A 430,828-nucleotide genomic window follows, 5' to 3' on the forward strand; every position below is an offset into this window, starting at 1 on the left:
GCCGGTGACCGTGATGGACGACCTGATCGAATGCGATTTCGGGGCGTGGGAGGCCCGCACCTTCGCCGAGGTGCAGGAGGGCTGGCCGGACGAGATGGCGGCGTGGATGGCGTCGACCAGCGTCGCCCCGCCCGGCGGGGAGTCCTTCCAGGCGGTGGCGAAACGCGTCCGTGGCGTCCTGGCGACCGTGCTCAGCACGTACCCCGGAAAGACCGTGGTGATCGTCTCGCACGTCTCACCGATCAAGCTGATCCTGCGGGACGCGCTCGCGGCGGGTGACGCGTTCCTGCACCGGCTCTACCTGGACGCGGCGGGCGTCTCCACGATGGACGTGTGGCCGGACGGCAACATCGCGGTGCGGTCGGTCAACGAGACCGCCCACCTGCGTTAGACGCACCCATGGGTCAAGGAACGAGACGGTGTGCCCATTGGGCGCACCGTCTCGTCCGTTGGGCGCAGTGAGGATCGCTCCGGCATCCCATCTCTCGTTAGCGTGACGTAGGACACACGCTCTGCTGACGGAGGAGGACTCATGGCTGAGCCGGAGCATCCGCGAACCGATAGAAGTCCCTGGAACTGGCTGCTCGTGGTGCCGATCGTGGTGCCGCTGCTGACCCCGCTGTACAACTTCGACGAACCGCGACTGGGCGGGTTCCCGCTCTTCTACTGGCTGCAGTTCGCGTTCATCCTCCTCGGCGTCACGACGACGACCGTCGTCTACCAGATGACCAAGCGAGGCCGTCGTGGGTGACCACATCGTCGAGATCTCGGTCTTCGCCTTCCTGTTCCTGCTGGTCAGCGTGATGGGTTTCATCGCGTCGCGGTGGCGGGCCCCGCAGGACATGGCACACCTGGACGAGTGGGGGCTGGGCGGCCGCAGCTTCGGCGGCTGGATCACCTGGTTCCTGGTGGGTGGCGACCTGTACACGGCGTACACCTTCGTCGCCGTGCCCGCGCTGATCTTCGGTGCCGGCGCCGCGGGGTTCTTCGCGGTGCCCTACACGGTGGTCATCTACCCGATCTTCTTCCTGATCCTGATCCGGCTCTGGTCGGTGTCGCACCGGCACGGGTTCGTCACGCCGGCCGACTTCGTACGCACCCGGTTCGACTCGCCGACGCTGGCGCTGCTGATCGCGATCACCGGCATCACCGCGACGATGCCCTACATCGCGCTGCAGCTGATCGGCATCGAGGCGGTCCTCAAGACGATGGGGATGACCGGGGAGAGCGCGTTCGCCCGGCACCTGCCGATCATCGTGGCGTTCGCGATCCTGGCGGCGTACACCTACCAGTCGGGTCTGCGGGCGCCGGCGCTGATCGCGTTCGTCAAGGACACCCTGATCTACCTGGTGATCATCGTGGCGGTGCTGTGGCTGCCCTCCCAGCTGGGCGGCTGGAGTGCGATCTTCGACGCCGCGGACGCGAAGTTCCAGGCGTCACCGGCACCCGGGGACGGGATCATCCTCAACGCCAACAATCAGATCCAGTACTTCACGCTGGCACTCGGGTCGGCGCTGGCGCTGTTCCTCTACCCGCACAGCATCACCGGGGTGCTGGCCAGCAAGAACCGTAACGTCATCAAACGGAACATGTCGGCGCTTCCGGCGTACAGTCTCCTGCTCGGCCTGATCGCCCTGCTCGGCTACATGGCCATCGCGGCCGGGGTGAAGCCCCTGCCCGGGGCGAAGCCCGGCAGTGTGGACGGCAACACCGTCGTGCCGCTGCTGTTCGACATGCACTTCCCGGCCTGGTTCGCCGGAGTGGCGTTCGCCGCGATCGGCATCGGCGCCCTGGTCCCGGCCGCGATCATGTCGATCGCCGCGGCCAACCTGTTCACCCGCAACATCTACAAGGAGTACCTGCGGCGCGACGCCACCCCGGCCCAGGAGGCGACCGTTGCGAAGGTCACCTCGCTGGTGGTCAAGCTGGGCGCGGTGGCCTGCATCATCTTCCTCGATCCGCAGTTCTCCATCGACCTGCAGCTGATCGGCGGCGTGATCATCCTGCAGACCGCGCCGTCGGTGATGGTCGGCCTCTTCACCCGGTGGCTGCACCGGGGCGGGCTGATCGCCGGCTGGGTGGCCGGGATGGGCCTCGGTTTCTGGATGCTCTGGCAGATCCCGAACGCGGTGACCGGCCGGGCACACTTCGGCGGGTCGGCCTTCTCGCTCGCCGAATTCGGCTTCGACACCACCCGGACGGTGTACGCCGGATTCGTCGCGGTCCTGGTCAACCTGCTCGTGGCGGTGATCGTCTCGGTGGCGCTGCGGGCGGCGGGCACGCCGGAGGGGACCGACGGCACGAAGCCGGACGACTACTTCGCCGACGCCGACGACCCGCGGATCGACCGCGACCTCAGGCTCGACGTAGCGGAAGGTGCCAAATAGGCAGGTCGGACCGGTAGGACAGCTCTTCCGGCGATCGGTGGCCGGCCTCGTCCCGCAACCAGATGACGAGGTCGGTCGCCAGCTCCGCGTAGTCCGCGCCCCGGGCCGGCCAGGCCAGGACCCGGGTCGTGCCGCCGATCGTGACGGTCAGCCGGTCGGCCGCCTGACTGAGCACCAGGTCGTCGGTCAGCCACACCACGGTCCCGGCGGGCAGCGAGGCGGCCGCGTCAGCGAGCCCCGCCTCCAGATCCGCCCAGGTGGGCGCGCTTTCCAGATCAACGACGTTCCTCGGGTACGCCGTGCGTCGCGGTCCCGGCCGCAACCAGAGGTCGAGGGCACCCGGCTTGTCGACCACCTCGAGCACCCCGGAGGCCACCGGCCAGCCGGCGCTCGGATCCGGTCCGGGATGCGGCGTCGCGGGCGGTCCGAGCAGCCCGGTCACCACGTCGACCGCGGCGGCGAACGCGTCCCGGCGGGCCAGCACCGGCGCCGGGGTGGGCCGGGCCACCAGGCTCAGCCAGACCGCGGTGACCTCGTCGCCGAACAGGAACGCGCCGGCACCCGCGCCGAAGTCGCAACTGACGTTCCCCTCGGACGGGGCGCGGTAGGTTCGCCCGGCGGCGACGACCAGCCGCTCGAGATCCTGGAGCGACCAGTTCCAGCGCATCGCGGCGAGCGCCGGGACGGTGTGCGCGAGCGCTTCGATCACGGTTGTCATTCTCGCGTACCGGTGAGATCCGATCCCCCAGGGGCCATAGAGCCCAAGAACGCGAAAAATGCGTATAAAGGCCTTCAGGTCCGGTAGCGTCGTTTTTCGGCGCCGACCACGGCCTTCCCCGCCTCGGTCTTTTGGAGTCAAACCCTGATGACCCTGACGCAGCAGTTCGCCACCGAATACGCCAAAGGTGCGGTGCCCGGCATGCTCCGGGCCATCCGCACCAGCAAACGCGCCAACCAGCTGATCCTGCTCGGCGCGCTCGGTGCCAGCTACCTCCACCAGGCCCACTACCTGGCCAGTCTCGGCGCCGGCATGTTCGCCTGGATCGTGCCCGGCGTCTTCGACCTGGCCATGCTCTCCATGCTGACCATCGCCGGCACCGCGGGCATGGCCGCCGACGCCAAACGCGCCGCCATGAAGATCCTCGCCGTCGTCGTGGTCATCTCGGCTGCGGTCAACTTCGCCGCACCCGGCCCCCTCGGCCTGCGGATCATCTTCGCCCTGGTGGTCGGCCTGGTGGCCGGCGTCGAATGGGTGGCCGCGAAGATCCGCCCGGACTTCGCCGCGATCGAGGCCCGCGAGGTCGAGGTGATCGCCGAGGTGAGCGCCCCGATCCGCAAACTCGACCCGGAGGTGGCCCGCGAACGAGCCGCCAAGGCAGCCGCCACCCGCAAGGCCAACGAGGCCGCGAAGCTCGCCGAGGACGAGGCCCGGGCTCGAGCCGAGGCCGCCCAGGCCCGAGCGGCCAGGGCCGCGGAAAGAGCGAGGGTGCGCACCGAGAAGGACGCCCGCGAACAGGCCGAACTCGAGCAGATGTTGGACGGGGTTCAGCCGCATCCGGTGCTGGCCGGCCAGCACCGGGCCGACTGAGTAGGCAAGCATCTGGCTTTCGCGGCCGACTTTCGGTGGCGATCAGTCGATATGATTGCCGGCGAGATGCTGCGCTGAGCCGGCCCCTCGGGTCGGCCTGGTTCTTGCTCTGCATGATCGGTGCGTACTGCTTGACCTACTACGCCCAGGTGGGCCACGTGAGTGTGTCCAACGCCGGGAGGGAGGCGCGCATGAGGGGACCCAAGGCAAGTGTGAGCGTCGTGCTGAATGTCAGTGCCGCTGTCCTGGTGAACTTTGCAGCAGCAGAGGCGGGCTGAGCGCAGCATCTCATCACCGCCAGATCGACCGCGGCCCGGCCTGTTGGTCAGGTGCGGGTTTCCGCTGGAGGGAGTGTGTATTTGGATGTGGTGATCTCGCGTACGTGAAAGTACGCATGCACCGCAGCTGTGGACCATTCGGCTGGATTACCCCCTGCGGATCCTTTTCCAGGGGTGAACCGGGCCTCCTGGGGTCATCAAATGACGCCTGATGTTGCCCGCGGCCGACCATCAATGCCTGTGCGCAAGATGAGGTCAGCACCGTTTCGGCGCCTCTGGCCTGGGGGGCGATGGACGAGTCGGCCTGTACGCCGGATTCTGTCCCGGAGGCCGAAGCCTCCATGGGCGGCCATCCATCTCGGCCTGCCGTTGCCGACAGGCTCATGCAGCCTACCCGCAGGCTCGGGCGAGCAGCCCTCGAACGCCTGCGCCGGCCACCGCCTCGCGGCTGTGGCCTTGCTTGGCCTTGCTCCGGGTGGGGTTTACCGAGCCACCCCGGTCGCCCGGGGTGCTGGTGAGCTCTTACCTCACCGTTTCACCCTTACCGGCGCCGCGCCGTGGCGCGTGCCGGCGGTCTGTTCTCTGTGGCACTGTCCCGCGGGTCGCCCCGGGTTGCCGTTAACAACCACCCTGCTCTGCGGAGTCCGGACGTTCCTCGGCGATGCTTTGAGGGCACCGACGCGGCCGCCCAACCGGCTCGTCCATCGCGTCCGCCATCGTAGCCGAGCCTCGGCGCGGCCCGCCGACCAGCGTCATCAGCAGGTCGTGGGCGTCTTCGTCGCCGAGGCCGTGGAGGCTGCGGCAGGACATCCGGCGCAGTTCGGGCGGCGGTCCGGTGTCGTCGAGTCCTAGAATGATCACCTGGTCGGTGAGGGTGGCGAGGGCTTTCCAGTCGGGTCCGGCGCCGTGGTGTTCGGCGGAGAGCAGGAGCAGCACCGGTTCCGGGCCGGATCGCGCGTGGACCAGCCGATCCGCGAATCCGGCGTCGGCGGGGTGGAGCCGGACGTCGTGGCCGGCGGCCCGCAGCTCGACGGCGATCCACTGTGCCCAGGGGTGATCGGGGGGTGCGTAGGACACGAGGATGGGCACGTCCCCAGCATGCCGGACGACTCTCCACAGTGCTCGCCCATCCGTCGACGGGTGTCGCTGAATTCCTGTGACAATGTCGTCCGTTGACGTGCAACTTGCACAACTCATAGTGTCGACCCAGTGACTACGGGTGGACTCTAGTGAAAACGGGGCGACCTGGTCACGGGTCATATGCTGACAAAGCATCCGAATCCGAGGAGCGCTCGATGACTGTCACGATCGGGATCAACGGACTCGGGCGGATCGGCCGAAGCTTGACTCGGATCGTGGCGGCCGCGCCCAACCCGGGTGTCGAGATCGTCGCGGTCAACGACCTCGCCTCCACCGAGAAACTGGCGTACGGCCTGCGCCGCGACAGCATCCGCGGCGCCTTCCCCGGGACGGTCTCCTCCCGCGGCGACCAACTGGTGGTGAACGATCGCACCATTCGGGCGTTCCACCACGAGCGTCCCGAGCGGATCCCGTGGGCCGAGGAGGGCGTCGACGTCGTCATCGAGGCCACCGGGCGTTTCCGGGCCGGCACCGCGGCACGCAGCCACATCACCCACGGCGGCGCCCGCAAGGTGGTGATCAGCGCCTCCGCCGACGACCCGGACGCGTTCCTGGTCTACGGCGCCAACCACCTCAGCTACGACCCGGACCTGCACGACGTGGTCTCGCCCGCCTCCTGCGGCGTCAACGCGCTCACCGTGATGGCGAAGGTGCTGCTCGACCGGTTCGGCCTCAGCTCGGTCAACACCTCGGTGATGCTCGCCGCCCAAGGTTGGCAGCGGGTGCAGGACTCGCTGGTCGGCAATTCCCGGGAGGACCCGCGGCTGGGCCGGGCCGTCGGGGAGAGCATCGTCCCGCACAACTACGTGGTCGGTGACCTGGTCCGGGTGGCGCTGCCGGAGATCGGCGAGATGCGCTACAGCTACTACTGCGTGCCCACGCCGGTCGGTTCGCTCGCCGAGCTGTCCGGGCAGACCCGCCGGCCGGTCACCATCGAGGAGGTCAACCGGGCGATGGCCGAGGCCGCGGCGGGCCCGCTGCGCGGGGTGCTGGCGTACGACCCGGACCCCACGGTCTCCATCGACGTCAAGAACAACTCGGCGTCCTGCCTGTTCGACCCGTCCGGCACGCAGACCACCGCGTCCGGCGGGGTGAAGGTGCGCGGCTGGTTCGACAACGAGTGGGGCTTCTCCAACCGGCTGCTCGACCTGGCACGACTGGTCGGCGAGCGACTGCCGGTGCCGTCCAGCCGGATGAACTGGAGCGTCGTCGAGGACCTAGTCTCGAACCAATGATCAACACTTCTGACGTACGGGATGCCGCCCGGCGCCTCGAGGGGCGGCTCCGGCGTACCCCCGTGTTCGCCACCGCGCCGGACCGGTGGTTCAAGCTCGAATATCTCCAGCACGCCGGGTCGTTCAAGACCCGCGGCATGTTCAACCAGGTGCTCGCCGGCGTCGAGCGGGGCGCCGTCCCGGCCGCGGGCATCGTGGCCGCCTCCGGGGGCAACGCCGGGCTGGCCGCCGCGTACACCGCCCGCGAGCTGGGGATCACCGCCGAGGTGTACGTGCCGGTCACCGCACCCGCCGTGAAGGTGGCCAAACTCGGCAAGCTGGGCGCCCGGGTGGTGCAGGCCGGTGGCGAGTACGCCGAGGCGTACGCCGCCGCGACCGTCCGCGCCGAGCAGACCGGTGCGCTGTTCTGTCACGCGTACGACGACCCGGCCATGGTCGCGGGCAACGGGACCATCGGGCTGGAACTGGCCGAGCAACTGCCGGACGGCTTCGACACCGTGCTCGTCGCGGTCGGTGGCGGCGGGCTGATCGCCGGGGTGATCGCGGCGCTGCGGGACCGGGCGCGGATCGTCGCCGTGGAACCGGCGACCTCGCGGGCTCTGGGGGCGGCGCTGGCGGCGGGCGGACCGGTGGACGTGCCGGTCTCCGGGGTGGCGGCCGACTCGCTGGGGGCCCGTCGGTCCGGGCGGATCGCGTACGAGATGGCAGCCGACGCCGGAATCACCTCGGTGCTGGTCGAGGACACCGCGATCGTCGAGGCCCGCCGGCGCCTGTGGGACGAGCACCGGATCGTGGCCGAGCACGGCACCGCGGCCGCGCAGGCGGCCCTGATCTCCGGCGTCTACCGTCCGGAACCGGGGGAGCGGGTCGTCGTCCTGCTCTGCGGCGCCAACTCCGACCCGGCCGATCTGGCCTGAACCGCCCTCGCGGGACCGTCCGGTCGGCCAGTCTCAGGAAATGGCCGACGACAACGACGGGCAGATCAGCTCGGTACGCCAGTTCCGGCGCTTCGCCACGGTGGTGTGCGCCATCGGTGTGCTGGTCCAGCTTCTGCTGACCACCTATTACCTGGGTATGGGGCACAAGGCGGCGCCGCATCATCTGCCGGTCGGGCTGGTCTCCGCCTCCGGCGAGCAGAAGGCCAGGGTCACCGCGATGCTGGAGGACGGCGGTTCCTTCAAGGTGTCCGGGTACGGCGATGCGGCCGCCCTGACCACGGCGATCCGGGAACGGGACGTCTACGGCGGCGTGGACCTGACCGGGGACGCGCCGATGCTGTACGTGGCCAGTGCTGCCGGCACCGCGGCGGCGACCCTGCTGAAGAGCACCTACGCGACGGTCATGCGGCAGCAGAAGACCGCGCAACTGGCCGCGCTGACGACGGCCACGGTGCCGGTGACCGAGGCCCAGGCACTGGTGGCGGCCGATGCGATGACCGACGTGGTGCCGCTGCCCGCGGACGACGTCAACGGGGCGTCACTGGGGTTCCTCACCCAGGCGCTGTCACTGGGCGGCACGATCGCCTCGATGGGACTGGGCCGGCTCATTCCGCGTACCCGCAGAAGCTGGAAGCGTGGCGTCGCACATCTCACCACGCTGATCCTCTATGCGATCGGTTCCGCGGCGGTGGTGCTGTGGTCGATGAGCTGGTTCGGTGTCGGAGCCGACGCGAACCGGTGGGAGATGCTCGGCATCTTCTCGCTGATCTCGCTGGCGGTGACCGGGTCGACGGCCGGCGCGGTCGCCCTGATCGGCCCGGCCGGCGCGCTGGTCGGCGCGTTCTACTTCACCGTCGGCACGGTCATCTCCGGGGCCAGCATCCTGCCGGAGTTCCTGCCCGACTTCGGCCGGCGTCTCGGCGAGAACCTGCCGACCGGCGCCGGGGTGCAGGCCGTCCGCGACGACCTGTACTTCCCGGATGCCGCGATCGGCGGGCATCTGCTGATCCTCTCGCTGTACGCGGTCATCGGCTCGCTCCTCATCCTGATCACCAATTTCCTGCCCAACCGGAGCGACGCCACTTCGGAAGTTGATCTCAAGATCACCGGGACGTGAACCGGGAAGCACTCTCGGTCCGTACTTGACTTGAAATATCAAGTGCAGGGAGTGGGCATGCCGGTTCGTACTCGCGTCACCGTTCCGCTCGAGTTCGCCGACGGTTGGGGAACCACCGCGGAGGTCATCACGTTCACCGGCCTGGCGGACGGCAAGGAGCACCTGGCGCTCGCTCTCGGGAACGTCACCGGGGTGCCGCTGGTCCGGATGCACTCCGAGTGCATGACCGGGGACGTCTTCGGTTCACAGCGCTGCGACTGCGGCCCGCAGCTGCGCGAGGCCGTCGAGGAGATCGCCACCGCCGGTGGGTACCTCCTCTACCTGCGGCAGGAGGGCCGGGGGATCGGCCTGTACGCCAAGTTGGACGCGTACGCGCTGCAGGACCTGGGGATGGACACCTACGAGGCGAACCGGGCCCTCGGTCACGCCGACGACGAGCGGGACTACACCGCGGCCGGGCAGATGCTGGAGGCGCTCGGTGTCACCGAGGTGGACCTGCTGACCAACAACCCGGACAAGTCCCGTCAGCTGCGCGACCTGGGCGTCGGCGTCCGGTCGGTGCGGGCCACCGGGGTGCACGCGTCCCCGGCGAACGTCCGCTACCTGCAGGCCAAGGTCGCGCACACGCAGCACACGATCGACCTGCCCGCGGCCTCCTGAGATCCGCCCTCAGCCCGGTCGGCCGGTTGCCGAACGGGAGGACGTGGGCATCGAGGCAGTGACGTCACGCATGGCGGAGATCCAGACCCGGATCCTGTCGTTGCAGCAGCCGCCACCGGTTGCGGCTCCTCCTGTTCCGGCGAAGGAGCCACAACCGGTCACGGCCTTCGCCGAGCAGTTGCGGAAAGCGGTGGAGCAACCCAGGACCACCGCCCGCCTCGACGGCCGTGGCATCCCGGTGGATCTGGCCGGGTTCGGCAACGGCCGGATCCCGGCGGACGCCCTGAGCCGGGTCGGTGACACCCGCCACCTGCTCTGGGACCCGGCCGCCCGGTCGTTGACGGCGCTGATCGAGGCGGCCCGCGCGGACGGGGTCACGATCGGGGTCAACAGCGGCTATCGCTCGTACGACGAACAGGCTCATCTGGTCCGCACCAAGGGTCTCTACTCCCGGGGTGGGCTGGCGGCCCGCCCGGGCACCAGCGAGCACGGCTGGGGGATGGCCGCCGACCTGCACCTGAACCGGCAGGCGTTGTCCTGGATGCGGCAGAACGCCGGGGCGTACGACTTCGTGGAGAACGTCCCCCGCGAATCCTGGCACTGGGCCTACAAGCCCTCTCTCTAGGCCCGGCAGATGATCTCGCCGTGGGTCAGGGCGAGCCAGCCGTCCTCGTCGGAGGACCAGCGCCGCCACCCGTCCGAGATCCGCTGCAGGTCGGCGTCGGTGGCTCCGGCCCTCCGTGCGCCGCCGGCCATCTCCGACTGCAGGATCCGGTCCGCCCACATGCCGCCCCACCACCGGCGTTCCTCGCCGGTGAAGCACCACACGCTCGCCGTCGCGGTCACGTCGGTGAACCCGGCCGCCCGCGCCCACGCGTAGAGCCGCCGTCCCGCGTCCGGCTCGCCGCCGTTGGCCCGCGCCACCCTCTGGTAGAGCGCCAGCCACTCGTCGAGCTCCGGCACCACCGGGAACCAGGTGAACGTGGCGTAGTCGCTGTCGCGCGCCGCCACCACCCCGCCCGGTTTGGTGACCCGCCGCATCTCGCGCAGCGCCGTGACCGGATCGGTCACGTGCTGCAGCACCTGATGGGCGTGCACCACGTCGAAGGAGTCGTCCGGCAGGTCGAGCGCGTGCACGTCGCCGACCAGGAAGTCCACGTTCGTCAGGCCCTGCCGGCCGATCTCCTCGCGGGCCAGGCCGAGCGCGGCCTCGTGGTGTTCCAGGGCGGTGACGCGACCCGGTGTGAGACGCGTCGCCAGGTCCGCGGTGATGGTCCCGGGACCGCATCCGACGTCCAGGAGGGAATTTCCGGAGGAAAGATGCGGCAGCAGGTATGCCGCCGAATTCTCTGCGGTGCGCCAGCGGTGTGAGCGCAAGACCGACTCGTGGTGTCCATGGGTGTAGGTCGCCATGCCCTCGAAGCTAGCCCCGTTGTCCCCCAATGTGAGACACCTTTCCCGCATAGTGGGCAATGAGATTTCTCCCCGCGCAGTTCAGGCCGTAGTTTGGTGTCCATGAGGATCGGTATCGTGGGCGCCACGGGACAGGTCGGTGGCGTCATGCGCCGCATCCTGGCCGAACGCCAGTTTCCCGTCAGTGAGCTCCGGCTCTTCGCCTCCGCGCGCAGCGCGGGCCGCACCATCGGCTGGGGCGACGGCGAGGTGACCGTCGAGGACGCGGCCACGGCCGACTACCGCGGTCTGGACATCGTCCTGTTCTCCGCGGGCAAGGGCAGCTCCAAGGAGTATGCCCCCCGCGTCGCCGAGGCCGGTGCCGTCGTGGTGGACAACTCGTCCGCCTACCGGATGGACCCGGACGTCCCGCTCGTCGTCGCCGAGGTCAACCCGGACGCCGCGCGGAACCGTCCGAAGGGCATCATCGCCAACCCGAACTGCACCACCATGGCCGCCATGCCGGTGCTGCGCCCGCTGCACGACGAGGCCGGCCTGGTCTCCTTCGTCGCCACCACCTACCAGGCCGTCGGCGGTGCCGGACTGGCCGGCGTCGCCGAGCTCGACGAGCAGATCAAGAAGGTCGCCGACCGGGCCACCGAGCTGACCCACGACGGTTCCGCGGTCGAGTTCCCCGAATCCAAGGTCTTCCCCCGGCCGATCGCCTTCAACGTGGTCCCGCAGGCGGGCTCCTTCGTCGACGACGGCAGCTTCGAGACCGACGAGGAGCAGAAGCTCCGCAACGAAAGCCGCAAGATCCTCGATCTGCCCGGCCTGCTGGTCTCCGGCACCTGCGTCCGCGTCCCGGTCTTCACCGGCCACTCGATCCAGGTCAACGCCCGTTTCACCCGTGCGCTCAGCCCGGCGCGCGCGCAGGAGCTGCTGGCGAACGCCCCCGGCGTCGAGCTCTCCGATGTGCCCACCCCGCTGCAGGCCGCCGGCCGGGACCCGTCCTACGTGGGCAGGTTCCGCGTCGACCCCACCGCGGAGAACGGCCTGGCCTTCTTCATCTCCAACGACAACCTCCGCAAGGGTGCCGCCCTCAACGCGGTCCAGGTCGCCGAGTTGGTCGCCGCCGAACTCCGCTGACCACACCTGCGTCACGCCCCGGCCGATTCCAGGCCGGGGCGTTTCTCTTGCGCTTGTCTTTCTTGTACGACCTGATGGTCCCCCACCGCAACCACACCGCCCGGACTGGCCGCCACCACGTGCGGTGGGCAAGGCCGTAGGGCCCGCGCCGGGCTGCGCTGCATGGTCACCCGCCAAGCCGTCCACTACCGCGCAGTCTCACACCGGGTGACTGTCTCATCCGGTTCCACAGTGGAAAATTGTGGACTTTTTGCCCGAATCGGTAGCGCTTGGCCGGTTTTAGCGGCACAGTGATGGAATGAACGACAGTGGGCTCGGCGAGGCACTCTATTTCTGGTGCCTCCGCGATCGTCGGGTGGAGAGCGGGGACGACGTGTGTCCCGCCCAATTCCGGCTCGGTCCCTACACCACGGCTGAAGACGCGACGCGGGCACTCGAGACCGTCGAGAAGCGCAATGCCGAATGGGATGCCGAGGACGCCCGCTGGACAGGGGAAGCCGGCTGACGCCCGGTTCCGGCCACGCGTCCAAGCCGGAACCGGGCAACTCCAGGCGCAGACGTGCCCGCAGTCATTCGCAAGGAGGAACACCTCGATGCCCGCTGCCACCAAGAAGGCCGCGACCAGGCCCGCCGTCTCCGGCGCGGCCGCACCCCGCCGCACGGCGGCAGCGTCGCCGGCCCGTACGGTCGCACCCAAGCCCACCACCAGGGCCGCCGCTGCGAAGCCGGCCGCGTCCCGAACCACCGCGCCGAAGCCGGCAGCCACCAGGGCTGCGGTCACCAAGAAGGCAGCTGCCGCCAAGCCCGTGGCGGCCAAGTCGGCGGCGAAGGCTCCGGTGAAGGCTCCGGTTGTCAAACGGCCGGTGAAGGCCGCGGCCAAGCCTGTCGCCAAGCCCGCTGCCAAGCCTGTCGCCAAGCCCGCGGCCAAGCCCGCCGCCAAGTCGGCTTCCTCCAAGGCCGCCATCGTGAAGCCCCGGACTCCGGCCGGCTCTCCCGCGAAGGCCGCCAGAACGGGCCGACTCGTGCCCGCGCAGCAGTCGAAGACGACGGCCACCAAGGTCACGGCACCGAAGAAGGCGGCTTCCAAGACCGCCACTCCGTCGAAGACCGCGGTCACCAAGAAGTCAGCAGCGAAGGCCACGGTCACCAAGAAGCCGACGGTGACGGCGAAGCCCGCTGTCGCGAAGAAGCCCGCTATCGCGAAGAAGGCCACCGTCGCGAAGGCCGCCGGGAAATCCACTCCGGTCGCCAAGAACGTCACCCCGAAGCAACCCACCCGCACGTCCCCGAAAGCCGCCCAGCCCGGAACCGCCCGTGGTTCCCGGTCGGCCACGGCGATCCCGGCGGCCCGTTCCCAGAGCGGTGGCACCTCGACCCGCCGCACCGGCAACGGTGACGGCATCCTCGCCCTCGTCGGCGGCCGTTCCCGGTCCGCGACGCCGAAGCCGGCCGTCGCCGCTCCCCGCCGCGCCCCGGGCCGCCGCTCAGCAGCCGCCGCCCTCGCCCAGGCACAGATCACCGCGTCGACCGGCGACGGGCAGAACCCGCAGGAGCCGATCGCTCTGCCGAGCGGCCCCGTCCACGAGAACACCACCGGGCCCGGCAGCTCACTGGACCGCCCGTTCGAGGTCGCCTGGATGCCCCCACGGTCGGACCCGTCCGGCCCGGACACGACCGGCTCGGAACCGTACCGCTCCGACCCGTACGACCCGGATGCGAACGGTTCGGACGGCACCGGTGCCGACCCGGACGGTGCCGACGAGAACGACGCGGACCAGTACGACGTGGACCCGACCGGCTCAGACCCGAACGGTGACCTGCGCAACGCGGACCGGCACCCCGGCGACGACCCGGCCAACGCCTCCGACCAGGACCAGGACTCCGACCAGTGGGGTGCGAACCGTCCCGACCTGGAAGTCCTCGGCGACGACGAGGACACCGACGGCACCACGGTTCCCGGGCCGATCCTGGCCCAGCCGCGGCCGGACGACCCCACGCAGGCCGTCGACCAGGAGGGTTCGCGCCGTCTGCCGCCCGGAACCATCGCCACCCCCGACGAGGTGAGCCGGGCCGGTGCCGCGGCGCTGGCCTCCTACGCGGCGGGCGCCCCGATCGTGCGCCGGTTCGGCGTGGAACCCCGCGAGAGCTCCGAGACGATCGACGGCGACCTGGCGCCCGAGTACGACGAGGACGAACCGGTTCGCGCGATCGGCGTCGCCAAGGTGGCCCCGGTGATCGACGAGGGCGTCGAGTTCGCCCCCGGCGTCGCCGAAGTCCTGGAGATCGACGTCGTGGGCGGTCACGGTTTCGAGGACGACGAGACCCACCCCGCGGCCCGGACCACGGCCGCCCGTCGTGCCGCAGCCCGCGGCGAGGGCACCGGCGGCACCCGCATGTTCGGCACCGGCACGACCATCGGCGGGGCATCCACCACCCCGTCGTCCGACGACGGGTTCGACGACGACGTCGACGCCGAACCCGCGCGTCCGGCCGGCCGCCGTCGTCCCCGCTCGTCCGGCGCGGTTGCGAAGCCGTCCCGTACGGCGGCTCCGAAGAAGACCACCGGTTCGACGGCCCGGACCACCGGCACCGCCGCGACGAAGAGCATCGCCAAGCCCGCGGCGACCAGGTCCACAGGCGCGAAGTCCGTGGCGTCGAAGCCCGCAGCCTCGAAGTCGGCAGCCTCGAAGCCCGCCGGGTCGAAGGCCACCGCGTCGAAGGCCACCGCGTCGAAGGTCGCTGGGTCGAAGGCGACTGCCGCGAAGAAGGCCGCGACCAAGGTCACGGCCACGAAGGCGACGGTAGCCAAGAAGACAGCCGCAAAGGTCACCGCCTCGAAGGCGGCTCCTGCGTCCAAGGCCACCGCGTCCAAGGCCACCGGGACGAAGGCAGCGGCGGCGAAGGCGACAGTCGCGAAGGCCGCCGCCGGTAAGGCGGCAGCGACCAAGGCGACCGCGGCCAAGTCCACAGCCACCAAGATCGCAGCGTCCAAGGCTACGTCGAAGAAGGCCGCGCCCAAGGCGACCCCGGCCAAGGCGACCCCGGCCAAGACGACCCCGGCCAAGACGACCAGTGCCAAGGCGACCACCGCGAAGAAGGCCGTCGCCAAGGCGACACCGGCCAAGAACGCCACGAAGGCCACCGCGAAGGTCACCACGGCGAAGAAGACCGCTGCCAAGTCCGTCACGCCCAAGAAGGCCGCGACCAAGGCCACCGCAGCCAAGACCGCGGTTTCCAAGGCCGCGGCCTCCAAAGCCACACCGGCAAGGGGCACTGCGGGCAAGGCAACTGCGGGCAAGGCAACGGCGGCGAAGACCACCAAGGCAACGGCGGCCAAATCCACGGCGGCCAAGACGACGGCGAGCAAAGCGACGGCGACCAAGGCGGCCGGAGTCAAAGCGACGGCGGCCAAGTCGACCGGAACCAAGGCAACCGGAACCAAGGCCACAGCCGCCAAGAGGCCCGAAACCAAGGCCACGGTGGCGAAGTCGACCGGGGCCAAGACTGTCGGTTCCCAAGCCACCAAGGCCCAGGCAAAGTCCCGTCCCGCCGCGAAGTCGACCTCCACCAAGTCGACGGCAGCGAAGTCGGCCGCCACCAAGTCGACGGCGGCCAAGTCGACTGCTGCCAAGTCGACTGCTGCCAAGTCGACGGGGGCTAAGGCTGCAGCCGCTAAATCGACCGCTACGAAGGCGACCGCTACGAAGGCCGCCGCGGGGAAGGCCGCGAACGCCAAGGGAAGCACCACCCGAGGCGCCACCGGCAAGGCGGCCAACAAGGCGTCGTCCACCACTTCGACCCGGTCGACCGGTAACACCGCCAAGCCGAGCCGCGTGACCCGTACCTCGGCCGCCAACAGTTCGGCCTCAGGCCGGGCGCAGACCGCAACGCGGAGTACCCGAAACACCGCCAAGGCCGCTCCGGCCAAGGCGACCCGTACCGCAGCCCGTTCCCGCTAGACACCTTCGCAGTCAGGGTCTGCCTCTGTGGTGATTTCGGGCGCTCAGCACGCCCGTATTCACCACAGCCACAACAGCGTGGTGATTTCGGGCGTCCAGCGCGCCCGTATTCACCACAGCCACAACAGCGTGGTGATTTCGGGCGTCCAGCGCGCCCGTATTCACCACAGCCACAACAGCGTGGTGATTTCGGGCGTCCAGCGCGCCCGAAATCACCACACGGATGGGCTTCGCACCCTGACCACGAAACGTGTCTAGCCGACCGGCTCCACCCGTACTATCCGATCCTGCGAGCGGCTTGACCGGTGTTCTCGGTTGCTCGCGAGTATTCGATACAGCGTTGGGCCTCAGCCGGATCCACTCGGTTGATGCCCAACGCTTGTTCCACGGCTCTGCTGTCCAGTGCTGCCGCACAGCCTGACACCGCAGAGCTCGGGATTTCGGGTGCGTTCACCCTCCTACGGGGTGCGGGACGGCGGGAAGTGTCGGTGGGGCCTGGTAGGAATGGGCCGTGCCGATGAAAAGGGTGGTGGCGCCGCAGATCGACTTCTCGGTGCTGCGGAGAGAACTACGGCTGCCGGACGAGTTCCCGGCGGCGGTGCTCGCTGAGGCGGGGGAGTCCGCGCGGGACACGCCGCTGCCCGAGGCGGATCTGACGGAGGTGCCGTTCCTGACGGTCGATCCGGCCGGGTCCCAGGACCTCGACCAGGCGATGCATCTGAGCCGGCGGGACGGCGGTGGTTACCGGATTCGTTATGCGATCGCTGACGTGTTCGCCTACGTCCGCCCGGGCAGCCTGGTCGAGGCGGAGAGCTGGGTGCGCGGCCAGACGATCTATCTGCCGGACGGCCGGGTCCCGCTGCACCCACCGGTGCTCAGTGAGGGCGCGGTGAGCCTGCTTCCGGACGTGGTCCGGGCCGCTGTCGTCTGGACGATCGACCTGGACGCCGCCGGCGAGACGGTGGGTGTCGCACTGGGCCGGGCCCGGATCCGGAGCCGGGCCAAACTCGACTACGCAGGCGTGCAGCAGCAGATCGACGCCGGCACAGCCCCCGACGAGCTGCTCCTGCTGCCCGAGATCGGCACGATCCTGGCCGAGCGAGCCGCCGACCGTGGCGCGGTCAATCTGCCTCTGCCCGAGCAGGATGTCGAACGCGACGGTGACGGCTGGCGCCTGGTGTTGCGCGCGTCCCTGCCGATCGAGGAGCACAACGCCCAGATCTCCCTGCTGACCGGCATGGCCGCCGCCCAGATCATGCTCGCCGGCGGCATAGGCCTGCTCCGCACCATGCCCGCCCCCAAACCGGAGGCCGTCGCCACCTTGCGTGCCGCCGCCGAGTCCCTGGACGTCCCGTGGCCCCCGGGAGCCTCAGTCGGCGCAGTCGTATCCTCGGTCGACCCGGCCAGTCCTCGCGGCGCCGCGTTCCTGGACCAGGCAGCCGACCTGTTGAGGGGCGCCGCCTACACAGCCTTCGGCACCACCTCCGAACCATCGTCCCCGGCAGTCCCGCCAAAGTCGGCAACGCCGGCTTCAGCTGCTCCGGCTTCAGCTGCTCCGGCTTCAGCTGCTCCGGCTTCAGCTGCTCCGGCTTCAGCCGCTCCGGCTTCAGCCGCGCCAGAGATATCGGCATCAGCAGCCCCGAACGCGGTGATCATCGCTCCGGAAAGCCCAGTCTCGACGAACGCAGATGCCGGAAATGCTGCTTCTGGGAACGCTGGCCCTGAAAGCGCTCGTCCTGAAAGTGCTCGTCCCGGGGACACCGGGCCTGGGCGCTCGCCTTCTGAAGGCGCTGGGCCGGGGAGTGGCGGCGGGTTGCCCGCTGAGGTGGGCCATGGTGGGGTGGGGGCGCCCTACGCGCATGTGACGGCTCCGCTGCGGCGCCTCGCGGACCGGTATGCGACCGAGGCCTGTCTGGCTCTGTTCGAGGGACGCCCGGTTCCGGACGACGTGAGGGAGGCGCTGGGACGGTTGCCGAAGACGATGGCGACCACCGACCGGGTGGCGGGAGCGGCCGACCGCGGTGCGATCGATCTGGCCGAGGCGGTGGTGCTGGAACACCGGGTGGGGGAGACCTTCGAGGTGGCCGTACTGGACCGCGACGAGGGCAACAGCAAGCGCCCACCCGGCGGGACGGTGGCCTTGGACGATCCCGCGGTCCGCGCCAAGTGCGCCGGCGACCTGCCACTGGGCCGCCGGATCCCGGCACGCCTCACCGCCGCCGACCCGTCAACCCGAACCGTCCGCTTCGAGCGGCTCTGATCTCCGGCCGTCCGTTCTGAATCGACCGCTCCGAGCGGCTCCGAGCGGCTCCGAGCGGCTCCGAGCGGCTCCGAGCGGCTCCGAGCGGCTCCGAGCGGCTTCGAGCGGCCATCCAGACGCTGGCGCTGGTGGGACGGGGTGGGCTGTGGCTGGGCGGCCCACCCCGTACACCGAGGGAGGGTTTAGAAGGTGTGTTCGGCTGCCGGGAATTCGCCGCCTCGGACTTCGGCGGCGAACTGGCGGGTGGCCTCGGAGAGGGCGCTGTTCAAGTCGGCGTACTGCTTGACGAAGCGGGGCATCCGGCCGGTGCGCAGGCCGGCCATGTCCTGCCAGACCAGCACCTGTGCGTCGGTGTCGGGGCCCGCGCCGATGCCGACGGTGGGGATGGTGAGTTCCTTGGTGATCTGCTTGGAGACTTCGCCGGGGACCATTTCGAGGACCACGGCGAAGGCGCCCGCCTCGGCGACGGCCCGGGCGTCCGCGATGACCTCGGCGGCGTCCTCGTCGCGGCCCTGCACGCGGTAGCCGCCGATGGTGTGTTCGCGCTGCGGGGTGAAGCCGATGTGGGCCATGACGGGAATGCCGGCGCCGGTGATCGCGGCGATCTGCGGGGCTACGCTGCGGCCGCCTTCGAGTTTCACGGCGTGGCAGCCGCTCTCCTTCATGAACCGGACCGCGGTGCGCAGGGCCTGGGTGGGGCCCTCCTCGTAGCTGCCGAACGGCAGGTCACCGACGATCAGCGCGGTGCTCGTGGACCGGACCACCGCCTTGACCAGCGGTAGCAGCTCGTCGACGGTGATCTGCACGGTGGTTTCGTAGCCGTAGACGTTGTTGGCGGCCGAGTCGCCGACCAGCAGGACCGGGATCCCGTTCTGGTCGAAGATCTGCGCCGTGTACATGTCGTAGGCGGTCAGCATCGGCCAGCGGTCGCCGCGAATCTTGGCGTTGAGCAGGTCACGGGTGCGGACGCGGCGGGTTGCTGGGCCACCGTACAAGGTGGGAATCTCCGACATGACGCACTTCTCCCTTCCCTCGAGGCCGCTGAGGTGCGGTCCCCGGGTGTCCGCACATCGTGACACCGGGGACCCCCTGAAAGTCAGGCCTCAGTAAGGGTTTTCACACCCCTTCACGAAACAGGTTGGTAATAGGGAGGCGACGATCGCGGCCGAACGCCTTGCCGGAGATCTTGGTGCCGGGGGCGGCCTGGCGGCGTTTGTACTCCGCGATGTCGATCATGCGAAGGGTCCGGTCGACCAGGGCCGGGTCGTTACCGGCCTCGATCAGCTCGGCCCGGCCCATGTCCTGATCCACGTAGCCGCGGATGATCGGGTCGAGGATCGAGTAGTCCGGGAGCGAGTCCGAGTCCTTCTGGTCCGGGCGCAGTTCGGCGCTCGGTTCCTTGGTGATCGAGTTCTCCGGGATCGGCGCGTCCGCCTGGGTGTTGCGCCAGCGGGCCAGTTGCCAGACCATCGTCTTCGGCACGTCCTTGATCGGGTTGTAGCCGCCGACCGAGTCGCCGTAGAGGGTGGAGTAACCGACCGCCAGTTCGCTCTTGTTGCCGGTGGTCAGCACCAGGTGGCCCTCCTGGTTGGAGAGTGCCATCAGGATCACGCCGCGGACCCGGGCCTGCAGGTTCTCCACGGCCAGGCCCGACAGCGACATGTTCGCCAGGAAGCCGTCGACCATCGGCTGGATCGGCTGCACCCGGTAGTCCAGGCCGGTGCGTTTGGCCAGGTCGGCGGCGTCGTCCTTGGAGTGCTCCGAGGAGTAGCCGCTGGGCAGTGAGACGCCGACCACGCGTTCCGGGCCGAGGGCGTCGACGGCGATCGCGGCGACGACAGCCGAGTCGATGCCGCCGGAGAGCCCGAAGACGACGCTCCGGAACCGGTTCTTGTCGACATAGTCGCGCAGGCCGACGACCAGGGCGTTCCAGATCTCGGCGTCGTCGGACAGCGGCGGGGCGATCTCACCGCGTACCACATCGGGGTTGTGATCCAGATTTTTGGGGATCTCCACCCGCGTGATGGCCATGTCGTCGGGCCGGTCCTGCTCGACTCGCGGCTTCGCCGCATCGGTCTCGCCGGGGGTGTTCGGCGCCGCGTCCGCCTCCGGCAGATCCAGATCGTGTACGAGCAGAGCCTCCGTGAACTGGCCCGCCCGGCAGAGCAGCTCCCCGCTCGGCGACACGATCATCGAGTCGCCGTCGAAGACCAGCTCGTCCTGCCCGCCGACCATGTTCACGTAGGCGATCGTGGCCCCGGCCTCCGCCGCCCGCCGTTGTACCAGGGGGAGACGGACGTCGTCCTTGTTCGCCTCGTAGGGCGACGCGTTGATGTTGACCACGAGTCCCACGCCGGCCCGCCGCGCCGCGGTGAACGGGCCGCCGGCCTGCCAGATGTCCTCGCAGACGGTCAGCGCCACGTCCACGCCACCGATCCGCACCACGGTCAGCGCGGTGCCCGGCTCGAAGTAGCGGTCCTCGTCGAAGACGCCGTAGTTGGGCAGGTGGTGCTTGTAGTAGGTGGCGGCGACCTCGCCCCGGAACAGCAGCGCGGAGGCGTCCCGCCGTCCGGTGCCCGCCTCGGCGTCCGAGCTGATCGCGGCCGGGCCGTCGGCGTCCACATATCCGACGATCACCGGCAGCTCACCGAGGCCGTCCGCGGCCAGATCGGCGGCGAGACCGCGGAGGGCCTGCTGCGAGGCGGTGACGAACGAGCTGCGGAAGACGAGATCCTCGATGGGATAACCGGTCAGCATCATCTCGGGGAAGGCGACCAGGTGCGCCCCGGCGTCTGCGGCCGTCCGTGACCACCTGCGGATCGAGGCCGCATTGCCGGGTATGTCACCGACTGTCGAGTTCACCTGAGCGAGAGCGATGCGCAGCGTTGGCATGGACCTTATTGTTCCCCAATGCCGCGGTTTCAGTTCCGGACCCGGGCCGACCTCACAGGCTCTGGTCAGCGTAGTCTCGGCTCGATAGGTAGACACGGGAACTAGGGGTGGAAGTGGACCGTCAGCAGGAGTTCGTGCTTCGCACGCTCGAGGAGCGCGACATCCGTTTTGTCCGCCTTTGGTTCACCGATGTGCTGGGTACGCTGAAGAGCGTCTCGGTCGCCCCGGCCGAACTCGAGTCCGCGTTCGAGGAGGGCATCGGGATCGACGGCTCGGCGATCGAAGGATTCGCCCGGGTCTACGAGTCGGACATGGTCGCCATGCCCGACCCGACCACCTTCCAGGTCTTCCCGTTCGAGGGCGGGGTCAGCGGCGAGAGCGCCCGGATGTTCTGCGACATCCTGCTCCCCGACGGCAGCGCCGCCTGGGCCGACCCGCGCCACGTGCTGCGCCGCGCCCTGGCCAAGGCCGCCGAGAAGGGCTTCACCTTCTACACCCACCCCGAGGTCGAGTTCTTCCTGATCCAGGACGGCGCGAACGACGGCTCGGTGCCGGTCCCGGTCGACACCGGCGGCTACTTCGACCACACCACCCACGCGGTGGCCCGCGACTTCCGCCGCCAGGCCGTGCTCTCCCTGGAGCGGATCGGCATCTCGGTCGAGTTCAGCCACCACGAGGTCGCGCCCGGCCAGCAGGAGATCGACCTGCGGTATGCGGACGCCCTCACCACCGCCGACAACATCATGACGTTCCGGCATGTGGTCAAGGAGGTGGCCGTCACCCAGGGTGTCCGGGCGACCTTCATGCCGAAGCCGTACACCGACCAGCCCGGTTCCGGCATGCACACCCACCTGTCGCTGATGGAGGGCGAACGCAACGCCTTCTACGACAGCGAGGACCCGCAGAAGCTGTCCAAGACGGCGCGGGCGTTCATCGCCGGCCTGCTGGTGCACGCGCGGGAGTACACCGCGATCACGAACCAGTGGGTCAACTCGTACAAGCGGCTGTTCCCGCTGCAGCTGCCGGACCGGATCACCGAGTCGCCGGCGTTCGTCAGCTGGGGCCACCTCAACCGGTCCGCCCTGGTCCGGGTCCCCGCCTTCGGCAAGCCCAGCTCGGCGCGCGTCGAGGTCCGCTCGATCGACTCGGCGGCGAACCCCTACCTGGCCTTCGCGGTCATGCTCGGTGCCGGTCTCAAGGGCATCGAGGAGGGCTACGAGCTGCCGCCGGGCGCCGAGGACGACGTGTGGTCGCTGTCGCCGGCCGAGCGTAAGGCCGCCGGTTACGAGGCGCTCCCGGAGAACCTGTCCGAGGCGATCGACGTGATGGCCAAGTCCGAGCTGGTCGCCGAGGTGCTCGGCGAGCACGTCTTCGACTTCTTCCTGCGTAACAAGCGGGCCGAGTGGGAGCAGTTCCGCCGCGAGGTCACGCCGTACGAGCGTCAGCGTTACCTCGGCGCGCTCTGAGCGCAGCTCGAACCCATAGCTCGACCGGAGGCCGGGGCGGACGACCGCCCCGGCCTCCGTCTCGTTCAGCGCCGGCGGTCCGCCGTGCTGTGGTCTGCGCCTGTGTTCCGTCACGGTGGTGCTTCTCGTCCGCCTCGGGTAGCCCGGGATACGCCAGACGGCGGCGATCCGGGGATCGCCGCCGTCCGACTGGTTCGGCTGCCTGCGCAGGGTGGGGGCAACCCCGTTGTCAGCCGACCTTACAAGGCATCCGGTGGACCGCCCGTTCCCCAGATCCAGTCCACCGGATGCCGGCTCTCACCGGTGAGGCTCCTGGTCGCCCATGACCTGCCTCACCTCTCCCTCGACCCGCGGTCCGTCCGCACGCCGTCGCCGGCCGACGGGGTGCGGTGTCCGTCCCGCGCGGCGAATCCGGCGGGGATCCGTCCGTTCCGGGCGGCGAATCCGGCGGGGATCCGTCCGTTCCGGGCGGCGAACCCGGTGGTGTCCTGCCCGTTCCGGGCGGCGAACCCGAGGGTGTCCCGTCCGTTCCGGGAGTCGCCGGTCCGCGGATCGCCGTCGCGGGGATGCCCCTCCGAGGGCCGGTCGCTCGACGGTCGGCCGCCGCCGGGACCGTGGCCTCCGGGATCGCTGGTGCGGGGAGCCGCGGACCGGGTGGCATCGGGTGTGCCGTCCCGGCGGAGGTCACCGCAGAAGCGGCCGACCTCGTCCCGCTCGCCGGCCCGGTCGACCAACTCGCCGTAGTACCCGGCGTCGAGCGCCCGATCCCGCTCCTGCTCGTCCTGCCCGGTGAACTCGGTGCAGAGCTGCGCCAGCCGCTGCGGTGTGGCGGTGGCCGACGGTCCCGGCGTCGCGCTCGCCGTCCCGAGGCCCGTCGTTTCCGGACCCGTCGCTTTCTGGCCCGCAGCCTCCCGCTTCGCCTCCTGACCTGCCTCCCGGCCTGCCGACGCCAGGTCGGAGACGGGGGACGAGGCCGGCGGTGCCGCGGAGAACGTGCCGGTGCCGGCCGCCAGGGCCACCCCACCGATCGTCGCCGTCGTCGCGAACGCCGCCGCGGCCACCTTGAGACTCAGCAGCCGTGTCAGAATCGTCGACCGGCGGCGGATCCGCGCGTCGCCGGGGGCGTGGCCCGCTGCCCGGAACGCGGCCACCGCGGCGTCCTCCCCGGCCAGCTCGTGCGGCCGGCCCGGAGCCTGCGCCGCCCGGAGCACCCGGGTCAGACCGTCCGGCAGCGCGGACAGATCGCCCCGCAGGGCGCCCTCCGCCGTCTCCCGGTCCATCGGTCTCCCGCCCTCGGTCGTCCTGTCACGTGCGGCGCCCGGCCGGTGACGGGGGACGCGCTCGCTGGTCATCTCATCTCCTTCAGCGCCGCCGTTGCCGCCGGTGTCACCGGCGCCGTCCAGGTCGCGGATCGGCGCTGCTCAGGAGGCTTGGGATCGCGGGCGGTCAGGCGCTGGGCGAGCTGTCGCAACCCGCGGTACGCCGCGGTGCGGACCGCTCCGGCCCGCCGTCCGAGGATCAGCCCGGTGCTCTTCGCGTCCAGCCCGGCGACCACGCGCAGCATCACCGCCTCGGCCATCTCCGGCGGCAGGGTGGCGATCAGGGCCACCGCCTCGTCGGTGGTGACCAGCTCCAGGGCGCGTTCGGCGGTGTCGTCGCCGGCCCGCAGACCGTCCAGGCCCTCGACCGGTGCGCCGGTCTGCGGACGGCGGCGCTGGGCCCGGAGCAGGTCCATCGCCCGGTGCCGGGCGATCGTTGCGGTCCAGCCCCGGAAACCGTCGCCGTCGCCCGCGAACGAGCGCAGGTCGCGGGCGATCTGCAGCCACGCCTCGGAGGCGACGTCCTCCGCGTCGTCGCCCACCAGGACCCGCAGATATCGCAGCAGCACCGGCTGCTGCAATCGGTAGAGCTGCCGGAACGCGTCCTCGTCGCCGGTCTGCGCCGCGCGTACCACAGCGCCGAGGTCCTCCGGTGCCACCATCACACGACCTCCGCGCCTCTCGCCGATCGCGCCCCCGAGGATGCGGGCACCCGTAGGTACAGCGACACCCGGCCCGAAAACGTCACAGGCTATCGTCCGAACCCCGGGCTAGATCGGCTCCGATACCGTCGTCGGGGAGAACACGCGACAAGGGAGAAGCCGTGCTGCAAGATCTGCTTGAGGGCGCTGGGCGCAGTATCGCGTTCGGCATCGTGGGCATCGGACTGATGGCGGTCGGCTACGTGCTGATCGACCTGCTCACGCCGGGCAAGCTGCGGGACCTGATCTGGGCCGAGCGCAACCCGAACGCCTCGCTGTTGCTGGCGGCCAACCAGTTGGGCATCGCGCTGATCGTCTTCACCGCGATCTTCACGTCGTACGAGTCGTTCGCCCAGGGCCTGGCGTCGACGGTGCTGTTCGGCCTGGTCGGCATCGGCATCATGGGCCTGGCGTTCCTGGTCCTGGACTGGATGACCCCGGGCAAGTTGGGCGAGGTCATCTGCACCCCGGAGCGGCACGGCGGCGCCCTGGTCAGTGCGGCGTCGCACTTCGGCGCGGCGCTGATCGTCTGCGCCTGCATCTCCTAGATCGACGACGGTCGACGGTGGTCGACGACGCTCGAGGGTGGTCGACGACGCTCGAGGGTGGTCGACGACGCTCGAGGGTGGTAGACGACGGTCGAGGGTGGTCGAGGACGAGAAGCGGCGACGAACTACTTTGACGCGGAGTGGCAAGATCAACTTTATGAATCTGGACGAGATCCGCCTGGAGCCGGTCACCGAGGCCAACTGGCGCGAGTGCGCCGCCCTGACCGTGCATCCCGAGCAGAAGCAGTTCGTCGCGGACGTCACCTACTACCTCTGCATGTGCAACTACGGCGATCTGTGGAAGCCGTACGCCGTGACCCGCGACGGCAAGGTGGTGGCCTTCGCGATCTGGGCCGTCGACGACGACGCCAGCCGCTGGATCGGCGGCGTGGTGGTGGACGCCGAGCACCAGCGCCAGGGCATCGGCCGCGAGCTGGTCCGCCAGCTGCGGGACCGGCTGATCGCCGTACCCGGCACGCCGAACGTGGCCCTGAGCTATCAGCCGGAGAACACCGCGGCCCGTGACCTGTACCTGAGCCTCGGTTTCGTGGAGACCGGCGAGACCGACGGTGACGAGGTGGTCGCCCGCTGGACACCGGGCGACTAGCCTCGAGACGTGAGTGGCGCATTAGTCATCGAGAACGACCCCAGTGACGATCTTCGCCGACTGGGCGACTGGCTGACCGAAGCGGGCCTGGACCTCACCGTCCTGCGCCCGCACGCCGGCGACCCGCTGCCGGAGACCCTCGACGGGTTCTCCGCGCTGGTGGTGCTGGGCGGCGGGCAGAACGCCTACCCGGACCCCGGCGGCGAGCCGGGCGCGCCCTGGTTCCCCGCGCTGGAGGGCCTGCTGCGCAAGGCGGTCCGCCACCGGGTGCCGACCCTCGGGGTCTGCCTCGGCGGGCAGATCCTGGCCCACGCGCACGGCGGCCTGGTGGAGCGCAGCACCGCCGGCCCGGAGATCGGTCCCGGGCTGGTCGCCAAGCGGGACGCCGCCGACACGGATCCGCTGTTCAAGTGGGTGCCGCTGCTGCCGGACGTGCTGCAGTGGCACCACGACGAGATCACCGAGCTGCCGGCGAACGCGACGTTGCTCGCCGCTTCCAGCCGCTACCCGCATCAGGCGTTCCGGATCGGTGACCGGGCGTGGGGCGTGCAGTTCCACATCGAGTGCGACGCGGCGATGATCGAGGACTGGAGCCGCAGCGACGCGGCGACGCTCGCCGAACTCGGCATCGACCCCGAGGTGCTGGTGGCGGCGACGTCGGCGGTCCTCGCCGACGTCGAGGAGGTCTGGCAGCCGTTCGCCGTCCGGTTCGCCGCGCTGGCCCTCGGCACCCTGCCGGACGCCGACATCCCCCAGCAGAGCACCGGCCGGACCCTGCCTCTGCTGGGGCACTGATGACCCGGCCGACCCGGCTCGCCCGGTACGGGTTCGCCGACAACGGGGCCAGCGCCACCGACCTGCTCGGCGACGAGGGCCTGCGGATGTGGGACCCGCGGATGCAGGGCCCGGTCGACGAGCGAGCCGCCGAACTGCTGGACGGGCTCTCCCGGTCGGCCGATCCGAACCTGTCGCTGCGCCAGCTGCACCGGCTCGTCGACGCGGTCGGCCGGGCCGCCGAGCGGGGCAACGGCGGCCGGATCGTCGGCCCCGGCGGCGCGCTGACGGTGAACGCGGCGACCGACGAGTTCTTCGTCGAGCTGCACCGCGACCACGGTCTGCGGCGCCGGCTGCTGGCGGTGCTCGGCGCGTCGTCCACGCTCGGCGACAACCTGGTGGCCAATCCGGACGAGTGGCGGACACTGTCGACCGGGCGCAGCGGTCTGCCACCGGACGCCGAGGGCCGGCTGGTGTTCGACCCGGAGACGGGCGTGCCGGGCCTGCGGGCCGCCTACCGGCTGGCGCTGCTGCGGATCGCGGCCGCGGACCTGACCGGCGGGCGGGGACTCGAGCCGACCATGGCGGCGCTGTCGCGGCTGGCGGACGAGACGCTCGCGGCCGCGTACACGATCGCGGTCCTGGGTCTGAAGGGTGTGGCCGAGCCGCGGCTGGCGGTCGTGGCGATGGGCAAGTGCGGCGGCAACGAGCTGAACTACGTCTCCGACGTGGACGTGATCTTCGTGGTGGCCGGTGACGAGGATCTGAGTGCGGGCACCACGATCGCCGCCCGGCTGATCGAGATCTGCGGTCAGGTGGCCTGGCCGGTCGACGCGGCGCTGCGCCCCGAGGGCAGTCGCGGCCCGCTGGTCCGGACTCTGGCCAGCCATCAGGCGTACTACCGGCGCTGGGCCCGGACGTGGGAGTTCCAGGCGCTGTTGAAGGCCCGGCCGGCCGCCGGTGACCTGGCGCTGGCGAGTGAGTGGATCGCCGACCTGGCGCCCCTGGTGTGGCATGCCGCGGAACGCCCGGAGGCGGTCGCCGACGTCCGTGACATGCGCCGGCGGATCATCGACAACGTGCCGGCCAAGGAGGTCGACCGGGAGATCAAACGCGGTCCCGGTGGTCTGCGCGACATCGAGTTCGCGGTGCAGTTGCTGCAGCTCGTGCACGGCCGGGTCGACGAGACGCTGCGCGCCCCGGGCACCCTCCCGGCGCTGCGTGCGCTGGTGGCGGGCGGTTACGTCGGCCGCCAGGACGGCGAGACCCTGCTGCGGGGTTACCGTTTCCTGCGCGGCGTCGAGCACCGGCTGCAGCTTCAGCAGCTCAAACGGACCCACACCGTGCCGGACGACCCGGCCGGTCTGCGCTGGCTCGCGGCGGCACTCGGCTACACCGCGCTGCCCGGTCGCGACGCGGTCGAGGCGTTCCGCTCGGACTGGGTGGGGCACGCCGCCAACGTCCGGCGCCTGCACGTCAAGCTGCTCTATCAGCCGCTGCTCGAGGCGGTGGCCCGGGTGCCCGCCGAGTCGCTGCGGATGACCCCGGAGTCGGCCCGCAAGCGCCTGGAGATCCTCGGGTTCGCCGACCCGGCCGGAGCGCTGCGGCACCTGGAGGCGCTGACCGGCGGTGTCACCCGGACCGCGGCGATCCAGCGCACCCTGCTGCCGATGCTGCTCGAGGACTTCGCCGACGCCCCCGAACCGGATCGCGGCCTGCTCAACTACCGGCACGTGTCGGACAAGCTCGGCAGCACCCCGTGGTACCTGCGGCTGCTGCGCGACGGCGGACCGGTGGCCCGCCGCATGGCCCGGGTGATCGGCCTGTCGAGGTACGCGTCCGACCTGCTCACCCGCGACCCGGAGGCGCTGCGGCTGCTCGCCGAGGACGCCGAGTTGCAGCCCCGCCCCCGGCAGGCGCTGCTCGACGGGTTCGCGGCCGCCGGCGACCGGCACCCCGATCCGGTGAAGGCGATCGCCGCGGTCCGTGCCCTGCGCCGGCGGGAGTTGTTCCGGATCGCCTGCGCCGACATCCTGCGGGAGGGCGGTGACCTGGCCCCGGACCGTCCGCTGGACGTCGACGGGGTCGGCATGGCCCTCTCCGACATCACCGATGCGACCCTGGGTGCGGCGCTGGGCATCGCCCGTCGCGGCCGGCCCGGTCCGGCGGGCCTGCGGTTCGCCGTCATCGGGATGGGCCGCCTCGGCGGGTACGAGATGAGCTACCCCTCCGACGCCGATGTGCTGTTCGTCCACGAGCCGCCGCCCGGTTGTCCCGAGGGGGAGGCCAGCGCCGCCGCCCACGCGATCGCCGAGGAGTTGCGCCGCCTGCTCAACGCGCCCGCCCCCGACCCGGCCCTCGGTGTCGACGCCGACCTGCGACCGGAGGGCCGGCAGGGTCCGCTGGTCCGCAGCCTGCAGGCCTACCAGCAGTACTACGCCCGGTGGTCGCGGGTGTGGGAGGCGCAGGCGCTGCTGCGGGCCCGGTTCGTCGCTGGTGACGCCGAGCTGGGCCGCCGGTTCGAGGCCCTCGCCGACGGCATGCGCTATCCGGAGGGTGGCCTCACCCGCGAGCAGGTGATCGAGATCCGCCGGATCAAGGCCCGGGTGGAGACCGAGCGGATGCCCCGGGGCGCCGACCCGAACACGCACACCAAACTGGGCCGCGGCGGTCTGGCCGATGTGGAGTGGGCGGTCCAGCTGCTCCAGTTGCGGTACGCCCACGAGCAGCCCGAACTGCGCAGGACCCGCACTCTGGAGGCGCTGGACCACGAGTGCCGGACCGGTCTGGTCGGCGCCGCCGACGCGGAGGCGATGGCGGCCGGCTGGACCCTGGCCGCCCAGGTCCGTAACGCGCTCACCCTGGTCCGCGGGCGTCCGACCGATCAGCTGCCCCGGCACGGGGTCGAGCTGGCGGGCGCGGTGCTCCTGCTGGGCGGCGGCGATCCGGGTGAGTTCGTGGACCGGTACCTGCGGCTGACCCGGCGGTCCCGCGCGGCGATGGAACGGGTCCTCGACTCTTGAAAGCCCCCGGTCCTAGCAGGGTTGGGACGTGCCCTTGCCGCGGACGATCCGGTACGCCCCGTCCGTGCCGCTGACCACGTAGGTGATCTGCCACACCGTGCAGGTCTCGTCCAGCCGTCCGTCCGGGCCGTCTCCGGGCTCCTGTTCGCTGCGGAACCGGACGTCCGCCGTGGTGGTGCCGTCGCCGGCGGTGGACAGGGCGTGCAGCACCACCCGGGAGTCGCGGGCGCTGCCGGTGCCCTCGGCGAACGCCGCCATCTGGTCGGTGTCGCGGGGGTCGACCGCGCCGTCCGGGTCGAGTACCCGCCCCACCGCGACGTAGTCCTTGTTGTTGATCCCGGTGAAGTAGGTGTGGAACATCGCCGCGACCGCGGGTGCCCGCTTGTCGGTGACGGTGCGGTCCACGGTGACCAGGGCGGACGCCGAGGGCGTGACGGTGGCCCCGGTGATCGGCGAGAGGCTGACCGGGATGTTCTCCAGGATCGGCTTCCCGGTCACCGGCGGCGGTGGCGCCGTACTCGGCCCGGTGGAGGTGCCGATCAGGCGCGGGCCGCCGATCACCCCCGCGGTGATCAACGCGCCGCCGAGCACGGCCAGTGGCAGCGCGGGCATCAGCCGGGACCGCCGACGGCGCCGGGGTGCCGGGGCGCCGGGGTCGGCGGCTTCCGGGATCCAGGTCACGCCACTCTGATCAGCTTCGGTCTGCGTCATGCGGCTCGGGCCGGCGTGCCGGGGCGCGGCGTTGCGTGGTGCCGGTGGTGTGCCGGACCGGAATCCGGGTGCCGGCGCGGGCCGGGACCGCGGCGGTATCGGGTCCCGGGGGCGGTCTCTCGGCTGCCAGGGCAGCGGCTGGTCCCCGTTGTCCGGCTGCCACGGCTGGCCGCACACCGCACATCGCTCCGGCGTATCGGCGTTGTCCTCGCCGCAGTTGACGCAGTTCCACACGAGGATCCAGTGAATCGGTTGTCCCGGCCGTCCGTATCGTCCGCTTCGGGCAACGATTCTGCTGATCAACCGACCCGGGTGACGGCTTATCGTCCGGTTTACGGCCGGTCCTCATTCGATCGGATGACGCCGGGCTTGCGCGGCGGGCGCGGTCAGGTCTGTGGTGTGGCGGCGGCGATCACCCGGGTCAGGGCGGCGTGCACCGATCGCAGGTCCTCGACGGGCATGCCGAGGCGTGCCACCACGGCCGGGGGGATCCGCTCGGCGTCGGCCCGCAGCGCGCGACCACTGTCGGTCAGCGTGATGGCGAGGCTGCGCTCGTCGGCCGGATCCCGCCGGCGGCGCAGGTAGCCGATCGCCTCCAGCCGTTTCAGCAGCGGGGAGAGGGTGCCCGGGTCGAGTTGCAGCAGCTCGCTGAGGCGGCGCACGGAGAGCGGGGCATGCTGCCAGAGGGCGAGCATGACCAGGTATTGCGGGTGGGTCAGGCCCATCGGCTCCAGCAGCGGGCGGTAGATCGCCACCACACTGCGCGCGGCGACCGACAGGGCGAAACAGACCTGTTGTTCGAGTGCCAGGGGGTCGTCCGGATCACTCACTGGCGTGCCTCCTCATGTCATTGGGTATTCTACCGATAGTTGGTGCACCAACGATTGGCCCACCAAGTTTCTGAGGAGTCGCGCCGTGTCCAGGTTCTCGGGCTGGTTCCACCGCACGTTCGACGACTGGTTCTTCCGCTCCATGATCGGCCCGGCGCAGACCAAGGGCGCTGTCCAGGGTTGCGACGAGTTCGCCCGCGAGCAGTGGAAACGCGACCTGGAGAACCGGAAGCGCTTCACCCGCGAACAACGCGAACGCAAGCGTGCGGAGCGCGAGGCCAGGCGGTCCTGACTTTCTGGTACGCGTCGACGGGAGTCCCGGCCTGGCACTGGCCGCGACCTGCGTTCCGGCGCAAGCGACTGCCGCGACCGCCGGGTCGTCCGGGTCGTCCGGGTCAGAACAGGCTGCTGGTCACGGTGTAACGGCCCGGAGCCGGGACCCGGACCGTCGTCCACTCGCCGTCCGCGGTGACCGACGCGCCCCCGGAGGCGGTGAACCAGCGGTGGTGGCGAATGCGCAGGGACACCGGTCCGGCGGCCGGGGCGTCGAAGGTCAGCGTGGCGGCGTCCTGCGACACCAGGGTGGCCGGGGCGGCGACGATCGGGCGGGCGGACGCCACCTCGTAGAGCTTCCAGTCCGCGTCGGACCAGATCAGCGACAGGTAGGGGAGACCGGCCGTGACCATCGCGGCCTCCGCCCGGCCGGGCCAGGACAGCTCCGCCGACGGAACCGCCACGTACTGGACGGCCTCCTCGTGCAGCCATTCCTCGTAGGACGACGGCGTCAGATCCACCCCGGTCCCCGAAGCCCCCGGGACCACCGTGAAGAACAGCGGGTTGCGGTCGATGTCGGCCTGCCGCAGCCAGCCGCGGGCCAGCGGGACCGGCCCCATCGACGCCGCCTCCCAGTAGGCCCGGGTCGGCGGGATCTCCACCCGGCCGGTCAACGGGCGGGACGCCAGCTGGTCACGCAACGGGCGGAAGTAGGAGTCCGCCACGGTCGGGTTGCCGAGGTCGCGCAGATCGCCGACGACGACCGGCTGCTGCCACCAGATCACCGCTCCGATGAGGACGGCCAGCACCGCGCCGGGCCGGGGCACCAGCCGGTGGGCGAGCGTCGCGTAGGCGGCCAGCACCGGGACGCCGAACATCGCGGCGAGACGGGTCGCGTTCAGGCCGACCGGGGTGTGGATCAGCGCCGCCGCCAGCACCCCGGCCGACGACAGCAGAGCACCGAAGCGGACCGCCCGGATCGGGACGAAGGCGGCCACCACCAGGCCGGTCAGCATGGTCCGGACGGTGTCGGCGCGGCTGATGTTCATCCAGCCGCCGTCGCCGAAGAGCAGCGACGTCACCGCCAGCGGCAGCGCGGCCGGCACCCCCAGCAGCAGCCCGTCACGGTACCGGCCGGTCAGCACGAGGGCCGCTCCGGCGAGACCGGTGAACAGACCGGCGACCGGGCTCGTCGCGGCGGCCAGGAACGCGGCCGCACCGGCGAGCGGACGCAGGCGTGGCACGGTCAGCAGGACCAGGGCGGCGACCCCCAGACAGATCCCGAGACCGTACGTGACCCGTCCACTCACCAGGTTCCCGGCGAATCCGAGTGTCCCGAGCAGCGCCCCCGCCCACGGCCGGGCCGCCCCGGTGCGCCGGAACAGCACCGCCAGCAGCACCGAGCCCGCGATCATCGCCAGGACGCCGGTCACGCGGACACCGAACAGCGCCATGATCGGCTGGGAGACGAGGCTGTAGCCGAACTGTTCCACCCCGGCGTACCAGCGGAGGTCGACCGGGACGAATCCGTGTGACGCGAAGAACTCGGCCCGTGCCGTCTGGGCCGCGAGGTCGGTGCCCATCGGTGGCAGGAGCAGGAAGACGATGCCGGCCACCGTCGCCAGCAGCGCGGTGATCCATTCCAACCGGTGCCGGGCCCACATCCCGCCGACAGTACCGGTTCACCGGTGGTAGCAGCCTGTCACGGTAGGGTCCTTGCCATGCCCCGTCCGTTCCTCGTCCGATACACGGGGCTTGCAGGCAGTCTGCTGCTCGCGGTGGCCGCCTGGCTCGGTGGCGCGAGCAGTCCGTGGGAACCCACTGTGACGCCGCGCACGATTCTCGCCGGGCAGAACGGTGTCGTCCTGCCGCTGGCGTGGCTGGCCGGGACGGGTCTGCTGGTCGCCGCCTGGGTGCTCGGCCGCAGGCGGGTGCCGTCGGTGCGCTGGGCCTTCGTGACCGCCGCGCTGTGGGCCGTACCCCTGCTGCCCGTCCTCCCGTTGGGCAGCTACGACGTCTACTCGTACGCCTGTCAGGGATGGCAGCAGTCCGCGGGCTTCGACCCGTACTCCGGCGGTGTCGATCTTCTGGGTTGTCCCTGGGCCGACGCCGTCGCACCCACCTGGCGCTCCTCGCCGGCCCCTTACGGACCGGTGTTCCTGGTCCTGGCGGCGGTCGCGGCGAAGCTGGGTGGCTCGCTGACCGGAGCGGTGGTGTTGCTGAGGGTGATCGCGGTGGCCGGTGTCGTGGTGATCGGTTGGTGTCTGCGTGGCGACAAGGAAGCGGTGTTCCTGGTTCTGGCGAGCCCGCTGGTCCTGGTGCACCTGGTCTCCGGCGCGCACAACGAGGCGGTGATGGTCGCCCTGATCATGGCGGGGCTGGCCATGCGAAGAAGCATGCTGATGATGGGCGTGCTGCTCGGCCTGGCGGTCGGGGTCAAGGCCACCGCGATCGTGGTGATCCCGTTCGCCGTGCTGTTCTTCCCCGGACGTTTCCGGCGCGCGGTGACGATGATCGGTGGGGGAGCGACGGCGGCGCTGGTGGCCGTCTCGCTCGGCTCCGGCCTGGGCCTGGGCTGGATCGCCGGGCTGACCGGCAGCGGCGTCTCGGTGCAGTGGACCGCCCCGTCGACCGCGATCGGCATGACCCTGGAGATGATCGGCGTGCCCGGTGCGGTCGCCGTCACCCGGGTTCTCGGCATGGCCGCGCTGGTCGTGGTGCTGCTCCTGCTCTGGGTGCGGGCGCTGCGCAAGGGCGATCCGCTGCTGCACGCCGGACTGGCGCTCGCTGCCACGGTGCTGCTCGCCCCGGTCTTCCACCCTTGGTACGCGATCTGGCCGCTCGCCCTTCTCGCCGCGACCCCGTGGCGCGACACCCTCTGGCTGGTCGCCCCGTGCGCGGTGGCCGGCGTCCTCTGCCTCCCGGACGGGTACAACCTGGCGCTCGCCACCAAGGCGCAGGGTGCGGTCGTGATGACCGCGCTCGCCGGATATCTAGCGTGGAAAGTTCTGCATGAAGCGAAACAGACAGATCGCGACCGTCGTCGTCCTGACGCTGATCACGGTGGGGATCGTCGTCCTCGCCGCGAGGCGTAACGGGTTCTTCGACTCCAAGGTCTACTACGGCGCGATCCAGTACTGGTTCCGCGGCGACGGCGGCATGGTCTACGACTGGCTGCGGCCCGGTACGCCGTACGGCTTCACCTATCCGCCGTTCGCCGGACTGGTGATGCTGCCGATGGCGTACCTGCCGTTCTGGCCTGTCGTGGTGCTGGCCTGCCTCGGCACGGTGCTCACCACGGCACTGCTGGTCTGGTGGCTGGCCGGCCCGATGATCCGGGGCCGCGGGTGGACCGTCTGGTACGCGTACGCGATAGCCGTGCTTGTGGCCCTGGCTTTCGAACCGGTCCGCGAGACGTTCACTTTCGGCCAGGTCAACACGCTGCTGCTGGCCGTGGTCGCCTTCGACATGCTCTTCGGCGTGGCCAAGGACAGCCGCTGGGCGGGTGTCGGCATCGGACTCGCCACCGCGATCAAGCTGACTCCCGGCGTCTTCATCCTGTACCTGCTCGTGACGCGCCGGTGGCGGGCGGCGGCGACCTCGATCGGTGCGGCCGCCGCGGCGACCCTGCTGGCCGCGGCGATCTTCCCGAACGAGTCCCGCGAGTTCTGGTTCTCCGCGCTGCGCGACACCAACCGGGTCGGCCAGCTGCACTTCCTGTCCAACCAGTCGGAACGCGGGTTCCTGGCCCGGCTGCCGCTGGACGCCGTCGAGGCGCAGGTGTGGCTGGTCTGCGTGGTCGTCACTCTGGGCTTCTGGGCCTGGCGGGTGGCCCGGTCACCGCAGGACGTGATCGGCGGGCTGGCGCTGACCGGCGTGCTGGGCTGCCTGCTCAGCCCGGTCACCTGGATCCACCACTGCGTGTGGCTGATCCCGGCGCTGATCCGCTGCTTCGAGCACGGTGGACGGCAGCGGAACCTGGCGATCGCGGCTTACCTGCTGATGACGTCCCGGCTGACCTGGCTGTGGGAGAACCGTCCCCGGCCGCCGCTGGAGATTCTCGGCGGCAACATCTATGTCTGGTTCAGCCTGGCTCTGCTGATCTGGACACCGCTCGGTACCCGGCGTTCGTCTGACGTCCATGAGACGGACAAGATCACCACGTAGGCAGAGCGCATGTCTCTCCGCCGTACCTCGTCGGCGCTCGTGTCCGTCCTGGCCCTGGCCGCAGTGGGCGCTGTGCCCACCGCGGCGGCCGCGCACGGTCGCGCCGACGGTTTCACCCGACTCTCCACGTTCCCGGCCTATCTGAACTCGTCGATCGGCGACACCGCGGCGGCCGAGATCTCCACGGTCACCGAGGACGGCCGGACGGTCGTCTACACCGACAGCCCCGGCAAGCGTCTCGGCTTCGTCGACATCACGAACCCGTCCAAGCCGCAGCCTGCCGGGACGCTGGCGATGGGCGGTGAGCCGACGTCGGTTGCGCATCTCGGCGGCCTGCTCCTGGCCGCGGTCGCCGACGGACGGCTCGTTGTCGTCTCGGCATCGCGCAAGATCGTCAGGACGATCGACCTGGGCGGCCAGCCCGACTCGGTCGCCGTCGCGCCCAGCGGCCGTTACATCGCCGTCGCCATCGAGAACGAGCGCGACGAGGACGTCAACGGCGGCGCCCTCCCGCAGGGTCCGGCCGGCTACCTGGCCGTGATCGACGCCAAGACGTGGAAGCTCACCAAGGTTGCGCTGACCGGGCTGTCCACGGTCGCGCCGACCGACCCGGAGCCGGAGTACGTCAGCATCAACTCCCGCGACGAGGCCGTCGTCTCGCTGCAGGAGAACAACCACCTGGTGGTGGTCTCCCTCGCGACCGGAAAGATCAAGAAGCACTTCACCGCGGGCGCGGTCACCGTGTCCGGCGTGGACACGGTCGACGACGACCGGATCGCGCTCACCGGCTCGATCACCGCGAAACGCGAGCCGGACGGCGTCACCTGGATCACCGACGAGCTGTTCGCCACCGCCAACGAGGGCGACTACGAGGGCGGCTCCCGCGGCTGGACGATCTTCAACGCGAAGACCGGCGCGGTCGTCTGGGACGCCGGCAACGCCCTGGAGCACATCGCCGTCTCCTACGGGCAGTACCCGGACAAGCGCTCGGACGCCAAAGGCATCGAACCGGAGAACGTGGCGTTCGGTCGCTTCCACGGCGTGCCCTATGTCTTCGTGAACTCCGAGCGCGGCAACTTCACCGCCGTCTACGACGTGTCCAACCCGCGCAAGCCGAAGTTCACCCAGCTCCTGCCGACCACGAACGGTCCCGAGGGCGTCGTCGCGGTGCCGTCCCGTGGGCTGGTCGTCGTCTCCAGCGAGGAGGAGGACGCGTCGATCGGCATCCGCGGCACGGTCCAGGTCTTCGGATTAGGCGCCAATCCGACAAATCAGCTTATCTCGCGGAATGGCATCCCATGGGGTGCGCTTTCCGCGCTCTCCGCCGTGCCCGGCCGCAAGGACCGCCTGGTCAGCGTCACCGACGCCGTCTACACGCCGACCCGTATCCTGGGCCTGACCACCGGCGGCACGATCGACTCGCAGCTGACCGTCACCAAGGACGGCACGCCGATCGGCTACGACGCCGAGGGCATCGTGGCCCGTAAGCAGGGCGGATACTGGCTGGCCGTGGAAGGCTCCGCGAGCACGCCCAACCTGCTGGTCCGGCTCGACGCGAAGGGCCGCGTCCAGGAGGAGATCACCCTCCCCGCCGACGTCGCCGCCACCATCACCACGAACGGCCTGGAGGGCGTCGCCGAATCCGGCACCTCGGTCTGGGTCGCCGTACAGCGCACCCTCAAGGGCGACCCGGCGAACACCGCGCGCATCGGCCGCTACGACACCGTCACCAAGACCTGGTCGTGGCTGCTCTACCCGCTCGACGCCGCACCCACCGGCTGGTCCGGCCTCTCCGAGATCGTCGCCGTCGACGGCAACATGTTCGCCGCGATCGAACGCGACAACCAGCGCGGACCCCTCGCCGCGATCAAGAAGATCTACACCTTCGACGTGCCGCGCACCTGGTCCGGAACACCGACGGTCACCAAGAAACCGGCCAAGGACCTCCTGCCGATCCTCAAGTCCGGCAACGGCTGGGTCCAGGACAAGGTCGAGGGCCTCGCGATCGCCGGTGACGGCCGCACCTACGCCGTGACCGACAACGACGGCCTCGACGACGCCACCGGCGAAACCGTCTTCATGAACCTCGGCAAACTTCTTTAACCCTTCTCGTCGTACGCCGAAAGGGCGCCGGGCGTTCTGTCCGGTGCCCTTTCCTGTGTCTTTCCTATTGGTAATAGTAGTCACGGAAAGTCGCGCCGATTATCTCGCGCGCCTAGATTGTCGGGACTTCTGAACAGGGGTTTCAGGCGATCGAGGGGAGGCTTCTGTGGTGATAGTCCTGTGGGCCTTTCCCGCCGTCGTGGAGTTGGGTGGGGTACTCCTCGTCCATGCCGGGATGCCCGATGTGACGGCCGGCCTTCCGGTCCGCGGGTCCGCCCTCTCGGCTCTCGTCGTGTCGCTGATCGCTGTCACCCTGACCGGCTCGGTTGCCGCCCGGATCGGAGTCCATGGCCGACTGCGCCTGGCCGTCGGGGGCGCGCAGTTCGTCGCCGCCGGACTCACGACGGCTCTCGGCCTCGCGCTGCTGACCAGCGGCGGCGTGCTCGCGGTCTTCACGCTCCTGCTGGCACACGCGGCCCTGTCGATGGCGATGGTCGGCCGTGCGGTTCTGCGCGCTCCCGATGCCCACACCGCAACGAAGGAGCAGGTTCGGTGACCGACGAGATGATGCGACGTCTGAGCCTGTTGCACGCAGAAACAGCCCGGTGGGGCGATCTGGCGGCGACGTTCACCGCGTCGGCACCCCGCCAGGCCGAGGGCAGCGACGAGTCCGGCCGGGTGACGGTGACGCTGGGCGCGAACGGGCTTCCCCGATCGATCCGCGTGCGCAACGACTGGACTCGGTACCTGCGGCCGGACCGTTTGGGCTCGGCGGTGATGGACGCTGCCACCGACGCCCTCCGGCGTGGCATGCAGGACTGGGCGTACGAGCTGGACGACCGCGGATGGCGCGGACGACTACGGGACGTCGAGGACGAGCGATTCCACCGCGAGCCGATCGGGCAGCCGCGGTCCCCGGCCGGCCTTGCCCGGGAACTCGGCGAACTGACCGAGGATGTCATCCGGGCCCTCCAGACGACGCGGTCCGCTGATCAGGAGCAGTCCGCCGAACCGGTGAAGGGAACCGGCGGCGGGGGACACGTTGCCGTGGTCCTGGGCCCAGCGGGGCTGACGGCCTGCACCGTTGACGCCGCGTGGGCCGAACGTAATTCCGGAGACGACATCACCGCGGCCCTGGGCCGGGCTCTTCGTACGGCGGAGGCCGCCGTACCCGCACCACTCACCCGCGGCCCTGACGATCTCCTCGGCACAGCACTCGCCACCCTGCGTACGGTTGCCGACCCGAACTGAGGACAGAGCCATGTCAGACACGCCACCGACCGCGGAGGAAGTCCGCGTTGCCACCGACATCCTCCGTCGTGAGTCCCTGACCTGGGACGACCAGAGCGCCGCATTGGCCGCTCTGAGGGCACGAGTGGACGGGATGGAACTCGGCCGGGTAGAGGCCGGGCTGTTCCAACTCGTGGTTGACCCGTACAACGATGTGATCCGGGCGGTCTCGTCCCGGGCCGGTGAGGGCGCCCGTGCCATGACGGAGATCGGCGACATGCTCGTCAAGGTCGCGGACATCTACCAGGCCGAGGACGAGGCGAACGAGCACTCGCTCCGCGGTATCTATTAGAGGACGGTCATGAGTTTCAGCGTCGCCCAGTTCGAAGCGGTCGTGGCGGAGATCCAGGGCGGTCTCAGCACCTTCTCCGCCGATCTCGACAAGGTCCAGCCGGCCGCCCGGAAAGCGACCGGCCACTGGTACGTCAGTGACAGCGTTGCCGAGGCGGTCCATGCGATCGCCGACAAGTCCGTCGAGGTCGGTAAGGAGATCATCAACTGGATCATCGATCTCCTCAAGGGGACTGTCGCCCCGATTTACATGGCCATCGACGCCTGGAACTGGATGGACATCCGCGGCGAGGCGAACGGTGTCAGCGGCAACCTCACCGACCAGAATCTGTCGATCGACGATTCCGACTGGTCGGGGTCGGCCCGTGACGCCTACGCGACGGTGGTGGCCGCGCAGTCGGCCGCGGCCGCCCGCATCGGTTCGATCGCGATGACCACGTCGGCCAACCTGATCGCCTGTGCGGTTGCCGGGGCGGCGTTCTACGTGTTGCTCGCCGCGGTCCTCCAGAAGCTGATCGCCGCGACCGTCTTCGTCATCGGGGCGCTCGGCAGCATCGCCTTCTCCTGGGTCGGACTGGGAATCATGCTGGAGGAGGCGGCTGTCAACACCGCGGCGATCTGGGCCGGGGTGGGTACCCTGACCGCTTTCTAGGGGCTCAGGCCACCGCGATGGTCATGCTGCACGGCGAGGCGGTGGACCCGGCGTCCTTCCCGGGCGGATTCTGGCCGGTCTCCAACACCGCCACGTTCAGCGACTCCACGGTCAAGGACGGGGACGCCGACTGGTCGCTGAAGGGCGACTGACCGCCTGCTCAGTAGTAGCGGCGCCGGCCGAGGGCTCGGGCCGTACCCCAGAGAAGTTCGGCCCTGCGGGTGGCGGTGCCGATCGCGGCGGCCGGGTCGCGGGGGAGGCCCAAGCTGATCCACCGGCTGACCGGTTTCGCCAACGGGTTCTCGCGGGTGTCGCCGCCGGGGACGACCACGCCGAGGAAGGGGCGGCGCAGCAGGCGGGGTGCGATGGCCAGGATGCGGCGCAGGTGGCCGTGCTGGGCGACGATCGCCACCGGCCGGCCGTCGCCGAAGTGGCCCTCGTGGTCGGCGCGCAGCAGGTTCGTCACGGTGTCGACCGAGTGCCGTTCCACCCGGATCCGGGTGTCCGGGACGCCCGCCTCGAGCAGCCAGGACCGCATCAGATCAGCTTCCGGGATGCCCTGGAAGGTCTCGTCCCGGTGGGTCCAGGGGGCGCCCTTGTCGTCGATCGGTGATTTGTAGCCGGAGCAGACGATCACACCCGGGACCTCCAGGGCCGCGGCGGCCCGGCACCGGTCGGCGCCGCCCGGGGTCAGGCCGGTCGCGTCGGCGTTCCGGCCGTGCCCGGGGACCAGTACGTGGGCGACGTCGGCCGGGGTGAGGCCGGGTGTGCCGGGCAGCACGGTCATACCGTTCATGATCGCCAAGTCTGCCTGATCGGAGGCGGTGATGCGGTCGGAGGCGACGGCCGTCGTCGTCGGCATGCCGGTCGCCCGGATCACGGATTCCGGCGGGCCGGAAGCGGGATCATCTCTGAACGCGGACGGCGGCGGTGACGGTGTCCCTGTCGTCGCCGGGCCGGATCGCGCCGCTGTACAGCAGCCTGATGAGCCGCTTGTCCATGGCCGAATATCCGGTGGGCGCGGGTTCGTATCCGCCGTAGAAGACACTGCCCGGATAGCGGTCGGAGTCGCGGAGCAGGCCCATCCCCTGGGTCAGCTCCTCGCGGATCAGGTGGCAGCGGATCCGTTCGGGGATGCCGGTGGAGCGGATCAGCACGGTCCCCTCGGTGATGGCGTGCGAATCCGACCAGTACACGTAGATGAAGCCGTCGTTGCCCTTGACGTAGTTCTTCTCGATGGATGCGAACTTGGACAGCGGCACGAAGTGCATCTCGAGGTCGGCGGGCTCGTCGACGAGCTTCAGGTCGGTGGTGGCGGTCAGCGCGTTGAAGTCGGCGATCACCGTGTCGAGGCAGTCGCGGGCCGCGGCGGTCGGCTTGCCGTTGACCCGGACGGTGACGACCGGCTGGGTCCACATGGTGGCGACGGAGAACTTGTCGCCGTACTCGCCGCCCAGTGCCACCTCGAAGAAGTACCGCAGAGTCTGCTGGTCGACGCCGGGCTGCGACGGCGACGGCGACGGCGACGGCGACGGTGACGGTGAGGCCGAGAACGAGGTGAAGGGCAGCGGCGCTGACGGGGACGCCGCCGGCGCCGACCGGGTGGCGGTCGGCGTGCACCCCGCGACGGTGATCAGCAGCGCCGCGAAGACGACAACAAGCTTGCGGCCCACGGGAACCCCTTCGATGAGAGGGGTCCCAATATAGAGCTCAGAACTGATCGAGCCAGAGGACGATTCCGGTGACGTCGTGCAGGACGGCGGCCACCCCGGCCCGGATCGCGGCCGCGCAGCGTTCCCCGGTGAACGACGCCGGGTCGAACGCGGACGCCGCGCCGAGGCCCTCGCCGCGGAACGAGGCACCGGTCCAGTCGACCGCGGTCACGTTGTGCGTGGGCTCGGCGATCTCCGCGCCGACGATGAGGAACTGCTGGTCGAGATGGTTGGGGCTGACCAGGGCGAGCGGGTCGATCAAATCGTTGCCGGCGCTGACGATCAGGTCGGGTCGCATCTGCATCGCCGCGACGATCGCGTCGACGGGTTTCGTCACGTCGGCGGTGACGGTCTTCAGCGAGACCTCCTCGGCGGCGGCCCAGTCGGTCACCGCGGTGACCAGCGCCCTGGTGGGGGCGTCCTCGCCGGCCGTGAGCAGCACCACCCGGTATCCCTCGGCGGGCCGGACCGACGACCACGATCCCGGGCTGGGCGTGATGACCGCCTCCGGGGTGGGTGGCGTGGCGGGGTCGGTGAAGCCGGCGCCGAGGACACCGGCCGGTGCCGGTACGGGACGCGACCGGGACCAGTCATCGGGGTCGGCGCAGGCGGCGACGACGACGAGGAAGGCGACGGCGACGACGGTCCGGAGGAGGCGGTGCACGGTCCCCTTCCTACACGTTTTCGGGCCCGGGTCCAGGGCCGGCAGGGAGTTGTCGCCAGCGGTTCGCCGGACATCCGGATCTTGTTAACCCGTGGGGTGCAACGTGCCTTCGCATGTCACCGCACCGCCTGCTCGTCCCGCTGGTTGCCGCCGTCCTGATCGGAATCGGTGCCGGCCCGGCCCTCGCCCACGGCTTCACCTCGACCGTCTACGCGGACGTCTCCGGCGCGGACGACGGTCACGTCCGTACCGAGCTGGAGCTGGAGTACGACCTGTTCGTCGTGTCGGCCGCCGACTACGGCAAGGACGACGGCCTCTTCCAGGAGGGCACCGCGGCGTTCGAGGCCGGCGACGAGCAGGCGCAGGCGGCGGCGCTGGACGCGCACGCCACGGCGGCGGTCGGTTACGTGACCGACCGTTTCACCATCACCGCGGGCGGCGAGGCCTGCGTCCCGGTCCCGGTCGGTGGCTTCCGCATGGGTACGCAGGAGAACGTCCCCTACACGACTCTGACGCTGGACTGGACCTGCCCCGTCGACGGTGGTCACGAGGTGCGGAGCGGGCTGTTCCCGGAGTCGGAGGAGTACGTGCGGGACACCACCACGAAGGTCACCTACGACCTGGCGGGGGAGCGGGGCAGCGCCGTCCTGAACGCCGGGACGCCCGTTCTGACCCTCGGCGGCACTCCTGTGCTCGTCGTCACCGCGGCCGTCATCGTGCTGCTCATCGCGGTGTCCACGATGGTCTTGCTGTTGAGAAGGCGGAGAGCTTCCGGCGTACGCCATCAATGATCTTGATCTGGTTCATGTCCGGTTCATCGAGTACGACGAGCTTGATCTCCGCTTCCGCACCTTTCCCCATGGGAAGCGATTTCTCTCATCTACGGAACGGACACCGATGAGAACGCACCTCACCCGCAACCGGGTGGCCAAGGGCGCCACGGCGGCGGCCCTCGGGCTGGCGGTGGCCTTCGGCGGACTGGGCGCACCCGCCTACGCCGCCGACCCCGCCACGCTGAGCGCCGTCATCCTCGGCGTCGGTGCCACCGAGACCCAGCGCATCGTGACCTGGTACTCCTCGGCGGACACCACCCAGTCGGTCCAGCTCGCCCCGGCCGCCTCGGTGGTCGGCGGCGAGTTCCCGGCGAGCGCGCAGACGTTCGCGGCCCTCGGGTCGGCGAACATCGCGACCAGCGGCGGATACAACCGGCACGCCACGATCACCGGGCTCGCCGAGCACACCGCGTACTCCTACCGGGTGGGCTCGGAGGGCAACTGGTCGCCGGCGTACACGTTCAAGACGCAGGACTTCGAAGGCGACTACGACTTCCTGTTCTACGGTGACCCCCAGATCGGCGCCTCCGGCAACGTCGCCAAGGACCAGGCCGGCTGGACCGACACCCTGGACGTCTCGCTGGCCGCCAACCCGGACGCCGAACTGCTGGTGTCCGGCGGCGACCAGGTGGAGACCGCCAACACCGAGTCGCAGTGGAACGCCTTCCTGGCGTCCGACAAGCTGCGGCAGTACCCGTGGGTGGCCACCATCGGCAACCACGACGTCGGCGGCAAGGCGTACGAGCAGCACCTGTTCACCCCGAACACGGACCGCTCGGGCGCCTACTACGCCAACGGCACCCCGTCGTCCAACACCTCGGGCGGCAACTACTGGTACATCTACAAGGACACCCTGTTCATCGACCTGAACAGCAACTCCTACGCCACCTCGCAGGGCGGCGGCGGTGACGCGGCGCACGTCAAGTACGTGACCGACACGATCAAGCAGCACGGCGCCGAGGCGAAGTGGACCGTCCTGGTCTACCACCACTCGATCTACTCCGCCGCGGCGCACGCCAAGGACAGCGACAACAAGGTCCGCCGGGTGGACTTCCCGACCACCTTCTCGGAGCTCGGTGTCGACCTGGTGCTGCAGGGCCACGACCACGTCTACACCCGCAGCTACCTGATCAAGAACGGTGCGAAGGCGAACGCGGCCGAGCAGCCGGGCGCCGAAGAGGTGTTCGCCGGTCCCGGTGGCGTCCTGTACGTCACCTCGAACTCGGCCTCCGGCTCGAAGTACTACGACATCACCACCCCGGACAACAGCGGCACCAGCGGCGCGGGCAACGGCGCCGACCCGCTCAAGCCGGAGAACTACTGGTACAACTCGGTCCAGAACCAGGAGCACGTCCGCTCCTACATCAAGGTCGGGGTCCGCAGCGACAAGCTGGTCGTGGAGAACGTCCGGAGTGGCACCTGCGCCGCCCCGAACGCCTCCGTCGAGGGCGGCAGCTGGTGCGACAACACCACCGCCGGCCAGCCGGTCGGGTCGGTCGTCGACAAGGTGACGGTCCGCCCGTACCACGGTGACAGCCAGGACATCCAGGTCGCCGTCCCGACGGCCGCCCCGGGTGAGTTCGGCTGGACCATCGACGGCCACAACGGCCTGGTCGACCTCGGCACCGCGGTCGAGACGGAGGGCGAGTACTTCGCCGCCGCAGGCAAGATCAACCCGATCAAGGTGTCGGACAGCCGCCGTTCCCTCTCGCCGTGGTCGATCTCGGCGAGCGTGGGCGACTTCGTCGACGCCGACAAGAAGTTCTCCGGCTCGTACCTGGGCTGGGGTCCGTACCTCGCCACCGCCGGTGCCGGCGCCAAGGCCGGAACCTCGGTCGCCTCCGGCTACGACGACGACGGCAAGGGCCTCTCGATCTCCCGTGGCCTCGGTTACGCGGAGCAGGGACACGCCCGTGGCTCGGCCGTCCTCGGCGCCGACCTGGATCTGAAGATCCCGGGCGAGGTCGAGAAGGGCAACTACCGCACCACTCTGACGATCACCGCGCTGAGCAGCTGATCGCACCCCGGTGGGCGGGCGCACTCCGCGCCCGCCCACCTTCTCTAGGAGCTCCCTGCATGAAGACCGCCGCCGCTCTGCTGGCCGCTTTAGTGATCATTTCCGTGCCGGTCCCCGCACAGGCCGCCGACGGCGACGTGACCTGGACGGTGCGGACCGCCTCCAACGACTTCGGGGCGACCCGGTCGAGCTACAGCTACGACGTCAGCCCCGGCACCACGACCAGTGACGCCATGGTCGTTGCGAACAAGGGCAAAGAAACAGTCAAGCTCTCGGTGTACGGCGCCGACGGCTACACCACCGGCGCGGGCCAGCTCGACCTGCTCACCGGCGACCAGCAGTCGACAGGCATCGGCGCCTGGCTCCGGGCCACGACCACCGAGGTGACCGTGGCGCCCGGCAAGGTGGTCGAGGTGCCGTTCAGCATCGCGGTCCCGGACAACGCCACCCCGGGCGACCACGTCGGAGGGATCGTCACCTCGCTGACCGCCGCCGACCAGTCGTCGAACGTCAACGTGGAGCGCCGCCTCGGCATCCGGGTCAAGCTGCGCGTCGCCGGCGAGCTCGCGCCGGCCCTGGCGATCGAGGACCTCGACGTCGGCTACGAGGGTGTCGCCAACCCGTTCGGCGCGGGGGCGGCCACCGTCTCGTACACGATCCACAACACCGGCAACGCGGTGCAGACCGCCGACCAGGCCGTCGCGATCAGCGGGCCGTTCGGCTGGCTGCGCACCGAGGCGACCGGCATCACCGCCCCGCCGGAACTCCTGCCCGGCGAGTCGTGGCAGGTCACCGTACCGATCAAGGACGTCTCCCCGGCGGTCCTGCTGGCCGGCACGGTAACCCTGACGCCGCTGCTCACCGACGCCTCCGGATCGACGACCTCCCTCGAACCGGTCAGCGCCACGGCACGCGTGTGGGCGCTCCCGTGGACGCTCACCGTGCTCCTGCTCGTACTCGTCGGCCTTCTGATCGCCGGTGTGGCCCTGACCCGGCGCCGCCGCACCCAGCGCAAGCAGCGCGAGGACGAGCGCGTGCGCGAGGCCGTCGAGGCCGCCCTCCGCGAGAAGGACACCGCGAACTAGGGGGTACGCCGCGCGGCGGCCAGCCGGTCGGCCGACTCCCGGGTGTCCGGATGGTCGTCGCCCAGCACCCGCCGCCGGCGCTCCAGGGTGTCCTCGAGGAGATCCCGCGCCCGTTCGTGGTCACCGGCCGCGGTCAGATCCTCGGCCAGGTCGGTCGCCGACAGCAGGGTACTCGGATGGTCGGCGCCGAACAGCCGGCGGCGCCGCTGGTAGGTGTCCTCGTTCAGTTCCCGGGCACGGTCGTGCTCGCCCACCGCGGCCAGCACCACCGCGAAGTTGTTGGCCGAGAAGAGGGTCGCCGGATGGTCGTCGCCGAGCACTCGGCGGCGTCGCTCGTAGGTGTCCTCGTCCAGGTCCCGGGCCCGGTCGTGCTCACCCGCCGCGGCCAGTACGAATGCGAGATTACTGGCCGCGGTCAGCGTGTCGGGATGATCCATGCCGAGCAGCCGGCGCTTGCGCTCGAGGGTGTCCTCGTCGAGCCTCCGCGCCTGGTCGGCCCGGCCCACCGCGGACAGGTTGACGGCCAGATTGCCGGCCGCGTTCAACGTCTGCGGGTCATCGGCTCCCAGCTCGGACCGATAGAGCCCGAAAGCCCGTTCGAACAGCCCGGTCGCAGCCCTGGGCTCACCGCGGACGTGAATGTAGGTGGCTGCCCGGTCGAGCAGCCAGGCCACCGTCACCGGGTCCTCGGCGGGACGCCGCACGTCCACGGCGGCCAGGATGTGCGGCAGCAGACGTTGCCACCGCGGCCAGACCGGCGGGTTCTCCCACGGATCCTCGGGCGCTGCGCGAGCCATCAGCCGCACTGCCACCGCGGCATGCTGCGCCTTGTCCTCGCTGCGGTCCCGGATCAGCAGGGCGGGAATCCGGTGCAGCACCACACTGTCGGCGTCCATCCGGAGCAGGCTGTGCTGCCGCAGCGACGCCAGCGTCACCGCCAGCCGCAACTCGTCGGCGGCCACCGCCTGCAACGGCTCAGGCAGCTCCGCCGGCCCGGCGATCAGCACCGTCCGGGGAACCGGCTCCGGTGCCAGCCACGCCAGCACCGTCAGCAGCTGGGCCGCCGCCGGATCGTCGGCGGTCAGCCGGTCGAAAGCCACCTGCCATGCCCCGGCCACCGTCGCTGGATAGCGGCCACCGAACTGGCGTTCCAGGACATCACTGCCTCGCTCGGTGACCAGCCGCAGATATTCCGCCACCGGCAACGCCGTGTCGGACAGGAAAGCGGCGGCCTGATCGATCGCCAGCGGTAGATCACCGAGTGCCTCCGCCACCCGATCTGCCTCGTCGGCCCGCAGCGCCGGAACCCGGCGGCGCAACAGGCGTACCGACTCGTCCCGGGCGAACACGTCCACCTCCACCGGCTCTGCCCGGCCCGCCCAGCCGGAATGCCGCGACGTGATGACCACCTGGCCGCCCGGCTGCCCCGCTCCTGGCAGAAACCGGTCCAATGCCTGTGGGCTCTCGGCGTTGTCGAACACCAGCAACCACCGTCGGCGTCGGGCCAGCAGGCCGTACAACCGGGTCAGCACGATCTCCACCGGGTCGCCGGCCTGCACCAGCCCCAGTGCCCGGGCCAGACCGGCCAACTGCTCCGGGATTCGCTCGGGTGTCTCCGCGTCCACCCACCAGCCGATGTCGAACCGGTCCGCGTGCCTGTCCGCGAACTGCAACGCCAGCTGCGTCTTGCCCACCCCGCCCATCCCGTGCACGGCCTGCACCACCACCGGCCGGTTCTGCTCCAGCCGGTCCAGCATCTCCTCCCGGCCGGTGAACAGGGTGCTCGGCGGCGGAATGTTCCACACCCGGCCGGCTTTCTCCGGCCGCCGCAACCCGGTCAGCGCCTGCAACAGCGCGGTCTCCAACTCGGCCGGCGAGGACACGGTGGTCACCGTGACACCGCTGTCCGGCAACCGGGTCCGGAACGCCTCCTGCCGACGGCCGTGCGTCAGATCGTTCAGCAACTCCCGGGTGCCGCTCACGTCGTCGCCGAGCAGGAACACCAGCCGCGGCTTGCCCAGTTCGGTGGCCGTTTCGAACTCCAGCTCGGTGTACGACAACTCGGGGCGCTCACGCACCGGCGACCCGTATCGGAATCCGGCGATCAGCACGTACACGTCGGCTTCGGCGACCGCGTCCCGGCACACCTGGCTCGGCGGCGTGTCCGTGGCCGCGAGATAGTGCATGTCGACGACGGCGTCACCGGCCCGCTTGACCGCGTCCTCGGCGGCCGCCACGAAAGATCTCGGCTGGGGGAGTCGTCGAAGCTCGCCCGCATGCGACAGGAACACCCGTCGCGGTGCTCCCCGTCCAGCCACGCCGTCACCATCCGCGCTCGGCCCCGTAGCGTCGAATGTAGACCCACGGCGGCACATGCGGCAGGCCGGAATGCATCGACCGATGGTGATGGCTTGGTCGGTGGCCGGATGTGCGGCCGCCCGACATCTCGGCACCATGACGAACGGCGGCCACGCCGGCCGGATCGGGCCGGGCGTGACCGCCGCTTTCAGCTTTCAGGCAGCGAGATCAGACGTTGTAATACATCTCGAACTCGTGCGGGGTCGGGCGCAGCCGCACCGGGTCGATCTCGTTGGACCGCTTGTAGTCGATCCACGTGGAGATCAGGTCGTCGGTGAAGACGCCGCCCGCGGTGAGGAAGTCGTTGTCCGCCTCGAGGGAGTTGAGCACGGCGTCGAGGGAACCCGGGACCTGCTTGACGTTGCCCCACTCCTCGGGCGGCAGGTCGTAGAGGTCCTTGTCGATCGGGGCCGGCGGCTCGATCTTGTTCTTGATGCCGTCGAGGCCGGCCATCATCTGGGCCGAGAACGACAGGTACGGGTTGCTCGACGGGTCCGGGACGCGGAACTCGACGCGCTTGGCCTTCGGGTTGCTGCCGGTCACCGGGATGCGGGTGCAGGCGGAGCGGTTGCGCTGCGAGTAGACCAGGTTGACCGGGGCCTCGTAGCCGGGCACCAGGCGCCGGTACGAGTTGACCGTCGGGTTGGTGAAGGCGAGCAGCGACGGCGCGTGCTGGAGGAGGCCGCCGATGTACCAGCGGGCCATGTCGGACAGGCCCGCGTAGCCGGTCTCGTCGTAGAACAGCGGCTCGCCGCCCAGCCACAGGCTCTGGTGGGTGTGCATGCCGGAGCCGTTGTCGCCGAACAGCGGCTTGGGCATGAAGGTCACGGTCTTGCCGTGCTCCCACGCGGTGTTCTTGATGATGTACTTGAACAGCTGCATCTGGTCGCCGGCGTGCAGCAGGGTCGAGAACTTGTAGTTGATCTCGGCCTGGCCGGCGGTGCCGACCTCGTGGTGCGAGCGCTCGACGGTGAAGCCCACGTCGATGAGGCGGCGCACCATGGCGTCGCGCAGGTCGGAGTAGTGGTCGACCGGCGACACGGGGAAGTAGCCGCCCTTGTACGCGGTCTTGTAGCCGCGGTTGCCGCCCTCCTCCTCACGGCCGGAGTTCCAGGCGCCCTCGATCGAGTCGATGTAGTAGTAGGCCTGGTGGGCGGAGGTCTCGTGCCGGATCGAGTCGAAGATGTAGAACTCGGCCTCGGCGCCGAAGAAGGCGGTGTCGGCGATGCCGCTGGAGGCGAGGTACGCCTCGGCCTTCTTGGCCACGTTGCGCGGGTCCCGCGAGTAGGCCTCACGGGTGAACGGGTCGTGGATGAAGAAGTTGAGGGCCAGCGTCTTCTGGATCCGGAAGGGATCGATGAAGGCGGTGGTGACGTCCGGCAGGAGGAGCATGTCGGACTCGTGGATGGCCTGGAAACCGCGGATCGAGGATCCGTCGAAGGCGAGGCCGTCGGTCACGATGGATTCGTCGAACGATTCCGTCGGCGTGTTGAAGTGCTGCATCACGCCGGGAAGGTCACAAAAACGTACGTCGACGAACTTGACGTCCTCGTCTTTGAGGTATCGCAGGAGTTCCTCGGGATTGGCGAACACACGTCCTCCTGGCGCAGTTTTCCGATACCGCGGGCGGCCTGAACCACCACTGGGCAAGGCTGGTCGCGACGTTATGGGCCCGCGGTTGCCCCGGCGTATCCCTATTGTTTCTGTCGTGTTAAGGCGTGTTACGTCGCCGACACGAGCTGATCATCAAGATCCTATCGCGTAGGCTTGGCCGCCGTGGCGCCTTCCAGCAACGAGGTACGCAGGGCCGATGTGAGCGGAACGGGTCTGGAGCCGGCCGGTTTCGGACCCCGGCTGGGTGCTCTGCTGATCGACTGGTTGCTGTGCCAGCTCGTCGGCGGCCTCTTCGTGAGCCCGATGGAGCAGCCGTGGCTGGTGGTCCTCGTGCTGGTTCTCACCAACACCTTCTTCATCGGCCTTTTCGGTCAGACCGTCGGCATGCGCCTGTTCCGCATCCGCTGCGTCTCGATTCCCGACGGTGGGGTGCTCGGCCTCTACCGGGCGCTGATCCGCGCGGTCCTGCTCGGCCTCTTCATCCCTGCCATGATCATGGACGGGGACGGACGGGGCCTGCACGACCGCGCGATCGACTCCCTGGTCACTCGCCCGAGACAGACACCCGGACCGCGCTGATCAGTCCCGCCGGAACATTCGCCCGCCAGGTTCCTCCTCGTCGTCCTGGGCCGGCCGCCCGCTGATCACGCCACCGCCCGGCGTCCGTACCCCGAATGTCTCTTCGTGTGGATCTGCTGCCCTGCCCACGGTGCGCCGTCTTCCCAGCTCAGCCGGAACAGCGCCGGGCCGAGACGGCTCCGCCGGACTGCCGGCCCGCCCGGAGGCCGGACTCCGAAGCCCCTGCGGGCCCACCGCACCGGTCTCCCGCGACGGTGCCCCGATGATCGCCGGCCCGGCCTGGTTCCGCCCCTGCTCCGAGCGGTAGAGGTCCGACCACGCTCCCCGCGCCGTTTCCGGCGAAGGCGGCGCGGCCCGTGGCGGGGAAACCTCCGGCGAGGCGGTCCGGTCCGGCCCCTTCTCGGGTACGCGTAGAGGACCGTCCCCGCCCACTCCAGTGGCCGGCTGCCTCGGCGCCTGCCCGCCACCCGGCCCGGGGCTCACTCCCGCAGCCCTTGATCCGGCGGTTCCTACTTCTCCGGCACCTGGCCTGACGAGCCCGGGCCCGCCCACGACAGGCCCCGTGACGCCCGGTTGCAGGCGGGGGCCGGCCGTTGTGGACGGCGGTACGTAGATCTGCCCCGGCCCCGAGAGCGAGGGCCGGATCGCAGCCCCACCCGTTTCGACCGGCACTCCCGGCGCCCGCAGCGCCCGGCCGGGCGGCGCCTCTGATCCCGGCTGCTGCGTGGCGTCCGCACCGAACCGGCCGATCTGCCCCGGCTGCCGAGGCCGGAACAATGGCGGCGGCAGCGTGGTGGTCCCCGGCGGAATCGTCCCGATCGGCGTGGACGCCGGCGGCGAAATCGTCCCCGGCACGGCGCCTGGCGGCGTCCCGGGCGACGGCACCGTTCCCGGTCCCGGCACGGTCCCGCCAGGCGGCAGCGTTCCCGGTCCCGGCACAGTTCCGCCGGGCGGCAGCGTCCCCGGCCCGGGCACGGTGCCACCGGGCGGCAGCGTGCCCCGCGGCGGAAACGCCTGTCCCGGCGGCGGTACGGCCCCCGGCAACCGCCCGGCCCCACCCGGCGGAAGAATGCTCGGCGGTACCGTCCCCGGCGGCCGAATCCCGGGCGGCAGCGTCCCGGGTGCCTTACCGCCGGGCACCACGACGCCCGGCGGGACGACGCCCGGCGCGGATGAGCCGGGCGGAACCGCCGACGGCGGCGCCAGTCCCTGGGGTGAACCCCCGGGTGCCGTGGCCTCGTTGCTCACCGACATGAACCCGTGCGACCGGGAAGGGTGGGGATCAGTGAACTGCGGTGTGCCGACGAAGCGCCAGTCGGAGAGCTTCAAGGGGGAGAGCGGTGGTTTGTACTGCGGCCCGAGACCACTCGACACCCGGAAGATGTACGGGTAGATCTCCTGGCCGTATCGCGCGGCCAGCTGTTGGGCCTCGTGGTTGTACCGGTGGTCGAGTTCGGCCTGGAGGGCGCCGCCCTTCAGCGTCTTCGCCGTCTGGAGCTCGAGGTCGTTCCCGTAGACCAGATGGGCGGTCTGGGCGATGGCGAGAGCCGGGATCCTGGCGGCCTCCGCCTGGTAGTTTCGCACCAGGTTGTCCACTTCGGCCCGCGCGCTGTCGGTGATCGAGACCAGATGCCGGAGTGCGGTCACGTTCTGCTGGGCGCCGTCGATCCAGGCGTCCAGGAAGGTGAGGGTCCGGCCCGGTCCCTGTTTCAGGAACGCGTCGCGGGCCGCTGACGATCGCCAGTGCTCGTCCTGCAGCACGGTGCTCTGTTGCACCAGGAGGTGGCGGGCGTTCGTCAGCAGTGTCACCGCGTTCGACCATTGGTCGGCGAGTGCCGCCATCGACTCCGGGTGCATGTTCCGGATCCTCGCGGCGACGCCCGCCAGGTCGAGAGGGTTGCCGGGCCCGGCCGCACCGGTGTGGGTGTTTCCCGAGGGCACCGGGGCGGCGAAGTAGCGTTTGAGTTGGCCGTCTCGGTCGTAGAGGTCGCTCGGGGCGATGACGGCACCCCAGTATTCGCCCATGGTCAGCCTCCCAGCGGGGACGGTCCGGCGGTGCGCGGGCCGACGACTATCCGGTTCGTCTCCTCCAACAGTCCGCTTTCGCCGGGGCGGAGCGTGACCACGGTGTTCTCCTTGGTGCCGGGGTCGAGGTTCTCGGTGGTCAGTTCGGTGGTCCGGCCCTTCCCGTCGACCGACTCGACCTGCCGTGCGACGACCTCGTCGCCGACGTGGGTCGTCCGGGTCTCGATCTTGCTGACCAGCGCGCCGTCACCGTCGTACTTCTCCTGGGTGATGGTCTCGACCGGGCCGTCGGTCCGGGTCGAGGTCAGGGTGGTCGAGGTCGAGAGGAGTACGCCGTTCGTGCCGTGGACCGTTTCGGTGGTGACCACCGGGCTGCCCGGCACGCTGAGGGTCTTCAGCTGGAGGTGTTCACCGTTCGGTCCGGTGGCCACCTGGACGATCTGGTTGTTGGAGCCGGGGGCGTTCGGGTCGGGCCGGTAGACGCCGTCGCCGAACTCGGGTTTCCCCGTTTCCGTCGTAGTGCCGGGAAGCGGTGTGGCGAACGCGGACGACACGTCGTTGATCGACGCCGCAGAGGTCGCATCGGTGTCCTGGAAGATGTCGGCGATCCTCGACGCGACGACGCTGATGTCACCGAGCGCCAACCGAAGTGCATCGAGATAGACCGCCATCTCCCGAGCGTTGGCTTCCAAGGTGGTCCGGATCGTTGCCACCTCGCCCAGGAGGAGATCGCCGGCGAAGGCTTCCGCCGGATACCCCGCCAGCACCTGCAGGTCGTCGGCCCGGGATTCGAGGAAGTTCCGTTGCTCGGCTATCCGGAGGGCGTACTCGCGGAGGCCGTCCAGGTCGACGTCGACCGTGGGGCCGTCGCCGAGCCAGCCCGCGCTCGTGTTCGCCGCGGTCTGTTCCGCGTAAGGGTTCGCCTCCATCACGCCTCCCGTGTTCGGTCCTTCGCCGGGGTGTACACGAAATCTTGGTAACTGGTTCGAACCGTTCGGACACGGTGGGTGTACGACCCGGCATAGACCACTCGGCGCCACCACCGTTGCGCGCCGAACGAGAACCGGGGAGTAGGACCGTGGCAGGAACCGCGGGCATGGGTCAGGTCCATGCCACTCAGGAGCAGCTCACCGCGATGGCGCAGCGTTGCGACGACACCGGGCAGAACATCTCGCAGGGGATGCGGCAGCTGCTCGGACAGATCCAGGGACTCAGCGGCGCCGGTTTCCAGGGCACCGCGAACAACGCCCTGCAGGACGTGTCGGGACAGCTCAACGACGGCCTCGCGAAGATCATGAGCGCGTTGAGCGAGCTCGGCGCCAAGATGTCGTCCGCGTCGACGCAGTACGGCGTGAACGACGAGGAAGCCGCCCAGTCCATCCGTACCGCCGGAGTCGTCGACGGTTCCGTCGCCGGCATCCTCCGCGGCTGACTCGACTCGAGGAGAACCGACATGAACATCACCTACAACTTCGGGCAGATCGCCGACGTCTCGACGTCGATCAACACCTTCCAGGGCCGGATGGACAGCGACCTCAACGACCTGTACGCCGCGTTCACCGCACTGTTCGCCCAGGACTGGACCGGCGCGGCCGGCACCGCCTGCGACGAGGCCCGGCAGAAGTGGAACCAGGGCGCCACCGAGATCAAGACGGCGCTGGCCGCGGTCGGCGTCAAACTGGGCGCCTCGGCGGACCGGATGCAGCAGGTGGACGCCCAGATCGCGTCGTCCATGTGACATGGACACCACTGCGATGACCGGCCGCCGGACCCGCATCGGTGGCCGGTCCATGGCCATCGCCGTCGCCGCGGTCGTCGGCGCTCTGGGCATCGCCCCGGGCGCGTCGGCGGCCCCGGGGCAGAACTGCGCGGAACCGGGCGAGGCGAAGATCGACGCGTTCTGGCCGCGGCTCGCGCTCGGCGCCGAGGCACTCGAGCCGGTCGCGGACGGAAGTAACGTCAAGGTGGCGGTGCTGTCCACCGGGGTGGACGCCGGTCATCCGCTGCTCGACGGCAAGGTGGGGGCGGGCGTGGACGTGGCAGGCGCGGTGACTCCGATCGGACAGGACTGCACCGGGAGCGGGACGCAGGTCGCCGGCGTGATCACGGATCTCGCTCCGGGCGTGGAGATCGTGCCGGTGCGTACTGTGGTGGATGATCCGGCAGGGAACCCGAACCCCGGGCCGGCCGCGATCGCCCGGGGTATCACGGCGGCGGTCCAGCGGGGCGCTCGTGTGGTCGTGGTGGCTGCGCCGGCGATCCGGGATGACGAGAGTCTCGCGGATGCGGTACGGGCCGCGGTCGACGCGAATGTCGTGGTGATCAGCGCGGTCGAGGTCCCGCGCGACGAGGCCGACGCCGGGCAGCAGTCTTTTCCGGCTGCCTACGACGAGGTCATCGGGGTCGGCGTCGTCGATCAGTTCGGCGCGGTGCCCGGCCTCCAGGGCCGGTCGGTGGATTTGGTGGCGCCGGGAATCCAGGTACCGACCACACAGACCGGTGGCGGACTGGTGGAGGTCAGCAGCACCGGGGTGGCGGCCGGTTTTGTTGGTGCGGCGGCCGCTCTGGTCCGTGATCGGCGCCCCGGGCTACGCGCGGAGGGCGTACGTCGGCAGCTGATCGCGACGGCCTCCGCTGCCCCCGCGACCAGAGGATTCGGCCTGGGCGTGGTGGATCCGGTGGCCGCGGTGACCGGTCTGGTGGAGGCCGGCAAAGGCCAGGCGCTGTCGCCGGTGTCGGCGCCGGAAGTGCCGGACACGGCTGCGCAGGTACGGGCCCGGAACGTCGCGCTGGCCGGCAGCGGGGTGGCGCTGGCGCTTGTGGGAGCGGTGCTGCTCGGGGCCGCGGCGGTACGCCGTAGCCGGGCCAGCCGGTGGCGTCCTGCGCTGACCGCGCCGCTCGAGGCGCCGTCGGAACCGTTGGAGCCCGGGCCCCCGGTGATGCTCCTGGACACGGCCGCCGGAACGACGCGGTAGCCCACGGGCGAGCGGGGTAGCCGTACCCCCGAAACGGCCCGTCAATTTTCCTGGGGTGACCTCTTCCGGGCTTGTGCGGAAGTCAGCGTGACACCGGCGGGAAGTGTGTTGAGCAGGGCCGACGGCACCTCGGTCGCGTTGTCGGCGGAGTAACCCAGGAACCGTAGGTCGTCGGCGGACGGCACCGGATGCCGCAGGCCCAGATCAGTGATCAGGAACAGGCCACCGGAGGCGCGGGCCAGCGCGAACCTGCCCGCCGGAACCTGGACGCGATCGGCGGTTCCCGGCCCGCCGCCAGTGCTGATCGCCGCTGCGTAGGCCGACTCGGGAACGTCCACCGTCACCTCCGGCGGCTTCTCGGGCGTGGAAGTCGTTGCGCACACCGAACCACCGGCGTTCTCGAGGAGCTGCGGAACGGTGGCGGGACCCGAAGCGGGGGAGCCGTCGGCCGGCAACACGTCGGACACGTCGCCCACCGCGATCTTTTGAGCCTCGTCCCTGGTGGGCGCCAGTTGTACCCGCTGCTGCAGATCGCTGATCGGAAGCAGGCCTGCATTTTTGACCAGGTAGTACTGGCGGCCGTTGCCGGTTTCGGTGAAGAGCACGTCGCCGTTGGTGAAGCGCGAGGCGGCCGCGGATCTCCGGCCGGCATCGCCGACTGGCAGCGGACCGATGTCCGATCCGGTGGGCAGGGTGTTGAGCCAGGTGGGGTCCACCCGGATCGGGGTTGATTCGTTGAACAGAATCCGTGCCGTGGCGGCGCCGATCAGCAGATGCCGGCGGCCCCGCCAGATCATGTATTTCTGATCGCCAACGGTCACGGCCAGAGATTGTTCTTCCAACGCATCGCCGACCGGGCCGGTGTCGCCCACGAACAGCGCCGACTCGGGGGCGTCACCGAACGCGAGTGCACACATCGTCCACGGCAGACCGACCTGTCGGCCCGGACCGGGCAGGGAACCGGGCGCACCGGCGATGCCGATGGTGGCGTCGCGCGGGGCGTCCTCCAATTCCTTGGCCGAGACGCGGAACACCGCCGGATCGGCCTTGCCTGCGGCGAGTTTCGCCGAGGCCAGGTTGAGGGCGGGGGTGAGCCGTCCGCCGATGACGGCGAAGCTGGCACCGGTCTCGCGTTCGACGACGACCGAGCCGTCCGCCTTCCACGCGTCCGTGCCGGAACGGGTGAGCACGCCGTAGATGCCGAAACCGGCGGCGACCAGGACGGCGACCATGATGCCGGCGAACAGCGCGCCCACGCCACGGCGCAGCGGTGACTGGGCCGGATCGGTCTCGCGCATGATGAACGCCGAGATGACCCGCTGGTTCATGAACTGGTAGGACTGCATCTGGTCGCGGCGCGACGTCACCGGGCGGTCACCCGCCGATCGAGGCGAACAGGTCGCGGACCCGGTCGAACAGGCCGGCCACCCCGCAGGCGAGCGGGATCAGCGCGACGATCGCCGTGACGTCGAGCAGGTCGGCGGCCCGGCCCAGGTAGGGCGAGGGCGGGCGTCGGCTGTACACCAGGGCGGCGGTGAGCGCGACGGCGGCGGTGAGGCCCGCGCCGGCCAGCACGAACAGCACCGACGTGGTGCGGAACAGGCCGAGGATCAGGACGGCCAGCCCGAGGAAACCGGCGACCAGCAGCGGAACCCGCTGGTGCGGGGTGGCGAAGAGCCGGGCGCGCAGCAGCAGCGCGACGATGGCGGTGGCGATCAGCAGGATGCCGACGACGCCGGTGCCCTGCCGGGCCAGGTAGGCCGTCGCGGCCACGCTGCACAGCCCGGCGGAGATCAGCAGTCCGGTGAGCACCTCGCCGGAGCGGACCACGGCGGCGAAGACCACCGACCGGGACGGGACCGGTTTGTCCCGCAGCATCTCCTCGGCCTGCACGGGCAGGTCGGGGAAGGGCAGCCGGCCGATCCACGTCGCCACCACGGGGTACGCCGGAATCAACCCGATCGCGACGGTCAACGCCACGGCCGCACCGCCGGCCGGTGGCAGGCCGGCGACCACCAGCAGCCCGGTGAGCAGGCCGGTCAGGGCGGCGGCGACACCGGCGACGAAGAAACGGGTCGAACCGGCGACCCCGACGTGACCGGCGACGCCGGCGACGAGCAGGCAGGCCGAGGCGAGGAGCAGGGCGGGCGGGCCGTCGACCAGGCCGGAACCGCCGAGGAACGCGTAGGGCAGGCCACTCGCGGCGACCACCGCGCCCGCACCGGCGTCGCCGAAGGCGCGGGAGAGCAGGATGCCGACGACCGCGAGGACCGCCGCGACGACCAGGGCGGCGATCGCCGGGACCCGCCACGGCGGCCCCTCGAGAGCCAGTCCGGCGCCGCCGAGCAGCAGCGCCCCGGCGGTGACGGCCAGGCCGCAGTGCCGGGTGGCGGCGGGACTCCAGGACCGGCCGGCCCGGCGGGCACCACCGGCGATCACCTCGACCACGTCGTCGTACGCCAGCTCGGGCCAGTCCTCCCGGGCCGGGTTGAGGTGCAGCAGTTCGCCGTCGCGGACACCCTGGCTGGTGAGATTGCGGTACGGCTCCAGGGGTGCCCCGGTGGCCCGTCGCAGCACCCAGCCGCCCTCGCGCCCGGCGGGCTCGCCCAGGGCGCCCTCGGCGTGCCGGAGCAGGTGGGGCATCAGCTCGGCGACGAGCATCGTGTCGGGCAGTGCGATGTCCATCCGGCGGGTCGGGGCGGCGATCGTCACCCGAGCGAGACTCGGCCCACCCTCCACATGATCACCTCCCGCAGCGAAGTGCACACACAACGTAGCAGCGAATAGGATGGGCGGCGATCCGTCATCATGGGGGTGCCCTGAGTGACCGTCACGATCATCAAACGCGCACCGCGGCGGCCCGCACCGCCGATGCCCACCGGCGAGGTGCAGCTGGAACCGCCGCCCGAGGTGCCACCGCCCGCGGGCAAGGCCTGGACCCGGATGCTGATGATCCTGCCGATGGGCGCCGGGGCCGCGGCGATGGGCCTGATGATGGGTGCCGGCCGCGGTGGCGCGATCACCTATGTGGCCGGTGCGATGTACGGCGTCTCCATCCTCGGCATGGCCGGCATGATGGCGGTCAACACCGGCGGGCCCGGCAAACGCGAGATGATCGAGACGCGCCGGAAGTACCTGCGGCACCTGTCCCTGCTGCGCGCGCAGGTCCGCGACACGATCCGCCGCCAGCGGGAGGCGCTGCACTACCGCAATCCCGACCCGGAGACGCTGTGGAGCTTCGTGGAGAGCGGCCGGATCTGGGAACGCCGCCGCGGCGACGCCGACTTCACCGTGGTCCGGGTGGCGGTCGGCCCGCAGGAGGTGGCCACCCGGCTGGTGCCGCCGCAGAGCCGGCCGGTGGACGAGTTGGAGCCGCTCTGCGCGACGGCACTGCGGCGGTTCGTCACCGCGTACTCGGTGGTGCCTGATCTGCCGGTGTCGGTGGCGTTGCGGGACTTCTCGCACATCTACGTGCGCGGCGCCGACGGTCCGGTCCACGACTTCAGCCGGGCCCTGATCGCCCAGAGCGCCGTCTTCCACGCGCCGGACGACCTGCGGATCGGCGTCTGCGTGCCGGAGCACCTGCGGCCCCGCTGGGAGTGGGCGAAGTGGCTGCCGCACGCCCAGCACCCGGACAAGCGGGACGCGGCCGGACCGGTCCGGCTGATCACCCCGAGTGTCCCGGCCCTGGAGGCGATGCTCGACGACGTGCTCGCGAACCGCCCCCGGTTCGAGCCGGCCGTCGCGTCCGGCGGCCCGCACCTCCTGGTGATCATCGACGGCGGGTCGACGGCCGGGTCCGACCACCTGATGACCGAGGGCGGCGTGGCCGGGGTGACGATCCTCGACCTGTCCGTCCCGCCGCCGCGGCTGCTCGACGACAGCTCGGTGGTGCTGGAGATCGCGGCGGACGGCACGGTCACCGGCACCACGATGGACGGTACGACCGAGGTCGGCCGGGCCGACGCGTTCGGCGAGCGGGGCGCCGAGGTGCTGGCCCGCGAGCTTGCCCCGCTGCGCCTGGCCGCGGCCTCCGCCGAGCAGCCGGCGCTGTCGGCGGACCGGGGACTGGCCGAGATGCTGGGGCAGAGCGACCCCTACCTGATCGACCTGGCCCAGCTCTGGGCCGGCCGGCCGAGCCGGGACCGGCTGCGGGTGCCGATCGGTGTCGGCCCGGACGGCCGGCCGATCGAACTGGACCTCAAGGAGTCGGCGCAGGACGGCATGGGCCCGCACGGGCTGCTGGTGGGCGCGACCGGGTCCGGCAAGTCGGAGCTGCTCCGGACGCTGGTGCTGGCCCTCGGGCTGACGCACCATCCGGAGATCCTGAACTTCGTGCTGGTCGACTACAAGGGCGGCGCGACGTTCGCCTCGCTGGACCGGCTGCCGCACACCGCCGCGATGATCACGAACCTGGAGGAGGAGGGCCCGCTGGTCGACCGGATGCACGGGGCGATCGAAGGGGAACTGAACCGGCGGCAGGAGTTGCTGCGCAAGGCCGGGAACTACGCGTCGCAGCGTGACTACGAGCGGGCCCGGTCGGCGGGCGTGCCGTTGACCCCGCTGCCGAGCCTGCTGTTCATCGTCGACGAGTTCGCCGAACTGCTCGCCGACCGGCCCGACTTCATCGACATGTTCGTCCAGATCGGACGCGTCGGCCGGTCGCTCGGCATCCATCTGCTGCTGGCGTCGCAGAAACTCGACGAGGGGCGGCTGCGGGGGCTGGAGGCGCACCTGTCGTACCGGATCGGCCTGCGGACCTTCTCGTCGATGGAGAGCCGGGCCGTTCTGGGGGTTCCGGACGCCTACGAACTGCCGCGGTCACCCGGCCACGCCTACCTGCGGACCGGCACCGAGGGCCTGGTGCGGCTACGTGCGGCGTACGTCTCCGGCGCCGTCCGCCGCGACGGCGAACCGTCCGGCGGCGGCCCGGCGGGTCACCCGATCCTGGACTTCGCGACCTACTACGTGGCGCCGCCGAGTGAGCCGGAACTCCTCGCGCCCCGCGAGGAGGAGACGACCGGGGAGACACTGCTCGAGGTGCTGGTGCAGCAGATGGAGGGCAAGGGCACCCCTGCGCACGAGGTGTGGCTGCCGCCGCTGGACGAGTCGCCGACCATCGGGGACATCCCGAAGAGGCAGCTGCACGCCATGGTCGGGATCGTCGACAAGCCGTACGAGCAGCGTCGCGAGCCGATGTGGCTGGACCTGTCCGGTTCGGCCGGCAACGTGGTCGTGGTCGGTGCCGCGCAGTCGGGCAAGTCGAATCTGCTGCGTTCGTTGATCGTCAGTCTGTCGTTGACGCATACGCCGCGGGAGGTGCAGTTCTACGCTCTCGACTTCGGTGGTGGTCCGTTGAGTGCGCTGACGGACCTGCCGCATGTGGGTGGGGTGGCGACTCGCCGGGACGTCGACCGGGTACGCCGGACGGTCGCCGAGGTGCACGGTCTGATGCGGGCCCGGGAGGAGTTGTTCGCCGCGCGGAACATCGACGGGGTGGCGGCGTACCGGCAGGCGAAGGCGCGCGGTGAGTTCCCCGAGGACGCGTTCGGTGACGTGTTCCTGGTGGTGGACGGCTGGTCGGTGCTGCGGGCCGAGTTCGAGGACCTCGAATCGACGGTCAACGAGCTGGCCAACCGTGGTCTGGGTTTCGGTATCCATGTGGTCGGGGCGGCGAACCGCTGGATGGACATCCGGCCGCAGATCCGCGACGTGTTCGGCACCCGGATCGAGCTGCGCCTGGGTGAGGCCGCCGACTCGGTGATCAACCGGCGGGAGGCGCTGAACATCCCGAAGCCGCCCGGTCACGGTCTGACCCCGGACGGCTTCCACTTCCTGGCGGCGCTGCCGGTCCGCGACCCCGGGCAGACCGTCGCCGAGCTGGTCAAGAGCGTCGCCGACCGGTGGACCGGCGCACCCGCGCCCCGGGTGCGTCTGCTCCCCGCCGAACTGCCCTGGGAGGCGCTGCCACCGGCCTCCGGCACCAGGATCCCGATCGGCATCGCGGAGGCCGACCTGGAGCCGGTCTGGCTGGACTTCGACGCCGAGCCGCACGCGCTGCTCTTCGGCGACGTGGAGAGCGGCAAGAGCTCGTTCCTGCGTGGCCTGGCCAAGTCGATAGCCGCCGCGCACGGTCCCGCCGAGGCGCGGCTGCTCCTGGTCGACCTGCGGCGCAGCCTGCTCGGATGCGTGGACCCGGGGCACACCATCGGGTACGGCAGTTCCCCGCAGACCACCGCCGACCTGATCAACCAGGCCGTCGTGGTGCTGCGCGAACGGCTGCCCGGACCGGACGTCACCCCGCAGATGCTGCGCGAGCGCAGCTGGTGGAAGGGCCCGAAGCTGTACGTGCTGGTCGACGACTACGACCTGGTGGCCGGTGCGGCGGTGAACCCGTTGCAGCCGTTGCTGGAGTTCCTGCCGCAGGCCCGCGACATCGGCCTGCACCTGGTGATCACCCGGCGGGTCGGTGGTGCCGCACGGGCGATGTTCGACCCGATCGTCGGCCGGATCCGGGAACTCGCGTCACCCGGCATCCTGATGTCCGGCTCCCGGGAGGAGGGGCCGCTGTTCGGCTCGCTCCGGCCGCAGCCCCTGCCGCCGGGCCGGGCCTGGATGGTGACCCGGCGGCACGGTGCCCGCCTGGTGCAGCTGGCCTGGACCCCACCGAGCTGATCCGAACCGGTCGGCGGCGCGACGCCCGCCCGATATTGAGCGCGCTGATCGGAACCGGTCAGCGGCGCGGCGGACCCAACTGCTGATGCTCGACGCCGGTCGGGCGTACCGTGACGAACCGGTCGTCGCCGTCCCCGATCACCGCGAGCATGTCGTCGGCCATGAACGGCAGGAACCGGGCGGTCTCCTGGTTCAGGCGCAACGCCGACGACGCCAGCACCGCCTCCTCACTGCCGAGCCGGTGCAGCAGGGCCAGGCCGGCCTCCTGCAGCGTGGACATCCCGGGCCGGTCCAGCTGCCGCAGCAGGGTCAGCCGGGTGTGCCAGGAGGCCGGCGGCGGGGCGGTCACCGGGCCGGTCACGCCGAGGTCGTACACGGTGAGCACCGGCGACTGCGCGGTCCCGGCGGCGACCGTGCCACTGTCCTCGGTGAGCACCACGAGACGGTCCGGGCGGCCGGTGGCGCGCTCCCCGAAACCCGACCAGGACCGCGGATCGGTGGTCACCACGATCACCCGGGCGCCGAGCGAGAACGCCCGGAACACCAGCAGCTGCGCCGCCCACACCCCGCCGACCAGGGCCGCCGGTGCCGGTTCCGGGCCGAACAGCCGCAACGGCACGGGCAGCTGCCGCCGGTCCTGCCCGAGGATCAGGCCGGCGTCGGGCGGCGGATCGACCCGCATCCGGCGCAGCCCGCTCCCGGGCAGGGTGTGCCAGCCGATCCGCAGCCTGCTGATCCGCCCTTCCGGACCGCCGAGCGCCGGGGCGGGCGTGCCGGGCCGCTCAGGCGGCCCGCCCGGGGGCACGACGGGCATCGAGGTGACCCGGCCGCGGGCGGCGCGTGGTGCGGGCACCGGGGCGGGTTCCGGCGCCCCCACGACCTCGACGGTGGGTTGCGGTTCCGGGACGGCTTCGGCATCTCTGCGGTACGCGTGAGCACCGTCCCCGTTCATCCCCGCCATCGGTCACCGTCCCCGATCGTCTCGTCCATGACGCACCGTCCCCGTTCGTCTCGCCGGCAGGCACCGTGCCCGCTCGTCCCGGTCATCAGGGACCGTCCTCGTCCGTCCCGGTCGTCGGGCGCCGTCCCCCGTTGATCCCGGTCATCCGGCGCCCCCACCGGTCGGCGCGGTCGCGTAGGTGGCCGGCCCCTGTTCACCGTCCAGCGGCAGCAGGTCGGCGCCGACCCGTCGCGCCCCGTCCACCAGCACCCGGTCCAGGTCGCCGAGGTCGGTGTCCGGCCGGGTGGCCAGCCGGACGAACGCGCGGACCGCGACGTCGGTACCGCCGGACGGGTCGATCACCAGGGTGACCGTGGTCTGTGCGGCCGGTGCGGTCGCCGCCCAGGCGAACAGCGAGCCCAGCCCGTCGGCGGGCGCCGGCCACGTCCGCAGCCAGTACGTCCGGTGGATCAGGCGGGCGGAGCGCCAATGTGTCCACTCCTCGGCCGGTGGGGCGCCGGCCGTGGCCAGCGGTCCCGGTTCGACGTCGCAGGACCGGGCCAGCAGTGCCACCAGCTGCCGCGCGTCGAGGGTCCGGCAGCCCACCCCGATCCGGCGCAGTCCGGTCGCCACCTTGCGGGCCAGGGACGCGACCAGGGCGGCTGCCTCCTCCGGGTCCGCGGTGTGGTCCTGCAACGCCTCGGCCAGTGCGTACGCGTCGATCCGCACACTGATCGCGGTCTCCCGGTGGGCCGGCACCGGCGCGTTGCCGAGCCCGGCCAGCACCTGCCGGTAGGACGTGCCGGCCGGCGACGACGGATGCACGTCCGGGCTGGGCGCCGGAACCGTCTGGGTGCCGAGTTGCATCAGCACCCCGGGCTGGTCGGCGCCGGCCAGCAGCCCGACCAGGGTGTCCAGCGGCACCGGCGGGGCGTCCGGGGCGAGGGCGACGGTGCTGAACCAGCCGGCCCCGTCACGGCCCACGCCGACCGTGCCGCCGTCCGCTGTGGACACGTCGGCGACGGCGAGTCCGGGTGCCAGGCCCCGCAGTGCGTCCAGCACCGGCCCGGATCCGGCCGCGCTACCGGATCGGTCATGCGCGCCGGTGGTGCGACCGGCGTCGGCCCGGCGGCGTCGATGGTCGGCGACCAGGGCGCGGTGTTCCAGCCACCACCGGTGCCCGCGCCGGGCGAAGAAGACCGTGAGCAGCACCGCCGCGACTCCGGACGCCACGGCCAGCGGGACCGGCCCGCGCAGGCCGGCCGCCACCACGGCCACCAGGCACAGTTCGGCGACCAGGATCTGGGTGGTGCTCAGCGGGCCGATCCGGCCCGGCCGGCGGACCGGACGGGCCGTGAACTCCGGTGGGGCGGTGAGCATGGGTCGCCTCCCTCGGGCGAACTACCTGGCGGATGGTCGGCGTCGGTGGCGGGGCGGGCTGTCCGGCGGTCGGTCGGTCGGTGAGCCTGGGCGGTACTGCCTAGCGGTCGGTCGGTCGGACGGTGAGCCTGGGCGTACCGCCTAGCGGACGGTGACTCGCAGGTCCTGCAGGGTGAGCGCACGCAACTCGTCGCGGCTCGGCATCCGGCCCAGCCCGCGCAGCCGGCCGGACTGCGCCTTGCGCATGCCCTCCAGGAGACGGCGGGCTTCGCGGGCGTTGCCGAAGTTGCGGTCGCGTTCGACCGTGGCGAAGTGTGCGCGCAGCGCCTCGTTCAGGCCCGGCGCGAAGGTGTAGTCGTCGGTGCGGGCGATGCGTCCGGCGATCATGACGAGTTCGTCGGGTCCGTAGTTCTCGAATTCGAGGGTCTTGGCGAAGCGGGAGGCGAGGCCGGAGTTGGCGTCGAGGAAGTCGGCCATCTCGGTGGTGTATCCGGCGACGATGACCGCGACGTTGTCGCGGTGGTCCTCCATGAGTTTGACGAGGGTGTCGATGGCTTCCTGGCCGAAGTCGGCTGCCGCCCCGCCGGCTCTGGCCAGGGTGTAGGCCTCGTCGATGAAGAGCACGCCGCCCATGGCGGCTTCGAAGGCGGACGTGGTCTTCTCGGCGGTGTGCCCGATGTACTGGCCGACGAGGTCGCGGCGGGAGACCTCCCGGAACTCGCCGTTGGGCAGGACACCGAGGGCTTTGAGTAACTGGCCGTAGATGCGGGCCACGGTCGTCTTTCCGGTGCCGGGGGCGCCGGTGAAGATGAGGTGATGGCCGGCGGAGCCGACGGAGAGTCCGGCGGTGCGCCGCCACTCGTTGACCTGGATCTCGTCGATGAGGGCGCGGACCTCGCCTTTGACCCCGGCGAGGCCGATCATCGCGTCGAGCTCACCCAGCAGACGTTCCACCTCGGCGGCGTCCTGGGCGGAGCCGGCCACGCCCACTCCGGCGGACGGCAGGCTCCCGCCGTCGCGCAACGTCACCGTGGCCCGGGCCGCCGGGTCGACGAGGACCGGCGGGTCGGCGGTCCGCTCGACCAGGCACTGCTCGACCCAGGCGGTGCAACCGGCCCCGACGACGATGCCCGGCCCGGCCGTCCCGTGCACCCACGTCTCCACGATCCGGGCAGCACCGCCCTGGGCCACCGCGATCCCCGCGCCGCCCGCGCCGGACACCTCACAGCGTTCGATCACGGGCCGGCCGCCCTGGTAGACGTAGACGCCCCGGCCGCCGCAGCCGGTCACCTCGGTGGTGCGCAGGACCACATCGGCGCCGAGCCGGGCGATCACCCCGTCGCCGCCGACCCCGTGCACCTCGCACGCGTCGACCGTGCCGCCCGCGTCGGAGAAGACGAAGCCGTGCCGGCCGCGGGTCACCCGGACCTCGACGGCCTGCACCGTCGCGCCGTCACCGGCCTGAACGCCGGCGCCGTCGCCGGCGGCCAGATCGCAGCGGCGCAACCGCAGCCGGCCGCCGGACACCGCGACCACGGGGTGATCGCCCGCGATCAGGGTCAGGCCGTCGATCTCGACGTCGCCGTCCGTGACGTCGAGCGCCGGACCGGGCAGCCCGGAGGCGTCGATCACCGCGGAACCGGGGTCGCCCGTGGCGCGCAGGGTGACCCGCCGGCGGGTCACCGCGATCAGCTCGGGGTAGGTGCCCGGGGCGAGCAGGACGACAGCGCCGTCCGAGGCGGCCTCGAGCGCGTCACGAAGAGTCGGGAAGGTGCCGGGAACCGCCAGGGTGCTGACCACGAGTGGAACTCCTCAATCCACTGTCCAGCCCGGAAAAGGCTCTGCGCCGAGGCTAACGCCCCGGCGCAGATCATGGCGGAAATCGATCGAGTGGCTCGTACCCCGGAAGGTTGGGATCCAACTTCGGTTTCGTGAGGGGGCGGGCGTCGCAGCCCGGCCATCCCTGACGAGGAGTCAGCGGGGGCGCTGCTGGCGCATGCCCTTGCTGGGCCGCATGTTCTTCGGAATCGCACCCTTGGGCATCTGCGGGCGGGCCATCAGCGCGCCGAGCCGCTTGTCGAGGGAGTTGACGTCCTTGCCGGTGAGGTTGCGCGGCAGGCGCAGCATCGTGGCGCGCAGCTTGCGGACCGGCAGCTGGCCCTCGTCGGTGCCGATGATGTAGTCGTAGATCGGGGCGCTGCCGATCACCTTGGACAGGCGGCGCTTCTCCTGGCCCAGCAGGGACCGGACGCGCTGCGGGTCACCCTCGGCGAGCAGGATCACGCCGGGCCGGCCGATCACCACGTGCACCATGTCGAACTGCGTCGTCGAGCTGGCCGCGGGACGCACCCGCCAGTCGCCGCGCATGTTCTCCATCAGCGAGGCGGCGGCGCCGGGCTGGCCCTCCGCGACGTTCATCATCGCCGTGTTGGATCGCAGGTTGAGAACGATCAGCACGGCCAGCAGCGTGATCAGGATGCCGACCGGGATCCACAGCAGTCCCCAGCCCAGAAGCACGGCCGTCACGGTCAGCGCGACCGGGATCGCGACCGCTGCGACGACGAGTGGAAGGAACCACTTGTCCTGCTTTGCCGTGAACGAGAACACCTGGCCTATCTGCTTCAGGCGATCGCGGAACGACACCTTCTCCTGGGGCTTTGCCATAGCCGCAAAGTGTAGTGGTGCTCAGGTAACTCACGGCGTCCCGGGGACCGCGCTGATCGTGAGCTACCGGGAGGTGGACGGCGATACCGGGCGTCCGGCGCCCGCGGGCCCCGATCCTTCACGCGAAGAGCCGGTACGGTTCCGCCCGAACCGGCCGCCAGGAATGTCTGATCTTCCCCCGGAACCGGCCCGAACCGGAGGCGGCCCGAACCGGAGGCGGCCCCACGCCGGAGCGGGTGCCGGGGTGGAGTGAGGCTGGTGCGCCCGGGTTGCGTCGTCGCGGAAGGTTCAAGCAGCGCCCGCCGGGACCCGATCAGAGGGCTCCAACCAGTGAGGGCGTCCCGCAACGGGTCAGGCCCTTCGTCCCCGGGAGGTAACACATGGATACCGCCGTCGACGTGGCCTACGCCGTGCAGGAGAGCCTGATCGGCCCCGGCGCCATCGTCCCGTGGTGGGCCTGGGTCGCCCCACTGCTCATGGTCTTCGGGAAGCTGCTGTGGCCGGTGATGGTGCCGGACAGCACGCCGCTCCCCGCCAAGAAGGACAAGAAGGGCAAGAAGAAGAAGTAACGGCGAAACTCCCGGTGCGTACGCGCCGGGAGTTTCTGCGATGGTGCGAGAAGCCTGGTCAGCCGCGGGCTTCGAGGGCCTGCTTGTAGAGCCGGCCGGCCCGGTACGACGAGCGGACCAGCGGACCGCTCATCACGCCGGCGAAGCCGATCTGCTCGGCCTCCTCGCGGAGCTCGACGAACTCCTCCGGCTTGACCCAGCGCTCGACCGGGTGGTGCCGCGGGGTGGGCCGGAGGTACTGCGTGATGGTGATCAGCTCGCAACCGGCCGCGTGCAGGTCGCGCAGGGCGGCGGAGATCTCCGACCGCTCCTCGCCCATGCCCAGGATCAGGTTGCTCTTGGTGACCAGCCCGGCGGCGCGCGCCTGGGTGATCACGTCGAGGGAGCGTTCGTAGCGGAAGCCGGGACGGATCCGCTTGAAGATGCGCGGAACGGTCTCGACGTTGTGGGCGAGCACCTCGGGAGCGGCGCCGAACACCTCGGCCAGCTGGGTGGGGTCGGCGTTGAAGTCGGGGATCAGCAGTTCCACGCCGCACTCGGGCAGCAGCTTGTGGATCTGACGCACGGTCTCGGCGTACAGCCAGGCGCCGCCGTCCGGCAGGTCGTCGCGGGCCACGCCGGTGACGGTGGCGTATTTCAGGCCCATGGTGGCGACGGACTCGCCGACCCGGCGCGGCTCGTCGGCGTCGAACTCGGCCGGCTTGCCGGTGTCGATCTGGCAGAAGTCACAGCGACGGGTGCACTGATCGCCGCCGATGAGGAAGGTCGCCTCGCGGTCTTCCCAACACTCGTAGATGTTGGGGCAGCCGGCCTCCTGGCAGACGGTGTGCAGGCCCTCTTTCTGCACGAGTCCACGCATCTGCGTGTACTCGGGACCCATTTTCGCCTTGACCTTGATCCACGGCGGCTTCCGCTCGATGGGAGTCTCGGCGTTGCGCGCCTCGATGCGCAGCATGCGGCGGCCCTCGGGAGCAATAGTCACAACCTGAAGATACGCCCGTCACGGCGCGACGCGAGTCAGGGGCGACGAGGCTCACGTGACGTATGTTGTGACTGCCGTCACCCCTTGCTGGTAAAAAGCTCGTGCCGATTCGAGGGCCGGTTGTTAACCTCGGCGGCACGGCGACGACGGGACCGAGTAAGGCTCCGGAATGCCGGCCGAGAGAGCCACCGACAGCTGTGAGGGTGGCCCGAGCGCCGGAGCACGAAGACACCCCCGAGCCGGGCAGGACAAGAGGCGCCCGCGAGGGCGCGAAGGTGTGGTGGCACCGCGAGGTTCCCGCTCGCCCACACCTCCCTGGGGCCGCGTTGCCGCACCAGAGGAGGTCATCGCCGTGCAACGCATCCTCTCCACCGACCTTTCGGCGCATGTGGACAGCAAGGTGACCGTGGCCGGCTGGGTGCACCGCCGCCGGCTGCTCAAATCGGTGGCGTTCCTGATCGTGCGGGACGCCGGCGGGTTCAGCCAGGTGGTGGTCACCGAACCGGCGGTCCGGGACCAGCTCGAACGGCTCTCCGAGGAGAGCGTCGTCGAGGTGGTGGCGGTGGTGACCGCCAACGGGCAGGCGCCCGGCGGGATCGAGTTGACCTCGCCGGAGATCCGGGAATTGTCCGCGGTGCGCGTACCCCCGCCATTCGAACTGCATCGGCCCACGCTCAGCGCGGGCCTGGCCGCCCAGCTGGACCACGCGGCTCTGAGCCTGCGCCATCCCACCCGCAGCGCACCCCTGCGGGTCGCCGCCGCGGCCACCGCGGGCTTCCGCGCGGCGCTGGAGGCGCAGCGCTTCGTCGAGATCCACACCCCGAAGATCGTGGAGTCGGCCACCGAGTCCGGGTCGAACGTGTTCGCCCTCGACTACTTCGGCCGGCCCGGCTACCTCGCGCAGTCGCCGCAGTTCTTCAAACAGCTGATGGTCGGCGTGCTGGAACGCGTCTACGAGGTGGGGCCGGTGTTCCGGGCCGAGCCCAGCGACACCGCCCGGCACCTGGCGCAGTACACCTCGCTCGACGCCGAGATGGGGTTCGTCGGCGACCACCGGGACGTGATGGCCGCGCTGACCCGTACGGTCGCCGGGATGATCGGTGAGGTCCGGGAACGCACCGGCGCGACCGTCCCGGAGGTGCCCGCGGAGATCCCGGCGGTGCACTTCACCGAGGCGCTGCGGATCGCCGGCGCGCCCGCGGACGAACCCGACCTGGCCCCGGCGCACGAGCGTGCGCTGGGGGAGTGGGTGCGCCGCGAGCACGGGTCGGAGTTCCTCTTCGTCACCGGCTACCCGATGCGCAAGCGGCCGTTCTACACCCATCCCGACCCGGCCGACCCGACCTGGTCGAACGGCTTCGACCTGCTCTTCCGCGGCCTGGAGATCGTCACCGGCGGTCAGCGGCTGCACCGGTACGAGGACTACGTGGCCGCCCTGACCGCGGCCGGCGAACCGTTGGAGGCCTACCGGGGTTACCTGGACGGATTCCGGTACGGCATGCCCCCGCACGGTGGCTGGGCGATCGGCCTGGAACGGTTCGTGGCCCGGCTGACCGGTGCGGCGAACGTCCGCGAGGTCACCGCCTTCCCGCGTGACCTGCACCGGATGGCGCCGTAGTGGTATCGATGGCGGCGTGCTGATCGATCTCGACGTCCAGCGGCCGCCAAGTCCGCAGCCGCGTCCCCGCGTGCCGTGGCGCCCGGTGTCGCTGCTCCTGGCCGTGGCGTTGGCGCTGCTCAGCGGCGCGTCGGCGGCCCGGCCGTGGACGCCCGAGCTCCACCGGGTCGCGGTCACCGACGACCTGGTGGAGTCGTGGCTGCTCACCGAGGACGTGCTCTACCTCGCCGACAAGCAGGAGGACGCGACCGCGCTGGAGTTGTCGGCGGTGTCGCTGACCGGCGGCGGCGTGCTGTGGAGCCGGCTGGTCGAGGCGGAGTTCCCGACGCTGACCGTGGCCGGGCCGAACCTGGCGGTCCTGTCGGAGGGCTCGACGCCGCTGGTCGTGGACGCCGCGACCGGGGCGGTGCGCTGGGAATACCAGGGTTTCGGGACGGCGGTGCCGGCCGGGGACGGGTTCCTGCTGAGCGACGAGGAGAACCTGGAGTTCTTCGACCCGGTGACGGCCCGGGTGCTCTGGTCGGCACCGATGCCGATTCCCGTGGTGGCCGCGGCCACCGACGATCACCATCTGGTGACCCTCGACCAGAACAACGACGTGTGGGTCTACGACCGGGGCACCGGCGAGGTGCTGGCCGGCAACGCGGCGGTGATCGGTGACCGGCTGACGATCCGGGACGGTGAGGTGTTCGTCCTCAGCGACCTGGAGTTGATCGCGCTGACCCTGCCCGATCTCCGGCGGCGGTGGATCACCGCGATGCCGACGCCGTTGGCACTGACCGGCTGCGGCACGCTGCTCTGTGTGGGCGGCGCCTCGGGCCTGATCGGGGTGGACCCGGCGACCGGGGAGATCAACTGGCGGCGGGCCGAATGGACGGCCTGGATCGACGGGGTGGCGGCCGGCGGGGACGACGACGGCCTGGTGCGCCTGGACCCGGAGACCGGCGAGGTAGCGGAGACGCTGGGCCGCGGGTTCGTGGTCGGCGACGTGTTCCTGCGACCCGGTCAGGGCCGGAGCTGGGTCACCCGGGACGGGGCCGTCCTGGGGACGATCCCGCAGGTCCTGCCGTTCGGATGCGCCCGCGCGGGCCGGCACCTCGCCTGCCAGGTCGACGACTACCGGGTCACGGTGTGGCGCCTTGCGTCATGATCCGGTGATGATCGATCTCGACGTCGCCGTGCCGGAACCGGCGTCGCCGCAGCGGTGGCGCCCGTCCCGCTGGACACGGGCGGCGGGCGCGGGCGCGCTGCTGCTCACCCTGGGTGCGGCGGCGCCCGCCGATCATCGTTCTCCGGGGGTACGAGAGACCGCCCACGTCGACGGGGCTTTCCTGCTGACCGAGTCCACCCTCTACACGGTCGGTTCCGGGGACCGGCCGGAGATCGTGGCGCAACCCCTCGAGACGGGTGGCGCGTCGTGGCGGCACGCCGTGAACTCGGCCGACGCGGCGCCCCTGCTCGGCCGGGTGGGTTCGATGCTGCTCGTCTCGATGGGGCTGGAGACGGTCGTGCTGGACGCGGCGACCGGCGAGGAGGTGCTGCGGACGCCGGATTCGTCGTACGCCGTGGTGGCCGGCGACAAGCTGCTGGTGACCAGTGAGGACGGCGACCTCAGCCTGGTGGACCCGGCGGCGCCGCGGGATGCCCTGTGGACCGTGCCGGGGTCGGCGCCGACCGCCGAAGTCGACCCGGCCGGTCGCTGGGTGCTCAGCATGGCCGCCGGCGGGATGGCGGTGGTCCGGTCGATGGCGGACGGCCGGGAGCTGACCCGGCGGAACCTCGCGGAGTCGACCGACACCGCGCTCACCGTGGCGCCGATCGTCGGTGACCTGGTGCTGCTGATCAGGCCGCGGGGCCTGTCGGCGTACCGGCTGCCCGATCTGACGCCGCTGTGGCGGGTGCCCGGCACCGGGGCGCATCAGGCGGTGAGCTGCGGGGACCTGATCTGCCTGACCGGGATGAACGGGATGACGGCGCTGGACCCGGCGAGCGGGCGGATGGTCTGGACCGCGCCGGAATACCTGTCCTTCGAACCACTCGGGTCGAACGCGCAGAGCGTGGTGATCGATCCGGTGAGCGGTCAGGTGGTCGAGGCGGGCGTGCCGGCCGCGCGGGGGCTGGCGATCACCCAGGACTCCCGGGTCAACGAGATCGACCTGTCCAGCGGGTGGACCGTGCGAGAACTGGGGCAGGGCGGGGTGGCCGGGCCGTGGACGCTCCGGATCAGCACCGAGGGCGTGGTGGTGACCGAGGCGGCCACCGGGGAGTTGCGTGGCGTGCTGCAGAACGCGGTGCCGTCGTTCTGCAGCACGGCCGGTCGTTTCCTGGCCTGTCCGGATGCTGCCGGGGGCCACACCGTCTGGGAGATCGGTTCTTAGAGGAACACGGCCAGCGTCACCACGGCGACGATGACGAACGGGACGATCGTGGTGCAGACCAGGATGGTCCAGGCGATCGGGTGGCCGAAGTTCAGCACCATCCCGCCGCCCTTCTTCGCGACGAAGACCCGTTTGTCCTGCGGGTTGCGGTAGAGCGCCATCAGAACAGCGTGGGCAGGTGCCGCTCGACCACCGGCAGCACCTCGGCGACCGGCACCGGGCGACCCAGCTCGGCACTGAGTGAGGTGACACCGGCGTCGCTGATGCCGCAGGGCACGAACCGGTTGAAATTCGCCAGGTCGCAGTCGGCGTTGATGGCGAAGCCGTGCAGGGTCACGCCACGCTGCACCCGGATGCCGATCTGAGCGATCTTGCGGTCGGGCCCACCGTCGGTGGCCTTGACCCAGGCGCCGCTGCGGCCCTCCACCCGCTCGGCCGTCACGCCGAACTCGGCGCAGACGTCGATCAGGAGCTGCTCGGTGCGGCGGACGTAGGCGACCACGTCGACCGGGGTGGCCAGCTTGAGGATCGGATAGCCGACCAGCTGACCCGGGCCGTGCCAGGTGATCTCGCCGCCGCGGTCGACGTCGACCACGGGGGTGCCGTCGAACGGCCGGTCGGAGGGTTTGGTGCGCTTGCCCGCGGTGAAGACGCTGGGGTGCTCCAGCAGCAGGATCGTGTCCGGCTGGGTGCCGTCCACCACGGCCTGGTGTAGGCGCTTCTGCTCGTCCCAGGCCTCGACGTAGTCGACGAGGCCCGGGCGCAGGACGGTGAGTACGGAGGAAGTCACACCGAAATCCTAATCCCGTTCGGGAACGTCGACCGGATCGAGCCCGGGACGGATGCGCCACACCAGAACGTCGTCCACACGTTCGGGCTCGCCGAGCAGATCGGTGGCCACCTTGCGCAGCGCCTCCCGGTTGAGCATGCCCTTCGGGCCGGTCACCTGGTTCGGCAGGAAGATCGCCTCGAGCTGCCAGTACGCGAAATCGGCCCGCGCCTGCGCCCGCTCCAGATTCGTGATCTTGGTGAGCGAGTTCCACCGGGCCGCCCGGTAGAAGATCCGGTCGGTGGGCAGTTCCGGAGCGCCGACCCGGCCGACCATCTCCCGGCCGCTCTCGTCGTAGTTCTGCGGCCCGAGGAAGTAGCCGCCCGGAATGCGGAAGTGCTCCTCGCCCCGGGCCATCGTGTCGGCCTGCCAGCGCATCGTGTCCATCGAGACGTCGATCGCGAGCGGCAGCGAGGTGAGCACGCCGTTGTCCGACACGTAGTCACGCCACGTCCCGTTGGCGATGAAGTCCGGCTCGGTGGCCCGTTCCATCGTCTTCAGCGGCAGCGGGGCGATCGGGGCCAGCGCGGCGACGATCGCGACCAGCAGGGTGGCCCGGCCGGCCCACGACCGGATCCGGCCGCTGAACAGCTCATCGGCGACCAGCGCCACGACGATCGCCACGATCGCGACGACCACCAGGGTGAACCGGACCGGCAGCGCCGAGTCGAACAGCGGGACCCGCTCGAGCGGGGCGTACAGCATCGGGATGTCGGTCTCCTCACCCATCACCCGCAGGCGCGGGCCGAGCGAGAGGAGGAAGAAGAACAGCGCCAGGACGCTCAGCGCGCGCAGCGTGACCCGGCGCTCCGGCGACGCCCGCCGCCAGAGCATCACCAGGGAGAACAGGAACAGCAACACCAGCGGAACCCCGAGGAAGCTGGTCGCCTCGGTGGCGTTCGGGGCGAGGTCCGCGCCGAGGCCGAAGGCACCGGCCACCGACGCCAGCGGGTACGAGATGTACGCCACCAGGTCCTCGGCGTAGAACTTCATCACGAACCCGGTGCCGGAGAACTTCAGCGGCCCGTCGAAGTGCATGTACAGCGGGTACGCCAGCAACGCCCCGGCGATCACCGCGGTCACGCCGAGCGAGGCCAGCACCGGCGGCAGTCCGGCGCGCAGCCGCTTGAGCCCGGGCCGGGAGAACACCCAGATGGCCAGGAACATCCCGCTGGCCAGGGCGGTGAAGAAGAGCGCCTCGGCGGCGATCGAGAAACCGGCCGCGCAGAGCAGGCCGAGCACGATGCCGTTGCGCAGCCAGTGGCCCTTCTCGGGCAGCTTCAGCACCCACCACAGGACGATCGCGACCATCCAGCCGGACGTCCAGTTGAGGTGGCCGTTGGCGTGCGAGACCAGACCGGGGGAGAACCCGAACAGCAGGCCGCCGATGCCGGCCGCGAGTCCGCTGCGGACCAGCCAGCGGCGCAGCACGAGGTACCACGCGAAGGCGGACCCGGCCAGGTTCAGGGTCAGGATGGTGGCGAAACTGATCTCCGGGCCGAGGAACCGGGTCACCGGGGAGAAGAGCGTGGCGTAGAACGTGCTCGACGTGTTCATCGCCAGGTTCACGCCGCGCGGGGCGTTGAACAGCGTGGTGAAGAACGGGTCGGTGCCGTGCTGCAGGAAGTACACGCCGTACGACAGGACCCACTCGAACTGGGCCTGGTCGCTGACGTTCGCGGCGAGCACGTTGCGGAACGGCGCGGACCACAGACCCTGCGTGACGTACACCGCCCCGGCCAGCGATATCAGGGCCATCACGAGGTGCGCCGACCAGCGGCGCAACCGGGATGGACGGTCTGGTGAGGACGGTCCGTCAGCAGTCGGCGACGGCGTGGTGGGAGCGTTCTCAGCGGTGATCGGGGCGTCAGCGGCGATCGTCACCTGCGGGAGGTTACCGATCTCGGAATTCACCGATCGACCGGGTCCACGCCGGGACGGATCCGCCATACGAGCACGTCGTCCACCTGTTCCGGTTCGCCCAGAAGATCACGCGCGGTGGCCTCGACGGCACCGCGGTACAACGTCATGTGATCCGAGCCGGTGATCTCCTCGGCCAGGAAGACGGCCTCCACACCCCAGTAGGCGAAATCGGACCGGGCCTGCTCGCGGTCGGCGTCGGTCAGCTGCGTGACGTAGCCGTACAGGGCGGCCCGGGTGAACAGCCAGTCGGTCGCCAGCGGCGGCGCGCCGATCCGGCCGATCTGCTTCCGGCCCTCTTCGCCGGTGGTCTGCGGGCCGAGGAAGTAGCCGGACGGGATGCGGAACTGCGGACCACCACGGGCCATCGTGTACGACTGCCAGCGCTGACCGTCGGCCTGCACGTTGAGGGCGAACGGCAGGGCGGTCAGCACACCGTTGTCGGACACGTACCGCTGCCAGGTGCCGTCGGCGATGAAGTCCGGCTCGGCGGCCCGCTCCTGGATGCGCAGCGGCAGCGGCACCAGCGGGAGCAGGCTCACCACGAGCGCCGAGATCAGGCCGGTCCGCAGGTTGACCGAGGTGATCCGGTCGCTGACCAGTTCCTGCACGATCAGGGCGAGCAGCACGCCGAAGACGCCGACCAGGGCGAGGGCGTACCGCAGAGGTAGCGCCGAGTCGAACAGCGGCAGGTGGGCGAGCAGGGCGTAGGGCAGCGGGATGTTCAGCTCCGCGCCCATCCAGTTGAACCGCGGCCCCCAGGACAGCACCAGGAAGACCAGGCCGGTCACGCCGACGGCCCGCAGGGTCGCCTGCCGCCCCGGAGCGGCCCGTCGCCAGAGCACGACGAAGACCACCACGATCAACATCAGCAGGGGTACGCCGAAGAAGGACGTCTCCTCGGTGCGGTTGGGTGCGAGGTCGGAGTGCAGGCCGAGGAGCCCCGCCAGCGACCGGCTGGGGAAGGACAGGTAGGCCGCCGCGTCCTCGACGAAGTACCGCTGGTTGAAGCCGGTCCCGGAGAACGACTGCGGACCGGCGAAATGCATGTAGAGCGGGTACGACAGGAGCGTCCCGGCCACCGCGGCGGCCACGCCCAGCGCCCGCAGCACGGTGGTGAACGCCGCCTTGGCCTCCTCGCGGACCGGCCGGGCCAGCGACCAGACGCCGAGGAAGACGCCGCTCGCGATGGCGGTGAAGAACAGGCCCTCCGCCGCGATCGAGAAGCCGACCGCCAGCGTCACGCCGAGCAGCAGGCCGTTGCGCAGCCAGCGGCCCTCCTCGCGCAGTTTCAGCACCCGCCACAGCACCACCGGTGCCACCCAGCCGGCACTCCAGTTGAGGTGGCCGTTGGCGTGCGAGACGAAGCCCGGCGCGAACCCGCAGAACAGTCCGGCGACCCCGGCAGCCAGCGGGCTGGTGACCAGCCAGCGGCGGAGGAAGAGATACCACGCCATGGCGGCGCCGGACAGGTTCAGCGTGAGCAGGGTCACGAACGAGAGCTGCGGGCCGGCCAGGTGGGTCAGCGGCGAGAACAGCACGGTGTACACCGTGATCGACGTGTTCGCCGCGAGGTTGACCCCCAGCGGGGCGTTCAGCAACTCGGTGAAGAACGGGTCCGAGCCGTGTTGCAGCGTGTAGACGCCGTACCCCAGCAGCCATTCGAAGAAGGCCTGATCGCCGACGTTGTCCGAGAGGACGTGCCGGTACGGGTCTGACCACAGACCACTCGTCACATAGACGGCGAGGGCCACCGAGACGACACCCATGGTCACGTGGGCGCGCCACGGCCGGCGGGTGCGCGGCGGGGCGGCCGGCGTCTCGGGGGGATCTGCGGATGCGGCGGGGGCGGGGGCGGCGACTGACATCAGCCGCAGGTTAGCAAGATATTCCGTGTGCTCAGGGAGCCATCGCCGGTTCGGGGCGCAGCGCAGCGGCCATCGCGGCCTCGATCTCCGGGTACGCCCAGGTGAACCCGGCCGCCTTCAGCACCCCCGGCACCACCCGCTGGCTGATCTGCATCTCGCCGGCCAATTCGCCGATGACCAGGTCCAACGCGGGCCCGGGGATCGACAGCAGTGCCGGCCGGTGAACGGCCTTGGCGAACGCCCGGGTGAACGCGGCATTGGTGCACTGCTCTGCTGAGACGAGGTTCACCGGTCCGGCGACGTCCTCCCGCTCCAGGAGGAATTCCACCGCATTCAGCCAATCGGTCAGGGCGATCCAGGCCATCCACTGCTTCCCGCCGCCGATCCGGCCCCCCACGCCCATCTTGAAGGGCAGCAGCAGCGGCTTGAGCAGCGAGCCGGAGGCGTCGATCGTCGGGGCGGTCCGCAGCAGTACGACCCGGGCGCCGGCGTCCTCGGCGGGACGGGCGGCGGCCTCCCACACCCGGCACAGGTCGGCGAGGAAGGTGGTGCCGAGCGGGGCGTCCTCGCCCGCCTCCCGGTCGCCGGTGTCGCCGTAACAGCCCGCACCGGAGGCCTGCAGCAGGGCCTTCGGCCGTTCGTCCTCGGGGAGCTGCCGGATCGTTCGGGAGATCGTGTCGGTGGTGTCCACCCGGCTGGTCCGCAGCACGTTCTTGTACCGCGTGGTCCACCGGTGGTCGCCGATCCCCGCGCCGGCCAGGTTGATCACCGCGTCCGCGCCGGCGAGCGCCGCGAGGTCGAGGCGTCCCTGCGCCGGGTCCCAGGTGACCTCACCGGTGCGCTGGGCGGGCCGCCGCACCAGCGTGGTGATCTCATGACCGTGCCGACTCAGTTGTCCCGCGAGCCTGGTGCCGAGAAAACCCGAGGCCCCGGCCATGACGATGCGCATGTCCTGATTCTTTCCCGAAGATCCCACGCCGCAAAACAAACCGGGAGGTATGTCTGGTGACATACCTCCCGGTTCGGTGCTTCCGGTGTTTCTTACCGCCCGTGCCTACAGGCCGAGGTCGGCCTCGAACTGACCGGCTTCCAGACGCTCCTTCAGCGTGACCAGGAAGCGGGCGGCGTCCGCGCCGTCCACGATCCGGTGGTCGTAGCTGAGGGCCAGGTAGACCATCGAGCGCGGCGCGATGATCTCGCCCAGCTCCGGGTCGTTCACGATCACCGGGCGCTTGACGACCGCGCCGAGACCGAGGATGCCGACCTGCGGCTGGTTGATGATCGGGGTGTCGAAGAGCGCGCCCCGGCTGCCGGTGTTGGTCAGCGTGAAGGTGCCGCCGCCGATCTCGTCCGGACCGATCTTGTTGTTGCGGGTGCGGTCCGCGAGGTCCGCGATCCGCTTGGACAGACCGGCCAGGTTGAGGTCACCGGCGTCCTTGATGACCGGGACGACCAGGCCCTTCGGCGCGTCCACCGCGATGCCCAGGTGCTCGGCGCCGTGGTAGGTGACCGTGCCCGCCTCGAGGTCGAGGGAGGAGTTGACCACCGGGTGCTGCTGCAGCGCCTCGACCGTGGCCAGGGCGAAGAACGGCAGGAAGGTGAGCTTCACGCCGTGCTTGGCCTGGAAGTCGGCCTTGGCCTTGTTGCGCAGGTTGGCGATCTTGGTGACGTCGACCTCGACGACCGTGGTGAGCTGCGCCGAGACCTGCAGCGACTCGACCATGCGCCGGGCGATGGTGGCCCGGATGCGGGTGAGCTTCTCGGTGCGGCCCCGCAGCGGGCTCGGCTCGGCCTTCGCCTTGGCGGGTGCGGCGGCCGGAGCAGCGGCGGCGGGCGCCGCGGCGGCCGGTGCCTTGGCGGCGGCGGCCTTCTCGGCGGCGGCCTTCTCGGCGGCGGCCTTCTCGGCGGCGGCCTTCTCGGCGGCGGCCTTCTCGGCGGCGGCCTTCTCAGCGGCGTCGATGACGTCCTGCTTGCGGATGCGACCGCCCACGCCGGTGCCGGTCAGGGTGGACAGGTCCACGCCCTTCTCGGCGGCGAGCTTGCGCACCAGCGGCGTGACGTAACCGGCGTCGCCGGCACCGTTCGACGCGACCGCGGCGGGCGCCGGAGCGGCCGGCTCGGCCTCGGAGGCCTTGGCGATCTGCGGTGCCGGAGCCGTCTCCACCTTGGGAGCCTCGGCCTTGGGCGCCTCCGCCTTCGGAGCCTCGGCCTTCGGGGCCTCCGCCTTGGGAGCGGGGGCGGCCGGGGCCGGAGCGGCGGCGGGCTTGGCGTCGGCCGAGCCGATCACCGCGAGCACCGCGCCGACGTCGGCGGTCTCGTCCTCGGGGACCTTGATCTCCAGGACGGTGCCGGCCACCGGCGACGGGATCTCGGTGTCGACCTTGTCGGTGGAGACCTCGAGCAGCGGCTCGTCGACCTCGATGGTCTCGCCGACCTGCTTGAGCCAGCGGGTGACGGTGCCCTCGGTGACGCTCTCGCCGAGCGCCGGCATCGTGACCTCGGTGCCCTCGGCCGAACCCGCGGAGGCGGTCTGCGGCGCGGGGGCCTCGTCCTCGGCCGGCTTCTCGGTCGAGGGGGTGGTGGGTGCGGCGGGCTCGGGCTCGTCGGCCTGCTCGGCCTCCTGGGCCGGGGCGGGCGCGGCGGAACCGGTGTCCTCGCCCTCGCCGGCGATGACGGCCAGTTCGCTGCCGACGTCCGCGGTCTCGTCCTCGCCGACCACGATCCGGGTGAGCACACCCGCGGCCGGGGACGGGATCTCGGTGTCGACCTTGTCGGTGGAGACCTCGAGCAGCGGCTCGTCGACCTCGACGCGCTCGCCCTCCTGCTTGAGCCAGCGCGTGACGGTGCCCTCGGTGACACTCTCACCCAGCCGCGGCATGGTTACCGATACCGGCATTTTCCCCAAACTCCTTAACGCTTATGAACGATCGGATCAGCTGTGCGCGTGCGATCAGCTGTGCGCGTGCAGCGGCTTGCCCGCGAGCGCGAGGAAGGCCTCGCCCAGCGCCTCGTTCTGCGTCGGGTGGGCGTGTACGAGCTGGGCGACCTCCTCGGGGAAGGCCTCCCAGTTGGTGATCAGCTGGGCTTCGCCGACGAGTTCGCCGACCCGCGCGCCGACCATGTGGACGCCGACGACCGGGCCGTCCTCGACCCGGACCAGCTTGATGAAGCCGGCGGTCTTGAGGATCTGGCTCTTGCCGTTGCCGCCGAGGTTGTAGTTGTAGGTGGAGACCTTGTCGGCCCCGTACTTCTCCTTGGCCTTGGCCTCGGTGATGCCGACCGACGCGACCTCGGGGTCGGAGTAGGTGACCCGCGGGATGCCCGCCTCGTCGATGACCGCCGGGTTCTTGCCGGCGATCTCCTCGGCCACGAAGATGCCCTGCTGGAAGCCGCGGTGTGCGAGCTGCAGGCCGGGCACGATGTCGCCGACGGCGTAGATGTTGCCGACGCCGGTGTGCAGGCGCTCGTTGACGATCACGAAGCCCCGGTCGAGCGTGATGCCCTGCTGCTCGTAACCGAGGTTCGCCGTCGTCGGGCCACGGCCGACCGCGACCAGCAGCACCTCGGCCTCGAGGGTGTCGCCGCCGGCGATGGTGACCTTGACGCCGTTCGCGGTCTTCTCGACCTTCTCGAACGGCTTGCCGACCTTGAAGTTGATCTTGCGCTTGCGGAAGGCGCGCTCGACCTGCTTCGAGATCTCCTCGTCCTCCGCGGCGACGAGCCGGGGGAGGGCCTCGACGATGGTCACGTCGGCGCCGAACGACTTCCACACGCTGGCGAACTCGACGCCGATGACGCCGCCGCCGAGCACGATCGCCGAGCTGGGCACCCGGTCGAGCTTGAGCGCGTGCTCACTGGTCAGCACGTGCGTGCCGTCGACCTCGAGGCCGGGCAGCGAGCGGGAGTAGGAGCCGGTCGCCAGGACGATGTTGCGTCCGACGTAGCGCTGGCCGTCCACCTCGACGGTGTCCTTCGACACCAGCTTGCCGGCGCCCTGCACCACGGTGATGTTCTTGTTGTGCGTGAGCATGCCGGTGAGGCCCTTGAAGAGGCGGCCGACCACACCGTCCTTGTAGGCGTTCACGCCCGCCATGTCGATGCCGACCAGGTCGGCCTTGACGCCGAACTGCTCGCTCTCGCGTGTCTGGTCCGCGATCTCGGCGGCGTGCAGCAGCGCCTTCGTCGGGATGCAGCCGCGGTGCAGGCAGGTGCCGCCCAGTTCCGCCTTGTCGATCAGCGCGACCTTGAGGTCGAACTGCGCGGCGCGCAGGGCAGTCGCATAACCCCCGCTGCCGGCGCCGAGAATGACGATGTCGAAGGTTCCGCCGTTGGGCTGGCTCACGTTGACTCCAGTGGTCGCATCGTCTCCGTGTGGGTCACACAATGGAAACGGTCACAGTCCCGTCAATGACATCTTGTCACTTGCGGACCCGGTCAATGCAGTCAGGTGCCCCATGACGCGTGACCCCGACGTACCCTTGCGGCAGCGAGCGCGAGGAGGAGCAGTGGCGTGGTTCCGGCGGCGTCCCCGGTCTCAGGGCCCGGGAGGGAGGCCGGCCGACCAGGCCGCTCTCGAGCATCTCACGGAGTTCGCCGGCAGTCGCCGCGGTGTCGAGGGTTTCATCGAGCCACAGACGACGGTGACCGAGACCACCCTGTTGCTTGTCGCACACGACGGCGAGTGGACCCGGCGCCGGATCGGCTCCCCGGAGATCGCCCGCCGTCTGGCCCACAAGATCTCCCTGCCGATCTACGATGTCCGGCTCCTGGGCTATCCGCAGCGGATGCGCGACTACAACGAACGCCAGAAGCGCCGCCCGGTCTGAGACCGGGCGACGCCCCAGGGTCTCAGGACAGGTCGTCGATCAGCTTCAGGAACGTGCGCACCGGCACGCCGGTGCCACCCTTGGTCCAGTAACCACTGGCCTCACCGGTGTGGTAGCTGGGGCCCGCGATGTCGATGTGCGCCCACTCCACGCCCTCGCCGACGAACTCGCGCAGGAACACGCCACCCTGCAGCATGTGCCCGGCACGGTCCAGATTGGCGTTGGTCTGACAGATGTCGGCGATCTCCGACTCCATGCCCTTGCGGACGTCGTCCGGCAGCGGCATCCGCCAGACCGGCTCGCCGACCGCGGCACCGGCCGCGTCGACCAGCGCGGTGGCCTCGTCCGAGCCCATCAGGCCGGCGATCCGCTTGCCCAGCGCGACCACCTGGCCGCCGGTGAGCGTGGACGTCTCGAACAGGTAGTCGGTGCCGTCCTGGCAGGCCCGCGCGATCGCGTCGGCGAGCACCATCCGGCCCTCGGCGTCGGTGTTGAACACCTCGACCCGCTTGCCGCCGAACATCGTGATCACGTCACCCGGACGGTACGCCGAACCGGACGGCATGTTCTCCGCGATGGCCAGGTAACCGGAGACGGCCACCCCCGGCTTGAGCGCGGCGACCGCGAGCAGCGTGGCGGCCACCGCGGCGGCGCCGGCCATGTCGGACTTCATCTCCCACATGCCGGCCGACGGCTTGATGCTGACGCCGCCGGTGTCGAAGGTGATGCCCTTGCCGACCAGGGCGACCCGCTTGGGGTCGCTGACGCCCTCCGGCGTGTAGGTCAGCTTGACCAGGCGCGGCGGGGCCTCCGAACCCTGGCCGACCGCCACGATGCCGCCGTAACCGCCGGCCTTGAGCTGCTCGAAGTCGAGCACCTCGACGCCCAGCCCGGCCTCGGTGGCCTGCGCGGCGACCAGGTCGGCGAAGGACGGCGGCTGCAGCTCGTTCGGCGGCATGTTGACCCAGTCGCGGGTCAGGCGGACCGCGCGGCCGACGACCTCGGCCCGCTGGACCTCGGCCTGGACGGCCAGGTCGGTGGCGTCGGTGACGTGCAGCTGCAGCCCGGCCACCGGGTCACGGCGGTTCTTCTGCGGCTTGGTCTTGTAGCCGGCGAACTTGTAACCGCCGAGGACCGCGCCCTCCAGCACAGCACGCAGGGCGGGTGCACCCTCGGCGCTGTCCGGGACGGGCAGGGCGAGGGCGACCGTGGCGCTGCCGGCCAGCGCGCGGACCGCGGCGCCGGTGCCCCGGCGCAGGGTCTCCAGGTCGGGGGCGGCGCCGGTCGGCTCGGCGCCGAGGCCCACCGCGACCAGCAGCGGCGCGGAGATCGTGCCGAGGGTGGCCAGCTTGGTCACCTCGCCGGCCGATCCGGTCGCGCCGAGCAGGGCCAGCGTCGAGATCAGCTTGCCGTCGAAGGCGGCGGCGATGCTCTCGGCGCCGGCGGCGGGCAGCAGGGAGCCGTCCTCGTCGGGCTGGCTGTGCAGGCCGATGACGATGGCATCGACCGCCGATTCGGCCGGGTCGGTGTCGACCAGGCTGAGGCTGGGCTGGGTCACTCGGGCACTCCGGGACGTCGTGCCGGGACGCTGCCGGTGGGCGCGCTCCCGGCGGGTGGGAAAACCGGTGCGAGCCCGCACCGGAGTCAGGTGGTGTCACCGCGACTCTATAGAGCCCCAAGGTCAGCGGTAAGTTGAGTCTCATGTCTGCCGAGCTTCACCAGTCACCGCTGCACGACCGCCACGCCGCTCTGGGCGCCAAGTTCGCCGCCTTCGGCGGCTGGGAGATGCCCCTGGAGTATGCGGGCGGCGGTGTCCTGAAGGAGCACGCGGCCGTCCGGGAGGCGGCCGGCGTGTTCGACGTGTCGCACCTCGGCAAGGCACGGGTCACCGGCCCGGGCGCGGCGGACTTCGTGAACGCCTGCCTCACCAACGACCTGGGCCGCATCGAGCCCGGCAAGGCGCAGTACACGCTGTGTTGCGACGAGAGCGGCGGCGTGGTCGACGACCTGATCGCCTACCTCTACGGCGACGAGCACGTCTTCCTGATCCCGAACGCGGCGAACACCGCCGAGGTGGTGCGCCGCCTGGTCGCCGCCGCGCCCGAGGGCGTCACGGTCACCGACGAGCACGCGAAGCACGCCGTCCTCGCGGTGCAGGGCCCGCAGTCGGCCGAGATCCTCGGCAGGCTGGGCCTGCCCACCACCCACGACTACATGTCGTTCGAGAACGCCACGCTGAGCGGCGCCGAGCTGATCGTCTGCCGCACCGGCTACACCGGCGAGCACGGCTACGAACTGGTCGTCGGCTGGGACGACGCGGCGGCCGTCTGGGACGCGCTGATCGCGGCCGGTGTCCGGCCCTGCGGCCTGGGCGCCCGCGACACCCTGCGCACCGAGATGGGCTACCCACTGCACGGCCAGGAGCTCTCCCTGGAGATCAGCCCGGTGCAGGCCCGCTCCGGCTGGGCGGTCGGCTGGACCAAGCCCGCCTTCTGGGGCCGTGACGCCCTCCTCGCCGAGAAGGCCGCCGGTCCCCGGCGCCAGCTGCGCGGCATCGCGCTCACCGGCCGCGGCATCCCGCGCGGGCACATGCAGGTGTACGCGGGTGAGCAGCTGATCGGCGAGACCACCAGCGGCACCTTCTCGCCGACGAAGAAGGTCGGCATCGCGCTGGCCCTGATCGACACCGCGGCCGGCGTCGCGGACGGCGACCCGGTGCAGATCGAGGTCCGCGGCAAGCGCATCGAGGCGAAGGTCGTCAAACCGCCGTTCGTCACGCCATCGGTGCGCTGAACACCGGCTGTGGTGATCCGGGGCGGCCTACACGCCTGAGGTCACCACAGCGGATCCGGCGGTGCGCCGAGCGTCAGTGCGACCACGGCGACCGTGGTCGCACACTCGGCGGCCGCCCCCAGCACGTCCCCGGTGACACCGCCGAATCTCCGTACACCATGGCGCACCAGAAGGACCACGACGAGCATGGCGGCGGCGACGGCGGCCGGGCCCTGCCACGGACGGCCCGGCACCGCGGCGGTCGCCAGCGTCGTCACGCAGGCCGCGGCCCCCAGCAGGGCCACCGGTGACACCGTCGAGGCCACCAGCGCGCCCAGGCCCTCCGGACGGGCCGCGGGCACTCCTCGGCGGCAGGCGACGGTGATCGCCAGCCGGCCGACCGCCCAGGCCGTCACGATCGCCCACGGGCCGGCCGCGGTGAGCGCGCCCGCCTGGATCAGCAGGGTCAGCGCGACCGCCGCGACCCCGAACGGTCCGATGTCCGGCTTTTTCATGATCTCCAGTGCGGCGTCGCCGGACCGGTAGGAGCCGAGCGCGTCCACCGTGTCGGCCAGCCCGTCCAGGTGCAGGCCCCGGGTGAGCAGCACCCCCGCCGCGACCGTCACCCCGGCCGCGACCATCGCCGGCGCGCCGAGCACCCGCAGACCCTCGTGCAGGCCGGCCAGGACCAGGCCGAGCAGCGCGCCCACCAGCGGTGCGGTGGTCATCGCCACCGCCGCCGCGGACCGGTCCACCCGGCCCGCGCGCAGTGGGAAGACGGTCAGGGTGGTGACCGCCAGACGCAGACCGTCAAACACCCGGCTCGATCTCGTCCTCGTCCTCGTCCGCGGGCTCCAGGGCGCCGTCGCCCTGCTCGGCCAGCAGCGCCGGGTGCACCGGTCGGCCGGCGATCAGGCCGACCGCGGTCCGCAGCACCGGCAGCACGGTCAGCGCGTTCGCACCCTCGCCCAGATCCAGGCCCACCCGCAGCACCGGGGTCAGGCCGAGCACGTCCGCGCCCTGCTTGACCAGCGCCAGCGTGCCCTCCTCGGGCAGCAGGCACCAGTGCCGGGTCTGGCTGGCCAGATCCCGGGCCACCAGGCCGGCCGCGATGCCCAGCGGGCCGTCCAGCAGCACCGGCAGACGGCGGGCGGCCGCGCCGAGCAGCAGGCCGGTGGCGACCGCCAGGTCCGGGCCACCCAGCTCCCGCAGGATGTCGGTGGCGCCGCGCGGCTCGTGCCGGATCCGGTGCAGGGCGTCCCGGACGGCCGCACAGCGGGCGATCCAGGCGGTGTCGTCGAACCGGCCACCCGGCTGCTGCACCCGGGGCAGCATGGCGACCGGCTCGGCGCCGGTGGTGGCGGCCAGCACCGCGGTGGCGACCGCCTCGACCCCGGCACCGATCCCGGCGACCAGGAGCGCGTCCCGGCCGGCATCGGCGGCCGCGTCGGCGATCTGCCAGCCCCGGCGCAACGCGGCGTCGACCGCGTCCGCCTCGGCGACCGGACCGTCCTCCATCGCGCCCGCGGCGTCCACGCGTACCACGGTGATGTCCGCACCGCTCTGACCGGCGAGCCGGCCCAGCAGACCGTCACCGGCCTCCACCTCGGTGACCCGGCGTTCCACGTCGAACGGATCGGTGCCGGCCGCGGCGCCGCCGCCGTGCCGGCCGGAGATCAGCACCACGCGCACCGCGGACCAGGGCCGCGGCGTGACGGTGTCCTGCGTGGAAGCGGCGAACTCGACGGCCTCGCCGAGCGCGCCCAGACCGGCGCCGGGCAGGTCGACGGTGGCCAGGCGGTCCCGGGCGTCCGGTCCGGCGTCGCTGTCGGGCATCGGCAGGTCCATCCCGGGACCGATCTCGGTCATCCCGGAGGAGACGAGCGGCAGCGCGGTGGTGGCGCCGCTGAGCGCCGCGGCGAGGTTCGAGGCCGGGATGGCGGGGATCGCCATCGTCGCCTCGTCGTCGAGCGGCGGCGCGACGACCACGGGGGTGATCACCGGCGGCGGTGGGGGTGCGGGGGTGACGACAGCGGCGGACACCGCGGCGGCCGGAGCCGTCCGCATCGGCGCCGGCTCTTCCACCGGTGGTTCCGCGGCTTCCGGTCCCGCGGCCTCCGGCCGCACGGGTTCCGCGGTCTCCGGCCGCACGGGTTCCGCGGTCTCCGGGTCCGCGGCCTCCGGCCGCACGGGTTCCGGAGTCGACGGCAGGGCCTTCAGCCACACCGGCCGGCCGGCCACCACCAGGACCACACCGTCACAGGCCTCCGCCAGCGCCTGGTTCGTGCTGCCCAGCGCGTCCGCGAACGCCCGCCCGACCGGCGTGACCGGCACCAGCGACAACCCCACCTCCGGGCTGACCAGCACCACCCGGGCCGGACAGGCGCGCACGGCCGAGGCCAGCGCGGCCACGTCGGCCACGTCGTCGTTGGGCTGCCGGGACGGGTCGAGCAGCGCGGCCACCCAGCCGCCCAGATCGTCGACGAGAAGCGTCTCACCCGGCTCCGCCGCGAGCAGCATCTCGGTGAGCCGGACCGGGTCGGCCCCGGTCTCCTCAGTCGACCAGGACTGCGGGCGGCGCCGCTGATGCGCCTCGATGCGTGCCAGCCATTCCGGATCGTCCTCGCCGCCGGCCGCGGTGGCCACATAGCGCACCGACGGCGCGCCGGACACCAGGGACTCGGCGAACGCGGATTTGCCGGAGCGGATTCCGCCGAGCACCAGGACCGTGTTCCACCGATCTTCGGACATGCCCCGTACCTTAGAGCCGGTCCGCGCACGCGGAAGCCGTAGGGTGGAAGCCCACCGACGGACGACGTGAGGGGGCGGCTCAATGCCGTGGAGTTGGCGGTTCGAGGACGTCGACGGAAAACCGGTCGAGGTCCAGGCCGAGACGTTCAGCAACCAGGCGGATGCGGAGTCCTGGATCGGTCAGGAATGGCGGCAGCTGCACGCCGCCGGGGTGAGCGTCGTCGTGCTGGTCGAGGACGACCGGGTCGACTATCAGATGAGTCTGGCCCCGGCGGACTGACATGACGTACGAACCGGTCTACACACGCACACCGCGGAACGCGTTCATCCCCAGCCCGGTCTTCGTCGGCATCGTCGCCGTCTTCGTGGTGACCGGCGTCATGACGTGGACCCGGTTCGGCAACGTCGGGCTCGACGTCTTCCTCTTCGTGATCTCGGGCTGGATCATCTCGCTCTGCCTGCACGAGTACGCCCACGCCGTCACCGGTTACTTCTCCGGCGACCTGACCGTGGCCGACCGCGGATATCTGCGGCTCAACCCGCTGAAATACACCCATCCGCTGCTGTCCATCGTGCTTCCGGTGGTCGTGGTGATCCTCGGCGGCATCGGCCTGCCCGGCGGCGCCGTCTGGGTCGACCACCGCTACATCCGCAGCAAGGTCAAGGACTCGTTGATCAGCGCGTCCGGTCCGCTCACCAACGTGGTCCTCGCGCTGGTGCTGGCCGTGCCGTTCCTGCTCGAACTGTCCCCGGCGCTCAGCCAGGACACCGACGGCCGGTACACCACGGACTCCCCGGAACACCTGCCGTTCTGGGCGGCCCTGGCCCTGCTCGCCTTCCTGCAGATCACCGCCAGCATCCTCAACCTGCTGCCGGTCCCCGGACTGGACGGCGGCGGCATCGTGTCGCCGTGGTTCAGCCCGGCCTACCAACGGGCGTGGAACCTGGCGGCCCCGTGGGGCTTCCTCGTGCTGTTCCTGCTGCTCTGGCAGTCCGACCTGGGCACCTACTTCTTCGACCTGGTCAACTGGCTGGCCGACCTGATCGGGGTGCCCTCCTGGCTGTACGCGTACGGCTTCGAGCTGATGCGCTTCTGGAGCTGATCACGGACGCCGCTCCGGGCTGGCGGTGAGCGACGGGTCACGGACCACCACCGGGTCCACGACCTCGTCGATCGCCGCCAGCAACGTGGCCTCCAGGCGTACCCCGCAGGCTTCGGCATTGTCCCGGACCTGCTCCGGCCGGGAAGCGCCGATGATCGCCGCCGAGACGTCCGGGTTCTGCAGCACCCAGGCCAGCGCCAGCTGCCCGGTGCTCAGACCGGCCTCCTCGGCCAGCGGGCGCAGCCTCGCCACCGCCTCCAGCACGTCGTCGTGCATCCACCGGGAGATGAACCCCGCCCCGGCCTTCTCGTCGGTGGCCCGCGACCCGGCCGGCGGCTTCTCCCCGGCCCGGTACTTGCCGGTCAGCACCCCCTGCGCCAGCGGCGACCAGACGATCTGGCCCAGACCGGCAGCCCGGGACGCCGGAATCACCTCGTCCTCGATCACCCGCCACAGCAGGGAGTACTGCGGCTGGTTCGACACCAGGCGCACGTGCAGTGCCGCGGCGAGCGGCGCGGCCGCCCGGATCTCCTCGGCCCGCCACTCCGAGACGCCGATGTAGAGGGCCTTGCCCTGCCGGACCACATCGGCGAACGCCTCCATGGTCTCCTCCAGCGGCGTGTGCCGGTCGAACCGGTGCGCCTGGTACAGATCCACGTAGTCGGTGCCCAGCCGCCGCAACGAGCCGTCGATCGACTCCAGGATGTGCTTGCGGGACAGCCCGCTGTCGTTCGGCCCGGAACCGGTCCGCCAGAACACCTTCGTGGCGATCGTCAGACCGGCCCGCCGCTCACCCTTCAACGCCCGGCCCAGCACCTCCTCGGCGCGGGTCCCGGCGTACACGTCGGCGGTGTCGAACGTGGTGATGCCGACGTCCAGGGCGGCCCGCACACAGGCGAGAGCCGCGTCCTCCTCGACCTGGCCGGCATGGGTGATCCAGTTCCCGTACGCGAGCTCACTGACCAGCAGACCGGACCGGCCCAGGTGACGGTGTTCCATCACCCGAACCTAGCCGCTGGTCAGAGAACCGGGCGGGGATCCGGCCGCAGACGTTCCACCTCGGCGACCGCGTCGGCCCGTTCCCGGTGCACGACGTCGACGAGCGGCTCACCCCGCCGGTCCAGCGCACCCCACGCCCCCGCCGGGTCGGCGATGAGGAACGCCGACGGGTGGAGCACGATCGCCGCATGTGCCGGCGGCACGACGACCTCACCGGTCCGGGTCAGGATCCCGTACCGCCCACCCGCGTCGATCACGGCCAGGCCCTCGTCGCTGAATCCGTCCAGCTCCCCGCCGACGTACAGCTCGGTGGCGAAACCCTGGTACTGCGGCGGCAGCGCGATCCGGGCGTGCCGGTCGATCGCCCCCCACAGCCCGCCCTGCCGGATCAGCGCCATCCCACGACGGAACGGCAGCGCATCCTCGAAGTCGCCCGGCACGACCGTCCGGTTCTGCCGGTCGATGGCGAACCAGCCGCCCTCGTCCTGCCGGCTGACCCACGCCATGCCCTCCGCGAACCGGCCCACCGCCAGGTAACCCGCGGACGCCGGGATCACCGTCTCGCCGGCCGTGTCGATCAGCTCCCAGGCGGGCGAATCCGGGCGGCGCACCCAGGCCACACCCTCGGCGAACATCTGGGCCTGGGTGTACTGCGGTTCCACCGCGGCGGCGTACCCCCAGAGACCGGTGCCCTCGTCGGGCAGCAACATCGGCGCCGCGGGCAGGCCGAGCAACTCGTCCCGGGTCCGCGGATACGGGCCCCAACCGCCGTCCGCGGTCCGCCGCGCGATCACGTCGAGCGCCAGCTCGATCCGTTCCACCAGCTCCGGGTCGTCACTCGGGCGCAGGTTCATGGCACGCTCGAAGTGGTTCACCGCCTCCAGGAAGCGCCCCTGCTCGAACGCCGACCGCCCGGCCAGCTCCCGGATCTCGGCCCGCACCCGGGCCGGCAACTCGTCGGCGTCGGCCTGCGCGAAGAGCCGGTCCGCCTCGTCGAACTCGCCCCGCCACTGCAGGACGTGCGCCAGCCGCGCCTGAGCGATGGCCACCGGCCGCAGCTCACCGCTGGCCTCGGCGTGCCGCAGCGCCTCCCGGCCGTCCTCGAGCGCATCGTCGAGTTCACCGAGCACCCGGGACACGACGGCCCGCAGGCTGAGCAGCCCGGCCCGCACGTTGTCCCGCTCGGCGAACTCCAGCCGGTCGGTGATCCGGTCGACGAGATCCCACAGGCGGTCGGTGTCCTCGACCTGCTCCCGCAGCGTCTGCGGATCGAACGTCCACGGATACGACGCGAGGATCTCCTCCGGGTCGGCCCGCCTGCGGTCGCCGCCGGCCCGCTGATCACGCCGCTGCCGCACCGGCCCGGTGGGCAGCTCACGCTTCTTCGGGGGTACGTCCGGAGCACCCGTACCGCCATCACCCGCGGTGTCCCGGCTCCCCGCATCGTCCTGGCTCTCCGGGCCCGCCGAATCCCGGTCCGGGGTCTCCTGGTCCGGGGTCGCCTGTTCCGGGGTCTCCCGTTCCGGGGTTTCCGCGGGGGTGTCGTCCTCGGTCGCAGATTCCGGCTCCACGTCCGATACCGCCGCTGAGGTCTCCGGTTCCGTGTCCCCAGGTTCTGTGGTCTCGGGCACGGTGGTCTCGGGCACAGTGGGCGCGGGCAGGGCACTGACCGGCGCCGACAGTCCGAAGTCGGCGACGATGATCTCGTCGTCAGCCTCCTCGGCCTCGGGGCTGGCGTGCCGGGGCGCGCTGACCGGCCGAACCGGCAGCTCCTGAACCATCGGTTCAGGCCGGACGTCCTCCACCAGGGAATGCCGGGACTCGGCAGGCTCCGGGGCGTGCTGCGGCAGTCCACTGACCGGCGCGACCAGGTCATGCCGGGTGGTAACGACCGAGAAGCCTCGGTCCTCGTCCTCGCCCTCGGTTGCGTGCTCGGCGGCGAGAAGGGTGTCCTCCTGCGTGCCGACCGGGATCTCGTCGACCGCTTCCGCAGCATCGGAGAGCGAGTAGACGATCTCCAGCCCGGAAGGCTCCTCCACCGGTCCCGGAGTCTCCACCGGTCCCGGAGTCTCCACCGGTCCCGGAGTCTCCACCGGTCCCGGAGTCTCCTCCGGCTCGGCGGCGGGGTTCACGTCCGAACCGTCGGCAGGCAGAGCGCTGACCGGCACGAGCGGAAGTCTCAACTCGATCCGAGGCAGCGGCTCAGCAAACGCCTCCGGCTCCGGCTCCGGCTCCGCAAGCCTTTCCGGCTCAGCGGGAGTCGCCGGTTCCGAGAGGGTTACCGGGTCGGCAGGGCCCACCGACTCGGCGTAGGTCTCCCGCTCGGCATGTGTCTCGTGCTCAGCAGGAGTCGGCAGCTCAGGCTCGACCAGGTCCAGCTCGACCTGCTCCAGGTCGGCCTGGTCCGGCCCGGTCAGCTCTGGTCCGGTCAGCTCCGGCTCGGTCAGCTGCGGCCCGGCAGGTTCCGGACTGCCGACGCTCGCCTCATCGAATGCCGAGCCGTGCGGGTTGTCCGTGGTCTCCTCGAACAGTGCCCGCGAAGTCTCCTCCACGTCGGCTGTATCCAGGGCGCCGGCGGTATCCGACGCGCTGACGGTATCCGAGGCGCCGGCGGTATCCGAGTGGACGAAGCCCGCACCGAGGATGTCCGAGACGGCTGTTCCCGTGCCGTCGGCGTCTGCGTCGCCGGCACCGGTATCCGCCTGGGCCGTGTCCGCGGTGATGGGCTCCGCGCTGACGGCGTCGGCAGCCTCCGGGAGGGTGGTGTCCCCGTCGGTGGGGTCGGCGTCATCGTCGGCGGCCGGCCGGAACCAGCCCAGCGGACGACTCGCCGGGTCCACCGGCTCGGCGGCCGGGGTTTCCGGGTCGGCCGGATCAGTATCGGACACGGCGGTGGTGGCGCCGAGTCCGCTCTGGGAGAGCAGCCAACCCAGGCCGCCGGAGCCGGAAGCCTCGGGTTCGGGCATGGCGAACGGCTCCGGGGTGCCCGGGACAGCCGGGGCGGACACCGGAGAGGCGGCCGACTGCGGAGCGGCCGCCGAGTCAGGGGCGGCCGGCGGGACGGGGGTGACCGGCGGGACGGCTTCGTCCGGACGGTTCGGATTCGCGGCGGGTGCGAAGGCGGGTGGCACCGGGAACGCCCGGGGCTCCACCGGTTGGCCGCCCCGCGACACGACATTGCCGCTGAGGTCTTCCGCGCGTGGCCGCTGTGGCAGTTCGCCGCTCGGGTCTCCTGCGTGGCGTGGGCGCTGCGGGAGGCCACCGCCGAGGTCCGCGGGGCGGTCGTGGCGGGGCGCCACGGGCTTCTGCGGTGCGGTGCGGTTCGGATCGATCGCCCGAGTGCCTTCGCCCACGCCCGCCGGGCCGGAGACCGGCTGCGCGCTGGAGACCGGCTGCGTGCCGGAGACCGGCTGCGCGCTGGAGACCGGCTGCACGCCGGGTGCGCCGGTAGCCGGACGCACGGGCACGCCCGGAGCCGACTGGCCCCCGGCGAAGCCCTGGACGGGCTGACCGGGCATTCCCGACGCCGGGTAGACCCCGGGTGTCCCGGAGACCGGCTGCGATCCCGCGACGCCCGAGACCTGCTGTGGCCCGGCGGTGCCGGAGACCGGGTGGACACCAGCGGTGCCGGATACCGGGTGGACGCCCGCTACGCCGGAGACCGGTTGGACACCGGGGACGCCGGATACCGGGTGGACGCCTGCCACGCCGGAGACCGGCTGGACACCGGCCACGCCGGAGACGGGGCGAACGCCGGCGACGCCGGACACCGGGCGAGCGGTGGGGGCGCCGGAGACCGGGTGGGGGCCGGGCATGCCGGAGGTCTGCTGCGGGCCGGCCACGCCCGACACCGGTGTGGTCGCGGCGGACGGGGTGAAGCCGGGCGGAAGCTGCCCAGGCGGCACCTGACCGGACGGCACCTGACCGGACGACACCTGACCGGACGGCACCTGACCGGACGGCACCTGACCGGGCGGCATGTGACCGGGTGGCACCTGACCGGGCGGAAGCTGGCCAGGGGTGTAGGCGGTGGGTGCCGTCTGCGACTGCGGAGTGACCCGGGTCGGCTGCGGGGCCGGGCGCGACGGGGCCGGAGAGTTCCGGTCCTGGGGCGCCGGGCGCAGGTCGAAGGGCTGCTCCGGAGCACGGTAGGGGCGGCGCTCGTCGACGGGACGGCGCTCATCCGCGTAGGCGGGGAAAGCATCGGCGGGCGCCGGACGGGCACTGCCGTAGCCGCCGGGGCCGCTGACGCCGCCCTGGCCACCGGCATCGGCGGGGCCGCCGTATGCGCCGGGGCCGCTGGTGCCCGCGGGTGACGTCGGAGTGCCGGCCGGACGGCCCGAGTCGCGGCGGGGGAGCGGCTGCCCCTGAGCCTGGCGGAAGCCCTGCTCACCGGGGTAGCTCTGCTCCGTGGCATAACCCTGGCCGGCCGGACCCGGCTGACCGTAGGGCTGCTGACCGGCCTGGCCGTAAGCCTGCTGACCAGCCGGACCAGGCTGTCCCGGCTGACCGTGGGACGGCTGCCCCTGAGAGGGCTGACCGTAGGCGGTCGGGCCCTGCGGCGGCATGGGTCCGGGCGGCCCGTACTGCGAGCGCCCCTGCTGCGGACCCCGCGGCCCCTGAGCACCTTGCGGTCCCTGGGGACCCTGGGGACCCTGCGGACTCTGGGGGCCTTGCGGACCCCGCGGACCCGGCCGGCCCTGGGCCGCCTGGGACGAGACCGGGCGGTTCGCGTACCCCTGAGGAGGCTGCATCGGACCGCGCGCCCAAGCCTGATCACCAGGCTGTGGCGGACGGCCGGAACGGCCCGGGGAGACCGGCGCGGACGCCGGCGGACGGCCCGGAACCGGACGATTCTCACCCGGACGGGGGGTGTGCTGCTGGGACTCGTCAGGTGCCGGACGGCCGTAGACCGGGCGGCGCTGCTGGTCCATCGCGGCGGCCGGACGGTTCCAGGACGGCTCGTCGCGGGGCGGCTGAGCGCCCTCCGGCCAGGACGGCGTGGGCACCGGAGCGCCACCCACCGTGGCACGCCCGCGGCCGCGGCCGTCACCGGGTGCGGAGCTGACCGGTGCGGCGCTCACCGGGGAGGCGCTGACCGGGAACGAGCTGACGGGGGAAGCGCTGACCGGCGACGAACTGACCGGGTCCGCGCTGCCCCGGGAGGCCTCGTAGACGGGCGTGTGCACGGCTTTGCGGCGGCCCGGGTCACCCGGGTAGCGCTGACCGGGGAGCGGCTCCCATTCCCAGGTGATCTCATACACCCAGGCGGGCTCGTCCTCCCACTCGGCGCCGGGCCGTGAGCTCCAACCGTTCATCGGGCGCCCAGCGGCAGTTGGCAACGCTCCGTCACGGCGAACTCCACCTTGTCCAAAAATCATGCCGCGGTCGGCCGGGGACCCGGGTAGAGTCGCCCGGCTCCACTGCAGGGGTTTCGAAAGGAGATTAGCGGCGTGGTCCCCGGAGGCGCCAGCGTGCCGACGATCTCTCGAATCGGGCCGTTCCGCGGCTCAACCACTACTTTCGGTGCACTGATCGGGTCGGGTTTCCGGCGGTACGCGACCTACCGGCAAGCCACCATAGCCGGAACGTTCACCAACACGGTGTTCGGCTTCCTGCGCTGTTACGTGTTGCTCGCCGTGGCGGCGTCCGCCGCGGGTGGTCAACCGGGCGGATACGACGCGCGGCAGCTGGCGACATACGTCTGGGTGGGGCAGGGGTTGCTCAGTGTGATCGGGATCTGGGGGTGGACCGAGCTCGCCGACCGGATCCGCAGCGGTGACATCGCGGCCGACCTGTTACGTCCGGTGTCGCCCTTGGTGGCATATCTCGCCGCTGACCTGGGCCGGGCGCTGTACGCCATGCTCACCCGGTTCGGACCGCCGCTGGTCGCCGGGGCGATCTTCTTTCCGTTGCACACTCCGGTCCGCTGGCAGACGGTGCCGCTGTTCGCGATCTCCGCCGTGCTGGCCGTCACCATCTGCTTCGGGTGTCGTTATCTGGTCAACGCGACCGCTTACTGGTTGCAGGACGCGCGGGGCCCGATCACGTTCTGGACGCTGTGTTCCGGGGTGCTGGGCGGGCTCTACTTCCCGCTGCGCCTGCTGCCGGAGGAGTTCACGGTGGCGCTCTGGGTGGCGACGCCGCTGCCCAGCCTGCTGCAGACCCCGCTCGACGTGATCAGCGAGCGGGACGGTCCGGCGTTGCAGGCCGGGCTGGTCGCGCTGCAGGTGGTGTGGGCGGTGGTCACGCTCGGGCTGGCGGCGTGGGTGCAGCGGCGGGCCGAGCGCCGTCTGGTGGTGCAGGGTGGGTGAGCTGCGGGCGTACGCGGCACTGGCCGGCGCGCAGGCCCGGTCGGCGGCGACGTACCGATGGTCGTTCGTGACCGAGATGCTCGCCAACATGGGTGGCACGGTGTTCGACGCGCTGGCGGTGCTGGTGCTGTTCCGGGCCACGCCGACGGTGGGGGGTTTCAGTCTGCGTGAGGCGGTGCTGATCGTCGGGCTGAGTTCGGCCGGGTTCGCGCTCGCGGACTTCTCGGTGGGCAACGTCGACCGGTTGAAGACGTATGTGCGGGCCGGCACTCTGGACGCGGTGCTGGTCCGGCCGCTGGCGGCGCTGCCTCAGCTGCTGTTGATGGACATCCCGCTCCGCAAGGCGCTGCGGGTGGTGCTCGGGTTCACCCTGCTGGGCGGCGCCGTGGTGATCAACGACGTGGCGTGGACGCCGGCCCGGGTGCTGCTGGTGGTGCTCGCCCCGATCGCGGCGGCGGTCTTCTTCTCCTCGATCTTCGTGTCGAGTGCGAGCCTGGCGTTCTGGTGGGTGGACTCGGGGGAGATCGGTAGCGCGTTCACCTATGGCGGGCGGGACTTCACGTCCTATCCGATCACTGTTTTCGGTGACACGTTCCGGGGGCTTTTCGCGTACGCCCTCGGTTTCGCCTTCGTCGCCTATCAGCCGGCGCTGGCGCTTCTCGGCCGGACCGATCCGCTGGGCCTGCCGCCCTGGTCCGGTTTCCTGTCTCCGCTGGTCGCCGGGGTCGCGGCGGTCCTCGCCGCGGTCGTCTGGCGTACCGGCATCCGACACTACCGGAGCACCGGGTCATGATTGTGATGCGCGATCTGCGCAAGGATTTCACCGTACGGGTGAAAGCGGGCCGGCTGCGGAGGCACAAACGGACGGTGTCCGCGGTCGGCGGTATCACGCTCGGCATCGAGCGGGGTGAGATGGTCGGCTACATCGGACCGAACGGGGCCGGCAAGTCGACCACTCTCAAGATGCTGACCGGGGTGTTGACCCCGTCCAGCGGCGAGGTGTCGGTGTGCGGCCTGGCCCCGGTGCCGCAGCGCACCCGGCTGGCCCTGCGCATCGGTGTCGTTTTCGGACAGCGTTCGCAGCTCTGGTGGGATCTGCCACTGCGCGAGTCGTTCGCGCTGCTGCGGCATGTCTACCGGGTGCCGGCCGCCGAGCACGAGGCCCGCCTGCGGCGCTGCCGTGCCCTGCTCGACTTGGACGAGTTCCTGGACACCCCGGTCCGGCAGCTGTCCCTGGGGCAGCGGATGCGCGGTGAGCTGACCGCGGCCCTGCTGCACGGGCCCGAGGTGCTGTTCCTGGACGAGCCGACGATCGGCCTGGACGTGGTGAGCAAGCAGGCGGTCCGGTCGTTCCTCGCCGAGTTGGGCGCCGGTGGTGACGTGACGCTGGTGCTGACCACGCACGACCTGGCCGACATCGAGCGGCTCTGCCGCCGGCTGGTGGTGATCGACCACGGCCGGGTGGTGCACGACGGCACGATCGAGGCGTTGCATGCCCGGTACGGTTCCCGCCGCAGCCTGGTCGCCGACCTGGTGGACCCGCTGCCGGAGGGTTTCGCGCTGCCCGGCGCGGCGATCACGGCCACCGAGGCGGACCGGCACCGGGTGACGTTCGCGCTGGAGGGGGCCACCGCGGGCGCGGCGGTGGCGGGGCTGGTCGCCGCGGTCGGGGTGCGTGATCTGTCGCTGCTCGAACCAGACATCGAGGACGTGGTGGCCCGGCTCTACGCCACCCCGGACCCTAGCGATGCTCCATGATCAGGACGGCCCAGGAGCCGGGGGCCAGAGCCTCGTAGCGGTGCGGCACGTCGCCGGGGAACGTCACGTAGTCGCCCGCCTCCAGCTCGACGGTCTCGCCGACCGGGCCGGTGCGGATCCGCCCGGCGGCGACCACGATGTGTTCCACGCTGTCCGGGATGTGGGCGGCGGCTTCGCGGGGTTCGCCCGGTTCCAGCTCCATCACGTAGATGTCGCGCCGGGTGTGCGGGGCGCCGGTGGCGAGCAGCGCGGCGGTGAATTCGGCCTGGTCGGCCCGCAGCCGGGTGCCCTCGCCGGCGCGGACCACCCGGACCGGGGACACGGGCGGTTCGACGAGGCGGCTGAACGGGACGCCGAGGGCCACGCCGAGCGCCCACAGCGTCTCGATGCTGGGGTTGCCGGTGCCCGACTCGAGCTGGGACAGCGTCGACTTGGCCAGTCCGGCGCGCCGGGCCAGTTCGGCCAGGGAGATTCCGGCGCGGTCACGCTCCCGGCGTAGCGCGGCGGCTATCGCGGCGAGTGGCGGCGCCGGATCGTGCATGTTCGCTCCATCGGTCGAGTTGTTCGGTTTGACGAACGCCACTGCCTGCGTTCAGCATGGCGAACATGAGTACGTTATATCGAACGCTGCGCGATCTGGGCGCCCTGGCCGCGGCGATGGTCGCGGTCGGCGCCTCGTTCGGCGCCATCACGATTGCGTACGGGCTACCGACCTGGACGCCGTTCGCCATGTCGACGCTGGTCTTCGCCGGCGGCGCCCAGTTCCTGGCGGCCGGGCTGCTGGCCGCCGGCAACCCGGTGGCCGCGGTGCTCGCCGGGCTCCTGCTCAACGCGCGGCACCTACCGTTCGGCCTGGCAGTCGCGCAGACCCTGGGCACCCGATGGCGGGACCGCCTGATCGGCAGCCACCTGATGACCGACGAGGCAGTCGCGTTCGCCCTGGCCGAGCCCGATCCGGTACGCCGCCGCCGGATCTACTGGACCGTCGGGATCCTGCTCTTCATCAGCTGGAACACCGGTACCGCCCTGGGCGTGCTGCTCGGCGGCGCCACCGGCGACCCGGACGCGCTCGGGCTGGACGCGGCGTTCCCGGCGGCGCTGATCGCCCTGATCCTGCCGTCGCTGCGGGACCGGGACACCCGCCTGGTCGCGCTCACCGGTGGGACGGTGGCCGTGCTGCTCACCCCGGTGCTGCCGGCCGGCCTGCCGGTGCTGTGCGCCCTGCTCGGCCTGCTCGTCCTGCTCCGCCCGGCCCGCCGCTCGGACGGTCCCGGCGCCGCCCTTCCGCCCCGCGGTTCGGACGGTGCCGACGCCGCCCTTCCGCCCCGCGGTTCGGACGGTGCCGACGCCGCCCTTCCGCCCCGCGGTTCGGACGGTCCCGGCGCCGCCCGCCCGCCCCGTGATTCGGATGGCTTGCCGGACGGTGCCGAGACTGTCCGCCCGCCTCGCCCCCTGGACGGTTCGCCGGATGGTTGCGGTGCTGTCGGTCCGGCCCGCCGCTCGGACGGTGCCGAGACTGTCCGCCCGACGGCCCGGGAGGCCTGATGCTGCTCGTTGCGATCCTCGTCCTGGCGGCCGGGACCTACACAATCCGGTTGAGCGGTGTACTGCTGCGCGACCGCCTGGAACTCTCCGAACCCGTGCAGCGGCTGCTCCCGATGGCGGCCGCCGCGCTGCTGGCAGCCCTGGCCGGGACCGCGGCACTGATGGCCGGCAGCGAGTTCGCCGGGTTCGCCCGTCCGGCCGGCGTCCTGGTCGGCGCGCTCCTCGCCTGGCGCAAGGCCCCGTTCGTCATCGTCGTGGTGGCCGCCGCCGCGGTAGCCGCCCTGCTCCGCCTAGCCGGCCTCCCCTAATCGCGTCGTCGGTAGTCCTACCCGTGACCCGAGGCTGGACGGCTTCGCCGGCGCATCCTGAGCCCGCCGGGGTCACGGAAGGCGCTCCTGAACGGAGGCTCAACATCCAGGCCACGCCGTTACGGCAGCCGCCCCGGCCCGGCTGGCCCTCACCGCTGTCCTACCCGTGCCGTTACAGCGCTGAACGCTAGCCGCCCCGGCCCGGCTAGCCCTGTCTTTCGCACATGCCGCATAGCCGCTGGTCAGACCGCATGCAAGATCCAGCACTTCAAGTAATCAGCGCAGGTCAGACGGGGTCATGTGCGAAGTCCGGGGCTAGCCGGACTTGCCGGGCCGAGCGCCTCGCCAGCGCTTCCCGTGTCCGCCGGGGCTACGGGAGATACCTCTGACCAAGGGCTGAGCCGACGCCCTCGAACGGCCACCCCCGGACGGCTACCCCCGAACGGCCGATCTTGGTGCATTAGCCCCCGCCCGCGATGGTCAGCGCACCAAGATCGGCCGTCCTGTGGTCTGCCGCCCCGCGATCGGCTCTCCGTGATTGGCCGTCCCGTGATCGGCTGCCTGCGATCTGCTGACCTGCGATCGACTGTCTCGCACACGACCGCCCGCGATTAGGTGCCCCGTGATTGGCCGATCTTGGTGCGTTAACCCCCGCCCGCGATGGTCAGCGCACCAAGATCGGCCGTCCTATGGTCTGCCGCCCCGCGAACGGCGCTATCCCGCGAACGGCTGCCCGTGATCGGCGATCCCGTGATCGGTTGCCCTGCGATCGGCTGATCTTGGTGCGTTAGCGTCCGCCCGCGGTGGTCAGCGCACCAAGATCGCGGCGAGACGCGGCGAGGGGAGGCGTGCGCTACGCGGGGAGGCGGGACGCGGCGCGGCGCAGTGCGGGGAGGTGCAAGGTGGGGTGGAGAGACGCGGCGCAGTGCAGGGAGCGCAGGCGGGGCGCAGTGCGGGGAGGTGCAGGCGGGGCGGAGAGGCGCGCGGGGCAGTGCGGGGTAGTGCGGGGCGGGGCAGCGTGGGGCGGGCGGGGAGGTGTGGGTGGGCTGGAAACGGCTGTGGTGACCGGTGGCGTTGTGGACGCCGCGGTCACCACAGGGAGAAGTGCAGGTCAGATGGTGGCGCCGAGGTCGACCTTCGGCTTGGGGATGCGCATCCGGCGGAACGTCAGCCCGCGCATCACGCCGTAGAACTGCAGGCCGCCCACCCGCTGCGTGGTCTGCGGGAAACGCTCCTTGACCAGCTTCTTGATGCGCAACGCGATGAAGACGCTGTCGATCACTACGGCCAGGGCCATCACGGCCCAGATGGCGGTGCTCGCATACTGCACCGTCGGGTTGGGCACCGACGAGCCGATCAGCACGACCACCGCGCCACCGATGAACCACGAGCCGACCGTGCGGCGCGAGTCGACGATGTCGCGGACCAGGGAACGCTCCGGCCCCCGGTCGCGGGCGAGCAGGTAGCGCTCGTCGCCGTTGCGCATGCCCTCGTTGGCCTCGGCCCGCTCCGCACGCTGCCGGTCGCGCAGCTGCTTGTAGGCCTCTTTGCGGTTGGACGGCGCGGGATCCTGGATCCGGCGGCCCTGGGGCACCCGTTTCGGCGTGGCCACACCCAGCTCTTTCTTGCTGGGGGTGTAGGCCCGGGGGCGGGACGCGACGGAATCCTCCTGCGTTACCGAGGAGGTGGCGTCGGCGACGAGGTCGTCTGGCTTGCGGCGAAACAACGGGGACACGCCAGAAGCGTAGCCAAACGGCGCGGTGTGCAGCACACCGCGCCGTTGATCGTGACTAAAGCGCAGCTCAGAGACGCTCGACGTGAGCGCCCAAAGCGGCCAGCTTGGCCTCGAAGTCCTCGTAACCCCGGTCGATCAGGTTGACGCCGTACACCCGCGAGGTGCCCTCGGCGGCCAGTGCCGCGATCAGGTGTGCGAAGCCGGCCCGCAGGTCCGGGATGACCAGGTCGGCCGCGTGCAGCTTGGACGGGCCGGCGATCACCGCGGAGTGCATGAAGTTGCGGCGGCCGAACCGGCACGGGGTGCCACCGAGGCAGTCCCGGTAGGTCTGGATCGTCGCGCCCATCGAGTTGAGCGCCTCGGTGTAGCCGAGCCGCTGCTCGTACACCGTCTCGTGCATGATCGACAGGCCGCGGGCCTGGGTCAGCGCGACCACCAGGGGCTGCTGCCAGTCGGTCATGAAGCCGGGGTGCACGTCGGTCTCCAGCGCCACGGCGTTCAGCTCGCCGCCCGGGTGCCAGAACTTGATGCCGCCCTCGGCGCCGGAGACGCCGTCGCGGGCCACCCGGTCGTCGGTGATCTTCAGTTCGCCGCCGATGGACCGGAAGACGTTCAGGAACGTCATCATGTCGGCCTGGCGGGCGCCGACCACCTCGATCTCGCCACGGGTGGCGAGCGCGGCGGCGGCCCAGCTGGCGGCCTCGATCCGGTCCGGGATCGGCTTGTGCTCGTAGCCGTAGAGCCGCGGCACACCCTGGATCTCGATGACCCGGTCGGTGTGCACGGTGATGATGGCGCCCATCTTCTGCAGGATGCAGATCAGGTCCATGATCTCCGGCTCGATGGCCGCGTTGCGCAGCTCGGTGACGCCCTCGGCACGGACCGCCGTGAGCAGCACCTGCTCGGTGGCGCCGACGCTCGGGTAGGGCAGTTCCAGCTTGGCGCCGCGCAGACCGTCGGGGGCACTCAGGTGCATGCCCTCCGGGGTCTTCTCGACGTGGGCGCCGAACTCGCGCAGCGCCTGGATGTGGAAGTCGATCGGGCGCGGCCCGATGTGACATCCGCCCAGGTCAGGGATGAAAGCGTGGCCCAGGCGGTGAAGCAGGGGCCCACAGAGCAGGATCGGGATCCGACTGGACCCCGCGTGGACGTTGATCTCGTCGGTGCTGGCGCTCTCCACATTCGTGGGGTCCATGACCAGCTCGCCGGCCTCCACGCCGTCGCTGACCTTGACGCCGTGGAGTTCCAGCAGGCCACGCACGACCTCGACGTCGCGGATCCGCGGCACGTCGAAGAGGCGGCTCGGCGACTCACCCAGCAGGGCGGCCACCATCGCCTTGGAGACGAGATTCTTGGCGCCACGGACCCGGATCTGTCCTTGCAGCGGCGTACCGCCGTGCACGATCAGGACATCGTCGGTCAACGTAACCTCCAGCCGGCGGGCGTTCGGGCGCCCGGTGATCGAGGGGGCAGGAACTCGAGCGGGGGTACCCGTTCCTGCAACCGGGGAAGCATAGCGCTGAGTGACAAATGCGCCAGTCGAAGCGGCGTGCGAAACGCCGCCGAATGCCGCGGACTGCGCAGCTTCCCCGGGGCCACCGCAAAGGTGGATTCAAGCGACTACCGACAGTTACGGCAGTGCGAGCATCTGGTCCAGAGCCACGCGTGCTTCGTGCGCGGTGGTGGGGTCGACGGTGATCTGGTTCGGCACCCGTCCGGCCACCAGTTCCTCGAGCGCCCACACCAGGTGCGGCAAGTCGATCCGGTTCATGGTGGAGCAGTAACAGACCGCCCGGTCGAGGAACATGATCTCTTTGTCGGGGTGGGCCAGGGCCATCCGGCGTACGAGATTGAGCTCGGTGCCGACGGCCCATGCCGAACCGGCCGGGGCGGCGTCGAGGGCCTTGATGATGTATTCGGTCGAGCCCACGTAGTCGGCCGCCCGGACCACGTCGTGGCGGCACTCCGGGTGCACCAGGACGTTGACGCCGGGCACCCGCTCGCGGACCTCCCGGACGCTGTCCAGGGTGAACCGGCCGTGCACCGAGCAGTGCCCGCGCCAGAGGATCATCTTGGCGTCCCGGAGCTGCTGGTCGGTCAGGCCGCCGTGCGGCTTGTGCGGGTCGTAGAGGACGCAGTCGTCCAGCTCGAAGCCCATCTCCAGGACCGCGGTGTTGCGTCCCAGGTGCTGGTCGGGCAGGAAGAAGACCTTGGAGCCCTGCTCGAACGACCAGTCCAGCGCGCGCTTGGCGTTGGAGGAGGTGCAGACCACGCCGGAGTTGCGGCCGACGAAGCCCTTGATGTCGGCGGAGGAGTTCATGTACGTGACCGGGACGATCTGGTCGGTGATGCCCAGATCCTGGAAGTGTTCCCAGGCCGTCTCCACCTGACCCAGAACGGCCATGTCGGCCATCGAGCAGCCGGCCGCCAGGTCCGGCAGGATCACCTTCTGCTCGGGCGTGGTCAGGATGTCCGCGCTCTCGGCCATGAAGTGCACACCGCAGAAGACGATGAACTCCGCGTCCGGGCGGGCCGCCGCCTGCTGGGCGAGCTTGAACGAGTCGCCGGTGACATCGGCGAACTGGATGACCTCGTCACGCTGGTAGTGGTGGCCGAGCACGAAGACCCGGTCGCCCAGGGCCTCCTTCGCCGCCTTGGCGCGCTCGACGAGACCGGGGTCACTCGGTGCGGGAAGATCGCCGGGGCAGTCCACGCCACGCTCGCTCGCCGGGTCGGTGCCACGTCCGAGCAGCAGGAGGGCCACGGGGGTGTTGTCAGGTTCGGTCCAGATCGACGTCACGTCGTCATCGTTGCACAGGGGATGAGACGGTAGCTGCGCCCCGGAGGGTGGGCTGACACACTCGCGGGGTGCGCGTACTGATCTGTCCGGACAAGTTCGCCGGCACCCTCTCCGCCCCCGCCGTCGCCCAGGCCGTCGCCGAGGGCTGGTCCACCGACGGCGACGTCCTCGTCGAGCGGCCGCTCGCCGACGGCGGCCCCGGTTTCGTCGAGGTCCTCGCCGCCGCCCTGAACGGCCGGCGCATCCCGGTCGCCACCGTCGACCCGCTGGGCCGCCCGGCCCGGGGCGAGATCCTGCACGTGGGGCACACCGCCTACGTGGAGAGCGCCCAGGCCTGCGGTCTGCACCTGCTCACGCCGGAGGAACGTGACCCCCGGGTGACGACCTCGTACGGCCTCGGCCTGCTGATCGCCGCCGCGGTGGAGACCGGCGCCGCCGAGATCGTGGTCGGACTGGGCGGTTCGGCGACCAACGACGCGGGCGCCGGGATGCTGGCCGCGCTCGGCGCCGCCCCCGTCGACGTGGCCGGGTACGCGCTGCCCTACGGCGGCGGCCCGCTGATCACCGCGGCCGCCCTGTCGGGGATCCCCCAGTTGCGGCAGGCCCGCCTGGTCGCCGCCACGGACGTGGACAACCCGCTGGTGGGCCTGCACGGCGCGAGCAGCGTGTTCGGACCGCAGAAGGGCGCCTCGCGGGAGGACGTGCTGCGCCTCGACGCCGCCCTCGAGCACTTCTCCGGCGTACTCGAGAAGGCCTTTGATCTCGAAGGTCTCGCGGCGGCTCCCGGCGGCGGTGCGGCGGGTGGCATCGGGGCCGCCCTGATCGCCCTCGGTGGCCGGGTCACCTCCGGGATCGCCCTGGTCACCACGCTGATCGGCCTGGACGCGGAGCTGGACGCCGCCGATCTGGTGATCACCGGTGAGGGCTCCTTCGACCACCAGTCGCTGCGCGGGAAGGTGGTCGCCGGGATCGCCGCCGGCGCGCGCGACCGGGGCCTGCCGTGCGTGGTGCTGGCGGGGCGCAACGAGACCGGTGCGCGGGAAGCGGCGGCGGCCGGTGTGACCGAAACCCATACCCTCGTCGAGCACTTCGGCTCCACCGAGACCGCGCTCGCCGAGCCCGCACGTGGCCTGCGTGAACTCTCCGCACGCCTGGCAGGTCAGTGGCGGCGGTGATCTGTGTTCCCCCGGATTGGGAATCAGGGGGGATGGGGTTAGCGTTGGCCAGTACGGCACATGTCCGCACTTGGCAGGGAGATACCTAGTGACCACTGAAGCGCACACCGAGTCGACCGAGGCGACCGCCGCCCCGACCGGCGTCCTCCTGACCGACGTCGCCGCGGTGAAGGTCAAGGCCCTGATCGAGCAGGAAGGGCGCGACGACCTGCGCCTGCGCATCGCCGTGCAGCCGGGTGGCTGCTCCGGGCTGCGCTACCAGCTCTTCTTCGACGAGCGTTCGCTCGACGGGGACGTCGTGAGCGACTTCGACGGTGTCGAGGTCGTCGTCGACCGGATGAGCGCGCCGTACCTGGCGGGCGCCACCATCGACTTCGCGGACCGCATCGACGCTCAGGGCTTCACGATCGACAACCCGAACGCGCAGAACTCCTGCGCCTGTGGTGACTCGTTCCACTGAGCCGCAGCCCAGTGAAAGCAGCCCGGTGAGAACCGGGCCGTGACCGAAGAACAGGCCGTCCCGTTAACGGGACGGCCTGTTCCGGTTTACGGGCCGGTAGTCTCATCTCGTAACGCCCCCTGTTCCCGATCCCCTGAGGGCCGACATGAAGATCGCCGTCACCGGCTCGATCGCCACCGATCACCTGATGCACTTCCCCGGCAGGTTCGCCGACCAGCTCATCGCCGACCAGCTGCACAAGGTCTCGCTCTCCTTCCTGGTCGACGACCTGGTGGTACGCCGCGGCGGGGTCGCCCCGAACATCGCCTTCGGGATGGGCAAGCTCGGTCTGCGGCCGATCCTGGTGGGCGCTGTCGGCGTCGACTTCGCCGACTACCGTTCCTGGCTCGAGCGGCACGGGGTGGACTGCGACTCGGTGCACATCAGCGACGTGGCGCACACCGCCCGGTTCGTCTGCACCACCGACGAGGACCTCAACCAGATCGCCTCGTTCTACGCCGGCGCGATGTCCGAGGCCCGCAACATCGAGCTGGCCCCCGTGGTCGAGCGCTCCGGCGGCATCGACCTGGTGCTGATCGGCGCGAACGACCCGGCCGCGATGATCCGGCACTCCGAGGAGTGCCGCACCCGCGGGTTCGCGTTCGCCGCCGACCCGTCGCAGCAGCTCGCCCGGATGGACGGCTCGGACGTGATCCGCCTGATCCGCGGCGCCGACTACCTGCTCACCAACGAGTACGAGCGGTCCCTGCTGGAGACCAAGGCCGGCCTGACCTCCGAGCAGGTCCTGGACGAGGTCAAGATCCGGGTCACCACGCTCGGCAAGGACGGCGTGGAGATCACCGGCCGGGGGATCGAGCGGATCCACGTGCCGGTGGTGCCGGACGTCACCGCCACCGACCCGACCGGCGTCGGCGACGGGTTCCGGGCCGGTTTCTTCTCGGCCGTCTCCTGGGGCCTCGGTCTGGAACGGGCCGCCCAGGTCGGCTCGCTGGTCGCCGCCCTGGTGCTGGAGACGGTCGGCACCCAGGAGTACGACGTCAGGATCACCGACTTCCTGAAGCGTTTCGGCGTGGCGTACGGCGAGGCGGCCGTCGCCGAGATCACCCCGTTCCTCCCCACGGTCTGACCGGCGATGGTCCTCGCGGTCTTCGCCGGGCTCCCCGGAGTCGGCAAGAGCACCCTGGCCGCCGCGGTCGGTGCTGAGCTGCCCGCGGTGGTGCTGGCCGTCGACACGGTCGACTTCACGCTGCAACGGCACGGGGTGCAGGAGACCCGTCCGGGCCACGCCGCCTACGCGGTGGTGGCCGCGCTGGCCGAGGAACAACTCAAGATCGGTCACAGCGTGATCATCGACGCGGTGAACCCGGTCAAGGCGGCCCGTGAGGTGTGGGCCGAGCTGGCCGAGCGGCTCAAGGTGCCGCTGCGCGTGGTCGAGGTGGTCTGCGGCGACGACGCCGAGCACCGCCGCCGGGTCGAGGCCCGGTTCGCGGTCCGCGACCACGACGGGGTGCCGGACTGGGTGCGGGTGCTGGAGCGCCAGGCGGAGTACGAGCCCTATCCGGGCCCGCGCCTGGTCGTCGACACGTTCCTGGCGAAGGAACCGGTCCCGCAGATCGTCGCGTACCTCAGCTGATCCGGCGCACGTCGAAGGCCCGGCCGTCGCCGGCGACGAACTCCTGGCCCTTCATGCGGCACCAGGCGGGGATGTCGTTGGCCGCGGCCGGGTCGTCGGCGAGGACCCGGACCACCTCACCGACCGGCACCCCCGGGATCGCCCTGGCCAGCCGGATCACCGGCAGCGGGCACTTCTGGCCGAGACAGTCCAGCGTGATCACATGCCCACCTCGGCCCGGATCCCGGCGACCAGGCCGGGCAGCACGGCCAGGAACCGGTCCACGTCGGCGCCGGTGACCCCGGAGTGCAGCGACACCCGCACGTTGCCGTGGCTGAGCACCCCCATCGCCTCCAGCACGTGACTCGGCCGCAGCGTCGAGGACGTGCACGACGAGCCGGACGAGACCGCGAAGCCGTGCCGGTCCAGGGCGTGCAGCAGCGCCTCACCGTCCACGTAGAGGCAGCTGAAGGTCACCAGGTGCGGCAGCCGGTCCACCGGATCCCCGACTATCTCCACGTCCGGGACGGTCGCCGCCACCCGGTCGCGGATCCGGTCCACCAGCGCACTCAGCCGGGCGTTCTCCGACTGGCCGGAATCGGTCACGGCGCGCAGGGACGCGGCGGCCGCCACGATCGACGGCAGATTCGGGGCCCCGGCCGGCCGGGGGCGATAAAGATCATCCTGCGGCTGCGGCGAGACCCAGCGCACACCCTTGCGCACCACCAGCACCCCGACACCCGGCGGACCGCCCCACTTGTGCGCGCTCGCGCTCAGCAGCGACCAGCCGTCCGGGACCGGGACACGGCCCACCGACTGGGCGGCGTCCACGAACAGGGGTACCCCGGACTCCGCGCAGTATGCCGCCGCCGCGGCGACCGGTTGCACGGAGCCGACCTCGTGACTGGCACTGATCAGCGAAGCCAGGGCCACACCGGACGCGGACACCGCCCGTTCCCAGGCGTCCAGGTCGAGACGGCCGGTCCGGTCCACACCCACCTCATGCGCCTCAACCGTGCGCGCGGCGTGCAGGACAGCCGAGTGCTCGATCGCCGAATGCACCAGTGAGCTGCCCGAACGCCGCCGTCCGGCCAGTCCGCCCAGGACGGCCGCCTGCGCGGCGGCCGTGCCGGACGGCCAGAAGGAGACCTCGTCCGGGCGTACCCTCAGGATCTGCGCGACCACCGCGGTGGCCGCCTCGTGCAGCTGCTGGGCCCGCCGCCCGGCCGCGTAGAGACGTGTGGGGTCCGCCCATCCGTCGGCCAGGGACGCGAGCATCGCCTCCCGGGCCACCGGATGCAGCGGCGCAGCGGTGGCGGCGTCGAGGTACACCGCCGCCCCGGCCGGATCGCCTGTGTAATCCACACAGGGAACGGTATCGTCCGGTTGTCTGGACTTGATTTTTCCGGTCCGCACGGCCCCCGGTGGCGGGCCGTCCGGGCCTGGTCGAGTAGTGTGCGACCGTCGGTGAGCCTTGCCGCCAGGTGTCCGATTCTCGGCAGGGCGGCGCTGCTAAGGAGGCAGAAGCAGGTGGGCGCAAGGAGTTCGGCCACACGGCCGCGGGCAGTTGGCCGGGCGGCCGGGCTGGGTCTCGGCGGTGCGACGCTGTTGATGCTGCTCTCGGGCTGCTCGATAGAGGACTGGGGTAGTGCGTTCGGCCATTTCGGTTGGCCGAGCAACGGCATCACCCTGCAGGCGCACGAAATGTACGACCTCTGGATCGCATCGGTGATCGCCGCTCTCGTCGTCGGTTTCGGCGTGTGGGGCTTGATCTTCTGGTGTGTCATCCGGTATCGCAAGCGTGGCGAAGAGCTGCCCGTGCAGACCCGGTTCAACATGCCGATGGAGATCCTCTACACGGTCACGCCGGTCCTGATCGTCTCGGTGCTCTTCTACTACACCGCGATCGTGCAGACCAACGTGGACAAGCTGTCGAAGAACCCCGACCAGGTCGTCGAGGTCGTGGCCTTCAAGTGGAACTGGCAGTTCAACTACCGCGACGGCATGGGCGAGGAGGCGAACACGGTCGCGTCGACCGTCGGCTCGTCGGACGTCATCCCGATCCTGGTGCTGCCGGTCGGTCAGAAGATCCGCTTCGAGGAGACCAGCAAGGACGTCATCCACTCCTTCTGGGTCCCGGAGATGCTGTTCAAGCGGGACGTCTTCCCGGGCAGCGTGCGGAACGTCTTCGAGGTGACCCTCGACAAGGAGGGCCGCTACGTCGGCCGGTGCGCGGAGCTCTGCGGCACCTACCACGCCTTCATGAACTTCGAGCTGGTCACGGTCACGCCGCAGGAGTTCGACACGTTCCTGGACGCCAAGAAGGACGGCAAGACCACGCAGGAGGCGCTCACCGCCATCGGCGAGGAGCCCTACGCGACCACCACGTCGCCCTTCAACACCCGTCGCCAGGCGCACTCCTGGAACCAGTCCGAGAACGTAGCCGCAGGGAAGTAGGACCGACGTGAGGACCGAATACAAGATCTTCGCCGGCGTCGCCGTCTTCCTCTTCGGCGCCGCGGCCGTCTACGGCTTCTACACCGCCTACTCCGGCAACGCCTCCGGCAGCGAAGGCGACGGTTTCCAGGGCGGCGTCGAGTGGGTCGGCACCGTTGCCCTGATCCTTTCCGCACTGCTCTGCTCGATGTGCGGCGGGTTCTTCTGGTTCGTCGCCCGGCGCATCGACCTGCGCCCGGAGGACCGTGAGGACGGCGAGATCGCCGAGGGCGCCGGTGAGCTGGGCTTCTTCAGCCCGGGCAGCTACTGGCCGTTCGGTATCGCCCTGTCGGCGGCGATCGCCGGTCTGGGACTGGTGTTCTGGATGTGGTGGCTGCTGGCCTTCGGCCTCGTCCTCGTGATCTTCACGTCCTGCGCGATGATCTTCGAGTACTACACCGGAACCCGCCCGGCCGAACACTGAGTCATTCGGAGACAGGCCCGCACCCTCACCGGGGTGCGGGCCTTCTTTGTCTTGTACGCACAAAGCCCGGTCCCGTCGTGCCACCACCCCCGGGCCCGGCCATGATCCGTCGGCAGCTCCAGCCGTGCTGTGCCGTGCCGTGCCGTGCCGTGCCGTGCCGTGCTGTTCCGTGCCGTGCCGTGCCGTGCTGTTCCGTGCCGCGCCGAGGGCTGCTGCCGACGGGTGCTTGGGCTGTACTTTCGGCTCCGACGTGCGTGATCACCCAGTGCCGCTCAGCTTAAGTTGATCAAAGCCGTGACCAAGTAACTATGTGGTCCCCTTCGCCGTGGCGATCCTCGGCGGTCGGCGTTGGCGTTGGCGTTGGCGTTGGCGTTGGCGTTGGCGTTGGCGTTGGCGTTGGCGTTGGCGTTGGTGGTGGTGGTGGTGGCGGCGGCGGCGGTGGTGGTGGCGGCGGTGGTGGCGGTGGTGGCGGTGGTGGCGGTCGCATCAGCGCGGCTCAGCCGTTTGTCGCAGTGCGGTGTCACGTCCAAGGTCAACTTGGGCTGGGTGGCATGGTGCGATTGCCGGCCGTCGCTCACGGTTGTTTTCGGCTCGCGGATGGACCGCAGCTGACGGCCGGGTCGGTTGAGCCGTCGGTTGCGGTTGTTCGGGAGGGTGGAGTCAGCCGTCAGTGACGGCTCGGGGTGTCCAGCCGTCGTCCGTGGTTGTTTTCGGCGCGTGGGTGGGCCGTAGTTGACGGCTGGGTTGGTTGAGCCGTCGGTTGCGGTTGTTCGGGAGGGTGGGGGTCGGCCGTCGGTGACGGCTCGGGGTGTTCGGCCGTCGTTCGTGGTTGTTTTCGGCTCGGGGATGGACCATGGCCGACGGCCGGGATACCCTACGGCCGGGATGCCCTACGGCCGGGGTGGTCGGAACTGATCTCGGCGGCGGCTCGGGGGAGGCCGCGAGTGGCTGAACGGTGCCTACGCACGAGGCGACCGGGGGCGGCGCCCGGCAGACGTGATCGCGGCCGCGGCAGAGTCGACGGTCACATTCATGATCAACTTATGCTGAGTGGCATCGCGTGGTCACTGCTCGCCGGCGGTCGGGCCGCCGGTTCAGCGGTTCCGGAGGCGGTGGCGCCGCCCGCCGGCCGTGCGGGGGCCCGGCCCGTGATCACGGCCTGCGGGCGACCGGTTCTGCGCGGTCACCGGGCTTTGCGCGTACACCGGAAAAGGCGGGAGGGGCGCTCTCAGGCCGCCCGGCGCTGGTGTGGGGCGACGCGGCCGGGCGGACCCGACTGCGGCCAGAAGTGGACGACGATCGGCGCGACCACCTCGGCGGCGCCGCAGCGTGTGCAGACCAGTTCGGGGCACTCGTCGTGGCCGTCCTCGCACGGCGGCACCTCGAAGAGCATGTCGCCGTCGCAGATGACGCAGCGGAGTTCACGTTCGTGCACGGGTGTCTCCTTCGCCGGAAGGTGGAATTACCCGAATGTCATTCAGACGGTGTCATGTGAAACGGGCAAACTGGGGCATTGAGTCCGGCGTGTCAGGCGGTTTTTCGTCACTCGCCGGAGAGAACCGTCAGAGGGCTCTCACTCCGCGGCTTTGGCGGCCTGAGCAGCGGTCACCCAGCGGGCCAGCAGCTCGGTCGCGGCACCCGAGTCGACCGTCTCCGCGGCCCGGTTGATCCCGGCCCGCAGGCAGTCGCGGAAATCACCGGGGAAACCACTCTGCGCGGCCAGTGCCGCCGCCGCGTTGAGCAGCACGGCGTCCCGGACCGGGCCCTGCTCGCCGGCGAACGTGCGGTGCGCCACGTCGGCGTTGAACGCCACGTCACCGCCCCGCAGATCGGCCGGCCGGCTGCGGGGCAGACCCAGCTCCACCGCGTCGACCAGCATCTCCTCCACCTTGCCGTCGCGGGCCAGCCAGATCCGGGTGGGCGCTGCGGTGGTGAACTCGTCCAGGCCGTCCTCACCACGCATGACCAGCGCCGCGTCGCCACGCCGGGCGAACACCTCGGCCATCACCGGGGCCATCCGCGGGTCGAAGCAGCCGACCGCGGCCGAGGTGGGCCGGGCCGGGTTGGTCAGCGGGCCGAGCACGTTGAAGAACGTCGGCACGCCCAGCTCCCGGCGGGTGACCGCGGCGTGCCGCATGCCCGGGTGGTAGCGGGCCGCGAAACAGAAGCCGATCCCCGCGTCGCGGACCGTGGCGGCCACCCCGGCCGGGCCCAGGTCGAGCGGGATGCCGAAGTTCTCCAGCAGGTCGGCGGTGCCGGTGGTGGAGGACGCCGACCGGTTGCCGTGCTTGACCACGGTCACCCCGGCGGCGGCCGTGACGATCGCCGCCATGGTCGAGATGTTGACCGTGTTGGCCCGATCGCCACCGGTGCCCACCACGTCGACCGCCCGGGTCCGCACCGCCTCGTCGAGGGTCACCGGCGTGGCGTTGGCCAGCATCGCCTCGACCAGGCCGGCCAGCTCGCCGGGCGTCTCGCCCTTGGCGCGCAGGGCGATGGCGAACCCGGCGATCTGGGCCGGAGTGGCATTGCCGGCCATGATCTCGCCCATGGCCCAGGAGGTGTCCGCGGTCGCGAGCTCCTCGCCGCGCAGCAGGGAACTCGTCAGATTGGGCCAGGTGCGTGCGCCCATGTCGGGTCCTCCGTCGAGGGGTGCAGAGTGGGTCAGGGGGTGGTGCCGATGGTGCCCAGCGGGATGGCACCGGCCCGGCGGCCGCGGAGCAGGCCGGCCACGGTCTGACCGGTGGTGACCGGGTCGAGCGGGGCCAGCAGGGTCGCGTCGGCCTGCGAGTAGGCCGCGAGCCAGCGATCGGCGGCCCGGGCGATGACGACGCAGGTGGGCGGGGGATCGCGGTACTCGTCCTTGGTCTGACGGGCGATGCCGAGCCCACCGGCGGGCGTGGCCTCGCCGTCCAGCACCATCAGGTCGATCTCGTAGTCGTCGAGCAACCGCCGGCACTCCTCCCAGGAGGACGCGTCGGCGAACTCGACCTGGAGGTCGGCGGCCGGTCGCGGGCCGATCGCGAGCCGGATCCGGTCGCGCACGGCGGCGTCGTCGCTGTAGAGGAGAACGGTGTAGTCGCTCATCTGTGCCCCACCTCACGTCGTAGGTCCCGCCGATCGTACCGAATCCGTTATCCGGCGTCGGTCTCCGGTCGTGTCGCCACGTCGGGATTCGTGATCGTGCCGGCGGTGCTGCGGGCCTGTTCGGCCTCGGCCCGGTCCAGAGCCCGGTCGATCCGTTTCGCCTCGCGCTCCGACTGACGGACCCACTGGACCACCAGGATGCCGAGCATCGTGACGCTGACGATCTCGCCGCCGGCCCACAGGATGCCGCCCGCCGCGACCTGGTCGGCGGCCGGATCGTGCCAGCTCAGGCCCAGGTTCGGGTACCAGTCGCCGCCCAGCAGTTCCCGGCTCTGCATGATCGTCAGACCGAGCACGGTGTGGAACGGGACGGAGAGCACCATCAGCAGCGCCCGGCCCGGGTACGGCCAGCGGTTCGGCAGCGGATCGAGGCCGAGCAGCGGCCAGAAGAACAGGCAGCCGGTCACGATGAAGTGGAAGTGGACGAACTCGTGCAGCACCGGGTGTTCGAGGGTCTGCCGGTAGAGGCCGGTGAAGTACAGCGCGAACGGATTCGCGATGAACAGGCCGAACGCGACCAGCGGGTGGGTCAGGGCCCGGACGTACCGGCTGTGGACGACGGCCAGCAGCGCCTTGCGCGGTCCGGCCGACAGGGTCCGCAGCGCCAGAGTGGTCGGTGCGCCCAGGGCCAGGAAGATCGGGCCCACCATGGACAGCACCATGTGCTGGACCATGTGCACCGAGATCAGGGTGGTGTCGTACGCCTCGATGCCGGTCACCGTCACCGCGGCCAGCGAGCCGAGTCCACCCGCGACGAACGCCACGGTGCGTCCCGGGGGCCAGTGGTCGCCCCGTTCGCGCAACCGGTGAACGCCGTACAGATACAGCGCTGCCGAGACCACCAGACCCAGCGCGACCAGGCTCGTCAGGTTCCAACGGGTGAAGATCGCCGCCGCGGTGAACGGTGGGAGACCAGTGTCCCCCACGGCGGCCACAAGTGAGGGCAATTCGGGAAGCTGCACCCCTCGAGGCTAGGCCCACCCCCTGGTCACGGATTATTCCGGGCCGCCCACGGGGCCGGATTGGGGACCCCGGGGGACCTTGGACCTATCTCGGATGAATAATGAGGCCGTGACAGCGGCAGCCATCGACAAGAGCCGGATCCACTCGCTGACCCGACCCAACATGGTCAGCGTCGGGACCATCGTGTGGCTCTCCAGCGAGCTCATGTTCTTCGCGGCGTTGTTCGCGATGTACTTCTCCATTCGCGCGGCGGCGCCCGAGCAGTGGGAGAAGCACACCGAGGTGCTCAACCTCCCGTACGCGACCACCTTCACGGTGATCTTGGTGCTTTCCTCGGTCACCTGCCAGTTGGGTGTCTTCGCGGCGGAGAAGGGCGACGTGTTCGCGCTCCGGCGTTGGTTCACCGTCACCTTCGTGATGGGCCTGATCTTCGTGCTCGGCCAGGCGAACGAGTACCGCACTCTGATCCATGAGGGTGTGAAGCTCAACGGTGACGGGTACGGATCGATGTTCTACCTGACCACCGGCTTCCACGGCCTGCACGTGACCGGTGGCCTCATCGCGTTCATCGTCTACATGATCCGCACGACCATGGGCCGGTTCACCCCGGCGCAGGCGACGTCAGCGATCGTCGTGTCGTACTACTGGCACTTCGTGGACGTCGTGTGGATCGCGCTGTTCGCCATCATCTACTGGCTGCAGTGACGCCGCATCCGCCGAGCTTGAAGTTTCAACACCAGAGGGACATAGCCCATGACTTCTGACACCCCCGCCCGTAGGCGTGCCCGGGTGTTCTCCCGGCGGCGCTCCGCGCCCAGCCGGGCACGCCGGCGGATCGGCGCAGCGGTACGCATGCTCGCCGCGCTCGTGCTCGCCGGAGGCGTGTACACCGCCTTCACGCCGGGCGCGTTCGCCGAGGACAACGTCCAGCTCTCCGCTGCCGCGCAGGAGGGCAAGGCGCTCTTCGACAACAGCTGTATCACCTGCCACGGCAGGGACGGCCAGGGTGTCGAGGACCGCGGCCCGAGCCTGATCGGCGTCGGCTCCGCGTCCGTGGAGTTCCAGGTGGGCACCGGCCGTATGCCGATGGCCCGCCAGGAGGCCCAGGCCGAGCAGAAGACGCCGCAGTTCGACGAGGACCAGACCAAGCAGCTCGCGCAGTACGTGCAGGAGCTCGGTGGCGGCCCGGAGATCCCGACGGGCTCGCTCGTCGAGAACCTCGAGAGCAACCCGGAGGCCCTGGCCCGCGGTGGCGAGCTGTTCCGGGTCAACTGCACCTCCTGCCACGGCTTCGGCGGCGGCGGCGGCGCTCTCTCGTCCGGCAAGTTCGCGCCCAGCCTGAGCGACGCGACGGCGGAGCAGATCTACGCCGCGATGCTGACCGGTCCGCAGAACATGCCGGTCTTCGGCGACAACCAGCTCACGCCGGAGCAGAAGAAGCAGATCATCACCTACATCACCGCGCAGCTCCAGGAGGACAAGGACCCGGGCGGCATCTTCAACCTCGGCCGTTACGGGCCGTCGACTGAGGGCATGGCCATCTTCCTGGTCGGTATCACGCTGCTGGTCTTCACGTCGCTCTGGATTGCGGGGAAGTCATGACGACTACGCACCACGCGGACCAGACCGGCGCCGAGCCGGTCGACGTCCTCGATCCGCACCTCACGCGGTTCGACATCGTCAAGGAGGGACTCCGGCGCGACGACATCGAGATCGTCACGTACGAGTCCCAGTTCCACGGTCAGAACTCCAAGGCGGAGAAGCGGGTCGTCCGCAACATCTCCCTGCTGTTCGTCATCGCCGGCATCGCCGGCCTGGCGTTCCTGGTGTTCTACATCGTCTGGCCCTGGGAGTGGGAGCTCGGCCACACGCTGAGCGACTACTACACGCCGATCCTCGGCATCACCCTCGGCATCTCGCTGCTCTCGCTCGGCTTCGGCATCCTGGCGTGGGCCAAGAAGCTGCTGCCGCACGAGCTCTCGATCCAGCAGCGCCACGGTGAGCCCTCATCGGACGAGGACCGCCTGATCACCGGCCAGACCATGATGTTCGTCGCGGACGAGCTCGGTGTGCAGCGCCGCCCGCTCCTCAAGGGCGCGATCGGTCTCGGCCTGGCGCCGCTCGGCCTGGCCGCGGCGGCCCCGCTGGTCGGTGGCCTGATCGAGAACCCGCACAAGGGCGAGCACCCGATGATGTACACCACCGGGTTCCACCCGTCGAACAACGGCGGCAAGCCGGTTCGGCTGATCCGGGACGACGGCACGCCGATCCGTCCCGACGACGTCAGCGCCGGCGGCCAGATGACGGTCTACCCGGGCATCCCGCACGGCACGACCAACCAGCACGCCGACTCGCCGACGCTGCTGATCCACCTCCGGGCTGACGACGCGGCCGAGACCCGCAAGAACGCCGAAGAGGACAAGAACGGCCGCAACGTGGGGTCGATGTGGGGCAACTACGTCGCCTACTCCAAGATCTGCACGCACGCCGGTTGCCCGGCTAGCCTGTACGAGCAGCAGACGAACCGCCTGCTCTGCCCGTGCCACCAGTCGCAGTTCCTCATCACCGACAACGCGCAGCCGGTCTTCGGACCCGCGACCCGGCGTCTGCCGATGCTGCCGCTGACGGTGGACGAGGAAGGATTCTTTGTGGCAGCGTCTGACTTCAAGGACACCGTCGGACCCGACTTCTGGGAGCGGCCGTGAAAAGCCGAAAGAATGACCTGGCCGATGCGCCGGTCAAGTTCGCCAAGGGTGTGGACGACCGCTTTCAGGCCGCCACCCCGCTGCGAGCTCTGCTGAACAAGGTCTTCCCGGACCACTGGTCCTTCCTGCTCGGCGAGATCGCCCTCTTCTCGTTCATCGTGCTGCTGCTCAGCGGCGTGTTCCTGACCCTCTTCTTCGACCCGTCGATGAAGGAGGTCGCCTACGACGGCGAATACCTCGGCCTCCGCGGGACCATGATGTCCGCGGCGTACGAGTCGTCGCTGCACCTGTCGTTCGAGGTCCGTGGTGGCCTCTTCATGCGCCAGATGCACCACTGGGCGGCGCTGCTGTTCATGGCGTCGATCATCGTGCACATGGCCCGTGTCTTCTTCACCGGCGCGTTCCGCAAGCCGCGTGAGATCAACTGGGTCATCGGCGTCCTGCTCTTCCTGCTCGGCTTCTTCGCCGGCTTCACCGGCTACTCGCTCCCCGACGACGGCCTCTCCGGCACCGGTCTGCGCATCGCCTCGGCGATCATGCTGGCCCTCCCGGTCGTCGGCACCTGGATCTCCGCGGCGGTCTTCGGCGGCGAGTTCCCGGGCGAGCTGATCATCGGCCGGTTCTACATCGCGCACGTGCTGCTCATCCCGGGCATCCTGCTCGCCCTGATCAGCGTCCACCTGGGCATCGTGTTCAAGCAGAAGCACACCCAGTGGCCGGGCCCGATGCGGACGAACACGAACGTGGTCGGCGAGCGGATGTTCCCCCGCTACGCGATGAAGCAGGGTGGCTTCTTCATGGCGGTCTTCGGCGTGATCGCGCTGATGGCCGGCATGTTCCAGATCAACCCGATCTGGCTGTTCGGGCCGTACCGTGCCTCCGAGGTGTCGTCGGCGTCGCAGCCCGACTTCTACGTCATGTTCATGGACGGCCTGGTCCGGCTCATGCCGAACTGGCAGATCTACATCCCGATCGGCAACGGCTACAGCCTCCCGCCGATGTTCTGGCCCGCCGTGGTCGGCCTCGGCGCACTGTTCACGCTGCCGATGGCGTACCCGTGGCTGGAAGCCCGGAAGCTCAAGGACAACCGCACCCACAACCTGCTGGAGCGGCCCCGCGACAACCCGGAGCGCGTCGGCATCGGCATGATGGCGCTGACGTTCTTCATCGTCGCCACCATCTCCGGCAGCAACGACGTCATCGCCGACAAGTTCCACATCAGCCTGAACGCGATGACCTGGGCCGGCCGCATCGGCCTGCTGATCCTGCCGCCGCTGGCGTACTACATCTCGGTGCGGATCTGTCTCGGCCTCCAGCAGCACGACCGCCAGGTCCTGGCGCACGGCGTGGAGACGGGCATCATCAAGCGCCTCCCCAACGGCGCGTTCGTCGAGGTGCACCAGCCGCTCGGCCCGGTCGACGACCACGGACACCCGATCCCGCTGGAATACGCGGGCTGGGTCGTCCCGAAGAAGATGAACCGCCTGGGCGCCCTCGCCCCGGCAGTGAAGGGCTTCTTCTTCCCGGTCGAGAAGCCGGCCGACGTGCCGGTCTCGCCGGCACCGATCGGCAGCGAGAAGCGCGAAGAGATCAAGTCCGGTCGCTGACCGCTGCACCACTGCTTCACCGAAGGGCCCGCTCCGGCGGGCCCTTCGCCTTTTCCCGGTTGTTGTCTTCCCCCCAGCCCAGCGTCTCGACCAGCAGACCTGGGCCCTGTCAGTCCCGTGCCGGGCCGGTCTCGCGTCTTGTCAGTCGGCGTCGGGGAGGCCGATGGCGAAGGCGTCCTCCAGGTCGTGCTTGGAGTAGGCGCGGAACGCGATGTGCGACTCGGTGTTGATCACACCGGGGGTTTTCGAGATGCGGCCGGCGATGACCTCGGCGATGTCGTCGAAACGCGGCACCCGCACGATGGCGATCAGGTCGACGTTGCCGGCCACCGAGTAGACCTCGCTGACCCCGTCGAGGGCCGCCAACGCCTCGGCGACCTCGGGGATCGAGTCGGTGGCGCAGTCGATGTGGACGATCGCGGTGTTCACCTGCGGGCTCCTCGGCTGTGAGGTCGGTACGGGGTCGCGACCATGCTATGCCCTGGTGAACCGCCCGGCACACAGGACATCGAACCCGGCCGTCGGCGTGAGTCGCAGCCGCCCGGCCCGCGGGCGGCGTCGGCCGATGCTCAGGCGGTGGGTTCACGGCGGCTCGGGACGTTCCCGGCGGCGCGACCGGCGCGGCTTCGGGGCCCCGAGCGGTTCGGTCGCCGCTGAGAGGGCCGGGACGCGGCGGTCAGGGGACGGGGATGGTGAGGCCGTCACGGGCCCGGACGACGCGGGTGAGGGACTCGTCCGCCTCGACGACGGCACCGGGCCAGACGACGCTGTGGGTGACCTGACCGTCCACTCGGGCGCCCGCGCCGACCACTGACCCGATCGCCCGCCCGTTCACCACGGCCGTCGCATCGATCAGCCCCGCAGAGGAAGACCCGACAGAGGAAGACCCGGGGGAGGACGCGCCGGGGTGGGGCGGCAGGGCGGCGATCAGGTCACGGCCGGTGCTGAAGGCGTTCGGAGTGCTCAGGGCCGGGTCGGTGGCGCCCGCCGCGTGCAGGTTGGCGGCCAGGTAGTCGGCCGGGGTCCCGGTGTCCAGGTAGAAGCCCTGGTAGCCGATCAACTCCAGGGCGCCTTCCGCCTCGGCCGGGCGCCACACCGTCCGGACCAGGTTCTCCGGCTTGTCGTCGAGGTCGCGGACGTACCGCCACGGGAGCAGGGAGAAGCCGGCGAAGCGGTGGCCGCTGAAACCGCCGGTCACGCCGGGGAAGCACGGCTTGGTGAGTATCCGGACGGTCTCGCCGTCCCAGCCGTCGAGTAGGGCGGCGATGTCCTCGCCCGGTTTGCGGGCCGGGTCCACCAGGTACGCGTCGGCGTTGCCGACCAGCACCCCGCGTCCGTCGATCCAGGACTTGAGGCGCCCCACGCCGCCAGAGGTGCCCAGCGGGCCGTCCGGTTCGACGGAGAGGTGCGCCCGGGTGCCGACGTGGGTGACGACCTGGTCGGCGAGGTACGCCGCGTTCACGGCGATCTGATCGGGTTCGGACAGTCCGAGGCCGGCGAGGCGGCGCAGGGCGTGGTCGAGCAGGGGCAGGTTGCCGACCGGGCAGAGGGCTTTCGGCACCGCGGCTGTGAGGGGGCGCAGACGTTGGCCCTCGCCGGCGGCCAGCACCACGCCGCAGACCGACACCGCCGGCGCCGTCACTGGAGACCGTCCGAAGGAGCCGACGAAGCAGGAGGAGCCGACTGGGCCGGAGGAGCGGAAGAGGACGACTGAGGCGGAGAAGACGGCGAAGTGGACGGCGATGTGGACGGGAGCGACAGGACCGGCGCCTCATACGCCCCACCGGCCGTGATGGACGGCGGCAACTCGCCGGCCCGCGGCCCCATCCCGTAGACCCCGAGCAGCCGTTCCGTCGGCCAGGTCAGTTTCGGCAGATCGTCCAGTGCGTACCAGGCGGCTTCGATCACCTCGCCGCCGTCGACCTCCAGCGGTGTCCGGGACGCCGGCACCGCCGCGAACCAGACGGTGTCCACTACGCCACCGGTCGGGTGGACGATCGCGTTCGGATTGCCGGGGGTCAGGTCACCGGGCTCCACGCGTACCCCGGATTCTTCGAAAAGCTCGCGTGCGGCACCCACCGCGGGCAATTCGCGGCTCTTCAGGAGCCCGGCGGGCAGGCCCCATCCGCGGCCCGGCGGCTGGCGCAGCAGCAGGATGCGCCCGGGGGCCTCGGCCTCCGAGTCGCGGACCACGACAACCGCGCCGACCAGGTATTTCGGTGAGACGGCGCGGGCGATGTGCCGCCGTATCGGCAACGGCAGCCCGTAGAAAGCCTGGTAGGCGAGGCCACGTAACTGCCGAGGAAAGTTCACGCGGTAAGGCTAACGGTGCGGCGCGAAACGCTCAGTCCGGGTGGTCGACCAGGGCGATGAGCTGCTCGACCACGGTGTCCGGTTCCAGGCTGCGTTCGCAGACGGCGACCAGCAGGGTCTCCAGGTCGGGGTAGCCGAGTTCTTCGGCGAGGCGGCGCAGCGGCACCTCGCTGGCCAGGCCGCGATCGTGTTTGCGCAGGGTCAGTCCGATGGTGGCGCGGCCCAGGCGGACCTTGTCGGCGATGCTGATGCCCGGCTCGTTCTTCTCGTCGAAGTAGCGGTTGATCTGCATCTGTGCCTGGCTGGACTTGACGAAGCCGAGCCATTCCTTGCGGGGGCCGCGGGGCTCGTTGGTCGCCGGTTCGGTGTGCCCCTCGGACTCGGAGAAGATCTCGACGACGTCACCGTCGCGCAGGGGGGACGCGAGGGGGGCCAGGCGGCCGTTGATGGTCGCGGCCAGACATTGGTCACCCTGGCGGGGACCGAGTTCGTACGCCAGGTCGACCGGCGTGGACTGGCTGGGGAGTTCGTAGGCGTTGCCGTGGGCGAAGACGGTGATCTGGCCTTCGGCGAGGTCACATCGCAGCGAGTCGAGGAACTGGGCGGAGTCGGTGGCGTCCTGCTGCCAGTCGAGTACTCGCTTGAGCCAGGTGAGCTGGTCGGCGCCCGGTGGTTCGTCGGCGGTCTTGGGATATCGGTAGCTGGTGGCGACGCCGTACTCCGAGAAGCGGTGCATCGTGGTGGTTCTGATCAGCACTTCGACCAGTCGCCCCTCGGGCCCCACCACGGTGGTGTGCAGGGAGCGGTAGAGGTTGTTCTTCGGCGAGGCGATGAAGTCCTTGAACCGGCCGGCCACCGGGCGCCACCGGCCGTGTATCGCGCCGAGGGCGGCGTAACAGTCGGTGTCCGGGCCGTCGACCACCACCGCGATGCGGGGCAGGTCGAAGGGGACGGAGTGGCCGCCGGCCACCGTGTCCTTCCAGATCGAGTAGTAGTGCCGGGGGCGGGCGGACACCTCGGCGGTCACCCGCTGGCGGCGCAGTGCGACCCGGGCCTTGGCGGAGACGTCGGTCAGGTATTCCGCCCAGCCGGGCCGGTTCGTCACGTGCTCGTCGATGCGGGCGTAGGAGTCCGGCTCGAGGTGGAAGAGCACCACGTCGTCGAGGTCGCGTTTGAGGGCCTGGATGCCGAGCCGGTCGCAGAGCGGGACGAGCACGTCGAGCGTGGCCGTGGCGATCCGGGCCCGGGACGCGGGGGAGCGGACACCCAGCGTGCGCATGTTGTGGAGCCGGTCGGCCAGCTTGATCACCAGGACCCGGACGTCCTTGCCAGCGGCGACGATCATCTTGCGGATGGTCTCGCCCTCGGCGGCCTTGCCGTAGTAGGCCTTGTCGAACTTGGTCACGCCGTCGACCAGGTGGGTCACCTCGGGCCCGAAGTCGCCGTGCAGCGCCTCGAGCGTGTAGCTGGTGTCCTCGACCGTGTCGTGCAGCAGCGAGGCGACCAGCGTCGTGGTGTCCATGCCCAGCTCGGCGCAGATCTGCGCGACCGCGAGCGGATGGGTGATGTAGGGATCACCGGACTTGCGGAACTGGCCGCGGTGCATGCTCTCGGCGATCGCGTAGCTGCGCCGCAGGAGCGCCACGTCGGCCGACGGATGGATGCTCCGATGCGTCCGGGCCAACGTGGCGACCGGGTCGTCGTCGTTGTTCTGGAAGCTGAGCAGTGACCGCAGCCGGCGTGTGAAGCTCAGCTCCGGAGAGTGTCCTGCCTTGGACGCGGTCGGCATGGCACGACCGAGTGCGGCGCCGTGGCCGGCGTCGACGTCCACTCGGACACCCCCTCACCGATCGTCCACGCGCCACCTGATGCGTGGAGTCGCCTCGCGCTCTCGTCCCCTAAGCGAATCACCGAATGTGCCTGTCTGCCAAAGGTGGCGGGCCGCAAATGAGGCGAATCACCGCTAGGGTGCGCGTGCCTTACAGCCTAAGCGAGCGAGCGTCATCCGAACGGTCAGTTACCGATAGGCGAACGGTCGAGTCTTGTGTCGAAGAGGCCGCTTCCGCCCTGGTGAGGAGGGCACTGAAACGCGCCGCGCCACGGGCCGGTGACACCCAGTCGCCGGAGGTTTCCACCAGGCGGGTGTCCGGCCGCTCCAGCCACGCCAGGATGCGCTCGGTCTCCTCCGCCGTGGCGGCCGGCACCGGCCCGGGTCCTGGCAGGACCGTCTCGGCCGTCAGCCGGGCCGCGTCGAGGGTCGGGCGGGGGTGCGCGCGGGGTGGGGAGGTGGCCGCGGCGGCCAGCCGTCCGTGCCGGACCACCACGATCTCCCAGCCGCCCTTGCCGTCGCGGCGGGCCGCCACCAGCTCGGGCAGCCGGGTCAGCGCGTCCAGCCGCTGCATCCGGATCAGGGCGCGCAGCAGCGCGATCAGGCGGGAGCGGACCACCGCCGCCTCCTCGTAACGCTGCCGCTCGGAGAGCGTCTCGATCCGGGCCAGGATCGCGTCGATCACCGGTCCCGGATCGCCCGAGGTCGCCGCGCGAAACGGTTCGGCGGCGCGCAATTCGTACTCCGCCGGGGAGATCTCGTGCTCGCAGGGAGCCGGGCAGCGGCCCAGCTCGGCCAGCGCGCAGGCCGGCGTCTTCGAGCGCAGCGAGAGCCGGTGGTTGCACTGCCGCAGCGGGACGGCGTCGTAGACCCCGGCGGCGGCCAGCTCGGCGGTGCGCCGCGAGGAGAACGGCCCGAGGTGGGTCGAACCGTCCTCGGCGAACCGGCGCACCACCGACAACCTCGGGAACGCCTCGGCGGTCAGTTTGAGCCAGACCACCCGCTCCGGATATTTCGACCGCCGGTTGTACGGCGGAGCGTGCGCCGCGATCAGTCGCAGCTCGCGGACCTCGGCCTCGAGTGGGTGGGCGCACTCCACCGCCTCCACCCGGACCGCGGCGGTGAGCATCTCGGAGATCCGGGCCCGTTTCTCGCTGCCGGTGAAGTAGCTGCGGACCCGGGTCGCCACGTCCTTGGAGGTGCCGACGTAGAGCGGGCGGTCGTCGGCGGCCCGGAAGATGTAGACCCCCGGCACGTGCGGCAGGCCGTCGGCCAGGTGCCGCCGGCGGCGCTGCGCCGGGGTGACCGCCTTGGTGAACTCGATCGCGTCGCCGAGCGTGTGCACCTTGAAGCTGCCCAGCCGCTCGATCAGCCCGTGCAGCACGTCGACCGTGGCCTTGGCATCGTCGAGGGCCCGGTGGTTCGGCGTCACCTCGGCCCGGAAGAACTGGGCCAGCGTGCCCAGTTTGCGGTTGGGCACCTCGTCGCGGGTCAGCGCCCGCCGGGCCAGCGCCGCGGTGTCGAGCACCCGCATCTGCGGCCACGGATGCCCGTGCTTGGCGCAGGCGGCCTTGAGGAAGCCGACGTCGTAGGGCGCGTTGTGGGCGACCAGCACCGCCCCGCGCAGGAACTCCAGCAGGCTGGGCAGCACCCGCTCGATCGGCGGGGCCGGGATCAGCATCGCCTCGGTGATGCCGGTCAGGACGGTGATGAACGGCGGGATCCGCTCACCCGGGTTGACCAGGGTGCCGAACTCGCCGAGACGCTGCCCGGCGCGCACCTTGACCGCGCCGATCTCGGTGATCCCGCCGCCGTCCGGAGCGCCGCCGGTGGTCTCCAGGTCGAGCACCACGAAGGTGGTGTCCGCCAGGGACAGCGCCGCCGGATCGACCGACCCGTCGGCGGTCAGCAGCGTGTCCAGAGTGCCCTGCACGTAGGCCGGATGTGTCACGGGCGGCAACCCTAGACCCGGGGTATGACAGAAACTCCAGGCCGGAGGAGAAAAGATCACTTGCTCCGACGGGCTAATCACCCGGGGCCGGTGTGAGAATGGGTGGATGTCCGCGCCGCTGAACCCCGCCGACCGCCCCGCTGAGGAGGCGGAGCTGTCGGATGCGGACTACGCGCCCGAGCCGGTTCTGCCGGAAGCCGTCCGACAACGGATCATGCATCTCTCCGCCGCTGCCCTCCCGGGCCTGCCCGCCGACGAGATCCCGGTCGCGCTGCGCCGGGTGGCCCGCTTCGCACCGAATCGCCGGGCCCGGCTCGGTGGCCGGGACATCGCCGCCCAGCTGGTCTCCGACCCCCTGTTCCGGCAGCGCATCGGTGCCCGGATCATGGCCGACGCCGGTGACCTGGGCGCCGCCGTGGCCGGCGGTGTCGCCCCGGCGGCCGCGGATCCGGTCGAGGTGGCCGCGCTGGCCTACCTGGCCCGGCCGGACAGCTGGCGCGAGCTGATCGATGCGGCCGGTGACGCGGTCCGCGCCGAGTCGGACAGCGCCGCGGTGGCCGGTCAGATCCGCAACGCCGAGCATCGTGCCGCCCGCGCCGAGCACGACCGGGCGGTGGCCCGGGTCGAGGCCGACAAGCTGCGTGACGAGCTGGCCCGGGTGCGCGAGGAGCTCAACCAGGTGCGCGAGGAGGCCCGCTCGTCGACCAAGGCGTTGCGTGAGGCGGCCATCGCGCAGAAGCGCGCGGCCGACCTGCTCGCCACCGAGAAGGGCCGGGCCGCGCGCGCGGTTCAAGATCATGAGACTGAGGTACGCCGCCTGCGCGCCAAACTGGCCGACGCCGAGGCGACGGCCGCCACCGGCAAGCAGGCCGTCAAGGATGCCCGGGCGGTCGACGACGCCCGGCTCTGGCTGCTGCTCGAGACGATCGGCCAGGCGGCCAGCGGTCTGCGCCGGGAGCTCGCCCTCGGCCCGGCCGACAAGCTGCCCGCCGACTTCGTGGCCGATGCCGCCGCGGAGCGTCCGGGCGCACCCGAGCGGTCCCGGGCCCGTGCCCAGGACACCGACGACCCGGGGCGCCTCGACCAGCTGCTCGCCCTGCCCCGGGCGCATCTGGTCGTCGACGGCTACAACGTGACCAAGCGCGGCTTCGCCGACATGTCCCTGGAGCAGCAGCGCAAACGTCTGATCACCGGCCTGGGCGGGATCGCCGCGCAGACCGGCGACGAGGTGACCGTGGTCTTCGACGGGGCCGAGCGGGTGCACGGGCTGCCGCCGGCACCGCGCGGGGTGCGGGTGCTCTTCTCCCGCAAGGGCATGACCGCCGACGAGTTGATCCGTCAGCTGGTCCGCGCCGAGCCGCCGGGCAGGCCGGTGGTGGTGGTCTCCTCCGACCGCGAGGTGGCCGACGGGGTGCGCCGCCACGGGGCGTACCCGATGGGGGCGGATTCGCTGGTCCGCCGCCTCTCCCGCTCCTGAGGTCGAACGCTCGTTCGGAAAATGTCATACCCATCGCTTAGCGTGATGGTCACCGAAAGTGGCCTGACTGCTGCGGAGGGGTGATGATCATCGACTGCGGCCGGTGCGCCGAGCGCACCGGCGAATGCACCGGATGCCTGATCAGCGTGCTCCGGGACACGCCGGACGGGATCGCCGACCTGACCCGGGAGGAACTCCGGGCCATCGAGGTGTTCGAACTCGCCGGGTTCGAGGTGGAGATCCTGGAGACACCCGCATCGGAGGCCGACCGCCACGTGGCGTGATCACGCGACGGCGTTCTCTAGGATGATCGCTCATGACACCCCGGCTCTGGGCGGTGTGCGCCCTGGTGGTGCTCCTCGGCGCCCTGATCGCGTACGCCGCGGCCACCGTGCCCTGGCACCGCGCGCCCCATCCCCGCGCCGACCAGCTCGCCGCACTCGACCGGCTGCCGTCCGAGCAGGTCGCGCGCGGACGCGCCTTCCACGGTGAGCTGCGTCCCGGCCGGTACGCCGGGATGCTGACCGGCCTGATCCTCACCCTGGCCCTCGGGCTCACCCCGCTCGGCGCCCGTCTCGTCGAACTGGCCGGCCGCCCGTTCGGCGACCACTGGCTGGCCCGGGCGGTGCTCGGCGGCCTGCTGGTCGTCCTCGTGCTCGAACTCGCGAGCCTGCCGTTCGCGGCGTGGCGGCACACCGTCGTGGTCCGCTACGGACTCTCCGTCCAGAGCTGGGGCGGCTGGGCCCTCGACCTGCTCAAGTCGTACGCGGTCGGCGCGGTCATCGGCGGGATCGTGCTGGCCGGCTTCTTCACCGTCACCCACTTCGCGCCCCGCTGGTGGTGGGCGTTCGGGGCGGCCGGCGCCGCCGTCCTGGTGGTGCTGCTCTCGTTCGTCCTCCCGGTGCTCGTCGAGCCGGTGTTCAACAGGTTCACCCCGATGGCCGAGGGACCGTTGCGGACCGAACTGCTCGCCCTCGCCGACCGCGACGGCGTACCGGTCCGGGACGTGCTGGTCGCCGACGCGTCCCGGCGGACCCGGGCGGTCAACGCGTACGTGTCCGGCCTCGGCCCCACCCGGCGGATCGTCGTCTACGACACCATGCTCACCGAGGCCACACCGGACGAGGTGGTGTCGGTCGCCGCCCACGAACTCGGCCACGCCAAGGACGACGACGTGCTCACCGGCACGATCATCGGCGCGCTCGGCGCCGCCGCCGCGGTCGTCGCGCTCTACCTGCTCGGTGGGTGGAGCGGCCTGCTGCGGCTGGCCGGCACCGACACCATCGGCGAGCCCCGGGCGATCGGCCTGCTCCTGGTGGTGAGTTCGGTCGCGGGGCTGGTCGCCGGGCCGGCGCAGGCGTTCGTCTCCCGCCGGATCGAGGCCCGCGCCGACATCCACGCCCTGGACCTGACCGGCGCCCCGGAGACCTTCGAAGCCATGCAGCACCGCCTCGGCACCGTCAACCTCGCCGACCCCGACCCACCGTCCTGGGAGCACACCATGTTCGCCTCACACCCGTCCACCGTGCAGCGGATGGCCGCGGCCCGCGCGTACGCCCGGGGCGAGCGCTGATGTCCCGCACCCTGCTCGTCACCAACGACTTCCCGCCGCGTCCCGGCGGCATCCAGCAGTTCGTGCACAACCTGGCGGTCCGCCGGCCGGCCGGTTCGCTCGTCGTCTACTCCTCGACGTGGCGCGGCGCCGAGGCGTTCGACGCCGAGCAGCCGTTCGAGGTGGTCCGGGAGAAGACGGGAATGCTGCTACCGGTTCCGGCGGTGGCGAGACGGGCCGCCGAACTGGCCCGGGCGCACGACTGCGACACCGTCCTGTTCGGCGCGGCCGCCCCGCTCGGGCTGCTCGCCCACGGCCTGCGGCGCGACGCCGGGATCCGCCGGGCGGTCGGCATCACCCACGGGCACGAGATCGGCTGGGCGGCGCTGCCCGGCGCCCGGTCCGCGCTGCGGCGCATCGCTCGCGGCAACGACGTGATCACGTACTTGGGGGAGTTCCAGCGGACCCGCCTGGACCGGGCCCTGCACGGGCTGACCGAGCTGCGGCGGCTGGCCCCGGGCGTGGACGTGGACACCTTCCACCCCGGTGTGGACGGGTCGGCGGTCCGCAAACGGCACGGCCTCACCGACCGCCCGGTGGTGGTCTGCGTGTCCCGGCTGGTGCCGCGCAAAGGCCAGGACATGCTGATCCGGGCGCTGCCGGCGATCCGCCGCCGCGTGCCGGACGCGGCGTTGCTGCTGGTCAGCGGCGGACCGTATCGCAAGACGCTGGAACGGCTGGCCCGGGAGAACGGCGTCGAGTCCGACGTGGTGTTCACCGGCTCGGTGCCCTGGCCGGAGTTGCCCGAGCATTACGCGGCCGGCGACGTCTATGCGATGCCGTGCCGGACCCGGGCCGCCGGCCTGGACGTGGAGGGCCTGGGCATCGTCTACCTGGAGGCGTCCGCGACCGGCCTGCCGGTGGTCGGCGGCGACTCGGGCGGCGCCCCGGACGCGGTCCGCGAGGGTGAGACAGGCCATGTGGTCGGCGGCCGGGACGTGCCGGCCATCGCCGACCGGGTGGCCGGCCTGCTCGCCGACCCGGACCGGGCCCGCGCGATGGGCGAGGCCGGCCGTGCCTGGGTCGAGCGGGAGTGGCGCTGGGAGAAGCAGTCCGAACGCCTGGACGCGCTGCTGGCCTGAGCCTTGAACGAGCCGGGGCTTCGAGTGAGCGGGTCTTTGAGCGAGCCGGGTTCTTGAACAGGGGGACAGGGGCTAAGCGAGGTCCGGCCAGTGGGCGGTGTTGGTGCAGGACTCGCGGGAGATGCCGGACCCGGTGTCGGTGTAGTCGTCGAACGCCTTCCGGTGCAGACGGTCGAAGAAGTAGCACATCTCCTCGCAGTCGGCGTCCAGGATCGCCATCTCCGCGTCGGCCCGGACCGCCTCGAAGAACTCCCGGCCGGCCGCCACGATGAACCCCCGCGCATAGAGGAAACCGTCGTCCGACCCGTCGGTGACCTCGTGGACGTCGGCGCGGTCGATCTCGTGGAGTGCCCGCTCCAGCACCCGGTCGAGATCGGTCAGCTCCGTGCTGGTCATCCCCTCGCAGAGGCTCTCCAACCGCTCCAGGAACGGCGCCAGGAACGGGTCGAGAGCGTAGAGCTCGTCCTCGCCGAGGGTCCGCGGTCTCTCGGCCAGTCGATGCCGGAGGGCGTTGGGCTCGGGCCCGAGGGCGGACCAGGCGGACTCCAGGAGATCCCAGAAGCGGGTCTCCTGCTCGGCGGTGGGCACCACGGCTGTCATGGTCGCGGACGCTACCGCCCGGGTACGACATGAAACTGAATATCCGCGGACTTCACTTCCCGAACGGCAGGTCGAAGGCGTAGGAACAGGTCGGGAGGTGGCCGATGGCCCAGACCACATCCGAGAAGGCCGACGGGACCGGCGCGGCGACGAAGGCCGACGGGACCGACGCGGCGACCCTGCTGGAGGTCGAGGAGGACGCCGAGCTGGCCGTGCCGTACTGGTTGACCGGCACCGAGGAGGCCGCCAACACCACGTTCCTGCGGATGCTGCGCCGTCTTCCCCGGCTGCTCCGCGAGGCGTGGCTGCTCGCCTGGCGGGCCGGCCGGCGCACCACGGCCGCGGTGCTGGTGCTCCAGGTCGCCTCGGGTGCGGCCGCGGCGCTCGGGCTGATCAGCGTGGTCGGCGTGCTGGACGGGCTGCTGAGCGCTGGTCCGACACCGGAACGCGTGCGGGCGGCCGTACCCTCGCTGGCGCTTCTGATCTTTGCTCTTGCGCTGCGCGGACTGCTGGCGTCGGCGGCCACCGCGGCGCACGGCCGGCTGTCACCGATGGTCTACGAGGCCGCCGAGATGCGGCTGCTCGATCTCACCACCGGCGTCGATCTGGCCACCTTCGACGATCCGGCCTGGCGCGACGCGATGGAACGGGCCCGGGACCGGGGGACCACCGCGGCTCAGCAGATGGTCGATCAGGGCATCGAGGTGCTCACCCACCTCGTCGGTCTGGTCGCGGCTGCCGGGGTGCTGACCGTGCTGCACCCGGCGCTGCTGCCGATGCTGGTGCTGGCGGTGGTGCCGACGGCGTGGGCGGCGGTGCGCGGGGCCCGGATGAACTATCACAGCCGGTTGCGGCTGATCGCGGTCTGGCGGCGCCACCGGATGCTCGCCTATCTGCTGGCCGCGCGCGAGCCGGCCGCCGAGCTGCGGGCCTTCACGGTACGCCGGTTCCTGCTCGCCGAGGTGGCCCGGCTGCTGCGGGTCTCCACGATCGAGGAGATCCGGGTGATCGGCCGGGTGGTCCGGACCAACCTGGCCGGTCAGGCGCTCGGCGGGCTGGCGACCGGCGCGGCGTACGCGATGCTGCTCTGGCTGCTCTGGACCGGCCGGATGGAACTGGCCGCCGGGGGAGCGGCCGCCTACGCGATCAACATCGGTATCGGGAAGCTCTCCGAGCTGGCGTTCACCGTCAACCGGGTCTACGAGCAGGGCCTGTACTTCGCGGACTTCCAGGGTTTCTGCGAGCTGTCGACGGACCGTGCCGAGGCGGAGACCGGTCTCGGCGTGCCCCGGACGTTCGCCGAGATCCGGCTGGACGGGGTGACCTTCAGCTATCCGGATGCGGACCGGCCCGCGGTGAAGGACGTCAGTCTCACTCTGGCGCACGGTCAGATCATCGCGCTGGTCGGTGAGAACGGTTCCGGCAAGTCGACGCTGGCCGCCGTGCTGGCCGGGCTGTACCGGCCGCAGCAGGGCACGGTCGCCTGGGACGGTGTCGACGTGGCCGGGTACGGCCCGGAAGCCATGCGGGAGCGGGTCGCGGTGGTGATGCAGGAGCCGACCCGCTGGCCGCTGTCCGCCCGCCTGAACATCGCCATCGGCCGGCACGACCGCCCGGCGTCGCTGGACGAGGTGCAGGAGTCGGCGCGGGCCGGTGACGCCCACGAGTTCGTGGCGGAGCTGCCCCGGCAGTACGAGACCCTGCTGTCCCGGCACTTCACCGACGGCGCGGACCTCTCCGGCGGGCAGTGGCAGCGGCTGGCGGTGAGCCGTGCCTTCCACCGGGACGCGCCGCTGCTGATCTGTGACGAGCCGACCGCGAACCTGGACGCCCGCGCCGAGCACGACGTCTACCTCCGGCTGCGCGAGCTGGCGCAGGGGCGGACGGTCGTGCTGATCACACACCGGATGGCGAGTGTGCGCGAGGCGGACCGGATCTATGTCCTGGACCACGGCACGGTGGTCGAGGAGGGCGATCACGAGGAGCTGATGGCCGCCGCCGGTGCCTATGCGCAGTTGTTCACTCTGCAGGCCAGCGCCTATCAGTCGGCCTGATCGACGTGTCATGGTCATCCGGTGGGATCCGGTGGGATCCGGTGGGATCCGGTGGGATCCGGTGGGATCCGGTGGGATCCGGCGCGGTCGGCATCGTGCTCGTCGTGGGTGCGGCGGTGGGCGTCCGGCACCGCCGGCGCGACAGCCGCCTGGCGGCCGGCGACGGTCCGCGTCACGATCAGGACGTGACACTCGATCCGGCACTGTTGACACGACTCGGAGTGGGCCCCGCCCCGGCCACCCTGCTGCAGTTCTCCACCGCCTTCTGCGCGCCCTGCCGGGCCGTCCGCAGGGTCAGCACCGAGGTCGCCGCGCTGGTGCCCGGCGTCCAGCACGTCGAGGTGGACGCCGAGAGTCACCTCGACGAGGTCCGTGAGCTGGGCATCTGGCGGACGCCGACGCTGCTGGTCCTGGATTCAGGCGGCCGGGTGGTCCGACGGGCGACCGGGGTGCCCACCAAGCCGCACCTGATCGCCGTGCTCGGGGAGGTCCTCTGACGTGCGGGTCATCCGCCGGGAGCCCGGGATCAGCAGCTGGGACGCCGCCGCCAGGCCCAGGACCGCGGCGCAGCCGGTCAGCACCCGGTCGTTGCCGAACGTTGCGGTCAGCGGGCCGGCCAGCGCGTTGCCGACCGGCATGGCCAGGAACGACGTCACGTAGTCCCAGGAGGCGACCCGGCCCAGCATCTGCCGGGGGACGTGCCGCTGGATGCTGGTCTCCCACTGCACGTCGAAGAAGAGCAGGCCGGCGTAGCCGATCACGGCGCCGAGCAGCACCGTGACCAGGACGCCCGGCCACACGTAGGCGATCGCCCACACCGGCATCAGCAGCAGCGCCAGCCAGCCGGCCCGCAGCGGGCGCCGGGGCCGTAGCCGCAGGCCCAGGGCGGCGCCGATCATGCCGCCCAGCCCCTCGGCCGCCGAGATCCAGCCGATCGCGGTCGCCCCGCCGAGGCGTTCCACCGCGACCACCTGCACGATGACCAGGATCATGCCGTTGGCGATGTGGTAGACCGTGGCGCCGGCCATGCCGCCGATCAGCCAGTCCCGGCTGCGGATCTCGCGCCAGCCGGCAGACATCTCGGCGAACACCGCCGTGCGGGGGCCGCGCGGTGCGCGTACCCGAAGAAGGGCGGCGACCACCGCGGCGAGCAGGAAGCTGACCGCATTGGCGGCGAAGCCGGCCGGAGCGCCGAAAGCGGCGACGGTGAGGCCGCCGGCTGCCGGGCCGGCCACCCGGCAGGCGGTCTCGATCAGGCTGAGGGTGGCGTTGGCGCTCTGCAGGCGTTCGCCCGGGACCAGCAGGGGTTTGAGTGCGGCCAGGGCCGGGTTGAAGAAGCTGCCGGCGGCGGACGAGACGACGGTGAGCGCGCAGAGCAGCGCGAGGTGGTAGCCGTCGCCGAGGGCGAACATCGCGGCGATGCCGGCGGTGGCGGCGAAGCGGGCCAGGTCGGAGACGAGCATGACGTGGCGGGGCTGCAGGCGGTCGGCCCAGACGCCGCCGAACAGGGTGCCGGCCAGCAGGGTGAGCACCGAGCAGGCCATCACCAGGCCGAGGTCGCGGGCGCCGCCGCCGGTGGTGACCACCGCGACGGCCAGGGCGACGGTCTGGAAGCCGTTGCCGAGCCAGGAGAGGCCCTGCCCGGTGGCGAGGAGCCGGAAGTCGCGCGTCATGACCCGGAAACTAATTCAGCATCGAACTATTCGCAATCGAATAGTCAGGACGTGGCAGAATCGATCCATGGGAGACGGTGTTGATCAGCATGTGGCCCGCTGGTCGGCGTTCTGGCAGGACCAGCCGGCGTTCGCGCCCGAGGTCGAGGGCGCGCTGGTCCGGATGAAACACATCCTGCGCTGGATCGCGCGTGCCGACGCGACGGCGTTCGCCGCGGGGGATCCGGACTTCACGTTGCAGGACTACAAGACCCTGCACGTGCTGATGGTGCAGCCCTGGCCGACCGAGGCGACCCCGGCGCAACTGGCCGAGGCGGCGAATGTGACGCGGGCGGCGATGACCAGCCGCCTGGACCGGCTGGTGGCTGCCGGCCTGGTCACCCGGCAGGGCGACGAGGTCGACCGCCGGCGGGTGCTGGTGCGGCCCACGCCGGAGGGGCGTGAGATGTGGAACCGGTACATCTTCGAGGGGATCGCGCGGGATCAGGAGGCTCTGAAAGCGCTCTCCGAGGACGAGCTGACGCAGCTCAACACCCTGCTGCGCAAGGTGCTGACCTCCCTGGGGGAGTGAAGAGGGTCTCCGCGGGGGGGGCACCGCGCAGGGCACGGAGACGCCGCTGTTATCGCTTAAAAAGAGAATCGCCGAAAATGTCCGGAAATCCTAGAACTTCGGGGCGTCCGGGGCTTCCAGCAGGCCCAAGCGGAGGGCGGTCATCAGGGCCTGGGCACGGTTTGCCGCACCCAGCTTCTCGTAGAGCTTGGAGATGTGCGTCTTGGCCGTGGACTCCGACACGAACAACTGCTTGGCGATCCCGGCGACGCTCATGCCGTCGGCCAGCAGTCGCAGAACCTGACCCTCGCGCGGCGAGAGCTGCGGGCCGGACGGGGCGAGCCGGCGCTTCATCGCCTCGGCCAGATCTGCCGCGGTGAACGCGCTGGGTGCCGAGGCGGCGTGCCGGGCGGCCGCGACCACCTCGTCCGCCGGGGCGGTCTTGGGCACGAACGCGCTGGCCCCGGCCTCGAGAGCGCCGAACAGCTGGTCATCGCCCGCGTACATGGTCAGCACCACGATGCCCATGTTCGCGTTGTTCTTGCGCAGCGCGCGGGTGGCCTCCAGGCCACTGCCGTCGGGCAGGCGCAGATCCATGATCACGACATCGGGCTGCAGGGCACCGGCCTGACGCACGGCCTCGGCCGCGGTGGCCGCCTCACCCACGACCTCGAACTGCCGGTCGCGTTCGAATGCGTGTCGCAGCCCTTTACGAATCAGGTCGTGGTCGTCGACAAGGAGGACCTTGGTGCGCCCGGTCGGCGCAGGACTGGTCGACATGCTCGGGTTACTCCCCTTCTGGAGCGGAAACACTATCCCGCACGCTATCGCGCCGAGGCGGAGTTCCGAGTACTACGGCGACGGTTGTACCGCTCGGGTGTCTCGGCGTGATCTTGAGACGACCTCGGATGCGTTCGGCGCGCTCGGCCATGATGGTAAGGCCGTACCGCCCGTCCGGACGGTTGTCCGCGAAGCCCTTGCCATCATCGGACACTTCGATCTCCGCGTACGGCGGATCCACGGTGCACGTGACCCACAGATTCGACGCCCCCGCGTGCTTGCGGGCGTTGGTGATCGCCTCCTGGGCGATCCGGAGCAGTTCGGCCTCGGTCGCCGCGGGCAGCCGGGCCGTCGACTCGTCGAAGGTGAAGTGCACCCGCAGGCCGGCGCTGGTGCCCAGGGTCCGGGCGTACTCCGCGATGGCCGCCGCCAGACCGCCGTTGCGGTCGACCTCGGACCGCAGCTCGAACAGGCTCAGCCGCAGCTCGGTGATCACCCGGGTCACCTCGGCCCGCAGCGTGCGCAACTCCTCGGCGGTCTCCTCGGCGCCCTCCGGCAGGGTGGCCTGAGCGTTGTCGATGCCGTAGCCGACCATCACCAGCTCCTGCGCGACCCCGTCGTGGATCTCCCGGGCCAGCCGCTGACGCTCCTCGTTGGTGGCCAGCGAGCGCACGTCGTCGAAGAGCAGGGCGGCCTCCAGCCGCAGCGCGGCCGGGTCGGTCACCTCGGTCACGCTCTGCACGACCCCCGACGGGTACGCCCCGGCGGCGTCCGTCTCGAGGATCACCAGTCCTATCGTGCGCACGCCGGCGACCAGCGGCACCACCAGCGACGAGGTGTCCCCGGCGCTGTGGGTGCGCGCCTGCGACCGGCTCGCGGTCTGCGGCTGCTGGGTGGCCCACGCGTCGGCGATCGCCGAGTCCGCGTCGAGCGTCACCTCCCAGTCGACCCGCTCCGCGCCGCGCTGGGCGAGCACCACGAGACGGCCGCCGCCACTGGCCGACAGCACCGCGGCCCGGTGCCCCGCGTTGACCGTGTGCAGCTCCTCCAGCAGGTGCTCGGAGATGCCGCCCGGGTCGAGGGTGGCGCCGGGCAGCGAGCGGGCGACACTGCGCAACTGGGTGAGCAGGCGGGTGGCCTCCGCGTACGGCTGCGGGGTGGGCTCCGGCGGCAGCAGCAGCTGGCGCAGCGTCTCGGCGGCGAAGGTCACGATCGCGCCGAGCACCAGCCACTGGCCGCAGGCCGCGAGGTAACCCAGTTCGATCAGCGGCGCGTCGCCGGCGATGATCCCGCCGCCGGCCAGCGCGCCGCCGGCCACCATCGCCACCGCGGCCAGCCCGAGCAGCGCGACGCCCTCGGTCTGCCGCCGCCACAGCGCCGCGGCCAGCAGCGGAACCGTCAGGTACGGCAGGATCGCCTCGGCGCCGAACCCGGCGTTGACCCGGTTCAGCCCGTCCGCGGAGGCGGCGATCCAGCCGGCGGCCAGACCGGTGCCGACCACCTCGGCGAACCGGCCGGCCGGAGCCAGGACCGGGTGTTCCCGGGCGACGAAGGCGGGCACGGCGGCGATCGCCAGCAGGGCGATCCACCCGAGCTGGGCGGGATCACCGGTGGCGGTGAGGGTCAGCACGGTGACCAGGACGAGCATGACGACGCGGGCCGCCGCCTCGACCGGGCGTACGCGTGCGGATCCACTGGCTATGGCGGGCACGTGACGGATCGTAGCGGCACCGGCCCGTCCCGGCTCGTCCGGCGACGCCCCGGTGACGTGCTCCGTCGCGTCCAGCGGGTAGCCTCCGGTGCATGGCGGACACCTCGACGCAGTCGATCCAGGTCCATGCGCCCCTGTCCCGGGTGGCCGCGGTGATCTGCGATTTCCCGCGTTACCCGGAGTGGGCCGAGGCGATCAAACTCGCCGAGGTCGCGGAGGAGTACGACGACGGCTACGCCGCCCAGGTCCGGTTCCGGATCGACGCCGCGGTGCTCGTCGACGAGTACACGTTGGAGTACGCGTACGCCGACGATCTGTCCCGGATCGAGTGGCACCTGGTCGAGCCGTCGAAGACGCAGAAGTCCCAGACCGGCTCCTACGATCTGGTGGAGACCGGCGGCGTGACCACGGTGACGTACACGCTGGCGGTGGATCTGGCGATGGGGATGCTCGGCATGTTCCGCCGCAAAGCCGAAAAGATGATCATGGACACGGCGCTCAAGGAGCTGAAGCGCCGCGTCGAGAGCATGCCCGCCTGAGGGGGAACACATGGCCGGTTCGGCACGCGAGGAGGCGGAACGGCTGGTCGCCGCCCTCCTGGCACGAGCTTCTTCTCCTACGGCGCAGGCGGACGTCCTGGGACTCCTCGGCATGGTCGCCGACAGCGTGCCGTCCGGTCCCTGGTCTACGGGCGGCGCCGAGTGTTGCGTGTGCCCGGTCTGCCGGGCCATCGCCGCGGTCCGCGACCCGGACCCCGAGGTCGCCGAACGGATCGCCACCAGCGCGGGTGACATCGCACAGGGTGTGGCCGGTCTGATGCGGGCGTTCTCCTCCCTCGCGACCGCCACCGCGGCCACTCCGGCCCCGTCCCCCGAACCCGCCTCCGCTTTCGGCGGGCAGGCCGCGCCGGACGATCCGTGGGCGGCCGCGACCGCCGAGAGCGCCCGGGAGGCGGCCGAGGCGGCCCGCGCCCGTGCCGCGGCGGCCGAGCAGGCGGTGGCGCGCGCGGTCGAACAGGCCCGCCGGGCGGCCGAGGCGGCGGCTACCGCGGCGGCGGCCACCGGGACGGCGGCCACCGGGGCGACCGGCCCGTCCGGCGAGGGCGGGGGACCCGTTCCGCCGCGCGCCCGGCCGGGTTCCGATGTGTGGGCCGCCGCGACCGCGGAGGCCCCCGCGCAGGCCGCGGCGACGCCCCGTAGCGTTGATCAGGACCCGGAGAAGTCGGAGCCGGGCGGGGTGTGAACTTTCTGCAGAGGGGACGGGCAGCGTGACGCTGACCATCGGAATCGACGTCGGCGGCACCAAGGTCGCCGGTGGGGTGGTCGACGAGAAGGGCACCGTGCTCGCGTCGAACCGGCGGCCCACGCCGGCCTCCGACCCGGCCGGCACCCGGGACACCATCGTCGAGGTGGCCGCGGAGCTGGCGGCGCAGTACCCGGCCGCTACCGCGATCGGCATCGGTGCCGCCGCATGGATCGACGCCGCCGGTTCGACGGTGCTGTTCGCGCCGAACCTGGCCTGGCGTGACGAGCCCCTGCGCGACTACGTGACCAAGGCGGTCGGCCTGCCCACCGTCCTGGAGAACGACGCCAACGTGGCCGGCTGGGCGGAGTTCCGCTTCGGTGTCGCCCAGCACGCCGACTCGATGGTGATGATCACGGTGGGCACCGGCATCGGCGGCGCAGTGGTGATCAACGGCGGGCTGTGGCGCGGCGCCAACGGCATCGCCGCCGAACTGGGCCACATCCAGTCGGTCCCGGACGGGCACCCCTGCGGCTGCGGCCGGCTCGGCTGCCTCGAGCAGTACGCCAGCGGCAACGCCCTGGTCCGCTTCGGGCGGGCCGGCGCCGCCAAGAAGCCGAAGCGCGCCGCGAAGCTGCTCGAACTGGCCGGCGGGGACCCGCAGGCGATCACCGGGCGGCAGATCACCGACGCGGCGCGGGCCGGCGACAAGGTCGCGAAGGATGCGTTCGACCAGGTCGGCTACTGGCTCGGCGTGGCCCTGGCGGACCTGGCGCAGAGCCTCGACCCGGCGATTCTGGTGATCGGCGGCGGCGTGATCGACGCGGGACCGCTGCTGATGGAACCGGCCGAGCGGGCGTACCGCGAACAGCTGGCCAACCGCAACCGGTTCCCGGTCGCCGAGGTCAAGGCGGCGCAGATGGGCAACGCGGCCGGCGTGGTCGGCGCCGCCGACCTGGCCCGCCGGGTCTGAGGCGGTACGCGTGTCCGGGGTCCCGCTACGGGTCGTGAGTTACAACGTGCACGGCCTGCGGGACGACCGGGCCGCGCTGATCGGCCTGGTCCGCGGCCTGGCCCCGGACGTCCTCGTGGTGCAGGAGGCGCCCCGGCGGTTCCGGTGGCGGCAGAAGTGCGCGACCCTCGCCGCCGACCTGGGCATGGTGGTGGCCGCCGGTGGCCTGCCGTCGCTGGGCAACCTGCTGCTGGTCAGCCTGCGGGTGGCGATCCGCCGCGAGTGGTGCCTGCGCTACCCGCTCACCCCGGGCCGGCACATGCGCGGGGCGGTCTTCGCCGAGGGCGCGGTCCGGGGTGCGCGCTTCACCGTCTCCGGCTCGCACCTGGCCACCGATCCGGCCGAACGGCCCGCCCAGGCCGCGTTCTGGAAGGACGAGCTGGACCGGATCGAGGGCCCGGTGATCGTGGCCGCCGACCTCAACGAGGGTCCGGGCGGCAGCGGCTGGCGGATGGTCGAGGACGGGCTGACCGGCTCGGCCGAGGACCTGCCCACGTACCCGGCGTCACTGCCGCAGCGGCGCATCGACGGGCTCTTCGTCGGCGGGGGCGTGGCCATCGAACGTTACGAGATCATCTCGACGGATCGGGCACGCCTCGCCAGTGATCATTTACCGGTCGTAGCGGACCTTATCCTCCCTTCCTCCTGAGGCCCCGGTCTGCAAGGATCGCCGGGTGCAAGACTCCCCGGACCCGGGCGACCGTCGCGACGCCGTCTGTGTCGTCGGCGCGGGCGCCAGCGGCCTCACCGCCGTCAAGAACCTCCTCGAGATGGGCTTCCTGGTCGACTGCTACGAGCGGGAGACCTCCGTCGGCGGCGCCTGGAACTGGCGCCACGACCGCAGCCCCGTCTTCGCGAGCACCCACCTGATCACCTCACGGCCGCTCACCGAGTTCCCCGACTTCCCGATGCCGGACACCTGGCCGGACTACCCGCACCACAGCCAGGTCCTCGACTATCTGGAGCGCTACGCGAAACACTTCCGGCTCGGCGAGCAGATCTGGTACGGCATGGAGGTCGTCTCCGCCGTCCCCGCCGACGACGGCTTCTGGGACGTGACCATCCAGTCCACCGGCGGCGGGTCGTCGCGGGTCCAGCGGTACGCCGCGATCGTGGTCGCCAACGGGCACAACTGGTCGCCGCTCAAACCGGAGATCCCGGGGGAGTTCCGGGGGCAGGTGATGCATGCCGGGGCGTACAAGGACCCGGCCAAGTTGCGTGGCCGCAAGGTGCTGGTGGTCGGCGGCGGCAACACCGGCTGCGACATCGCGGTCGAGGCGGCGCAGCAGGCGTCCCAGGTGTGGCACTCCACCCGCCGCGGCTACTGGTACGCCCCGAAATACCTCCTCGGCCGCCCCGCCGATCAGGTCTACTCGTGGAGCAGGCGACTGCCGGCCCGGCTGCGCGAGTGGCTGCACCGGCGCCTGCTCCGGCTGCACACCGGTGACCTGACCCGGTTCGGCGTTCCCGCACCCGACCACCGGCCGTCCGAGGCGCACCCGGTCGTCACCAGTCAACTGCCCTACTACCTGGGCCACGGGAAGATCACCGCGGTGCCGGACGTGACCCGCTTCGACGGCGCGGCCGTGGAACTGGCCGACGGCAGCCGGATCGAACCCGACCTGGTGATCACCGCGACCGGGTACACCCCGCGGTTCGACTTCCTCGAGCCCGCCCTGCTGGACAGCGACGAGGACGGTCGCCCCGACCTGCACCTGCACGCGTTCGCCCGGCGGCATCCGACGCTCGCCGTGATCGGCCTGCTGCAGCCGGACGCCGGACTGTTCCCGCTGGCCCACTGGCAGAGCGTGGCGGTGGCCCGCTGGCTGCGGCTGCGCCTGACCGACCCGGCGCGGGCCACCGCGATCCAGCAGAAGGAGTCGACCCGGCCGCTGGCCTCCTGGTCCCGTCGCAGGGTGGTGCCCACCCGGCGGCACTGGTTCGAGGTCGACCACGTGGACTACCTGCGCTCCCTCGAGAGCCTGTTGAGGCAGATGGAGCCGGCGAAGTGAGTGACCTGCTGCGTTTCACCGACTGGACCCGGCCGGTCCCGCCCGCCGACCGCGAGGTCGTCACCCTGCTCCCGGACGACGACGAGGGCCACCCGCCGGTGCTGTTCGTGCCCGGGATGGGCCACGGCGCCTGGGCGTTCGCCGAGCAGTGGCTCGGGCACACCGCCGGGCGTGGCTACCCGGCGCACGCGCTCACCCCGCGTTCCGGCGGCGACCTGCGCTCCCAGGTGCACGACGTGATCCAGGTGGCCGCCTCGCTGCCCCGGCAGACCGTGCTCGTCGGGCACGGCGTCGGCGCCCTGGTGGTGGCCCGGGCGCTGGGGCGTTACCCGGCCCGCGCGGCGGTGCTGGTGTCGCCGGTGCTGGACGGCTGGGCGGCGCTCGGCGCGGCGCTGCGGGTCAACCCGGCCGGCGCGGTGCCGGCCCTGTTCGGCGGGCGGCTGCGGCTCAACGCCCGGCAGCTGTTCAGCCCGGAGATGCCGGCCGACCGCGCCCAGGAGTACCTGGCCCGGATCGACGCCCGGCCCCGGCGCCGCGACCTGATCGCGCGGACGCCCCCGCCCCGTCCGGTCGGCCGCCCGCCGACCCTGGTGGTGGGCAGCCCGGACGACCGGGTGGTCCGTCGCAAGGCGCTGGACCGGGCGGCGGCGGAGTACGGCGGGGCGCCGCTGCTCTTTCCCGGCATGGGGCATTACCTCATGCTCGAGGACGGGTGGACCGAGCCGATCGACGCGATCCTCGACTGGCTCGGCAAGCAGCTCTCCTGAACCCGCGAGGACCTTGAGGTGTGGTGATTTGGGGCGCGCTCCGCGCCTCAACTCCACACGGACCTTGCGGTGTGTTGATTTGGGGCGCGCTCCGCGCCTCAACTCCACACGGACCTTGCGGTGTGGTGATTTCGGGCGCGCTCCGCGCCCGAAATCACCACACCTCAACGGCGTTTGCGGGGCTTTCCGGGCAGGGTCTCGGCCAGCCGACCTGTGTGATCTAAAGCGGTCAGGTAGTCGCGCGCCCACGCCACGATGTCGTGCTTCGCCAGGTGTTTGCGCATCGCGGTCATCCGGACTTTGAGATCGTCCGGTTTCGCCTCCATCGCCCGCAGCAGGGTCTCCTTCAGCCCGTCCAGATCGTGCGGGTTGACCAGGAAAGCCTGTTCCAGCTCGGCGGCCGCCCCGGCGAACTCGCTGAGCACCAGCGCGCCCGCACCGTCCTCCCGGGCCGCCACGAACTCCTTGGCGACCAGGTTCATCCCGTCCCGCAGCGGGGTCACCACCATCACGTCCGCGGTCCGGTACAGCGCGGCCAGCTCGGAACGCTCGAACGCCTGGTTCAGGTAGTGGATGGCCGGCTCGCCGACCCGGCCGAACTCCCCGTTGATCCGGCCGACCTCGCCCTCGATCCGGTCCCGCAGGTCCCGGTAGCTCTCCACCCGCTCCCGGCTGGGCACGGCCACCTGGACCAGCACGGTGTCCCGGACCTTCACGTGCCCGTCGCGCAGCAGCTCCCGGTAGGCCGTCAGCCGGTGCTCGATGCCCTTGGTGTAGTCCAGCCGGTCCACGCTGAGCAGCACCCGCTTGGGCTGCCCCAGATCGCGGCGCAGCTGCTTGGCCTGGGCCACCACGTCCGGGCGGGCGGCCAGGGCACGGACCTCGGCGACGTCGATGGAGACCGGGAACGCGGCGGTCCGCACCGTCCGCCCGTCCACCTCGATGTCGTCGTCGGCGGTCGGCGTGCCGATCAGCTTCTCGGCGAGCTGGGCCATGTTGTGCGCGGCCTGTTCCCGCTGGAAACCGATCAGGTCGGCGCCGAGCAGCCCACGGACCAGCTCGACCCGGCGGGGGAGCTGCATGAACAACTCGGGTGGCGGGAACGGCACGTGCATGAAGAACCCGATCAGCAGGTCCGGCCGCAGCTCGCGGAGCATCTGCGGGACCAGCTGCAGGTGGTAGTCCTGCACCCAGACCGCGGCGCCCGGCTCGGCGGCCTCGGCGGCCGCCTCGGCGAACCGTCGGTTGACCGCCCGGTACGTCTCCCACCAGCCCCGGTGGAAGACCGGCTGCTGGACCGCGTCGTGGTACAGCGGCCACAGTGTGGAGTTGGCGAACCCCTCGTAGTACTCCCGGAGCTCGTCCACGCTCAGCGGGACGGGACGCAGTCGCAGGCTGCCGATGTCGGGCAGGGTGGGCGCCGGGCCCACGCCGCCGGCCCAGCCGACCCAGGTCGCCGGGATCGGTGGCAGGAAGGCGTGCAGGGCGCTGGCGAGACCACCCGGACTGCGCCGCCACTCCGAGGCGCCGTCCAGTGCGGCGTTGTCATCGAGGGGCAGGCGGTTGGCGACGACGACGAGCGAACTCTGACGCATCACCGTAGGTTATCGGTAGATCACCGATATTCGTCTATACGACGGCGCCGTCGTCGAATTCGTCGTCGTCGTCACCGGCACGTAGTCGCCAGACCAGGGTCACCGCGCCGCCCACGATCGCGATGAAGCCGAGGAGCGTCACCAGCTCGGGATCGACCGGGATCAGCTCCGGGAACAGGAACAGCACGAAACCGGCCACCACTCCCAGCAGGCCGAGAACCGCGTACTTCGAGATGTGCGGCATCGGTGGTGGGGGCGGCGGGATGTACCGCTCCTCCTCCTCGTCACCGGGCAGATCGGCACCGAAGGTGTCCAGCCCGTAGAGGATCGAGGGCTCCGGCGGGAGCGGGTCGGTGCGCCGCCGCAGCGGCGTGCCGTCGTCCTCGGCCGGCCGGGTGCGCGGTTTCTCCGGCTCGACGTGCTCGGCCTCCGGCCAGGGGGCCGCGTCCGCGTCGACCGTGGTGTGGAAACCGGCGATGATCTTGTCCCACTCGGCGTCCACCTCGGCCTGCGGCCGCGGATCGGCCGGCGGGGCCGGCGGCGGCGTGGGCGGGGCACCACCGGTCACCTTCTGCAGGTGCTCGCGCGCGATCTCCAGCCGGGTCCGGTCCACGAAGAGCCGGTCGATGGGGCGCGCGGGCAGCGTGGTGGCCCGCAGAATGGGATTGAGATCCGCCGTGGGCTGCAGATATGCCGCGATGCCACCGGCTGCGAGCACGTCCAGGAGGTGCTCACCGACCCGTGGATCCACGTCACCCGCTGCCGCGAAATCGGCGGCGTCGAGCCCGTTGTCGCGCCGCCCTCGACGGGCGCCACCCGTTGTCACCGATGCACCCCCTTGCCGACCGTGCCTTGAATGGTGACACGGCAGGCACCGGTTGCGGGAGTGCGTTGTGGCGCGCCGCTCCCGCTTCGTACGCTTCCTGTCGCCCCGGACACCCACGGCGCACCCGCTGAAAGGACGTCAGTGTTCTACTGGCTGCTGAAGTTGGTGGTCCTCGGACCGCTGCTGAGACTGCTCTTCCGGCCGAAGGTCGAGGGCCTGGCCAACGTGCCGGGAACCGGCCCGGTGATCCTCGCCTGCAACCACCTCTCCTTCTCCGATTCGATCTTCACACCGCTGATCATGAAGCGGAAAGTGACCTTCGTCGCCAAGGCCGAATACTTCACCGGCAAGGGGATCAAGGGCTGGTTCTCCCGGATGTTCTTCCTCGGCGCGGGGACGATCCCGGTGGACCGTTCGGGTGGTCAGGCCGCCCAGGCGGCGCTGGACACCCTGCTGCGGGTGCTGCGCGAGGGCAACGTCGCGGGCATCTACCCGGAGGGCACCCGCTCCCCGGACGGCCGGCTCTACCGCGGCAAGACCGGGGTGGCCCGGCTGGCCCTGGAGAGCGGCGCGCCGGTGGTGCCGATGGCGATGCTGAACACCGACGAGATCCAGCCCACCGGCACCCTGATCCCGTCGATCAAACGGGTCCGGATCCGGATCGGCGAGCCGCTGGACTTCTCCCGTTACGCCGACCAGCGCGGCGACCGCTTCGTCGAGCGGGCGATCACCGACGAGATCATGTACGAGCTGATGGCCCTCTCCGGCCGGGAGTACGTCGACGTCTATGCCTCGACGTTGAAGACCTCGGTGGAGGTTCCGGCTCCCACGCGTACCCGAAAGGCGGCCTGAGGCGCTCTCAGCCCCCGCGCCGCACGCACCTGTCCCGGCGCCCGGCCGCGGAAGACGCGCGACCGGGCGCCGGGAACCGGGTCAACCCGTCATGCCCGCCCGGCGGCGCAGGGCCTGCACGTCGGTCACCACGATGCGCCGGCCCTCGGTGCGCAGCCAGCCGCGGCTGGCGAACGACCCGATCGCCTGGTTCACGCTCTGCCGCGAACCGCCGGCCATCTCGGCCAGCTGACTCTGGTTGAGCTCGATGGTGATCATCGGCGCCTGGCTCTCCCCGGAGAGGCGGACCAGGGTCTTGGCCACCCGCCCGGGCAGGTCCAGGAAGACGTGGTCGGCGTTCTGCTCGGTGAGACGGCGGATCAGGCCGCCGACCGAGCGCATCACCGCGTCCAGGATGCGCGGATTGGAGTGCACCAGGTCCATGAAGGCCGCCCGGGACAGCGAGAGCGCCTGGGAGTCCTCGATGGCCTCGGCGGACGCGCTGCGGGTGGAGGCGTCCAACAGGGACACCTCGCCGAGCACGTCAGGTGGCCGCACCACGGTGAGCACGGCGCGCTCACCGGTCGGTGCGGTGCGGAACACGGCGACGGCTCCCCGCTTCATGATGATCAGCGAGTCGCCGGGGTCGTTCTCCACGAACAGGATCTGGTTCTTGCGGTAGTGGCGTGGGACAGCCGCGGCGATGACCCGCTGTCGCACGTCCGGCTCCAGACCGGCGAACATCTCCACGCCGGTCAGTGCGTCGCCGGAATCCGGCAGGCGATGGTCCACGGCGTATCCCTCCCCCGATGGGGACCGCGTCGACCCCGGCCGGCGTCGGCCCCACGACGCGAACGATCACTCTTAGCACGAAGCGTGCCCCCGGCGCCATTCCTGTCCGGACATCGAAGGCTCGCCCCCGTACGATCATGTCCCTTCGGTGGCTGTCTGTAAACCGCTCATCGCCTTCTGTGATTGTCGCCCCGGTTGTCCGTCGCTTTGGTGGCTTGTGCCGAGATAATCCCGCAGTGCCGGATGACGACCTTCTTCGATCGACTCTGCGGGATCAGTGGCATCTCGTCCCCTCCGAGATCACCGCGCTGCCGCCGGCCACCATGTCGGTCGGCTGGGAGATCATCACCGGGCCCGGCCGCCGCTACGTGGCCCGGCTCGCCGAGGCGGCCGCCCGGCAGCCCATGGAAGCCGGGCTGCTCGCCGCCGAACACCTGCGCCACGCCCGCATCGACGCCGGTGAACCGGTCCGCACCCTGGGCGGCGGCCTCACCGCCGAGACCGCCTGCGGTGCGCTCGCCGTGCTCCGCCGCCTCCCCGGCCGCCACCTGGACGGCCACGACCCGGTCGACCAGCAGTGGTGGGGCGAACGCCTCGGCGCCGTACACCGGGCGCTGCAGGGCTTCCGGCACCCCGGCCTGCGCACCTGGTACATGCTCGACGCCGAGGCGCCGCACCTGACCGGCGAACCGTGGCTGCGCGAAGCCGTCGCCGACGCGATCGCCGTCGTCACCCGCCTGACCGTGACCGATCGCCTCACCTACGGCGTCCTGCACGGCGACCCGGCCCCCGACACGTTCGTCCTCGACCCGGAGACCGGCCGGTCCGGCGTCCTGCACTGCGGCGCGGGCGGCACCGGCCCCCTCGTCTACGACGTCGCCGCCGCCGTCGTCTACGCCGGCGGCGCCGACCGGGCCGCCGAACTCCTCGACGGCTACCTGGCAGCCGGCCCGGTCAGCGCCGACGAACTCGAAGCCGCCCTGCCCGTGCTGCTGCGCCTGCGCTGGGCCGTCCAAGCCGACCGGGCCGCCCGCTGGGGCTACCCGGACGTCCTCGGACGGGCGCGACAGGCCCTGGAATCCATGCCCGGATGACGATGGGCAAGGATGGGGCCGATGTCCTACCGCTATTTTTACGACTGTGAGTTCATCGAGGACGGGCGCATCGTCGACCTGGTCTCCATCGGTGTCGTCGACGAGTTCGGCCGCGAGTTCTACGCGGTCAGCACCGAATTCGACGACTCCCGCGCGGTGCCCTGGGTCCGCCGCAACGTCCTCGACAAACTGCCGTCGCCCGCCGACAAGGCGTGGCGCAGCCGCGAACGGATCCGCGAGGACCTCTACCAGTTCCTGATCGAACCGATCCAGGGACGCAACGAGCAGATGGAACTCTGGGCCTGGTACGCCGCCTACGACCACGTGGCGCTGGCCCAGCTGTGGGGCGCGATGCCCGCCCTGCCGCGCGAGATCCCCCGCTTCACCAAGGACCTGCGCCAGCGCTGGGACGATCTGGGCCGCCCGGCGCTGCCGGAGATGGCGGGCCGGCACGACGCGCTGGTCGACGCCCGCCACAACCTGGCCCGCTGGCAGACCATGACGAAGAAGCCCTGACACACCCTGGACGGAAAAACCCACCCCGCCGGTTACTTCCGGCCGGGCGTCGCCCCATCTTCACCCGTTCGGGGTACGACCTGAGCCGTCCCGCAAACCACACCTCCCCGGGCTGATCGCGCTCGTCTGCCCACTCACGCCCGTGCCGCCCGCGCCGGGCGGAGCTGCCCGCTCCCGCACCGGGCCGCCCCGCCCGCCGTCCTCTCGAGCGGGTCGAGCAGGCTCGGCCCGGGCTGGGCGGAGTTGCCTGCTCCCGTGTCAGGCGGCCCTGCCTGCCGTCCTCTCGAGCGGGTCGAGCGGACTCGGCCCGCGCTCTTCGCGGGTGCGGCCGTCGCTCCGGTAGGGCCGTCACTCGAACCCGTTCGCGCGATCGGGCTCGGTGTGGCGGGCCGCGGCGGGTGACCGATGCACCCGGTTGTGCCGTCGGGTGCGGCTGCCGTCTCGGGGCGGGTGTTCCGCGTACCCGCCGTGTCATCGGGTGCGCCGGCCGTCCTCGGGGTTGTTGGGCGCGCCCACTCACATGATCGGGTGCTGTTGCCGTCCCGAGAGGGGCGTCACGCGAACCCGATCGTGTCGTCGGGTGCGCCGGCCGGTCCTCGGCGGGCGTCGAATGCACCCATTCGTGCTTGAGTTGATCAACGCCGTGACCAGTAACTATGCGGTCCCCTTCGCCGTGGTGACTAGTCGGCCGGCGGCGGTCGCGGTGGTGGTGGTGACTTCCTGCCCTACTTCCAGCAATCCCCCAGCGGTCGCATTAGCGCAGCTCAGCCGTTTGTCGCAGCGCGTGGTCACGTCCAAGGTCAACTTTTGCTGGGTGGCATGGTGCGGCTGCCGGGCCGTCGCTCAGGGTTGTTTTCGGCTCGCGGATGGACCACAGCCGACGGCCGAGATGGTCGAGCCGTCGGACACGGCTGTTCGGGAGGGTGGGAATCAGCCGTGAGCGACGGCTCGGGGTCACCCGGCCGTCGTCCGCGGTTGTTTTCGGCTCTCGGGTGGACCGTGGGCGACGGCCGGGGTGGTCGGAACGCGTACTCGACCTTTTCCGATCTTGGCGACGGCCCCGACGAGGCCGCGGGTGGCTGAACGGTGCCTACGCGCGGGGCGACCGGGGACGGCGTCCGGCAGACGTGATGGCGTCCGCAGCAGGGTCGACGGTCACACTCATGATCAACTCAAGCTGAGTGGCATGGGACCCGCCCCTGCCGTCGCTGGCGGCTGCCTTGTGCCTTCTGGAGAGCCGTGGACTACGGCTGCGTCCTCGGGGCCGTCGTCGGCGGCCGGGTTCGCGCTTGTTGGAGTGCCGCGGGCGACGGCTCAGCCTTTCGGGCCGTCAGTGATGGTTCATCCGCGCGTCGAAGACGGCCGTGGGCGACGGCTGGGGAGCCCGAGCCGTCAAACATGGTTCCTCCGGGAGCCGAGGGCGGCCCTGGTGGGCGGCCGATGGACCCGAGTCGTCGGCCCGGTTCCAGCCTGCGACCGGTTCCAGCCTGAGACCGGGAAACAGCCGTGGCGACGTGAGTGCATCGCCGCTGCCCTTGGAGGTACCCGATGCCGCCCATCGGTGGGCCGACGGCCTTGAGCCGGGCGTCCAGACACGTTTCGTGGTCAGCGTGCGAAGCCCGTCCGCGTGGTGATTTCAGGCGCGCTCGGCGCCCGAAGTCACCGCACCCGTGGTGGAGCGTGGTGACTTCAGGCGCGCTGGGCACTGTCACCACAGCCGTCGTGGACCGTGGTGATTTCGGGCGCGCTGGACGCCCGAAGTCACCACGCCGGTGGGGGTGTGGTGATTTCGGGCGCGCTGGACGCCCGAAGTCACCACGCCGGTGGGGGTGTGGTGATTACGGGCGCGCTGGACGCCCCAAGTCACCACACCCGTGGGGGTGTGGTGTTTTCGGGTGGTCAGCGCGCCCGAAATCACCACGCAGGCAGACCCTGACTGCTCATTAGGTGTCTAGTGCGTCCGTTCGGGGGCCTACACGACTGGGCGACTGGGCGACTGGGCGACTGGGCGACTGGGCGACTGGGCGACTGGGCGACTGGACGACTGGACGGACGGACGGGCGGACGGGCGGACGGGCCGCGGAGTGGGAGATCTGGCGGTCTGCTTCGGAGTTCGCCGGAAGAGGCGCTCTCCTGTGGGCCGCTGAGCGGGGACCGATGCCGACCCGATCCGACGCCCCAACCCCTCGTCCCGGGCCACATGCCGGGGAAGGCCGATCCGAGACCGGGGGTTGAGGCGTCGAGTGCTCTGGGCGTACCCCTGAAAGGGCGTCAGCGGACCGCTCAGAGTGACAAACCATGATTATTAGGAAATAGCGGACCCGCAGTGTCGTTGGGGACGTCCTCGCGGGACGCCTCCACCGCCGCCATCGACGACGGCAACTCGAACGGCAGGGTGCCGGTCGCCGGTGCGCGGCCGAACAGTACGTCCAGCAGGGCTTCGTCGCTGGAGCCGAAGCTTCCGACCAGGGCGGCCTTGCCGGAGAGCGGGGTCAGGACGGCCGGCCGGTCCAGCCAGACGTCGACGACCGTCGGGACCGTCCCGGAGACTTCGAGGAGTGGCGCCAGTTCGTCGGCCGTCCATTCGAGGCGGCCGGCGTGGAAGAACGCCTCGAAGCCGCCGCCGCGCTGGTCGAACGGGGCGGCCCGGCGGATGATCGCGGCGTCGGCCTGGGCCGGGTCGTCGACGACCTTGGCGTAGCGGGCGGCCACGGACGGGTCCACGCCGTCGACGTAGATCGTCGCACCTTCGGTGAGGGGCAGCACCGTGCCGTGGTTGTCGAGGACGACGATCGAGCGGCGCTGCGCCTCCAGTCCGGCGGCGAGGAAGACGGGCTTTCCGGCGATCTTCGATGTCTCGGCCGGGTTGACGTAGCGGCGTTCGTCGAAGAGGCCGAGCCGGAACTTGTCGAGCAGGATGCGCCGGACCGAGACGTCGATCCGTTCCTCCGTGAGCCGCCCCTGCTCCACCAGATCAATGATCAGTTCCGGACAGTACTCACCGCCGAGTTGATCAGCGCCGGCGTTCAGGATCTTGAGGACGCGGGAGTGCCGGTCCAGGTGTTCGACGCCCCAGGCGCGGGCCGGCATCGGCGAGCCCATGATCTCGGCGTCGGTGACCAGGCCCCAGTCGGTGCAGACCACGCCGTCGAAGCCGTACCGGCCGCGGAGCAGTCCCTCGACGACGCCCTGGCTGAAGCTGAAGCCGACCTCCTCGTACATGGTGCCGACCGGCATCCCGTAGTAGGGCATGACCTGGGCTGCCCCGGCGGCGAAGGCGGCCTCGAACGGCTTCAGGTGGTAGTCCCAGTAACCGCCCGGATAGACCTGCTCCCGCCCGTACGCGAAATGCGCGTCCTCGCCGTTCATCTGCGGCCCGGCGCCGGGGAAGTGTTTGACCATCGCCGCCACGCTGTCCGGCCCGAGTTCGGTGCCCTGCAGGCCGAGGATGTACTCGGTCAGCAGCGCCGAGACAACGGAGGCGTCGGAGCCCAGGGTGCCGCTGGTGCGCGCCCACCGCGGCTCGGTGGCCAGGTCCGCCATCGGGTGCAGGGCGACCCGGATGCCGGTGGCCAGGTATTCCTGGCGGACGGTGTCGGCGAATTCGCGTACCAGAGAAGGGTCTTTGGTGGCGCCCAGGCCGATCGGCTCCGGCCAGGCCGAGAAACCGCCGGCCGACGCCGAGGCCGCGGGGTTGTCGATGACGCCGTGCCGCGGGTCGGTGGAGACGGTGACCGGGATGCCGTGGCCGATCCCGGCGGCGATCTCCTGGATCCGGTTGTGCCATTCGGCGAGCTTGCGGGGCGGCACCGGCGCGAACGTCAGGAGGTTCACGTGGTTGATCAGCTTGTCCTTGAGCAGGAACTCCCAGGACGGGATCATCGCGTCGCCGTCGTGCAGGGTGCCGTCCGGGTTGACCGCGATCATCGTGTGGAACATCAGGCCGGCCTTCTCCGCGAGGGTGAGGCGGCTCATCAGGTCGGTGACCCGTTGGTCCGTGTTCATCGAGATCTCCTTCAAGAACCGAGACGTCAGCGAGCGCCGCGGATCATCTGGACCAGCAGGGAACCGGCGACGGCGACGACCGCGCCGAGGCCGAAGAGCAGGCCGTAGTTGGCGCCACCGCTGCCGATGGCGAGGATCGGGGCGGCCAGGATCGGGACGAGGGACTGGGGCAGGGCGTTGGCGATGTTGAGGACGCCCATGTCCTTGGCCGCGTCGTCCGGGTTGGGCAGCACGTCGGTGGCGAGGGCCAGGTCGACGGCGAGGTAGACGCCCTCGCCGAGGCCGAAGAGCACACAGGCGGCGAGGAAGACCGGGAAGCTTCCGGCGAACGCGATCACCAGCAGGGCGACGGCGAGGACGACACCGGCGCCGAGGACGAACGGCTTGCGCTTGCCGGTGCGGTCGGAGAGCATGCCGCCGAACGTCGAGCCGATCACCAGGCCACCGGTGGTGATCAGGGTGGCGAGCAGGATGCCGCCGGCCACGTTGTCGGTGGTGTACCCGAACCGGTCGATCAGCAGGTACGCCTGGTAGGTGGTGACGCTGGCCAGGCCCATCCAGATCAGGAACCGGCTGAGGATGTTCCAGGCGAAGTCGGGGTGCCGGCGCGGGTTGATGTAGAAGGTGCGCAGGAACTCGCCGAAGCTGTACCGGGCGTGCTGTTCGGCCGCGGCCGGGCGGTCCTTGAGGATCACGATGAGCAGCACCACGGTGGCGACGCCGATCGCGGCCGGGACCAGGAACATCAGCAGGGTGCTGGTGAGGACCGCGGCGATGGCCGTGCCGCCCAGGATGGCGACCGAGGTCATCAGGCCCATGATGCCGCTGACCCGGCCCCGCTGCTGGGTGGGGATCTGGTCGGGCAGCAGGGCGGTGAGCGTCGCGAGGGTGGCGTTGACGCCGAGCTGGGCGATCGCCCATCCGGCGGTCAGGACGCCGATGGTGTCACCGAGTGCGACGATCGTCAGGCCGGCGAAGCCGAGCAGCATGCCGCCGATCAGCCAGGGCCGCCGTTTGCCGAAGCGGGAGGTGGTGCGGTCGGACATCGCGCCGAAGAACGGGTTGCCGATCAGCGCGAGCACCGCGCCGACGGAGAGGACCGTGCCGAGGGCGGCGGACTTGTCGTTCGGCGCGATCTGGGCGACCCGGATCGACATGGTGACCACGACGGGCGTGAGGATCGTGAGGTACGCGCCGAGTTGCGCGAGGGCCATCGCGACGATCAGCCGGGTGGGCGCGTCGGGGGCTGCGGGAGGAGCGGCCGGCGATGCGGAAGCGGGGCTCGGGTGAAGAGTGGTCATCGCACACCTCGGAGGGGTTTGTTAACGCCTTGTTTTCTGAAGGTATCGATTCCATTTGCACCGAACCAGAGGTCATAAGGGCTGGTCATAGCCATGATTCGCCTGTGTCTCTGCTTTTCGGCAAGTCGTTTTGCCACCTTTGCCCTTCACTGGGTGTGAGGTCGCTCGCATCGCCACGTCAATAACGTCCAGATCTGGCAAAACCCCGGCGTAGGGTTCCCGCATGAACCCGCCCACCGGCCGTCGCGTGCATCTGGTACGCCGCGATCTGCTGCTGTCGGTGGTGCGCGAGGCCGGCCGGATCAGCCGCGCCGATCTGGTCCGGCGCACCGGCATGGCCCGGATGACGGTGAACGGTCTGGTCACCGATCTGCTCGCCGCCGGCCTGCTGGCCGAGAGCGAGGCGGTGGCCGACGGCACCCGCTCCGGCCGGCCCGCCCGCTCGCTCACCCTGGGACCCGCGGCCGGCGGTGTGGTCGGCGCGGTGGTCGCCGCGGACGGGATCCGCGTCGCGGTGGCCGGGCTGACCGGGGAGATCCGCACCGAGCGGACCTGGCGCACCGGCACCGCCGACCCGGCCGTCGCCCTCGACGCGGTGGCCACCCTGATCGCCGAGTGCGAGGCCGAGATCGGCGGCCGGGTCTGGTCCACCGTCGTCGGACTGTCCGCCCCGATCAGCGGCGGCGTCGTGCAGGCCAGCAGCGTGCTGCCCGGCTGGGCGGGCGTCGCGCCCGGACCGGAGCTGCAGCGCCGCCTCGGGCACCGGGTGACCGCCCGCAACGACGCCGACCTCTGCCTGCTCGGCGAGGTGGGATACGGCGTCGCCGCCGGCCACCAGGACGTCTGTTACGTCCGTGTCGCCTCCGGCATCGGCTGCGGCCTGCTCCTCGGCGGCGTGGTCCACCACGGCGCGACCGGGGTGGCCGGCGAGATCGGGCACGTCCAGGTGGACGAGACCGGGGCGCTCTGCCGCTGCGGCAACCGCGGCTGCCTGGAGACCATCGCCTCACCCCGGGAGATCCTGCGGGCTCTGGAGATGACGTACGGCGAGCAGCTCACCCCGGCCCGGGCGGTGGCATTGGCGCGTACCGACGCCACCGCGGAACGGGTGCTCGCCGATGCCGGCCGGATGATCGGGCGGGTGGTCGCCGACCTGGCCAACACGATCAACCCGTCGCTGGTGGTGCTGGACGGCCCACTGATCGACGCGGACGGCCCGATCATCGCCGGGGTCCGCGACTCGTTGCGGCACTACTCCCAGCCGGAGGTGGCCGCCTCCACGGCGGTGCTGGTCAGCGCGCTCGGCGGCCGGTCCGCCCTGCTCGGTGCGATCGCCGCCGCGCTGAACGCCACGCCCACCGCCCGGGGGAGCCGCGCCTTCGCCCGGGTCGCGGCCGAGGGCCCGCTGGGTTCCCGGGAGCGGGCGGTCCGCCGCGACATGCTCACCGACGCGCTGCGCGGACGCGGCCCGACGTCCCGCAGCGACCTCGTGAAGCTCACCGGGCTGCCCCGGGCCGCGGTCGCCGAACTACTGGCCGGTCTCCAGCACGACGGGGTGGTCGAGCAGTGCCGCCCGGAGGGCACCCGGACCGGCCGCCCGTCCCCGCACTTCCGGCTGCCCGCCGGCGAGGGCCTGCTGATCGGCCTGTCGTTCGAGGGGGAGGGCATCCGGGTCGCGGTCGCCGACGGCTCCGGCGAGGTCCGGTTCACCGACTTCCGGGCGATCCCGATGACCAGCGGCGACACCCGGCCGGCCCTGCGGGCGCTCGGCGGCCTGGCCCTGGACCTGCTGGGCCGCAACGGTCTGCGGCTCGGGCCGGGCACACCGGTGGCGATGAGCGTGCCGGCCCCGGTGCACCCGGTCACCGGTCATCTCGGCGAGCACAGCGTGCTGCCGATGTTCTCCGGCTTCTCGCCGGGCGAGGTGGTCGCCGAGGTGCTCGGATGCCCGGTCCGGGTCTACAACAACGCCCAGCTCGCGGCGCTCGCCGAGAGCCGCCGCGGCGCCGCCCGGGGCGCCCGCGACCTGCTCTATCTCAGCGCCGACCAGCACGCCGGGGCCGGGATCCTGGCCGGCGGCCGGATGCACGGCGGCGCCATCGGGTACGCCGGCGAGGTCGGTCACCTGACCGTCCGCGACGTCGGGCCGTTCTGTCTCTGCGGGCGCCGCGGCTGCCTGTCCGCCTTCCTGTCCCCGGGCTGGTTCGGCGCGATCCTGGAACGCCGTGCCGGTGACGGGCCGGCCGGCGAGGACCGGCTGCTCGACCTGGCCGCGCACGGCGACCGTCCCGCCCAGCGCGCCCTGCTGGACGCCGGCCGGATGATCGGCCGGACCGTCACCCCGCTCTGCGACGTGCTCAACCCTGCCGTGGTGGTGGTCGGCGGGCGCTTCATCGAGCCGGGTGTCCAGGTGGTCGACGGCGTCCGGGAGGCCCTGCAACGGCACTGCGCCCCGAGCGCGGCGGCCGGCCTGACGGTGGTCCCGGCGGCCCTCGGACGCGAGGCCCAGGTACTGGGAGCGGTGGACTCCCTGCGGTTTTCCGGAAACCGGATCGAAACCCACAGGTCTTCACGGGGTGGTGACGAGGGCCTCACCAGGGCCGGTTAGAGTTCGGGTGCGGCCCGCCCCGGGCCTGGCAACGCTGCCGACGACCGTTCCCGGGGTCCTTGCGGGTCATCTGCATCTCGCTACCCGATCCAGGGGAAGGACGAGGAAAATCATGCGTATCGGCGTGCTCACCGGGGGCGGCGACTGCCCCGGTCTCAACGCGGTCATCCGTGCCGTGGTCCGCAAGGGCGTCACCGCCTACGGCCACGAGTTCGTCGGGTTCCGTGACGGCTGGAAGGGCCCGCTGGAGGGTCTGACGAAGCCGCTGGGCATCGCGGAGGTCCGTGGCATCCTGCCGCGCGGCGGCACGATCCTGGGCTCTTCCCGGACCAACCCGTTCAAGATCGACGGTGGCGTCGAGAAGATCAAGGCGAACCTGGCCGAGCAGGGTGTGGACGCGCTGGTCGCGATCGGCGGCGAGGACACCCTCGGCGTCGCCACCAAGCTGCACGACCTGGGCGTCAATGTCGTCGGCGTGCCGAAGACGATCGACAACGACCTCAACGGCACCGACTACACGTTCGGCTTCGACACCGCGGTCAACATCGCGATGGAGGCCATCGACCGGCTGCACACCACCGCCGAGTCGCACCACCGCACCCTGGTCGTCGAGGTCATGGGCCGCCACGCGGGCTGGATCGCCCTGCACGCCGGTCTCGCCGGTGGCGCCAACGTGATCCTGCTGCCGGAGCGCAAGTTCGACGTGGACCAGGTCGCCACCTACGTGACCAAGCGCTTCCAGGTGGAGTACGCGCCCATCGTCGTCGTCGCGGAGGGCGCTCAGCCCCTCGACGGCCAGATGGTCCTGCACAACCAGGAGCTCGACAACTTCGGCCACGTCCGCCTCGGCGGCATCGGCCAGTGGCTCGCCGAGCAGATCGAGGAGAAGACCGGCAAGGAGGCCCGCACGGTCGTCCTCGGTCACATCCAGCGCGGTGGCACCCCGACCGCGTTCGACCGGGTGCTCTCCACCCGGTTCGGCCTGCAGGCGATCGACGCCGTCCACGAGGGCGACTTCGGCAAGATGGTGGCGCTGCGCGGCACCGACATCGTCCGGATCCCGCTGATCGAGGGCACCGGCGAGCTGAAGACCGTTCCGCTCGAGCGTTACGAAGAGGCCGAGGTCTTCTTCGGCAACTGATCGACCACGCGATAATGCCGGGGACGCAGCACGCGTCCCCGGCATTTCGTCGTTTCAGGGGGGTTCTGCCATGTCGGACCACACGGTCGCGGTTCTCGGAGCGGGCAAGATGGGCGAACTCGTCCTCGCCGGCATCCTGCGGGCCGGCCGTCCGGCGGTCGCGACCGCCCGCCGTGCCGAGCGCGCCGCCGAGCTGACCGACCGGCACGGCGTGACGGTCCTGCCCAACGACCAGGCGGTGTCGGGGGCGGACATCCTGGTGATCGGCGTCAAACCGCAGGATGCCGGAAAGCTGCTCGACGAGATCGCCCCGCACGTCACCCCGGACAAGCTCGTCGTCTCGCTCTGCGCGGGCCTGCCGACGGCGTTCTTCGCCGCCCGCCTGTCCGACGACGTCCCGGTCGTCCGCGTCATGACCAACACCCCGGCCCTGGTCGGCGCGGCGGTCAGCGCGATCTCCCCGGGCGCGCGGGCGACCGCCGAGCACGTGGCGATCGCGGAGGAACTGTTCCGCCCGCTCGGCGCGACCGTCCACGTCCCGGAGTACCAGCAGGACGCCGTGACGGCGCTGTCCGGTTCCGGGCCGGCCTACTACTACCTGATCGCCGAGGCGATGATCGAGGCCGGCGTCCGGCTCGGCCTGCCGCGCCAGGTGGCCCACCAGTTGATCGTGCAGACCGCGGTGGGCTCGGCGGCGATGCTGCGGGACTCCGGCGAGCACCCGGCACTGCTGCGCGAGGCCGTGACGTCCCCGGCCGGGACGACGGCTGCGGCTCTGCGCGAGATGGAGAATCATGGGGTACGCGCTGCGCTCGGTGCCGCCCTCGAGGCTGCCCGCGACCGCGCCCGGGAGATCGCCGACGACATGCGCTGACCTGGTGTGACCCGTCCCGTGGTCCGGCCGGTCGCCGGACGCGCGGGGCAGGGACGGTTGCCGGCGGCTCAGTACCAGATGGCGATCCGGCTGCCGGCGTCCTCCTCGGGCGGGCTCGGGTGGCTCTGGGCCGCGCCGGTCGCCACCCGGTGTGCCGTCCAGGCGACCGCGGCCGCGTCCAGGATGTCGTCGGGCGGGGCCTGGCCGGCCGGGCCGAGTCGTTCCGGCAGCACGATGCCGTTCGCGGCGAGCAGTTCGCGGCGGCGGGCCTGACCGCTCCAGGTCTTCTTCGAGAACGGCAGTGGTTCGCCGGCCATGGTCCGGAACGACACCTCCGGGTGCGCCTCGAAGAGCAGGCCGGGGTGGCGTTCCCAGATGGCGTTGGCCTCGAGGAGTTTGGCCCGCAGCGCCCACGACTGCCGGCTCAGACCGGCGCCGGTCATCTGCCGGCAGACCCGGTTGGCCGAGGCGAAGTCGTTCTCCTGCCAGACGGCCCGCGGCGGAACCCGGAAGACGCTGCTGCGCCGGGGCCCGAGCTGGTCGGCGGCGAGGGTGTCGGCGGCGCGCCAGCGGTCCGGGAGCATGCCGAGCGGGATGTCGACGCCGATCACCGCGGCGCCGGAGCTGCCCGCGACGATCTCGTAGAGCGTGGCGGCGAGCACCGCCCGTCCGAAGACGCCGTCGCGCAGCTCGACGCCGACCCAGCCGAGCGCGTACGCGTCGACCCCGATGACGTGGATGCTCATCAGCGGGGCAGCAGCTTCTCGATCGTCGCCACGAGGCCGGGATCGTCCGGTGTGGTGCCCGGGTCGAAGCGGGCGGCGACGGTCCCGTCCGGGGCCACCACGAACTTCTCGAAGTTCCATTGGATGTCCGGGCCGTCGCCGGTCAGCTCGCGGTAGAGCGGGTGGCGGCCGGGGCCGTTCACCTCGATCTTCTCGGTCAGCGGGAAGGTCACGCCGAAGTTGACCCGGCAGAACTCGTCGATCTCGGTGGCGGAGCCGGGTTCCTGGTGGGCGAACTGGTCGCAGGGTGCGCCGAGCAGCACCAGGCCGCGGTCCCGGTAGGTCTCGTAGAGCCTCTGCAGCCCGTCGTACTGCGGGGTGAATCCGCACCGCGAGGCCACATTGACCACCAGTACCACCGATCCGCGGTAACGGTCCAAATCGGTCGGGCCACCGGTGAGAGCGCCGATGTTGACGTCGAAGATGGTCATGGCGAAAGACTACGCGCAGTGTCTATTCGAATGCACGCCGTCGTGTTCCGTGCCTCAATGTTAAACACGCCTTAAAGCTGTTCACCTTCCTTGACTGTTGTTCATCGATGTGACTACCGTCTCCTCATCCCTCTCTTCGGAAAGTTTCCTAACTAATAAGGAGACGTCCCGTGCCCACTTCCCCCCGCCGAGCGCTGTTCGCGGCCTCGATCGTGCTCGCGGCGAGCGTCGCGGTCCCCCTCGCCTCGGCGACCGCCGCGTCCGCAGCCGCCTGCGCCCCCGCGTGGAGCTCCTCCGCCGTCTACGTCAAGGACAACGTCGCCTCCCAGGGCGGCCACAACTACACCGCGAAGTGGTGGACCCAGAACGAGTCGCCGGCCACCCACAGCGGCCAGTGGGACGTCTGGGTCGACGGCGGCGCCTGCGGCGGCACCGACCCGACCACGCCGCCCACCACCACCCCGCCCACGACACCCCCGACCACCCCGCCCACGACGCCCCCGACGACCGGGGACAAATGGGTCGTCGGGTACTTCGCCGAGTGGGGCGTCTACGCCCGCAACTACCACGTCAAGAACATCGACACGTCCGGCTCGGCCGCCAAACTCACCCACATCCTGTACGCGTTCGCCAACACCACCGGCGGCCGCTGCAGCATCGGTGACTCGTACGCCGACTACGAGAAGGCGTACACCGCGGCGGAGAGCGTCGACGGCGTCGCGGACACCTGGGACCAGCCGCTGCGGGGCTCGTTCAACCAGCTCCGCAAGCTCAAGGCCAAGTACCCGCACCTCAAGGTGATCTACTCGGTCGGCGGCTGGACCTGGTCCGGCGGCTTCACCCAGGCCGCGGCCAACCCGGCGGCATTCGCCGAGTCCTGCTACAACCTGGTCGAGGACCCGCGCTGGGCCGACGTCTTCGACGGCATCGACGTCGACTGGGAGTACCCGAACGCCTGCGGCCTCTCCTGCGACGCCAGCGGCCCGGCCGCGTACGCCAACGTGATCTCCGCGCTGCGGACGAAGTTCGGCAGCAACAACCTGATCACCTCGGCGATCAGCGCGGACGGCAGCGCCGGCGGCAAACTCGACGTGGCCGACTACGCCACCGGCATCGCGAAGCTCGACAAGGTCTTCCCGATGACCTACGACTACTTCGGCGCGTTCGCCCCGCAGGGCCCGACCGCCCCGCACTCGCCGCTCACCTCCTACACCGGCATCCCGCAGGCCGGCTTCAACTCGGACGCGGCGATCCAGAAACTCAAGGCCAAGGGCGTACCGGCGAGCAAGATCCTGCTCGGCATCGGCTTCTACGGCCGCGGCTGGACCGGCGTCACCCAGGCGGCCCCCGGCGGCTCGGCGACCGGCGCGGCGCCGGGCACCTACGAGCCCGGCATCGAGGACTACAAGGTCCTCAAGAACAGCTGCCCGGCCACCGGCACCGTCGGCGGCACCGCCTACGCCTACTGCGGCGGCAACTGGTGGAGCTACGACACCCCGGCGACCATCGGCGGCAAGCTGACCTACGCCAAGAACCAGGGCCTCGGCGGCGCGTTCTTCTGGGAACTCTCCGGCGACACCACCAACGGCGAGCTGATCTCGGCGATCAAGAGCAACCTTTAGGCGTACGCGACAAGGGTCCTGATCGTGGGTCATTGAGTGGGAAGCGGGGCACCGGGCGCGAGCCGGGTGCCCCGCTTCCGTAGGCTTTCACCCATGCGCCGTGAGTGGCATCAGCTCAGTCACCCGGGGGTGGGCAACCCGGCCTTGCAGACGTCCCGCCCGTCCACCGACTCCGCCGAGGACGAAGCCCTCGGCCTCGACCGCTGGCGTGACCTGCCGCGCGTGCAGATGCCGCCCTGGCCGGACATGGCCGAGGTCGCCGAGGTCTGCAAGGTCCTCGACACCGTCCCGTCGATCGTCGCGCCCTACGAGGTCGACCAGCTGCGGCACCGGCTCGCCGAGGTCTGCGAGGGCCGCGCGTTCCTGTTGCAGGGCGGCGACTGCGCCGAGACGTTCGCCGACAACACCGAGAGCCACCTGCTCGCCAACGCGCGCACCCTGCTGCAGATGGCGGTGGTGCTGACCTACGGCGCGTCGATGCCGGTGGTCAAGGTGGCCCGGGTCGCCGGGCAGTACACCAAGCCCCGGTCCGCGCCGACCGACTCGCTGGGCCTGCCCGCCTACCGCGGCGACCTGATCAACTCGCTGGACGCGAACGAGGCGGCCCGCGTCGCCGACCCGCAGCGCATGATCCGGGCCTACGCCAACTCGGCGGCCGCGATGAACATGCTGCGCGCCTACCTGTCCGGCGGCCTCGCCGACCTGAACGGTCTGCACGACTGGAACAAGGACTTCGTCCGTGCCTCCCCGGCCGGCGAGCGCTACGAGGCGATCGCCCGCGAGATCGACCGCGCGCTCGACTTCATCCGCGCCTGCGGCATGACCGACAGCGAGGCGCTGCGTACGGTCAGCCTCTACTGCTCGCACGAGGCCCTCGCGCTGGAGTACGACCGGGCGCTCACCCGGGTCTCCGACGGCCGCGCCTACGGACTGTCCGGCCACTTCCTGTGGATCGGCGAGCGCACCCGCCAGCTCGACCACGCGCACATCGACTTCATCAGCCGGATCGCCAACCCGATCGGCGTCAAGCTCGGCCCCGGCACCTCCCCGGAGACCGCGCTCGAGCTGTGCGAGAAGCTGAACCCGGAGAACATCCCGGGCCGGCTCACCCTGATCAGCCGGATGGGCAACGGCAAGGTCCGCGACACCCTCCCGCCGATCGTGGAGAAGGTGCACGCCTCCGGCGCCAAGGTCGTCTGGCAGTGCGACCCGATGCACGGCAACACCCACGAGTCGTCGAACGGCTACAAGACCCGGCACTTCGACCGGGTCGTCGACGAGGTGCTCGGCTACTTCGAGGTGCACCGCGGCCTCGGCACCCACCCGGGCGGCATTCACATCGAGCTGACCGGCGAGGACGTCACCGAGTGCCTGGGCGGCGCGCAGGGCATCGAGGACCTCGACCTGCCGGACCGCTACGAGACCGCCTGCGACCCGCGGCTCAACACCCAGCAGAGCCTGGAGCTCGCGTTCCTGGTGGCGGAGATGCTCCGTGGCTGACCGGCTTGTCGCCGATTTGCGGTCGGACACGGTGACCCGGCCGACCGCCGGCATGCGCGAGGCGATGGCCACCGCGGACGTCGGCGACGACGTCTTCGGCGACGACCCCACGGTCAACGCGCTGGAGCAGCACGTCGCGACGCTCTTCGGGCACGAGGCGGCCCTGTTCGCCCCGTCCGGCACGATGGCCAACCAGATCGCCCTGCAACTCGTCGTCCCACCCGGTGGCGAGTTGCTGGCCGGCGCCGACGCCCACGTGCTCACCTACGAGCTGGGCGCGACCGCGGCGCTCGGCGGCATCTCGTCGCGGACCTGGTCGCCGGACGGCACCGATCTGGACGTCGACCGGATCGCCGCGATGATCCGCCCGGCCGGCTTCCCGTCGCTGCCCACCTCGGCGATCGCCGTCGAGCAGACCCACAACCTCGGCGGCGGCACCGTGGCGCCGCTGTCCGCGCTGCGCGACCTGCGCGCGGTCGCCGACGCGAACGGCCTGGCCCTGCACTGCGACGGTGCCCGGATCTGGCACGCGCACGTCGCCGACGGCGTCCCCCTCGCCGAGTACGGCGAACTCTTCGACACCCTGTCGGTGTGCCTCTCCAAGGGACTCGGCGCCCCGGTCGGCTCGGTGATCGTGGGCAACCGGGAGCGGATCGCCCGGGCCCGTGTCATCCGCAAGCGGATGGGCGGCGGGATGCGCCAGGTGGGCATCCTCGCGGCTGCCGGGCGGTACGCGCTGGACCACCACGTGCAGCGCCTCGCCGAGGACCACGACCGGGCCTGCCGGCTGGCCGAGGCGCTCGCGCCGTTCGGGGTGGTCGACCCGGAGCGGGTCCGGACGAACCTGGTGGTCCTGGACCTGTCCAAGACCTCTCTGGACGCGCCGGCACTGGCCGCCGAGGCGGCGCGCCGCGACGTGCTGATCGCCGCGATGCTGCCCACCAAGGCGCGGCTGGTCACCCACCTCGACCTCGGCGACGCCGCGGTGGACCGGGCCATCGAGGTGCTCTCGGAGCTGCTGGCGGGCTGAATCCGCCGTTCTGCTGGAGGCCGTGACGTGGCTGCCGATAGGTGGCTACGTTATGGCGAACACACTTACCGCCCGCAGGGCCACCACACTCGCCGCCGTCGCGGCCGTGGTCGCCGGTGCCGGAGCGGTGACCATCGCCTCGCCGGGCGCCGCGTACTCCGCGGCGGGCCACCGGCGTGTGACCCTGGCCGCCACCCCGACACCGACGCCCACCTCCCTCTCCACGGCTGCCGCGGCCGCAGTTCCGGTCCTCGCCAGTCTCACGCCGACCGCCGGCACCGTCGACGGCGGCGGGTACGTCACCATCCTCGGGTCCGGCTTCATCACCCAGGGCAGCTCGGACGTGCCGACCGTCTCGTTCGGTGACGTGCCGTCCGAGACGGTCCGGGTGCTGACCGACGCGAAACTGGTCGCCCAGGTGCCGGCTGGCACGGCCGGGACGGTCAAGGTCACGGTGTCCAATGCGGCGGGGAAGAGCATCAATCCCAATGCGACCTACGCGTACCGGTCGGCGCTGGGATTGACGTTCAACGACGTCACGGCCCGGCTCGCCGGCGGCACCGCGTTCACCGCCGAGGTCACCGGGGACACCGTCGGCAGCACCGCCAAGGCGTTCGCCGCTCTCAAGATCACTGTCAAGGTGGGTGGCGTCGCCGGCACGGTGACGTGGGTGGACGCCACCCACGTGAAGATCAACATCCCGGCGGCGGGCACGTCGGGCAGCGCGACCGTGCAACTCTTCCAGGACGGGTACGCCGGACCGGAATCCACCGCGAAGGTGCTCTACCCGGCCGTCGTCGGCGCCGTCGCCCCGGCCAAGGTCAGCACCGACGGCGGTGTCACCGTCAAGATCACCGGCCTGGGTTTCCTCGGGGTGGACACGACAGACCCGGCGTCGGTCACCTTCGGCGGTGACCCGGCGACCTCGTTCGAGGTGGTCTCCAACACGGTGATCACCGCCGTGACACCGGCCCGCGCGAACGGGACCGCCGCGGTCGCCGTGACCACGAAGGGCGGCACCAGCGCGGAGGCAACCGGGGCGAAGGTCGCCTACCGGTCGGCACTCACCCTGGACACGTCGGTCAGCGGCACCCAACTGCCGGCGGGCGGCGGGCCGTACCTGCTGACCATCAGCGGCGGGACACTGGGCGCGGACGTCAAGGCGTACGCCGCCGAGGCGGTCAGCGTGCAGATGGGCAAGACGAAACTGGGGGCGACCTACGTCGACCCCACCCACATGCGGGTCACGCTGCCGACGATCACCGCGGCCTCGGTGGACCTGACCGTCCTGCACGACACCATCGCCGGGACACCCACCACGTTCACCGTGGCGCCCGTCGTCACCGCCCTGTCGATCGCCGCGGACACCCTCGCCGGGGGCAAGAAGGTCGTGGTCAAGGTGGCCGGTGCGGAGGTCGCGGCGGCCACCGACTTCAAGTTCGGGGAGAACGCGGCCACCTGCACCTCCAGCGGCACCGGGACGGCGGTCGTCTTCACCTGTGTCGTCCCGCCGGCCACCCAGGCCGGGCCGGTGGCGGTCACCTTCACCTCGGGCACCGGCACGGCCAGCCGGTACACGGCCGCGGCGACCTTCAGCTACACCGACATCGACTGAGAGGCCATGGTGACTGCCATGCCGGTATTGACGCACGCTCGCCGGACGGCCGGGATCGCGGCCGCGGCCGCTCTGGCGGTGACGGCGGCCGGAGTCGCCCCGGTATCCGCCGCCTCGGCCGTCTCGGCTTCCGGGGTGTCGCGGGCAGCCGCCTCGGCCTCCGGGGTGTCGCGGGCAGCCGTCTCGGCCTCCGGAGTGTCGCGGGCAGCCGCCTCGGCTTCCGGAGTGTCGCGGGCAGCCGCTGAGAACACGTTGACCGCGGAGTTCGAGAGTGGCATCGCCGCCAAGGCGACCGGCGGCACGGTCATCCCGGTGACCGTCTCGGGCGGCACCGTCGGCGAGACCCGGCAGGCCTTCACCGCGATGAAGGTCACCGTGAAGATCGGCGGCCTGGCCGCGCAGACCACCTGGGTGGACGCGACCACCCTCAAGGTCGTCGCGCCGTCGACCACGAAGGCCACCTCGGCCACGATGATCATCTACGTGAACGGTGTGCCGGGGCCGGAGTCCAGCGCGACCGTCGGCTACGTGCCGGGCGTCTCCGGGGTCCTGCCGACCCGGATCAGCACCGCCGGCGGCACCACGATCACCATCGCCGGCGTAGGTTTCCTCGGCGTCGACGCCACCGACGCGTCCGCGGTCACCGTCGGCGGCACCCCGGCCACCTCGGTCACCGTCGTCTCCGCCACGAAGATCACCGCGGTGGCGCCGGCCGGCACCAACGGCAGCGCCGACGTGGTGGTGTCGTCCGCGGGCGGCGGGAGCCCGGTCATCACGGCGAGCAAGACCACGTACCGGGCGGCACTGACCATCGACACCACCGGCGGCGAACTGGTGGCCAAGGCGTCCGGCGGTCCGCTGGTCCTCACCGTCCTGGGCGGCTCGATCGGCACCGACGTCAAGACGTTCACCGCCGAACGGATCAGCGTCGCGATGGGCTCGAAGACCCTGGCGGCCGTCTTCGTCGACGAGACCCACCTCAAGGTGACCATGCCGGCCAGCACCGCGGAGACGGCGGACCTGGCGATCGTGCACGACACCGTCGCCGGGGAATCCACCCCGGTGACCCTGGCACCTGTCGTGACCAGCCTGTCGGTGAAGACCGACACGATCGCCGGCGGCAAGACCACGGTCGTCAAGGCGGCCGGCGCCGACCTGGCGAACGCCACCGACTTCAAGTTCGGGGAGAACGCGGCCACCTGTACGACCCTCGGCTCCGGGACGGCACTGACGTTCTCCTGCACGGTCCCGCCGGCCACCGCGGCCGGCCCGGTGTGGGTCAGCTTCACCGCAGGCAGTGGCCGGGCGAGCCGCTTCACCGCCGCGTCGACGTTCGCCTACACCGACAACTGACCGGCAACTGAGCGGCAACTGACCGAAATCTGAGCGGCAACTGAGCGGCAACTGAGCGGGGCCCGGACGGATGGCTCCGGTCAGGCACCCCAGCCGTCGCTCACGGTTCTCCCGCGACCGCAACCACCACCGGCGACGGCCCGGGTCCGCCGACCGTCGTCCAGGGTTGTCCTTGTCTCGTGGTTGGGCCGTGGTGGACGGCTGGGTCGGTTGAGCCGTCGTCCAGGGTTGTTTTTGCCTTGCAGGTGGGCCGTGGTGGACGGCTGGGTCGGTCGAGCCGTCGGCCACGGTTGTTTTTGTCTCGTGGTCGAGCCGTGGCGGACGGCCGGGTCGGCTGAGCCGTCGTCCAGGGCGGTTTGAGGCTTGCGGGGGACCGTGGTGGACGGCTGGGTTGGTCGAGCCGTCAGCCACGGTTGCACCGTCCCGTCGCGGGCGGGCTGCACCAGGCCTCCCGGCGCAACCGCCAGTGACGGCTGGCGCAGCCGCCAGTGACGGCCGGCGCAATCGCCAGTGACGGCTGGCGCAACCGCCAGCGACGGCCGGTGTCAGCTCGCGGGGGTGCCGTCGGCCGCCGTGCCGGGTGCCGGAGCGTCGCGCAGGCCCTTGAGCAGCGCGATGTCGGCGGCGTGGCCCTCGTGTTCCTTGGAGGGCGTCTCCACGATGATCGGGACGCCGGTCGTGGCGGGGTGGGCGAACAACTCCGCGAACGGTGCCGCACCGATCCGTCCCTGGCCGATCGTCTCGTGACGGTCGCGGGTCGAGCCGCACTCGTCCTTCGAGTCGTTGGCGTGGATCAGCTGGAGGCGCCCCGGACCGACCGCCGTGACCAGGGCGTCCAGAGTCTCGGTCATGCCGCCCGGGGTGGCCAGGTCGTGGCCGGCCGCCCACGCGTGGCAGGTGTCGAAGCAGACGCCCAGCCACGGGTGGCCGTCGACCGCCGCGAGGTATTCCTCCAGGTCCTGCACCTTGGAGGCGAGGCTGCGGCCGCCACCGGCGCTCGGTTCGACGAGCAGCCGGGGCAGGCCCTCGGCCTGGGCCTGGTCGAGCAGCGGCAGCAGGGCGCCGCGCAGCTGGTGGAGCGCCTTGGCGTCGTGCGACTCGTCGACGGAGCTGCCCGCGTGGTAGACGACCGCGGTCGCGCCGATCGCCTTGCCGCGTTCCAGCGCGTGGGCCAGTGTCGCCACCGAGCGCTCCACTGTCAGTTCGGTGGGGGAGCCCACGTTCACCAGCAGCGAGGCGTGGATGTACGCCGGAATGTCCCGCTCGCCGATGCCGTCGCGGAAGAGGACGTCCTGTTTGGGGTCGCCTGCCGGGAGTGCCCAGCCCCGCGAGTTGGAGACGTAGACCTGCAGCGTCTCCGAGCCCGCGGCGTCGACGTACGGGAGGGCGGCCTTGGCCAGCCCACCCGACGTCTTCGTGTGTGATCCGATCCGGCGGTCTAGAAGCACTGCAGCTGCACCGTGCTCTGCGGCTGGACCTGGGTGTTCGCGGGCGGGTTCTGTCCGCGTACGGTGCCGTTCTGGTTGAAGATGATCTGCACCTGAAGGTTCATCCCCTGCAGCGTGGCCTGTGCCTGCTGGCACGGCTGGTTGTTGAGGTCCGGGACGGTGACCAGCGGCGGGCCCTTGCTCACGTCGAGGGTGACCTCGGCGTTCTTCTCCGCGCCGGTGCCGGCCTTGGGCGACTGGCCGATGACGGTGTCGGCGGCCTCGTCGCTCTCCTTGTAGCGCTCGACCACGGTGAGGCCCTTGCTGGACAGCTCGGAGCGGGCCTCGTTGATGTTCTTGCCGGTGAGGTCCGGGATGGTGATCGGCGCCTTGCCCTTGCTGAGCACCACGGTCACCGTGTCGCCCGGCTTGACCTGGGTGCCGGAGGCCGGGTCGGTGGAGAGCACCACGCCTTCGGGGGCGGAGGCGTCGTACTGCCCCTTGCCCTCCTTGACCTTGAGGCCGAGCCCCTCGAGTTCGGCCTTGGCCGCGGCCAGTTCGATGCCGACCAGGTCGGGCACCGGGTGGATCTCCGGGCCGAGGGAGAGGCTCAGGGTGATCGTGTCGCCGCTGACGATCCTCTCGTCGGCGGCCGGGTTCTGGCTGACCACCGAGTCCTTGGGCACCGTGTCGCTGTAGACGCCGGTGCCGACCAGGACCTTGAAGCCCTCGGCGGCGGCGGACTGCTCGGCCTGCGCCTGCGACATGCTGACCAGGGACGGGGCGCTGCTGTAGCGGCCCAGCGTCACCCACCAGGTGCTGCCCAGGATGACCAGGGCCATCACCGCGATCAGCGAGACCATGGTGAGCCGGCGCCGGTCGGCGAAGAACCCGCCGGCCGGGGCCTCGGGCTCGGCGGCCCGGCGGTGCGGCGTGGTGCGGCCGCCCTGTTCGGGCAGGCGGGCCCAGGAGGGGCGGTGCGAGGCCTGGTAGTGGGTCCCGCCACCGGGGACCGGGGGCACGATCGCGGTCGCGTCCCGGGCCGGGATCATCGGCACCAGGCTGGTGGCGTCCGCCGCGTTGTGCCGCGGCGGGGGCGGGACCTGGCGCAGCAGCGCGGTCTCCACGTGGGCGGAGCCGAGGCTCTCGCGGACCGTCTGCACCTCGGAGAGCAGGCCGCCGGCGTCGGTGGGGCGTGCGCCGGGGTCCCGGCGGGTGGCCCGGGCGACCAGTTGGTCGAGCGCCGGGGGCAGGCCGGGCACGAACCGGGAGGGCGGCGGGACGTCGTTGTCGACGTGCTGCCAGGCCACCTCGATCGGTTCGGCGCCGTCGTAGGGCACCCGGCCGGTCAGCATCTCGAACAGCACGATGCCGGCCGAGTAGACGTCGGTGCGGGCGTCCGCCTGGCCGGTCTGCACCAGCTCCGGCGCGACGTATGCCACGGTCGCCATCAGCTGACCGGACTCGTCCACCGTGCTGGCCTCGATGGCCCGGGCCAGGCCGAAGTCGGCCACCTTGACCACCGCGTCGACCAGGTCGGCGGAGCCACCGCTGGGCGCCTCGGCGACCAGCACGTTCTCCGGCTTGACGTCGCGGTGCACCAGACCTGACCGGTGTGCGGCGGCGATCGCGGCGAGCATCTGCTCGAGGATCGCCAGCGCCTCCACCGGGTTCAGCCGCTGCCGCTGGCTGAGCAGGTCGCGCAGGGTGTGCCCCTTCACGAACTCCATTACCAGATAGGGCAGACCCTGGTGGCGTCCCTGGTCGTAGACCGCGACGACGTTCGGGTGGGTGAGCCGGGCGATCGTCTTGGCCTCGTCGGTGAAACGGTCGACGAAGTGGACGTTCGTGGCCTGCGACGGGTGAATGATCTTCAGCGCGACGGCGCGCTCGAGTCGCTCGTCGGTGGCCCGGTAGACGGTCGCCATGCCACCACGGGCGACGCGACCGGTGATCCGGTAGCGCCCGTCAATCGTTGTGCCGATCAACGTATCGGCGACTGTGGTGTCCATCGGCGTGAAGTGTATGTGTCTTTCCGGTGAGGGCAGACCAGGATGTCACAGCTGAGTCCAAACGGGTACCCGAACAGGTCGTGACCTGCACCGATTCGCCCCCCGACCGAGGGGCATTCCGTAATTATCCGGCTACTTCCCGATGTGCCCGGCGATGGCTGCCGTCCGGCCCGGGGGTGTCCGATGAGGTGTTCGGTCCGGGTTCGGCGGTCCGGGTCGGTGCGGTCGAAGGATCCGATTCCGGGTCCTCACTCGGTGTCGGTGACGCGGTGGCGGTCGGTGACGGACTGGCCGGAGTCGCCCGATGGGGTGAGGTCGGGGTCGGCACCGGGGGGATCCGGCACCCGCAGTCCTTCTCCTCGGGCCGGGCCGTGGGGGACCTCGTTGCGGGGGTCACTGTGGCGGAGGCCACAGTGGCCGGGCCGGTGGGCGAGGGCTCCGAGCCCGCGGCCCGGCCGGCGGCCACGGTCGCGGCGGCTCGTTCGCGCCGTGGCCCCGGCCCCATCCCGGCGACGCCGCCCCGGTCCGCGGGCCCCGTCGTGGTGATGGCCGGGGCCGCCGGCGCTGCCACCGTGGTGTTCGCGGCCGGCGTGGCGAAAAGGCGGGTCGCCGCGACGTGCGCGCCACCGGCCCCGGCCACCGCGAGCAGGCCGAACGTGGCCACCGCGACCATCCGGCGGGGCGGCCGGGCATCGGTCGTCCGGGGCGCCGGGACATCCATCAGGGAACCCGGGAAGGTGCTCATCCCGGTGGAGGTGACATCGAGCCCGGGCACCGCGGACACCGGTGGTTCCCGGCGCCGCCCGAGGTCGTACCCGATCGAGCGCCATGCGCCCGCGATCTCGCCACGGACCCGCTGCCACAGGCTCATCAACTGGTCTCCCCACTGGTCTGGCACGCTGTACGAGTGAGCGAACCCGTAACCGGCCCGACCGGATGGATCACCCTGCCGGACGTGTCCGAGAAGCTCGGCCTGTCGATCAGCAAGGTGCACCAGATGATCCGCGACGGCGACCTGATCGCCGTCAGGCGCGACGGCATCCGGCTCGTGCCCGAGGACCTGGTGGCGAACGACACGGTGCTCAAGCACCTGCCGGGCGTTCTCACCGTGCTGCACGACGCCGGGTTCAACGACGAAGAGGTCGTCGGGTGGCTGTACGCCCCGGACGAGACCCTCGGTGGCAACGCGGCGAAAGCCCTCGGTGGCGACCTGGCCCGTGAGGTGAAGCGCCGCGCCCAGGCGGTCGGTTTCTAGACCGACCGTCGGGTCGCGGCCGCCGCGAGCCCCTTCAGCACGGTGCGGGCCTCGTCCTCCAACGGGGCCCGTTCCAGCACGTCCAGCGCCTCGGTGCTGAGCGTGTCGATGCGCTGCTCGGTGGCGGCCAGGGCGCCGCTGTCCCGGATGATGGCGCGCAACCGCTCCACCCCGGCGTCGTCGAGCCCCTGGTCACCGAGGCCGGCGTCGAGCTCGTCGCGGGCGGTGTCGTCGAGTGCGGCGAACGCGGACGCCACCAGATAGGTCCGCTTGCCCTCGCGCAGGTCGTCGCCGGCCGGTTTGCCGGTCTGCGCCGGGTCGCCGAAGATGCCCAGCACGTCGTCGCGCAGCTGGAAGGCCTCGCCCAGCGGCAGGCCGAACCCGCTGTACGCCTCGACCACCGCGGTGCCCGCCCCGGCCAGCGCCGCACCCAGCAGCAGTGGGCGTTCCACGGTGTATTTCGCCGACTTGTACCGGGCGACCTTCCCGGCCCGTTCCACCGAGGTGTCCCCGGTCGCCTGGGTCAGCACGTCGAGGTACTGCCCGAGGGTCACCTCGGTGCGCATGTCGTCGAAGACCGGCCGGGCCCGGGCCAGGTCCGGGAACGGCATCCCGGAGCGGTGGAGCATGTCGTCCGACCAGACCAGGGTCAGGTCGCCGAGCAGCACCGCCGCGGCGTCACCGAACGCGGCCGCCCCGCCCCGCCAGCCCTGCGCGGTGTGCCGGGCCTCGAACCGCCGGTGCACCGAGGGCTCGCCGCGCCGGGTGTCCGAACGGTCCATCAGGTCGTCGTGGATCAGGGCGCTGGCCTGCACGAACTCCAGCGCCGACACGGCCGCCACGATCTCGTCGGAGTCGAGGCCGCCGGCCGCCCGGTACCCCCAGTACGCGAACGCCGGCCGCAGCCGTTTGCCGCCGCCCAGCACGAAGTCCGTCACGGTCTCGGCCACGTCGCCGAGCGCCGGGTCGATGTCCAGCAGCAGGCTCTGCTTGCTGGAGAGGTAACCGGCGAGGGCCTTGTCGACGCGGGACCGCAGTCCGGCCACCTCGAGCGGAGAAGTCGTCACGACATGACGCTATCTGGTGCGGCCTGCTGTGTTTCGACCAGATCGTCAGGTCGCACCGCCCGGTACAGTGCTGATGTGTCTCTCGGACTCCCCTCCCGGCTGCCGGGCACCCCGTCGATCGGCTCGCTGATCCGCGCGGACGCGCCGACCTTCTCGTTCGAGTTCTTCCCGCCCAAGACACCGGCCGGTGAGCGTCTGCTGTGGCAGGCCATCCGGGAGCTGGAGTCGCTGGGCCCCAGCTTCGTCTCGATCACGTACGGGGCCGGCGGCACCACCCGGGACACCACGGTGGCCGTCACCGAGCGGGTCGCCACCGAGACCACCCTGCTGCCGATGGCGCACCTGACCGCGGTGAACCACTCGGTCGCCGAGCTGCGCAACGTCATCGGCCGGCTGGCCGGCGCCGGGATCCGCAACGTGCTGGCGGTCCGTGGTGACCCGCCCGGTGACCCGTCCGGCGAGTGGGTGCGGCACCCCGACGGCGTGCTGTACGCGGAGGACCTGGTCCGCCTGCTGAAGGAGTCCGGCGACTTCAGCGTCGGGGTGGCCGCCTTCCCCTACAAGCATCCGCGGTCGGCCGATGTGGAGGGCGACACCCGTAACTTCATCCGCAAGTGCCGGGCCGGCGCCGACTTCGCGATTACCCAGATGGTCTTCGACGCGGACGACTATCTGCGGCTACGGGACCGGGTGGCGGCGGCCGGCTGTGACACACCGATCGTGCCCGGGGTGATGCCGGTGACCCGGATGGCGACGATCGAGCGGTCGGCGCAGTTGTCCGGAGCGCCGTTCCCGCCCGCGCTGCTGCGCCGGTTCGAGCAGGTGGCCGACGACGAGGAGGCCATCCGGCAGCTCGGTGTGCAGACCTGCGTGGAGATGTGTGCGCGGCTGCTCGACGAGGGTGTGCCGGGCATCCACTTCATCACGCTGAATCGGTCGACCGCGACCCGTGAGGTGTGGCAGCAGCTGGCGCCCGCGGAGATCGCGGTGCCGAGCGGGCGGTGACCTGGGACGAGTACTGCGCTGCGTGGTCCGGGCTGCACGGCGGCTTCGATCCGCGCCGTGCTTCTCCTCTTGTCCGAGGCTGGGTGCTTTTAGCGTACAAAATCGGATTTTTTCTAACTGAAAAGCGAGTGAAGCCGATAGCGGTGACCCTCGCCGGGGTGATTCTCTGCCTGGCCGTGCCGCTCGCGGCGCTGGCCGGGCGGCCGGGGTACGCCGCAGGCGCGCTGCTGGTGCTGCTGGCGTCGATGGCCGACGGGCTGGACGGTGCGGTCGCGGTGATCTCCAACCGGGTCACGCTGACCGGTTTCGTCTATGACTCGGTGGCCGACCGGATCGGCGAGGCGGCCTGGCTCGCGGCGTTCTGGGCGATCGGCGCACCGGGCTGGCTGGTGGTCGTCGCGGGTGCGCTGAGCTGGCTGCACGAGTACATCCGGGCCCGCGCGACGGCCGCCGGGATGCCGGACATCGGCGTGGTGACGGTGGGGGAGCGCCCGGCCCGGGTCTCGATCGCGGTCACCGCGTTACTGCTCAGCGCGCTGTGGCCGATCCTGATCATTCCGGCCGTGGCCGTGTGGATCCTGCTCCAGATGATCGGTCTCGGACAGCTGACGTTCGCTGTCCGCAAAGCCCTGCGCTGATCTTTATTCGGTTGTCCGCGGTCGATGCCGCGCCTATTTTCATTTCTGACGGCAGCCGGTCTGAGCTGCGGTGATCGACTGTGGAAAAGGCGCGGAGGTGACGAACAATGAGCGTGGTCCTGGTGCTGAACGCCGACTGTGGACCGTTGCAGCGGGTCAGCCTCCGGCACGCGATCCGGATGCTGTTCCGTCAGGTGGCGGTGGTGCACGAGGCGCGGCCCGACGCGACCATCGGTGTCTATCCGATCCCGACCGTGGTGCGCCTGGTCAGCTACGTGGTGACCCGCTGGCGGCACGGCCGTGGGCCGTCCTGGTCCCGGGCCGGTGTGCTGGCCCGCGACCACGGCGTCTGCGCTTACTGCGGTAAGGCCGCGTCCACGATCGATCATGTGCTGCCGCGTTCGCGGGGCGGTCGCAACGAATGGTCCAACACCGTCGCGGCCTGCCACTCCTGCAACAACCGCAAGCGGGACCGGACGCCCGCCGAGGCCCGGATGCCGCTGCGGACCATCCCGTCCGCACCCACCTGGGGCTCCCTCGCCGGATAGTCCGGTCCGGGATCATCCGGGGATAAGCTTGTTTCATGGCTGCTCCCGTACGAACCCAGCTGGACATCAGCCGCCTGCTCACCGAGGCGGGCACCGTGCTGTCCAACCGGCTCGCCGCTGCGCTCGCCGAGGTCGACCTGACCCCGCGGGCGCAGTGCGTGCTGATCCACGCGCTGGAGGAGGAGCGGACCCAGATCCAGCTCGCGGCCCTGGCCGGCCTGGACAAGACGACCATGGTGGGCACCGTCGACGACCTGGAGCGCCGTGGTCTGGCCGAGCGCCGTCCGTCGGCCACCGACCGGCGGGCGCGGATCATCGCGGTCACCGAGCCGGGGCGGGCGGCGGCCGAGGAGGGTCAGCGGATCGTCGACCGGGTGCACGAGGAGGTGCTGGCCGACGTCGAGCCGGCCCGTCGTGAGGTGTTCCTCGACCTGCTGATCGGTCTGGCGTCGGCCGAGCCGGTCCCGGGACCGAAGGCGATCAGGCGTCCGCGCGGCCGCTGAAAGTCGTTCGCAAGCGGATAGTTCGGAACCGGACTATCTGTTACGGTAGGACTCATGAGTCCTACCGATACTCGCCGTGGCTCCACTCTGGCCGTGCTCTGCGCGGTCTCGCTGATGGTCGTCCTGGACAGCACCATCGTCGCGGTGGCGATCCCGGCCATCCAGGTCGATCTCGGGTTCTCCCCGGCCGGTGTGGCCTGGGTGGTCAACGCCTACCTGGTGGCCTTCGCCGGTCTGCTCCTGCTCGCCGGGCGCCTCGGTGACCTGCTCGGCGCCGGCCGGGTCTTCCTGACCGGGCTGGGCGTCTTCACCGCGGCCAGTCTGCTCTGCGGCCTCGCGCCGACCGCCGGACTGCTGATCGCCGGGCGGTTCGTGCAGGGTGCCGGCGGGGCGCTCGCCTCCGCCGTCGTCCTCGGCATGATCGTGCGGCTCTACCCGGAACCCGGCCCGCAGGCGCGCGCCATGGGGATCTACAGCTTCACCCAGGCCGGCGGCGCCGCGATCGGCTTCGTGGTCGGCGGCGTGCTCACCGACACCGCGGGCTGGCCGGCCATCTTCCTGATCAACGCGCCGATCGGGGTGGCCGCCTTCCTGGTCGGCCGCCGGATCCTGCCGCGTGACACCGGCATCGGCATCGGCCGGGACCTGGACGTCGCCGGCGCGCTGTCGATCACCGCCGGTCTGTCGGCGGGTGTCTTCGCGATCGTCGAGGGGCGCCCGGCGGTCGGGGCCGTCGCCCTTCTGTTGATCATTCTTTTCCTGGTACGCCAGAAGTACGCTCGCACTCCACTGGCGCCCCTCCGGCTGCTCCGCCGCCCGCGGCTGCTCGCCGCCAACGCGGCCGTCCTGCTGATCCTGGCGGCCGGCATGGGCTTCCAGTTCGTGAACACCCTCTTCCTTCAAAAGATCATGGGGTACGACGCGCTGCGCACCGGAGCGGCGTTCCTCCCCACCCCGATCGTGATCGGGGCCGTCTCGCTGTTCCTGGCCGCGCGGCTCACCGCCCGTTTCGGTCCGCGACCGGTCCTGATCAGTGGTCTGGCGCTGCTCGCCGCCGGCCTGCTGCTGCTCTCCCGAATGCCGGCCGACCCGTCGTACCTGATGGACCTGCTGCCCGGACTGCTCGTGATGGGGCTCGGCATCGGCGTCACCGTTCCGGCGATCATGATGCTGGCGATGGCCGGATCCTCCGACGAGGACACCGGACTGGTCTCCGGGGTCACCAACACCGCGCAACAGGCCGGCGCGGCGCTCGGGCTCGCGGTGCTGGCCGCGGTCGCCGCCGGTGTCTCCGAGTCCCGGCTGGCGGCGGGGGTGGCCGAGCGGGCCGCCCTGCACGACGGGTACAGCCTGGCGTTCCTGGTGGGCGCCGGTTTCGTCCTCGGCGCCCTGGTGATAGTGCTGACCGCCCCCTCGCCGGCCAGAGTGGTGACTTCCGGCGTCGTGGCCGGCTGAACTCACCACGCTTGCGGGGTTGTGTGGTGAGTTCGGGTGTTGTGGCCGGCTGAAGTCGCCACGCTGGCGGGGGTGTGTGGTGAGTTAGGTTGACCGGCGTGGCGGATCTCGGGGAGCTTCGGTCGATCGTGATCCGCCGTGCCCGGCTCGACGCCGCCGAACTGGAGTCGATCGACCGGGCCCGCCGGGACGGTGCCACCTGGTCGGAGATCGCCGAGGCGCTCGGGCTGGCCAGCCGGCAGGCCGCCGAACAGCGGCGGCTACGGCTGGCCCGGTCCGCCGAACGGGACTCCCGGCCGGACCGGGAGCGCCTCGACCGGGGTTACGGGGCGCGTGTGGCCGGGCTGCGCCGCCGGGTCGTCGAGGTGAACCGGCGGATCGGCGCGGACCGCCGCTGGGACGGCAGGTTCCCCCGGGCGGAACTGGTCCGCGAGACGCTGGCGGCGGCCCCGGACGCGCCGGCGGGAGCACTCCACGACCTGGTCGAGGCGGTGCTGTCGGATGTGGCGGCGCCGGAGGTGCCACGGTTCCCGGCCCCGCTGCAGGCGTCCTGGGACGGGCTGCGGGAGTCGTTCACCGAACTTTGATCAGTGCGGCGTACTCGACGATGTGGCGCGGGTCGGTGGTGGCGCAACCCACGTAACCGTCCGGGCGGACCAGGAGCAGGCACTCCTCGCGTACCCCGGCAAGGGTGTCGAGAGCGAGATGACGCACCTGGACCGACCCGGGCAGGGTGGGCATCCCGCCGGTCCAGCCGACCGCGAGCAGCGTGGCGTGCGGGCCGCGCAACACGTCGAAGAGACGGCGGCCGTCGTCGAGGACCGCGTCCGGCATCCGGTCGCCGGCCCGCAGCTCGCCCGGATCGGCCCGGTGCTCGGCGGCGAGCGGACCGCCGCGGTAGTTCAGGGACAGCTGGCGCAGCGCCGGATCGTCGCGGCGCATCGCCGCCTCGGCACCCTCCTCGACCTGTCGCCGGTGCAGGCGGCTGCTGATGCCGAGCACGCCCGCCGCCACCGGCAGGCGCTCCGCCTCGTAGGTGTCGAGCAGCGCGTCGTCCCCGGTCGCGAGCTTCCAGCCCAGGTTGTAGGCGTCCTGCACGCCGGTGTTGAGGCCCTGCCCGCCGGCCGGGGAGTGCACGTGCGCCGCGTCGCCGGCCAGGAAGACGTTGCCGGACCGGTACCGGGACACCATCCGGATGTTGGCCCGGAACTCGGTCGTCCAGCCCACGTCGGTGATCGTGATCGACGGGTCGAAGTCCGCCACCAGTTCGGCGAGCGGACGGTCCGTCGGCGGGGTGGTCAGCTGGAACCGGTCGGTGCCGGGCAGCGGGCACAGGCCGAGACCCATCGACCGGCCGTCCGCGCCGGGCCAGACGTGCCAGTGCTCCCGGTCCAGGCCGGTGACCAGCACGTCCGCGATGAGCAGGCGCTCCTCCTCGAAGGTCTCGCCTTCGAAGCCGATGCCGAGCGCCTTGCGGACCGTGCTGCGCCCACCGTCGGCGCCGACGATCCAGCGGGCCTCGACCACCTCGCCGGTGTCGAGCGTGACCGAGTCCTGGGTGACGGCGGTGACGCCGACGCCGTACTCCACCGGGATGCCGTCGGCGAGCAGCTCGCCGGTGCGCCACTGCGGGACCATCAGCGTGTTCGGCCAGGGCGCCTCGGCGGTGGGCTCGTGCGGCTCGTCCAGGCGCCAGTCCCGGGTGCCGCCGCCGGGCAGGTGGGCGCGCATCGGCGGATAGGGGGAGCCGGCCGTCAGGAACCGGTCCAGCAGCCCGAGGTCGTCGAGCACCTCCAGGGTGCGCGGCTGCAGCCCTTTGCCGCGGGAGCCCTCGAACGGGTGCGGCGACTTCTCCACGATCCGGTACGGCACCCGGTAGCGGTCGAGCTGGCGGGCCAGGGTGAGCCCGGTCGGCCCGGCGCCGACAATTACGGTGAATCCTAATTCAGTGAACATGGATTCACCATAGGGTGGTTGGTAACCTCCGTCAAGGTCAGGAGGTGGCGATGGCGGTGACAGGCGCACGCAGACAGGCGGCGGCACAGACCGAGGCGGAACTCAAGGCGGCCGCGATCCGGGTGTTCGCGCGGGTGGGATACCTCAACACGAAGATCACCGACATCACCGCGGAGGCGGGACGGGCGACCGGGTCGTTCTACAAGCACTTCGCCAGCAAGGAGAGACTGCTCGAAGCGCTCCTCGCCGACCTGCTCGCCGAAGGTGACGTGAGCGCCGGCCTGCCCGGCCACAACGGCGACTTCCGCGACCGGTCGGCGGTCCGCTGGCACGTGGCGCTGTTCTGGGGTTTCTACCGCCGCAACCGGGCGGTGATGACCGCGCTGAGCCAGGCCGCCATCGTCGACGAGGAGTTCGCCCGGCGCAGCCGCGAGATGCTGGAGCCGGACCTGCACCACATCGCCGGCCATCTGGTCGGCCTGGACGTCCCCGGCGATCCGATGACGGCCGCGTCGCTGTTCAGCGCGACGCTGTCCGGGTATGCGGCGGCCTACTTCGCCGGCCCTGCCGAGCTGTCCGAGGAGGCGGCCATCGAGGCCCTCACCTCATTCCTGCACGCGGGCCTGGGCGGCCGGTCCGCGTAGCCCGGCCTGGCCCTCTGGCGCGGATACCAGCTCACCCTGGGATGCCCGGCCCTCGCCGCTGACTCGTTGGCATTTCACATCGGTTCGACTAATCTGGTCCTCAGGAAGCCCTGGGCTTCCGACCCAGCCTTGGGCCCCGCCGGAGAGCGGGGCCTTCGTGCATTCCGGGGGATCACGGAAACCAGCATTCCTGGTGGCTGATCTTCGGCTCGATGCGTGCCCACAGCGCGGTGTTGGCCCTGGTCGCGCGCTCGTCGCTCTCAACGTGAGTCTGCCGCCGCCGATAGAGGAACACCACCAGATCGATCGCCTGGACCAGCCGGGACGCCGACGACGGGGCGAAATGCATGGTGTCGACGATGCGCGTCAGCCGGCGGCCCTGACTGCCATGGGTGCCGTGTCGTAGATATCGGTGCAGGTCGGCCCGGTGCTTCGACTGCTCACCGACCTCGTCCGCGATGACCAGAACATGCTCGCCACGCTGATCGGCGCACTCGTCGATACGTTCCAGCAGGTGGCGCAGGACCAGTTGGTGGGGAGTACCCGAGAGTAGGGCGCCGTGGCGATGATGTGCCACATTCATGCCGCGGAGCACGAGCGCGGCGCCATGTGAGCCGATGGCGGCGAAAGCCTCGTTGTACACGCCGATCCGTGCGCGGACCGGAACACCCCGCCACCAGCCGGTGCCGTTGAAGAGTTCGTAACCGTGCAGCTCGGCGTTCTCCGGCACCCCGAAGGTCTTGACCGCCTTGTCCACCGCGGCATCCAGCGCGGAGGTGATGGCCTGTGCGCCCGGCCCGTCGCAGAGCAATGCCGCCATGTAATACCAGTCGGTGCTGTACGACTCATCGAGGTAGGCCAGCAGCACAGCGGAAGGCTACCGGGACGCAGGGCCTGGTGCTCGACCGTGGACTCGAACGGGGGACGGCCGCGGAGCTGGTGGCGCGGCAGGGAGAGTGCGCGGTGGGTCTCGCCGTGGGGAGCCGGCGGCGGAGCGGGGAGAGCGCGGCCGGTGGGAGGCCGCGCTGGGGGTCACGGGACGCCCGGTGACGCGTACCCGCAAAGGGGTCTTGAACCTGGTGCCGGGCACGCCGTTGTGCCCGGCACCGGGAGAATTACTCAGCGCTTGCTGAGGGCCTTGCGGTAGTCGCTGTTGAGGCGGCCGATCAGGCTCAGCGGAATGCCCTTCGGGCAGACCTGGGCACACTCGCCCATGTTGGTGCAGCCGCCGAAGCCGGCGTCGTCCTGCGCCTGCAGCATGTCGAGCACCCGGCTCTCGCGCTCGGGCTGGCCCTGCGGCATCAGGCCGAGGTGGGTGATCTTCGCGGCGGTGAAGAGCATCGAGGAGCCGTTGGGGCAGGCGGCGACGCAGGCGCCGCAGCCGATGCAGGTGGCGGCCTCGAACGCGGCGTCGGCGTCCTTCTTCGGGACCGGGGCCGCGTGCGCCTCGGGAGCGGTGCCGGTCGGCGCGGTGATGTAACCGCCCGCCTGGATGATCTCGTCGAAGGCGGACCGGTCGACGATCAGGTCCTTGATCACCGGGAAGGCCGCCGCGCGCCACGGCTCGACGTCGATCACGTCGCCGTCTTTGAACTTGCGCATGTGCAGCTGGCAGGTGGTGGTGGCCTTCTCCGGGCCGTGCGCCACCCCGTTGATCACCATGCTGCATGCGCCGCAGATGCCCTCACGGCAGTCGTGGTCGAACGCGATCGGGTCGTCGCCGTCGAGGATCAGCTTCTCGTTGAGGACGTCGATCATCTCGAGGAACGACGCGTCCGGGGAGATGTCCTTGACGTCGTACGCGACCATCCGGCCCTTGTCGGTGGGACCGGACTGACGCCACACCCGTACTTGAATGTCCATTACTTGTAGCTCCGCGTGCTCGGGTGGACGTATTCGAAGGTGAGCTCTTCCTTGTGCAGGGTGGGCTTGCCGTCGGCGGCGAAGTACTCCCACGCCGCGGCGTAGCTGAACTCGTCGTCGTTGCGCTGGGCCTCGCCGTCGGGGGACTGGCTCTCCGCCCGGAAGTGGCCACCGCAGGACTCGCGACGGTGCAGCGCGTCGATGCACATCAGTTCGCCGAGCTCGATGAAGTCGGCGACCCGGCCGGCCTTCTCCAGGTTCTGGTTGAGCTCCTCGCCCTTGCCGGGCACCTTCACCCGGGTCCAGAACTCCTCCTTGAGCGCACGGATCAGGCCGACCGCCTTGGTCAGGCCCTCCTCGGTGCGCTCCATGCCGCAGTACTCCCACATGATGTGGCCGAGTTCGCGGTGGAAGGAGTCGACGGTCCGGTCGCCGTCGATCGAGAGGAGCTTCTCGATGCGGTCCTCGACCTGCGTACGCGCCGCGACGACCTCCTCGCGGCTCTCGTCGATCTTCGGGAACGGGCCGGACGCCAGGTAGTTGCTGATCGTGTTGGGCAGCACGAAGTAGCCGTCGGCCAGGCCCTGCATCAGCGCGGACGCGCCGAGACGGTTGGCGCCGTGGTCGGAGAAGTTGGCCTCGCCGACGACGAACAGGCCGGGGATGGTGGACTGCAGGTCGTAGTCGACCCAGAGGCCGCCCATCGTGTAGTGCACGGCGGGATAGATGCGCATCGGCGTCTCGTACGGGTCCTCGCCGGTGATGCGCTCGTACATCTCGAAGAGGTTGCCGTACTTGGCCTCGACGGCCTTGCGGCCGAGCCGGCTGATCGCGTCCGCGAAGTCCAGGTAGACGCCGAGGCCGCCGGGGCCGACGCCGCGGCCCTCGTCGCAGACGTTCTTGGCGGCCCGGGACGCGATGTCACGGGGCACCAGGTTGCCGAACGACGGGTAGATCCGCTCGAGGTAGTAGTCGCGCTCGTCCTCGGGGATGTCCGCGGCCTTGCGGGTGTCCTTCTGCGCCTTCGGCACCCAGACCCGGCCGTCGTTGCGCAGCGACTCCGACATCAGGGTCAGCTTCGACTGGTGCGAGCCGGACTCCGGGATGCAGGTCGGGTGGATCTGCGTGTAGCAGGGGTTCGCGAACAGCGCGCCCTTGCGGTGCGCCCGCCACGACGCGGTGACGTTGCAGCCCTTGGCGTTCGTCGACAGGAAGAAGACGTTGCCGTAGCCGCCGGAGGCGAGCACCACGGCGTCGGCGAACTCGGTGCTGATCTCGCCGGTGACCATGTCGCGGACCACGATGCCACGGGCCTTGCCGTCGACGATGATCAGCTCGAGCATCTCGTGCCGGGCGTTCATCTCGATGTTGCCGAGGCCGATCTGCCGTTCCATCGCCTGGTACGCGCCGAGCAGCAGCTGCTGTCCCGTCTGGCCCCGGGCGTAGAACGTACGGGACACCTGGGTGCCGCCGAACGAGCGGTTGTCCAGCAGGCCGCCGTATTCGCGGGCGAACGGGACGCCCTGGGCCACGCACTGGTCGATGATGTTCACCGACACCTGGGCGAGCCGGTACACATTGGACTCGCGCGCGCGGAAGTCGCCACCCTTGACGGTGTCGTAGAACAGCCGGTGGACGGAGTCGCCGTCGTTGCGGTAGTTCTTCGCCGCGTTGATGCCGCCCTGCGCGGCGATCGAGTGCGCCCGCCGCGGGCTGTCCTGGTAGCAGTACGACTTGACGTGGTACCCGGCCTCGGCCAGGGTTGCCGCCGCCGAACCGCCGGCAAGGCCGGTGCCCACGATGATGACGGTCAGCTTGCGGCGGTTCGCCGGGTTGACCAGCTTGGCGCTGAACTTGCGGCGCTCCCAGCGGGTCTCGACCGGCCCGTCCGGGGCGGCCTTGTCGACGATCGGGTCGCCCTCGGTCCAGAAGTCATTCATGATCATTTCACCAATCCGGTCGTCACCGCGAACGGCACCGAGAGGTACATCGCGACCAGCACCACGGCCATCACCAGGGCGATCACCTTGGCGCGCTTCTCACCCCGGTCGGTCTGCTGACCGAGGGTGCGGGCGGCGCTGAAGATGCCGTGCCGCAGGTGGAAGCCGACCGCCAGGATCGACACGGTGTAGAACAGCGTCACGTACCAGCGGTCGGCCGCGAAGTCGGCGATCACGTTGGCGTGCGGGCGGGTGCTGTCGCCGACCGGGTTCAGGTGACCGGTGGTCAGGTCGAGCAGGTGGTAGATGATGAACAGGAGAACGATCACGCCGCCCCAGCGCATGGTGCGGGCGGCGTAACTGCCCTGGACTTTCGGCCGGTGCGCGTACTTGACCGGGCGGGCCCTCTTGGCCCGGACGGTGAGTACCGTGGCCGACCAGATGTGCGCGACGATGGCCACCAGCAGGCCGACCCGCATGATCCAGAGGAACCACACATCCGGCAGCAGCGGCGTCCCGATGGTGCGGAGCCAGTGCGCGTAGTGGTCGAAGTCCTCGTTACCCAGGAATATCTTGAGGTTTCCGGCCGCGTGCGCGTACAGGAAGCCGACCAGCACGATGCCGCTGGCTGCCATGACGAATTTGAGGACGACCGACGAGGGTCGCTGCTTCCGGCGTGCCGAAGCGGGCGTTGCCGCGCCCGCCGGCCGCGAAGCCTTGGATGAAGTCGTGTCTACCGCCACATCCTGGAAGGTAGAAAGTCCTGAGCGATTCGTCTAATGCATGATGGGGCCGCTGTTCATAGCGATAAGCTATTAAAGTGCAGCTGCAACAACTCAGGTACTTCGTAGCGGTCGCCCAGACGAGACATTTCACCCAAGCGGCGGACATTTTGGGTGTGTCGCAACCTACGTTGAGTAAGCAGATTCACACTCTGGAAGCTTCACTCGGCGCGCCACTGTTCGAGCGGATCCGCGGCGATGTGACCCTGACCGTCGCCGGGCAGACCCTGCTGCCCCTCGCGCAACGGATGATCGCCGACGCCGACGCCGCCCGGGACGCCGTCCAGGACATCGTCGGCCTGCGCCGCGGCGAGGTGCGCCTGGGCGCCACCCCCAGCCTCTGCTCCTCCCTGGTCCCGGCGGTGCTGCGGGCGTACCGGTCGGCGCATCCGGACATCGAGCTGCACATCACCGAGGGCAGCTCGCAGGACCTGATCGGCGGTCTGCTCGCGCACGCCCTCGACCTGGCCCTGATCGTGGCGCCCGAACAGGGCGTCGACCCGGCACTGGAGTTCACCGAACTGCTGCGGGAGAGCCTGGTGGTCGCCTCGGTCGCGGCCGGCCCGGCGCCGACCGTCGGCCGTCAGCTCGAGCTCGCCGAACTGCGGCACACGCCGATGGTGATGTTCCGGGCCGGATACGACATCCGCGAGGTCACCCTGCACGCCTGCGAGCGGGCCGGCTTCACCCCGAAACTCGCCGTCGAGGGCGGGGAGATGGACGCGGTGCTCGCCTTCGTCGAGGCCGGTCTCGGCGTCGCGCTGGTGCCGAGCATGGTGCTCGCCAACCGGCCGCTGCTGCGGGCGACTCCGCTGGCGCCGCCCGGCATGCGCCGGACGATAGCGCTGGCACGCCGGCGCGGCGCGATCCTGTCCCATGCCGCGGCCGCGCTGCGCGACGTCGTGGTCGAGCACATCGCCTCCGGCGAGCTCCCTTTCGGGGTACGCGCGTTGTGAGCGCCCGAGGCCGCGGGGGCGAGCGGTGATCGTCGATTCCCCGTAGGGTAGTCATCTGTCTAACGCCCGTTTAGCATCCCTGGGTGTGTGGCATGGCGAACGCCGGCACGCCCGGCTGGTCGAGGTCTACGACGCTGAGTTCCCGTGGGGTTGGGAGGACGACTTCTTCATGGCGGTGCTGGCCGAGCGCAGCACCCATCGAGTTCTCGACCTGGGCTGCGGCACCGGCCGGCTGGCGATTGCGATGGCCCGCGACGGCCGCCGGGTGACCGGCGTCGACACCGACCCGGCCGCGCTGGACGCCGCCCGGGGCAAACCCGGCGGTGACCGGGTCGAGTGGGTCGAGGGGACGGCCGCGCAGCTCGGGGAGGCGGAGTTCGACGCCGCCTTCATGACCGGGCACGTGGTGCACCGCATCGGCGACGACGCGTGGCCCGGTCTGCTCCGGTCGCTGCGGCGGGCGCTGGTTCCGGGCGGGCGGTTGGTCTTCGACAGCCGGGATCCGGTCGGCGGGGCGGCCGACGACGGGCGGAAGTCCATCGTGCTCGACAACGGCTCGACGGTCGACGCGTGGTCCGCCGAGGGCGAGCGGGAGGGCGGGACGGTGCTGTGCACCAGGCACTACCGCTTCCCGGACGGCTCCGAGATCACCAACACCAGCACGCTGCGACTGCGGACCGAGACGGAGATCCGGGAGTCCCTCGTGGAGGCCGGATTCCGGGTGGAGCAGATCTACGGCGGCTGGGGGCGGGAGCCGGTCGGGCTGGGTGACGGTGAACTGATCGTCATCGCCGGGACGATCGGCTGAGGGGCCTCTGCCGCACAATCGGTTGATCTTGCCCGAATGTGCCGAGATCTAACCAGAAGCCAACGAAAGCATTGCGGGACATGAATCCCGGGCTACTATCCGCACGCATCGGTGACGACCTCTACGGCCTTGACGACAGGGAAAGTTGGGATGTCCGACAACGAGTGGCCACGGCAGCTGCCCGCGGCGGAGCAGGGCGAGTGGAACGAGGAGAGCCCCGGCCGCAGCCGGGTTCTGATGTCGGCTGCCCTGGTGGTCGTGGTCCTGCTGGTGGCCGGTGGCGTCACCTGGCAGCTGATGAACAACGAGTCCTCCCCGGCCGCGCAGCCCAGCGCCGCGCCCGTGCCGGCCGCCACGCAACCCAGCGTGACGCCCTGCCCCGATCCGGAGCTCTCCGTCGTCGTCGCGCCCGAGATCGCACCGGTGATCTCCGCGGCGGCCGAGACCCTGAACCCGTCCGGCCAGCGCTGCCCGCCGGTGCAGGTCCGGGCCGAGGCCTCCGGCACCTTCGCGGCCTCCGGAGCCAAAGCCGACGTCTGGATCCCGTCCTCCAGCTCCTGGCTGAAGGTGGCCGCCGCCGACGGCACCACCTGGACCACGTCCGGCAACCCGATCGCATACTCGCCGGTGCTGCTCGCCGGGCCCGAGGGCATCGCCAGCCTGTACATCAAGGACGGCAAGTCCTCCTGGGCCGGGCTGGTCAAGGCGGTCACCGACGACGTGCTGCCCGCCGTCACCATGCCCGACCCGCTGAAGGACAGCGTCGGCCTGCTCAGCGTGCACGGCGTCCACGCCGCGACGGCCCGCACCACCGAGGACGCCGGCATCGCCCAGCTGCGCGCGCTGACCCTGCGCAGCCGCCTCGAGGACGCCGACGCCGACCCGGCCGTCCTGCTCGACCGGATGAACCAGCATTCCGACGCCACCACCGCGGTGTACGAGATCGGCGTGTTCCCGGTCCTCGAACAGCAGCTGCTCGGCTACCAGAAGACCGACCACCGGATCCGGCTGAGCGGGGCGCCGCCGGTCGACGGCCCGGTCCAGGCGGACTATCCGTTCGCGGTCCGCAAGGGCGTCAAGAAGGATCTGGCCGCCGACCTGCGCGCGGCCGTCACCAAGGAGGCGGTCGAGGCCGCCGGGTTCCGGACCTCCCCGGCAGCCGGTGCGCTGCGCCTGCCCGAGGGCGCCGGGAAACTGACCGCCCCGGCCAGACAGTGGTCGCAGTACCAGAACGTGGGCTTCCAGGTGCTGCTGCTGATCGACTCGTCCGGCTCGATGAACGAGAAGATCACCGACAAGAACGGCAAGGCCAGCACCAAGGCGGAACTGCTGCGGGAGTCCGGGACCAGCGCCGCGCAACTGTTCAACGCGGAGAGCAACGTCGGCATGTGGTACTTCGGGACCGCCGGCGCCAACGGTCCCGCACACGTGGAACAGGTGCCGCTCGGACCGGTCGCCGGTCCGGTCGGCGACGTGACCCGCCGGGAGGCACTGGGCCGGAAGATCGGCTCGTACAAGCCGGAGGCCGCCGCGGGGACACCGCTCTACCAGGCGGTGCTCGACGCGGTGGCGGAGATGCGCACCCAGGTCAAGCCGGGCGCCGCCACCGTGGTGGTGGTGCTGACCGACGGGGCCGACGGCGGCACCAAGTACGCGATGTCCAACCAGCAGTTCCTCAGCCGTCTCGGCGAGCGGCAGGACCCGGCCAAGCCGGTGCCGGTGATCGCGGTCGGGTACGGGCCGGACGCCAACATGACGGCGTTGCAGGGGATGGCCAAGGCGACCGGCGGCCGGGCGATCCCGGCGCGGGACCCGGCCGACCTGGCGTCGGCGATGGCCGAGGCGTTCCTGGCGGCGCACGGCCAGAGCTGAGCCGCTCAGGCTGTCAGGACGATCCGTCCGAAGACCTCGCCGGAATCCATCCGCCGATGCGCCTCGGCGGCCTGGCTCAGGGGAAGCACGTCGTGCACCACCGGCTGCAGGTCGCCCCGGGCGGCGGCGGCCAGGTGCGCGGCGCGGACGGACCGGCGATCCGGCAGCGCGACGGTGGCGGCGCTGAACGTGGCCACCGTCAGCGACCGCTGAAACCCGGCCATCAGCGCGGCCGCCAGTGATGCCGGAGGGGGACCGGCCACCGCGCCGACGAGCACGAGACGGCCGTTCGGGTTCAGCCGGTTGAGGAACGCGGGCAGGTCCGGGCCGGCCACCACGTCGACGACGACGTCGAAACTTCGCGGATCCCCCTGGCCGGAACGATCCAGGACGTGGGTGGCGCCCAGCTCGCGGAGCCGGCGGCCGCGTTCCGGGGACGAGGTGGTGACGGCCACCGCGCTCGCCCCGGCACGAGCCGCCAGCTGAACGGTCATGATGCCCAGACTGCCGGCGGCGCCCCGGACCAGCACGCTGTCACCGGCACTGAACCGGGCCTGGGCCAGACCGAAATGGGCCACGATGCCGGCGCTGCCCAAGGTGACGGCGGCGGTCGCGGGAAGATCGTCGGGGAGGGGAAGGACCTCGTCGGCCGGGACGACCGCCCGCTGGGCGTAACCGCCGCCGCTGCCGGTGAACGCCCAGACCCGCTGCCCGATCCAGATCGGGTCCACGCCGTCGCCCACGGCGGTGACGGTTCCGGCGATCTCGCCACCGGGGACGTGACCCTCCCGGAAACCGTGGGCCGCGAGGGCACCGCTGCGGATCATGACGTCGACACCGCCCACGCCGATCGCCTCGGTGGCGACGAGCATCCGGCCCGGTCCGGGAGTGGGATCGGGGAGGTCGACGACGGCCAGGCCGTCCGGGCCGCCGAACCGTTCGATCGCTATCGCCTGCATGGCCGCTCCTCGGTGCCGTTCGAGATCAGTGCCCGGGACGGTATGCGGAGCGGTGCGGTCGGCGGCGGAACTGAGAGCGGCCGCCGGAGGTTTGACTCACACCGGCCCGCTCTCCCCGCTTCTGCCCTCCTGCCTCTTGCCCGTGGCGATCAGGCCGGGCCGATGGCGTCGGCGACGATGCGGGCGGAGAGGGTGACCATCGGGAGTCCGCCGCCGGGATGTGCGGAGCCGCCCACCAGGAACAACCCGGGGACCGGCCCACGGTTGGACGGCCGGACCAGGCCGCCGGCGGTGCCGTAGATGGCGCCACCGGGTGCGCCGGTCGCGTCCGCCAGATCGGCGGGAGTCCGCGTCTCGGCGAAGACCAGACGGTCCCGGACATCGAGGCCGCGGCGGGCCAGCACGTCCAGCAGATGACCGGCGTAGGCGTCGGCCAGCCCCGGACGCCGCCAGTCGACGGCCGACCGTGCGGTGCCGTGCCGGGCGGCGTTGACCAGGACGAACCAGGACTCGTGACCCTCCGGGTGCACCGCGGGGTCGTCGGCGCGGGTCACGAAGATCGCCGGATCGTCGGCGGGACGGGCGCGGCGGGACGCGGAGCCGAAGACGGCGTCGAACTCGGCGTCGTAGTGGCCGGGGAAGAAGACGGTGTGGTGGGCGAGAGCCGTCTCCCGTCCGCTCCCGGGCTCTCTGTCACGGACCCCGAGGAGCATGACGAAACCGGCGAGGCTGCGATCGGCCAGGGCGGTCAGCCGCTGGGGAGTGGGCAGCAGATCGCGGTAGAGCGTCACGGCGTCCACGTTGGAGATCACCACGTCGGCGGGGACGAACTCGCCGGACGCCAGGCGGACACCACGGACAGCGGTGTCGGCCTCGATCGCGGTGACCTCGGAACCGAGCTTCACGCGTACCCCGGAGGAGACGCACCGTGCGTGCAGTGCGTCACCCAGCGTGCCCAGGCCGCCCGGGAGGTACCACCCACCGTGCGTGAGTTCGGCGTAGGGGATCGCGGCCAGCGCGGCGGGCGCGCGGCGCGGATCGGCGCCGGTGTAGGTGGCGTACCGTTCCAGCAGCATCCGCAGCCGGGGATCACGCAGATAGTGACGGGCAAGACCACGCAGCGTGCGGCCCGGCGCGATGGCGGCGAGATCACCGAGCCGCCAGGAGAGCCGGGCCAGCGACGCGGCGGTCACCGGGCGTTGCAGCACGGAATCCCAGGACGCCTGCCAGATCCGGGCCGCCCGCCGCCAGAAACGATCCCAATCGGTCGCGGCGTCACGGCCGAAGGCGGTGCCGATGCGTTCCAGGAAGATGCCGTGCGACGACGACGAGTCGAGGACGGTGCCGTCCGCGAAAACGTGCCGGACCACCGGATCCAGCGGTTCGGGACGTAGGCCCAGGTCGAGGTCGTCGAAGACGCGGGGCAGGGTGAGCAGGCTCGGGCCGGTGTCGAAGCGGAACCCGTCCCGCTCGTGAACGCCCAGCTTGCCGCCGGTGACGGCGGCACGTTCATGTACCTCTACCCGGTGCCCGGCGGCGGCCAGACGGGCCGCGGCGGCCAGGCCGCCCACCCCGGCGCCGATTACTACGATCTTGCGCACGTCCCCGAGGCTAACGTCTCCGCCTGTGGCCGCTGCCAGGCTGGTCGTCCGGAGCGGTCAGCGGTGGTCGGCTTGTGGTCGTCCGGCTGTCGTCCGGCTGTCGTCATCAGGGCTGCCGGCCGTTGTCGGGGCTGTTCGTTCTCGGTCAGAGTTGGCGTCCGCGCCAGGACAGCCGGCCGTGGCGTCGCATGTGGAACGAGCGTGCGGTCAACCAGGCGAACAGGGTGATCGAAATCGGATGCGCCAGGGAGTCCGGGAGGACCCGGCCACCGGTCGCGGCGGCACTGATCATCCGGCCGGTCACGCCGAGTAGGTAGGCGGCGGTCGCCACGAGGGGACCCGATCCACCGGCGTCCACCACGAGAGTGACGGGGATGGCGGCGAGCGGCAGCGCGTACCCCAGGAGAAGAACGACCACGACGGCGGCCGCACCGGTCGCCGAGCCGAAGGACGCCCACAGGCTCTTGCTGTAGCCGCTGACCAGTTCCGGCCAAGAGGTGTACATCTGGCAGTTGGCCAGCCGTGAACCGTCGGCCAGCGCGATCCGGCCGCCGGAGCGTTTCACCGCTCGGGCCAGGCCGATGTCTTCCAGAATGTCGTCCCGGACGGCCTCGTGACCGCCCGCCCGGTGATAGCCGGCACTGTCCACAATCAGCCACTGACCTCCGGCGGCTGCCAGCGACGGGCGGCGCGAGCGTTCCATGAGACGCAGCGGCAGGAAGGTGAGCCACGACCATTGCAGCAACGGTTGCGCCAGGCGTCCGGTTCCGCTGATCTTGGGGTACGCGGAAAGCAACGTCACCCGGGATTCCCGCAGTGTGGCGACCGCCCCGGCGATGGCGTCCGGTTCCAGAACGACGTCGGCGTCGACGAAGACGAGAACGCCGGCGTCCCGTGCGTGGGCGGCCAGCTGTCGGCAGGCGTGCGGTTTGCCGAGCCACCCGGGAGGCGGGGTGGTTCCGGTCGACAGGTGGATGCGGTCGCCGCCGTGGGCGGCGTCGATGGCGCGGACCAGGCCGGCGGTGTCGTCGGTGGAGTTGTCGTCCAGGACGTGGATGGTCAGGTTCGGTACGCCGCGCTGAGCGAGCAGCGAGGTGAGGCAGGGGGTCAGGCGGTCGGCTTCGTTACGGAGGGGGAGGAGCACGGCGACGTGCTCGTCGCAGGTGGCGTTGCGGGGCGGCCGGCGCAGGAGGAGCGCGTTGATCGCGGTGTGGGCGGTGAGCAGCAACAACGGAACGAGGGGGAGCCAGGGGGTCACGGCCGTCTGCTCGCCGTTTCCCGAGTGGGTCCCGCTGTCTCTTCGGTGGGTCCCGCCGTTCCTCGGTCGCGTTCTGCTGCTTCCCGGGTGAGCCCCGTCGTTTCTGGGGCGAGCCCGGCCCGTGCTCGGGTGAGCCGTGCTGTTTCTCGGATGAGCAGGGGGAGAACGACGGCTCCCATGCCGATTCCTCCCCAGAGGGCGGAGTGCGGCAGATGCAGGAAGACGGCGTGGGCCAGGACCGAGGAGAAGTAGGTCCAGAGCCACAACGCGAGCATCGGTCTGTCCTGGTTTTGGGAGACATCGACATTTTTGATGGTGGACATCGCCGTCATCACCAACAGGGCGAAGCCGAGCCATCCCAGATAGTTGCTGACGGGGATGCCGGAAAGGCCGGGCAGTGCGGGCGTCGGCGCGTGCCACCGCCAGTACCCCTCGGCCACCATCTGCGGATCCAGGAACAGATCCCACGCGGTCAGGCCGACAGCGGCGACCACGATCCGGGCCGCACGGTCGGCGACCAGACGGGACGCGGCGAGCCAGGCGGGCCAGGCCATCCAGGTCCACGCCAACGGGATGATCAGCGGGACGCCGAGCAGTTTCGGGCCCAATTCGCCGGAGTAGTCGTAGGTGCCGAACGGGAAACCCGTCGCCACTCCGGCGGCCTCGACCGCGAACCCGCCCAGCATGGCCGCACCGACCAGCGTGGCGGTCGCCCGGAAACCCCGGGACACGGTGGCATGCCACACCGAACCGGCGACACCGAGTACTACCGTCGTCACGGTCAACCCGTCACGGAGGTCACCGGAGGTCAGCGGATAGCAGATCTGCACCAGGACGAGGGCGCCCAGCAGGAACCATGAGACACGCACGATCAACCGCCGACGGCGCCTTCGACCGCGCGGTCCTCGGTGAGTGGCAGCTCCCGGCCGAGGATCGCGAAGGCCCGCTCGTCACCGGGGAACATGAAGTGACGCAGCACGTCGGAGAACCCGAACCGCCGGTACAGCCGCCAGGCCCGCGATGCCGCCTCGTCAGCCTCCGGAGTGGAGAGCAGCACGCTCCGCCCGTCGGCCATGGCCAGCAGCGCCCGCAGTTGACGGGCGCCGATGCCGTGGCCCTGCGCGACCGGGCGGACGTGCAGTTCGACCACCTCGAAACATCCGGTCAGCCAGTGCTGCCGGGACGGCTCGTCGAGGGCGGACCGCACCTGGTCGTGCCACCACTGGCCGGACATCGAGGTGTAGCCGTACCCGAAACCGGCCAGCCGCCCCTCGGGCGTGAGGGTGGCGACCGCCCGGAAACCCGGGCGCCGTGCGTGCGAGCCGATGTAGCCGCGGCGGGTCTGCAACAGTTCCGGCCGGTAACCCATCGCCTCGCCGTACACCGCCACCACGTCGTCGAGCCGCCGTAACAGGTCGTCCGGCTGCCAAGCAACGAGCCTCATAGCGGGGTGTGCTCCCTTTCGTCGGCTGTCCAGTTCAGCACCGGTCGGTCGCCGCTGATGCCGAGCACCGCGAACCGGGCGAACAACTCCTCGGCATACCACCGATCGACCGGGGTCCGGGCGATTGCCGCTCGGTGCTCCGGCTGACGGTACGCGAAAGCGGTGAGATCCGCGGCAGTGCGCCACACGCTGACAGTCCCCTGCCAGCCGATCGGCGCCTCGCCCACCCCGAACCGGGCCAGGAGCCCCGGTGCCGCATCGAGCTCCCGGACGACCGCCGGCACGGCCTGCCAGAACCGCAGCGCGCGAGTGGGCCGCAACCGTGCCCGGGTGAGCGCCAGCACCATCCCGGACGCCCGGCGCCCCGTCGGCTGGAACGGACTCCGACCGGACCACTCACCCCGGCTGATCAGCGGTTCCAGGTCGACGTGGGCCTGCTGAACGGCGATCCGCTCCCATTCCGGGAACCGTACCGGATGATCGCTCACGGTGATTGCCGCATAGCGGGTCAGATCCGCGTCGCCGGGGCCGAACCCCCGCCCCGTGCCGGTCCCGAGGAACTTGCCGAACCGGACACCCCGCTCCCGCAGCAACTGCCGAGCGAACGCCATCCGCAGCATGGCCGACCCGACGGCATGCCGAGGAACCCGCCAGACATGCAGCCTGACCAGTTCCGCCGATCCGCCCGCCGATCCGCCCGCCGATCGGCCCACCGCACTGCCCGCCGCGAAGTCCGTTGCATCGTCGGCTGGGCTGTCCGCCGCAGTGCTCACTGCAGTGTTGGCAGTGCCCGCTGCGGTGGCGGCAGTGCCCGCTGCAGTGTTGGCAGTGCCCGCAGCGCTGTCAGCTGCGGTGTCCTCCGCCGCCGAGCTGTTCGCCGGTCTGGCGCCCTCTTCCTCTTTCGTTGCCCTCTCCGCTTCTGTTTCCGTTTCTGCTTCCGATTTCGGTTCCGGGAACGGGTCGCTTCTCATGGTCATGTCGTTGGGGAGATGGTGCCGTCGTCCTCCGGCAGCGGGGTGGTGCCGGTGCTCGCTTCGGGCGTCGCGGCAGTTCCGTCATCCGCCGCCCGCGGTCCGGTGGTGTCGGTGGTCGTCCTGTGTTGTGTCGTGGCTGTGCTGTCAGCAGCCCGTGGTGTGGCCGCGTCGGTGTCCGCCTCCCGTAACCCGGTGGCCTCGGCGCTTGCCGCCCACAGCCGGACAGCGAGGTGCTCGTCACGGGCGTGGGCCCATGGCCGTGCCGGGGAGCGCCCCACGTAGTAGCCGCCGTTGACCAACTCCGCCTCGGGCGCGGTGCTGAGCCAGGCCAGCAGTTCGCCGGCTTTCTCCGCGGTGACCAGCCCCGGCGCGTACCGGTACAGGAACCGGGTGATCCGGCCCGCGCCGAAGTTCGTCCGGACCACGCCCGGATGGAACGCCACACTCGTCACATCCGGCCAGCGCCGGGTCGCCTCCGTGGTGAAGAGGATGTTCGCCGCCTTCGCCCCGGAATACGCCTGCCAGGAGCTGTACCGCGCCGGATCGCCGGCCAGCCTCTCCGGGTCGGGGCGTCCGCGCTGATGGGCACGGGACGAGGTGTTCACCACGCGGGCGCCGCGCAGACGTTCCCGCAGCAGGTTGGTGAGCAGGAAGGGGGCGAGATGGTTGCCCTGGATGGTCGCCTCGAAGCCGTCCGGGGTGCAGTGGTAGCCCTCGACCATGCCGCCGGCGTTGTTGGCCAGCACATCGATCCGTGGACAGACCTCGAGCAGCCGATCGGCAAGCTCCCGAACCTGGGCGAGATCGTCGAAGTCGCAACGGAACCAGACCGGTTCGCGTCCACCGGCGGCTGTCGTCACCCGGGCGACCGCGTTCGCCAGACGTTCGGGGTCACGCCCGACGATGATCACCTCATTCCCCTGGGCGGCCAGCTGTTCGGCAGCGGCGAGACCAACCCCGGAGCTGCCTCCGGTCACCACGATCGTCTGTCCCATGCCGCCTCCTGATCAACGCTGTTCCCCCGCATCCTCCCCTGCCCTTTCCCTTTCGCCGCGCTCTCCCCACCTGCTGGTCTCGTTGTCCGTGACCGCTGTTCACGGAGCTCTATGCCTCCTTGGCGTGGGCGACCTCCTGATTTGAGTGGGAGTGGCCGGTGGTGGCCGGAGGGGTTTGAGCGGGATGGTCGGCGTCGGTCGTGGGGAATGTCTGTGTTGCCGGTGCCGGTGCCGGTGCCGGTGCCGATGTCGGGTCTGGTGCTGGTGCTGGTGCGGGGCGGGTGTGGCGGAGGGCTGGGGCGAGGGTCAGGGTGACCGCGACCGAGGCGGCGGCCATCACCGTGATCGTGGTGGCGGGGGAGAGCCACTCGGCGATGGAACCGGCCAGCGCGGCGCAGATCGCCTGCATGGTGAGCATGCCCGAGGTGTGCAGGCCGAGCGCCTGACCACGGAACTCCGGCAGGGTCAGGGCCACCAGACGTTCCTGCAGCAGCAGCGTGGAGCAGTAACCCACCCCGGCGACCGCCGCCGCCATCGCCGCGAGCGGGAGGGGAAGGCCGAGGGCAAACGGCAGATAGGGTACGGCGAGCAGCAGTCGCATGAACGGCGCCAGGCGAACCCGGATCGCCGGAGTGAGGAAGCGCCCGGCGAGCACGTCGCCGGTGAGCATGCCGAGCGCCGACGCGGCCAGGAGCAGACCGGCCCCCGAAGGAGCGTAGGGGACGAACAGTGCCTCGCAGCCGACGATCAGACCGTTCGGGAGCCACAGGCCGATGTAGACCGGGCGTACCGAGGGAATGCTCCAGAGCTGACGGTTGACCCGCCAGGTCGTCGTCACCGAGGGGCGTCCCGTCGCGCGTGGAGCGCGGCGGGTGAGCCCTCGCCGGAGCACCAGTGCCGCCGTCAGATGCAGGCACGCCGCGGCGAGCAGGGTCTGCGTCGGGGTGAGTGCGGACACCAGCAGGCCGCCCGTGGCGAAACCGACGATCTGCATCGTCCCGACCGAGATGTTCAGTGCTGACCGGCCCAGCAGGTAAGCCCCCTCGGGGACGATCTCGGTCAGCAGCCCGGCCCGGGCGCCACCACCCACCGAACTCACCAGGCCCATGGCCAGCAGCACCATGAAGAGCGCCGGCACCGGCAGACCCGGAACGGCGAGAATCGCGATCAGGGTCGCGGATGCCAGCGACACCCCGGTCAGTGCGGCCCGGGGCGGCAGCCGATCGGCCGCGGAGAGCAGCAGCATCGCGCCGGCCATCTGCGCCACGGATGGACCGAACATGCTCAGCGCCGCGTACAGCGGAGAACCGGTGCGGGAGTAGACGCTCGTCGCCAGGGCCAGACCGCTCACGGTCGTGGCCGCGGTGCCCGTGCAGGCCGCGGCGAACAGCGGAGTGAACTCCGGTGTCCGGAACAGTTGTCGATAGGTGCGCATGGCCGGGAAGTGTTCTGCCCGTCCCGGCCGGACCGTTAATGTTTCGCGCACCGGCGAAAGGACGGTCCCCGTGGGCTGGTGGCGCATCGATACCGACACCCTGGCCGGCAGCCGTTTCGTGCTGTCGCCCCTGGCGGAGACGATGGCCGCGCTGATTCTGCTGCGCTGGGACAAGGCGGAGCACCCCGGCGACCGTGAGTGGCTGCGGGCGCACCGTCCCGCATATCTCGCTCACCTCGCGGATGAACCGGCGACTCGGGCCCTTGTCGAGCTCGCGGTGCAGCCCCGCTGGCTGGCCGATTTCATGACCCTCCCGGCGGGCGACGAGGAGCGGCCGTTCGAGGAGGAGGTCGCGGTGGTGCGCGCGGCCACCCGGGTGGCGGCCCGCGCCGACCTCGGGCCGTTGCCGGCCGTGCTCGAGGACGCCGACCTGGGCGGACTGGCCGCCGACCTGATGACCTGGATCTGGCGGCGGATCGTCGAACCGGACTGGCCCCGGCGCCGGCGCATCCTCGAAGCCGACGTGGTCGCCCGCACCCGGCAGCTCACCCTCGGCGGGTGGGAGGCCGCGCTGGGCCGGATGCGTACCGGAATGCGGTGGCTGGGCCAGGGACGTTTGCAGATCAATGCATACGATTACCCACCCCGTGATGTCTCCGGGCAGCGTCTGGTCTTCGTCCCGGTGAGCATGTCCAACGGATGGGTGTCGTGGGACGGGCCGGAGAGCCGCCGCTGCGCGGTGATGTATCGCTGCTCGGGGCTTCTCGCCGACGTTGGACGAGCGGTGCCCGGAGCACTGGGACGTCTGCTGGGCGCGGGCCGGGCCCGGGTGCTGGTGGAGGTCGGGCGCCCCAAGAGCACCAGCCAGTTGGTGGCGGTCACCGGGCAGGGACTCGGATCGGTCGGGCGGCATCTGAAGGTGTTGCTGGAAGCCGGACTGGTCGGCCGGCGGCGGGCCGGCCGGAACGTGCTCTATGCCCGGACGGCGGCCGGGGATGCGTTGGTCCGGGCGGCCTCCGCGGAGTGAGCCGCGCGTGTGGCTCGTCTGCCTCACCGGGTGTCTCCTCTCTTCTGCACCGGCTCTGCGCTGTCGGCGCCGGTGCTGAACGGCCGTCTCGGGGCCCTGTGCGATGTCGAGTTTGAGGTCTGCCCCAGGGGCCGACTCAAGCCCTGCGGCGGGCCGATCTGCTGTCGATCATCTGTTCGAAAAAGGCGCGGTGAGGTGGCCCTGAAGGTTGCCTTTTTGTCGTAGGGGGGTGCTAGTCTCTGGGGCAGTTAGAACGGATGTTCGAAAGGGTGTTCGTTCCGGCGAGGGAGCGTGTTTCGCGGCTCGTCTCCCGCCCGCGGCGCCCGCGAAGCGCCGCACGCGTGATCCGGGCATTCGCGGGCTCGGATTCGCATCAGGCAGGCCGTCGCCCGTCGCCTCCGACCCCCGGTGGCGGGCGGCGGACCCGCCTACCGGTGTCCGGCCGGGTGTGGTGTGGGGAAGCTTCATGCCCGGCCGGCCGCCATCTCGCGAAACGGTGTGCGCTGCGTCTTCCTCCGCGGCACGGTTCGACCCAGTCGGATGCGGAACAGGCGAGGAGAAACGACCATGGCGAGCACCACGGCCGCAACGGCCCGCACGGCTCCCGGCTTCAGGACGGTTCCCGGACCGGCGCTCGTCCCGAGCCCGGTCGAACCCATGGCCGATCCGCGCCCAGCGCAGGCCGATCCGCGCGCAGCAGAACTTGACTCTGCCTCCACAGGACTTGGTGGGGACCCAGCCGGAACTGATCCGCGCCGAGCGGGAGCCGATCCACGCCCCGCAGGGACGGTGGTCATCCCGGCTCAGGCCGAGCCGATGATCACCCCGAACGCAATTTCCCCACGTCAGGCTGCCCCCGTGCGCGGCACGGCTGCGGGCATGTCGCGGTCCAGCGTGGCGGAGATGTCACCCACCGGGGCGATGGATGCGTTGCCGGCCCGTGCAGCGTGCGGGTCCCTGTCCAGCGCGGCGGACATGTCGGCTTCCAGCTCGGAGGATGTGTCGCCGACGAGCGCGGCGGACAGGTCACGGTCGGGTGGGGCGGACATTCCCGCGGTGCCGGCGCACATGCTTCCGCATCGCACGCCCGCTCAGCTGCTGGTGATCGCCCGGCAGAGTCTTGAGGAGGCGGTGCACACCACTCCGGACGGTTTGCGGTTCGCGGCGGCGCATCTGGCGGCGTTGCGGGCGGCCGCCGCGCTGCTCGCTGCTCGTGCCCGGCCGGCCGGGCCGGGGCGCCGCACCCGGGCGACCAGTGTGTGGTCGCTGCTCGTGCTGGTCGCTCCGGAGTTCAGCGACTGGGCGGGTTACTTCGCCCTCGGTGCGGGCAAGCGCGCCGCGGCGGAGGCCGGCATCCCACAGGTGGTGAGCGCCCGTGAGGCGGACGACCTGGTGCGCGCCGCCGAGCAGTTCGTCGCGGTCGCCGAGTCGTCGCTGGGCCTGACCTGCCAACCACCACTGGCCGCGTGACCGGGTGGGGATGTTCCCGGTCGCAGCCGGCCCTCAGCCGAACCGCACCCGCGGACAGCCTGACAGCCGCCGTCACACCTGCGATCAACAGAGCGGCGTCTGTCGGCTGCCGGGCAGTCAGCGTTACATCTACGGACAGCCAGGCGGTCGTCATCTCCTCTGCCACTGTCATCTCTTCCGACAAGTGGACGCCGTCTGCTGGTTGCCGGGCGGTTGACGTTGTGTCTGTGGACGGATGGGCGGTGGTCACCGCTTCTGCCGTCGGCGGGGAGTGTCTGCCGGTTACGGGAAAGACAGCGGCGTGTCTGTGGGCAGTTGGGCAGTGGTCGTCGCGCCCACCGCGAGCGGGACAGTCCCTGCAGCCGGCCGTGGTGACCGTCCTCGGCTCCGAGCTCGCGCTGGACTTCGGCGGTGTGACTTCGGCGGTGTGTGACTTCGCCGTGTCGTGACAGTGAGCTTCCGAGAGGGGCGGCATCACCTCGCTGCGGCGGCGAACGCCCGCAGAGGGTGGCTTCGCTTCGTTGTGGTGGCCCGTTCAGGACGGGTGGCTTCGCTTCGTCGGTGTGGTGACTGTCCGACGGTGGTCCTGCTTCGTCGTGGCGGTGAACGTGGTCTGAATCCGGATCCGGGAGCCGTGCTCGTCGGTGGGGCGGCCGCCGGGTGATCCGGTTGCTTTGGGCTTCGGCACACCTCAGCGGCGGTAGGTGGGTGGTGAGCGGGGAGATGCGGAACGGGGCGGGGACGTGGCGGGGCGCATGATCGGCAGTGCGGTGGCCCTGACGGAGTTGGTGCGGCCGGCTACCGGAAGTGACGAGACGGGTGTGCACCGGATGCTGCCGGTGGCGCCCGAGCTGGGTGGGCTACTGCCTGGGCAGGGGCTTCGCCGGGGGAGCACGGTGGCTGTGGCGTACGGCGGGAAGAACAGCTTGACGCTCAGCGGTCGGCAGAACCGTCGTGAGGCGGGGGCGGACGGCTGGCGGAAACCTGAGGGCGGGCTGCGGGGTTCCCGGGTGGCGGCGTTGGCCTCCGTGCGGGAGCGGGCCACCGACGCCGGTGGAGGTACCTCGCTGATGCTGTCGTTGCTGGCCGCCGCGTCCCGGGCCGGAGCGTGGTGTGCCGTCGTCGGGGTGCCGGAGTTGGGGGCGCTGGCCGCGGCCGAGAGTGGCGTCGTGCTGGAACGGCTGGCTCTGGTGCCGGAGCCGGGGCCGGAGTGGCCGACTGTGGTGGCGGCTCTGATCGACGGGGTGGACGTGGTGGTGGCGGCTGTTCCCGGGCCGGTGCCCGGCACGGTGGCCGGTCGGCTGGCGGCCCGGGCCCGGCAGCGCGGATGTGTGCTGGTGCCGTTCGGGGACTGGGCCGGGGCGGACGTGACGTTGGAGGTCAGCTCCGGGCAGTGGGAGGGGATCGGAACGGGCCGGGGGCGTCTTCGGCGCCGGGAGGTCACCGTGGTGGCCCGGGGCAGGGGCGCGGCCGCCCGGCCGCGGGAGATGACCATGTGGATGCCCGGGGTCACGGTCCGGTCGGAGCCGGCCGGGACCGGGCGCGGGCGACTCACCGTGGTGCCCGGGACGAAAGCGGTGTCCGGGGCGGGAGCGGTACTCGAGGCGAAAGCAGTGTCCGGGGCGGGAGCGGTACTCGAGGCGAAAGCAGTGTCCGGAGCGGGAGCGGTACTCGGGGCGGAAGCGGTGTCCGGGGCGGGAGTGGTGCCCGGGACCAGAGCGGTTCCCGGCGCGAGAAGCGGGGAGATCTGATGGAGACGGCCGCGCGGATGTTGCTGGTGTGGTGCCCGGACTGGCCGGTCGTCGCCGCGGAGATCGTGGACGGGATCCCGGCTGACGCGCCGGTCGCGGTGTTCGCCGCCAACCGGGTCGTGGCCTGCTCCGATGCTGCCCGGCGGGAGGGGGTACGGCGGGGGCTGCGCCGACGGGAGGCGCAGGGCCGGTGTCCCCGGCTGATCGTCGTGGAGCACGATCCGGTGCGGGACGCCCGGGCGTTCGAGCCGGTGGTGGCCGCCGTCGAGGAGGTGGTGGCCGGCGTCGAGGTGATCCGGCCGGGTGCCTGTGCGGCGGCGGCGCGCGGCCCGGCCCGGTATTTCGGCGGGGAGGAGGCCGCGGCCGAACGGATCGTGGAGCAGGTGGCGCAGGCGTGCGCGGTGGAGGCGCAGGTCGGGGTCGCGGATGGCGTGTTCGCGGCCGGGATCGCGGCGCGGACCGGGCGGGTCGTGGCGGCGGGGGAGACACCTGACTTTCTTCACCGCGTACCCCTGGAGGCTTTGGAGAGGCCGCAGCTGACCGACCTGCTGCACCGGCTGGGGGTGAAGACGCTCGGCGAGTTCGCTGCGTTGCCGGCCGGGGACGTGCTGAACCGGTTCGGGTTCGACGGGGCGTTGTCGCATCGGCTGGCGTCCGGGGCGGATCATCGGCCGCTTGCGGTGCGACGGCCGCCGGTGGATCTGACCGTGGAGGAGACATACGACGAGCCGCTGGACCGGGTGGACGTGGCGGCGTTCGCGGGCCGGGCCCTGGCCGAAAGGGTTCATGACCGGCTGGCCGCGTACGGGTTGGCCTGTACGCGGCTCGGGGTGGAGGCGGTGACCGCGGACGGTCAGGAGTTGTGCCGGGTGTGGCGGCATGACGGCCTGCTCACTGCGGCGGCCATCGCCGAACGGGTGCGCTGGCAGCTGGACGGCTGGCTGACCGGGGCGCGGCGCCGTGGACCGGAGCGTCCCACGGCGGGGCTTGTCCGGTTGCGGCTGGTGCCGGACGGGGTGTTGGCGCATGTCGGGCTGCAGCCGGGCCTCTGGGGAGACACCGGTACGGAGCGTGACCGGGCGCATCGGGCGTTCAGCCGGGTGCAGGGTCTCCTCGGGCCGGAGTCCGTGGTCACGCCGGTGTTGAGTGGCGGTCGGTCGGCGGACGACCAGGTGCGACTGGTGCCGTGGGGTGACGAGCGGGTGCCGGTACGGGAGGGCGCGGAGTCGTCGGAGCCGGTGCCGGGAGTGGCCACCGTGCCGGTACTGGACCGGGCGACGAGTCCGCCTCTGTTCATCATCAGCAGCGCCGAGAACCGGGAGACGAAGGAACAGGGCGAGATCGGCGTCCGAGTCAAGGTGCGCCGCAAGCGGGGCCGGGGCCGGGCCGTCGTGCTGCCCCCGTGGCCGGGCCGTCTGCCGCGCCCGGCGCCCGCGGTCGTGCTGCCCAGCCCGTTGCCCGCCATGGTTCTCGACGGCGCGGGCCTACCGGTCGGTGTCAGCGCCCGGCTCGAGGTGACCGAGGCGCCCGCCACCCTGGCTCTCGATCGTGGACGACCGATGGCGATCACCGGTTGGGCGGGTCCGTGGCCGGTGGACGAGCGCTGGTGGGCGCAGGACGAGGCCCGGCGGCGGGCGCGTTTTCAGATGGTGCTGGACGACGGGCGGGCGCTGCTGGTCTCGCTCGACGGCGGCCGGTGGCTGGTGGAGGCGATCTATGACTGAGCGGGTTCGGCGATGAGTTTTCACAATCCGGCGGTGCCGTGGCGTGATCTGGAGAAGGCGCTCGGCGACGGCGGTGACGCCCCGGCCTGGACCCACAAGCGGGAGCCGTACCGGAAGAGCCCGGCACTGATCCGGTCGGAGAGCAGTACCGCCTACGCGGAACTGCACTGCCACACCAATTTCAGTTTCCTGGACGGCGCCAGTCATCCCGAGGAGCTGGCCGAGGAGGCGGCGCGGCTGGGCCTGACCGGGCTGGCGGTGACCGATCATGACGGCTTCTACGGGGTGGTGCGGTTTTCCCAGGCGGCTCGTGAACTGGGGCTTCCCACGATTTTCGGCGCCGAGTTGTCGCTGGGACTGTCCCGTCCGCAGAACGGCGAACCGGATCCGGAGGGTCTGCACCTGCTCGCTCTGGCGCACGGCCATGAGGGGTACGCCCGCCTGGCCCGGGTGATCTCCCAGGCGCAGCTGCGCGGTGGTGAGAAGGGACGTCCCGACTACGGCGATCCGGAGCAGATCGCCGAGGTGCTCCGGGATCACGTGCTGGTGCTGACCGGCTGTCGTAAGGGGATCGTCCCGGCGGCTCTGGCCACCGGTGGTGTCGAGGCGGCGGCCCGGGAGCTGGACCGTCTCGTGGCGCTGTTCGGCGCCCCGAACGTGGCCGTCGAGTTGACCGACCACGGCGACCCGTACGACGAGGACCGCAACGACGCGTTGGCCGCGCTGGCCAGGAGCCGCCGGCTGGAGGTGGTCGCCACCAACAACGTGCACTATGCGACGCCGTCCCGTCGCCGGCTGGCCACGGCTCTCGCCGCGGTCCGGGCCCGGCGCAGCCTGGACGACATGGACGGTTGGCTGCCCGCGGCCGGCGCCGCCCATCTGCGCAGCGGGGACGAGATGGCCCGCCGGTTCCGGGACTATCCGGGTGCGGTGGCGAACGCCGCGATGTACGGCGAGGACCTGTCCTTCGATCTGGACCTGGTGGCGCCGCGGCTGCCCGATTGTCCGGTGCCGGACGGGCACACCGAGATGAGCTGGCTGCGGGAGCTGACCATGCGCGGTGCCCGGGAGCGCTATCCCGGCGGGGAGCGGAAGGCCTACGAGCAGCTGGAGTACGAACTCCGGATGATCGAGGAGCTGGGGTTCCCGGGCTACTTCCTGGTCGTCCACGACATCGTGCAGTTCTGCCGGGAGAACCGGATCTACTGCCAGGGTCGTGGGTCGGCGGCCAACTCGGCCGTCTGCTACGCGCTGTTCATCACGAATGTCGACGCGGTCCGGTACGGCCTGCTCTTCGAACGGTTCCTGGCGCCGGAGCGGGACGGCCCACCGGACATCGACGTCGACATCGAGTCCGACCGGCGGGAGGAGGTGATCCAGCACGTCTACCGCAAGTACGGGCGGGAGCACACCGCCCAGGTCGCCAACGTCATCGCGTACCGGCCCCGGTCGGCGGTACGCGACATGGCACGGGCGTTCGGATTCTCCCCGGGCCAGCAGGACGCGTGGAGCAAGCAGATCGACCGCTGGGGTGACGTGGCGACCGCCGAGGACATCCCGGACCAGGTGGTCGAAGCCGCCAACGCGGTCCAGGACTTCCCGCGGCACCTCGGCATCCACTCCGGCGGCATGGTCATCTGCGACCGGCCGATCATCGAGGTCTGCCCGGTGGAGTGGGGCCGGATGCCGAACCGCAGCGTCCTGCAGTGGGACAAGGACGACTGCGCCGCCGTCGACCTGGTCAAGTTCGACCTGCTCGGGCTGGGCATGCTGTCCGCGCTGCACTACGCCTACGACATGATCGACGACGAGCTGGACATCGCCACGATGCCGCTCGACGACGACGAGGTCTACGAGATGCTCTGCCGCGCGGACTCGGTCGGCGTCTTCCAGGTGGAGAGCCGCGCGCAGATGGCCACGCTGCCCCGCCTCAAACCCCGCGTCTTCTACGACCTGGTCATCGAGGTGGCACTGATCAGGCCGGGGCCGATCCAGGGCGGGTCGGTTCACCCGTACATCCGAAGGAAGAACGGCCTGGAGAAACCCGCCGTGCCGCACCCGCGCATGGAGAACGCCCTGGCCAAGACCCTGGGGGTGCCGCTCTTCCAGGAGCAGCTGATGCAGCTGGCGATCGATGTGGCCGGTTTTGACCCGTCGGAGGCCGACCAGCTGCGCCGGGCGATGGGTTCGAAGCGCTCGGCGGAACGGATGGAGAGGATCAGAAACAGACTTTACGAGGGCATGGCAGGCAACGGGATCACCGGCGCGCTGGCCGACGATCTGTTCCACAAGCTCTCCGCGTTCGCCAGTTACGGCTTTCCGGAGAGCCACGCGATGAGCTTCGCCTATCTGGTGTACGCGAGCGCATGGCTCAAGCGCTACCACCCCGCGGCGTTCTGTGCGGCCCTGCTCAACGCGCAGCCGATGGGCTTCTACTCGCCGCAGACGCTGGTCGACGACGCGCGGCGGCACGGTGTCGAGGTGCGGCGGCCGGACATCAACCTCAGCGACGCCGCGGCGGTCCTGGAGAGCACACCGGAGAGCCGGCGAAGATCCGCGGCCGGGGAACCTCCGCACGCCTGGGGGCTGCGCGGACCGGCCGTCCGGCAAGGTCTCTCCGCTATTCGTACGATCGGAGCAGAGCTCGCCGCAAGGATCGAGGAGGAACGGGACAACCGTGGTCCGTATCGGTCAATGACGGATCTCGCACGGCGTACCGGATGCTCCACCGCGCAGCTCGAGGCGCTCGCCACCGCCGACGCCTTCGCGGGCTTCGGCCTCTCCCGCCGGGAGGCGCTGTGGGCCGCCGGAGCCGCGGCCCAGGACAAACCGGACCGTCTCCCCGGCACGGTGACCGGTGTCGAGGCGCCCATGCTGCCCGGCATGAGTGACGTGGATGTCCTGGTCGCGGACGTGTGGGCGACCGGATTGTCGCCGGACACGCATCCGGCCCGGTTCATCCGGGACGACCTCACACGGGCCGGGGCGCTGCCGATCGACCAGCTCGGCGGTACCGAGGCGGGCACCCGGATCCGGGTCGGCGGGATCGTCACGCACCGGCAGCGGCCGGCCACCGCGGGCGGGGTGACCTTCGTGAACCTGGAGGACGAGACCGGGATGCTGAACGTGACCTGTTCGCCCGGGTTGTGGCAGCGCTACCGGCGGGTGGCGCGGACCAGTACGGCGCTGCTGGTGCGGGGGCGTCTGGAGAAGGCCGAGGGGGTGCTCAACCTGGTGGCGGACCGGCTGGACGCGGTGACGCCACCAGTAAGTCCGACTTCTCGTGATTTCCGGTGATAAGAACGGTAGGAGGCTTATCGTGCAGCATGATGCGAACTCCGATAGTCCTCGTCGCGGCGGCCGCAGCCCTGGTGGGCCCGGCCTCGCCGGCCGCCGCCGCCGAGAAGTCCCAGATCACCCTCACCTACATGGCCAAGGCGGGGTACGCCACCGCGGTCAGACTGACCTGCGACCCGGTCGGCGGCGCCCATCCCCGGGCCGCCGAGGCGTGTGCCGAACTCGCGCGTACCGGCGCCGATCCGGACAAACGCGAGGCCGACCCCACCATGTGCATGATGCTCTATCAACCGGTCACCGCCCAGCTGGCCGGCAGCTGGCGAGGCAGAACGGTGGCGTGGGAGCGGACCTACGGCAACACCTGCGAGATGAACCGCGCCACCGGGGTCCTCTTCACGTTCTAGAGAATGGGACGGCCGTTAGTCTGCTCGGGTGGAAACTTCTGCGCGCACGGCACGCCCGCTCGTCACGGCCCGCACCGCGGCGGTCTGGACCGTCCTCCGAGCTGAGCTGGAGCGGCACGCCGGACGCGAGCTGACCGTGCTCGACGTCGGCGGCGGCACCGGTGGCTTCGCGGTGCCCCTCGCCGAGGCCGGGCACGCCGTCACGGTGATCGACGCCAGCCCCGACGCGCTCGCCGCGCTGACCCGGCGCGCCGCCGACGCCGGGGTGGCCGACCGGATCACCGCGGTGCAGGGCGACGGCGACGCGCTCGCCGGCCTGGTCGCGCCGGGCAGCGCCGACCTGATCCTCTGCCACTCGGTCCTCGAGATCGTCGACGACCCGACCGGCGTGCTCGCCGCGATCACCGCCGCGTTGCGGCCCGGCGGCGCGGTGAGCCTGCTGGTGGCCAACCGTGCGGCCGCCGTCCTGAACCGGGCCGTCAACGGCCAGCTGCGGGCGGCGTCCGCGCTGGTCACCGATCCGGCCGGCCGGGCCGGTCCGCGCGACACGCTGCTGCGCCGCTACGACGCGACGAGCGCCGGCGACCTGCTCACGGCCGCGGGACTTCAGGTCGAGGCCACCCATGGGGTACGCGTGTTCGCGGACCTGCTGCCGGCCGCGGTGATCGAGGAGGACCCGCAGGCGGTGCTCGAACTGGAGACGGCCCTCAGCTCCCTCAGCCCGTTCCGGGACATCGCCTCCCAGGTTCACCTGTTCGCCCGGCGGCCGGCCTGATCATGACTTTCGACGACGGTCTGCACCCCGACGCGCTGCGGACCGTGGCGCCCGCCTACGGCACCGGCAGCCTGGCCGATCTGCTGCCCAGCGTGTGCGCGGTGCTGAACGTCCCGGGCGCGGAGGACGTGCTCGGTCTCGGCGCCCGTCTCGACGGGATCACCAAGGTCGCGGTGCTGCTCGTCGACGGCATGGGCGCCTACCAGCTGCCGCTGATGGCGCCCCTCGCCCCGGTGCTGGCCGACCTGGCCGCCGGTGGACGCGGCCACGCCGGGACGCTGACCGCGGGTTTCCCCTCGACCACCCCGGTCAGCCTGGTCACCCTCGGTGCCGGAGTGCCGCCGGGGGAACACGGCATCCTCGGGTTCACGGTCCGCCGGCCGGACGGCGGCGTGCTCACCCACATCTCCTGGGGCGACGACCCGGACCCGCGGCTCTGGCAGCCGGTGCCGACCTGGATGGAACGAGCGTCGGCGGCCGGCGTGGCGGTCAGCGTGGTGAGCCGGCCCGCCTTCGAGGGCAGCGGGCTGAGCCTGGCGGCGAACCGGGGCGGCGTCTACATCGGCGCGGCCGACGGTCCGGCGGTGGCCGCCGGAATGCTGGCGGCGCTGCGGGCGGCGACCGGACCCGCGCTGGTGTACGGCTACCACCCGGACCTCGACCACTACGGGCACGAGGACGGGGTCGGTTCGCCGACCTGGCAGGAGGCGGCCCGGGGTGTGGACCGGCTGCTCGACGAACTGGCCCACGGTCTGCCGCCGGGTGCGGCGCTGCTGGTGGTCGCCGACCACGGTCAGCTGAACGTGCCGGCGGAGGGCCGTCTCGACATGGCCACCACGCCGGCGCTGGCCGACGGGGTGACGGGAGCGGCCGGGGAGCCCCGGGTCCGGTACCTCCACACGGCGCCGGGCGCCCGGGACGGCGTGCTGGAGACCTGGCGCGCACTCTCGGACTCTCTGGTGCTCTCCCGGGACCAGGTGATCGACGAGGGCTGGTTCGGTCCGGTGCCCGCGGCGCACGCCGACCGGATCGGTGACGTGGTGATCATCTGCCGGGGGAGGGAGCTGGCGCTCGCCACCGGATGGGAACCGGAGAAGGTGGGGCGGTTGGTCGCGTACCACGGGTCCGTCACCGCCGCCGAAATGACGGTTCCGCTGCTCATCGTACGATGACGACCCATCCGGGCCGGTCGATCGGCGAGCCCTTTCCGGGATCATGCGTCAAGCCAGCTCACCGCGGGTGAGGGGAGTCATCCGTACGGGTGATCGGCCGGTGTAGCCGGTCTTTTGGGACGAACCGATCTTCGGAGCACGGAAAATCACCCGCACTCGGCGGTCGTCCCGCTTTCCGACCCGCCGACCCGCTCGTAGACTTGCGTGGTAAGGCAGCCGACGGCTGCCCCGCATCATCACACCTGCACCACCACCGGCTCCACCACGGAGCCGGACATGCGCCCGGGGAGGAATGCCGTGCCGCTCTCGGAGCACGAGCAGCGGCTGTTCGATCAGATCGAGCGGTCGCTTGCCGAGGACCCCAAGTTCGCCTCGGCTGTGCGGGCCAGCGACCCGCGTTTTCACGCACGGCGCCGGCTCATCATCGCCGCGTTCGTCATCGTGCTGGGTCTCGCCCTCGTTGTCTACGGGACGGTGAGCCAGAGCACGCCGCTCGGTGTGGCCGGCTTCGCGGTCATGCTCGGCGCGGCGGCGTTCGCGATGCAGTCCCGTCGTCGTGGCCAGGCGCCCGACCTCAAATCGGTCGGGGGCACCGCGACGCGGCGCACGCGGCAGGGCGGCCGCCGGGGTGGACTGATCGACCGGCTCGAGGAACGGTGGCGCCAGCGGCCGGAAGGTCATCGCTGACCCGGCGGTAACGCCAGGGGTTCCGGCGACGAAGGCGGCCGTCCGGCCGCCTTTCGTCGTTTCCGCTTACGCTCGTTTTGCGAGCCTTGTCCGGGTTTATCCCGCTCTTGCGGCTTGTCTTCCCCGCCGGGCTGCCCAGCGCTTGTTCCCCATCGTGCGCGCGTGTCCAGCCCGCTGAGCCAGCCCGTGCTCGCTCGCCTCTGATCGCGCTCGTGCCGGTCCGCTCTGCGCTCGCCGTATCGCCTCACTCGGCTGTGCGCGCAGGTGAATCCGACTACACGCGCTCACGTCGGCCGACCAGCCGGCACGGTGACGGGGCATGCCCGCCGAATCGTCCGCGCCCGGTGCTGGAAACGGTGGAGGCCGTCACCCCGGATCCGGGGTGACGGCCTCCACCGTTCGGTTCAGCCGTTCAGTGTGTGGCGCGCTTGTTCATGAACCGCCGCGGACTGAACCGGACCATCGCGTCCCGGACCGTCGTCGCCCGCTCGGCGAGCCGGGTGAACGCCTCGGCGGCACCCAGCCGCCAGCCGATCAGCACCGACGGGGGCAGCAGCATCGCCCGGGCCTTGACCCGGAACGTCGCCGCCTCCCCGAGCCCGGCCCGGATCCGGCCGAGCGCCGCCGTCAACTCCACGCCCTGCATCGGCTGCCGGGCGTACCGCGCACGTTCCTCAGCGGTGCCCAGCAGGGTCGCCGCCTCGGCCGAGTCGCCACTCAGCTCCGACTCCTTGATCAGGCGCTGGGCGGTGAGCCGCGGTGTCTCAGTCGGGTCCACCGTCACCTGGTAGTCGACCATCGTGTCGATGAGTTCGTCCCAGGCCGCGTGGGCGTCCGCACGAGCCCGGGTCGACTCGGTCGTGACCACGATGTCCGAGACGGTGCCGTCCTGCCCGTCCGGTCCGCCCGCCACCACCGTCGTCACGCTCTCGGTGGCCGCGTGCCGCCGGCGCCGCTGCAGCACCCGCAGCATCGCCGGGACCAGGAGCAGCGCGACGAGCAGGGCGAACCCGGCCACGATCAGCAGGGCCGTCGTCCAGGCGCCGCTGTCGGCCGGGGTGGCGCCCTCCGCCGTCGGGTTGCTGCCGTCGATGTTGCGGTCCGGGGTCTGCGGCTGATTCGGCGCCGCCGACGAGTCGTCGTCCGGCGTGGTCGTGCCGGCCGACGCGGAGGCGCTCGGTTCGGCCTGGTCCACGTTCGGCGCCCACGAGGAGCGGGCCGATCCGGCCACCCCGCCGGCCGGCGTGGCGTCGAACGGCACCCAGCCGAAGCCGTCGAGGTAGACCTCGGTCCAGGCGTGCGCGTTGCGGTTGGTGATCTGGTAGACGCCGTTGCCCAGCGAGGTGCCCCGGGTGAACCCGAAGGCGACACGGGCCGGGATGCCGGCCTCGCGGACCATCCACGCCATCGCGGCCGCGTACTGCTGGCAGTAGCCGGTCCGGGTGTTCAGGAACGTCGCGATCTCCGAGGCCGCCCCGCTGGTCTGGGTCGACAGGCTGTACTTGAACCCGTTGTCCGCGGAGAAGAACCCGTAGATCGCCCGGACCTTGTCGTATTCGGTCTTCTTGCCCGCGATCAGCTCTTCGACCTGCGCCTTCACGACCGCGTCGTCGGGCGCGGCGGTGTACTGCCGCAGCGGGTCGTTGCGGGGCAGCGCTTCGGCGGTGCGCAACTCGGCGGCGGTGAACCGGGGACGCAGGTAGTCGATCGTGTACTTCTGCTCGCTGGTTGTCGTCCGGGCCGCGAACAGGACCTGCTGCGACGAGTCGTACGCCCAGTTGCCGTTGATGTTCTGGACGCCGGTCGGGTACGTGTACAGCGGTGCCATGCTCTGCCGCAGGTCGCCACTGACCTCGATCTCGGCCCGGTACGCGAAGTAGTTGGCCTGACTACTGGCGGCCAGCTGACGCGGGTCGGGCAGTCCCCGCGACAGCGAGTTGCCCTTCGGCGTCTGGTTGCCGAAGCCCTCGTCGGTCAGCGCCTCGGCCACCCCGAACCGCAGGTAGAACGGGTCCGGTTCGTTCGTGGTGACCTTGAGCAGGTTGATCGTGGCGTTCTGGGTGAGCTGCCCGCTGAGCGAGGCGAACAGGTTGATCCGCCCGTTGCTGCCGGTGCCCGAGCCGAGCCCGGCCCCGGAGCCGGCCTGGGTGAGCTGGGACAGCAGGCCGCCGCTGACGGTCGGCACCGCGAGGGGCAGCAGCACCGCGACGATCACGCCGAGCACACCGATCCGGCGGCCGGCCGCGGCCAGTGGGGACGGTTCCCAGACGTCCACGTCGCGTCCGTCGCCGGTGAACCGGCGGCCGAACCGGCGGACCCGGTCGACGTTGTCGGCGACCAGCAGCCACATGTATCCGCAGGCGCCGACGATGAACGGCAGCACCGGGACGCTGTCGAGGTAGACGGCGACCGGGATCGAGTAGATCGCCAGCATCGGCAGGCCGGCCAGGGCCGGACGGCGGAACACCGCGGTCAGCAGGTCGACCGCGATCGCCACCACGCCGATGCCGAGAACGGCGACGAAGAGCAGGCCGTCGCGGTCCGGGACCGGCACCCCGTACGCCCGGGTGTCCTCGCCGGCCTGCCGGAACAGGTCGAGGAAGTGCCCGAGCGTGGCGGGCTGGGGGATCAGGATCTCCTTGCCGCTGGGGAAGATCCAGGTGAGCGCCAGCGTCAGCGCGACGATCATGCTGAGGGTCTGCGCCCAGGTGGGGAACCGCAGGGTCCGTGCCCCGACCGCGGCCCCGGCGATCATCAGCACGGTGAGAGTGCACTGCAGTAGCCAGGTCCACGATTCGAAGATCGAGGACAGGGGCGCGGCGGAGAGCAGGGTGGCCGCCGCCGCCACCATGCCGAGACGTCGCCTGCCGGTCATCGGTTCACCCCGTTCACGGTCTCGGCCATCGGCGCGCGGTAGGCGAAGCCCTGCGAGCCGCGGCTGACGGCCGGCCAGATCGCGGCCAGTGTGTCGCCGTGCCGGACCGGCACCGACCGCCATCCGCTGCGCACCATGGCCAGGGAGGCGGCGCCGTGGTCCCGGTCGGCGGCCTCACGGTCGCTGTCGGACAGCGGCGTCCAGGTGGAGCTGTCGACGGCGAAGCCGATGCAGCTGGCACCGTTGGCGCGCAGCTGGCCGAGCAGTTCCGCCTCGGCGAGGGTGAGGGTGCCGAACAATCCGATCACCAGCCCGCCGTCGGACCGGTGACGCACGTGCTGGACCAGGGTCGACAGGTCGCCCTCGGCGGTCAGCTTGACGTCGGCCAGGGTGTCCAGGATCAGTCCTTCCCCGCCGGCCTCGATCGCGTCGATGTCGACGCCAGTGCCGGTCACCAACCGCAGTTTGTAGCCGTTCTGCCGCAGGTGCACCGCGATGCTGGCGGCGGCCGCGACGGCCCACTCGAAACTGGCGGTCGGCCCCTCACCGCGGTGTGCGGTGAGCCGGGTGTCGAGCACGACGGTGGCCCGGCTCTCCCAGGGCTGTTCCTCCCGGCGCACCATCAGCTCGCCGGTCCGGGCGGTCGACCGCCAGTGCACCCGGCGCAGGTCGTCGCCCCGGCGGTACTCCCGGGTGGCCGCGTCGTCCTCGCCGTGCACCGCCACCGAACGGGCCCGGCTGTCGCCGGTCCCCGCGTACTCGCCGGCCAGCCGCACCAGGGGCAGCGCGGTGACCTGCGGGATCACGGTCAACTGGTCGACACTGGGGAAGGAACGGGTCAGCTCGCACAGCCCGAACGGGTCGGTCAGCCGGACGACCAGCGGGCCGATCGGGTAACGCCCGCGCACGTCGGCCCGCACGGTGTACGCCACCGAACTGGCCTGGTGCGCGCCGAGCCGTTCGAGCACCACCCGGGGACGGCTGCCGAGCGCGTACGGCAACCGGTCCTCCAGCAGCATGGTGCCGGTGGGCAGCCGGGACACGTTCTGCAGGCGCAGGATCACCCGCGCGCTGGAACCGACCGGGGCGCGGCCCGGGTCCAGCGACCGGGAGCACGCCAGGCGGTACCGGCTGCGTCCCACGTACCACGCGGCGAGCAGCGGCAGGGCAGCGAGCAGCACGGAGACCCGCAGCAGGTCACGCTCGCCGAGGATGATCGCCGAGATGGACGCGGCGACCGCGGCGGCGAGGAACGAGCGGCCGCGCGTGGTGAGCCCCCGCAGCGCCTCTCGCATAGGTCACCGCCCCCGGGACTCGTACGGCGTGCCGCCGTTCCTGGTGTCGTACGGGTTGCGGGACCGGTCGTGCGGCAACGGCAGCCGGTGCACGATCTCGGACACGATCGCGTCCGTGGTGCGCCGGTTCAGCTGGGCGTCCGCGGTCGGGATGATCCGGTGGGCCAGCACCGGCACGGCGAGCGCCTGCAGGTCGTCCGGGAGCACGTAGTCGCGGCCTTCCAGCGCGGCCACCGCCTTGGCGGTGCGCAGCAGCTGCAGGGTGGACCGCGGGGACGCGCCGAGGCGGATCTCCGGTGCCTCCCGGGTCGCGGTGACCAGGGCGATCGCGTACTGCTGGACGGCTTCGGCGGCGTGCACGTCCCGGGCGGTGGCGATCAGCCGCCGCACCAGCGGAGCGTCCGCCACCGGGCGTACGTCGTTGAGGGGGTCGTGGTCACCGTGTGTCGTCAGCATCGCCAGTTCGGCACGGGGGTCGGGGTAGCCCATCGCGATCCGGGCGGTGAACCGGTCCCGCTGCGCCTCCGGCAGCGGGTAGGTCCCCTCCATCTCGATCGGGTTCTGCGTGGCGACCACCATGAACGGCGCCTGCAGTTCATAGGTCGTGCCGTCGACGGTGACCTGCCGCTCCTCCATGCACTCCAGCAGCGCGGACTGCGTCTTCGGCGAGGCCCGGTTGATCTCGTCGCCGACGACCAGGTTGGCGAAGACCGCGCCCGGCTTGAACTCGAAGTCGCGCGTCTCCTGGTTGTAGACGCTGACCCCGGTCACGTCGCTGGGCAGCAGGTCGGGCGTGAACTGGATGCGCCGCACGGAACAGTCGATCGAGCGTGCGAGGGCTTTGGCGAGCTTGGTCTTGCCCACCCCCGGAACGTCCTCGATCAGCAGGTGTCCCTCGGCGAGCAGCACCGCGACGGCCAGCCGGACCGTGGCACTCTTGCCCTCGATGACCTGCTCGATGTTGGCCATGATGGCTTGCGTCGCGGTGCGGAACTCGGCAAGCGTCAGCGGTCCTGCCGGCTCACCCCAGGTCGGCGTTGTCACGGGCCTCCTCCAAGTCGTTTTGCCCCGGTGATCCGACGGTCACCCACCGTCAGGGGGCATCGAAGGTTGCGGGCGCCCAGCGGTCCGTGGGCCTCCGGCGCTCGCCGCCCGTCCCCACAGGTTAGCCCCGTCCGTACACATCACCGAAAGCCCTGATCGCAAGCGGGAACACCGCAGCTCACACCGGTAAGACGGACGGAAGGGGTCGGCTGTGGACAGCAGTGACCATTTCACCCGCCCCGTATACCGGTCGCCGTCCGTGACGGGCGGCGGGTATCATCCATGCCATGGCTCGGTCCGTTCTGCTTCTTAGGCGGCCGTGCTGATCCGATACCGGTTCCTGAGGATCGGATCAGGCACGGCGACCCCTCCTGCGTGAGGGGCTTTTTTATGCCCCGGAGCGCGTCGACCCCAGCCCGGATGACTTAGACGAGATGGTGAAGATGAGCGACACCGAGACCCCGCCGTTCCGCTACACGGCTGCGCTGGCCGGTGATATCGAGCTGCGCTGGCAGGCGTTCTGGGCCGAGAACGGGACGTTCCACGCGCCCAACCCGGCCGGTGACCTGGCCGACCCCACGCACCCGCGCGCCGGCGCGCCCAAGCTGCACGTGCAGGACATGTTCCCGTACCCGTCCGGCGCAGGCCTGCACGTCGGCCACCCGCTGGGCTACATCGGCACCGACAGCTACACCCGCTACAAGCGGATGACCGGCTACAACGTGCTGCACCCGATGGGCTTCGACGCTTTCGGCCTGCCCGCCGAGCAGTACGCGGTGCAGACGGGTACCCACCCGGCGGTCACCACCGCCGCGAACGTCGACCGCTACCGGCAGCAGCTGCGCCGGCTGGGCCTGGCATACGACGAGCGGCGGTCGTTCTCGACCACCGACCCGGACTACTACCGCTGGACCCAGTGGATTTTCCTGCAGGTCTTCAACTCCTGGTTCGACCCCTCGGTGCAGAAGGCCCGGCCGATCAGCGAGCTGATCGCCTCCTTCGAGGCCGGCGAGCGCGGGCCGGAGTGGGCCGCCGCGTCCGCCACCGAGCGTCGCAGGATCATCGACGGATACCGCCTGGCGTACGTGTCCGAAGCCCCGGTCAACTGGTGCCCCGGGCTGGGCACCGTGCTGGCCAACGAGGAGGTCACGCCGGAGGGCCGCAGCGAGCGCGGCAACTTCCCGGTCTTCCAGCGCAGTCTGAAGCAGTGGATGATGCGCATCACCGCGTACGGTGACCGCCTGGTCGAGGACCTGGACAGCCTGGACTGGCCGGAGCCGGTCAAGCTGATGCAGCGCAACTGGATCGGCCGCTCCCGTGGAGCGCACGTTGATTTTTCCACTGAATCGGACAAAATCACGGTATTCACGACTCGTCCGGACACCCTGTTCGGTGCCACCTACATGGTCCTGGCGCCCGAGCACGATCTGGTCGACCGGATCGTTCCCCAGGCTTGGCCGGCCGGCACCAAGGACGTGTGGACCGGCGGTGCCGGCACCCCGGCGGAGGCCGTCGCGGCATACCGGGCGGCCGCCGCTGCCAAGACCGAGGAGGAGCGGACCGCCGACGGCAAGGTCAAGACCGGCGTCTTCACCGGCGCCTACGCGACCAACCCGGTCAACGGCGCGGACGTCCCGGTCTTCATCGCCGACTACGTACTGGCCGGATACGGCACCGGTGCGATCATGGCGGTGCCCGCACAGGACGAACGCGACTGGGCGTTCGCCGAGGTCTTCGAGCTGCCGATCATCCGTACCGTGCAGGCTCCTGAAGGTTTTGAAGGGGCTTTCACCGGCGACGGTGTGGCGATCAACAGCGACTGGCTGGACGGCAAGGGCGTCGCCGAGGCCAAGGCCGCCATGATCACGTGGCTGGAGGAGAACGGCAAGGGCACCGGCGCGACTACCTACCGCCTGCGGGACTGGCTGTTCAGCCGGCAGCGCTACTGGGGCGAGCCGTTCCCGATCGTCTACGACGAGACCGGACTGCCGATCGCGCTGCCCGAGTCGATGCTGCCGGTCGTCCTGCCGGACACCGACGACTTCTCGCCGCGCACCTTCGACCCGGACGACGCGGACACCGAGCCGGAGACCCCGCTGTCCCGCAAGAAGGACTGGGTGCAGGTCGAGCTGGACCTGGGCGACGGCCTGAAGACCTACACCCGCGAGACCAACACCATGCCGCAGTGGGCCGGTTCCTGCTGGTACGAGCTGCGCTACCTGGACCCGAAGAACGACAAGGCCCTGGTCGACCCGGACAACGAGGCGTACTGGATGGGCCCGCGTTCCGAGGGCGACCCCGGCGGCGTCGACCTGTACGTCGGCGGCGTCGAACACGCCGTGCTGCACCTGCTGTACTCCCGCTTCTGGCACAAGGTGCTGTTCGACCTGGGCCACGTCTCGTCGTTCGAGCCGTTCAAGAAGCTGTTCAACCAGGGCTACATCCAGGCGTACGCGTTCCGCGACGCCCGCGGCATGATCGTTCCCGCCGACGAGGCCGTCGAGCGCGACGGCAAGTGGTTCGTGGGCGACCAGGAGGTCTACCGCGAGTACGGCAAGATGGGCAAGGGCCTGAAGAACGTCGTCACCCCGGACGACATGTGCGAGCAGTACGGCGCCGACACGTTCCGGGTGTACGAGATGGCGATGGGCCCGCTGGACGTCTCCCGCCCCTGGGAGACCCGTGCCGTCGTCGGCTCGCAGCGCTTCCTGCAGCGCGCCTGGCGTCTGGTGGTCGACGAGGAGACCGGCGGCGTCCGCGTCACCGACGAACCGCTGGACCCGAAGAGCCGCAAGGTCCTGCACAAGGTCATCGCCGGTGTCCGTGAGGACATGGACGAGCTGCGCTTCAACACCGCGATCGCCAAGCTGATCGAGCTGACCAACACGCTGACCCCGCTGTCCACGGTGTCGCGCGAGGCGATCGAGCCGCTGGTCCTGATGATGTCGCCGTTCGCGCCGCACATGGCCGAGGAGCTGTGGGGCAAGCTGGGCCACGAGGGCACGCTGGCCTACGCCGACTTCCCGGTCGCCGACCCGGCGCAGCTGGTGGCCGACGCCATCACGTACCCGGTACAGGTCAACGGCAAGGTCCGCGGCCGCGTCGAGGTCTCCCCGGACACTCCGGAGGCCGAGGTCCGCGAGCAGGCCCTGGCCGCGGTCGCCGAGGTGATCGCCGACCGTACCCCCAAGAAGGTCATCGTCGTCCCGGGACGACTGGTGAGTGTCGTCATCTGACGAACGTCACGAAACAGCCCGTCGCGTACCCTCGCGGCGGGCTGTTTCTGTCAGGGGCCGGTGCTTGGATGTGCGGGTGTCGATCAGTGAGCGGGGGCTGAACCGGGCGACCCTGGCCCGGCAGATGCTGCTGGAGCGTGCGCGGATCCCGGCCCCGGAGGCGGTGCGCCGGCTCGTCGGGCTGCAGGCGCAGGCGCCTGCCACGCCCTACCTCGCGATCTGGAACAGGGTGGCGGGCTTCGACGGCGACTCCCTCGACGAGGCTTTTCTCTCCGGTACGCTCGTGAAGGCCACCCTTCTGCGGATCACCCTGCACGCCGTCCACGCCGACGACCATCCGTTCTGGCACCGGGCCGTCCTGCCGGTGCTGCGCGGCGCCCGTCTCGGCGACACCCGATTCACCCGCAGCGGCCTCACCGTCGCCGACGCGGACGCCCTGCTGCCCGAGCTGATCGACTTCGCCGCCCGGTCGCGCACCCCGGCGGAGATCGAGGCCATGCTCGCCGCCCGTCTCGGCGGTGAGCGCCCCGGGGTGTGGTGGGCGTTGCGCACGTTCGCGGCCCTGCACCACACGCCGACCGGCGGCCCGTGGTCCTTCGCCTCCCGGGCCTTCCACGCCGCTCCCGTTCCGGGGTCGGCCTTCCACGCCGCTCCCGTTCCGGCCTTGTCGCTGGAGTCGTCCCGCGTCGCCCCTGATCCGGTCCTGTCGGTGGAGTCGTCCCGGGCCGTTCCCGGCTCGGGCCTGTCTGCGGAGCCGTCCCGCGACGAGGCGATCCAGCGGTTGGTGTTGCGCTACCTGACCGCTTTCGGTCCGGCGACCATTGCCGACATCCGCCAGTTCACCCTGATCCCGGCCGCGGATCTGCGCGCCGCGGTGCTCGCCCTGGGCGATCAGCTCACTCATCTGCCCGGCAATCGGCTGTATGACGTGCCGGGCGCCCCGCTACCCCCGGAGGACGCGCCCGCCCCGCCCCGGCTGCTGCCGATGTGGGACAGCATCCTGCTGGCCTATGCGGACCGGTCCCGGGTGATCCCGCCCGGCTACCGCCGACTGGTGATCCGGATGAACGGCGATGTCCTGCCCACCCTGCTCGTCGACGGCTACGTGGCGGGCGTCTGGCGCGCGGTTCCCGGCGGCATCGAGGCGACGGCCTTCCACCCCCTGTCCCGCCCGGTCTGGGACGCGCTGGCCGCGGAGGCTGCGTCCCTGTCGGCTTTCCTGGCGGCCCGGGAGCCGCTGGTCTACAGCCGTTACGCCCACTGGTGGTCCAAGCCGCTGCCCGCTGCCGAGGTTCGCCTGCTTCCCGCTTACCCATGAAAGAAGATCCGGACCGGCACGGGGCCGGTCCGGATCTTCGAGGGTTTGTCAGGCTGCCGCGGTGGCCACGACCGGGGTGGCGGCGGCGCGGCGGGAGGTGTAGCGCCAGCGCAGGACGATGGCGGTGGAGAGGGCGAAGCTGATGGCCGCGGGCGCCAGGGTGGCTGCGGACATGTCGCCCGGGCGGGCGGCCGCGGCGCCGATCACGGCGTAGGTGACCGTGGACGGGATCGCGGCGATCGTGGTGCCCAGGAGGTAACGCTTGCGGCAGACGCTGGTGGTGCCGTAGGCGTACCCGACAAGACCGAACGGAGCCAGCGGCAGGAAACGGACCAGGAGCACAGCGGAGAGCCCGCGGTTGTTCAGCCAGCCGTCCAGGCGGTCCAGTCTGCTGCCGGCGTGTGCCTTGAGCGCGCCCCGGCCGGCCCAGCGGCCCGCGTAGTAGGTGGCGGTCGCGGCGATGATCGCGGCGGCCATGGCGGCGATCGCGCCGGTCGCGGCGCCCAGGAGCAGGCCGCAGAGCAGCGTGATCGCCGTGCGGGGGACCAGGACCGACAGGAGCAGGCCGCCCACCACCGCGACGGCCGCCGGGGCGCCCATGCCCAGGCGGTCGACGTTGTCACCGATCTCGCGGAGCGGGAGCATCGCGGCGGCGGCCGCGAGGCCACCCACCACGACGCCCAGCGTGGTGAAGCGGAGCGCCCGGCGCTTCCAGCTCATCGGGGCAGCCTGCGCGGCGACCGGGCCGGCCTGAGGGTCCGCGGCGATGCTGGTGACCTGCGGGGCGGCCGGAGCCGCCGAAGAGTCCGCGGCCACACCGGCGCCCCGCTGGGCGATCAGGATGTCGGTCATACAGGCTTACCGTCCCCACTTCATCGTCGGTCCAGGATCCGTCTGTCAGGCCGGGCTCGCCGCGGCGGCGAGCCTCTCCCCCCTGAGCCGTTCGGCCCAAGCATCGTCGAGGGGCGCAAGCCTATCCGCGCCGGTGGACCAGCGCAGGAGCAGATCGGCTATAGCTGGGTTGCGAGCCAGCGCCGGACCGTGCGAGTACGTGCCGAGGATCTTGCCGGCCCAGGCGCCCTCGGTCTGGTCGCCGTTGCCGATGCCGGCGGTGACCTTGGCCAGGGGTGTCGCGTTCGGCCCCAGATGGGTACGCCCGCCGTGGTTCTCGAAGCCGGTCAGCGCGGGCAGTCCGAGCCGCGGGTCGATGTCACCGCGCAGTTCGCCGACGGCGCGGGTCGGTCCCCGGTCCGAGTACAGGTCGAGCAGGCCCAGACCGGCGCACTTCTGCCCCTTCGCGAAGAAGGAGTGCCCGAACAACTGGTACCCGGCGCAGATCGCCAGGACGGCCGCGCCCTGGTTGACGGCCCGGTGCAGGCCGCCGTCGGTGATCAGGCGCTGGGCGGCCGCGGCCTGCGGTCCGTCCTCGCCGCCACCGATCAGGTAGACGTCGGCCGTGGTCGGCATCTGCTGATCGGAGCGGACCTCGTAGGTCTCCACCGGGATGCCACGGGCGGCCGCCCGGTGCGCCAGGATCAGCAGGTTGCCCCGGTCGCCGTAGGTCGAGAGCAGATCGGGGTAGATCCACACGATCCGCAGGGACTCAGTTGACACGGTCCAACTCCGCTCGGATGTCCTGGAACGCCGTGTAGTTGGCGATCACTTCGAGGCGGCCGGGCGGAACACTCGCCAGCGCCTCGTCGAAACTCTGTACGTGCCGGAACGGCACCTGGTTCACCTGCAGCCGGACGGCCAGGTCGTAAGCACGGTCACCGGTGATCAGCACCGGACGGCCGTCGCGCAGCGGCGAGAAGTCGACGTCGTAGAGCCACGACGTGTCCATGCCGTCGGGGTCGCGGGCGTTGATGGAGAGCAGTGTGGGCGCCTGCTCGGCCATGTCGAAGGCCTCCAGCCAGCTGGCCGGGTTCTTCGCCAGGAGCAGGCGGATGTTGCGGCCGTCCCGCTCGACCTGAGCGTACCGGCCGGCGATGGAGGTCACCCGGGCGAGCCGGGGGAGTGCCTCTATCGGGCGGACCCCGAATTCGGCGGCGACGGCGAGCGCGGTGGCCGCGTTGCCGATGTTGACCCGGCCGGGCAGCTGCAGCTTGACCAGGTGCCAGTCGCCGCGCGGGTCGATGACGCCCTCGTCCTCGACCGACCACTGCGGCTTCGGCCGGCGCAGCGGGCAGCCGGTGCACCACCAGTCGCCGCCGGAGCGCTCGATCGGGTGGCCGCTCTCCGGGCAGACGAACGAGTCGTCCTGCCAGCGCTGGCCGGCGCTGAACCAGGTCACCTGGGGGCTGCTGCTCGCGGACCAGACCACCATCGGGTCGTCGGAGTTGGCGACCACCCGGATGTCGGGGTGCTGGCCCAGGGTGGTCTTCCACATCTGCGCCATCATCGCCACCTCCTTCGCCCGGTCGAGCTGGTCACGGGAGAGGTTCAGCAACGCCACCACCCGGGGGCGGGTGGCCTCGATGACCTGGGCCATGTAGTGCTCGTCCACCTCGAGCACGGCGAACGGGGTGTGGCCCTCCTTCGCCAGCGCCGAGGTGTGGCCGGTCGGCATGTTGGCGCCGTACGAGTTCGTGGCCACCCGTCCGAGCACGCCGATGGCGGCCGCGGTGAAGCGGGTGGTGGTGGTCTTCCCGTTCGTCCCGGAGACCAGCGCCACGGCCCGGCCGGACGAGAGGTGGGCCAGCAGGTCAGGGTCGATCTTGAGGCCGATCCAGCCGCCGATCACCGAGCCGTCGCCGCGTCCCGCGGCTCTGGAGAGCGCGGCCGCGGTCTTCGACGCGGTGGTCGCGACCTTGGCGATGAGTGGCAATTTCCCGTCCGTCACGCCAGCGAGGGTACCGGAAGCCGTTGTTACGTCGCGTGGCCGGAACGGCTCGATCAACGGGTGTCGGGGGGTCGGCTGAACGGGCGGAGGCATTTCCGCCGGTCGGGGCAATTCGGTGTTTCGAACGGGTGACGGTCTCGGTTTTTATGTGTTCTGGTTCACCCATTGATTTATACGGATCGTACTGAACTGCTCACTTGAGGTAGCGGCATTTGTCTCGTGGCGGTAACAAAATGGACAGTGACCACTTTCGACGTCACGGAGAGTGGCGGAACTGGTGCTGACGATCATGGAGTTGTTCGGGTACCAAGGTGTGGCCGGGGGCAACCGCTCGCCGGTCGTACCGAACCGGTTCACGCCGAGCCCTGCCCCGGGTCGGTCGGTGCGACAGAGGAACCACTGCATGACACGAACAAGGCATTCGGGGGCGGGGACGGGGGAACCAATACCGGTCCTCCGCGTCACCGCCACATCCGGCGGCGAGCGGGGAAGACCTTGGGGTGAAGCCGCCTTGTGCGGCCGGGCAACCTTCCCGCCCGAACCCGACAGCTAACCTCGCAGGCGTGCCGGAGGGATATCTCTACCGTGCACGAATACAGAGCGCGTCACCGCCAGGCCCGTCGTCGTACCGTCGTCGGTTCCGGCACTGCCGCACTGTCCCTGGGCCTCTGCCTCTCCGCCGGCCAGCTCATGGCCGGGTCGGCCGCCTCGGCGGCAGCGACGACGACCGAGGTCGCACCGACCACGGTCACTCCGGTCGCGGCGACCACCACGGTGGCCACCGCGAAGGTCACGCCCAAGCTGACCGCCAAGGCGGCCAGCAAGAGCATCAAGTGGGGATCCGCAGTCAAGGTCACCGCCAAGGTGATCGACCCCAAGACCGGCAAGGTCGCCAAGGGCACCGTCCGTCTGCAGACCCTGTCCAGTGGCAAGTGGAAGACACTGGCCACGAAGACGAGCAGCAGCGGTGCGGTCACCCTCTCCGCGAAGCCGAAGACCACGGCGTACGTGCGGACGATCTTCACGGGTACGGGCTACAACCAGGTCTCCACCGACAAGGTGAAGATCACGGTCAAGGCGAGTGGCGCGAAGATCCTCGCTGAGGCGAAGAAGCACAAGGGCGCGCTGTACAAGTACGGCTCGTCCGGGCCCAAGCGCTTCGACTGCTCGGGGTTCACCAAGTACGTCTACAAGAAGGCGGCCGGCAAGTCCCTGCCGCACAAGGCGAACTCCCAGCAGAATTACGGCAAGAAGGTCGCCAAGAGCAACAAGAAGGTCGGCGACCTGATCGTCTTCCGTAACGGGTCGTACGGGTACCACGCCGGCATCTACGCCGGTAACGGATACATGTACGACTCGCCGCACTCGGGCGCCCGGGTCGGCAAGCACAAGATCTGGAGCAGCAACTACGTCGTACGCCGACTGGTGGCATGACGCTCCCCGGTGCCCGTTCGGCGCAGTAGCGCAGCGGGTGCAGTAAGTAAGGTGTAACCGGTCAGGCGGCGTGGTGGCGTGCCGGCCGTGGTGAAGTACGCGTTGTGGGGCCGTGACCTGGTGGGGTCACGGCCCCACGCGCGTTTCCGCCCTTCTGCCGCCGCCTGCGTCGGCCGGGCCCGCTTTCACGGTGTACGCCGTCCCGCGCCGTCCCGCACCGTCCCGGCTTCCCGCCTCACGCCGTGGCCGCGACCGAGTCCGAGACCCTAGTTGTAGCCGACGGCTGGGCAGGCTCGGCCGTCGTCGGTGGTTCTTGTGGGGCGGTCGGGGAGCCGTGGGTGGCGGCTCGGGTGGCTTGGCCGTCGTGGGTGGTTGTTGTGAAGTCGCAAGCCAGCCATGGCCGACGGCTGATCTAGACACGTTTCGTGGTCAGGGTGCGAAGCCCATCCGCGTGGTGACTTCGGGCGCGCTGGACGCCTGAAATCACCACGCCCGTGGTGGTGTGGTGATTACGGGCGCGCTGGACGCCTGAAATCACCACGCCCGTGGTGGTGTGGTGATTACGGGCGCGCTGGACGCCTGAAATCACCACGCCCGTGGTGGTGTGGTGATTACGGGCGCGCTGGACGCCCGAAGTCACCACGCCCGTGGCGGTGTGGTGATTACGGGCGCGCTGGACGCCCGAAGTCACCACGCCCGTGGCGGTGTGGTGAATACGGGCGGGATGGGCGGCTGAACTCACCACGCGGACCCTGATGACGAAACATGTCTAGCCCCGGCCGTCGCGGATGGCTTCGCTGAGCCCGCAAGTTAGCCGTGGGCGACGGCTGACCGGGTCCGGCCGTCAGCCACGCCTCCTCGGCGCCCGCAAGTCGGCCGTGGGCGACGGCTGGGTTCGGTCGGGTGGAGGGTCGGGGTTGCCCTTGGTGACGTGTGGGCTCGCAGGGGTGTGGGCTTGCGGGGCGGGGCGGGGCGGGGCGGGGCGGGGCGGGGCGTCGAGGGGCGGGGCGGGTGAGAGGGCTCCACTTCGCTCCACTGGAGGGGGTGGGGGGTTTGTGGCGTCCCTCCACTTTCCTCCCGGGGGGCGCGGCGGGCGGGTGTGGGGGGTGGAAAGTCGGGTTGGAAAGTGGGTCATACGGGACTGTGAGCGCTCCATGTCGGAAACCGGACGGAGTGGATCATGGAAGAGCGCTCCACTGCGCTCCACCGCCTGTGAACAGGGATTACGTCCGCGAAAAGGCCTCGCGAGCGGCTGCTTTCGGGTTGCAGGTGGAGGGAAGTGGAGTAGAGTGGGGCGCAGTGGCAGGACCGAGGAACGAGACGGGACCTGCCGGCCCGAGTTGACAGGTGGTCCGACTCCCTCCGCGAAGGAGCGGAACGCCACGGCAAGGGGGTTGGGGCCGGATGTTCCTCGGCACACACACCCCGCGCCTCGACGAGAAGGGCCGGCTGATCCTCCCGGCCAAGTTCCGTGACGAGCTGGCGGGAGGTGTCGTGATCACGAAGGGGCAGGAGCGCTGTCTTTACGTGTTCCCGATGCCGGAGTTCCAGCGGATCGCCGGTCAGCTACGTGAGGCGCCGGTGACCAACAAGGCCGCCCGGGCTTACGGCCGGGTGTTCTTCGCCAGTGCTCACGACGAGGTGCCCGACAAGCAGGGGCGGGTGACCATACCGGCCCACCTGCGCGATTATGCGAGCCTCGGGCGCGACCTCGTGGTGATCGGGGCGAGCACTCGGGTCGAGATCTGGGACAAGCAGTCCTGGGAGGACTACCTCGCGGCGAGCGAGCAGGAGTTCGCCGACATCGAGGAGGGGGTGCTGCCCGGCGGACTGTAGGGCGTGCACTCGGTGGGCCTTTGTGACCGGCCCGGACGCCACTGCTGCCGTACCTCGAGATCTCCAGCCGCTCCCGCTCCTGGCGCCTCTTCCCCGGCGCCAGGCGCGTGTCCGAGCCCGGTTCATTGGGCATAGGACATGAGCGGATGGGGATCTGGTGGTACGGAATGGCGGCCGGGCCGGTGTGGCACGGCAAGAGCCGGGTGAGACGCAAGATGGTGGGGCAATGGGGGTCGTCATGGGGGAGCCGCGGGGCACGCACGTGCCGGTGCTGCTCGAGCGCTGCCTCGAGTTGCTCGCTCCCGCCCTGGGCCGGCCGGGCGCCGTCCACGTCGACTTCACGCTCGGTCTCGGCGGGCATGCCGAGGCGGTGCTCGAACGATTCCCGGACGTGGTCCTGATCGGACTGGACCGCGACACCGAGGCTCTCGCCCACGCCCGGCACCGGCTCTCCCGGTTCGCCGATCGCACGCACCTGGTGCACGCGATCTATCACGAGCTGCCGCGAGTGCTCGACGAACTCGGGATTCCGGCGATCGACAGCGGACTGTTCGACCTCGGGGTCTCCTCGCTCCAGCTGGACGAGGCGGACCGCGGTTTCGCGTACGCGCAGGACGCCCCCCTGGACATGCGGATGGACCAGTCCCGCGGCGCCACCGCCGAGGAGGTCGTCAACGGCTACGAGCCGGGTGAGCTGGTGCGGATCCTCCGGCAGTACGGGGAGGAGAAGTTCGCGACGCGGATCGTCTCGACGATCGTGCGGGAGCGGGCGAAGAACCGGATCACCTCCACGGCGAGGTTGGCGGATCTGGTGAAGGACTCGATCCCGGCCGCCGCGCGGCGAACGGGTGGTAATCCCGCCAAGCGGACGTTCCAGGCACTACGCATTGAGGTGAACGGGGAGCTGGACTCGGTGGAGTCCGCGGTTCCCGCCGCTTTGGACGCTCTGGCGATCAACGGGCGACTTGTGGTGATGAGTTATCAATCGTTGGAGGACAGGATCGTCAAGCGCGCCTTCACCGCGAGGGTGCGCAGCACCGGGCCGGTCGACCTTCCGGTCGAGCTGCCCGGCACCGGGCCGTCGATGCGGTTGCTGACCCGAGGGTCGGAGCCGCCGACCGAGGCCGAGGTGGCGGAGAACCCGAGGGCTGCCTCGGTGAAGCTGCGAGCGGTGGAACGGATCGACGAGCGGGAGCAGGGACGGAAGTACGACCGGGCACCGATGGCCGGCCGCGAGCGGCCACGGGTGTCAACGGGTGGGGGACAAGGGCGGTTACGCCCGGGGGCGAAACAGGAGGGGGAGGGACGATCATGAGCGAGCGATCCGCCGCGCCTCGGCCGGGGGGCCGGGCCGAGCGGCCGCGCACCGGGGACGGTGAGCGGGGACGCCGGATGAGCGAGGCCGGCGAGGGGACTGGCGCCCGGGGGGTGCGCCAGTCCGCAACGAACGCCGGCTCGACGAGGTCGTCGGCCGACACGCGCCGTGGTCAATCCGACACGCGCCGTTCAGGGATGCGGTCCGGCAAGGGGAAACCCGTGACCGGTGCGCCCGTCGAGGGCACCGCGGCTCTGGCACTTGACGTTCCCGGCGAGGCGCCGGGGATGCCGGACGCGCGGCCCCGCCTGTGGGTGGCGCCACCGCTGCCGATCCGGGCGCCGCGGGTCACCTTCGCCGCCTCGGTGATCGTGGTGGTGCTCGCCGGCGTGCTGGGCATCCTCCTGATCAACACCAAGACGATGGAGCAGTCCTTCCGTCTGGACGCCCTGCAGAAGGAGCGGGCCGGGCTCGACACGCAGCAGCAGGAGCTGGAGCGTCAGCTGATCCAGGTGTCCGGTCCGGGCAACCTGTCGGCGATGGCGCGTCAGCAGGGTCTGGTGCCGGGCACTCCGGCGATGATCCGGCTGCCGGACGGCAAGATCGTGAGGCCGCCGAAGCCGGGCAAGGGCACGGTCGGACCGGTGGCCCAGCCGAACCTGTCGACGGTGACGCCGTCCGCGTCCGCCTCGACCGCGGCTGGTCAGGCCGCGACCGGTCAGGCCGCGACCGGTCAGGCCGCGACCGGTCAGGCCGCGACTGGACAAGCCGCGACTGGACAAGCCGGGACCGGTCAGGCCGGGACCGGACAAGCCTCTGCCCCGGCTGCGGCCGGTCAGTAGGCCGCGATGTCTCCACGAGACGACGACGACACTCCGCGCCGGGGCACTCCGCCCCGGCGCGGCTCGTCGCGAGACCTTCCGGACGCCGAGACGGGCGAGGAGCAGCGGCCCCGCGACGGTCAGCCCCGCGACGGTCAGCCCCGCGACGGTCAGCCCCGCGACGGTCAGCAACGCGATGGTCAGCAACGCGACGGACATTCACGCGACGGGCAGCCGCCCCGGGACGGGCGGCGCGGGCGCAGCAGCATCAGTGAGGCGCGCGCCTACACGCCGCGCGGGCGCACCGTGGCCGAGCGGGGACGCCTGCCGCGGTCCGGGCGCACGACTGATCCGTTCCGGCCGGCGCTGCAGGTGCTCGACGGGGGTGAGGGCGACACCGCGCCCCGCACCCGCGGGCGTGGCCGCGGTGCCGAGCCGCCGCCGGAGGAGCCGCCGAAGCAGCGCGGCAAGCGTGCCGCCGAGCCCCGTGCCGAACAGCCGAAGAAGGCGGAACCCCGTTCCGGCACCGGGGGCGACCGGTCTGCCTCTGACCGGACACGATCATCTTCAGCGCGTACCCCCAAGGAAGCCGGACCACGGCGGACCGTGACCGTGAAGCGGGGTTCGGAACGCGACGGGCGTGACCGGGACGCCCGCCGTGCCCGCCCGGTGCCGCCGGAGCCGCCGAAACTGGCGAGCAGCAGCCGGCGTCTGCGGCTGGGCACGGTGCTGGCGCTCTCCCTGTTCGTCACCATCGGCGTGCGGCTGGTGGTGCTGCAGCTGGGCACCTCCGAGCAGGAGGTGGCGCAGCTGCTCGACCTGCGGGAGAAGCGTCTCAGCACGGTGCAGCTGCCCGCGCCGCGTGGCAGCATCCTGGACACCAACGGTGAGGTGCTGGCGCACAGCGTCGAGGCACGGTACGTCTCCGCCGACCCGGAGAACACCGCCCTGCAGAAGGACATCCCGGGCATCGCGGCGCAACTCGCGCCGCTGGTGGGCGTGGCGCAGTCCGAGCTGGCCGAGAACATGCAGCGCAAGCAGGTGCTCGGGCGCTGGTTGCAGTTCCGGTACCTGGCCCGGGGCGTGGACGTCGGTGTCGCCGACCGGATCGAGGCGCTCGCCCTGCCCGGGATCTACACCCACAGCGACGAGCGGCGCGACGTGCCGGGCAAGGACCTCGCCGCGAACCTGATCGGGTTCACCGGCGACGACCACCACGGCCTGGAGGGCCTGGAGGCGCGCTACGACGACCTGCTGCACGGCACCGACGGCAAGCGGATCTTCGAGATCGGCAAGGGGAACCTCAACAAGCCGATCCCGGGCGGGTACGAGCAGTACACCGCCGCCCAGCCGGGCAACTCCCTGAAGCTCACCATCGACCAGTACGTGCAGTTCGACGTGCAGCGCATCCTCAAGAAGGCCGCGGAGAAGGCGAAGGCGACGGTGGCCGGGGCGGTCGTGATGAACGCCGAGACCGGTGAGGTGGTGGCGCAGGCCAGCTACCCGCCCTACAACGCCGCCAAGCCGCAGGATTTCGACCCGGTGGAGCGCATCGACGTGCCGACCGCGGTGGTGACCGACCCGGGCTCGACGCACAAGGCGCTCGTCTTCGGCGCGGCCCTGCAGGAGGGGATCATCACCCCGGAGTCGACCCTGGCCATCGGTCCGGCGATCAGCCGGGGCGGATTCCCCTTCGAGGACTCGCATCCGCAGGACAAGGGCACGCTGATGACGATGGAGGGGCTGCTGGCGCTCTCTTCCAACGTGGGCACCATCCTGATCGCCGACCAGCTCGGCAAGGAGAAGCTTTACGAGTACCAGAAGCTGTTCGGCCTGGGGGAGTCGACCGGGGAGGGCATGCCCGGCGAGGCCGACGGTGAACTGCTCAAGCCGGAGGACTGGAGCGGCTCGGCGAGCGGTTCGGTGCCGGTCGGCCACAGTGTCTCGGCGACCCTGGTGCAGATGGCGGCGGCGTACGGGGCCATCGCCAACGACGGCGTCTACACGCAGCCTCATCTGATCAAGGAGACCATCTCCGGTGTCGACGGCGAGGTGACGCCGTCCGCGGCGCCGGAGACGCACAAGGTCCTGGATGCGGACAAGGCCGCCCAGCTGCGGACGATGATGGAGGCCGTGGTCGAGTCGGACGTCGGCACCGGCAAGTCGGCGCGGGTCGCCGGGTACCGGGTGGCCGGCAAGACCGGCACCGGCAAGATGCTCGTGGACGGGCAGTACACCAGCCACTACGCGAGCTCGTTCGTCGGCATGGCGCCGGCCGACGACCCGAAGTTCGTCATCGCGGTCTCGATGGACGTCGCCAACGGCAGCGGCGGTGAGGTGTCCGGTCCGGCGTTCAGCGAAATGATGTCCTACACCCTCCTTCATTACGGAGTGCCACCGTCCGGTACCAAGTCGCCGACTTTCAAGATCCATCCATGAACGCCAGCCGCATGGCGTTGACGAGAAGCTGTGAGGGACCGGGTAGGGTCTGACGCCGTGTCCGGCATTACCCGACCCGAGACCGTCGCGCCGCACCCGCTTGCCCAGCTCGCAGAGCTGGTGCACGCGGAGTTGTGCGGTGCTGACGCAGAGGTCTCCGGCGTGACGCACAGTAGCAATGCGGTGCGTTCCGGAGATCTGTACGCGGCGCTTCCCGGCGCCAACCGGCACGGCGCGGAGTTCGTCTCCGCCGCCGCCCGAGCCGGGGCGGTCGCGGTACTCACCGATCCCGCCGGTCGGGAGGCGGCGATGCAGGCCGGCCTGCCGGTCCTCGTCGTGGACGACCCGCGTGCCGTGCTCGGCGCGGTCGCCGCGGCGATCTACGGCGAGCCGTCCCGGCGGCTCACCATGATCGGCGTGACCGGCACGGCCGGGAAGACCTCCACGTCGTACCTGGTGGAGGCCGGTCTGCGGGCCGCCGGTCTGGTGACCGGCCTGGTCGGCACGGTGGAGACCCGCCTCGGCGACCACGTCGTCAAGAGCGTGCGGACCACGCCGGAGGCGACCGACCTGCAGGCGATCCTGGCCTCCGGCGTGGAGCGCGGAGTGTCGGCGGTGGTCATGGAGGTGTCCAGCCACGCCCTGGTGATGGGGCGGGCGGACGGGATCCGGTTCGCCGCGGCCGGTTACACCAACTTCGGCCAGGACCACCTGGACTTCCACCCGACGGCCGAGGACTACTTCGAGGCGAAGGCGCGTCTCTTCGACGGCCGGGCGCGAGTCGAAGTGCTTAACTACGACGATTCGGCAGTTATGCGCTTAAAGGGTGATGGAACGGTCACCTACTCGGCGGCCGGTGCGGAAGACGCCACCTGGTGGGCGTCCGACGTCCGGCCCTCCGCCTTCGGGCAGCTGTTCACCGCGCACGGGCCGGACGGGATCACCGTCGAGACCGGCGTGGCGCTGCCCGGCCTGCACAACATCGCCAACGCGCTGCTCGCGCTGGCCCTGCTGGTCGGCGCCGGCATCGACCCGGCGACCGCCGGGCAGGGCATCAGGGACTGCCGGGGCGTTCCCGGCCGTCTGGAGCGCGTCGACGCCCCCGGCGAGATCCTCGGGGTGGTCGACTACGCCCACAAGCCGAACGCGATCGTGGCGGCCCTGGCGGCCCTGCGGGAGCTGGCGTCCGCCCGCGGTGGCGGCCTGATCTGCGTGATCGGTGCCGGCGGCGACCGGGACAAGGGCAAGCGCCCGCTGATGGGCGAGGCCGCGGCGCAGGGATCCGACCTGGTCATCGTCACCGACGACAACCCGCGCACCGAGGACCCCGCCGCGATCCGGGCCGCGGTGCGCGTCGGCGCCGAGGAGGCCGGGACCGCCGCGAAGATCATCGAGGTGGGTGGGCGCCGGGCGGCGATCGCCGAGGCGGTCCGCCTCGCCGCGCCCGGCGACGTGATCGCGGTGCTGGGCAAGGGCAACGAACAGGGGCAGGAGGTCGACGGCGAGGTGCTGCCGTTCGACGACCGCATCGAGCTGGCTACCGCTCTGGAGGGCCGATCATGATCCGGATGACGCTGACCGAGATCGCCACGATCACCGGTGGCACGGTCGTCAACGCCACCGGCGACGAGGCCGTCACCGGCGGGGTGGAGTACGACTCCCGCAAACTCGGCCCGGGTGGCCTCTTCGTCGCCTTCGCCGGCGAGAAGGCGGACGGGCACGACTTCGCCCCGGCCGCGATCGCCGGTGGCGCCGCGGCCTACCTGGGCTCCCGGGACGCGGGCGTGCCCGGTGTGGTGGTCGCGGACCCGCTGGCCGCCGTCACCACGCTGGCCCGGGAGGTCGCCTCCCGGCTGGACAAGCTGACCGTGGTCGGGGTGACCGGCTCGTCCGGCAAGACCACCACCAAGGACTACATCGGTCAGCTCCTGGCGCACCTCGGGCCGACCGTGGCGCTGCCCGGATCGCTCAACAACGAGCTGGGTTTCCCGTACACCGTGCTGCAGGCCACCGAGGAGACCCGCTTCCTGGTGCTGGAGATGGGTGCCCGGGCCGTCGGGCACGTAGCCCACCTGTGCGGGATCGCCCCGCCGAGGATCGGCGTGGTGCTCAACGTCGGCGCGGCGCACATCGGCAAGTTCGGCTCGATGGAGGGCACCGCCCAGGCCAAGGGTGAGCTGGTCGAGTCGCTGCCGGCGGACGGCACCGCGGTCATCAACGCGGATGACGCGCTGGTCGCCGCGATGGCGTCGCGGACCTCCGCCCGGGTGACGCTCACCGGCGAATCGGACGCGGCGACGGTGAAGGCCACGGAAGTGACTGTTGATCACTACGGTCGCGCCAGCTATACACTCATAAGTGGTGAAAAAACTGGTTTTGTCCGACTGGCTGTCGTCGGGCGGCATCAGGTGGCGAACACCCTCGCCGCCGCCGCCGTGGCGCTCGCCGCGGGCATGGCCTTCGACGACGTGATCACCGCGCTTCCGGAGGTGGGCATCGTCTCCGAACGCCGGATGGACGTGGTCACCCGCCCGGACGGCGTGGTGCTCGTCGACGACTCGTACAACGCGAACACGTCGTCCACCATCGCCGCACTGCGGGCGCTGGCGGCGATGAGTGAGGGCCGGCGCACCACCGCGGTGCTCGGCTACATGGCCGAACTGGGGGAGTACGAAGTATCCGGTCACGCCGAGGTGGGGCGGCTCGCCGCCGAACTCGGGGTGGACCGGCTGATCGCGGTCTCCGCGGAGGCCGCGCCGGTCCTGGACGGCGCCGCCGAAGTCGCCGGATGGACGGGGCAGGCGCACTTCGCCGCCGACCAGGCGGCCGCGATCGAGATTCTGCAGCAGGACCTGCGCGCCGACGACGTCGTGCTGGTCAAGGGTTCCCGGTATCGGACATGGGACGTCGCCGACTGGTTGCGGCGCTCCGAGGAGGTTTAGCCCCGTGAGGGCAGTCATCGTCGCGGCCGCGGTCGCCTTTCTCATCTCTCTGTTCGGCACCCCGATCGCGATCCGGGTCTTCTCGGCGCTCAAGGCCGGTCAGCCGATCCGGAGCATCGGACCGCAGACCCACCTGGGCAAGCGCGGCACCCCCACGATGGGCGGCGTGGCGTTCATCATCGCCACGGTCTTCGCCTACGTGGCCGGGCACCTGGCGCTGACCACCCTGCCGGACCGGCAGATCGCCCAGGAGAAGCCGACCATGACCGCCCTGGTCCTGCTCGGTCTCTTCGTCTTCTGCGGTGCCGTCGGCTTCATGGACGACTTCCTCAAGATCCGTAAACGCAACTCGGACGGCCTCAGCGCCAAGGGCAAACTGCTCGGCCAGATGCTGATCGGTACCGCGTTCGGCATCGCCGCCCTCTACGTGCCCAGCACCAACGGCCAGACGGTCGCCAGTGAGAACATCTCCTTCATCCGCGACGTCGACTGGCTCAACGTCGGCAAGGTCGGTTCGGTCATGGTGTTCGTCTTCGTGATCATGGCGATGTCGAACGGCGTGAACCTCACCGACGGCCTCGACGGTCTGGCCACCGGTGCGTCGATCCTGGTCCTCGGGGCGTACTCGCTGATCGGCTTCTGGCAGTACCGGCACTGGTGCGGTGACGACAACTACCGCTCCACGAGCGCCCTCACCGAGACGCACTGCTATCAGGTCCGAGATCCCCTCGAGATCGCGATGATCGCGGCGGCGGCGGCCGCGGCCTGTGTCGGCTTCCTCTGGTGGAACACCAACCCGGCCCGCATCTTCATGGGCGACACCGGCGCGCTGGCCCTCGGTGGCCTGATCGGCGGCCTCGCGGTGGCCACCCGCACCACCCTGCTCTCGGTGATCATCGGCGGCCTCTTCGTCATCATCACGATGTCGGTGGTCATCCAGATCATCTCCTTCAAGACCACCGGCAAGCGTGTCTTCCGGATGTCCCCGCTTCAGCACCACTTCGAGCTGGCGGGCTGGTCCGAGGTCAACATCGTGGTCCGGTTCTGGATCATCGCCGGCATCTGCGCGGCGATCGGCCTGGGCCTGTTCTACAGCGACCACCTGGCGGTCATGGGATAACCCCTTCTCGGGTACGCGTACAGCGGGTCGTCACCCTGCCTCTCCGGCGGGTCGGCGGCCCGCTGTTCGCGTACCGGGGTTGATCTTCGGGGGTGACCACGCACGCAGGTCGCCCCGGAGGGCTTCACGCTCTGGACGCGCAGCGGCCAGTGAAGCGCTTCGGGGCCCTCGGCGGGAGCGACGGTCTGCACCACCCACTCTGCTACGACATCGGTCTTGACGATCGCCCGGTGACGGACGGCATAAACGTGCGACACGCCCGGTTCGTGACGCGTGGGGATGTGGACGGCGGACGATGATGGGGCCATGGCGGACGACCGAACCCAGACGGCCCGCCCGACACTGAGCCGGCAGCTGCTGCCCGCGGTGCACGGGCTGCTGGCGCGACCACTGTCGTCCTACTACCTGCTGATCGCCAGTGCCGGGCTGCTGCTGCTGATCGGCCTGACGATGGTCTTCTCGGCGACCAGCGTGAAGGCCTACGCCGAGGACGGGAACGCCTTCTCGGCACTCACCAGCCAGGTGGTGTTCGCGCTGCTCGGCCTGGTGGCGTTCTGGGTCTGCCAGCGGCTGCCCGCGCTGACCCTGCGGACCCTGGGCAAGTACGTCCTCGGCCTGGCGATCGGCCTGCTCGGTGTGCTCGACGTGCTGATGGCGCTCGAAGGTGTCGGCCTGCTGGGCTCGGCGCGGCTGGGACCGCTCGAGGCGAACCTGAACTGGCTGTACGTGGGCCCGGTCAGCCTGCAGCCGGCCGAACTCGCCAAGCTGGGCATGGTGCTGTGGGGCGCGGACGTGATGGCGCGCAAGGGTGCCTCGCTGGCGCACTGGCGGGAGCTGGCGATGCCGCTGTTCCCGGTGGTGGGCCTGCTTTTCGTGCTGGTCGGCTACAACGACCTGGGCACCATGCTGGTGCTGCTGGCGCTGATCATCGGTCTGCTCTGGGCCGCCGGGGTACGCCTGCGGGTCTTCGGCGCGCTGGGGGTGCTGGGACTCGCCGGCATCGGCCTGCTGATCGCCGCAGCCTCACGGGGTGCCGGCTCCGGGTCGGCCGACGCGCCCAACTACCGCCTGGAGCGGCTCACCAGCTTCCTGACGCCGTTGAAGGACTGCGACCCGACCCGGGAGTGCTACCAGGTCATCCAGGGCCGCTCGGCGATCTTCGAGGGCGGCTGGTTCGGTGTCGGCCTGGGCAAGGGCGCACTGAAGTGGAACTGGCTGCCGCAGGCGGACAACGACTTCATCTTCGCGGTGGTCGCCGAGGAACTGGGCGTGGTCGGCTGCGCGGTGGTGCTGGCGCTGCTGTCCGTGCTGGCCTACACCGGTTTCCGCATCGCCCGCCGGGTCGCCGACCCGTTCCGCCGCCTCGCCGCGACCGCGATCACCACCTGGCTGGTGGCCCAAGCAGTGATCAACATGGGCGGCGTGGTCGGTCTGCTGCCCATCACCGGCCTGCCGCTGCCGTTCATCTCCGCAGGTGGCAGTGCCCTCGTGGTGACGCTCGCGGCGATCGGCATGCTCGCCTCGTTCGCCCGCGCGGAACCGGACGCCGCACGAGCCCTGAACGCCCGTCCGACCCCGAGATGGGTACGACTAGTGTGGGCCCCGCTGCCGCCGCTCCCCCCGCCGCGGCGGCCGGGACAGTCACGTCCTCCTGCCGGGAAGAAGACGAGCAGTGGGACTTCCGTGGGCGCGGGGGGCGAGAGGAGACGGTGATGGGTCCGCTGCGGTCGGTCGTGCTCGCCGGAGGAGGCACCGGCGGTCACATCTATCCGCTGATCGCCTTCGCCGACGCCTTGCGACGCCACTTCCCCCAGGTCAAAATCACCACGCTGGGCAGCCCGAAGGGCATGGAGAACCAGTTGATCCCGGCCGCCGGCTACGACCTGCGGCCGATCCCGGCCTTCCAGCTGCCCCGGTCCCTCAATCTCGACCTGCTGCGTACGCCGGACCGGATGTACAAGTCGGCGGCCGCGTGCGGCGACATCATCGACGAGGTGCAGGCCGAGGTGGTCGTCGGTTTCGGCGGCTACGTGTCGGTGCCGGCCTACCTCGCCGCCTGGCGCCGTGAGCTGCCGATCGTGATCCACGAGGTGAACGTGCCACCGGGCGTCGCGAACCGGATGGGCATGAAGTTCACCAAGCGCATCGCGGTGGGCTTCCCGCACCAGCTGGAGCAGGCCGAGTCGCTGCGCAACGCGCGCCTGGTCGGCGTGCCGCTGCGGACCGGCATCTCCCAGCTGGACCGGCCGGCGCTGCGCCCGCAGGCGCTCTACCACTTCGGGCTGCGCCCCGACCTGCCGGTGCTGTTCGTGTCCGGCGGTTCGTCCGGTGCGCGCAGCATCAACCTGGCGGTGGCGGCGGCGGCCAAAAAACTGGCGCACGCCGGCATCCAGGTGCTGCACGTGCAGGGCGGCCGCAACGAGCCGTTCGACGTGCCGAACGACCTGCCGGTGCCCTATGTCGTTGTGCCCTACCTGTCGGACATGCAGCTCGGATACGCTGCCGCCGACCTGATGCTCTGCCGCGGCGGAGCGATCACGGTGGCCGAGACGACAGCGCTCGGCATGCCGGCGATCTACGTGCCGTACCCGTACAGCAACCAGGAACAACGGCGTAACGCGCTACCGATCGTCGACTCGGGCGGTGGCCTGATCGTCGACGACAGCGAGATGACTCCGGAATGGGTGGAGCACAACATCATCCCGCTGGCACGTGACCGGCAGCGGCTCGCCCAGATGGGCGCCGCCGCCGCGAGTTATGGCCGTCGTGACGGTGACGAGGCGCTGGTGCGTTTCGTTCTCGAAGCGGTGCGCTGATGCATTTTCTTGAAGGAGCGGATCTGTGAACACGGCGGAGCTGACGCCGGCCGGCGAGTTGACCGCCGAGGACCTGGGCAGCGTGCATCTCATCGGCATCGGCGGAGTCGGCATGGGCGGCCTCGCCCGGCTGCTGCTGACCCGTGGCGTCCCGGTCTCCGGCAGCGAACTGCGGGAGTGGCCCGCGCTGGCGGCACTGCGCGCGCTCGGCGGCACGGTGCACATGGCGCACGAGGCGTCGAACCTCGACGGGGTGGACACGGTCGTCTACTCGACCGCGATCCCGCGGGACCACATCGAGCTGGCCGAGGCCCGCCGCCGCGGTCTGCGCGTGCTGCACCGCTCGGAGGCCCTGGCCGCGGCGATGACCGGCCGGCAGACGATCGCGGTGGCCGGCACGCACGGCAAGACCACCACCACGTCGATCATGACGGTGATCCTGCAGCACGCCGGCCTGGACCCGTCGTTCGTGATCGGCGGCGAGATGTCCGCGGCCGGCGCCAACGGCCACCACGGCACCGGCCCGCACTTCGTGGCCGAGGCCGACGAGCACGACCGGTCGTTCCTGATCTACCGGCCGCACGTCGCGATCATCACGAACATCGAGGGCGACCACCTCAACAACTGGGGTGACCTGGAGACGCTCAAGGCGGGCTTCCTGGAGTTCGGCTCGCTGGCCGACGGGTTCGTGGTGACCTGCGCGGACGGCCCCGGCACCGAGGAACTCATCGCGGGGCTCAAGGCCGCGGGCAAGACCGTTTACACGTACGGGGAGAGCGAAGGCGCCGACCTGCGGGTCAGCGGGATCGTCACCACCGTGAGCGGGGTCCGCTACCAGGCCGAGTTGAACGGGGAGGCGCTCGGTGAGGTGAAGCTGGCGTTGCCCGGCAAGCACATGGGGCTGAACAGCGCGGCGACCGTGCTGACCGCGCTGAAACTGGGCCTGTCGCTGGACAAGGTGCTGGAGGCCCTGGAGGCGTTCCCGGGGGTCCGCCGCCGGTTCGAGCGCAAGGGCATCGCCGCCGGCGTGCGGGTGTACGACGAGTACGCGTACCACCCGACCTCGGTGAAGGCGGCGCTGCGCACCCTGCGGGACGTGGCCGGTGACGGGCGCCTGCTGGTGGTGTTCCAGCCGTACCGGGTCTACCGGACCCGGGACCTGGAGGCGGAGCTGGCCGACGGCCTCGCGGTCGCCGACGAGGTGATCTGCATGGAGGTGTTCGGTCCGGGCGAGACCCGTGGCCCCGGTGAGGGCGGCCGGGCGCTGACCGCGGCGATCGATCTGCCCGCGGACCGCAAGGTCTTCGTGCCGGACTGGGAGGACGTGCCGGCCGAGGTGGTCAAGCGGTCCCGGCCGGGTGACGTGGTGGTCACCATGGGCGCGCCGCCGATCTCGCTGATGGGCGACGAGCTGCTGGCCGCGCTGGCCGAGGCCGACCACAAGCCGGACCTGGCGAGGTAACACCGGTGGCGGGCGGGGGCACGCGCAACTGGCGTCTGGTGCGCGCCGACACGGACGCCGTGCCGCCGTCGGCGCGCCGGTTCATGGCCCGGGCCCGGCAGCGGCGCCTGCGTGCTCTGCTGCCGTGGCTGATCGGTGTGGGCGTGCTGGCCGCGGCCGGTGGCCTGACGTGGACGGTGTACGGCACGGCGGTGCTGGGTGTCCGGGCGGTGGAGGTGGTCGGCGCGGAGACCCTCACCCCGGACCAGGTCCGTGCGGCCGCCGCGGTGCCGGATCTGCTGCCGCTGGCCCGGGTCGACCTGAACGAGGTCGCCGCCCGGGTTCGCGGCCTGCCGCCGGCCGGCCGGGTGGCGGTGCGCCGCAGCTGGCCGTCGACCCTGGTGGTCGAGGTGGTGGAGCGGACGCCGGTGGCGGTGGTGCCGGCGAACGGCACATTCGTGCTGATCGACGAGCTGGGTGTGCCGTTCCGCTCGATGACCGAGCAGCCGGGTGGTCTGCCGCTGGCCCGTCTGGCGACGCCGGGGCCGGCCGACGAGAACACCGGCTCGGCGCTGACCGTGCTGGCGGCGCTCAGCGACGACCTCCGGGAGCAGCTGGTGGCGGTGTCGGTGGAGTCGCCGGTGCAGATCCGTCTGGAGTTGCGCAAGGGGCGCGAGGTCATCTGGGGCGACGACACCAAGAGCGACGAGAAGAGCAAGGTCGCGACGGCGTTGTTGGGTCAGAAAGGCGACGAGATCGATGTGAGCGCGCCGACAGTCGTCACAATCAGGTAAGTGGCCGGTTATACCGGACGTTGCGGCATGAACGGAATATTACGTGCAAGGTTACGGGTGAGTCGGATACTCACCTCGTAAGCGGACGCGACACGCCGCCCCGGGTCTTTGGTCGAGGGGGGATGTCCGCTTAGGTTGCGTCGAGAGGTTTCAGTAGTTGACATAACTCTAAACCTCTAGTAGAGGGTGAGGGTTTCCTCGCCCTCCCTTGTACGGCTGCGGATGTCGAAGTGCGGTCCCCTCTCGGACCGCAGGGGCCGTCGACATTCGCCAACCCTGGAAGGGATGGCTGAGCCCGATGACACCTCCGCACAACTACCTTGCGGTCATCAAGGTCGTCGGCATCGGTGGTGGCGGCGTGAACGCCGTCAACCGCATGATCGAGGTTGGGCTCAAGGGAGTCGAATTCATCGCGATCAACACCGATGCCCAAGCGCTGCTGATGTCGGATGCCGACGTCAAACTGGACGTCGGCCGTGAGCTGACCCGTGGACTGGGCGCCGGCGCTCAGCCCGAGGTCGGCAAGAATGCCGCCGAGGACCACCGCGACGAGATCGAGGAGGTCCTCAAGGGGGCCGACATGGTCTTCGTGACGTGCGGCGAGGGTGGTGGCACCGGCACCGGTGGCGCGCCCGTGGTCGCCAACATCGCCCGCAAGCTGGGCGCCCTGACCATCGGCGTGGTCACCCGGCCGTTCTCGTTCGAGGGCAAGCGCCGTCAGGTGCAGGCCGAGGCCGGTATCGACGAACTGCGTAACCAGTGCGACACGCTGATCGTGATTCCGAACGACCGGTTGCTGGCTCTCGGTGACCGGGGTATCAGCATGATGGACGCGTTCCGTCAGGCCGACCAGGTACTTCTCTCCGGTGTGCAGGGCATCACCGACCTGATCACCACACCGGGTCTGATCAACCTGGACTTCGCCGACGTCAAGAGCGTGATGAGCAACGCGGGCAGCGCGCTCATGGGCATCGGCAGTGCGCGCGGCGACAACCGCGCGGTCGAGGCGGCCGAGCGTGCCATCTCCAGCCCGCTGCTGGAGCAGAGCATGGACGGCGCGCGCGGCGTGCTGCTCTCCATCGCCGGTGGCTCGGACCTGGGTCTGTTCGAGATCAACGACGCGGCGCAGCTGGTCACCGATGCGGCACACCCGGACGCGAACATCATCTTCGGCGCGGTCATCGACGACGCGCTCGGCGACGAGGTCCGGGTCACGGTGATCGCCGCGGGCTTCGACGGGGGCACGCCCTCGTACAAGCCGGTCGAATCGGTCCGTAAGGTGCCGCAGCCGTCCACCGGCGGCAGCACCCCGGCACCCACGCCGGCGGTCACCCCGCCGCCGCCGGCCGCGACCACCCCGCCGCCGCGCCGGGTGCTCTTCGACGATGTGGACGTGCCGGACTTCCTGAAGAACGGTTCCTGACTCTCTTCATGAATCAGAACGACGACGGGCGGCGAGCTGAGCTCGCCGCCAATCTCGTGCAGGTGCGGGAACGTATCGCCCGGGCCTGCACCGCGGCCGGCCGCGAGCCGGGCGAGGTCACGCTGACCGCGGTGACCAAGACGTACCCGGCGAGCGACGTGGTCCTGCTCGCCGGTCTCGGCGTCACGGACGTCGGGGAGAACAAGGACCAGGAGGCCGGCGCGAAGGCGGACGTGGTGAGCGCCGCGGGCGCCACCGGTCTGCGCTGGCACTTCGTCGGGCAGTTGCAGCGCAACAAGGCCCGATCGGTGGCCCGGTACGCCGACGTGATCGAGTCGGTGGACTCGGTACGCCTGATCACCGCACTGGACCGGGCCTCCGCCGAGCGGGCGGTCCCGCTGGAGGTGCTGATCCAGGTGAGTATCGATGGGGACCCGGATCGCGGCGGCGTGATTGAGAATGATCTCTGGGGGGTATCGGAAGCCGCGGCCTCGTCACCGGGGCTGAGGCTGGGCGGCCTGATGGCTGTCGCGCCGCGCGGTTGGGAACCGGACCGGGCGTTCGAGAAGCTGGCCATCCTCTCCGGACGGTTGGCCGCTCGGTACCCCGCAGCGACGACCGTCTCCGCGGGCATGAGCGGCGACCTCGAGGCCGCGATTCGGCACGGGGCGACACACGTACGGATCGGAACATCTTTACTCGGGATGCGAAACTCGCTGCGGTAGCCTTGCGGCGGGCAGCAAACTACACAGGTGTTGTTTAACGCGACGAGCCACCACAAACGGCCGTAGCGTCCGACGACGCAGCGTCGCAGCGGGTCGTGGGTCCGATTCGGATCCGTTCTCGAACCGCGTCAAGGGGGGACGCGGCACGCCGAAGGGGGCGCGTGCCGTATAGCGGACGGAGGTGGGGGCATGGACTCTCGGCAGGAGTGCCGGCGGGACGGGGTGGGCTCATGAGCGCTCTGCGTAAGGCGGGCGTGTGGCTCGGTCTCGTCGAGGAGGACGAGGACCGCGGTTACGACGACCGGGGTTACCGGGAGAGCACCTACCGCAACCGCGAGCGTGAGCGGGACCGCGATCGGGAGCGGTACACCAGCGATCGCTACGCGGACGAGTTCGCCGACGAGGAGGAGCCGGAGGAGGAGCGTCCGGTGCCGCGGTCGCGCGCGGAGCGCAGCGAGCGGGGCCGGATCGGTGACCGGTTGTCCTCGGCCCGGGCCGACCTGGAGCGGGAGGAGAACGAGCGACTCGATCGGGCGAGCGTGCGTTCCATCACCCGTCCGGCGGCGCAGGCGGAGCAGTCCGGTTCGCTGACCTACTCCACCCGGGAGAACCTGGCGCTGAAGCCGCAGCCGGTGCCCGCGCCCCAGCCGCAGCGGGTGGTCGAGGAGGAGCAGCGGTACCAGATCACCACGCTGCACCCGACGACCTACCGGGAGGCGCGCACCATCGGTGAGCACTTCCGGGACGGCGTTCCGGTCATCATCAATCTCACTGAGATGGATGAATCCGACGCTCGCAGGCTCGTGGACTTCGCCGCCGGACTGGCTTTCGGCCTGCGGGGTACGATCGAGCGCGTGACCAACCGGGTTTTCCTGCTCTCACCGGCAAATGTCCAGGTCACCGCTGAGGACAAGGCCAAGATCGCTGAGGGTGGCTTCTTCACCCAGAGTTGACCCGAACGAGGGATCCGCCTGCCGTGCTGTCGATCGTGTTCCAGATTCTCTACATCTTGCTGTACCTCTTCTTCATGGTGCTGCTGGGCAGGTTCGTGCTGGGTGCGGTACTCCAGTACGGACGCCGGTGGCAGCCCAGCCGGGGTGCCGCGGCTGCACTCGAATCGGTGTGGAGCGTCACGGATCCACCCCTTAAGGCGTTGAGGCGTGTGATCCCACCGCTGCGCATTGGTAACGTGAGTTTGGACCTGGCTTCCATCGTGCTGCTGGTTATCCTGTTCGTGCTCATGGATTTCGTGCTACGTCCGCTCATCATTACCAACAGCTAGACAGCAGCCTCAACCGCGGCCGCGACTGACCCGAGGAGTTTCGATGCCGCTGACCCCGGCCGACGTGCACAACGTCGCCTTCAAGAAGCCCCCGATCGGCAAGCGGGGGTATGACGAGGAGGAGGTCGACGCTTTCCTTGACGAGGTCGAGCGCGAGCTTGCCCGTCTGATCGAGGAGAACAACGAGCTGCGTGCCCAGGTGGAGCGTGGAGGACGGGGTGGCGCACCAGCCGGCCCGAATTCCGACCCCCGCATGGCTGCCGAGCTCAATGAGATCAAAGCCCAGCTCGACCGGGTGCAGCGGGACAAGACGGCGGCCGAGCAGGCTGCCCGTCAGATGCAGGCCGAGCTCGAGCAGGTGCGTGCCCAGGGCCCCGGCCCCGGTGGCGGCGGTGGTGGCGCGGACGGCGAGCAGCAGGCCCTGCGCGTGCTGATGATGGCCCAGCGCACCGCGGACGACCACGTCTCCGACGCGCGCCGGGAGGCCGACAAGCTTCTCGCCGACGCCCGTTCCAAGGCCGAAGAGGTCACCCGTGAGGCCCGGGCCAAGGCCGACGCCCTCGAGCGCGACGCGCGTCAGCGGCACCAGGAGGCCATGGGTGGCCTGGACGCCAAGCGGACCGCGTTGCAGAAGCACATCGAGGAGCTCAAGCAGTTCGAGCGCGAATACCGCACCCGGCTCAAGGCGTATCTCGAGAGCCAGCTGCGTGACCTCGACGGTCGCGGCCAGGGCCTGGAGGCCGAGCTGTCGCGTGCCGACTCGGGCCGGGCCGTGGGCGGCTCCGGGGGACTCGCCACCGCCGGCCTCGCCGGCTCGTACGGCGGTAGCCGTGCCAACTCCATCGAATCGGGTCGCTGACCGCAGCCCCGCACCGCGACGAGGATGAGCCATGATCGTTGCTAGTCTCCTGCTCATCCCCGTCGCGGTGCTGTTTCTGGCACTGGGTCTGAACAACGGCTCGAGCAGTCTGCTCATAGCCTCGATCGTGGTCAGTCTGCTGGCCGCGGTCGCCCTGGTGGTCGGTCCGCGGCAGTCGGCCGGCACGCGCCGGGGCGTCGCCGGTGACGTCGAACCCGACGACTACGCCCCGCAGCCGCCGCCGATGCGACGGGCGCCCGCCGCCGCTGATGACGCCGCCTACTCCGATGAGACCGCGGTCCACGACTTCCCGCCGCCGCCCGCGCCGTCTCCGGAGCCGGTCCTGTCCGAACCGGTGGACACCCCGCCGTGGGCCGGCGATCTCGCTGATCAGGCCGGTGCCCGGACGGCCGCCGGCCACGCCGAGCCGCAGGCGACCCGCGCTGCCGGACGTGATGTCGCAGACTCCGCGGATTCCGACTCCGCCGCTGAATACGCCCGGTCTGCCGAGCGCCCCGAGCCGGTCCCGGCGCCCGCACCACAGGCGACGGAGCCCGAGCCGGCCCATGTCGATCCGGTCTATGCCGAGCCGGTCTATGCCGAGCCGGTCTATGCCGAGCCGGTCTATGCCGAGCCGGTCTATGCCGAGCCGGAGGCCGAGCAGGCCGACGAGTTCGCCGAGCCGGACGCCGACGATCCCGACGACGAGCCACTGCCGCAGTCGGTGCGCCCGGCCGACGCGGTGCTGGTGGCCCGCCTCGACACCGAGGTGCTGGTGGTCGACGGCCGTCCCCGCTACCACATGGCCGACTGCCCGCACCTGGTCGGCCGGCTGACCGAGCCGCTGCCCGCGAACGAGGCCGTCGAACTGGGCTTCAGCCCCTGCGGTCTGTGCCGCCCGGTGGACCGTCTGGTCGCCGCCGTGGCGCACGGCTGACGATGCGCCGTCCCGTGCCGGCCCAGGAGTCGGTGGTGGTCCGGGTGCGCCCGGGTGCCGGGCGGACCCGGGTCGGTGGCCGTTACGAGGGCCCGCACGGTCCGGCTCTGATCGTCGCGGTGGGGGCGCCCGCGGTCGACGGCAAGGCCACCGAGGCGGTCCGTAAGGCGCTGGCGCAGGCGCTGGGTGTCCGGGCCGGTGAGGTCGCGTTGCGGCTCGGCGCGACGAGCCGGGACAAGGTGTTCACGGTGTCCGTGCCGGCCGCGCAGTGGGAGCCCCGGCTCACCGCGCTCCGCGATGACAGTCAGTGAATCAAGCGTCACGAGGGGTGTATCCTCGATAATCCGGACGAACGGCAGGGGTATTCATGCCGATTTGTCGGGACCGGGTGGGATGGCGGGTTGTCGGTCCATTTCGCGTTTCGTATGCTTGCCACCTTCCGGCGCGCGCGGTGCTTTCCTGCCGCGCCGTTTCTGCAGGTGGGGGAAGATCTACCGCGGCGACCCGGCGGGCCGGGCAGCGCCCGGAACACGACAGGGGAGACCGGACGGCGCGGCGGCGCCCCGGTCCGCACACGCCGATCGCCGCGCAGGCGCGCGGCTGAGGGAGCGACGATGGCCAAGGCAACCGGTGGAACCGCTGCGGAACGGACACGTTCGGCGGAGGAGACCGAGCAGATCATGCAGGCTCTGGTCGCGCGGCGCGACGAGCTGCAGGCCGAGTACGATCAGTCGCTCAGCGAGATCACCGAGCTGCAGCGTGAGCGACTCGCCGACTCGGCCGGCGACGACCAGGCCGACACCGGCACCAAGACGTTCGAACGCGAGCAGGAGATCACGCTGGCCAACAACCTGCTCGAGCGGATCACACAGGTGGAACGCGCCATCGAGCGGGCCGGTGAGGGCAATTACGGTTGGTGCGAGCGGTGCGGAAACCAGATTCCGGTCGAGAGACTGGCCGCGTTCCCGTCCGCCACCCGCTGTGTCTCGTGCAAGCAGTTGGAGGAACGACGCTGAACGCCGACGACCCGGCGACCGCGGACGGCCGCCCGGCCCCGCGTTTCGCTCCCCGTGCGGTGGCCGTGCTGGCGGCCACCGCGGTGATCGCCGTTGCGGTCGACCAGTGGGTCAAGCACCTGTCCACCGAGAACCTGGTCCCCGGTGAGCCGGTCCGGATCCTGGGTGGCCTGGTCCACCTTTCGCTGCTGCGCAACAGCGGGGCGGCGTTCAGTCTCGGGAGCGACTACACCTGGATCTTCCCGCTGATCACGATCGTCGTGGTCGGCTGGATCGGCTGGATGGCCGTACGACTGCGCTCGGTGCCGTGGGCGGTCGCCCTCGGCCTGGTGCTCGGCGGCGCCCTCGGCAACCTCGGCGACCGGTTGTTCCGGGCGCCCGGGTTCCTGCACGGCCACGTGGTCGACATGATCAGCGTCTTCGGGCCGTACGGGGAGTACTTCGCGGTGTTCAACATCGCTGACAGCTGTTTGACCGTGGGCGTGGTGCTCGCGGTGCTCCTCGAGCTGACCGGTCGCCAGCGCGACGGCAGCCGCCTGCCCGGCAAGCGGGAGAAACAGACCGCGACGACCGGAAAAGAGGAGACGGCATGAGTGGACAGCGTTCCCTCCCGGTGCCCGACGGACTGCACGGGATGCGCCTGGACCAGGCCGTCTCCCGGCTCTTCGGGCTGTCCCGGACCGCCGCGGCGACGCTGGTGGAGTCCGGCGACGCGATGGTCGACGGCGTGGTCCGGATCAAGTCGGAGAAGGTCACGGCCGGCTCCTGGCTCGAGGTGACCCTGCCGGCGCCGGTGGCCCCGCCCGTGGTGGTGGCCGAGCCGGTGCACGGCATGGGCATCGTCTACAGCGACGACGACATCGTGGTGGTCGACAAGCCGGTCGGCGTCGCGGCGCACCCCAGCCCGGGGTGGACCGGACCGACCGTGATCGGTGGCCTGGCCGCGATGGGGCAGAACGTGGCCACCAGCGGCGCCGCCGAGCGGCAGGGCGTGGTGCACCGTCTCGACGTCGGCACCACCGGTCTGATGGTGGTCGCCAAGAGCGAGGTGGCCTACACCGTGCTGAAGCGGGCGTTCAAGGAGCGCGAGGTGGAGAAGCGGTACCACGCCGTGGTCCAGGGCCACCTCGACCCGCTGCGCGGCACCGTCGACGCCCCGATCGACCGGCATCCGACGGCGGACTGGAAGTTCGCGGTGATGAGCGGCGGCAAACCCAGCGTCACGCACTACGACACCCTCGAGGCGTTCCGGTCGGCGAGCCTGATCGACGTGCAGCTGGAGACCGGGCGGACCCACCAGATCCGGGTGCACTTCTCGGCGCTGCGGCACCCGTGCGTCGGCGACACCGCGTACGGCGCCGATCCCACACTCGCGGCCCGGCTGCAACTCGGCCGTCAGTGGCTGCACGCCCGCGAACTGGCTTTCGTCCACCCCCGGACGCACGATGAGGTCCGCTTCGTGAGCGACTACCCTGACGACCTGAAATACGCGCTGGACGTCCTGGGGGACGCCGGCTGACCGTCGGGGAGTGACACGGTGGGCCCCTCGCACCGACTGCGGACGGCCCTCGTCCGGTTCGGGGGAACGTCACTGCGGTCGCAGGTGATGACCGCGGTGGCGCTGGTGGCCACCGCCGCGCTGGTGCTCGGGGTCCTCTGGGCCGACCACGACCTGCCGGCCGGTGATCCGGACCCGGGTGACACGGTGCGGGTGGGCGTGGTCGAGGGGCAGACGGTCGCGGGTTACCTCGATTCCGCCCGGGTGGAGATGGACCGGCTCACCGACCCGTCGGCCCCGGCGTCCGGGGAGACCTGGGCGCTGGTGAGCCTGATCGGGTACGTGTCGCCGGACGCCCTTCCGCTGCTGTTCGGCGACGCCGTGGTGGCCCAGGTGTACGCCCGGGTTCCACTGCCGGAGATCCGGACCCCGGTGACCAGGATCCCGGTGTACCGGATGCCGGAGGACGTGACCGCCGGGATGCTCGCCGCGGCCGTCGTCCGGGACCGGGAGCAGGCCGACTACCAGCGGCTGAGCCGGGCGCTGACCGGAGCCGGCAGGGGCGAGGAACAACTCCGGCAGACGTACGAGGCGGCCGCCCACATCGCGGCGCGGGAGGCGGCGGCGTACCGGGCCGGGTGTGCGTGCGTCTTCGCCGCGGTGGTGCGGGCGCTGCCCGCGGCGCTGAGTGGTCTCGCCGGCAGCCCGCAGGTCCGGGCCGTCGATCCGGCGCCCGAGGTGCGCGGTCTGGACAGCACCGAATTCCGCCCGCCGCTGCCCGAGGAGGTGGGCACGGTCTCTCCGGAGCCGTCGCTCTCCGACCGTGCGGCGGGAGCGTCCGGCGATCCGGCCGTTGCCTCCACCACTGCGGCACCTATACCGTCATCGATCGGGGCACGTGTGACATCCGCCTCACCGGATGCGGCGGCGCCGGTGTCGGTGTCGCCCGTACTGCCGTCGGGGTCGCCGGTTGCCGTACCCTCTGCTTCGGACACGAGTCCAGCTCACGAAGGCTCCGGCGTGCCGTCGGGGACGCCTGCCGCGACATCCGGCGGTTAGCAACGTCACGCGTGCGGACGTTCGGGTGGATGCACGTGCATGACCAGCGTGCCGTTATGTGATCAAGAACGACCGGAGGATGGGCGCTCGGCCGGTGGCCCGATTAGGGTTTTCCTCCGTAGCCTGTCAGGGGCGAGACCAATCGCCGAGGACGACAGCCTGTCATGGGCGGACCATCGCCGTGGACCACTGAACGGGTCGGCGCAGAGAGGACGAGCCGTGGACGGGACCGAGACCGGCTGGGGCCGGCCTGCGGAACCAGCCCCGCGCTGGCGGGCGCTGCTCGACCGTGCCCGGCATGGGAACCGCAGCGACGAGCAGCAGGCCGACGAACAGCGGCAGCAGGCTGAGCAGCAGGCGCAGCAGCAACAGCAGCAGCAGTGGGGTCAGCAGCAGCCGGGCGGCCGTGGGCCGGCGCCGGTGGAACGCCGCCCCTTCAACCCGCTCGACCCGCGCGCCGCCCAGCAACAGCAGCAGCCCGGTGGTTTCGACCGCCGGCCCGCGGACCCGGCCGCCGATCCGGGACGGCAGGTGCCGCAGCGGCCGATCAACCCGCTCGACCCGCGCTGGCAGGGCCGGCAGGCCGAGCCGCAGCAGCCGGCCACCTACTTCGATCCGGCGCCGCGCGGTGTCCAGCAGCACTCGGCACCGCCCGCGCCACCCGCCCCGCCGGTTCCGCCCACGGCGCAGTACGGCACCACCGGCTATGCGACGCCGCCGGCTCCGGCGCCCGCGCCGTCGGCATATCCGCCCAGCGCGTACCCTCCACCGACCAACGGCTACCCGCCCGCCCCGGTCGGCAACGGCTATCCGGCACAGCCCGGCACGGCCTACCCGGCCCCGCCGGCCGCCGCCTACCCGCAGGCGCCGCCCGCGCCGCCGCAGCCGGCCGCGCCCCCGATGCCCCCGGTGCCCCGGGTGGTGCCCGCGGTCCAGCCGGCGCCGATCTCCCCGGCCACCAGCGGCGCCCGGATCGAGTGGCGGCAGACCCGGGTCGAGGACGGCATGGACCGGGTCGTCTCGGTGATGCGCCGCAAACTCGGCCAGCCCCGGGTGCTCGCCTTCGCCAACCCGAAGGGCGGCGTGCACAAGACCACCGCCACGGTGCTGGCCGCGGCCACCATCGGCAGCGTGCGCGGCCGCGGCGTGCTGGCCTGGGACGACAACGAGCTGCGCGGCACGCTCGGACTGCGGGCCGGCAGCGCCCGGCACGCCCGGACGATAAAGCACCTGCTGGCCGACCTGACGCGGATCGAGGGCCTGCACGGCGACGAGCTGCTCCAGGAGCTGGACGCCTATCTGCGGCACGCCTCCGACGGGTCGTACGACGTGCTGGCCGGCGAGGAGAACCCGCGGTTCGCCCAGCGGCTCGACCAGAGCACCGTGCAGCGGGTGATGGACCTGCTGCGGCGTACCCATGATGTGGTCTGCGTGGACACCGGCAACAACGTGGAGAGCGTCAACTGGCAGACGGTCATGCGGATGGCCGACCAGCTGGTGATCACCACGGTGCCGCGGGAGGATGCCGCGTTCACCGCCGACTGGATGCTCGACGTGCTCGAGGAGAGCGGGGCGGGCGAGATGGTGGCGAACGCGGTGACGCTGATCTCCTGCCCGTCGCCCGGTCACCTGCCGTTGCTGGAGGACTTCAAGAAGCACTTCGCGACGCGGACCCGCGCGGTCGCGGTGGTGCCCTACGACCCGGCCCTGGAGGTCGGATCCTCGATCGAGTACGGCGATCTGCAGCAGGAGACCCGGCAGGCGTGGCTGCGAGCTGCGTCGACGATGCTGGAACCCTTCGCGGAGTAAATGATCACGGCGTTGCCCGTGGTTTTCAGGATCCGGTCCGGGCTAGGCTTCCTGGCGCTGTCGACGTTAGGGGGCTCCGGGTGTCCGACTCGTTCGTGCATCTCCATGTGCACACTGAGTATTCGATGCTCGACGGGGCGGCCCGGATCAAGGAACTGCTCGCCGAGGCGAAACGCCTCGGCATGCCGGCCGCGGCGATCACCGATCACGGCAACATGCACGGCGCCTACGACTTCTACACGCAGGCCAAAGCCGCCGGCGTGACCCCGGTCATCGGCGTCGAGGCCTATGTCGCCCCGGAGTCGCGCCTGGAGAAGAAGCGCATCAAGTGGGGCCGCCCGGAGCAGAAGGGCGACGACGTCTCCGGTAACGGTGCGTACACGCACATGACCATGTGGGCGCGCAACGCGGTCGGCCTGAAGAACCTCTTCCGGCTCAACTCCCGGGGCTCGATCGAGGGCCAGCTCGGTAAGTACCCGCGGATGGACTTCGACATCATCGCGGAGCACGCCGAGGGCATCATGGGCACCACCGGCTGCCCGTCCGGCATCGTGCAGACCCGGCTGCGGCTGGGCCACTTCGACGAGGCGCTCAAGTCGGCCGCGCGCTACCAGGAGGCGCTCGGCAAGGACAACTACTTCCTCGAGATCATGGACCACGGTCTGTCGATCGAGCGCCGGGTCCGCGACGGCCTGCTGGAGATCGGCAAGAAGCTGGGCATCCCGCCGCTGGTCACCAACGACTCGCACTACGTGCACGAGGAACAGTCCGCGGCCCACGACGTGCTGCTGTGCGTGCAGACCGGCAGCAACGTCGCCGACCCCAACCGGTTCCGGTTCGACGGCTCCGGCTACTTCGTCAAGTCGGCCGACCAGATGCGCGCCGTCGACTCGTCCGAGGCCTGGCAGGAGGGCTGCCGGAACACCCTGCTGGTGGCCTCGAAGGTGGACACCGAGGGGATGTTCACCTTCAAGAACCTGATGCCCCGGTTCCCGATCCCGGACGGCTTCACCGAGGAGGAGTACTTCCGGCACGTGGCCTACGAGGGGCTGCGGTACCGGTTCCCGGACGGCATCCCGGAGACCCACGTCAAGCAGGCCGACTACGAGCTGGGCGTCATCATCTCGATGGGCTTCCCGGCGTACTTCCTCGTGGTCGCCGACTTCATCCAGTGGGCGAAGAACAACGGCATCGCGGTGGGCCCGGGGCGTGGCTCGGCGGCGGGTTCCCTGATCGCGTACGCGATGGGCATCACCGACCTCGACCCGCTCCCGCACGGCCTGATCTTCGAGCGGTTCCTCAACCCGGAACGCATCTCGATGCCCGACGTCGACATCGACTTCGACGACCGGCGCCGCGCCGAGGTGATCCGCTATGTGACCGAGAAGTGGGGTGACGACAAGGTCGCCCAGATCGCCACGTTCGGCACGATCAAGGCCAAGGCTGCGATCAAGGACTCGGCCCGGGTGCTCGGCTACCCGTTCGCGGTCGGCGACCGGATCACCAAGGCGATGCCGCCGGACGTCATGGGCAAGGGCATCACCCTCGGCGGCATCTTCAACAAGGACGACAAGCGGTACAACGAGGCCGGCGAGGTCCGCGGCCTCTACGAGACCGACCCGGATGTCAAGAAGGTCATCGACACCGCCCGCGGCATCGAGGGCCTGATCCGGCAGACCGGTGTGCACGCCGCCGGCGTCATCATGTCCGCCGAGCCGATCATCGACCACATCCCGCTGATGCGCCGGGCCAGCGACGGCGTCATCATCACGCAGTTCGACTACCCGACCTGCGAGACGCTCGGCCTGCTGAAGATGGACTTCCTCGGCCTGCGCAACCTGACCATCCTCGACGACGCCAACAAGAACGTCGAGCTCAACCACGGGGCGAAACTCGACCTGCTGAAGCTGCCGCTGGACGACCCCAAGGCCTACGAACTGCTGGCCCGCGGCGACACCCTGGGCGTGTTCCAGCTCGACGGTGGGCCGATGCGCTCGCTGCTGCGCCTGATGAAACCGGACAACTTCGAGGACATCTCCGCCGTCCTGGCGCTGTACCGTCCCGGTCCGATGGGTGTCGACTCGCACACCAACTACGCGCTGCGCAAGAACGGCCTCCAGGAGATCACCCCGATCCACCCGGAGCTGGAGGAGCCGCTCAAGGAGATCCTCGAACCCACCTACGGCCTGATCGTCTATCAGGAGCAGGTGCAGCGCGCCGCGCAGATCCTGGCCGGCTACACCCTCGGCCAGGCCGACCTGCTGCGCCGCGCGATGGGCAAGAAGAAGAAGGAGATCCTCGACAAGGAGTTCGTCCCGTTCCGGGACGGCTGCCGGGAACACGGTTACTCCGACGAGGCCATCCAGGCGGTGTGGGACGTGCTGGTGCCGTTCGCCGGCTACGCGTTCAACAAGGCACACTCCGCGGCGTACGGGCTGGTCTCCTTCTGGACGGCCTACCTGAAGGCGCACTACCCGGCCGAGTACATGGCCGGGCTGCTGACCAGCGTCGGCGACGACAAGGACAAGATGGCGATGTACCTGGCGGAGTGCCGCCGGATGGGCATCCAGGTCCTGCCGCCGGACGTGAACCAGTCGTCCGGGCCGTTCACCCCGGTCGGCAAGGACATCCGCTTCGGTCTGGGCGCGGTCCGCAACGTCGGCGGCAACGTGGTCGAGGCGATCGTCCGGTGCCGCAAGGAGAAATCCGACTACACCGACTTCTACGACTTCCTGTCGAAGGTCGACGCGGTGGTCTGCAACAAGAGGACCATCGAATCGCTGATCAAGGCGGGCGCGTTCGACTCGATGGGCCACAGCCGCAAGGCACTGCTCGCGGTGCACGCCGAGGCGATCGACGCGTACGCCGGAGTCAAGCGCAACGAGGCAGCCGGCCAGTTCGACCTGTTCGGCGCGTTCGGCGACACCGAAGGCGGCTCGGCGGCCACGGTGGCCATGCCGACGATCGGCGACGGCGAGTGGGACAAGCGCGACAAGCTGGCCTTCGAGCGGGAGATGCTCGGCCTGTACGTCTCCGACCATCCGCTCGCGGGCCTCGAGGTGATGCTGCAGAACGCGGCGGACACCAGCATCGCCGCGCTGGGCGAGGAGGGATCCGTCCCGGACGGCCAGGTCGTCACCCTGGCCGGCATCCTCACCGGCGTCCAGCGACGGATCACCAAGCAGGGCCGGGCCTGGGCGTCGGCCACCCTCGAGGACCTCGCCGGTGGCGTGGAGGCGCTGTTCTTCCCGAACACCTACGAACTGGTCGGGCAGTACATCGCCGAGGACGCCATCGTGGTGGTCAAGGGCCGGATCGACCGGCGCGACGACCAGGCCCGCATCATGGCGATGGACATGTCCATGCCCGACGTCACGCACAACCCGGACACCAAACCGATCACGCTGACCATGCCGATCACCCGCTGCACCCCGCCGATGGTGGACCAGCTCAAGGAGATCCTGATCAGTCATCCCGGCGAGTCCGAGGTGCACGTGCACCTGCAGAACGGCAAACGGACCACGATCATGCGGCTCAACGGCATGCGGGTGGCGCCTACCCCGGCGCTGCGGGCAGACCTGAAGATGATCCTCGGCCCGTCGGCCGTCGGGTGACGTCGGTCCGGGATCTGGAAGGATCGTAGGGTGCAACCCACCGATGAGCCGGCCGGTCCGTCGCCCGTGCCGCCGGCAGCGCCGTCCGCCGGGCTCACCCCGGATTCCCGGGCCGCAGACCCCCGCGCCGGGGATCCGTCGACCGGGGACTCTCCCGCCGGTGACCTCCATGCCGCGGACCTCCATTCCGCGGACCTCCATGCCGCGGACCTCCGTGATGCGGATCCGCTTGCTGACCCGCTGTATCCCGGGGCGGAGGATGCGGGGGAGCCGTGGTGGCGGTTCCAGCACGGCACCCGGCGTCCCTGGCGGCGCACCCTGACCGTCACCGTGGCGCTCACCGTGGTGATCGTGGTGCTCGGCGCCGGTCTCGGCCTGCTCTGGGCGTGGCTCGCCCCGAACGTGCCGGTGATCGACGCCGGCGGGGGCGGCATCGTGGTCAACGACCCGTCGCCCGAGCAGTACATCGCGGCCGACGGCTGGTTCACCCTGCTCGGCCTCGGGTTCGGCATCCTGGTCGCGATCGCCGCCTGGATCGTCCTGCGCCGCGACCGCGGGCCGTTCCTGCTGCTCGGCGTGATCGGCGGGACCTTCGTGGCCGGTCACTGGGTGGCGCCGGCGGTGGGCGAGCTGATCGGGCGCGACGCCTATGCGGACTGGCGGGCGACCGCGGCGCAGGGGGCGAGCTACCTGGCCCCGCCGGAGGTGCACTCGGTCGGGCCGACGCTCGTGCCGGCCTTCGCCGCGGCGATCGTGCTGACCCTGCTGGCGGGCTGGGCCAACGACCCGGACCTGGACCAGCCGGGCGCGCACCCGGGATACGGGCCGAATCACCCGGACGAGTACCCGGCGTACGGCCCGCTCGGCGTGTCCGCCGCGGATGCCGGCGAGCCGCAGACCCCGGCGTCGCGGGAGCCCGGCCGCCCGTCCTGACCCGTGCTGTCAGCGGGCCGTGGCTCGTGCTGCGGGAGGGCGGGGACCGCCGTGCCGGTGGTCAGTTGGGACTGGCGGGACGGGCCAGGTCGGACAGCGGGACCGGGACGGCCCGGACCTGGGCCAGGAGCCCCGCCTCACGGGTGAGCAGCCGCAGCTCGGCGCGGAGCCGGCTCGCCGTGTCCGGCATGGCCAGCAGCATCTGGCGCTCCTCGACGGCGAGCTGCGCGGTGGCGGCGATCAGGTGTGACAGGACCGTCGGATCGTCCGGCACCTGGTCGAGGACCTCGCTGCTGGGGCGCAGCAGCTCGAGATAGGCCCGGAAGGCCTGCAGCACGCGCGGCGCCAGGATCTGGGCGATCTCGCCGGCGTCCTTCTCCTCGGGGAGCCACTCCACATGGGCGGTCAGGTAGGGCTCGCTGCCCTGTTCGACGCTGAGCACGGTGAACCGCCGCCGGCCCACCGTCATGATGTCGAAGCGACCGTCCGGCAGCTCGGTGACGTGCCGCAGCTCGGCGGTGCAGCCCACGTCGTAGAGGTCGTCGGCGTTGACCGGCACGGCGGGGGCGGCCTGGCCGTCCTCCGGGTCGGGGGCGACCTCGCTGCCACGCCGGAGAGTGACCACGCCGAACTCGCCGGTGTCGTCCGAGGTCTGCGCCACCAGCTCCCGCACGAGAGCGCGGTAGCGCTCCTCGAAGATGTGGAGAGGTAGGACCAGACCGGGGAAGAGCACCGTGCTCAACGGGAAGACCGGTAGCCGATCGCTCACGCGTTCAGCCTAGTCCCCGTCCGACCTTGGTCAACCCGCCGTGTCCCAACGCCTGGGCCGGGGAGTCGCGGTCGATAACTCGTTTCCGTCGCGGCCTAAACTGGTCGAGTGCTGAATCGGATCGACCTGCGCGGCTCCCGGCCGGACCCGCGCGGACTGCTGCCCCGTGCCCAGCTCGACGTCTCTGTGGCTGTCGAGCGGATCCGCCCGGTCGTCGAGGCGGTGCATCAGCATGGTTTCAGCGCGATCCGGGAGGCGACCGAGAGGTTCGACGGTGTCACCCTGGAGCGTCTGCGAGTGCCCGCTGCGGCGATCGCCGCAGCGGCCGAGACGCTCGAGCCCGAGGTTCGCGCCGCGCTGCTCGAGGTGATCGCCCGGGCCCGCAAGGTGCACGCCGACCAGCGGCGGACCGACACGACCACCCAGGTGGTCGACGGCGGCACGGTGACCGAGCGCTGGGTGCCGGTGCGCCGGGTCGGCCTCTACGTCCCGGGTGGCCTGGCGGTCTACCCGTCCACCGTGGTCATGAACGTGGTGCCGGCCCAGGAGGCGGGTGTCGACGCGCTGGTGGTGGCATCGCCGCCGCAGCCGTCCAACGGCGGCCTGCCGGATTCCCGGGTGCTGGCCGCGTGTGCCCTGCTCGGTGTGACGGAGGTCTACGCGGTCGGTGGCGCCCAGGCCGTCGCGATGCTCGGCTACGGGGCTGACGGCGTGGACGCCGGTGACCGTTGCGAGCCGGTCGACGTGATCACCGGACCGGGCAACATCTGGGTGACCGCGGCGAAACGGCTGCTGCGCGGCACGGTCGGCATCGACGCCGAGGCCGGTCCGACCGAGATCGCCATCCTCGCCGACGACACCGCCGACCCGCGGCACGTCGCCGCCGACCTGATCAGTCAGGCCGAGCACGACCCGCTGGCCGCGAGTGTCCTGGTGACCGACTCGCCGGCGCTCGTCGACGCGGTCGAGGCCGAGCTCACGGTCCAGGTCGCGGCGACCAAGCACGAGGAGCGGGTCCGCACCGCGCTGACCGGCGAGCAGTCGGGCGTGGTGCTCGTCGACGACCTGGAGCAGGGGCTGGCGGTCGTCGACGCGTACGCGGCTGAGCACCTGGAGATCCAGACGCGGGACGCCCGGCAGTGGGCCATGCGGGTCCGCAACGCCGGGGCGATCTTCGTGGGGGCGTGGGCGCCGGTGTCGCTGGGCGACTACGCGGCCGGCTCCAACCACGTGCTGCCGACCGGCGGCTGTGCCCGGCACTCGTCCGGCCTGTCGGTGCAGTCCTTCCTGCGGGGCATCCACGTCGTGGAATACAGCGAGGCGGCCCTGAAGGACGTCGCCGGTCACGTGGTGGCGCTGGCCAACGCCGAGGACCTGCCCGCGCACGGTGACGCGGTGAAGGTCAGGTTCGCCCGATGACGACGATCGACGATCTGCCGATCCGTGACGACCTGCGCGGCAAGACGCCCTACGGCGCTCCGCAGCTCGACGTCGCCGTGCGGCTGAACACGAACGAGAACTCCTACCCGGTGCCGGAGGACGTGGTCGAGGCGATCGGCAAGGCCGTGCAGGCCGAGCTGCGGGACCTCAACCGCTACCCGGACCGCGACGCGATCGCCCTGCGCACCGAGCTGGCGGCGTACCTCGGGCATGGCCTGACCACGGCGAACGTGTGGGCGGCCAACGGTTCCAACGAGGTGCAGCAGCAGCTCCTGCAGTGCTTCGGCGGTCCCGGCCGCACGGCGCTCGGCTTCGGACCGTCGTATTCGATGCATCCGCTGCTCGCGGCCGGCACCGGCACCACCTGGATCGGCGCGCTGCGCGACCCCGATTTCGGGCTGAGCCCGGAGGACGCGGTCGCCGAGATCGAGAGACACGACCCGGACCTGGTGTTCGTCTGTTCGCCGAACAACCCGACCGGCACCGCGCTGGACCCGGCGGTGATCGACGCGATCCTGGGCGCGGCCCGGGGCATGGTGGTCGTCGACGAGGCGTACACCGAATTCGCCCGGCCGGGCACGCCGAGCGCGCTGACCCTGCTGGCCGGGCACCCGCGGCTGGTGGTGTCCCGGACGATGAGCAAGGCGTTCGGGTTCGCCGGCGGCCGGCTGGGCTACCTGGCCGCCGACCCGGCCGTGGTGGACGCGGTGCAGCTGGTCCGGTTGCCGTACCACCTGTCGGCGATCACCCAGGCGGCGGCGCGGGCGGCCGTGGTGCACCGGGAGTCGCTGCTGGCCACGGTCGACGCGATCAAGGAGCAGCGGGACCGGATCGTGTCGGTGCTCACCTCCCGAGGCGTCAAGGTCGCCGCGTCGGACGCCAATTTCGTGTTGTTCGCCGTCTCGAAAGATCAGAAAGCGGACTGGCAGGCCTTCCTCGACCGGGGCGTGCTGATCCGCGACGTCGGACTGCCCGGCTGGCTGCGCGTCACCGCCGGCACCGAGGCCGAGACCACCGCATTCCTGAACGCCGCTGAGGAGATCTTGTAGTGAGTCGCACCGGGCGGATCGACCGCGTCACCAACGAGACCAAGGTGCTCGTCGAGATCGACCTCGACGGCACCGGCAAGGGCGATCTGAGCACCGGGGTCGGTTTCTACGACCACATGCTCAACCAGCTCGCCAAGCACGGCGGGTTCGACCTGACGGTGCGGACCGAGGGCGACCTCGAGATCGACTCGCACCACACCATCGAGGACACCGCGATCGCGCTGGGCGAGGCGTTCGCGCAGGCGCTCGGGGACAAGCGCGGCATCCGGCGGTACGGCTCGGCCACCATCCCGATGGACGAGGTACTGGTGCGGGCCGCCGTGGACCTGTCCGGCCGGCCGTACGTGGTGCACGACGAGCCGCTGCTCACGCCGTACATCGGCCCGGTCTACGCGACCAGCATGACCCGGCACATCTTCGAGGCGTTCGGCCACGCGGCCAAGGTGACCCTGCACGTGGACGTGCTGCGCGCCTGCCGCCCGGGCGGTCACCCGGACGCGCACCACGTGGTGGAGGCCCAGTTCAAGGCGTTCTCGCGGGCGCTGCGTGAGGCCGTCGAGATCGATCCGCGCAACGCGGGTGCGCTGCCCTCCACCAAGGGGGTGCTGTGATCTCGATGGCGCTGTTCGCGCTGGCCGGCATCCTGGTCGGCGGCGTGATCCAGCTGGTCAAGTCGGACGCGACCAGGTTCAGCATCGGGATCACCGGTGTGCTGGCGCTGCTGGCGACCGCGGGCGGGTTCGCCTGGTGGCCGACGGGGGAAGCCTGACATGCCCGGTGTGGTGATCCTCGACTACGGGTCGGGAAACCTGCGGTCGGCCGAGCGGGCGGTCGCCCGCACCGGCGCCGACGTGACGGTCACCAGCGACCTGGACGTGGCAGCCGCCGCGGACGGCCTGGTGGTGCCGGGTGTCGGGGCGTACGCGGCGTGCATGGCCGGTATCGAGGAGCTCGGTGCGGGACCGGTCATCGCCGGGCGGGTCGCGGCGGGCCGTCCGGTGCTGGGCATCTGCGTCGGCATGCAGGTGCTGTTCGAGTCCGGGGTGGAGCACGGCGTGGAGACCAAGGGGCTGGGCCTGCTGCCCGGGTCGGTCACCAAGCTGTCGGCCGCGCGGATTCCGCACATGGGCTGGAACACCGTGCAGGCGCCGTCCGGGTCCCGTCTGCTGACCGGTCTCGAGGCGGGGGAGCGGTTCTACTTCGTTCACTCGTACGCGGCACAAGATCTTGAAGTTCTGGCAGAGGCCGGTGCCGAGGTGACCACCGCGAGCCATGATCTGCCGTTCGCCGCCGTGGTGGAGTTCGGCGCGCTCAGCGCGGCCCAGTTCCACCCGGAGAAATCCGCGGACGCCGGTTACCTGTTGCTGCGCAACTGGGTCGCCGGGCTTGAGTAAGGAACGTCAGCGGCGGCGGGCGGAACGGCTCGTCGTCCTGGAACGGCAGAAGGCCGTCCGGGCCCGCAGGGTGGCCCGGCGGTCCTGGTTCCGGGAGAAGAAGCGGGCGATCACGCCCCGTTTCGGGCGTGACGGCCGGCTGCACCGTCACAGCCGGCGTCAGCGGCTCGGCATCGCGGTCGTCACGCTGCTGGCTGTCGCCGTGGTCTGGACGCTGATCCCGGATCTGCCCCTGCGCATCATCCTCACCGCCATGCTGGTCCTCGCCGTGCCGGTGTTCGTCGTCCTCTGGAGAAAAACGTGACTCTTCAACTGTTGCCCGCCGTCGATGTCGCGGACGGTCAGGCCGTCCGGCTGGTGCAGGGCGCCGCCGGGTCGGAGACCGCCTACGGCGATCCGCTGGAGGCGGCGCTGGCCTGGCAGAACGACGGCTCCGAGTGGATCCACCTGGTCGACCTGGACGCGGCGTTCGGTCGCGGGTCGAACGCGGAGTTGCTGGCCGACGTGGTGCGGCGTCTCGACGTGAAGGTGGAGTTGTCCGGCGGGATCCGCGACGACGAGTCGCTGACCCGGGCGCTGAGCACCGGCGCGCAGCGGGTCAACATCGGGACTGCGGCGCTGGAGGACCCGGAGTGGTGCGACCGGATCTGCGGCGAGTACGGCGACCGGGTCGCGATCGGCCTGGACGTGCGGGGCCGGACGCTGTCGGCGCGGGGCTGGACCCGGGACGGCGGGGACCTGTACGAGGTGCTGGCCCGACTGGACAAGGCGGGCGCATCCCGTTATGTCGTGACTGACATCACCAAGGACGGCACCATGCGTGGTCCGAACCTGGAACTGCTCCGCGAGGTCTGCGCGGCCACCGACAAGCCGGTGATCGCCAGCGGCGGCGTCTCCACGCTCGACGACCTGCGGGCCCTGGCGACGCTGGAGCCGGTCGGGGTCGAGGGTGTCATCGCGGGCAAGGCGCTCTATGCCGGAGCGTTCACGGTGCGCGAGGCGCTGGCGGTTCTGGCGGGCTGATCCGGGCCGCCCACGCTTCCTGGAGAGCCCGCACGGCGGCCCGGATCGCGGGACGGGCCGCCGCCGAATCCCGCCAGGCCAGCACGACGCCGCGGGTGGGCAACGGGGTGACCGTGACCACCCGCACCCCCGGTGGCAGCACCGGCCGGGCCAGCCGGGGCATCAGCGCGATGCCCACCCCGGCGGCGATCAGCGTCAGCTGGGTCTCGAACTCGCCCAGCTGGAAGTCCGGCACCAGGCCGGGCAGTTTGCGGATCAGGTATTCGTAGCAGACGTCGCCGGCCCGCACCGAGATCCACCGCTCGTGGCGGGCCTGCTCCAGGGTGACCGTGCCGGTCAGGTGATGGCCGGCCGGCACGATGAGGTCGGCGTGGTCGTCGCCGAGCGTCAGTTTCGTCACCCCGCTCGGATAGTGCAGGCCCACCTCCGGCCAGTCGTCGAGCACTGCCAGGTCGACGTGACCGCGGCGCAGCAGTTCCAGGCCCTCGTGCGGGTTGACCTCGATCACACCGGTGGTCAGCTGCGGATGATCGGTGGCCAGGCGGCGCAGCACGTGCGGCAGCAGTGCCCGGCAGGCCGTCGCGAAGGTCGACATGGTGAGGCGCCCGGTGACCGTGTCGCGGTGCGCGGCGAGTGCGGCCTCCGCCTCGTCGACGCTGGTCAGCACCCGCTCGGCGTGCCCGGCGAGGACCCGGCCGGCCTCGGTGAGCCGTAGCCGCCGGCCGTCCTTCTCCACCAGGGTGGCGCCGGTCTCGCGTTCCAGCTTGGCGATCTGCTGGGAGACCGCGGACGGCGTGCAGTGCAGCGCCTGGCCGGCGGCGAGGACCGTGCCGTAGCTGGCCACCGCGTGCAGCGCCCGCAGTCTGCCCAGATCAATCATGTAGCGATGCTACATCCTGCGTGTAGGTTATTTTGCTGGTGCTTAACGGTCTGATGGCGCGAGGCTGACCGGATGAGAGCGCGTGACCTGGCCCTCGCCGTCGCCGTGGCGGCCATCTGGGGCATCAACTTCGTCGTCATCGACATCGGACTGGACCACTTCCCGCCACTGCTCTTCTCCGCGCTGCGCTTCGGGCTCGCCGCCTTCCCCGCCGTACTGCTGGTGGGCCGCCCGCAAGTGCCCTGGCGCTGGGTCGCCGCCGTCGCCCTCACCCTCGGCGTCACCAAGTTCTCGCTGCTCTTCGCCGGCATGGCCGGCGGCATGCCGGCCGGCCTCAGCTCGCTGGTCCTGCAGAGCCAGGCCGTCTTCACCATGCTCTTCGCGGTGCTCTTCCTGCGCGAACGCCCCCGGGCGGTGCAGATCGCCGGCCTGGCACTGGCCGCCGCCGGAGTGCTGCTCGTGGCCACCCGCATGGGCGCCGCCCTGCCGGCGTTCCTACTGGTGATCGGCGCGGCGGTGGCCTGGGGGCTGGCCAACGTGGCCACCCGGCAGGCCGCGCCGCCGGACTCGCTGCGCTTCATGGTCTGGGTCAGCGCCCTCTCCACCGGCCCGCTGCTGGTCCTCTCCCTGATCGTCGACGGCCCGGCCGCCGACCTCGCCGCGCTGCGGGCGATCAACGTCGAGGCGGTGCTGGCGCTGCTCTACATCGCGCTGATCTCGACCCTGGCCGGGTTCGCCGGATGGGGTTTCCTGCTGCGCCGGTACGGGGCCGCCACCGTCGCGCCGTTCTCCATGCTCGTCCCGTTCTTCGGCATGGCCTCCGCCGCGGTGTTCCTCGGCGAACGGGTCCACACCGTCGACGTGATCGGCGGGACACTGGTCGTCGGCGGTGTGCTCCTGGGACTGGTCCGAACCCGTCCCGCCGTTCTCGCTAATGTTGCGCCATGACGGTCGCGGTGCGTGTTATCCCCTGCCTGGACGTGGACGCCGGACGGGTGGTGAAGGGCGTCAACTTCGCCGACCTGCGCGACGCGGGCGACCCGGTCGAGCTGGCCGCGGCGTACGACGCCGCCGGGGCGGACGAGCTGACCTTCCTCGACGTGACGGCCTCCTCGGACGACCGCGGCACCATGCTCGACGTCGTCCGGCGCACCGCCGAGTCGGTGTTCATCCCACTCACCGTCGGCGGCGGCGTCCGCTCGGTGGCGAACGTGGACGTCCTGCTGCGCGCCGGCGCGGACAAGGTCGGCGTGAACACCGCCGCCATCGCCCGCCCCGACCTGATCCGGGAGATCGCCGAACGCTTCGGCAACCAGGTGCTGGTGCTCTCCCTCGACGTGCGCCGCTCCGACGGGCAACCCAGCGGCTGGGAGGTCACCACGCACGGCGGGCGCCGCAGCGCCGGCCTGGACGCGATCGAGTGGGCGGCCCGGGTCGCCGACCTGGGCGCGGGCGAGATCCTGCTCAACTCGATGGACGCCGACGGCACCAAAGCCGGCTTCGACCTGGCGCTGATCCGCGCGGTCCGGGCCGTGGTGGACATCCCGGTGATCGCCAGCGGCGGCGCCGGCATGGTCGAACACTTCCCGCCGGCGGTGGAGGCCGGGGCGGACGCGGTGCTCGCCGCCAGCGTCTTCCACTTCGGGGACCTGACGATCGGCGAGGTCAAGGACGTCCTGCGCTCCTCCGGCGCCCCGGTGCGCTGATCGGGTCGTCGCGCTCCTCCGGCGTCTCGGTGCGCTGATCGGGTCGTCGCGCTCCTCCGGCGTCTCGGTGCGCTGATAGGGTCGTCGCCATGACGAACATGTGGTGGCCCGCCTGACCGGCGGTCCCCGTGTGTTCAAACAACGGCCGCCTCGGTGAGGTGGCCCCCTTCCGAGGCATGACACCCTCGGAGGACCATCGTGACGACCTTTCCCGGCCTGCTCGCCCGGCTGCTCGCCGGCACCGACCTGACGCCGGACGAGGCCCGCTGGGCGATGGAACGGATCGTCGGCGGCGAGGCCGACCCGGTGCACGTCGCCGCCCTCCTGGTGGCCCTACGGGCCAAGGGCGAGACGGCGGCCGAGGTGGGCGGGTTCGTCACCGCGCTGCTGGCAGCCGCCACCTTGGTACGCGTTCCCGGCCCCACCCTGGACATCGCGGGCACCGGCGGCGACGGTACGAACGCGGTGAACATCTCGACGATGGCGTCCGTGGTGGTCGCCGCGACCGGGGTGACCGTGGTCAAACACGGTGGACGGGCGGCGTCGGCGACCAGCGCCGGCTCGGCCGACCTGGTGGAGGCGCTGGGCGTACCGCTCGACCTGTCCCCGGCTCGCAGTGCCGCGGTGGCCGCCGAGGCGGGTGTCACGTTCCTGTTCGCCCCGACCGTCCATCCCGGGATGCGGCACGCCGGCCCGATCCGCCGGACCCTCGGGGTGCCGACCGTCTTCAACGTGCTCGGCCCGCTGATCAACCCGGTGTCACCGACTCACCGGGTGGTCGGGGTGGCGAACCCGCGGATGCTGCCGGTGATCGTGGAGGTGCTGCGGGACCGCGGCGAGTCCGCGCTGGTGGTTCGCGGCGACGACGGCCTTGACAAACTGAGCACGGCCACGACGTCCCAGCTGTGGACGGTCCGTGATGGATCAGCCCGCCACGAGGTGCTCGACCCGCGCGAGCTGGGGCTGGCCCGGCCGGCGCCGGGCGCGTTGCGAGGCGGCGACGCGGCGGCCAACGCCCGGGTGATGCACGCTTTGGTTGCGGGCGAGCCGGGCCCGGTGCGGGACGCGGTGCTGCTGAACGCGGGCGCCGCACTGCTGGCGACCGGCCGGTGCGACCTGGCGGACGGCATGCGGCGCTGCGCGGAGGCGATCGACTCGGGCGCGGCCGCGGTGACCCTCAAGAGCTGGGTGGGCGCCGCGGTCAGGACAGCCGGGCCAGCGGAAGGCCGCTGAGGCGGGCCCGGATCAGCTCGGTCATCTCCGGCGTGAGCGGCATGCCGCCGGCGATGACCGAGCGCCATGTCTCCCGCATGCGGTCGGTGAAGGCCCCGGCGAGCGTTTCCAGTTCTTCGGGTACGGGATAGCCGATCCGCTCGCCGAACCGGCGGAAGGTCGCGGGCGTGACGGTGCCGAAATCCTTCGACCGGTCCAGGTTGAGGGCCAGTCCGTCGGCGTGGAACGGCTGGTAGACGATGGTGGACACGAAGTCGTACGCCGGGCTGAGCGCGGTTCGCCCGGACGGGTGGTACCGCAGGGACCAGCTCGAATATCTGACCCAGGACAGGGCGTCCCGGCATGCTCAGGGGGTCCGAAATCGGCCCGCCTGGAGGAGGCTCAGTGTTTCGCGGACGGTCAGCACGAAAGGGGTCTGGGTCATCGATGCCCCCTTCAGCCGTCACCTTCCGTGGTCATTCAACCGTATCGGTGGTTGCGGAGGGAGGTCCGGCGCGCGGGTCAGCGGCCGTCGGCGAGGCGCAGGCTGTATTCGCGGACGGCCGCGGCGTAGGCCCGCTCGTCCAGGGACCAGTCGGCCCGCCCCGGCTCGGCGGCCCGGTTCAGCTGGGCCTGCAGGGTCATCACGGCGGAGGAGAGGCCGCTGAACGGCCGGGTCCGCCATAGCTGTTCGCCGGCCGGCGCGACCTCGATCACGTCGTCGTCGACGGTGAGCAGGCCGGCGCCGGTGAGGCGGCGGATCGACTCTTCGAGGTCGTCGCGGCTCGGCACGCTCTGGTGCAGGAAGTCGGCCGCGGCCAGCAGGTCCGCCAGGGTCGCGCCGCCGACCGGCAGGGCGGCGTGCAGCGCCCGATCGCGCTCCAGTCGCTCCGCGATGACCGCGGAGACGAAGATCCAAGCGTCGTTCCAGTTCCAGCCGCCGGCCCCCATGGCGCAATGATGCCGTGCCGTCGGCTCACCGGGAAGCGAATGTGTCCGGATGATCACCGGGTTGTGATCAGCGTCAAACCGGCATCGATCAGTTCAAGATCGTTGCAGCGGGTACGGGCGCCCTCTCCGGCACCGTCAGCAGCGGCAGGAAAAGGTGTACCAGAGGGCCGATGGCCAGGGCGTACGCGATGGTGCCGAGCCCGAACGTGCCGCCCAGGAGGACGCCCGCGCCGAGCACGGTCAGCTCGATGCCGGTGCGGATGACCCGGATCGAGAGTCGCGGAAAACGTGTGTTCAGTCCTGTCATCAGACCGTCCCTCGGACCGGGGCCCATGCGGCTGCCGATGTAGAGGCCGGAGGCGAAACCGTTGAGCAGGATCCCGCCGACGAGCAGTCCGACCCGGGTCGGCAGCGTCTCGGCTTCGGGCAGGACGGCGAGTGCCGCGTCCGCGGAGAAGCCGACCACGAGCAGGTTGGCGACCGTGCCGACGCCGGGGCGTTGCCGCAGCGGGATCCAGAGCAGCAGGACCGGTACGCCGACGAGCAGCACCACCCATCCGAAGCTGATGCCGGTCACCCGGGACAGGCCCTGGTGGAAGACGTCCCACGGGTTGAGGCCGAGTCCGGATCGCACCATCAGGGCCATGCTGGCGCCGTAGAGGCCGAGGCCCACGAAGAGTTGAACGAGTCGACGGGACATGATCATAAAGCCACTCTCGATGCCAATCCGCCGATGATAAAGTGCCAATCCTGGGGAGGTGGCCATGACGACGTCGATCCGCGGGGGCCAATTGGCGCGGCTGCTGGGCCGGTGGCACGCGCTGCCGGGGCGGCGGCGCAACCCGGACTACGCGGCGCTCGCCGCCGCCGTACGGGGTCTGCTCGCCGACGGCCGGCTGGCCCTCGGCGTCCGGCTGCCCGCCGAACGCGAGCTGGCCGAGTCCCTGGAGGTGAGCCGCACCACGGTGTCGGCGTCCTACCGGGCCCTGCGCGAGAGCGGCCACCTGACCAGCCGGCGCGGCGCGGGCAGTTGGACCACCCTGCCGAACGGGCACCGGGTGGCCACCTCCGGCCTGTGGACCCCCGGCGACGACGTCGACATGATCGACCTGGGGGTGGCCGCGTCGGCCGCGCCCGACGAACTGGTCGCCGCGGCCCGGGCCGCCGCCGACGACCTGCCGCGATACCTGGGCACCGCGGGTTACCACCCGACCGGCCTGCCCGAGCTGCGGTCCGCGGTCGCCGACGGCTACACCGCCCGCGGCGTGCCCACCTCCGCCGAGCAGATCCTGATCACCGGCGGCACCCAGCAGGCCCTCGACCTGGTGCTCCGGCTGTCCGTGCCGGCGGGCGCCCCGGTGCTGGTCGAGACGCCCACCTATCCGAACGCGCTGGCCGCGCTGGCCGCCCGCCGCGCCCGGATCGGCACCCACGGCCTGGACACGGCCACCGGCTGGGACGCCGAGATGCTGTTCGGCGCGCTCCGGCAGACCCGGCCGCGCCTGGCCTACATGATCCCCGAGTTCCACAACCCGACCGGCCACCTGATGACCGCCGACCTGCGCGAACGCCTGGTCGCCGCGGCACACGCCAGCGGCACCGAGCTCGTCGTCGACGAGTCGTTCGTCGACCTGCCCCTCGACCTGCCTCTCGGGGACCCGGCCATGCCGCCCCCGGTGGCCGTCTTCGACCGGCATTCGAGGGTCACCTCGATCGGCGGGATGAGCAAGCCGTACTGGGGTGGGCTGCGCATCGGCTGGGTGCGCGCCTCCGCCCCGCTGGTGCAGCGCCTCGCCGCGATCCGGGTCGGCGTCGACATGGCCAGCCCGGTGCTCGAGCAGATCGTCGCCGTGCACCTGCTGAACCAGGCCGGCCAGATCCTGGCCGCCCGCCGCGAACAGCTCCGCACCCGCCGCGACGTGCTGGTGGCGGCACTGCGCGAGATGTTGCCCGAGTGGCGTTTCACCGTCCCGTCCGGCGGCGCGTCGCTGTGGGTGGAGCTGGACGGGCCGATCTCCAGCGCCCTCTCCCGGGCCGCCGAGGACGTGGGGGTGCGTCTGGCGCCCGGCCCGCGTTTCGGCCTGGACGGCACGCTGGAACGGTTCCTGCGCCTGCCGTTCAGCCTGCCGCCGGAGGACCTGACCGAGGCGGTCCGCCGGATCGCCTCGGTCCGCCACGACCTGGACCACGTGACCGCGCCGGCCTGCCGGGCACCCGCGGTGATCGCCTGAGTCCGCGGTCCGTCACGCGGTCTTCTGGAACAGCCCGATCAGGTGCCCGTCGACGTCGCGCAGCGTCGCGATCAGGCTGCCGTCGCCCACGTCGTGCGGTGATCGTTCGATGCCCGCGCCGGCCGCTTCCAGCGCCGCGATACTCGCTGTCATGTCGTCCACGTGCCAGTAGGTGACCGGCCCTGCGCCGACGTCACCGTGCGGATCGAGGCCCAGCTCCGGTGCGCCGTCGGGCCGGAACCCGACGTAGAACGGTTGATCGACGTAGGGCTCGACACCGAGCAGCGTCCGGTAGAGCGCCTTCGCGGCGTCCAGATCCTTGACCGGGACGGTGATCGTCCGGATCGTCATGCCCACCCCCTGCGGTGCCCACGGCCGTCGTCCTCCTCACGGTAGGCGCCGGGAGGGCTCTCCGAGGTCAGAACCTTTCCGGGGTACGCCGGACCGCCCGCGAACGGTGGACGGGGCTCCGGGCGTACCCGGAAAGCCAGGAAGCCGGCGCTGAGCAGCGCCGGCCTCGGGAGGAAGGGGGACGGACGAGGATCAGATCTGGGCGAGCGAGCCCGCATACATCTTGTTGATCTCGTCGGCGAAGTTGGCTTCCACGCTGCGGCGCTTGATCTTCATGGACGGGGTGATCTCGCCGGCCTCGATGCTCAGGTCACGGGGGAGGATGGTGAACTTCTTGACCGTCTCCCACCGGTTCAGCTTGCCGTTGAGCTCGGTGATGAAGCCCTCGACCAGGTCGTGGGTCTCGCGGGCCGCGATGATCTCCTCGTAGGACTTGCCGGCCAGCGGACCGGACGCGGCCCACGTCTTGATGGCGTCCTCGTCGAGCGAGATCAGCATGGTGACGAAGTTGCGGGACTGGCCGACCACGACCGCCTGCGAGGTGTACGGGCAGACGGCCTTGAAGGAACCCTCGATCGCGGACGGGGCGATGAACTTGCCGCCGGAGGTCTTGACCAGGTCCTTCTTGCGGTCCGTGATCTTCAGATAGCCGTCGGCGTCGAGTTCGCCGATGTCACCGGTGCGCAGGAAGCCGTCCTCGGTGAAGGCGCCGGCGGTCTCCTCGGGCAGGTTGTGGTAGCCGCGCATGACGGGAGCGCCGCGCAGCAGCACCTCGCCGTCGGTGTCGATGCGGACCTCGATGTCGCCGATCGCCTCACCGACCGTGCCGATCTTGAGGCGGCCGTAGCGGTTGACGAAGTTGCCGGCGCAGGCCTCGGTCATGCCGTAGCCCTCGAGGATCGGCAGGTTGGCGGCGGCGAAGAACTCGGAGATCTCGCTGCTGAGGGCCGCGGAACCGCTGACCAGAACGCGCAGGTTGCCGCCGAGTTTCTGCTGCAGCTTCGAGAAGACCAGCTTCTCGGCGATCGCGTACTGCACCTTGAGCGGCAGCGGGAGCGCCCGGCCGGACTGTTCGAGGGCGACCTTCCTCTTACCGGTGGCGACCGCCCAGCTGAAGATCTTCGGCTTGAGGCCGGTGCCGCTCAGGCCGCTGGTGACGGTCTTGTTGTAGACCTTCTCGAAGATCCGCGGCGGGGCGCACATCAGGGTCGGCTTGATCACCGAGAGCAGGTCGATCAGCTTGTCGACCCGGCCGTCGACGTAGGTCGGCACCCCCACGTGCACGATGCCGCAGAGCAGGGTCTTGCCGAATGCGTGCGACATCGGCAGCCACAGGTAGTGCAGGTCCTCGGGGGAGAACAGGCCCAGGTGGTCCTGTGCGACACCCTCCCAGGTCCAGCCCTTGTGGAGCAGTTCCACGCCCTTGGGCCGGCCGGTCGTGCCGGAGGTGTAGATCAGGGTGGCGACATGGTCCGGAGTGAGCCGGGCGATCACGTCGTCGATCAGGCTGGGGTCGTCGCGCAGCGCGGTGGCGCCGCGTTCCTCAAGCTCGGCGAGGGTGATCTGAGGCGGGGTGGCACCGGCGTCGGCCGGTCCGTCGATCAGCACGACGGTGGTCACCGAGGTCTCGGTGCCGGAGATCTTCAGCGCCTGCCGGGGGTTCTCGGCGATCAGCACCCGGGACCCGGAGTCGGCCACGATGAACGCGGTGTCCTCGGGCTCGGTGGTCGGGTAGACCGTGGTGGCGGCGGCACCGGCGACGTTGATGCCGAGGTCGACCAGGACCCACTCGAGCCGGGTGTTGGACAGGATGGCGACCCGGTCCTCGATGCCGACGCCCAGCCCGTGCAGTCCGGCGGCTATCGCCTTGGCGCGCTCACCCACCTGGCGCCAGGTGAGCCAGGCCGGCCCGCTGTCGTCGGCGTTCGGGGCGGCGAACGCCCGGCTGTCCGGGGTTTTCGCCACGCGCTGGAAGAGCATGTCCGGAATCGACCGGTAGGGAACCTCGAGAGCCATCGGAAGCCGCCTTCAACCTGTACGGGGGGTGCGTAACGTCAGCGTTACCGCAGAGTAATGGTCATGTGGAAACACGGCTAGGGTGTCACGCCCTTTACCGTCGATCCTAGCCAGGCCGTTCGGCCCGGTCCGCTCGCAGAACGGCGCGGTGGGACCGGTCGTGGGCCGTTCAGGCGGGCCACTCCGCGGTGACCCGGGCGACCTGCTCCCGTCCGAAGAAGTACAGCGCCAGCTCGCCGGGGTCGCCGCTGATCCGGCCCCGGGGTTCGCCGGAACCGGCCCGGAACGCCGGGAGACCGGGGGCCGACACCTCGGCGCCGACACCCTTGCGGCGCAGTGTGGCCCGGCCGATCAGTTTCACGTTGCGCCAGATGATCGCGGTCAGTTCCGGATCGAGCTCGCGGGGCGCCCAGTCGTCACCCGTCCGGCGGACGTCCTCGTGGTGGATGAAGAACTCGACCGTGTTGACCAGCGGGTCGGTCACCGGGTTGGTCAGCGGGCCCCAGGCCGGCGGGTTGCGGATCTGGTCGATCAGCTGCTCGTAGGGCAGGGCGGCACGGGCCAGCCGGACCCTCTCCCCGTGGCCGGCCAGCGGCGGGACGAGCATCCCGATCGCCGAGTCCGGCCGCCGTTCCCGGACGACCAGGTGGGCGGCCAGGTCACGGGTGGTCCAGCCCTCGCACAGGGTGGGTGCGTCCGGGCCGGTGCGGAGCAGCAGGTCGGCGAGGAGTGCCCGCTCGGTGCGCGCGTGGTTGACCATCCGTCGATCGTAGGCGATGTAATCGTGGCCACAATGTAAACGCGGCCCGGGTTGGGCAGGATGGGTGGGTAAGGCCGGAAAGCGCGGCGAACACTTACCAGTCGGGTAGGACATTGAGCGGCAGGGCCAGCAATGACGTGCTGGGACGGGGCTTGCGGGTGCTCGGGCAGGCGATCCGCACCGAACCACGCCTCTTCACCATCGGAGCGGTGGGCAGCAGCATCTTCGGATTGCTGATCATCGCCAACTCGTACGTCGTGGGTTTCGTGATCGGGCACGTCGTGGTGCCGGCCTTCGCGGCGGGCCGGGTCGGCGCCGGGGAGCTCGCGACGATCGTCGCGATCCTTCTCGGCATCGCCGGCCTGCGGGTGGCGACCATCTTCGGCAGGCGCCTGGGCGCCGGCTACATGCAGTTCCGGCTGCAGGCGCGGTACCGCCGTGCGGTGACCCGCCGCTACCTGTCGCTGCCGCCGGCCTGGCATCAGCGGCACTCCACCGGCAGCCTGCTCTCCAACGCCACCTCGGACGTGGAGGCGGCGTTCGTGCCGATCGCGCCGCTGCCGTTCGCAGTCGGCACCATCGTGATGATCTTCGGCGCGGTGATCTCGCTGTTCGTCACCGACTGGGTGCTCGCGCTGATCGGCGTGGCGCTGTTCCCGTCGCTGTTCGCGCTGAACCTGGCCTACTCCCGGCGGATGTCGCCGCGGCAGATCCACGCGCAGCGGATGCGCGCCAAAGTCAGCTCGGTGGCGCACGAGAGTTTCGACGGCGCGCTCGTGGTCAAGACCATGGGCCGGGAGGCGGACGAATCCCGCCGGTTCGGCGTCTTCGTCGCCGAACTGCGGGACGCGCTGATCGCGGTGGGCCGGCTGCGCGGCCTGTTCGACCCGCTGATGGACACCCTGCCCAGCATCGGCACGCTGGCCGTGCTGCTGATCGGCACCTGGCGGCTGCAGCAGGGCGCGATCAGCGTGTCCGAGCTGGTCAGCGTCGCGTTCCTGTTCACCGTGCTGGCCTTCCCGGTGCGCGCGATCGGCTGGGTGGTCGGCGAACTGCCGCGCAGCGTGGCCGGATGGGAGAGGGTCCAGGCCGTCCTCGCCGCGGAGGGCGATCTGGCGTACGGGCAAGCCGGGCTCCCCGGCGCGGGCCCGGCCGAGCTGGCCTTCGAGCAGGTGTCCTACCACTACGAGGGCGGACCGGAGGTCCTGCACGACGTCAGCTTCACCGTTCCGGCCGGTAAGACGGTGGCCCTGGTCGGCGCCACCGGATCCGGCAAGTCCACCATCGCCGCCCTCGCGGTCCGCCTGGTCGACCCCGACACCGGCACGGTCGCCGTCGACGGGGTGAAACTGCCCGACCTGGCCGCCGCCGACCTGGCCGCCGCGACCGCGCTGGTCCCGCAGGTGCCGTTCGTCTTCGACGACACGATCCGCGGCAACGTGGCGCTGGACCGGCCGGACATCGACGACGACCGGGTCTGGACGGCGCTGCGGCTGGCCCAGGCCCAGACGTTCGCCGCCGGACTGCCGGCGAAACTGGACACCGCGGTCGGCGAGCGCGGCACGTCGCTCTCCGGCGGCCAGCGCCAGCGGCTCACCCTGGCCCGGGCGCTGGCCGGCAAGCCCCGGCTGCTGGTGCTCGACGACGCCACCAGCGCGGTCGACCCGCGGGTGGAGGCGGCCGTGCTGGGAGCCCTGCGCGGACCGGACGCGGGCGCGTCGATCCTGGTGGTGGCCTACCGGCGGGCCACCATCGCCCTCGCCGACGAGGTGGTCTACCTGCACCGGGGCCGAGTGGTGGCGACCGGGACGCACACCGCGTTGATGGCGTCCCAGCCGGGCTACCGGGACCTGGTCACGGCGTACGAGAAAGCGGAGCAGCAGTGAGCAGCGACGGCACCTTCGCCACCATCAAGCGGGGTCTGGCCCTCTCGCCCGAACTGCGGACCGGACTGGGCGGCACGGTCGCACTGGCGCTCCTGCAGATGGCCGGCCGGGTGGCCGTGCCGATCGCCGTGCAGCAGGGCATCGACCACGGCATCCGGGGCGACGGCGGGCCCGACCCGCAGATCGTGCTGGTCGTGGTGGCGCTGACCCTGGCCGCCCTGGCGGTCTCCACGCTCTGCGGCTATCTGATGACCCGGCGGCTGTTCGCGGTCAGCGAGACCGCGCTCGGCGCGCTGCGCTCCCGGACCTTCCGGCACATCCACGACCTGTCCATGCTGCACCAGCAGTCCGAGCGCCGGGGTTCCTCGGTGTCCCGGGTGACCAGCGACGTCGACCAGATCTCCACCTTCCTGCAGACCGGCGGCGTGCAGTTGCTGCTGGCCAGCGGGCAGCTGATCGTGTCGACGATCGTGATGGCCGTCTACTCCTGGCAGCTCACCATCGTGGTGCTGCTCGCCTTCGGCCCGGCCGTCGGTGTGATCCGGCTGTTCCAGAAGCGGCTGGCCGCGGTCTACCGGTCGGTCCGGGAACGCACCGGCACGATGATGGGCGCGGTCGCCGAGAGCGTGGTGGGGGCGTCGGTGATCCGGTCGTACGGCGTGGCCGCCCGCACCGAGCAGCGCCTGGACACCGCGATCGAGGATCTGCGGGTGGCCCAGCAGCGGGCCCTGCGTACGAGTGTGACGAGCTTCTCCAGCGGCGAGATCGGCGCCGGTCTCGCCCTGTCCGGCGTGGTGGTCGTCGGGGTGCTGCTCGGGGTGGACGGTGAGCTGACCGTGGGCCGGCTGACCGCGTTCCTGTTCCTGGTGACGCTCTTCATCCAGCCGGTGCAGATCGCCACCGACATGCTCAACGAGGCGCAGAACGCGGTGGCCGGCTGGCGGCGCATCCTGGACGTGCTCGACGTCGAACCGGATGTGGCCGACCCCGACGACAAGGGCGTCGACCTGCCCGAGGGCCCGCTGTCGGTGCGGTTCCGCGACGTGTCGTTCCGCTATCCGGGCGGCCCGCTGGTGCTGCAGGACGTCGACCAGGAGATCCCGGCCCGGACCAAGGTGGCCGTGGTCGGCGAGACCGGCAGCGGCAAGACCACGTTCGCCAAGCTGCTCACCCGGCTGATGGACCCGGCCGGGGGCGAGGTGCTGCTCTCCGGGGTGCCACTGCGCGACGTGCGGTTCTCGTCGCTGCGCTCGCGGGTGGTGATGGTCCCGCAGGACGGTTTCCTCTTCGACGCCACGGTGGCGGAGAACATCCGTTTCGCCGACCCGGATCTCACCGACGCGGATCTCCAGCGGGCGTTCACCGAACTGGGTCTCGGCGACTGGCTGGCCGGGCTCACGGAGGGGCTGGACACCCCGGTGGGCGAACGCGGTGAGGCGCTCAGCGTGGGGGAGCGTCAGCTGGTGGCGCTGGTCCGGGCGTACGTCGCGGACCCGGACCTGCTGGTGCTGGACGAGGCGACCAGCGCGGTGGACCCGGCCACCGAGGTGCGCCTGCAGCACGCCCTGGATCTGGTGACCCGCGGCCGGACCACGGTGGCCATCGCGCACCGGTTGTCCACGGCCGAGGCCGCCGACGAGGTCGTCGTGGTGGATGCGGGCCGCGTCGTACAACGCGGCCCGCATGCCCGCCTCGTCGCCGAGGAGGGGTCGATCTACGCCAAGCTCTACGCCAGCTGGTTGGAACAAACGCGCTGACCGGAACGATCCCGGTGAGATGAGCGCGTCGCTCGCAGCGGCTGCGGGGTACGCAACCGCTGCGAGAGGCCCGCCATTTCAGCGATTCAAGAGCCTGTCCGGCTCAGCGGGCGTAGTACTCCACCACGAGCTGCTCGTCGCACATGACGGGCACCTCGGAACGCTGCGGGGCGCGGATCACCGTGCTGCGCAGGTCCTCGAGGACGGTGGAGAGGTACGGCGCGGTCGGGCCGTCGATGTGCGTGCCGGTCGCGGCGATCTGGAACGGCGGCTTCTGCCGGCTCGTCTCCTTGACCTCGATGACCTGACCCGGCTTGAGCTTGTAGCCGGGGCGGTCGACCTTCTTGCCGTCCACGGTGAAGTGACCGTGCACGACGAGCTGGCGGGCCTGGTAGATGGTCCGGGTGAAACCGGCGCGGAACACCGTGGCGTCGAGGCGGCGCTCGAGCAGGGTGACCATCGTCTCGCCGGTCTTGCCCTCGGCCTTGTGGGCGGCGTCGTACGCGGCCCGCATCTGGACCTCGCTGATGTTGTACTGGTGGCGCAGGCGCTGCTTCTCCAGCAGACGAACCTGGTAGTCCGAGCTCTTGCGACGTCCCCGGCCGTGCACACCCGGCGGGAACGGCCGCCGCTCGAAGTACTTGACGCACTTGCGCGTCAGCGGGATACCGAGAGCTCGGGAGAGCTTCGCCTTGGGTCGAGAGTTGTTCACTCGTGATCTCCTGTTACGGTTAGCCTTGCCTAACTTAGGTAAGCCTAACCGGTGCCCGGAGGTGCTCGTCATGCAACCCAGTCCTAGCGAGATCGCGCGTACCCTCGCCGCCGGTCACCTGCCCGCCGTCGCCCACATCGCCTGCCGTCCGGGACCGGTGCCGGTCCGGCACGTGACCGACACCCAGGGGCGGATCCTGCTCCTCGTGCCCGCCGAGGGTACTCTCGCCGCCGCACTTCGCCCACAGGACGGCAACGACGACACCGCGCTCGTTCTCGACATCCGCGACGTGCCACCGATGGCGGCATCCCCGTCGCTCGGCCGGGTCTGGGTCTCCGGCTGGGCCGCACGGCTCGACGGTGAGGACGCCCGGGCCGCGGCCCTCGACTACGCCGACACCGACGCCACCGGCGACCTGCTCGACATCGGCGGGAGCCAGGCGATCTACCGGATGGACGTCGCCGAGGTCCGCTGGGAACGCAACGAGAAACTCGTCGAGATCGACCCGGACGACTACGCCGAGGCGAGCCCCGACCCGCTGCGTGCCGTCGAGTTCGACCTGATTGCCGACCTCGCCGACCACCACGACGAGGAGATGAGCGACTACGTACGCCGCCAGCTGGGCAAAGCCGCCCGCCCCGGCGACGACCCCAAGGTGGTCCGGATGGACCGCTACGGATTCCTGGTGCGCCTCGGCGGGCGCAGCGCGCGACTCGCGTTCCCGCGGCCGGTGACGGACCGCCACGACCTGGCGCATCTGCTGCACCCGATCCTCTGCCGCCGCTGCACCGCGGCCTGAGCTCCGACCCGGAGCTCCCCTGACGGGCGGGATCCCGACGGCCAACCTTCTGCCGCCGTCTGGCCGCGGGATCCCGTCATGTGCTCTGCCGGCCGGTGCCGCGGTCGGCAGAGCACAACCACACCACACACGACGGAGGGCCGCACCTCGAGGTGCGGCCCTCCGTCGTGTTGATCACATGCCGGACGTCAGAGCGACAGGATCCGGTCCAGGAACTCGCGGTACCCGCGCATCGCCATCCGCATGCTCTCGGTGTCCGGGGTGTCGGTGCCGCGCAGCGGGTCCAGATCGTCCCGCTCGGCCAGCAGCACCTCGGTCAGCTCGTTGACCGCGTCGGTGAGCAGGTCGTGCGCCCGGGTGAGCGCCGTCACCGGGTCGTCGACGAACTCCGCCTTCACCTCGTGCCAGGCCGCCCGGAAGTGCCGGGCCGCGTCCTCGTCCCAGATCGTGCGCGGGGTGCCGGCGTCGTCGCCCGGCCCGTCCAGAGCGTCCTCCGGGCGGCGTGCCCGGCGGGCCGGCTCGACGTCCTCCAGGCTGGCCGACCGGCGGACGCCACCGCCCGCGAGACCGGTCACCCCGGCGCCGCTGCCCGGGAAGACCGGGAACTCGACCTGCGGCGCGGCGACCGAGGGGGCCTGCGGCGCGGCCGACACCGGCTGCGGCGCGACCGGTGCGGACGCCGGGGCGACCGCGGCCGACCCGTACACCTCGCCGGAGCGGCCGAGGCTGTATCCGGTCGGGCTGAAACCGAACGAGCCGTCACCGGCCGGCGGGAGTCCCGCGTACCCGGTGGAGCTCTCGGCCGGCTCGGCGTCCGGCGGGGTCCGGGTCGCCGGGATCTGCAGCAGCGGCACCGTCATCGTCGGCGAGGCGACCGCGGGGGCCTCCACCGCCGGGCTGACCGGTGCGGCCGGTGCGGCCTCGGCGACCGGGCGCGGCTCGGGGGCCGGCGCCGGCGCCGGGACGGGAACCCCGGAGGTCGGCGCGAGCGTCCCGGCGGGGTGGTCCGGGGTGAAGTCCGGCACGCCGAAGGGGCCGGCCGGGAAGTCCGGAGACACCGGGAACTCGGGGGAGACCGGAGCTCCGGAGACCGGCCCGGCCATCGGGACACCGGAGGTCGGCACGGCCGGCTGGGCCGCGCTGGGCACCGAGGCCCAGCCGGCGACCGGGCGCGCGTGCTCCACGGGTGTCCCCGGGTCGAGCTCGTCGCCGGTGCCGGCCGCCGGCGATGCCGGCACGCCGTCCGGGCCCAGCTGCTCGCCGGCCTGTGCGTAGCCGGGCGCGCCTGCCCGTCCGTTCATGTCCTCACGTCCGTTCTCATCGCTGGTCGCCGCCGGTTCGGCGGTGTCCTGATCATCGGCCGGGGCCGCGTCCGGTTCGGTGTCCCCGGGTTCTTCCGCGGTCCCCGAACCGGGCGTGTCCGCCTCGGCGTCCTCGGCCTTCTCCGCCTTGTCGTCCTGTTCGGGGACGGTGCGCCCGCCGAAGAGGAACCGGCCGGCGTTGCCGAGCCGGAATCCGCCGACCCGGCTCTCCGGCTCCACGGACTTTACGTCCTGACCGGGGTCCGTCTCGTCGTCCGGAGGTACCGAGTGATCAGTATCGCCGTGCCCCTTCCGGCCGGGTGCGCCGGTGGCCGGACGGCCGGCCACCGGGGGCCGGGGCGTGCCCGGACCGACCCGCCCGGCCGCCTTGTTCAGCCCGAACGGATCGGGTGGGGAGGCCGTCGGCCCCCGGGTGCCGAGCGCGACCACGTCCGCCTCCACGCCGTCCGCGAGGCTGTCCGGACGGCCCTGCCACATCCGCGGCATGCCGCTCGAGGGCACGGTGCTGTCACTGTTGGACGTCGGCTCCATCCGTTTCACCACTCCCGTAGTGGGGCGCCGCCACCGGATCCGGAGAACCGCACGGACACGGACGGCAGGCAGTCGGGCACGTACCGCGTTCCGGCGACCGTACCGCTCCCGATCGCCCGGCACATCCCCTGTGCCCGGATCGTGGGCCTTCCACAGGCGGTTACCGGGCGGCCCGGTGCCTGGGGGAGAATCCGAGCGTGCCCGTATCCGATGCAGCAGAGACCTCCCTCGACCCGGCGATCGCCGCCCGGCTCAAGCGCACCCCTGACGGCCTGGTCGCCGCGATCGTGCAGGAGCACGGCACCGGCGACGTCCTGATGCTGGCCTGGATGGACGACGAGGCGCTGCGCCGCACGCTGGCCACCGGCCGGGCCACCTACTGGTCCCGCAGCCGCGGGGAGTACTGGGTGAAGGGCGCCACCTCCGGCCACCACCAGCACGTCCGCCGGGTCTCGCTGGACTGCGACGGGGACGCGCTGCTGCTGACCGTCGAGCAGACCGGCGCCGCCTGCCACACCGGCACGCACACCTGCTTCACCGACGATCTCCCCGTGGAGGATGCGAAGTGACAAGCGGCGCCACTGTCCCCGACGAGGCCGGGTTCCTCGCGATCGACCGCCGGGTCGTGCCGGTCACCCGCAAACTGCTCGCCGACGGCGAGACCCCGGTCGGCGTCTACACCAAGCTGGCCGGCGGACCGGGCACCTTCCTGCTCGAGTCGGCGGAGCAGGGCCTGGCCTGGTCGCGGTACTCCTTCATCGGCGTCCGGAGCACGGCGACGCTCGTCGAACGTGACGGGGAGGCGGCCTGGCTCGGGACACCGCCGGCCGGCGTACCCCTCGGGGGTGATCCGGTGGCGGCCCTGCGCGAGACGGTGGCCGCGCTGACCGGCGCGAGCGCGCCCGACGACGGTCTTCCGCCGCTCACCGGCGGCCTGGTCGGCTACATCGGCTACGACCTGGTCCGCCGCTTCGAACGGCTGCCGTCCACGGCGACCGAGGACGTGCCGCTGCCCGAGCTGGGCATGATGCTCGCCACCGACCTGGTCGTGCTGGACCACCACGAGGGTTCGGCGCTGCTGGTGGCGAACGCGATCCTGGACGCCGGCGCCGACGAGACCGCCCGTCGTGCCGCCTACCACCAGGCGATCGGCCGGCTGGACGCGATGACCACCGCGCTGTCGCGGCCCACCCCGCCGATGGTCTCCACGGTGGAGCGCGTTCCGGCCGGTGAGCCGGTCAGCCGCACCGCCCCGGGTGAGTACCAGAAGGCCGTCGAGGTCGCGAAGGAGGCGATCCGGGCCGGCGAGTGCTTCCAGATCGTGGTGGCGCAGCGATTCGAGCGCCCGACCGACGCGACCGCGCTGGACATCTACCGGGTGCTGCGGGCCACCAACCCGAGCCCGTACATGTACCTGTTGCGCTTCGACGACTTCGACATCGTCGGCTCGTCGCCGGAGGCACACCTCAAGGTCAGCGCGAACCGTACCGCCCTGCTGCACCCGATCGCCGGCACCCGCTGGCGGGGCGCCACCCCGGAGCAGGACGCCGCGCTCGCCGCCGAGCTGCTCGCCGACCCGAAGGAACGCGCCGAGCACGTGATGCTGGTCGACCTGGGGCGCAACGACCTGGGCCGGGTGTGCGAGCCGGGCAGCGTCGAGGTGCCGGAGTTCGCCCGGATCGAGCGGTACAGCCACGTCATGCACATCGTGTCCACGGTCGTCGGCCGGCTGCGCTCCGACCGCACCGCTTTCGACGCGCTGGCCGCGACCTTCCCGGCCGGCACGCTCTCCGGTGCGCCCAAGGTCCGGGCCATGGAGATCATCGAGGAGCTGGAGCCGGTCCGGCGGGGCCTCTACGGCGGCACGGTCGGCTACTTCGGCCTGGCCGGCGACATGGACATGGCGATCGCGATCCGCACCGCGCTGCTCAAGGACGGTGTCGCCTACGTCGGGGCGGGCGCGGGCATCGTCGCCGACTCCGACCCGGCGGCCGAGGAGCAGGAGACCCGCAACAAGGCCGCCGCGGTGCTCGCCGCCATCGCCTCCGCCGAGACGTTGCGCGCCGCCCGGTGAACCCGCGCGGCATGCTCGCCTCGCTCGTCGCCTGCCTGGCCGGCGGCGGGCTGATCCTCTGGTCGGTCACCCGGGTCTGGACGGTCGAGGTCGAGCAGCGCACCGGGCTGCCCGAGCTGCGGACCGAGCAGACCGGCGCCGACCTGCACCCGTGGCTGGTCGGCCTGGCGCTGGTCGCCCTCGCCGGCGCGGGAGTGCTGCTGGTCGCCCGCGGGCCGGTCCGCCGCGGGCTCGGCGGTCTGATCTCGGTGGTGGGCACGGCGATGGCCGCGGGAGCGGTGGTGGCCTGGGCCGGAGTCGCCTCCGGCGTCTGGCCGGGGGGAGCGCTGCTGGGCAGCGCGGTCGTCGTGCTGGGCGGGGTGCTGGCGGCGCGGCACGGCGATCAGTGGTCCGGCATGTCCGCACGGTACGAACGGAGCACGTCCACGTCCGTTCCGGTGGTGAACAGTCCCGCCTCCGACACCCGCGCGGCGTGGGACGCCCTCGACCGGGGTGACGACCCGACCGCCTGAAAGTCACTTTCTCGCGGTCGGTTTCCCCACGGGATGCGCCTAGTCCGTTTTCCGGCGTGTCCGGGGCTGAACGGTCCCGTTCGGGTGAATCAGGAAGCCCGGGCGAAGGTCTTCACCCGTCGGGTCGCCGCCATCGCGGCCAGTGCGCGGCCGACGTCGGCACGCGCCTCGGCCCGGGCCATGTCGGCCTGGATCGCGTCCCAGGCGTTGTCGCGTGCCGTCCGCACGTTCGCCGGGCCGACCACGGCCCTCTGCACCCCGGTGGCCACGTCGGCCGCGATCGACACGATCGTCCGGGAGAGGCTTGCGAACCCCATCGGAGGGGTAGAGGAGGCAGTAGCCATTGCTCGTCTCCACATCATCGTCCGACTTCTCGGCGTGCACCGACGCCGGGACAAGTCTGCCCGAAGCCCATCGTGGCGGAGACCTGTTTCCGCACGGTGACACGTGGGTCAACGGGGGACGGGATCGGCTGAACGGCGGAGGATGCCCTGCACAGGGCGTGTGCCAGGTTTTCCGGACTGTGACCGAGCGAACAGCCCGCGTGGGGCAGCCTGGCATTATGCCGGAGTCCAATCCGTGAGGCGCGCCATACCCCCGGGAGGCCGTCACCCGCCGTCACCTCCTAGCATCGGGCCGAAGACACCCGGAGAGGGGAGTCATGACGTGACATCCGATCAGGCGGAAGCGGGCAGTGGCGGACCCGCGCGGCGCGGAGCGGCGCCGCAGCAGAACGTTCTCGAGGAGATCCTCGCCGGAGTGCGCGAGGACGTGGCGGCTCGCCAGGCGAAGCTGCCCCTCGAACAGGTCCGTGAACTAGCGGCGGCAGCCCCGCCGGCGATCGACGCGTACGCCGCGTTGCGCAAGCCGGGCGTGGCGGTGATCGCCGAGGTCAAGCGGGCCTCGCCCTCCAAGGGCGCCATCGCGGATATCCCGGACCCGGCTGACCTGGCCGCGGAGTATGCGGCGGGCGGTGCGCGCTGCATCAGCGTGCTCACCGAGGGCCGCTGGTTCGGCGGGTCGCTCGACGACCTCGCCGCGGTCCGCAAGTCGGTGAAGATCCCGGTGCTGCGCAAGGACTTCGTGGTCTCCAGCTACCAGATCCACGAGGCCCGGGCCCACGGCGCCGACCTGGTGCTGCTGATCGTCGCGGCCCTCGAGCAGAACGTCCTCGTCGGCCTCCTCGAGCGCATCGAGTCCCTGGGCATGACCGCCCTCGTCGAGGTGCACAACGAGGAGGAGGCCGACCGGGCACTGGAGGCGAACGCGAAGGTGATCGGGGTGAACGCCCGTGACCTGCGCACCCTCGAGGTGGACCGGTCCGTCTTCGAGCGGATCGCGCCCGGCCTGCCGAACAACGTGGTCAAGATCGCCGAGTCCGGTGTGCGCGGGCCGCACGACCTGATCCGCTACGCCTCGGCCGGTGCCGACGCGGTGCTGGTCGGCGAGGGCCTGGTGACGCAGAAGTCGCCGCGCGACGCGGTGGCCGAGCTGGTCAACGCCGGCAACCACCCCGCCACGCCCAGGCCGGTTCGATGACCGCGCCGTCACTGCCGGATCTGGCCGGGCACTTCGGGAAGTACGGCGGCCGGTTCGTCCCGGAGGCGCTGGTCAAGGCCCTGGACGAGCTGGACGCCGCCTACCGGTCGGCGAAGGCCGACCCGGAGTTCCAGGCGCGCTTCCAGGATCTGCTGCTGAACTACGCGGGCACCCCGTCGCTGCTCTACCGGGCGACCCGGCTGTCCGAGGCGCTCGGCGCGGAGATCCTGCTCAAGCGGGAGGACCTGAACCACACCGGCGCCCACAAGGTGCGCAACGTGCTGGGGCAGGCCCTGCTCGCCAAGCGGATGGGCAAGCCGCGGGTGATCGCCGAGACCGGCGCCGGCCAGCACGGCGTGGCCAGCGCCACCGCGGCCGCCCTGCTCGACCTCGAGTGTGTCGTCTACATGGGTGAGACGGACACCGAGCGGCAGGCGCTCAACGTGGCCCGGATGCGGATGCTCGGCGCCCGGGTCATCCCGGTGACCAACGGCTCCCGCACGCTCAAGGACGCCCTCAACGAGGCCCTGCGCGACTGGGTGACCACCGTCGACACCACGCACTACCTGCTCGGCACGGCGGCCGGCCCGCACCCGTTCCCGGAGATCGTCCGGGACTTCGTGGGCGGCATCGGCGTCGAGGCCCGCGCCCAGGTGCTGGAGATGACCGGCAAACTGCCGGACGCGGTCGCGGCCTGTGTCGGCGGCGGCTCCAACGCGATCGGCATCTTCCACGCGTTCGTCGGTGACGAGGGCGTGCGGCTGTACGGCTTCGAGGCCGGCGGCGACGGCGTGGAGACCGGCCGGCACGCGGCGTCGATCACCGGTGGCACCGTCGGTGTGCTGCACGGCAACCGGACCTACCTGCTGCAGGACGAGGACGGCCAGACGGTCGAGTCGCACTCGATCTCGGCGGGCCTGGACTACCCGGGTGTCGGCCCGGAACACGCCTGGCTGCACGACGCCGGTCGCGCGTCGTACGAGCCGGTCACCGACGCCGAGGCGATGGCGGCGTTCCAGCTGCTCTGCCGGACCGAGGGGATCATCCCGGCGATCGAGAGCGCGCACGCGCTCGCCGGTGCCGCGAAGATCGCCCCGCGTCTGCGCGAGGAGCTGGGGCGGACCCCGACCATCGTGGTCAACCTGTCCGGTCGCGGTGACAAGGACGTGCACACCGCCGGCGCCTACTTCGGCATCCTGGACAAGGACGTGGTCTCGTGACCATCGCGAGCACCTTCGCCGCGGCCAAGGCGGACGACCGTGCGGTGCTGGTCGGCTGCATGCCGGCCGGCTTCCCGACGGTGGACGACAGCATCGAGCAGATGATCGAGATGCACCGGTCCGGGTGCGACGTCATCGAGGTCGAGCTGCCGTACTCCGATCCGGTGATGGACGGCCCGGTGATCCAGAAGGCGAGCGACATCGCGCTGGCCAACGGGGTCCGCACCCGCGACACCCTGAAGATCATCGAAGCGGTCTCGTCGGCGGGTGCCACGGTCGTGCTGATGACCTACTGGAACCCGATCGAGAAGTACGGCGTGGACGCGTTCGCCCGTGACCTCGCCGCGGCCGGGGCCACCGGGCTGATCACGCCCGACCTGATCCCGGACGAGGCGCAGGAGTGGTTGGCCGCGTCGGACAAGCACGACATCGACCGGACCTTCCTGGTCGCGCCGAGCTCCACCGACGCCCGGATCGCGATGACCCTGGAGAACTGCCGGGGCTTCGTCTACGCCACCGCCCTGATGGGCGTCACCGGCGCCCGGACCGCGGTGTCCTCGCAGGCACCCGAACTGGTGTCCCGGATCCGCGCGGTCGACCCGGACCTGCCGATCGGCGTGGGTCTCGGTGTCGGCAACGGCGCGCAGGCCGCCGAGGTGGCCGCGTTCGCCGACGGTGTCATCGTCGGCAGCGCGCTGATCCGCTGCGTCCTCGACGCCCCCGACCGGTCCACCGGTCTGGACCGGCTGCGCGCGCTGAGCGCCGAGCTGGCCGAGGGCGTCCGCGGCCGCGCATGAGCATCCGCGAGCAGTTGCGGGGGTTGCCGGTCCTGGCCGGCGACCTCCCCGGCTTCGACACCGCCACCACCCCGGACGACCCGCACACGCTGTTCGTGCGCTGGCTGTCCGAGGCGGTGGCCGCCGGTGTCAGCGAACCGCACGCGGTCACCCTGGCCACCGTCGACGCCGACGGCCTGCCCGACCTGCGGGTGCTCATGCTGAAAGAGGTCGACGACCTCGGCTGGCAGTTCGCCACCAACCGGCACAGCGCCAAGGGCCGGCAGGTCGCCGCGAACCCGTCCGCCGCCCTCGGCCTGCACTGGCGCGAACAGGCCCGGCAGATCCGGGTCCGCGGACCGCTGCGCCCGCTCGACCGGGAGGCCTGCGCCGCCGACTTCCTGGCCCGCCCGGTCCCGTCCCGGGTGGCGAGCCTGGCCGGGCCACAGAGCGCGGTGCTCGGGAGCCCCGGCGAACTGGCCGACGCGCTGACCCGGGCCGAACGTCTCGTCCACGATGCCCCGCAGACCGTCGCCGAGGACCACACGGTCTACGCGATCAGTCCGGTCAGCATCGAGTTCTGGCAGGGTGACGCCGAGCGACGGCACGTCCGGCTGCGATACCGGCGTAACGATGCGGTCTGGATCAAGGAACTCCTCTGGCCCTGAGGGTCACAGGACGCTCGCACAGCGGTAGCGTGTGCACCCGTGTACATCGCCGCCATCCCCAGTCCCACCACTTCGGTGTGGCACATAGGCCCGTTCCCGCTGAGGGCGTACGCGCTCTGCATCATCGCCGGCATGGTGCTCGCGGTGCTGATCACCGAGCGCCGCCTCCGCGCCCGGGGCGTGGCGCCGTGGTCGTCGCTGGACGTGGTGGTGTGGGCGGTCCCGTTCGGCATCGTCGGCGCCCGGATCTACCACCTGATCACCTCCCCGCAGGACTACTTCGGAGCCGGCGGTGAGCCGATCCGCGCCTTCTACATCTGGGAGGGCGGCCTGGGCATCTGGGGCGCGGTGGCCGGTGGCGCGGTCGGCGCCTGGATCGGCTGCCGCCAGATCGGCCTCAAGCTGAGCGTCTTCGCCGACGCGCTCGCCCCCGGCCTGCCGGTGGCGCAGGCGGTCGGCCGGCTGGGCAACTGGTTCAACAACGAGCTTTACGGCAAGGTCACCACCCTGCCGTGGGGACTCGAAGTGCACGAGATGGACTCGGCGAACCCCGGCCACGCCACCGTCATCGACGGTGAACCGGTGACCAAGCCGGACCTCTACCACCCGACCTTCCTCTACGAGCTGGTCTGGAACCTCGGGGTGGCCGGCCTGGTCTACGCCCTGGACCGCAAGTTCAAGTTCGGCAAGGGCCGGGCGTTCGCGCTGTACGTGATGGCGTACACCGCCGGCCGCCTGTGGATCGAGATGCTGCGCGTCGACGAGGCCAACACGTTCTTCGGGATCCGCCTCAACGTGTTCACCTCGATCATCATCTTCCTGGGTGCCGCGATCTACTTCTTCATGGTCCGCGGCCCGCGGGAGTTCGTCGTCCCGGTCGACGCCCCGACGACGGTGGCGGAGAAGGACGACGTCTCCGCGGTGGACGTGTCCGCCGAGTCCGGTGGCACCCCGAAGCCGCCGACGGCGTACCAGGTGGTCAGCGAGGAACAGTTCCTGGCGTACCAGAAGACCGGCATCCTGTCGGCCGACGCAGGCGCAGGCGCAGACGCGGACGCCGGCGCGGGCGCAGGCGCAGGTGAGGAGCCCGCGACGAAGGCCGAGCCCGCACCGGTGAGTGTGTCCGAGCCGGAGCCGGAGCCGGAGCCGGAGCCGGCCAAGGCCGAGTCCCGCCCCGCCGACGAGAACTGACGTCCCGTGCGCACGGCCGTGGTGGTGGGCGCCGGGATGGCCGGCCTGGCCGCCGCGGGTGCGCTGTCCCGTTCCGGCTGGCGGGTCACCGTCCTGGAACGGGCGGAACGGGTGGCCGCGCCACCCACCGCTCTCGTCCTCTGGCCCAACGGCCGTCGCGCGCTGGACGCCCTCGACCCGGACGGCGGCTGGTCGGGGATAGCGTCCGCACTGCCCGACGGCGGGGTGCGGCGCCCCGACGGCCAGTGGCTGATCGCCCCGCGTTCCCGGGCCGGCGCCGGCCCGGGTCCCGCCGCGGTGCACTGTGAGGACCTTTACGACGCCCTGGTCGCGGGTCTCGGCGAGCACACCGAGATCCGCACCGGCTTCGAGATCACCACGATCCGCTGCGACGCCGGCAGTCGTCCCGCCGTCAGCGACGGCCGTTCCACGATCGAGGCGGACCTGCTGGTCGGCGCGGACGGCATCGACAGCCGGGTCCGCACCACGGTGGCGCCCGAGTCGGTGGCGCTCGGTTCCGGGTTCGCCGCCTGGCAGGCGGTCATCCCCGGTTTCCGGGTGCCGACCCTGCACGGTGATCTGGGCGGCGAGACCCTCGGCGCCGGTTACCGTTTCGTCGCGGTCCCTCTCGGCGAGCGCGCGGCGGGCCGGGGCGGCATCTACTGGGTGGCCACCGCGGCCGGCGCCCCTCGCCCGGAACCCGCCGCCACCCAGCTTGCGCTGCTTAAACGCTGGTTCGCCGGCTGGCACGACCCGATCGGCGAGCTTCTCGACGCGACCCGCCCGGAGGACCTGGTCCCGCAGGGGGTCCGCGAGTTGCGCCCGCTGCCCCGCGCCTACGGTTTCGGCTGCGGTCCCGGTGGCGTGGTCCTGCTCGGCGACGCCGCCCACGCCATGCCCCACCACCTGGGCCAGGGCGCCTGCCTGGCCTTCGAGGACGCCGCCACGCTGCGGGCCCTGATGGCCGACGCGGCGCCCGGTCCCGATCTGGTCGCCGCGGTGGACGCCTACAGCCGCCTGCGCCGCCCGCGGACCACGACGGTCGTCCGTCAGACCCGCCGGATGTCCGCGGTGGTCCAGGCCCGGGGTCGTCTCGCGCTGCGTGCCCGCGACGCCGCCCTGAGTCACATGCGCCCGCGTTTCCTGGGCCGTCCACTGGATCCGGTGCTGGACTGGTCCCCGCCGGACTGAGCCGAACGGAGACGGCTCGAGGCGGACCAGGGCCTGGGCGTCTCTCTCACGCTTCCTTCGGGGGTACGCCCACACCTCCCCCCACCGCCACTACCCGTCCCGTGGTGGCCCCAGGTCGTTCGTTCGCCCCCGGTTGCTGCGCCCAGGCTCGCCGTCCGGCCCGTTCAGGGCGGTCGGCGGCCGGGATTTGGGAACGTGATCCACACTTCATGCGGGAGATCTCACATCGACGGAGATGACCGGGGATCCGTGTTCGCTGTGGCCCGCGCCATGCGACCGGTCAACTGGGTAAGGACCGGCAACCCGATCCGATCCTTACCGGGTCCCAAGATCTGGGAAGTGTGAGGGATTCGGTCAGAGCGGAACGGCGGCCGGCTCGCCGATGCAGGCGGTGCCCACCCGGCGGAAGCCGACCTTCGTGTAGAGCCGGGCCGTGTCGTCGTCGCCCGCGGCCAGGAAGATCAGGCCGGCGCCGGACCGGAGGAGGTGACCGGCCAGCGTGGCGGTCAGCTGCGAGGCGTACCCCTGATTGCGGGCGGACGGCAGTGTCGCCACCCCGGCGACCTCGGCGGTGTCGCCGTGCCGCTGGCCGGTGGCGACGGCGAGGATGCCGTCGGTGGGGGACTCGGCGACCAGGGTCGTGTAGTCACCGGTGGCGAACATCGCGCGGGCGTGGTCGACGGACTCGGTGCTCAACGGTTCCACAGCGTCGCGTTCCGCGGGGCCGGACGGGTCGATGGCCAGGGGTTTCTCCCCCGGAGTGGTCAGCGCGGTGAGCATCGTCAGCGGGGTCAGGGGCGAACGGTGCGGTGGGGTGGCGAAGGCCAGCCGGGCGACGGCCCGGGCGGCGCGCAGGTCCTCGGCGAAGTCGTCCGCCGTGGGGTCCAGGTAGCGCAGTGTGGCGCCGGGGACGGGCAGGTCGGGGACGAGCGCGGCGGCGTCCAGGCTCAGCAGCGGCGCGAGGAGCACCTCCAGCCCGGCGGACCGGGCGACCGCCAACAGGTCGGGGGTGGTCTCGTGGACCCACTCGAAGGACTCGGGCAGGCCGAGTTCACGCTGCCGGCGACGGGTCTCCAGGATGTCCGCTGCCGAAGGGGTGTGCGAACCGCGTGCGGGGCGGGCATAGTAGGGCCAGCCCTCTCCCTCGCGGATGAAGAGAATCAGTGAGCCGATCTCCTCGACGCGTGCCCAGGGTCGGGGCAAAGCGTCGTAGAACTGCTCGAGCCGGTCGAAGAGGTCCGAATCCACTCGCGCCATCGCGCGAGACTACCGGTCTCCGCACCCGCTGTGCTATTCAGTTCGTCCGCACCTCGCGGTGCGCGTGTGACCAATCCGCATCTGGCGGAGATCAGAGTCTCTTACCGTAGACTCGAGAGACTTTGCAGGGCCGACGTCGTCCCGACCTCAGAACGAAACACCAGTGACGACAGGAGGCCCGGTGGCATATCCGCACCCCCAGGGGCTTTACGACCCGGCTTTCGAACGCGATGCGTGTGGCGTCGCCTTCGTGGCCGACATCCACGGTCGTCGTTCCCACGACGTGGTCGCCAAGGGTCTGTCGGCGCTGATCCGGCTGGACCACCGGGGCGCGCGGGGCGCCGAGCAGAACACCGGTGACGGCGCCGGCATCATGATCCAGATCCCGGACGAGTTCTACCGCGCGGTCGTGGACTTCGAGCTCCCGGCCGCCGGCAGCTACGTCGCCGGGCTGGTCTTCCTGCCCACGGACCCCGACGACGCGGCCCGCGCGGTCAAGATCTTCGAGAAGTACGTGCTGGTCGAGGGTGCCGAGGTGCTCGGCTGGCGGGATGTCCCGGTCGCCCCGCAGGACCTGGGCGCGACCGCCGAGGACGCCCGTCCCGCGATCCGTCAGGTGTTCCTGGCCGCGGACCGTCTGGTCGGCTCGAAATCCGGCCCGTCCGGTGAGCCGCTGTCCGGCATCGATCTGGACCGGGTCGCCTTCTGCATCCGCAAGCAGGCGGAGCGGGAGACCTCGCAGCGGGGCATCGCGGCGTACTTCCCGTCGCTGTCCTCGCGCACCATCACCTACAAGGGCATGCTCACGCCGGAGCAGCTCCCGGCGTTCTTCCCGGACCTGACCGACGAGCGGGTCGCCAGCGCGATCGCCCTGGTGCACTCCCGGTTCTCCACGAACACGTTCCCGTCGTGGCCGCTGTCGCACCCGTTCCGGCTGATCGCGCACAACGGCGAGATCAACACGATCCGGGGCAACAAGAACTGGATGGCCGCCCGCGAGGCGATGCTCTCCTCGCCGAACATCCCCGGCAACATCAAGCGGCTCTTCCCGATCAACTCGGCGGAGGCGTCCGACTCGGCGAGCTTCGACGAGGTCCTCGAGCTGCTGCACCTGGCCGGCCGCAGCCTGCCGCACGCGGTGCTGATGATGATCCCGGAGGCCTGGGAGAACGACCCCGGCATGGAGTCGCAGCGCCGCGCCTTCTACCGGTTCCACGCCAGCATGATGGAGCCGTGGGACGGCCCCGCCTCGGTGGCGTTCACCGACGGCACCATCATCGGCGCGGTGCTGGACCGCAACGGCCTGCGCCCCGGACGCTGGTGGCACACCACCGACGGCCTGGTCGTGCTCGGTTCCGAGGCCGGCGTGGTCGACGTCGAGCCGGCCGACGTGGTGGCCAAGGGCCGCCTGCAGCCGGGCAAGATGTTCCTGGTCGACACCGACGCCGGGCGCATCGTGCACGACGACGAGATCAAGGCCGAGCTGGCCGCCGCCGAGCCGTACGCGGACTGGCTGCACGCCGGCCTGATCGAGATGGACGACCTGCCCCCGCGCGAGCACCAGGTCTACACCCACGACTCGGTGACCCGTCGTCAGCAGGTATTCGGCTACTCCGAGGAGGAGCTGAAGATTCTGGTGGCCCCGATGGCCCGGACCGGCGCGGAGCCGCTCGGCTCGATGGGCACCGACACGCCGATCTCGCCGCTGTCGACCCGCCCGCGGCTGCTGTTCGACTACTTCCACCAGCTGTTCGCCCAGGTCACCAACCCGCCGCTGGACGCGATCCGGGAGGAGCTGGTCACCAGCCTCTCGGCGACGATCGGCCCGGAGGGCAACCTGCTCGACCCGGGACCGGCGAGCTGCCGGCAGATCGTCCTGCCGTACCCGGTGATCGACAACGACGAGCTGGCCAAGCTGCTCTCCATCGACGAGGACGGCGACCTGCCCGGGTTCAAGGCGGTCCGGGTCTCCGGGCTGTACCCGTTGCGGGACGGCGCGGCCGGCATCAAGGCCCGCCTCACCCAGATCTGCCGGCACGTGTCCGAGGCGATCGAGGACGGGGTCCGCATCCTGGTCCTCTCCGACCGCGACTCCAACGCGGACCTGGCGCCGATCCCGTCGCTGCTGCTCACCGCCGCGGTGCACCAGCACCTGGTCCGGGAGCAGACACGCACCCAGGTCGCGCTGGTCGTCGAGTCCGGCGACTGCCGCGAGGTGCACCACGCCGCCACGCTGATCGGTTTCGGGGCGGCGGCGGTCAACCCGTACCTCGCCTTCGAGAGCGTCGACGACCTGATCGCCACCGGCACCCTGGTCGGCATCGAGCGGCACAAGGCGGTCCGCAACTACGTCAAGGCGCTCGGCAAGGGCGTCCTGAAGATCATGTCGAAGATGGGCATCTCCACGGTGTCCTCGTACTGCGGTGCCCAGGTGTTCGAGGCCGTCGGCCTGGACAACAAGCTGCTGCAGCGCTACTTCGCGGGCACCTCCGGCCGGATCGGCGGCGTCGGCCTGGCCGGCATCCACGCCGAGGTCAAGGCACGTCACGACAAGGCGTACCCGGCGAACCGGGCCGAGCGCACGCACCGCCGTCTCGAGGTCGGCGGGGAGTACCAGTGGCGTCGCGAGGGTGAGATCCACCTGTTCAACCCGGAGACCGTGTTCCTGCTGCAGCACGCCACCCGGTCGAAGCAGTACGACGTCTTCAAGCGCTACACCGAGAAGGTCGACCAGCTGTCCGCGGACGCCGGCCACCTGCGCGGACTGTTCCGGTTCACCCCGGACCGGCCGTCGATCGACATCAGCGAGGTCGAGTCGGCCGCCGACATCGTCAAGCGGTTCTCCACCGGCGCGATGAGCTACGGCTCGATCTCCGCCGAGTCGCACGAGACCCTCGCGATCGCGATGAACCGGCTGGGCGCCAAGTCCAACACCGGTGAGGGCGGCGAGGACGTCGAGCGGCTGTACGACCCGGAGCGCCGCTCCTCGATCAAGCAGATCGCGTCCGGCCGTTTCGGCGTGACCAGCGAATACCTGGTCAACGCGGACGACCTGCAGATCAAGATGGCGCAGGGCGCGAAGCCCGGTGAGGGCGGCCAGCTGCCCGGCAACAAGGTGTGGCCGTGGGTCGCGAAGACCCGGCACGCCACCCCGGGCGTCGGCCTCATCTCGCCGCCGCCGCACCACGACATCTACTCGATCGAGGACCTGGCCCAGCTGGTCCACGACCTCAAGTCGGTCAACCCGATGTCGCGGGTGCACGTCAAGCTGGTCTCCGAGATCGGTGTCGGCACGGTCGCGGCGGGCGTGGCCAAACTCAAGGCCGACGTCATCCTGATCTCCGGCCACGACGGCGGCACCGGCGCCTCCCCGCTGAACTCGCTCAAGCACGCCGGCACCCCGTGGGAGCTGGGCCTGGCCGAGGCGCAGCAGACCCTGCTGCTCAACAAGCTGCGAGACCGGGTCACCGTGCAGGTCGACGGGCAGCTCAAGACCGGCCGGGACGTGGTGATCGCGGCGCTGCTCGGCGCCGAGGAGTTCGGGTTCGCCACCGCTCCGCTGATCGTCTCCGGCTGCATCATGATGCGCGTCTGTCACCTGGACACCTGTCCGGTCGGCATCGCCACCCAGAACCCGGTGCTGCGGGAGCGTTTCACCGGCAAGCCGGAGTTCGTGGAGAACTTCTTCCTCTTCCTCGCCGAGGAGGTCCGTGAGCTGCTCGCCGAGCTGGGCTTCCGCACCATCGACGAGGCGATCGGCCACGCCGAGGTCCTCGACGTGGCGGCCGCGGTCGACCACTGGAAGGCCAAGGGTCTCGACCTGGCGCCGGTGCTCTACGTGCCGGAGCTGCCCGAGGGCGCGTCCCGCCGCGGCGTCGTCGCCCAGGACCACGGCCTCGAGGCGTCCCTGGACAACGAGCTGATCGCGCTGGCCCAGCCGGCACTCACCGACGGTGAGCCGGTCCGTGCCGAGCTGCCCACCCGCAACGACCAGCGCAGTGTCGGCGCGATGCTGGGTGGCGAGGTCAGCCGCCGGTTCGGTGGCAACGGCCTGCCCGACGACACCATCGCGTTCACCCTGCGGGGCACCGGCGGCCAGTCGTTCGGCGCGTTCCTGCCGCGCGGTGTGACGCTGCGCCTGATCGGTGACACCAACGATTACGTGGCCAAGGGTCTCTCCGGCGGCCGGGTGATCGTCCGCCCGGCCGAGGACGCGCCGTTCGTCGCCGAGGACAACATCATCGCGGGCAACACGATCCTCTACGGCGCGACCGGCGGCGAGGTGTTCCTCCGGGGACGCGTCGGTGAGCGGTTCGCGGTCCGTAACTCCGGTGGTGTGGCGGTCGTCGAGGGCGTGGGCGACCACGGCTGCGAGTACATGACCGGTGGTGTCGTGGTGGTGCTCGGCCCGACCGGCCGCAACTTCGCGGCCGGCATGAGTGGCGGCAAGGCGTTCCTGCTCGACCTGGACCAGCGCCTGGTCAACCCGGAACTGGTCGACCTGACGCCGCTCACCGAGGACGAGAGCGACCTGGTGCGTACCCAGGTGGAGAAGCACCACGCGGAGACCGATTCGGCGGTCGCCGGCCGTCTCCTCAAGGACTGGGCCACCTCGGCGGAACGCCTCACCGCCGTGGTGCCGCGCGACTACAAGCGCGTGATGGAACTGATCAGGACCGCCGAAGCCGCCGGTCGCAATGTGGACGAGGCGGTCATGGGGGTCACCAGTGCCTGATCCGAACGGTTTCCTTCGTTACCAGCGACAGCTGCCGAAGCGGCGGCCCGTCCCGGTGCGGATCATGGACTGGCGTGAGGTCTACCCGCCCGCGGGCGAGGAACTGATCCGCGACCAGGCCACCCGCTGCATGGACTGCGGCATCCCGTTCTGTCACGAGGGCTGTCCGCTGGGCAACCGCATCCCGGACTGGAACGACCTGGTGCGGACCGGGGCGTGGGCGGCGGCCTCCGAGTCGCTGCACGCGACCAACAACTTCCCGGAGTTCACCGGGCGGCTCTGCCCGGCGCCGTGTGAGGCGGCCTGTGTGCTCGGCATCGGCGACGACCCGGTGACGATCAAGCAGGTCGAGGTGGAGATCGCCGGGCACGCCTTCCGGGCGGGCCTGGTGCCGCAGCCGGCGCCGATCGCGTCCGGCAAGTCGGTCGCCGTGGTCGGTTCCGGCCCGGCCGGTCTGGCGGCGGCCCAGCAGCTGGCGCGGGCCGGCCATGCGGTCACCGTCTACGAGCGCGACGACCGCATCGGAGGCCTTCTCCGGTACGGGATCCCCGACTTCAAGATCGAGAAGGACGTCATCGACGCCCGCCTCGAGCAGATGGCCGCCGAGGGTGTCGTCTTCCAGCCGGGCGTCGAGGTCGGCGTCGACATCACCGCCGACGACCTGCGGGAACGGTTCGACGCGGTGCTGCTGGCCGCCGGTGCGCTGCAGGGCCGGGACACCCCGGAGACCCCGGGCCGGGAGCTCGACGGCGTCCACCTGGCGATGGAGCACCTGGTGCCGGCCAACCGGGTCGTCGCCGGTCTGCAGGACGGCACGCCGATCGACGCCGCCGGCAAGCACGTGATCATCATCGGTGGTGGTGACACCGGCGCCGACTGCCTCGGTGTGGCCCACCGCCAGGGCGCTGCCTCGATCACCCAGCTCGACCAGTACCCGGTTCCGCCGGAGGAACGCGCCGGGATCAACGACCCGTGGCCGACCTGGCCGATGATCCTGCGCAACTACGCGGCCCACGAGGAGGGCGGCGACCGGATCTTCGGGGTCGCCGTGCAGGAGTTCATCGGCGAGAACGGCAAGCTCACCGCGATCCGGCTCGCCGACGTCGCGGTCCAGCGCGTCGACGGGGTACGGACCGTCACCGTCGTCCCCGGCTCCGAGCGGGAACTGCGCGCCGACCTGGTCCTGCTGGCCATCGGCTTCGCCGGCACCGAGGAACAGCCGCTGCTCGACCAGTTCGGGATCGCCCGCAACCGGCGGGGCGCCCTGGATGCCGGCGCCGACTGGCAGACCGCGCCGGGCGTGTTCGTCGCGGGCGACATGCACCGTGGGGCCTCGCTGATCGTCTGGGCGATCGCCGAGGGCCGGGCCGCCGCGGCCGCGATCCACGACTACCTGGGGGCTGCGGGCGACCTGCCGGCTCCGGTCCGCGCCGACCAGCAGCCGTTGTCGGTCTGATACCACGATCGCGCCGATGCCCGTCACCCGTCGAGGGTGGCGGGCATCGTTGGTTACGGACAGTGCCGAAAGTCCCGGCATACCGCGTGACGGACGTTACGCAGGGTACGACGAGGGCCGGAGGCCTTCTCGGACCCGGCGAAGATCGACGGCCGCCGCGCCCCGCTCGCACCTCTTGCCTGGTGGTGCAGGGGCAGCTCGTACCGTGAATGGGGTTGCGGCATGTGCCGCCGACGGCCGGAAGCGGACCGATAAGCTGGGGCGGCGGTCGCTGAAGCCCGCTGGACGACGCAGCGCAACCCCTCCTTCATGCGGGTTCCTCGCCGTCGACACCCGCATTTCATGCCGAAGACGGGGGTCGGCCGCCGAGCCGCCCCAGGACAAGGACTAGCCTGATGGCCGTGACACGCCGCGTAAAGATCGTCTGCACGATGGGACCCGCGACCGCCCAGCCGGAGCGCATGCTCGGCCTGGTCGAGGCGGGCATGGACGTGGCCCGGATGAACTTCAGCCACGACAGCCGGGAAAACCACAAGAAGATCTACGAGATGGTGCGCACCGCCGCCGACCAGGCCGGCCGTGCCGTCGCCGTTCTCGCCGACCTTCAGGGCCCGAAGATCCGTCTGGGCAAGTTCGCCGACGGCCCCCACCGCTGGGAGACCGGTGACCGGGTCACCATCACCAGCGACGAGATCCTCGGCACCCGGGAGCGCGTCTCCTGCACCTACAAGAAGCTGCCGCACGAGGTTAAGGTCGGTGACCGCCTCCTGATCGACGACGGCAAGGTCGCGATCGAGGTCGCCGACGTCGAGGGCGAGGACATCCACTGCCTCGTCATCGAGGGTGGCCCGGTCAGCAACAACAAGGGCGTCTCGCTGCCCAACGTCGCGGTCAGCGTCCCGGCCCTGAGCGACAAGGACGAGGAGGACCTGCGCTTCGCCCTCGGCCTCGGTGTCGACCTGGTCGCGCTCTCCTTCGTCCGCGCGCCGGAGGACATCAACCTCGTCCACAAGATCATGGACGAGGAGGGACGTCGCGTCCCGGTGATCGCCAAGGTGGAGAAGCCGGAGGCCGTCGAGCACCTCGAGGCCATCGTCCTCGCCTTCGACGGTGTCATGGTCGCCCGCGGTGACCTCGGCGTCGAGATGCCCCTCGACCAGGTTCCACTGGTGCAGAAGCGCGCCGTGCAGCTCTGCCGGGAGAACGCGAAGCCGGTCATCGTCGCGACCCAGATGCTCGACTCCATGATCGAGAACTCGCGGCCCACCCGCGCCGAGGCGTCCGACGTCGCCAACGCCGTCCTCGACGGCACCGACGCGGTCATGCTCTCCGGCGAGACCTCGGTCGGCAAGTACCCGGTTCTCACGGTCAGCACGATGGCCAAGATCGTCACGACCACCGAGTCCGGTGGCCTGATCATCCCGCGCCTGCAGCACGACCCGCGCACCCACGGTGGCGCGCTCACCGTCGCCGCCGCGCAGATCGCCCGCAACATCGGCGCCAAGGCCCTGGTCGCCTTCTCGCAGACCGGCGACACCGTGCGCCGTCTCGCCCGGCTGCACTGCGACCTGCCGCTCTACGCGTTCACCCCGGTCGCCGAGGTGCGCAACACCCTCGCCCTGAGCTGGGGCGTCGACACGTTCCTGACCGACTTCGTCGAGCACACCGACGACATGTTCCGTCAGGTGGACGCCAAGATGCTCGGCCTCGGCCTGGCCAAGCCCGGCGACTACGTCGTCGTCGTGGCCGGCTCCCCGCCGAACGCCCCCGGTTCCACCAACACCCTGCGCGTCCACCAGCTCGGTTCGCTCGTCGACCCGGCCACGGTGTGACCTTGCCACTGCAAGGGCAGGCCGCCGTCGACCAGCTCCTGGATCTCCTGGATCTGGAGCAGGTCGACGCGGCCTCCTTCCGGGGTGAGAGCCCGCAGACCGGAGCCCAGCGTGTGTTCGGCGGTCAGGTCGCCGGACAGGCGCTGGTCGCCGCGGGCCGCACCGTCGAGCCGGACCGGCAGGTGCACTCGCTGCACGGCTACTTCGTCCGCCCCGGCGACCCGACCGAACCGATCACGTTCACCGTGGAGACCATCCGCGACGGACGATCGTTCTCGGTCCGGCGCAGCACCGCGCAGCAGCACGGCAAGACCATCTTCTTCATGTCGGCGTCGTTCCAGACGCCGGAGACCGGTCTCGACCACTTCAGCCCGGCACCGACCGACGTGCCCGCCCCCGAAGACGTCCCGACGATGCTCGACTGGGTCTCCCGATATCCCGATCGGCGCAGCCTGTTCAAGGCGTCCCCGCAGGCCGTCGACGTCCGCTACGTGGGCGTGCCCGGCTGGGTGCCGCCCGGCGACCGCGACGCGCAGGCACAGCAGCGCGTCTGGATGCGGATCAACGGCAAGCTCCCGGACGACCCGCTGATCCACGCGTGTGCGCTCGTCTACGCCTCGGACATGTCGCTGCTCGATGCGGTGCTGTCCACCCACGGCGAGGTCTGGGGGCCCGGGGGTGTGATCGGGGCCAGCCTCGACCACGCGGTCTGGATGCACCGGCCGTTCCGGGCCGACGAGTGGTTCCTCTACGACAGCGAGAGCCCGTCGGCGAGCGGGGCCCGCGGCCTGGCGAACGGGCGGATGTTCACCCGCGACGGCCGGCACATCGCCAGCGCGGTGCAGGAGGGGCTGCTGCGGCGCGTCGGTGGCTGAGGCCCCGGGCGGTCGTCAGACCCACGGTGCCGGCGTGAGCGTCGCATCCTGGTCGGACGACAGCAGCACCTGCGAGTGGAACGGCACCTCGGCGCCGCGTACCGCCGGTTCCATGACGGGCACTCCGGACGGGCTGCCCGGCTTGGCGCGGTGACGGCCGGTCGCCTCGAAATCGGCCAGGCCCGCGGCGTACCCGGCGAGGCCCTCCGTGCGCTCCTCGGGCTCCGGCGTGTTCTCCCGCAGCCGCAGCGCGGCCACCAGATCCGCCACCGCGCGCAGCACGCCCATCGCGCCCAGCACCATGACCAGCATCTCCGGTGTTCGGCCGAACGCGCTCGAGGAGAAGAATCCCAGCCCGGTCTGCAGCACGCCCAGGGTCAGCAGCAGCGCGTCCCGGGTCACCACGCCCACCGCGACGTCGGCCGAGCCGCGGACCAGCAGGTACCACCCGACGAGTGACGCCGGCGTGGTGAGCGACGAGTCCGGGCTGGCCAGCAGCAGCAACCCGGTCACCGCGAACAGGATGCCCAGGCCCGCGTTCAGCCACCAGGTGCGCGTCCCGGCGAGCGCCCGCATCATCTCGCAGACCGCGCCGAACAGCACGACCGGTCCGGCGACGAGACCGATTCCCATCGGTTCCAGCCGGAGCATCGCCCAGGCGACGGCCAGCCACGCAGCCGAGGCGAACATGAGGAATCCCCACATGCTTCCGCGCGCGAGGGCCCGGGGCGACGAAGCGGACATCATGAGGCAATGACACCATCTTGCGAGGCCAGGTGTCTGCAAGATCACCACTTCGGTCCCGCGATCCGGTCCGAACGGGCGACGGTCCGGCGCCGGATCCCTGGGAAGGTGGTGGTGCGGGGGAGGATGCCGGCCGATTCTTTTACCCGGCCGTAACGTGCACGCGCGCATTCGACGTCGTCGGCGGTGCTGTGATTTCCATGTGCATTTCCGGGCGGAACGGCATCGGGATGTCGGCCGGTACCGTTCCGTTCCCACGTCATCCCGCAGAATCAAATGCGGCCAATGCGCGCGTACGCGGAATGCGGTGGCCCCGGTTCGCCGCCATGACGAACCTGGTGTCGTGGATCGGCCCGAGATAACGATGAACAGCGGAATCGGTCGGCGCACCGCTGCCGTCGATCGGGGTGCCTCGCACCCTGAGGATTGCTGTGTGTCCCCGGTGGGATTCGAACCCACACTGAATGGATTTTGAGTCCATCGACTCTGCCGGTTGGTCTACGGGGACGACATCACGGGCGCCGGCGCACTTCGGTCACGCCAACCCGAGCAGGGGACAGCCTACCTACTAGGCTTAGGGCGGCGACACCCACATACCGGGGTGTCGCGACATCGACGTTGTGGGGGTAGGGGTTTTCGTGGCCGAGACGCAGGCTGGTGCCGAGCGCAAACGCGTGCTCATCGCCGAGGACGAGGCCCTGATCCGGCTGGACCTCGCCGAGATGCTCGTCGAGGAGGGCTACGACGTGGTCGGTGAGGCCGGTGACGGCGAGACCGCCGTGCGCCTGGCCGAGGACCTCAAGCCGGACCTGGTGATCCTGGACATCAAGATGCCGATCATGGACGGTCTGGCGGCGGCCGAACGGATCGCCGGCGGCCGGATCGCCCCCGTGGTGATCCTGACCGCTTTCAGCCAGCGCGACCTGGTCGAGCGGGCGCGCGCGGCGGGTGCGATGGCCTACCTGGTCAAGCCGTTCCAGAAATCGGATCTGGTCCCGGCGATCGAGATCGCCCTGTCGCGTTACTCGGAGATCGCCGCGCTGGAGTCCGAGGTGGCGGGTCTGACCGACCGCCTGGAGACGCGCAAGTCGGTGGAGCGGGCCAAGGGCGCGCTGATGACGAAGTACGCGATGACCGAACCGCAGGCGTTCAAGTGGATCCAGCGGACGGCGATGGACCATCGGATGACGATGCGCGAGGTCGCCGACCGGATCCTCGCCGAGCAGGAGACCGAGGCCGGCACCACCGAGACCGCCTAGGCCCCCCGATGACCCGGGCGGGCGTGGCGACTGCGGCAGCGCTGCTGCTGGTGATGTCCGCCTGCTCGCCGAGTTCCGTTCCGGAGCCGTCTCCCGTGTCCTTCGACTGGCGGGAGGCGGCTCTGTCGCTTCCGGACGGGGTGGCCGGCGTCCCGGTGGTACGGGACGCGGTGGAGTGCGGCGGTGAGTGGCTCGTGGTGGGTGCGGTCCGTGACAGCGACCGGGGCACCCGTCCGGCGGCGTGGCGGTCCCGTGGTGACGCGTCGGTGTGGGTGCCGGTACGAGTGGACGCGCAGAGTTACTACGGTCGGCAGAACGTGCTGTTCACGGCGGCGTGCCGGGACGGCCGGGTGGCCGTGCTGGGCGCCAAGCCGGGTGGGGCGCACGGCAATCCCCGGGTCAGTTCGTGGACGCTGTCCGGCGACGGGGTGCTGCGGGAGGTGTCGGCGCCGTTCGAGCTGTACGGCGGCCCGAACGCGGTGAACGTGTCGCGGGTGACGTCCGGGCCCGGGGGGTTCCTGCTCGCGGGGAACCGGGCGAGCGGCGCGGCGGTGTGGTCGTCGGCGGACGCGGCGGAGTTCGCGATCGCCGAGGGTGTGCCCGGTCTGGCGTCGGACGCGGCGGGCCTGACGTGGGCGGCGGATGCGGTGGCGGTGGAGGACGGCTGGCTCGTCGTCGGCGGCCTGCTGCCGGCCGGCCGCGTGGACCGGGACGCGGCGGGCTGGTCGTCGCGGGACGGCGGCGTCTGGCAGCGGGCCGGTACGGCCGGGGCGACCCCGGCGTACGAGGAGTTGCAGCGGGTGACCGTGCTCGGCGGCGTGCCGACGGCCCTGGGGATGAGCGGGCCGGCTTTCGGCGTGTGGCGGCTGGAGTCGGGGCAGTGGCGGCCGCTGGCGTCGTTCGGCGCGGTGAGCCCGTCGGCCTGGTCGGGCGTACGGGCGGTGACGGTGGCGGGTTCCCGGATGCTGGCCGCCACCGGTGACGGTACGCAGTTCGGCCTGTGGGTCTCGGACGACGGCGGAGCGCTCTGGCGCCCGGGTTCGTTGCCGCGTCCGGTTCCGGGAAAGGCCGGTAGTGAACTCTCCGTGACGGCCGGGCCCGGCATGATCGTGTTGATTGCCGACGATGGCGAAACCGGGCGTATTTTCATCTCCGTTACAACCTCGTGAAATGTTTTTTCGGGGCGACTGCCTGTTCGTGCAGTACTCGGTAACGGTTTGGTGTGGACGGGCCCAAGTTCTTACCCGTCGATGCCGGGGCCAGTACGCTGCGCCAACACGAGCAGTGCGCAGGTATCGCGGCACGGGCTGTCGGGGGGATGAAGATCTTGTGATCCCTGGTCGGTTTCGATGTACCGCTTCCTGCACCGGGATGAAAGGTCAGAAGCCTTGAGGCGTAATTATGTACGGGCCCTTGGTGCGGTCGGGCTCGCCGCCGCGTTGTTCGCGGCGGCCGGTTGTCAGGACGCTGGTAGCGGTGACGACACCGCCGCCAGCGAGGGCTGTGGCGGCAAGATCGCGATCTTCGGCGCGTTCAGCGGTGACAACGCCGGTCTGGTGCTGCCGTCGCTGAACGGTGCGAAGCTGGCCCTCAAGCAGCACAACGCGGCGAACGCCGACTGCCAGATCACCATGCAGGAGTTCGACACGCAGGGCGACCCCGCCCAGGCGACTCCGATCGCGAACCAGATCGCGGGTGACGCCTCGTTCCTCGGTGTCATCGGTGGCCACTTCTCCGGTGAGTCGGACGCGACGATGCCGGTCTACGAGGCCGCGGGTCTCGTCATGGTCAGCCCGTCGGCGACCCGCACCGACCTGACCTCGAAGGGCAACAAGTCCTTCTTCCGGGTGGTCGGCAACGACGGCACCCAGGCCGGCGCGGTCGCCACCTACCTGAAGTCGCAGAACGCCGCGAAGGTGTTCGTGATCGACGACGGCAGCGCGTACGGCGCGGGTATCACCGCGGACCTGGGGACGAACCTCGGTTCGACGATCGTGGGTACCGACAAGATCCAGGAGAAGCAGTCGCAGTTCGACGCCACCATCTCCAAGATCAAGACGGCCGGCGCCGACTTCGTGTTCTTCGGTGGCTACACCCGTGAGGCCGCTCCGCTGGTCCGCCAGATGCGCGCCGCCGGCGTGCAGGCCAAGTTCGTCGGCCCGGACGCCGTCTACGACCCGGCCTTCCCGGCCGGTGCGTCCGGTGGCGCCGAGGGCGCCATCATCACCTGCCCGTGCCTCCCGCCGGACAAGGCCGGCGGCACCTTCGACGCCGACTACAAGGCGGAGTACGGCCAGGCCGTCGGTTCCTACGGCGCGGAGGGCTTCGACTCCGCGCAGATCCTGATCGACGCGTTCAAGGCCGGCAAGAAGACCCGCGCCGACATCCTCGCGTTCGTCAAGGCGTACGACAAGCAGGGCGTTTCGAAGTACATCAAGTTCGCCGAGAACGGTGACGTCGACCCGAGCAAGGTCGTCATCTGGTCGTACCAGGTGAAGGGCACCGGGTTCGAGCCGCTGCAGGAGCTCAAGCTCAGCTGACGACGAGCGCTGGAATGCGGCCGGGGGCAACGCCCCCGGCCGCGTTCGATGCAAGGAGAACTCGGTGAATTTCGACGACCTCATCGGCCACATCGGCCAGCACACCGTCGACGGGCTGTCCAAAGGCGCGATCTATGCACTCATCGCGCTGGGGTACACGCTGGTCTACGGCGTCCTACGACTGATCAACTTTGCCCACTCCGAAGTGTTCATGGTCGGCACCTTCGCGGTGCTGGGCGTCTGGACCGCCCTCGGCGTGGAAAATAACCCGCCCATCGGCCAGGCCATCCTCTTCCTGCTGATCGGGTTCGTCGTCGCGGCGATAGCCTCCGGCGGCACGGCACTGGCGATCGAACGGATCGCCTACCGCCCGCTGCGGCGCAAGAACGCGCCGCCGCTGATCTTCCTCATCACCGCCATCGGCGTCTCGCTGATCCTGGTCGAGGTCTTCGGCCTGCTCCTGCCGGACCTGCTGGGCAAGGCGATCCCGTCGATGTTCGGGCGGGCGCGGCAGATCGTCGGCATGCCGACGATCATCCAGCAGGAGACGCTGTTCACGATCGGGAACACCCAGATCACCAACGTTCAGGTGATCGTGGTCGTCTCGGCGCTCGTCATGATGGCCCTCCTGGACTGGTTCATCAACAAGACGCGGTACGGCCGGGGTGTGCGCGCGGTCGCACAGAACCCGGAGACCGCCGCGCTGATGGGCGTGAACCAGGAGCGCGTGATCATGCTGATCTTCGTGCTCGGCGGCATCATGGCCGGCGCCGCCGCGCTGCTGTGGAGCATGCGGTTCGGCATCACCCAGAACAGCATCGGCTTCGTGCTCGGCCTCAAGGCCTTCACCGCGGCGGTGCTGGGTGGCATCGGTAACCTGCGGGGCGCGCTGCTGGGTGGCCTGGTCCTCGGCGTCGTCGAGGTCTACGGTGCGACGCTGTTCAGCTCCCAGTGGGAGGACGTCATCGCCTTCGTCATCCTGATCGTGATCCTGATGTTCCGTCCGACGGGTCTGCTGGGCGAGTCGCTGGGGAGGGCCCGCGCATGATCGACAAGCTGCGTGACGCGAACGCCCGCCGGGCCACCGCCATGGCGGGGTTCGGTGACCGGATGCGCGCGCTGCCGAAGTGGCAGCGGATGCTGGGCGTCGCCGCCCTGATCGCTTTCCTGTACTACCTGCCCCTGCTGGGCATCCCCGGACTGACCTGGCTGCGGACCGACTCGATCGAGGGTGGCAGCAACTGGGCCGGTGTGCTGTTCACCTGCGCCGTCTACGTGCTGGTCGCCATCGGCCTGAACGTGGTGATCGGTCTGGCCGGCCTGCTCGACCTCGGCTACATCGGGTTCTTCGCGATCGGTGCGTACAGCGTCGGTCTGTTCGGTTCGTTGAACTCGCCGGTGGTCAAGTGGTTCCAGCAGCAGTTCGACCTGCCGCCGACCTGGGCGGTCACCTGGGCGGTCTGCGCGATCCTGGCGCTGGTCCTGACGATGATCTCGGGTGTTCTGCTGGGATGGCCGACGCTGCGCCTGCGCGGCGACTACCTGGCCATCGTCACCATGGGCTTCGGCGAGATCATCCGGATCATCGCCCGGAACGCCGTGGGCGTCACCAACGGCCCGCAGGGTCTGTCGGCGATCCCCGGTCCGGAGGGCCCGCCGTCGGCCGACAACGAGGTCTTCGGTCTGATCGACGTCAAGCCGTGGTACTGGCTGGCGATCACGTTCGTCCTGGTCATGGTCTTCGCCGTGCGCCGGCTGGAGCACAGCCGGGTCGGCCGTGCCTGGCTGGCGGTCCGTGAGGACGAGGACGCCGCCGCGGTGATGGGTGTGTACCCGTTCAAGTTCAAGCTCTGGGCGTTCGCCATCGGCGCCGCTCTGGGCGGACTGTCGGGTCTGCTCTTCGCCAGCCGGTACGCGTTCATCGACCCGACCCAGTTCAACGTCAACCTCTCGATCCTCTTCGTCGCGATGGTCGTCGTCGGTGGCTCGGGCAACATGGTCGGCGTGTCACTCGGCGCGGTGCTGCTGGCGTACCTCCCGGAGCGTTTCCGGGAGATCGCCGACTACCGCTGGCTGGCGTTCGGTCTGGCGATGGTGCTGGTGATGATCCTGCGCCCGCAGGGCCTGGTCCCGAGCCGGCGCCGGACCCGCGAGCTGAGGGACCGCGCGGCGGAGGTCAAGGAGGCGCCCGCTCATGTCTGACGAGACCACCACCGTGGCGGCGCCGGAGACGGCGGAACAGCCCGGCCCCCGCAAGAAGCTTCTCGAGGTCGACAACGTCACGCTGCGCTTCGGCGGCGTGGTCGCGCTCGACGGGATCAGCTTCGACATCCACGAGGGCGAGATCCTCGGTCTGATCGGCCCGAACGGTGCCGGCAAGACGACCACGTTCAACGTGATGACGGGCGTCTACAAGCCCACGTCGGGCGCGGTCCGGTTCCGCGGCGACCAGGTGACCGGCCGCAAGCCGCACCAGATCAGCCAGATGGGAATCTCCCGGACCTTCCAGAACATCCGTCTCTTCCCGGAGATGAGTGCTCTGGAGAACGTGATGATCGGCACCGACTCCCGGCACAAGACCAGTGTGCCGGGCGCGCTGTTCCGCCTCTACCGGGTCCGTCCCAAGGAGGAGGAGCTGCCGCAGGTCACCGCCGAGAGCGGGATTATGCGGACGTGGCAGCAGGTGCGGCGTACCTTCGCCAAGACCTTCGGGCTGTCGCGGCACATCCTGGAGGAGCGGGCGGCCGAGGACAAGGCGCTGGAGCTGCTGCACTTCGTCGGCATCGCGGACCGGGCCAACGACGCGGCCCGCAACCTGCCGTACGGCTATCAGCGCCGCCTGGAGATCGCCCGGGCGCTCGGCACCGAGCCGAAGCTGATCTGTCTGGACGAGCCGGCGGCCGGCTTCAACCCGGCGGAGAAGGAAGAGCTCCTCGAACTGATCCGCAAGATCCGTGACATGGGCGTCACCGTTCTGCTGATCGAGCACGACATGCGACTGGTCATGGGTGTCACCGACCGGATCGTCGTGCTGGAGTTCGGGCGAAAGATCGCCGACGGGGCGCCGGCCGAGGTCAGCCGGAACCCGAAGGTCGTCGCCGCGTACCTGGGGGAGCCCACCGATGCTGCTTGAGCTGGACAACGTCACCGTGTCGTACGGCCGGATCGAGGCCCTGCACGGCATCAGCCTCACCGTCGAGGAGGGCGAGGTGGTGGCCCTGATCGGTGCGAACGGCGCCGGCAAGACCACCACCATGCGGGCCATCTCCGGAACGCGCGGGCTCTCCAGTGGCAAGATCACCTTCAACGGCGAGGACATCAGCAAGCTCCGGGCCGACCTGCGGGTGGTCCGGGGCCTGTGCCAGTCGCCCGAGGGCCGGCAGATCTTCCCCGGCATGACGGTCCTGGAGAACCTGGACATGGGTGCCTACACCCGCCGGGACTCCGCCGGGATCGCCGCCGACCTGGAGAAGGTGCTGGAGATGTTCCCGCGCCTGCGGGAGCGCCGTAAGCAGGCGGGCGGCACGCTCTCCGGCGGCGAGCAGCAGATGCTGGCCGTCGGCCGGGCGCTGATGAGCCGTCCGAAGCTGCTGCTGCTGGACGAGCCGTCGATGGGCCTCGCACCCATGATCATCCAGCAGATCTTCGACATCATCACGGAGATCAACCAGCAGGGCACCACGATCCTGCTGGTGGAGCAGAACGCGCAGCAGGCGCTCTCCCGGGCACACCGTGGTTACGTGCTGGAGACCGGCCGGATCGTCAAGGAGGGGTCCGGGCAGGACCTGCTCCACGACCCGGCGGTCAAGGAGGCGTACCTCGGCGTCGCCTGACCCGAGCCGGCTACGGGACGGTCACCCTTCACGGGTGGCCGTCCCGTAACTTGTCGGGCCCTGCGGATAGAGTCCCTACCCGTGAGCAACGACAAGTCGCGCCTTCTCCTGCTGGACGGTCATTCGCTGGCCTACCGGGCCTACTTCGCCCTGCCGGTGGAAAATTTCAGCACCGCCACCGGCCAGGCGACGAACGCGGTGTTCGGCTTCACGTCGATGCTCATCAACATGCTGCGCGACGAGAAGCCGACACACATCGTCGTGAGCTTCGATCTCTCCCGCAAGTCGTTCCGCACCGAGAAATACGCGGAATACAAGGCCGGCCGGTCCGAGACCCCGGCGCCGTTCCAGGGTCAGGTCAGCCTGATCAAGGAGGTGCTCGAGGCGCTCCGGATCCCGGTGGTGGAGAAGGAGAACTACGAGGCCGACGACGTCATCGCCACCCTCGCCACCCAGGGGCGGGACGCCGGCATGGAGGTGGTGATCTCCAGTGGCGACCGCGACGCGTTCCAGCTCTCCTCCGAGCACGTCACCATCCTCTACCCGGTGCGCGGCGTCTCCGAGGTCTGGCGGATGACCCCCGAGGCCATCGAGGCGAAATACTTCGTACCCCCGTCGCTCTACCGCGACAAGGCCGCCCTGGTCGGCGAGGCCAGCGACAACCTGATCGGGGTGCCCGGCGTCGGCGACAAGACCGCCGCCAAGTGGATCAAGGAGTACGGCAGCCTCGACGGCATCGTGGCGAACGTCGACAAGATCAAGGGCAAGGCCGGCGAGAACGTGCGCGCCCACCTGGCCGACGTGCTGCGCAACTACGACCTCAACGGCCTGGTCTGCGACCTCGACCTGCCGCTGCGCCCGGAGGACGCCCGCTGGCAGGGCTGGGACCGCGAGGCCGTGCACCAGGTCTTCGACGCCCTCGAGTTCCGGGTGCTGCGCGAACGCCTCTACTCCTACCTCGACGCCGTCGAGCCCGAGGCCGAGGCCGGCTTCGACATCGACGGTCACGTCCTCGGCGCGGGTCAGGTGGCCGGCTGGCTGCGCGACCACGCCGGCACCGCACCGGTCGGCATCGCCGTCACCGGCACGTTCGGCCGGGGCACCGGTCAGCTCACCGGCATCGCCGTCGCCACCGCCGACGGCCCGGCCGCCTGGTTCGACCCAGCCGGTCTCGACGAGGACGACGAACGCGCCGTCGCGGCCTGGCTCGCCGAGCCGTCGCGCCCCAAGGTGATCCACGACGCCAAGCCCGCGCTGCTGGCCTTCCGCGCGCACGGCTGGCAGCTCGCCGGCGTCGGCACCGACACCGCCCTCGCGGCCTACCTCGCCAAACCCGACCAGCGGGCATACGCCCTCGACGACCTGGCCCTGCGCTACCTCAAGCGCGAACTGCGCGTCGAGGAGCCGGAGAACGGCCAGCTCACCCTCGACTTCGCCGCGGTCGACGCCGACGACCACTCCGCCGAGCAGGGCGTGATGCTGCGCGCCCGGGCCACCCTCGACCTGGCCGCGGTGCTCATCGCCGAGCTGTCCGCCGACGGCGGCGAGTCGGCCGGCATCCTCGCCGACGTGGAGCAGCCGCTGTCGGTCGTGCTCGCCGAGATGGAGCAGCGCGGCATCGCCGCCGACACCGACTACCTCTCCGAGCTGGAGTCGCACTTCGCCGCCGAGGTCAAGTCCGCCCAGCTGGCCGCCCACGAGGTGGTCGGCCGCGAGTTCAACCTGGGCTCCCCCAAGCAGCTCCAGGAGATCCTCTTCGTCGAGCGCAACCTGCCCAAGACCAAGAAGATCAAGTCCGGCTACACGACCGACGCCGACGCCCTGCAGAGCCTGTTCGCCCAGACCGCCGACCCGGTCCTGGCACACCTGCTGCGGCACCGCGACGTCGCCAAGCTGAAATCCACGGTGGACGGGCTGCTCAAGTCGGTCTCCGACGACGGCCGCATCCACACCACCTTCAACCAGACCGTCGCCGCGACCGGCCGGCTCTCCTCCACCGACCCGAACCTGCAGAACATCCCGATCCGCACCGCGGAGGGCAGGCGCATCCGTCGGGCCTTCGTCGTCGGGGCCGGCTTCGACGAGCTGATGACCGCCGACTACAGCCAGATCGAGATGCGCATCATGGCGCACCTGTCCGGCGACGACGCGCTGATCGCCGCCTTCAACTCGGGCGCCGACTTCCACGCCGCCACCGCGTCCTCGGTCTTCCACGTGGCTCTCGACGAGGTCACCCCCGACCAGCGCCGCAAGATCAAGGCGATGAACTACGGTCTTGCGTACGGTCTGAGCGCCTTCGGCCTCTCCAACCAGCTGACCATCTCCACCGACGAGGCCAAGGGCCTCATGACGGAGTACTTCGACCGGTTCGGTGGCGTCCGCGACTACCTGCAGGCCGTCGTCGCCCAGGCCACCAAGGACGGCTACACCGCCACCATCCTCGGCCGGCGCCGCTACCTGCCCGACCTGAGCAGCGACAACCGTCAGCGCCGCGAGATGGCCGAACGGATGGCCCTGAACGCCCCGATCCAGGGCTCCGCCGCCGACATCATCAAGCTGGCGATGCTGCACGTCGACGAGGCGCTCAAGGACTCCGGCCTCGGCTCGCGGATGCTCCTGCAGGTGCACGACGAGCTGGTCTTCGAGGTCGCCCCGGGCGAGCTCGCGGCCCTCGAGGAACTGGTGCGCCGGGAGATGGGTGCCGCCTACCCGCTGTCGGTCCCGTTGGAGGTCTCCGTCGGCAGAGGCCGCGACTGGAACGGCGCCGACCACTGACCACCGCTCGCCTCCGACCGCCGGTCGCGGTCTTCCGGTCCTGATCGGTGGTCGCGGCCTTCCGGCCCTGATCGGTGGTCGCGGCCATCGGGTCCTGATCGGTGGTCGGCCGATCGGGCTGTAGCCGGTTCGGGCCGGCGGAGGGGTGCCCGGGACCTTCGGGGCTGCGCAACGGCGCTCTGGGGTGCCCTGGACGGGATGGATCGTGCCCGTTCGGGTGGTTCAGGGGCCGCGGGGAGCGCGATGATCTGCCACCCTGGTTCGATGCCCAGCCGGTCCCTGGCGGTGGAGACCGCCTCGCCGCTCCCGGCAGCGACGCCGGGGAAGCCGGTCGCGTCGCTGCTGCACGGTTCGTTGGATGCCACCCGGGCGGGTGAACTGGCCGGCGTCTTCAAGGCACTCGGCGACCCGGTCCGTCTGCGGCTGCTGTCGATGATCGCCTCCGCGGAGGGCGGGGAGGCGTGCGTCTGCGATCTGGGCGCGGTGTTCTCGCTGACCGGCCCGACGATCTCCCACCATCTGCGGATTCTGCGGGAGGCCGGCCTGGTGGACGCTTCCCGCCGGGGCACCTGGGTCTACTACCGGCTCGTTCCGGGTGCCCTCACCGCGCTGGCCGGGCTGCTGGATCCGCCCGCTGTGTGAGTGGGTCGTGTCCCCGGCTCGCGGGGCTGACGGTCACCGCTTCGCGGAACCCGGTCCGCACCTCGGGGCCGATCGTCCGGTCAGCGACGGCGCAGCGATGCGGGTTTGTGCACCGCGTCGCGGCCGGTCCTGTCGCTGCGCACCCGGTACTGCGGTTCGTCCGGTGAGGCCGCCACGGTCCGCCCGGCGGCCTCGGTCCGCTTGGTGATCTTCTGTTCGACGGTGCCGTGCACGGTCTCGCCATGACTGCGCCAGCTCACCTTGTCACCCTTTTTCGGGCTTTCACCAGCTTTTCCCATGTCCGACCGGATACCCCGGCCCGACGAGCGGAAACGGTGACTACTCGTGAGAACCGGGCAGATCGCAGACGAAGATCGCCGTGCCGGGGAAGAGCCGTCCGCGCAGCGGGCTCCACTGGCCCCACACGCCGTCGTGATCCGCCGGCCACTCCGGCTCGATCAGGTCGCGCACCACGAATCCGGCCGCCACCAGTTCCCGGATCCGGTCGCCGAGGGTCCGGTGCTGTTCGAGATAGTTGACCGTTCCGTCGTCGTCGCGCTCGACGTACGGCGTCCGGTCGAAATACGAGTTCCGCACCACGAGCCCGCTCTCGTCGGGCTCGTCCCAGAACGCCCACCGCATCGGGTGCGTCACCGAGAACACCCAGCTCCCGCCCGGCCGGAGGACCCGGGCGACCTCCCGCATCGCGGCGGCCGAGTCGGTCACGAACGGGATCGCGCCGAACGCCGTGCAGACGATGTCGAACGCGCCGTCACGGAACGGCAGGGCCATGGCGTCGGCTTGGATCAGCGGAACGCGTACCCCGGACCGGGAAGCGGCCTCGGACGCATGCCGCAGCATGCCCGCGGAGAGATCCATGGCGACCGGCAGGGCGCCCTCCCGGCGCAGCCACCGGCTCGCTGCCGCGGCTCCGGCACCGAGTTCCAAGATCTTCTTGTCGTGTACGGGACCGAGCAGCCGCGCGTCAGCCTCCCGCAGACGCTCCGGGCACCACACGAAGTCGACGTCACCGAGGAACTTGCCGTGCTCGTCCTGATAGTCGTCGGCGTCGAGGTCCCACCACGAGCGGTTGGCCCGGCGCGCCTCGGTCTCAGTCACGTTACGACCCGGCGGGGCTGCCGCGGTGGGGATCTCAGTCACCCGGCAACGGTACGACAGGCGCGTCGCCTGTCCTTATTCGGGCTAAATCGGGCATGATGGCGGGTTCGGAGCTAACAATGTGCCGCGCTCCTCAGGAGGGCTTGCAACCTGTGGTAATGCGCACGGTAAGCTAGTCGATGCGCTCGCGGATCGTGTGCCTCGGCAGGGAGCAGGCTCCGCGGTCGCCGGTCTCGGCATGATCGATGGCATTGATCAGACTGCTCAAGGGTGGTCGTTCTCGTTCGTCTCGTGTCGCTTCCGGTGGCAGTTCCGCAGAGCGCGAGAGACACCACGACACCATCCGTTCGGAGCAACAGTCCACATGACGAGCAGCATCGAGGCCACCTCGAGCGCCAACAGGGTCACCGTCGACGATCTCGGCTCGGAGGAAGCATTCCTCGCGGCCATCGACGAGACCATCAAGTACTTCAATGACGGCGACATCGTCGAAGGCACCGTCGTCAAGGTCGACCGGGACGAGGTCCTGCTCGACATCGGCTACAAGACCGAGGGCGTCATCCCCTCGCGCGAGTTGTCGATCAAGCATGACGTGGACCCCGCGGAAGTGGTGTCGGTCGGTGACCACATCGAAGCCCTCGTCCTCACCAAGGAGGACAAGGAAGGCCGTCTGATCCTCTCGAAGAAGCGCGCTCAGTACGAGCGGGCTTGGGGCACCATCGAGAAGATCAAGGAAGACGACGGCGTCGTCCGCGGTTCGGTCATCGAGGTCGTCAAGGGTGGCCTCATCCTCGACATCGGCCTCCGCGGCTTCCTCCCGGCCTCGCTGGTCGAGATGCGGCGCGTCCGTGACCTGCAGCCGTATGTCGGCCGCGAGCTCGAGGCGAAGATCATCGAGCTGGACAAGAACCGCAACAACGTGGTTCTGTCCCGCCGCGCCTGGCTCGAGCAGACGCAGTCCGAGGTTCGCACCGAGTTCCTCAACAAGCTGCAGAAGGGCCAGGTCCGCAAGGGCGTCGTGTCCTCCATCGTCAACTTCGGCGCCTTCGTGGACCTGGGCGGCGTGGACGGCCTGGTGCACGTCTCCGAGCTCTCCTGGAAGCACATCGACCACCCGTCCGAGGTCGTCGAGGTGGGCCAGGAGGTCGAGGTCGAGGTTCTCGACGTCGACCTGGACCGCGAGCGCGTCTCCCTGTCGCTGAAGGCGACCCAGGAAGACCCGTGGCGCCAGTTCGCCCGGACCCACGCGATCAACCAGATCGTCCCGGGTAAGGTCACCAAGCTCGTTCCGTTCGGTGCGTTCGTCCGCGTCGACGACGGCATCGAGGGCCTGGTGCACATCTCCGAGCTGGCCGAGCGTCACGTCGAGCTGCCGGAGCAGGTCGTCCAGGTCGGCTCCGACGTCCTCGTCAAGGTCATCGACATCGACCTCGAGCGTCGCCGGATCTCGCTGTCCCTCAAGCAGGCCAACGAGAACTTCGTGGAGGGCGAGGAGCACTTCGACCCCACCCTCTACGGCATGGCCGCCACGTACGACAACGAGGGCAACTACATCTACCCGGAGGGCTTCGACCCGGAGACGGGCGAGTGGCTCGAGGGCTTCGACAAGCAGCGCGAGACGTGGGAGAAGCAGTACGCCGACGCCCGCGAGCGCTGGGAGGCCCACACCAAGCAGGTGCAGGCGTCCCGCGAGGCCGACGCCGAGGCTGCCCTCAACCCGGTCCCGGTCGGCGGCGTGACGTCCTCGTCGTCGTCTTCCTCCTCCTCGAGCTCGTCGACCCCGTCGCGCTCCACCGAGGAGCCCGCGGGCACCCTGGCCACCGACGAGGCTCTCGCCGCTCTGCGCGAGAAGCTTGCCGGCGGCAAGGGCTGACATCACGACGGCTGAGTCCTGACTCGGCCGCGCCGGCGACAGTCGGCAGGTAATACCCGGAAAGGTCGTCCCGGCATCACGCCGGGGCGGCCTTTCGCCTTTCCTGAAGACGGACGATCCGCCGGACGCGGCCGATGGCCGGCACCGGGATACTGGGCGCATGCTGATGGTCGGGCTCACGGGTGGAATCGGTGCGGGCAAGAGTGCGGTGGCGTCCCGGCTCGCCGAGCGCGGCGCGGTGATCGTCGATGCCGACGTGCTGGCCCGGGAGGTGGTGCGGCCGGGCACCGACGGTCTCGCCGAGATCGTGGCGGCGTTCGGGTCGGGCGTGCTCACCCCCGAGGGTGATCTCGACCGGCCGGCACTCGGGGCGAAGGTGTTCGGCGACGAGGCGGCCCGGCGGCGACTGGAACAGATCATTCATCCCCGGGTACGCGCACGGACTGCCGCGCTGACCCACCAGGCACCCTCCGACGCGATCGTGGTCAACGACGTTCCGCTCCTGGTCGAGACGGGGCTCTCCGCCACGTACCATCTGGTGATCGTGGTCGATGCGGACCGTGAGGTGCGCGCCCGGCGGCTGACGCAGATGCGCGGCATGTCGGCGGCGGACGCCGCGGCCCGGATCGGCGCGCAGATCGACGACGAGAGCCGCCGTGCCGCCGGTGACGTGGTCCTGGCCAACGACGGTGATCTCGACCAGTTGCACGCCCGGATCGACGAGCTGTGGCGCGACCGGCTCGTCCCCTTCGAACGTAATGTGCGACTCGGCCGTGCTGTCGCGAAAGGCCCGGAGACCCGGATGACGGCGGCCGACCCGGACTGGCCGTGTGCCGCCGCCCGGCTGATCGCCCGGATCGAGCACGGCCTCGGTCCCGGCGTGACCGCTCACCACATCGGCTCGACCTCGGTGCCCGGCCTGCCCGCCAAGGACATCATCGATCTCATGCTGAGCGTGCGGACCCTCGCCGAGGCAGACGCGTTCGCCGATCGCCTCGGTGAGCTGGGCTTCCCGCGGTGGCCGGGGGAGTGGACCGACAACGCCCGCGGCCTGCCGGGGCACCGTTGGCCGAAACGACTGCACGGGTGCGCCGACCCGGGGTACCGGGTGAACCTGCACATACGGGTCGCCGGCTCACCGGGCTGGCGGTTCGCGCTGCTGATGCGCGACCACCTGCGCGCGGTGCCGGAGGCGCGGGACGCCTACGCCGCGGCCAAGGCGGACCTCGCGGTGCGCTTCCCGGACCGGGCCGGATACCGCGCCGCGAAGGAGCCGTGGTTCGACGAGGAGGCCCGGGCGGCCGACGACTGGGCGTTGTCCACCGGATGGCAGCCCGCCTGACCCAAGATGTCGTACCCCCGACGTACGGTGGTGGCATGGCGCTCGACATCCCACGACTCGACGGCCGGTTCGAGGTCGTCAGCGACTATCAGCCCGCCGGTGACCAGCCCGCAGCCATCGACGACCTCGAGCGGCGGGTGCGTCGCGGCGACCGGCACACGGTGCTGCTCGGCGCCACCGGCACCGGCAAGAGCGCCACCACGGCCTGGCTGATCGAGCGTCTGCAGCGGCCGGCTCTCGTCCTGGCGCCCAACAAGACGCTCTGCGCCCAGCTCGCCAAGGAGTTCCGCGAGCTGCTGCCCAACAACGCCGTCGAATACTTCGTCAGCTACTACGACTACTACCAGCCTGAGGCGTACATCGCCCAGACCGACACCTACATCGAGAAGGACTCGTCGGTCAACGAGGAGGTCGAGCGGCTGCGCCACTCGGCCACCATGTCGCTGCTCACCCGGCGCGACACGATCGTGGTCGCCACCGTCTCGGCGATCTACGGTCTGGGCACCCCGCAGGAATACGTCGAACGTGCCGCCCGGCTCAAGGTCGGCGACGAGATCGACCGCGACAAGCTGCTGCGCCGCCTGGTCGACATCCAGTACACCCGTAATGACGTGGCCTTCCAGCGCGGCACCTTCCGGGTCCGCGGCGACACCCTGGAGATCATCCCGGCCTACGAGGAGCTGGCCGTCCGGGTCGAGCTCTTCGGCGACGAGGTGGAGAAGCTCTACTACCTGCACCCGCTGACCGGCGACGTGGTCCGCGAGGTCGACGAGCTGATCATCTTCCCGGCGTCGCACTACATCGCCGGCCCGGAGCGGATGGAACGGGCTATCGGCGACATCGAGGCCGAGCTGGAGGAACGCCTCACCGAACTGGACCGGCAGGGCAAGCTGCTCGAGGCTCAGCGCCTGCGGATGCGCACCACCTACGACCTCGAGATGATGCGCCAGGTCGGCTTCTGCAACGGCATCGAGAACTACTCGATGCACATGGACGGCCGGCAGCCGGGCGACCCGGCGTTCACGCTGCTCGACTACTTCCCCGACGACTTCGTGACGGTGATCGACGAGTCGCACGTGACGATCCCGCAGATCGGCGGGATGTATGAGGGGGACGCGTCGCGCAAACGGATCCTCATCGAGCACGGGTTCCGGTTGCCCAGCGCCGCCGACAACCGCCCGTTGCGCTTCGACGAGTTCCTCGACCGGGTCGGCCAGATGGTCTTCCTCTCCGCGACCCCGGGCAACTGGGAGATGGAGCAGGCCCAGGGGGAGTTCGTCGAACAGGTCATCCGCCCCACCGGCCTGGTCGACCCGGAGGTCGTGGTCAAACCGACCAAGGGCCAGATCGACGACCTGATGCACGAGATCAAGCTCCGCACCGAGCGCGACGAGCGGGTCCTGGTCACCACGCTGACCAAGAAGATGGCCGAGGACCTCACCGACTATCTCCTGGAGAACGGCATCCGGGTGCGTTACCTGCACTCCGAGGTGGACACACTGCGCCGCGTCGAGTTGCTCAAGGAGTTGCGCAAGGGCGACTACGACGTGCTCGTCGGCATCAACCTGCTCCGGGAGGGCCTCGACCTGCCCGAGGTGTCGCTGGTGGCGATCCTCGACGCCGACAAGGAGGGCTTCCTGCGCAGCGGCCGCTCGCTGATCCAGACCATCGGCCGCGCCGCCCGCAACGTCTCCGGCCAGGTCCACATGTATGCCGACAAGATCACGCCGTCGATGCGCAACGCGATCGAGGAGACCGACCGCCGGCGCGACAAGCAGATCGCGCACAACGAGGCGAACGGCATCAAACCCCAGGCCCTCCGCAAGAAGATCCACGACATCCTCGACGACATCTACCGCGAGGCGGAGGACACCGACGACGCCGTGGCGGGCCCGATGGTCGGCGGCGCCGGCCGGCAGATGTCGCGCGGCAAGGCGCCTGTCCCGGAGACCCGCTCGAAGGCCAAGGCCGGCTCGGGGACGGCGCGTCCGGGCATGGCCCGCACCGAGCTGGCCCAGCTCATCCAGGACCTCAACGATCAGATGCTGGGCGCCGCACGCGAGCTGCAGTTCGAGTTGGCGGCCCGGATCCGTGACGAGATCTCCGAGCTGAAGAAAGAGTTGCGCGGCATGGACATGGCCGGCGTGAAGTAACGACGTCACGGCCCTGGCGGGGCGGTCCGGCCTGGCCCAGGCGTTCGGTTCGGTCGGTTCGGTCCGGCGTGGTTCGGCTCGGTCCGGGCGGGGTTCGGGTCGGGCGGCCAGGTCCGGCGTGGTCCGTGTGGACATTCGGCTCGGGTGCTCGGGTGCTCGAGTGCTTGGGTGCTTGGGTGCTTGGGTGGCGTGGTTCGGATTCGGCCGGTCGGCGTTCGGTGCGGACGGGGTGTGGTTCGGTTCGGTCCCGGTGAGGCGTGCGGCTCAGGCGGCGCGGCTCGCCGGGCTATTTCCGTGTTGCCCGGCTTTTTCTTACTGTGTCCGGCCGTCGTCTGTGGTGCTTGTCCGAGGGCAGAGGGTGGCCCGCGGTCGTCTGTGGTGCTTGTCCGAGGGCAGAGGGTGGCCCGATGCCACTCGGCTTAAGTTGATCATGAATGTGACCGGCGACTCTGCTGCGGCTGCGATCACGTCTGCCGGGCGCCGTCTCCGGTCGCCTCGTGAGTAGGCACCGTTCAGCCACTCGCAGCCTCCCCGGACCCGCCGCCAAGATCGGAATAGGGCGAGTGGCGTTCCGGCTACCCCTGGCCGTCGGCCACGGTCCACCCGAGAGCCGAAAACAACCGCGGACGACGGCTGGGTGACTCCGAGCCGTCGCTGATGGCTGATTCCCGCCTCTCGAAGAGCCGTGGTTGACGGCTTGACTGGTTCGGCCGTCGGTCATGGTTCGTTTGCGAGTCGAAAGCAACCGTGGTCGACGGCTGGGTGACCCCGAGCCGTCGCCCACGGCTGATTCCCACCTCCCGAACAGCCGTGGCTGACGGCTTGACCGGTTCGGCCGTCGGCCATGGTTCGTACGCGAGTCGACAACGGCCGTGGGCGACGGTCGGCGGTTGCGTGATGCCACTCAGCTTACGTTGATCTTGGAGGTGGCCCCGCGCGGCGACGGGCGGCTGAGCTGCGCCGATGTGACTGCCGCTGTCAACGGCCGACGAGTCGCCGCGGCGAAGGGGATCGCATGATCACTGGCGACGGCTTTGATCAACTTAAGTTGAGCGGCGTGGGAGGGTGGCCCGCTGTCGCTCTGTGCCGCGAAGTCGATGCCGTTGCCGACCCCGTCTCACAGCGTCAGGTGTCGGGTGCCGGAGCGATCGGGAGGCGGCAGGGCCTGCCACCTGAGGCTGCGCGGGGGCGGCAGGGCCGGGAGGCGGCAGGGCCTGGCACCTGAGGCTGCGGGAGGCAGTTGGGCGGGCGGAGTTCGGAGGCTGCGAACGGCCGGAATGGCTAGGCTCGCGCCATGACGACTGTCCCTGCGGCGGCTGCCCAAATCGACGCTGCCCGGATCGACGTCGGCCCGATCGACGCTGCCCGGATCGGCGCTGGCCCGATCGGCGCCGGCTCGATCGGCGCCTGCTCGATCGAGGCCGGCCCACTGGACGAGGAAGAGCTGACCGGTCTGGTCCGGCGTTGCCTGGCAGTTGACGGCGGTCTGCCGCTCGCGGTGGAACCCGGCTTCCTCCGCAGTCGCTGGGCCGCTCCGGGGTCGGTGGCATTCGCGGTTCGGCCGTCGACCGGTGACGGCAGGCTGCTCGCGGCGCTTGCGGTGCGCCCGGTGGACGACGGTGTGGCGATCATCGGACTGGTCGACCCGGACGCCCGTGGTCGCGGCATCGGCAGCCGTCTGCTGGACCACGGTCTGGCCGCCGCGGGTCTGCTGCAGTCCGGCGCTACCGCCGCCGAAGCCCGGCACGGCGCGAGACAGGCGGGACATCCCGGCCCGCCGTCCGCCGATGCGGGGAGAACAGCCGGAGAGGCCACAGGCGCGTCTGCGAGACCTCCCGCGGCACCGGCGACGGCTGTTGTCCGGGTGGAGAGTGAGGGGCTCACGGCGGGAGCGGCGGAACTGTTCGCCTCCCGCGGGTTCCGGCAGAGTTTCGCCGAAGACGTGATGCGGATGGACCTCGCCGATCGGGACATCATGCCTCCGGACTGGCCGGCGGGGACGACGACGGCCGTGTGGAGCGGGGGGACCGCGGAACGATTCCATGCCGTCTACACCGCGGCGTTCCGGGACAGGCCCGGCTTTCCGGGGACGCCGGCCGCCGAGTGGATCGCCGACACGGAGGACGACGACGACTTCCGGCCGGAGTTCTCATTGCTCGCGATGCTGCCTGAGGAGAGCCGCGACGACGGTGGCGATATCAACAGCGTCGACCGCAGCCGGGACGCGGGATTCGTGACGGCGGGAGTCGGCTGGATCGTACAGATCGGTGTGAGGCCGGAAGCGCGCCGCCGAGGTCTCGCCTCCGCCCTGATGCGGGAGTCGCTGCACCGGATGGCCGCTGCGGGCATCGCGCACGCCTGGCTGTGCGTCAACGTCGACAACCCGGCCGCATCGGTGTACCGGCGGCTCGGCTTCGTGGACAGGGGTCGCCGTGCCCGGTTTCTGCGATGACCCCCGAGGAGCGCGCGAGGCGAGCGAGGGCGTTAGGAGAAAGCGAGCGCGCGAGGCGAGCGAGGGCGTTAGGGGAAAGCGAGGGCGTTAGGAGAAATCGTGCTCCGGATCCAACCGGGTCGGGAAGTCGCCGAACAGTTCGGTCGTCGGCGGCTGTTTGAGCGCCCCGCCGATCAGCGCCCGCCACTGCGCGAACCGTTCGGTCCGCCGGAAGTTCCGTTCGTGCGCTTCCACGCTGTCCCATTCCGCGAGAAGCGTGAACCGGTACGAAACATCCACCGACCGTCTCAGTCGCACCGCTCGACATCCGGGTGCTCCTGCGATCATCGGCCGCGCACGCTGGTAGGCGTTGACGAAATCATCCTCGCGGCCAGGGAGAACGTCGATCAGCGTGACTTCGAGCACCATGCCCGCAAGCGTCCCATACGTACCCGGAAGTCGCCGTACTAGGATGCTCGACCCCCTGTGTCGGTGTTCTGACCAGCACATATTTATGCAATACCGGGTTAACCTGGCGTGGTGGCAGTCGGCTGGAGGAGGCGGCGCATGGGTGAACCGGCGGTGGACGCGGAGAAACCGACTGCGATGAGTGGTTTGACCGCGAGGTCCGCCACACCCGGGCTCCCGATGTGTTGCCCGGCGGTCGAGTGCGCAACAATGGGCCGTGTGGGAGGGGAGTATTCCCCCGCACCGGTCTCGTCAGCACGGAACGCCTCAGCAGGCGGGCCCGGGGCCGGTGGTCGCGGACCTCTGTTCGCGGCGGAAGAGACCTCCGACAGTCGCACGTCACTGCTTGCTGCCCGGACGGGATTCCGTCTTGACTTCGAGCAGCGACGACTCGTGTCTGCCGGAGGTCCGCGTTGAACGTTTCCGCCTGGGTGTGGGCTGTCACCCTCCTCGCTCTCGTCGTCGTCATGGCGATCGATCTACTGATCATCGGGCGGCGCCCGCACGAGCCCAGCATGAAAGAGGCCGGCGGATGGGTCGCCTTCTACGTCGGTCTCGCCGTTCTGTTCGGCATCGGGGTCTGGGCGACCGCGGGTGGCACCGCCGCCGGTGAGTTCTACACCGGCTGGCTCACCGAGTACTCGCTGAGCGTCGACAACCTGTTCGTCTTCGTCATCATCATGGCCCGGTTCGCGGTGCCACGGCATCTTCAGCAGAAGGTGCTGCTGATCGGCATCGTGCTCGCGCTGATCATGCGGGGCGCGTTCATCGCCGCCGGCGCCGCGCTGATCACCCAGTTCTCGTGGGTGTTCTACATCTTCGGCGCGTTCCTGGTCTACACCGCGATCACCCTGGTCAAGGGCGGTGACGAGGAGGAGGAGTTCAAGGAGAACATCCTCATCCGCTGGGCGAAGCGTGCGCTGCCGCTCTCCTCGTCGTTCGGTGACGGCCGTTTCAGCGTCGTCTCGGAGACCGGCAAGCGCCTCTTCACCCCGATGCTGATCGTCATGATCGCGATCGGCACCACCGACCTGATCTTCGCGCTCGACTCCATCCCGGCGATCTTCGGCATCACCAAGGAGCCGTACCTCGTCTTCACCGCGAACGTGTTCGCCCTGATGGGTCTGCGCCAGCTGTTCTTCCTGCTCGGCGGTCTGCTGGAGCGTCTGGTCTACCTCAACATCGGCCTGGCCGTGGTGCTCGCCTTCATCGGCGTCAAGCTGGTCCTCGAGGCCCTGCACACCAACAACCTGTCGTTCATCAACGGCGGCGAGGGCTTCCACTGGGCCCCGGAGATCCCGATCTGGCTCTCCCTGCTGGTCATCCTGGGCACGTTGGGCATCGCCACCATCGCCAGCCTGGTGAAATCCTCACGCGACCGCAAACGCGAGCTGATCGCCTCCAACTCCTGACAGATCAAAACCCCCTTCCGGGGGTACGCGTAAAGCGCCGTCCCGTGGCCCCCACCGGACGGCGCTTCCGTCTGTTCCCCGAAAGCACCGTCGAGCGGCACACTGGGGGAACCCCAGCGGGTGACGTCAATTCGTGTACGACCCGATTCGTTCCTATGGTGGGCGGCGTGCCGGGTGGCGACACTGGGTGCGCAGCGAGCCGAGCCGACGGGTGAGAGATGAAGCGCATGCAGTGGCAGCGGGCTGTCTACGACGAGCGGTACCTCGGCACCGGCTACGACGACCGGTCGGCCGTCCGCGTTCTGACCGCGGAGTCGTCGGCGCTGCATCAGGCGGTGCGCCGTGCGTCCGAGATGCTGCCGCCCGGTGCGCCGCTGACCCTGTTCGATTTCGGGTCGGGTACCGGCCGGGTCACCAACGAGTTCGTCGCCCGGTTCGCGGTGGACTGTGCTGACATGCGGCGTGATCTGCACGTCGTGGCGTACGACGTGGCGGCCAACGGCCTCCGCAAGGCAGCACGCAACCTGATCCACGATGAGGGTTTCACCGTCGTCGACAAGCTCTCCTGGGACAACGACGCGCCGGGCGGTTACCGGGTGGGGACTGTCGCCCGTCCTGCTGTCGGAGAAGGCCCTGCTGCCGGTGTCGCTGGAGGCCCGGCCCGCGGTGGTGGCCCAGCCGTCGGTGGTCCGGCGGTGTCGGTGACTTTTGTGCACGGCGCGGAGGGCGACGCCGCCCCGGACGTCGGTCTCCTGGTCCGGGCGGCCAACGAGGGCCGGCCGTTCGGCGTGACCACGTCCTGGTACAGCGCTGTCTCACACATTCCGACCGCCGCCCGGCGTGCCGAGTTCCTGCGGATGCTCTGCGATGTCACCGACCCTCGTGGCGAGGTGCTGGTGGCGCCGTCGGTCTCCGGGGACCTGGTGGAATTGCAGGCCGAGTGGGCCGGGCGTCTGGCGGCCGGCACCGTGGGCGCGCATCCGATCGAGCAGCCCGGTGACGTCATCTACGAGACCGAACTGGGCCAGCAGAACTTCTACCACGTGTTCGGCTCCGACCTGGCCGACCTGCTGGAGGAGTGCCGTCGTCCCGGCCAGCGCGCCTGGCTGGAGGCCGTCCGCATGCCGGACGAGGAGTTCACCTGCGTCGCCGAGGAGCAGGACAACTACCGGCGGGCACGCGAGTTCAACGCCCGGATCGGTCGTCGGCGTTGGCGTCCGGAGGACTTTCGGCAGGTTCACACAGCTCTGGCCGTGCTGAGCGGCCACCCCGGCGAGTAGCCGCAGGAGCAGGCATCACCGGCAGCGGTCGAACCGTGGACCCCGGCCATCACGACCGGGGTGTGCTGCTGGGTGAAGGGGTTCCGCCACCGTCGACGGAGAAGCGCCGGGCGTTGCGTACCCGGTCCGGCCGGCTCCCGTGGAGGGCCGGTCGTGCAGGAGGTGGCCCGGGAAGTCCTGGTGGCAAACGGATGAGCCCGCCACCCCGGAGGGTGACGGGCTCATCCGGCAGCGAAACGACTACTGGTGCTTGCGGCGCGCGGCGGCGCGACCACGCTGGTTCTGGTCGAGGACGACCTTGCGGATGCGGACCGCGGTCGACGTGACCTCGACGCACTCGTCCTCGCGGCAGAACTCGAGGGACTGCTCCAGGGACAGCTTGCGCGGCGGGATCACCTTTTCGGTGTTGTCCGCGCTCGCCGCACGCATGTTGGTGAGCTTCTTCTCCTTGGTGATGTTGACGTCCATGTCGTCCTCGCGAGAGTTCTCGCCGACGATCATGCCTTCGTAGACCTCGGTGGTCGGCTCGACGAAGAGCTGGCCGCGCTCCTGCAGGTTGATCATCGCGAAGGCGGTGACCGCGCCGGAGCGGTCGGCGACCAGGGAGCCGTTCTGGCGGGTGCGGAGCTCGCCGAACCAGGGCTCGTGACGCTCGTACAGGTGGTGCATGATGCCGGTGCCGCGGGTCTCGGTGAGGAACTCGGTGCGGAAACCGATCAGGCCACGCGCCGGGACGAGCCACTCCATGCGGAGCCAGCCGGTGCCGTGGTTGATCAGTTCTTCCATCCGGCCCTTGCGGGTGGAGAGCAGCTGGGTGATGGCACCCATGTACTCGTCGGGGGCGTCGATGGTCAGCCGCTCGACCGGCTCGTGCACCTTGCCGTCGATGAGCTTGGTGACGACCTGCGGCTTGCCGACGGTCAGCTCGTAGCCTTCGCGGCGCATCTGCTCGACCAGGATGGCGAGGGCCAGCTCACCACGGCCCTGGACCTCCCAGGCGTCCGGGCGGTCGGTGTTGAGGACGCGGAGCGAGACGTTGCCGATCAGCTCCTTGTCGAGGCGGTCCTTGACCATCCGCGCGGTGACCTTGGCGCCCTTGACCTTGCCGACCATCGGCGAGGTGTTGGTGCCGATGACCATCGAGATGGCCGGCTCGTCGACGCTGATCAGCGGCAGCGGGACCGGGTTCTCGGCGTCGGCGAGGGTCTCACCGATCATGATCTCCGGGATGCCGGCGAGGGCGATGATGTCGCCGGGGCCGGCGCTCTCGGCCGGCTTGCGCTCCAGGCCCTCGGTGATCAGCAGCTCGGAGATGCGGACGTTGCTGACCGTGCCGTCGGTCTTGCACCAGGCGACGGTCTGTCCCTTGCGGATGGTGCCCTCGTGCACGCGGCAGAGCGCGAGACGGCCGAGGAACGGCGAGGCGTCGAGGTTGACGACGTGCGCCTGCAGCGGGGCGCCCTCGGTGAACTTCGGCGCCGGGATGGTGTCCATGATGGTGCTGAACAGCACCTCGAGGTCGGTGCTGTCTTCGGGGACGGTGCCGTCCTTGGGCTGGGTCAGCGAGGCGATGCCGTCGCGGGCGCAGGCGTAGACGATCGGGAACTCGATCTGGTGCTCGTCGGCGTCGAGGTCGAGGAAGAGTTCGTACGTCTCGTCGACGACCTCCTTGATCCGCGCGTCGGGCCGGTCCACCTTGTTGATGATCAGGATGATCGGCAGCTTGGCGGCGAGGGCCTTGCGCAGCACGAAGCGGGTCTGCGGGAGGGGGCCCTCGGAGGCGTCGACGAGCAGGGCGACGCCGTCGACCATGGTGAGGCCGCGCTCGACCTCACCGCCGAAGTCGGCGTGGCCGGGGGTGTCGATGATGTTGATGGTGACCGGTTTGCCCTCGGCGGGCTGGTAGCTGATCGCCGTGTTCTTGGCGAGAATGGTGATGCCCTTTTCCCGCTCCAGGTCCATGGAGTCCATGACGCGGTCGGCCATCTCGCCGCGCGCGTGGGACTGGCTGCCCTGGCGCAGCATGGCGTCGACCAGGGTGGTTTTGCCATGGTCGACGTGAGCGATGATGGCGACGTTGCGTAGGTCGGTGCGGGTCTGCATGGAGCCATTGTCCCCGGCTCAGGTTGCGATCAGTGACACGGGGTCAACTCTTGTGCTCGATGGCTGCGAGACGGTTGCAAGCCGGTCTCGGGGATGGTGAACAGCCCGGTCACGAAGGTCGACGGAGTGCGCGTTACACTGGAGTCCGGACCCGAGACCCCCTGCACCGACGCCGCTTTGACCCTCTGGTTGCCGCGGTAGTAAGGTCTCGGGGTTGTCGTGTGTCGTTGTGCTGGCGAGCTGCGTTTCTCCGGCCCGTGCAGCTCACCCTAAGGAGCCCTACTCAATGCCGCCCAAGAAGAAGACTCATGAGGTAACCCTCGCGCTTGAGGCGGGTAACGCCGCGATGGTCGACCTCGGTAAGATGCTTGGCCCGACCGGTGCCAACATGCGCGCCGTCAAGGTTGAGTACGACGAGGCGACCTCGAAGAACCGGGGCGAGATCATCCCGGTCATCGTCTCCGTCTACGAGGACCGCAGCCACACGCTGGCCTACAAGACGCCGCCGACGAGCTTCCTCATCCGGAAGTCTCTGGGCATCCAGTCCGGCGCTGCCAACCCGCTCACCACGACCGTCGGGACGCTCAGCGCGACCCAGGTCAAGGAGATCGCGGAGCGCAAGCTGCCCGACCTCAACGCGAACGACCTCGACGCCGCGATCAAGATCGTTGCCGGCACCGCCCGTTCCATGGGCGTGAAGGTCGCGTCCTGATCACAGGATCAGAAATGATCACGACGTCGATCTGAGTGATCAGAGAAAGCCCCGGGAGTTCACTCCCGGGGCTTTTTCGGGCTCACGACCTCGTCGATGAGCCCGTACTCGAGGGCTTCGGCGGCGCCGAGGCTGCGTCCGGTGGAGAAGTCGTCCTCGACCCGGGACCGTGGTTGCCCGGTCACCTCGGCGACCCGGATCAGCACCTCCTCGAGTTCGCGCAGGTGCTGACCGGCTGCCGCGGCCACCTCGTCGGCCGTCCCGGTCACCCCGGCGGCCCGCGGTTCGGCCAGCCGGAACCGTGCGTGCCGATAGGCCGACCGGCGGTCCGCCGCGACGAGGATGGCCAGTGCCGCCCCGCCCGCCTCGGACGTGACCAGGGCGTGCACCGGTGCGGTCAGGGCGTCGAGCACGTCGACCACCGCCAGGGCCGCGCTCAGGTCGCCGCCCGGACTGGCCACGTGCAGCTGGATCATCTCGGGCCCGGCCGAGTCCAGGGTGAGCAGCGCCGCCGAGATCCCGGTGGACGCCTCGCTGGTGAGCTGCCCGCGCAGCATCACGATCCGCTGGTCGAAGAGCCGTTCCTCGAGCCAGCCGGGCATCCCCGGACCGTGCGGGGGCGGCTGCCAGTCGGGTTGCTGATGTGGACCGGGGGAACCCCAACGCGACGGGTACACACGGCCAGCCTATCCACCCGGCAGGAAATGCGCCGATAACCAACGGGGACTAGGGTCCGGCCATGTCTGGGCCTCGACGCCGTTCGGTGCTGCTGGCGCGGCTCGCGGACCGGCCGGCGGGCAGCCCGCACACCGTGATCCTCGACGAGTTGCGCGGGATCATCCTGCACGGTGAGGTGCCGCCGGGTTCGGCGATCCCGGTGGACGCGGTGGCCGCGGCGTTCGGGGTGAGCCGGATTCCGGTGCGGGAGGCCCTGATGACCCTGATCGGCGAGGGCCTGGTGGACCATCGGCCGAACGGCGGCTACCGGGTGGCGATGATGACGGCCCGGGAGTTCGGCGAGATCTACCTGGTTCGGGAGGCTCTGGAGTCGGCGGCGCTGCGGGCCGCGGTGACCGGGGCGACATCGGACGACGACCGGCAGGCGCGGGCCGCGTTGCGGGCCCTGGACGGGGCGATCGAGACCGCCGACGGTGGTGCCGCCTATCACAGGGAGAGCCGCCGGTTCCACCTGGCGCTGATCGGGGCGTGCCGGATGCGCCGGCTGCTGCACATGCTGGAGGCGGCGTGGAACATGACCGAGCCGCTGCGTCCGATGTCACACCTGACGTCCGCCGACCGGGAGCTGCTGCACTCCGACCACGCCGGGATGCTGGCCGCCTTCCTGCGCCGGGACGAGCAGGGACTGGCCCAGGTGTCCGCGGTACACCACCACCGGTTGCAGGGTTTCGTATCGGGGATACCCCGAAACACCGGTCTATTCGCGGAGGGCTGAGCGCCCCAGCGCTGTCGCCAGGGACGCGGTGAGTACCACCGCCACGGCCGGCGCCAGCACCAGATGCGGGGACGAGAAGAGATAGGTACGCCCGTCGGCCACCATGGCGCCCCACTCCGCGACCGGCGGCTGCACCCCGAGGCCGAGGAACGACAGCCCGGAGACGGTCAGGAGCGTGCCGGCGAACCGCAGGCAGAGGTGGGCGAGCACCGGCCCGGCGATGTTGGGGGCGATGTGCCGGGTGATCACGCGTACCGGGCCGGCGCCCAGTGAACGGGCCGCCTCGACGTACTCCCGGCCCGTCTCCCGGACGGTGAGGTGGTACGCCTGCCGGGTGAACGGGCTCCACCCGACCGCGCAGACCGCCACCACCACGGACGGCAGTCCCGGTCCGAGGATAGCGGCGGTGATCAGTCCGACCAGGATGGTCGGCAGGGCCGCGACGACGTCCGCGATCCGCGGCACGGCCCGCAGCCCGAGATGACCCGCGACCGCGCCCAGCACGGTTCCGCTCACCGCCGTGACGGCGAGGGTGGCCAGGGTCAGTCCCAGGGTGAGCCGGGCGCCGGCGATCAGCCGGGCGGCCACGTCCCGCCCGAGCTGGTCGGTGCCGAGGAGGTGGGCGGCCGACGGCGGCGCCAGGATCGCGCCGTAGTCGACGGCCAGCGGATCCGGCAGGTAGGAGAGGCCGAACACCAGCACGAGGAGAAGGATGAGGAGACGCCTCATCGGGACCGTTCCCGCGCCACCGGATCCAGGGCCAGCTGCGCCACCTCGGCGACCACGCCCGCCACCAGCGCGATCCCGATCACGGTCATCGCACCGGCCTGGATCATCGGCAGGTCCTGGGCGAGCACCGCCTCGTGCAGCAGCCGTCCCAGCCCGGGGATCCCGAAGACCACCTCGACGACCACCGAGCCGCCGATCATCCCGGCCACGAACATCCCGGACAGGGACAGCACCGACGTGGTCGCCAGCCGGGCGCCGTGCAGCCACAGCACCCGGCCGTCCGTGAGTCCCTTCGCCCGGGCGGTCCGGACGTGCGGCGACGCGAGGACGGCGATCGTCTCAGCGCGTATCAGCTGGGTGGTCAGCGCGGCCGGGTAGACCGCCAGGGTCAGCACCGGCAGCACCGCGTGGGCCGGCGTCCCCCAGCCGACCGCCGGCAGCATCCCGGCGTGCACCGCGAGGACCAGCACCAGCACCGGCGCGAGCACGAACTCCGGCACCGACACCCCGAGCACCCCGGCGCCGGTCACGGTCCGGTCCAGCATGCCTCCGGGGCGTCGGGCGGCGTACACCCCGGCGGGAAGACCGAGAAGGACGGCCAGGACCAGAGCCAGGACGGTGAGCAGCAGGGAGATCGTCAAGGCGTCGCCGACGGCCGATCCCACCGGGGTACGCGTGACGAACGAGACACCGAGGTCCCCGCGGCAGGCGGCCGCCAGCCAGCGAAAATACTGCTCCACCGCGGATCCGTCGAGGCCGAACTCGGCCGCCACCCGGGCCTGTGTCACCGGGTCCGGGGCCTCCGACGCGGTCCGGGTCCGCAGCACCGTGCGGACCGTGTCGGCCCCGGTGAGCCGCGGTAACGCGAACACCAGAACCGACGCGGCCAGCAGGACCGGCGGGAGCAGGGCCAGCCGCCGGAGCAGCCGTCTCACCCCGCGGGTTGCAGCTGCGGCAGGACCGGCCGGACGCCGAGCGGGTCGGGGGTGAAGCCGGTGACGCCGCGGGTGCCGGCGGTGTTGTTCGGGTGCACGATCATCACGCCGACGGCCTGCTCGGTGAGCATGGCCGCGGCCTGGGCGAACACCTTCTGCCGGGCGGTGACGTCGCCGGTGCCGGACAGGCCGGCGATCGCCGCGTCGAACTCCGCCGAGCAGAAGTGGTCGATGTTGTAGCTGCCCTTGCAGGTGTAGTCCGAGGTGAGCACACTTGCCGCGTCCGCGAAGTCGGACAGGTAGCTACGGCTGTTCAGGAACATGTCGAACTCGCCGGCCAGGATCTTCGGCTCCTGCGCGGAGTAGTCACCGACGGTCACCTCGACGGTGATCCCCACCTCGGCCAGCATCGCCTGGATGGCGGTGGCCAGCACCGGCATCTCCGGCCGGTTCGGGAACGTCCACAGGCGTACCGTCAACGGAGACGACGGACCGTGACCGGCCTCGGCCAGCAGGCGCTTCGCGGTGGCCGGGTCCGAAGCCTGCGGGGCGGTGGTCGCACCCCACGGCACCGCCGAGCCGAACAGGTCGGACGCCGGGGTGGCGGCACCTTCGAGGACCTTGGCGGCCAGCACGTTCCGGTCGATCGCCGCCGTGACCGCCTGCCGGACGCGGCTGTCGGCGAAGGGCGCGGCGGACTGGTTGAGCAGCAGCTCCACGGTGCGGGCGGCCGGGTACGCGGTGACCGTCCCACCCGCCGACTCGACCTGGGCGGTGGCCGCGTGCGGCAGGCCCTCGGCGAACTGGACGTCCCCGGACTGCAGGGCGAGCGCCCGGCTCTGCGGGTCGGTGACGTAGCGCACCGTCACCGTCGACGCGCCGGCCTTGGTACCCCAGTACGCGTCGTTGCGTTCCAGCACCGCCGAGTCGGCGCCCGCGACCGAGGCCAGAATGTACGGCCCGGTGGCGGTCCGGAGCACCGAGGGCTGTTGGCCGGCCGCGTACGCCGAAGGGGCCAGGATCCCCAGGTTGCCGCTGCTCATCCGCAGGGGCAGGACCGGGTCGGGCTGACTGGTACTGATCAGCACCGCGTCGTCGCCGTCGGCGGTGACGGTCAGCCCGATGTCGCGGACCGCGCGGGGCGGCGCACTGACCGAGGTGATGTACGACAGTGCCGTCACCACGGACTGCGGCGTCAGCGGCGTACCGTCGTGGAAGGTGACTCCGGGGCGCAACGTGAAACGCCAGGTCTTGGGGTCGCTGGTCTGTTCCCACGCGGTGGCGAGCGACGGCGCGGGCTGAGCCTGCGCGTCGACGGTGGTGAGTGTCTCGGCGACGCCGAGGGTCATCAGCAGCGCGCCGTCATCGGCGTCGAAGGCGTACGCGGACCGGGGCGGGAACTGCATCGCGACGGCGATGGAGTCGCCGTCGGCGGTGGCGGTGCCGCTGGAGCAGGCGCTCAACGTGCACGCCAGGAGAACGGCTGTGAAGAGCCGCAGCACGGGGGAACCTTTCCGGGAGATCGCGTCCCTGGGGGTGGAGCGTCGACGGCACCGGGTCTGACTTCTCCCGTGACCGGGAGTAACAGTGGCGCGACCGTGCCGGGATTGCACCGGCTTCCGGGTTGCCGTCCTTGGCGCCGTGGAGTCTAGGTGGTGGTTCCTCGGACTGTGCTGTCAGGCCAAGGGTGGAATCCGGTCGTTACCCTCGTTTTCGATCAAGAGGGACGGCGGGGGACATGCGTAACTGGATCCGATCCCGGTTCACGCCGGCGGAGGACGTCGACGGGTGGCGGCCGGGCACGGCCATGAGCATCGTGGCTCACCCGGACGACGATCTGTACTTTCTCGACCCGGCGATCAGCGCCGCGGTCACCGCCGGGGCACCGGTCACCGGGATCGTGCTGACCGCGGCCGAGAGCGACGGCCGGAACGTCGACGTCAACGACCCGGACCGGGAGTCGGCGCCGGCCGATCACGCCGGTTATGCGACCGCCCGGCACGTCGGGCTGCGCCGCGCGTACGCCAGGATGGCCGGACTGCCGGTCGACAGCCCCTGGGAGCAGCAGGCGGTGACCCTCCGCACCGGTCTCACCGTGGAACGCGACCGGCTCGCCGCCCGGCCGGAGATCGTTCTTTATTTCGTCAACCTGGCGCACGCCGACGGGTTCAGCCGGTACACCGTGCCGCCGATGGCCGACGGTGAGCCGGTGGTCAGCCCGGTGTTGTCCCCACTCGACCTGCCGCTCCCGGACCAGGACGTGGACCGGGAGACCCTGATCGGCTCGCTGGTGGAGCTGATCGACGAGCACCGCCCCACCGTGATCCGTACCCTCGACCCGGACCCGGAGCACGACTGGGGACAGCCCGGACGGGTGGTCTCCGACCATGTCGAGCACGCCGCGACGGCCCGGCTGACCATCGAGGCGGTGCACCGGATCGGTTGCCGCCGGCCGGTCCCGCCGGTCGTCGAGTACCACCGGGCCTACGCCAACCGGTTCTGGCCGACCAACCTGAGTCCCCGGATGACCACGGCGAAGGCCGGCCTCCTGGCCACCTACGCCGGCGCGGACGGCGCGCCGGATCCCGGCCTGCCCTACGGCCACGGCGACTACCAGCTGGGCCCGGACCCGTGCCGCAGCACCCACATGTTCTCCACCGCCGCGCGGTACGCGGCCACCACGACCTGGCTGACCCGGCTGCCCGGCGGCCGGCTGGCCGCGTTCGTGGTGCTCGGCGACCGGCTGGCGATGTGGACCGAGCGCAGGCCCGGCTCCGGCACCTGGCGGGGCCCGGCCCTGATCGGCGAGCCGGGCCTGCTGCCCACCCTGGCCGTCGCCGCCGCGCCGGACCGGCCGGTGTCGGTGGTCGCGTTACGCCGGACCGACCGGGACGGTGTCGTCGACGTCGAGGTGGGCTTCCTGACCGTGGACGGCCGGGGCCGTGCCTCCGCCTGGACCTCGCTGGGCGGCCCGGACGCCGGCGACCCGGATCACCGGCGGGAGACCGGGGTGCCGGCTGCGACCGTGGACGGCTCCGGTGACCTGTGGGTGTTCGTCCGGGACTTCAGCGGTGGGCTGAGCCACCGGCGGCAGTCCGGTGGCGTCTGGCAGGACTGGACGCCGCTGGGGCGGGGGCCGCTGCAGGACGTCCCGGTGGCGACCACCGACGCGGACGGCACCGTCCGCGTCTTCGTGGCGGCCAAGACGACCGTGGCTACCTGGCGGCAGACCGTGGTGGGTGGCCCGCTGGAACCGCTGGCCCTGCGAACCGGGCAGGTTGCCAGTGGCGGCCTGACCGCGGTCCGGACCGCCGGTGACCGGCCCTGCCTGCTGTACCGGCAGGGCAGCCCGGCCCGGGGCCCGGAGAGCCGCGACGAGACCAGTGTGATCCGGGCGTACCGGGCGCACGACACGGGTAACGGCTGGCCGGGCGGCCGGGGCGCGGACTTCGGCGGCCCCGACGGGATCGGCCCGGTCGCGGCGCTGGACCGGACCGACGCCGGGGCCGGCGACCTGGTGATGGCCCAGCGCAACCGGTTCTGGACGGTCAGCGTGGCGGTGCCGCCGGCGAAGGAGGGCCGGTCCCGGTGGCGGCGGCTGCCCGGCATGATCAGCGGTGCCCCGGCCCTGGCGGTGGACGCCGCGGGCCGGGGTGTGCTGGCCGTCTACGGACTGGACGGCCGGCTGCACCTGAGCCGGCAGGACGGCGACCTGCCGACCGACGCGTTCGGCCCCTGGACCACTGTCTAGGTACAGGCCCGGGGGCCGCGCGAGTGCGCGATCCCCGGGCCGGCACCGTCAGCCGGGTCTGTCGGTGACCGCGAACGCCAGGCTGCTCGGGACCGAGAGGTACGGGCGGACCCGTACCTCCGGCCGCGGGTACTCCTCGTAGAGGTCCACCTCCGGCCGATCCTCGACCAGCATCGACGTGTACACGTAGACCCGCTTGCGTTCGACCACGTCGTCCATCAGGCGGGCCACCGGCACCGGAGTCCCGTCCGGCCCGCGGGCGACGGACGCGTCCCAGTCCTCGTACCGCAACAGACGACGGTCGGCGAACGCGGCGGTCGGCACCTCGACGGTGAACCGTCCCGCGCCGCAGGTGACGCCGGGAACGGTGAAGGCGTCCTCGTGTTCCCCCCGGCGGTTCATGATCAGCGTCGGCACGGTGTCGCCGAAGTCACCCCCGACGAGCCGCCCGGTCACCGTGATGTGCTCCTCGCCGAACGTGAGGTGCTCCAACTCGGCGTGCTCCGGCCGCTGCCAGGCCGCCACCGCCAGGTATCCGTCCGCGGTCGGGTAGGGGACGTTGCGGACGAACGGCGCGGTCTCCGGTCCGCCGATCAGCCCGCGCAGGTCCAGCAGCCCGGCCCGCAGGCGGTGCAGACCGTCGCGCCGGTCCGCGGCGTACAGATCCCAGCGGCCCTCGGCGAACGTCGCCGCCCAGGCCGGGAACGAGGCCTGCCAGCCGCTCTCCGGATCGCCGGTGAGCGGCACCCGGACCGCCTTGGTCACGCCCTCGAGCCGGCGGGGCCGGGCGACCAGCCGGGTCATTCCCCGGGGCAGCCCGGTGGCCGGCAGGGTGACCACGACCCGGTCGCCGTCCAGCCGGGCGCCGGCCACCGGTGCCGGGGCGGTCCCGCCCCGGATTCGCAGGCCGGGCAGGACCCGGAAGAGCGCGCGGCCGCCGGACCGCAGCCGCCGGGCCGGGCCGGTCGCCCCGCCGGCCCGCCGGCCGCCGGGGGTGAGGTGCTCGGTGAAGAGACTCTCGTAGGCGGCGGCGATCGGCACCGGGTCGTACCGGCGGGCGTTCTCCCGGGCCGCGGTGCCCATCCGGGCACGCAGATCCTGGTCGTTCATCAGCCGTAGCAGGCCGCCGGCGATGGCGTCGACGTCGCCGGTCGGTACCAGCAGGCCGTCCACCCCGTCCTCGATGATCTCGGCCGGGCCGACCGGGCAGGCCGTGCTGACCACCGGCAGGCCGCAGCGCATGGCCTCCACGATGGTCATCCCGAAGGACTCCTTGTCCGAGGTGACGGCGGCGATCGAGCCCTTGACCCACTCCGCCTCGAGCGGTGCGTAACCGCCCATCCGGAAGACGTGGTTGTGCAGACCGAGGTCGGCGATCAGGGTGCCCAACGGCTGGGACTGACCGCCGCTGCCGTAGATCCGCAGGGTCCAGTCCGGCCGCTCGGTGATCACCTTGGCGAACGCGCGGACCAGCAGGTCGTACCGTTTGATGGCGTCCAGCCGCCCGGCCGCGATCACGATCCGCCGGTCGCTGTCGGCCGGGGCCACCGCGGGGTCCGGGACGCTGTTCGGGACGGCCAGTACCGGCGGGGCGCCCGGGCCGAGCAGGGTCCGCACCGCGGCGGCGTCGGCCTCGGTGACCGCGGTGACCGCGGACAGCTGCCCGTAGTACCGGCGCATCTCCTCGTGCACCGACGCCGGGATCATGTCCTGGGTCATGTGCTCCTGCGCGACCCGGACCGAGCCGGGCCGGCCGAGCCGGGCCACCGCGAGGTTCAGCGCGGACCGGGTGCCGACCACCACGTCGTACGCCGTACGCCGCAGATAGTTGGTGATCCGCTCGTCGGAGAGCCGGCTGTAGAACCGGAAGAACTCCTCCTCCTGCGGGGTCAACCGGGACACCTCGGTGAACCGGGGATCCTTGGTGTCCGGCATCCCGGACCGCAGGTCGAGCAGACCGGTCACGGTCACCCGATCCGGGACGTCGAGCATCGGCCGGTCCAGGCGCCGCAGGATGGAGACGATCTCCACCTCGTGCCGCCGGGACAGCTCGGTGGCCAGGTTGATCACGGTCCGGTTGGTGCCGCCCACTCCGTAGACATTGTGGACGAGGAACGAGATGCGCACCTCAGCCCCGCTTCTCGTACGGGCTGGGCACCGGGAAGTAGCCGTCCAGGAACGGGCGCAGAATGGTGGCCTGCGATACCAGCTGTTCCTCGGTGGAGTACGCGTCGTTGAGGCAGAACGCGTCCCAGTCGCGCCGGGCCAGCGCGCGACTCAGCCGGGCGGCCAGATCCGGCACGGCCAGCTGCACGTAGCCGTACTTCACCGAACCGGGTACCGCCCGGCCGCTCAGGTAGGCGTAGTAGTGGTACAGGTTGGACAGCGGGGACAGGTCGCGGGTGCTGCGGAACCGGGACGCCATGGTGGTCGCCCACTCCTGCGGGAACTCGGCCTCGATCTCGGACAGGACGCTGCGGCGCAGGGCGTACGGCACGTGCTGGAACACCTGCGCGGTGCTCGGCCCGAACTTGCCCGCCAGCAGCCGGCGGTTGTTCTTGTGCGCGGCGTCGACCGGGGTGTCCTCGTCGGTGATCGGCCCGACCGGCACCCGCCCCTGCGACAGGAAGAACTTCGACAGGCCGTTGGCCAGGAAGAATGCCTGGGGCGCGAGGGGCCGGCCGATGAACATGTCGTCGTTGAAGTAGAGGAAGTGCTCGGCCAGGCCGTCGATGTGGTGCAGCTGGCTCTCGATGGCGTGCGAGTTGAACACCGGCAGCACCGACGGATCCGCGAAGATCTCCTTGTGGCTGACCACCTGAACGCCCGGGTGGGCGGTGTCCAGCCAGGCCGGGGTCTGCTCGTCGGTGACGATCCAGACCTTGCGCACCCAGGGGGCGTTGGCGTGCAGCGACCGTAGGGAGTACCGCAGCTCGTCGCGGCTGAGGAACCGGGCCGCGCTGGCCGACTCGGCGTGGTACGTCTCCCCGGTGATGCCCGCCCTCCGGCGCTGCCAGGCCGGGTCGGTGCCGTCCACCCAGGTGTAGACCACGTCGATCGGGAAGCCGATGTCCTCCGGCAGCCGGGTGTTCATCTCCGGGCGGGTCCGTAGCGGCGGGAGGACCGGCCGAGGGCCGGCCAGCCGGGTGAACGGCTCGGCCGGGGCCTCGACCACCGGGTCGTCGCGGCGCAGTACCCGGGTGACCTGGTTGGGCCGCGGTGCCCAGATCCGCTCGCCGTCCTTGCCGGTGCCCCAGAACTCGACGTCGCAGCCGTAGTCGCGACCGTGCACCAGGGTCTGCGCCGGGTCGGTGCGGAACCAGGTCAGGCGCAGCACCTTGGCCTCGCGTGCCTTGTCCCAGGCCTTGGCGTCCCCGCCGTCGTGGAGCAGGTCCCGCCCGGACGGCTTGGGCAGCACCACGGACAGGTACGCCCCGGTGCTCGCGGCCAGGGCGGCCAGGGCCCGGAGTACGGCCGCGCGCTGGTCGGCGCGTACCCCGACGGCCGGGGCCCGGTCGTCCAGAGCGCGGACGGCGAAGCTGTCGATCCCGGCGGCGCGCAGCGCGTCCTGCACGGCGGTCAGGTTGAGGGTGCGGACCCGCAGCGGGGTCAGGTCCGGGTGGACGTGCACGGTCCGGTCCACCAACTGGACCGGGAGGATGATCCGCTCAGACATGCAGTTCTCCCCGGAGGGCCTGGCGGGGCAGGCGAACCGTCTCCTGCCGGGCCCGGCCCAGCTGGGTGGCGCTGAACTCGGCCCGTTCGGCGGCCACCTCGTCGGGCAGTTCGTACGGCGAGCGGAACGGGAAGTACTGGGGGAGGAAGTCGGCCATCATCGAGGCCTGTTCGCTGAAGGCCACCGCCGCGGTGTCGGTGTCGTTCAGGCAGAACACGTCGCAGTGCCGCCGGGCCAGCAGGAACGCCAGCTGCACCGGGGTGGACGGGTGAGCCAGGTCGGCGTAGGTGTACTTGATCGAGCCCGGCACCGCCCGCCGGGTCAGGTACGCCCAGTAGTGCTGCAGCGACGACGGGATGGACAGGTCGCCCGGGTGCCGGAACGGGTGCTCCGATGTGGCCTTCACCTGCTTCGGCAGGGTCTGTTCGATCTCCTCGAGCACGCTCTTCTGCAACGCGTACGGCACGTGCTGCATCTTCTGCGTGATGCCCCGCTCGAACCGCTCGGCGATGTGCACCCGGTTGTTCTTGCCTGCCGCGGTCACCGGGGCGTCGAAGACGGTCGCCGGGCCGGCTTCCAGCTGCGCCTTGGAGGGGAAGAACTTGGCGATGCCGTTGGCGTGGAAGAACGCGGTGGGTGGCACCGGCCGGCCCAGGAACATGTCGTCGTTGAAGTAGACGAAGTGTTCGGCCAGGCCCGGGATGCGGTGCAGGCGGGACTCGATGGCGTGCGAGTTGAAGGTGGGCAGCACGCCGGTGTCCCCGAACAACTCCCGGTGGCTGACCACGGTCAGGCCGGGGTGGGTGTCGTCGAGCCAGGCCGGCACCTGGTCGTCGGTGACCAGGAAGATCTTGCGGACCCACGGGGCGTAGGTCGCGATCGAGCGGAGCGAATACTTCAGCTCGTCCCGGCTGATGAACCGGGACGCGTTCGTCGCGATGGTGTTGATGTTGTCCGGGTCGAGTGCCGCGAGCGAGGCGGCCTTGCGCTCCACCCAGTCCGGATCGTTGCCGTCGACCCAGGTGTAGACGATGTCGATCGGGAAGCGGACCGCCTCGGCCGGCACCGCGACGAACTCGGACCGGGTCCGGTACCGGGGAGTGGTGTCGTCCAGCGGCATCGACGGGTTCAGGTCGACCGGCGTGACCAGGTGGTGTTCCGGCTCGGCGGGCATTGCCGAGGCGACCGCGTTGCGGCGGGGGGCGACGATGGTGTCGGGGGCGCCGTCCACACCCTTCTCGGTACGCCAGAACTCGATCTCGCAGGCGGATCCGCTGCCGAGCACGGTCGTCCCGTACGAGCCGGTCACCGGGAAGTAGACCTGCGCCCCGGTCCGGCCGCGACCGGACCGGAAGCCCTCGTCGTCGATCGTCCCGGTGTGGATCTCCGCACCGGTGAGTTCCGGATCACGGCGCAGAGCGTCCAGCGTCCGCTCGCGGTCGCGCCGGTGGACGGCCACCGCGCTGTGCAGATCGCTGACCGGGCGGATGCAGAAGTAGTCGATCCCGGCCCGGTCCAGGACCGCGATCACCGCCTCCAGATTGGTGGTCCAGGCGGCGGCCGGGGTCATGTCCGGCACCACCCGGGCACGGACCTTGCGGCCGGCGTCGCGGACCGGAACCAGGCTGCCCGGTGCGGCCGCGATCGGCAGTCGGCGCTGTCGGGTGAGCCGGCGGACCAGCCACAACTGGCGGTGGGCCGGCAGCAGCTGGACGAGCCGGAGCCGGTAGTCCTTGGGCAGCAGACGGTAGAACTTCAAGGCGATCATGCCGCGCTCCGTACTCGACGCAGGGCGGCGTGAAAAAAGGCGTTCATCGGTAGTCCCCCGTGGATCCCGCTGGGTTGCATAGCCACAGCGGACAGTGAGGGTAAGCATTGTATGAACGTCAGTCAACATCGACATGAGCTGTGGTTATCCGGCTGCGGACCGCCGGGCGCGGAAGGCCGTCATGTTCATCCGGTTGCCGCATCGCACGCCGCAGAACCGCTTGGAGCCGTTGCGGGACAGGTCGATGAACAGGCCGGTGCAGTCGTCGGCCGCGCACACCCGCAGCCGGCCGGTCTCGTTCATCCGGATCACGTCGATCAGGGCCAGCGCGGCCTCGACCCTGATCCGTTCGGCGAGCGGCGCGCCGGGGTCGGTGGCGTGCAGGTGCCAGTCCTGGTCGTCGTGCCGGGTGAGGTAGGGCAGGGCGCGCGCCTCGCGCAGCATGGTGTTGACCGCCCGGACCGCGTCGTCACGATCCAGCACCCAGACGGCGCGCAGCGCGTCGCGGGCCTGCCGGACGTCGCGCAGTTCCGCCTCGTCATGGTCGATGCGCCCGGAGTAGGTGTACCGGGTCAGTAGATCGCTCAGGCCGTCGACGGTGTCCAGTTCGTCGCCGCCGGTGCGGGTGGCGCCGGGATCGGTGTTGGCGAGTGCCACGACGAAGGCGAGAGCCTCTTCGGTGTCAGGGGCTAAATGCAATTTGACTCCTCACACAGCCCACCCTAGCGTCAATGTTCGTGAAGGTCTCCACTTCCCCCATCGGGCTCGCCGCCGCGCTCGTCTCGGCCGCGACCTTCGCCACCTCCGGGGCGTTCATCAAACCCCTGCTGGAGGCCGGCTGGTCGCCGGCCGCCGCGGTCACCGCCCGGGCACTCGTCGCCGGGCTCCTCCTGCTGCCGATCGTGCTGTTCGCGCTGCGCGGACGCTGGGACGCACTACGGCGGGCCCGCGGCCGGATCCTCGGCATGGGCCTGATCGCCGTGGCGTTCACCCAGCTCGCCTACTTCGCGGCGATCCAGCGCATCCCGATCTCCACCGCCCTGCTGGTGGAATATCTGGCACCCCTGCTGCTGGTCCTCTGGGCCTGGGTGACCACCCGGCGCCTGCCCCGCCCAGCCGTGCTGGCCGGTTCGGTGCTGGCCATCGGCGGTCTGGTCCTGGTGATCGGCCCCGGCGCGCTGCAGGCGGTCGACCCGCTCGGCCTGCTGCTGGCGTTCGCCGCGGCGATCGGCTGCGCGGTCTACTTCGTGGTCGGCGCGCGCCCGGCCGACGGTCTGCCGCCGGTCGCCCTGGCCGGGGCCGGTCTGCTGCTCGGCGCGCTCGGGCTGGGCCTGGCCGGGCTGATCGGGCTGGTCCCGTTCACGGTCACCACCGGTGACGTGCACCTTCTCGACACGACCGCACCCTGGTGGGTGTCGCTGGCCGTGGTCGCGGTCTTCGGGACCGCCATCGCGTACGCCACCGGCATCTTCGGGTCCGGGCGGCTCGGGTCCCGGCTGGCGTCCTTCGTCGGCCTGCTCGAGGTGGTGTTCGCCTCGATCTTCGCCTGGCTGGTGCTGGGGGAGAGTCTCACGCCGCTGCAGATGGCCGGTGGGCTGCTCATCCTCGCCGGGATCGCGGCGATCCCTGCCGAACCGGTCGCGGTGCCGGCCGCGACTCCCGCTCACGCTCATTAGGGGGTACGCGGTGAGCCCGCGTCCTCTCATGCGTCCGGGATGATGACGACCTTGCCGGCGACGGTGCGGGACTCGGCGAGCGTCAGGGCGTCGGCCGTCGCCGAGAGCGGCATGGTGGCCGCCACCTGCGGGGTGATCACGCCCTCGCCGAGCAGCCGCAGCACCGCGGTCAGGTCCTCGCGCTGCTTCGCCCGGAACGCGGCGATGGTGAACCGGCGGCCGGCCCACAGGTTGTAGAAGTGGGCGCCCTTGCCGTTCGGCAGGTAGTTCCAGAGGGCGAGCCGGCTGAACAGCCGGATCGTCGGCCAGAAGTTGCCGCCCTCGTCCTCCTTGGTGGACGCGTTCCCGTACGCCACCAGCGTCCCGCCGGCCCGCAGAAGCCGCCACGACTCGTTCAGCCCCGGTCCGGCCACGTGGTCGAACACCGCGTCCACACCCTCCGGCGCCAGCGCGCGGATCGTGGCGTACAGCTCGGGGTCGCGGTAGTCCACCGGAGTCGCGCCCAGCGCCCGGACCGTGTCGTGGTGCCGCGCCGAGGCTGTGCCGATGACGGTGATCCCGGCGTGCCGGGCCAGCTGCACCAGCGTCGAGCCGACCCCGCCGTTGGCGCCGAGCACCACGATCGTCCCGCCCCGGCGCACCTCGGCCGTGCGGTGCAGCATCTGCCAGGCGGTCACCCCGTTGACGACGAGCGTCTCCACCGCGACCGGGTCCAGCCCGTCCGGCACCGGGATCAGGTCGGCCGCGTCGACCAGCAGGTGGCTCGCCCAGCCGCCGACCTTGGTGATCGCGGCGTATCGCCGGCCGGTCATGCCCGGGTCCACCCCGTCGCCGGTCGCGGTGACCGTGCCGACCATGTCGTAGCCCGGCACGAACGGGTAGGCGGGCTGGTCGTAGTAGCGGCCGCGGCGCATCTGCTGCTCGGCGAAGGAGACCCCGGTCGCCTCCATCCGGACCAGTGCCTGCCCGGCGGCGGGCGTGGGGGCGGGGCGCACGCTGAGCTGGAGACCGCTCGGCTCGACCTTGCCCGGCAGGACGATCTCGGTGATCTGACTGGTCATGACGTGCTCCCTCGTTCGGCTTCGACTTAAACTAACAGCCGTTAACTAACACTCGCAACCTTACGGGTGGAAGTTTTCAGTTGTAAGGTCATGGCATGGAGACGACGAAGACCGCCCGGACCCGCAACCGCCGAGGTGAGGGCGGCCGCCTGCGCGACGAGATCGTGGCCGCCGCGGTGGCCCTGCTCGACGAGTCCGACGACGAACGCGCGGTCACGCTGCGCTCGGTCGCGCGCAGGGCGGGCATCGCCGCACCCTCGATCTACGCCCACTTCCCGGACCAGCCGGCCATCATGCTGGCCGTCGCCCGCAGCGGGTTCGCCGAGCTGGAGCAGGCCCTGCGCGTCGCCGCCGACAGCACCACCGACCCGGTGCCGCGGCTGCTGGCCGTCTGCCGTGCCTACCTGGACTTCGCCCGGGAACGCCCGCAGCGCTACCGCACCCTCTTCGGCGGCCTTTGGAAACCCGCTGCTGATGCCTCGGTCACCGACGACGACCTGCGCGGACTGGGTGACGGCGCCCTGGGGCTACTGGCCGCCGCCCTGGCCGATTGCGTCGCCGTCGGTGCGTCCACCTGCGACGATCCGGGATCCGACGCGGTCGCCCTCTGGCTCGGGTTGCACGGCCTGGCTCATCAGCGGGCCGTGACTCGCGCCTTCCCCGGCCCGCCCGGCATCGACGACCGAATGATCGCCGCCCTGGCCCGTCTCGCGACTGTGATCCATGTCGCTCCGCGCAACGCAGGGTCCAGTTCGGACTAGCGCCCCAGCTGGCTGTATGTCACAGCGAACTTTGCGCAACCCGCGACCCCTCGTGTAGTGGCTGATGCGTTCCGTGATCTTCCGGATTGACTCTATGACCCCAGAACAGGTGCGTTCCTCTCGGTCGACCCGGAGATCGACGAGTACGACCCGCAACGTCTGCATCCATACGCCTACGCGAACAACAATCCGACCACCTTCTCTGACCCCGATGGCCTCTTCTGGGGTTCGATCAAGAACGGTCTGCAGAGGGCCGCCACGGGTGCTGCCAGCAATGCGATGTCGGCGGCAAAGTGGGTCGTGAACAACGCCGACACCATCTCCACGGTGGCCAGCACTGTTGCCATGGTGTCATCGGTGCTGCCGCCGCCCGCTCAGGTTGTCGCCGCGGCAGCTGGTGCAGTGGCGGCGGTCGCCGGAGCGATCGATACCGCGAACAGTTGTGTGACCGGCGGTGGTGGGGCTTGCGCCGCCGGGATCATGGGCATGGTTCCCGGTGTCCGTCAGGCCAAGAATGCGGTTCGGGGCGCAGGCGGCTTGGCGAAGGCAGCCAAAGAGGCCATCAAGGACCTGAATAAGCCTGGCCCGAAGGATCTCCTTGACGGACAGAGCTACGACGATCACATGGCGGTCCTCGGCAGCAGGACGAAGAAGGAGGCCGCAGCGGCAGGTACGGGGACGATCAGCGTTGCTGCTGTCTACGAGACGCGTGCTGGCGGGCGGTATCCCGGCTATACCGGCGAGATCCACCGAACCACGATGAAGGTTCCGCTGCCATTGCGTATCTATATGTGTCTTGTTCCTCGGAAGAGGACGAAGGATGTCCACTCCGGCTGCGCAGAGACCGCCTGCCTGGTGAAGGCCTATCGGCATGAGGGTATCCGAGGCCTTTTCGGGGGTAAGATGCGGGCAATGCGCATCCGGCCGAAGAACTCAACCGAAGGGCCCAGCTTCGCGATTCCGCTCTGTGCCTTGATGTGTCAGCCGCGACTACGCTGGCTCAGGATCAAGTGGGATCAGGTCAAATGAGCGACTCGAGCACACATTATGAGCTGAGCGATCAGCTGACCGAGGCTCTGACCGCTGCTGGCTGGAGTCCTGAGCGTCAAGTGGATACGATTTCCTGGGCTCGTGCGGTCGAGGCCGAGGGCATCCCCGTTTCCCCGGTCGCTCATGACTTCTGGCAGAGCTTCGGTGGCCTGAAGGTGCTGGGGCGAGGGCGATACAAGCCCCCCCTCGAACTCGACCCGACGGAGGCTCTTCACCTTTGGGATCCGCCGGAGCGATGGGAGTCCGAGTACCAGCAGTCGTTCTGTCCTATGGGCGTGTGGGACTCGCAGAACGGATTGTGGGTCGGCGATCGTGGACATGTCATGATCGTCTTCACGGAATTCCACGAGAGGGAGGTCGCGACCTCCCCGATGCAGGCGCTGGAGAGTCTGCTGGTCGGTGAACCGGGTCCGTGGAAGCGTTGGCTCGGCTCCGTTTCCAGACGATGGAACGGTTGATGCTCGACTGGGCTTCGATGGTTTCTCCAAGATCCTGATTTCGTTCTGCTGTTGACTGGTCTCACAGGCTTCCGGTGGGATTCTCGTCGACCATGCGAATGGCTCGGCCCTACCGTCCGCGAAATCATGGTGGATAGTAGGGCCGAGTCGTTGAAGACGAAACCGGCGGCCCCGTAGGCTGGGGCTTCTGGTTCAAGCTTCCCTCGGAGCACGCGCAGCGCGGCTGCGTAGATGCTTTCCTGCAGGCTGGGAGGGGCCGGATGTCGATGTGTTGACTAAGAAGGCGATATCGTGGATCAGCGTCCCGTATGGAGTGTGTCCTGCGAGATACTGCAGCAAGGCGCCGACCGTGACGTGGCGAGGCGGGCGGCCGTCGACCTGGCGCGGGTGGCCGTCGACGATGCGGTCGCCGTCTCGCCGGGTGCGGACGAGGTCGTGCGGGCGGTCCGCCGTGTGATCGAGGACGGGTGCCGGTGGCGGGCTGATGCCTACGGCATGTTGATGTACGTCCTGAACCACGCGTACGAATGGCGTTCGCTTCGGTTGATGCGGGATCGGTATCGGGGTGAGTTCGACGCGAGTATCGCGGAGGAGGAAGCGGTGTTCGAGGCCCTCGCCGGACTTGACGCCGTCGTCCGTGAGGAACTCGTCGACGATGATCCGGAGGTGCGGGCAATGGCATGTCTGCTTCTCGGTTCCATCTCCGGCCAGCCGGAACTCGACGCGGAGCTGGTGCGCATGCTGTTCGATGCGGAGACCGACGATCTGCTGCGCGGTTGTGCCGCCGAGTCGCTGGTCCGGCTCGGTGCCGACGGTGCCGAGTTCCTCGGAGACCCGGCGGCGGCGGTGCGCCAGCGGCTCGCCTGGTTCTACACCCGCTGGCCGCAGGGTCCACGGGTGAAATTCCTGGACGACGCTCTCCACGAGCGGATCAGCATTCTTCTGAGGGAGCACGCGCCACTCGACTGGAAGATACTGGCCGAGGAAGTCTGAGCGAGGTGTTGGGCGAGCAGGATTATGAGCAGTAACACGGGAGATGCGCCGGCCCGGATCGTCTGTGGACGGTCCGGGCCGGGGCGTTTCACGGTGTACTCGACCCGCGGGCGGGCAGCGGGTGGCTGTCGACGGTACCCGTACCTATGGCGGTGACGGTGACCTGCGTGAAGACCCGCTCGCGGATGCGGGAGAACGTCAGCCGTACCTTGTCGGACTTGTAGTTGCCGTCGCCGCACGACGGCAGGCAGGTGTTGATCCGGCGGACGCCGGTGGCGGCGCCGGTGCTCGGGGTGAGCTTGGTCCAGGTGAGGTCCGCGTAGAAGAGGTCCTTGTACGGCCGGATCTCCCGCGGTTTGACCTGGACGACCGATGTGCTGGCGTAGTCGACGACCACGCCCGGTCCGGTGGCGGCCGACGCGGGTGCGGCGATCCCGGTGGTGGCCGTCATGATCGCGCAGGTGGCGGCGCCGGCGAGTAGTGCTTCCTCGGTCGTGGCGCCAGGGCAAGGGCGAAGACCACCCCGATACCAGGGGTGGGTTCTGCCTGCCCCGCTGTCCGACGCTAGGAGTTTTTGAGTGAGTGCCTTCGGGACTCGTGAATCACCCACCACCCATGACCCGCAGTTCGCCCAACGGTGGCTTGTTCTGGCTGCTGTCGGCATCGCGCAGTTGATGGTGGTTCTGGACTCCACCATCATCAACATCGCACTGCCGTCGGCGCAGATCGACCTGGCCTTCAGCGACGGCAACCGCCAGTGGATCATCACGGCGTATGCGCTGGCCTTCGGTTCGCTGCTGTTGGCCGGCGGCCGGCTGGGGGACCTGTTCGGGCGCAAGCGGATGTTCGTCGCCGGCCTTCTCGGATTCGCCGTCGCGTCCGCGCTGGGCGGCGCCGCCGGCAGTTTCACCCTGCTCGTGATCTTCCGGGTCGGGCAGGGCGTCTTCGGCGCGATGCTCGCCCCCGCCGCGTTGGCGCTGCTCTCGACCACCTTCACCGACCCGCGGGAACGCGGTAAGGCGTTCGGCGTCTTCGGTGCCGTCGCCGGTGTCGGGCTGTTGCTCGGCGGGGTGCTGACCGAGTGGCTGTCCTGGCGCTGGTGCATGTATGTCAACCTGCTGTTCGCGCTGCCCGCCGCGGTCCTCGCGATCGTCGCCGTCCAGTCCCGGAGCGAGAAGCGGCACAAGGCCACGATCGACATTCCGGGTGTGGTGACCGCGACGCTCGGGCTGTTCCTGGTCGTCTTCGCGTTCTCGTCGGCGGAGACCCGTGGCTGGGACTCGCCGGTGACCATCGCGGCGCTGATCGGCGGCCCGGTGTTGCTGCTCGCGTTCGTCCTCATCGAGAAGCGGGTGGCGGCGCCGCTGCTTCCCCTGCATGTCGTCCGGCACGCCACCCGGGGCGGGTCGTACTTCGCGGTCGCGGCGCTGGGCATCGCCATGTTCGGTGCGACGTTGTTCCTCACCTACTACTTCCAGCAGAATCTGCACTACTCGCCGCTGCGTGCCGGGCTCGCGTTCCTGCCGCTCAACCTCACCATTCTTGTCGTCTCGGCGGTCACCGGCCGCAGTCTGCTGCCGAGGTTCGGCCCCCGCAACCTCATCGTCCTCGGCCTCGTCCTCGGCGCTGCCGGCATGGCGTCGCTCGCCCTGATCGATGTCGGCTCCGGCTACCTCAGTGTTCTGCCCGGGTTGTTCCTGATCGGGGTCTGTGCCGGACTTCTGTACTCGACGACGTTCGCCACGGGCACGCTCGGGGTGTCCTGGAACGACATGGGTGTCGCCTCCGCCATGATCAACACCGCGTCGCAGGTCGGTGGCTCGATCGGCATCGCCGTGCTGTCCACCGTCTTCGCCGATGCGTTCACCGACTTCGCCGCCGCGAACCCGGGCATGCCCGCTGAGGCGGGGATCCACGGTTACGGGGTCGTCTTCACGTGGGCGGCGGTCCTCACGCTGATCAGTGCCGCCATCGCCTTCGTGGTGATGCGCTCCGCGAAGGCCCCGATGTCCACGCTGGCCGGCGCGGACGTACCGGCGGGAGTCGCCGCGCACTGACGCCCCGGACGTCGACGTCGTCGTGGGGTGTGCGAACGGAAGATATACAGTTCCGCTCATCTGGGTGAAACAGCGGATTCATAGCGTGACGGCCATGGCCGACACCATCCCGGGCACACCCCACGAGGACCTGGTCGAAGCCGCCGGCATGCCGGTCGGCAGCGGCGTCATCAAACCCGAGTACGACCCCCGTCTGACCAACGAGGACCTGGCGCCGCTGAAGAAGCAGCACTGGGGCTCGTACAACATCTTTGCGTTCTGGATGTCCGATGTGCACAGCGTCGGCGGTTACGTGACGGCGGGCAGTCTGTTCGCGCTGGGGCTGTCCAGCTGGCAGGTGCTGGTCTCGCTGGTCGTGGGCATCACGATCGTCTACTTCTTCTGCAATCTGGTGGCGAAGCCGAGCCAGGTGACCGGCGTGCCCTATCCGGTGATCAACCGGGTGGCCTTCGGGGTGCTGGGCGCCAATCTTCCGGCGATCATCCGCGGGTTGATCGCGGTGGCCTGGTACGGCATTCAGACGTACCTCGCGTCTGCGGCCCTCGATGTCGTGCTTTTGAAACTGTGGCCGTCACTGATGCCCTATGCGGATGTGGACCAGTACGGTTTCCTGGGTCTTCCGTTGCTGGGCTGGTGCACCTACGCCCTGCTGTGGGTGTTGCAGGCGGCGGTATTCTGGACCGGAATGGAGTCGATCCGCAAGTTCATCGACTTCTGCGGACCGGCCGTCTACGTGGTGATGTTCGTGCTCACCGGCTACCTGATCTCGCAGGCCGGCTGGGGTGCGGTCGACCTGAACCTCGGTGAGGTGACGGTGACCGGCACGGATGCGATCCCGGTCATGCTCGGTGCGATCGCCCTGGTCGTCTCCTATTTCTCCGGCCCGATGCTGAACTTCGGTGACTTTTCGCGATATGGAAAGTCATTTCAAGCCGTGAAACGAGGCAACCTCCTCGGCCTGCCGGTCAACTTCCTGATGTTCAGCATCCTGACCGTCGTCACCGCGAGCCTCACCGTCCCGGTCTTCGGCGAGCTGATCACCGACCCGGTCGCGACCGTCGCCCGGATCGACTCCACCTTCGCGATCGTCCTCGGCGCGCTGACCTTCACGATCGCCACGATCGGCATCAACATCGTCGCGAACTTCATCTCCCCGGCGTTCGACTTCTCCAACGTCAGCCCGCAGAAGATCTCCTGGCGGGCCGGCGGGATGATCGCCGCGGTCGGGTCGGTGCTGATCACCCCGTGGAACCTCTACAACAACCCCGAGGTGATCCACTACACCCTCGAGACCCTCGGCGCGTTCATCGGACCGCTGTTCGGCGTCCTGATCGCCGACTACTACCTGATCCGCAGGCAGCAGGTCGACGTCGACGCCATGTTCACGATGGCGCCCACCGGAAAGTACTGGTACCGCAACGGCGTGAATCCGCCTGCCGTCATCGCCACCGCGGTCGGTGCCGCCGTCGCGGTGATCCCGGTGCTCGGGTCCATGAAGGACGTCGCCCAGTACAGCTGGTTCATCGGCTGTGCCCTCGGTTTCCTGATCCACATGGCGCTGGGGCGGAAGACCGTCTGATGCGCATCCGGGTCATCAATCCCAACACCACGGCGTCGATGACCACGCTGATCGAGGCGAGCGCCCGGGCCGTCGCCGGCCCGGGCGTCGTCGTCGAGGCGGTCACCCCGGCGATGGGCCCGGCCTCCATCGAGAGCCACTACGACGAGGCCCTGGCGGTGCCGGGCCTGCTGGCCGAGATCGCCGCGGGGGAGCGGTCCGGCTGCGACGGCTACGTCGTCGCCTGCTTCGGCGACCCCGGTCTGGACGCGGCCCGGGAGATCGCCGCCGGCCCGGTGGTGGGCATCGCCGAGGCCGCGATGCATGCGGCCTTGTTGGTCGGGCGCGGTTTCAGCGTGGTCACCTCCCTTTCTCGTACGGGGGGAAGAGCACGCGACCTGGCCACCCGCTATGCGCCGGCCGGAGCCTGCAGAGGGGTGCACGCCTGCGACATCCCGGTTCTGGAGCTGGAGCACGACCCCACGGTCCTGCCCCGGGTGGTGCGGCTCGCCCGGCACGCCCTCGAACGGGACGGCTCCGACGTGATCGTGCTCGGCTGTGCCGGGATGGCCGATCTGTGCCATCAGATCTCCGCCGAGGTGGGCGTTCCCGTGATCGACGGTGTGTCGGCCGCCACCGTTCTGGTCCAGTCCCTGGTCACGCTCGGTCTGTACACCTCGCGGCACGACGAATACGCTTCCCCGCCGGTCAAGGGATACACCGGTCTGCTCACCGATTTCGCGCGTCTCCCGTAATCGGTGCAACCCCTGTGACGCCCGGGTCGTCAGGGGTGTGTGAGAGCGAGGGAGGGGCTTCGGTGAAGGCCGAACGTGATGAGCAATTCCATCAGTTCGTCGTGTCACGGCGGGCACATCTGCTGCGTACGGCGACTCTGCTGACGGCGGGTGACGCCCACCTGGCGGAGGACCTGGTGCAGTCGACGCTGACCAAGCTGTACGTGGCCTGGCCGTCCTACCGGGGGGCCGACAACCCCGACGGTTACGTACGGCGGGTGATGGTCAACGCGTTGACGGACGAGCGGCGGCGCTGGTGGCGGCGCCGGGAACGGTCGATGGCCGAGATCCCGGACCGCCCCGCAGTCGAACGGTCGGCGGACGAGGCATCCGAGGGGCTGCGCGCGGCTCTGAAGGACCTGCCGCCACGGATGCGGGCGGCTGTCGTCTTCCGTTACTTCTACGACCTCGACGTCGCCGACACCGCCGACGCCCTCGGGTGCTCCGAGGGAACGGTGAAGAGCCAGACCGCGCGGGCTCTGGAGAAGTTGCGCGCGGCACTCGGCCGTCACACGTCACCAGTACTGAACTGATTCCGGGAGAGAGACCATGAAGAGTCTGCACGACGAGCTGGCGGGCATCGCCGGTCCGGAGATCCTGCCCACGCCGGACCAGGTCCACGCCGACCTGAGCCGGGGCCGTGGCGCCCTGCGCCGCCGTCGGCTGGCGCAGTCCGCCGCCGGTTCGGCCCTCGCGGTCGCCGTCGCCGCGGCGACGTTCGCCTTCACCACCACCGGCGGGCCGTCCGGCAACGGCGGCACGCTGGCCAACCCGCCGGCCACCTCGGCCGGGGTGTCCCTGTCGAGCTCGTTCGAGCTGGTCGCCTACAAGGGTGAGCAGTCGGCCGGGTTCTCGATCGACAAGGTGCCGGCCGGATTCGAGGTCCAGGGGGTCGACGAGACGACGCTGACCCTGTCGCCGCTCGGCGCCAAGCCGCGCAACAGCGCCGACCCGCTGGGCGACACCCCGGACACCGACCCGCACAGCTTCGTCGGCAAGGTCATGGTCGGGCTGCAGTCGGTCGACGAGAAGGGCACCCCGGAGGGCGGCGAGGCCGTCACGGTGAACGGTGTCGCCGGCAAGATCGTGAACAAGGGCGGCGAGGCCCGTACGTTGTACCTGCCGCAGCCGAACGGCGTGAACCTGCAGGTCCAGATGTGGGACAACATCGACTGGTCGACCGCGCAGGTCATCGAGTTCGCCGAGGGCATCCACGTGAACGAGAACGCGAAGCAGTCGCGCGGCTGACCGATCGCGGTCAGAACGGAAACAACCGGGTCCCGGGCACGCCAATTGCCCGGGACCCGGCGGCTCACCAGCCCCGTTCCCGCCACTCGCCCAGGTGCGGCCGCTCCGCCCCGAGCGTCGAGTCCTTGCCGTGCCCCGGGTAGAACCAGGTGTCGTCCGGGAACCGCCCGAACACCTTGGTCTCCACGTCGCCGATCAGCGATGCGAAGTTCTCCTTGTTCCCCCGCGTGTTACCGACGCCACCGGGGAAGAGGCTGTCGCCGGTGAAGAGATGTGCCCGGCCGCCGTCCGGTTCGCGGTACGCCAGGATGATCGAGCCCGGGGTGTGCCCGACCACGTGGATCACCTCCAGCGCGTGCGGCCCGATCTCGACCACGTCGCCGTCGCGCAGCGTGCCGCTCACCTCCGGGATGGCGGAGGCGTCGTCGGCGTGTGCCAGCGAGGCCGCCCCGGTCATCAGGACCACCTCCTCCAGCGCGGTCCAGTGGTCGCGGTGCTGGTGGGTGGTCACCACCGTGCGCAGGCCGTCCGGCCCGATCAGCTCCAGCAGCGTGCCGGCGTCGTTGGCCGCGTCGATCAGCAGCTGCTCGGTGCCGTGCCGCAGCAGGTAGGCGTTGTTGTCCATCGGGCCGACCGACACCTTGGTCAGGGTCAGCCCGCCGCCGAGGTCGCGGACCGCGGGCTCGCCCCCGGCCACCACGTCACCGGTGTAAATGCTCATCTCCACCTCGCGGGTTGCGGCAGGTCGCCGTCGGGGGTGACGGTCAGGTCGGCGCCGTCGGCGCGCCCGGTCAGCCAGGCCGCGATCGATTTCGCCGTACCGGTGATCACCGGGCCGTCCGCCGAGCCGATCACCGTCGCGTGCTCCACCCCGGCGGGCCGCAGCACCATGGCGGGCGTGCCCTCCGGCGGGTCACCGGCGATCTCGTAGAGCAGCCGCAGCGCGAACGCGTCCGGCCAGTCCACCGGGGTGTAGTCGCGTCCCAGGTCGACGTGGTGCACCTCGACCTCGCGCAGCCGCACCCAGGGCACCACCGCGGCCGACCGCTTCAACGGCGGCAGGTGGAACGTCCACGCCTCGGCCGGCATCGCGGCGGCCGCGTCGGCGAACCGCTCGTGCGCGGCCCGCAGATCCGCCACCTGCTCGGCGACCGGACGTCCGGCGCCCTCCTCGATCGCCGCCGCGCGGGCCTCGACCGAGGGGTAGAGCGGCGTCTCGACGCCGGTGCGGGCCCAGGTCAGCGCGTTGGTCAGTGCGTCGGCGTTGCGCGCCAGGTGGGTCAGCACGTGGCCGGCGGTCCAGCCGGGCAGCAGCGACGGCTCGCCGACGGCGTCGTCACCGAGGCCCTCCACGGCGCTCAGGAGCGTCGCCGTGGCGGCCTCCACATCGGTCATCAACACCAGCGGGTCGATCGTCACGAGACGACCCTAGCCGGTTCCGCAACCACGTCGTGGCCCGGCGAAGGCACCCGCGGCGGAATTCGCTTTCGCCGGGGTGACCACGGCCGTACCGTCGGTGCCAGACGCGACTCGAGATCGAACCCGCAGAAGGAGGTGAGGAGCGTGCAGTTGGATTCCGCGTCCCTTCTCCAGGGAGCTTTTGCCGTCTGACCCCAGACCGGCCACTCCCGTTATCGAAAACAAGGGTTCACATGTCGTACGACCTGTCCCAGCTCGGCTGGGACGACTTCTTCGCATCCTCCTACCGTCGTTTCGACCGGGCCGACACCGACGCGGGCCGGGTCCTCCGGGCCGACCGCGGCGTCTGCACCGTGCTGACCGCCTCCGGCGTGACCCGGGCCAGTCTCGGCGGTGGTGTCCTCATCGAGGGCGCCCGCGACCCGGCCGGCCTGCCCTGTGCCGGCGACTGGGTGGTGCTGCGGCGCTGGCCGGACCGGCGCACCACCCTCGAGCTGGTGCTGCCCCGGCGCACCACGCTGATCCGGCGCACCGCCGACAAGGACTCCACCGGTCAGGTCCTGGCCGCGAACATGGACACCGTGGCGGTGGTCGAGCCGATCCATCCCGAACCCGACGACGCCCGCGTCGAACGGCTGCTCTCCCTCGCCTGGGAGTCCGGCGCCGACCCGGTGCTCGTCCTCACCAAGAGCGACACCACGTCGGACCCCGCGGCGGTGGCCCGCCAGCTCGGCGAGCTCGCCCCGGGCGTGCCGGTCCTGCCGGTCAGCGTGACCGCCGGTTCCGGTCTCGACCGGCTGCGCGAGTTCGTCGGTCCCGGCCGCACCCTCGCGTTACTCGGGCGCTCCGGCGCCGGCAAGTCGACCCTGGCGAACGCCCTGGCCGGGACCACCGTGATGCCGGTCCAGGCGATCCGGGACGCGGACGGCAAGGGGCGGCACACCACGGCGTACCGCAATCTGGTTCCGGTGCCGGGAGGTGGTGCGGTGCTGGACACCCCGGGCATCCGGGGTGTCGGCCTGCTCGATACCGGCGGCGGGCTGGACCGGGCGTTCGCCGACGTGACCGGCCTGGCCGGCCGCTGCCGCTTCGGCGACTGCGCCCACGAGGGTGAGCCGGGATGCGCCGTGCAGGCCGCGCTCGCCGACGGTTCGCTGCCGCCACGGCGTCTGGCGAGCTGGCGCAAGCTGCGACACGAGGTCGAGGTGGAGAGCCGCCGTAAATCCGTGCGGATGGCACAGTCCGCCGGCCGGCGGGGACGCGGCTGACCGCGTACCCCATGGTCCCGGCCTGCCGGTGAGGTGCGAAAGCGCACGTCAATGGCCTCCTGTGAGGGAGGCCACCGGAAGGCGGCAATGCCGGGACCCGGGCGTCCCTCTGGCAGAATTCGGCCGGTGCGTGCGGCAGAGGACATCATCGAGGACCCCGTGACCACCCCCGAGGAGACGACCGGGACGTCGCGGCGCATGCCGTGGCGGCGGATCGACCTGTGGGTGTTCCTCGGGTTCCTGGCGCTCGCCGTGCTGGTGACCGTGCAGCTGTGGCTGGATCCGAACGGGCGGATCCTGGCCGGCAACGACGACGACCACGGCATCTTCCTGTTCATGCTGGCGCACGCCGAGCGGGTGGTGTTCGACGGCGCGGCGCTGTTCCACTCGGACAGCCTCAACGTGCCGGTCGGCGTGAACATGATGGCGAACACGTCGATCCTCGCCCTGGCCCTGCCGCTCGCCCCGGTGACGCACTTCCTCGGCGCCGGCGTCTCGGCGGCCCTGATCGTCACCGGTGGCCTGGCCGGCACCGCCGCCGCGTGGTACTGGGTGTTGTCCCGGCACCTGACCGACACCCGGCTCGCGGCCTGGATCGGCGGCCTGTGGTGCGGTTTCGCGCCCACCATGATCTCGCACGCCAACGGCCACCTGAACTTCGTCAGCAACTACCTGATCCCGTTCATCGTGTGGCAGGTGTTCCGGCTGCGCGAGCCCGGCCGGATCGTGCGCGGCGGGGTGATCCTGGCCCTGCTGATCGTGGCGCAGATCTTCATCAACGAGGAGGCGCTGCTCTTCACGGCGATGACCCTGGCCGTGTTCGTCGTGGTGTACGCGGTGTCCGAGCGGGCCACCGTGCGCGCGGTGTGGAAGCGTTTCGTCGCCGGTCTCGGCGTGGCGGCGGCCATCGCGGTGGCGTTGGCGGGTTACCCGCTGTGGTACCAGTTCTTCGCCCAGGGCAACTACCACGGGCAGCCGTTCGCGCCGACCGACTACGTCACCGACCTGGCGTCGCTCGCCGGTTTCGCCCGGCAGTCGCTGGCCGGCAACGCCGAGGTGACCCGGTTGATGAGTGTCAGCGCCACCGAGGACAACACCTTCTTCGGCCCGGCCGGCCTGATCCTGATCGTGGTCGCGGCGGTGATGCTGTGGCGGACCACGGCGCTGCGCGCGGCCACCGTGGCCGGCCTGGTGGTGCTGCTCATGTCGATGGGCCCGCAGCTGCGGGTGCTCGGCCACGACACCGGATTCCCGCTGCCGTTCGGTCTGATCAGTCACCTGCCGGTGATCAACCTGGTGAGTGTGACCCGGTTCGCGATGGTGCCGGCCACGATCGTGGGCGTCCTGCTGGCGTTCGCCGTCGACCGGATCCGCGACTACCCGGACAAGCGGCGGACCTGGTTCAAGGTCGGCCTGGTCCTGGCGCTGGTGCCGCTCTTCCCGAAGCCGCTGCCGGTGGTGCAGGGCGACCCGATCCCGGCGTTCATCGCCGACGGGACCTACCGCCAGTACACCGCCGGTGACCGCACCCTGGTCACCGTCCCGCTGCCGGACGTGACCACCGGGCGGACCGGCCAGCGGTGGGCGGCGCTCAACAACTTCGAGTACGCGACGCCGCGCGGCTACTTCATGGGGCCGGCCGACCCGGAGCGGGGCGACGACACCGGCTCCTGGAACGCGCCGCACCGGTTCACGTCGTACCTGTTGTGGGAGGTCCGGGAGTACGACCTGCGGCCGATCCTGACCGCGACGGACAAGGCGCGGATCACCGAGGACCTGGTCTACTGGCGGGCCGGCGTGATCGTGCTGGTCCCCGAGGGGCGTAACGTCCCGGCCCAGCGTGCGGTGCTCGTCCAGGCCCTCGGCCGGCCTCGACTGGTCGGCGGCGTGGAGATCTGGGACGTCCGCGATCTGCCTGTGCCCCCAAAGAGTGACGACTAATACGTCCGCTTTACGGGAATGTCCGGCAGGTGGAAGGCGCTGCACCGGGGCCGACAGAAAATGTCGTACCCCGTCGCTAGAGTGTCTGCGCTACTTCAAACACTTGTACGGAGAGGCTGGCAGTGGCCGACCGACTGACTATCCGTGGCGCCCGCGAGCACAACCTGCGTGACGTCTCACTTGACCTGCCCCGGGACGCGATGATCGTGTTCACCGGCCTGTCCGGGTCGGGCAAGTCCAGCCTCGCCTTCGACACGATCTTCGCGGAGGGCCAGCGGCGTTACGTGGAGTCGCTGTCCTCCTATGCGAGACAGTTCCTCGGCCAGATGGACAAGCCGGACGTCGACTTCATCGAGGGCCTGTCGCCGGCCGTCTCGATCGACCAGAAGTCGACGAACCGCAACCCGCGGTCGACCGTGGGCACGATCACCGAGGTCTACGACTACCTCCGTCTGCTGTTCGCCCGCACCGGCATCCCGCACTGCCCGGTCTGCGGTGAGCTGATCAGCAAGCAGACCCCGCAGCAGATCGTCGACCGGGTGCTGGCGATGCCCGAGGGCACCAGGTTCATGGTGCTCGCCCCGGTCGTGCGCGGCCGCAAGGGGGAATATGTCGACCTCTTCGCCGAGCTGCAGGCCAAGGGCTACGCGCGGGCCCGGGTCGACGGTGTGGTGCACCCGCTCACCGAGCCGCCCAAGCTGAAGAAGCAGGAGAAGCACACCATCGAGGTGGTGGTCGACCGGCTCAGCGTCAAGGCGTCGAGCAAGCAGCGGCTGACCGACTCGGTGGAGTCCGCGCTCGGCCTGGCGAGCGGCATCGTGCTGCTCGACTTCGTCGACCTGGCCGAGGACGACCCGGACCGCGAGCGTCTCTTCTCCGAACACCTGGCCTGCCCCAACGACCACCCGCTCGCCATCGAGGACCTCGAGCCCCGGGTGTTCTCCTTCAACGCGCCGTACGGCGCGTGCCCCGAGTGCACCGGCCTCGGCACCAAGAAGGAGGTCGACCCGGAGCTGATCATCCCGGACGAGGAGCGGAGCCTGCGCGAGGGCGCGATCCAGCCCTGGGCCGGCGGCACCACCCAGGAGTACTTCGTGCGCCTGCTCGAGGCGCTCGCCGCGGCGGAGAGCTTCAGCCTGGACGCACCGTGGCGTTCGCTGCCCACCCGGGTGCAGAAGACGATCCTGCACGGCGCCGAGGACCAGGTCCACGTGCGCTACCGCAACAAGTACGGCCGGGAGCGCTCCTACTACACCGGCTTCGAGGGCGTGGTGCAGTGGATCGAGCGGCGGCACAACGACACCGAGAGCGACTGGTCCCGCGACAAGTATGAGGGCTACATGCGGGACGTGCCGTGCAAGGTGTGCGGCGGCGCCCGGCTCAAGCCCGAGGTCCTCGCGGTCACGGTGGCCGGCCGGAGCATCGCCGAGGTCTGCAACCTTTCGGTGGGGGAGTGCGCCGAGTTGCTGGCCGGTCTGGAGCTCGACGACCGGCAGAAGATGATCGCCGAGCGGGTGCTCAAGGAGATCAACGCCCGGCTGCGGTTCCTGGTCGACGTCGGTCTGGACTACCTCTCGCTGGACCGGGGCGCGGGCACGCTCTCCGGCGGTGAGGCGCAGCGCATCCGGCTCGCGACCCAGATCGGGTCGGGCCTGGTCGGCGTCCTCTACGTCCTGGACGAGCCGTCGATCGGTCTGCACCAGCGTGACAACCACCGGCTGATCGAGACCCTGGTCCGGCTGCGCGACCTGGGCAACACGCTGATCGTGGTGGAGCACGACGAGGACACCATCCGGACAGCCGACTGGATCGTCGACATCGGCCCGGGCGCCGGCGAGCACGGCGGCAAGATCGTGCACTCCGGGACGGTCGAGGGCCTGCTCGCCAACGAGGAGTCCCCGACCGGTGCCTACCTGGCCGGCCGCAAGACGATCCCGGTGCCGCAGAGCCGCCGTCCGCAGACCGCCGGCCGTGAGGTCGTGGTGCACGGGGCCCGCGAGCACAACCTGCGCAACCTGACCGTGCCGTTCCCGCTGGGCCAGTTCATCGCGGTCACCGGGGTCAGCGGCTCGGGCAAGTCGACGCTGGTCAACGACATCCTGCACACGGTGCTGGCCAACCAGGTCAACCGGGCCCGCCTGGTGCCCGGCCGGCACACCCGGATCACCGGCATCGACAACGTGGACAAGGTCGTCGGCGTCGACCAGTCACCGATCGGCCGGACCCCGCGATCCAACCCGGCCACGTACACCGGTGTCTTCGATCATGTCCGCAAGTTGTTCGCGGAGACCGCCGAGGCGAAGGTCCGGGGGTACGGCCCCGGCCGGTTCTCCTTCAACGTCAAGGGCGGTCGCTGCGAGAACTGCTCGGGCGACGGCACGATCAAGATCGAGATGAACTTCCTCCCGGACGTCTACGTCCCCTGCGAGGTCTGCAAGGGCGCCCGGTACAACCGGGAGACGCTGGAGGTGCGGTACAAGGGCAAGACCATCTCCGAGGTGCTGGAGATGCCGATCGAGGAGGGTGCGGAGTTCTTCTCGGCGCTGCCGGCGATCCACCGGCACCTACGGACGCTCGTCGACGTCGGTCTGGGTTACGTGCGGCTGGGACAGCCGGCCACCACGCTCTCCGGCGGTGAGGCGCAGCGGGTGAAGCTCGCCTCCGAGCTGCAGAAACGGTCCACCGGCCGGACGGTCTACGTGCTGGACGAGCCGACGACGGGTCTGCACTTCGAGGACATCCGCAAGCTGCTGATCGTGCTCAACGGCCTGGTCGACAAGGGCAACACGGTGATCACCATCGAGCACAACCTCGACGTGATCAAGACCGCGGACTGGCTGATCGACATGGGTCCGGAGGGCGGTCACAAGGGCGGCATGGTGCTGGCCACCGGCAGTCCGGAGGAGCTCGCCGAGGTGGGCGAGAGCCACACGGGCCAGTTCCTGCGGCACGTGCTCGGTCTCAAGGGGGAGCCGGCCGGATCGGCCGCGGCCACCGCGCGGGCGGCGAAGGCGAACGGCGCGAAGACCCGGGCGACGAAGTCCCGGGCCAAGGCATCGGCATAGTGCACGCAGGCGCCGGCATGGTGCACCGGGGTGTCGACATAGAGCACCGTCAAGGTGTGTTACTAAAAATAGTCTAAGAACCTGTACAGCAGGTTCTCAGGTGACTCAAAGCAACCGGGCACGGTCGAGCATCTAGTCTCGATCGGGCCCGGCTTTGTTTGTAACGGCAAGCAAACGACGCCGGGCGATTGCGTACGAACCGGGATCGAACAGCCTCGTGACGTTCGATATTTCCGCCGCACGCGCTGAACTGATGACGGTGGCAGGCCCGTATGTACAGGCGACTCCGTGTGACATACGAGCGGAAACAGGTAGTGGGGAGCGACGAGATGACTGACGTGCAGATCCGGCCCGAGGTCGAGGCCAAGCAGGAGAACGCAGCGGGGACGTGCTGCTCGTCACGCCGGGCCGTCCTGCTGGGTGCGGGCGCCGCCGGCGCGACCGCGGTCCTCGCCGCGTGTGGCACGTCCACCGACAGCAACCCGAACGGCACCGACTTCGCCAACGACCCGGCCCCGGCCGGCAGCGCGGCGGCCCCGGGCGGCGCCGACAGCACCAGCGGCACCGGCTCGAGCGGTGGCACCGCGCTCGTCGCGGCGGCCGACGTCTCCGTCGGCAGCGGCGTGATCCTGGACAACTACGTGGTCACCCAGCCGACCAAGGGCACCTTCAAGGCGTTCAGCAAGGTCTGCACCCACCAGGGCTGCGACGTGACCGAGATCGAGGACGGCGAGATCATCTGTAAGTGCCACAACGCGCACTACTCGATCAAGGACGGCTCGCCGACCTCCGGCCCGGCCAAGTCGCCGCTCGAGGCCACCAAGGTGAAGCTGGACGGCGACCAGGTCGTCACCGCCTGATCGGGTCACCCCCGTGTGGGCCGGAGGCCCGGGCCGTGGCGGCGGCACCGGACCTCCGGCCGGGCAATTCTGTCAGTCCCACCCTCTAGTCTGGGAGATGTGCCAGACCCGTCCACCTATCGCCCCGCGCCCGGTACCATCCCGGACGCTCCCGGTGTCTACCGATTCCGCGATCCGGCCGGCCGGGTCATCTACGTCGGCAAGGCCAAGAGCCTGCGTAACCGGCTCAACTCCTACTTCGCCGACGTCTGGTCGTTGCACGCGCGCACCCAGCAGATGGTCACCACCGCGGCCGCCGTGGACTGGGTCACCGTCGGCACCGAGGTCGAGGCGTTGCAGCTGGAGTTCTCCTGGATCAAGGAGTTCGACCCGCGCTTCAACGTCAAATACCGGGACGACAAGTCCTATCCCTTCCTCGCCGTCACGCTCAACGAGGAGTTCCCCCGCCTGCAGGTGATGCGCGGGGCCAAGCGCAAGGGCGTGCGCTACTTCGGTCCCTACTCGCACGCCTGGGCCATCCGCGAGACCCTCGACCTGCTGCTGCGCGTCTTCCCGGCCCGGACCTGCTCGACCGGCGTCTTCAAACGGCACGGCCAGATCGGCCGGCCCTGCCTGCTGGGCTACATCGGCAAGTGTTCGGCCCCCTGTGTCGGGCAGGTCGACGCCGAGCAGCACCGGGCGATCGTCGACGACTTCTGCGACTTCATGGCCGGCCGCACCGACGCGTTCGTCAAGCGTCTCGAGCGCGACATGATGCAGGCCTCCGAGGAGCTCGAGTTCGAGCGGGCGGCCCGGCTGCGCGACGACATCGCGGCGCTGCGCCGGGCGATGGAGAAGCAGACCGTGGTGCTCGGCGACGGCACGGACGCCGACGTGGTCGCCTTCGCCGAGGACCCGCTCGAGGCGGCGGTGCAGGTCTTCCACGTCCGCGACGGCCGGGTCCGCGGCCAGCGCGGCTGGGTGGTGGAGAAGGTCGAGGACCTCAGCACCGGCGACCTGGTCCACCACTTCTGCACCCAGATGTTCGGCGACACCGAGGGCGAGGCCGACGTGCCCCGCGAGCTGCTGGTCCCGGCGCTGCCCGACGACGCCGACGCGCTCGCCGACTGGCTCTCCGAGCGCCGCGGCAGCCGGGTCAGCCTGCGGATCCCGCAGCGCGGCGACAAGAAGACGCTGATGGAGACGGTGGCCCGCAACGCCGCCGAGTCGCTGCAACGGCACAAGCTGCGCCGGGCCGGTGACCTGACCACCCGCAACAAGGCGCTCGAGGAGATCGCCGACGCCCTCGGTCTCGACGCCGCCCCGTTGCGCATCGAGTGCTTCGACGTCTCGCAGATCCAGGGCACCGACGTGGTCGCCTCGATGGTCGTCTTCGAGGACGGTCTGGCCCGCAAGAGCGAATACCGGCGGTTCGCGGTGCGCGGCAACGCGGACGGCAGCGGCATGGACGATCTCTCGGCGATGTCCGAGGTGATGCGGCGGCGGTTCGCCCGCTCCACCACGGCCCCAGCGGCCCCGGCGGCCACGCCAGCGGCCCCGGCGGCCACGCCGGCGGCTCCGGAGCCGCCGGCCCCGGAGCCCTCGGCCGGTGACGAGTCCGCCGAGGGCGCGCTTCCCGGCATCGACCCGTTGACCGGCCGGCCCCGCCGTTTCGCGTACGCGCCTCAGCTCGTCGTGGTGGACGGCGGCCAGCCGCAGGTCAACGCGGTCGCGGCGGTCTTCTCCGAGCTGGGCGTCACCGACGTGGCGTTGTGCGGCCTGGCCAAGCGGCTCGAGGAGGTGTGGCTGCCCGGCGAGGATTTCCCGGTCATCCTGCCGCGGACCTCCGAGGCTCTCTATCTGTTGCAGCGCGTCCGCGACGAGGCGCACCGGTTCGCCATCACCTTCCACCGGCAGCGCCGGTCCAAGCGGATGACCGCGTCGGCGCTCGACGAGGTCGCCGGTCTGGGCGAGGTGCGCCGCAAGGCGCTGCTGCGGCACTTCGGCTCCCTCAAACGGCTGGCCGAGGCCACCCCGGAGGAGATCACCGAGGTGCCCGGTGTCGGCCGCCGCACCGCCGAGACGGTGCTCGCCGCGTTGAACCCGGCGGCCGGAGCCGCGGGGGAGAGAGCCGTGGAGAAAGCCGTGGCGAAGACGGTGGAGAAAACCGTGGCGAAGACGGTGGCGAAGACCGCGGACATGCCTGGTGACAGCTCGGACGGGTAGCGGACACGCTGTCCGGCGGCCGGGAGCCCGGTCGTCGGCCTAGGATGTTGTGTCCGCTCGTGCGACGCGGGCGGAGCGACGCGGGAGGCGTGGTGACGGAAGCAAACCCGGACTTCGGAGCTGAGCCGAACATCGGAGCCGGTGAGGTGCTGGAACCGGACGAGGCCGGGACGGATCTGGTGGTCGTCACCGGTCTGTCCGGCGGTGGGCGCAGCACGGTGGCGCGCGCCCTGGAGAACGTCGGCTTCTACGTGGTCGACAACCTGCCGCAGGCCTTGATGCTGGAGATGGCCGAGTTGGCGTTCGCCGCCGGTGGCGCCGCACGGCGTACCGCGATGGTGCTCGACGTTCGCAGCAGGGCGTTCTCCACCGACCTGGCCGGTGCGGTCCGGGCCCTCAAGGAGCGTGGTTTCTCGCCGCGCGTGGTGTTCGTCGACGCCGACGACGAGGTGCTGATCCGCCGGTTCGAGTCGGTGCGCCGTTCGCACCCGTTGCAGGGTGACGGCCGGCTGGCCGACGGCATCGCGGCCGAGCGCAAACTGCTCGAGGAGGCCCGCGAGCAGTCCGACGTGATAATCGACACGAGCCACCTCAACGTCAACCAGTTGCGCCGCCGGGTCGAGGAGCTTTTCGGCGGGGAGGACTCCCGCAAGCTGCGGATCACCGTGCTCTCCTTCGGCTTCAAGTACGGCCTGCCCCCGGACGCCGACTACGTGCTGGACGCCCGGTTCCTGCCCAATCCGTTCTGGGTGCCGGAGTTGCGCGAGCACACCGGCCTGGAGGAGGGCGTGAGCAGTTATGTCCTGGGCCAGGAGGGCGCCACCGACTTCGTGGCGACCTACGCCGGCCTGATCGCGGCGACCGCACCCGGTTTCGAGCGGGAGGGCAAGCGCTACCTGACCGTCGCGATCGGCTGCACCGGCGGCAAGCACCGCAGCGTGGCGATCACCGAGGAGCTCGCCTCCCGGCTGAGTGGCATGCGTCTGTCCGCGCACACGTCGCACCGCGATCTGGGCCGCGAGTGAAGCCGATCCGCGTCGTGGCGTTCGGCGGCGGGCACGGTCTGAGCGCCTCGTTGCGCGCGTTGCGGCACAGTGCCCGCGACCTCGACCTGGAGATCACGGCGATAGTGACCGTCGGTGACGACGGCGGTTCCAGCGGCCGGCTGCGCGTCGAGCGGGACGCGCTGCTGCCCCCGGGTGATCTGCGGCAGGCGCTCGCCGCGCTCGCCGACGACGATCCCACCACCCGGCTGACGGCGAGACTGATGCAGCACCGGTTCGCGGCCATGCCGGAGATCCCGGTGCAGGGCGGCACCGAGCCGCTGAGTGTCCCGGCCCCGGTCGACCGGGTGCTCACCCGTGGACCGCGGGTGGAGCGCCGTGCCGAGCGGACCAAGGACACCCTGGCCGGGCACGCGGTCGGCAACCTGCTGCTGCTCGGCCTGATCGAGATGCTCGGCGACCCGGTGCTGGCACTGGATCACGCCGCCCGGATGCTCGGGGCCCGGGGCCGGGTGCTGCCGATGGCCCGGCACGCGGTCGGCATCGAGGCGGACATGGTGGCCGCCGACGGCGTCCCGTCGACGGTCCGGGGCCAGCACGCGGTCGCGGTGGCAGACGGCCGGGTGGCGGCGTTGCGCCTGGTCCCGTCGGATCCGCCGACGTGCCCGGAGGCGATCGCCGCGGTCCGGGACGCGGACTGGCTGATCTTCGGTCCGGGCAGCTGGTACACCAGTGTCCTGCCGCACCTGCTGGTCCCCGAACTGGCCGCCGCGATCGTGGCGAGCCCGGCCCGCCGGCTGGTCACGCTCAATCTCTCCGAGGACAAGGAGACGGTCGGGCTGTCCGCCGCCGACCACCTGGCGACCCTCCGGTGGTACCTCCCGTCGCTGCGACTGGACACCGTGCTGGCCGACACGAAGTGGGCCGGCGAGCCGGAACCGGTCCGGGCCGCGGCCCAGGACCTGGGTGCGGAGCTGGTTCTGGCACCCCTCGCGGTGGCCGACGGCAGCCCACGGCATGATCCTCAGTCACTGGGCGTTGCACTGGTGCCAGTATTGGGCGCCGCTCGTTAATCAGTGGCGTAGTGCGGCACACACTTTGAAAAACCGGCGCATGAGGTGACGTAATGGCGATGACGGCAGCGGTCAAGGACGAGCTGAGCCGGGTCGACGTACCCAAGCCCTGCTGTCGCCGGGCCGAGATGGCAGCGTTGCTCCGGTTCGCCGGCGGGCTGCACATCGTCTCCGGGCGGGTCGTCGTCGAGGCCGAGCTGGACACCGGCGCGGTCGCCCGGCGGCTGCGGCGGGAGATCGCCGATGTCTACGGCTACCCCAGCGAGGTGCACGTCTTGGCCTCCGGCGGCCTGCGCAAGGGCAGCCACTACATCGTGCGCATCGTCAAGGACGGCGAGGTGCTGGCGCGTCAGACCGGTCTGCTCGACGTCCGGGGCCGGCCGGTCCGTGGCCTGCCGCAGCACGTGGTGAACGGCAACGTGTGCTGTTCGGTGGCGGCGTGGCGGGGCGCGTTCATGGCGCACGGCTCGCTCACCGAGCCGGGGCGCTCCAGCGCGCTGGAGATCACCTGCCCGGGCCCGGAGGCGGCGCTGGCGTTGCGCGGCGCCGCGCGCCGGATCGGCATCACCGCCAAGGAGCGGGAGGTGCGCGGCGTCGACCGCGTGGTGATCAAGGACGGGGACGCGATCGCCGCGTTGCTCACCCGCATCGGCGCGCATTCCAGCGTGCTCGCCTGGGAGGAGCGGAGGGTACGCCGTGAGGTCCGTGCCACCGCCAACCGGCTGGCGAACTTCGACGATGCGAACCTGCGGCGGTCCGCCCGTGCGGCGGTCGCCGCGGCGGCCCGGGTCACCCGGGCTCTGGAGATCCTGGCGGACGACGCGCCGAACCACCTGACCTCGGCCGGCCGGCTGCGGCTGGAGCACCGCCAGGCCTCCCTGGAGGAGCTGGGCGCCCTGGCCGACCCGCCGCTGACCAAGGACGCCATCGCGGGCCGGATCCGGCGGCTGCTGGCCCTGGCCGACAAGCGGGCCCGGGATCTCGGCATTCCCGACACCGAGGCGGCCGTCACTCCGGAGATGATGGCCTGTTGATCCCGGGTAGTGATACCCGGTCCGCAGGGACCTTCGGTCCTTATCAGTCCCGCCCCGTTGGACGAGGCTTGAACTGCTGACAACGACGTCGTAGTGATCCGATTTAGATAACGTTCAGGTAGCGCCCCGCTGCTCCGCCGGTACGTGGTCTCGGATAGGGTCACTGGTGACGGCGACGGTGCCGGCAGTTCGGCCGAACCCCCCGCTGTGACGCCGCCAGCTCCTGCTGCGGTGCTCGCGCTTCCCTTCGGGCGCGGCGGCCGGGCGCCCTTGTGCCTGCCTTGAACTTCGGCGGGCATGCAGACCCCTCCGCCGGTCGCAGAATCCGGCGGACCGAAACGAGGAGATCCACCTGTGACCATCCGGGTTGGCATCAACGGCTTCGGCCGTATCGGCCGTAACTTCTTCCGGGCGGTTCTCGCCTCCGGCGCCGACATCGAGATCGTCGGTGTGAACGACCTGACCGACAACGCCACGCTGGCTCACCTGCTGAAGTACGACAGCATCCTGGGCCGTCTGGGTCACGAGGTGAAGGCCTCCGCCGACGAGATCACCGTCGGTGGCAAGTCCTTCAAGGCGTTCGCCGAGCGTGACCCGAACAACCTGCCCTGGGGCGAGCTGGACGTCGACGTCGTCATCGAGTCGACCGGCTTCTTCACCGACGCCACCAAGGCGAAGGCGCACGTCGACAAGGGTGCCAAGAAGGTCATCATCTCGGCTCCGGCCAAGAACGAGGACATCACCATCGTGATGGGCGTCAACGACGGCCTCTACGACGGTGCGAAGCACACCATCATCTCGAACGCCTCCTGCACCACCAACTGCCTCGCCCCGATGGCGAAGGTTCTGAACGACACGATCGGGATCGAAAAGGGTCTGATGACCACGATCCACGCGTACACCCAGGACCAGAACCTGCAGGACGGCCCGCACAGCGACCTGCGCCGTGCCCGCGCCGCCGCGCTGAACATCGTGCCGACCTCGACCGGTGCCGCCAAGGCCGTCAGCCTGGTGCTGCCGGAGCTCAAGGGCAAGCTGGACGGCTTCGCGCTGCGGGTGCCGATCCCCACCGGCTCGGCCACCGACCTGACCTTCACCGCCGCCCGTGACACCACGGTCGAAGAGGTCAACGCCGCGATCAAGGCTGCCGCCGAGGGCCCCCTCAAGGGCATCCTGGTCTACACCGAGGACGCGATCGTGTCGGCCGACATCGTCACCGACCCGGCCTCCTGCATCTTCGACGCCGGCCTCACCAAGGTCATCGGTGGCAACCAGGTCAAGGTCGTCGGTTGGTACGACAACGAGTGGGGCTACTCGAACCGCCTCGTCGACCTGGTCAAGCTCGTCGGGGCCTGATCAGCCTTGAAGACTCTCGACGACCTGCTCGGCGAGGGTGTCTCGGGTCGGCGCGTGTTCGTGCGCGCCGACCTGAACGTCCCGTTCGACAAGGCAAACCCGGGTGTCATCAGTGACGACGGCCGCGCCCGCGCGGTGCTGCCGACGCTGATCGCCCTGCGTGACGCGGGCGCCCGCGTGATCGTGGCGTCCCACCTGGGCCGTCCGAAGGGCGCTCCGGACCCCAAGTTCACGCTCGCGCCGGTCGCGCAGCGGCTGGGTGAGCTGCTCGGCTCGTCGGTGGTCTTCGCCGACGACACGGTCGGCCCGTCGGCCACCGCCGCCGTCGGTGCCCTTCAGGATGGCCAGGTGCTGCTCCTGGAGAACCTGCGCTTCAACGCCGGCGAGACCTCGAAGGACGACGCCGAGCGCGGCGCCTTCGCGGACCAGCTGGCCGCGTTCGCCGACTTCTACGTCGACGACGCGTTCGGCGCGGTGCACCGCAAGCACGCTTCGGTCTTCGACGTGCCGGCCCGGCTCCCGCACTACGCGGGTGGCCTGGTGCTGCGCGAGGTCGAGGTGCTGAAGAAGGTGTCCGAGAGCCCGGAGCAGCCCTACGTGGTGGTGCTCGGCGGCTCGAAGGTCTCCGACAAGCTCGCGGTGATCAAGGCCCTGCTGCCCAAGGTCGACAAGCTCCTCGTCGGCGGAGGCATGTGCTTCACCTTCCTCAAGGCCCAGGGCCACGAGGTCGGTAAGTCGCTGCTCGAGGCCGAGATGATCGACACCTGCAAGGCGCTCCTCGCGGAGGCCGACGGCCGGATCGTCCTCCCGGTCGATGTCGTCGCGGCGACGGAGTTCTCCGCCGACGCCGAGCGCAGCACGGTGAAGGTCTCCGAGATCCCGGCGGACCGCCTGGGTCTGGACATCGGCCCCGAGTCCGTCAAGATCTTCGCGGACGCCGTCGGCGGTGCGAAGACCGTGTTCTGGAACGGCCCGATGGGCGTGTTCGAGCTGGCGCCGTTCGCCGCGGGCACCCGCGGCGTCGCCGAGGCGATCACCAAGATCGACGGCTTCTCGGTCGTCGGCGGCGGTGACTCGGCCGCGGCGGTGCGCACGCTCGGGCTCGACGAGTCCGCGTTCGGTCACATCTCCACCGGTGGGGGCGCGTCCCTGGAGTACCTCGAAGGCAAGGCGCTGCCGGGCGTCTCCGCTCTGGAGAAGTGATGGGTGACGTGACCCGCAAGCCGATCATCGCCGGCAACTGGAAGAGCAACCTCAACCACTACGAGGCCAACCTTCTGGTGCAGAAGCTCTCGGCGAGCCTGAACGAGAAGCAGCTGGAGGCCGTCGAGACGGTCGTCCTGCCGCCGTTCACCGACCTGCGCACCGTGCAGACCGCGATCGAGGGCGACAAGCTCGCGATCAAGTACGGCGCCCAGGACATCTCGCAGCACGCCGGTGGCGCGTACACCGGTGAGATCTCCGGTGCGATGCTCGCCAAGCTCGGCGTCAGCTACGTGGTCGTCGGGCACTCCGAGCGCCGTGAGTACCACAACGAGTCCGACACCCTGATCAACGCGAAGAACAAGGCGGCCTTCGCGGCCGGCCTCGTGCCGATCTTCTGCGTGGGCGAGGGTCTCGAGATCCGTGAGGCCGGCAACCAGGTCGCGCACGTCCTGGCGCAGGTCGACGCGGGCCTCGAGGGGCTCAAGACCGAGCAGCTGCAGCAGATCGTGATCGCGTACGAGCCGGTCTGGGCGATCGGCACCGGCAAGACCGCGACCCCGGACGACGCTCAGGAGGTGTGCGGAGCGATCCGTGCCCGTCTGGTCGAGAAGTTCGGTGCCGAGGTGGCCGACGTGGTCCGCATCCAGTACGGCGGTTCGGTCAAGTCGGGCAACATCGCCCAGATCATGGCCAAGCCCGATGTGGACGGCGCCCTGGTCGGTGGAGCGAGCCTGGACGGCGAGGAATTCGCCGCCATCGTGCGTTTCCCGGAGCATGTTGCGCGCTGAGCGTGATTCGCGCGTGCCCGGCCGTATCGTTCGGCCGGGCATTCGCTATTGTGGGACGGCTTGCAGTGCCCTTCGAGAGGAATGAACCCGACGATGCCGATCGCGTTCGCTTACACGTTGATCGTGTTGCTGATCATCACCAGCATTCTGCTGACTCTGCTGATCCTGCTGCACCGCGGCAAGGGCGGCGGCATGTCGAGCATGTTCGGTGGCGGTGTCACGTCCAGCCTGGCCGGTTCCTCGGTCGCGGAGAAGAACCTCGACCGCTACACCGTCCTGGTGGGCATCATCTGGTTCGCCTGCATCGTGGGCCTGGGGTTCTGGCTCAAGCTTGCGGTGGCTTCCTGACGGCCGCTGCTGGTCGTACAATCCACCGCGCGGCCGGTTTCTCCGGCCGCGCGGTATTTTGTATCTACCGTCCGATTTCCGGCTGATTGCCCGGGCGGGGAGTACCGGCCCTCGAGACAGGAGTGACGTCCGTGTCCAGTGGCAGCGCTATTCGCGGCAGTCGCGTCGGGTCCAGCCCGATGCGGCCCGACGAGCGCAGCGAACCCGCACCGCGCAGGCAGGTCAAGTATTTCTGCGCGGCCGGGCATGACAGCGACATCTGGTTCGCGGCCGAGGCCGCGACACCGGACACCTGGGACTGCCCGCGATGCGGGCAGCCGGCCGGTCTCGACCGGTCGAGCCCGCCCGGGCGGTCGCGCACCGAGCCCTACAAGTCTCATCTGGCCTATGTGAAGGAGCGCCGGTCCGAGGAGGACGGTGCGGCGATCCTCGCCGAGGCCCTTGCCAAGGTCCGCCAGCGGCGGGGCGAGCGGGCCTGACAGCACGATCCTGATCTCACCGGCCGGCGTCGGCCGGTGAGACGGGTCAGCCCAGCGGACTGGTGCCGCGGCCTAGGAACTTCGCTCCCGAGTCGGCGACCGGGACGTCGTGGAATCCCAGCCGGCGGTAGAACGCGTACGCCCCGTGGTTCTCCGGGGCCATCCCGAGGTGCACTCGCTCCACGCCGGCCGACCGCAGGCCGTCCAGGAACGCGGCCATCAGCCCCTGCCCCAGCCGCTTGCCCTGCCAGTCGGGGAGCAGGTCGATGTGCAGGTGCGCGGGGTACCCGGCCAGTTCGGGGATGAGCATCCGCTCCGGGTCGTGCAGGTTGGTCAGCATCGCGTCGTCGCGCGGGTCGCCGTCCGGATAGCGCGCAGCGGTCGCCGGCAGCCACTCGGCGCGGAACCACGAGACGAACGCCGGGGTGTCCGCGGTGCCGAGGATGTACCCGACCGCGTTACCGTGACCGTCGTCGACCACGTACGCGTGCTGCGGCTCCCGGGTCACGTACGGCACCGCCCAGATGTCCCCGAGCAGCCGGTCGGTGCTGTGGCGTCCACGGGCGTCACCCCCGGCGGCACCGGTCCGTACGCAGATGTCGTAGACGGCGTCCAGGTCGGCCGGGCGGTACCCGCGGATGATCGGTTCCACGAACGCAGTCTAATTGTGTGACCGGCATCACTTGGGTATCGCCAACCTTATCCGGCCCCGGACGTCTACTCCTGCGACAGCAACATCAACGACTGGTGCAGGAGAGCTCGATGCGTATCTCGACCCGTGGACTGGCCATCTCCGTCGGCGCCGCCTCCGTGCTCGGGCTCGGTGGGCTCTCGGCCGCCGCCGCCTTCGCCGACGAGGCACCGGCACCCCGGCCGGCCCCCACCGCCGTGAGCGCCGAGCAGTCGCCGGCCGCCGCGACCCCACCGCCGAGCTTCAAGGCCACCGCCTCCCCCGAGGCGTCGCCCGCGAAGCCCGAGTCGGCACCCGGGAAGCCGGGCCCGACCGTCTCCAAGCCGGCGGCCACCCCCGGAAAGCCGGGCCCGACCGTCTCCAAGCCGGCCGCCACCCCCGGAAAGCCAGGCCCGTCCGCGTCCAAGCCGGCCCCGACGAACCCGCCGGCGCCGAGCGCCACCGCCGCGCCGGTCACCCCGCCGCCGACCGCCGTCGCCGGCCGCTGACCGGCCGCTGACCCTCGTCCTCCGCCGTCGACCCTCGGAGATTCCCTTCGTGACGATCGTCCTGCCGATGCCGCCGCTGCTCCGCTGGCTGCGGCGAGTGCTCACCGGAGCCGACACGCCGGCCCGATCCACCGTCGGGCCGGCCGGCCCTCCGGCGATCAACGAGCTGTACCACAGCCGTCGCCTGAGCATGGTCCGGCTGGCGGTGCTCATGGTCGACGATCTGTCGACGGCGGAGGACATCGTGCAGGACGTCTTCACGGCGCTCTATCGGAAACATGGGGCGGAGCTGCGTACCATCGCTGATCCGAACGCCTATCTCGTCGCCGGGGTGACCAACGCGGCACGCTCGGCGCTCCGGCGCCGGCGCACCGCCCGGGCCTACGTCCCGCCGCCGCCCGGCACCGCGCCCGCAGCCGAGGACGAGGCGATGCTCGGCGCCGGCGACCAGGAGGTGCTGCGGGCGATGCGCGGCCTCACCGGGCGGCAACGGCAGGTCCTGGTGTTGCGCTACTGGTCCGACCTGTCCGAGGAGGAGATCGCCGACGTGATGCGCGTCTCCCGCGGAACGGTGAAGTCGACAGCGCACCGCGCGCTGTCCGTCCTGCGTGCCCGACTGGGGGAGCGGTGACCGGAAACGGACTGGAGGAGCGGTTGCGCGACGCCCTCACCGCGCGAGCGGAACAGATCACCCAGGAGCGCCTGCGCTTCGGGGAACCACCCACCGTCGCGGCCCTCACCTCGCCCAGCCGGTGGCGGCGCTGGTGGTGGGTGCCGCTCCCGGCCGGCCTGGCAGTGGCCGGCGCGGTGCTGGGAGCGCTGACCCTGACCGGTCAGCCGCCGTCACCCGATCCGAAGCCACTCCCGCCCGCCTCGTCGGCCGAACCGTCAACCGTCATCTCACCGTCGGTGCCCCTGTTCCCGCCGTCGACGCCGGCCCCGTCGGCGTCCACAAACCCCTCCGCGACGACGAGCAAGCCCGGCCGGCCCGAGCTTTCCCCGGACGACACCCCGCCGACCGTGACAGCGGGAGAGCACGACCCGGGAGCCGCCACGCCCACCACGAAGCCGCCGGCGACGACGATCCCCGCCACGCCGCCGTCCTGACTGGCAGGCTGGGAGGATGAACTGGACTCTCGAGGTCGTCGTCGTGCCGGTAACCGACATCGACCAGGCGAAGGCCTTCTACGCCGACCAGCTCGGTTTCACCCTCGACCACGACGTCGCCCCCGCCCCCGACGTCCGTATCGTGCAGCTCACCCCACCGGGCAGCGGCTGCTCGATCGTGATCGGCCGGGGCGCGGTCCCACACATGCCGCCCGGCTCCCTGAAGGGCCTGCAACTGGTGGTCCGCGACATCAAGGCCGCCCACGCCGAACTGACCGCCCGCAACGTCCCGGTCTCCGAGATCCAGCGCCTGGGCGCAAACCCGAACCCCGTTCCCGATCCGCTGGACAACATCGGTTTCTTCTTCTTCGAAGACCCCGACGGCAACAGCTGGGCGGTCCAGCAGATCTCCGCGCGCCCATGACCCCTTTTCTTGTACGAGCTACCCGTTCCATCACTGGCTCCCGCGACGCGGCCTCCTGCCACGCCTTCTCCGTCCCGCGCCCCGCCCCCGCCCGAGACCCAGCCCGTAAAGACCACCTGCTCCACACACCGCCCGAGCTCGAAGCCGAATCCGCTCCTGGGCGCGGGCCGCCAACCGCACCCGAAGCGCTTGTGGGTGCGTTCGCCGTCCGGCGGGGTGGTAGCCACACTCGGAGCTGTTGTGGGTGCGCTCGCCGTCCGGCGGGGTGGTAGCCGCACTCGGAGCTGTTGTGGGTGCGTTCGCAGTCCGACGGGGTGGTAGTGGCACCCCGAAGGGCTGGTGGGTGCGCTGGCCATCTCGTGATGGGTGGTGGCCGCACCCCTTCCGTTCGCCGGGAGCTCGCACATTCCCGATCAGGGCGGTAGCCGCACCCAGAATCGTTGGGTGCGTTGACCTTCCCGGTCGGGGTTGGCAGCGGCACCCGGAGCCGTTGGCGGTGCGTTTGCCGTCCGGCGGGGTGGTAGTGGTACCCGAATCGCTTGTGGGTGCGCCGGCCATCTCGTTTCGGGCGTTCGGCGCACCCATTCCGAACGACGGGAGCGCTCACCCGGCCGATCGGGGCGGTAGCGGCACCCAGAGCCGTTTGTGAGTGCCTTTATCTCCTGGCCCGGTGGCAGTGGCCCGATGGCAGTGGCCCGGTGGCAGCGACACCCAAGGCGGCCGGTGGGTGCGTTCATCGTCCCGAAGGGCGGCAGTGGTACCCGAAGCGCTTGTGGGTGCGCTGGCCATCTCGTAATGGTGGTGGTCGCGCCCGGTCCGGCCGCCGGGTGCGCTGACCTTCCCGATTGGGGTGGCAGCGGCACCCGGAGCCGTTGGCGGTGCGTTGGCCGTTCAGCGGGGTGGCGGTGGCACCCGAAGCGCTTGCGGGTGAGCTGACCTTCTCGTATGTGGCGTTGGTTGCACCCGTTCCGCATGCCGGGAGCGCTCACCCGACCGATCGGGGCGGTAGCGGCACCCAAAGCCGTTTGCGGGTGTGTTCACCGTCCGGTTGGTGCGGCAGCTGCACCGAAGTGGTTCTGGGTGCGCTGGCCATCCTGTTTGGTGAGTGGGGGTACCCGATCTCGTTGACGGGTGCGTTCACCGTTCTGATCGGGATGGCGGGTGCACCCGAAGTCGTTGTGGGTGCGGCCACCGGCCTTGGAGGCGGTGAGCGCACCCACTTGTCGAGCTGTACCCGCGGCTGTCGAGCTGTATCCGGCGGCTGTGGACCTGTACCCGGCTGTCGATCGTCGTCTGACTGTCGATCGTCGTCTGCCTGTCGATCGTCGTCTGCCTGTCGTGTCGAAGTGTGCGCCGACGCCGCCAGCGCCGACGCCGGCGGCCGACGGCCGACTTGCGCCGATTGTCGACTGCGCCGGCCGTTGACCTGCGCGGCCGTTGACTCGCGCCGAACTGTTGCCTGCGCCGACCGTTGGCCTGGGTTCGGCCTGCGGCCTGCGGCCTGCGGCCTGCGGCCTGCGGCCTGCGGCCGGGTAGCGAGCTGCCGGGGACCGGCGCCCTTCGGGCAGGGGGCTATCGAGGACCGGCGCCCTTCGGGCAGGGGCTGTCCGAAGGGCGCCGGGAACGGTCAGAGCTGGGTGGGAACGTTCGCCGCGGCGGCCCTGTCCAGCAGGAACAGGGTCTTGCGGGTGCCGGTCGCGCTGGCCGCCGGCAAGTGCTTGTCGCCGCCGCCCTCGACCGCCACGCCGATCGGGCCCGCCTTGTCCGCACCGGCCGCGATCAACCAGACCTCGTCGGCGCTCTGGATGGTGTGCAGGGTCAGCGTGACCCGGGTGGGCGGCGGCTTCGGGCTGTCGAATGTCGCCGCCGTCGTGCCGGTTTCGGCCAGCACCGGGTGTTCCGGGAAGAGGGACGCTACGTGGCCGTCTTCGCCCACGCCCAGCATCAGCACGTCGAAGCGGGGCAGTGAGCCGCCGCCGGGGCCGGCCGCGGCGGACAGTTCGGTCGCGTAGCGGGCTGCCGCGGCGGTGGCGTCGTCGCCGTCGGGGCCGTCGGAGGCCGGCATGGCGTGCACCCGGGCCGGGTCGAGCGGCAGCTTGTCGAGGAGGGCCTCGCGGGCCTGGGTCTCGTTGCGGTCCGGGTCGCCGGAGGGCAGGAACCGTTCGTCGCCCCACCACAGGTCCACCCGGGACCATTCGATGGCGGCGGAGGCGGGTAGTTCGCGGACGGCTCGCAGCACTTTCGCGGCGACCCGGCCGCCTGTCAGGACCACGTTCGCCGTCCCGTACGCGGCCTGCGCGTCAATGATCTTGATGACGAGTCGTGCCGCCACCGTGGACGCCAGGATGTCGGCGTCCGGTACCACCACGACCGCGGTCTCACTCACGGATTTTGCTCCTCCATCGCAGAGCCGCCCGCCATCGGTGCGGCGGACGGCTCTGTCGGTAAATATTCGGTCAGAGAGCTGAACCGGCGATGGCAGCCAGTGCCGGGTCCTTCCAGACGTGCACCCGCATCGGCGCCCGGTGGCTCAGGTCGCTGAGACCGGCCATCGCTGCGAGGGCGTCCGCGTAGATCTGGTCGGGGTCGAGCCGCCGCAGTTCTTCGGCGAGTTCGTCGCCGACGGGACGGCGCGGCAGCGGCATGTACCGGTCTTCCTGGCCGGTCCGGCTGAACAGCGCGGTGCCTTCCTCGCGGGTGACACGCACGCAGTCGCCGTTCTCACACTGGAGTTCGACCGAGTGCAGGCGCGGCGCCCGGTCGGTGTGTTCGAGTGTCGGCTCGATGCCCAGCCGGGATTTGAGCCAGCCCAGCATCAGCCAGGCGGTCGGGTCGTTCTCCGGTGCCACGATCTTGGCGCCGGTGACCCGGGCCTCGGTGCTGTCGAAGGCGCCGGCCACCAGCGTCCGCCACAGCGTGATCCGGGTCCAGGTCAGGTCGGTGTCACCGGGCGCGTAGTCGACGGCCCGCTGGCGCAGCGCGGCCACCGGGTCGGGGGCCTGCGCCGAGTCGGTGATCCGCCGGTCGGCCACCACACCCAGGAAGTCGTTGGCGATCATGTTCGGCGGCTCTTCGTGCCACCAGGAGACCACCGGGACGTCCGGGGCGAGCAGCGGCATGACGACCGACTCGGCGTGCAGCGCGAGGCGACCGTACATCCGCATGACGACCGCCTCGGCGGGGCCGAGGCGCCCGCCCACGACGATCTCGGCGTCCAGACGGCTGCGGCCCTCCATGTCGGAGCGGACCACGATGAGCAGCCGGCACGGGTGGGCCGACGCCGCGATGGTGGCCGCTGCCTCGGCCTCGCGGACCTTCTTCTCCTCGACCACCGCGACCAGGGTGAGTGCCAGGCCGGAGGCGACGCCGCCGGCGCTGCGCCGTTCGGCGGCCAGGGCCTTCACCACTTCGTTGCCGGTGGTGTCCCACAGTCCGATCATGCTCGCCTCCAGGCACGGCCCTCGCGCGCCAGCATCTCGTCCGCGGCCCGCGGACCCCATTCGCCGGCCCGGTACGGTTCGGGTTTCTTGCCCTTCCAGGCCGCCTCCAGCGGGTCGATGACCCGCCATGACTGCTCGACCTCGGCGGCGTCCGGGAACAGGGTCCGGTCGCCGATCAGGACGTCCAGCACGAGACGCTCGTACGCCTCCGGGCTGGACTCGGTGAAGGCCTCGCCGTACTGGAAGTCCATCGCGATGTCGCGGACCTCCATGGCGGTGCCGGGCACCTTGGAGCCGAACTTCAGCACCACGCCCTCGTCCGGCTGGACCCGGATGACGAGCTGGTTGTGGCCCAGCATCTCCACGTCGGCCGGGTCGAACGGCAGGTGCGGCGCCCTCTTGAAGAGGATCGCGATCTCGGTGACCCGGCGTGGCATCCGCTTGCCGACCCGTACGTAGAACGGGACGCCGGCCCAGCGCCGGTTCTGGATGCCGAGGCGGACCGCCGCGTAGGTCTCAGTTTTGGATTTCGGCGGGATGTTCGCCTCTTCCAGGTAGCCGACGGCACGTTCGCCGGCGACCCAGCCGGGGAGGTACTGCCCGCGGACCGAGCCGGTGGCGATGTTGTCCGGCAGGCTGATCGCCCGGAGCACCTTGAGCTTCTCGGCCCGCACCTCCTGCGGGTCGAAGCTGGTGGGCTCCTCCATGCCGACCAGGGCGAGGAGCTGCAGGAGGTGGTTCTGCAGCACGTCGCGGGCGGCGCCGGACGCGTCGTAGAACGCGGCCCGGGTGCCGATGCCGACGTCCTCGGCCATGGTGATCTGCACGCTGTCGACGTACTTGGAGTTCCACACCGGCTCGAACAGGCTGTTCGCGAAGCGCAGAGCCATGATGTTCTGGACGGTTTCCTTGCCCAGATAGTGGTCGATGCGGAAGACGTCCTCGGGAATGAAGACCTCGTCGACCAGCTGGTTCAACTCGACGGCGCTCTGCAGGTCGTGCCCGAACGGCTTCTCCACCACGACCCGCCGCCAGCCGCCGGACTTGGCGCTGTCCGCCATGCCGGTCCGGTTGAGCTGGTTGAGCACCAGCGGGAACGCCGCGGGCGGGATCGAGAAGTAGAAGGCCGCGTTACCCGTGATGCCGTTGCGTTCCCGCAGGTCGTCAAGGGTGGCCGAGAGCTGGTCGAACGCCTCGTCGTCGTCGAACGAGCCGGGGATGAAGTGGAACTGCTCGGAGAGCCGTCGCCAGACGTCCTCACGCCACGGTGTGCGGGCGCCCTTCTTGGCGGCGGCGTAGGCGAGCGACTCGAAGTCACCCTCGCCCCAGTCCTGGCGAGCGAAGCCCAGGACCACGAATCCGGGCGGCAGCAGACCGCGGTTGGCCAGGTCGTATACGGCCGGAATCAGTTTCTTTCGAGACAGGTCACCGGTGACCCCGAAGATCACCAGAGCGCAGGGCTCCGGGATCCGTGGAAGCCTACGGTCCTGTGCGGTGCGCAGCGGATTACCCACGTCCCCATCCTGCCAGTTCCAAGGGTGTTGAGCGGCCTGTCGCGGGGAGCCCGCGACAGGCCGCAGAGTGTTCGTGCCTAGGCGGCGTCGCTCGGCTTCGAGGAGCCGGCCGCGGCGGCCTTGAGGGACTTGTCGACGCCTTCGAGCAGCTCGTTCCAGCTCGTCTCGAACTTCTCGACGCCCTCTTCCTCGAGGACCTTCACCACGTCGTCGAAGTCGATGCCGGCGGCCTTGATGCCCGCGAAGACCGACCGCGCGTGCTCGTAGTTGCCGGTGATGGTGTCGCCCTTGGTCTCACCGTGGTCCTCGAACGCGAGGATGACCGACTCCGGCATGGTGTTCACCGTGCCGGGGGCGATGAGCTCCTCGACGTAGATCGTGTCGCGGAGTTCCGGGCTCTTGGTGCCGGTGGACGCCCAGAGCGGACGCTGCGGCTGGGCGCCGGCGGCGGCCAGGGCCTTCCACCGCTCGCTGCCGAACACCTGGGTGTACGCCTCGTACGCCAGACGCGCGTTGGCGATGGCGGCCTGGCCCTTGAGCGCCTTGGCCGCATCGGTGCCGACCTTGTCCAGGCGCTTGTCGATCTCGGAGTCGACCCGGGACACGAAGAACGACGCCACCGAACCGATCTTGGTGATGTCGTGGCCGTTCGCCTTGGCCTGCTCCAGACCGTCGAGGAACGCCTCCATGACGGCCTTGTAGCGGTCCAGCGAGAAGATCAGCGTGACGTTGACGCTGATGCCCGCGGCCAGGACCTGGGTGATGGCCGGCAGACCCGCGAGGGTCGCCGGGATCTTGATGTAGAGGTTCTCCCGGTTGACCAGCCACCAGAGGGTCTTCGCCTCGGCGACGGTCGACTCGGTCTCGTGCGCCTTGCGCGGGTCGACCTCGATGGAGACCCGGCCGTCGATGCCGTTGCTCCGGTCGTACTCCGGACGCTCGACGTCACACGCCCAGCGGACGTCCTTGGCGGTCATCAGGCGGACGGCCTCCTCGACCGTCACGCCCTGTACCGCGAGGTCGCGCAGCTGCTCGTCGTACGCGTCAGCGTCGGAGAGCGCCTTCTGGAAGATGCTCGGGTTCGTGGTCACGCCGACCACGTGCTGCTGCAGGCGCGACTTGTCCAGCGAACCGCTGGTCAGACGAACCCGGGAGAGATCGTCGAGCCACACCGCGACACCCGCGGCGGACAGCTCGGCAAGCCTGTCGGTCATGTGATTTCTCCTCAGTTTCCGGTCTTGTGGCCGGTGATCTCGCCGACCTTGGCGAGCGAGGCGTGAGCCTTCGCGACGATGTTGTCGGCGGTGAAGCCGAACTGTTCGAACAGGACCTTCGCCGGGGCGGAGGCGCCGTAGTGCTCGATGCTGACAGCCTCGCCGGCGTCGCCGATGAGACGGTCCCAGCTCATCCGGATGCCGGCCTCGACCGAGACGCGGGCCTTCACGCCGTGCGGGAGGACCTCCTGCTGGTACGCCACGTCCTGCTGGAAGAACCACTCCTGGCAGGGCATCGAGACGACCCGGGTCGGGGTGCCGTCGGCCTCGAGGCGCTCCTGCGCGGTCAGCGCGATCGCGACCTCGGAACCGCTGGCGATCAGGATCACCTTCGGGGCGCCCGGGGTGGAGGCCTCGGAGAGGATGTAGCCGCCCTTGAGGGTGCCCTCGGCCGACGCGTACTTGGTGCGGTCCAGGGTGGGCAGGTTCTGCCGGGACAGCGCGAGCGCGGTCGGCCGGTCGGTGTGCTCCAGGGCGCCACGCCACGCGTACGCGGTCTCGTTGGCGTCGGCCGGGCGGACCACGTCGAGGCCGACGATCGCGCGCAGCGCGGTCAGCGTCTCGATCGGCTGGTGCGTCGGGCCGTCCTCGCCGAGGCCGATCGAGTCGTGCGTCCAGACGAAGGTGACCGGCAGCTTCATCAGCGCGGACAGGCGGACCGAGCCGCGCATGTAGTCGCTGAACACCAGGAAGGTGCCGCCGTACGGGCGGGTGCCGCCGTGCACCGCGATGCCGTTCAGGATCGAGCCCATGCCGTGCTCACGGATGCCGAAGTGCAGCGTGCGGCCGTACTCGTGACCGGGGAACGCCTTGGTCGCGTACTCGGCCGGGATGAAGGACGGCTCGCCCTCCATGGTGGTGTTGTTGGATTCCGCCAGGTCGGCGGAGCCACCCCAGAGCTCGGGGAGGACCGGGGCGAGCGCCTTGAGGATCTTGCCGGACGCGGCGCGGGTGGCCAGGCCCTTCTCGTCCGCGGCGAACTCGGGCAGGGCGGCGGCCCAGCCCTCCGGCAGCGCCTTGGCGGCGAGCCGGTCGAACAGCTTCTTGCCCTCGGCGTTGCCGGCGGCCCAGGCGTCGAACGCCTTCTGCCACTCGGCCTTGGCCGCGCGGCCGCGCTCGACGACCTGCTGGGCGTGCTTGACGACCTCGTCGTCGATCGCGAACGGCTCGGCGGCGAAACCGAGCAGCTCCTTGGTCGCGGCGACCTCGGCGCCACCCAGGGCGGAACCGTGGATCTTGCCGGTGTTCTGCTTGTTCGGCGCGGGGAAGCCGATGATGGTCTTGAGGACGATGAACGACGGCTTGTCGGTCACCTTCTTGGCGGCCTGGATCGCGTCCCAGAGCGCCTCGACGTCCTCGGCGTAACCACCCTCGGACCGCCAGTTCACGGTCTGGACGTGCCAGCCGTACGCCGCGTAGCGCGCGCCGACGTCCTCGTTCTTGGCGATCCGGGTGTCGTCCTCGATGGAGATCTCGTTGTCGTCGTAGATCACCGTGAGGTTGCCGAGCTTCTGCACCGAGGCGATGGCGCTGGACTCGTGGCTGACACCCTCTTCGATGTCGCCGTCCGAGGCCAGGGCGTAGACCTGGTGGTCGAAGGGGGACTCGCCGGCGGCGGCCTCGGGGTCGAACAGGCCCCGCTCGCGACGGGCGGCCATGGCCATGCCGATCGCGTTGCCGATGCCCTGGCCCAGCGGACCGGTAGTGATCTCGACGCCGGGGGTGTGCCCGTACTCCGGGTGGCCCGGGGTCAGGGAGTCCCACTGGCGCAGGGACTTCAGATCATCGAGTGACAGGCTGTAACCATTGAGGAACAGCTGAACGTACAGAGTGAGACTGGAGTGACCACACGACAGCACGAAGCGGTCGCGGCCCGCCCAGTTCGGATCCGTCGGGTCGTGCCGCATGACACGGTTGAACAGCAGGTAGGCGGCCGGGGCCAGGCTCATCGCCGTGCCGGGGTGACCGTTGCCGGCCTTCTCGACCGCGTCCATGGCGAGCACCCGGGCGGTGTCCACCGCCTTGCGGTCGAGGTCGGACCAGTTGAGAGCGGGATCTTTGCTAGCCACGTCGGTTGTGCTCCTCGGGCAAAATTGTGGAACCCTTTTCGGCTTGACCCTATCCAGTAGGGCTAAACACGTGCGCAGTGAACGCCCTAGGCACATACGCTGTGAGCGGACACGCCGGTTCAAACGATGTGACTCTCTGCACCCGAACCGGGTGGCCCGAGCAGCGCAGACGACTGCGCGTAGGCTGTCCGGGCGGGCCGCCGGGTGCTATCCCCGGCAACGGCCGCGAAATAAAGCCGATGCCGGAAGGTGGCTGTCCGTGAGCATGATCACCGAGCGTCCCGCCCAGCGGCGGGCGCCCGGCGTGGTGGAGCGCCCGAAAAAAGGCGCCCCTCCTGCTGTGGCCGAAGCCCGTCGTGACTGGACCGCCCTGCTCCGGGCCTACGTCTCGCTGACCAAGCCGCAGATCGTCGAGCTGCTCCTGGTCACCACGGTGCCGACGATGATGCTGGCGGCCGGTGGCTGGCCGGATCCGCTGACCTTCGTGGTCGTCCTGGTGGGCGGCGCGCTGGCGGGCGGCGCGGCGAGCGCACTCAACTGCTACATCGATCGCGACATCGACCAGCTGATGCGGCGCACCAAGCGCCGGCCGCTGCCGACGAACACGATCACCCCGCGCGCGGTGCTGATCTTCGGCCTGACGCTCGCGGTCATCTCGGTCGTGATGATGGCGGTCCTCACCAACTGGCTCGCCACCGCGCTCACCGCGGCGTCGATCTTCTACTACGACGTGGTCTACACGCTCTGGCTGAAGCGCCGGACGCCGGCGAACACGTTCTGGGGCGGTGTCTGCGGCGCGGCGCCGGTCCTGATCGGCTGGGCCGCGGTGACCGGCGGACTGTCCCCGATGGCGTGGGCGCTTTTTGCGGTTGTCTTCTTTTGGCAGATGCCGCACTTCTATGCGCTCGCCGTGAAGTACAAGGAGGACTACGCCCGGGCCAGCATCCCGATGCTGCCCGTGGTGCGCTCCGCCCAGCGGGTCAACTTCGAGATCCTCTTCTACACCGTCCTGACTCTCGCGTCCTCGGCGTGGGTCTGGGCACTGGGTCTGAGCTGGATCTACGGCGGCACGGCGATCGTGTCCGGACTCGTGTTCCTGGCCGAGGCGATCCGTCTGGCCTACAAGAACCGGGCCGGCGAGGTGGTCAAGCCGATGCGGCTCTTCCACCTCTCGATCACCTACCTGACGGTGCTCTTCCTGGCCGTCGCGGTCGACGCGCTCGTCTGATCCGGCTCGCGGATCGCTCTGTGTGACTCCGGTTACGGCTTCGTCGCACAGGATGCCCGGAATGTAGCTACAGGTGGTTACTGTCCGTCACTCATTCGTGGGAATCAGTGCGCGGGTGCAAATCAGACTTTATCGCCGCGAAACGATCGTCGATCATTCGAAACCTGCTGGTAACAGGGGTCACAAAAGGATCGTCGATGCACCCACCGGATCCGCGTGAGTGCTTAGGCTGCGGACCATGGCAGATGGTTCCGTTTCGACACTGACCTCCGACATCAAGACTTTCGCCGCCGGTCACGGCGGCGCGAAGGCAGTGATCGAGTATGTCGGTAAGCGCGGCGCCCGCATCGTCCTCGTCGGCGAGGACGGCGAGTGGTCCGACCAGTTCGCCAAGGACACCGGCGTCGCCCGTGAGGCCTGCGAGGGCGCGGGTGTGAAGGTGGAGAACGAGTGGGAGCGCGAGCTGATGGAGCAGATGCGCCCCAGCAACGACCTGTGGCGCTCGATGTCGCGCCGGAGCATGGCCCGCTAGTGGCCGATCCGTCCCGCGTCGCGCTGGTCACCTGCGCGACCTTTCCCGACCTCTATGCGGACGACCTCCCGCTGCGCGACGCCCTGCTCGCGAGCGGGGTGCTCGTCGACGCGCTCCGCTGGGACGACGACGGCGCCGACTGGGCGGCCTACGACCTGGTCGTCGTCCGGTCCCCGTGGGACTACGTGGCCCGCCGGGACGCGTTCGTCGCGTGGGCCCGGAGCGTGCCACGGTTGGCCAACCCGGCCGACGTGATCGCCTGGAACACCGACAAGCGGTACCTGGGTGAGCTGGCCGAAGCCGGCGTGCCGATCATCCCGACCACGTTCGCCGGCCCGGGTGACACCTGGACGCCGCCGGCCGAGGGGGAGTGGGTGGTCAAGCCCACGATCAGCGCCGGAAGCCAGGACACCGGCCGCTACGTGCTCCCGGAGCAGGCCGGTCCGGCCCGGGCGCACGTCGACCGCCTGATCGCCGCCGGGCGCACCGCGATGATCCAGCCGTACATGGCGGCGGTCGACACCGCCGGTGAGACCGCGGTGCTGTGCGTTCCCGACGTGACCGGTGCGCTGACCTTCAGCCACGGTGTCCGCAAGGGGGCGATGCTCACCGAGACCGGCGGCGGCGCGATCGAGGTCGGCAGCGAGGTGATCACCCCGCGCGAGCCGTCCAGCGCCGAACTGGCGCTCGCCCGCCGTGTCCTGGAGGCGGTGCCCGGTGACGCGAAACGCCTGCTCTACGCCCGGGTCGACCTGATCCCGGGCCCGGACGGCAGTCCGCTGCTGATCGAACTCGAGCTCACCGAGCCGAGCCTGTTCCTGCGCACCGCACCCGGTTCCGCCGAACGCCTCGCCGCGGCGATCCTCGCCCGGCTCTGACCGGGATCCACCAGCGACAAGCGGCGAGACCAGCAGAACCAGCCAAACCAGCGAGACCAGCCAAACCAGTGGGACCAGCGAGACCCTCAGAACCAGCGAAAGGCCGGCCGGGACTTCCGGTCGGCCTTTTCTCTACGGTACGAGCCACACCCGTCACAGACGCAGCACGACCGTCCCGGAGCTGTCCGGAGCGCGAGCACCTGCCCGGTCACCCGCCGGCCACGCGAGCGACGGCCCGTGACCGTGGTAGCCCTTCCGCTGGGCCACTCCGGGACGGATGAGTTGCGTTTGTGACGGGTGTGGCTCGTACCGCAGAAGCCGAGGGTGAGAGGGGCGGCTCAGACCGCGGCAGGCTCCTTGGCCGGCGCGGGCTCCCCGGCGGGGGCGGCGACGACGACCGGGCGTTCGCGCAGCGCCCAGAGCGCGGCGAGGGTGCTGGTCCAGACCAGGCCGGAGCCGAGCATGTGCACGCCGACCAGGATGATCGGCAGGTGCGTGAAGTACTGCACGAAGCCGATCAGGCCCTGGGAGAACTCCACGATCACCAGCACCGCGGCGGCCCGGACGGCGGTGGCCGGGGCGCCGGTCGCGCGCAGGGCGAACCAGAGCGCCACGCTCAGGCCGATCAGCAGGAAGACCAGGTCGGCGTGTACCTGGGAGATCTGCGTCGGGTCGAGACCGTTGCGGGCGGCGCCGTGGTCACCGGCGTGCGGACCGGAACCGGTCACGACCACGCCGGCCGCGATGACGGCGAAGCTGGCCGCGGTGGTGAGCCACGCCAGGTGCCGGATCGGGGCCGGGACGTGCCAGATCTTGTCGCCGTCACCCTCGCCGGCCCGGCGCCAGAGCGCGTAGCAGCCGGCGATCATCACGATCGAGACGATGAAGTGCAGGCCGACCACCCACGGGTTGAGGCCGGAGAGCACGGTGATGCCACCGACCACGCCCTGCGCGGGGACGGCGAAACCGACCGCGACCGACAGCCACACGACGGCCTTGCGGCGCGGGCGCTGGGCGATCGCGGCGGCGAACGTGGCGATGGCGAGACCGACCAGGACGAACGTGAGCAGGCGGTTGCCGAACTCGATCATCCCGTGGACGCCCATCTCGGCCGTCGTCGTGTAGGAGTCGTCGGTGCACCGCGGCCACGTCGGGCAGCCCAGACCGGAACCGGTGAGCCGAACGGCCGCTCCGGTGACGATCAGGGTGATGTTGGCGATCAGGGACGCCAGGGCCAGCGGGCGTAAAGCGGATGCCAGGGACCTCACGCCGGGGATCGTACGCCCGGATGCGAACGGGCCTTTCAGCAGCTCCGGTAACCGGTGTGGTGGATCACCGGGGTTCGGTTTGCAGGGGCTGGACGAAATACGTAACGTTGGCGTAGTGAAATACGAGGTGCTGTCCGGCGACGGCGCGGGGGCTCCGGCCACCGTGACGGACGGGCGCACCCGTGACCGGGTCGCGCACCTGCTCATCGAGCGGGGTGCCGCCACCGCCGCGGAGCTCGGCAAGGTGCTCGGGCTGAGCCCGGCCGCGATCCGCAAACACCTCGACGCGATGCTCGCCGATCATCTGGTGGAGACACGGGCCGTCCGCTCGGACCGTCCCCGGGGCCGTGGCCGCCCGGCCAAGGCGTTCGTGCTGACCGCCGCCGGCCGTGAGGGTCTGATCCCGCACCACTACGACGGTCTGGCCACCGCCGCCCTGCGCTGGATCGCCTCGACGCATGGCCCGCAAGCGGTGTCCGCGTTCGCCGAGACCCAGGTGGGCGCCCTCGAGGGTCGGTTGCACGCCGCGCTGGCCTCGGCCGGCCAGGACCCGCTCGCCCGTGCCGAGGCGCTCGCCGAGGCATTGACGGCCGAGGGATACGCTGCCAATGCGACCACCATCGCGTCGGGTGGCCAACTGTGCCAACATCACTGCCCGGTGGCTCACGTGGCTGCCGAGTTCCCTCAGCTGTGCGACGCCGAGACCGAAGTCATCTCCCGGCTCATCGGCACCCACGTGCAGCGCCTCGCCACCATCGCGCACGGCGACGGGGTGTGCACCACGCACATTCCCGCTTCGAAGTGCGCTCCTGCCACCACGGTTAGTAAGGACAGATTGCAATGACGGACCAGATCGTGACCCAGGAAGAGCACCTCGCCGCTCTTGGCCGGTACGAGTACGGCTGGGCCGACGCTGACGTTGCCGGCGCGGCGGCGCAGCGCGGCCTGTCCGAATCCGTGGTGCGCAACATCTCCGCTCTGAAGAACGAACCGCAGTGGATGCTCGACCTGCGGCTCAAGGGCCTGCGCCTGTTCGACCGCAAGCCGATGCCGCACTGGGGCGCCGACCTCACCGGCATCGACTTCCAGAACATCAAGTACTTCGTGCGCTCCACCGAGAAGCAGGCCGCCAGCTGGGAGGACCTGCCCGAGGACATCAAGGCGACGTACGACAAGCTGGGCATCCCGGAGGCCGAGAAGCAGCGCCTGGTCGCCGGTGTCGCCGCGCAGTACGAGTCCGAGGTCGTCTATCACGCGATCCGCGAGGACCTCGAGGAGCAGGGCGTCCTGTTCCTGGACACCGACACCGCGCTCAAGGAGCACCCGGAGCTCTTCCAGGAGTACTTCGGCACGGTCATCCCGGTCGGTGACAACAAGTTCGCCGCGCTCAACACCAGCGTGTGGTCCGGCGGCTCGTTCATCTACGTGCCGAAGGGCGTGCACGTGGACATCCCGCTGCAGGCCTACTTCCGGATCAACACGGAGAACATGGGCCAGTTCGAGCGGACCCTGATCATCGCCGACGAGGGCAGCTACGTGCACTACGTCGAGGGCTGCACGGCGCCGATCTACTCGTCCGACTCGCTGCACTCCGCGGTCGTCGAGATCGTCGTGAAGAAGAACGCCCGGGTGCGGTACACGACCATCCAGAACTGGTCGAACAACGTCTACAACCTGGTCACCAAGCGCGCCACCTGCGAAGAGGGCGCGACCATGGAGTGGGTCGACGGCAACATCGGCTCCAAGGTGACGATGAAGTACCCGGCCGTCTACATGACCGGCGCGCACGCCAAGGGCGAGGTCCTCTCGATCGCCATGGCCGGCCAGGGTCAGCACCAGGACTCCGGCGCCAAGATGGTGCACGCCGCGCCGCACACCTCCTCGACGATCATCTCCAAGTCGATCGCCCGGGGCGGCGGCCGCACGTCGTACCGCGGTCTGGTGCAGGTGCTGGAGGGCTCGGCCAACTCCAAGAGCACGGTCAAGTGCGACGCGCTGCTGGTCGACACGATCTCCCGGTCGGACACGTACCCGTACGTCGACATCCGCGAGGACGACGTGAACATGGGGCACGAGGCGACCGTCTCCAAGGTCAGCGAGGACCAGCTCTTCTACCTGATGAGCCGTGGCCTGACCGAGGACGAGGCGATGGCGATGATCGTGCGTGGCTTCATCGAGCCGATCGCCAAGGAGCTCCCGATGGAGTACGCCCTGGAGCTGAACCGCCTGATCGAGCTGCAGATGGAAGGCGCTGTCGGCTGATTTCGAGCTGGCGTTCCGGACGATCATCTTAAAAAGGACGAAATGACAACCGAGGCCATCGCCCCGCCGAGCACCAAGTCCCAGGTGCTGCGCTCCTTCGACGTCAACGACTTCCCGGCCCTCAACGGGCTGGAGGAGGAGTGGCGTTTCACCCCGCTCAAGCGTCTGCGTGACCTGGTCAAGGCCACCGCCCTGACCGGCGCCGCACCGTCGGTCGAATACGGCGATCTGCCGGCCGGCGTCACGGTCTCGTCCGTCTCCGCGGTCGACCCGATCCTGACCCCGTTCGACCGGATCAGCGCCCTGGCGTACGGCTCGGCGTCGAGCATCACCCTGATCGAGGTGGCTGCCGAGGCCGAGCCGGCCGAGGCCGCCGTGATCCGGGTGGTCGGCAAGGGCGGCGACGCCGCGGCCGCGCGGACCGTCGTCACGGTCGGCGCGTTCGCCAAGGCGACGATCGTGCTGGAGCAGGTCGGCACGGTCACGCTCGCCGACAACATCGAGGTCGTCGTCGCCGACAGCGCGCAGCTGACCTTCGTGACGCTGGCCGACTGGGACCGCGACGCCGTCCAGGCGCAGCACGTCAAGGTCAAGGTCGGCAAGGACGCCCGGGTGCAGCACGTCCAGGTCACCCTGGGCGGCGACCTGGTCCGGCAGTTCACCAGCGTGGAATACGCCGGCCGCGGCGGCGACGCCGAGCTCTGGGGTCTGTACTTCGCCGACTCCGGCCAGCACCAGGAGCACCGCCAGCTGGTCGACCACAGCGTGCCGGACTGCCGCAGCTACGTCGGCTACCGTGGCGCGCTGCAGGGCGCGTCGGCGCACACCGTCTGGGTCGGCGACGTGCTGATCCGGGCGGAGGCGACCGGCACCGACACGTACGAGATCAACCGCAACCTGGTGCTGACCGACGGCGCCCGCGCCGACTCGGTGCCGAACCTCGAGATCGAGACCGGTGAGGTTGCCGGGGCTGGCCACGCCAGCGCGACCGGTCGTTTCGACGACGAGCAGCTGTTCTACCTGATGGCCCGCGGCATCCCCGAGGGGGAGGCGCGCAAGCTGGTGGTCCGGGGCTTCTTCGCCGAGCTGATCAACAAGATCCCGGTCGAGGAGCTGCGCGAGCGTCTCGGCGACACCATCGAGGCGCGCCTGGCCGAGGCCGGGCAATAGTCATGCCGTTCGAGAACGTCGGGTCCGTCACGGACGTGGCCAAGGGCACCGCCCTCCAGGTGGAGGTCGACGGGGTCGAGGTCGCGGTCGTGCACGCGGACGACGACCAGTTCTACGCCGTACGCGACGAGTGCAGCCACGCCTCGGTGGCCCTCTCCGAGGGCGAGGTGGACGGCTGCGCGCTGGAATGCTGGTTGCACGGGTCCCGTTTCGACCTGCGCACCGGCGAGCCCTCCGGCCCGCCCGCCATCGACCCGGTGGCGGTCTACCCCGTCGAGATCCGCGACGGCGACATCTACGTTTCGACCGAACCGAGTAATGGAGTAGAGCCGTGAGCACCCTGGAGATCCGTGACCTGCAGGTTTCGGTGAAGCTGCCCGAGGGCGAGCTGAAGCCGATCCTGGCCGGGGTCGACCTGACCGTGAAGGCCGGCGAGACCCACGCCATCATGGGTCCGAACGGTTCCGGCAAGTCGACGCTGGCCTACTCCATCGCGGGCCACCCCAAGTACGAGATCACCGGCGGCACGGTGACCCTCGACGGCGAGGACGTGCTCTCGCTGACCGTCGACGAGCGTGCCCGGGCCGGCCTCTTCCTGGCCATGCAGTACCCCGTCGAGGTTCCCGGCGTGTCGGTGGCCAACTTCCTGCGTACCGCCAAGACGGCGATCGACGGCGAGGCGCCGAAGCTGCGCACCTGGGCCGGCGAGCTGCGCGGCGCCATGGAGAAGCTGCAGATGGACCCGGCCTTCGCGCAGCGCAACGTGAACGAGGGCTTCTCCGGCGGTGAGAAGAAGCGTCACGAGATCATGCAGCTCGAGCTGCTCAAGCCGAAGGTCGCGATCCTCGACGAGACCGACTCCGGCCTGGACATCGACGCGCTGCGGATCGTCAGCGAGGGCGTCAACCGGGTCCGCGAGACCGGCGAGACCGGCTTCCTGCTGATCACCCACTACACCCGGATCCTGCGCTACATCAAGCCGGACTTCGTGCACGTCTTCGTCGGCGGCAAGATCGTCCAGCAGGGCGGTCCGGAGCTCTCCGAGCAGCTCGAGGCCGAGGGCTACGAGAAGTTCCTCACCAAGGCCTGAGAGGTTCTCCGATGAGTTTCGACGTCGCGCGGGTGCGCAAGGACTTCCCGATCCTCGAGCGGGAGGTGAACGGCCACCCGCTGGTCTACCTGGACAGCGCCAACACCTCGCAGAAACCGGTGCAGGTGCTCGACGTCATGCGCGCGCACCAGGAGAAGTACAACGGCAACGTGTCGCGCTCGGTGCACACCCTGGGCACCGAGTCGACCGAGGCCTACGAGGGTGCCCGAGCCAAGATCGCGGCGTTCATCGGCGCGGCGAGCCCGGACGAGGTGGTCTTCACCAAGAACTCCACCGAGGCCCTCAACCTGGTCGCGCACTCCGCCGGACAGCACCTGCGGCTCGGCCCCGGTGACGAGATCGTGATCTCCGAGATGGAGCACCACTCGAACATCGTCCCGTGGCAGCTCCTCTGCGAGCGGACCGGCGCGACCCTGCGCTGGTTCGGGATCACCGACGAGGGCCGGCTCGACGAGTCGGACCTCGACGCGCTGATCACCCCGGCCACGAAGATCGTCTCGCTGGTGCACATGTCCAACGTGCTCGGCACGATCAACGACGTGTCCCGGATCGCCGCCCGGGCCCACGAGGTCGGTGCCCTGGTCGTTCTCGACTGCTCCCAGTCGGTGCCGCACCTGCCGATCGACGTGCGCACCCTGGGCGCCGACCTGATCGCGTTCACCGGGCACAAGATGCTCGGACCGACCGGCATCGGCGTCCTGTGGGGCCGCTTCGACCTGCTCGAACAGCTGCCGCCGTTCCTCGGTGGCGGCTCGATGATCGAGACGGTCACGATGACCGGCACGACCTACGCCGCCCCGCCGGCCCGGTTCGAAGCCGGCACCCCGCCGATCACCGAGGCGATCGGCCTGGGCGCGGCGGTGGACTACCTGACCGGACTGGGCATGGAAGCGGTCCACCAGCACGAACTGGAGATCACCCGGTATGCGCTGGACACTCTGAGCGGCGTACCCGATGTGCGGATCTTCGGTCTGTCCTCTCCGGAGGGCCGGGGCGGCACGGTGTCGTTCGGCGTCGACGGGGTACACCCCCACGACGTGGGACAGATCCTGGACGCGCTCGGCGTGGAGGTGCGGGTCGGGCACCACTGTGCGCGGCCGGTGTGCGCGCGGTTCGGGGTGCCGGCGATGACGCGCGCCTCGTTCTACCTCTACACGACCACGGACGAGATCGACGCCCTGGCGCGCGGCCTCGACCAGGTCCGGAAGGTGTTCGGCTGATGATGCTCGACGGTCTCTACCAGGAGATCATCCTGGATCACTACAAGCATCCGCACGGTCGTGGTCTGCGGGACCCGTTCGACGGGGAGGCGCACCACGTCAACCCGACGTGCGGCGACGAGATCACCATGCGGGTGAGTTCCGATCTGTCCGAGATTTCGTACGACGGGCTCGGCTGCTCGATCAGCCAGGCCTCCGCATCAGTGCTGTACGAACTGCTGCAGGGAACGGACGTGGCCGAGGCGTCCGGAATCCACCATGCTTTCGTCGAACTGATGCAGGGCCGCGGCCAGATCGAGCCGGACGAGGAGGTCCTCGGTGACGGCATCGCCTTCGCCGGGGTCGCCAAGTTCCCGGCCCGGGTCAAATGCGCGCTGCTGCCCTGGATGGCGTTCAAGGACGCCGCGGCGCGCGCCGGTGTGGACGTGGGCGTGAGCCCGGAGGTGAAGGCATGACCGAGAAAACAGCTTCTTCAGTGTCGACCGCCCCCGACCCCGAGACGGCCCCGCCCGTCGCCGCCGGCGAGGCGGTGACGATCCTGTCGTCGCCGCCCGCCGAGGAGGAAGGCGTCAAGACCGTCGCCTCCGTCCCCGGCGACGCGTCGGCCGTCGACGACGAGGTGCCCGGCTGGCTGGCCACCGAACGCGCCGAGGCCGAGGAGGCCGGCGAGCCCGTCGAGGTGCCGGCTGTCGGCGTCTCCGCGGCCGCCGAGACCCCCGACGCCCCCGTCGCGGTGTCGAAGGCGACGCTGGCCGACATCGAGGAGGCGATGAAGGACGTCGTCGACCCCGAACTCGGCATCAACGTCGTCGACCTGGGCCTGGTCTACGGCGCCCACGTGGACGAGGACAACATCGCCACCCTAGACATGACGCTCACCTCGGCGGCCTGCCCGCTGACCGACGTCATCGAGGACCAGACCCGTCAGGCCCTGACCACCGGTCCCGGCGGCGGCCTGGTCCAGGACTTCCGCATCAACTGGGTCTGGCTCCCGCCGTGGGGCCCTGACAAGATCACGGACGATGGCCGGGAGCAGCTCCGGGCGCTCGGCTTCAACGTCTGAGCTGTCCCTCGACAGGGCGGTACGCGATCAGCGTGCCGCCCTGTGCCGTACCCCGGGGTTTGCCTCGTATCCGGGGGCGTCGTACCCCGGGGGTTGTCTCGCACGCCGGTCGTTTGTCGTACCCCGGTGGTTTGTCGTACCTCGGTGATAGAAACCGAGGATGACTGCGACACCGCCCTTCCCCGAGCTCCTCGCCCTGATCGACAGCCGGTCGGCGGCCCTCCGCGACGCGGTGGCAGCCGCGCCCGACCTGGTGGCGACGGTTCCCGGCTGCCCCGAATGGACGCTGCGCGACCTCGTCACCCACACGGGCAAGGTGCAGCGGTTCTGGGCGGCGGCGGTGACAGCGGCCGACGATTCCGGGCCACCGACCGCCGAGCAGCTCGGCGACCGCGAACCGCCGTCCATGAGTCCCGGCGGTGACGATCCGGCGGGTGCCGGGCCTACTGGCGGTGACGGTCCGTCGAGGGCCGGGCTTGCGGGCGGCGCGGCGGCGGGTGCGACTCGCGGCGGGCACGAGCGCCATGACGTGCTGCTCGACTGGTTCGCCGCCTCCACGGAGTCCCTGCTCACGGCCCTGCGCGCGGCCGGCCCCGACACGCCCTGCTGGGCCTGGTGGGAGTCGTCGGTCGCACCGTTGACGGCCGGCACGGTGGCACGTCACCAGGTGCAGGAGGCAGCCGTGCACGCCTACGACGCCCAGGAGACCATCGGCAGCCCCGAGCCGATCCCGGCCGCGGCCGCCGTCGACGGGGTCAGCGAGTTCCTGACCGTCTGCCTGGGTTCCCGCACGCCGTGGCCGCACCGCCCGGCCCGGGTGGCGTTCCAGGCGATCGAGGGCCCGTCGTGGACCCTCGACCTCTCCCCGTCCGGCGCCACTGTGGGCCCTGCCGCCTCCGGCGATCCGGTGACCAGGTTGCAGGGCCGGGCCAGTGACCTGGTGTTGGCGCTCTACCGCCGGATCCCCCTCGCGGACGTCCGGGTCGACGGCGATCGTGAGGTGGCCGGCCAGCTGCGGGAGTGGTGCCGCATCGACTGACCCGGCTCTCCGCCGACTGACCCCGCTCGACTGACCCCGCTCGCTGTCACCTGCTGGCCGGCTGCCGTTGGCCGATCGCTGTTCGCCGCTGGCTGTTGCCGCTCGCCGTTTGCTGGCTGGCCGTCTCCGCTGCCCGTGTTCCTGGCTGCCCGTGTTCCTGGCTGCCCGTGTTCCTGGCTGCCCGTGTTCCTGGCTGCCCGCGTTTCTGGCTGCCCGCGTTTCTGGCTGCGTGCGTTCCTGCGTCGGCGATCGTGGTGCGCCTATCACCGTCCTGGGTTGTCGGCGTACCACGATCGAAACGGCAACCACCCATGCGGATCGATCGTGGTGCGCTGACCACTTCGGCGGGTGGCCTGTGCACCACGATCATCAATCCTCGGTAGAGCGTGCGTCCCCGGTTCGGTCCTGCCGCCCGTGGCACCGCGCAGCGTGAACGAGAGCATGCGGACTCGCGACATGGCGCTCCATTGGCGTCCGGCTCCGCGTCCGGCTCCGCGAACGGCTCCGCGAACGGCTCCGCGTCCGGCTCCGCGTCCGGCTCCGCGTCCGGCTCCGCGTCCGGCTCCGCGAACGGCTCCGCGTCCGGCTCCGCGAACAGGTGTGGCTGACCGACGCCATGGGCGGGCGCCGAAGGAAGCTGAGTGGTGTCGCGTCCGGCGGCGCCCGATGTGATCCGGGAGCGGGGGTCAGGCGGGCCCGATGGGGAAGGACTCGGCCAGGAACTCCAGGATCAGGGGGTTGGCTCGGTCGGGGCTTTCCAGGGTGGGGAGGTGGCCGGCCCAGTCGAGCTCCCGGTGGCGGGCGTTCGGGAAGACGGTGGCGAGGTGCGCGGCGATCTGCCGGAAGTCGGGCAGGTCGTGGGCGCCGGAGAGGAGCAGGACAGGCGCGGTGAACTCGGAAAGGTCTGCCGACGGCGAGGCTTCCGACGGCGAGGCTTCCGTCGGGTCGGAGATCTCAGTGTCGGTTTCAGCCTCAGCGCCGGAGGCGGAGTCCACGCCGGTGGTGGTCTCGGTGTCAGCGGCGGCGGCTTCGGCGTCGGCGGCCAGCTGGATGGTGAAGGCGTGGTGCTGCATGAGGTGCAGCTTGGCGCGTGTCGCGTCGTCGGCCAGCGGGCCCAGCCAGAGGTCGACGTTGAGGGCGGTGGCCGCTTCGGCGTCGCCGGCCTCCAGTAGGGCGTCCTCGCGGTCGCCGAACGCGCTCAGCTCCGGGCTCGGGTCGTGGCCCCGCATCGCCGTGGCGATCAGGAGCAGGGCCGGGACCGTCTGCGGGGAGCGGGCGATCAGGTCGAGGGCCACCCGTCCGCCTCCGGAAGCGGCGATCACCGCGGCCCGGGTGGCGCCCAGGGAGGTCAGGAGGGTGAGGACGTCGTCGGCGTCGTTGTAGTCGCCGGTGGGCACCGGGGTCGAGCCGTAACCGTTGAGGTCGCAGCGGACCACCCGGTATCCGGCGCCGGCCAGGACGGGGACCTGCGGGTCCCACATGCGGCGGTCGCCGGTTGTCGAATGCAGCAGCAGCACGACCGGCCCGGAGCCGGTCACATCATGATTGAGAGTCATCGAGCAGGACTGTAGCGACCCGTCGGGAACGCCCGCACCCCAGTAGACCCGCGCCGGAGGACCGAGGGCGCCGAGACGGCAGGTCGACAGGTCGACGGGTCGACGGGACGACAGGTCAGGACTGCTACGCCGGGACGACCGCTTTGGCGGGACGCTGCTCGTCGCGTACGGCATCGAGGGCGTGCCATGCCGGGAAGAAGAACGGCGCGGCAGTGACCGCAAGGTATCCCGCGGCCGCGAGAAGCGCCGCCGTCCGCAGCCCGAGCACGTCGGTCGCCCACCCGCCCAGCACGCCGCCGAAGGGGATGCCCGCCCACGACACCGCGATCAGCACGCTCATCACCCGGCCGTGCATGTGCGACGGGATGCGCCCGTAGGCGGCGGCCAGCAGGATCGGGTTGACCGCGGACATCAGGGCGCCGGAGACCGCCGCGGTCGCCAGCACGGCCCACACCCGGTCGGTGGCGGCCACCGCGATGAGCTGGGCCGGTCCGCCGAGGAAGAAACAGATGCCGAGGGTACGCCGCCGCGGCAGCCGAGGTGCCAGGATCGTGTAGATGATGTTGCCGGCGACCGCGCCGAGCCCGAAGGCGGTGCCCACGATGCCCAGGGCGGCCGGTCCGTGTAGTCCGTCGCGGACCCAGACGGGGACGAACACCGTCGAGTACGCCTGGTCGAACATGTTGGTGGCGAACAGCATCGACATGATGCCGAGGATCAGCCGGTCCTGGCGTACGTACCGGAATCCGCCGGCGAGCGCCGCAGTGTAGCACTCGCCGGGGCGTGCTGTCTCGGCCGGGCCGACCCGGACCGCGGTGCTGATGATCAGGGCGCTGACGCCGAAGGTGGCCGCGTCGGCGAGTAGCACGATGACCGGGTCGGATGCGGCGATCAGCACGCCGGCCAGCGGCAGCCCGATCAGGGTGGCGGCGCGGCTGACCCCGTCGTAGAGGGCGGTGCCCCGTTCGGTGGTGAGCCCGGCGGCGTCGATGGTGCGGGGGAGCAGGGCGCGTTTGGAGGCGTCGCCGAATCCGCGGAGGGCGCCGGCCAGGGCGATGAGTCCCATCAGCGCGCCGAGGGACAGTCCACCGGCTGCGCAGGCCGCGAAGAGCGGGATGCCGGCTACCGCGAGCATGCTGGCGGCGTCGGCGGCGACGCTGGTCGGGCGGGGGCCGATCCGGTCGACGAGGGGACCGCCGAGGAGCCCGGCCAGGATGTACGGCAGCATTTCGGCGAATCCGGCCAGGCCGGCGAGCAGTGCCGAGTCGGTGCTGGTCAGGACCAGCCAGGGCAGCGCGACGAAGGTGATCCGGCTGCCGAGCATGGAGACGGCCTCGGCGGAGAGGAGGCCGGTGAGCTGGCGGTTCACCACATGCCGTCCGGGAGTTGCGGTAACGCCCGCCATTGGAACACCACCCGCCGGGCGTCGGACCGGACCGGATCGCCGGGGTATTCGTCGAGCAGGGATTCGATGCGGCGTTGCAGGTCGGCCGCTTCAGTGGGGGTGAGGCGCAGGATCCGGCTTCCGGTCGCCGTGTCGCCGGGGTCGACGACACGCCACCATCGTTCCCGGCCGGTGTTGCGGCCGGCGTCCTCTTCGACGAACCCGTATCCGGCGAGTTTGCGCAGGTGGTAGCTGGTGGATCCGGACGACTCACCGAGTCGCCCGGCCAGCCGGGTGGCGGTCGAGGCGCCCTGTTCCCGCAGGATCCCGAGGATCTGGACACGTAGCGGATGGGCGAGGCCACGGAGAGTGTGTGGAGGGAGCACCGTCAAAAGATAAGTTTGCAAATATACCTTTGCAATACGTTCATCGATATTTTTCGGGCATTCATGCAGGCGGCAGATGATCGATGACGTTGTACCCGTCCAGGGTGAGTCGTTCGCCGGTACGCCGGAACCGGCTGACCGAGGCGTTGCGGACGTACCCCGACGCGGCCTCCACCGCCAGCACCCCGTCCCAGTCCAGTTCCTCGAGCACCGCCCGGGTCATCAGCACCACCGCATCGTGGGCGACCACGATCACCCGCCGGCCGTCGTGATCGCGGTGCAGGTCCTCCAGGAAGGACCGCAGCCGGACCGCGATGTCGGCGAACGACTCGCCACCGGGCGGGGCGTAACGGAACTCGCCCGCCTCGGCCCGCCGTGCCGCCTCGTCCGGGAACCGGGCCGTGATCGCCGCCCGGGTCAGCAGCTCCAGATCACCCTGGAGGCGGTCCACCAGACGGTCGTCGGTCGTCGGCTCGGGAAAGTCGACGCCGGACGCCTCGGCGGCGACCCGCCAGGTCTCGCGGGCCCGCAGATACGGCGAGGTGATCACCACGTCGGGCCGCTGCTCCTCCGGCAGCGTGCCCAGCCAGGCGCCCAGCGCGCGGGCCTGCTCCTCCCCGAGCGGGGTGAGCGGGACCTCCGCGTCGCGGCCGCTCACCTCGGCCTCCATCAGGCCTTTCGCGTCCGCGGCGGGGAGGGCGACGTTGGCGAGGCTCTGTCCGTGCCGTACCAGGATCAGTTCAGCGACCATGATCGGACCCTACCCAGCCGGACGCCATCGGTCACTTTCTGGTATCAGGGAGAAGCGAAAAGTGATGAGCGTCTAGTGGGGGAGGTGGGGCCCGTGACCGGGGCTTTCCTCAACGGCGTGATCGCCGGATACGGCATCGCCGTGCCGGTCGGCGCCATCGGCGTGCTGATCGCCACTCTGAGCGCCCGCGACTCGCTGCGCGTCGGTGCCGCCGCCGGCCTGGGCGCGGCCACCGCCGACGGGCTGTACGCCCTGGTCGCCGTCGCCGGGGGAGCGGCCGTCGCCGGGCTGATCGCGCCGGTCGCCGTCCCGCTGCGCTGGGTGGGCGCGGTCGTGTTGCTCGGACTGGCCGCCTGGACGGCCCGGGGTGCGTTCCGCGGCGCCGCGACCGAGCGGGCGGAGCGTCCCACGACGGCGCTCCGGGCGTACGCCGGTGTGCTCGCCCTGACCCTGCTGAACCCGGCCACGGTGATCTATTTCGCCGCGCTGGTCCTCGGCAGCGGCGGTTCCGGCGGAGGGCCGTGGTTCGTCGCCGGTGCCTTCCTGGCCTCGGCGAGCTGGCAACTCTTCGTCGCCGGCGGCGGTTCCCTGATCGGGCGCCTGCTGACCGGACCCCGCGGCCGCCTGATCACCGCGCTGGTCTCGAGCGTCGTGATCGCCGTCCTCGCGGTCCGGCTGGTGCTCTGACGCGCCTGCCGGCCTGCCGCTGTACGGCTGGTGCTCTGACGCGCCTGCGGGCCTGCCGCCGTAGGCTGGCGGGATGGGTGAACGGGCGGCGGCCGGCGGCGGGAAGTGGGTGGACGTCGCGCCGGAACGGTTGCCGCGATGGCTGGAGAACTTCGGGGGCCGGCACGGCGCGTACACCGCGAGCGGTCTGACCGTGACCGGCGCGGACGGCGCGTCGGCGACGCTGCACGCCCCGCCCGGAGCCGGCCCGGTCACGACGATCGACGAGCTGATCGGTGCGGCGTCGCGGAGACGGCTGCTGGGCCTGCTCCTCGCGCGCAAGGGCGCGGTCGCCGTCGGCATCGCCGACGGACCGGAACTGATCACTTCCAAGGTGGACACGCACTACGTGCAGGGCCGCACGGCGGCCGGTGGCTGGTCACAGCAGCGCTTCGCGCGCCGCCGGGACAATCAGGCGAAGGCGGCCGCGTCGGACGGCGCCGGCATCGCGGGCCGCATTCTTCTGCCCCGGGTACGCGAGATGACCGCGCTCGTGACCGGCGGTGACCGCACGGCCGTCGACGCGATCCTTGCCGCGCCACCCTTGGCGGCGCTCGCCGCGTTGCGTCACGAGCGGCTGCTGGAGGTGCCCGAGCCACGCCACGCGGTGTTGGTGTCCGCGATCGCCATGGCCCGGGCTGTTCCGATTCTGATCAGAGAGGTCAGCTGACCGCGCCGGCGGCGAAGGTGTCGCACTTCTTCGGGTCGCCGGAGTCGTAGCCGACCCGGAACCACTGCTGGCGCTGCGCCGACGTGCCGTGGGTGAACTCCTCCGGGTTGACCTCGCCGCCGCCGCGCTGCTGGAGCGCGTCGTCGCCGATCTTGCCGGCGGTGTCGATGCCCTGCTGGATGTCCTCGTCGGTGAGGCTGGTGAAGATCTTGTCGCCGTCCTTGTCGGTCGTCGTCGACGCCGAGTGGGCCCAGGCGCCGGCGTAGCAGTCGGCCTGCAGCTCCAGCTTGACCGACTCCTCGTTGGCCGAGCCCGGGTCGCGTTCCTGGCGGCGGCGCATCTCCGCCTCGGTGCCCAGGACGTCCTGCACGTGGTGCCCGTACTCGTGGGCCAGCACGTACGGCTGGGCGAACTCGCCCGGCGCGCCGAGCTGATCGGCGAGCACCTTGTAGAAGGTCAGGTCGATGTACACCTTGTCGTCGGCGGGGCAGTAGAACGGTCCGACGCCGGAGTCCGCCGCGCCGCAGCCGGTGGTCACCTGGCTGGAGAAGATGTGCGTCTTGGCGGGCTGGTAGTCCTCGCCGAACGACTTCGGCAGCTGGTCACGCCAGTACGCCTGGATCGACGTCACGTAGAGGCCGTTGCGGCACTCCAGCGCCTGCAGTTTCTGCGCGTCGTCGCTGCAGCTGGTCAGGGGCGTGCCGGTCGACTCGCCGCTGCCGCCGCCGTTCATCACGTCGACGCCGAAGTATCCGCCGACCAGCATGAGAACGACGGTCACCACGATGCCGGCCAGGCCGCCGCCCCCGATGGGCAGGCCGCCGATGCCACCACCACCGCCGCCGCCGCGGCCGTCCTCGATCTGACTGGTGTCGATGTCGGCACGTTCGTTGAGTTCCATCTGTCCCACCTTCAGCACGGGTGTCCCCGCGTGTACCCGTTGATCTTGCAAATTAATCGGGTGGGAGGTGCCGTGCGGGGACCGGTAGTATGGCGGCGTGCTGCTCTGCGAAGGCTGACCGTGCCCGCGCCGACCGCCCCTACCCGGCGGCCGGCGCTTTCGTGTGCCCTGAGCCAGCCTGATTCCCGAGAGCGAGAGACTTCATGATCACCGCCACCGGACTGGAACTGCGCGCGGGATCGCGCATCCTGATCTCCCCCACCACCCTGCGGGTGCAGCCAGGTGACCGGATCGGCCTCGTCGGCCGCAACGGTGCGGGCAAGACCACCACGCTGAAGGTGCTGGCGGGCGAGGGCATCCCGTACGCCGGATCCGTCGAGCGGACCAGCGAGATCGGGTACCTGCCGCAGGACCCGCGCACCGGCGACCTCAACGTGACCGGCCGTGACCGGGTGCTGTCCGCCCGCGGGCTCGACGTCATCCTTGCCGAGATGCAGAAACTCGAGGTGCAGCTCGAGGAGAGCGCCGACGACAAACTGGTCCGGCGGTACGGCAATCTGGAGGACCAGTTCTCCGCCCTCGGTGGCTACGGCGCCGAGGCCGAGGCCGCCCGCATCTGCGCCAACCTCGGTCTGCCGGACCGCGCCCTGGCCCAGACCATCGGCACCCTGTCCGGCGGTCAGCGCCGGCGCATCGAGCTGGCCCGCATCCTGTTCGCCAACTCCGGGCAGAACGGCAAGGGCATCCTGCTGCTCGACGAACCGACCAACCACCTCGACCACGACTCGATCGCCTGGCTGCGCGGCTACATGGCGCAGCACAAGGGCGGCCTGATCGTGATCAGCCACGATGTCGAGTTGCTCGACGCCGCGGTCAACAAGGTGTGGTACCTCGACGCCAACCGCTCGGTCGTCGACATGTACAACATGGGCTGGAAGACGTATCTCGAGGCGCGCGAGACCGACGAGCGCCGTCGCCGCCGGGAGCGGGCCAACGCGGAGAAGAAGGCCGGTGCCCTGATGGCGCAGGCCGACAAGATGCGGGCCAAGGCCACCAAGACGGTCGCCGCGCAGAACATGGCGCGCCGTGCGGAGAAGCTGCTCGGCGGCCTGGAGGAGACCCGGACCTCGGACAAGGTCGCCAAGGTGCGGTTCCCGAGCCCGGCACCGTGCGGCAAGACCCCGCTGACCGCTGTCGGGCTGTCGAAGTCGTACGGCTCGCTGGAGATCTTCACCGACGTCAGCGTGGCGGTGGACCGCGGCTCCCGGGTCGCCATCCTCGGCCTCAACGGTGCCGGCAAGACCACCCTGCTGCGGATGCTCGGCGGACTGCTCGAGTCGGACACCGGTGAGGTCCGCGCGGGCCACGGCCTGCGGCTGGGTTACTACGCCCAGGAGCACGAGACGCTCGACGTCGACCGTTCGATCCTGGACCACATGCGCAGTGCCGCGTCCGAGCAGACGGACACCGAGCTGCGCAAGATCCTGGGTGCCTTCCTCTTCTCGGGGGACGACGTCGACAAGCCGGCCGGGGTGCTCTCCGGTGGCGAGAAGACCCGTCTGGCCCTGGCCACCCTGGTCTGTTCCGGCGCCAACGTGCTGCTGCTCGACGAGCCGACGAACAACCTGGATCCGGTCAGCCGCGAGCAGGTGCTCGACGCCATCGCCAACTACCCGGGTGCGATCGTGCTGGTCACGCACGATGCGGGGTGTGTGCAGGCGCTCAAGCCGGACCGCGCGATCCTGCTGCCGGACGGCGACGAGGACGCGTGGAGCGACGACCTGTTGGAGCTCGTCGAGCTGGCGTGAGTGTTCGCCAGGCCTGCATCGTCAGTTGTCAACTGGTGCCCACACAGACAGTGCGATGTTCGGGCGTTTGTGGGCAGGTCGGACGGGCCTGCCCGCGCCACGCGCACGGCCGAGTGTCACGCCCCGGAGCGGGATGACAACTCTCCGGAGCGGGTCTTGGGCTCTGGGTGAACTTGCCTCGATCGAGTGTTTCCGCAGGTGATCGATGGTCTTGGTGAGATGATCACTGAGTCCGGTGCGCGCCGGAAATGCGGTCCGAGGTGACGCCGGCAAAGTGTCTGACATTGATGCCGGTGGTAACCGTCAAGTTCCTGACAGTAATAAATGGGCACGTTCACGCACGCCGGATGCCTGGCGCATGATCGTTGGAGACGGTGTAATAGGTGGGACCGTATCTGACCGCACTGTCTGCGACGTGAGGATTCAAGATGGCAGCCACTGGCACAGCTACCAGTACTGAGAAGGGTCGTCGAATCGTCGGTAGCGAGCGGCAGTCGCTCGCCAAGGACCTGGTGAAGCGATACACCTCCGGCGAGAGCATCCGCGCGCTGGCCGCTTCCACCGGGCGTTCCTACGGATTCGTGCACCGCGTGCTCACCGAATCAGGCGTGCAACTGCGCCAGCGTGGCGGCGCGCGCCGCCGGAAGAAGGCGTGACGGCCGCCGACGCCGGGGTTTCCGCGGTATCCGCCGACGGGGCAGGCGTTCGCTACGAACAGGACGGGCCGGTCGCGACGGTGACGTTGTGCCGGCCCGATGTTCTCAATGCTCAGACTCCGGCCCTGTGGGCGGAGTTGGGCAACATTTCCCGGAAATTGCCGGGAGACGTACGGGTCGTCATTGTCCGTGGAGAGGGACGCGCGTTTTCCGCGGGCCTGGATCTGTCGGTGGTTCGCGGTGACGGCGATTCTTCTCTGGCGACCCTGGCACAGTTGTCCGCGTCCGAGTGCGCGGATCGCATTGCCGGCTTCCAGACCGCGTTCACCTGGTTACGCAGTCCCTCCATTGTGACGATCGCCGCCGTGCAGGGACACGCGATCGGGGCCGGCTTCCAGCTGGCACTGAACTGCGACATGCGTGTGCTCGCCGACGACGCGCGTTTCTCGATGGCCGAGGTGACCCTCGGACTGGTTCCCGATCTGGGCGGCACCAAACGGCTCACCGAGCTGGTCGGTCCGTCCCGGGCCCTGGAGATATGCGTGACCGGCCGGCGTCTCGCGGCGGACGAGGCGGACCGGATCGGCCTGGCCACGGCGGTCGTGCCCCGCGCCGACCTGGACGCGGCGGTCTCGGATCTGGCATCGGCGGTCCTGGCCGCCGACGCCGGCGCGGTCACCGAGATCAAGGCGTTGCTCGCCGGGGCGCCCCGGCGCTCCTACGCCGAGCAGGACCGGGCCGAGCGTGAGGCCCAGACCAGGCGACTCAGCGATCTGCTGGGCAGCGGCGAATAGCACAGCCCGCCTCCCGGGCGGTTGCGGCGCCTCGCGGCGCCCGGGAGGGCCTAAGGTGGGGCCATGACGGGGTTCCTCGTGTTCTTCGTGGTGTTCGGTGTGTTCTTGTGGCTGATGACCCGATTTGCGATCTGGGTGCGCGCCAAAGGCATCGGCGGCGGCATCATGGGCCCGATCGACGAGGCCTGGCACCCGTCGGCCGAGCGCTTCCGCCAGGAGATCTCCGTGCATGAGCAGCGCGTGCTGCCACCTCGGCCCGGCGACATCATCTAGGGGTACGCGTTCGGCGCTCCCACGACCGCCACACGGCCGCACCCGTCCCACGGCTGTCCGCGCCCCGGTGCCCGCTCCCGGCCCGTGCCGCGCAACGAGCCCCTTGCCGGGTCCGGGCCGTCCCGCTCGCCCGGGTCACGCGGAGTCGGCGACTGTCCGCAGAGCGGTGAACTCGGTGATCAGAGCGGGCAACTGGAAGTGCGCGTTGAGGCCGCTCGGGTTCGGGAGCACCCAGACCCGGGCGTCACCGATACCGTCCGGTTGGAGGCCGATCCGGGCCCGGGGACGGGCGAAGGCCGCACGGTAGGCGGTCACCCCGAGGATCGCCACGAAACGTGGTGCGGTACGGCGTACCACCTCGGTCAGGATCTCCCCGCCCGCCGTGAGTTCGGCAGGGGTGAGCTCGTCCGCGCGGGCCGTGGCCCGCGCGGCGACGTTGGTGATGCCCAGGCCGAGAGCGGGCAGCAGGTGCTGCTCGGACGGGTGCAGCAGCCGGCCGGTGAAACCCGCGCCGTGCAGCGTGGGCCAGAACCGGTTGCCGGGACGGGCGAAGTGGAAACCGGTGGCGGCCGACCACAGGCTCGGGTTGATGCCGGAGAACAGCACCCGCAGATCGGGGCCGATCACGTCGGGGATGGTCCGTCCGGCGGCCGCGGCCACCTCGTCGGCGCTCGGCTTCCGGAACCCCGCCGGTGGCTCGGCCGTCGGTCTCGTGACCACGGGTCGCCCGGTCGTCGCTGCCTCGGTCACGGCCCGGCCGGTGGGCGATGCTTCGACCACGGGGCGGCCGGTCACAGCGTGCGCAGCGAGCCGCCGTCGATCGCGACGGCAACCCCCGTCACGTAACTCGCGGCGGGCGACAGCAGGAACGCCGCGACCCGGCCGAACTCGGTCGGATCGCCGATCCGCTTGAGCGGCACCGACGCGGCGGCCTCGGCGGCGGCCGTCGCGGGATCACCGGTGGCCGCCCACAACTCCTTGTTGCGACCGGTCATGAACCGGCCCGGCATCAGGCTCAGCACGCGGACGCCGCGCGGTGCGAACTCGTCGGCCATGTCCTTGGCCACCATCGCCAGGCCGGGGCGCAGCCCGTTGGAGAGCCCGAGACCGGCCAGCGGCGTCCGGACCGAGGTGGACAGCACGAGACCGATCGCGCCACCCTCCGGAAGGGCGTGCGCGACCGTGCGGGCCAGCCGCACCGACCCCAGGAAGACCGTCTCGAACGCGGACCGCCACTGGTCGTCGGACATCCCGGCGGCGGTGCCCGGGGTGGGCCCGCCGACCGAGATCAGCGCCCCGTCGAGACGGCCGAACCGGTCCTGCGCCGCGTCCACCAGCTCACGGGCCACCTCCGGGTCGGCCAGATCGGCGGACACCCCGAACGCGTGATCGGCGCCGCCCAGCGCGGCCACCGCCTCGGTGACCCGGTCGGCGTCCCGGGAGGAGATCACCACCCGGGCGCCGTCGGCGACGAGCGCCTGGGCGGTGGCGAAGCCGAGGCCGCGGGAGGCTCCGGTGAGGACGAAGACGCGATCAGCGAGCCCGAGATCCATGCACCGATCCTGCCACCTCTCGCGCCGGCCGTGCGCCCAGCGCGGCGGCGGTCTCGTCGTCGGCGGGCAGGAACGCCTCGACGGCGAGTTCGCTGAGGGTGACGTCGCGCGGGGTGCCGAGGACGCTGGTGACGCTGAAGAAGCACAGGCCGTCGAAGCGCAGCGGGACGACCAGGCCGTCCGGGCGGTCGGCGGCCTCCCCGCCGGGATACCCGGACAACTCCGCGTGGAGGGCGCGCAGGACGGGGTCCCCGGTGGCGGTGGCCTGCCGGTCGAGGCGGTGCAGCAGATGGGTCCGCCACTGCGGCAGGTTGCCGATCCGCGGCGCCATCCCGTCCGGGTGCAGGGCCAGCCGCAGCACGTTGACCGGTGGGGTGAGCAGTGCCGGGGTGCAGCCGGCGGTGAACCGGGCGACTGCGGCGTTGCCGTCCACCATGGTCCAGTGCCGGTCGACGAGGACCGCCGGGTACGGCTCGTGCCCGGCCAGCACGTCCCGCAGCGCGGCAAGCACGCCCGCCAGGCGGGGCCCGTCCACCTCGGACTCCTCGTAGGCGGGTGCGTAGCCGCCGGCGAGCAGCAGCTCGTTGCGGGATCGCAGTGGAACGTCCAGCTCGTCGGCGAGCCGCAGGATCATGCCGGGGGTGGGCCGGGACCGGCCGGTCTCCACGAACGACAGGTGCCGCGCCGAGACACCGGCCCGGCCGGCCAGGGCGAGCTGACTCATCCGCCGTTCGCCGCGCCACTGCCGCAACAGCCGTCCCACGTCCGCCATGGCCGGATCGTAGGCGGGCGGCCGGGTGCGCGGCGATTACCTGGCGGGTAATCGACGGGACGACCGGTCCGGCGGCACAGTCGGGGCATGGATTTCACGGAGATCATCGAGCGGTATCTGGCGGTCTGGAACGAGGACGACGCGGTGGCCCGGCGGACCGCGATCGACGAGGTGTGCGCCGAGAACGTCCGGTACGTGGACCCGATGGCGGCGGTCGACGGCCGGGCGGCGCTGGACGCGCTGGTCGAGGGGGTGCGCAAGCAGTTCGGTGGGCTGGTGTTCAGCCTGGGCGGGCCGGTGGACGCGCACCACGACCAGGCGCGGTTCACCTGGCATCTGGGTGCGCCGGGGGAGGAACCGTTGGTGATCGGGTTCGACGTCGTCGTGCGGGACACCCAGGACAGGATCATCACCGTGTACGGGTTCCTGGATCGCGTTCCCGGTCATTAGCCCATCACGTGGCCGCCGTTGACGGCGATCCGTTCGCCGGTGACGAAGCGGGCACCGTCCGAGGCGAGGAACGCGACCACGTCGGCGACCTCGGCGGGCGTGCCCATCCGGGCCAGCGGCACGTCCCGCCGGTACCGCTCGACGTGCTCGGCGCCGATGGCGGCGTGCCGTTCGACCGGGATCCAGCCGGGCGCCACCAGGTTGACGGTGATGCCGAGCGGACCGATTTCCCGGGCCCAGGTGCGGGTCAGGGAGAGCTGGGCGGCCTTGGCGGCGGCGTACGCGGACATGCCCGGCTCGGCCCGCTCCGGCATGTCCGATCCGATCTGGACGATCCGGCCGCCGCCGAGCCGTCGCATCCCGGGCAGGGCCGCCTGCATCAGCAGGGTCGGGCTCTTCACGAAGAAGCGCAGCTGGTCGAGGTGGTGCTCCCAGGTGACCTCGGTGGCCGGGCGGGACGGCTGGGGTCCGGTCGCGTTCGGCACCAGCACCCGGACCGGGCCGAGCCGGGCCTCGACGGCGGGGAGCAGCGCGGCGACGTCGTCCTCGTCGGTGACGTCGGCACGGAACGCCGCGGCCGTCCCGCCGGCCGCCACGATGCTGTCGACGACCCGTGCGGCGTCCTCCGGGTCGGGCAGGTGGTTGACCGCCACCGGCCAGCCGTCGGCGGCCAGGCGGCGGGCGATGTGCGCGCCCAGACCGCGGGACGCGCCGGTGACCAGGACCGAACCCTGCGATGCCATCGGACCTCCCGGACCGGTGTCGGATGTCGCCGGGTCCCGGGCCGGTGTCCGGTCTGCCGGGACGGTGTCAGTGGCGCCGGACGGCCTCTTCGACGACGTCGAGGACCCCGGCCAGCTCGCCCGGGGGCCGTCCGGTCGCCAGGTGCAGCACCAGCCCGTCGTAGGCCAGCTCGAGGAACTGGGCGAGCATGTCCACCGGGACGTCCAGGCGGAGCACACCGGCCTCCCGCTGGCGTTCCAGGCGCTCGCGGGTGGCCTCGGCGATGGCGGCGGAGCGTTCGGCCCAGCGCTTGGCGAACGCCGGGTCGGTCCGTAGCCGGTGCGAGACCTCCAGCTGGGTGCCGAGCCAGCCGGCCGTGTCACCGTCGCTGGAGCCGGCCCGGTCGAGCAGGTCGCGCATCACCTGGACCAGGCCGTTGCGGGCGACGGTCTCGACCATCGCGGCGGCGTCGTCCTCGGCGGTCGCGAGGAACAGCGACTCCTTGTCACGGAAATGGTGGAAGATCGCACCACGGGACATGCCTGTCGCCTCCTCGAGACGACGAACGGTGGCACCCTCGTAACCGTACCGGGCGAAACAACCGCGGGCGGCGCTGAGGATTTCGTGGCGACGCGCGTCTAGCTGATCCTGACTCACCCTGGGCACATGCTGATCGTGTCATGGGCCCGGGGACCGTTGCAATCCGTACGTACGGCTTCCAATTGTGTCGCGCCCCTCGATCGGATGATGCGAATTTCGTCATGGAACGGGGGCATTGTTAACGGTCCTGGGCTGTTCGGCTCCGTGAGCGCTCACGTACAGTGCCCGCGTGCCTCTAGTCTTGCTCGCACTGGACGACACCCTGCTCGACCGCAGTGGTGCGTTCCGTCTGTGGGCCAAAGGCTTCATCGACGAGATCTCCGCACCCCAGGAGGACCTGGAGTGGCTTGTCTCGGTGGACGCCGACGGGCTCACCTCACGGTGGGACCTGGCCGACCTGATATGTGACCGCTACCAGCTCAAAGTTCCGTCGATCGATCTGGTCGACGAGTTGTACGAGGGGCCCCTGGCATTCGAGCGCCTGGATCCGCTGGTCGGGTGCGCATTGGAGATCGCCGCTGACGCCGGGATCGTCCCGGTGGTGGTCACCAATGGCAACTCCGAACAGCAGGAAGGGCGGATCCGGCGTACGGGGCTGGACCGTTATGTCGCCGATTGGGTGATTTCCGAGCAGTGCGGGGTGAGCAAGCCGAACCCGCGCATCTTCGCGCTCGCCGCCCAACGGGTCCGGATGCGGCTCGCCGGCGCCTGGGTGGTCGGGGACAGCCCGGAGGCGGACATCGGTGGCGCGGCCGCGCTGGGCCTACCGAGCGTCTGGCTGCACCGGGGCCGGGAGTGGATGGACACCCGGTTCGCGCCGACACGCATCGTCGGCAACGTGATCCAGGGTCTGTCGGCGATCATGGCCACACGGTGATGTAAATGGGTTGCGCGGATCGTCGGGATCCGTAAGAGTTTGGCCCGCGCCGGTCGTGGCGTGTCGTCAAGGGCCTGTGCCCGCGAGAGAGAAGGGGGTGGACCCCATGGCTGTCTTTGTGATGCCTGCAGTCCTGCCTTCCCCAGTTGAATCTTTCTCCGAGGAGACCCTTCAGTGCGCGAGCACGACTCTGACGGCCCGGCCACCCTGCGCCGCGGACGCCGCAAGTTCGACGACGACGAATCCGACTTCCTGAAGCGGGGCCGGCTCGAGCCGGCCCTGAAAGAAGACCCCGACCTGCCCGACGAGGGCGACGGCTGGTCCACCTGGGACGCCGCTGAGCAGGGTCCCGACCCACGGCCCGACTGGGTCCGCACCGAGCACGGCGCCGTGGACACCGAACTCGGCATTCTCAAGACCGGCAAGGAAGCCGACGTCTTCCTGGTCCGGCGCTACCTGCCGTCCACCGGCGCGTTCAGCATGCTGGCCGCCAAGCGTTACCGCGACGGCGAACACCGGATGTTCCACCGCGACGCCGGTTACCTCGAAGGGCGCCGGGTCCGCCGGTCCCGGGAGATGCGGGCGATGACCAACCGCACCTCCTTCGGCAAGGAGCTGATCGCCGGGCAGTGGGCGGCCGCCGAGTTCGGCGCGCTCAGCCGACTGTGGCAGGTCGGCCAGGAGAGCGGGCTGATCTGCGTGCCCTACCCGGTGCAGCTGATCGGCACCGAGGTCATGCTGGAGTTCGTCGGCGACTGGGAGACCGGTGAGGCGGCTCCCCGGCTCGCGCAGGTGCGGGCCGACGACGATACGCTGGCCGACCTGTGGCGGCAGATGACCGACGCGCTGTCGGTGCTGGCCCGGGCGCAGGTCGCCCACGGGGACCTGTCGCCGTACAACATCCTGGTCCACCGAGGGCGACTCGTCCTGATCGACCTGCCGCAGATCGTCGACGTGATCGCCAACCCGCGAGGCGGCGAGTTCATCGCCCGCGATGTGCACAACGTGGCGAACTGGTTCCGGGCCCGCGGGCTTGCGGTCGACGCGGACGGGCTGGTCGAGCGTCTGCGCTACGAGGCGGGGCTCCGGTGAGCGCCGCGGATTCGCTCCGGGCCGGGCGGTCGCTCCTGCTCGCGGTCGGCCCGCTGGTCCTGCCGGCCGGTCCCACGGGACGGTCGGTGGCTCGCCCGGGCGGCGCCACGACGACGGAGACCGGTCCCGGGGCGGTGGCCCGTGCCGGGACGGCGGTGCGCGCCGGGACGACAGCCGGTCCGAAGGCGCAGGTCGTGCCGGGGGCCCGGACCGGTCGGCGTACCTGGTGAGACCCGCGGGGACGCCGGTGCCCGCGGACGGTCGCGAACGGTGGCCGGCTCGTCCGTGGGCCGCGGGTGCTGCGGCCGTCGTGGGGCGACGGCCGCAGCCGGGTCACTGGATGTAGCCCTCGACCTCGCTGACGGAGTGGGCGTTCTCCGCGTCCGGGTCGTTGCCGACGTCGCGGGCGGCACGGCGCCGGCGCAGCAGGTCCCAGCACTGATCCAGGGACTCCTCCAGTGCCTTGAGCCGGGCGTGCTCCTCGTCGGAGGAGATCGTGCCCTGGCTCAGGGCCTGACGGAGCTGGTGTTCCTCGTCGACGAGCCCGCTGATCCGGGACAGCACAGTCTTGTCATCCATTCCCGAATCCTATTCACCGGCGGGCGGGGAGAGGCGACTCACCGGGGTGGTGACCGTGGGCGCAACCATTTACGCAGGTCGCCCGGTGGCCTGAGCGTTTCGGACGCGCAGCGGCCGGCGAAGACCGCCGGGCCCTCGGCGGGAGCGACGGTCCGTACCCACCACCCCGCTACGACATCGATCTTCCGATTCTGATCGGGAAACCCGCGGGGAGGACCGTCGGGAAGCAGAACGCCCCGCCTTCCACAACGGAAAGCGGGGCGTCGGCGTGCTGCGTCAGCCGCGGAGCATCTTGCGGAGGACGTACTGCAGGATGCCGCCGTTGCGGTAGTAGTCCGCCTCGCCGGGCGTGTCGATGCGGACGACCGCGTCGAATTCCTTGCCCGAGTCCGTCGTCACCTTGACCGTGCGCGGCGTGGAGCCGTCGTTGAGCTCGGTCACGCCGGAGATCGAGAAGGTCTCGGTGCCGGTGAGGCCGAGCGACTCGGCGTTCTCGCCCTGCGGGAACTGCAGGGGCAGGACGCCCATGCCGATCAGGTTGGAGCGGTGGATGCGCTCGTAGCTCTCGGCGATGACGGCGCGGACGCCCAGGAGCATGGTGCCCTTGGCGGCCCAGTCGCGCGACGATCCCGAGCCGTATTCCTTGCCGGCCAGGATGACCAGCGGGACGCCGGCTTCCTGGTACGCCACGGAGGCGTCGAAGATCGTGCTCTGCTCGCCGGTCAGGTGGTTGAGCGTGAAGCCGCCCTCGACCCCGTCGAGCAGCTGGTTGCGCAGCCGGATGTTGGCGAAGGTGCCACGGATCATGACCTCGTGGTTGCCGCGGCGCGAGCCGTAGCTGTTGAACTCGGCGCGCGGGACGCCGTGCTCGGCGAGGTACTTGCCCGCGGGCGAGTCCGGCTTGATCGAGCTGGCCGGGGAGATGTGGTCGGTGGTGACCGAGTCGCCCAGCTTGGCGAGGACGCGCGCGCCGGCGATGTCCTTCACCGGGGACGGGTCGGCCTGCATGCCCTCGAAGTACGGGGGCTTGCGGACGTAGGTGGAGTCCTCGGACCACTCGAACGTCTTGCCGGTCGGGGTGGGCAGTGACTGCCACTGCTCGTCGCCGGCGAAGACGTCCTGGTAGGCGGCGCTGAAGCCTTCGGCGCCGATCGCCGAGGAGATGACGTCGTCGATCTCCTTGGAGCTCGGCCAGATGTCGTCGAGGTAGACCGGGTTGCCGTCGCTGCCGGTGCCGAGGGGCTCGGTGGTGATGTCGATGTCCATCGAGCCGGCCAGGGCGTAGGCCACGACGAGCGGCGGGGACGCCAGGTAGTTCATCTTGACGTCCGGGTTGATCCGGCCTTCGAAGTTGCGGTTGCCGGAGAGCACCGAGACCGCGGTCAGGTCGGCCTCGTTGATCGCCGCCGAGACCTCCTCGGGCAGCGGCCCGGAGTTGCCGATGCAGGTGGTGCAGCCGTAGCCGACCAGGTTGAAACCGATCTTGTCCAGGTACGGCGTGAGGCCGGACCGGTCGTAGTAGTCGGAGACGACCTTGGAGCCGGGGGCGAGGGTGGTCTTGACCCACGGCTTGCGGGTCAGGCCCTTCTCGACCGCCTTCTTGGCGAGCAGCGCCGCACCGATCATCACCTGCGGGTTCGAGGTGTTGGTGCAGGAGGTGATCGCGGCGATGACGACGGCGCCGTGGTCCAGCTCGTAGGTCACACCGTCGTCACCCTTGACCACGGTGGGCTTGGAGGTGCGGCCGGCGGCGCCGAGGGCGGCGCTGAAGGCATGCGGCTTGTCGGCCTCGTCGGAGACGCCGTTGGCGGGCGCGTCGGAAGCCGGGAACGATTCCTCGCTGGCCTCGTCGGCGTGGCCGTGCGGCGCGGTGTAGTTCGGCAGCGCACCACGGAAGGCCTGCTTGGCCTCGGAGAGCAGGACCCGGTCCTGCGGGCGCTTCGGGCCGGCCAGCGACGGGACGATCGTCGACAGGTCCAGCTCGAGCTTCTCCGAGTAGTCCGGCTCGGCGTTCGGGTCCAGCCACAGGCCCTGGCGCTTCGCGTACGCCTCGACGAGCGCGACCTGCGCGTCGGAGCGGCCGGTGAGCTTCAGGTAGTCGATGGTCTGGTCGTCGATCGGGAAGATCGCGACGGTGGAGCCGTACTCCGGCGACATGTTGCCGATGGTCGCGCGGTTGGCCAGCGGCACCGCGCTCACGCCGGGGCCGTAGAACTCCACGAACTTGCTGACCACGCCGTGCTTGCGCAGCATCTCGGTGATCGTGAGGACGAGGTCGGTGGCGGTGGTGCCGGCCGGGGCCTCGCCGAACAGCTTGAAACCGACGACCCGCGGGATCAGCATGCTGACCGGCTGGCCCAGCATGGCGGCCTCGGCCTCGATGCCGCCGACGCCCCAGCCCAGCACACCCAGGCCGTTGACCATGGTGGTGTGCGAGTCGGTGCCGACCACGGTGTCCGGGTACGCCTGACCGTTGCGCTCCATGATCGTGCGGGCCAGGTATTCGATGTTGACCTGGTGCACGATGCCGGTGCCGGGCGGGACGACCTTGAACTCGTTGAACGCGGTCTGACCCCAGCGCAGGAACTGGTAGCGCTCGCGGTTGCGCTGGTACTCCAGCTCGACGTTGCGCTGGAAGGCGTCCTCGCGGCCGAACAGGTCGGCGATGACCGAGTGGTCGATGACCATCTCGGCGGGGGAGAGCGGGTTGACCTTGGTGGGGTCGCCGCCCAGCTCCTTGACGGCCTCGCGCATGGTGGCCAGGTCGACCACGCAGGGAACGCCGGTGAAGTCCTGCATCAGCACCCGTGCCGGGGTGAACTGGATCTCGACGTTGGGGTCGGCGTTGGAGTCCCAGCTGCCGAGCGCGGTGATGTGGTCGGCGGTGATGTTCGCGCCGTCCTCAGTCCGCAGCAGGTTCTCCAGGAGGATCTTCAAGGAGTAGGGCAGGCGCTCGTGCCCCTTCACCTTGTCGATCGTGAAAATCTCGTAGCTCGCGTCTCCGACGCGCAGCTCGCTCTTCGCACCAAAGGTGTCGAGGCTGGCCACCGTCATCTCCTTCACACCCGACGACTGGAAGTCGAAGTCTGTCGCACCGAAAGGGCGCCCTTCGGGTTAGGTATGCCTAACTCTCGGTTCACTTCTCCGGTAAACCGTACGTCCGTCTTGCTAGCCATCGCAAGGCGGGGTCCCTTCGACGATCCTCTCAGTCCCGGCGCCTCCGGGCTTCGTGTTCGCGATCGCCGATCAGCGTCCGGAAAACTGCGAAGATGTTTCGGTGACCACGATCGAGATCACCGCGGACACGTCCTCCACCGCTCTGAACAGCCCTGACTGGCTGATCGTGCACTACCACCGTGCGGACGGTGACTACGACGGCTGGCTGCTGCACGCCTGGGGTGACGTCGACGAACGCCGGCTGTACCCGGACGGTGCGCCGTTCGCCGGCGACGACGCCTACGGGCGCTTCGCCTGGGTGCGGCTCGCGCCGGGTGCCCATGAGGTGGGATTCCTGGTCGTCCACCGGGACGGCGCGAAGGACGTGACCACCGACCGCCGGGTTGCGGTCGACGCGGGCGTCGGCGAGATCTGGCTGCACGCCGGCGATCCCCGGGTGCTCACCGAGGCGCCGATGCCGGCGCCTGCTCCCGATCCCGGCTTCGCCGTGATCCATTACCACCGGCCGGACGGTGACTACGGCGAGTGGGGTCTGCACTGCTGGGAGGGTGTTCCGGAGCCGTTGAAGACCTCGTGGGGTACGCCCAAGGCGCCCGATCGCTACGACTCCTTCGGTGCGGTCTTCGAGGTTCCGGTGCGGGCCGGCGCGGTGGGGCTGCGGTTCGTGCTGCACCGTGGCGAGGAGAAGGACCTCCCGGACGACCAGCGGCTCGACCTGACCGTGGCCCGGGAGGTGTGGGTGACCGCCGGAGTGGCGGCGCCGGTGCGCCCGGACCTCGGCACGCTCGGTCCGGAGCTGGATGCGGCGCGGTCGTTCGCGGTGTTCCTGGACCGGGGCACGCTGGCGCTGCCGGAGTGGATGGTCGCTGTCGACTTCTCCCTGGGTTCGCTGCCGTTGGTGCCTCGCCCCGGGGGCCTCTTCCAAGCGCAAAGTCGGAAATTTCCGCACTTGAGATCTTACCGAGCCTTTGCCATTCCGGAAATGTCGGACTTGGCGTTGGCGGAACTTCTCCGTGATCAACTGGTGGTGACCGGCCGGGATCGTGACGGGCGGGAAGTCGCACGAACGGGCGTGCAGCTGGCGGGAGTGCTCGACGAGCTCTACGCCGACGCGCTCGACGTGCCGCTCGGCCCACAACTCGACGGCGACGACCCGCACCTCGCCGTCTGGGCGCCGACCGCCCGCGAGGTCGCCCTGGAACTGTTCCGGACCGTCGACGACGAGCCGAAGGTCCTGCCGATGGACCGCGACGACACCACCGGCGTCTGGTCCCTTCCGGTCAAACGCAAGTGGTTCGGCCGCTACTACCGGTACCGCGTCGAGGTCTGGCACCCGGCCGCCCAGCGGATCGTCACCACCAGCGTCACCGACCCGTACTCGATCTCGCTCGCCGCCGGCTCCACGCACAGCCAACTCGTCGACCTGTCCGACCCGGAGCTGTGCCCGCCGGGCTGGAACACCGGCGGGGAGCTGCCGCCGGTCGCCCCGGCCCGGATGCAGATCTCCGAACTGTCGGTCCGCGACTTCTCCATCGCCGACCCCACCGTGCCGGACGGCGAGCGCGGCACGTACCTCGCCTTCACCCACGCCGGCTCGCACGGCATGCGGCACCTGCGCTCACTCGCCGAAGCCGGCCTCACCCACGTGCACCTGCTGCCGGTCAACGACTTCGCCTCAGTGCCGGACCGGCGCTCCGAGCAGGCCGTACCCGCCTGCGACCTGGCCGCCCTGCCGCCCGACTCGGAGGCGCAGCAGGCCGCCGTGATGGCCGTCGCCGACCGGGACGGCTACAACTGGGGCTACGACCCGTGGCACTGGACCACGCCGGACGGCAGCTACGCCCACGACCCGGACGGCAGCGCCCGCGTGCGCGAGATGCGCTCGGCGGTCGCCGCCCTGCACGCGGCCGGCCTGCGGGTGGTCCTCGACGTGGTCTACAACCACACCATGCACGACGGCCTCGACCGGTTCAGCGTGCTGGACCGGCTGGTGCCCGGGTACTACCACCGGCTGCTCGCCGACGGCAGCACCGCCGAGTCGACCTGCTGCCCGAACACCGCGACCGAACACGCCATGATGGGCCGCCTCGTGGTGGACTCGCTGGTCACCTGGCGCCGGGCGTACCGGGTCGACGGGTTCCGCTTCGACCTGATGGGCCACCACCCGAAGGCGAACATCCTGGCCGCCAGGGAGGCGTTGGGGGCCGGCGTCGCCCTCTACGGCGAGGGGTGGAACTTCGGGGAGGTCGCCTACGACGCCCGGTTCGTCCAGGCCACCCAGGTCAACATGGCCGGCACCGGGATCGGCACCTTCAACGACCGGCTGCGCGACGCGGTCCGCGGTGGTGGCTCGTCCGGCGATCCGAGCGTCCGCGGGTTCGCGAGCGGTCTCGGCTCGGAGACCCCGCTGTGGCTGCACGACCAGATCAAAGTCGGACTGTCGGGGGCGCTGGCGGCGTACCGGTTCGTCACCCACACCGGCGCCGAGCACAGCGGCTCACAGATCGACTACAACGGCTCACCCAGCGGGTACGCCCACGACCCGGGCGAGGCGGTCAACTACGTCGACGCGCACGACAACGAGATCCTGTACGACGCGATGGCGTTCAAACTGCCGGTCGCGCTGGACCCGCTGGACCGGGCCCGGATGCAGGTCCTCGCCCTGTCGCTGGTGGTGCTGAGCCAGGGTGCCGGGTTCGTCGCCCTGGGCAGCGAACGTCTGCGGTCGAAGTCGCTGGACCGGAACTCGTACAACTCGGGGGACTGGTTCAACCAGATCCGCTGGGACCCGGCCGACGGGAACGGGTTCGGGGTGGGACTGCCGCCCTGGCCGGACAACGGCGACAAGTGGGACCAGGCCCGGCCGCTGCTCGGCGAGGCGTCGCTGGTCCCGCCGGTGGAGGCGGTCGAGCTGACCGCCGAACGCTACCGGGAGCTGCTGCGGATCCGCCGGTCGTCACCGGTGTTCGGGCTGCCGACCGCGGAGGAGGTGCAGCGGCGGCTGACGTTCCCGCTGGGCGGTCCGGGGGAGACACCCGGGGTGATCGTCATGTGCCTGGACGGGACCGGGCTGGACCCGCGCTGGCGGGCCGTCGTGGTGGTCTTCAACGTGACCGATCAGGCCACCCGGCAGGTGGTGCCGGACGTCGTCTCCTTGCGGCCGCACCCGGCACAGGTGTCGTCGGCTGATCCACTGCTGCGCGGGGCGGCGGCGTTCCCGGACGGTGCGGTAGAGGTGCCGGGACGGTCGGTAGCGGTGTTCGTCAGTCCGATCTGAGGGATTCACCCGTCGAAACGGCTCCAGCGGAAGCCCGGATCGCGCAGATCGCGCAACGCCCAGCGGCGGGACGCGCCCACGTGGATCCGGCGGCGATCACCCTCGCCGCCGGTCGCCACGATCAGACCCGGCGCCGCGTGGTGCACGGTGTCGTCGGCCGGGATCCGGGCCGGTTCCAGCGGCACCGGCTGCAGCGTGGCGTGGAAGCGTTCGGCCTGCTCGACGTCGACGTCGGCCCACGCCCCGAACGGGCTCTCCAGGGCCGCGGTGCTGAGCACGAACTGCAGCAGGAACCCGCTCAGCGGCTCCCGCTCGCGCAGCGGGTCCTCCTCCCGCGGCTCCGGCTCGGGACGGCCGGCCGCCTGGGCGCGAGCCCGCCGCAGCGAGGCCAGACCGTCGTACCAGACCGGCGGGTCGGGCTGCGCCAGGTCGGTGAGGATCGTCCAGGCGCCCTGGTTCTCCCGGCCGATCACGGTCAGGCCGCCGATCCAGGTCCGGTACCGGTGCGCCTCGATCAGGGTCTGCAGACGGCCCAGCATCTCCGGGCGGTCCGCGGCGATCTCGTGGAACGCGGCCAGGGCCGGCGGCAGACCCTCGGTGGCGGCCCCGGCCAGGCGGGGCGTGCCGTACCAGCCGGTGACGAAGGCGCGCAGGGCGGCGACCGGGTCGGCGGGCAGCCGGTCCAGCCAGGCGACACCCGGCAGGTCCACCTCGGCGAGCGGACGGGCCCGGTCGAGCACCTCGTACGACAGGCGCTCCTCCACCCGCAGCCCGGCCGTGGCCAGCTGCCCGGACTTGTCGAACGTCCCGTCCGCCAGATGCAGCCGGCCCAGCGACAGGTAGCCGTCGAACACCCGGACGAAACCGAGCAGCGGCCCGCGGTCCAGCAGGGTCGCCACCGGCGCGGGCAGATCGCGCAACACGATCCGGTCCGCGGTGCGCACCCCACTGCCCTGCGGCCGGTCGCCCGGCGCGATCACCACGACGCCGGCATCCGGTCCCACGAGATACTGGGCGTTCTCCGCGGAGAACCGTTCGGGGTCCGGGCCGGTGGCGGCGAGGATGTCTGCCCAGGTGCTGATCACTTCGCGAGACTAGTTGCTACGGTGCGGTCCATGGTGCTGGAAGAGATGGAGCACACCGCCCGGGAGTACGTATCCACCCAGGTCGCGCGGGGTGGACACGACTGGTTCGGTGTTGTCGAGGGTGTCGTCGAGCACCTGCACGGCTCCGCGGAGCCCGCGGAGATCCGGCGGATCGCGGTGCCACTGGCGGCCGAGGCGTTCGCCGCGCACCGGGCCGCCCAGGACGGCTGGCCGGTCTGGACCGACAACGACCGGCTCACCGACGCGTTCCGGGAGCTCGACGCGGCCGGGGTGACCGCCCGGGAGGACTTCGCCTGCTGCCGGAACTGCGGAGAGACGGACCTGGGCGGGAACGCGGCATACGCGTTCTACCACGAGCAGGACGCCGAACGGGCGGTGCGCGGCGACGGGGTGTGGATCGCCTTCGGGCCGGGCGTGGCGGCCGGCGAGCAGGTGGCGGCGGCGCTGCGGGCCGAAGGGCTGTACGTGGACTGGGACGCCGTCGCCGGGCAGCGGATCCACACCCGGGTGCGGTGGGCGCGGCGGCGGCACGGGCGGATGGCGGCGTACCCGGACCGCCCGGCGACCCGCACGATCCCGGTGGAGGTGGTCCGGGGGAGGCTGCCCGGCGCCGGTGGGGAGTACGCCGACAACGAGCTGGAGCAGGTGCTGCTGCCCTGGCTGCCGTCCGGTGTCGCGGTCCGGCTCGCGGACGGCGTGGTGGTGCACCGGGAGTTCGACCGTCTCGTCGACGATCAGGGCCGCTCCGCGGGACGGTTCCACGGCCTCCGGCTGCTGGACGGACAGCCGACCGCCGCCGAACCCGAGGCGGGACTGCTGGAGGTCACCTACGAGGCGCTGCCGGACGGGACCCGGCAGGGCGACGGCCGCCCGATGACCGCTCCGGAGGCCCGGGACGTGCTACGCGGCATGCCCCCGCGGTCCCGGTCGTGGCTGTGCGCGGTGAGCCGTTCGGAGCGGGTGGTGCAGATGGTGTACGAGGACGGCGGCCTCTGGCTGGAGACCCCGGACGTCGCCCGATCCGCCTCGGTCGGTAAGTACGCGACCCTCGACGAGGCGGAACGCATGCTTGCCGTGCTGGCCGCCGAGGACCGGGTGGCCATCGACGAGCTTCCCGGTGTGACGGTCAAACCCTGGTGATGATCGGGGGCGTGCGCGGCTGCGCTAGATTGCGCCGCGTGGCCGCCGGAGGGGTGGCCGCGGAGCGGAGGTCCCGGTGCGGTTCGCCCTGTCCCTGAGCGCGGTGGTCCTGGTCGGGCTGGCCGGCGGTTGCACCTCGTCCGACGAGTCTCCGGAGACGCCCGCGCCGTCGACCGCAGCGTCCCCGCCGGCGTGGAGCGAGCCGGCGGCGTACTCGTTCGTGCTGAGTCGCGGCTGCGACGAGAAGGCCCCGATCGGCCGCTATCAGGCCACCGTCGCGGACGGCGTGATCACCGCGGCCACACCGGTCGGCGGGGCGGCGCCCGTTCCGTCGGCGTCCGCTTCCTCGTCCGAGGAGGATCTCGGCCCGGCCAACGGCCAGGAGGGCGAGGAGATCGAGGTGCCGACCCTCGCCGAGCTCGTCGTGATGGCCGAGACGGCGAAGGAGGACGGCGCCGAGGTGACCACGGTCCAGGACGGCACCGACGGCCACCCGGTGTCGGTCAGCATCAACGTGACCGACACCGTCGACGGCGCCGAGTGCTGGTTCGTCTCCGACTACAAACCCTGACCAATCGGTGTGTGGATTTCGGGCGCCCTCGGCGCCCGAACTCACCACACGTCCTGGGGTGTGTGGATTTCGGGCGCTCTCGGCGCCCGAACTCACCACGCCTCCTGGGGTGTGTGGATTTCGGGCGTCCTGGACGCCCGAAATCGACACACGGGGTGGGTCAGCCGGGGAGGCGGGGACCGGCCTCACGCTGGGCGGCCAGCCACTGCTCGACCTCGCCGGAGGACCGGGGCAGGCCGTCCGACAGGTTCTTGCAGCCGTCCGCGGTGACCAGCACGTCGTCCTCGATCCGGACGCCGACGCCGCGCAGTTCCTCGGGCACCAGGTCGTCCTCGGCCTGGAAGTACAGGCCCGGCTCGACGGTGAGGACGTAACCCTCCTCGAGGGTGCCGTCCCGGTACGCCTCCTTGCTCGCGTTCGAGCAGTCGTGCACGTCGATGCCGAGCATGTGGCCGAAGCCGTGCAGCGTCCACCGGCGGTAGACGGTGCTGCGCTCGCTCATCGCCTCGTCCACGCTGACCGGCAGCAGGCCCAGGTCGTGCAGCCCTTCGGCGAGGACCTGCATGCACGTCCGGTGGATCTCCTTGAACGCCACCCCGGGACGGACCGCGTCCATGCCGGCCTGCTGGGAGGCGTGCACGATGTCGTACACCTGGCGCTGCAGGGGGGTGAACGTGCCGTTGACCGGGACCGTGCGGGTCACGTCGGCGGTGTAGAGGTTGTCGCCCTCGACACCCATGTCCATCAGCAGCAGCTGACCGGGAGCGGTCATGCCGGTGTTGCGGATCCAGTGCAGGATCGTCGCGTGCGGCCCGGAGCCGACGATCGAGGAGTAACCCACGTCGTTGCCGTCGTGCCGGGCACGCAGGCCGAAGACGCCCTCGAGCAGGCGCTCCTTGACCGGGCGGTCGGCGGGCAGGACCCGGGCGACGTCCTCGAAACCGGCGACGGTGGCGTCGATCGCGGCCTGCAACTGCGCGATCTCCCACTCGTCCTTGACCAGCTTGAGCTCGGAGATCACCTTGGCCAGCTCGCGGTCGCGGGGCTTGGCGCGGTCCGGCTCGTACGCCAGGATGGCGCGGTCCACGTTCGCGTCGAAGCCGCGCAGCACCCGGGTGCGGCCCGGGGCGGAGTGCGCCAGGACCGGGCCGAGACCGCCCAGCGACGCGGTCTGCAGGCCCAGCTCGGTGGACTTCTCGGCCAGGGTGTGGGTGCGCCCGACCCAGAGCTCGCCGTTGCGGTCCCGGAAGAAGCGGTCGGTCTCCTTGGAGTTGCGCTCCCGGGTGTGCAGCACCGCCTCGTGGCCGGAGGCCGTCGGGTGCAGCACCAGCACACTGTCCGGGTCGTGGTCACCGGTCAGGTAGAAGAAGTCGCTGCCGGGCCGGAACGCGTGGTCGGTGTCGTTGGCCCGGACCTTCTCGTTGCCGCTCGGGATGATCAGCGTCTCACCGGGGAAGGCCTCGGAGAGAGCCGCCCGGCGTTTGGCGTAGTTGGGGACCTCGGGCAGCGGCGAGACGGACAGGTGGTCCTCCCGCCAGCCGCTGCGCATGAACTGCAGGAACGCCTCCGGGAAGTCGGGGTCGTGCGACTCCGTCTTGGGCGTTGGCTGCGTGCCGCCGCTCTGCTCGGCCATGGTGGGGTGCCTCCGTTCCTCTCCTCGCCCCGACGGTACAGCCTGAGCGTCCGGTGGAGAGGCCCGGGACGGGCCCGGGCCCCGCGGGTCAGCGAGCCGGCTTCGAGTACTGGCTGTGCCGGGTCAGGCAGGCGACCCGGGCACCGGCCTGACCGGCCTCACCGGGGTCGGTGTGGGTGTGCTCGGTGTGCAGGACCACCGACCAGGCCGGGCGGCCTGCGTCGAAATGCCAGTTCTGCTCGGCGGTGGCGGCACCGGTGCCGTGCGCGTCGGTGGTGAAGTCCAGCCAGACCTCGTTCTCCGGGTTGGCGTACTCCGGGTCGACGGACGGCTTGCCGGGGCCGGCCGCCGGGTCGACCTCCTGCTGGTAGTGCGGTCCGGCGTCGTCCGGCAGCTTGCCGCACGGGTTGAGGTGCAGGTGGGCGCCGTACCCCCGGCTCGGTGCGAGGCCGAGCGCGGTGAGCCGGACGACGGTGGTGTCGTCGGTCTCCTCGGTGCTGAACAGGATCTTCGCGCCCTCGGGGACGGCCGCGGTGTCGTAGGTGACGGCGTCCGCGCCCGCGGCCCAGGACCGGAAGGTGCCGCCACTGACCTCGCCGGGGAGTAACGCCGCGGGCGCCGAGGCGCTGGGCGAGGGCGAGGGGGCGGCCGGGGCGGCGACGGCGGCAGAGCAGGCGGCGAGGGCCAGCGGGGCGGCGAGGATCATCAGTCGACTCATCATGGGGTGAATTGTCGCAAATTGTGCATTATCGAGATGTCGAGCACCGCCATGGTGGCCTCGTGGTGTCAGCGGCGGGGTGAGAGGCTGAGGCATGGGTTACGCGATGGTGATGGGCGAGGCGCTGATCGACCTGCTCGAGGCGGACCTCGACGGGGAACGGATCTACCGTCAGGCGATCGGCGGCGCACCCCTCAACGTCGCCGTCGGCGTTGCCCGGCTGGGCGGCCGGGTCACCTACGCGGGCACCCTGAGCGGCGACATCCTCGGCGACCGGCTGGCGGACTTCCTGCACGAGGCGGGCGTCGGCGGCGACGGGATCCGCCGGGTGCCGGTCCCCACCACCCTCGCCGTCACCACGTTCGAGGGCGCTGAGCCGAGTTTCACCTTCTACGGCGAGCCCCCGTCGTACGCGCAGCTCACCCCGGCCGACCTGGACCCGTCGACGATCGCCGGAGCGGCGGTGCTCTACACCGGCTCGATCTGCCTGCTGCGCGAGCCGTTCCGGTCCGCGGCCCGGCAGGCGTGGGCGGTGCCCGGCCCGATCCGCGTCTTCGACCCGAACGTCCGCCCCACACTGCTGCCCGGCGCGGCCGCGGTGGCCGAACTGCGCGACCTGGTCGAGGAGTTCGCCGCCACCGCCGACCTGGTCAAGCTCAGCGCCGCCGACGCGGCCGTCCTCTACGGCGACACCGATCCGGTCGAGCGGCTCGGCGCCCGGGCCGTGGTGGTGACCCGCGGCGCGGACGGCGCCCGGGTGACCGCCTTCGGCGAGAGCATCGACCTGCCCGCACCCGCGGTCGCCGCGATCGACGCCACCGGCGCCGGTGACTCGGTGATGGCCGCGCTGATCAGCCGCCTGCTCGAGCACGGACGGCCGGCCGGCGCGGACGACTGGCGCGAGCACGTCGCGTTCGCCCTGTCGGTGGCCGGCCTGGTCTGCGAACGGCCGGGCGGCGCCACCGCCATGCCCACCGCGGCGGAACTGGCCGCGCGCTGGGGCTGAGCCGCTAACCCAGCGCCCGGCCGATGAACTTCTGCCGGTCCAGTAGCACCCGCTCGATGCGGACCTCGGCGACCAGCGTCTCACCGTCGTGGACGGTCACCTCGAAGAGCAGCTTGCGCCCGTCCACCTTGGTCAGCGTGGCGGTCGCGGTCACCCGGCGGCCGACCGGCGTCGGCGCCCGGTGCTCCACCTCGGCGCGGGTGCCGACGGTGGTGACCCCGCCGGGGATCTGCCGGGCGGTCGCGGCGACCGTGGCCGCCTCGGCGAGGGCGAGAACCCGCGGTGTGCCGAGCACCGGGACGTCACCGGACCCGACCGCCTGCGCGGTGTCGGCGTCGGTGACCAGCAGCTCGACCCGCGCGCCGAGACCGGGCGAGAACTCCGGGAACTCCATCAATCGAGTTTAGTGCGGTGTGGCCTGGACGGCGCGAGCCCGACGGGAGCGGGAGGCGAGTTCGTCGGCGATCGCCCACGCCTCGGCGAGGTCCCGGTCCCGGGCGATCCCGGCCCGCCCGCCGGCCGTGTCGGCGTAGACCGTGGCCAGGCCGAGCATCCGCTGCACCGGACCCTGGACGACCCGGACGCTCTGCAGCCGGGCGTAGGGGACCAGGCTCATCTCCCGGGTCACCCGCCCCCAGCGGGTCACGAACACGTCCGGCGTGAATCCCGCACCGTGGAACCGCAGGCTGATCGGATGCAGCCAGCGGGCCCGCGACGGCGGCGGCGAGGTGGCCATCGCGGTCAGCTCCACGCCGGGCATCACGGTGGCGATCAGGGCACGCGCGGTGTCCAGGTCGCCGACCGGGAGCAGCCGGTCGGAGCTGTTGTCGTTCCCGGACTCCGGCACGGACACCCCGGCGATCTCCAGGCGCAGCATCAGCCAGCGTTTCGGGCGCCAGAGCAGCGGCCAGGTGATCCGCAGCGTCTGCACCCGCCGGGTGGGCACCACCTGGCTGCGGGTCTCGGTCAGGCCGTAGTGCAGCACCAGCCGGCCGTCCCGGTCCTGGGAGACGCGGAAACCCCAGTCGGCGAGCACCCGGCGGATCGGCTGCAGCAGCACACCGGCCATCGCGGTGACCGTGCTGGCGATGCCGACGAAGGTCCATGACCCCTCCAGCACGAACTGCATGATCACCCAGGCGAGACCGATCGGCAGGAAGAACGCCTGCGGGGTGAGCAGCTGGCTGGTCAGCAGGTTCTCGTTGCGGACCTGGTGCAGCGCGATCTCGGCGGGCGGTGCGGCGACGGGCGGCGCCGCCGGGTCCGCCGGGCTCGGGCTCTCTTCAGGAGCCACCACGGGGGTACGCCCGGAGAGCGCGAGCAGTCGCTCCCGAAGGGCACTCGCCTCCCGGACCGTCAGGTAGGCCAGTGGTGCCTCGGTCTTGCCGCCGCCGACCACCTCGAGCCGTAGCTCCGCGAGGCCGGTGATCTGGGCCAGCAGGGTCCGGCGCAGTTCCACCGACTGCAGCCGGTCGAGGGGGATCGCCCGGGTACGCCGCCAGATCAGGCCCTCGGTGACCCGCAGTTCCCGGCCGACCACCTGGTATCCGGTGGTGAACCAGCCGATCACCGAGAAGATCACGACGGCGACCGCGAGGGCGGCCACCACCATGGCGAAGTGCAGCGGGCCGAGCTGGGACAGCGTCTGCCAGGAGAGCGCGGCGACGATGACCACCAGGCTCTTGGCGCCCTTGAGGAGCGGGCTCAGTGGGTGCAGCCGCTGCCGGGGTTCCGCCTCCGCGGGTGGCCGGGCGGGCGGCAGGGCCTCGTTCTCGGTGGGCAGGCCGGGGTACGGCGGCGGGGTGACGGTCTTTTCCGGGCCGGTGGGGGCGTTCTCTTCCAGGCCGGTGGGCGCGGGCTCTTCCGGGCCGGTGGGCGCGGGGTGGAGAGGTCCGGTGCTGGTCACAGGCCCTCGGCCCGGTCCTCGCCGAGGGCGGTCAGCCGGTCGCGCAACCGGGCCGCCTCCTCGGGTGGCAGCCCGGGGACCCGGGCGTCGCTGGCCGCCGCGGCGGTGTGCAACTGGACGGTGGCCAGCCCGAACGCCCGCTCCAACGGTCCGGCGGTGACGTCCACGTACTGCATCCGCGCGTACGGGACGATGGACAGGTGCCGGACCAGCAGGCCGTGCCGGACCAGCAGGTCGTTGTCGCGTTCGGCGTATCCCCAGGCCTGGACCGCGCGGGCGGCCACCACCACCCGCCAGATGCCGGTCAGCACCTCGACGCCGAGCGCGACCAGCCAGGCCGGATGTTCGGCGAAGAACCAGCCGGTGATCAGGCCGGCGGCGAACACCACGGTCCAGGTGACGATGCCGATCAGCTGCACCCAGAACAACTTGCCGGAGACCGGGCGCCACTCGACGGTGTCCGGCCATGGTTCGAGAGCATCGACAACGGTACGTACCGACGGGTCACTCACAACGTGAAGCCTAGGAGATGTCCGCCTGCTCCGCCGCGCCGAAGGGGGTGACCTCGCGCAGGAATCCGCGCCGGGACAGGAACTCGGACAGGCTGTCCTTGTGGTCGATGCAGGCCAGCCAGGTCTTGCGGTAGTCCGGCGTGTGCAGTTTCGGGTTGTTCCACCGCAGCTGCCACGTGGCTGCCGCCCGGCATCCCTTGGCGGAACACTGGGGGTCCAACTGTCGACGCGGGGAAAAGAGATCCTCGACCATGCTGTCCTCAACCATGCCGTCACACCGTAGTTCGCAGGACGGATGGGAGTTTTAGCGCCGGGCGGCCACGGGGGAAGCCGCCCGGCGACGAGCCAAATGCTACACGCTTCAGATCCGCGCGTATCCACCCGGTTACCGTGCCCGAACCGGCGGATCGCGCAGAAAGATCAACACGACCGGCCTATGGTGCTCGTCGCGGCACATAGCCGCCTCTGCTAGGAAGCTTTCAGTCGGATCGTGTAAGTCTTGGACGTCGGCACCCGCGCCGGCGCCTCATACCGTTGTGGAGGACCGGTGTCGCAGCCGAGCACGCCCGAGACCGAGACCAGTCCGGACGCCGCAGCGCCGGTGCCGCCCGCGCAGGACGCGTCATTGCTCGAGCGGGCGATGTTCGAGGTCAAGAGGGTCATCGTCGGCCAGGACCGGATGGTCGAGCGGATGTTCGTGGCGCTGCTGGCGCGCGGGCACTGTCTGCTCGAGGGGGTTCCCGGCGTGGCCAAGACCCTCGCCGTGGAGACCCTGGCCAAGGTGGTCGGCGGATCGTTCTCCCGGGTGCAGTTCACCCCCGACCTGGTGCCCTCCGACATCATCGGCACCCGGATCTACCGGCAGACCAGTGAGAAGTTCGACGTCGAGCTGGGCCCGGTGTTCGTCAACTTCCTGCTCGCCGACGAGATCAACCGTGCGCCGGCCAAGGTGCAGTCGGCGCTGCTCGAGGTGATGGCCGAGCACCAGGTGTCGATCGGCGGCAAGAGCTACGACGTGCCCGACCCGTTCCTGGTGATGGCCACCCAGAACCCGATCGAGCAGGAGGGCGTCTACCCGCTGCCCGAGGCGCAGCGCGACCGCTTCCTGATGAAGATCGTCGTGGGCTACCCGACGGACAGCGAGGAGCGCGAGATCGTCTACCGGATGGGGGTCAGCGCGCCCGAGCCGCAGCAGATCTTCACGCCGGACGACCTGCTCGCCCTGCAGCGCCGGGCCGACCAGGTCTTCGTGCACAACGCGCTGGTCGACTACACGGTCCGGCTGGTGCTGGCCACCCGCGCCCCGGCCCAGCACGGCATGCCCGACGTCGCCCAGCTGATTCAGTACGGCGCCAGCCCGCGCGCCTCGCTCGGCATCGTCCGGGCCACCCGGGCGCTGGCCCTGCTCCGCGGCCGCGACTACGCGCTCCCGCAGGACCTGCTCGACGTCGCCCCGGACATCCTGCGGCACCGACTGGTGCTCAGCTACGACGCGCTCGCCGACGACATCCCGGCCGACCAGATCGTGGCCCGGATCATGCAGGCCGTCCCGATGCCGTCGGTCGCCTCCCGCCAGGGCGTCTCGCCGAACGGCCAGGGCATGCCGAACGGCCAGGGCATCCCGGGCGGTCCCGGCATGCCGAACGGGCAGGGCATCCCGAACGGCCTGGCCGGACCCGGCGTTCCCGGTGGTCCGAACGGGGTGCAGCCGACCAGCGGGGTCCCGGCGGCACCGTTCGACGGACGCCAGCCCTACCCGCAGGGCGGCGGAGCATGGCACGGTCAGTCGTGACCGGACGGGAGGAGGCGGCGTGAGCACACCGGGCGCGGAGACACCCCTCGCCCCGGACGAGGCGGCCCGCGGCGAAGCCGTGCTGAGCCGCCTCCAACTGCTGGTCACCCGCAAACTGGACGGTCTGCTCCAGGGCGACTACGCGGGCCTGCTGCCCGGCCCGGGCTCCGAGGCCGGCGAGTCCCGGGAGTACCGCCCCGGCGACGACGTGCGCCGGATGGACTGGCCGGTCACCGCCCGGACCACGATGCCGCACGTGCGGCGGACGGTCGCCGACCGCGAACTGGAGACGTGGCTGGCGGTCGACCTCTCCGCCAGTCTCGACTTCGGCACGGCCCGGTGGCTCAAACGCGACCTGGTGATCGCCGCGGCCACCGCGGTCACACACCTGACCGCACGCGGCGGCAACCGGATCGGCGCGGTCGTGGGCACCGGCTCCGGCGTACCCGACAAGGGTCCCGGCACGAGCTGGTGGCGCCGCAGGACGGCGACGGCGCCCGCGCCGCCCCCGCAGGCCCCGGTGGTCCGGATGCCGGCCCGGCCCGGCCGCAAGGAGGCGCAGGGCCTGCTCCGCGCGATCGCCCGCACCGAGATCCGGCCCGGGCGCACCGACCTGGGCGCCCTGATCGACATGCTCAACCGGCCACCCCGCCGGCGCGGCGTGGCCGTGGTGATCTCCGACTTCCTGTCACCGGTGGACGGCTGGGCACGCCCGGTCCGCAAGCTCGGCGTCCGGCACGACGTGCTGGCCATCGAGGTCGTCGACCCCCGCGAACTGGAGCTCCCCGACGTCGGCGTGCTGACCCTGGCCGACCCGGAGTCCGGTGTGCTGCACGAGGTGCAGACCTCCGATGCCGGGCTGCGCCGGCGGTACGCCGCCGCGGCGGCCGAGCAGCGCGCCGAGATCGCCCGGGCACTGCGGGCCGCCGGAGCGGCCCACCTGCGGCTGCGTACCGACACCGACTGGCTGCTCGACATGGTCCGCTTCGTGGCCGCTCAGCGCCACGCCCGTACCCGAGGGACCACACGATGATCCGTTTCCTGGAGCCCTGGTGGCTGCTGACGCTGCTGCCGGTCGTCGCGATGGCCGGCCTGTACGTCTGGCGCCAGTTCCGCAAACGCCAGTTCGCGATGCGCTTCACCAACGTCGACCTGCTGCGCACCCTCGCGCCGAAGGGCCTCGGCTGGCGGCGGCACGTCTCGGCCGGTGCGTTCCTGCTGATGCTGGGCGCCCTCGCGGCGGCGACCGCCCGGCCCTCGGTCGACACCGAGCAGCCGCTCGAACGGGCGACCGTGATGCTCGCCATCGACGTGTCGCTGTCGATGCAGGCCGACGACGTGGCGCCGAGCCGCATCGAGGCCGCGCAGGAGGCGGCCAAGGCGTTCGTCAGCGAGCTGCCGGAGGGCTACAACCTGGGCCTGGTGTCGTTCGCGAAGGCGGCGAACGTGCTGGTCTCGCCGACCAAGGACCGGTCCGCGGTGATCAGCGCGATCGACGGCCTGACCCTGGCCGAGGCGACCGCGACCGGTGAGGCGGTGTTCACCTCGCTGGACGCCATCCGGACGGTGCCCTCGGACGGCGCCGACGGTGCCCCGCCCGCGCGGATCGTGCTGCTCTCCGACGGTTACCGCACGTCCGGCCGGTCGATCGAGGACGCGGCGACCGCGGCGGCGCAGGCCAACGTGCCGGTGTCGACGATCGCGTTCGGCACCGACAGCGGGGTGGTGGACATCCGCGGGTCGGTGCAGCGGGTGCCGGTGGACCGGGTCTCGCTGCAGGATCTGGCCGACTCGACCAAGGGTTACTTCTACGAGGCCGCGTCGGTGACCGAGCTGAAGCAGGTCTACGAGGACATGGGCAGTTCGATCGGGCACCGGACCGAGCCGCGCGAGGTGACCCAGTGGTACGCGGCCGCAGGCCTGTTCCTGGGTCTGGTCGGCGCGGCGATGAGCCTGCTCTGGACGTCCCGCCTGCCGTGAGGTGAGCGCGCGCGCCGCCCGGTCAGGGGGCGGCGTGCGCGAGCACGAACAGTACGACCACCCAGGCCGAGAGCAGGGTGAATCCGAGTGGCGCGACGAAGTTCTTCATGATGAACCAACTTCCGCTGGTGACTTTGCGGGGGAGAGCGCGCAAATCACGTGCGGCCGTATCCCGGCACCCGGCGTCGTGGCGCACACGACCGGTCCGGCCCGAGCGCGAGGCGGCGGGCCGTGGGTGCGGGACAGGGAGGTCTGGTCAGCGGTCAGAAACGCTGACGAGCGTCCCGGCCGCGACTAGGAGGATCGCTATCTCGCACAGCGATCACCTCCGTCAAGTCGTCGGGCCAGGAACCGTGTGGGAGCGTACTCCTTAAGTACCACTTAAGAAAATCGGGTCACTCTCCCGCGGCGACGAGCCCCGACTCGTAGGCGAAGACCACCGCCTGGGCGCGGTCGCGCAGGGAGAGTTTGCCCAGCACACGGCCCACATGGGTCTTCACGGTCTGTTCCGCCACCACCAGCTCGGCGGCGATCTCCTGATTGGAGCGGCCGCGGGCGATCAGGCGCAGCACGTCGGTCTCCCGCGGGGTGAGCCCGTTGAGCTGAACCGGACGGATCCGGTCACGGTGCGGCCGGGCGGCGAACTCGGCGATCAGCCGCCGGGTCACCGAGGGGGCGAGCAGCGCCTCGCCGGACGCGACCACCCGGACCGCGTTGATCAGGTCGGCGGCCGGGGCGTCCTTGAGCAGGAACCCGCTGGCTCCGGCGCGCAACGCCTCGTAGACGTAGTCGTCCAGGTCGAACGTGGTGAGGATGAGCACCTTCGGGCAGCCGGTGCCGGTGGCCGCGCCCGGGGCGAGCAGCCGGCGGGTGGCCTCCAGACCGTCCATCACCGGCATCCGGACGTCCATCAGCACGACGTCCGGGTTCAGGGCCCGGGTGGCGGTGATCGCGGCCGCCCCGTCCGCGGCGTCGCCGACCACCAGCAGGTCGGGCTGGGCGGCGAGCAGTGCCCCGAAGCCCTGCCGGACCATCGCCTGGTCGTCCACGATCAATACCGTGATCATCGAGTCTCCGGTCGCCGGGGGATGCGGGCCGCCACCCGGTACCCGCCGTCGCCGTCGGGTCCGGCCGTCAGGTCGCCGCCGAGAAGGGTGACACGCTCGCGCATGCCGATCAGGCCGTGGCCCGTCCGGTTGCGGCCGGGTTCGCTGGTGAGCTCGTTGACGACGTCCACCAGCAGGGCGTCGTCGCCGAGGCGGATGCCGAGCCGGACCGTGCCGCCGGGGGCGTGCCGGGCCGCGTTGGCGAGCGCCTCCTGCACGATCCGGTACGTCGCCAGTCCGCTCGCGTCCGAGACACCGTCGACCTCCGCCACGGAAGCCTCCAACGGCAGTCCGGCCTTCCGCGCGGTCGCCACGAGATCGGTGATCTGCGCGTACCCCGGCTGGGGTTGCTTCTCGGCCTCCGCGTCCTCGGCGCGCAGCGCACCGAGCAGGCGGCGCATGTCGGTGAGGGCGGACCGGGCGGTCGTCGCGATCCCGGCCATCTCCTGACGGGTCTCGTCGTTCATCCCGTCCACCCGGTACGGCGCGGTCTCCGCCTGCACCGCGATCATCGACATGTGGTGCGCCACCACGTCGTGCATCTCCCGGGCGATCCGGGCGCGCTCCTCCAGCACCGCCCGCCGGGCCCGCTCCAGCTCGGTGATCTCGGACATCTCCCGGGCGCTACGGCGCCGCGAGACGATGTCGCCGAGCGCGGCGATCGCCACCAGCAGCACCGCCACACCCCACGCGTTGGACGGCGGCGTGAACAGGAAGACCGGGCACAGGCTGAGGCCGGTCGCCCAGAGCGTGACCGCCGACTCGCTGGTCGCGGCGAGACGGAGCAGGACGAACAGGAAACCGAGGATCTGCACGGTGGCCCACGGCCAGCTCTCCTGCGCCGTCGTGCCGAGCACGCCGAGGAACAGCATCACGAAACCGAGCCGCCACGCCCACACCGGTAACCGCAGCGCGAGCGGCACCGGGACCACCGCACCGGCCGCCAGCAGGGTCGTCAGCCAGGACGGAAGATCACGGTTGGCGGCCAGGTATTCGGCGTCCGCGAATCCGAGCCCGACCATCGAGAACAGCAGCACGGGCACCACGTACGTCGATCGGCGACCCGCTGGCCTGGGAGTTTCCTGCTTGAACGTTAGGTAAGTCAGCGGCCCCGTCACTCCGCCTCCGGACCGCGGGCCGTTAGTCTCCATTCCCAGCAGGGTAGGGCGGTCACGAAAGGCTGTCGTGCCCCCGACCCCGTCGAAGGGATGCGTTGTGGCTCGCACCGTTCTGGTGACCGGAGGAAACCGCGGCATCGGCCTGGCCATCGCCCAGGCGTTCGCTGCGCAGGGTGACCGGGTGGCGGTGACCCACCGTGGTTCCGGCGCACCCGAAGGCCTGTTCGGGGTGCAGTGCGACATCACCGACTCGGCGGCCGTCGACGCCGCCTTCACCTTCGTCGAGAACGAGCTCGGCCCGATCGAGGTCCTCGTCGCGAACGCCGGCATCACCGACGACACGCTGCTGCTGCGGATGTCCGAGGAGCAGTTCGAGCGGGTCATCGACACCAACCTGACCGGCGCCTACCGGTGCGCGAAGCGGGCCAGCGGCAAGATGCTGCGCGCCAAGTGGGGCCGCATGATCTTCATTTCCTCGGTCGTCGGCCTGTACGGCGGACCCGGCCAGGTGAACTACGCGGCGAGCAAGGCCGGCCTCGTCGGCATGGCCCGCAGCATCACCCGTGAACTGGGCACCCGCAACATCACCGCGAACGTGGTGGCGCCCGGCTTCATCGAGACGGAGATGACCGCCGTCTTGCCGGAGTCGCGCAAGGCCGAGATCATCAAGTCCGTCCCGGCCGGTCGCCTGGCCAGCACGGACGAGGTCGCCGCGGCGGTGACCTTCCTGGCGAGCGACAGTGCGGCGTACATCTCGGGCGCCGTGATCCCCGTTGACGGGGGCCTCGGCATGGGGCACTGATTTTTCCGAGAGACTTTTCAGGAGAGAAAACTTGTCTGGACTGCTGGCCGGAAAACGGCTGCTCGTCACCGGCGTGATCACCGACGCCTCGATCGCCTTCTCGGTGGCGAAACTCGCGCAGGAGGCCGGGGCCACCGTCGTGCTCACCGGCTTCGGCCGGCTCTCGCTGGTGGAGCGGATCGCCAAGCGCCTGCCCGAGCCGGCGCCCGTCATCGAACTGGACGTGACCAACCCCGAGCACCTGGAGAGCCTGCCCTCCCGGGTTCGTGAGCACGTCGACGGACTGGACGGCGTTGTCCACTCCATCGGCTTCGCTCCGCAGAGCGCGCTCGGCGGCACCTTCCTCGAGACGCCGTGGGAGGACGTGGCGCAGGCACTGCACGTGTCGACGTTCTCGTACAAGTCCCTGGCCATCGCCTGCCTGCCGATGATGGACGCCGGTGGCTCGATCGTCGGCATGACCTTCGACGCGACCAAGGCCTACCCGCTGTACGACTGGATGGGCGTCGCCAAGGCCGGCCTCGAGTCGGCGTCCCGGTACCTCGCGATGTACCTGGGCAAGCACGGCATCCGCAGCAACCTGGTCGCGGCCGGGCCGCTGCGGACGATGGCCGCCAAGTCGATCCCCGGCTTCAGCGAGTTCGAGGACGCCTGGACCCAGAACGCGCCACTCGGCTGGGACCTCTCCAACCCGGAGGCGACCGCCAAGGCCGTGTGCGCCCTGCTGTCCGACTGGTTCCCGGCCACCACCGGTGAGATGGTTCACGTCGACGGCGGTTTCCACGCCCGATACGCCTGACCGCCGGGGCTGGGGCCGCCCGGTGGTGGCAGGATGGGCGGGTGGTTTACGACGCCTTCGTCCTGCTCTCCTTCGGCGGTCCCGAAAAGCCCGATGACGTGATGCCGTTCCTGCGCAACGTGGTGCGCGGGCGCGGAGTCCCGGATGAGCGCCTCGCCGAGGTGCGCGAGCACTACATGCACTTCGGCGGGGTGTCCCCGATCAACCAGCAGTGCCGTGACCTGCTGGCCGCGATCGAGACCGAATTCGCGGCCCACGACATCACGCTCCCCACCTACTGGGGCAACCGCAACTGGTACCCGATGCTCGCCGACACCGTCGCGCAGATGCGCGACGACGGCATCGAGCACGCGCTCGGATTCGCCACCAGCGCGTACGGCGGCTACTCCTCCTGCAAGCAGTACTGGGAGGACATCGCCCAGGCGCGGGCGCACGTCGGCCCGAAAGCCCCGAAGATCGCCAAGCTGCGGCAGTTCCACGACCATCCCGGTTTTGTCGAACCGCACGCGCAGGCCGTCACCGCGGCACTGGCCACCCTCGACCCGGCCCGCCGGGCGACCACGCGGATCGTCTTCACCGCGCACTCCATCCCGGTCAGCATGGCTTCGACGGCCGGTCCGGAAGGCGGCCGGTACACCGCCCAGCTGGAGGAGACCGCGCGGCTGGTGCGGGCCGCTGCCGCCCCCGACCTCGGCTACGACCTGGTCTGGCAGAGCCGCTCCGGCCCGCCGCACATCCCGTGGCTCGAACCGGACATCAACGACCACCTGCCGATGCTCGCCGACAAGGGCGTCACCGACGTGGTGGTCAGCCCGATCGGATTCGTCTCCGACCACCTCGAGGTCATCTGGGACCTGGACAACGAGGCCAAGGACACCGCCGCCGGCCTCGGCCTGGGATACGCCCGGGCCGCGACACCGGGCGTGCACCCGCAGTTCGTGTCCATGGTGCGGGAACTCGTGCAGGAGCGTACCGATGATCGATCCCGGCCGGCACTGGGTACGCTGCCGACCTGGGACGTCTGCCCCGCGGACTGCTGCCCCCCACCCGCGCGACGAGGAGCACCCCAGTGAAGGAACGCAAGCCGATCGAGAGCTGGCTCACCGACATGGACGGCGTCCTCGTCCACGAGGGCGAACCGGTGCCGGGCGCCCCCGAATTCGTCAACCGGATGAAGGAATCCGGCAAGCCGTTCCTGATCCTGACGAACAACTCCATCTACACCCCGCGTGACCTGCAGGCCCGTCTGCTGCGCATGGGCTTCGAGGTGCCCGAACAGTCGATCTGGACGGCCGCCCTCGCCACCGCCCAGTTCCTCTCCGACCAGCGGCCGGGCGGGACGGCGTACGTGATCGGCGAAGCCGGCCTGACCACGGCGATGCACGCGGCCGGCTACATCCTCACCGAGTTCGACCCCGACTACGTGGTCCTCGGCGAGACCCGCACCTACAGCTTCGAGGCGATCACCAAGGCGATCCGCCTGATCAGCGGCGGCGCCCGGTTCATCTGCACCAACCCGGACGCCACCGGCCCCTCCAACGAGGGCCTGCTCCCGGCGGCCGGCTCGGTCGCCGCGATGATCTCCAAGGCGACGGGCGTCAAGCCGTACTTCGTCGGCAAACCGAACCCGATGATGATGCGCTCGGCGCTGAACGCGATCGGCGCGCACAGCGAGACCACCGCGATGATCGGCGACCGGATGGACACCGACGTGCTGTGCGGTCTGGAGGCGGGGCTGGAGACCATTCTGGTCCTCACCGGCATCAGCAGCCGCCTGGAGAGCGAGACCTACCCCTACCGGCCGTCCCGCATCATCAACAGTGTCGCCGACCTGATCGACGAGATCTGACAACCCTTCCCGGGTACGCCTGCCGTCGCACCCGGTTTTTGCGTGCTGATCCGCTTCGCAGGTTGCTGATCCGCCTCGCAGCTTGCTGATCCGCCTCGCAGCTTGCTGATCTGCTCCGCGGGTTGCTGATCCGCTCTGCAGCTTGCTGATTCGCTCCGCGGGTTGCTGATCCGCCTCGCAGGCCGTGGGGCCGTCAGCGGATCTTGGTGCGTTGCCCACCTGCATCGGTGGCCGACGCACCAAGGTCGGCCCGTGCTCGCTCCGTGCTCGCGCGGCGCCCGCACCGGTGTGTGCGGGTGGCCCCAGCCGTCGTCCATGGCTGCCGGCGGGCTTACGGGGCCGGTGCATGCGGCGTTGCCCCGGTCAGCCGTCGTCTATGGTCGGGCCGCCCCCTGAAAACCTGCCGTAACGCACGGCCCGGTCGGGTCGGCCGTCGGCGATGGCTGTTTCCTGGGCGAAAACGAGCCGTAGGCGACGGCTCGACCTTCCTCAGCCGTAGTACACGGCTCTGTCGAACTCAGAATTCAGCCCTGGGTCACGGCCCGCTCCGCTCGGCCGTCGTCTGCGGCTGCCTCCTCTCGGCCGGCGTCTGCTGCTGCTTCCTCTCAGCCGTCGTCTGGGGCCGCCTCCTCTCGGCCGTCGTCCGTGGTCTGGTCGTCCATGGTCGTCTTGGGCTGGCGGCGGGACGCGGAACGGTTGGGGTGGGTGGCTACGGGGCGGGCGGCGAGCCGTGGACGACGGCTGGGTAGGTGGTCACGAAGCTGGAGGGCGCCTCCGGAGGGCCAGGAGGGACAGCAGCACCACCGTGGTCAGGGCCGCTGCCAGACGGGGGTAGTCGCGGTTCAGCCACCACACGACCGGCAGCCCGATCCAGGGCACACGCCACCGCCCGGTTCCGGTGACCGCACCGACTGGCACCGGGATCCCGTCCACCACAGCGTTCGCGTCACCCTTGGTGAGCAGGGCCCCATCCGGGGTGACCCCGACGATCCGGTGCAGCACCGGCCGCCCGATCCGCCCCGGCACGCGGAACCGGATGACGTCACCCGGCTGGAACCGTGTCGGCGACGACGAGATGATCACGTCGCCGGGCTGCACGGCCGGCCGCATCGATCCGCCGGTCACGATCGACGACGACCACCCGAACAGCAGCGGCACCAGCGTCCACACCACCAGCCCCGCCCCCGCGGTGAGCGCCGCTGTCGCCCCGCCGGCGGCCAGCCGTGACAGCCGATCAGAACCGGTCATGGCGCCCCTTCGTGTGCTGTACCTGCTGTCACCGCTGCCAGCCTTCGCCCCGCCGCTGTAGCCCCGCCGCCGGCCGTCGTCCCGTCCCGCTGTCGTCCCGTGCGGCAGCTGGCAGTCGTCCGGTCCACTGCCAGCGGTCGTCCCGTCCCGCCCACTGTCAGTGGTCGTCCCGTCCCGCTGTCGTCCCGTCCCGCTCGGCTGTCGGCCGTCGTCCCGTTCCGACGCCGCCCCGATCCTGGCCGTGCTGTCACGCGGCCCGGCCTGTGGCGCGGCTCGGCTTGTGGCGCGGCCCGGCCTGTCGTACGGGAACGGTCCGCCCTGCGGTAGGTTCCACCCGTGCCAGCCTGGACCGCCACCCCTGTTCCCGCCGCGATTCCGTCGTCTGCGCCCCACGCGGGGGAGCCGCACACATGACAGCCTCCGAGGTGGTCGCCGCGGCCTGGGTGCACGTCCGCGACCGCCGAGTGCTCGTGGTGCGGGCCTCCGGCTCGGACGCCTTCTACCTGCCGGGTGGGAAGCCGGAGCCGGGCGAGACACACGCCGAGGCCGCGGCCCGTGAGGTGCGCGAGGAGGTCGGCATCCACGTCGACCCGGCGACGCTTCGCCTGTTCACCGCGATCGAGGCGCCCGCCCACAACCGGCCGCCCGGCACCCGGGTTCGCCTGATCTGCTTCATCGGCCCGGGTGCCGGTGAACCCGCCGTCGCCAACGAGATCGCCGAGCTGGCCTGGTTCTCCTCTGCCGAGCGCCCCCGCTGCGCCCCGGCCATCCAGCGACTCCTGGACGAACTCGTCGAGGCAGCCCTCATCGACTGACGGCTGCCCTGCCGCCCAGCGGTGTGAGGCGGTCGGGGTCACCGGCCAACGGCACGAAGCGGATGCCGGTCAGGCCGGGGTCAGACGGACCGCGGTGAGGACGACGATGCCGTTCGGATCGCCGCATTCGACTTTGAGAGCGAGTTTTTCCGCCCCCTCCACGCTTGCGGTCAGCGGCTGGGCGGCGGCGACCGTGGCGTTTTGCTGCCGTCCGCTCACCGAGGTGGTGATCGCCCCGTCCGGCTGCCGCTGGCCGGAGAGCGCCGTCACGTAGGTGGCCGATTCTTGATCGGTGCCGGCCGGGTACCACGGCCGGACGTCGGCCTGAAAGTCCAGGTAGCGGCCCTTCAGCGGCCAGGTGACGATGCGTTCCAGGTCGCCGGTCTGGTTGGTGGGGCAGGCGATCGCGATCGGATGGTCGGCGAATCCGGCCTGGTCCCGCACGGCCCGGGGCACCGGCACGAGGTGTTCCCCACCGGTCTCGGCGGTGATCGTGTCGAGATGCGTCACCGTGGGGTCCCCGATCGTCGCCGTTCGGGGAGCGGGGGAGCCGGTGGCGGCGGGGGGAGCGGCTGTGCTGGGGGAGTTCGCCGGATCGGACCCGGGCCGCGGCCAGAACCAGGCGCCGACCGCGGCGAGTGCCCCGACCACCCCGGCGACCGCCCCCACGACGGCCCAGTGGTCACGTCGGGCCCGCCCGGCACGACCGGACGTCTGGGCGGTGGAATCGGTGGTGCTCACGGCCCCTCCCCGAGTGGATCGCTGAGCCGGCGAACCGGTGATCCGCGGGGAAACATTATCGATCGACGGCAGGCGATCCCGCTGGGATATTTCTGACGCATAGACGACAGTCACGCCGGGGGTCCGGTGCGACTAGGGTGCCGCATTACTCCTGGTCCGAGATCCCGAAGGACGTTCTCTCGTGAGCGACGAACAAGCGACTGATCCGATTCAGCCACCACCCGACGCCCCGAAGAAGTCGAAACCGAGGCGGCGGTTTCCGTTCGCCGCCGCGGTGGCTCTGCTCGCCCTTCTCCTCTCGGGTGCTGCCGTGGTCCTGTCCTGGCGTGCGCACAGCCTGGCGAGCAGCGCCGCCGACCGGATCGAGGCCCTCGAGACCGGCGTGGGCGCGCAGCCCGCCACCCCTACGCCGGACGTCCCGGCCCCGGAGGAGCCGCCGGTCAGCATTCCCGCGGAGCCCACCGCGACGGTCAGTGCGACCACGCCGGTGTTGAGGAGGGAGGCCCAGTACACCGGGCAGTACATCGAGAAGGCGTTGAAGATCCCGCCGGCCGCACGCTGCGGTGACGCGATCTTCGTCGACCTCGACGAGCCTCTGGTGCAGGTCGCGTCGGCCGTCGCCGAGGTGCGTTTCTCGGTGGACTGCGGCGGCACGGTGCCGTTGATGGGGTTGGAGGGCGGCGTGACGGGCAGTGTGGCCTCCTCCGAGGCGGTGGAACCGGGCGGCTGCGTCGACCTGATCAACTACAGTCCGCTGGCCGCTGGGGCGTCGCAGCCGATCCGCCAGGGGCAGGTCTACTGCGTCACCACGTCGCGGACGGCCGCCGATGCCGCCGGCATCACCTGGAAGATGCTGATCGTCGCGGTGACCGGCGTGGCCGAGGACGAGACGGTCGCCCTTCGCGTGTCGGCCTGGAACATCCCCGGCTGACGACTCAGCGCCCGTAGATCCGGTCGAGGCCGACCGGTTCGACGCGGGGATCGGTGGTGGCGGCGAGCCGGTAGTCCAGGGTGGGCACCACCGGTTCCAGTCCGGCGCGGCCGCGTAGTGGCGCGATGCCGGAGCGCAGGCCGCCCATGAGCGACAGCGCTGAGCCGCACAGCAGCAGCCGGACCGGTGAGTTGGTGCGCTGCGCCGCCGGGTCCCGTGCCTTCTACAGGATCGACGGTATTGACTTCTCCCCGCCCTAAAGGACGGGGATTCCGGCGGTCGCCCGCCGGGTTTCCTGCTTCACAGCCGACCGCCCCGAACGGAGATTCCCCCGTTGAGGTCTTACACCAGCTCCACAGGCAGACACCGCCAGCCCGGCGGCCAAAATGTTCTTCGCCGCGTTGACGTCGCGGTCGTGGGTTACCCCGCAGGAGCAGGTCCACGACCGGATGTTCAGCGGCATCTTCTCAGCGATGGCTCCGCAGGCCGAGCAGACCTTGGACGACGGGTAC

The 430,828-nt window shown here is 70.8% G+C and carries 386 protein-coding genes, 1 tRNA gene, 1 other RNA gene, 3 pseudogenes and 1 riboswitch (1 of these 392 running past the window's edge); of the genes and pseudogenes, 240 read left to right on the forward strand and 151 right to left on the reverse strand.

Translation table 11 applies throughout. The features are described 5' to 3' along the window. The 3 genes from QSK32_RS10175 to mctP all read left to right on the forward strand — a co-directional run. On the forward strand, positions 1-391 hold the 3' end of the coding sequence (locus tag QSK32_RS10175; protein ID WP_285471905.1) for a bifunctional RNase H/acid phosphatase. 719 nt of this gene lie to the left of the window's left edge; 391 of the gene's 1,110 nt are visible here — the last part of the coding sequence; its start codon lies beyond the left edge, outside the window; it ends in the stop codon at positions 389-391. Positions 392-532: 141 nt separating this feature from the next. Next, the gene (locus tag QSK32_RS10180; protein ID WP_045743492.1) at positions 533-751 is read left to right on the forward strand and encodes a DUF3311 domain-containing protein; all 219 of its coding nucleotides are present in this window, start codon (positions 533-535) and stop codon (positions 749-751) included. Next, positions 744-2,387 carry a monocarboxylate uptake permease MctP gene (mctP, locus tag QSK32_RS10185; RefSeq protein ID WP_045743493.1) on the forward strand — a complete coding sequence of 548 codons (1,644 nt, stop codon included), beginning with the start codon at positions 744-746 and terminating at the stop codon, positions 2,385-2,387. Before QSK32_RS10180 ends, mctP begins: the two co-directional genes overlap by 8 nt. Here the strand turns inward: mctP and QSK32_RS10190 are convergent. Continuing rightward, entirely contained in the window at positions 2,356-3,096 is a 741-nt protein-coding gene (locus tag QSK32_RS10190; protein ID WP_157411105.1) for a DUF6301 family protein, read from the reverse strand. The two genes, mctP and QSK32_RS10190, sit on opposite strands and share 32 nt — an antisense overlap. A gap of 156 nt (positions 3,097-3,252) precedes the next feature. Between QSK32_RS10190 and QSK32_RS10195 the strand changes: the two genes are divergently transcribed. Beyond that, on the forward strand, positions 3,253-3,975 hold the full coding sequence (locus tag QSK32_RS10195; RefSeq protein WP_045743495.1) for a hypothetical protein: 723 nt from the start codon (positions 3,253-3,255) through the stop codon (positions 3,973-3,975). Between the two features lie 569 nt (positions 3,976-4,544). Here the strand turns inward: QSK32_RS10195 and rnpB are convergent. Then, positions 4,545-4,953, reverse strand: an RNA gene (gene rnpB, locus QSK32_RS10200) — RNase P RNA component class A. A gap of 83 nt (positions 4,954-5,036) precedes the next feature. Continuing rightward, positions 5,037-5,528: pseudogene (locus QSK32_RS45465) on the reverse strand (toll/interleukin-1 receptor domain-containing protein); the annotation flags it as partial. Between the two features lie 20 nt (positions 5,529-5,548). Here QSK32_RS45465 and QSK32_RS10205 point away from each other — a divergent pair. From QSK32_RS10205 to QSK32_RS10225, 5 genes are all read left to right on the forward strand, one after another. Continuing rightward, positions 5,549-6,628, forward strand: a complete 1,080-nt coding sequence (locus tag QSK32_RS10205) for a type I glyceraldehyde-3-phosphate dehydrogenase (protein WP_045743497.1) — start codon at positions 5,549-5,551, stop codon at positions 6,626-6,628. Continuing rightward, positions 6,625-7,545: a threonine/serine dehydratase gene (locus QSK32_RS10210; RefSeq protein ID WP_285471738.1), complete on the forward strand. Its 921-nt coding sequence runs from the start codon at positions 6,625-6,627 to the stop codon at positions 7,543-7,545. Before QSK32_RS10205 ends, QSK32_RS10210 begins: the two co-directional genes overlap by 4 nt. A 40-nt stretch (positions 7,546-7,585) precedes the next feature. After that, entirely contained in the window at positions 7,586-8,683 is a 1,098-nt protein-coding gene (locus QSK32_RS10215; RefSeq protein ID WP_285471739.1) for an ABC transporter permease, read from the forward strand. Positions 8,684-8,740: 57 nt separating this feature from the next. Next, positions 8,741-9,343: a GTP cyclohydrolase II gene (locus tag QSK32_RS10220; RefSeq protein ID WP_045743500.1), complete on the forward strand. Its 603-nt coding sequence runs from the start codon at positions 8,741-8,743 to the stop codon at positions 9,341-9,343. Between the two features lie 70 nt (positions 9,344-9,413). Next, positions 9,414-9,968 carry a M15 family metallopeptidase gene (locus QSK32_RS10225; protein ID WP_285471740.1) on the forward strand — a complete coding sequence of 185 codons (555 nt, stop codon included), beginning with the start codon at positions 9,414-9,416 and terminating at the stop codon, positions 9,966-9,968. Here the strand turns inward: QSK32_RS10225 and QSK32_RS10230 are convergent. Further along, on the reverse strand, positions 9,965-10,756 hold the full coding sequence (locus tag QSK32_RS10230; protein ID WP_045743502.1) for a methyltransferase domain-containing protein: 792 nt from the start codon (positions 10,754-10,756) through the stop codon (positions 9,965-9,967). The two genes, QSK32_RS10225 and QSK32_RS10230, sit on opposite strands and share 4 nt — an antisense overlap. Before the next feature lie 102 nt (positions 10,757-10,858). Here QSK32_RS10230 and QSK32_RS10235 point away from each other — a divergent pair, with 102 nt between their 5' ends. From QSK32_RS10235 to QSK32_RS10255, 5 genes are all read left to right on the forward strand, one after another. Continuing rightward, positions 10,859-11,884, forward strand: coding sequence for an aspartate-semialdehyde dehydrogenase (locus QSK32_RS10235; protein WP_045743503.1), 1,026 nt, complete (start codon positions 10,859-10,861; stop codon positions 11,882-11,884). Between the two features lie 298 nt (positions 11,885-12,182). After that, positions 12,183-12,389, forward strand: coding sequence for a hypothetical protein (locus tag QSK32_RS10240; RefSeq protein ID WP_045743504.1), 207 nt, complete (start codon positions 12,183-12,185; stop codon positions 12,387-12,389). Between the two features lie 88 nt (positions 12,390-12,477). Next, the gene (locus QSK32_RS10245; RefSeq protein WP_285471741.1) at positions 12,478-15,843 is read left to right on the forward strand and encodes a chromosomal replication initiator protein DnaA; all 3,366 of its coding nucleotides are present in this window, start codon (positions 12,478-12,480) and stop codon (positions 15,841-15,843) included. Positions 15,844-15,870: 27 nt separating this feature from the next. Then, entirely contained in the window at positions 15,871-16,101 is a 231-nt protein-coding gene (locus QSK32_RS10250) for a hypothetical protein (RefSeq protein ID WP_285471742.1), read from the forward strand. 259 nt (positions 16,102-16,360) lie between these two features. Continuing rightward, on the forward strand, positions 16,361-18,103 hold the full coding sequence (locus tag QSK32_RS10255) for an RNB domain-containing ribonuclease (protein ID WP_285471906.1): 1,743 nt from the start codon (positions 16,361-16,363) through the stop codon (positions 18,101-18,103). A 182-nt stretch (positions 18,104-18,285) separates the two neighbouring features. Here the strand turns inward: QSK32_RS10255 and panB are convergent, their stop codons facing one another. Together panB and QSK32_RS10265 are read right to left on the reverse strand one after the other, a co-directional pair. Further along, positions 18,286-19,116: a 3-methyl-2-oxobutanoate hydroxymethyltransferase gene (gene panB / locus QSK32_RS10260; protein ID WP_285471743.1), complete on the reverse strand. Its 831-nt coding sequence runs from the start codon at positions 19,114-19,116 to the stop codon at positions 18,286-18,288. A gap of 103 nt (positions 19,117-19,219) precedes the next feature. Beyond that, a complete protein-coding gene (locus QSK32_RS10265) occupies positions 19,220-20,995 on the reverse strand; it encodes an NAD+ synthase (protein ID WP_045743506.1) in 1,776 nt (591 codons plus the stop codon). A 113-nt stretch (positions 20,996-21,108) separates the two neighbouring features. Between QSK32_RS10265 and glnA (QSK32_RS10270) the strand changes: the two genes are divergently transcribed. Further along, a complete protein-coding gene (glnA, locus tag QSK32_RS10270; RefSeq protein ID WP_045743507.1) occupies positions 21,109-22,461 on the forward strand; it encodes a type I glutamate--ammonia ligase in 1,353 nt (450 codons plus the stop codon). A gap of 332 nt (positions 22,462-22,793) precedes the next feature. Here the strand turns inward: glnA (QSK32_RS10270) and QSK32_RS10275 are convergent, their stop codons facing one another. Both QSK32_RS10275 and QSK32_RS10280 read right to left on the reverse strand, forming a co-directional pair. Continuing rightward, positions 22,794-23,813: a hypothetical protein gene (locus QSK32_RS10275; RefSeq protein ID WP_285471744.1), complete on the reverse strand. Its 1,020-nt coding sequence runs from the start codon at positions 23,811-23,813 to the stop codon at positions 22,794-22,796. Beyond that, positions 23,810-24,442 carry an RNA polymerase sigma factor gene (locus QSK32_RS10280; RefSeq protein WP_045743508.1) on the reverse strand — a complete coding sequence of 211 codons (633 nt, stop codon included), beginning with the start codon at positions 24,440-24,442 and terminating at the stop codon, positions 23,810-23,812. Before QSK32_RS10280 ends, QSK32_RS10275 begins: the two co-directional genes overlap by 4 nt. Before the next feature lie 161 nt (positions 24,443-24,603). Here QSK32_RS10280 and QSK32_RS10285 point away from each other — a divergent pair, with 161 nt between their 5' ends. The 4 genes from QSK32_RS10285 (at position 24,604) to QSK32_RS10300 (ending at position 29,433) form a co-directional block, all read left to right on the forward strand. Further along, positions 24,604-25,029 (forward strand): DUF350 domain-containing protein, encoded by a 426-nt coding sequence (locus tag QSK32_RS10285; protein ID WP_045743509.1) that lies wholly within the window; start codon positions 24,604-24,606, stop codon positions 25,027-25,029. Positions 25,030-25,186: 157 nt separating this feature from the next. Then, on the forward strand, positions 25,187-25,636 hold the full coding sequence (locus tag QSK32_RS10290) for a GNAT family N-acetyltransferase (protein ID WP_045743510.1): 450 nt from the start codon (positions 25,187-25,189) through the stop codon (positions 25,634-25,636). A gap of 9 nt (positions 25,637-25,645) precedes the next feature. Further along, positions 25,646-26,431, forward strand: a complete 786-nt coding sequence (locus QSK32_RS10295) for a type 1 glutamine amidotransferase (RefSeq protein WP_045743511.1) — start codon at positions 25,646-25,648, stop codon at positions 26,429-26,431. After that, the gene (locus QSK32_RS10300) at positions 26,431-29,433 is read left to right on the forward strand and encodes a bifunctional [glutamine synthetase] adenylyltransferase/[glutamine synthetase]-adenylyl-L-tyrosine phosphorylase (RefSeq protein WP_045743512.1); all 3,003 of its coding nucleotides are present in this window, start codon (positions 26,431-26,433) and stop codon (positions 29,431-29,433) included. The genes QSK32_RS10295 and QSK32_RS10300 overlap by 1 nt, the downstream gene beginning before the upstream one ends. Positions 29,434-29,445: 12 nt before the next feature. Here the strand turns inward: QSK32_RS10300 and QSK32_RS10305 are convergent, their stop codons facing one another. After that, entirely contained in the window at positions 29,446-30,144 is a 699-nt protein-coding gene (locus QSK32_RS10305; protein WP_285471745.1) for a hypothetical protein, read from the reverse strand. Positions 30,145-30,530: 386 nt separating this feature from the next. Continuing rightward, complete coding sequence (locus QSK32_RS10310) at positions 30,531-30,974, reverse strand: MarR family winged helix-turn-helix transcriptional regulator (RefSeq protein WP_045743514.1); 444 nt, start codon at positions 30,972-30,974, stop codon at positions 30,531-30,533. A gap of 85 nt (positions 30,975-31,059) precedes the next feature. Here QSK32_RS10310 and QSK32_RS10315 point away from each other — a divergent pair, with 85 nt between their 5' ends. Next, a complete protein-coding gene (locus QSK32_RS10315) occupies positions 31,060-31,266 on the forward strand; it encodes a hypothetical protein (protein ID WP_285471746.1) in 207 nt (68 codons plus the stop codon). Positions 31,267-31,369: 103 nt separating this feature from the next. Here QSK32_RS10315 and QSK32_RS10320 read toward each other — a convergent pair whose 3' ends face one another. Further along, on the reverse strand, positions 31,370-32,911 hold the full coding sequence (locus QSK32_RS10320) for a hypothetical protein (RefSeq protein WP_045743516.1): 1,542 nt from the start codon (positions 32,909-32,911) through the stop codon (positions 31,370-31,372). 57 nt (positions 32,912-32,968) lie between these two features. Between QSK32_RS10320 and mptB the strand changes: the two genes are divergently transcribed. The 8 genes from mptB to QSK32_RS10360 all read left to right on the forward strand — a co-directional run bounded on the left by mptB (position 32,969) and on the right by QSK32_RS10360 (position 39,902). Continuing rightward, positions 32,969-34,342 carry a polyprenol phosphomannose-dependent alpha 1,6 mannosyltransferase MptB gene (gene mptB, locus QSK32_RS10325; protein WP_285471747.1) on the forward strand — a complete coding sequence of 458 codons (1,374 nt, stop codon included), beginning with the start codon at positions 32,969-32,971 and terminating at the stop codon, positions 34,340-34,342. After that, positions 34,260-35,414 carry a glycosyltransferase 87 family protein gene (locus QSK32_RS10330; RefSeq protein WP_285471748.1) on the forward strand — a complete coding sequence of 385 codons (1,155 nt, stop codon included), beginning with the start codon at positions 34,260-34,262 and terminating at the stop codon, positions 35,412-35,414. Before mptB ends, QSK32_RS10330 begins: the two co-directional genes overlap by 83 nt. 9 nt (positions 35,415-35,423) lie before the next feature. Then, complete coding sequence (locus QSK32_RS10335) at positions 35,424-37,517, forward strand: esterase-like activity of phytase family protein (RefSeq protein WP_285471749.1); 2,094 nt, start codon at positions 35,424-35,426, stop codon at positions 37,515-37,517. Between the two features lie 166 nt (positions 37,518-37,683). Then, complete coding sequence (locus tag QSK32_RS10340) at positions 37,684-38,073, forward strand: hypothetical protein (protein WP_285471750.1); 390 nt, start codon at positions 37,684-37,686, stop codon at positions 38,071-38,073. Then, on the forward strand, positions 38,070-38,768 hold the full coding sequence (locus tag QSK32_RS10345) for a hypothetical protein (RefSeq protein WP_045743521.1): 699 nt from the start codon (positions 38,070-38,072) through the stop codon (positions 38,766-38,768). The genes QSK32_RS10340 and QSK32_RS10345 overlap by 4 nt, the downstream gene beginning before the upstream one ends. A 10-nt stretch (positions 38,769-38,778) precedes the next feature. Then, positions 38,779-39,099, forward strand: a complete 321-nt coding sequence (locus tag QSK32_RS10350; protein WP_045743522.1) for a hypothetical protein — start codon at positions 38,779-38,781, stop codon at positions 39,097-39,099. 9 nt (positions 39,100-39,108) lie between these two features. After that, positions 39,109-39,750, forward strand: a complete 642-nt coding sequence (locus tag QSK32_RS10355; RefSeq protein WP_285471751.1) for a hypothetical protein — start codon at positions 39,109-39,111, stop codon at positions 39,748-39,750. A gap of 17 nt (positions 39,751-39,767) precedes the next feature. Then, positions 39,768-39,902 carry a hypothetical protein gene (locus QSK32_RS10360; RefSeq protein ID WP_285471752.1) on the forward strand — a complete coding sequence of 45 codons (135 nt, stop codon included), beginning with the start codon at positions 39,768-39,770 and terminating at the stop codon, positions 39,900-39,902. 8 nt (positions 39,903-39,910) lie between these two features. On the opposite strand, the gene QSK32_RS10365 is transcribed toward QSK32_RS10360, so the two are convergent. From QSK32_RS10365 to QSK32_RS10375, 3 genes are read right to left on the reverse strand one after another with little or no spacing between them, the layout of a single operon-like run. Next, positions 39,911-40,612, reverse strand: coding sequence for a YdcF family protein (locus QSK32_RS10365; RefSeq protein ID WP_285471753.1), 702 nt, complete (start codon positions 40,610-40,612; stop codon positions 39,911-39,913). Between the two features lie 43 nt (positions 40,613-40,655). Then, the gene (locus QSK32_RS10370; RefSeq protein WP_285471754.1) at positions 40,656-41,423 is read right to left on the reverse strand and encodes a DUF2927 domain-containing protein; all 768 of its coding nucleotides are present in this window, start codon (positions 41,421-41,423) and stop codon (positions 40,656-40,658) included. A gap of 37 nt (positions 41,424-41,460) precedes the next feature. Next, positions 41,461-42,126, reverse strand: a complete 666-nt coding sequence (locus tag QSK32_RS10375; protein WP_285471755.1) for a type 1 periplasmic-binding domain-containing protein — start codon at positions 42,124-42,126, stop codon at positions 41,461-41,463. 113 nt (positions 42,127-42,239) lie between these two features. Here QSK32_RS10375 and QSK32_RS10380 point away from each other — a divergent pair, with 113 nt between their 5' ends. The 3 genes from QSK32_RS10380 (at position 42,240) to QSK32_RS10390 (ending at position 46,061) form a co-directional block, all read left to right on the forward strand. After that, positions 42,240-42,917 carry a hypothetical protein gene (locus QSK32_RS10380; protein WP_052720567.1) on the forward strand — a complete coding sequence of 226 codons (678 nt, stop codon included), beginning with the start codon at positions 42,240-42,242 and terminating at the stop codon, positions 42,915-42,917. Positions 42,918-43,023: 106 nt separating this feature from the next. Beyond that, positions 43,024-44,976: a purple acid phosphatase family protein gene (locus QSK32_RS10385; RefSeq protein WP_285471756.1), complete on the forward strand. Its 1,953-nt coding sequence runs from the start codon at positions 43,024-43,026 to the stop codon at positions 44,974-44,976. A 59-nt stretch (positions 44,977-45,035) separates the two neighbouring features. Next, positions 45,036-46,061 carry a WxL protein peptidoglycan domain-containing protein gene (locus tag QSK32_RS10390; RefSeq protein WP_285471757.1) on the forward strand — a complete coding sequence of 342 codons (1,026 nt, stop codon included), beginning with the start codon at positions 45,036-45,038 and terminating at the stop codon, positions 46,059-46,061. On the opposite strand, the gene fxsT is transcribed toward QSK32_RS10390, so the two are convergent. Next, entirely contained in the window at positions 46,058-48,379 is a 2,322-nt protein-coding gene (fxsT, locus tag QSK32_RS10395; protein WP_285471758.1) for an FxSxx-COOH system tetratricopeptide repeat protein, read from the reverse strand. The two genes, QSK32_RS10390 and fxsT, sit on opposite strands and share 4 nt — an antisense overlap. Before the next feature lie 208 nt (positions 48,380-48,587). Further along, positions 48,588-50,012: a type I glutamate--ammonia ligase gene (glnA, locus tag QSK32_RS10400; RefSeq protein ID WP_045743528.1), complete on the reverse strand. Its 1,425-nt coding sequence runs from the start codon at positions 50,010-50,012 to the stop codon at positions 48,588-48,590. A gap of 183 nt (positions 50,013-50,195) precedes the next feature. On the opposite strand from glnA (QSK32_RS10400), the gene QSK32_RS10405 reads away from it, so the two are divergent. Next, positions 50,196-50,612: an RDD family protein gene (locus QSK32_RS10405; protein ID WP_285471759.1), complete on the forward strand. Its 417-nt coding sequence runs from the start codon at positions 50,196-50,198 to the stop codon at positions 50,610-50,612. Here QSK32_RS10405 and QSK32_RS10410 read toward each other — a convergent pair whose 3' ends face one another. Both QSK32_RS10410 and QSK32_RS10415 read right to left on the reverse strand, forming a co-directional pair. After that, complete coding sequence (locus tag QSK32_RS10410) at positions 50,613-52,637, reverse strand: hypothetical protein (protein WP_285471760.1); 2,025 nt, start codon at positions 52,635-52,637, stop codon at positions 50,613-50,615. A gap of 2 nt (positions 52,638-52,639) precedes the next feature. Next, a complete protein-coding gene (locus tag QSK32_RS10415; protein WP_045743531.1) occupies positions 52,640-53,566 on the reverse strand; it encodes a hypothetical protein in 927 nt (308 codons plus the stop codon). Between the two features lie 149 nt (positions 53,567-53,715). On the opposite strand from QSK32_RS10415, the gene QSK32_RS10420 reads away from it, so the two are divergent. From QSK32_RS10420 to QSK32_RS10430, 3 genes are read left to right on the forward strand one after another with little or no spacing between them, the layout of a single operon-like run. Then, on the forward strand, positions 53,716-54,069 hold the full coding sequence (locus QSK32_RS10420) for a WXG100 family type VII secretion target (RefSeq protein ID WP_245674018.1): 354 nt from the start codon (positions 53,716-53,718) through the stop codon (positions 54,067-54,069). Positions 54,070-54,090: 21 nt separating this feature from the next. Further along, positions 54,091-54,375 (forward strand): WXG100 family type VII secretion target, encoded by a 285-nt coding sequence (locus QSK32_RS10425; RefSeq protein ID WP_285471761.1) that lies wholly within the window; start codon positions 54,091-54,093, stop codon positions 54,373-54,375. 1 nt (position 54,376) lies between these two features. Then, positions 54,377-55,612 (forward strand): S8 family serine peptidase, encoded by a 1,236-nt coding sequence (locus QSK32_RS10430; RefSeq protein ID WP_285471762.1) that lies wholly within the window; start codon positions 54,377-54,379, stop codon positions 55,610-55,612. Positions 55,613-55,653: 41 nt separating this feature from the next. Here the strand turns inward: QSK32_RS10430 and eccB are convergent, their stop codons facing one another. Next, the gene (gene eccB / locus QSK32_RS10435; protein WP_285471763.1) at positions 55,654-56,979 is read right to left on the reverse strand and encodes a type VII secretion protein EccB; all 1,326 of its coding nucleotides are present in this window, start codon (positions 56,977-56,979) and stop codon (positions 55,654-55,656) included. Positions 56,980-56,986: 7 nt separating this feature from the next. Beyond that, positions 56,987-58,324, reverse strand: coding sequence for a type VII secretion integral membrane protein EccD (gene eccD, locus QSK32_RS10440; RefSeq protein WP_285471764.1), 1,338 nt, complete (start codon positions 58,322-58,324; stop codon positions 56,987-56,989). Positions 58,325-58,435: 111 nt separating this feature from the next. Between eccD and eccCa the strand changes: the two genes are divergently transcribed. After that, on the forward strand, positions 58,436-62,287 hold the full coding sequence (gene eccCa / locus QSK32_RS10445) for a type VII secretion protein EccCa (RefSeq protein WP_285471765.1): 3,852 nt from the start codon (positions 58,436-58,438) through the stop codon (positions 62,285-62,287). A gap of 58 nt (positions 62,288-62,345) precedes the next feature. Here the strand turns inward: eccCa and QSK32_RS10450 are convergent, their stop codons facing one another. From QSK32_RS10450 to QSK32_RS10465, 4 genes are all read right to left on the reverse strand, one after another. Further along, the gene (locus QSK32_RS10450) at positions 62,346-63,248 is read right to left on the reverse strand and encodes a hypothetical protein (protein ID WP_285471766.1); all 903 of its coding nucleotides are present in this window, start codon (positions 63,246-63,248) and stop codon (positions 62,346-62,348) included. 141 nt (positions 63,249-63,389) lie between these two features. Then, positions 63,390-64,607: a type VII secretion protein EccE gene (locus QSK32_RS10455; protein WP_045748532.1), complete on the reverse strand. Its 1,218-nt coding sequence runs from the start codon at positions 64,605-64,607 to the stop codon at positions 63,390-63,392. Between the two features lie 141 nt (positions 64,608-64,748). After that, positions 64,749-66,407 (reverse strand): AAA family ATPase, encoded by a 1,659-nt coding sequence (locus QSK32_RS10460; RefSeq protein WP_285471767.1) that lies wholly within the window; start codon positions 66,405-66,407, stop codon positions 64,749-64,751. 174 nt (positions 66,408-66,581) lie between these two features. Then, positions 66,582-67,271 carry a DUF4191 domain-containing protein gene (locus QSK32_RS10465; RefSeq protein ID WP_045744547.1) on the reverse strand — a complete coding sequence of 230 codons (690 nt, stop codon included), beginning with the start codon at positions 67,269-67,271 and terminating at the stop codon, positions 66,582-66,584. 380 nt (positions 67,272-67,651) lie between these two features. Between QSK32_RS10465 and QSK32_RS10470 the strand changes: the two genes are divergently transcribed. After that, positions 67,652-67,840 (forward strand): hypothetical protein, encoded by a 189-nt coding sequence (locus QSK32_RS10470; RefSeq protein WP_045744548.1) that lies wholly within the window; start codon positions 67,652-67,654, stop codon positions 67,838-67,840. A gap of 58 nt (positions 67,841-67,898) precedes the next feature. On the opposite strand, the gene lipA is transcribed toward QSK32_RS10470, so the two are convergent. After that, on the reverse strand, positions 67,899-68,822 hold the full coding sequence (gene lipA / locus QSK32_RS10475; protein WP_425394664.1) for a lipoyl synthase: 924 nt from the start codon (positions 68,820-68,822) through the stop codon (positions 67,899-67,901). A gap of 352 nt (positions 68,823-69,174) precedes the next feature. On the opposite strand from lipA, the gene aspS reads away from it, so the two are divergent. From aspS to QSK32_RS10490, 3 genes are read left to right on the forward strand one after another with little or no spacing between them, the layout of a single operon-like run. Continuing rightward, positions 69,175-70,440: an aspartate--tRNA(Asn) ligase gene (aspS, locus tag QSK32_RS10480; protein ID WP_285471768.1), complete on the forward strand. Its 1,266-nt coding sequence runs from the start codon at positions 69,175-69,177 to the stop codon at positions 70,438-70,440. A 16-nt stretch (positions 70,441-70,456) separates the two neighbouring features. After that, positions 70,457-71,590 (forward strand): outer membrane protein assembly factor BamB family protein, encoded by a 1,134-nt coding sequence (locus tag QSK32_RS10485; protein ID WP_285471769.1) that lies wholly within the window; start codon positions 70,457-70,459, stop codon positions 71,588-71,590. Positions 71,591-71,597: 7 nt separating this feature from the next. Further along, positions 71,598-72,818, forward strand: coding sequence for an outer membrane protein assembly factor BamB family protein (locus tag QSK32_RS10490; RefSeq protein ID WP_285471770.1), 1,221 nt, complete (start codon positions 71,598-71,600; stop codon positions 72,816-72,818). Here the strand turns inward: QSK32_RS10490 and QSK32_RS10495 are convergent. From QSK32_RS10495 to lpdA, 7 genes are all read right to left on the reverse strand, one after another. Continuing rightward, on the reverse strand, positions 72,815-72,979 hold the full coding sequence (locus QSK32_RS10495; RefSeq protein WP_045744553.1) for a peptide ABC transporter substrate-binding protein: 165 nt from the start codon (positions 72,977-72,979) through the stop codon (positions 72,815-72,817). The genes QSK32_RS10490 and QSK32_RS10495 overlap by 4 nt on opposite strands. Then, a complete protein-coding gene (gene lipB / locus QSK32_RS10500) occupies positions 72,979-73,608 on the reverse strand; it encodes a lipoyl(octanoyl) transferase LipB (protein WP_045744554.1) in 630 nt (209 codons plus the stop codon). The genes QSK32_RS10495 and lipB overlap by 1 nt, the downstream gene beginning before the upstream one ends. 9 nt (positions 73,609-73,617) lie before the next feature. Beyond that, positions 73,618-75,531 (reverse strand): DUF6311 domain-containing protein, encoded by a 1,914-nt coding sequence (locus QSK32_RS10505; protein ID WP_342669802.1) that lies wholly within the window; start codon positions 75,529-75,531, stop codon positions 73,618-73,620. 26 nt (positions 75,532-75,557) lie between these two features. Continuing rightward, positions 75,558-77,435, reverse strand: a complete 1,878-nt coding sequence (locus tag QSK32_RS10510) for a DUF6311 domain-containing protein (RefSeq protein ID WP_285471771.1) — start codon at positions 77,433-77,435, stop codon at positions 75,558-75,560. A gap of 31 nt (positions 77,436-77,466) precedes the next feature. Continuing rightward, positions 77,467-78,384 carry a TIGR01777 family oxidoreductase gene (locus QSK32_RS10515; RefSeq protein WP_045744556.1) on the reverse strand — a complete coding sequence of 306 codons (918 nt, stop codon included), beginning with the start codon at positions 78,382-78,384 and terminating at the stop codon, positions 77,467-77,469. A gap of 105 nt (positions 78,385-78,489) precedes the next feature. After that, positions 78,490-80,331: a 2-oxo acid dehydrogenase subunit E2 gene (locus QSK32_RS10520; protein ID WP_285471772.1), complete on the reverse strand. Its 1,842-nt coding sequence runs from the start codon at positions 80,329-80,331 to the stop codon at positions 78,490-78,492. A 54-nt stretch (positions 80,332-80,385) separates the two neighbouring features. Next, positions 80,386-81,777 carry a dihydrolipoyl dehydrogenase gene (gene lpdA / locus QSK32_RS10525; protein WP_045744558.1) on the reverse strand — a complete coding sequence of 464 codons (1,392 nt, stop codon included), beginning with the start codon at positions 81,775-81,777 and terminating at the stop codon, positions 80,386-80,388. A gap of 112 nt (positions 81,778-81,889) precedes the next feature. Between lpdA and QSK32_RS10530 the strand changes: the two genes are divergently transcribed. After that, positions 81,890-82,261 (forward strand): hypothetical protein, encoded by a 372-nt coding sequence (locus QSK32_RS10530; RefSeq protein WP_045744559.1) that lies wholly within the window; start codon positions 81,890-81,892, stop codon positions 82,259-82,261. A 22-nt stretch (positions 82,262-82,283) separates the two neighbouring features. Here QSK32_RS10530 and QSK32_RS10535 read toward each other — a convergent pair whose 3' ends face one another. Further along, positions 82,284-83,819 carry a leucyl aminopeptidase gene (locus QSK32_RS10535; protein WP_045744560.1) on the reverse strand — a complete coding sequence of 512 codons (1,536 nt, stop codon included), beginning with the start codon at positions 83,817-83,819 and terminating at the stop codon, positions 82,284-82,286. 143 nt (positions 83,820-83,962) lie between these two features. Here QSK32_RS10535 and gcvT point away from each other — a divergent pair, with 143 nt between their 5' ends. Beyond that, a complete protein-coding gene (gene gcvT, locus QSK32_RS10540) occupies positions 83,963-85,054 on the forward strand; it encodes a glycine cleavage system aminomethyltransferase GcvT (RefSeq protein ID WP_285471773.1) in 1,092 nt (363 codons plus the stop codon). Between the two features lie 41 nt (positions 85,055-85,095). On the opposite strand, the gene QSK32_RS10545 is transcribed toward gcvT, so the two are convergent. Together QSK32_RS10545 and QSK32_RS10550 are read right to left on the reverse strand one after the other, a co-directional pair. Then, on the reverse strand, positions 85,096-85,851 hold the full coding sequence (locus QSK32_RS10545) for an adenosylcobinamide-GDP ribazoletransferase (RefSeq protein WP_285471774.1): 756 nt from the start codon (positions 85,849-85,851) through the stop codon (positions 85,096-85,098). Then, entirely contained in the window at positions 85,844-87,784 is a 1,941-nt protein-coding gene (locus QSK32_RS10550; RefSeq protein ID WP_285471775.1) for a bifunctional adenosylcobinamide kinase/adenosylcobinamide-phosphate guanylyltransferase, read from the reverse strand. The genes QSK32_RS10545 and QSK32_RS10550 overlap by 8 nt, the downstream gene beginning before the upstream one ends. 82 nt (positions 87,785-87,866) lie before the next feature. Between QSK32_RS10550 and QSK32_RS10555 the strand changes: the two genes are divergently transcribed. Together QSK32_RS10555 and QSK32_RS10560 are read left to right on the forward strand one after the other, a co-directional pair. Then, entirely contained in the window at positions 87,867-88,064 is a 198-nt protein-coding gene (locus tag QSK32_RS10555) for a hypothetical protein (RefSeq protein WP_045744563.1), read from the forward strand. A gap of 1 nt (position 88,065) precedes the next feature. After that, positions 88,066-88,887 (forward strand): site-2 protease family protein, encoded by an 822-nt coding sequence (locus QSK32_RS10560; protein WP_045744564.1) that lies wholly within the window; start codon positions 88,066-88,068, stop codon positions 88,885-88,887. Here QSK32_RS10560 and QSK32_RS10565 read toward each other — a convergent pair whose 3' ends face one another. Then, positions 88,888-89,886, reverse strand: a complete 999-nt coding sequence (locus QSK32_RS10565; protein WP_045744565.1) for an aldo/keto reductase family protein — start codon at positions 89,884-89,886, stop codon at positions 88,888-88,890. It abuts the gene before it with no gap. Between the two features lie 20 nt (positions 89,887-89,906). After that, positions 89,907-94,454, reverse strand: coding sequence for a WG repeat-containing protein (locus QSK32_RS10570; protein WP_285471776.1), 4,548 nt, complete (start codon positions 94,452-94,454; stop codon positions 89,907-89,909). A gap of 457 nt (positions 94,455-94,911) precedes the next feature. Here QSK32_RS10570 and QSK32_RS10575 point away from each other — a divergent pair, with 457 nt between their 5' ends. From QSK32_RS10575 to QSK32_RS10590, 4 genes are all read left to right on the forward strand, one after another. After that, positions 94,912-95,061, forward strand: a complete 150-nt coding sequence (locus QSK32_RS10575; protein WP_285471777.1) for a hypothetical protein — start codon at positions 94,912-94,914, stop codon at positions 95,059-95,061. A gap of 299 nt (positions 95,062-95,360) precedes the next feature. Next, positions 95,361-96,200 (forward strand): ABC transporter permease, encoded by an 840-nt coding sequence (locus QSK32_RS10580; RefSeq protein WP_285471778.1) that lies wholly within the window; start codon positions 95,361-95,363, stop codon positions 96,198-96,200. Continuing rightward, on the forward strand, positions 96,193-96,993 hold the full coding sequence (locus QSK32_RS10585) for an ABC transporter permease (RefSeq protein ID WP_285471779.1): 801 nt from the start codon (positions 96,193-96,195) through the stop codon (positions 96,991-96,993). Before QSK32_RS10580 ends, QSK32_RS10585 begins: the two co-directional genes overlap by 8 nt. Then, positions 96,990-97,958, forward strand: coding sequence for an ABC transporter ATP-binding protein (locus QSK32_RS10590; RefSeq protein ID WP_045744568.1), 969 nt, complete (start codon positions 96,990-96,992; stop codon positions 97,956-97,958). Before QSK32_RS10585 ends, QSK32_RS10590 begins: the two co-directional genes overlap by 4 nt. Here the strand turns inward: QSK32_RS10590 and QSK32_RS10595 are convergent. Next, entirely contained in the window at positions 97,942-98,499 is a 558-nt protein-coding gene (locus QSK32_RS10595) for a helix-turn-helix domain-containing protein (protein WP_285471780.1), read from the reverse strand. The genes QSK32_RS10590 and QSK32_RS10595 overlap by 17 nt on opposite strands. Positions 98,500-98,564: 65 nt before the next feature. Between QSK32_RS10595 and QSK32_RS10600 the strand changes: the two genes are divergently transcribed. Both QSK32_RS10600 and QSK32_RS10605 read left to right on the forward strand, forming a co-directional pair. Then, the gene (locus tag QSK32_RS10600) at positions 98,565-99,503 is read left to right on the forward strand and encodes an AzlC family ABC transporter permease (RefSeq protein WP_285471781.1); all 939 of its coding nucleotides are present in this window, start codon (positions 98,565-98,567) and stop codon (positions 99,501-99,503) included. Beyond that, positions 99,503-99,811: an AzlD domain-containing protein gene (locus QSK32_RS10605; protein ID WP_045744570.1), complete on the forward strand. Its 309-nt coding sequence runs from the start codon at positions 99,503-99,505 to the stop codon at positions 99,809-99,811. The genes QSK32_RS10600 and QSK32_RS10605 overlap by 1 nt, the downstream gene beginning before the upstream one ends. 1,111 nt (positions 99,812-100,922) lie before the next feature. Here the strand turns inward: QSK32_RS10605 and QSK32_RS10610 are convergent. The 3 genes from QSK32_RS10610 to nadA form a co-directional block, all read right to left on the reverse strand. After that, positions 100,923-101,546, reverse strand: a complete 624-nt coding sequence (locus QSK32_RS10610; protein WP_285471782.1) for a DUF3043 domain-containing protein — start codon at positions 101,544-101,546, stop codon at positions 100,923-100,925. Between the two features lie 67 nt (positions 101,547-101,613). After that, complete coding sequence (gene murA, locus QSK32_RS10615; RefSeq protein WP_245674091.1) at positions 101,614-103,008, reverse strand: UDP-N-acetylglucosamine 1-carboxyvinyltransferase; 1,395 nt, start codon at positions 103,006-103,008, stop codon at positions 101,614-101,616. Between the two features lie 168 nt (positions 103,009-103,176). Further along, positions 103,177-104,346 carry a quinolinate synthase NadA gene (nadA, locus tag QSK32_RS10620; protein ID WP_045744572.1) on the reverse strand — a complete coding sequence of 390 codons (1,170 nt, stop codon included), beginning with the start codon at positions 104,344-104,346 and terminating at the stop codon, positions 103,177-103,179. 68 nt (positions 104,347-104,414) lie between these two features. Here nadA and QSK32_RS10625 point away from each other — a divergent pair, with 68 nt between their 5' ends. The 4 genes from QSK32_RS10625 to QSK32_RS10640 all read left to right on the forward strand — a co-directional run bounded on the left by QSK32_RS10625 (position 104,415) and on the right by QSK32_RS10640 (position 107,614). Beyond that, positions 104,415-105,521 (forward strand): glycerate kinase family protein, encoded by a 1,107-nt coding sequence (locus QSK32_RS10625; protein WP_285471783.1) that lies wholly within the window; start codon positions 104,415-104,417, stop codon positions 105,519-105,521. An 88-nt stretch (positions 105,522-105,609) separates the two neighbouring features. Further along, on the forward strand, positions 105,610-105,981 hold the full coding sequence (gene erpA / locus QSK32_RS10630; protein ID WP_045744574.1) for an iron-sulfur cluster insertion protein ErpA: 372 nt from the start codon (positions 105,610-105,612) through the stop codon (positions 105,979-105,981). A gap of 145 nt (positions 105,982-106,126) precedes the next feature. Continuing rightward, positions 106,127-107,107, forward strand: a complete 981-nt coding sequence (locus QSK32_RS10635; RefSeq protein ID WP_285471784.1) for a carbohydrate kinase family protein — start codon at positions 106,127-106,129, stop codon at positions 107,105-107,107. 6 nt (positions 107,108-107,113) lie between these two features. Next, the gene (locus QSK32_RS10640) at positions 107,114-107,614 is read left to right on the forward strand and encodes a P-loop nucleotide/nucleoside kinase family protein (RefSeq protein WP_045744576.1); all 501 of its coding nucleotides are present in this window, start codon (positions 107,114-107,116) and stop codon (positions 107,612-107,614) included. On the opposite strand, the gene QSK32_RS10645 is transcribed toward QSK32_RS10640, so the two are convergent. Beyond that, positions 107,607-107,816 carry a sulfurtransferase TusA family protein gene (locus tag QSK32_RS10645; RefSeq protein WP_285471785.1) on the reverse strand — a complete coding sequence of 70 codons (210 nt, stop codon included), beginning with the start codon at positions 107,814-107,816 and terminating at the stop codon, positions 107,607-107,609. The two genes, QSK32_RS10640 and QSK32_RS10645, sit on opposite strands and share 8 nt — an antisense overlap. Further along, on the reverse strand, positions 107,813-108,958 hold the full coding sequence (locus tag QSK32_RS10650; protein WP_045744578.1) for a cysteine desulfurase family protein: 1,146 nt from the start codon (positions 108,956-108,958) through the stop codon (positions 107,813-107,815). Before QSK32_RS10650 ends, QSK32_RS10645 begins: the two co-directional genes overlap by 4 nt. 246 nt (positions 108,959-109,204) lie before the next feature. On the opposite strand from QSK32_RS10650, the gene ctaC reads away from it, so the two are divergent. Together ctaC and QSK32_RS10660 are read left to right on the forward strand one after the other, a co-directional pair. Then, entirely contained in the window at positions 109,205-110,050 is an 846-nt protein-coding gene (gene ctaC, locus QSK32_RS10655) for an aa3-type cytochrome oxidase subunit II (RefSeq protein ID WP_083449258.1), read from the forward strand. 7 nt (positions 110,051-110,057) lie between these two features. Further along, positions 110,058-110,513, forward strand: coding sequence for a cytochrome c oxidase subunit 4 (locus tag QSK32_RS10660; protein WP_045744579.1), 456 nt, complete (start codon positions 110,058-110,060; stop codon positions 110,511-110,513). A gap of 272 nt (positions 110,514-110,785) precedes the next feature. Here the strand turns inward: QSK32_RS10660 and QSK32_RS10665 are convergent, their stop codons facing one another. The 5 genes from QSK32_RS10665 to QSK32_RS10685 all read right to left on the reverse strand — a co-directional run bounded on the left by QSK32_RS10665 (position 110,786) and on the right by QSK32_RS10685 (position 114,622). Further along, entirely contained in the window at positions 110,786-111,049 is a 264-nt protein-coding gene (locus QSK32_RS10665) for a hypothetical protein (protein ID WP_285471786.1), read from the reverse strand. Positions 111,050-111,741: 692 nt separating this feature from the next. Then, positions 111,742-111,948: a hypothetical protein gene (locus tag QSK32_RS10670; protein WP_285471787.1), complete on the reverse strand. Its 207-nt coding sequence runs from the start codon at positions 111,946-111,948 to the stop codon at positions 111,742-111,744. Positions 111,949-112,086: 138 nt separating this feature from the next. Then, entirely contained in the window at positions 112,087-113,145 is a 1,059-nt protein-coding gene (gene trpD / locus QSK32_RS10675; RefSeq protein WP_285471788.1) for an anthranilate phosphoribosyltransferase, read from the reverse strand. Between the two features lie 32 nt (positions 113,146-113,177). Beyond that, complete coding sequence (locus QSK32_RS10680) at positions 113,178-113,600, reverse strand: response regulator (protein WP_045744582.1); 423 nt, start codon at positions 113,598-113,600, stop codon at positions 113,178-113,180. Between the two features lie 47 nt (positions 113,601-113,647). Then, positions 113,648-114,622 (reverse strand): cytochrome c oxidase assembly protein, encoded by a 975-nt coding sequence (locus QSK32_RS10685; RefSeq protein WP_285471789.1) that lies wholly within the window; start codon positions 114,620-114,622, stop codon positions 113,648-113,650. Positions 114,623-114,731: 109 nt separating this feature from the next. Between QSK32_RS10685 and ctaE the strand changes: the two genes are divergently transcribed. From ctaE to qcrB, 4 genes are read left to right on the forward strand one after another with little or no spacing between them, the layout of a single operon-like run. Further along, a complete protein-coding gene (gene ctaE, locus QSK32_RS10690; RefSeq protein ID WP_045744584.1) occupies positions 114,732-115,328 on the forward strand; it encodes an aa3-type cytochrome oxidase subunit III in 597 nt (198 codons plus the stop codon). A 48-nt stretch (positions 115,329-115,376) separates the two neighbouring features. Beyond that, positions 115,377-116,225, forward strand: coding sequence for a cytochrome bc1 complex diheme cytochrome c subunit (gene qcrC, locus QSK32_RS10695; RefSeq protein WP_045744585.1), 849 nt, complete (start codon positions 115,377-115,379; stop codon positions 116,223-116,225). Beyond that, positions 116,222-117,328: a cytochrome bc1 complex Rieske iron-sulfur subunit gene (gene qcrA / locus QSK32_RS10700; protein WP_045744586.1), complete on the forward strand. Its 1,107-nt coding sequence runs from the start codon at positions 116,222-116,224 to the stop codon at positions 117,326-117,328. The genes qcrC and qcrA overlap by 4 nt, the downstream gene beginning before the upstream one ends. Next, the gene (qcrB, locus tag QSK32_RS10705) at positions 117,325-118,935 is read left to right on the forward strand and encodes a cytochrome bc1 complex cytochrome b subunit (protein WP_045744587.1); all 1,611 of its coding nucleotides are present in this window, start codon (positions 117,325-117,327) and stop codon (positions 118,933-118,935) included. Before qcrA ends, qcrB begins: the two co-directional genes overlap by 4 nt. Positions 118,936-119,076: 141 nt before the next feature. Here qcrB and QSK32_RS10710 read toward each other — a convergent pair whose 3' ends face one another. From QSK32_RS10710 to QSK32_RS10730, 5 genes and pseudogenes are all read right to left on the reverse strand, one after another. Then, the gene (locus tag QSK32_RS10710) at positions 119,077-119,364 is read right to left on the reverse strand and encodes an Lrp/AsnC family transcriptional regulator (RefSeq protein WP_185040226.1); all 288 of its coding nucleotides are present in this window, start codon (positions 119,362-119,364) and stop codon (positions 119,077-119,079) included. Positions 119,365-119,611: 247 nt separating this feature from the next. Continuing rightward, complete coding sequence (locus tag QSK32_RS10715; protein ID WP_285471790.1) at positions 119,612-120,577, reverse strand: nucleotidyltransferase family protein; 966 nt, start codon at positions 120,575-120,577, stop codon at positions 119,612-119,614. 149 nt (positions 120,578-120,726) lie between these two features. Next, positions 120,727-121,248, reverse strand: a pseudogene (locus QSK32_RS10720) (NUDIX hydrolase); the annotation flags it as partial. A gap of 31 nt (positions 121,249-121,279) precedes the next feature. Further along, positions 121,280-123,079, reverse strand: coding sequence for a RelA/SpoT family protein (locus tag QSK32_RS10725; RefSeq protein ID WP_045744591.1), 1,800 nt, complete (start codon positions 123,077-123,079; stop codon positions 121,280-121,282). A gap of 148 nt (positions 123,080-123,227) precedes the next feature. Continuing rightward, positions 123,228-125,027, reverse strand: coding sequence for a DEDD exonuclease domain-containing protein (locus tag QSK32_RS10730; RefSeq protein ID WP_045744592.1), 1,800 nt, complete (start codon positions 125,025-125,027; stop codon positions 123,228-123,230). 106 nt (positions 125,028-125,133) lie between these two features. Between QSK32_RS10730 and QSK32_RS10735 the strand changes: the two genes are divergently transcribed. From QSK32_RS10735 to QSK32_RS10750, 4 genes are all read left to right on the forward strand, one after another. Further along, positions 125,134-126,504 carry an NYN domain-containing protein gene (locus QSK32_RS10735; protein WP_083449261.1) on the forward strand — a complete coding sequence of 457 codons (1,371 nt, stop codon included), beginning with the start codon at positions 125,134-125,136 and terminating at the stop codon, positions 126,502-126,504. A gap of 83 nt (positions 126,505-126,587) precedes the next feature. Continuing rightward, positions 126,588-126,788 (forward strand): hypothetical protein, encoded by a 201-nt coding sequence (locus QSK32_RS10740; RefSeq protein ID WP_045744622.1) that lies wholly within the window; start codon positions 126,588-126,590, stop codon positions 126,786-126,788. A gap of 32 nt (positions 126,789-126,820) precedes the next feature. Then, positions 126,821-128,077 carry a M48 family metalloprotease gene (locus QSK32_RS10745; protein WP_285471791.1) on the forward strand — a complete coding sequence of 419 codons (1,257 nt, stop codon included), beginning with the start codon at positions 126,821-126,823 and terminating at the stop codon, positions 128,075-128,077. Further along, positions 128,077-129,198 (forward strand): glycosyltransferase family 4 protein, encoded by a 1,122-nt coding sequence (locus tag QSK32_RS10750; RefSeq protein ID WP_285471792.1) that lies wholly within the window; start codon positions 128,077-128,079, stop codon positions 129,196-129,198. Before QSK32_RS10745 ends, QSK32_RS10750 begins: the two co-directional genes overlap by 1 nt. 72 nt (positions 129,199-129,270) lie before the next feature. On the opposite strand, the gene QSK32_RS10755 is transcribed toward QSK32_RS10750, so the two are convergent. Beyond that, positions 129,271-129,798 carry a DUF4240 domain-containing protein gene (locus QSK32_RS10755; protein WP_285471793.1) on the reverse strand — a complete coding sequence of 176 codons (528 nt, stop codon included), beginning with the start codon at positions 129,796-129,798 and terminating at the stop codon, positions 129,271-129,273. 104 nt (positions 129,799-129,902) lie between these two features. On the opposite strand from QSK32_RS10755, the gene QSK32_RS10760 reads away from it, so the two are divergent. Together QSK32_RS10760 and QSK32_RS10765 are read left to right on the forward strand one after the other, a co-directional pair. Next, complete coding sequence (locus QSK32_RS10760; RefSeq protein WP_285471794.1) at positions 129,903-131,852, forward strand: ABC transporter ATP-binding protein; 1,950 nt, start codon at positions 129,903-129,905, stop codon at positions 131,850-131,852. A 71-nt stretch (positions 131,853-131,923) separates the two neighbouring features. Next, positions 131,924-132,349 carry a TlpA family protein disulfide reductase gene (locus tag QSK32_RS10765; protein ID WP_285471795.1) on the forward strand — a complete coding sequence of 142 codons (426 nt, stop codon included), beginning with the start codon at positions 131,924-131,926 and terminating at the stop codon, positions 132,347-132,349. On the opposite strand, the gene QSK32_RS10770 is transcribed toward QSK32_RS10765, so the two are convergent. Beyond that, positions 132,269-133,525, reverse strand: coding sequence for an MFS transporter (locus QSK32_RS10770; protein WP_285471796.1), 1,257 nt, complete (start codon positions 133,523-133,525; stop codon positions 132,269-132,271). The genes QSK32_RS10765 and QSK32_RS10770 overlap by 81 nt on opposite strands. Before the next feature lie 67 nt (positions 133,526-133,592). On the opposite strand from QSK32_RS10770, the gene QSK32_RS10775 reads away from it, so the two are divergent. Next, positions 133,593-134,096, forward strand: a complete 504-nt coding sequence (locus QSK32_RS10775) for a MarR family winged helix-turn-helix transcriptional regulator (RefSeq protein WP_045744597.1) — start codon at positions 133,593-133,595, stop codon at positions 134,094-134,096. A 90-nt stretch (positions 134,097-134,186) separates the two neighbouring features. Here QSK32_RS10775 and QSK32_RS10780 read toward each other — a convergent pair whose 3' ends face one another. Beyond that, positions 134,187-134,855, reverse strand: coding sequence for a response regulator transcription factor (locus QSK32_RS10780; RefSeq protein WP_045744598.1), 669 nt, complete (start codon positions 134,853-134,855; stop codon positions 134,187-134,189). Positions 134,856-134,862: 7 nt separating this feature from the next. Then, positions 134,863-136,566: a GAF domain-containing sensor histidine kinase gene (locus tag QSK32_RS10785; protein WP_045744599.1), complete on the reverse strand. Its 1,704-nt coding sequence runs from the start codon at positions 136,564-136,566 to the stop codon at positions 134,863-134,865. A 92-nt stretch (positions 136,567-136,658) separates the two neighbouring features. Here QSK32_RS10785 and QSK32_RS10790 point away from each other — a divergent pair, with 92 nt between their 5' ends. From QSK32_RS10790 to QSK32_RS10815, 6 genes are read left to right on the forward strand one after another with little or no spacing between them, the layout of a single operon-like run. After that, entirely contained in the window at positions 136,659-137,105 is a 447-nt protein-coding gene (locus QSK32_RS10790; protein ID WP_045744600.1) for an SRPBCC family protein, read from the forward strand. Positions 137,106-137,115: 10 nt separating this feature from the next. After that, entirely contained in the window at positions 137,116-137,808 is a 693-nt protein-coding gene (locus tag QSK32_RS10795; protein ID WP_285471797.1) for a hypothetical protein, read from the forward strand. A 25-nt stretch (positions 137,809-137,833) separates the two neighbouring features. Then, entirely contained in the window at positions 137,834-138,781 is a 948-nt protein-coding gene (locus tag QSK32_RS10800; RefSeq protein ID WP_045744602.1) for an ROK family glucokinase, read from the forward strand. A 10-nt stretch (positions 138,782-138,791) separates the two neighbouring features. Next, entirely contained in the window at positions 138,792-139,469 is a 678-nt protein-coding gene (locus tag QSK32_RS10805) for an endonuclease/exonuclease/phosphatase family protein (protein ID WP_045744603.1), read from the forward strand. Between the two features lie 25 nt (positions 139,470-139,494). After that, complete coding sequence (locus tag QSK32_RS10810; RefSeq protein WP_285471798.1) at positions 139,495-140,832, forward strand: flavin-containing monooxygenase; 1,338 nt, start codon at positions 139,495-139,497, stop codon at positions 140,830-140,832. Further along, positions 140,829-141,599, forward strand: a complete 771-nt coding sequence (locus QSK32_RS10815) for an alpha/beta hydrolase (protein WP_045744605.1) — start codon at positions 140,829-140,831, stop codon at positions 141,597-141,599. Before QSK32_RS10810 ends, QSK32_RS10815 begins: the two co-directional genes overlap by 4 nt. Before the next feature lie 164 nt (positions 141,600-141,763). Here the strand turns inward: QSK32_RS10815 and QSK32_RS10820 are convergent, their stop codons facing one another. Both QSK32_RS10820 and QSK32_RS10825 read right to left on the reverse strand, forming a co-directional pair. Then, positions 141,764-143,194, reverse strand: coding sequence for an alpha,alpha-trehalose-phosphate synthase (UDP-forming) (locus QSK32_RS10820; RefSeq protein WP_045744606.1), 1,431 nt, complete (start codon positions 143,192-143,194; stop codon positions 141,764-141,766). Between the two features lie 34 nt (positions 143,195-143,228). Then, positions 143,229-144,020 (reverse strand): hypothetical protein, encoded by a 792-nt coding sequence (locus QSK32_RS10825; protein WP_045744607.1) that lies wholly within the window; start codon positions 144,018-144,020, stop codon positions 143,229-143,231. Positions 144,021-144,161: 141 nt separating this feature from the next. Here QSK32_RS10825 and QSK32_RS10830 point away from each other — a divergent pair, with 141 nt between their 5' ends. Next, positions 144,162-144,872, forward strand: coding sequence for a lysophospholipid acyltransferase family protein (locus QSK32_RS10830; protein ID WP_045744608.1), 711 nt, complete (start codon positions 144,162-144,164; stop codon positions 144,870-144,872). Between the two features lie 81 nt (positions 144,873-144,953). Here QSK32_RS10830 and QSK32_RS10835 read toward each other — a convergent pair whose 3' ends face one another. Further along, the gene (locus tag QSK32_RS10835) at positions 144,954-145,643 is read right to left on the reverse strand and encodes a Crp/Fnr family transcriptional regulator (RefSeq protein WP_045744609.1); all 690 of its coding nucleotides are present in this window, start codon (positions 145,641-145,643) and stop codon (positions 144,954-144,956) included. A 236-nt stretch (positions 145,644-145,879) separates the two neighbouring features. On the opposite strand from QSK32_RS10835, the gene QSK32_RS10840 reads away from it, so the two are divergent. Both QSK32_RS10840 and QSK32_RS10845 read left to right on the forward strand, forming a co-directional pair. Continuing rightward, entirely contained in the window at positions 145,880-146,737 is an 858-nt protein-coding gene (locus QSK32_RS10840; protein WP_045744610.1) for a phosphotransferase enzyme family protein, read from the forward strand. 21 nt (positions 146,738-146,758) lie between these two features. Continuing rightward, entirely contained in the window at positions 146,759-147,253 is a 495-nt protein-coding gene (locus QSK32_RS10845) for a polyadenylate-specific 3'-exoribonuclease AS (protein WP_045744611.1), read from the forward strand. Positions 147,254-149,536: 2,283 nt separating this feature from the next. Here the strand turns inward: QSK32_RS10845 and QSK32_RS10850 are convergent. Continuing rightward, the gene (locus tag QSK32_RS10850; RefSeq protein ID WP_285471799.1) at positions 149,537-151,258 is read right to left on the reverse strand and encodes a glycoside hydrolase family 3 protein; all 1,722 of its coding nucleotides are present in this window, start codon (positions 151,256-151,258) and stop codon (positions 149,537-149,539) included. A 26-nt stretch (positions 151,259-151,284) separates the two neighbouring features. Continuing rightward, on the reverse strand, positions 151,285-152,559 hold the full coding sequence (locus tag QSK32_RS10855; RefSeq protein ID WP_045748160.1) for an MFS transporter: 1,275 nt from the start codon (positions 152,557-152,559) through the stop codon (positions 151,285-151,287). A gap of 223 nt (positions 152,560-152,782) precedes the next feature. Here QSK32_RS10855 and QSK32_RS10860 point away from each other — a divergent pair, with 223 nt between their 5' ends. From QSK32_RS10860 to proC, 3 genes are all read left to right on the forward strand, one after another. Next, positions 152,783-155,167, forward strand: coding sequence for an ROK family transcriptional regulator (locus QSK32_RS10860; RefSeq protein ID WP_052721246.1), 2,385 nt, complete (start codon positions 152,783-152,785; stop codon positions 155,165-155,167). A 112-nt stretch (positions 155,168-155,279) separates the two neighbouring features. After that, positions 155,280-156,308, forward strand: coding sequence for a 6-phosphofructokinase (locus tag QSK32_RS10865; protein ID WP_045748159.1), 1,029 nt, complete (start codon positions 155,280-155,282; stop codon positions 156,306-156,308). 70 nt (positions 156,309-156,378) lie between these two features. Then, positions 156,379-157,182, forward strand: coding sequence for a pyrroline-5-carboxylate reductase (proC, locus tag QSK32_RS10870; protein WP_045748158.1), 804 nt, complete (start codon positions 156,379-156,381; stop codon positions 157,180-157,182). 68 nt (positions 157,183-157,250) lie between these two features. Here the strand turns inward: proC and QSK32_RS10875 are convergent, their stop codons facing one another. Further along, positions 157,251-157,928 (reverse strand): DUF429 domain-containing protein, encoded by a 678-nt coding sequence (locus QSK32_RS10875; protein ID WP_045748157.1) that lies wholly within the window; start codon positions 157,926-157,928, stop codon positions 157,251-157,253. Next, entirely contained in the window at positions 157,928-158,398 is a 471-nt protein-coding gene (locus QSK32_RS10880; protein ID WP_045748156.1) for a glutathione peroxidase, read from the reverse strand. Before QSK32_RS10880 ends, QSK32_RS10875 begins: the two co-directional genes overlap by 1 nt. Before the next feature lie 170 nt (positions 158,399-158,568). Here QSK32_RS10880 and QSK32_RS10885 point away from each other — a divergent pair, with 170 nt between their 5' ends. The 5 genes from QSK32_RS10885 (at position 158,569) to QSK32_RS10905 (ending at position 165,518) form a co-directional block, all read left to right on the forward strand. After that, complete coding sequence (locus QSK32_RS10885) at positions 158,569-160,020, forward strand: glycosyl hydrolase family 18 protein (RefSeq protein ID WP_285471801.1); 1,452 nt, start codon at positions 158,569-158,571, stop codon at positions 160,018-160,020. Positions 160,021-160,113: 93 nt separating this feature from the next. Next, a complete protein-coding gene (locus QSK32_RS10890; protein ID WP_045748154.1) occupies positions 160,114-161,520 on the forward strand; it encodes a class II 3-deoxy-7-phosphoheptulonate synthase in 1,407 nt (468 codons plus the stop codon). Continuing rightward, positions 161,513-162,550 (forward strand): threonine aldolase family protein, encoded by a 1,038-nt coding sequence (locus QSK32_RS10895; RefSeq protein WP_285471802.1) that lies wholly within the window; start codon positions 161,513-161,515, stop codon positions 162,548-162,550. The genes QSK32_RS10890 and QSK32_RS10895 overlap by 8 nt, the downstream gene beginning before the upstream one ends. A gap of 52 nt (positions 162,551-162,602) precedes the next feature. Next, complete coding sequence (locus QSK32_RS10900) at positions 162,603-164,165, forward strand: IPT/TIG domain-containing protein (RefSeq protein WP_285471803.1); 1,563 nt, start codon at positions 162,603-162,605, stop codon at positions 164,163-164,165. Between the two features lie 18 nt (positions 164,166-164,183). Then, positions 164,184-165,518 (forward strand): IPT/TIG domain-containing protein, encoded by a 1,335-nt coding sequence (locus tag QSK32_RS10905; protein WP_157411598.1) that lies wholly within the window; start codon positions 164,184-164,186, stop codon positions 165,516-165,518. 545 nt (positions 165,519-166,063) lie between these two features. On the opposite strand, the gene QSK32_RS10910 is transcribed toward QSK32_RS10905, so the two are convergent. From QSK32_RS10910 to QSK32_RS10920, 3 genes are all read right to left on the reverse strand, one after another. Then, positions 166,064-166,966: a deoxyribonuclease IV gene (locus QSK32_RS10910; protein ID WP_211275518.1), complete on the reverse strand. Its 903-nt coding sequence runs from the start codon at positions 166,964-166,966 to the stop codon at positions 166,064-166,066. Further along, positions 166,957-168,957: a Stk1 family PASTA domain-containing Ser/Thr kinase gene (gene pknB / locus QSK32_RS10915; protein WP_045745936.1), complete on the reverse strand. Its 2,001-nt coding sequence runs from the start codon at positions 168,955-168,957 to the stop codon at positions 166,957-166,959. The genes QSK32_RS10910 and pknB overlap by 10 nt, the downstream gene beginning before the upstream one ends. A 124-nt stretch (positions 168,958-169,081) precedes the next feature. Further along, on the reverse strand, positions 169,082-169,828 hold the full coding sequence (locus tag QSK32_RS10920) for a hypothetical protein (protein WP_285471804.1): 747 nt from the start codon (positions 169,826-169,828) through the stop codon (positions 169,082-169,084). A gap of 36 nt (positions 169,829-169,864) precedes the next feature. Between QSK32_RS10920 and QSK32_RS10925 the strand changes: the two genes are divergently transcribed. Beyond that, positions 169,865-170,212: an Rv2175c family DNA-binding protein gene (locus QSK32_RS10925; RefSeq protein WP_211275519.1), complete on the forward strand. Its 348-nt coding sequence runs from the start codon at positions 169,865-169,867 to the stop codon at positions 170,210-170,212. On the opposite strand, the gene QSK32_RS10930 is transcribed toward QSK32_RS10925, so the two are convergent. Continuing rightward, positions 170,209-171,279, reverse strand: coding sequence for a polyprenyl synthetase family protein (locus QSK32_RS10930; RefSeq protein WP_285471805.1), 1,071 nt, complete (start codon positions 171,277-171,279; stop codon positions 170,209-170,211). The two genes, QSK32_RS10925 and QSK32_RS10930, sit on opposite strands and share 4 nt — an antisense overlap. A 75-nt stretch (positions 171,280-171,354) precedes the next feature. On the opposite strand from QSK32_RS10930, the gene metF reads away from it, so the two are divergent. The 6 genes from metF (at position 171,355) to QSK32_RS10960 (ending at position 176,015) form a co-directional block, all read left to right on the forward strand. Further along, the gene (metF, locus tag QSK32_RS10935) at positions 171,355-172,284 is read left to right on the forward strand and encodes a methylenetetrahydrofolate reductase [NAD(P)H] (protein ID WP_045745938.1); all 930 of its coding nucleotides are present in this window, start codon (positions 171,355-171,357) and stop codon (positions 172,282-172,284) included. Further along, positions 172,281-172,922 carry a CDP-alcohol phosphatidyltransferase family protein gene (locus tag QSK32_RS10940; protein WP_285471806.1) on the forward strand — a complete coding sequence of 214 codons (642 nt, stop codon included), beginning with the start codon at positions 172,281-172,283 and terminating at the stop codon, positions 172,920-172,922. Before metF ends, QSK32_RS10940 begins: the two co-directional genes overlap by 4 nt. A gap of 107 nt (positions 172,923-173,029) precedes the next feature. Further along, positions 173,030-173,470, forward strand: coding sequence for an HNH endonuclease (locus QSK32_RS10945; RefSeq protein ID WP_285471807.1), 441 nt, complete (start codon positions 173,030-173,032; stop codon positions 173,468-173,470). Positions 173,471-173,505: 35 nt separating this feature from the next. Further along, positions 173,506-173,973 carry a MarR family winged helix-turn-helix transcriptional regulator gene (locus tag QSK32_RS10950; RefSeq protein ID WP_045745941.1) on the forward strand — a complete coding sequence of 156 codons (468 nt, stop codon included), beginning with the start codon at positions 173,506-173,508 and terminating at the stop codon, positions 173,971-173,973. A gap of 54 nt (positions 173,974-174,027) precedes the next feature. Then, a complete protein-coding gene (locus QSK32_RS10955; protein ID WP_285471808.1) occupies positions 174,028-175,428 on the forward strand; it encodes an MFS transporter in 1,401 nt (466 codons plus the stop codon). A 98-nt stretch (positions 175,429-175,526) separates the two neighbouring features. Next, a complete protein-coding gene (locus QSK32_RS10960; protein ID WP_083449425.1) occupies positions 175,527-176,015 on the forward strand; it encodes a hypothetical protein in 489 nt (162 codons plus the stop codon). Here the strand turns inward: QSK32_RS10960 and QSK32_RS10965 are convergent. After that, complete coding sequence (locus tag QSK32_RS10965; protein WP_285471809.1) at positions 176,002-177,384, reverse strand: FAD-dependent monooxygenase; 1,383 nt, start codon at positions 177,382-177,384, stop codon at positions 176,002-176,004. The genes QSK32_RS10960 and QSK32_RS10965 overlap by 14 nt on opposite strands. A gap of 50 nt (positions 177,385-177,434) precedes the next feature. Between QSK32_RS10965 and QSK32_RS10970 the strand changes: the two genes are divergently transcribed. After that, a complete protein-coding gene (locus QSK32_RS10970; RefSeq protein ID WP_285471810.1) occupies positions 177,435-178,028 on the forward strand; it encodes a TetR/AcrR family transcriptional regulator in 594 nt (197 codons plus the stop codon). A gap of 172 nt (positions 178,029-178,200) precedes the next feature. Here the strand turns inward: QSK32_RS10970 and QSK32_RS10975 are convergent, their stop codons facing one another. The 4 genes from QSK32_RS10975 to QSK32_RS10990 all read right to left on the reverse strand — a co-directional run bounded on the left by QSK32_RS10975 (position 178,201) and on the right by QSK32_RS10990 (position 182,574). Then, positions 178,201-178,896: a DUF3800 domain-containing protein gene (locus QSK32_RS10975; RefSeq protein ID WP_285471811.1), complete on the reverse strand. Its 696-nt coding sequence runs from the start codon at positions 178,894-178,896 to the stop codon at positions 178,201-178,203. A 251-nt stretch (positions 178,897-179,147) separates the two neighbouring features. After that, positions 179,148-179,891 carry a succinate dehydrogenase/fumarate reductase iron-sulfur subunit gene (locus tag QSK32_RS10980; RefSeq protein ID WP_045745946.1) on the reverse strand — a complete coding sequence of 248 codons (744 nt, stop codon included), beginning with the start codon at positions 179,889-179,891 and terminating at the stop codon, positions 179,148-179,150. Next, on the reverse strand, positions 179,891-181,837 hold the full coding sequence (locus QSK32_RS10985) for a fumarate reductase/succinate dehydrogenase flavoprotein subunit (protein WP_285471812.1): 1,947 nt from the start codon (positions 181,835-181,837) through the stop codon (positions 179,891-179,893). The genes QSK32_RS10980 and QSK32_RS10985 overlap by 1 nt, the downstream gene beginning before the upstream one ends. Further along, positions 181,834-182,574 (reverse strand): succinate dehydrogenase cytochrome b subunit, encoded by a 741-nt coding sequence (locus QSK32_RS10990; protein WP_083449426.1) that lies wholly within the window; start codon positions 182,572-182,574, stop codon positions 181,834-181,836. Before QSK32_RS10990 ends, QSK32_RS10985 begins: the two co-directional genes overlap by 4 nt. Positions 182,575-182,645: 71 nt before the next feature. Between QSK32_RS10990 and QSK32_RS10995 the strand changes: the two genes are divergently transcribed. The 3 genes from QSK32_RS10995 (at position 182,646) to QSK32_RS11005 (ending at position 186,249) form a co-directional block, all read left to right on the forward strand. Continuing rightward, a complete protein-coding gene (locus tag QSK32_RS10995; RefSeq protein WP_083449427.1) occupies positions 182,646-183,569 on the forward strand; it encodes a LysR family transcriptional regulator in 924 nt (307 codons plus the stop codon). An 85-nt stretch (positions 183,570-183,654) separates the two neighbouring features. Continuing rightward, a complete protein-coding gene (locus QSK32_RS11000) occupies positions 183,655-184,377 on the forward strand; it encodes a class I SAM-dependent methyltransferase (protein WP_285471813.1) in 723 nt (240 codons plus the stop codon). Positions 184,378-184,527: 150 nt separating this feature from the next. Next, positions 184,528-186,249 carry a substrate-binding domain-containing protein gene (locus tag QSK32_RS11005; protein WP_285471814.1) on the forward strand — a complete coding sequence of 574 codons (1,722 nt, stop codon included), beginning with the start codon at positions 184,528-184,530 and terminating at the stop codon, positions 186,247-186,249. Between the two features lie 5 nt (positions 186,250-186,254). Here the strand turns inward: QSK32_RS11005 and QSK32_RS11010 are convergent, their stop codons facing one another. From QSK32_RS11010 to QSK32_RS11045, 8 genes are all read right to left on the reverse strand, one after another. Continuing rightward, positions 186,255-187,208: a zinc-binding dehydrogenase gene (locus QSK32_RS11010; protein ID WP_285471815.1), complete on the reverse strand. Its 954-nt coding sequence runs from the start codon at positions 187,206-187,208 to the stop codon at positions 186,255-186,257. Between the two features lie 149 nt (positions 187,209-187,357). Continuing rightward, a complete protein-coding gene (locus QSK32_RS11015; protein WP_285471816.1) occupies positions 187,358-188,809 on the reverse strand; it encodes a phytoene desaturase family protein in 1,452 nt (483 codons plus the stop codon). A 145-nt stretch (positions 188,810-188,954) separates the two neighbouring features. After that, entirely contained in the window at positions 188,955-190,067 is a 1,113-nt protein-coding gene (locus QSK32_RS11020; RefSeq protein ID WP_285471817.1) for a glycosyltransferase family 2 protein, read from the reverse strand. Continuing rightward, the gene (locus QSK32_RS11025) at positions 190,064-190,942 is read right to left on the reverse strand and encodes a carotenoid biosynthesis protein (protein WP_285471818.1); all 879 of its coding nucleotides are present in this window, start codon (positions 190,940-190,942) and stop codon (positions 190,064-190,066) included. The genes QSK32_RS11020 and QSK32_RS11025 overlap by 4 nt, the downstream gene beginning before the upstream one ends. Beyond that, a complete protein-coding gene (locus QSK32_RS11030; protein WP_045745955.1) occupies positions 190,939-191,511 on the reverse strand; it encodes a GNAT family N-acetyltransferase in 573 nt (190 codons plus the stop codon). Before QSK32_RS11030 ends, QSK32_RS11025 begins: the two co-directional genes overlap by 4 nt. Continuing rightward, a complete protein-coding gene (locus QSK32_RS11035; RefSeq protein WP_245674196.1) occupies positions 191,508-192,131 on the reverse strand; it encodes a monooxygenase in 624 nt (207 codons plus the stop codon). Before QSK32_RS11035 ends, QSK32_RS11030 begins: the two co-directional genes overlap by 4 nt. A gap of 353 nt (positions 192,132-192,484) precedes the next feature. Continuing rightward, positions 192,485-193,480 carry an SDR family NAD(P)-dependent oxidoreductase gene (locus QSK32_RS11040; protein ID WP_353050964.1) on the reverse strand — a complete coding sequence of 332 codons (996 nt, stop codon included), beginning with the start codon at positions 193,478-193,480 and terminating at the stop codon, positions 192,485-192,487. A gap of 109 nt (positions 193,481-193,589) precedes the next feature. Beyond that, positions 193,590-194,915: an MFS transporter gene (locus QSK32_RS11045; RefSeq protein ID WP_285471819.1), complete on the reverse strand. Its 1,326-nt coding sequence runs from the start codon at positions 194,913-194,915 to the stop codon at positions 193,590-193,592. A 70-nt stretch (positions 194,916-194,985) separates the two neighbouring features. Between QSK32_RS11045 and QSK32_RS11050 the strand changes: the two genes are divergently transcribed. After that, on the forward strand, positions 194,986-195,942 hold the full coding sequence (locus QSK32_RS11050; RefSeq protein ID WP_045745956.1) for an ArsR/SmtB family transcription factor: 957 nt from the start codon (positions 194,986-194,988) through the stop codon (positions 195,940-195,942). Positions 195,943-196,787: 845 nt separating this feature from the next. On the opposite strand, the gene QSK32_RS11055 is transcribed toward QSK32_RS11050, so the two are convergent. After that, the gene (locus QSK32_RS11055) at positions 196,788-197,012 is read right to left on the reverse strand and encodes a hypothetical protein (RefSeq protein WP_045745957.1); all 225 of its coding nucleotides are present in this window, start codon (positions 197,010-197,012) and stop codon (positions 196,788-196,790) included. Between QSK32_RS11055 and QSK32_RS11060 the strand changes: the two genes are divergently transcribed. The 8 genes from QSK32_RS11060 to QSK32_RS11095 all read left to right on the forward strand — a co-directional run bounded on the left by QSK32_RS11060 (position 197,011) and on the right by QSK32_RS11095 (position 207,222). Further along, positions 197,011-197,412: an SAV_6107 family HEPN domain-containing protein gene (locus QSK32_RS11060; protein WP_045745958.1), complete on the forward strand. Its 402-nt coding sequence runs from the start codon at positions 197,011-197,013 to the stop codon at positions 197,410-197,412. The two genes, QSK32_RS11055 and QSK32_RS11060, sit on opposite strands and share 2 nt — an antisense overlap. Positions 197,413-198,155: 743 nt before the next feature. Next, a complete protein-coding gene (imuA', locus tag QSK32_RS11065) occupies positions 198,156-199,163 on the forward strand; it encodes a DnaE2-dependent mutagenesis accessory factor ImuA' (protein WP_502872521.1) in 1,008 nt (335 codons plus the stop codon). Next, the gene (locus QSK32_RS11070) at positions 199,163-200,887 is read left to right on the forward strand and encodes a DNA polymerase Y family protein (protein WP_285471821.1); all 1,725 of its coding nucleotides are present in this window, start codon (positions 199,163-199,165) and stop codon (positions 200,885-200,887) included. The genes imuA' and QSK32_RS11070 overlap by 1 nt, the downstream gene beginning before the upstream one ends. 12 nt (positions 200,888-200,899) lie before the next feature. After that, positions 200,900-204,184: an error-prone DNA polymerase gene (locus tag QSK32_RS11075; protein ID WP_285471822.1), complete on the forward strand. Its 3,285-nt coding sequence runs from the start codon at positions 200,900-200,902 to the stop codon at positions 204,182-204,184. Between the two features lie 32 nt (positions 204,185-204,216). Further along, positions 204,217-204,588: an SSI family serine proteinase inhibitor gene (locus QSK32_RS11080; protein WP_245674194.1), complete on the forward strand. Its 372-nt coding sequence runs from the start codon at positions 204,217-204,219 to the stop codon at positions 204,586-204,588. Between the two features lie 28 nt (positions 204,589-204,616). Next, positions 204,617-205,363, forward strand: coding sequence for a methyltransferase domain-containing protein (locus tag QSK32_RS11085; protein WP_045745962.1), 747 nt, complete (start codon positions 204,617-204,619; stop codon positions 205,361-205,363). 2 nt (positions 205,364-205,365) lie between these two features. Then, the gene (locus QSK32_RS11090) at positions 205,366-206,535 is read left to right on the forward strand and encodes an alkaline phosphatase family protein (RefSeq protein WP_285471823.1); all 1,170 of its coding nucleotides are present in this window, start codon (positions 205,366-205,368) and stop codon (positions 206,533-206,535) included. Positions 206,536-206,832: 297 nt separating this feature from the next. Next, positions 206,833-207,222, forward strand: a complete 390-nt coding sequence (locus QSK32_RS11095) for an SCO2097 family morphological protein (RefSeq protein WP_045745964.1) — start codon at positions 206,833-206,835, stop codon at positions 207,220-207,222. Positions 207,223-207,634: 412 nt separating this feature from the next. On the opposite strand, the gene QSK32_RS11100 is transcribed toward QSK32_RS11095, so the two are convergent. Genes QSK32_RS11100 through QSK32_RS11110 form a run of 3 tightly spaced genes read right to left on the reverse strand, consistent with a single transcriptional unit; the run spans position 207,635 to position 212,436 of the window. Further along, positions 207,635-210,097, reverse strand: coding sequence for a transglutaminase TgpA family protein (locus QSK32_RS11100; protein WP_285471824.1), 2,463 nt, complete (start codon positions 210,095-210,097; stop codon positions 207,635-207,637). After that, complete coding sequence (locus tag QSK32_RS11105) at positions 210,094-211,392, reverse strand: DUF58 domain-containing protein (RefSeq protein WP_045745966.1); 1,299 nt, start codon at positions 211,390-211,392, stop codon at positions 210,094-210,096. Before QSK32_RS11105 ends, QSK32_RS11100 begins: the two co-directional genes overlap by 4 nt. A gap of 3 nt (positions 211,393-211,395) precedes the next feature. After that, a complete protein-coding gene (locus QSK32_RS11110; RefSeq protein ID WP_045745967.1) occupies positions 211,396-212,436 on the reverse strand; it encodes an AAA family ATPase in 1,041 nt (346 codons plus the stop codon). Between the two features lie 434 nt (positions 212,437-212,870). Here QSK32_RS11110 and leuS point away from each other — a divergent pair, with 434 nt between their 5' ends. Further along, complete coding sequence (leuS, locus tag QSK32_RS11115; protein WP_285471825.1) at positions 212,871-215,672, forward strand: leucine--tRNA ligase; 2,802 nt, start codon at positions 212,871-212,873, stop codon at positions 215,670-215,672. A gap of 76 nt (positions 215,673-215,748) precedes the next feature. Next, a complete protein-coding gene (locus tag QSK32_RS11120; RefSeq protein ID WP_285471826.1) occupies positions 215,749-216,990 on the forward strand; it encodes a winged helix DNA-binding domain-containing protein in 1,242 nt (413 codons plus the stop codon). 48 nt (positions 216,991-217,038) lie between these two features. Here QSK32_RS11120 and QSK32_RS11125 read toward each other — a convergent pair whose 3' ends face one another. From QSK32_RS11125 to QSK32_RS11135, 3 genes are read right to left on the reverse strand one after another with little or no spacing between them, the layout of a single operon-like run. Continuing rightward, on the reverse strand, positions 217,039-217,842 hold the full coding sequence (locus QSK32_RS11125) for a TVP38/TMEM64 family protein (protein ID WP_285471827.1): 804 nt from the start codon (positions 217,840-217,842) through the stop codon (positions 217,039-217,041). A gap of 45 nt (positions 217,843-217,887) precedes the next feature. Then, entirely contained in the window at positions 217,888-218,604 is a 717-nt protein-coding gene (locus tag QSK32_RS11130) for a type 1 glutamine amidotransferase (protein WP_045745968.1), read from the reverse strand. After that, the gene (locus QSK32_RS11135) at positions 218,594-219,817 is read right to left on the reverse strand and encodes a MurT ligase domain-containing protein (protein ID WP_045745981.1); all 1,224 of its coding nucleotides are present in this window, start codon (positions 219,815-219,817) and stop codon (positions 218,594-218,596) included. Before QSK32_RS11135 ends, QSK32_RS11130 begins: the two co-directional genes overlap by 11 nt. A gap of 470 nt (positions 219,818-220,287) precedes the next feature. Then, positions 220,288-220,411, forward strand: a riboswitch (cyclic di-AMP (ydaO/yuaA leader). A gap of 6 nt (positions 220,412-220,417) precedes the next feature. Between QSK32_RS11135 and QSK32_RS11140 the strand changes: the two genes are divergently transcribed. Beyond that, a complete protein-coding gene (locus tag QSK32_RS11140) occupies positions 220,418-221,266 on the forward strand; it encodes a C40 family peptidase (RefSeq protein ID WP_285471828.1) in 849 nt (282 codons plus the stop codon). 412 nt (positions 221,267-221,678) lie between these two features. Here QSK32_RS11140 and QSK32_RS11145 read toward each other — a convergent pair whose 3' ends face one another. After that, on the reverse strand, positions 221,679-222,008 hold the full coding sequence (locus QSK32_RS11145) for a hypothetical protein (RefSeq protein ID WP_285471829.1): 330 nt from the start codon (positions 222,006-222,008) through the stop codon (positions 221,679-221,681). A 662-nt stretch (positions 222,009-222,670) separates the two neighbouring features. Here QSK32_RS11145 and mraZ point away from each other — a divergent pair. The 25 genes from mraZ to QSK32_RS11270 all read left to right on the forward strand — a co-directional run bounded on the left by mraZ (position 222,671) and on the right by QSK32_RS11270 (position 251,945). Next, a complete protein-coding gene (gene mraZ, locus QSK32_RS11150) occupies positions 222,671-223,102 on the forward strand; it encodes a division/cell wall cluster transcriptional repressor MraZ (RefSeq protein WP_045741361.1) in 432 nt (143 codons plus the stop codon). Between the two features lie 226 nt (positions 223,103-223,328). Continuing rightward, complete coding sequence (gene rsmH, locus QSK32_RS11155; protein WP_045741360.1) at positions 223,329-224,417, forward strand: 16S rRNA (cytosine(1402)-N(4))-methyltransferase RsmH; 1,089 nt, start codon at positions 223,329-223,331, stop codon at positions 224,415-224,417. Between the two features lie 221 nt (positions 224,418-224,638). Next, positions 224,639-225,259 carry a cell division protein FtsL gene (gene ftsL, locus QSK32_RS11160; RefSeq protein ID WP_285471830.1) on the forward strand — a complete coding sequence of 207 codons (621 nt, stop codon included), beginning with the start codon at positions 224,639-224,641 and terminating at the stop codon, positions 225,257-225,259. 6 nt (positions 225,260-225,265) lie between these two features. Next, positions 225,266-227,677: a peptidoglycan D,D-transpeptidase FtsI family protein gene (locus tag QSK32_RS11165; protein ID WP_285471831.1), complete on the forward strand. Its 2,412-nt coding sequence runs from the start codon at positions 225,266-225,268 to the stop codon at positions 227,675-227,677. Positions 227,678-227,794: 117 nt separating this feature from the next. Then, complete coding sequence (locus QSK32_RS11170) at positions 227,795-229,240, forward strand: UDP-N-acetylmuramoyl-L-alanyl-D-glutamate--2,6-diaminopimelate ligase (RefSeq protein WP_502872525.1); 1,446 nt, start codon at positions 227,795-227,797, stop codon at positions 229,238-229,240. Further along, entirely contained in the window at positions 229,237-230,619 is a 1,383-nt protein-coding gene (locus QSK32_RS11175; protein ID WP_045741357.1) for a UDP-N-acetylmuramoyl-tripeptide--D-alanyl-D-alanine ligase, read from the forward strand. Before QSK32_RS11170 ends, QSK32_RS11175 begins: the two co-directional genes overlap by 4 nt. 4 nt (positions 230,620-230,623) lie before the next feature. After that, positions 230,624-231,739, forward strand: coding sequence for a phospho-N-acetylmuramoyl-pentapeptide-transferase (gene mraY / locus QSK32_RS11180; protein ID WP_045741356.1), 1,116 nt, complete (start codon positions 230,624-230,626; stop codon positions 231,737-231,739). Between the two features lie 306 nt (positions 231,740-232,045). Then, positions 232,046-233,452 carry an FtsW/RodA/SpoVE family cell cycle protein gene (locus QSK32_RS11185; protein WP_045741355.1) on the forward strand — a complete coding sequence of 469 codons (1,407 nt, stop codon included), beginning with the start codon at positions 232,046-232,048 and terminating at the stop codon, positions 233,450-233,452. Further along, positions 233,452-234,555: an undecaprenyldiphospho-muramoylpentapeptide beta-N-acetylglucosaminyltransferase gene (gene murG, locus QSK32_RS11190; protein ID WP_045741354.1), complete on the forward strand. Its 1,104-nt coding sequence runs from the start codon at positions 233,452-233,454 to the stop codon at positions 234,553-234,555. The genes QSK32_RS11185 and murG overlap by 1 nt, the downstream gene beginning before the upstream one ends. Before the next feature lie 25 nt (positions 234,556-234,580). Then, positions 234,581-236,017: a UDP-N-acetylmuramate--L-alanine ligase gene (murC, locus tag QSK32_RS11195; RefSeq protein ID WP_045741353.1), complete on the forward strand. Its 1,437-nt coding sequence runs from the start codon at positions 234,581-234,583 to the stop codon at positions 236,015-236,017. A 5-nt stretch (positions 236,018-236,022) separates the two neighbouring features. Next, entirely contained in the window at positions 236,023-236,790 is a 768-nt protein-coding gene (locus QSK32_RS11200; RefSeq protein ID WP_285471833.1) for a cell division protein FtsQ/DivIB, read from the forward strand. 298 nt (positions 236,791-237,088) lie between these two features. Further along, on the forward strand, positions 237,089-238,213 hold the full coding sequence (gene ftsZ, locus QSK32_RS11205) for a cell division protein FtsZ (protein ID WP_045741351.1): 1,125 nt from the start codon (positions 237,089-237,091) through the stop codon (positions 238,211-238,213). Positions 238,214-238,221: 8 nt separating this feature from the next. Beyond that, positions 238,222-238,938 (forward strand): YggS family pyridoxal phosphate-dependent enzyme, encoded by a 717-nt coding sequence (locus QSK32_RS11210; protein WP_285471834.1) that lies wholly within the window; start codon positions 238,222-238,224, stop codon positions 238,936-238,938. Between the two features lie 230 nt (positions 238,939-239,168). Next, positions 239,169-239,891 carry a cell division protein SepF gene (locus QSK32_RS11215; RefSeq protein ID WP_045741349.1) on the forward strand — a complete coding sequence of 241 codons (723 nt, stop codon included), beginning with the start codon at positions 239,169-239,171 and terminating at the stop codon, positions 239,889-239,891. 23 nt (positions 239,892-239,914) lie between these two features. After that, a complete protein-coding gene (locus tag QSK32_RS11220) occupies positions 239,915-240,220 on the forward strand; it encodes a YggT family protein (protein ID WP_045741348.1) in 306 nt (101 codons plus the stop codon). Between the two features lie 43 nt (positions 240,221-240,263). After that, positions 240,264-241,079 (forward strand): DivIVA domain-containing protein, encoded by an 816-nt coding sequence (locus QSK32_RS11225; protein ID WP_045741347.1) that lies wholly within the window; start codon positions 240,264-240,266, stop codon positions 241,077-241,079. A 31-nt stretch (positions 241,080-241,110) separates the two neighbouring features. After that, positions 241,111-242,016 carry a hypothetical protein gene (locus QSK32_RS11230; protein WP_285471835.1) on the forward strand — a complete coding sequence of 302 codons (906 nt, stop codon included), beginning with the start codon at positions 241,111-241,113 and terminating at the stop codon, positions 242,014-242,016. A gap of 2 nt (positions 242,017-242,018) precedes the next feature. Continuing rightward, positions 242,019-242,327 (forward strand): DUF167 domain-containing protein, encoded by a 309-nt coding sequence (locus QSK32_RS11235; protein ID WP_045741346.1) that lies wholly within the window; start codon positions 242,019-242,021, stop codon positions 242,325-242,327. A gap of 303 nt (positions 242,328-242,630) precedes the next feature. Continuing rightward, positions 242,631-243,032: a TraR/DksA family transcriptional regulator gene (locus QSK32_RS11240; RefSeq protein WP_045741345.1), complete on the forward strand. Its 402-nt coding sequence runs from the start codon at positions 242,631-242,633 to the stop codon at positions 243,030-243,032. Continuing rightward, positions 243,005-243,625: a signal peptidase II gene (lspA, locus tag QSK32_RS11245; protein ID WP_083448890.1), complete on the forward strand. Its 621-nt coding sequence runs from the start codon at positions 243,005-243,007 to the stop codon at positions 243,623-243,625. Before QSK32_RS11240 ends, lspA begins: the two co-directional genes overlap by 28 nt. Beyond that, entirely contained in the window at positions 243,622-244,551 is a 930-nt protein-coding gene (locus QSK32_RS11250) for an RluA family pseudouridine synthase (protein WP_045741344.1), read from the forward strand. Before lspA ends, QSK32_RS11250 begins: the two co-directional genes overlap by 4 nt. Positions 244,552-244,569: 18 nt before the next feature. Beyond that, positions 244,570-245,589: a hypothetical protein gene (locus QSK32_RS11255; RefSeq protein WP_285471836.1), complete on the forward strand. Its 1,020-nt coding sequence runs from the start codon at positions 244,570-244,572 to the stop codon at positions 245,587-245,589. A 219-nt stretch (positions 245,590-245,808) separates the two neighbouring features. Further along, positions 245,809-247,398 carry a MinD/ParA family ATP-binding protein gene (locus QSK32_RS11260; protein ID WP_285471837.1) on the forward strand — a complete coding sequence of 530 codons (1,590 nt, stop codon included), beginning with the start codon at positions 245,809-245,811 and terminating at the stop codon, positions 247,396-247,398. Positions 247,399-247,478: 80 nt separating this feature from the next. After that, positions 247,479-251,012 carry a DNA polymerase III subunit alpha gene (gene dnaE, locus QSK32_RS11265; protein ID WP_045741341.1) on the forward strand — a complete coding sequence of 1,178 codons (3,534 nt, stop codon included), beginning with the start codon at positions 247,479-247,481 and terminating at the stop codon, positions 251,010-251,012. Between the two features lie 30 nt (positions 251,013-251,042). Beyond that, on the forward strand, positions 251,043-251,945 hold the full coding sequence (locus tag QSK32_RS11270) for a hypothetical protein (protein ID WP_285471838.1): 903 nt from the start codon (positions 251,043-251,045) through the stop codon (positions 251,943-251,945). Between the two features lie 61 nt (positions 251,946-252,006). Here the strand turns inward: QSK32_RS11270 and QSK32_RS11275 are convergent, their stop codons facing one another. Continuing rightward, entirely contained in the window at positions 252,007-252,714 is a 708-nt protein-coding gene (locus tag QSK32_RS11275) for an LON peptidase substrate-binding domain-containing protein (protein ID WP_045741340.1), read from the reverse strand. Between the two features lie 108 nt (positions 252,715-252,822). Here QSK32_RS11275 and hisD point away from each other — a divergent pair, with 108 nt between their 5' ends. The 7 genes from hisD to priA are packed head-to-tail and all read left to right on the forward strand — an operon-like array spanning position 252,823 to position 257,620. Beyond that, positions 252,823-254,133 carry a histidinol dehydrogenase gene (hisD, locus tag QSK32_RS11280; protein ID WP_045741339.1) on the forward strand — a complete coding sequence of 437 codons (1,311 nt, stop codon included), beginning with the start codon at positions 252,823-252,825 and terminating at the stop codon, positions 254,131-254,133. Continuing rightward, the gene (locus QSK32_RS11285) at positions 254,130-255,203 is read left to right on the forward strand and encodes a histidinol-phosphate transaminase (protein ID WP_045741338.1); all 1,074 of its coding nucleotides are present in this window, start codon (positions 254,130-254,132) and stop codon (positions 255,201-255,203) included. Before hisD ends, QSK32_RS11285 begins: the two co-directional genes overlap by 4 nt. Continuing rightward, positions 255,203-255,814, forward strand: coding sequence for an imidazoleglycerol-phosphate dehydratase HisB (gene hisB / locus QSK32_RS11290; protein ID WP_045741337.1), 612 nt, complete (start codon positions 255,203-255,205; stop codon positions 255,812-255,814). Before QSK32_RS11285 ends, hisB begins: the two co-directional genes overlap by 1 nt. A 5-nt stretch (positions 255,815-255,819) precedes the next feature. Then, positions 255,820-255,972 carry a CG2302 family histidine operon protein gene (locus QSK32_RS11295; protein ID WP_502872526.1) on the forward strand — a complete coding sequence of 51 codons (153 nt, stop codon included), beginning with the start codon at positions 255,820-255,822 and terminating at the stop codon, positions 255,970-255,972. 1 nt (position 255,973) lies between these two features. Continuing rightward, a complete protein-coding gene (hisH, locus tag QSK32_RS11300) occupies positions 255,974-256,597 on the forward strand; it encodes an imidazole glycerol phosphate synthase subunit HisH (protein ID WP_285471839.1) in 624 nt (207 codons plus the stop codon). Continuing rightward, the gene (locus QSK32_RS11305) at positions 256,590-256,901 is read left to right on the forward strand and encodes a hypothetical protein (RefSeq protein ID WP_045741335.1); all 312 of its coding nucleotides are present in this window, start codon (positions 256,590-256,592) and stop codon (positions 256,899-256,901) included. Before hisH ends, QSK32_RS11305 begins: the two co-directional genes overlap by 8 nt. Next, the gene (gene priA / locus QSK32_RS11310) at positions 256,898-257,620 is read left to right on the forward strand and encodes a bifunctional 1-(5-phosphoribosyl)-5-((5-phosphoribosylamino)methylideneamino)imidazole-4-carboxamide isomerase/phosphoribosylanthranilate isomerase PriA (RefSeq protein ID WP_045741334.1); all 723 of its coding nucleotides are present in this window, start codon (positions 256,898-256,900) and stop codon (positions 257,618-257,620) included. The genes QSK32_RS11305 and priA overlap by 4 nt, the downstream gene beginning before the upstream one ends. On the opposite strand, the gene QSK32_RS11315 is transcribed toward priA, so the two are convergent. After that, positions 257,583-258,500, reverse strand: a complete 918-nt coding sequence (locus tag QSK32_RS11315; protein ID WP_285471840.1) for a LysR family transcriptional regulator — start codon at positions 258,498-258,500, stop codon at positions 257,583-257,585. The two genes, priA and QSK32_RS11315, sit on opposite strands and share 38 nt — an antisense overlap. 72 nt (positions 258,501-258,572) lie before the next feature. On the opposite strand from QSK32_RS11315, the gene QSK32_RS11320 reads away from it, so the two are divergent. The 3 genes from QSK32_RS11320 (at position 258,573) to trpD (QSK32_RS11330) (ending at position 261,439) form a co-directional block, all read left to right on the forward strand. Beyond that, positions 258,573-259,448 carry an EamA family transporter gene (locus tag QSK32_RS11320; RefSeq protein ID WP_285471841.1) on the forward strand — a complete coding sequence of 292 codons (876 nt, stop codon included), beginning with the start codon at positions 258,573-258,575 and terminating at the stop codon, positions 259,446-259,448. Then, positions 259,445-260,206, forward strand: coding sequence for an imidazole glycerol phosphate synthase subunit HisF (gene hisF, locus QSK32_RS11325; RefSeq protein WP_045741331.1), 762 nt, complete (start codon positions 259,445-259,447; stop codon positions 260,204-260,206). Before QSK32_RS11320 ends, hisF begins: the two co-directional genes overlap by 4 nt. A 198-nt stretch (positions 260,207-260,404) precedes the next feature. Then, positions 260,405-261,439 (forward strand): anthranilate phosphoribosyltransferase, encoded by a 1,035-nt coding sequence (gene trpD / locus QSK32_RS11330; protein WP_285471842.1) that lies wholly within the window; start codon positions 260,405-260,407, stop codon positions 261,437-261,439. Here the strand turns inward: trpD (QSK32_RS11330) and QSK32_RS11335 are convergent. From QSK32_RS11335 to yczE, 3 genes are all read right to left on the reverse strand, one after another. Then, on the reverse strand, positions 261,408-261,689 hold the full coding sequence (locus QSK32_RS11335; RefSeq protein WP_285471843.1) for a hypothetical protein: 282 nt from the start codon (positions 261,687-261,689) through the stop codon (positions 261,408-261,410). The genes trpD (QSK32_RS11330) and QSK32_RS11335 overlap by 32 nt on opposite strands. A 251-nt stretch (positions 261,690-261,940) precedes the next feature. Beyond that, positions 261,941-262,369 carry a hypothetical protein gene (locus tag QSK32_RS11340; RefSeq protein ID WP_045741326.1) on the reverse strand — a complete coding sequence of 143 codons (429 nt, stop codon included), beginning with the start codon at positions 262,367-262,369 and terminating at the stop codon, positions 261,941-261,943. Between the two features lie 88 nt (positions 262,370-262,457). Beyond that, entirely contained in the window at positions 262,458-263,069 is a 612-nt protein-coding gene (gene yczE, locus QSK32_RS11345) for a membrane protein YczE (RefSeq protein WP_502872522.1), read from the reverse strand. Between the two features lie 64 nt (positions 263,070-263,133). Between yczE and yczR the strand changes: the two genes are divergently transcribed. Beyond that, on the forward strand, positions 263,134-264,600 hold the full coding sequence (gene yczR, locus QSK32_RS11350) for a MocR-like transcription factor YczR (protein ID WP_285471845.1): 1,467 nt from the start codon (positions 263,134-263,136) through the stop codon (positions 264,598-264,600). A gap of 12 nt (positions 264,601-264,612) precedes the next feature. Here yczR and QSK32_RS11355 read toward each other — a convergent pair whose 3' ends face one another. The 3 genes from QSK32_RS11355 to QSK32_RS11365 form a co-directional block, all read right to left on the reverse strand. Further along, positions 264,613-264,951 (reverse strand): VOC family protein, encoded by a 339-nt coding sequence (locus tag QSK32_RS11355; RefSeq protein ID WP_045741323.1) that lies wholly within the window; start codon positions 264,949-264,951, stop codon positions 264,613-264,615. A gap of 192 nt (positions 264,952-265,143) precedes the next feature. Further along, the gene (locus QSK32_RS11360; protein WP_045741322.1) at positions 265,144-266,967 is read right to left on the reverse strand and encodes an AMP-dependent synthetase/ligase; all 1,824 of its coding nucleotides are present in this window, start codon (positions 266,965-266,967) and stop codon (positions 265,144-265,146) included. 169 nt (positions 266,968-267,136) lie between these two features. Further along, positions 267,137-267,727, reverse strand: coding sequence for a TIGR03085 family metal-binding protein (locus QSK32_RS11365; RefSeq protein WP_045741321.1), 591 nt, complete (start codon positions 267,725-267,727; stop codon positions 267,137-267,139). Positions 267,728-267,864: 137 nt separating this feature from the next. Between QSK32_RS11365 and QSK32_RS11370 the strand changes: the two genes are divergently transcribed. Continuing rightward, a complete protein-coding gene (locus QSK32_RS11370) occupies positions 267,865-269,613 on the forward strand; it encodes an ABC transporter ATP-binding protein (RefSeq protein ID WP_285471846.1) in 1,749 nt (582 codons plus the stop codon). Then, positions 269,610-271,370, forward strand: coding sequence for an ABC transporter ATP-binding protein (locus tag QSK32_RS11375; protein WP_045741319.1), 1,761 nt, complete (start codon positions 269,610-269,612; stop codon positions 271,368-271,370). The genes QSK32_RS11370 and QSK32_RS11375 overlap by 4 nt, the downstream gene beginning before the upstream one ends. 103 nt (positions 271,371-271,473) lie before the next feature. Here the strand turns inward: QSK32_RS11375 and rpsD are convergent, their stop codons facing one another. Then, positions 271,474-272,082, reverse strand: a complete 609-nt coding sequence (gene rpsD / locus QSK32_RS11380; protein WP_045741318.1) for a 30S ribosomal protein S4 — start codon at positions 272,080-272,082, stop codon at positions 271,474-271,476. A gap of 70 nt (positions 272,083-272,152) precedes the next feature. On the opposite strand from rpsD, the gene QSK32_RS11385 reads away from it, so the two are divergent. Next, positions 272,153-272,881: a DUF2470 domain-containing protein gene (locus QSK32_RS11385; RefSeq protein WP_045741385.1), complete on the forward strand. Its 729-nt coding sequence runs from the start codon at positions 272,153-272,155 to the stop codon at positions 272,879-272,881. Between the two features lie 188 nt (positions 272,882-273,069). Here QSK32_RS11385 and QSK32_RS11390 read toward each other — a convergent pair whose 3' ends face one another. Then, positions 273,070-274,734, reverse strand: coding sequence for a hypothetical protein (locus QSK32_RS11390; RefSeq protein WP_285471847.1), 1,665 nt, complete (start codon positions 274,732-274,734; stop codon positions 273,070-273,072). A gap of 128 nt (positions 274,735-274,862) precedes the next feature. Here QSK32_RS11390 and hisI point away from each other — a divergent pair, with 128 nt between their 5' ends. Genes hisI through QSK32_RS11405 form a run of 3 tightly spaced genes read left to right on the forward strand, consistent with a single transcriptional unit; the run spans position 274,863 to position 277,320 of the window. Further along, on the forward strand, positions 274,863-275,303 hold the full coding sequence (gene hisI, locus QSK32_RS11395) for a phosphoribosyl-AMP cyclohydrolase (RefSeq protein ID WP_425394625.1): 441 nt from the start codon (positions 274,863-274,865) through the stop codon (positions 275,301-275,303). Then, a complete protein-coding gene (locus tag QSK32_RS11400; RefSeq protein WP_045741315.1) occupies positions 275,300-276,808 on the forward strand; it encodes an anthranilate synthase component I in 1,509 nt (502 codons plus the stop codon). The genes hisI and QSK32_RS11400 overlap by 4 nt, the downstream gene beginning before the upstream one ends. Positions 276,809-276,819: 11 nt before the next feature. After that, positions 276,820-277,320: a Trp biosynthesis-associated membrane protein gene (locus QSK32_RS11405; protein ID WP_285471848.1), complete on the forward strand. Its 501-nt coding sequence runs from the start codon at positions 276,820-276,822 to the stop codon at positions 277,318-277,320. 89 nt (positions 277,321-277,409) lie between these two features. Here QSK32_RS11405 and QSK32_RS11410 read toward each other — a convergent pair whose 3' ends face one another. Next, positions 277,410-277,637 (reverse strand): hypothetical protein, encoded by a 228-nt coding sequence (locus QSK32_RS11410; RefSeq protein WP_052720271.1) that lies wholly within the window; start codon positions 277,635-277,637, stop codon positions 277,410-277,412. 430 nt (positions 277,638-278,067) lie between these two features. Between QSK32_RS11410 and trpC the strand changes: the two genes are divergently transcribed. The 6 genes from trpC to QSK32_RS11440 are packed head-to-tail and all read left to right on the forward strand — an operon-like array spanning position 278,068 to position 283,905. After that, entirely contained in the window at positions 278,068-278,859 is a 792-nt protein-coding gene (gene trpC, locus QSK32_RS11415) for an indole-3-glycerol phosphate synthase TrpC (protein WP_245673872.1), read from the forward strand. Next, positions 278,856-280,079 (forward strand): tryptophan synthase subunit beta, encoded by a 1,224-nt coding sequence (gene trpB, locus QSK32_RS11420; RefSeq protein ID WP_045741311.1) that lies wholly within the window; start codon positions 278,856-278,858, stop codon positions 280,077-280,079. The genes trpC and trpB overlap by 4 nt, the downstream gene beginning before the upstream one ends. After that, positions 280,076-280,876 carry a tryptophan synthase subunit alpha gene (trpA, locus tag QSK32_RS11425; RefSeq protein WP_045741310.1) on the forward strand — a complete coding sequence of 267 codons (801 nt, stop codon included), beginning with the start codon at positions 280,076-280,078 and terminating at the stop codon, positions 280,874-280,876. The genes trpB and trpA overlap by 4 nt, the downstream gene beginning before the upstream one ends. Beyond that, a complete protein-coding gene (locus QSK32_RS11430) occupies positions 280,873-281,523 on the forward strand; it encodes a pyridoxine/pyridoxamine 5'-phosphate oxidase (protein WP_285471849.1) in 651 nt (216 codons plus the stop codon). Before trpA ends, QSK32_RS11430 begins: the two co-directional genes overlap by 4 nt. A 39-nt stretch (positions 281,524-281,562) precedes the next feature. Next, a complete protein-coding gene (gene lgt / locus QSK32_RS11435; RefSeq protein WP_285471850.1) occupies positions 281,563-282,714 on the forward strand; it encodes a prolipoprotein diacylglyceryl transferase in 1,152 nt (383 codons plus the stop codon). A 6-nt stretch (positions 282,715-282,720) separates the two neighbouring features. Next, complete coding sequence (locus QSK32_RS11440; protein ID WP_045741307.1) at positions 282,721-283,905, forward strand: FAD-dependent oxidoreductase; 1,185 nt, start codon at positions 282,721-282,723, stop codon at positions 283,903-283,905. Positions 283,906-284,259: 354 nt separating this feature from the next. Here QSK32_RS11440 and QSK32_RS11445 read toward each other — a convergent pair whose 3' ends face one another. Continuing rightward, positions 284,260-285,162, reverse strand: a complete 903-nt coding sequence (locus QSK32_RS11445; protein WP_285471851.1) for a GNAT family N-acetyltransferase — start codon at positions 285,160-285,162, stop codon at positions 284,260-284,262. 181 nt (positions 285,163-285,343) lie between these two features. On the opposite strand from QSK32_RS11445, the gene gltB reads away from it, so the two are divergent. From gltB to QSK32_RS11465, 4 genes are all read left to right on the forward strand, one after another. Next, entirely contained in the window at positions 285,344-289,897 is a 4,554-nt protein-coding gene (gene gltB, locus QSK32_RS11450) for a glutamate synthase large subunit (RefSeq protein ID WP_502872523.1), read from the forward strand. Then, a complete protein-coding gene (locus QSK32_RS11455) occupies positions 289,890-291,353 on the forward strand; it encodes a glutamate synthase subunit beta (protein ID WP_045741304.1) in 1,464 nt (487 codons plus the stop codon). The genes gltB and QSK32_RS11455 overlap by 8 nt, the downstream gene beginning before the upstream one ends. A 395-nt stretch (positions 291,354-291,748) precedes the next feature. Next, the gene (gene pyk, locus QSK32_RS11460) at positions 291,749-293,185 is read left to right on the forward strand and encodes a pyruvate kinase (protein ID WP_045741303.1); all 1,437 of its coding nucleotides are present in this window, start codon (positions 291,749-291,751) and stop codon (positions 293,183-293,185) included. Further along, a complete protein-coding gene (locus QSK32_RS11465) occupies positions 293,182-294,060 on the forward strand; it encodes an acyl-CoA thioesterase (protein WP_285471853.1) in 879 nt (292 codons plus the stop codon). Before pyk ends, QSK32_RS11465 begins: the two co-directional genes overlap by 4 nt. 15 nt (positions 294,061-294,075) lie before the next feature. On the opposite strand, the gene QSK32_RS11470 is transcribed toward QSK32_RS11465, so the two are convergent. Then, complete coding sequence (locus tag QSK32_RS11470; protein WP_052720270.1) at positions 294,076-294,750, reverse strand: DUF308 domain-containing protein; 675 nt, start codon at positions 294,748-294,750, stop codon at positions 294,076-294,078. A 488-nt stretch (positions 294,751-295,238) separates the two neighbouring features. After that, positions 295,239-295,312, reverse strand: a tRNA-Leu gene (locus QSK32_RS11475). 130 nt (positions 295,313-295,442) lie between these two features. Here QSK32_RS11475 and QSK32_RS11480 point away from each other — a divergent pair. The 9 genes from QSK32_RS11480 to QSK32_RS11520 all read left to right on the forward strand — a co-directional run bounded on the left by QSK32_RS11480 (position 295,443) and on the right by QSK32_RS11520 (position 305,853). Further along, positions 295,443-296,063, forward strand: a complete 621-nt coding sequence (locus QSK32_RS11480; RefSeq protein WP_045741301.1) for an ANTAR domain-containing response regulator — start codon at positions 295,443-295,445, stop codon at positions 296,061-296,063. A gap of 23 nt (positions 296,064-296,086) precedes the next feature. Then, positions 296,087-297,232: a hypothetical protein gene (locus QSK32_RS11485; protein ID WP_285471854.1), complete on the forward strand. Its 1,146-nt coding sequence runs from the start codon at positions 296,087-296,089 to the stop codon at positions 297,230-297,232. Positions 297,233-297,451: 219 nt separating this feature from the next. Next, positions 297,452-298,603, forward strand: coding sequence for a branched-chain amino acid ABC transporter substrate-binding protein (locus QSK32_RS11490; protein WP_045741299.1), 1,152 nt, complete (start codon positions 297,452-297,454; stop codon positions 298,601-298,603). A gap of 64 nt (positions 298,604-298,667) precedes the next feature. After that, positions 298,668-299,651, forward strand: coding sequence for a branched-chain amino acid ABC transporter permease (locus QSK32_RS11495; RefSeq protein WP_045741298.1), 984 nt, complete (start codon positions 298,668-298,670; stop codon positions 299,649-299,651). After that, on the forward strand, positions 299,648-300,805 hold the full coding sequence (locus QSK32_RS11500) for a branched-chain amino acid ABC transporter permease (protein WP_045741297.1): 1,158 nt from the start codon (positions 299,648-299,650) through the stop codon (positions 300,803-300,805). Before QSK32_RS11495 ends, QSK32_RS11500 begins: the two co-directional genes overlap by 4 nt. After that, on the forward strand, positions 300,798-301,736 hold the full coding sequence (locus tag QSK32_RS11505) for an ABC transporter ATP-binding protein (protein ID WP_285471855.1): 939 nt from the start codon (positions 300,798-300,800) through the stop codon (positions 301,734-301,736). The genes QSK32_RS11500 and QSK32_RS11505 overlap by 8 nt, the downstream gene beginning before the upstream one ends. Further along, a complete protein-coding gene (locus QSK32_RS11510; protein WP_045741296.1) occupies positions 301,726-302,436 on the forward strand; it encodes an ABC transporter ATP-binding protein in 711 nt (236 codons plus the stop codon). Before QSK32_RS11505 ends, QSK32_RS11510 begins: the two co-directional genes overlap by 11 nt. An 81-nt stretch (positions 302,437-302,517) precedes the next feature. Next, positions 302,518-305,211, forward strand: coding sequence for a DNA polymerase I (polA, locus tag QSK32_RS11515; protein WP_045741295.1), 2,694 nt, complete (start codon positions 302,518-302,520; stop codon positions 305,209-305,211). Positions 305,212-305,475: 264 nt separating this feature from the next. Further along, a complete protein-coding gene (locus QSK32_RS11520; RefSeq protein WP_045741294.1) occupies positions 305,476-305,853 on the forward strand; it encodes an ArsR/SmtB family transcription factor in 378 nt (125 codons plus the stop codon). An 80-nt stretch (positions 305,854-305,933) separates the two neighbouring features. Here QSK32_RS11520 and QSK32_RS11525 read toward each other — a convergent pair whose 3' ends face one another. Then, complete coding sequence (locus tag QSK32_RS11525; RefSeq protein WP_425394622.1) at positions 305,934-306,113, reverse strand: hypervirulence associated TUDOR domain-containing protein; 180 nt, start codon at positions 306,111-306,113, stop codon at positions 305,934-305,936. A 79-nt stretch (positions 306,114-306,192) separates the two neighbouring features. Beyond that, positions 306,193-307,014, reverse strand: a complete 822-nt coding sequence (locus tag QSK32_RS11530) for a class I SAM-dependent methyltransferase (RefSeq protein ID WP_502872524.1) — start codon at positions 307,012-307,014, stop codon at positions 306,193-306,195. 322 nt (positions 307,015-307,336) lie between these two features. On the opposite strand from QSK32_RS11530, the gene rpsA reads away from it, so the two are divergent. The 4 genes from rpsA to QSK32_RS11550 all read left to right on the forward strand — a co-directional run bounded on the left by rpsA (position 307,337) and on the right by QSK32_RS11550 (position 314,792). Next, positions 307,337-308,845 carry a 30S ribosomal protein S1 gene (rpsA, locus tag QSK32_RS11535; protein ID WP_285471856.1) on the forward strand — a complete coding sequence of 503 codons (1,509 nt, stop codon included), beginning with the start codon at positions 307,337-307,339 and terminating at the stop codon, positions 308,843-308,845. A 160-nt stretch (positions 308,846-309,005) separates the two neighbouring features. Beyond that, complete coding sequence (gene coaE / locus QSK32_RS11540; protein WP_285471857.1) at positions 309,006-310,187, forward strand: dephospho-CoA kinase; 1,182 nt, start codon at positions 309,006-309,008, stop codon at positions 310,185-310,187. Between the two features lie 35 nt (positions 310,188-310,222). Then, entirely contained in the window at positions 310,223-312,340 is a 2,118-nt protein-coding gene (uvrB, locus tag QSK32_RS11545) for an excinuclease ABC subunit UvrB (RefSeq protein ID WP_285471858.1), read from the forward strand. 1,294 nt (positions 312,341-313,634) lie between these two features. After that, entirely contained in the window at positions 313,635-314,792 is a 1,158-nt protein-coding gene (locus tag QSK32_RS11550) for a GNAT family N-acetyltransferase (RefSeq protein WP_285471859.1), read from the forward strand. Positions 314,793-314,879: 87 nt separating this feature from the next. Here the strand turns inward: QSK32_RS11550 and QSK32_RS11555 are convergent, their stop codons facing one another. Continuing rightward, positions 314,880-315,200, reverse strand: a complete 321-nt coding sequence (locus QSK32_RS11555; RefSeq protein ID WP_045741288.1) for an antibiotic biosynthesis monooxygenase family protein — start codon at positions 315,198-315,200, stop codon at positions 314,880-314,882. A 452-nt stretch (positions 315,201-315,652) separates the two neighbouring features. Here QSK32_RS11555 and QSK32_RS11560 point away from each other — a divergent pair, with 452 nt between their 5' ends. Together QSK32_RS11560 and QSK32_RS11565 are read left to right on the forward strand one after the other, a co-directional pair. Then, on the forward strand, positions 315,653-316,651 hold the full coding sequence (locus QSK32_RS11560) for a TerC family protein (RefSeq protein WP_045741287.1): 999 nt from the start codon (positions 315,653-315,655) through the stop codon (positions 316,649-316,651). Between the two features lie 227 nt (positions 316,652-316,878). Beyond that, positions 316,879-317,931: a hypothetical protein gene (locus QSK32_RS11565; RefSeq protein WP_045741286.1), complete on the forward strand. Its 1,053-nt coding sequence runs from the start codon at positions 316,879-316,881 to the stop codon at positions 317,929-317,931. Between the two features lie 240 nt (positions 317,932-318,171). Here the strand turns inward: QSK32_RS11565 and typA are convergent, their stop codons facing one another. Then, entirely contained in the window at positions 318,172-320,034 is a 1,863-nt protein-coding gene (typA, locus tag QSK32_RS11570; protein ID WP_045741285.1) for a translational GTPase TypA, read from the reverse strand. Between the two features lie 286 nt (positions 320,035-320,320). Here typA and QSK32_RS11575 point away from each other — a divergent pair, with 286 nt between their 5' ends. Beyond that, positions 320,321-320,746 carry an uL11 family ribosomal protein gene (locus tag QSK32_RS11575; protein WP_045741284.1) on the forward strand — a complete coding sequence of 142 codons (426 nt, stop codon included), beginning with the start codon at positions 320,321-320,323 and terminating at the stop codon, positions 320,744-320,746. 59 nt (positions 320,747-320,805) lie between these two features. On the opposite strand, the gene QSK32_RS11580 is transcribed toward QSK32_RS11575, so the two are convergent. Continuing rightward, on the reverse strand, positions 320,806-321,348 hold the full coding sequence (locus QSK32_RS11580; RefSeq protein WP_045741283.1) for an ATP-dependent Clp protease proteolytic subunit: 543 nt from the start codon (positions 321,346-321,348) through the stop codon (positions 320,806-320,808). Positions 321,349-321,485: 137 nt separating this feature from the next. Between QSK32_RS11580 and QSK32_RS11585 the strand changes: the two genes are divergently transcribed. Beyond that, entirely contained in the window at positions 321,486-322,199 is a 714-nt protein-coding gene (locus QSK32_RS11585) for a GntR family transcriptional regulator (protein ID WP_045741282.1), read from the forward strand. On the opposite strand, the gene QSK32_RS11590 is transcribed toward QSK32_RS11585, so the two are convergent. The 3 genes from QSK32_RS11590 to QSK32_RS11600 are packed head-to-tail and all read right to left on the reverse strand — an operon-like array spanning position 322,182 to position 325,365. Further along, positions 322,182-322,928, reverse strand: coding sequence for an ABC transporter permease (locus tag QSK32_RS11590; protein ID WP_285471860.1), 747 nt, complete (start codon positions 322,926-322,928; stop codon positions 322,182-322,184). The genes QSK32_RS11585 and QSK32_RS11590 overlap by 18 nt on opposite strands. Then, the gene (locus QSK32_RS11595) at positions 322,925-323,863 is read right to left on the reverse strand and encodes an ABC transporter permease (RefSeq protein ID WP_045741280.1); all 939 of its coding nucleotides are present in this window, start codon (positions 323,861-323,863) and stop codon (positions 322,925-322,927) included. Before QSK32_RS11595 ends, QSK32_RS11590 begins: the two co-directional genes overlap by 4 nt. Continuing rightward, positions 323,860-325,365: an ABC transporter substrate-binding protein gene (locus QSK32_RS11600; RefSeq protein WP_285471861.1), complete on the reverse strand. Its 1,506-nt coding sequence runs from the start codon at positions 325,363-325,365 to the stop codon at positions 323,860-323,862. Before QSK32_RS11600 ends, QSK32_RS11595 begins: the two co-directional genes overlap by 4 nt. 236 nt (positions 325,366-325,601) lie before the next feature. On the opposite strand from QSK32_RS11600, the gene QSK32_RS11605 reads away from it, so the two are divergent. After that, positions 325,602-327,614 carry a PIG-L family deacetylase gene (locus QSK32_RS11605; protein ID WP_285471862.1) on the forward strand — a complete coding sequence of 671 codons (2,013 nt, stop codon included), beginning with the start codon at positions 325,602-325,604 and terminating at the stop codon, positions 327,612-327,614. A 48-nt stretch (positions 327,615-327,662) separates the two neighbouring features. On the opposite strand, the gene QSK32_RS11610 is transcribed toward QSK32_RS11605, so the two are convergent. The 4 genes from QSK32_RS11610 to QSK32_RS11625 form a co-directional block, all read right to left on the reverse strand. Continuing rightward, positions 327,663-329,741 carry a glycosyltransferase family 4 protein gene (locus tag QSK32_RS11610; RefSeq protein WP_285471863.1) on the reverse strand — a complete coding sequence of 693 codons (2,079 nt, stop codon included), beginning with the start codon at positions 329,739-329,741 and terminating at the stop codon, positions 327,663-327,665. 1 nt (position 329,742) lies between these two features. Further along, a complete protein-coding gene (locus tag QSK32_RS11615) occupies positions 329,743-331,290 on the reverse strand; it encodes a stealth family protein (protein ID WP_083448885.1) in 1,548 nt (515 codons plus the stop codon). Further along, entirely contained in the window at positions 331,283-333,058 is a 1,776-nt protein-coding gene (locus tag QSK32_RS11620) for a stealth family protein (protein WP_083448884.1), read from the reverse strand. The genes QSK32_RS11615 and QSK32_RS11620 overlap by 8 nt, the downstream gene beginning before the upstream one ends. 144 nt (positions 333,059-333,202) lie before the next feature. Further along, positions 333,203-333,757 carry a CGNR zinc finger domain-containing protein gene (locus QSK32_RS11625; protein WP_083448883.1) on the reverse strand — a complete coding sequence of 185 codons (555 nt, stop codon included), beginning with the start codon at positions 333,755-333,757 and terminating at the stop codon, positions 333,203-333,205. A gap of 38 nt (positions 333,758-333,795) precedes the next feature. Here QSK32_RS11625 and QSK32_RS11630 point away from each other — a divergent pair, with 38 nt between their 5' ends. Next, positions 333,796-334,734: an EamA family transporter gene (locus QSK32_RS11630; RefSeq protein ID WP_052720278.1), complete on the forward strand. Its 939-nt coding sequence runs from the start codon at positions 333,796-333,798 to the stop codon at positions 334,732-334,734. 26 nt (positions 334,735-334,760) lie between these two features. On the opposite strand, the gene QSK32_RS45710 is transcribed toward QSK32_RS11630, so the two are convergent. Beyond that, on the reverse strand, positions 334,761-335,795 hold the full coding sequence (locus tag QSK32_RS45710; RefSeq protein ID WP_045741276.1) for a medium chain dehydrogenase/reductase family protein: 1,035 nt from the start codon (positions 335,793-335,795) through the stop codon (positions 334,761-334,763). 95 nt (positions 335,796-335,890) lie between these two features. Between QSK32_RS45710 and QSK32_RS11640 the strand changes: the two genes are divergently transcribed. The 5 genes and pseudogenes from QSK32_RS11640 (at position 335,891) to QSK32_RS11655 (ending at position 339,057) form a co-directional block, all read left to right on the forward strand. Next, positions 335,891-336,556: a TetR/AcrR family transcriptional regulator gene (locus QSK32_RS11640; protein ID WP_285471864.1), complete on the forward strand. Its 666-nt coding sequence runs from the start codon at positions 335,891-335,893 to the stop codon at positions 336,554-336,556. A gap of 105 nt (positions 336,557-336,661) precedes the next feature. After that, positions 336,662-336,763: pseudogene (locus tag QSK32_RS45490) on the forward strand (RHS repeat-associated core domain-containing protein); the annotation flags it as partial. Between the two features lie 93 nt (positions 336,764-336,856). Then, on the forward strand, positions 336,857-337,585 hold the full coding sequence (locus QSK32_RS11645) for a hypothetical protein (RefSeq protein WP_285471865.1): 729 nt from the start codon (positions 336,857-336,859) through the stop codon (positions 337,583-337,585). Beyond that, entirely contained in the window at positions 337,582-338,064 is a 483-nt protein-coding gene (locus QSK32_RS11650; protein ID WP_285471866.1) for an SUKH-3 domain-containing protein, read from the forward strand. The genes QSK32_RS11645 and QSK32_RS11650 overlap by 4 nt, the downstream gene beginning before the upstream one ends. Positions 338,065-338,499: 435 nt before the next feature. Then, complete coding sequence (locus QSK32_RS11655) at positions 338,500-339,057, forward strand: HEAT repeat domain-containing protein (protein ID WP_285471867.1); 558 nt, start codon at positions 338,500-338,502, stop codon at positions 339,055-339,057. Between the two features lie 88 nt (positions 339,058-339,145). Here QSK32_RS11655 and QSK32_RS11660 read toward each other — a convergent pair whose 3' ends face one another. Next, positions 339,146-339,508 (reverse strand): hypothetical protein, encoded by a 363-nt coding sequence (locus QSK32_RS11660; protein ID WP_285471868.1) that lies wholly within the window; start codon positions 339,506-339,508, stop codon positions 339,146-339,148. Positions 339,509-339,635: 127 nt separating this feature from the next. On the opposite strand from QSK32_RS11660, the gene QSK32_RS11665 reads away from it, so the two are divergent. The 5 genes from QSK32_RS11665 (at position 339,636) to QSK32_RS11685 (ending at position 344,714) form a co-directional block, all read left to right on the forward strand. Beyond that, entirely contained in the window at positions 339,636-341,114 is a 1,479-nt protein-coding gene (locus QSK32_RS11665; RefSeq protein WP_285471869.1) for an MFS transporter, read from the forward strand. A 94-nt stretch (positions 341,115-341,208) separates the two neighbouring features. Then, on the forward strand, positions 341,209-342,693 hold the full coding sequence (locus tag QSK32_RS11670; RefSeq protein ID WP_285471870.1) for an NCS1 family nucleobase:cation symporter-1: 1,485 nt from the start codon (positions 341,209-341,211) through the stop codon (positions 342,691-342,693). Beyond that, complete coding sequence (locus QSK32_RS11675; RefSeq protein WP_285471871.1) at positions 342,693-343,427, forward strand: aspartate/glutamate racemase family protein; 735 nt, start codon at positions 342,693-342,695, stop codon at positions 343,425-343,427. Before QSK32_RS11670 ends, QSK32_RS11675 begins: the two co-directional genes overlap by 1 nt. A gap of 62 nt (positions 343,428-343,489) precedes the next feature. Beyond that, positions 343,490-343,999, forward strand: coding sequence for a SigE family RNA polymerase sigma factor (locus QSK32_RS11680; RefSeq protein WP_285471872.1), 510 nt, complete (start codon positions 343,490-343,492; stop codon positions 343,997-343,999). A 16-nt stretch (positions 344,000-344,015) separates the two neighbouring features. Further along, entirely contained in the window at positions 344,016-344,714 is a 699-nt protein-coding gene (locus tag QSK32_RS11685; protein WP_045741268.1) for a hypothetical protein, read from the forward strand. 64 nt (positions 344,715-344,778) lie between these two features. Here the strand turns inward: QSK32_RS11685 and QSK32_RS11690 are convergent, their stop codons facing one another. Both QSK32_RS11690 and QSK32_RS11695 read right to left on the reverse strand, forming a co-directional pair. Continuing rightward, on the reverse strand, positions 344,779-345,435 hold the full coding sequence (locus QSK32_RS11690; RefSeq protein ID WP_285471873.1) for an MBL fold metallo-hydrolase: 657 nt from the start codon (positions 345,433-345,435) through the stop codon (positions 344,779-344,781). Beyond that, a complete protein-coding gene (locus QSK32_RS11695; RefSeq protein ID WP_045741267.1) occupies positions 345,432-346,133 on the reverse strand; it encodes a maleylpyruvate isomerase family mycothiol-dependent enzyme in 702 nt (233 codons plus the stop codon). The genes QSK32_RS11690 and QSK32_RS11695 overlap by 4 nt, the downstream gene beginning before the upstream one ends. 233 nt (positions 346,134-346,366) lie before the next feature. Here QSK32_RS11695 and rsgA point away from each other — a divergent pair, with 233 nt between their 5' ends. The 13 genes from rsgA to QSK32_RS11760 all read left to right on the forward strand — a co-directional run bounded on the left by rsgA (position 346,367) and on the right by QSK32_RS11760 (position 362,760). Further along, positions 346,367-347,401, forward strand: coding sequence for a ribosome small subunit-dependent GTPase A (gene rsgA / locus QSK32_RS11700; RefSeq protein WP_285471874.1), 1,035 nt, complete (start codon positions 346,367-346,369; stop codon positions 347,399-347,401). Between the two features lie 126 nt (positions 347,402-347,527). Next, the gene (locus QSK32_RS11705; RefSeq protein ID WP_285471875.1) at positions 347,528-349,342 is read left to right on the forward strand and encodes a DUF6311 domain-containing protein; all 1,815 of its coding nucleotides are present in this window, start codon (positions 347,528-347,530) and stop codon (positions 349,340-349,342) included. Between the two features lie 122 nt (positions 349,343-349,464). After that, positions 349,465-352,407 (forward strand): excinuclease ABC subunit UvrA, encoded by a 2,943-nt coding sequence (gene uvrA, locus QSK32_RS11710; protein WP_045741264.1) that lies wholly within the window; start codon positions 349,465-349,467, stop codon positions 352,405-352,407. Between the two features lie 329 nt (positions 352,408-352,736). Then, a complete protein-coding gene (locus QSK32_RS11715; RefSeq protein WP_052720277.1) occupies positions 352,737-353,267 on the forward strand; it encodes a Rieske (2Fe-2S) protein in 531 nt (176 codons plus the stop codon). A 99-nt stretch (positions 353,268-353,366) separates the two neighbouring features. Next, complete coding sequence (gene uvrC, locus QSK32_RS11720) at positions 353,367-355,472, forward strand: excinuclease ABC subunit UvrC (protein WP_285471876.1); 2,106 nt, start codon at positions 353,367-353,369, stop codon at positions 355,470-355,472. 92 nt (positions 355,473-355,564) lie between these two features. Next, entirely contained in the window at positions 355,565-356,497 is a 933-nt protein-coding gene (gene rapZ, locus QSK32_RS11725) for an RNase adapter RapZ (RefSeq protein ID WP_285471877.1), read from the forward strand. Next, entirely contained in the window at positions 356,494-357,549 is a 1,056-nt protein-coding gene (locus tag QSK32_RS11730) for a gluconeogenesis factor YvcK family protein (RefSeq protein WP_285471878.1), read from the forward strand. The genes rapZ and QSK32_RS11730 overlap by 4 nt, the downstream gene beginning before the upstream one ends. A 53-nt stretch (positions 357,550-357,602) precedes the next feature. Beyond that, positions 357,603-358,583 carry a DNA-binding protein WhiA gene (gene whiA, locus QSK32_RS11735; protein ID WP_014441726.1) on the forward strand — a complete coding sequence of 327 codons (981 nt, stop codon included), beginning with the start codon at positions 357,603-357,605 and terminating at the stop codon, positions 358,581-358,583. Positions 358,584-358,937: 354 nt separating this feature from the next. Next, on the forward strand, positions 358,938-359,939 hold the full coding sequence (gene gap / locus QSK32_RS11740; protein WP_045741262.1) for a type I glyceraldehyde-3-phosphate dehydrogenase: 1,002 nt from the start codon (positions 358,938-358,940) through the stop codon (positions 359,937-359,939). A 6-nt stretch (positions 359,940-359,945) separates the two neighbouring features. Continuing rightward, positions 359,946-361,142 (forward strand): phosphoglycerate kinase, encoded by a 1,197-nt coding sequence (locus tag QSK32_RS11745; protein WP_045741261.1) that lies wholly within the window; start codon positions 359,946-359,948, stop codon positions 361,140-361,142. Beyond that, the gene (gene tpiA, locus QSK32_RS11750) at positions 361,142-361,933 is read left to right on the forward strand and encodes a triose-phosphate isomerase (protein ID WP_045741260.1); all 792 of its coding nucleotides are present in this window, start codon (positions 361,142-361,144) and stop codon (positions 361,931-361,933) included. Before QSK32_RS11745 ends, tpiA begins: the two co-directional genes overlap by 1 nt. Before the next feature lie 93 nt (positions 361,934-362,026). Beyond that, complete coding sequence (gene secG / locus QSK32_RS11755) at positions 362,027-362,281, forward strand: preprotein translocase subunit SecG (protein WP_045741259.1); 255 nt, start codon at positions 362,027-362,029, stop codon at positions 362,279-362,281. Positions 362,282-362,412: 131 nt separating this feature from the next. Next, complete coding sequence (locus tag QSK32_RS11760) at positions 362,413-362,760, forward strand: RNA polymerase-binding protein RbpA (protein WP_045741372.1); 348 nt, start codon at positions 362,413-362,415, stop codon at positions 362,758-362,760. Positions 362,761-362,806: 46 nt separating this feature from the next. Here QSK32_RS11760 and QSK32_RS11765 read toward each other — a convergent pair whose 3' ends face one another. After that, positions 362,807-363,412 (reverse strand): GNAT family N-acetyltransferase, encoded by a 606-nt coding sequence (locus tag QSK32_RS11765; protein WP_285471879.1) that lies wholly within the window; start codon positions 363,410-363,412, stop codon positions 362,807-362,809. 110 nt (positions 363,413-363,522) lie between these two features. Here QSK32_RS11765 and QSK32_RS11770 point away from each other — a divergent pair, with 110 nt between their 5' ends. Genes QSK32_RS11770 through QSK32_RS11785 form a run of 4 tightly spaced genes read left to right on the forward strand, consistent with a single transcriptional unit; the run spans position 363,523 to position 365,470 of the window. Further along, positions 363,523-363,939, forward strand: coding sequence for a hypothetical protein (locus tag QSK32_RS11770; protein WP_285471880.1), 417 nt, complete (start codon positions 363,523-363,525; stop codon positions 363,937-363,939). 49 nt (positions 363,940-363,988) lie between these two features. Beyond that, entirely contained in the window at positions 363,989-364,570 is a 582-nt protein-coding gene (locus QSK32_RS11775) for a sigma-70 family RNA polymerase sigma factor (protein WP_245673866.1), read from the forward strand. Then, positions 364,567-365,046, forward strand: a complete 480-nt coding sequence (locus tag QSK32_RS11780) for a hypothetical protein (protein WP_045741257.1) — start codon at positions 364,567-364,569, stop codon at positions 365,044-365,046. Before QSK32_RS11775 ends, QSK32_RS11780 begins: the two co-directional genes overlap by 4 nt. Positions 365,047-365,062: 16 nt before the next feature. Next, the gene (locus tag QSK32_RS11785) at positions 365,063-365,470 is read left to right on the forward strand and encodes a VOC family protein (RefSeq protein WP_045741256.1); all 408 of its coding nucleotides are present in this window, start codon (positions 365,063-365,065) and stop codon (positions 365,468-365,470) included. Between the two features lie 1,627 nt (positions 365,471-367,097). On the opposite strand, the gene pgl is transcribed toward QSK32_RS11785, so the two are convergent. From pgl to tkt, 5 genes are all read right to left on the reverse strand, one after another. After that, positions 367,098-367,856, reverse strand: a complete 759-nt coding sequence (gene pgl, locus QSK32_RS11790) for a 6-phosphogluconolactonase (RefSeq protein WP_045741255.1) — start codon at positions 367,854-367,856, stop codon at positions 367,098-367,100. Positions 367,857-367,926: 70 nt separating this feature from the next. Then, positions 367,927-368,910 (reverse strand): glucose-6-phosphate dehydrogenase assembly protein OpcA, encoded by a 984-nt coding sequence (locus tag QSK32_RS11795; protein ID WP_045741254.1) that lies wholly within the window; start codon positions 368,908-368,910, stop codon positions 367,927-367,929. Next, positions 368,907-370,424 carry a glucose-6-phosphate dehydrogenase gene (gene zwf, locus QSK32_RS11800; RefSeq protein WP_045741253.1) on the reverse strand — a complete coding sequence of 506 codons (1,518 nt, stop codon included), beginning with the start codon at positions 370,422-370,424 and terminating at the stop codon, positions 368,907-368,909. The genes QSK32_RS11795 and zwf overlap by 4 nt, the downstream gene beginning before the upstream one ends. A gap of 77 nt (positions 370,425-370,501) precedes the next feature. Then, positions 370,502-371,638 (reverse strand): transaldolase, encoded by a 1,137-nt coding sequence (gene tal / locus QSK32_RS11805; RefSeq protein ID WP_045741252.1) that lies wholly within the window; start codon positions 371,636-371,638, stop codon positions 370,502-370,504. A gap of 11 nt (positions 371,639-371,649) precedes the next feature. Continuing rightward, positions 371,650-373,767 (reverse strand): transketolase, encoded by a 2,118-nt coding sequence (gene tkt, locus QSK32_RS11810; protein ID WP_045741251.1) that lies wholly within the window; start codon positions 373,765-373,767, stop codon positions 371,650-371,652. 259 nt (positions 373,768-374,026) lie between these two features. On the opposite strand from tkt, the gene QSK32_RS11815 reads away from it, so the two are divergent. From QSK32_RS11815 to QSK32_RS11825, 3 genes are all read left to right on the forward strand, one after another. Next, positions 374,027-374,995 carry a heme o synthase gene (locus tag QSK32_RS11815; protein ID WP_045741250.1) on the forward strand — a complete coding sequence of 323 codons (969 nt, stop codon included), beginning with the start codon at positions 374,027-374,029 and terminating at the stop codon, positions 374,993-374,995. Positions 374,996-375,233: 238 nt separating this feature from the next. Then, positions 375,234-375,527: a hypothetical protein gene (locus tag QSK32_RS11820; RefSeq protein ID WP_045741249.1), complete on the forward strand. Its 294-nt coding sequence runs from the start codon at positions 375,234-375,236 to the stop codon at positions 375,525-375,527. Beyond that, positions 375,527-376,405 (forward strand): ATP-grasp domain-containing protein, encoded by an 879-nt coding sequence (locus QSK32_RS11825; RefSeq protein WP_285471881.1) that lies wholly within the window; start codon positions 375,527-375,529, stop codon positions 376,403-376,405. The genes QSK32_RS11820 and QSK32_RS11825 overlap by 1 nt, the downstream gene beginning before the upstream one ends. A gap of 338 nt (positions 376,406-376,743) precedes the next feature. Here the strand turns inward: QSK32_RS11825 and QSK32_RS11830 are convergent, their stop codons facing one another. Further along, a complete protein-coding gene (locus tag QSK32_RS11830; protein ID WP_285471882.1) occupies positions 376,744-377,673 on the reverse strand; it encodes a COX15/CtaA family protein in 930 nt (309 codons plus the stop codon). A gap of 115 nt (positions 377,674-377,788) precedes the next feature. Here QSK32_RS11830 and QSK32_RS11835 point away from each other — a divergent pair, with 115 nt between their 5' ends. The 9 genes from QSK32_RS11835 to QSK32_RS11875 all read left to right on the forward strand — a co-directional run bounded on the left by QSK32_RS11835 (position 377,789) and on the right by QSK32_RS11875 (position 385,538). Further along, positions 377,789-378,517 (forward strand): helix-turn-helix transcriptional regulator, encoded by a 729-nt coding sequence (locus QSK32_RS11835; RefSeq protein WP_045741247.1) that lies wholly within the window; start codon positions 377,789-377,791, stop codon positions 378,515-378,517. Continuing rightward, complete coding sequence (gene sufB / locus QSK32_RS11840; protein WP_045741246.1) at positions 378,514-379,935, forward strand: Fe-S cluster assembly protein SufB; 1,422 nt, start codon at positions 378,514-378,516, stop codon at positions 379,933-379,935. Before QSK32_RS11835 ends, sufB begins: the two co-directional genes overlap by 4 nt. A 42-nt stretch (positions 379,936-379,977) precedes the next feature. Continuing rightward, complete coding sequence (gene sufD, locus QSK32_RS11845; RefSeq protein WP_285471883.1) at positions 379,978-381,105, forward strand: Fe-S cluster assembly protein SufD; 1,128 nt, start codon at positions 379,978-379,980, stop codon at positions 381,103-381,105. A 2-nt stretch (positions 381,106-381,107) separates the two neighbouring features. Further along, positions 381,108-381,440, forward strand: coding sequence for a Rieske (2Fe-2S) protein (locus QSK32_RS11850; protein ID WP_045741244.1), 333 nt, complete (start codon positions 381,108-381,110; stop codon positions 381,438-381,440). Continuing rightward, positions 381,437-382,195, forward strand: coding sequence for a Fe-S cluster assembly ATPase SufC (gene sufC / locus QSK32_RS11855; protein WP_045741243.1), 759 nt, complete (start codon positions 381,437-381,439; stop codon positions 382,193-382,195). Before QSK32_RS11850 ends, sufC begins: the two co-directional genes overlap by 4 nt. 11 nt (positions 382,196-382,206) lie before the next feature. Next, on the forward strand, positions 382,207-383,436 hold the full coding sequence (locus QSK32_RS11860) for a cysteine desulfurase (protein ID WP_285471884.1): 1,230 nt from the start codon (positions 382,207-382,209) through the stop codon (positions 383,434-383,436). After that, complete coding sequence (gene sufU / locus QSK32_RS11865) at positions 383,436-383,891, forward strand: Fe-S cluster assembly sulfur transfer protein SufU (RefSeq protein ID WP_045741241.1); 456 nt, start codon at positions 383,436-383,438, stop codon at positions 383,889-383,891. The genes QSK32_RS11860 and sufU overlap by 1 nt, the downstream gene beginning before the upstream one ends. Positions 383,892-384,115: 224 nt before the next feature. After that, positions 384,116-384,499, forward strand: a complete 384-nt coding sequence (locus tag QSK32_RS11870) for a metal-sulfur cluster assembly factor (RefSeq protein ID WP_045741368.1) — start codon at positions 384,116-384,118, stop codon at positions 384,497-384,499. A gap of 160 nt (positions 384,500-384,659) precedes the next feature. After that, positions 384,660-385,538, forward strand: coding sequence for a maleylpyruvate isomerase family mycothiol-dependent enzyme (locus QSK32_RS11875; protein ID WP_285471885.1), 879 nt, complete (start codon positions 384,660-384,662; stop codon positions 385,536-385,538). A gap of 686 nt (positions 385,539-386,224) precedes the next feature. Here the strand turns inward: QSK32_RS11875 and QSK32_RS11880 are convergent. The 4 genes from QSK32_RS11880 to QSK32_RS11895 form a co-directional block, all read right to left on the reverse strand. Then, positions 386,225-387,094 carry an alpha/beta fold hydrolase gene (locus QSK32_RS11880; protein ID WP_045741239.1) on the reverse strand — a complete coding sequence of 290 codons (870 nt, stop codon included), beginning with the start codon at positions 387,092-387,094 and terminating at the stop codon, positions 386,225-386,227. Between the two features lie 124 nt (positions 387,095-387,218). Continuing rightward, the gene (locus tag QSK32_RS11885; protein WP_285471886.1) at positions 387,219-388,463 is read right to left on the reverse strand and encodes an MFS transporter; all 1,245 of its coding nucleotides are present in this window, start codon (positions 388,461-388,463) and stop codon (positions 387,219-387,221) included. Next, positions 388,460-388,864, reverse strand: coding sequence for a helix-turn-helix domain-containing protein (locus QSK32_RS45715; protein ID WP_245673864.1), 405 nt, complete (start codon positions 388,862-388,864; stop codon positions 388,460-388,462). Before QSK32_RS45715 ends, QSK32_RS11885 begins: the two co-directional genes overlap by 4 nt. 61 nt (positions 388,865-388,925) lie before the next feature. After that, the gene (locus tag QSK32_RS11895) at positions 388,926-389,615 is read right to left on the reverse strand and encodes a histidine phosphatase family protein (protein WP_285471887.1); all 690 of its coding nucleotides are present in this window, start codon (positions 389,613-389,615) and stop codon (positions 388,926-388,928) included. 93 nt (positions 389,616-389,708) lie between these two features. On the opposite strand from QSK32_RS11895, the gene QSK32_RS11900 reads away from it, so the two are divergent. Both QSK32_RS11900 and QSK32_RS11905 read left to right on the forward strand, forming a co-directional pair. Then, positions 389,709-390,302 (forward strand): LysE family transporter, encoded by a 594-nt coding sequence (locus QSK32_RS11900; RefSeq protein ID WP_285471888.1) that lies wholly within the window; start codon positions 389,709-389,711, stop codon positions 390,300-390,302. Between the two features lie 73 nt (positions 390,303-390,375). Next, positions 390,376-391,011, forward strand: coding sequence for an acVLRF1 family peptidyl-tRNA hydrolase (locus tag QSK32_RS11905; RefSeq protein WP_285471889.1), 636 nt, complete (start codon positions 390,376-390,378; stop codon positions 391,009-391,011). Here the strand turns inward: QSK32_RS11905 and ypfJ are convergent. Then, positions 391,004-391,912, reverse strand: coding sequence for a KPN_02809 family neutral zinc metallopeptidase (gene ypfJ / locus QSK32_RS11910; protein ID WP_045741367.1), 909 nt, complete (start codon positions 391,910-391,912; stop codon positions 391,004-391,006). The two genes, QSK32_RS11905 and ypfJ, sit on opposite strands and share 8 nt — an antisense overlap. A gap of 203 nt (positions 391,913-392,115) precedes the next feature. On the opposite strand from ypfJ, the gene QSK32_RS11915 reads away from it, so the two are divergent. The 4 genes from QSK32_RS11915 to QSK32_RS11930 all read left to right on the forward strand — a co-directional run bounded on the left by QSK32_RS11915 (position 392,116) and on the right by QSK32_RS11930 (position 395,443). Next, positions 392,116-393,720: an ABC-F family ATP-binding cassette domain-containing protein gene (locus QSK32_RS11915; RefSeq protein WP_045741233.1), complete on the forward strand. Its 1,605-nt coding sequence runs from the start codon at positions 392,116-392,118 to the stop codon at positions 393,718-393,720. Positions 393,721-394,148: 428 nt separating this feature from the next. Next, positions 394,149-394,376 (forward strand): helix-turn-helix domain-containing protein, encoded by a 228-nt coding sequence (locus tag QSK32_RS11920; protein ID WP_014441759.1) that lies wholly within the window; start codon positions 394,149-394,151, stop codon positions 394,374-394,376. Next, positions 394,373-395,170, forward strand: a complete 798-nt coding sequence (locus QSK32_RS11925; protein WP_045741232.1) for an enoyl-CoA hydratase/isomerase family protein — start codon at positions 394,373-394,375, stop codon at positions 395,168-395,170. Before QSK32_RS11920 ends, QSK32_RS11925 begins: the two co-directional genes overlap by 4 nt. A 63-nt stretch (positions 395,171-395,233) precedes the next feature. After that, positions 395,234-395,443 (forward strand): hypothetical protein, encoded by a 210-nt coding sequence (locus QSK32_RS11930; protein ID WP_285471890.1) that lies wholly within the window; start codon positions 395,234-395,236, stop codon positions 395,441-395,443. Between the two features lie 135 nt (positions 395,444-395,578). On the opposite strand, the gene mug is transcribed toward QSK32_RS11930, so the two are convergent. The 3 genes from mug to QSK32_RS11945 form a co-directional block, all read right to left on the reverse strand. Continuing rightward, complete coding sequence (gene mug, locus QSK32_RS11935) at positions 395,579-396,163, reverse strand: G/U mismatch-specific DNA glycosylase (protein WP_285471891.1); 585 nt, start codon at positions 396,161-396,163, stop codon at positions 395,579-395,581. Between the two features lie 71 nt (positions 396,164-396,234). Continuing rightward, on the reverse strand, positions 396,235-396,996 hold the full coding sequence (locus QSK32_RS11940) for an SDR family oxidoreductase (protein WP_045741230.1): 762 nt from the start codon (positions 396,994-396,996) through the stop codon (positions 396,235-396,237). Further along, positions 396,977-397,768 (reverse strand): helix-turn-helix domain-containing protein, encoded by a 792-nt coding sequence (locus QSK32_RS11945; protein WP_285471892.1) that lies wholly within the window; start codon positions 397,766-397,768, stop codon positions 396,977-396,979. The genes QSK32_RS11940 and QSK32_RS11945 overlap by 20 nt, the downstream gene beginning before the upstream one ends. Positions 397,769-397,855: 87 nt before the next feature. On the opposite strand from QSK32_RS11945, the gene QSK32_RS11950 reads away from it, so the two are divergent. Beyond that, a complete protein-coding gene (locus QSK32_RS11950) occupies positions 397,856-398,218 on the forward strand; it encodes a nuclear transport factor 2 family protein (protein ID WP_045741228.1) in 363 nt (120 codons plus the stop codon). On the opposite strand, the gene QSK32_RS11955 is transcribed toward QSK32_RS11950, so the two are convergent. Beyond that, positions 398,215-398,961 carry an SDR family oxidoreductase gene (locus QSK32_RS11955; protein ID WP_285471893.1) on the reverse strand — a complete coding sequence of 249 codons (747 nt, stop codon included), beginning with the start codon at positions 398,959-398,961 and terminating at the stop codon, positions 398,215-398,217. The genes QSK32_RS11950 and QSK32_RS11955 overlap by 4 nt on opposite strands. A 67-nt stretch (positions 398,962-399,028) precedes the next feature. Continuing rightward, on the reverse strand, positions 399,029-399,607 hold the full coding sequence (locus QSK32_RS11960) for a TetR/AcrR family transcriptional regulator (RefSeq protein ID WP_045741226.1): 579 nt from the start codon (positions 399,605-399,607) through the stop codon (positions 399,029-399,031). Positions 399,608-399,770: 163 nt separating this feature from the next. Here QSK32_RS11960 and QSK32_RS11965 point away from each other — a divergent pair, with 163 nt between their 5' ends. The 3 genes from QSK32_RS11965 (at position 399,771) to QSK32_RS11975 (ending at position 401,740) form a co-directional block, all read left to right on the forward strand. Next, positions 399,771-400,418, forward strand: coding sequence for an HAD family hydrolase (locus QSK32_RS11965; protein ID WP_045741225.1), 648 nt, complete (start codon positions 399,771-399,773; stop codon positions 400,416-400,418). 174 nt (positions 400,419-400,592) lie between these two features. Continuing rightward, the gene (locus tag QSK32_RS11970) at positions 400,593-401,510 is read left to right on the forward strand and encodes a serine protein kinase RIO (protein ID WP_045741224.1); all 918 of its coding nucleotides are present in this window, start codon (positions 400,593-400,595) and stop codon (positions 401,508-401,510) included. Further along, positions 401,507-401,740 (forward strand): hypothetical protein, encoded by a 234-nt coding sequence (locus QSK32_RS11975; RefSeq protein WP_045741223.1) that lies wholly within the window; start codon positions 401,507-401,509, stop codon positions 401,738-401,740. Before QSK32_RS11970 ends, QSK32_RS11975 begins: the two co-directional genes overlap by 4 nt. A 103-nt stretch (positions 401,741-401,843) precedes the next feature. On the opposite strand, the gene QSK32_RS11980 is transcribed toward QSK32_RS11975, so the two are convergent. Further along, a complete protein-coding gene (locus tag QSK32_RS11980; protein ID WP_045741222.1) occupies positions 401,844-402,089 on the reverse strand; it encodes a DUF2630 family protein in 246 nt (81 codons plus the stop codon). 276 nt (positions 402,090-402,365) lie between these two features. Then, complete coding sequence (gene acnA / locus QSK32_RS11985) at positions 402,366-405,152, reverse strand: aconitate hydratase AcnA (protein WP_281179050.1); 2,787 nt, start codon at positions 405,150-405,152, stop codon at positions 402,366-402,368. Positions 405,153-405,366: 214 nt separating this feature from the next. Here acnA and pulA point away from each other — a divergent pair, with 214 nt between their 5' ends. Further along, positions 405,367-408,543, forward strand: coding sequence for a pullulanase-type alpha-1,6-glucosidase (gene pulA / locus QSK32_RS11990; protein ID WP_285471894.1), 3,177 nt, complete (start codon positions 405,367-405,369; stop codon positions 408,541-408,543). A gap of 5 nt (positions 408,544-408,548) precedes the next feature. On the opposite strand, the gene QSK32_RS11995 is transcribed toward pulA, so the two are convergent. After that, positions 408,549-409,628: a hypothetical protein gene (locus QSK32_RS11995; RefSeq protein WP_045741221.1), complete on the reverse strand. Its 1,080-nt coding sequence runs from the start codon at positions 409,626-409,628 to the stop codon at positions 408,549-408,551. Positions 409,629-409,658: 30 nt separating this feature from the next. Between QSK32_RS11995 and QSK32_RS12000 the strand changes: the two genes are divergently transcribed. Together QSK32_RS12000 and QSK32_RS12005 are read left to right on the forward strand one after the other, a co-directional pair. Next, positions 409,659-410,789, forward strand: coding sequence for a DUF6891 domain-containing protein (locus QSK32_RS12000; RefSeq protein WP_285471896.1), 1,131 nt, complete (start codon positions 409,659-409,661; stop codon positions 410,787-410,789). A 76-nt stretch (positions 410,790-410,865) separates the two neighbouring features. Further along, entirely contained in the window at positions 410,866-411,360 is a 495-nt protein-coding gene (locus QSK32_RS12005; RefSeq protein ID WP_045741220.1) for a hypothetical protein, read from the forward strand. A gap of 160 nt (positions 411,361-411,520) precedes the next feature. Here the strand turns inward: QSK32_RS12005 and QSK32_RS12010 are convergent, their stop codons facing one another. Continuing rightward, on the reverse strand, positions 411,521-412,993 hold the full coding sequence (locus QSK32_RS12010; RefSeq protein ID WP_045741219.1) for an aminopeptidase P family protein: 1,473 nt from the start codon (positions 412,991-412,993) through the stop codon (positions 411,521-411,523). Between the two features lie 88 nt (positions 412,994-413,081). Continuing rightward, positions 413,082-413,714: a hypothetical protein gene (locus QSK32_RS12015; RefSeq protein ID WP_063775476.1), complete on the reverse strand. Its 633-nt coding sequence runs from the start codon at positions 413,712-413,714 to the stop codon at positions 413,082-413,084. Between the two features lie 91 nt (positions 413,715-413,805). Here QSK32_RS12015 and QSK32_RS12020 point away from each other — a divergent pair, with 91 nt between their 5' ends. Then, positions 413,806-414,717 (forward strand): carbohydrate kinase family protein, encoded by a 912-nt coding sequence (locus tag QSK32_RS12020; RefSeq protein ID WP_045741217.1) that lies wholly within the window; start codon positions 413,806-413,808, stop codon positions 414,715-414,717. A 4-nt stretch (positions 414,718-414,721) separates the two neighbouring features. Here the strand turns inward: QSK32_RS12020 and QSK32_RS12025 are convergent, their stop codons facing one another. The 4 genes from QSK32_RS12025 to QSK32_RS12040 are packed head-to-tail and all read right to left on the reverse strand — an operon-like array spanning position 414,722 to position 417,403. Then, positions 414,722-415,111, reverse strand: coding sequence for a thioesterase family protein (locus tag QSK32_RS12025; protein WP_045741216.1), 390 nt, complete (start codon positions 415,109-415,111; stop codon positions 414,722-414,724). A 9-nt stretch (positions 415,112-415,120) separates the two neighbouring features. Next, positions 415,121-416,623 (reverse strand): PH domain-containing protein, encoded by a 1,503-nt coding sequence (locus QSK32_RS12030; RefSeq protein ID WP_285471897.1) that lies wholly within the window; start codon positions 416,621-416,623, stop codon positions 415,121-415,123. Further along, positions 416,620-417,135: a PH domain-containing protein gene (locus QSK32_RS12035; protein WP_045741214.1), complete on the reverse strand. Its 516-nt coding sequence runs from the start codon at positions 417,133-417,135 to the stop codon at positions 416,620-416,622. The genes QSK32_RS12030 and QSK32_RS12035 overlap by 4 nt, the downstream gene beginning before the upstream one ends. A 10-nt stretch (positions 417,136-417,145) precedes the next feature. Beyond that, positions 417,146-417,403, reverse strand: coding sequence for a hypothetical protein (locus QSK32_RS12040; RefSeq protein WP_157410900.1), 258 nt, complete (start codon positions 417,401-417,403; stop codon positions 417,146-417,148). Positions 417,404-417,682: 279 nt separating this feature from the next. Here QSK32_RS12040 and QSK32_RS12045 point away from each other — a divergent pair, with 279 nt between their 5' ends. The 3 genes from QSK32_RS12045 to QSK32_RS12055 are packed head-to-tail and all read left to right on the forward strand — an operon-like array spanning position 417,683 to position 420,907. After that, entirely contained in the window at positions 417,683-418,927 is a 1,245-nt protein-coding gene (locus QSK32_RS12045; RefSeq protein ID WP_045741213.1) for an AAA family ATPase, read from the forward strand. 19 nt (positions 418,928-418,946) lie between these two features. Further along, positions 418,947-419,960 carry a DUF58 domain-containing protein gene (locus QSK32_RS12050; protein WP_045741212.1) on the forward strand — a complete coding sequence of 338 codons (1,014 nt, stop codon included), beginning with the start codon at positions 418,947-418,949 and terminating at the stop codon, positions 419,958-419,960. After that, positions 419,957-420,907, forward strand: coding sequence for a VWA domain-containing protein (locus QSK32_RS12055; protein WP_045741211.1), 951 nt, complete (start codon positions 419,957-419,959; stop codon positions 420,905-420,907). Before QSK32_RS12050 ends, QSK32_RS12055 begins: the two co-directional genes overlap by 4 nt. A 395-nt stretch (positions 420,908-421,302) precedes the next feature. On the opposite strand, the gene QSK32_RS12060 is transcribed toward QSK32_RS12055, so the two are convergent. Together QSK32_RS12060 and QSK32_RS12065 are read right to left on the reverse strand one after the other, a co-directional pair. Then, a complete protein-coding gene (locus QSK32_RS12060; RefSeq protein ID WP_045741210.1) occupies positions 421,303-421,974 on the reverse strand; it encodes a response regulator in 672 nt (223 codons plus the stop codon). Continuing rightward, on the reverse strand, positions 421,971-423,050 hold the full coding sequence (locus tag QSK32_RS12065; protein ID WP_245673863.1) for a sensor histidine kinase: 1,080 nt from the start codon (positions 423,048-423,050) through the stop codon (positions 421,971-421,973). Before QSK32_RS12065 ends, QSK32_RS12060 begins: the two co-directional genes overlap by 4 nt. A 178-nt stretch (positions 423,051-423,228) precedes the next feature. Here QSK32_RS12065 and QSK32_RS12070 point away from each other — a divergent pair, with 178 nt between their 5' ends. The 4 genes from QSK32_RS12070 to QSK32_RS12085 are packed head-to-tail and all read left to right on the forward strand — an operon-like array spanning position 423,229 to position 426,581. Continuing rightward, on the forward strand, positions 423,229-423,933 hold the full coding sequence (locus QSK32_RS12070) for a beta-ketoacyl-ACP reductase (protein ID WP_045741208.1): 705 nt from the start codon (positions 423,229-423,231) through the stop codon (positions 423,931-423,933). Positions 423,934-423,964: 31 nt separating this feature from the next. Further along, the gene (fabI, locus tag QSK32_RS12075; RefSeq protein WP_045741207.1) at positions 423,965-424,732 is read left to right on the forward strand and encodes an enoyl-ACP reductase FabI; all 768 of its coding nucleotides are present in this window, start codon (positions 423,965-423,967) and stop codon (positions 424,730-424,732) included. Between the two features lie 41 nt (positions 424,733-424,773). After that, on the forward strand, positions 424,774-425,805 hold the full coding sequence (locus tag QSK32_RS12080) for a ferrochelatase (RefSeq protein WP_045741206.1): 1,032 nt from the start codon (positions 424,774-424,776) through the stop codon (positions 425,803-425,805). Continuing rightward, positions 425,745-426,581, forward strand: coding sequence for an HAD-IIA family hydrolase (locus tag QSK32_RS12085; RefSeq protein ID WP_425394624.1), 837 nt, complete (start codon positions 425,745-425,747; stop codon positions 426,579-426,581). Before QSK32_RS12080 ends, QSK32_RS12085 begins: the two co-directional genes overlap by 61 nt. Positions 426,582-427,334: 753 nt before the next feature. On the opposite strand, the gene QSK32_RS12090 is transcribed toward QSK32_RS12085, so the two are convergent. Continuing rightward, a complete protein-coding gene (locus QSK32_RS12090; protein WP_045741204.1) occupies positions 427,335-427,829 on the reverse strand; it encodes a signal peptidase I in 495 nt (164 codons plus the stop codon). A gap of 410 nt (positions 427,830-428,239) precedes the next feature. Between QSK32_RS12090 and QSK32_RS12095 the strand changes: the two genes are divergently transcribed. Beyond that, on the forward strand, positions 428,240-428,644 hold the full coding sequence (locus QSK32_RS12095; protein WP_285471898.1) for an NUDIX hydrolase: 405 nt from the start codon (positions 428,240-428,242) through the stop codon (positions 428,642-428,644). Positions 428,645-428,713: 69 nt separating this feature from the next. Here QSK32_RS12095 and QSK32_RS12100 read toward each other — a convergent pair whose 3' ends face one another. Continuing rightward, the gene (locus QSK32_RS12100; protein WP_045741202.1) at positions 428,714-429,385 is read right to left on the reverse strand and encodes a hypothetical protein; all 672 of its coding nucleotides are present in this window, start codon (positions 429,383-429,385) and stop codon (positions 428,714-428,716) included. Positions 429,386-429,566: 181 nt separating this feature from the next. Here QSK32_RS12100 and QSK32_RS12105 point away from each other — a divergent pair, with 181 nt between their 5' ends. After that, positions 429,567-430,316, forward strand: a complete 750-nt coding sequence (locus QSK32_RS12105; RefSeq protein WP_285471899.1) for a hypothetical protein — start codon at positions 429,567-429,569, stop codon at positions 430,314-430,316. Between the two features lie 4 nt (positions 430,317-430,320). Here the strand turns inward: QSK32_RS12105 and QSK32_RS12110 are convergent, their stop codons facing one another. Then, positions 430,321-430,464 carry a hypothetical protein gene (locus QSK32_RS12110; RefSeq protein WP_285471900.1) on the reverse strand — a complete coding sequence of 48 codons (144 nt, stop codon included), beginning with the start codon at positions 430,462-430,464 and terminating at the stop codon, positions 430,321-430,323. Between the two features lie 108 nt (positions 430,465-430,572). After that, positions 430,573-430,828 (reverse strand): zinc ribbon domain-containing protein (locus QSK32_RS12115; RefSeq protein WP_285471901.1); only part of this gene is annotated, 256 nt, incomplete at its 5' end.

It is taken from the genome of Actinoplanes sp. NBRC 101535 (genome assembly GCF_030269225.1).
Taxonomy (GTDB): Bacteria; Actinomycetota; Actinomycetes; order Mycobacteriales; family Micromonosporaceae; genus Actinoplanes; species Actinoplanes rectilineatus.

Excerpts from the sequence above, each read along its gene's own strand:
- QSK32_RS10180 (WP_045743492.1), top strand. The coding sequence starts at position 533 with ATGGCTGAGCCGGAGCATCCGCGAACCGATAGAAGTCCCTGGAACTGG.
- QSK32_RS10195 (WP_045743495.1), top strand. The coding sequence starts at position 3,253 with ATGACCCTGACGCAGCAGTTCGCCACCGAATACGCCAAAGGTGCGGTG.
- QSK32_RS10205 (WP_045743497.1), top strand. The coding sequence starts at position 5,549 with ATGACTGTCACGATCGGGATCAACGGACTCGGGCGGATCGGCCGAAGC.
- QSK32_RS10210 (WP_285471738.1), top strand. The coding sequence starts at position 6,625 with ATGATCAACACTTCTGACGTACGGGATGCCGCCCGGCGCCTCGAGGGG.
- QSK32_RS10215 (WP_285471739.1), top strand. The coding sequence starts at position 7,586 with ATGGCCGACGACAACGACGGGCAGATCAGCTCGGTACGCCAGTTCCGG.
- QSK32_RS10220 (WP_045743500.1), top strand. The coding sequence starts at position 8,741 with ATGCCGGTTCGTACTCGCGTCACCGTTCCGCTCGAGTTCGCCGACGGT.
- QSK32_RS10225 (WP_285471740.1), top strand. The coding sequence starts at position 9,414 with ATGGCGGAGATCCAGACCCGGATCCTGTCGTTGCAGCAGCCGCCACCG.
- QSK32_RS10230 (WP_045743502.1), bottom strand. The coding sequence starts at position 10,756 with ATGGCGACCTACACCCATGGACACCACGAGTCGGTCTTGCGCTCACAC.
- QSK32_RS10235 (WP_045743503.1), top strand. The coding sequence starts at position 10,859 with ATGAGGATCGGTATCGTGGGCGCCACGGGACAGGTCGGTGGCGTCATG.
- QSK32_RS10240 (WP_045743504.1), top strand. The coding sequence starts at position 12,183 with ATGAACGACAGTGGGCTCGGCGAGGCACTCTATTTCTGGTGCCTCCGC.
- QSK32_RS10245 (WP_285471741.1), top strand. The coding sequence starts at position 12,478 with ATGCCCGCTGCCACCAAGAAGGCCGCGACCAGGCCCGCCGTCTCCGGC.
- QSK32_RS10255 (WP_285471906.1), top strand. The coding sequence starts at position 16,361 with ATGAAAAGGGTGGTGGCGCCGCAGATCGACTTCTCGGTGCTGCGGAGA.
- panB (WP_285471743.1), bottom strand. The coding sequence starts at position 19,116 with ATGTCGGAGATTCCCACCTTGTACGGTGGCCCAGCAACCCGCCGCGTC.
- QSK32_RS10265 (WP_045743506.1), bottom strand. The coding sequence starts at position 20,995 with ATGCCAACGCTGCGCATCGCTCTCGCTCAGGTGAACTCGACAGTCGGT.
- QSK32_RS10275 (WP_285471744.1), bottom strand. The coding sequence starts at position 23,813 with ATGACCAGCGAGCGCGTCCCCCGTCACCGGCCGGGCGCCGCACGTGAC.
- QSK32_RS10280 (WP_045743508.1), bottom strand. The coding sequence starts at position 24,442 with ATGGTGGCACCGGAGGACCTCGGCGCTGTGGTACGCGCGGCGCAGACC.
- QSK32_RS10290 (WP_045743510.1), top strand. The coding sequence starts at position 25,187 with ATGAATCTGGACGAGATCCGCCTGGAGCCGGTCACCGAGGCCAACTGG.
- QSK32_RS10300 (WP_045743512.1), top strand. The coding sequence starts at position 26,431 with ATGACCCGGCCGACCCGGCTCGCCCGGTACGGGTTCGCCGACAACGGG.
- QSK32_RS10305 (WP_285471745.1), bottom strand. The coding sequence starts at position 30,144 with ATGACGCAGACCGAAGCTGATCAGAGTGGCGTGACCTGGATCCCGGAA.
- QSK32_RS10320 (WP_045743516.1), bottom strand. The coding sequence starts at position 32,911 with ATGTGGGCCCGGCACCGGTTGGAATGGATCACCGCGCTGCTGGCGACG.
- mptB (WP_285471747.1), top strand. The coding sequence starts at position 32,969 with ATGCCCCGTCCGTTCCTCGTCCGATACACGGGGCTTGCAGGCAGTCTG.
- QSK32_RS10330 (WP_285471748.1), top strand. The coding sequence starts at position 34,260 with ATGAAGCGAAACAGACAGATCGCGACCGTCGTCGTCCTGACGCTGATC.
- QSK32_RS10335 (WP_285471749.1), top strand. The coding sequence starts at position 35,424 with ATGTCTCTCCGCCGTACCTCGTCGGCGCTCGTGTCCGTCCTGGCCCTG.
- QSK32_RS10350 (WP_045743522.1), top strand. The coding sequence starts at position 38,779 with ATGTCAGACACGCCACCGACCGCGGAGGAAGTCCGCGTTGCCACCGAC.
- QSK32_RS10355 (WP_285471751.1), top strand. The coding sequence starts at position 39,109 with ATGAGTTTCAGCGTCGCCCAGTTCGAAGCGGTCGTGGCGGAGATCCAG.
- QSK32_RS10360 (WP_285471752.1), top strand. The coding sequence starts at position 39,768 with ATGGTCATGCTGCACGGCGAGGCGGTGGACCCGGCGTCCTTCCCGGGC.
- QSK32_RS10365 (WP_285471753.1), bottom strand. The coding sequence starts at position 40,612 with ATGCCGACGACGACGGCCGTCGCCTCCGACCGCATCACCGCCTCCGAT.
- QSK32_RS10380 (WP_052720567.1), top strand. The coding sequence starts at position 42,240 with ATGTCACCGCACCGCCTGCTCGTCCCGCTGGTTGCCGCCGTCCTGATC.
- QSK32_RS10385 (WP_285471756.1), top strand. The coding sequence starts at position 43,024 with ATGAGAACGCACCTCACCCGCAACCGGGTGGCCAAGGGCGCCACGGCG.
- QSK32_RS10390 (WP_285471757.1), top strand. The coding sequence starts at position 45,036 with ATGAAGACCGCCGCCGCTCTGCTGGCCGCTTTAGTGATCATTTCCGTG.
- QSK32_RS10410 (WP_285471760.1), bottom strand. The coding sequence starts at position 52,637 with ATGGGCGAATACTGGGGTGCCGTCATCGCCCCGAGCGACCTCTACGAC.
- QSK32_RS10415 (WP_045743531.1), bottom strand. The coding sequence starts at position 53,566 with ATGGAGGCGAACCCTTACGCGGAACAGACCGCGGCGAACACGAGCGCG.
- QSK32_RS10425 (WP_285471761.1), top strand. The coding sequence starts at position 54,091 with ATGAACATCACCTACAACTTCGGGCAGATCGCCGACGTCTCGACGTCG.
- QSK32_RS10430 (WP_285471762.1), top strand. The coding sequence starts at position 54,377 with ATGGACACCACTGCGATGACCGGCCGCCGGACCCGCATCGGTGGCCGG.
- QSK32_RS10450 (WP_285471766.1), bottom strand. The coding sequence starts at position 63,248 with ATGGCGGGGATGAACGGGGACGGTGCTCACGCGTACCGCAGAGATGCC.
- QSK32_RS10455 (WP_045748532.1), bottom strand. The coding sequence starts at position 64,607 with ATGCTCACCGCCCCACCGGAGTTCACGGCCCGTCCGGTCCGCCGGCCG.
- QSK32_RS10465 (WP_045744547.1), bottom strand. The coding sequence starts at position 67,271 with ATGGCAAAGCCCCAGGAGAAGGTGTCGTTCCGCGATCGCCTGAAGCAG.
- QSK32_RS10470 (WP_045744548.1), top strand. The coding sequence starts at position 67,652 with ATGGATACCGCCGTCGACGTGGCCTACGCCGTGCAGGAGAGCCTGATC.
- QSK32_RS10490 (WP_285471770.1), top strand. The coding sequence starts at position 71,598 with ATGATCGATCTCGACGTCGCCGTGCCGGAACCGGCGTCGCCGCAGCGG.
- QSK32_RS10495 (WP_045744553.1), bottom strand. The coding sequence starts at position 72,979 with ATGGCGCTCTACCGCAACCCGCAGGACAAACGGGTCTTCGTCGCGAAG.
- QSK32_RS10510 (WP_285471771.1), bottom strand. The coding sequence starts at position 77,435 with ATGTCAGTCGCCGCCCCCGCCCCCGCCGCATCCGCAGATCCCCCCGAG.
- QSK32_RS10515 (WP_045744556.1), bottom strand. The coding sequence starts at position 78,384 with ATGCGCATCGTCATGGCCGGGGCCTCGGGTTTTCTCGGCACCAGGCTC.
- QSK32_RS10520 (WP_285471772.1), bottom strand. The coding sequence starts at position 80,331 with ATGCCGGTATCGGTAACCATGCCGCGGCTGGGTGAGAGTGTCACCGAG.
- QSK32_RS10530 (WP_045744559.1), top strand. The coding sequence starts at position 81,890 with ATGACGCGTGACCCCGACGTACCCTTGCGGCAGCGAGCGCGAGGAGGA.
- gcvT (WP_285471773.1), top strand. The coding sequence starts at position 83,963 with ATGTCTGCCGAGCTTCACCAGTCACCGCTGCACGACCGCCACGCCGCT.
- QSK32_RS10550 (WP_285471775.1), bottom strand. The coding sequence starts at position 87,784 with ATGTCCGAAGATCGGTGGAACACGGTCCTGGTGCTCGGCGGAATCCGC.
- QSK32_RS10555 (WP_045744563.1), top strand. The coding sequence starts at position 87,867 with ATGCCGTGGAGTTGGCGGTTCGAGGACGTCGACGGAAAACCGGTCGAG.
- QSK32_RS10560 (WP_045744564.1), top strand. The coding sequence starts at position 88,066 with ATGACGTACGAACCGGTCTACACACGCACACCGCGGAACGCGTTCATC.
- QSK32_RS10565 (WP_045744565.1), bottom strand. The coding sequence starts at position 89,886 with ATGGAACACCGTCACCTGGGCCGGTCCGGTCTGCTGGTCAGTGAGCTC.
- QSK32_RS10570 (WP_285471776.1), bottom strand. The coding sequence starts at position 94,454 with ATGCCGCCGCAGGGCCCGACCGCCTACGGTCAGCCCTCTCAGGGGCAG.
- QSK32_RS10590 (WP_045744568.1), top strand. The coding sequence starts at position 96,990 with ATGATTGTGATGCGCGATCTGCGCAAGGATTTCACCGTACGGGTGAAA.
- QSK32_RS10595 (WP_285471780.1), bottom strand. The coding sequence starts at position 98,499 with ATGCACGATCCGGCGCCGCCACTCGCCGCGATAGCCGCCGCGCTACGC.
- QSK32_RS10600 (WP_285471781.1), top strand. The coding sequence starts at position 98,565 with ATGAGTACGTTATATCGAACGCTGCGCGATCTGGGCGCCCTGGCCGCG.
- QSK32_RS10605 (WP_045744570.1), top strand. The coding sequence starts at position 99,503 with ATGCTGCTCGTTGCGATCCTCGTCCTGGCGGCCGGGACCTACACAATC.
- QSK32_RS10635 (WP_285471784.1), top strand. The coding sequence starts at position 106,127 with ATGAAGATCGCCGTCACCGGCTCGATCGCCACCGATCACCTGATGCAC.
- QSK32_RS10640 (WP_045744576.1), top strand. The coding sequence starts at position 107,114 with ATGGTCCTCGCGGTCTTCGCCGGGCTCCCCGGAGTCGGCAAGAGCACC.
- ctaC (WP_083449258.1), top strand. The coding sequence starts at position 109,205 with ATGCTGCTCTCGGGCTGCTCGATAGAGGACTGGGGTAGTGCGTTCGGC.
- trpD (WP_285471788.1), bottom strand. The coding sequence starts at position 113,145 with ATGGGCGCACGCACCTGGCCCAATCTGACGAGTTCCCTGCTGCGCGGC.
- QSK32_RS10680 (WP_045744582.1), bottom strand. The coding sequence starts at position 113,600 with ATGAGCGACTACACCGTTCTCCTCTACAGCGACGACGCCGCCGTGCGC.
- qcrC (WP_045744585.1), top strand. The coding sequence starts at position 115,377 with ATGACTTCTGACACCCCCGCCCGTAGGCGTGCCCGGGTGTTCTCCCGG.
- qcrA (WP_045744586.1), top strand. The coding sequence starts at position 116,222 with ATGACGACTACGCACCACGCGGACCAGACCGGCGCCGAGCCGGTCGAC.
- QSK32_RS10735 (WP_083449261.1), top strand. The coding sequence starts at position 125,134 with ATGTCCGCGCCGCTGAACCCCGCCGACCGCCCCGCTGAGGAGGCGGAG.
- QSK32_RS10740 (WP_045744622.1), top strand. The coding sequence starts at position 126,588 with ATGATCATCGACTGCGGCCGGTGCGCCGAGCGCACCGGCGAATGCACC.
- QSK32_RS10745 (WP_285471791.1), top strand. The coding sequence starts at position 126,821 with ATGACACCCCGGCTCTGGGCGGTGTGCGCCCTGGTGGTGCTCCTCGGC.
- QSK32_RS10750 (WP_285471792.1), top strand. The coding sequence starts at position 128,077 with ATGTCCCGCACCCTGCTCGTCACCAACGACTTCCCGCCGCGTCCCGGC.
- QSK32_RS10755 (WP_285471793.1), bottom strand. The coding sequence starts at position 129,798 with ATGACAGCCGTGGTGCCCACCGCCGAGCAGGAGACCCGCTTCTGGGAT.
- QSK32_RS10760 (WP_285471794.1), top strand. The coding sequence starts at position 129,903 with ATGGCCCAGACCACATCCGAGAAGGCCGACGGGACCGGCGCGGCGACG.
- QSK32_RS10770 (WP_285471796.1), bottom strand. The coding sequence starts at position 133,525 with ATGACGCGCGACTTCCGGCTCCTCGCCACCGGGCAGGGCCTCTCCTGG.
- QSK32_RS10775 (WP_045744597.1), top strand. The coding sequence starts at position 133,593 with ATGGGAGACGGTGTTGATCAGCATGTGGCCCGCTGGTCGGCGTTCTGG.
- QSK32_RS10780 (WP_045744598.1), bottom strand. The coding sequence starts at position 134,855 with ATGTCGACCAGTCCTGCGCCGACCGGGCGCACCAAGGTCCTCCTTGTC.
- QSK32_RS10790 (WP_045744600.1), top strand. The coding sequence starts at position 136,659 with ATGGCGGACACCTCGACGCAGTCGATCCAGGTCCATGCGCCCCTGTCC.
- QSK32_RS10795 (WP_285471797.1), top strand. The coding sequence starts at position 137,116 with ATGGCCGGTTCGGCACGCGAGGAGGCGGAACGGCTGGTCGCCGCCCTC.
- QSK32_RS10820 (WP_045744606.1), bottom strand. The coding sequence starts at position 143,194 with ATGCGTCAGAGTTCGCTCGTCGTCGTCGCCAACCGCCTGCCCCTCGAT.
- QSK32_RS10845 (WP_045744611.1), top strand. The coding sequence starts at position 146,759 with ATGTCCTACCGCTATTTTTACGACTGTGAGTTCATCGAGGACGGGCGC.
- QSK32_RS10850 (WP_285471799.1), bottom strand. The coding sequence starts at position 151,258 with ATGAACACGGACCAACGGGTCACCGACCTGATGAGCCGCCTCACCCTC.
- QSK32_RS10855 (WP_045748160.1), bottom strand. The coding sequence starts at position 152,559 with ATGACCACTCTTCACCCGAGCCCCGCTTCCGCATCGCCGGCCGCTCCT.
- QSK32_RS10860 (WP_052721246.1), top strand. The coding sequence starts at position 152,783 with ATGAACCCGCCCACCGGCCGTCGCGTGCATCTGGTACGCCGCGATCTG.
- QSK32_RS10865 (WP_045748159.1), top strand. The coding sequence starts at position 155,280 with ATGCGTATCGGCGTGCTCACCGGGGGCGGCGACTGCCCCGGTCTCAAC.
- proC (WP_045748158.1), top strand. The coding sequence starts at position 156,379 with ATGTCGGACCACACGGTCGCGGTTCTCGGAGCGGGCAAGATGGGCGAA.
- QSK32_RS10875 (WP_045748157.1), bottom strand. The coding sequence starts at position 157,928 with ATGAGCATCCACGTCATCGGGGTCGACGCGTACGCGCTCGGCTGGGTC.
- QSK32_RS10880 (WP_045748156.1), bottom strand. The coding sequence starts at position 158,398 with ATGACCATCTTCGACGTCAACATCGGCGCTCTCACCGGTGGCCCGACC.
- QSK32_RS10890 (WP_045748154.1), top strand. The coding sequence starts at position 160,114 with ATGCGCCGTGAGTGGCATCAGCTCAGTCACCCGGGGGTGGGCAACCCG.
- QSK32_RS10900 (WP_285471803.1), top strand. The coding sequence starts at position 162,603 with ATGGCGAACACACTTACCGCCCGCAGGGCCACCACACTCGCCGCCGTC.
- QSK32_RS10905 (WP_157411598.1), top strand. The coding sequence starts at position 164,184 with ATGCCGGTATTGACGCACGCTCGCCGGACGGCCGGGATCGCGGCCGCG.
- pknB (WP_045745936.1), bottom strand. The coding sequence starts at position 168,957 with ATGGACACCACAGTCGCCGATACGTTGATCGGCACAACGATTGACGGG.
- QSK32_RS10920 (WP_285471804.1), bottom strand. The coding sequence starts at position 169,828 with ATGAGCCTGTGGCAGCGGGTCCGTGGCGAGATCGCGGGCGCATGGCGC.
- QSK32_RS10945 (WP_285471807.1), top strand. The coding sequence starts at position 173,030 with ATGAGCGTGGTCCTGGTGCTGAACGCCGACTGTGGACCGTTGCAGCGG.
- QSK32_RS10950 (WP_045745941.1), top strand. The coding sequence starts at position 173,506 with ATGGCTGCTCCCGTACGAACCCAGCTGGACATCAGCCGCCTGCTCACC.
- QSK32_RS10955 (WP_285471808.1), top strand. The coding sequence starts at position 174,028 with ATGAGTCCTACCGATACTCGCCGTGGCTCCACTCTGGCCGTGCTCTGC.
- QSK32_RS10965 (WP_285471809.1), bottom strand. The coding sequence starts at position 177,384 with ATGTTCACTGAATTAGGATTCACCGTAATTGTCGGCGCCGGGCCGACC.
- QSK32_RS10970 (WP_285471810.1), top strand. The coding sequence starts at position 177,435 with ATGGCGGTGACAGGCGCACGCAGACAGGCGGCGGCACAGACCGAGGCG.
- QSK32_RS10980 (WP_045745946.1), bottom strand. The coding sequence starts at position 179,891 with ATGGACATTCAAGTACGGGTGTGGCGTCAGTCCGGTCCCACCGACAAG.
- QSK32_RS10985 (WP_285471812.1), bottom strand. The coding sequence starts at position 181,837 with ATGATCATGAATGACTTCTGGACCGAGGGCGACCCGATCGTCGACAAG.
- QSK32_RS11005 (WP_285471814.1), top strand. The coding sequence starts at position 184,528 with ATGTCCGACAACGAGTGGCCACGGCAGCTGCCCGCGGCGGAGCAGGGC.
- QSK32_RS11010 (WP_285471815.1), bottom strand. The coding sequence starts at position 187,208 with ATGCAGGCGATAGCGATCGAACGGTTCGGCGGCCCGGACGGCCTGGCC.
- QSK32_RS11030 (WP_045745955.1), bottom strand. The coding sequence starts at position 191,511 with ATGAGGCTCGTTGCTTGGCAGCCGGACGACCTGTTACGGCGGCTCGAC.
- QSK32_RS11035 (WP_245674196.1), bottom strand. The coding sequence starts at position 192,131 with ATGCTGCGGATGGCGTTCGCTCGGCAGTTGCTGCGGGAGCGGGGTGTC.
- QSK32_RS11040 (WP_353050964.1), bottom strand. The coding sequence starts at position 193,480 with ATGGGACAGACGATCGTGGTGACCGGAGGCAGCTCCGGGGTTGGTCTC.
- QSK32_RS11045 (WP_285471819.1), bottom strand. The coding sequence starts at position 194,915 with ATGCGCACCTATCGACAACTGTTCCGGACACCGGAGTTCACTCCGCTG.
- QSK32_RS11060 (WP_045745958.1), top strand. The coding sequence starts at position 197,011 with ATGCTTCCGCATCGCACGCCCGCTCAGCTGCTGGTGATCGCCCGGCAG.
- QSK32_RS11055 (WP_045745957.1), bottom strand. The coding sequence starts at position 197,012 with ATGTGCGCCGGCACCGCGGGAATGTCCGCCCCACCCGACCGTGACCTG.
- QSK32_RS11070 (WP_285471821.1), top strand. The coding sequence starts at position 199,163 with ATGGAGACGGCCGCGCGGATGTTGCTGGTGTGGTGCCCGGACTGGCCG.
- QSK32_RS11075 (WP_285471822.1), top strand. The coding sequence starts at position 200,900 with ATGAGTTTTCACAATCCGGCGGTGCCGTGGCGTGATCTGGAGAAGGCG.
- QSK32_RS11080 (WP_245674194.1), top strand. The coding sequence starts at position 204,217 with ATGCGAACTCCGATAGTCCTCGTCGCGGCGGCCGCAGCCCTGGTGGGC.
- QSK32_RS11090 (WP_285471823.1), top strand. The coding sequence starts at position 205,366 with ATGACTTTCGACGACGGTCTGCACCCCGACGCGCTGCGGACCGTGGCG.
- QSK32_RS11100 (WP_285471824.1), bottom strand. The coding sequence starts at position 210,097 with ATGACCGGCAGGCGACGTCTCGGCATGGTGGCGGCGGCGGCCACCCTG.
- QSK32_RS11105 (WP_045745966.1), bottom strand. The coding sequence starts at position 211,392 with ATGCGAGAGGCGCTGCGGGGGCTCACCACGCGCGGCCGCTCGTTCCTC.
- leuS (WP_285471825.1), top strand. The coding sequence starts at position 212,871 with ATGGTGAAGATGAGCGACACCGAGACCCCGCCGTTCCGCTACACGGCT.
- QSK32_RS11125 (WP_285471827.1), bottom strand. The coding sequence starts at position 217,842 with ATGACCGACATCCTGATCGCCCAGCGGGGCGCCGGTGTGGCCGCGGAC.
- mraZ (WP_045741361.1), top strand. The coding sequence starts at position 222,671 with ATGTTCCTCGGCACACACACCCCGCGCCTCGACGAGAAGGGCCGGCTG.
- rsmH (WP_045741360.1), top strand. The coding sequence starts at position 223,329 with ATGGGGGTCGTCATGGGGGAGCCGCGGGGCACGCACGTGCCGGTGCTG.
- QSK32_RS11165 (WP_285471831.1), top strand. The coding sequence starts at position 225,266 with ATGTCTCCACGAGACGACGACGACACTCCGCGCCGGGGCACTCCGCCC.
- QSK32_RS11175 (WP_045741357.1), top strand. The coding sequence starts at position 229,237 with ATGATCCGGATGACGCTGACCGAGATCGCCACGATCACCGGTGGCACG.
- QSK32_RS11185 (WP_045741355.1), top strand. The coding sequence starts at position 232,046 with ATGGCGGACGACCGAACCCAGACGGCCCGCCCGACACTGAGCCGGCAG.
- murG (WP_045741354.1), top strand. The coding sequence starts at position 233,452 with ATGGGTCCGCTGCGGTCGGTCGTGCTCGCCGGAGGAGGCACCGGCGGT.
- ftsZ (WP_045741351.1), top strand. The coding sequence starts at position 237,089 with ATGACACCTCCGCACAACTACCTTGCGGTCATCAAGGTCGTCGGCATC.
- QSK32_RS11210 (WP_285471834.1), top strand. The coding sequence starts at position 238,222 with ATGAATCAGAACGACGACGGGCGGCGAGCTGAGCTCGCCGCCAATCTC.
- QSK32_RS11215 (WP_045741349.1), top strand. The coding sequence starts at position 239,169 with ATGAGCGCTCTGCGTAAGGCGGGCGTGTGGCTCGGTCTCGTCGAGGAG.
- QSK32_RS11225 (WP_045741347.1), top strand. The coding sequence starts at position 240,264 with ATGCCGCTGACCCCGGCCGACGTGCACAACGTCGCCTTCAAGAAGCCC.
- QSK32_RS11230 (WP_285471835.1), top strand. The coding sequence starts at position 241,111 with ATGATCGTTGCTAGTCTCCTGCTCATCCCCGTCGCGGTGCTGTTTCTG.
- QSK32_RS11235 (WP_045741346.1), top strand. The coding sequence starts at position 242,019 with ATGCGCCGTCCCGTGCCGGCCCAGGAGTCGGTGGTGGTCCGGGTGCGC.
- QSK32_RS11240 (WP_045741345.1), top strand. The coding sequence starts at position 242,631 with ATGGCCAAGGCAACCGGTGGAACCGCTGCGGAACGGACACGTTCGGCG.
- QSK32_RS11250 (WP_045741344.1), top strand. The coding sequence starts at position 243,622 with ATGAGTGGACAGCGTTCCCTCCCGGTGCCCGACGGACTGCACGGGATG.
- QSK32_RS11285 (WP_045741338.1), top strand. The coding sequence starts at position 254,130 with ATGACGACGATCGACGATCTGCCGATCCGTGACGACCTGCGCGGCAAG.
- QSK32_RS11295 (WP_502872526.1), top strand. The coding sequence starts at position 255,820 with ATGGCGCTGTTCGCGCTGGCCGGCATCCTGGTCGGCGGCGTGATCCAG.
- hisH (WP_285471839.1), top strand. The coding sequence starts at position 255,974 with ATGCCCGGTGTGGTGATCCTCGACTACGGGTCGGGAAACCTGCGGTCG.
- QSK32_RS11315 (WP_285471840.1), bottom strand. The coding sequence starts at position 258,500 with ATGATTGATCTGGGCAGACTGCGGGCGCTGCACGCGGTGGCCAGCTAC.
- QSK32_RS11320 (WP_285471841.1), top strand. The coding sequence starts at position 258,573 with ATGAGAGCGCGTGACCTGGCCCTCGCCGTCGCCGTGGCGGCCATCTGG.
- hisF (WP_045741331.1), top strand. The coding sequence starts at position 259,445 with ATGACGGTCGCGGTGCGTGTTATCCCCTGCCTGGACGTGGACGCCGGA.
- QSK32_RS11340 (WP_045741326.1), bottom strand. The coding sequence starts at position 262,369 with ATGGGGGCCGGCGGCTGGAACTGGAACGACGCTTGGATCTTCGTCTCC.
- yczE (WP_502872522.1), bottom strand. The coding sequence starts at position 263,069 with ATGTCCCGTCGACTCGTTCAACTCTTCGTGGGCCTCGGCCTCTACGGC.
- yczR (WP_285471845.1), top strand. The coding sequence starts at position 263,134 with ATGACGACGTCGATCCGCGGGGGCCAATTGGCGCGGCTGCTGGGCCGG.
- QSK32_RS11355 (WP_045741323.1), bottom strand. The coding sequence starts at position 264,951 with ATGACGATCCGGACGATCACCGTCCCGGTCAAGGATCTGGACGCCGCG.
- QSK32_RS11360 (WP_045741322.1), bottom strand. The coding sequence starts at position 266,967 with ATGGCTCTCGAGGTTCCCTACCGGTCGATTCCGGACATGCTCTTCCAG.
- QSK32_RS11365 (WP_045741321.1), bottom strand. The coding sequence starts at position 267,727 with ATGGTCAACCACGCGCGCACCGAGCGGGCACTCCTCGCCGACCTGCTG.
- QSK32_RS11385 (WP_045741385.1), top strand. The coding sequence starts at position 272,153 with ATGCAACCCAGTCCTAGCGAGATCGCGCGTACCCTCGCCGCCGGTCAC.
- QSK32_RS11390 (WP_285471847.1), bottom strand. The coding sequence starts at position 274,734 with ATGGAGCCGACGTCCAACAGTGACAGCACCGTGCCCTCGAGCGGCATG.
- QSK32_RS11405 (WP_285471848.1), top strand. The coding sequence starts at position 276,820 with ATGCTCGCCTCGCTCGTCGCCTGCCTGGCCGGCGGCGGGCTGATCCTC.
- QSK32_RS11410 (WP_052720271.1), bottom strand. The coding sequence starts at position 277,637 with ATGGGGTTCGCAAGCCTCTCCCGGACGATCGTGTCGATCGCGGCCGAC.
- trpB (WP_045741311.1), top strand. The coding sequence starts at position 278,856 with ATGACCGCGCCGTCACTGCCGGATCTGGCCGGGCACTTCGGGAAGTAC.
- QSK32_RS11430 (WP_285471849.1), top strand. The coding sequence starts at position 280,873 with ATGAGCATCCGCGAGCAGTTGCGGGGGTTGCCGGTCCTGGCCGGCGAC.
- QSK32_RS11445 (WP_285471851.1), bottom strand. The coding sequence starts at position 285,162 with ATGGCGCGAGTGGATTCGGACCTCTTCGACCGGCTCGAGCAGTTCTAC.
- pyk (WP_045741303.1), top strand. The coding sequence starts at position 291,749 with ATGGCCGTGACACGCCGCGTAAAGATCGTCTGCACGATGGGACCCGCG.
- QSK32_RS11470 (WP_052720270.1), bottom strand. The coding sequence starts at position 294,750 with ATGTTCGCCTCGGCTGCGTGGCTGGCCGTCGCCTGGGCGATGCTCCGG.
- QSK32_RS11500 (WP_045741297.1), top strand. The coding sequence starts at position 299,648 with ATGATCGACAAGCTGCGTGACGCGAACGCCCGCCGGGCCACCGCCATG.
- QSK32_RS11505 (WP_285471855.1), top strand. The coding sequence starts at position 300,798 with ATGTCTGACGAGACCACCACCGTGGCGGCGCCGGAGACGGCGGAACAG.
- QSK32_RS11510 (WP_045741296.1), top strand. The coding sequence starts at position 301,726 with ATGCTGCTTGAGCTGGACAACGTCACCGTGTCGTACGGCCGGATCGAG.
- QSK32_RS11520 (WP_045741294.1), top strand. The coding sequence starts at position 305,476 with ATGCCCAGCCGGTCCCTGGCGGTGGAGACCGCCTCGCCGCTCCCGGCA.
- rpsA (WP_285471856.1), top strand. The coding sequence starts at position 307,337 with ATGACGAGCAGCATCGAGGCCACCTCGAGCGCCAACAGGGTCACCGTC.
- coaE (WP_285471857.1), top strand. The coding sequence starts at position 309,006 with ATGCTGATGGTCGGGCTCACGGGTGGAATCGGTGCGGGCAAGAGTGCG.
- uvrB (WP_285471858.1), top strand. The coding sequence starts at position 310,223 with ATGGCGCTCGACATCCCACGACTCGACGGCCGGTTCGAGGTCGTCAGC.
- QSK32_RS11550 (WP_285471859.1), top strand. The coding sequence starts at position 313,635 with ATGACGACTGTCCCTGCGGCGGCTGCCCAAATCGACGCTGCCCGGATC.
- QSK32_RS11555 (WP_045741288.1), bottom strand. The coding sequence starts at position 315,200 with ATGGTGCTCGAAGTCACGCTGATCGACGTTCTCCCTGGCCGCGAGGAT.
- QSK32_RS11565 (WP_045741286.1), top strand. The coding sequence starts at position 316,879 with ATGCAGTGGCAGCGGGCTGTCTACGACGAGCGGTACCTCGGCACCGGC.
- typA (WP_045741285.1), bottom strand. The coding sequence starts at position 320,034 with ATGCAGACCCGCACCGACCTACGCAACGTCGCCATCATCGCTCACGTC.
- QSK32_RS11575 (WP_045741284.1), top strand. The coding sequence starts at position 320,321 with ATGCCGCCCAAGAAGAAGACTCATGAGGTAACCCTCGCGCTTGAGGCG.
- QSK32_RS11580 (WP_045741283.1), bottom strand. The coding sequence starts at position 321,348 with ATGCCCGGCTGGCTCGAGGAACGGCTCTTCGACCAGCGGATCGTGATG.
- QSK32_RS11585 (WP_045741282.1), top strand. The coding sequence starts at position 321,486 with ATGTCTGGGCCTCGACGCCGTTCGGTGCTGCTGGCGCGGCTCGCGGAC.
- QSK32_RS11590 (WP_285471860.1), bottom strand. The coding sequence starts at position 322,928 with ATGAGGCGTCTCCTCATCCTTCTCCTCGTGCTGGTGTTCGGCCTCTCC.
- QSK32_RS11605 (WP_285471862.1), top strand. The coding sequence starts at position 325,602 with ATGCGTAACTGGATCCGATCCCGGTTCACGCCGGCGGAGGACGTCGAC.
- QSK32_RS11615 (WP_083448885.1), bottom strand. The coding sequence starts at position 331,290 with ATGTCTGAGCGGATCATCCTCCCGGTCCAGTTGGTGGACCGGACCGTG.
- QSK32_RS11620 (WP_083448884.1), bottom strand. The coding sequence starts at position 333,058 with ATGATCGCCTTGAAGTTCTACCGTCTGCTGCCCAAGGACTACCGGCTC.
- QSK32_RS45710 (WP_045741276.1), bottom strand. The coding sequence starts at position 335,795 with ATGACCAGTCAGATCACCGAGATCGTCCTGCCGGGCAAGGTCGAGCCG.
- QSK32_RS11640 (WP_285471864.1), top strand. The coding sequence starts at position 335,891 with ATGGAGACGACGAAGACCGCCCGGACCCGCAACCGCCGAGGTGAGGGC.
- QSK32_RS11650 (WP_285471866.1), top strand. The coding sequence starts at position 337,582 with ATGAGCGACTCGAGCACACATTATGAGCTGAGCGATCAGCTGACCGAG.
- QSK32_RS11660 (WP_285471868.1), bottom strand. The coding sequence starts at position 339,508 with ATGACGGCCACCACCGGGATCGCCGCACCCGCGTCGGCCGCCACCGGA.
- QSK32_RS11670 (WP_285471870.1), top strand. The coding sequence starts at position 341,209 with ATGGCCGACACCATCCCGGGCACACCCCACGAGGACCTGGTCGAAGCC.
- QSK32_RS11675 (WP_285471871.1), top strand. The coding sequence starts at position 342,693 with ATGCGCATCCGGGTCATCAATCCCAACACCACGGCGTCGATGACCACG.
- QSK32_RS11685 (WP_045741268.1), top strand. The coding sequence starts at position 344,016 with ATGAAGAGTCTGCACGACGAGCTGGCGGGCATCGCCGGTCCGGAGATC.
- QSK32_RS11690 (WP_285471873.1), bottom strand. The coding sequence starts at position 345,435 with ATGAGCATTTACACCGGTGACGTGGTGGCCGGGGGCGAGCCCGCGGTC.
- rsgA (WP_285471874.1), top strand. The coding sequence starts at position 346,367 with ATGTCGTACGACCTGTCCCAGCTCGGCTGGGACGACTTCTTCGCATCC.
- QSK32_RS11715 (WP_052720277.1), top strand. The coding sequence starts at position 352,737 with ATGACTGACGTGCAGATCCGGCCCGAGGTCGAGGCCAAGCAGGAGAAC.
- whiA (WP_014441726.1), top strand. The coding sequence starts at position 357,603 with ATGGCGATGACGGCAGCGGTCAAGGACGAGCTGAGCCGGGTCGACGTA.
- tpiA (WP_045741260.1), top strand. The coding sequence starts at position 361,142 with ATGGGTGACGTGACCCGCAAGCCGATCATCGCCGGCAACTGGAAGAGC.
- secG (WP_045741259.1), top strand. The coding sequence starts at position 362,027 with ATGCCGATCGCGTTCGCTTACACGTTGATCGTGTTGCTGATCATCACC.
- QSK32_RS11770 (WP_285471880.1), top strand. The coding sequence starts at position 363,523 with ATGCGTATCTCGACCCGTGGACTGGCCATCTCCGTCGGCGCCGCCTCC.
- QSK32_RS11785 (WP_045741256.1), top strand. The coding sequence starts at position 365,063 with ATGAACTGGACTCTCGAGGTCGTCGTCGTGCCGGTAACCGACATCGAC.
- QSK32_RS11795 (WP_045741254.1), bottom strand. The coding sequence starts at position 368,910 with ATGATCGGACTGTGGGACACCACCGGCAACGAAGTGGTGAAGGCCCTG.
- tal (WP_045741252.1), bottom strand. The coding sequence starts at position 371,638 with ATGACCGACAGGCTTGCCGAGCTGTCCGCCGCGGGTGTCGCGGTGTGG.
- QSK32_RS11820 (WP_045741249.1), top strand. The coding sequence starts at position 375,234 with ATGGCAGATGGTTCCGTTTCGACACTGACCTCCGACATCAAGACTTTC.
- sufB (WP_045741246.1), top strand. The coding sequence starts at position 378,514 with ATGACGGACCAGATCGTGACCCAGGAAGAGCACCTCGCCGCTCTTGGC.
- sufD (WP_285471883.1), top strand. The coding sequence starts at position 379,978 with ATGACAACCGAGGCCATCGCCCCGCCGAGCACCAAGTCCCAGGTGCTG.
- QSK32_RS11850 (WP_045741244.1), top strand. The coding sequence starts at position 381,108 with ATGCCGTTCGAGAACGTCGGGTCCGTCACGGACGTGGCCAAGGGCACC.
- QSK32_RS11860 (WP_285471884.1), top strand. The coding sequence starts at position 382,207 with ATGAGTTTCGACGTCGCGCGGGTGCGCAAGGACTTCCCGATCCTCGAG.
- sufU (WP_045741241.1), top strand. The coding sequence starts at position 383,436 with ATGATGCTCGACGGTCTCTACCAGGAGATCATCCTGGATCACTACAAG.
- QSK32_RS11875 (WP_285471885.1), top strand. The coding sequence starts at position 384,660 with ATGACTGCGACACCGCCCTTCCCCGAGCTCCTCGCCCTGATCGACAGC.
- QSK32_RS11880 (WP_045741239.1), bottom strand. The coding sequence starts at position 387,094 with ATGACTCTCAATCATGATGTGACCGGCTCCGGGCCGGTCGTGCTGCTG.
- QSK32_RS11895 (WP_285471887.1), bottom strand. The coding sequence starts at position 389,615 with ATGGTCGCTGAACTGATCCTGGTACGGCACGGACAGAGCCTCGCCAAC.
- QSK32_RS11905 (WP_285471889.1), top strand. The coding sequence starts at position 390,376 with ATGGGTGAACGGGCGGCGGCCGGCGGCGGGAAGTGGGTGGACGTCGCG.
- ypfJ (WP_045741367.1), bottom strand. The coding sequence starts at position 391,912 with ATGGAACTCAACGAACGTGCCGACATCGACACCAGTCAGATCGAGGAC.
- QSK32_RS11915 (WP_045741233.1), top strand. The coding sequence starts at position 392,116 with ATGATCACCGCCACCGGACTGGAACTGCGCGCGGGATCGCGCATCCTG.
- QSK32_RS11920 (WP_014441759.1), top strand. The coding sequence starts at position 394,149 with ATGGCAGCCACTGGCACAGCTACCAGTACTGAGAAGGGTCGTCGAATC.
- QSK32_RS11930 (WP_285471890.1), top strand. The coding sequence starts at position 395,234 with ATGACGGGGTTCCTCGTGTTCTTCGTGGTGTTCGGTGTGTTCTTGTGG.
- QSK32_RS11940 (WP_045741230.1), bottom strand. The coding sequence starts at position 396,996 with ATGGATCTCGGGCTCGCTGATCGCGTCTTCGTCCTCACCGGAGCCTCC.
- QSK32_RS11945 (WP_285471892.1), bottom strand. The coding sequence starts at position 397,768 with ATGGCGGACGTGGGACGGCTGTTGCGGCAGTGGCGCGGCGAACGGCGG.
- QSK32_RS11950 (WP_045741228.1), top strand. The coding sequence starts at position 397,856 with ATGGATTTCACGGAGATCATCGAGCGGTATCTGGCGGTCTGGAACGAG.
- QSK32_RS11955 (WP_285471893.1), bottom strand. The coding sequence starts at position 398,961 with ATGGCATCGCAGGGTTCGGTCCTGGTCACCGGCGCGTCCCGCGGTCTG.
- QSK32_RS11980 (WP_045741222.1), bottom strand. The coding sequence starts at position 402,089 with ATGGATGACAAGACTGTGCTGTCCCGGATCAGCGGGCTCGTCGACGAG.
- QSK32_RS12000 (WP_285471896.1), top strand. The coding sequence starts at position 409,659 with ATGGTGCTGGAAGAGATGGAGCACACCGCCCGGGAGTACGTATCCACC.
- QSK32_RS12010 (WP_045741219.1), bottom strand. The coding sequence starts at position 412,993 with ATGGCCGAGCAGAGCGGCGGCACGCAGCCAACGCCCAAGACGGAGTCG.
- QSK32_RS12015 (WP_063775476.1), bottom strand. The coding sequence starts at position 413,714 with ATGATGAGTCGACTGATGATCCTCGCCGCCCCGCTGGCCCTCGCCGCC.
- QSK32_RS12020 (WP_045741217.1), top strand. The coding sequence starts at position 413,806 with ATGGGTTACGCGATGGTGATGGGCGAGGCGCTGATCGACCTGCTCGAG.
- QSK32_RS12025 (WP_045741216.1), bottom strand. The coding sequence starts at position 415,111 with ATGGAGTTCCCGGAGTTCTCGCCCGGTCTCGGCGCGCGGGTCGAGCTG.
- QSK32_RS12040 (WP_157410900.1), bottom strand. The coding sequence starts at position 417,403 with ATGGTTGAGGACAGCATGGTCGAGGATCTCTTTTCCCCGCGTCGACAG.
- QSK32_RS12055 (WP_045741211.1), top strand. The coding sequence starts at position 419,957 with ATGATCCGTTTCCTGGAGCCCTGGTGGCTGCTGACGCTGCTGCCGGTC.
- QSK32_RS12060 (WP_045741210.1), bottom strand. The coding sequence starts at position 421,974 with ATGATCACGGTATTGATCGTGGACGACCAGGCGATGGTCCGGCAGGGC.
- QSK32_RS12090 (WP_045741204.1), bottom strand. The coding sequence starts at position 427,829 with ATGACCGGTTCTGATCGGCTGTCACGGCTGGCCGCCGGCGGGGCGACA.
- QSK32_RS12095 (WP_285471898.1), top strand. The coding sequence starts at position 428,240 with ATGACAGCCTCCGAGGTGGTCGCCGCGGCCTGGGTGCACGTCCGCGAC.
- QSK32_RS12110 (WP_285471900.1), bottom strand. The coding sequence starts at position 430,464 with ATGGGCGGCCTGCGCTCCGGCATCGCGCCACTACGCGGCCGCGCCGGA.